The sequence below is a fragment of the Pseudonocardia sp. HH130629-09 genome, assembly GCF_001294645.1.
In the GTDB taxonomy this organism is placed as follows: domain Bacteria; phylum Actinomycetota; class Actinomycetes; order Mycobacteriales; family Pseudonocardiaceae; genus Pseudonocardia.
This window is the reverse complement of sequence record NZ_CP011868.1, coordinates 5149044-5605105: the sequence shown is the minus strand read 5'-3', so window position 1 is coordinate 5605105 and position 456062 is coordinate 5149044. Positions and strand designations below refer to the sequence as shown.

At 73.3% G+C, this 456062-nt stretch carries 439 protein-coding genes, 7 tRNA genes and 25 pseudogenes (2 of these 471 cut by a window edge); 264 read left to right on the top strand and 207 right to left on the bottom strand.

Annotation, left to right across the window (positions count from 1 at the left end; translation table 11 throughout):
- Positions 1-1605: the 5' portion of an ATP-binding protein gene (locus XF36_RS26185; RefSeq protein ID WP_145981516.1), read on the bottom strand. Its footprint begins 567 nt before the window's first position; the window shows 1605 of its 2172 coding nt (coding positions 1-1605); its start codon is at positions 1603-1605; the stop codon falls past the left edge of the window.
- A gap of 96 nt (positions 1606-1701) precedes the next feature.
- Here XF36_RS26185 and XF36_RS26180 point away from each other — a divergent pair, with 96 nt between their 5' ends.
- Entirely contained in the window at positions 1702-2325 is a 624-nt protein-coding gene (locus tag XF36_RS26180) for a TetR/AcrR family transcriptional regulator (RefSeq protein WP_060714019.1), read from the top strand.
- Between the two features lie 10 nt (positions 2326-2335).
- Here the strand turns inward: XF36_RS26180 and XF36_RS26175 are convergent, their stop codons facing one another.
- Complete coding sequence (locus tag XF36_RS26175; protein ID WP_060714018.1) at positions 2336-4264, bottom strand: heavy metal translocating P-type ATPase; 1929 nt, start codon at positions 4262-4264, stop codon at positions 2336-2338.
- A gap of 100 nt (positions 4265-4364) precedes the next feature.
- Here XF36_RS26175 and XF36_RS26170 point away from each other — a divergent pair, with 100 nt between their 5' ends.
- The 3 genes from XF36_RS26170 (at position 4365) to XF36_RS26160 (ending at position 5946) form a co-directional block, all read left to right on the top strand.
- Positions 4365-4682 (top strand): ArsR/SmtB family transcription factor, encoded by a 318-nt coding sequence (locus XF36_RS26170; RefSeq protein ID WP_020623405.1) that lies wholly within the window; start codon positions 4365-4367, stop codon positions 4680-4682.
- A 64-nt stretch (positions 4683-4746) separates the two neighbouring features.
- On the top strand, positions 4747-5592 hold the full coding sequence (locus XF36_RS26165) for an alpha/beta fold hydrolase (protein ID WP_060714016.1): 846 nt from the start codon (positions 4747-4749) through the stop codon (positions 5590-5592).
- Positions 5593-5664: 72 nt separating this feature from the next.
- Entirely contained in the window at positions 5665-5946 is a 282-nt protein-coding gene (locus XF36_RS26160) for a helix-turn-helix domain-containing protein (protein ID WP_060714015.1), read from the top strand.
- A gap of 3 nt (positions 5947-5949) precedes the next feature.
- Here the strand turns inward: XF36_RS26160 and XF36_RS26155 are convergent, their stop codons facing one another.
- From XF36_RS26155 to XF36_RS26145, 3 genes are all read right to left on the bottom strand, one after another.
- Complete coding sequence (locus XF36_RS26155) at positions 5950-6561, bottom strand: ClpP family protease (RefSeq protein ID WP_060714988.1); 612 nt, start codon at positions 6559-6561, stop codon at positions 5950-5952.
- A 5-nt stretch (positions 6562-6566) separates the two neighbouring features.
- On the bottom strand, positions 6567-7184 hold the full coding sequence (locus XF36_RS26150; RefSeq protein ID WP_060714014.1) for a ClpP family protease: 618 nt from the start codon (positions 7182-7184) through the stop codon (positions 6567-6569).
- A gap of 79 nt (positions 7185-7263) precedes the next feature.
- A complete protein-coding gene (locus XF36_RS26145; protein WP_060714013.1) occupies positions 7264-8916 on the bottom strand; it encodes a putative PEP-binding protein in 1653 nt (550 codons plus the stop codon).
- Positions 8917-9015: 99 nt separating this feature from the next.
- Here XF36_RS26145 and XF36_RS26140 point away from each other — a divergent pair, with 99 nt between their 5' ends.
- From XF36_RS26140 to XF36_RS26120, 5 genes are read left to right on the top strand one after another with little or no spacing between them, the layout of a single operon-like run.
- Complete coding sequence (locus XF36_RS26140; RefSeq protein WP_060714012.1) at positions 9016-9777, top strand: DeoR/GlpR family DNA-binding transcription regulator; 762 nt, start codon at positions 9016-9018, stop codon at positions 9775-9777.
- 26 nt (positions 9778-9803) lie between these two features.
- Positions 9804-10751 (top strand): 1-phosphofructokinase, encoded by a 948-nt coding sequence (pfkB, locus tag XF36_RS26135; RefSeq protein ID WP_060714011.1) that lies wholly within the window; start codon positions 9804-9806, stop codon positions 10749-10751.
- Positions 10748-11197 carry a PTS sugar transporter subunit IIA gene (locus XF36_RS26130; protein ID WP_060714010.1) on the top strand — a complete coding sequence of 150 codons (450 nt, stop codon included), beginning with the start codon at positions 10748-10750 and terminating at the stop codon, positions 11195-11197. Before pfkB ends, XF36_RS26130 begins: the two co-directional genes overlap by 4 nt.
- On the top strand, positions 11194-12708 hold the full coding sequence (locus XF36_RS26125; protein ID WP_060714009.1) for a PTS fructose transporter subunit IIC: 1515 nt from the start codon (positions 11194-11196) through the stop codon (positions 12706-12708). The genes XF36_RS26130 and XF36_RS26125 overlap by 4 nt, the downstream gene beginning before the upstream one ends.
- A gap of 32 nt (positions 12709-12740) precedes the next feature.
- Positions 12741-13019, top strand: coding sequence for an HPr family phosphocarrier protein (locus XF36_RS26120; RefSeq protein ID WP_060714008.1), 279 nt, complete (start codon positions 12741-12743; stop codon positions 13017-13019).
- Between the two features lie 140 nt (positions 13020-13159).
- Here XF36_RS26120 and XF36_RS26115 read toward each other — a convergent pair whose 3' ends face one another.
- Positions 13160-15088 carry a beta-galactosidase gene (locus XF36_RS26115; protein WP_238589026.1) on the bottom strand — a complete coding sequence of 643 codons (1929 nt, stop codon included), beginning with the start codon at positions 15086-15088 and terminating at the stop codon, positions 13160-13162.
- A 462-nt stretch (positions 15089-15550) separates the two neighbouring features.
- Between XF36_RS26115 and ppc the strand changes: the two genes are divergently transcribed.
- The 6 genes from ppc to XF36_RS26085 all read left to right on the top strand — a co-directional run bounded on the left by ppc (position 15551) and on the right by XF36_RS26085 (position 23172).
- Positions 15551-18319, top strand: a complete 2769-nt coding sequence (gene ppc / locus XF36_RS26110) for a phosphoenolpyruvate carboxylase (RefSeq protein WP_082375662.1) — start codon at positions 15551-15553, stop codon at positions 18317-18319.
- An 81-nt stretch (positions 18320-18400) separates the two neighbouring features.
- Positions 18401-18601 (top strand): hypothetical protein, encoded by a 201-nt coding sequence (locus tag XF36_RS26105; protein ID WP_020621693.1) that lies wholly within the window; start codon positions 18401-18403, stop codon positions 18599-18601.
- Positions 18602-18650: 49 nt separating this feature from the next.
- Positions 18651-19451, top strand: a complete 801-nt coding sequence (locus tag XF36_RS35020; protein WP_060714007.1) for a hypothetical protein — start codon at positions 18651-18653, stop codon at positions 19449-19451.
- 264 nt (positions 19452-19715) lie between these two features.
- Positions 19716-20474 (top strand): LamB/YcsF family protein, encoded by a 759-nt coding sequence (locus XF36_RS26095; RefSeq protein WP_060714006.1) that lies wholly within the window; start codon positions 19716-19718, stop codon positions 20472-20474.
- A 14-nt stretch (positions 20475-20488) separates the two neighbouring features.
- Positions 20489-22492, top strand: coding sequence for a prolyl oligopeptidase family serine peptidase (locus tag XF36_RS26090; protein ID WP_082375661.1), 2004 nt, complete (start codon positions 20489-20491; stop codon positions 22490-22492).
- Positions 22489-23172, top strand: a complete 684-nt coding sequence (locus XF36_RS26085; RefSeq protein ID WP_060714004.1) for an SIMPL domain-containing protein — start codon at positions 22489-22491, stop codon at positions 23170-23172. Before XF36_RS26090 ends, XF36_RS26085 begins: the two co-directional genes overlap by 4 nt.
- A 6-nt stretch (positions 23173-23178) precedes the next feature.
- On the opposite strand, the gene XF36_RS26080 is transcribed toward XF36_RS26085, so the two are convergent.
- Together XF36_RS26080 and XF36_RS26075 are read right to left on the bottom strand one after the other, a co-directional pair.
- A complete protein-coding gene (locus XF36_RS26080) occupies positions 23179-24795 on the bottom strand; it encodes an acyl-CoA synthetase (RefSeq protein ID WP_060714003.1) in 1617 nt (538 codons plus the stop codon).
- 31 nt (positions 24796-24826) lie between these two features.
- Positions 24827-26416, bottom strand: a complete 1590-nt coding sequence (locus tag XF36_RS26075; protein ID WP_082375660.1) for an adenylate/guanylate cyclase domain-containing protein — start codon at positions 26414-26416, stop codon at positions 24827-24829.
- Positions 26417-26795: 379 nt separating this feature from the next.
- Between XF36_RS26075 and XF36_RS26070 the strand changes: the two genes are divergently transcribed.
- Positions 26796-27350 (top strand): hypothetical protein, encoded by a 555-nt coding sequence (locus XF36_RS26070; protein ID WP_060714002.1) that lies wholly within the window; start codon positions 26796-26798, stop codon positions 27348-27350.
- 207 nt (positions 27351-27557) lie between these two features.
- Positions 27558-28223 carry a VC0807 family protein gene (locus tag XF36_RS26065; protein WP_060714001.1) on the top strand — a complete coding sequence of 222 codons (666 nt, stop codon included), beginning with the start codon at positions 27558-27560 and terminating at the stop codon, positions 28221-28223.
- 39 nt (positions 28224-28262) lie between these two features.
- On the opposite strand, the gene XF36_RS26060 is transcribed toward XF36_RS26065, so the two are convergent.
- The 4 genes from XF36_RS26060 to XF36_RS26045 all read right to left on the bottom strand — a co-directional run bounded on the left by XF36_RS26060 (position 28263) and on the right by XF36_RS26045 (position 33367).
- The gene (locus XF36_RS26060; RefSeq protein ID WP_060714000.1) at positions 28263-29423 is read right to left on the bottom strand and encodes a pyridoxal phosphate-dependent aminotransferase; all 1161 of its coding nucleotides are present in this window, start codon (positions 29421-29423) and stop codon (positions 28263-28265) included.
- Positions 29424-29811: 388 nt separating this feature from the next.
- On the bottom strand, positions 29812-30717 hold the full coding sequence (locus XF36_RS26055; protein WP_060713999.1) for a MaoC family dehydratase: 906 nt from the start codon (positions 30715-30717) through the stop codon (positions 29812-29814).
- Positions 30717-32069, bottom strand: a complete 1353-nt coding sequence (locus tag XF36_RS26050) for a 3-oxoacyl-ACP reductase (RefSeq protein ID WP_060713998.1) — start codon at positions 32067-32069, stop codon at positions 30717-30719. The genes XF36_RS26055 and XF36_RS26050 overlap by 1 nt, the downstream gene beginning before the upstream one ends.
- Positions 32066-33367, bottom strand: coding sequence for an acetyl-CoA C-acetyltransferase (locus tag XF36_RS26045; RefSeq protein ID WP_060713997.1), 1302 nt, complete (start codon positions 33365-33367; stop codon positions 32066-32068). Before XF36_RS26045 ends, XF36_RS26050 begins: the two co-directional genes overlap by 4 nt.
- Before the next feature lie 147 nt (positions 33368-33514).
- Here XF36_RS26045 and XF36_RS26040 point away from each other — a divergent pair, with 147 nt between their 5' ends.
- The gene (locus tag XF36_RS26040) at positions 33515-34210 is read left to right on the top strand and encodes a TetR family transcriptional regulator (RefSeq protein WP_238589025.1); all 696 of its coding nucleotides are present in this window, start codon (positions 33515-33517) and stop codon (positions 34208-34210) included.
- A complete protein-coding gene (locus XF36_RS26035) occupies positions 34207-36198 on the top strand; it encodes an acyl-CoA dehydrogenase (protein ID WP_064485506.1) in 1992 nt (663 codons plus the stop codon). Before XF36_RS26040 ends, XF36_RS26035 begins: the two co-directional genes overlap by 4 nt.
- A 72-nt stretch (positions 36199-36270) precedes the next feature.
- Here the strand turns inward: XF36_RS26035 and XF36_RS26030 are convergent, their stop codons facing one another.
- A complete protein-coding gene (locus tag XF36_RS26030; protein ID WP_020622302.1) occupies positions 36271-36456 on the bottom strand; it encodes a hypothetical protein in 186 nt (61 codons plus the stop codon).
- Positions 36457-36652: 196 nt separating this feature from the next.
- Here XF36_RS26030 and XF36_RS26025 point away from each other — a divergent pair, with 196 nt between their 5' ends.
- The 5 genes from XF36_RS26025 to XF36_RS26005 all read left to right on the top strand — a co-directional run bounded on the left by XF36_RS26025 (position 36653) and on the right by XF36_RS26005 (position 43350).
- Entirely contained in the window at positions 36653-37123 is a 471-nt protein-coding gene (locus XF36_RS26025; protein WP_060713995.1) for an RrF2 family transcriptional regulator, read from the top strand.
- 41 nt (positions 37124-37164) lie between these two features.
- Positions 37165-37647: a carboxymuconolactone decarboxylase family protein gene (locus tag XF36_RS26020; RefSeq protein ID WP_060714985.1), complete on the top strand. Its 483-nt coding sequence runs from the start codon at positions 37165-37167 to the stop codon at positions 37645-37647.
- Positions 37648-37773: 126 nt separating this feature from the next.
- The gene (locus XF36_RS26015) at positions 37774-40095 is read left to right on the top strand and encodes an FdhF/YdeP family oxidoreductase (RefSeq protein ID WP_082375923.1); all 2322 of its coding nucleotides are present in this window, start codon (positions 37774-37776) and stop codon (positions 40093-40095) included.
- A 101-nt stretch (positions 40096-40196) separates the two neighbouring features.
- Entirely contained in the window at positions 40197-41432 is a 1236-nt protein-coding gene (locus XF36_RS26010; protein ID WP_060713994.1) for a multidrug effflux MFS transporter, read from the top strand.
- Between the two features lie 49 nt (positions 41433-41481).
- A complete protein-coding gene (locus XF36_RS26005; protein ID WP_060713993.1) occupies positions 41482-43350 on the top strand; it encodes an ABC transporter ATP-binding protein in 1869 nt (622 codons plus the stop codon).
- 98 nt (positions 43351-43448) lie between these two features.
- Here XF36_RS26005 and XF36_RS26000 read toward each other — a convergent pair whose 3' ends face one another.
- Entirely contained in the window at positions 43449-44090 is a 642-nt protein-coding gene (locus XF36_RS26000) for a TetR/AcrR family transcriptional regulator (protein ID WP_060713992.1), read from the bottom strand.
- Positions 44091-44262: 172 nt separating this feature from the next.
- Here XF36_RS26000 and XF36_RS25995 point away from each other — a divergent pair, with 172 nt between their 5' ends.
- From XF36_RS25995 to XF36_RS25985, 4 genes are read left to right on the top strand one after another with little or no spacing between them, the layout of a single operon-like run.
- A complete protein-coding gene (locus XF36_RS25995; protein ID WP_060713991.1) occupies positions 44263-45195 on the top strand; it encodes a sugar phosphate isomerase/epimerase family protein in 933 nt (310 codons plus the stop codon).
- A 40-nt stretch (positions 45196-45235) separates the two neighbouring features.
- Complete coding sequence (locus XF36_RS34610) at positions 45236-45748, top strand: hypothetical protein (protein ID WP_238589024.1); 513 nt, start codon at positions 45236-45238, stop codon at positions 45746-45748.
- Positions 45688-46809 carry a GMC oxidoreductase gene (locus tag XF36_RS25990; protein WP_238589023.1) on the top strand — a complete coding sequence of 374 codons (1122 nt, stop codon included), beginning with the start codon at positions 45688-45690 and terminating at the stop codon, positions 46807-46809. The genes XF36_RS34610 and XF36_RS25990 overlap by 61 nt, the downstream gene beginning before the upstream one ends.
- 32 nt (positions 46810-46841) lie before the next feature.
- Complete coding sequence (locus XF36_RS25985) at positions 46842-48119, top strand: Gfo/Idh/MocA family protein (protein ID WP_060714983.1); 1278 nt, start codon at positions 46842-46844, stop codon at positions 48117-48119.
- Positions 48120-48319: 200 nt separating this feature from the next.
- Here the strand turns inward: XF36_RS25985 and XF36_RS25980 are convergent, their stop codons facing one another.
- From XF36_RS25980 to XF36_RS25970, 3 genes and pseudogenes are all read right to left on the bottom strand, one after another.
- Positions 48320-48859 (bottom strand): bifunctional nuclease family protein, encoded by a 540-nt coding sequence (locus tag XF36_RS25980; RefSeq protein ID WP_060713990.1) that lies wholly within the window; start codon positions 48857-48859, stop codon positions 48320-48322.
- A gap of 54 nt (positions 48860-48913) precedes the next feature.
- Positions 48914-49641 (bottom strand): annotated as a pseudogene (locus XF36_RS25975) (SDR family oxidoreductase).
- 414 nt (positions 49642-50055) lie between these two features.
- Positions 50056-51105 carry an AraC family transcriptional regulator gene (locus XF36_RS25970; RefSeq protein WP_060713989.1) on the bottom strand — a complete coding sequence of 350 codons (1050 nt, stop codon included), beginning with the start codon at positions 51103-51105 and terminating at the stop codon, positions 50056-50058.
- A gap of 122 nt (positions 51106-51227) precedes the next feature.
- Between XF36_RS25970 and XF36_RS25965 the strand changes: the two genes are divergently transcribed.
- Genes XF36_RS25965 through XF36_RS25955 form a run of 3 tightly spaced genes read left to right on the top strand, consistent with a single transcriptional unit; the run spans position 51228 to position 52924 of the window.
- A complete protein-coding gene (locus XF36_RS25965) occupies positions 51228-52091 on the top strand; it encodes an NAD(P)H-binding protein (RefSeq protein WP_064485695.1) in 864 nt (287 codons plus the stop codon).
- Positions 52088-52507 carry a DUF1772 domain-containing protein gene (locus XF36_RS25960; RefSeq protein WP_060714982.1) on the top strand — a complete coding sequence of 140 codons (420 nt, stop codon included), beginning with the start codon at positions 52088-52090 and terminating at the stop codon, positions 52505-52507. Before XF36_RS25965 ends, XF36_RS25960 begins: the two co-directional genes overlap by 4 nt.
- A 9-nt stretch (positions 52508-52516) precedes the next feature.
- The gene (locus tag XF36_RS25955) at positions 52517-52924 is read left to right on the top strand and encodes a hypothetical protein (protein ID WP_060713987.1); all 408 of its coding nucleotides are present in this window, start codon (positions 52517-52519) and stop codon (positions 52922-52924) included.
- Between the two features lie 66 nt (positions 52925-52990).
- Here the strand turns inward: XF36_RS25955 and XF36_RS25950 are convergent, their stop codons facing one another.
- Positions 52991-54367 carry an oligopeptide:H+ symporter gene (locus tag XF36_RS25950; RefSeq protein WP_349675579.1) on the bottom strand — a complete coding sequence of 459 codons (1377 nt, stop codon included), beginning with the start codon at positions 54365-54367 and terminating at the stop codon, positions 52991-52993.
- A 159-nt stretch (positions 54368-54526) separates the two neighbouring features.
- On the bottom strand, positions 54527-55516 hold the full coding sequence (locus tag XF36_RS25945; RefSeq protein ID WP_060713985.1) for a Gfo/Idh/MocA family protein: 990 nt from the start codon (positions 55514-55516) through the stop codon (positions 54527-54529).
- Positions 55517-55641: 125 nt separating this feature from the next.
- Here XF36_RS25945 and XF36_RS25940 point away from each other — a divergent pair, with 125 nt between their 5' ends.
- Positions 55642-56118: a VOC family protein gene (locus XF36_RS25940; RefSeq protein WP_202968452.1), complete on the top strand. Its 477-nt coding sequence runs from the start codon at positions 55642-55644 to the stop codon at positions 56116-56118.
- Here the strand turns inward: XF36_RS25940 and aroQ are convergent.
- Genes aroQ through XF36_RS25920 form a run of 4 tightly spaced genes read right to left on the bottom strand, consistent with a single transcriptional unit; the run spans position 56061 to position 58462 of the window.
- Positions 56061-56534 carry a type II 3-dehydroquinate dehydratase gene (gene aroQ / locus XF36_RS25935; protein ID WP_198932352.1) on the bottom strand — a complete coding sequence of 158 codons (474 nt, stop codon included), beginning with the start codon at positions 56532-56534 and terminating at the stop codon, positions 56061-56063. The genes XF36_RS25940 and aroQ overlap by 58 nt on opposite strands.
- A gap of 4 nt (positions 56535-56538) precedes the next feature.
- Complete coding sequence (locus tag XF36_RS25930) at positions 56539-57207, bottom strand: response regulator transcription factor (protein WP_060713984.1); 669 nt, start codon at positions 57205-57207, stop codon at positions 56539-56541.
- Positions 57204-57506: an ATP-binding protein gene (locus tag XF36_RS25925; RefSeq protein WP_060713983.1), complete on the bottom strand. Its 303-nt coding sequence runs from the start codon at positions 57504-57506 to the stop codon at positions 57204-57206. Before XF36_RS25925 ends, XF36_RS25930 begins: the two co-directional genes overlap by 4 nt.
- A complete protein-coding gene (locus XF36_RS25920) occupies positions 57467-58462 on the bottom strand; it encodes a sensor histidine kinase (RefSeq protein ID WP_145981513.1) in 996 nt (331 codons plus the stop codon). The genes XF36_RS25925 and XF36_RS25920 overlap by 40 nt, the downstream gene beginning before the upstream one ends.
- Before the next feature lie 168 nt (positions 58463-58630).
- Between XF36_RS25920 and XF36_RS25915 the strand changes: the two genes are divergently transcribed.
- The 3 genes from XF36_RS25915 to XF36_RS35355 all read left to right on the top strand — a co-directional run bounded on the left by XF36_RS25915 (position 58631) and on the right by XF36_RS35355 (position 60072).
- The gene (locus XF36_RS25915) at positions 58631-59164 is read left to right on the top strand and encodes a DUF1707 SHOCT-like domain-containing protein (protein WP_082375921.1); all 534 of its coding nucleotides are present in this window, start codon (positions 58631-58633) and stop codon (positions 59162-59164) included.
- Positions 59165-59270: 106 nt separating this feature from the next.
- Positions 59271-59594: an ArsR/SmtB family transcription factor gene (locus XF36_RS35360; protein ID WP_082375659.1), complete on the top strand. Its 324-nt coding sequence runs from the start codon at positions 59271-59273 to the stop codon at positions 59592-59594.
- Positions 59587-60072, top strand: coding sequence for an SRPBCC family protein (locus XF36_RS35355; protein WP_060713980.1), 486 nt, complete (start codon positions 59587-59589; stop codon positions 60070-60072). Before XF36_RS35360 ends, XF36_RS35355 begins: the two co-directional genes overlap by 8 nt.
- Before the next feature lie 96 nt (positions 60073-60168).
- Here the strand turns inward: XF36_RS35355 and XF36_RS25900 are convergent, their stop codons facing one another.
- The gene (locus tag XF36_RS25900; protein WP_060713979.1) at positions 60169-60669 is read right to left on the bottom strand and encodes a DUF1992 domain-containing protein; all 501 of its coding nucleotides are present in this window, start codon (positions 60667-60669) and stop codon (positions 60169-60171) included.
- A 73-nt stretch (positions 60670-60742) separates the two neighbouring features.
- Here XF36_RS25900 and XF36_RS25895 point away from each other — a divergent pair, with 73 nt between their 5' ends.
- From XF36_RS25895 to XF36_RS25885, 3 genes are all read left to right on the top strand, one after another.
- Positions 60743-61399, top strand: coding sequence for a nuclease-related domain-containing protein (locus tag XF36_RS25895; RefSeq protein ID WP_060713978.1), 657 nt, complete (start codon positions 60743-60745; stop codon positions 61397-61399).
- A gap of 58 nt (positions 61400-61457) precedes the next feature.
- A complete protein-coding gene (locus XF36_RS25890) occupies positions 61458-63620 on the top strand; it encodes a chorismate-binding protein (RefSeq protein WP_060713977.1) in 2163 nt (720 codons plus the stop codon).
- A 108-nt stretch (positions 63621-63728) separates the two neighbouring features.
- The gene (locus XF36_RS25885; protein ID WP_060714980.1) at positions 63729-64646 is read left to right on the top strand and encodes an alpha/beta hydrolase; all 918 of its coding nucleotides are present in this window, start codon (positions 63729-63731) and stop codon (positions 64644-64646) included.
- Between the two features lie 66 nt (positions 64647-64712).
- On the opposite strand, the gene XF36_RS25880 is transcribed toward XF36_RS25885, so the two are convergent.
- Positions 64713-65420 carry an alpha/beta fold hydrolase gene (locus XF36_RS25880; protein ID WP_082375657.1) on the bottom strand — a complete coding sequence of 236 codons (708 nt, stop codon included), beginning with the start codon at positions 65418-65420 and terminating at the stop codon, positions 64713-64715.
- Positions 65421-65524: 104 nt separating this feature from the next.
- Between XF36_RS25880 and XF36_RS32775 the strand changes: the two genes are divergently transcribed.
- The 4 genes from XF36_RS32775 to XF36_RS25870 all read left to right on the top strand — a co-directional run bounded on the left by XF36_RS32775 (position 65525) and on the right by XF36_RS25870 (position 67635).
- Positions 65525-65671, top strand: coding sequence for a hypothetical protein (locus tag XF36_RS32775; RefSeq protein WP_168169576.1), 147 nt, complete (start codon positions 65525-65527; stop codon positions 65669-65671).
- Between the two features lie 65 nt (positions 65672-65736).
- A complete protein-coding gene (locus XF36_RS34930) occupies positions 65737-66381 on the top strand; it encodes an alpha/beta hydrolase (RefSeq protein ID WP_238589022.1) in 645 nt (214 codons plus the stop codon).
- On the top strand, positions 66288-66623 hold the full coding sequence (locus tag XF36_RS34605) for an alpha/beta hydrolase (RefSeq protein ID WP_414706209.1): 336 nt from the start codon (positions 66288-66290) through the stop codon (positions 66621-66623). Before XF36_RS34930 ends, XF36_RS34605 begins: the two co-directional genes overlap by 94 nt.
- Position 66624: 1 nt before the next feature.
- Positions 66625-67635: a TIGR03617 family F420-dependent LLM class oxidoreductase gene (locus XF36_RS25870; RefSeq protein WP_060713976.1), complete on the top strand. Its 1011-nt coding sequence runs from the start codon at positions 66625-66627 to the stop codon at positions 67633-67635.
- A 59-nt stretch (positions 67636-67694) separates the two neighbouring features.
- Here XF36_RS25870 and XF36_RS25865 read toward each other — a convergent pair whose 3' ends face one another.
- From XF36_RS25865 to XF36_RS25830, 7 genes are all read right to left on the bottom strand, one after another.
- On the bottom strand, positions 67695-68084 hold the full coding sequence (locus tag XF36_RS25865) for a transglycosylase family protein (protein WP_060713975.1): 390 nt from the start codon (positions 68082-68084) through the stop codon (positions 67695-67697).
- 389 nt (positions 68085-68473) lie between these two features.
- Complete coding sequence (locus tag XF36_RS25860; protein WP_060713974.1) at positions 68474-68857, bottom strand: hypothetical protein; 384 nt, start codon at positions 68855-68857, stop codon at positions 68474-68476.
- A gap of 14 nt (positions 68858-68871) precedes the next feature.
- Positions 68872-69504: a class I SAM-dependent DNA methyltransferase gene (locus XF36_RS25855; protein WP_060713973.1), complete on the bottom strand. Its 633-nt coding sequence runs from the start codon at positions 69502-69504 to the stop codon at positions 68872-68874.
- A 31-nt stretch (positions 69505-69535) separates the two neighbouring features.
- The gene (locus XF36_RS25850; protein WP_060713972.1) at positions 69536-69943 is read right to left on the bottom strand and encodes a hypothetical protein; all 408 of its coding nucleotides are present in this window, start codon (positions 69941-69943) and stop codon (positions 69536-69538) included.
- Positions 69930-70379, bottom strand: a complete 450-nt coding sequence (locus XF36_RS25845) for a DUF1707 SHOCT-like domain-containing protein (RefSeq protein WP_238589020.1) — start codon at positions 70377-70379, stop codon at positions 69930-69932. Before XF36_RS25845 ends, XF36_RS25850 begins: the two co-directional genes overlap by 14 nt.
- A 56-nt stretch (positions 70380-70435) precedes the next feature.
- Positions 70436-70963, bottom strand: a complete 528-nt coding sequence (locus XF36_RS25840) for a PadR family transcriptional regulator (protein WP_060713970.1) — start codon at positions 70961-70963, stop codon at positions 70436-70438.
- Positions 70964-71123: 160 nt separating this feature from the next.
- Positions 71124-72008: a hypothetical protein gene (locus tag XF36_RS25830; RefSeq protein WP_060713968.1), complete on the bottom strand. Its 885-nt coding sequence runs from the start codon at positions 72006-72008 to the stop codon at positions 71124-71126.
- A 287-nt stretch (positions 72009-72295) separates the two neighbouring features.
- Here XF36_RS25830 and XF36_RS31955 point away from each other — a divergent pair.
- The 15 genes and pseudogenes from XF36_RS31955 to XF36_RS25760 form a co-directional block, all read left to right on the top strand.
- Positions 72296-72412 (top strand): annotated as a pseudogene (locus XF36_RS31955) (alcohol dehydrogenase); the annotation flags it as partial.
- Between the two features lie 39 nt (positions 72413-72451).
- Positions 72452-72742: a transposase gene (locus XF36_RS25825; RefSeq protein ID WP_060710840.1), complete on the top strand. Its 291-nt coding sequence runs from the start codon at positions 72452-72454 to the stop codon at positions 72740-72742.
- A complete protein-coding gene (locus tag XF36_RS25820; RefSeq protein WP_060711247.1) occupies positions 72739-73647 on the top strand; it encodes an IS3 family transposase in 909 nt (302 codons plus the stop codon). The genes XF36_RS25825 and XF36_RS25820 overlap by 4 nt, the downstream gene beginning before the upstream one ends.
- A 15-nt stretch (positions 73648-73662) precedes the next feature.
- A pseudogene (locus XF36_RS25815) lies at positions 73663-74595 on the top strand (NAD(P)-dependent alcohol dehydrogenase); the annotation flags it as partial.
- 102 nt (positions 74596-74697) lie between these two features.
- Positions 74698-75024, top strand: a complete 327-nt coding sequence (locus XF36_RS25810) for a putative quinol monooxygenase (RefSeq protein WP_060713967.1) — start codon at positions 74698-74700, stop codon at positions 75022-75024.
- Between the two features lie 315 nt (positions 75025-75339).
- Positions 75340-75882, top strand: a complete 543-nt coding sequence (locus tag XF36_RS25805) for a L,D-transpeptidase (RefSeq protein WP_060713966.1) — start codon at positions 75340-75342, stop codon at positions 75880-75882.
- A 108-nt stretch (positions 75883-75990) separates the two neighbouring features.
- Positions 75991-76806 (top strand): class I SAM-dependent methyltransferase, encoded by an 816-nt coding sequence (locus tag XF36_RS25800; RefSeq protein WP_060713965.1) that lies wholly within the window; start codon positions 75991-75993, stop codon positions 76804-76806.
- Positions 76807-76915: 109 nt separating this feature from the next.
- The gene (locus tag XF36_RS25795) at positions 76916-77110 is read left to right on the top strand and encodes a hypothetical protein (protein ID WP_060713964.1); all 195 of its coding nucleotides are present in this window, start codon (positions 76916-76918) and stop codon (positions 77108-77110) included.
- A gap of 69 nt (positions 77111-77179) precedes the next feature.
- Positions 77180-77389 carry a hypothetical protein gene (locus tag XF36_RS25790; protein ID WP_060713963.1) on the top strand — a complete coding sequence of 70 codons (210 nt, stop codon included), beginning with the start codon at positions 77180-77182 and terminating at the stop codon, positions 77387-77389.
- Between the two features lie 277 nt (positions 77390-77666).
- Positions 77667-78140: an Asp23/Gls24 family envelope stress response protein gene (locus XF36_RS25785; protein ID WP_020627430.1), complete on the top strand. Its 474-nt coding sequence runs from the start codon at positions 77667-77669 to the stop codon at positions 78138-78140.
- Positions 78137-78538, top strand: a complete 402-nt coding sequence (locus XF36_RS25780) for a hypothetical protein (RefSeq protein ID WP_202968450.1) — start codon at positions 78137-78139, stop codon at positions 78536-78538. The genes XF36_RS25785 and XF36_RS25780 overlap by 4 nt, the downstream gene beginning before the upstream one ends.
- A 67-nt stretch (positions 78539-78605) precedes the next feature.
- Complete coding sequence (locus XF36_RS25775) at positions 78606-78818, top strand: DUF2273 domain-containing protein (protein ID WP_060714978.1); 213 nt, start codon at positions 78606-78608, stop codon at positions 78816-78818.
- A gap of 5 nt (positions 78819-78823) precedes the next feature.
- Complete coding sequence (locus tag XF36_RS25770; protein WP_238589018.1) at positions 78824-79333, top strand: Asp23/Gls24 family envelope stress response protein; 510 nt, start codon at positions 78824-78826, stop codon at positions 79331-79333.
- Positions 79330-79875 (top strand): DUF6286 domain-containing protein, encoded by a 546-nt coding sequence (locus tag XF36_RS25765; protein WP_060713962.1) that lies wholly within the window; start codon positions 79330-79332, stop codon positions 79873-79875. Before XF36_RS25770 ends, XF36_RS25765 begins: the two co-directional genes overlap by 4 nt.
- On the top strand, positions 79875-80474 hold the full coding sequence (locus tag XF36_RS25760) for a hypothetical protein (RefSeq protein ID WP_060713961.1): 600 nt from the start codon (positions 79875-79877) through the stop codon (positions 80472-80474). Before XF36_RS25765 ends, XF36_RS25760 begins: the two co-directional genes overlap by 1 nt.
- Before the next feature lie 65 nt (positions 80475-80539).
- On the opposite strand, the gene XF36_RS25755 is transcribed toward XF36_RS25760, so the two are convergent.
- Both XF36_RS25755 and XF36_RS25750 read right to left on the bottom strand, forming a co-directional pair.
- The gene (locus XF36_RS25755) at positions 80540-81430 is read right to left on the bottom strand and encodes a hypothetical protein (protein ID WP_060713960.1); all 891 of its coding nucleotides are present in this window, start codon (positions 81428-81430) and stop codon (positions 80540-80542) included.
- A 107-nt stretch (positions 81431-81537) separates the two neighbouring features.
- Positions 81538-82500, bottom strand: coding sequence for an aldo/keto reductase (locus tag XF36_RS25750; protein WP_202968449.1), 963 nt, complete (start codon positions 82498-82500; stop codon positions 81538-81540).
- Positions 82501-82586: 86 nt separating this feature from the next.
- On the opposite strand from XF36_RS25750, the gene XF36_RS32770 reads away from it, so the two are divergent.
- From XF36_RS32770 to XF36_RS34600, 3 genes are read left to right on the top strand one after another with little or no spacing between them, the layout of a single operon-like run.
- Complete coding sequence (locus tag XF36_RS32770; RefSeq protein WP_060713958.1) at positions 82587-83153, top strand: Chromate resistance protein ChrB; 567 nt, start codon at positions 82587-82589, stop codon at positions 83151-83153.
- Positions 83154-83194: 41 nt separating this feature from the next.
- Complete coding sequence (locus XF36_RS31950) at positions 83195-84196, top strand: HAD-IC family P-type ATPase (RefSeq protein WP_060713957.1); 1002 nt, start codon at positions 83195-83197, stop codon at positions 84194-84196.
- Positions 84118-84477, top strand: coding sequence for an HAD-IC family P-type ATPase (locus XF36_RS34600; protein WP_060713956.1), 360 nt, complete (start codon positions 84118-84120; stop codon positions 84475-84477). The genes XF36_RS31950 and XF36_RS34600 overlap by 79 nt, the downstream gene beginning before the upstream one ends.
- Here XF36_RS34600 and XF36_RS25730 read toward each other — a convergent pair.
- From XF36_RS25730 to XF36_RS31945, 3 genes and pseudogenes are all read right to left on the bottom strand, one after another.
- Positions 84474-85355, bottom strand: a pseudogene (locus XF36_RS25730) (IS481 family transposase); the annotation flags it as partial. The gene XF36_RS34600 and the pseudogene XF36_RS25730 overlap by 4 nt on opposite strands.
- Positions 85356-85371: 16 nt before the next feature.
- Positions 85372-86169, bottom strand: coding sequence for an IS5/IS1182 family transposase (locus tag XF36_RS25725; RefSeq protein WP_060713357.1), 798 nt, complete (start codon positions 86167-86169; stop codon positions 85372-85374).
- 128 nt (positions 86170-86297) lie between these two features.
- Positions 86298-86417 (bottom strand): annotated as a pseudogene (locus XF36_RS31945) (IS481 family transposase); the annotation flags it as partial.
- A gap of 131 nt (positions 86418-86548) precedes the next feature.
- On the opposite strand from XF36_RS31945, the gene XF36_RS25720 reads away from it, so the two are divergent.
- Genes XF36_RS25720 through XF36_RS25710 form a run of 3 tightly spaced genes read left to right on the top strand, consistent with a single transcriptional unit; the run spans position 86549 to position 88448 of the window.
- Positions 86549-87253 carry a cation transporting ATPase C-terminal domain-containing protein gene (locus tag XF36_RS25720; protein ID WP_060713954.1) on the top strand — a complete coding sequence of 235 codons (705 nt, stop codon included), beginning with the start codon at positions 86549-86551 and terminating at the stop codon, positions 87251-87253.
- A gap of 20 nt (positions 87254-87273) precedes the next feature.
- Positions 87274-87987, top strand: a complete 714-nt coding sequence (locus XF36_RS25715) for an alpha/beta hydrolase family protein (protein ID WP_060713953.1) — start codon at positions 87274-87276, stop codon at positions 87985-87987.
- Positions 87988-88022: 35 nt separating this feature from the next.
- Positions 88023-88448: an acyl-CoA thioesterase gene (locus XF36_RS25710; RefSeq protein ID WP_043282665.1), complete on the top strand. Its 426-nt coding sequence runs from the start codon at positions 88023-88025 to the stop codon at positions 88446-88448.
- A 262-nt stretch (positions 88449-88710) separates the two neighbouring features.
- Here XF36_RS25710 and XF36_RS25705 read toward each other — a convergent pair whose 3' ends face one another.
- The 3 genes from XF36_RS25705 to XF36_RS25695 form a co-directional block, all read right to left on the bottom strand.
- Positions 88711-90144, bottom strand: coding sequence for an IS1380 family transposase (locus XF36_RS25705; RefSeq protein ID WP_060710862.1), 1434 nt, complete (start codon positions 90142-90144; stop codon positions 88711-88713).
- A gap of 276 nt (positions 90145-90420) precedes the next feature.
- A complete protein-coding gene (locus XF36_RS25700) occupies positions 90421-90807 on the bottom strand; it encodes a hypothetical protein (RefSeq protein WP_060713952.1) in 387 nt (128 codons plus the stop codon).
- Positions 90808-91136: 329 nt separating this feature from the next.
- Positions 91137-91484, bottom strand: coding sequence for a hypothetical protein (locus tag XF36_RS25695; protein WP_060713951.1), 348 nt, complete (start codon positions 91482-91484; stop codon positions 91137-91139).
- A 530-nt stretch (positions 91485-92014) separates the two neighbouring features.
- On the opposite strand from XF36_RS25695, the gene XF36_RS25690 reads away from it, so the two are divergent.
- Positions 92015-92323: a hypothetical protein gene (locus tag XF36_RS25690; RefSeq protein WP_060713950.1), complete on the top strand. Its 309-nt coding sequence runs from the start codon at positions 92015-92017 to the stop codon at positions 92321-92323.
- Positions 92324-92465: 142 nt separating this feature from the next.
- Here XF36_RS25690 and XF36_RS25685 read toward each other — a convergent pair whose 3' ends face one another.
- On the bottom strand, positions 92466-93314 hold the full coding sequence (locus tag XF36_RS25685) for an alpha/beta fold hydrolase (protein ID WP_060713949.1): 849 nt from the start codon (positions 93312-93314) through the stop codon (positions 92466-92468).
- Between the two features lie 83 nt (positions 93315-93397).
- Here XF36_RS25685 and XF36_RS25680 point away from each other — a divergent pair, with 83 nt between their 5' ends.
- Positions 93398-93976: a plasmid pRiA4b ORF-3 family protein gene (locus XF36_RS25680; protein WP_082375654.1), complete on the top strand. Its 579-nt coding sequence runs from the start codon at positions 93398-93400 to the stop codon at positions 93974-93976.
- An 18-nt stretch (positions 93977-93994) separates the two neighbouring features.
- On the opposite strand, the gene XF36_RS25675 is transcribed toward XF36_RS25680, so the two are convergent.
- Positions 93995-94822 (bottom strand): IS5 family transposase, encoded by an 828-nt coding sequence (locus tag XF36_RS25675; RefSeq protein WP_060713947.1) that lies wholly within the window; start codon positions 94820-94822, stop codon positions 93995-93997.
- Between the two features lie 129 nt (positions 94823-94951).
- On the opposite strand from XF36_RS25675, the gene XF36_RS34595 reads away from it, so the two are divergent.
- Positions 94952-95332, top strand: a complete 381-nt coding sequence (locus tag XF36_RS34595; RefSeq protein ID WP_060713946.1) for a winged helix-turn-helix transcriptional regulator — start codon at positions 94952-94954, stop codon at positions 95330-95332.
- A gap of 271 nt (positions 95333-95603) precedes the next feature.
- On the opposite strand, the pseudogene XF36_RS34590 reads toward XF36_RS34595, so the two are convergent.
- A pseudogene (locus tag XF36_RS34590) lies at positions 95604-95879 on the bottom strand (TetR/AcrR family transcriptional regulator); the annotation flags it as partial.
- Positions 95880-96035: 156 nt separating this feature from the next.
- Here XF36_RS34590 and XF36_RS35865 point away from each other — a divergent pair.
- Positions 96036-96188: pseudogene (locus XF36_RS35865) on the top strand (NAD(P)H-binding protein); the annotation flags it as partial.
- A 175-nt stretch (positions 96189-96363) separates the two neighbouring features.
- Positions 96364-96837 (top strand): amidohydrolase family protein, encoded by a 474-nt coding sequence (locus XF36_RS33485; RefSeq protein ID WP_060713945.1) that lies wholly within the window; start codon positions 96364-96366, stop codon positions 96835-96837.
- 124 nt (positions 96838-96961) lie between these two features.
- Here XF36_RS33485 and XF36_RS25660 read toward each other — a convergent pair whose 3' ends face one another.
- Positions 96962-97516: a TetR/AcrR family transcriptional regulator gene (locus tag XF36_RS25660; RefSeq protein ID WP_202968448.1), complete on the bottom strand. Its 555-nt coding sequence runs from the start codon at positions 97514-97516 to the stop codon at positions 96962-96964.
- A gap of 63 nt (positions 97517-97579) precedes the next feature.
- Between XF36_RS25660 and XF36_RS25655 the strand changes: the two genes are divergently transcribed.
- A complete protein-coding gene (locus XF36_RS25655; RefSeq protein WP_145981510.1) occupies positions 97580-98548 on the top strand; it encodes an SDR family NAD(P)-dependent oxidoreductase in 969 nt (322 codons plus the stop codon).
- Between the two features lie 16 nt (positions 98549-98564).
- On the opposite strand, the gene XF36_RS35930 is transcribed toward XF36_RS25655, so the two are convergent.
- Positions 98565-99200: an FAD-dependent monooxygenase gene (locus XF36_RS35930; protein ID WP_193393989.1), complete on the bottom strand. Its 636-nt coding sequence runs from the start codon at positions 99198-99200 to the stop codon at positions 98565-98567.
- A gap of 143 nt (positions 99201-99343) precedes the next feature.
- Positions 99344-99466 (bottom strand): hypothetical protein, encoded by a 123-nt coding sequence (locus XF36_RS34925; RefSeq protein WP_255357073.1) that lies wholly within the window; start codon positions 99464-99466, stop codon positions 99344-99346.
- Positions 99467-99833: 367 nt separating this feature from the next.
- Between XF36_RS34925 and XF36_RS25645 the strand changes: the two genes are divergently transcribed.
- The 12 genes from XF36_RS25645 to XF36_RS25590 all read left to right on the top strand — a co-directional run bounded on the left by XF36_RS25645 (position 99834) and on the right by XF36_RS25590 (position 109904).
- Positions 99834-100655, top strand: coding sequence for an ABC transporter ATP-binding protein (locus XF36_RS25645; protein WP_060713942.1), 822 nt, complete (start codon positions 99834-99836; stop codon positions 100653-100655).
- Between the two features lie 29 nt (positions 100656-100684).
- On the top strand, positions 100685-101407 hold the full coding sequence (locus XF36_RS25640; RefSeq protein ID WP_060713941.1) for an ABC transporter permease: 723 nt from the start codon (positions 100685-100687) through the stop codon (positions 101405-101407).
- A gap of 133 nt (positions 101408-101540) precedes the next feature.
- Positions 101541-101735: a hypothetical protein gene (locus tag XF36_RS30930; RefSeq protein WP_060713940.1), complete on the top strand. Its 195-nt coding sequence runs from the start codon at positions 101541-101543 to the stop codon at positions 101733-101735.
- On the top strand, positions 101732-102259 hold the full coding sequence (locus XF36_RS25630) for an ABC transporter permease (protein ID WP_060713939.1): 528 nt from the start codon (positions 101732-101734) through the stop codon (positions 102257-102259). Before XF36_RS30930 ends, XF36_RS25630 begins: the two co-directional genes overlap by 4 nt.
- Positions 102260-102291: 32 nt before the next feature.
- A complete protein-coding gene (locus tag XF36_RS25625) occupies positions 102292-103341 on the top strand; it encodes an ABC transporter substrate-binding protein (protein WP_060713938.1) in 1050 nt (349 codons plus the stop codon).
- A 24-nt stretch (positions 103342-103365) separates the two neighbouring features.
- Positions 103366-104787, top strand: coding sequence for an allantoinase AllB (gene allB / locus XF36_RS25620; protein WP_082375652.1), 1422 nt, complete (start codon positions 103366-103368; stop codon positions 104785-104787).
- The gene (locus tag XF36_RS25615; protein WP_060713937.1) at positions 104784-105659 is read left to right on the top strand and encodes a hypothetical protein; all 876 of its coding nucleotides are present in this window, start codon (positions 104784-104786) and stop codon (positions 105657-105659) included. Before allB ends, XF36_RS25615 begins: the two co-directional genes overlap by 4 nt.
- A gap of 5 nt (positions 105660-105664) precedes the next feature.
- Entirely contained in the window at positions 105665-106303 is a 639-nt protein-coding gene (locus XF36_RS25610) for a GntR family transcriptional regulator (protein WP_202968447.1), read from the top strand.
- Between the two features lie 29 nt (positions 106304-106332).
- Complete coding sequence (locus tag XF36_RS25605) at positions 106333-106728, top strand: allophanate hydrolase-related protein (protein WP_060713935.1); 396 nt, start codon at positions 106333-106335, stop codon at positions 106726-106728.
- A 398-nt stretch (positions 106729-107126) separates the two neighbouring features.
- A complete protein-coding gene (gene istA / locus XF36_RS25600; protein WP_145981219.1) occupies positions 107127-108386 on the top strand; it encodes an IS21 family transposase in 1260 nt (419 codons plus the stop codon).
- Positions 108383-109234, top strand: coding sequence for an IS21-like element helper ATPase IstB (istB, locus tag XF36_RS25595; RefSeq protein ID WP_060713594.1), 852 nt, complete (start codon positions 108383-108385; stop codon positions 109232-109234). Before istA (XF36_RS25600) ends, istB (XF36_RS25595) begins: the two co-directional genes overlap by 4 nt.
- A 181-nt stretch (positions 109235-109415) precedes the next feature.
- Positions 109416-109904, top strand: a complete 489-nt coding sequence (locus tag XF36_RS25590) for a site-specific integrase (protein WP_238589016.1) — start codon at positions 109416-109418, stop codon at positions 109902-109904.
- A 16-nt stretch (positions 109905-109920) separates the two neighbouring features.
- On the opposite strand, the gene XF36_RS25585 is transcribed toward XF36_RS25590, so the two are convergent.
- From XF36_RS25585 to dnaA, 11 genes are all read right to left on the bottom strand, one after another.
- Positions 109921-109996 (bottom strand) — tRNA-Ala (locus XF36_RS25585).
- Between the two features lie 36 nt (positions 109997-110032).
- Positions 110033-110143: a DLW-39 family protein gene (locus tag XF36_RS34580; RefSeq protein WP_020628481.1), complete on the bottom strand. Its 111-nt coding sequence runs from the start codon at positions 110141-110143 to the stop codon at positions 110033-110035.
- A gap of 40 nt (positions 110144-110183) precedes the next feature.
- A tRNA-Ile gene (locus XF36_RS25580) sits at positions 110184-110257 on the bottom strand.
- A 95-nt stretch (positions 110258-110352) separates the two neighbouring features.
- The gene (locus XF36_RS25575) at positions 110353-111066 is read right to left on the bottom strand and encodes a DUF3566 domain-containing protein (RefSeq protein ID WP_060713934.1); all 714 of its coding nucleotides are present in this window, start codon (positions 111064-111066) and stop codon (positions 110353-110355) included.
- 99 nt (positions 111067-111165) lie between these two features.
- Complete coding sequence (gene gyrA / locus XF36_RS25570) at positions 111166-113589, bottom strand: DNA gyrase subunit A (protein ID WP_060714976.1); 2424 nt, start codon at positions 113587-113589, stop codon at positions 111166-111168.
- A gap of 136 nt (positions 113590-113725) precedes the next feature.
- Positions 113726-115792 carry a DNA topoisomerase (ATP-hydrolyzing) subunit B gene (gyrB, locus tag XF36_RS25565; protein ID WP_060713933.1) on the bottom strand — a complete coding sequence of 689 codons (2067 nt, stop codon included), beginning with the start codon at positions 115790-115792 and terminating at the stop codon, positions 113726-113728.
- Between the two features lie 419 nt (positions 115793-116211).
- On the bottom strand, positions 116212-116928 hold the full coding sequence (locus XF36_RS25560) for a DUF721 domain-containing protein (RefSeq protein WP_349675519.1): 717 nt from the start codon (positions 116926-116928) through the stop codon (positions 116212-116214).
- Positions 116929-116985: 57 nt separating this feature from the next.
- Entirely contained in the window at positions 116986-118173 is a 1188-nt protein-coding gene (recF, locus tag XF36_RS25555; protein ID WP_060713932.1) for a DNA replication/repair protein RecF, read from the bottom strand.
- Between the two features lie 36 nt (positions 118174-118209).
- On the bottom strand, positions 118210-119142 hold the full coding sequence (gnd, locus tag XF36_RS25550; RefSeq protein WP_238589372.1) for a phosphogluconate dehydrogenase (NAD(+)-dependent, decarboxylating): 933 nt from the start codon (positions 119140-119142) through the stop codon (positions 118210-118212).
- Between the two features lie 155 nt (positions 119143-119297).
- Complete coding sequence (gene dnaN / locus XF36_RS25545) at positions 119298-120452, bottom strand: DNA polymerase III subunit beta (RefSeq protein WP_060713930.1); 1155 nt, start codon at positions 120450-120452, stop codon at positions 119298-119300.
- Positions 120453-121492: 1040 nt separating this feature from the next.
- Complete coding sequence (gene dnaA, locus XF36_RS25540; RefSeq protein WP_060713929.1) at positions 121493-123250, bottom strand: chromosomal replication initiator protein DnaA; 1758 nt, start codon at positions 123248-123250, stop codon at positions 121493-121495.
- A gap of 480 nt (positions 123251-123730) precedes the next feature.
- Between dnaA and rpmH the strand changes: the two genes are divergently transcribed.
- The 8 genes from rpmH to XF36_RS25505 all read left to right on the top strand — a co-directional run bounded on the left by rpmH (position 123731) and on the right by XF36_RS25505 (position 129125).
- The gene (rpmH, locus tag XF36_RS30925; RefSeq protein ID WP_020622600.1) at positions 123731-123868 is read left to right on the top strand and encodes a 50S ribosomal protein L34; all 138 of its coding nucleotides are present in this window, start codon (positions 123731-123733) and stop codon (positions 123866-123868) included.
- A gap of 27 nt (positions 123869-123895) precedes the next feature.
- Entirely contained in the window at positions 123896-124282 is a 387-nt protein-coding gene (rnpA, locus tag XF36_RS25535) for a ribonuclease P protein component (protein ID WP_060713928.1), read from the top strand.
- 41 nt (positions 124283-124323) lie between these two features.
- Positions 124324-124689 (top strand): membrane protein insertion efficiency factor YidD, encoded by a 366-nt coding sequence (gene yidD / locus XF36_RS25530; protein WP_020622602.1) that lies wholly within the window; start codon positions 124324-124326, stop codon positions 124687-124689.
- Positions 124690-124729: 40 nt separating this feature from the next.
- Positions 124730-125857 (top strand): membrane protein insertase YidC, encoded by a 1128-nt coding sequence (gene yidC / locus XF36_RS25525; protein ID WP_060713927.1) that lies wholly within the window; start codon positions 124730-124732, stop codon positions 125855-125857.
- Positions 125858-126025: 168 nt separating this feature from the next.
- Positions 126026-126517 carry a protein jag gene (locus XF36_RS25520; RefSeq protein ID WP_145981670.1) on the top strand — a complete coding sequence of 164 codons (492 nt, stop codon included), beginning with the start codon at positions 126026-126028 and terminating at the stop codon, positions 126515-126517.
- Positions 126514-127188 (top strand): 16S rRNA (guanine(527)-N(7))-methyltransferase RsmG, encoded by a 675-nt coding sequence (rsmG, locus tag XF36_RS25515; RefSeq protein WP_060713925.1) that lies wholly within the window; start codon positions 126514-126516, stop codon positions 127186-127188. Before XF36_RS25520 ends, rsmG begins: the two co-directional genes overlap by 4 nt.
- A gap of 70 nt (positions 127189-127258) precedes the next feature.
- A complete protein-coding gene (locus XF36_RS25510) occupies positions 127259-128152 on the top strand; it encodes a ParA family protein (RefSeq protein WP_060713924.1) in 894 nt (297 codons plus the stop codon).
- Between the two features lies 1 nt (position 128153).
- Positions 128154-129125 carry a ParB/RepB/Spo0J family partition protein gene (locus tag XF36_RS25505; protein WP_060713923.1) on the top strand — a complete coding sequence of 324 codons (972 nt, stop codon included), beginning with the start codon at positions 128154-128156 and terminating at the stop codon, positions 129123-129125.
- Between the two features lie 2341 nt (positions 129126-131466).
- Here XF36_RS25505 and XF36_RS25495 read toward each other — a convergent pair.
- Entirely contained in the window at positions 131467-132417 is a 951-nt protein-coding gene (locus XF36_RS25495; RefSeq protein ID WP_060713921.1) for a D-alanine--D-alanine ligase family protein, read from the bottom strand.
- Between the two features lie 89 nt (positions 132418-132506).
- Positions 132507-133868, bottom strand: coding sequence for a PLP-dependent aminotransferase family protein (locus XF36_RS25490; RefSeq protein ID WP_238589015.1), 1362 nt, complete (start codon positions 133866-133868; stop codon positions 132507-132509).
- 271 nt (positions 133869-134139) lie between these two features.
- Between XF36_RS25490 and XF36_RS25485 the strand changes: the two genes are divergently transcribed.
- The gene (locus XF36_RS25485) at positions 134140-134835 is read left to right on the top strand and encodes a GNAT family N-acetyltransferase (RefSeq protein WP_060713920.1); all 696 of its coding nucleotides are present in this window, start codon (positions 134140-134142) and stop codon (positions 134833-134835) included.
- A gap of 75 nt (positions 134836-134910) precedes the next feature.
- On the opposite strand, the gene XF36_RS25480 is transcribed toward XF36_RS25485, so the two are convergent.
- From XF36_RS25480 to XF36_RS25445, 8 genes are all read right to left on the bottom strand, one after another.
- On the bottom strand, positions 134911-136071 hold the full coding sequence (locus XF36_RS25480) for an N-acetylmuramoyl-L-alanine amidase (protein WP_060713919.1): 1161 nt from the start codon (positions 136069-136071) through the stop codon (positions 134911-134913).
- A 202-nt stretch (positions 136072-136273) separates the two neighbouring features.
- Positions 136274-136600 (bottom strand): thioredoxin, encoded by a 327-nt coding sequence (gene trxA, locus XF36_RS25475; protein WP_020622767.1) that lies wholly within the window; start codon positions 136598-136600, stop codon positions 136274-136276.
- A gap of 50 nt (positions 136601-136650) precedes the next feature.
- Positions 136651-137664, bottom strand: coding sequence for a thioredoxin-disulfide reductase (trxB, locus tag XF36_RS25470; RefSeq protein ID WP_060713918.1), 1014 nt, complete (start codon positions 137662-137664; stop codon positions 136651-136653).
- 192 nt (positions 137665-137856) lie between these two features.
- Entirely contained in the window at positions 137857-138504 is a 648-nt protein-coding gene (locus XF36_RS25465) for a hypothetical protein (protein ID WP_145981509.1), read from the bottom strand.
- Complete coding sequence (locus XF36_RS25460; protein ID WP_060713916.1) at positions 138501-139013, bottom strand: sigma-70 family RNA polymerase sigma factor; 513 nt, start codon at positions 139011-139013, stop codon at positions 138501-138503. Before XF36_RS25460 ends, XF36_RS25465 begins: the two co-directional genes overlap by 4 nt.
- Before the next feature lie 77 nt (positions 139014-139090).
- Positions 139091-140890, bottom strand: coding sequence for a protein kinase family protein (locus XF36_RS25455; protein WP_060713915.1), 1800 nt, complete (start codon positions 140888-140890; stop codon positions 139091-139093).
- A gap of 266 nt (positions 140891-141156) precedes the next feature.
- Positions 141157-143451: a DUF6049 family protein gene (locus tag XF36_RS32760; protein WP_060713914.1), complete on the bottom strand. Its 2295-nt coding sequence runs from the start codon at positions 143449-143451 to the stop codon at positions 141157-141159.
- On the bottom strand, positions 143448-143996 hold the full coding sequence (locus XF36_RS25445) for an NUDIX hydrolase (protein ID WP_202968446.1): 549 nt from the start codon (positions 143994-143996) through the stop codon (positions 143448-143450). The genes XF36_RS32760 and XF36_RS25445 overlap by 4 nt, the downstream gene beginning before the upstream one ends.
- A 196-nt stretch (positions 143997-144192) precedes the next feature.
- On the opposite strand from XF36_RS25445, the gene XF36_RS25440 reads away from it, so the two are divergent.
- Both XF36_RS25440 and XF36_RS25435 read left to right on the top strand, forming a co-directional pair.
- Positions 144193-145668 carry a CCA tRNA nucleotidyltransferase gene (locus tag XF36_RS25440; protein ID WP_060713913.1) on the top strand — a complete coding sequence of 492 codons (1476 nt, stop codon included), beginning with the start codon at positions 144193-144195 and terminating at the stop codon, positions 145666-145668.
- Between the two features lie 141 nt (positions 145669-145809).
- Entirely contained in the window at positions 145810-146406 is a 597-nt protein-coding gene (locus tag XF36_RS25435; protein ID WP_060713912.1) for a YqgE/AlgH family protein, read from the top strand.
- 163 nt (positions 146407-146569) lie between these two features.
- On the opposite strand, the gene XF36_RS31935 is transcribed toward XF36_RS25435, so the two are convergent.
- Complete coding sequence (locus tag XF36_RS31935) at positions 146570-147055, bottom strand: SdpI family protein (RefSeq protein WP_060713911.1); 486 nt, start codon at positions 147053-147055, stop codon at positions 146570-146572.
- 207 nt (positions 147056-147262) lie between these two features.
- Here XF36_RS31935 and leuS point away from each other — a divergent pair, with 207 nt between their 5' ends.
- Both leuS and XF36_RS25420 read left to right on the top strand, forming a co-directional pair.
- Complete coding sequence (gene leuS / locus XF36_RS25425; protein WP_060713910.1) at positions 147263-150121, top strand: leucine--tRNA ligase; 2859 nt, start codon at positions 147263-147265, stop codon at positions 150119-150121.
- 47 nt (positions 150122-150168) lie between these two features.
- Complete coding sequence (locus XF36_RS25420; protein ID WP_060713909.1) at positions 150169-150933, top strand: hypothetical protein; 765 nt, start codon at positions 150169-150171, stop codon at positions 150931-150933.
- Positions 150934-150961: 28 nt separating this feature from the next.
- On the opposite strand, the gene XF36_RS25415 is transcribed toward XF36_RS25420, so the two are convergent.
- The 5 genes and pseudogenes from XF36_RS25415 to XF36_RS34570 all read right to left on the bottom strand — a co-directional run bounded on the left by XF36_RS25415 (position 150962) and on the right by XF36_RS34570 (position 154876).
- Complete coding sequence (locus XF36_RS25415) at positions 150962-151417, bottom strand: HEPN domain-containing protein (protein WP_060713908.1); 456 nt, start codon at positions 151415-151417, stop codon at positions 150962-150964.
- Positions 151414-152169: a UPF0158 family protein gene (locus tag XF36_RS33475; protein WP_060713907.1), complete on the bottom strand. Its 756-nt coding sequence runs from the start codon at positions 152167-152169 to the stop codon at positions 151414-151416. The genes XF36_RS25415 and XF36_RS33475 overlap by 4 nt, the downstream gene beginning before the upstream one ends.
- 177 nt (positions 152170-152346) lie before the next feature.
- Positions 152347-152788 (bottom strand): annotated as a pseudogene (locus XF36_RS34575) (IS701 family transposase); the annotation flags it as partial.
- Between the two features lie 127 nt (positions 152789-152915).
- Positions 152916-154328, bottom strand: coding sequence for an alpha/beta hydrolase family protein (locus XF36_RS25395; RefSeq protein WP_238588953.1), 1413 nt, complete (start codon positions 154326-154328; stop codon positions 152916-152918).
- Positions 154214-154876, bottom strand: coding sequence for a TolB family protein (locus XF36_RS34570; RefSeq protein ID WP_238588954.1), 663 nt, complete (start codon positions 154874-154876; stop codon positions 154214-154216). Before XF36_RS34570 ends, XF36_RS25395 begins: the two co-directional genes overlap by 115 nt.
- Before the next feature lie 197 nt (positions 154877-155073).
- Here XF36_RS34570 and XF36_RS25390 point away from each other — a divergent pair, with 197 nt between their 5' ends.
- Positions 155074-156312, top strand: coding sequence for an IS701 family transposase (locus tag XF36_RS25390; RefSeq protein ID WP_414706251.1), 1239 nt, complete (start codon positions 155074-155076; stop codon positions 156310-156312).
- A gap of 125 nt (positions 156313-156437) precedes the next feature.
- On the opposite strand, the pseudogene XF36_RS31930 reads toward XF36_RS25390, so the two are convergent.
- Positions 156438-156545: pseudogene (locus tag XF36_RS31930) on the bottom strand (IS481 family transposase); the annotation flags it as partial.
- Positions 156546-156685: 140 nt separating this feature from the next.
- Here XF36_RS31930 and XF36_RS25385 point away from each other — a divergent pair.
- Positions 156686-157942: an IS256 family transposase gene (locus XF36_RS25385; protein ID WP_060710654.1), complete on the top strand. Its 1257-nt coding sequence runs from the start codon at positions 156686-156688 to the stop codon at positions 157940-157942.
- Between the two features lie 343 nt (positions 157943-158285).
- Here XF36_RS25385 and XF36_RS25380 read toward each other — a convergent pair whose 3' ends face one another.
- Together XF36_RS25380 and XF36_RS25375 are read right to left on the bottom strand one after the other, a co-directional pair.
- The gene (locus tag XF36_RS25380; protein WP_060710764.1) at positions 158286-159710 is read right to left on the bottom strand and encodes an IS1380 family transposase; all 1425 of its coding nucleotides are present in this window, start codon (positions 159708-159710) and stop codon (positions 158286-158288) included.
- 121 nt (positions 159711-159831) lie between these two features.
- Positions 159832-160173, bottom strand: a pseudogene (locus XF36_RS25375) (integrase core domain-containing protein); the annotation flags it as partial.
- A 132-nt stretch (positions 160174-160305) separates the two neighbouring features.
- On the opposite strand from XF36_RS25375, the pseudogene XF36_RS34565 reads away from it, so the two are divergent.
- The 3 genes and pseudogenes from XF36_RS34565 to XF36_RS25365 form a co-directional block, all read left to right on the top strand.
- Positions 160306-160404: pseudogene (locus XF36_RS34565) on the top strand (hypothetical protein); the annotation flags it as partial.
- Positions 160405-160419: 15 nt separating this feature from the next.
- Positions 160420-160590, top strand: coding sequence for a hypothetical protein (locus XF36_RS34560; protein WP_238589382.1), 171 nt, complete (start codon positions 160420-160422; stop codon positions 160588-160590).
- Positions 160587-160997, top strand: a complete 411-nt coding sequence (locus XF36_RS25365) for a type II toxin-antitoxin system VapC family toxin (protein WP_060713903.1) — start codon at positions 160587-160589, stop codon at positions 160995-160997. Before XF36_RS34560 ends, XF36_RS25365 begins: the two co-directional genes overlap by 4 nt.
- 71 nt (positions 160998-161068) lie before the next feature.
- Here XF36_RS25365 and XF36_RS25360 read toward each other — a convergent pair whose 3' ends face one another.
- The 6 genes and pseudogenes from XF36_RS25360 to XF36_RS25340 all read right to left on the bottom strand — a co-directional run bounded on the left by XF36_RS25360 (position 161069) and on the right by XF36_RS25340 (position 165354).
- Entirely contained in the window at positions 161069-161755 is a 687-nt protein-coding gene (locus XF36_RS25360) for an aspartyl/asparaginyl beta-hydroxylase domain-containing protein (RefSeq protein WP_238589369.1), read from the bottom strand.
- A gap of 68 nt (positions 161756-161823) precedes the next feature.
- Positions 161824-162303, bottom strand: a complete 480-nt coding sequence (locus tag XF36_RS25355) for an AAA family ATPase (protein WP_060713901.1) — start codon at positions 162301-162303, stop codon at positions 161824-161826.
- A 19-nt stretch (positions 162304-162322) separates the two neighbouring features.
- A complete protein-coding gene (locus tag XF36_RS25350; protein WP_060713900.1) occupies positions 162323-162547 on the bottom strand; it encodes a carbamoyltransferase C-terminal domain-containing protein in 225 nt (74 codons plus the stop codon).
- A gap of 1 nt (position 162548) precedes the next feature.
- A pseudogene (locus XF36_RS31925) lies at positions 162549-162650 on the bottom strand (transposase); the annotation flags it as partial.
- 61 nt (positions 162651-162711) lie between these two features.
- Positions 162712-163485: an HARBI1 family protein gene (locus XF36_RS25345; protein WP_060714430.1), complete on the bottom strand. Its 774-nt coding sequence runs from the start codon at positions 163483-163485 to the stop codon at positions 162712-162714.
- A gap of 435 nt (positions 163486-163920) precedes the next feature.
- Entirely contained in the window at positions 163921-165354 is a 1434-nt protein-coding gene (locus tag XF36_RS25340) for an IS1380 family transposase (RefSeq protein WP_060710862.1), read from the bottom strand.
- Between the two features lie 354 nt (positions 165355-165708).
- Between XF36_RS25340 and istA (XF36_RS25335) the strand changes: the two genes are divergently transcribed.
- On the top strand, positions 165709-166968 hold the full coding sequence (gene istA / locus XF36_RS25335) for an IS21 family transposase (protein WP_145981219.1): 1260 nt from the start codon (positions 165709-165711) through the stop codon (positions 166966-166968).
- Positions 166965-167816 carry an IS21-like element helper ATPase IstB gene (gene istB, locus XF36_RS25330; protein ID WP_060713594.1) on the top strand — a complete coding sequence of 284 codons (852 nt, stop codon included), beginning with the start codon at positions 166965-166967 and terminating at the stop codon, positions 167814-167816. Before istA (XF36_RS25335) ends, istB (XF36_RS25330) begins: the two co-directional genes overlap by 4 nt.
- 77 nt (positions 167817-167893) lie before the next feature.
- Here istB (XF36_RS25330) and XF36_RS25325 read toward each other — a convergent pair.
- Positions 167894-168121, bottom strand: a pseudogene (locus XF36_RS25325) (transposase); the annotation flags it as partial.
- Positions 168122-168272: 151 nt separating this feature from the next.
- Here XF36_RS25325 and XF36_RS31920 point away from each other — a divergent pair.
- From XF36_RS31920 to XF36_RS35860, 3 genes and pseudogenes are all read left to right on the top strand, one after another.
- Positions 168273-168602, top strand: a complete 330-nt coding sequence (locus XF36_RS31920; protein ID WP_145981506.1) for a hypothetical protein — start codon at positions 168273-168275, stop codon at positions 168600-168602.
- A 111-nt stretch (positions 168603-168713) separates the two neighbouring features.
- A complete protein-coding gene (locus XF36_RS25320; protein WP_060714974.1) occupies positions 168714-169925 on the top strand; it encodes an IS256 family transposase in 1212 nt (403 codons plus the stop codon).
- A gap of 26 nt (positions 169926-169951) precedes the next feature.
- A pseudogene (locus tag XF36_RS35860) lies at positions 169952-170020 on the top strand (hypothetical protein); the annotation flags it as partial.
- Between the two features lie 34 nt (positions 170021-170054).
- On the opposite strand, the gene XF36_RS25315 reads toward XF36_RS35860, so the two are convergent.
- Positions 170055-170963 carry an IS3 family transposase gene (locus tag XF36_RS25315; RefSeq protein ID WP_060712849.1) on the bottom strand — a complete coding sequence of 303 codons (909 nt, stop codon included), beginning with the start codon at positions 170961-170963 and terminating at the stop codon, positions 170055-170057.
- A complete protein-coding gene (locus XF36_RS25310; protein WP_060710840.1) occupies positions 170960-171250 on the bottom strand; it encodes a transposase in 291 nt (96 codons plus the stop codon). Before XF36_RS25310 ends, XF36_RS25315 begins: the two co-directional genes overlap by 4 nt.
- A gap of 93 nt (positions 171251-171343) precedes the next feature.
- On the opposite strand from XF36_RS25310, the pseudogene XF36_RS31910 reads away from it, so the two are divergent.
- Positions 171344-171451 (top strand): annotated as a pseudogene (locus XF36_RS31910) (IS481 family transposase); the annotation flags it as partial.
- On the opposite strand, the gene XF36_RS25305 reads toward XF36_RS31910, so the two are convergent.
- From XF36_RS25305 to XF36_RS25280, 6 genes are all read right to left on the bottom strand, one after another.
- Positions 171448-172200: an amino acid ABC transporter ATP-binding protein gene (locus XF36_RS25305; RefSeq protein ID WP_060713898.1), complete on the bottom strand. Its 753-nt coding sequence runs from the start codon at positions 172198-172200 to the stop codon at positions 171448-171450. The pseudogene XF36_RS31910 and the gene XF36_RS25305 sit on opposite strands and share 4 nt — an antisense overlap.
- Positions 172197-172865 carry an amino acid ABC transporter permease gene (locus XF36_RS25300; protein WP_060713897.1) on the bottom strand — a complete coding sequence of 223 codons (669 nt, stop codon included), beginning with the start codon at positions 172863-172865 and terminating at the stop codon, positions 172197-172199. The genes XF36_RS25305 and XF36_RS25300 overlap by 4 nt, the downstream gene beginning before the upstream one ends.
- Positions 172866-173618 (bottom strand): amino acid ABC transporter substrate-binding protein, encoded by a 753-nt coding sequence (locus XF36_RS25295; protein WP_060713896.1) that lies wholly within the window; start codon positions 173616-173618, stop codon positions 172866-172868.
- A gap of 106 nt (positions 173619-173724) precedes the next feature.
- On the bottom strand, positions 173725-174513 hold the full coding sequence (locus tag XF36_RS25290; RefSeq protein WP_060713895.1) for an MBL fold metallo-hydrolase: 789 nt from the start codon (positions 174511-174513) through the stop codon (positions 173725-173727).
- A complete protein-coding gene (locus XF36_RS25285) occupies positions 174510-175316 on the bottom strand; it encodes an NUDIX hydrolase (protein WP_060713894.1) in 807 nt (268 codons plus the stop codon). Before XF36_RS25285 ends, XF36_RS25290 begins: the two co-directional genes overlap by 4 nt.
- Positions 175317-175470: 154 nt before the next feature.
- Complete coding sequence (locus tag XF36_RS25280; RefSeq protein ID WP_060713893.1) at positions 175471-175938, bottom strand: bleomycin resistance protein; 468 nt, start codon at positions 175936-175938, stop codon at positions 175471-175473.
- Between the two features lie 130 nt (positions 175939-176068).
- On the opposite strand from XF36_RS25280, the gene XF36_RS25275 reads away from it, so the two are divergent.
- A complete protein-coding gene (locus tag XF36_RS25275; protein WP_060714973.1) occupies positions 176069-176962 on the top strand; it encodes a Gfo/Idh/MocA family protein in 894 nt (297 codons plus the stop codon).
- A gap of 224 nt (positions 176963-177186) precedes the next feature.
- Here the strand turns inward: XF36_RS25275 and XF36_RS25270 are convergent, their stop codons facing one another.
- Genes XF36_RS25270 through XF36_RS31905 form a run of 4 tightly spaced genes read right to left on the bottom strand, consistent with a single transcriptional unit; the run spans position 177187 to position 181261 of the window.
- On the bottom strand, positions 177187-180036 hold the full coding sequence (locus XF36_RS25270) for a hypothetical protein (RefSeq protein WP_060713892.1): 2850 nt from the start codon (positions 180034-180036) through the stop codon (positions 177187-177189).
- 23 nt (positions 180037-180059) lie between these two features.
- Positions 180060-180623 (bottom strand): hypothetical protein, encoded by a 564-nt coding sequence (locus tag XF36_RS25265; RefSeq protein ID WP_060713891.1) that lies wholly within the window; start codon positions 180621-180623, stop codon positions 180060-180062.
- Positions 180624-180635: 12 nt separating this feature from the next.
- A complete protein-coding gene (locus tag XF36_RS25260; RefSeq protein ID WP_020626602.1) occupies positions 180636-181094 on the bottom strand; it encodes a RidA family protein in 459 nt (152 codons plus the stop codon).
- A complete protein-coding gene (locus XF36_RS31905) occupies positions 181091-181261 on the bottom strand; it encodes a DUF4177 domain-containing protein (RefSeq protein ID WP_020626603.1) in 171 nt (56 codons plus the stop codon). Before XF36_RS31905 ends, XF36_RS25260 begins: the two co-directional genes overlap by 4 nt.
- A gap of 165 nt (positions 181262-181426) precedes the next feature.
- On the opposite strand from XF36_RS31905, the gene XF36_RS25255 reads away from it, so the two are divergent.
- The gene (locus XF36_RS25255; RefSeq protein ID WP_060714972.1) at positions 181427-182479 is read left to right on the top strand and encodes an ArsA-related P-loop ATPase; all 1053 of its coding nucleotides are present in this window, start codon (positions 181427-181429) and stop codon (positions 182477-182479) included.
- Entirely contained in the window at positions 182476-183639 is a 1164-nt protein-coding gene (locus XF36_RS25250; RefSeq protein ID WP_020626605.1) for an ArsA family ATPase, read from the top strand. Before XF36_RS25255 ends, XF36_RS25250 begins: the two co-directional genes overlap by 4 nt.
- A 2-nt stretch (positions 183640-183641) precedes the next feature.
- Here the strand turns inward: XF36_RS25250 and XF36_RS25245 are convergent, their stop codons facing one another.
- On the bottom strand, positions 183642-183920 hold the full coding sequence (locus tag XF36_RS25245; RefSeq protein ID WP_060714971.1) for a hypothetical protein: 279 nt from the start codon (positions 183918-183920) through the stop codon (positions 183642-183644).
- Positions 183921-183997: 77 nt separating this feature from the next.
- Here XF36_RS25245 and XF36_RS25240 point away from each other — a divergent pair, with 77 nt between their 5' ends.
- Positions 183998-184441: a MarR family winged helix-turn-helix transcriptional regulator gene (locus XF36_RS25240; RefSeq protein WP_202968445.1), complete on the top strand. Its 444-nt coding sequence runs from the start codon at positions 183998-184000 to the stop codon at positions 184439-184441.
- Between the two features lie 2 nt (positions 184442-184443).
- Here XF36_RS25240 and XF36_RS25235 read toward each other — a convergent pair whose 3' ends face one another.
- Both XF36_RS25235 and XF36_RS25230 read right to left on the bottom strand, forming a co-directional pair.
- Positions 184444-185121, bottom strand: a complete 678-nt coding sequence (locus XF36_RS25235; RefSeq protein WP_060713889.1) for a class I SAM-dependent methyltransferase — start codon at positions 185119-185121, stop codon at positions 184444-184446.
- An 18-nt stretch (positions 185122-185139) separates the two neighbouring features.
- Positions 185140-185502: a WhiB family transcriptional regulator gene (locus XF36_RS25230; protein WP_082375646.1), complete on the bottom strand. Its 363-nt coding sequence runs from the start codon at positions 185500-185502 to the stop codon at positions 185140-185142.
- Positions 185503-185655: 153 nt separating this feature from the next.
- On the opposite strand from XF36_RS25230, the gene XF36_RS25225 reads away from it, so the two are divergent.
- From XF36_RS25225 to XF36_RS25205, 5 genes are all read left to right on the top strand, one after another.
- Complete coding sequence (locus XF36_RS25225) at positions 185656-188049, top strand: penicillin-binding protein (RefSeq protein ID WP_238589014.1); 2394 nt, start codon at positions 185656-185658, stop codon at positions 188047-188049.
- Between the two features lie 95 nt (positions 188050-188144).
- Positions 188145-188771, top strand: a complete 627-nt coding sequence (locus XF36_RS25220; RefSeq protein WP_145981505.1) for a hypothetical protein — start codon at positions 188145-188147, stop codon at positions 188769-188771.
- Between the two features lie 76 nt (positions 188772-188847).
- On the top strand, positions 188848-190176 hold the full coding sequence (locus tag XF36_RS25215) for an MFS transporter (RefSeq protein ID WP_082375645.1): 1329 nt from the start codon (positions 188848-188850) through the stop codon (positions 190174-190176).
- The gene (locus XF36_RS25210) at positions 190173-191324 is read left to right on the top strand and encodes a DNA polymerase III subunit delta' (RefSeq protein WP_060713886.1); all 1152 of its coding nucleotides are present in this window, start codon (positions 190173-190175) and stop codon (positions 191322-191324) included. The genes XF36_RS25215 and XF36_RS25210 overlap by 4 nt, the downstream gene beginning before the upstream one ends.
- Entirely contained in the window at positions 191317-191823 is a 507-nt protein-coding gene (locus tag XF36_RS25205; RefSeq protein ID WP_060713885.1) for a 2'-5' RNA ligase family protein, read from the top strand. The genes XF36_RS25210 and XF36_RS25205 overlap by 8 nt, the downstream gene beginning before the upstream one ends.
- On the opposite strand, the gene XF36_RS25200 is transcribed toward XF36_RS25205, so the two are convergent.
- Entirely contained in the window at positions 191813-194098 is a 2286-nt protein-coding gene (locus XF36_RS25200) for a M20/M25/M40 family metallo-hydrolase (protein ID WP_145981504.1), read from the bottom strand. The two genes, XF36_RS25205 and XF36_RS25200, sit on opposite strands and share 11 nt — an antisense overlap.
- 171 nt (positions 194099-194269) lie before the next feature.
- On the opposite strand from XF36_RS25200, the gene XF36_RS25195 reads away from it, so the two are divergent.
- Positions 194270-194346, top strand: a tRNA-Thr gene (locus XF36_RS25195).
- Between the two features lie 308 nt (positions 194347-194654).
- Here the strand turns inward: XF36_RS25195 and XF36_RS25190 are convergent.
- Positions 194655-195866: an IS256 family transposase gene (locus XF36_RS25190; protein WP_422662585.1), complete on the bottom strand. Its 1212-nt coding sequence runs from the start codon at positions 195864-195866 to the stop codon at positions 194655-194657.
- 205 nt (positions 195867-196071) lie between these two features.
- Between XF36_RS25190 and XF36_RS25185 the strand changes: the two genes are divergently transcribed.
- Complete coding sequence (locus tag XF36_RS25185; RefSeq protein ID WP_060713883.1) at positions 196072-196923, top strand: PIN domain-containing protein; 852 nt, start codon at positions 196072-196074, stop codon at positions 196921-196923.
- 53 nt (positions 196924-196976) lie between these two features.
- Positions 196977-197731, top strand: a pseudogene (locus XF36_RS25180) (IS5 family transposase); the annotation flags it as partial.
- A 415-nt stretch (positions 197732-198146) separates the two neighbouring features.
- Here the strand turns inward: XF36_RS25180 and XF36_RS25175 are convergent.
- The 5 genes from XF36_RS25175 to XF36_RS25155 form a co-directional block, all read right to left on the bottom strand.
- On the bottom strand, positions 198147-198995 hold the full coding sequence (locus XF36_RS25175; protein WP_060713882.1) for an SDR family oxidoreductase: 849 nt from the start codon (positions 198993-198995) through the stop codon (positions 198147-198149).
- Positions 198996-199030: 35 nt separating this feature from the next.
- Positions 199031-199459, bottom strand: a complete 429-nt coding sequence (locus XF36_RS25170; protein ID WP_060713881.1) for a hypothetical protein — start codon at positions 199457-199459, stop codon at positions 199031-199033.
- A 672-nt stretch (positions 199460-200131) separates the two neighbouring features.
- Positions 200132-201556: an IS1380 family transposase gene (locus XF36_RS25165; protein WP_060710764.1), complete on the bottom strand. Its 1425-nt coding sequence runs from the start codon at positions 201554-201556 to the stop codon at positions 200132-200134.
- 178 nt (positions 201557-201734) lie between these two features.
- Positions 201735-202514, bottom strand: a complete 780-nt coding sequence (locus XF36_RS25160) for an inositol monophosphatase family protein (protein ID WP_060713880.1) — start codon at positions 202512-202514, stop codon at positions 201735-201737.
- On the bottom strand, positions 202511-203398 hold the full coding sequence (locus XF36_RS25155; protein ID WP_060713879.1) for a DUF5919 domain-containing protein: 888 nt from the start codon (positions 203396-203398) through the stop codon (positions 202511-202513). Before XF36_RS25155 ends, XF36_RS25160 begins: the two co-directional genes overlap by 4 nt.
- Positions 203399-203584: 186 nt before the next feature.
- Between XF36_RS25155 and XF36_RS25150 the strand changes: the two genes are divergently transcribed.
- The 7 genes from XF36_RS25150 to XF36_RS25120 all read left to right on the top strand — a co-directional run bounded on the left by XF36_RS25150 (position 203585) and on the right by XF36_RS25120 (position 209086).
- Positions 203585-203908 (top strand): hypothetical protein, encoded by a 324-nt coding sequence (locus XF36_RS25150; RefSeq protein ID WP_060713878.1) that lies wholly within the window; start codon positions 203585-203587, stop codon positions 203906-203908.
- Positions 203909-204061: 153 nt separating this feature from the next.
- Entirely contained in the window at positions 204062-204832 is a 771-nt protein-coding gene (locus tag XF36_RS25145; protein WP_060713877.1) for a hypothetical protein, read from the top strand.
- The gene (locus XF36_RS25140) at positions 204825-205796 is read left to right on the top strand and encodes an FtsK/SpoIIIE domain-containing protein (RefSeq protein WP_238589013.1); all 972 of its coding nucleotides are present in this window, start codon (positions 204825-204827) and stop codon (positions 205794-205796) included. Before XF36_RS25145 ends, XF36_RS25140 begins: the two co-directional genes overlap by 8 nt.
- Positions 205793-206134: a hypothetical protein gene (locus tag XF36_RS25135; RefSeq protein ID WP_060713876.1), complete on the top strand. Its 342-nt coding sequence runs from the start codon at positions 205793-205795 to the stop codon at positions 206132-206134. Before XF36_RS25140 ends, XF36_RS25135 begins: the two co-directional genes overlap by 4 nt.
- Positions 206134-207672: a replication initiator gene (locus XF36_RS25130; protein ID WP_060713875.1), complete on the top strand. Its 1539-nt coding sequence runs from the start codon at positions 206134-206136 to the stop codon at positions 207670-207672. Before XF36_RS25135 ends, XF36_RS25130 begins: the two co-directional genes overlap by 1 nt.
- Positions 207673-207686: 14 nt before the next feature.
- A complete protein-coding gene (locus XF36_RS25125) occupies positions 207687-207875 on the top strand; it encodes a helix-turn-helix domain-containing protein (protein ID WP_060713874.1) in 189 nt (62 codons plus the stop codon).
- The gene (locus XF36_RS25120; protein WP_060713873.1) at positions 207875-209086 is read left to right on the top strand and encodes a site-specific integrase; all 1212 of its coding nucleotides are present in this window, start codon (positions 207875-207877) and stop codon (positions 209084-209086) included. The genes XF36_RS25125 and XF36_RS25120 overlap by 1 nt, the downstream gene beginning before the upstream one ends.
- A gap of 26 nt (positions 209087-209112) precedes the next feature.
- Here the strand turns inward: XF36_RS25120 and XF36_RS25115 are convergent.
- Together XF36_RS25115 and XF36_RS25110 are read right to left on the bottom strand one after the other, a co-directional pair.
- A tRNA-Ser gene (locus XF36_RS25115) sits at positions 209113-209195 on the bottom strand.
- A 23-nt stretch (positions 209196-209218) separates the two neighbouring features.
- Positions 209219-209917: a class I SAM-dependent methyltransferase gene (locus XF36_RS25110; RefSeq protein ID WP_060713872.1), complete on the bottom strand. Its 699-nt coding sequence runs from the start codon at positions 209915-209917 to the stop codon at positions 209219-209221.
- Between the two features lie 83 nt (positions 209918-210000).
- Between XF36_RS25110 and XF36_RS25105 the strand changes: the two genes are divergently transcribed.
- A complete protein-coding gene (locus XF36_RS25105; protein ID WP_060714966.1) occupies positions 210001-210867 on the top strand; it encodes a helix-turn-helix transcriptional regulator in 867 nt (288 codons plus the stop codon).
- An 80-nt stretch (positions 210868-210947) separates the two neighbouring features.
- The gene (locus XF36_RS25100) at positions 210948-211883 is read left to right on the top strand and encodes a KPN_02809 family neutral zinc metallopeptidase (protein ID WP_060713871.1); all 936 of its coding nucleotides are present in this window, start codon (positions 210948-210950) and stop codon (positions 211881-211883) included.
- Positions 211884-211902: 19 nt separating this feature from the next.
- Here XF36_RS25100 and XF36_RS25095 read toward each other — a convergent pair whose 3' ends face one another.
- Positions 211903-212493, bottom strand: coding sequence for a TetR/AcrR family transcriptional regulator (locus XF36_RS25095; protein WP_060713870.1), 591 nt, complete (start codon positions 212491-212493; stop codon positions 211903-211905).
- A gap of 84 nt (positions 212494-212577) precedes the next feature.
- Between XF36_RS25095 and XF36_RS25090 the strand changes: the two genes are divergently transcribed.
- Positions 212578-213429 carry an alpha/beta fold hydrolase gene (locus XF36_RS25090; RefSeq protein WP_060713869.1) on the top strand — a complete coding sequence of 284 codons (852 nt, stop codon included), beginning with the start codon at positions 212578-212580 and terminating at the stop codon, positions 213427-213429.
- Positions 213426-214043 (top strand): VC0807 family protein, encoded by a 618-nt coding sequence (locus XF36_RS25085; RefSeq protein ID WP_060713868.1) that lies wholly within the window; start codon positions 213426-213428, stop codon positions 214041-214043. The genes XF36_RS25090 and XF36_RS25085 overlap by 4 nt, the downstream gene beginning before the upstream one ends.
- Here XF36_RS25085 and XF36_RS25080 read toward each other — a convergent pair.
- Positions 214036-214722: a GNAT family N-acetyltransferase gene (locus XF36_RS25080; protein ID WP_060713867.1), complete on the bottom strand. Its 687-nt coding sequence runs from the start codon at positions 214720-214722 to the stop codon at positions 214036-214038. The two genes, XF36_RS25085 and XF36_RS25080, sit on opposite strands and share 8 nt — an antisense overlap.
- Positions 214723-214776: 54 nt before the next feature.
- On the opposite strand from XF36_RS25080, the gene XF36_RS25075 reads away from it, so the two are divergent.
- The 7 genes from XF36_RS25075 (at position 214777) to XF36_RS25045 (ending at position 220010) form a co-directional block, all read left to right on the top strand.
- Positions 214777-215763, top strand: coding sequence for an NAD(P)H-quinone oxidoreductase (locus tag XF36_RS25075; protein WP_060713866.1), 987 nt, complete (start codon positions 214777-214779; stop codon positions 215761-215763).
- A gap of 15 nt (positions 215764-215778) precedes the next feature.
- On the top strand, positions 215779-216324 hold the full coding sequence (locus XF36_RS25070) for a bacterial proteasome activator family protein (protein ID WP_060713865.1): 546 nt from the start codon (positions 215779-215781) through the stop codon (positions 216322-216324).
- Positions 216325-216421: 97 nt separating this feature from the next.
- Complete coding sequence (locus XF36_RS25065) at positions 216422-217288, top strand: ABC transporter permease (RefSeq protein WP_082375643.1); 867 nt, start codon at positions 216422-216424, stop codon at positions 217286-217288.
- 6 nt (positions 217289-217294) lie between these two features.
- Positions 217295-218047 carry an ABC transporter ATP-binding protein gene (locus XF36_RS25060; RefSeq protein WP_060713864.1) on the top strand — a complete coding sequence of 251 codons (753 nt, stop codon included), beginning with the start codon at positions 217295-217297 and terminating at the stop codon, positions 218045-218047.
- Complete coding sequence (locus tag XF36_RS25055; RefSeq protein ID WP_060713863.1) at positions 218044-218949, top strand: glycosyltransferase family 2 protein; 906 nt, start codon at positions 218044-218046, stop codon at positions 218947-218949. The genes XF36_RS25060 and XF36_RS25055 overlap by 4 nt, the downstream gene beginning before the upstream one ends.
- 99 nt (positions 218950-219048) lie before the next feature.
- The gene (locus XF36_RS25050; RefSeq protein WP_060713862.1) at positions 219049-219831 is read left to right on the top strand and encodes a type IV toxin-antitoxin system AbiEi family antitoxin domain-containing protein; all 783 of its coding nucleotides are present in this window, start codon (positions 219049-219051) and stop codon (positions 219829-219831) included.
- A complete protein-coding gene (locus XF36_RS25045) occupies positions 219828-220010 on the top strand; it encodes a hypothetical protein (protein WP_060713861.1) in 183 nt (60 codons plus the stop codon). The genes XF36_RS25050 and XF36_RS25045 overlap by 4 nt, the downstream gene beginning before the upstream one ends.
- 78 nt (positions 220011-220088) lie before the next feature.
- On the opposite strand, the gene XF36_RS25040 is transcribed toward XF36_RS25045, so the two are convergent.
- Entirely contained in the window at positions 220089-220544 is a 456-nt protein-coding gene (locus XF36_RS25040) for a GtrA family protein (RefSeq protein ID WP_060713860.1), read from the bottom strand.
- 161 nt (positions 220545-220705) lie between these two features.
- Here XF36_RS25040 and XF36_RS25035 point away from each other — a divergent pair, with 161 nt between their 5' ends.
- Both XF36_RS25035 and XF36_RS25030 read left to right on the top strand, forming a co-directional pair.
- The gene (locus XF36_RS25035) at positions 220706-221317 is read left to right on the top strand and encodes a hypothetical protein (RefSeq protein ID WP_145981503.1); all 612 of its coding nucleotides are present in this window, start codon (positions 220706-220708) and stop codon (positions 221315-221317) included.
- Entirely contained in the window at positions 221314-221631 is a 318-nt protein-coding gene (locus XF36_RS25030; protein WP_060714964.1) for a transcriptional regulator, read from the top strand. The genes XF36_RS25035 and XF36_RS25030 overlap by 4 nt, the downstream gene beginning before the upstream one ends.
- Before the next feature lie 25 nt (positions 221632-221656).
- On the opposite strand, the gene XF36_RS25025 is transcribed toward XF36_RS25030, so the two are convergent.
- A complete protein-coding gene (locus tag XF36_RS25025; protein WP_060713858.1) occupies positions 221657-222259 on the bottom strand; it encodes a DUF1707 SHOCT-like domain-containing protein in 603 nt (200 codons plus the stop codon).
- Between the two features lie 17 nt (positions 222260-222276).
- Positions 222277-224073 (bottom strand): hypothetical protein, encoded by a 1797-nt coding sequence (locus tag XF36_RS25020; protein WP_145981502.1) that lies wholly within the window; start codon positions 224071-224073, stop codon positions 222277-222279.
- A 52-nt stretch (positions 224074-224125) separates the two neighbouring features.
- Here XF36_RS25020 and XF36_RS25015 point away from each other — a divergent pair, with 52 nt between their 5' ends.
- Both XF36_RS25015 and XF36_RS25010 read left to right on the top strand, forming a co-directional pair.
- On the top strand, positions 224126-225532 hold the full coding sequence (locus tag XF36_RS25015) for an FAD-binding oxidoreductase (protein ID WP_060713856.1): 1407 nt from the start codon (positions 224126-224128) through the stop codon (positions 225530-225532).
- A 20-nt stretch (positions 225533-225552) separates the two neighbouring features.
- The gene (locus XF36_RS25010; RefSeq protein WP_060713855.1) at positions 225553-226308 is read left to right on the top strand and encodes a decaprenylphospho-beta-D-erythro-pentofuranosid-2-ulose 2-reductase; all 756 of its coding nucleotides are present in this window, start codon (positions 225553-225555) and stop codon (positions 226306-226308) included.
- Between the two features lie 13 nt (positions 226309-226321).
- On the opposite strand, the gene XF36_RS25005 is transcribed toward XF36_RS25010, so the two are convergent.
- The 3 genes from XF36_RS25005 to XF36_RS31900 all read right to left on the bottom strand — a co-directional run bounded on the left by XF36_RS25005 (position 226322) and on the right by XF36_RS31900 (position 230483).
- Entirely contained in the window at positions 226322-226972 is a 651-nt protein-coding gene (locus XF36_RS25005) for a nitroreductase family protein (protein WP_060714963.1), read from the bottom strand.
- A 10-nt stretch (positions 226973-226982) separates the two neighbouring features.
- Positions 226983-227669 (bottom strand): hypothetical protein, encoded by a 687-nt coding sequence (locus XF36_RS25000; protein ID WP_060713854.1) that lies wholly within the window; start codon positions 227667-227669, stop codon positions 226983-226985.
- Between the two features lie 288 nt (positions 227670-227957).
- Positions 227958-230483, bottom strand: coding sequence for an acyltransferase family protein (locus tag XF36_RS31900; RefSeq protein ID WP_060713853.1), 2526 nt, complete (start codon positions 230481-230483; stop codon positions 227958-227960).
- Positions 230484-230687: 204 nt separating this feature from the next.
- On the opposite strand from XF36_RS31900, the gene XF36_RS24990 reads away from it, so the two are divergent.
- Positions 230688-233912 (top strand): arabinosyltransferase domain-containing protein, encoded by a 3225-nt coding sequence (locus XF36_RS24990; RefSeq protein WP_060713852.1) that lies wholly within the window; start codon positions 230688-230690, stop codon positions 233910-233912.
- A gap of 55 nt (positions 233913-233967) precedes the next feature.
- On the top strand, positions 233968-235866 hold the full coding sequence (locus XF36_RS24985; RefSeq protein ID WP_060713851.1) for a glycosyltransferase: 1899 nt from the start codon (positions 233968-233970) through the stop codon (positions 235864-235866).
- A 112-nt stretch (positions 235867-235978) separates the two neighbouring features.
- Here XF36_RS24985 and XF36_RS24980 read toward each other — a convergent pair whose 3' ends face one another.
- Both XF36_RS24980 and XF36_RS24975 read right to left on the bottom strand, forming a co-directional pair.
- Positions 235979-238906 (bottom strand): arabinosyltransferase domain-containing protein, encoded by a 2928-nt coding sequence (locus XF36_RS24980; protein ID WP_060713850.1) that lies wholly within the window; start codon positions 238904-238906, stop codon positions 235979-235981.
- Positions 238903-240906 (bottom strand): glycosyltransferase, encoded by a 2004-nt coding sequence (locus XF36_RS24975; protein ID WP_060713849.1) that lies wholly within the window; start codon positions 240904-240906, stop codon positions 238903-238905. The genes XF36_RS24980 and XF36_RS24975 overlap by 4 nt, the downstream gene beginning before the upstream one ends.
- A gap of 186 nt (positions 240907-241092) precedes the next feature.
- On the opposite strand from XF36_RS24975, the gene XF36_RS24970 reads away from it, so the two are divergent.
- Both XF36_RS24970 and hepT read left to right on the top strand, forming a co-directional pair.
- Entirely contained in the window at positions 241093-241479 is a 387-nt protein-coding gene (locus XF36_RS24970; RefSeq protein ID WP_060713848.1) for a nucleotidyltransferase domain-containing protein, read from the top strand.
- Positions 241469-241876 (top strand): type VII toxin-antitoxin system HepT family RNase toxin, encoded by a 408-nt coding sequence (gene hepT / locus XF36_RS24965; RefSeq protein ID WP_060713847.1) that lies wholly within the window; start codon positions 241469-241471, stop codon positions 241874-241876. Before XF36_RS24970 ends, hepT begins: the two co-directional genes overlap by 11 nt.
- A gap of 1 nt (position 241877) precedes the next feature.
- Here the strand turns inward: hepT and XF36_RS24960 are convergent, their stop codons facing one another.
- Together XF36_RS24960 and XF36_RS24955 are read right to left on the bottom strand one after the other, a co-directional pair.
- Complete coding sequence (locus tag XF36_RS24960) at positions 241878-242993, bottom strand: iron-containing alcohol dehydrogenase family protein (protein WP_060714962.1); 1116 nt, start codon at positions 242991-242993, stop codon at positions 241878-241880.
- Complete coding sequence (locus XF36_RS24955) at positions 242990-244102, bottom strand: mandelate racemase/muconate lactonizing enzyme family protein (RefSeq protein ID WP_060713846.1); 1113 nt, start codon at positions 244100-244102, stop codon at positions 242990-242992. Before XF36_RS24955 ends, XF36_RS24960 begins: the two co-directional genes overlap by 4 nt.
- Positions 244103-244271: 169 nt before the next feature.
- Between XF36_RS24955 and XF36_RS24950 the strand changes: the two genes are divergently transcribed.
- Positions 244272-245063: an IclR family transcriptional regulator gene (locus XF36_RS24950; protein ID WP_238589012.1), complete on the top strand. Its 792-nt coding sequence runs from the start codon at positions 244272-244274 to the stop codon at positions 245061-245063.
- 4 nt (positions 245064-245067) lie between these two features.
- Here the strand turns inward: XF36_RS24950 and XF36_RS24945 are convergent, their stop codons facing one another.
- Complete coding sequence (locus tag XF36_RS24945; protein WP_060713844.1) at positions 245068-246132, bottom strand: LacI family DNA-binding transcriptional regulator; 1065 nt, start codon at positions 246130-246132, stop codon at positions 245068-245070.
- A 129-nt stretch (positions 246133-246261) separates the two neighbouring features.
- Here XF36_RS24945 and XF36_RS24940 point away from each other — a divergent pair, with 129 nt between their 5' ends.
- The gene (locus tag XF36_RS24940) at positions 246262-246537 is read left to right on the top strand and encodes a hypothetical protein (RefSeq protein ID WP_060713843.1); all 276 of its coding nucleotides are present in this window, start codon (positions 246262-246264) and stop codon (positions 246535-246537) included.
- A gap of 25 nt (positions 246538-246562) precedes the next feature.
- Here XF36_RS24940 and glf read toward each other — a convergent pair whose 3' ends face one another.
- Positions 246563-247792, bottom strand: coding sequence for a UDP-galactopyranose mutase (gene glf, locus XF36_RS24935; protein WP_060713842.1), 1230 nt, complete (start codon positions 247790-247792; stop codon positions 246563-246565).
- Positions 247793-247901: 109 nt separating this feature from the next.
- Between glf and XF36_RS24930 the strand changes: the two genes are divergently transcribed.
- The 4 genes from XF36_RS24930 to XF36_RS24915 all read left to right on the top strand — a co-directional run bounded on the left by XF36_RS24930 (position 247902) and on the right by XF36_RS24915 (position 254976).
- Positions 247902-249986 carry a DUF6541 family protein gene (locus tag XF36_RS24930; RefSeq protein ID WP_060713841.1) on the top strand — a complete coding sequence of 695 codons (2085 nt, stop codon included), beginning with the start codon at positions 247902-247904 and terminating at the stop codon, positions 249984-249986.
- 134 nt (positions 249987-250120) lie between these two features.
- Positions 250121-252337 carry a DUF6541 family protein gene (locus XF36_RS24925; protein ID WP_060713840.1) on the top strand — a complete coding sequence of 739 codons (2217 nt, stop codon included), beginning with the start codon at positions 250121-250123 and terminating at the stop codon, positions 252335-252337.
- Between the two features lie 27 nt (positions 252338-252364).
- Positions 252365-253132 (top strand): class I SAM-dependent methyltransferase, encoded by a 768-nt coding sequence (locus XF36_RS32755; protein WP_060713839.1) that lies wholly within the window; start codon positions 252365-252367, stop codon positions 253130-253132.
- Positions 253133-253134: 2 nt separating this feature from the next.
- Positions 253135-254976, top strand: a complete 1842-nt coding sequence (locus tag XF36_RS24915) for an arabinofuranosyltransferase (RefSeq protein WP_060713838.1) — start codon at positions 253135-253137, stop codon at positions 254974-254976.
- A 4-nt stretch (positions 254977-254980) separates the two neighbouring features.
- Here XF36_RS24915 and XF36_RS24910 read toward each other — a convergent pair whose 3' ends face one another.
- Positions 254981-255379: a VOC family protein gene (locus XF36_RS24910; RefSeq protein ID WP_060713837.1), complete on the bottom strand. Its 399-nt coding sequence runs from the start codon at positions 255377-255379 to the stop codon at positions 254981-254983.
- Between the two features lie 55 nt (positions 255380-255434).
- On the opposite strand from XF36_RS24910, the gene XF36_RS24905 reads away from it, so the two are divergent.
- A complete protein-coding gene (locus tag XF36_RS24905) occupies positions 255435-257042 on the top strand; it encodes a hypothetical protein (protein WP_060713836.1) in 1608 nt (535 codons plus the stop codon).
- Here XF36_RS24905 and XF36_RS24900 read toward each other — a convergent pair.
- Complete coding sequence (locus XF36_RS24900) at positions 257035-257922, bottom strand: glycosyltransferase family 2 protein (protein WP_060713835.1); 888 nt, start codon at positions 257920-257922, stop codon at positions 257035-257037. The two genes, XF36_RS24905 and XF36_RS24900, sit on opposite strands and share 8 nt — an antisense overlap.
- Before the next feature lie 71 nt (positions 257923-257993).
- Here XF36_RS24900 and XF36_RS24895 point away from each other — a divergent pair, with 71 nt between their 5' ends.
- Positions 257994-259061 carry a hypothetical protein gene (locus tag XF36_RS24895; protein WP_060713834.1) on the top strand — a complete coding sequence of 356 codons (1068 nt, stop codon included), beginning with the start codon at positions 257994-257996 and terminating at the stop codon, positions 259059-259061.
- 64 nt (positions 259062-259125) lie between these two features.
- Here the strand turns inward: XF36_RS24895 and XF36_RS24890 are convergent, their stop codons facing one another.
- Genes XF36_RS24890 through pseB form a run of 3 tightly spaced genes read right to left on the bottom strand, consistent with a single transcriptional unit; the run spans position 259126 to position 262670 of the window.
- Positions 259126-260535 carry a lipopolysaccharide biosynthesis protein gene (locus tag XF36_RS24890; RefSeq protein ID WP_060713833.1) on the bottom strand — a complete coding sequence of 470 codons (1410 nt, stop codon included), beginning with the start codon at positions 260533-260535 and terminating at the stop codon, positions 259126-259128.
- A 7-nt stretch (positions 260536-260542) separates the two neighbouring features.
- On the bottom strand, positions 260543-261673 hold the full coding sequence (locus XF36_RS24885) for a DegT/DnrJ/EryC1/StrS family aminotransferase (protein ID WP_060713832.1): 1131 nt from the start codon (positions 261671-261673) through the stop codon (positions 260543-260545).
- Positions 261674-261686: 13 nt separating this feature from the next.
- Positions 261687-262670 (bottom strand): UDP-N-acetylglucosamine 4,6-dehydratase (inverting), encoded by a 984-nt coding sequence (gene pseB, locus XF36_RS24880; protein ID WP_060714961.1) that lies wholly within the window; start codon positions 262668-262670, stop codon positions 261687-261689.
- A 78-nt stretch (positions 262671-262748) separates the two neighbouring features.
- Between pseB and XF36_RS24875 the strand changes: the two genes are divergently transcribed.
- The 8 genes from XF36_RS24875 (at position 262749) to XF36_RS24840 (ending at position 270231) form a co-directional block, all read left to right on the top strand.
- On the top strand, positions 262749-263474 hold the full coding sequence (locus tag XF36_RS24875; RefSeq protein ID WP_238589011.1) for a cytidylyltransferase domain-containing protein: 726 nt from the start codon (positions 262749-262751) through the stop codon (positions 263472-263474).
- A 5-nt stretch (positions 263475-263479) separates the two neighbouring features.
- On the top strand, positions 263480-265003 hold the full coding sequence (locus XF36_RS24870; protein WP_060713831.1) for a bifunctional UDP-2,4-diacetamido-2,4,6-trideoxy-beta-L-altropyranose hydrolase/GNAT family N-acetyltransferase: 1524 nt from the start codon (positions 263480-263482) through the stop codon (positions 265001-265003).
- Between the two features lie 68 nt (positions 265004-265071).
- Positions 265072-265650: a biotin transporter BioY gene (locus XF36_RS24865; RefSeq protein WP_060713830.1), complete on the top strand. Its 579-nt coding sequence runs from the start codon at positions 265072-265074 to the stop codon at positions 265648-265650.
- Positions 265647-266975, top strand: a complete 1329-nt coding sequence (locus tag XF36_RS24860) for an AMP-binding enzyme (protein WP_238589010.1) — start codon at positions 265647-265649, stop codon at positions 266973-266975. The genes XF36_RS24865 and XF36_RS24860 overlap by 4 nt, the downstream gene beginning before the upstream one ends.
- A complete protein-coding gene (locus tag XF36_RS24855) occupies positions 266972-268111 on the top strand; it encodes a thiolase family protein (RefSeq protein ID WP_060713829.1) in 1140 nt (379 codons plus the stop codon). The genes XF36_RS24860 and XF36_RS24855 overlap by 4 nt, the downstream gene beginning before the upstream one ends.
- Positions 268108-268785: an energy-coupling factor ABC transporter ATP-binding protein gene (locus XF36_RS24850; protein WP_060713828.1), complete on the top strand. Its 678-nt coding sequence runs from the start codon at positions 268108-268110 to the stop codon at positions 268783-268785. The genes XF36_RS24855 and XF36_RS24850 overlap by 4 nt, the downstream gene beginning before the upstream one ends.
- Positions 268782-269399: an energy-coupling factor transporter transmembrane component T family protein gene (locus XF36_RS24845; RefSeq protein WP_060713827.1), complete on the top strand. Its 618-nt coding sequence runs from the start codon at positions 268782-268784 to the stop codon at positions 269397-269399. The genes XF36_RS24850 and XF36_RS24845 overlap by 4 nt, the downstream gene beginning before the upstream one ends.
- Positions 269386-270231 carry an alpha/beta fold hydrolase gene (locus tag XF36_RS24840; RefSeq protein WP_202968444.1) on the top strand — a complete coding sequence of 282 codons (846 nt, stop codon included), beginning with the start codon at positions 269386-269388 and terminating at the stop codon, positions 270229-270231. The genes XF36_RS24845 and XF36_RS24840 overlap by 14 nt, the downstream gene beginning before the upstream one ends.
- Here the strand turns inward: XF36_RS24840 and XF36_RS24835 are convergent.
- Positions 270209-270661, bottom strand: a complete 453-nt coding sequence (locus XF36_RS24835; protein ID WP_060713826.1) for an RrF2 family transcriptional regulator — start codon at positions 270659-270661, stop codon at positions 270209-270211. The genes XF36_RS24840 and XF36_RS24835 overlap by 23 nt on opposite strands.
- 163 nt (positions 270662-270824) lie before the next feature.
- On the opposite strand from XF36_RS24835, the gene XF36_RS24830 reads away from it, so the two are divergent.
- On the top strand, positions 270825-271949 hold the full coding sequence (locus XF36_RS24830) for an NADH:flavin oxidoreductase (protein ID WP_060713825.1): 1125 nt from the start codon (positions 270825-270827) through the stop codon (positions 271947-271949).
- Positions 271950-271958: 9 nt separating this feature from the next.
- Here XF36_RS24830 and pseI read toward each other — a convergent pair whose 3' ends face one another.
- A complete protein-coding gene (pseI, locus tag XF36_RS24825) occupies positions 271959-273017 on the bottom strand; it encodes a pseudaminic acid synthase (RefSeq protein ID WP_060714958.1) in 1059 nt (352 codons plus the stop codon).
- A 10-nt stretch (positions 273018-273027) separates the two neighbouring features.
- Positions 273028-274029 (bottom strand): putative sugar O-methyltransferase, encoded by a 1002-nt coding sequence (locus XF36_RS24820; protein WP_060713824.1) that lies wholly within the window; start codon positions 274027-274029, stop codon positions 273028-273030.
- A 129-nt stretch (positions 274030-274158) separates the two neighbouring features.
- On the opposite strand from XF36_RS24820, the gene XF36_RS24815 reads away from it, so the two are divergent.
- From XF36_RS24815 to XF36_RS24800, 4 genes are all read left to right on the top strand, one after another.
- On the top strand, positions 274159-274836 hold the full coding sequence (locus XF36_RS24815) for a glycosyltransferase family 2 protein (RefSeq protein WP_020626830.1): 678 nt from the start codon (positions 274159-274161) through the stop codon (positions 274834-274836).
- Positions 274833-275312, top strand: coding sequence for a DUF2304 domain-containing protein (locus XF36_RS24810; protein WP_060713823.1), 480 nt, complete (start codon positions 274833-274835; stop codon positions 275310-275312). Before XF36_RS24815 ends, XF36_RS24810 begins: the two co-directional genes overlap by 4 nt.
- A 128-nt stretch (positions 275313-275440) precedes the next feature.
- Positions 275441-277489, top strand: a complete 2049-nt coding sequence (locus tag XF36_RS24805) for a DUF6541 family protein (protein WP_060713822.1) — start codon at positions 275441-275443, stop codon at positions 277487-277489.
- A gap of 74 nt (positions 277490-277563) precedes the next feature.
- Positions 277564-278523, top strand: coding sequence for an NAD-dependent epimerase/dehydratase family protein (locus XF36_RS24800; RefSeq protein WP_060713821.1), 960 nt, complete (start codon positions 277564-277566; stop codon positions 278521-278523).
- Between the two features lie 53 nt (positions 278524-278576).
- Here the strand turns inward: XF36_RS24800 and XF36_RS24795 are convergent, their stop codons facing one another.
- From XF36_RS24795 to XF36_RS24785, 3 genes are all read right to left on the bottom strand, one after another.
- Positions 278577-279467: a decaprenyl-phosphate phosphoribosyltransferase gene (locus XF36_RS24795; protein ID WP_043281206.1), complete on the bottom strand. Its 891-nt coding sequence runs from the start codon at positions 279465-279467 to the stop codon at positions 278577-278579.
- Positions 279468-279654: 187 nt separating this feature from the next.
- Positions 279655-280236: a phosphatase PAP2 family protein gene (locus tag XF36_RS24790; protein ID WP_082375635.1), complete on the bottom strand. Its 582-nt coding sequence runs from the start codon at positions 280234-280236 to the stop codon at positions 279655-279657.
- A 155-nt stretch (positions 280237-280391) separates the two neighbouring features.
- The gene (locus tag XF36_RS24785; RefSeq protein ID WP_060713820.1) at positions 280392-281231 is read right to left on the bottom strand and encodes an HAD family hydrolase; all 840 of its coding nucleotides are present in this window, start codon (positions 281229-281231) and stop codon (positions 280392-280394) included.
- 66 nt (positions 281232-281297) lie between these two features.
- Here XF36_RS24785 and XF36_RS24780 point away from each other — a divergent pair, with 66 nt between their 5' ends.
- Entirely contained in the window at positions 281298-282422 is a 1125-nt protein-coding gene (locus XF36_RS24780; protein WP_060713819.1) for a nucleotide disphospho-sugar-binding domain-containing protein, read from the top strand.
- A 36-nt stretch (positions 282423-282458) separates the two neighbouring features.
- Here the strand turns inward: XF36_RS24780 and XF36_RS24775 are convergent, their stop codons facing one another.
- From XF36_RS24775 to XF36_RS24765, 3 genes are read right to left on the bottom strand one after another with little or no spacing between them, the layout of a single operon-like run.
- Positions 282459-282911 carry a DUF350 domain-containing protein gene (locus XF36_RS24775; RefSeq protein ID WP_020625029.1) on the bottom strand — a complete coding sequence of 151 codons (453 nt, stop codon included), beginning with the start codon at positions 282909-282911 and terminating at the stop codon, positions 282459-282461.
- 55 nt (positions 282912-282966) lie between these two features.
- Complete coding sequence (locus XF36_RS24770; RefSeq protein ID WP_060713818.1) at positions 282967-284133, bottom strand: glutathionylspermidine synthase family protein; 1167 nt, start codon at positions 284131-284133, stop codon at positions 282967-282969.
- A gap of 4 nt (positions 284134-284137) precedes the next feature.
- Positions 284138-284908: a hypothetical protein gene (locus XF36_RS24765; protein WP_060713817.1), complete on the bottom strand. Its 771-nt coding sequence runs from the start codon at positions 284906-284908 to the stop codon at positions 284138-284140.
- A gap of 242 nt (positions 284909-285150) precedes the next feature.
- Between XF36_RS24765 and XF36_RS24760 the strand changes: the two genes are divergently transcribed.
- Together XF36_RS24760 and XF36_RS24755 are read left to right on the top strand one after the other, a co-directional pair.
- On the top strand, positions 285151-286422 hold the full coding sequence (locus XF36_RS24760) for a septum formation family protein (protein ID WP_060713816.1): 1272 nt from the start codon (positions 285151-285153) through the stop codon (positions 286420-286422).
- Position 286423: 1 nt separating this feature from the next.
- Positions 286424-286774, top strand: coding sequence for a metallopeptidase family protein (locus tag XF36_RS24755; RefSeq protein ID WP_198932241.1), 351 nt, complete (start codon positions 286424-286426; stop codon positions 286772-286774).
- Positions 286775-286786: 12 nt separating this feature from the next.
- Here the strand turns inward: XF36_RS24755 and XF36_RS24750 are convergent, their stop codons facing one another.
- The 3 genes from XF36_RS24750 to XF36_RS24740 are packed head-to-tail and all read right to left on the bottom strand — an operon-like array spanning position 286787 to position 289400.
- Entirely contained in the window at positions 286787-287533 is a 747-nt protein-coding gene (locus XF36_RS24750) for a histidine phosphatase family protein (RefSeq protein ID WP_060713815.1), read from the bottom strand.
- Positions 287530-288477 (bottom strand): prephenate dehydratase, encoded by a 948-nt coding sequence (gene pheA, locus XF36_RS24745; protein WP_060713814.1) that lies wholly within the window; start codon positions 288475-288477, stop codon positions 287530-287532. Before pheA ends, XF36_RS24750 begins: the two co-directional genes overlap by 4 nt.
- A 14-nt stretch (positions 288478-288491) precedes the next feature.
- Positions 288492-289400, bottom strand: a complete 909-nt coding sequence (locus tag XF36_RS24740; protein ID WP_060713813.1) for a hypothetical protein — start codon at positions 289398-289400, stop codon at positions 288492-288494.
- 128 nt (positions 289401-289528) lie between these two features.
- Between XF36_RS24740 and XF36_RS24735 the strand changes: the two genes are divergently transcribed.
- Complete coding sequence (locus XF36_RS24735; RefSeq protein ID WP_060713812.1) at positions 289529-290296, top strand: DUF2470 domain-containing protein; 768 nt, start codon at positions 289529-289531, stop codon at positions 290294-290296.
- Between the two features lie 7 nt (positions 290297-290303).
- Here XF36_RS24735 and XF36_RS24730 read toward each other — a convergent pair whose 3' ends face one another.
- On the bottom strand, positions 290304-290627 hold the full coding sequence (locus XF36_RS24730) for a DUF3817 domain-containing protein (protein WP_020625020.1): 324 nt from the start codon (positions 290625-290627) through the stop codon (positions 290304-290306).
- Positions 290624-291286, bottom strand: a complete 663-nt coding sequence (locus XF36_RS34555) for a hypothetical protein (RefSeq protein WP_238589009.1) — start codon at positions 291284-291286, stop codon at positions 290624-290626. Before XF36_RS34555 ends, XF36_RS24730 begins: the two co-directional genes overlap by 4 nt.
- 333 nt (positions 291287-291619) lie before the next feature.
- Between XF36_RS34555 and XF36_RS24720 the strand changes: the two genes are divergently transcribed.
- Positions 291620-292453: a CPBP family intramembrane glutamic endopeptidase gene (locus tag XF36_RS24720; protein ID WP_060713811.1), complete on the top strand. Its 834-nt coding sequence runs from the start codon at positions 291620-291622 to the stop codon at positions 292451-292453.
- 107 nt (positions 292454-292560) lie between these two features.
- The gene (locus XF36_RS24715; protein ID WP_060713810.1) at positions 292561-293097 is read left to right on the top strand and encodes a ferritin; all 537 of its coding nucleotides are present in this window, start codon (positions 292561-292563) and stop codon (positions 293095-293097) included.
- 72 nt (positions 293098-293169) lie between these two features.
- On the opposite strand, the gene XF36_RS24710 is transcribed toward XF36_RS24715, so the two are convergent.
- Positions 293170-294099, bottom strand: coding sequence for a DUF5926 family protein (locus XF36_RS24710; RefSeq protein WP_060713809.1), 930 nt, complete (start codon positions 294097-294099; stop codon positions 293170-293172).
- 21 nt (positions 294100-294120) lie between these two features.
- Here XF36_RS24710 and XF36_RS24705 point away from each other — a divergent pair, with 21 nt between their 5' ends.
- The 3 genes from XF36_RS24705 (at position 294121) to XF36_RS24695 (ending at position 296822) form a co-directional block, all read left to right on the top strand.
- Positions 294121-295356 (top strand): cytochrome P450, encoded by a 1236-nt coding sequence (locus tag XF36_RS24705; RefSeq protein WP_060713808.1) that lies wholly within the window; start codon positions 294121-294123, stop codon positions 295354-295356.
- Positions 295357-295551: 195 nt separating this feature from the next.
- Complete coding sequence (locus XF36_RS24700; protein ID WP_060713807.1) at positions 295552-296253, top strand: hypothetical protein; 702 nt, start codon at positions 295552-295554, stop codon at positions 296251-296253.
- A gap of 68 nt (positions 296254-296321) precedes the next feature.
- Complete coding sequence (locus XF36_RS24695; RefSeq protein ID WP_349675518.1) at positions 296322-296822, top strand: hypothetical protein; 501 nt, start codon at positions 296322-296324, stop codon at positions 296820-296822.
- 653 nt (positions 296823-297475) lie between these two features.
- Here the strand turns inward: XF36_RS24695 and XF36_RS24685 are convergent.
- From XF36_RS24685 to XF36_RS24630, 12 genes and pseudogenes are all read right to left on the bottom strand, one after another.
- Positions 297476-298549, bottom strand: a complete 1074-nt coding sequence (locus XF36_RS24685; protein ID WP_060713805.1) for a DUF4328 domain-containing protein — start codon at positions 298547-298549, stop codon at positions 297476-297478.
- Positions 298550-298552: 3 nt separating this feature from the next.
- Positions 298553-298882, bottom strand: a complete 330-nt coding sequence (locus tag XF36_RS24680; RefSeq protein WP_020627288.1) for a rhodanese-like domain-containing protein — start codon at positions 298880-298882, stop codon at positions 298553-298555.
- A 433-nt stretch (positions 298883-299315) separates the two neighbouring features.
- Positions 299316-300908 (bottom strand): annotated as a pseudogene (locus XF36_RS24675) (cation acetate symporter); the annotation flags it as partial.
- Positions 300905-301246: a DUF485 domain-containing protein gene (locus XF36_RS24670; RefSeq protein ID WP_020627290.1), complete on the bottom strand. Its 342-nt coding sequence runs from the start codon at positions 301244-301246 to the stop codon at positions 300905-300907. The gene XF36_RS24670 and the pseudogene XF36_RS24675, both read right to left, overlap by 4 nt.
- A 217-nt stretch (positions 301247-301463) precedes the next feature.
- On the bottom strand, positions 301464-303221 hold the full coding sequence (locus XF36_RS24665; RefSeq protein WP_060713804.1) for a cation acetate symporter: 1758 nt from the start codon (positions 303219-303221) through the stop codon (positions 301464-301466).
- Positions 303218-305626: a hypothetical protein gene (locus XF36_RS33465; RefSeq protein ID WP_202968443.1), complete on the bottom strand. Its 2409-nt coding sequence runs from the start codon at positions 305624-305626 to the stop codon at positions 303218-303220. The genes XF36_RS24665 and XF36_RS33465 overlap by 4 nt, the downstream gene beginning before the upstream one ends.
- Complete coding sequence (locus tag XF36_RS24655; protein ID WP_020627059.1) at positions 305623-306471, bottom strand: LytR/AlgR family response regulator transcription factor; 849 nt, start codon at positions 306469-306471, stop codon at positions 305623-305625. The genes XF36_RS33465 and XF36_RS24655 overlap by 4 nt, the downstream gene beginning before the upstream one ends.
- 172 nt (positions 306472-306643) lie before the next feature.
- Complete coding sequence (locus XF36_RS24650) at positions 306644-307531, bottom strand: S49 family peptidase (protein WP_060713802.1); 888 nt, start codon at positions 307529-307531, stop codon at positions 306644-306646.
- Between the two features lie 124 nt (positions 307532-307655).
- Entirely contained in the window at positions 307656-308867 is a 1212-nt protein-coding gene (locus XF36_RS24645; protein ID WP_226358149.1) for a sensor histidine kinase, read from the bottom strand.
- Between the two features lie 32 nt (positions 308868-308899).
- The gene (locus XF36_RS24640; protein ID WP_060713800.1) at positions 308900-309778 is read right to left on the bottom strand and encodes a DNA-formamidopyrimidine glycosylase family protein; all 879 of its coding nucleotides are present in this window, start codon (positions 309776-309778) and stop codon (positions 308900-308902) included.
- Between the two features lie 8 nt (positions 309779-309786).
- Positions 309787-310182 carry a hypothetical protein gene (locus XF36_RS24635; protein ID WP_238589008.1) on the bottom strand — a complete coding sequence of 132 codons (396 nt, stop codon included), beginning with the start codon at positions 310180-310182 and terminating at the stop codon, positions 309787-309789.
- Between the two features lie 159 nt (positions 310183-310341).
- Positions 310342-310902 carry a cupin domain-containing protein gene (locus XF36_RS24630; RefSeq protein ID WP_145981498.1) on the bottom strand — a complete coding sequence of 187 codons (561 nt, stop codon included), beginning with the start codon at positions 310900-310902 and terminating at the stop codon, positions 310342-310344.
- 271 nt (positions 310903-311173) lie between these two features.
- Here XF36_RS24630 and XF36_RS24625 point away from each other — a divergent pair, with 271 nt between their 5' ends.
- The gene (locus tag XF36_RS24625; protein WP_060713797.1) at positions 311174-311659 is read left to right on the top strand and encodes a MarR family winged helix-turn-helix transcriptional regulator; all 486 of its coding nucleotides are present in this window, start codon (positions 311174-311176) and stop codon (positions 311657-311659) included.
- Positions 311660-311661: 2 nt separating this feature from the next.
- The gene (locus XF36_RS24620) at positions 311662-314463 is read left to right on the top strand and encodes an MFS transporter (protein ID WP_064485501.1); all 2802 of its coding nucleotides are present in this window, start codon (positions 311662-311664) and stop codon (positions 314461-314463) included.
- A 98-nt stretch (positions 314464-314561) separates the two neighbouring features.
- Here XF36_RS24620 and XF36_RS24615 read toward each other — a convergent pair whose 3' ends face one another.
- Positions 314562-316370 carry a gamma-glutamyltransferase family protein gene (locus XF36_RS24615; protein WP_064485500.1) on the bottom strand — a complete coding sequence of 603 codons (1809 nt, stop codon included), beginning with the start codon at positions 316368-316370 and terminating at the stop codon, positions 314562-314564.
- Positions 316371-316394: 24 nt separating this feature from the next.
- Entirely contained in the window at positions 316395-318125 is a 1731-nt protein-coding gene (locus XF36_RS24610; protein WP_060713796.1) for a TM0106 family RecB-like putative nuclease, read from the bottom strand.
- Between the two features lie 156 nt (positions 318126-318281).
- Between XF36_RS24610 and XF36_RS34550 the strand changes: the two genes are divergently transcribed.
- Positions 318282-319169: a DUF6474 family protein gene (locus XF36_RS34550; protein WP_060713795.1), complete on the top strand. Its 888-nt coding sequence runs from the start codon at positions 318282-318284 to the stop codon at positions 319167-319169.
- Between the two features lie 100 nt (positions 319170-319269).
- Here XF36_RS34550 and XF36_RS24600 read toward each other — a convergent pair whose 3' ends face one another.
- Genes XF36_RS24600 through XF36_RS24590 form a run of 3 tightly spaced genes read right to left on the bottom strand, consistent with a single transcriptional unit; the run spans position 319270 to position 321849 of the window.
- Positions 319270-320673, bottom strand: a complete 1404-nt coding sequence (locus XF36_RS24600; RefSeq protein WP_060713794.1) for a dihydrolipoyl dehydrogenase family protein — start codon at positions 320671-320673, stop codon at positions 319270-319272.
- Between the two features lie 34 nt (positions 320674-320707).
- The gene (locus tag XF36_RS24595) at positions 320708-321367 is read right to left on the bottom strand and encodes an NAD(P)H-binding protein (protein ID WP_060713793.1); all 660 of its coding nucleotides are present in this window, start codon (positions 321365-321367) and stop codon (positions 320708-320710) included.
- 26 nt (positions 321368-321393) lie between these two features.
- Entirely contained in the window at positions 321394-321849 is a 456-nt protein-coding gene (locus XF36_RS24590) for a DUF4442 domain-containing protein (RefSeq protein ID WP_060713792.1), read from the bottom strand.
- Positions 321850-322037: 188 nt separating this feature from the next.
- Here XF36_RS24590 and XF36_RS24585 point away from each other — a divergent pair, with 188 nt between their 5' ends.
- The 3 genes from XF36_RS24585 to XF36_RS24575 all read left to right on the top strand — a co-directional run bounded on the left by XF36_RS24585 (position 322038) and on the right by XF36_RS24575 (position 324961).
- The gene (locus tag XF36_RS24585; protein ID WP_060713791.1) at positions 322038-323066 is read left to right on the top strand and encodes an NAD(P)-dependent alcohol dehydrogenase; all 1029 of its coding nucleotides are present in this window, start codon (positions 322038-322040) and stop codon (positions 323064-323066) included.
- 87 nt (positions 323067-323153) lie between these two features.
- Positions 323154-324221, top strand: a complete 1068-nt coding sequence (locus XF36_RS24580; protein ID WP_020625500.1) for an amidohydrolase family protein — start codon at positions 323154-323156, stop codon at positions 324219-324221.
- Entirely contained in the window at positions 324218-324961 is a 744-nt protein-coding gene (locus XF36_RS24575; protein ID WP_020625499.1) for an iron-sulfur cluster assembly protein, read from the top strand. The genes XF36_RS24580 and XF36_RS24575 overlap by 4 nt, the downstream gene beginning before the upstream one ends.
- A 210-nt stretch (positions 324962-325171) precedes the next feature.
- Here the strand turns inward: XF36_RS24575 and XF36_RS33050 are convergent, their stop codons facing one another.
- From XF36_RS33050 to XF36_RS24555, 4 genes are all read right to left on the bottom strand, one after another.
- Positions 325172-325915: a class I SAM-dependent methyltransferase gene (locus XF36_RS33050; RefSeq protein WP_060713790.1), complete on the bottom strand. Its 744-nt coding sequence runs from the start codon at positions 325913-325915 to the stop codon at positions 325172-325174.
- A 10-nt stretch (positions 325916-325925) separates the two neighbouring features.
- Positions 325926-326336, bottom strand: coding sequence for a TfoX/Sxy family protein (locus tag XF36_RS24565; RefSeq protein WP_082375634.1), 411 nt, complete (start codon positions 326334-326336; stop codon positions 325926-325928).
- A 16-nt stretch (positions 326337-326352) separates the two neighbouring features.
- A complete protein-coding gene (locus XF36_RS24560) occupies positions 326353-327492 on the bottom strand; it encodes a 5-methyltetrahydropteroyltriglutamate--homocysteine S-methyltransferase (RefSeq protein WP_060713789.1) in 1140 nt (379 codons plus the stop codon).
- A gap of 99 nt (positions 327493-327591) precedes the next feature.
- On the bottom strand, positions 327592-328374 hold the full coding sequence (locus XF36_RS24555; RefSeq protein WP_060713788.1) for an IclR family transcriptional regulator: 783 nt from the start codon (positions 328372-328374) through the stop codon (positions 327592-327594).
- Between the two features lie 51 nt (positions 328375-328425).
- Here XF36_RS24555 and XF36_RS24550 point away from each other — a divergent pair, with 51 nt between their 5' ends.
- Positions 328426-329052, top strand: a complete 627-nt coding sequence (locus tag XF36_RS24550; RefSeq protein ID WP_060713787.1) for a uridine kinase — start codon at positions 328426-328428, stop codon at positions 329050-329052.
- Positions 329053-329191: 139 nt separating this feature from the next.
- On the opposite strand, the gene XF36_RS24545 is transcribed toward XF36_RS24550, so the two are convergent.
- Positions 329192-329277 (bottom strand) — tRNA-Leu (locus XF36_RS24545).
- Positions 329278-329539: 262 nt separating this feature from the next.
- Between XF36_RS24545 and XF36_RS24540 the strand changes: the two genes are divergently transcribed.
- From XF36_RS24540 to XF36_RS24495, 10 genes are all read left to right on the top strand, one after another.
- Complete coding sequence (locus tag XF36_RS24540) at positions 329540-330871, top strand: DUF3662 and FHA domain-containing protein (RefSeq protein ID WP_060713786.1); 1332 nt, start codon at positions 329540-329542, stop codon at positions 330869-330871.
- A gap of 109 nt (positions 330872-330980) precedes the next feature.
- A complete protein-coding gene (locus tag XF36_RS24535) occupies positions 330981-331454 on the top strand; it encodes an FHA domain-containing protein FhaB/FipA (protein ID WP_060713785.1) in 474 nt (157 codons plus the stop codon).
- 134 nt (positions 331455-331588) lie between these two features.
- Entirely contained in the window at positions 331589-332929 is a 1341-nt protein-coding gene (locus tag XF36_RS24530) for a PP2C family protein-serine/threonine phosphatase (protein ID WP_060713784.1), read from the top strand.
- Positions 332929-334434, top strand: coding sequence for an FtsW/RodA/SpoVE family cell cycle protein (locus XF36_RS24525; RefSeq protein WP_082375633.1), 1506 nt, complete (start codon positions 332929-332931; stop codon positions 334432-334434). The genes XF36_RS24530 and XF36_RS24525 overlap by 1 nt, the downstream gene beginning before the upstream one ends.
- Positions 334431-335900, top strand: a complete 1470-nt coding sequence (locus tag XF36_RS24520) for a peptidoglycan D,D-transpeptidase FtsI family protein (RefSeq protein WP_060713783.1) — start codon at positions 334431-334433, stop codon at positions 335898-335900. The genes XF36_RS24525 and XF36_RS24520 overlap by 4 nt, the downstream gene beginning before the upstream one ends.
- Before the next feature lie 40 nt (positions 335901-335940).
- On the top strand, positions 335941-337362 hold the full coding sequence (locus XF36_RS35015) for a serine/threonine-protein kinase (protein ID WP_304437845.1): 1422 nt from the start codon (positions 335941-335943) through the stop codon (positions 337360-337362).
- Positions 337363-337685: 323 nt separating this feature from the next.
- The gene (pknB, locus tag XF36_RS24510; protein ID WP_060713782.1) at positions 337686-339653 is read left to right on the top strand and encodes a Stk1 family PASTA domain-containing Ser/Thr kinase; all 1968 of its coding nucleotides are present in this window, start codon (positions 337686-337688) and stop codon (positions 339651-339653) included.
- Positions 339654-339673: 20 nt separating this feature from the next.
- Entirely contained in the window at positions 339674-340309 is a 636-nt protein-coding gene (locus XF36_RS24505; RefSeq protein ID WP_060713781.1) for an aminodeoxychorismate/anthranilate synthase component II, read from the top strand.
- 199 nt (positions 340310-340508) lie between these two features.
- On the top strand, positions 340509-340769 hold the full coding sequence (gene crgA / locus XF36_RS24500) for a cell division protein CrgA (RefSeq protein WP_020626195.1): 261 nt from the start codon (positions 340509-340511) through the stop codon (positions 340767-340769).
- Positions 340770-340870: 101 nt separating this feature from the next.
- On the top strand, positions 340871-341308 hold the full coding sequence (locus XF36_RS24495; RefSeq protein ID WP_060713780.1) for a PH domain-containing protein: 438 nt from the start codon (positions 340871-340873) through the stop codon (positions 341306-341308).
- Positions 341309-341384: 76 nt separating this feature from the next.
- Here the strand turns inward: XF36_RS24495 and XF36_RS24490 are convergent, their stop codons facing one another.
- The 3 genes from XF36_RS24490 to XF36_RS24480 form a co-directional block, all read right to left on the bottom strand.
- Positions 341385-342518, bottom strand: a complete 1134-nt coding sequence (locus XF36_RS24490; protein WP_238589007.1) for a rhomboid family intramembrane serine protease — start codon at positions 342516-342518, stop codon at positions 341385-341387.
- A gap of 37 nt (positions 342519-342555) precedes the next feature.
- Entirely contained in the window at positions 342556-343101 is a 546-nt protein-coding gene (locus XF36_RS24485; protein WP_060714954.1) for a peptidylprolyl isomerase, read from the bottom strand.
- Between the two features lie 475 nt (positions 343102-343576).
- Positions 343577-344737, bottom strand: a complete 1161-nt coding sequence (locus tag XF36_RS24480; protein WP_060713779.1) for an alpha/beta hydrolase family protein — start codon at positions 344735-344737, stop codon at positions 343577-343579.
- 234 nt (positions 344738-344971) lie between these two features.
- Between XF36_RS24480 and XF36_RS24475 the strand changes: the two genes are divergently transcribed.
- Positions 344972-345418, top strand: coding sequence for a hypothetical protein (locus tag XF36_RS24475; RefSeq protein ID WP_060713778.1), 447 nt, complete (start codon positions 344972-344974; stop codon positions 345416-345418).
- A gap of 99 nt (positions 345419-345517) precedes the next feature.
- On the opposite strand, the gene XF36_RS24470 is transcribed toward XF36_RS24475, so the two are convergent.
- The 5 genes from XF36_RS24470 to XF36_RS24450 all read right to left on the bottom strand — a co-directional run bounded on the left by XF36_RS24470 (position 345518) and on the right by XF36_RS24450 (position 349849).
- Entirely contained in the window at positions 345518-346078 is a 561-nt protein-coding gene (locus tag XF36_RS24470) for a GNAT family N-acetyltransferase (RefSeq protein ID WP_145981496.1), read from the bottom strand.
- A 61-nt stretch (positions 346079-346139) separates the two neighbouring features.
- On the bottom strand, positions 346140-346904 hold the full coding sequence (locus XF36_RS24465) for a dihydrofolate reductase family protein (protein ID WP_082375632.1): 765 nt from the start codon (positions 346902-346904) through the stop codon (positions 346140-346142).
- Positions 346901-347767, bottom strand: coding sequence for a dihydropteroate synthase (gene folP, locus XF36_RS24460; RefSeq protein ID WP_145981495.1), 867 nt, complete (start codon positions 347765-347767; stop codon positions 346901-346903). Before folP ends, XF36_RS24465 begins: the two co-directional genes overlap by 4 nt.
- Positions 347768-348077: 310 nt before the next feature.
- Positions 348078-349286, bottom strand: coding sequence for an acyl-CoA dehydrogenase family protein (locus tag XF36_RS24455; protein ID WP_060713775.1), 1209 nt, complete (start codon positions 349284-349286; stop codon positions 348078-348080).
- A 32-nt stretch (positions 349287-349318) separates the two neighbouring features.
- Entirely contained in the window at positions 349319-349849 is a 531-nt protein-coding gene (locus tag XF36_RS24450; RefSeq protein ID WP_060713774.1) for an SCP2 sterol-binding domain-containing protein, read from the bottom strand.
- Between the two features lie 99 nt (positions 349850-349948).
- Here XF36_RS24450 and XF36_RS24445 point away from each other — a divergent pair, with 99 nt between their 5' ends.
- Positions 349949-350554 (top strand): TetR/AcrR family transcriptional regulator, encoded by a 606-nt coding sequence (locus XF36_RS24445; RefSeq protein ID WP_060713773.1) that lies wholly within the window; start codon positions 349949-349951, stop codon positions 350552-350554.
- A gap of 27 nt (positions 350555-350581) precedes the next feature.
- Here XF36_RS24445 and XF36_RS24440 read toward each other — a convergent pair whose 3' ends face one another.
- Together XF36_RS24440 and deoC are read right to left on the bottom strand one after the other, a co-directional pair.
- On the bottom strand, positions 350582-352087 hold the full coding sequence (locus XF36_RS24440; protein ID WP_060713772.1) for a hypothetical protein: 1506 nt from the start codon (positions 352085-352087) through the stop codon (positions 350582-350584).
- Positions 352088-352168: 81 nt separating this feature from the next.
- On the bottom strand, positions 352169-352891 hold the full coding sequence (gene deoC / locus XF36_RS24435; protein ID WP_082375631.1) for a deoxyribose-phosphate aldolase: 723 nt from the start codon (positions 352889-352891) through the stop codon (positions 352169-352171).
- A 169-nt stretch (positions 352892-353060) separates the two neighbouring features.
- Between deoC and XF36_RS24430 the strand changes: the two genes are divergently transcribed.
- Positions 353061-353525, top strand: coding sequence for an STAS domain-containing protein (locus tag XF36_RS24430; RefSeq protein WP_060713771.1), 465 nt, complete (start codon positions 353061-353063; stop codon positions 353523-353525).
- Here XF36_RS24430 and XF36_RS24425 read toward each other — a convergent pair.
- Both XF36_RS24425 and XF36_RS24420 read right to left on the bottom strand, forming a co-directional pair.
- Positions 353501-354595 carry an NAD(P)/FAD-dependent oxidoreductase gene (locus tag XF36_RS24425; RefSeq protein ID WP_060713770.1) on the bottom strand — a complete coding sequence of 365 codons (1095 nt, stop codon included), beginning with the start codon at positions 354593-354595 and terminating at the stop codon, positions 353501-353503. The two genes, XF36_RS24430 and XF36_RS24425, sit on opposite strands and share 25 nt — an antisense overlap.
- A gap of 145 nt (positions 354596-354740) precedes the next feature.
- Positions 354741-355999 (bottom strand): IS3 family transposase gene (locus XF36_RS24420; protein ID WP_145981494.1). Its coding sequence is split into 2 segments (ribosomal slippage): positions 354741-355765 and positions 355765-355999, totalling 1260 coding nucleotides; the frame shifts between segments, so codons are not numbered across the junction.
- A gap of 79 nt (positions 356000-356078) precedes the next feature.
- Between XF36_RS24420 and istA (XF36_RS24410) the strand changes: the two genes are divergently transcribed.
- The 4 genes and pseudogenes from istA (XF36_RS24410) (at position 356079) to XF36_RS24400 (ending at position 359537) form a co-directional block, all read left to right on the top strand.
- Positions 356079-357338, top strand: coding sequence for an IS21 family transposase (gene istA / locus XF36_RS24410; protein ID WP_145981219.1), 1260 nt, complete (start codon positions 356079-356081; stop codon positions 357336-357338).
- Positions 357335-358186 (top strand): IS21-like element helper ATPase IstB, encoded by an 852-nt coding sequence (gene istB / locus XF36_RS24405; protein WP_060713594.1) that lies wholly within the window; start codon positions 357335-357337, stop codon positions 358184-358186. Before istA (XF36_RS24410) ends, istB (XF36_RS24405) begins: the two co-directional genes overlap by 4 nt.
- Positions 358187-358287: 101 nt before the next feature.
- A pseudogene (locus tag XF36_RS34545) lies at positions 358288-358425 on the top strand (transposase); the annotation flags it as partial.
- A 124-nt stretch (positions 358426-358549) separates the two neighbouring features.
- A pseudogene (locus tag XF36_RS24400) lies at positions 358550-359537 on the top strand (IS481 family transposase).
- Between the two features lie 100 nt (positions 359538-359637).
- Here the strand turns inward: XF36_RS24400 and XF36_RS24395 are convergent.
- Positions 359638-360327: a M24 family metallopeptidase gene (locus XF36_RS24395; protein WP_060713768.1), complete on the bottom strand. Its 690-nt coding sequence runs from the start codon at positions 360325-360327 to the stop codon at positions 359638-359640.
- A gap of 162 nt (positions 360328-360489) precedes the next feature.
- Here XF36_RS24395 and XF36_RS24390 point away from each other — a divergent pair, with 162 nt between their 5' ends.
- Positions 360490-362274 (top strand): cytochrome c biogenesis protein DipZ, encoded by a 1785-nt coding sequence (locus tag XF36_RS24390; RefSeq protein ID WP_060713767.1) that lies wholly within the window; start codon positions 360490-360492, stop codon positions 362272-362274.
- On the opposite strand, the gene XF36_RS24385 is transcribed toward XF36_RS24390, so the two are convergent.
- Positions 362253-363200 carry a LysR family transcriptional regulator gene (locus XF36_RS24385; protein WP_060713766.1) on the bottom strand — a complete coding sequence of 316 codons (948 nt, stop codon included), beginning with the start codon at positions 363198-363200 and terminating at the stop codon, positions 362253-362255. The genes XF36_RS24390 and XF36_RS24385 overlap by 22 nt on opposite strands.
- Before the next feature lie 140 nt (positions 363201-363340).
- Here XF36_RS24385 and XF36_RS24380 point away from each other — a divergent pair, with 140 nt between their 5' ends.
- Complete coding sequence (locus XF36_RS24380) at positions 363341-364501, top strand: NAD-dependent formate dehydrogenase (RefSeq protein ID WP_060713765.1); 1161 nt, start codon at positions 363341-363343, stop codon at positions 364499-364501.
- Between the two features lie 3 nt (positions 364502-364504).
- Positions 364505-364963 carry a cyanase gene (cynS, locus tag XF36_RS24375; protein ID WP_060713764.1) on the top strand — a complete coding sequence of 153 codons (459 nt, stop codon included), beginning with the start codon at positions 364505-364507 and terminating at the stop codon, positions 364961-364963.
- A 33-nt stretch (positions 364964-364996) separates the two neighbouring features.
- Here cynS and XF36_RS24370 read toward each other — a convergent pair whose 3' ends face one another.
- The 3 genes from XF36_RS24370 to XF36_RS24360 are packed head-to-tail and all read right to left on the bottom strand — an operon-like array spanning position 364997 to position 368714.
- Complete coding sequence (locus tag XF36_RS24370; protein ID WP_060714951.1) at positions 364997-365317, bottom strand: CHY zinc finger protein; 321 nt, start codon at positions 365315-365317, stop codon at positions 364997-364999.
- Complete coding sequence (locus XF36_RS24365) at positions 365314-367053, bottom strand: ABC transporter ATP-binding protein (RefSeq protein ID WP_060713763.1); 1740 nt, start codon at positions 367051-367053, stop codon at positions 365314-365316. The genes XF36_RS24370 and XF36_RS24365 overlap by 4 nt, the downstream gene beginning before the upstream one ends.
- Positions 367050-368714 carry an ABC transporter transmembrane domain-containing protein gene (locus XF36_RS24360; RefSeq protein WP_060713762.1) on the bottom strand — a complete coding sequence of 555 codons (1665 nt, stop codon included), beginning with the start codon at positions 368712-368714 and terminating at the stop codon, positions 367050-367052. Before XF36_RS24360 ends, XF36_RS24365 begins: the two co-directional genes overlap by 4 nt.
- A gap of 89 nt (positions 368715-368803) precedes the next feature.
- Between XF36_RS24360 and XF36_RS35855 the strand changes: the two are divergent.
- Positions 368804-369019 (top strand): annotated as a pseudogene (locus XF36_RS35855) (hypothetical protein); the annotation flags it as partial.
- 241 nt (positions 369020-369260) lie between these two features.
- On the opposite strand, the pseudogene XF36_RS35850 reads toward XF36_RS35855, so the two are convergent.
- The 3 genes and pseudogenes from XF36_RS35850 to XF36_RS24345 all read right to left on the bottom strand — a co-directional run.
- Positions 369261-369392, bottom strand: a pseudogene (locus tag XF36_RS35850) (helix-turn-helix domain-containing protein); the annotation flags it as partial.
- A 209-nt stretch (positions 369393-369601) separates the two neighbouring features.
- Positions 369602-370356 (bottom strand): annotated as a pseudogene (locus XF36_RS24350) (IS5 family transposase); the annotation flags it as partial.
- Positions 370357-370371: 15 nt separating this feature from the next.
- Positions 370372-371073 carry an SDR family oxidoreductase gene (locus tag XF36_RS24345; RefSeq protein WP_082375630.1) on the bottom strand — a complete coding sequence of 234 codons (702 nt, stop codon included), beginning with the start codon at positions 371071-371073 and terminating at the stop codon, positions 370372-370374.
- 104 nt (positions 371074-371177) lie between these two features.
- On the opposite strand from XF36_RS24345, the gene XF36_RS24340 reads away from it, so the two are divergent.
- Positions 371178-371780 carry a TetR family transcriptional regulator gene (locus XF36_RS24340; RefSeq protein ID WP_064485498.1) on the top strand — a complete coding sequence of 201 codons (603 nt, stop codon included), beginning with the start codon at positions 371178-371180 and terminating at the stop codon, positions 371778-371780.
- 224 nt (positions 371781-372004) lie between these two features.
- Here XF36_RS24340 and XF36_RS24335 read toward each other — a convergent pair whose 3' ends face one another.
- Positions 372005-372427 carry a DUF6194 family protein gene (locus XF36_RS24335; RefSeq protein ID WP_060713760.1) on the bottom strand — a complete coding sequence of 141 codons (423 nt, stop codon included), beginning with the start codon at positions 372425-372427 and terminating at the stop codon, positions 372005-372007.
- A 53-nt stretch (positions 372428-372480) separates the two neighbouring features.
- The gene (locus XF36_RS24330) at positions 372481-372900 is read right to left on the bottom strand and encodes an SRPBCC family protein (RefSeq protein WP_060713759.1); all 420 of its coding nucleotides are present in this window, start codon (positions 372898-372900) and stop codon (positions 372481-372483) included.
- 66 nt (positions 372901-372966) lie between these two features.
- Between XF36_RS24330 and XF36_RS24325 the strand changes: the two genes are divergently transcribed.
- On the top strand, positions 372967-373467 hold the full coding sequence (locus XF36_RS24325) for a DinB family protein (protein ID WP_193393986.1): 501 nt from the start codon (positions 372967-372969) through the stop codon (positions 373465-373467).
- Positions 373468-373498: 31 nt separating this feature from the next.
- Here XF36_RS24325 and XF36_RS24320 read toward each other — a convergent pair whose 3' ends face one another.
- Positions 373499-373900, bottom strand: coding sequence for a VOC family protein (locus tag XF36_RS24320; protein WP_060713758.1), 402 nt, complete (start codon positions 373898-373900; stop codon positions 373499-373501).
- Positions 373901-373920: 20 nt separating this feature from the next.
- On the bottom strand, positions 373921-374328 hold the full coding sequence (locus XF36_RS24315; RefSeq protein WP_060713757.1) for a DUF6924 domain-containing protein: 408 nt from the start codon (positions 374326-374328) through the stop codon (positions 373921-373923).
- Positions 374329-374349: 21 nt separating this feature from the next.
- Between XF36_RS24315 and XF36_RS24310 the strand changes: the two genes are divergently transcribed.
- Positions 374350-374703 (top strand): hypothetical protein, encoded by a 354-nt coding sequence (locus XF36_RS24310; RefSeq protein ID WP_060713756.1) that lies wholly within the window; start codon positions 374350-374352, stop codon positions 374701-374703.
- Here XF36_RS24310 and XF36_RS35340 read toward each other — a convergent pair.
- Together XF36_RS35340 and XF36_RS35335 are read right to left on the bottom strand one after the other, a co-directional pair.
- Positions 374687-375442, bottom strand: coding sequence for an AAA family ATPase (locus tag XF36_RS35340; RefSeq protein WP_349675576.1), 756 nt, complete (start codon positions 375440-375442; stop codon positions 374687-374689). The genes XF36_RS24310 and XF36_RS35340 overlap by 17 nt on opposite strands.
- Before the next feature lie 78 nt (positions 375443-375520).
- Positions 375521-375973, bottom strand: a pseudogene (locus XF36_RS35335) (oxygenase MpaB family protein); the annotation flags it as partial.
- Between the two features lie 189 nt (positions 375974-376162).
- Between XF36_RS35335 and XF36_RS24295 the strand changes: the two are divergent.
- Complete coding sequence (locus XF36_RS24295; RefSeq protein ID WP_060713754.1) at positions 376163-376576, top strand: YccF domain-containing protein; 414 nt, start codon at positions 376163-376165, stop codon at positions 376574-376576.
- Here the strand turns inward: XF36_RS24295 and XF36_RS24290 are convergent.
- Positions 376573-377838, bottom strand: a complete 1266-nt coding sequence (locus XF36_RS24290) for a M18 family aminopeptidase (protein ID WP_060713753.1) — start codon at positions 377836-377838, stop codon at positions 376573-376575. The genes XF36_RS24295 and XF36_RS24290 overlap by 4 nt on opposite strands.
- A gap of 10 nt (positions 377839-377848) precedes the next feature.
- Here XF36_RS24290 and XF36_RS24285 point away from each other — a divergent pair, with 10 nt between their 5' ends.
- From XF36_RS24285 to XF36_RS24270, 4 genes and pseudogenes are all read left to right on the top strand, one after another.
- Positions 377849-379384, top strand: a complete 1536-nt coding sequence (locus XF36_RS24285; RefSeq protein WP_064485496.1) for a GMC family oxidoreductase — start codon at positions 377849-377851, stop codon at positions 379382-379384.
- Positions 379385-379400: 16 nt separating this feature from the next.
- Positions 379401-379856, top strand: a complete 456-nt coding sequence (locus tag XF36_RS24280; protein ID WP_082375914.1) for an SRPBCC family protein — start codon at positions 379401-379403, stop codon at positions 379854-379856.
- Positions 379853-380386, top strand: coding sequence for a GNAT family N-acetyltransferase (locus tag XF36_RS24275; protein ID WP_060713751.1), 534 nt, complete (start codon positions 379853-379855; stop codon positions 380384-380386). Before XF36_RS24280 ends, XF36_RS24275 begins: the two co-directional genes overlap by 4 nt.
- 26 nt (positions 380387-380412) lie before the next feature.
- A pseudogene (locus tag XF36_RS24270) lies at positions 380413-382481 on the top strand (M3 family metallopeptidase).
- A gap of 76 nt (positions 382482-382557) precedes the next feature.
- On the opposite strand, the gene XF36_RS30895 reads toward XF36_RS24270, so the two are convergent.
- Positions 382558-384189: a glycoside hydrolase family 16 protein gene (locus tag XF36_RS30895; RefSeq protein ID WP_145981492.1), complete on the bottom strand. Its 1632-nt coding sequence runs from the start codon at positions 384187-384189 to the stop codon at positions 382558-382560.
- A 544-nt stretch (positions 384190-384733) separates the two neighbouring features.
- On the opposite strand from XF36_RS30895, the gene XF36_RS24260 reads away from it, so the two are divergent.
- On the top strand, positions 384734-385408 hold the full coding sequence (locus tag XF36_RS24260) for a response regulator transcription factor (protein WP_064485682.1): 675 nt from the start codon (positions 384734-384736) through the stop codon (positions 385406-385408).
- A gap of 10 nt (positions 385409-385418) precedes the next feature.
- Here XF36_RS24260 and hisC read toward each other — a convergent pair whose 3' ends face one another.
- Complete coding sequence (gene hisC, locus XF36_RS24255; protein ID WP_060713748.1) at positions 385419-386471, bottom strand: histidinol-phosphate transaminase; 1053 nt, start codon at positions 386469-386471, stop codon at positions 385419-385421.
- A 60-nt stretch (positions 386472-386531) separates the two neighbouring features.
- Between hisC and XF36_RS24250 the strand changes: the two genes are divergently transcribed.
- Positions 386532-387233 (top strand): dienelactone hydrolase family protein, encoded by a 702-nt coding sequence (locus XF36_RS24250; protein WP_060713747.1) that lies wholly within the window; start codon positions 386532-386534, stop codon positions 387231-387233.
- On the opposite strand, the gene XF36_RS24245 is transcribed toward XF36_RS24250, so the two are convergent.
- Positions 387205-387822 (bottom strand): TetR/AcrR family transcriptional regulator, encoded by a 618-nt coding sequence (locus XF36_RS24245; protein WP_202968440.1) that lies wholly within the window; start codon positions 387820-387822, stop codon positions 387205-387207. The genes XF36_RS24250 and XF36_RS24245 overlap by 29 nt on opposite strands.
- Before the next feature lie 90 nt (positions 387823-387912).
- Between XF36_RS24245 and XF36_RS24240 the strand changes: the two genes are divergently transcribed.
- The 6 genes from XF36_RS24240 (at position 387913) to XF36_RS24215 (ending at position 393757) form a co-directional block, all read left to right on the top strand.
- Positions 387913-388956, top strand: a complete 1044-nt coding sequence (locus tag XF36_RS24240; protein ID WP_060713746.1) for an aldo/keto reductase — start codon at positions 387913-387915, stop codon at positions 388954-388956.
- 59 nt (positions 388957-389015) lie between these two features.
- Complete coding sequence (locus XF36_RS24235; protein WP_060713745.1) at positions 389016-391022, top strand: acetoacetate--CoA ligase; 2007 nt, start codon at positions 389016-389018, stop codon at positions 391020-391022.
- 99 nt (positions 391023-391121) lie between these two features.
- Positions 391122-391212 (top strand) — tRNA-Ser (locus tag XF36_RS24230).
- A 69-nt stretch (positions 391213-391281) separates the two neighbouring features.
- Positions 391282-391357, top strand: a tRNA-Arg gene (locus tag XF36_RS24225).
- A gap of 111 nt (positions 391358-391468) precedes the next feature.
- The gene (locus XF36_RS24220) at positions 391469-392794 is read left to right on the top strand and encodes a site-specific integrase (protein ID WP_060713744.1); all 1326 of its coding nucleotides are present in this window, start codon (positions 391469-391471) and stop codon (positions 392792-392794) included.
- Positions 392795-392839: 45 nt separating this feature from the next.
- Entirely contained in the window at positions 392840-393757 is a 918-nt protein-coding gene (locus XF36_RS24215; RefSeq protein ID WP_060713743.1) for an aminoglycoside phosphotransferase family protein, read from the top strand.
- Between the two features lie 12 nt (positions 393758-393769).
- Here XF36_RS24215 and XF36_RS24210 read toward each other — a convergent pair whose 3' ends face one another.
- Both XF36_RS24210 and XF36_RS24205 read right to left on the bottom strand, forming a co-directional pair.
- Positions 393770-395158 carry a hypothetical protein gene (locus XF36_RS24210; protein WP_060713742.1) on the bottom strand — a complete coding sequence of 463 codons (1389 nt, stop codon included), beginning with the start codon at positions 395156-395158 and terminating at the stop codon, positions 393770-393772.
- Positions 395159-395302: 144 nt separating this feature from the next.
- Positions 395303-395638, bottom strand: a complete 336-nt coding sequence (locus tag XF36_RS24205; protein ID WP_060713741.1) for a helix-turn-helix domain-containing protein — start codon at positions 395636-395638, stop codon at positions 395303-395305.
- Positions 395639-395800: 162 nt separating this feature from the next.
- Here XF36_RS24205 and XF36_RS24200 point away from each other — a divergent pair, with 162 nt between their 5' ends.
- The 14 genes from XF36_RS24200 (at position 395801) to mobF (ending at position 408838) form a co-directional block, all read left to right on the top strand.
- On the top strand, positions 395801-396136 hold the full coding sequence (locus XF36_RS24200) for a helix-turn-helix domain-containing protein (RefSeq protein WP_060713740.1): 336 nt from the start codon (positions 395801-395803) through the stop codon (positions 396134-396136).
- Positions 396136-396366: a hypothetical protein gene (locus XF36_RS24195; RefSeq protein ID WP_060713739.1), complete on the top strand. Its 231-nt coding sequence runs from the start codon at positions 396136-396138 to the stop codon at positions 396364-396366. Before XF36_RS24200 ends, XF36_RS24195 begins: the two co-directional genes overlap by 1 nt.
- A 293-nt stretch (positions 396367-396659) precedes the next feature.
- A complete protein-coding gene (locus XF36_RS24190) occupies positions 396660-396962 on the top strand; it encodes a hypothetical protein (protein ID WP_145981491.1) in 303 nt (100 codons plus the stop codon).
- Complete coding sequence (locus XF36_RS32750; RefSeq protein ID WP_168169573.1) at positions 396959-397228, top strand: hypothetical protein; 270 nt, start codon at positions 396959-396961, stop codon at positions 397226-397228. Before XF36_RS24190 ends, XF36_RS32750 begins: the two co-directional genes overlap by 4 nt.
- Positions 397188-397478, top strand: a complete 291-nt coding sequence (locus XF36_RS24185) for a transposase (protein ID WP_060710840.1) — start codon at positions 397188-397190, stop codon at positions 397476-397478. The genes XF36_RS32750 and XF36_RS24185 overlap by 41 nt, the downstream gene beginning before the upstream one ends.
- On the top strand, positions 397475-398383 hold the full coding sequence (locus XF36_RS24180; RefSeq protein ID WP_060711044.1) for an IS3 family transposase: 909 nt from the start codon (positions 397475-397477) through the stop codon (positions 398381-398383). The genes XF36_RS24185 and XF36_RS24180 overlap by 4 nt, the downstream gene beginning before the upstream one ends.
- Before the next feature lie 53 nt (positions 398384-398436).
- The gene (locus XF36_RS24175) at positions 398437-398619 is read left to right on the top strand and encodes a hypothetical protein (RefSeq protein WP_060713737.1); all 183 of its coding nucleotides are present in this window, start codon (positions 398437-398439) and stop codon (positions 398617-398619) included.
- Between the two features lie 98 nt (positions 398620-398717).
- Positions 398718-399200, top strand: coding sequence for a WhiB family transcriptional regulator (locus tag XF36_RS35330; RefSeq protein WP_064485495.1), 483 nt, complete (start codon positions 398718-398720; stop codon positions 399198-399200).
- Complete coding sequence (locus tag XF36_RS24165) at positions 399200-399712, top strand: hypothetical protein (RefSeq protein WP_060713736.1); 513 nt, start codon at positions 399200-399202, stop codon at positions 399710-399712. Before XF36_RS35330 ends, XF36_RS24165 begins: the two co-directional genes overlap by 1 nt.
- Positions 399713-399714: 2 nt before the next feature.
- Positions 399715-401667 carry a type IV secretory system conjugative DNA transfer family protein gene (locus tag XF36_RS24160; RefSeq protein WP_082375913.1) on the top strand — a complete coding sequence of 651 codons (1953 nt, stop codon included), beginning with the start codon at positions 399715-399717 and terminating at the stop codon, positions 401665-401667.
- On the top strand, positions 401664-402644 hold the full coding sequence (locus XF36_RS24155) for a hypothetical protein (RefSeq protein WP_145981490.1): 981 nt from the start codon (positions 401664-401666) through the stop codon (positions 402642-402644). The genes XF36_RS24160 and XF36_RS24155 overlap by 4 nt, the downstream gene beginning before the upstream one ends.
- Positions 402641-403321 (top strand): hypothetical protein, encoded by a 681-nt coding sequence (locus tag XF36_RS24150; protein ID WP_060713733.1) that lies wholly within the window; start codon positions 402641-402643, stop codon positions 403319-403321. The genes XF36_RS24155 and XF36_RS24150 overlap by 4 nt, the downstream gene beginning before the upstream one ends.
- On the top strand, positions 403318-404205 hold the full coding sequence (locus XF36_RS24145; protein WP_060713732.1) for a hypothetical protein: 888 nt from the start codon (positions 403318-403320) through the stop codon (positions 404203-404205). Before XF36_RS24150 ends, XF36_RS24145 begins: the two co-directional genes overlap by 4 nt.
- Before the next feature lie 241 nt (positions 404206-404446).
- Positions 404447-408838 carry a MobF family relaxase gene (gene mobF, locus XF36_RS24140; RefSeq protein ID WP_238589006.1) on the top strand — a complete coding sequence of 1464 codons (4392 nt, stop codon included), beginning with the start codon at positions 404447-404449 and terminating at the stop codon, positions 408836-408838.
- Between the two features lie 10 nt (positions 408839-408848).
- Here the strand turns inward: mobF and XF36_RS24135 are convergent, their stop codons facing one another.
- A complete protein-coding gene (locus XF36_RS24135; protein ID WP_060713730.1) occupies positions 408849-409268 on the bottom strand; it encodes a hypothetical protein in 420 nt (139 codons plus the stop codon).
- Between the two features lie 243 nt (positions 409269-409511).
- Between XF36_RS24135 and XF36_RS24130 the strand changes: the two genes are divergently transcribed.
- Both XF36_RS24130 and XF36_RS24125 read left to right on the top strand, forming a co-directional pair.
- Complete coding sequence (locus tag XF36_RS24130) at positions 409512-410858, top strand: PepSY-associated TM helix domain-containing protein (RefSeq protein WP_060713729.1); 1347 nt, start codon at positions 409512-409514, stop codon at positions 410856-410858.
- Between the two features lie 345 nt (positions 410859-411203).
- On the top strand, positions 411204-411806 hold the full coding sequence (locus tag XF36_RS24125; protein WP_060713728.1) for a DJ-1/PfpI family protein: 603 nt from the start codon (positions 411204-411206) through the stop codon (positions 411804-411806).
- Positions 411807-411839: 33 nt separating this feature from the next.
- Here the strand turns inward: XF36_RS24125 and XF36_RS24120 are convergent, their stop codons facing one another.
- The 5 genes from XF36_RS24120 to XF36_RS24095 form a co-directional block, all read right to left on the bottom strand.
- Positions 411840-412508, bottom strand: a complete 669-nt coding sequence (locus tag XF36_RS24120; protein WP_202968439.1) for a class I SAM-dependent methyltransferase — start codon at positions 412506-412508, stop codon at positions 411840-411842.
- A gap of 107 nt (positions 412509-412615) precedes the next feature.
- Positions 412616-413149: a sigma factor-like helix-turn-helix DNA-binding protein gene (locus XF36_RS24115; protein ID WP_060713726.1), complete on the bottom strand. Its 534-nt coding sequence runs from the start codon at positions 413147-413149 to the stop codon at positions 412616-412618.
- A 391-nt stretch (positions 413150-413540) separates the two neighbouring features.
- Complete coding sequence (locus tag XF36_RS24105) at positions 413541-414332, bottom strand: ABC transporter ATP-binding protein (protein WP_060713724.1); 792 nt, start codon at positions 414330-414332, stop codon at positions 413541-413543.
- The gene (locus tag XF36_RS24100) at positions 414329-415450 is read right to left on the bottom strand and encodes a FecCD family ABC transporter permease (RefSeq protein WP_082375626.1); all 1122 of its coding nucleotides are present in this window, start codon (positions 415448-415450) and stop codon (positions 414329-414331) included. Before XF36_RS24100 ends, XF36_RS24105 begins: the two co-directional genes overlap by 4 nt.
- On the bottom strand, positions 415447-416478 hold the full coding sequence (locus tag XF36_RS24095) for an ABC transporter substrate-binding protein (RefSeq protein ID WP_060713723.1): 1032 nt from the start codon (positions 416476-416478) through the stop codon (positions 415447-415449). The genes XF36_RS24100 and XF36_RS24095 overlap by 4 nt, the downstream gene beginning before the upstream one ends.
- Before the next feature lie 250 nt (positions 416479-416728).
- On the opposite strand from XF36_RS24095, the gene XF36_RS24090 reads away from it, so the two are divergent.
- From XF36_RS24090 to XF36_RS24070, 5 genes are all read left to right on the top strand, one after another.
- The gene (locus tag XF36_RS24090; RefSeq protein ID WP_060713722.1) at positions 416729-418039 is read left to right on the top strand and encodes an MFS transporter; all 1311 of its coding nucleotides are present in this window, start codon (positions 416729-416731) and stop codon (positions 418037-418039) included.
- Entirely contained in the window at positions 418039-419880 is a 1842-nt protein-coding gene (gene asnB / locus XF36_RS24085; RefSeq protein WP_060713721.1) for an asparagine synthase (glutamine-hydrolyzing), read from the top strand. The genes XF36_RS24090 and asnB overlap by 1 nt, the downstream gene beginning before the upstream one ends.
- 10 nt (positions 419881-419890) lie before the next feature.
- Positions 419891-421135, top strand: coding sequence for a cytochrome P450 family protein (locus XF36_RS24080; RefSeq protein ID WP_060713720.1), 1245 nt, complete (start codon positions 419891-419893; stop codon positions 421133-421135).
- A complete protein-coding gene (locus XF36_RS24075; protein ID WP_082375624.1) occupies positions 421125-422156 on the top strand; it encodes an isocyanide synthase family protein in 1032 nt (343 codons plus the stop codon). Before XF36_RS24080 ends, XF36_RS24075 begins: the two co-directional genes overlap by 11 nt.
- Positions 422157-422760: 604 nt before the next feature.
- On the top strand, positions 422761-423600 hold the full coding sequence (locus XF36_RS24070; RefSeq protein ID WP_060713719.1) for an endonuclease/exonuclease/phosphatase family protein: 840 nt from the start codon (positions 422761-422763) through the stop codon (positions 423598-423600).
- A gap of 118 nt (positions 423601-423718) precedes the next feature.
- On the opposite strand, the gene XF36_RS24065 is transcribed toward XF36_RS24070, so the two are convergent.
- The 3 genes from XF36_RS24065 to XF36_RS24055 form a co-directional block, all read right to left on the bottom strand.
- On the bottom strand, positions 423719-425380 hold the full coding sequence (locus XF36_RS24065) for a flavin monoamine oxidase family protein (protein ID WP_060713718.1): 1662 nt from the start codon (positions 425378-425380) through the stop codon (positions 423719-423721).
- A gap of 70 nt (positions 425381-425450) precedes the next feature.
- Positions 425451-426290 carry an SDR family NAD(P)-dependent oxidoreductase gene (locus tag XF36_RS24060; protein WP_060713717.1) on the bottom strand — a complete coding sequence of 280 codons (840 nt, stop codon included), beginning with the start codon at positions 426288-426290 and terminating at the stop codon, positions 425451-425453.
- A gap of 114 nt (positions 426291-426404) precedes the next feature.
- The gene (locus tag XF36_RS24055; protein WP_238589005.1) at positions 426405-427694 is read right to left on the bottom strand and encodes an alpha/beta hydrolase family protein; all 1290 of its coding nucleotides are present in this window, start codon (positions 427692-427694) and stop codon (positions 426405-426407) included.
- Positions 427695-427974: 280 nt separating this feature from the next.
- On the opposite strand from XF36_RS24055, the gene XF36_RS34530 reads away from it, so the two are divergent.
- From XF36_RS34530 to XF36_RS23985, 14 genes are all read left to right on the top strand, one after another.
- Entirely contained in the window at positions 427975-429231 is a 1257-nt protein-coding gene (locus XF36_RS34530; protein WP_060713716.1) for a helix-turn-helix domain-containing protein, read from the top strand.
- A complete protein-coding gene (locus tag XF36_RS24045; protein ID WP_060713715.1) occupies positions 429228-429815 on the top strand; it encodes a hypothetical protein in 588 nt (195 codons plus the stop codon). Before XF36_RS34530 ends, XF36_RS24045 begins: the two co-directional genes overlap by 4 nt.
- A 96-nt stretch (positions 429816-429911) precedes the next feature.
- Positions 429912-430781: an MlaE family ABC transporter permease gene (locus XF36_RS24040; RefSeq protein WP_238589004.1), complete on the top strand. Its 870-nt coding sequence runs from the start codon at positions 429912-429914 to the stop codon at positions 430779-430781.
- A gap of 11 nt (positions 430782-430792) precedes the next feature.
- Positions 430793-431674 carry an ABC transporter permease gene (locus XF36_RS24035; protein ID WP_060713714.1) on the top strand — a complete coding sequence of 294 codons (882 nt, stop codon included), beginning with the start codon at positions 430793-430795 and terminating at the stop codon, positions 431672-431674.
- A 347-nt stretch (positions 431675-432021) separates the two neighbouring features.
- Positions 432022-432924, top strand: a complete 903-nt coding sequence (locus XF36_RS24030; RefSeq protein WP_238589003.1) for an ABC transporter ATP-binding protein — start codon at positions 432022-432024, stop codon at positions 432922-432924.
- Between the two features lies 1 nt (position 432925).
- Complete coding sequence (locus tag XF36_RS24025; RefSeq protein WP_064485494.1) at positions 432926-434212, top strand: MlaD family protein; 1287 nt, start codon at positions 432926-432928, stop codon at positions 434210-434212.
- A complete protein-coding gene (locus tag XF36_RS24020; protein WP_060713713.1) occupies positions 434209-435603 on the top strand; it encodes an MlaD family protein in 1395 nt (464 codons plus the stop codon). The genes XF36_RS24025 and XF36_RS24020 overlap by 4 nt, the downstream gene beginning before the upstream one ends.
- The gene (locus XF36_RS24015; RefSeq protein ID WP_145981488.1) at positions 435603-436964 is read left to right on the top strand and encodes an MlaD family protein; all 1362 of its coding nucleotides are present in this window, start codon (positions 435603-435605) and stop codon (positions 436962-436964) included. Before XF36_RS24020 ends, XF36_RS24015 begins: the two co-directional genes overlap by 1 nt.
- Positions 436964-438295, top strand: a complete 1332-nt coding sequence (locus tag XF36_RS24010; RefSeq protein WP_060713711.1) for an MlaD family protein — start codon at positions 436964-436966, stop codon at positions 438293-438295. The genes XF36_RS24015 and XF36_RS24010 overlap by 1 nt, the downstream gene beginning before the upstream one ends.
- Positions 438295-439590: an MlaD family protein gene (locus tag XF36_RS24005; protein WP_060713710.1), complete on the top strand. Its 1296-nt coding sequence runs from the start codon at positions 438295-438297 to the stop codon at positions 439588-439590. Before XF36_RS24010 ends, XF36_RS24005 begins: the two co-directional genes overlap by 1 nt.
- Positions 439591-439605: 15 nt before the next feature.
- On the top strand, positions 439606-441033 hold the full coding sequence (locus XF36_RS24000) for an MlaD family protein (protein WP_060713709.1): 1428 nt from the start codon (positions 439606-439608) through the stop codon (positions 441031-441033).
- A 44-nt stretch (positions 441034-441077) separates the two neighbouring features.
- On the top strand, positions 441078-443402 hold the full coding sequence (locus XF36_RS23995; protein WP_145981487.1) for an RND transporter: 2325 nt from the start codon (positions 441078-441080) through the stop codon (positions 443400-443402).
- Positions 443403-443407: 5 nt separating this feature from the next.
- Positions 443408-444520, top strand: coding sequence for a peptidylprolyl isomerase (locus tag XF36_RS23990; protein ID WP_060713707.1), 1113 nt, complete (start codon positions 443408-443410; stop codon positions 444518-444520).
- A complete protein-coding gene (locus tag XF36_RS23985) occupies positions 444517-444738 on the top strand; it encodes a hypothetical protein (protein WP_060713706.1) in 222 nt (73 codons plus the stop codon). Before XF36_RS23990 ends, XF36_RS23985 begins: the two co-directional genes overlap by 4 nt.
- 80 nt (positions 444739-444818) lie before the next feature.
- Here XF36_RS23985 and XF36_RS32745 read toward each other — a convergent pair whose 3' ends face one another.
- Both XF36_RS32745 and XF36_RS23975 read right to left on the bottom strand, forming a co-directional pair.
- The gene (locus tag XF36_RS32745) at positions 444819-445307 is read right to left on the bottom strand and encodes a hypothetical protein (RefSeq protein ID WP_060713705.1); all 489 of its coding nucleotides are present in this window, start codon (positions 445305-445307) and stop codon (positions 444819-444821) included.
- 29 nt (positions 445308-445336) lie between these two features.
- Entirely contained in the window at positions 445337-446278 is a 942-nt protein-coding gene (locus XF36_RS23975) for an ABC transporter ATP-binding protein (RefSeq protein WP_060713704.1), read from the bottom strand.
- Positions 446279-446403: 125 nt separating this feature from the next.
- On the opposite strand from XF36_RS23975, the gene XF36_RS23970 reads away from it, so the two are divergent.
- The 11 genes and pseudogenes from XF36_RS23970 to XF36_RS23930 all read left to right on the top strand — a co-directional run bounded on the left by XF36_RS23970 (position 446404) and on the right by XF36_RS23930 (position 455155).
- The gene (locus XF36_RS23970) at positions 446404-446823 is read left to right on the top strand and encodes a hypothetical protein (RefSeq protein ID WP_060713703.1); all 420 of its coding nucleotides are present in this window, start codon (positions 446404-446406) and stop codon (positions 446821-446823) included.
- A gap of 19 nt (positions 446824-446842) precedes the next feature.
- Positions 446843-447232, top strand: a complete 390-nt coding sequence (locus tag XF36_RS23965; protein WP_060713702.1) for a hypothetical protein — start codon at positions 446843-446845, stop codon at positions 447230-447232.
- A gap of 91 nt (positions 447233-447323) precedes the next feature.
- A pseudogene (locus XF36_RS35325) lies at positions 447324-447677 on the top strand (AMP-binding protein); the annotation flags it as partial.
- Between the two features lie 179 nt (positions 447678-447856).
- A complete protein-coding gene (locus XF36_RS35320; protein WP_349675517.1) occupies positions 447857-448630 on the top strand; it encodes an AMP-binding protein in 774 nt (257 codons plus the stop codon).
- A complete protein-coding gene (locus tag XF36_RS35315; protein WP_349675516.1) occupies positions 448627-448932 on the top strand; it encodes an AMP-binding enzyme in 306 nt (101 codons plus the stop codon). The genes XF36_RS35320 and XF36_RS35315 overlap by 4 nt, the downstream gene beginning before the upstream one ends.
- Positions 448933-449105: 173 nt before the next feature.
- Positions 449106-449513 (top strand): SCP2 sterol-binding domain-containing protein, encoded by a 408-nt coding sequence (locus tag XF36_RS23955; protein WP_060713701.1) that lies wholly within the window; start codon positions 449106-449108, stop codon positions 449511-449513.
- A 41-nt stretch (positions 449514-449554) separates the two neighbouring features.
- Positions 449555-450610, top strand: a complete 1056-nt coding sequence (locus tag XF36_RS23950) for an alcohol dehydrogenase catalytic domain-containing protein (protein ID WP_060713700.1) — start codon at positions 449555-449557, stop codon at positions 450608-450610.
- Positions 450607-452130 carry an aldehyde dehydrogenase family protein gene (locus XF36_RS23945; protein WP_060713699.1) on the top strand — a complete coding sequence of 508 codons (1524 nt, stop codon included), beginning with the start codon at positions 450607-450609 and terminating at the stop codon, positions 452128-452130. Before XF36_RS23950 ends, XF36_RS23945 begins: the two co-directional genes overlap by 4 nt.
- Positions 452131-452312: 182 nt before the next feature.
- On the top strand, positions 452313-453656 hold the full coding sequence (locus XF36_RS23940) for a cytochrome P450 (RefSeq protein WP_082375620.1): 1344 nt from the start codon (positions 452313-452315) through the stop codon (positions 453654-453656).
- On the top strand, positions 453656-453856 hold the full coding sequence (locus tag XF36_RS23935) for a ferredoxin (protein WP_414706208.1): 201 nt from the start codon (positions 453656-453658) through the stop codon (positions 453854-453856). Before XF36_RS23940 ends, XF36_RS23935 begins: the two co-directional genes overlap by 1 nt.
- An 81-nt stretch (positions 453857-453937) precedes the next feature.
- The gene (locus XF36_RS23930; RefSeq protein WP_060713698.1) at positions 453938-455155 is read left to right on the top strand and encodes an NAD(P)/FAD-dependent oxidoreductase; all 1218 of its coding nucleotides are present in this window, start codon (positions 453938-453940) and stop codon (positions 455153-455155) included.
- On the opposite strand, the gene XF36_RS23925 is transcribed toward XF36_RS23930, so the two are convergent.
- Positions 455152-455844 (bottom strand): TetR/AcrR family transcriptional regulator, encoded by a 693-nt coding sequence (locus tag XF36_RS23925; protein WP_060713697.1) that lies wholly within the window; start codon positions 455842-455844, stop codon positions 455152-455154. The genes XF36_RS23930 and XF36_RS23925 overlap by 4 nt on opposite strands.
- Positions 455845-456034: 190 nt before the next feature.
- Here XF36_RS23925 and XF36_RS23920 point away from each other — a divergent pair, with 190 nt between their 5' ends.
- Positions 456035-456062 carry the 5' portion of a hypothetical protein gene (locus XF36_RS23920; protein WP_060713696.1) on the top strand. It continues 377 nt past the right edge of the window, so only the first 28 of its 405 coding nucleotides appear in the window; it begins with the start codon at positions 456035-456037; its stop codon lies beyond the right edge, outside the window.

The window sequence follows — 456062 nt, the reverse complement described above, 5'->3', positions numbered from 1 at the left end:
CGGACCGGAGGGCCGGTCGTCGCACAGCTCCGCGGACGGCCCGGCGTCGGCGCCGGTCTGCTCGGCACCGACCGGCTCGGGGGTCTCCTCCTCGGGCAGCGGCGCCGGCGCGGCGGGCACGGTGACCCGGAACCGGGCCCCGCCCAGCTCCGGCGACGAGGTCGCCTCCACCGTCCCGCCGTGCGCCGCGACCAGCTCGGCGACGATCGCGAGGCCGAGCCCGGAGCCGCCGTCGCCGCGCGCGCGGGCTTCGTCGAGCCGGACGAAGCGCTCGAAGACCCGGGCGCGGTCGGCCTCGGGGACGCCGTTGCCGTCGTCGTCGACCTCGATCACGGCGACGCCGTCCTCGGCACGGACCGACACCGCGACCGTCGACGACGCGTGCCGCTTGGCGTTGTCGACCAGGTTGCGCAGCACCCGGACCAGCTGCCCGCGGTCACCGACCACCCGGACGGGCTCGCTGGTCACCCGGACCGCGACGGCGGTCTCGGCCGACGGACGCTCCCGCTCGGCGTCGGCGATCTCGTCGAGGTCGACCTCCTCGCGGCGCGGCGCGATGCCGCGCTCGTCGGCGCGGGCGAGGAACAGCAGGTTCTCGACCAGGCCGGTCAGCCGGGAGGCCTCCCCGCGCAGCACGTCGACGGTGGCCCGGTCCGCGGAGGACTCCGGCATCCCGGAGCCGAGCAGCTCCAGCCCGGTCGACACGGTCGCGAGCGGACTGCGCAGCTCGTGGCTGGCGTCGGCGACGAAGCGGCGCTGGGTGGCCTGGGAGGACTCGAGCCGCCCGAGCATCTGGTTCATGGTGCGGGCGAGGCGGCCGACCTCGTCGCGCGCGACGGGTTCGTCGACACGCTGGGACAGATCCTTGTCCCCCATGCCCGCGACCCGGGCGCGCATGTCCTCCACCGGGCGCAGCGCGCGACCGGCGAACAGGTAGGTGAAGCCGCCGGCGACCAGCACCAGCAGCGGCACACCGCCCGCGACGAGCCAGGTGACCAGGTCGACGGCCCGGTGCATCTGGTCGGTCGGCTGGGCGGAGTAGATCGTGATCGGCCGGTCGAAGGCCCGCACACCGAGCCCGACGACCATCATGTCCTCGGCCTCCAGCGGGCCGGACCGAGGGTCGAGCCCCGGGCCCCCGGCGTCGTGGTAGGTGACCGGCACGTCCATCTGGGACCGCGTCTCGTGCGGGGCGAGGACCCAGTCCACCAGCTGCGGCCGGTCGTCCAGCGGCTCGGAGGCGGCGAACACCTCGATGTTGCGCCCCTGGCCGTTCGACCCGACGCGGTCGTCCGGGGCACCGGTCCGGTCGCTCCAGGCGGTCACGACCTGCACGAAGTCGGTCCGGCGGGCGGTGGTGACCACCGCGTTCTCCTTGGCCGGGTCACCGGGGCGGTAGTCGGCGAAGTTCGCCTGGATCCGCTCGGCGACCTGCTGGGCGTTCGCCAGCAGCGCCTCCTCGGTGTTGCGCTTGAGCTGGCCCTCCAGGATCAGCACCAGCGACACACCGGCGACGACGAGCACCATCGCGACCGCCGCGGCCGCCGCCAGGGCGGACGCCGCGCGCACGCCGAGACGCTCACGCATCCGGCGCAGGGTCCTCATCACGCCCACGAGGGTATCGTCGCCGACCTGTGCGCGACCTGAGACGGACCGCACCAGGCGTTAACATCCGTTAACCGACGACGCTACGATCACCCGATGGCCGCAGCAGGCGCCTCTCCCCGGGACGGCGCGGGCACGCGCACGGAGGCCCCGTCACGGCGCGAGCAGATCCTCACCGAGGCGGCCCGACTGTTCGCCCGGCACGGCTTCCACGGGGTGAGCATCGCCGACCTGGGCGCCGCGGTCGGCGTCAGCGGCCCCGCGCTCTACCGGCACTTCCCCGGCAAGGAGGCGCTGCTCGCGGAGCTGCTCATCGACATCTCCGAGCGGTTGCTCGACGGCGGACGGGCCCGCGTGCACCACGACGACCCGCGGGCCGCGCTGGCCGACCTCGTCGACTTCCACGTCGCGTTCGCGACCCGCGAGCCGGAGCTGATCGTCGTGCAGGACCGGGACCTCGCGAACCTGCCCGAGGAGCCGCGCCGCACCGTGCGACGGCTGCAGCGCACCTACGTCGAGCTGTGGGTGGACACCCTGCGCCGGGTGCACCCCGACGTCGCCCCGGCCGAGGCCCGCACCGTCGCACACGGGGTGTTCGGCCTGCTCAACTCCACGCCGTACGCACCGCGGGCCGAGCAGCCGTCCGCGCGCGGGGCGGACGCCCGGGCCGCGGTGCTGCGCCGGATGGCGCTGGCCGCGCTGGACGCCGCCCCCGAGTGAGGGGCGGGCCTCAGACGCCGACGCGCTCCCGCTCGACCGGCACGGCCGGCGCGACGGCGGACCGGGCCCGCCGGTCCTCCCGGCGCGCGACGACGAGCAGCCGCAGCCCGTTCAGGCACACCAGCACCGTGGACAGCTCGTGCCCGGCGACGCCGACGACCAGGGGCAACGTCCCGACCAGGTCCCACCCGGCCAGGACGACGATCACCGTGGCGGCGAAGGCCAGGTTCGCCCGCGCGATCCGCCGTGCCCGCCGGGCCAGCACCACCAGCGGCGCGAGCGAGCCGAGCGGGTCCCGGGTGAGCACGCCGTCGGCGGCCTCCAGGGACAGCGCCCCCGCCCCCTCGGAGACGACGAGCCCGACGTCGGCCGAGGCGAGCAGCGGCGCGTCGTTGATGCCGTCACCCGCGGCGAGCACCCGGCGCCCCCTGGCCTGCTCGGCGCGGACGACCTCGACCTTCCCGTCGGGCAGCAGCCCCGCCCGGACCCGGGTCAGGCCGAGCCGGCCGGCGAGCACCCGGGCCGGGCGCTCGGCGTCGCCGGTGAGGACCTGCGGCTCGCCGCCGACCTCACGGCGCAGCGCGGCCAGCGCGTCCGCGGCACCCGGGCGCGGCTCGTCGGACAGCCCGAGCACCCCGGCGGGCTCGCCGGCCACCAGCACCACGACGGCGGTCCGCCCCGCCTCCTGCAGCGCCGCGACCCCGGGGACCTCGACGTCGCCGGCGAGCTCCGGGCGCCCGACGGCGACGCTCCGCCCGTCGACGACGGCCCGCACCCCCTCGCCCGGGACCGCGGTGAACCCCTCGGCCCGTGGCAGCCGCAGACCGCGCTCCAGGGCGTGCGCGCGGACCGCCCGGCCCAGCACGTGCTCGCTGCCGGCCTCGGCGGCCCCGGCCAGGGCGAGCAGCTCGTCGGCGGGCCGGGACCCAAGCGGGGTCACCGACACCACCTGCGGGCGGCCGGAGGTCAGCGTGCCGGTCTTGTCCAGCACCACGGTGTCGACCTCGGCGAGCGCCTCCAGCACGGTGACGTCCTTGACCAGCGTTCCGCGCCGGCCGGACACCGCGACCGCGGCGAGCAGCGGCGGCATCGTCGCGAGCACGATCGCGCACGGCGAGGCCACGATCATGAAGACGATCGCGCGGAGCAGTGTCTCGGTGAACGGGGCACCGAGCAGCAGCGGCACGGTGAGCAGCAGGACCGTCCCCACGACGACCAGCACCGAGTAGCGCTGCTCGACGCGCTCGATGAACAGCTGGCGGCCCGCCTTGGTCTCCGCGGCCCGCTCGACCTGCGCCGCGACCCCCGCGACGACGGTGTCCGCCGCGTCCCGCGAGACCCGGACCCGCAGCACGCCGGTGCCGTTCACGGTGCCCGCGAGCACCGTGTCGCCGGGGCCGGTGCGGGCCGGGACCGGCTCCCCGGTCAGTGCGGAGGTGTCGACCTCCGACACCCCGTCGAGCACGGTGCCGTCGCCGGGGATCCGCTCCCCGGGACGGACGACGACGACTTGTCCCGCGACGAGCCCGGCCGCCGGGACGGTGCGCTCGGCACCGTCGTCGTCGACGACGACGGCCGTCTCCGGGGCGAGGTCGAGCAGCGCGTCGATGCTGGCCCGGGTACGGGCGGTCATGACCGACTCCAGCGCCCCGGACGTCGCGAAGATGACGATGAGCAGGCCGCCGTCGAACCACTGTCCGATCGCCGCCGCCGCGACCGCGGCGACGATCATCAGCAGGTCGACGTCGAGCCGCTTCTCCCCGAGCGCACGCAGGCCCTCGAGCGCGGGCTCCCAGCCGCCGAGGACGTAGCAGGCCAGATAGAGGCCGACGACCACCGCGGACGGCGCGCCGAGCAGGTCGGCCCCGAGCGCGGCCAGGAAGGCCAGCAGGGCGGCCCCGGCCCAGCGGACCTCGGGGAGGGGGAGAGCGGATCGCATGCGTGGAACCGTATCTGCGCATGCACGAAGATATGCAGTCAGCCATCCAGATGCTGAGACGGTGGGCCATCCGCGCAGTCACGCAGGTATTCTCGGCGGCGTGCACGAGTCCATTCCCGGCTTCGCGATGCCGCCCGAGGACGAGGTCCGCCGGGTGGCGGACGCGATGCGCATGCTTTCCGACCCGACCCGGGTCAAGATCCTCTGGGCGCTGATGCAGGGCGAGTCCTCGGTGGCCTGCCTGGCCGACCTCGTCGGCGCCGCCCCCACCGCGGTGAGCCAGCACCTGTCGAAGCTGCGACTCTCGGGCCTGGTGGAGAACCGGCGCGAGGGGACCTACGTCTACTACACGGTGGAGGACGCGACGGTCCGCGCCGTGCTGGAGCGCGTGCTCGGGCAGGTCGACACCGTCGAGTGATGACTCCTCGCCGGGGAGGCGTACGCTTTCGGTTGCGCACAACCGATCTCCCAGGGAGGGCCTCATGCCCCAGCTCAGCATCGGCACCGAGAGTGGCAGCCCGCTCGAGCTGCACTACACCGACCAGGGGTCCGGTGCGCCCGTCGTGCTGATCCACGGCTGGCCGCTCTCCGGCCGCTCCTGGGAGAAGCAGGTCCCGGCACTGGTCGAGGCCGGCCATCGGGTCGTCACCTACGACCGTCGCGGCTTCGGGCAGTCCTCGCAACCCTGGGACGGCTACGACTACGACACCTTCGCCGACGACCTGCACGCCCTGCTCGTGCACCTCGACCTGCGCGAGGCCACCCTCGTCGGGTTCTCGATGGGCGGCGGCGAGGTCGTCCGCTACATCGCGAAGCACGGCACCGACCGGGTCGCCCGCGCCGTGCTGGCCGCGGCCGTCCCGCCGTACCTGTACAAGTCCGACGACAACCCCGACGGCGGCCTCGACGACGCCACCATCGAGCAGTTCCAGGGCGGTGTGACCGGCGACCGGATCGCCTTCCTGGACGGGTTCACCACGAACTTCTTCGCCGCGGGTGACCGCACCGACCTGATCAGCGAGCCGAGCCGGGTCTACCACCGCACGATCGCCGAGTTCGCGTCGCCGAAGGGCACCCTGGACTGCATCGCCGCGTTCGGGCGTACCGACTTCCGCGGCGACGTGCAGAAGGTCTCCGACGCCGGCATCCCGACCCTGGTCATCCACGGCGACGCCGACGCGATCGTCCCGTTCGAGGTGTCCGGCAAGCGCTCCCACGAGTCGATCAAGGGCGCGCAGCTCGTGCTGATCGAGGGTGGCCCGCACGGCCTCAACGCCACCCACCCCGAGGAGTTCAACGCCGCCCTGCTCGACTTCCTGAAGGCCTGACCGCCCGTCCCCGGGTTCCGCTGTGGGCGGAAACCGGGGACGACGGGGACCGTCCGGTCCTACCGTGCCCCCATGAGCGAACCCCTCTGGCGGCACGCACTCGGCCGCGAGCTGCGACGACGCCGGCACGTCCGCGGCGAGACCCTGCACGCGACGGCCGGGCGCGCCGGGGTGTCACCGCAGTACCTCTCGGAGGTGGAGCGGGGCCGCAAGGAGCCCTCCAGCGAGATGATCGCCGCGGTCGCCGGGGCGCTCGGGACCGACCTGGCCGGGCTGACCCGCGGCGTCGCCGACGGTCTGGCGGCCGCGCCGCGACCCCGCGGCCCGCAGCGCGCCTACGCCCTCGCCGCCTGACCCTCACCGGCGTTCCCGGGTCCGTGGCGGCTGCGGCTCGAGCACCGTGTCGAGCAGGCCGTAGTCGCGCGCCGCGGCCGCGGTGAACACCCGGTCGTGGTCGGTGTCGGCACGCAGCCGTTCCACGGTCTGCCCGGTGTGGCGGGCCAGGATCTCCTCGATGTCGGCGCGGATCCGGACCAGCTCGTCGGCCTGCAGGATGAGGTCCGGGATGGACCCGCGGCCCTGCGCCGCGGGCTGGTGCAGCACGACCCGGGCGTGCGGCAACGCGCCCCGGCGGCCCTCGGTCCCGGCGGCGAGCAGCACCGCACCCACCGACACGGCCTGGCCGACGCACGTCGTCGCGACCGGGCAGCGGACGTGGCGCAGCGTGTCGTAGATGCCGAGCATCGCGCTGGGGTCCCCGCCCCCGCAGTTGACGTAGAGCTGCACCTCGCGGTCGGGGTCGTCGGCCTCGAGGAACAGCAGCTGGGCGATCAGCGCGTTCGCGACGCCCGCCTCGATCTCGGTGCCCAGGTAGACGACACGCTCGGTGAGCAGGTGGGAATAGACGTCGAGGACCCGCTCGCCGCTCGGGGTGCGGGCGATGACGTTCGGGATCGTGTAGGTGCTCATCGCCGTCACCGCCCCACGCCGAAGCCGGTCGGGACCGCACCGCGGCGCGGCACCACCTGGTCGAAGGAGTCCACGACGGCGTCGACGAAGCCGTAGTCGAGTGCCTCGGTCGCCGAGTACCAGCGGTCGTGCAGCGAGTCGGTGAAGATCCGGTCGACCGGCTGCCCGGTGTCCTGGGCGATCAGGCCGAGCACCGTGTCCCGGGTGTGGCGCAGGTCGTCGGCCTGCAGCTCGATGTCGACGGCGGTCCCGCCGATCCCCGACGAGCCCTGGTGCATCAGCACCCGCGAGTGCGGCAGCGCGCGCCGCTTGCCCGGCGTGCCCGCCGAGAGCAGGAACTGCCCGGCGCTGTAGGCGATGCCGAGCACGAGCGTCGACACGTCGCAGGGCACCAGCCGGAACAGGTCCCGCAGCGCCAGCATCGCCGGCACCGACCCGCCGGGCGAGTGGATCCAGAAGGCGATGTCGGCATCCGGGTCGCGGGCGGCCAGTGCCACGACCTGGGTGGCGAGCAGGGTGCCGTTGTCGTCGTCGAGGGGGCCGTCGAGCACGACGACCCGCTGGTCGTAGAGGTCGCGGCGGGCCCGGTCGTCGAAGCGGGGACTGCGTGGTGAGTCGCTCATGACCCCACCGTGGCCCGGGGACGGCCCGGTCCGCGCCCGGTTCTGCCCTGGGCAGCTCCGCCCAGGGCGAACGGAGGCCTCAGCCGTCGAGGGCGGCGACGGCCCGGCGGGCCGCGATCGGGTCGGCCGCGGCGCAGGCCGCCCTGGCCCGCTCCCGGCACTGCTCCACCGTCAGCCCGGCCAGGGTCGCCCCGACCGCGGCGAGCGCCCCCGAGCCCATCGACAGGCTCGCGACGCCGAGCCCCACCAGCACCGCGGCGAGTCCCGGGTCGGCCGCGGCCTCGCCGCACACCCCGACCGGGGTGCCGGTGCGCGCCGAGGCCTCGCCGAGCAGCCCGATCAGCCGCAGCAGCGCCGGCTGCCACGGGTCGTTGAGCGCGGCCACCGGACCGGACTGGCGGTCCGCGGCGAACAGGTACTGAGCCAGGTCGTTGGTGCCGACCGAGACGAAGTCGACCTCGGCCATGATCTCGTCGGCGGTGAGCACCGCGGCCGGGATCTCGATCATCACGCCGGCCTGGGTGATCCCGTGCGCCCGGCAGCGCTGCACGAACCAGCGCGCCTCCTCGGCGGTGGCGACCATCGGTGCCATCACCTTGAGCTCGACGTCGGTCTCCTTCGCCGCGGCGGCGAGCGCGGCGAGCTGGCGATCCAGCACGCCGTCGCCGTTGCCGGGGACGCGGGCGATCCGGAGACCACGCACGCCGAGGGCGGGGTTGGGCTCGCCGTCGAGCGACAGGAACGGCAGCGGCTTGTCCGCGCCGGCGTCGAGGGTGCGGGCGGTGACCGGCCTGCCGGCGAACGCGGACAGCACCGCGGTGTAGACCTCGCGCTGGGCGGCCTCGGTCGGCTCGTCGGCCGCGGAGAGGAACGCGAGCTCGGTGCGGAACAGACCGACGCCCTCGGCCCGCGCGTCCGCGGCCTTCACCGCACCGGGGCCGTCGCCGACGTTGGCCAGGACCGGCACGACCAGGCCGTCGGCGGTGCGGCCGACGCCGTCCCACTCGGCGGTGACCGAGGCGGCGGCGGCGAACGCGGTCGCCTCGTCCAGGGTGGCGACCTCGACGACCTCACCGGTCCCGCCGTCGACGGTCAGTGCGGCGCCCTCGGCGATCCCGGCCGCGCCCGCGCAGCCGACGACCGCGGGGATCCCCAGCGAGCGCGCGAGGATCGCGGTGTGGCTGGTCGGGCCGCCCTGCTCGGTGACCAGGGCGAGCGCGACTCCCGGCTTCAGCCCGGCGGTGTCGGCCGGGGCCAGGTCGGTCGCGACGAGCACGGCGGGCGCGTCCAGGTCGGCCACGCCCGGTGCGGGCAGCCCCAGCAGCTCGGCGACGATGCGGTCCCGCACGTCGTGGATGTCGCGGGCGCGCTCGGCCATGTAGCCGCCCATCGACGACAGCATCTCGGCGAAGGCGTTCGCCGCCTCCCACACCGCACGCGCGGCGGGCCGGCCCTGCCCGGTCACCAGATTCTCCGCGTTCTCCAGCAGCGTGGGGTCCCCGACCATCGACACGGTCGCCTCGAGCACATCCTTCGCGTCGCCGGTGACGGTCGCGGCGCGTGCGGTCAGGCGCTGCGAGACCAGCTCGACGGCCGGTGCGATCCGCGCGGCCTCGGCGGCGGCGTCGGCCGGGGCGGGACCGGCGGCCGGCTCGCCCGGCGGCTCGGCGACGCGGCCGCCGGCGCGGCCGGGGCTGGCAGGGATTCCGGTGAGGGCGGTCGTGCTCGGCATGGAGTGGCTCCCGGGGTTACGTCGGCGTGACCCGTTGACAAACACAGTAGAACCCACATACTCAGACACAAGCAAGCATCGAAGCGGGAGCGAACAAAGATGTACGCAGCGGAGCGTCAGCAGTGGCTGCTCGACCGGACCCGGGACCGGGGCCGGGTCGACGTGGCCGCCGTCGCCGAGGAGCTCGATGTCACCCCCGAGACGATCCGCCGGGACCTCGGGGCCCTGGAGCGCCAGGGGCTCGTCCGCCGGGTGCACGGCGGGGCGATCCCGTCGGACCTGCTGAACTTCGAGCCCGGGGTCGGCCAGCGCGACAGCCAGTTCGGCGCGGAGAAGGAGCGGATCGTCAAGGCCGCACTCGCCGAGCTGGGCACCGCCGCGACCGTCCTGCTCGACGCCGGGACCACGACCTCCCGGCTCGCGAGCACGCTGCCCCGCGAACGCGACGTCACCGTCGTCACCAACTCGCTGCCGATCGCCTCCTCGCTGGCCGGACGTCCGAACGTGGACCTGCGGCTGCTCGGCGGCCGGGTCCGCGGGACGACGCTGGCCACCGTCGACGACTGGGGCACCGAGGTGCTGGCCGGCCTGACGATCGACGTCGCCTTCCTCGGGACCAACGGCTTCTCCGTGGCCCGCGGCCTTACCACACCCGACACGGGCGAGGGCGCGACCAAGCGAGCGATGCTGCGCGCCGCGCGCCGCACCGTCGTCCTCGCCGACGCCAGCAAGTTCGGCTCCGACCAGTTCGTCCGCTTCGGCACGCTGGCCGAGGTCGACACGCTGATCACCGACACCGGCCTCGCCGCGGCGGACGCCGCCGTGCTCGAGGCCGCCGGCCCCAAGGTGGTACGCGCATGACACCCCGTTCCGTCCCCGCTCCGCGGATGTTCGTGACGGTCACCCCGAACCCGAGCCTGGACCGGACCATCGCGCTGCCGCACCTGGTGCGCGGCGAGGTCCACCGGGCCGGGTCGGTCCGGATCGACCCCGGTGGCAAGGGCGTCAACGTCGCCCGCGCCCTGGCCTCGGCCGGGCACCGCACGGTGGCCCTGATGCCGTCGGGTGCCACGCCCGGCGAGCGGCTGGCCGCGCTGCTGGAGCCGACCGACGTCACGACCGTCGCGGTGCCGATCACCGAGGCCACCCGGGTGAACATCACCCTGGTCGAGCCGGACGGCGTCACCACGAAGATCAACGAGCGGGGTCCGCACCTGTCCGCCGACGAGGTCGAGGCCCTGATGGACCGGGCCTGCGCGCTCGGCGCGGGCGCGACCTGGCTGGTGGGCTGCGGCTCGCTGCCCTCGGGTGTGCGCGACGACTTCTACGCCGAGCTGGTCCGGCGCTGCCGCCGGCCCGGCCTGCGGATCGCCGTCGACACCTCGGACGCGCCGCTGCAGCACGCCGTCACGGCGGCCCCCGACCTCGTGAAGCCCAACCACGCCGAGCTGGCCGAGCTCGTCGGGCGCCCCCTGGGCAGCCTCGGCGACGTGCTGCTGGCCGCCCGTGAGCTGCGGGCCCGCGGGATCGGCGCCGTCCTGGTCAGCCTGGGCGCCGGTGGCGCCCTGCTGGTCGACCGGTCCGGCGAGTACCACGCCCGGACCCCTCCGATCACCGTGCTCAGCACGGTGGGCGCCGGTGACTCCACCCTGGCCGGGTTCCTGGCCGCGGGCGGGGAGGGACCCGACGCCCTGCGCCACGCCGTGGCCTACGGCGCCGCCGCCTGCCGACTGCCCGGCTCCGCCACGCCGGGACCGGCCGACATCCGAATCGACGACGTCGAACTGGCACCCACGCCGGACGTCACCCTCGCTCTCACCGGAGATGCCGCATGACCGCACTGATCACCGCTGATCTGGTCGACCTCGACGTGCCGTCGGCCGACAGGAAGACCGCCGTCACCGCTCTCGCCGAGCGCCTCGTGCGGGCGGGCCGGGTCACCGACCTGGACACCTTCCTCGCCGACATCGAGGCCCGCGAGGCCCAGATGCCGACCGGCCTGGAGGGCGGCATCGGCATCCCGCACTGCCGCTCCGCGGCCGTCACCGAGCCGACCCTGGCCTTCGGCCGGGCTCCGTCGGGTGTCGACTTCGGCGCCGAGGACGGCCCCGCCGACCTCATCTTCATGATCGCCGCCCCGGAGGGCGGGAACACCGACCACATGACGGTGCTCGCCGCGCTGGCCCGTCGCCTGGTCCGTGCCTCGTTCAAGAACGAGCTCCGCAACGCCACCGACCCGGCCGCCGTCGCGACCTTCATCCAGCAGGAGGTGGGAGCATGAAGCTCCTCGCCGTCACCGCATGCCCGACGGGCATCGCCCACACCTACATGGCCGCCGAAGCCCTCGAGGTCGCCGCCGAGGAGGCGGGGCACGAGATCGTCGTCGAGACTCAGGGTTCGGCGGGCTCGACACCCTTCACCCAGGCCCAGCTCGACGAGGCCGAGGCGATCATCCTCGCCGCCGACGTCGAGGTGCGGGACAAGGAGCGCTTCGCGCACCTGCCGACCGTCACCTCCCCTGTCAAGAAGGCCATCGGCGGCGCGCCGGGCCTGATCGAGCAGGCCGTCGCGAAGGCCACCGCGCAGCCGAAGGGCTCGGCCGCGGCCGCCGTCCCGGCCCAGCGCGACGGGTCCGACCTGGACACCAAGAACTTCGGCTCGGGCTTCGGTTCCAAGCTCCGCGGCTGGCTGATGACCGGTGTCTCCTACGTCATCCCGTTCGTCGCGGCCGGCGGTCTGCTGATCGCGCTGGGCTTCGCGCTCGGCGGATACCAGATCAACGAGGCCCCCGACGTCGTCTCCTTCGACGACAACGGCGTCGCCTCGGTCGTGTTCGACGCGGGTGCGGTGCAGTCCTGGGCCGCGCTGTTCTTCCAGGTCGGCGGCCTGGCGTTCGGCTTCCTCGTCCCGGTCCTGGCCGGCTTCATCGCCTACGCCATCGCAGACCGCCCGGCACTGGTGCCCGGCTTCGTCGGCGGCATGATCGCCGTCCAGACCCATGCCGGGTTCCTCGGCGGCCTGGTCGCCGGCCTGCTCGCCGGCGCGGTCGTCTACGGCCTCAAGCTGTGGCAGCCGCCGCGCGCCCTGGCCGGGATCATGCCGGTGCTGGTGCTGCCGCTGATCGGCACCGCCGTCGTCGGCGCGATCATGTTCCTGGTCGTCGGCACGCCGCTCGCGGCCGCCACGACCGGCCTGACCAACTGGCTCAACGGCCTGTCGGGCACCAACGCGATCCTGCTCGGCGCCCTGCTCGGCCTGATGATGGCCTTCGACATGGGTGGTCCGGTCAACAAGGCCGCCTACGCCTTCGCCGTCGCCGGGCTGTCCACCGGGTCGGAGACCGCGCTGATGATCATGGCCGCGGTGATGGCGGCCGGCATGACCCCGCCGCTGGCGCTGGCCCTGGCCACGACCGTCCGCAAGAACCTGTTCACGAAGGTCGAGCAGGAGAACGGCCGCGCCGCCTGGCTGCTGGGCGCCTCGTTCATCACCGAGGGCGCGATCCCGTTCGCCGCGGGCGACCCGCTGCGGGTCATCCCGTCGCTGATGGCCGGGTCCGCGGTCGCCGGTTCGCTGTCGATGGCCTTCGGCGCGACGCTGCGCGCCCCGCACGGCGGCATCTTCGTGGTCCCGCTGATCGGCAACCCGTTCGCCTACCTGCTGGCGATCGTCGCGGGCACCCTGGTCTCCGCCGCCCTGGTCGTCGGCCTGAAGTCGGCCCGCCGCACCCCGGCCCCGGCCGCCGTCGAGCAGCCCGCCGCCGCCCCGGCCGCCGCGCCGGTCGCCGGCTGACACCCACCACCCACATCGAGAGGAACACCGACATGGCCGAGCGCCGCGTGAAGGTGGGATCGTCCGTCGGGCTGCACGCCCGCCCCGCCAACCTGTTCGTCACCGCCGCCAAGGAGCAGGGGGTGACGGTGCAGATCGGGACCGCCGACGGTGAGCGTGGACCGGTCGACGCTGCCTCCATCCTGTCCGTGATGGGCCTGGGCGTGCAGTCCGGCGAGGAGGTCGTGCTGACCTCCTCCGACGACGAGCAGGGCGAGGCCGCCGTCGCCGCCCTGGCCGAGCTGCTGGAGCAGGACCTCGACGCGAGCTGACCCCGCGTCACCCCGTACGACCCGGACGCCCCGCCACGCCTCCCGCGCGGCGGGGCGTCCGGTCGTCCGCGGCCCGCTCTGCCGCTGACGCTGCCGCCGAGAGGCACGTTTCCGCCCTCCCAGGGGCAGGAATGTGCGGTTCAGTCCCGGAGAACGGTCACCCCGCGCGGAGCCAGGGTTCCGGCCGGGCCGGCGAGCACCTCCGCCGCGCCGAGCGGCCCCAGGTCGACGGGGGCGTCGGTCCGGTTGACGACGAACCGGAACCCCTCGCGGCGGACCAGCTCCACCCGTCCCACCAGCTCGCCGGGCAGCTCGGACCCGATCCCGGCGGCGGACAGCAAGCGTCGCAGCAGCGGGGCACGGTCGGCGAGCCGGGTCGGGACGTAGGTCGCCGACCCGTCCCCGACCGGACGACGGGTCACCGCGGGCAGCCCGGCCGGGTCACCCGCGGCCGGGTCGGTGCCACCGCCGGTCCAGCGGGCGAGCACCTCGACGGCCGGGTCCACCACCTGCACGGCCTCGCTCCACAGGTCACTGGTGGAGCCGTCGTCGAGCTCCACGACAGCGTCCGGGTCGAGCGGGGCGAACTCCTCGACCCGGATGCCCAGCAGATCGCGCAGCGCGCCCGGGTAGCCGCCGAGGACGGCGTGCGCGTCGTCGTCGACGGTGCCCGAGAAGTAGGTGGCGACCAGGTGCCCGCCGGCCTCGACGTAGGCGGTCAGCGCGGCCGCGCGGTCCGGGCCGACCACGTGCAGCACCGGGGCGACGACCAGCCCGTAGCCGGACAGGTCGGCGTCGGCCGGCACGACGTCGGCCCGCACCCCGGCGTCGAGGAACGCCCGGTACCAGCCGAGCGCCTCGGCCTTGTAGCGCAGCTCGGCGGTCGGGGTGAACGGCTGCTCTGCGGCCCACCACGACGGCCAGTCCCACAGCACCGCGGCCGGCGCGGGGACCCGCCGCGCCCCGGCGACCGGGGCCAGCTCACGCAGTGTCGCCCCCAGCGCGGTCACGTCGCGGAACAGCGCCGAATCCGGCCCGGCGTGCGGCACCATCGCGGAGTGGAACTTCTCGGCGCCCGCCGCGGACTGGCGCCACTGGAAGAAGCAGAGCGCGTCGGCGCCGTGCGCGAGGTGGGTCAGCGCGTCGCGGGCGAGCTCCCAGGGGCGCTTCGCGCGGTTGACCGGCTGCCAGTTCACCGCCGACGTCGAGTGCTCCATCAGCCACCACGGGTGTCCGCCGGCGAGGTTGCCGGTGAGGTTGGCCGAGAAAGAGAGCTCGTCGCGGGCCTCCGGGCCGGGGAACACGTAGTGGTCGTTGGCGACGATGTCGACGTGCGGCGCCCACGTCGCGTAGTCCATGCCGCTCGTCTCGCCCATCACCATGAAGTTGGTCGTCACGGGCACGTCCGGGGTGAGCTCGCGCAGCAGGTCCCGCTCGGCGCGCAGGTGGTCGAGCAGGGCGTCGGAGGAGAAGCGGGCGAAGTCGAGCTGCTGGGTCGGGTTCGGGTGGGTGCCCGGGCCGGTGCGGCGCGGGGTGCCGATCTCGTCCCACTCGCCGTAGTGCTGGGACCAGAACGCGGTGCCCCAGGCCTGGTTGAGCCGGTCGAGGTCGCCGTAGCGGCGCTGCAGCCAGGCCCGGAACGCGCGCTGCGCGTCCTCGGAGTGGTCGTGGACGTCGTGGCAGCCCAGCTCGTTGGACACGTGCCAGGCGGCGAGCGCGGGATGGTCGCCGTAGCGGCGGGCGAGGCGCTCGACCAGGGCGAGTGCGTGGCGGCGGAACACCAGGGAGGTCGGGCGGTGGTGCTGGCGCCCGCCCGGGGCGAGGATCCGGCCGTCGGCGGCGACGGCGAGGATCTCCGGGTGCCGGTGGTGCAGCCACGGCGGGGGTGAGGCCGTCGCGGTCGCGAGGTCGACGGCGATCCCGCCCGCGTGCAGCAGGCCCAGCACGTCGTCGAGCCAACCGAGGTCCCAGCGGTCCGGTACGGGCTGCAGCAGCGCCCAGGAGAAGACGCCGACGGTCACGATCGTCACCCCGGCCTCGCGCATGAGCGCGACGTCGGACTCCCACACCGCGCGGCCACTGCTCGGGGTTGTAGTCGGCCCCGAACTCGATGCGAGGACGGGAGGCACCGGGGGTGCGACGCAGCCAGCCGGTCATGCACCCAGTGAGCCTTTTTCAACCTGCCGTTCCGGCAGCTCAGGGGCCTGGTTGTGTGGGTGCAGACGCCGAGCTAGCGAGCCGGTGACCTGTGCAGCTGTGGTCAGAGCAGTTGCGCTGCAACCTTCGCGATCTCCTGACGCAGGAGCTCGCTGGTCAGGTTGAAAAAGGCTCAGTGTGTCCGTGGCGATGTGCGATGTCGTGCGGATGCGTCCGACTTCGTGCAGATCAGGTTTCCCCGCGGTTACGGGCGGCGCCAGAGATGGCCCCGCCCCACGACGGCGAGGGACGATGCCGGGGCCCGACCCCCGTTCCCGACGACGCGAGCGGCCCGTCCCGAACCGCGTCACCGCGCGGAGAACCGGAGAGCCCGAGTGAGCCCCTCGGAGACCACCGCACTCGCCCCCGACTCGCTGGCCGCGCACTCGGGCGTCGTCAGCGAGAGTGAGCAGAAGGCGCTGCGCGCCGACATCCGGCGGTTGTCCACGATGCTCGGGCGGACGCTGTCCGACGAGGCCGGTCCCGAGGTCCTGGAGCTGGTCGAGAAGGTGCGACGGGCGGCCCGGGACTCCGCACGCGGCGAGGCGGGGCCGGACGTCGTCGCGGCCCTGCTCGACGGGATCGACACCGGTACCGCGGTGCTGCTGGCGCGGGCGTTCTCCCAGTACTTCCAGCTGGCCAACGTCGCCGAGCAGCTGCACCGGTCACGGGAGCTGCGGGAGCTGCGACCGGCCGACGCGCGACCGCTGCGGGCGGTGCTGCGCCGCCTGGCGACCGAGGCCGACCCGGACGAGGTCGCCGACGTGCTGGCCAGGGCCGAGCTGCGCCCGGTGTTCACCGCGCACCCGACCGAGTCGACCCGGCAGTCGGTGCTGGGCATCCTGCGCCGGGTCGTGGACGCGCTCGACGCCCAGGCGCCCGACGAGGAGCTCGCCGCCCTGGTCGACCTGCTGTGGCAGACCGACGACATCCGCCCCGGCAAGCCGATGGTGATCGACGAGGCACGCAACGTCGCCTGGTTCGCGGCCCGGCTCGGCGAGCGGACCGTCCCGGACCTGCTGGGCGAGTTCGCCAGGGAGGCCGCCGACGCCGGGCTGGAGATCCCCGCCGACGCCCGTCCGCTCGTGCTGGGGTCGTGGGTCGGCGGCGACCGCGACGGCAACCCCAACGTCACCCCGGCGGTGACCCGCGAGGTCCTGGAGCTCAACGCCGACCGGGCGATCCGGATCCACACCGCGCTGGTGGAGAAGCTGGTCTTCGAGCTGTCGGTGTCGACGCGGGTGATGGGCGTGTCGGAGGAGCTGCGCGGCTCGCTGGCCCGGGACCGGCGCGCGCTGCCCGCGGTGCACGACCGCTTCATCCGGCTCAACGCGCACGAGCCGTACCGGCTCAAGCTGTCCTACGTCGCGGCCCGGCTGGAGAACACCCGCCGGCGGATCGCGACCGGCGCCGCGCACGAGGCGGGCGTCGACTACCTGGGGTCGGCCGGCTATCTGGAGGACCTGCTGGTCGTGGACCGGTCGCTGCGCGGCCACCACGGCGCCCGGATCGCCGGCGGCACCCTGGCCAGGGCGATCCGCTCGGCCCGCGCGCTGGGCCTGCACCTGGTCGAGCTGGACGTGCGCGAGCACTCGCAGAAGCACCACGACGCGCTCGGGGCGGTGTTCGACGGACTCGGCGAGCTGGACCGGCCCTACTCCGAGCTGACCCGCGACGAGCGTCGGGAGCTCCTGTCGGCCGAGCTGCGGAACAAGCGGCCGCTGTTCCGTCGCCACTACGGCGTGCCCGAGGCCGCCGCACCGGTGCTGGACCTGTTCGACACGGTGCACGCGCTGCAGCACGAGTTCGGCGAGGAGGTCGTGCGGACCTACATCGTCTCGATGGCCCGCGACGTCGACGACCTGCTCGCCGTCGCCGTGCTGGCACGCGAGGCGTACATGGTCGAGATCGGCGACGACCCGCGCTCCTCGATCGACCTCGTGCCGCTGTTCGAGACGGTCGAGGAGCTGTCCCGGGCCGGGGAGCTGTTGGAGGGGCTGCTGTCGGACCCGGGGTACCGGCAGCAGGTCCGCAACCGCGGTGACCTGCAGGAGATCATGCTGGGGTACTCCGACTCCAACAAGGGCGCGGGGATCACCGCGTCGCAGTGGCAGATTCACCGGGCCCAGCGCCAGCTGCGTGACGTGGCCGCCGAGCACGGGGTGCGGCTGCGGCTGTTCCACGGCCGCGGCGGGTCGGTCGGACGCGGTGGCGGTCCGGCCGGCGAGGCGATCGCGTCGGCGCCGTTCGGGTCGGTCGACGCCACGATGAAGCTCACCGAGCAGGGCGAGGTCATCTCCGACAAGTACTCGCTGCCCAGCCTGGCGCACGACAACCTGGAGATCCTGCTGGCGTCGATGCTGGACGCGTCGCTGCTGCACCAGGCATCCCGCTGGCCCGCCGAGACCCTGAAGCGGTGGGACGAGGTCATGGACTGCGTGTCGGAGGCCGCCACCGCCACCTACCGGACCCTCGTCGACGACCCGGCCCTGCCGCTGTTCTTCACCGCGGCGACGCCGGTGGAGGAGCTGGGGCGGCTCAACGTCGGGTCGCGGCCGTCGAAGCGGCCGGGGCAGGGCGAGCCGACGCTCGACGACCTGCGCGCGATCCCGTGGGTGTTCGGCTGGACGCAGACCCGGATGGTGGTGCCCGGCTGGTACGGCCTGGGCTCGGGCCTGCGGGCCGCCCGCGAGGCGGGCTACGCCGAGGAACTGGCCGAGATGCGGGAGTGGGCGTTCTTCCGGAACCTGATCGGCAACGTGGAGATGACGCTGGCCAAGACCGACCTGCGGATCGCGTCGAACTACGTCGCGACGCTGGTCGACCCGGAGCAGCAGGGACTGTTCGCGCAGATCCGCGCCGAGCACGAGCTGACCCGCCGCGAGCTGCTCGCGGTGACCGGCGAGGACCAGCTGCTCGCCCGGCACCCGGTGCTGCGCGGCACGCTGTCCGTGCGCGACGCCTACCTGGAGCCGCTGCACCACCTGCAGGTCGAGCTGCTCGCCCAGCGCCGGGCCGCGGGGAACGACCCGGACCCCGACCTGGAGCGCGCCCTGCTCCTGACCATCAACGGGATCGCGGCCGGGATGAAGAACACCGGCTGAGCCCCGACACCCGGGCCGGGCCGGACGTCGGACCGGACCCGGGGCGGCACCGCCACGGCACCCGACCGGTACGTTCCGGACATGGAGCACGATCGGAACACACCCGGCCCCGAGGGCCCCGCGACCCGCCGGGTGGTCGCCTGGGTGCTGATCATCGCGCTGGCCGGGCTCCCGCTCAGCTACCTGGCCGGGACCGCCGGACCGCAGGTCGTCGTTGCGCTGGTGGTCGTCGCGCTGCTGGTCGGCGGCGTGGCGTTCTGGCTGCACCGCCGTACCCGCTGACCGGCCACCCGCCGGAACCGGTGCGGCCGCGGGCTGCTGGACTGCCCGGGTGCAGTACCGCCACGCCCCGGCCGCGAACCATGCGGCGCTCGACGCGGTGCTGGCGTCGGCACCGGGCCGCCCGACCCTCCCGGTCCGCCTGACGGTCGAGCTCGCCGGTCGCGCCCGCGCCCATCTGTCCGCCGACGCCCCGCTCACCGTGTGGGACCCGTGCTGCGGCGCCGGGGTGACCCTCACCGTGCTGGGCCTGCTCGAGGTCGGCATCACGCGTCTGGTGGGCACCGACGCCGACCCCGAGCCGCTCGACCTGGCCCGACGCAACCTCGCCCTGCTCGACCCCGGCGGTCTCACCGCCCGCGCCGCGGACCTCGACGCCCTCGCCGCCCGGCACGACAAGCCGTCCTACGCCGATGCCGCGACCGCCGCCCGGACCCTGGTCCCGGCGAGCACCCCGGCCTGGTCGGTCGCCGTCGCCGACGCCCGGGACACCGCTGCCGTCCGCGGTGTCCTCGCCGTGGCGTCCCCGGACGACACCGGCCCGGACCTCGTCCTGGCCGACCTGCCGCACGGGATCCGGACGACCTGGGCCGCCTCCCCCACCCGGCCTGGCGCGGCCGACACCCCGACCCCCGACGCCGGGCCCGCCCGCGCCGCCGCCGACCAGGACCAGGACCCCGGGGGCGAGTTCCTGCGCGCGGTCGCGACCGTGCTCCGCCCGGACGCCGTGGTGGTGGCCGTCGGACGTGGACGGACGGTGGCGTTGCCGCCGGGGGTCCGCCCCCTCGAACGGGTCCGTGTGGGGCACCGGGCCGCCGTCCTGGTGCGGGCGGGCGCGCTGCGGGAGGGCTGAACGGGGTGTGCCGGCGGGACGACGCGCCGCCACGACGGCGCGAACCGGTCCGCCGGCACCCTCCTTCCGAACTCGCTTACCGGGTAGGCGAGTTCGGATAACCAGGACCCCGCGCGGCGCCGAGCGGGGCCACCGCCCCGCAGGCTCGGAGGCCGCCGGCGCGTGCCCGTCCGGGGCGCGCCCCGGACGGCGGCGGTCCGGGCGTGGCGACCCGATCCCGGTCACACTGGACCCCGACCCGACACCGACACCGAGGACACGCCCGTGAGCACGATCGACCTGAACGCCGACCTCGGCGAGTCCTGGGGCCGGTGGACCCTCGGCGACGACGAGGCGATGCTCGGGCTCGTCACCTCGGCGAACGTCGCGTGCGGATTCCACGCCGGGGATCCCTCGACGCTGCGGGGCACGACCGCGGGGGCCGCCGGGGCGGGGGTCGTCGTCGGGGCGCAGGTGTCCTATCCGGACCTGCGCGGGTTCGGGCGCCGGTTCCTCGACGTCGAGCCCGACGCGCTGACCGACGACGTGCTCTACCAGATCGGCGGGCTCGAGGCGCTCTGCCGGGCCGCGGGCACCCGGGTCCGCTACGTCAAGCCGCACGGCGCGCTCTACAACGCCACGCGGACGCACACCGCACAGGCTCGCGCGGTCGTCCGGGCGGTGCTGGCGTACGACCCGTCGCTGCCGGTGCTCGGGCTGCCCGGGTCCGCGCTGCTCGCGGAGGCCGAGCGCGCCGGGCTGCGCGCGGTGGGCGAGTTCTTCGTCGACCGCGGCTACACCCCCGAGGGCGGGCTCGTCCCGCGTGGCGAGCCGGGCGCACTGCTCGACGACGCCACGGAGGCGGCCGAACGACTCGTCCGCATGGTCGGGACGGGGACGGTGCGCGCGGTGGACGGCAGCGAGGTCACCGTCCGCGCCGAGTCCGCCTGCCTGCACGGCGACTCCCCCGGTGCCGTCGCGACCGCCCGGCGGGTCCGTGACGAGCTCGCCCGGACCGGGATCGCCGTCGCACCGTTCGTGTGAGCGATGATCGGGCCATGACGAACGACCCGCACGCCTGGCTCGAGGACGTCACCGGCACCGAGGCCCTGGAGTGGGTGGCCCGGCGCAACGCCCGCACCGAGGCGCGGCTGACCGGCACCCCGCTGTTCACCGAGCTGGAGTCGGGGATCCGCGAGGTCCTCGACTCCAGCGACCGGATCCCGTTCGTCACCGCCCGCGGCGGGTACTACTACAACTTCTGGACCGACGAGCAGCACCCGCGCGGCCTGTGGCGGCGCACCACACCGGAGTCCTACCGGAGCGCCGACACCGAGTGGGAGGTGCTGCTCGACGTCGACGCGCTCAACGAGGCCGAGGGCGAGAACTGGGTCTGGCACGGCGCCCGGTTCCTGCGCCCGGACCTCGACCGCGCCCTGGTCGACCTGTCCCGCGGCGGCGCCGACGCCGACGTCACGCGCGAGTTCGACCTGCCGACCCGCACCTTCGTCGAGGACGGGTTCTCCCGTCCCGAGGCGAAGGGCGGGATGAGCTGGATCGACCGCGACACCGTCTACCTGTCCACCGACCTCGGTCCGGGCACCATGACGACGTCGGGCTACCCGCGCACGGTGCGCCGGCTGCGCCGCGGCGAGGCACTGGAGTCCGCCGAGCTGGTCTACGCCGGCGAGGAGACCGACCTCAGCATCTCGGCGTTCCGCGACCACACCCCGGGCTTCGAGCGGGACTTCCTGCGCCGGGCCCTGGCCTTCTACGCCGACGAGCTCCACCTGATCGGCGCGGACGGGAGCCTCACCAAGATCGACGTCCCGGACTCCGCGATGACCGACGTACACCGCGAGTGGTGCACCGTCGAGCTGCGCGAGGACTGGGGGTCGTTCACCGCGGGCTCGCTGCTCGCCGCCCGCTTCGACGACGTCCTGGCCGGCACCCCGGCCTGGGAGGTGCTGTTCGAGCCGTCCGGCTCGTCCTCGCTGGCCGGGTACACCTGGACCCGCCACCACCTCGTGCTCGACATGCTGGAACACGTCGTCGACCGGCTCGTCGTGCTCACCCCCGGCGAGCAGGGCTGGGAGCGGTCACCGTTCGTCGGGGCACCGGAGTTCGGGAGCGTCACGGTCGCCGCGGTCGACGCCGACGAGAGCGACGACGTCTGGCTGATCGTGACCGACCACCTGACCCCCTCGATGCTGTCGATCGCCACGGTCGGCGAGGCACCCCGGCCGCTGCGCAGCGCGCCCGCGTTCTTCGACGCGTCCCGCCACGTCATCGAGCAGCACTTCGTGACCAGCGACGACGGCACCCGCGTCCCCTACTTCCTGGTCCGGCCCACGGACCTGCCCTTCGACGGCTCCGCTCCGACGCTGCTCTACGGCTACGGCGGCTTCGAGATCCCGATGACGCCCGGCTACTCCGGCGCGACCGGCCGGTCCTGGCTGGAGCGCGGCGGCGTGTACGCGGTCGCGAACCTGCGCGGCGGCGGCGAGTACGGGCCGCGCTGGCACCGGGCGGCGCTGCGGGAGAAGCGCCCGCGCGCCTACGAGGACATGGCCGCCGTCGCACGGGACCTGATCGACCGCGGCATCACCTCACGCGCGCACCTCGCCGTGCAGGGCGGCAGCAACGGCGGGCTGATGGCGGGGAACATGCTGGTCCACTACCCCGAGCTGTTCGGTGCGGTGGTGATCCAGGTGCCGCTGCTGGACATGAAGCGCTACAGCCACCTGCTCGCCGGCGCCTCCTGGATGGCCGAGTACGGCGATCCGGACACCGACGACTGGGAGTTCATCCGGACGTTCTCGCCGTACCACCTGATCGACCCGGACGCCGACTACCCACCGACGATCCTGCTGACCTCCACCCGCGACGACCGGGTGCACCCCGGCCACGCCCGCAAGTTCACCGCCGCGCTGGAGGCCGCCGGCCACGACGTCACCTACTACGAGAACATCGAGGGCGGGCACGGCGGCGCCGCGGACAACGCGCAGGCCGCGAGGATGGCCGCACTGGCCTACGGATTCCTGTGGGAGAAGCTGGCATGAGCGACGTCGTGATCCGGGTGCGGGGCGAGCACGAGCGGCAGGTCCCCGCCGAGCGGGGTACCGCGCAGGTCGTCGTGGAGGCGCAGGGGCCCGAGGCCGCGGCGGTGCGGTCCGAGGTCGAGCGGGGCACCGCGGCGCTCGTCGCCGACGTGCGTACCCTGCACGACCCCGGCGCGGGCCCGGTCCGGCGCTACGTCGTCGACCAGGCCCGAAGCTGGGTCGAGCAGCCCTCGTTCGAGGGCCGGCCGCAACCGCCGGTGCACCACGCGTCGGTCTCGGTATCGGTGGAGTTCGACGACGTCGCCCGGCTCGGCGCCTGGCTGTCCGGGGTGGGCCGGTTCGCCGGCGCGCAGGTGCAGGGGATCTCCTGGGACCTTGCTCCGGAGCACCGCCGCGAGATCGAGCGGTCGGCCCGCCAGGACGCGCTGCGCCAGGCCGTCGAGCGCGCCCAGGACTACGCCGACGCCCTCGACCTGGGCCCCGTCGCGCCACGCTCGGTCGCCGACACCGGCATGCTCGGCGCGCACCAGCCGGTCGGGCTGAGCTTCAGCGCCCGCGCGATGTCCGCACCGGGCGGGTTCGCCGAGGCCGACGGTGCTCTCGGCACGCTCCTCGCCCCGGACGACATCACGGTCCGGGCCGAGGTCGAGGCCGAGTTCGTCGTGCACCGGGAGGGCTGAGCCCGCTCAGCCCTCCCGGGCCGCGATCTCGCCGTGCTCGGTGCGCAGCTCCCGCTTGAGGATCTTGCCGCTGGGGTTCTTCGGCAGCGCGTCGGCGAACACCACGTACTTGGGCCGCTTGTAGCCGGCGAGCTTCTCGCGGGCGTGCGCGTCGACCTGCTCGCGGGTCAGCGTCACGCCCTGCTTCGGCACCACGACCGCGGTGACGGCCTCGATCCAGTGCGGGTGGCTGACGCCGAACACGGCGACCTCGGCGACACCCTCGAGCAGGTAGAGCGCCTCCTCCACCTCGCGGGAGGCGACGTTCTCCCCACCGGTCTTGATCATGTCCTTCTTGCGGTCGACGACGGACAGGTACCCGTCGGCGGTCATCACGCCCAGGTCGCCGGAATGGAACCAGCCACCGGCGAACGCCTCGGCGGTCTTCTCCTCGTTCTCGTAGTACCCCAGCGTCACGTGCGGGCTGCGGTGCACGATCTCGCCGACCTCTCCCGGCCCGACCTCGTTGCCCTCGTCGTCGACGACGCGCGTCTCGACGTTCAGCGACGCCCGCCCGGCCGACCCGGCGTGGCTGAGCTGCTCGTCCGGGCCGAGCAGGGTGGCCAGCGGGGAGGTCTCGGTCTGGCCGTAGAAGTTCCACAGCCGCACCTCGGGGAGCCGCCGGGACAGCTCCTGCAGCACCTCGACCGGCATCGCCGCGGCACCGTAGTAGCCCTTGCGCAGGCTCGACAGGTCCCGGGTGTCGAAGTCCGGGTGGCGCAGCAGCGAGATCCAGACCGTCGGCGGGCAGAAGAGCTTGGTGACCTTCTCCCGCTCGATCGTCTCCAGCAGCCGGGCCGGGTCCGGTGCCGGGAGGATGATGCTGGTGGCGCCCAGGTAGACGTCGACGGACAGGAAGCAGTCCAGCTGCGCGCAGTGGTAGAGCGGCAGCGAGTGCAGCTCGACGTCGTCGTGCTCCATGCCGCCGTCGACGACGCACGACATGTACTGGGCGATCAGCGATCGGCTGGGCAGCATGACGCCCTTGGGCCGCGACTCGGTGCCGGAGGTGTACATGAGGCGCAGCGGGTCGTCGTCGGCGATGTGCACGTCGGGCTCGCCGGGGTCGCCGTCACCGTCGATCCAGGCGTCCAGGTCGGCCCAGTCCCCGGTCGGTGCCTGCCCGGACAGCCCGATCCAGGCCCGGACCGACGCCGGCTCCGAGGACTGCGCGAGCGCCTTCTCCCCGGTCACGGCCAGCGCGTCCTCGACGACGAACGCTCTCGCCCCGGAGTGGTCGAGGATGAACGCGATCTCCTCGGCGTTCAGCATGAAGTTGATCGGCACGAGCACGACGCCGAGCCGCGCGGTGGCGTAGACGAGCACCGCGAACTGGCTGCAGTTGTGCGAGAGCAGCGCGAGCCGGTCGCCCTTGACCAGGCCCTGACCGGCCAGTGCGGCGGCGCAGCGGTTCACCGCGGCGTCGAACTCGGCGAAGGTCCAGCGGGTCTCACCGTCGACGACCGCGGTCTTGCCCGGGTACCGGACGGCCGTCCGGTGCAGCAGGTCCCCGAGCGTGTGCCGGCGCACCCGCCGGATCGACGCCGCGGTCAACTCACTGAACTCGGTAGCACCGTTGCCCATGGGCGCATCCTGCCCGAGGACACCCCCGTCGTCACCTACGACCGTTCTCCGCGGATCCGACGACGTCGGCGGGGTCCGTGGCTTCCGCGCCGTCCGCGCCGTCCGCGGCGTGCCCGGCCGGGACCCAGATCCCGGTCGGCTCGTCCCGCCCGCGCAGCGTCACCGACTCCGATGCCCGCCACCGCGCGGCCTCGCTCCCGGCGACGTCGACGGCCCGGGCGGCCGCGACGACCCGCCCCGGCACCGACTTCGCCAGCTCGGTGAGCCGCGCCGCCTCGTTGACCGGGTCGCCGATCACCGTGTACTCGAAACGGCGCGGGTCGCCGATGTTGCCGGCCACCGCGTCGCCCGCGGAGACACCGATGCCGGCCTCGATCTCGGGCATCTCCTCGGCGAGGCGGGCGCCCAGGCAGCGGGCGGCGCTCAGCGCGGCGCCGGGGGCGTCGTCGAGGTCGAGCGGGGCGCCGAACACGGCGAGCGCGGCGTCGCCCTCGAACTTGTTGATCCACCCGCCGGCCTGCTCGACGCACTCGACGACCACCCCGAAGAAGCGGTTCAGCACCGCCACGACCTCTTCGGGCGGGCGGCGGGCGGCCATCGTCGTCGAACCGACGAGATCGACGAACAGCACCGCGACCGGCCGCACCTCGCCGCCGAGCCGGATGCCGTCACCACGCGCCGACGCGGCCTCGGCGACGTCGCGGCCGACGTGGCGGCCGAACAGGTCACGGATCCGCTCCCGCTCGCGCAGCCCCTCGACCATGCTGTTCGTCCCGGCCTGGAGCTGTCCGAGCTCGGTGTTGTCGTAGACGGGCAGGCTCACGTCGAGATCACCGTTCTGCACACGGGCCAGTGCACGGCGCACGGCCAGCACCGGGTCGGCGATGGCGCGGGCGGCCCCGAGCGTCGTGATCAGTCCGACCCCGATCGCCGTGCCCCCCAGCGCGAGCATGGTGACCGCGAGCTGGGTGGGCGAGGAGTCCCCGAACACTAGGGCGACGAGCCCGGCCAGCATGATCCCGGAGATCGGGACCGCGGTGCCGAGCGCCCAGAACCCGACCGAGCGCAGCATGACCCCGGTGATCAGGCGACGCCGCTTCGGCGGCCGCCCGGACAGCACCCGGGCCGCGGCGCGGCGCAGGATCCGCTCGACCAGCAGGTAGGACAGGGCCGAGGTGGTCACGCCGCCGATCAGCACGGTGGCGGTGACCGAGAAGCCCAGCCGCCCGGAGTAGCGCAGGTTCAGGAAGCAGAACAGGACCGCGCCGACCACCCACAGCAGGGCGACCATCGACGAGATGCGGGCGGGTGCCCGCAGCACCAGCTGCCGCTCGTCCGCCTGGGGGTCCCGCGAGGAGCGACGCACGGTCAGCTTCCGGCGGCCGAACCAGATCCCGACCGGGACCGCGACGAGCAGGTAGATCGCGAGCACGACGAGGTTGACCAGCCGGATCTCGACGGCGTCGAGCAGCTGTTCCCGGGGAAGCACGAAGGCCGCGATGACCAGCACGACGGCCGCGCCGATGACGTTCGCCGACGCCACGACGAGGGCCAGCAGCGCTCGTACCGGCAGGCCGACGACCTGGCGGCCCGGCCGCGTCGCGGGTCGCTGCGCATCCATGCGGCGAGTCTAGGCCGATCGAGTGAGCCCGGTCGCCGGAGACGGGAGGACGCCCGCCACCACGGTGCTGCGCAACAGGATGGCCGCCCACCCTCCGCACTCCCCCCACTGGGCCGAACATGCGACATCCCCTCTCCGATCGCGTGCTCCCGCCGGGCCGACGTTGTGGCCCGCACCTCACGGGCACTGGCTCCGGGTAGGACGCACGTCACCGACGGCCCGGCTCGCGCCGGGTCGTCACACAGAGGGGAACACCGGATAACCAGCACGTACGGCAGGACCGCGGGCGGACCGGCGGAGCACGCGGGCGCCCCCCGGGCACGCCGACCCCGCGCACACCGACACCCTGCACACCGAGCACCGGCACGAGCACCCGACCGTGGACCCCCGTACGGGCGGTGTCCACCACGCGGGCGGTGTCCCGATCGCCGGCGGCCCACGGCTGGACCGCATCCGCTGGGGCGCGGTGTGGATCGGGGCGCTGACCACGTTCGCAGTCAACATCGTCCTGCAACTGCTGTTCTCCGCCTTCGACTGGCTCACCATCGGTGGCGCCCCCGGCACGACGACGACGGCGGCCGTGGTCTCGGTGGTGATCGGTCTGCTCGCGTTCTTCCTCGGCGGGATGGCGACCGGCTCGTCGACGGGCTGGGACAACCCGGCCGACGGCGTGGTCAACGCCCTGGCCGTCTGGGTCCTGACCACGATGCTGCTGGTCGGGCCGGCCCTGGCCGGGGGCGGCGCGCTCGCCGGCTACGCCGGTTCGGCGTTCCCCGGCCTCGGCGCGGGTGGCGCGGGTGTCGTCGGCCTCGCCCGTGAGGCCGCGGGCTGGTCGGTCCTGGCGATGGGTGTCTCGGCCGTCGCCGCGGCGATCGGCGGCGCCGTCGGTGCCCGCATGTGGCCGGGCGCCGCGCAGCGGACCGCCCGCGTCTGACCCGCCGGGCGCCCTCCGCGGCGCCCCAGGCACGTCGACCGCCCCCGTCCCCGTCGCCACCGCGACGGGGACGGGGGCGTCGTCGTGTCCGGGTGGTGAGGTGGAGCCCGGATCTCCACCCGGGGTCGATCCCGGGGTGGATCCGGCGGGGGCCCTCGCGCGGAAGTGTCGGAGAGGTCCGACCCCCGCGACGGCAGGAGCCATCCGATGACCACGACCACTCCCTCGACCGCGCCTGCGCCCGCCGCGGGCCGTGGCACCGTGCTGCGGCAGACGGCGATCCCGCTGCTGGTGGACGCAGGGCTGCCGTACCTGGTCTACGTGGTGCTGACCGGACAGGGCATGTCCGACGTCACCGCGCTGGCCTGGTCCGCGCTGCCGCCCGCGCTGAACGTCCTGGTGCAGGCGGTGCGGCACCGCCGGCTCAACCCGGTCGGGGTGATCGTGCTGGTCACCATCGCGGCCGGGCTGGTGACGTCGCTGCTCAGCGGCGACGCCCGGTTCGCCGTCGCCCGCGACGCGATCCAGAGTGTCGCGTTCGGACTCCTGCTCGCCGGGTCGCTGGTGGTCGGGCGTCGCCCGCTGATGTTCCACGTGTGCCGGTTCTTCGGCGGCGCCCAGCGCCCCGACCTGCCCGCGCTGATGGAACGCCAGTGGGACGCCAACCCGGTGTTCCGCCGGACGCTGCGCCGCGCGACCGGGGCCGCCGCCCTGGTCATGGCACTGGAGGCGGCCCTGCGGATCACGCTGGCCTACACACTGGCGCCGGTGGCGGCTCTGCCGATCCTGTCGGTGCAGTCGGTCGTGGTGTGGACAGCGATGTCGGCGCTGCTGGTCGTCAGCGTGAAGCGGGCGGTACGGGCGGGTCGCTGACCGGCCGAGCGGGCAGCTCACCGTCGGAGACGACGGCGCTCACGGCCGGAGCCCCGCGAGCCGCTCGGCGGCCTGCTCCAGCACCTCGTCGCGCTTGCAGAAGGCGAACCGCACGTACGGCCGGTGTGTCGCGGCAGCCTGCGGCGACGGGCAGAACACCGACACCGGGACGGCCGCGACCCCGCACAGGCCGGGGAGCTTCCAGGCCAGGTCGACGCCGTCGTCGTAGCCGAGCTGGCGCGGGTCCGCGGTCACGAAGTAGGTGCCGCGCGGGGTGAGCACGTCGAACCCGGCCGCCCGCAGCCCGTCGGCCAGCAGGTCGCGCTTGCGGGTGAGATCGGCCGCGAGGCCGGTGTAGAAGTCGTCGCCGAGGCCGAGGGCGTGCGCGACGGCCGGCTGGAACGGCGCCCCGCCGTGGAAGGTGAGGAACTGCTTGACCGCGCGCGGGGCGGCGACCAGCTCGGACGGGCCGTGCACCCAGCCGACCTTCCAGCCGGTCACCGAGAAGGTCTTCCCGGCCGAAGAGATCGTGAGGGTGCGGTCGGCGAGGCCGGGCAGCGACGCCATCGGGACGTGCTGCGCGTCGTCGAAGACCATGTGCTCGTACACCTCGTCGGTGACGACCACCGCGTCGTGGGCGACCGCGAGCTCCCCGACCCGGGTCAGCTGGTCGCGGGTGAGCACCGCGCCGGTCGGGTTGTGCGGGGTGTTGACCAGCACCACCCGGGTGCGGTCGGAGAACGCGGCGGCCAGCGCGTCGTCGTCGAAGCCGAACCCGGGCGGGAGCAGCGGCACGGTGCGCAGCGTGGCGCCGGCCAGCGCGACGGCCGCGGCGTAGGAGTCGTAGGCCGGCTCGAACGCGACGACCTCGTCGCCGGGTCCGCAGAGTCCGAGCAGGGTCGCGGCGATCGCCTCGGTCGCCCCCGTGGTGACGACGACGTCGGCCGGGTCGACCTCGAGGCCGTACCAGCGGTGCTGGTGGGCCGCGACGGCCTCGCGCAGCGCGGGCACACCCGGGCCGGGCGGGTACTGGTTGCGGCCGCGCTCGGTGATGTTGGCGGCCGCGTCGGCGAGCAGCGAGGCCGGACCGTCGGTGTCCGGGAAGCCCTGGCCGAGGTTGATCGCACCGGTCTCGACCGCGAGGCGGGAGATCTCGGTGAAGATCGTCGAGGTGAACGGGCGCATGCGCTCGACCAGCATGGGCCCGACACTATCCGGGTGTGCGGGTGGCACAGCTCCTGATCGAGGTTCTGCGCGAACCCGTGCCGGTCCACGGACGCCGGTGGGTTCCACGGCGCCGGGACGAGCTCCTCCAGTGACCCGGTCGAGTCCGACTCAGTCGAGTCCGCGGACGATGTGGGACTCGTCGTCGTGCTGCTCGTCGTTCTCGATCGAGATGTCGTCGTTCATCGCATGGCCTCCTCACGGATGTCGGGTGACGAATGATGGACACACGAGATGACGTCCGTCATCGGGGAAACGTTGCTGAACCGCCTGTGGACCGATCCAGAGCCACCCGATCGGGTGAGCAGGCCTGCCCACCCGATCGGGTCGTCCCGCGTCGTCGTCCCGCGTCCATGCCTCCGGTCTACCCGCTGATGCGGCCGACCAGGTGCAGCTTTTCCGCGTCCTTGGCGCTGCGCAGCGCCAGACCCCACGCCCCCTTGGCGTCGGACCCGGTCACGAGCTCGACCTTCGCCGGGAGCAGCACCGGCTTGCGGAACACGACGTCGTAGGTGCAGGCGTCGGGGATCCGGCCCTCCAGCGCGGCGACGGCGTGCGCCGCGGTCCACATGCCGTGCGCGATCGCCCGCGGGAAGCCCATCGCCTTCGCCGTGAGCGGGTGCAGGTGGATCGGGTTCACGTCACCGGAGACGGCCGCGTAGCGGCGCCCGATGTCGCCCGGGACCCGCCACAGCGCGTTCGCCGGCCCGGTGGGCACCGGCGGCTCGGCGATGTCGGCCGTGCCGGCCGTGTCGTCGCCGCCCGCCGGGCCGTCCGGGGCCTTCGCCCCGCGGGCCAGGTAGGTGCTGCGGCCGGACCAGACGGTCTCCCCGTCCGCGGAGACCTCACCGATCAGGTCGACCTGCGCCCCCTTGGGATGTCGGGTGAACCGCTGCGCCCACACCCGGACGTCGAGCGTCTCGGTCGGGGCGATCGCCCGGTGCACGGTGATCCGGTTGGCGATGTGCACCAGCCCGGGCAGCGGCAGCGGGAACGACCGGCCGGCCATCAGCACGACCTGCAGCGGGAACGTCAGCATGTGCGGGTAGGTCACCGGCAGGGCGTTGCCGACCCGGAACCCGCAGACCCGGGCGTAGTCGGCGAGGTGTCCCTGCTCGACCGTGACGCCGCGGCGGACCAGCTCGGTCGCGGGCAGCGACCGGCCGGAGCCGCCGGGCAGCGCCGCCCGGGCGGCCGCGGAGGCGTAGTACTGCCCCAGCGACGGCGGGCCGGGCAGCTCCGTGACCTTCCGATCCTCGGTCACGGTCATCAGGCCCCCAGCATCGACTGGCCGCAGACCCGCACGGTCTGCCCGTTGAGCCCGCCGGACTCGGCGCGGCCGAACCAGCCGATGGCCTCGGCGACGTCCACCGGCAGCCCGCCCTGCTTGAGGGAGTTGATCCGACGGCCGCCCTCGCGGGTGGCGACGGGCATCTTCGCGGTCATGTCGGTCTCGATGAACCCGGGTGCGACGGCGTTGATCGTCGCTCCGCGCTCGGCGAAGCGCGGGGCGAGCGCCCGGACCATGCCGATCACACCGGCCTTGGAGGCGGCGTAGTTGGTCTGGCCGCGGTTGCCCGCGATGCCCGACTGCGAGGACACGCAGACCACGCGGCCCGCCTCGTGCAGCGGGGAGCCCTCGGCCAGCAGCGCCTCGTTGATCGTCAGCTGGGCGCCCAGGTTGACCGCGAGCACCGAGTTCCAGCGGTCGGCGGTCATGTTCGCGAGCAGCTTGTCGCGGGTGATGCCCGCGTTGTGCACCACGATGTCGACGCCGTCGTGCCGGTCGGCGAGGTGGCCGAGCAGCCGGTCCGCCGCGTCGGGGGCGGTGATGTCCAGCTGCAGCGCGGTGCCGCCGGTGCGGTTCGCGGTGCGGGCCAGTCCCTCACCGGCCGCCGGGACGTCGACGGCGACGATCGTCGCGCCGTCGCGGGCCAGGGTGTCGGCGATGGCCGCGCCGATGCCCCGTGCCGCACCGGTGACCACCGCGATGCGCCCGGCGAGCGGCTGCTCCTCGGCGCGCGGGTCGTCCACCTCGGCCGGCTCCTGCGGGGTCCCGACCGGCGCCGCGACGTGCGCGACCTGGCCATCGACGTAGGCGGAGCGGGCCGACAGGAAGAACCGGACCGACGAGTCGATGGCGGCCGGGGTCACGTCGGAGGCCACGATGAGCAGGTTGGCCGTCGCGCCGAAGCGCAGCTCCTTGCCGATCGAGCGGACCAGGCCGTCGAGCGACTGGGCGACGGCGGCCGCCTCCGCACCGGACGCCTCGCCCGGCTCGGCACCGATCAGCAGCACCCGGCCCGACGGGCCGAGCTTCTTCACCGCGGGGGTGAGGATCTGCTGGGCGGCGGCGAGGTCGGCCAGCGTCGTGGCACCGGACAGGTCCAGGACGACGCCGTACAGCCGGTCCTCGCCGGCCGCCGCGAGCGCGGGGACACCGTGGCTCTCGACGAACGCGGTGAGCGCCTTGGCGAACCGGCCCTCGCCGACGGCCGCGACGAGCACCGGGCCGGCCAGCAGCGGGTCCCCGGGGCGGTGCCGGCGCAGCGTCGGCACCGTGGGCAGCCCGAGCTGCTTGGCGATCGGGGTGTTGGACAGGGTCGCGAGCAGGTCGCTCATGCCGTTGCCTCCAGGATCGCGACGACGCCCTGGCCGCCGGCGGCGCAGATCGAGATCAGGCCGCGCTGGTTCTTCTTCTCGGTGTCGGCCTTCTCCCGTAGGAGCTTGGCCAGGGTCGCGACGATCCGGCCGCCGGTCGCGGCGAACGGGTGCCCCGCGGCGAGCGAGGAGCCCGCGACGTTGAGCTTGTCGTCGTCGATCGCGCCCAGCGGCGTGTCGAGACCCAGGCGCTCCTTGCAGAAGCGGGGGTCCTCCCAGGCCTTGCGCTGCACGAGGACGACCGAGGCGAAGGCCTCGTGGATCTCGTACAGGTCGAAGTCCTGCAGGGACAGTCCGTTGCGCTCCAGCAGCCGCGGCACGGCGAACACCGGCGCGGTGAGCAGCCCGTCCGGGCCGTGGACGTAGTCGACGCCCGCGGTCTCGGCGTCCACCACGTGCGCCAGCACCGGCAGCCGGTGCTCGGCGGCCCACTCGTCGGAGCCGAGCAGGACCAGGGCGGCACCGTCGGTGAGCGGGGTCGAGTTGCCCGCGGTCATCGTGGCGTCGGGGCCCTTGCCGAAGACCGGCTTGAGCTTCGCGAGCTTCTCCACCGAGGAGTCGGCGCGCAGGTTGTTGTCCCGGGTCAGCTTCAGGTACGGCGTGACCAGGTCGTCGAAGAAGCCGCGGTCGTAGGCGGCGGCCAGGTTGTGGTGGCTGCGCACGGTGAGCTCGTCCTGCTCGGTGCGGCCGATGCCCCACTCCAGGGCGGTGCGTGCGGCGTGCTCGCCCATCGACAGGCCGGTGCGCGGCTCCGAGTTCTCCGGGATGTCCGGCACGATCTGGCCCGGGCGCAGCTGCCCCACCAGCTTGAGCCGGTCCACCGTGGTCTTCGCCGCGTTGAGCTTGACCAGCACGCGCCGCAGGTCGTCGTTCAGGGCGATCGGCGCGTCGGACGCGGTGTCCACGCCACCGGCGACACCGGACTCGATCTGGCCGAGCGCGATCTTGTTGGCGACGGCGATGGTCGCCTCCAGACCGGTGCCGCAGGCCTGCTGCACGTCGTAGGCCGCGGTGGCGGGGCTCAGCCGGGAGCCGAGGACCGCCTCGCGGGTCAGGTTGAAGTCACGGGAGTGCTTGAGCACGGCGCCGGCCACGACCTCACCCAGGCGCTCGCCGGCCAGCCCGAAGCGGGCCACCAGACCGTCGAGCGTCGTGGTGAGCATGTCGAGGTTCGAGGCGCCGGCGTAGGCACCGTTGGCCCGCGCGAACGGGATGCGGTTGCCGCCGATGACGGCGGCGCGCCGGGTGCTGGCTGGCATGGGGGTCGTCCCTCCTGGGTTCGGGTCCCGCCCCACCCGATCGGGGTGACCACGCTGCGCGCGGGCCCCGGTGGGCGGAGCATCGGGTCGTGGTTCGTCGTTACCACGGGGTAGCCGGTACTCAAGGTACACGGTACTATCGGTTTCGTGAAGGTCGGACGGGACAAGCGCGACAGCCGATGGGACGCCCACCGCGAGCAGCGGCGGGCCGCACTCGTGGGCTCTGCGATCGGTGCCATCCGCCGGCACGGCGCCGGCATCGGGATGGACGAGATCGCCGCGTCCGCCGCCACCAGCAAGACCGTGATCTACCGGCACTTCGGCGACCGGACCGGCCTCTACACCGCGATCTGCGAGTCGGTGGCCGGGGTCCTGCTCGCCGAGGTCCGCCGGGCCACCGCCGCAGCCCTGGCCGACTCCGGCCGTGGGCCGCGCGCCGCCGTCGCCGCCGGCATCGACGCCTACCTGAGACTCATCGAGATCGACCCGGAGCTGTACCGGTTCGTGGTACAGCGCCCGCTGCTCACCCAGGGAACCGCACGCCGCAGCCCCGCCACCGACGGCGGGCACGACCCGGTCAACGACCTCGTGACCGTGATCGGGGACGAGGTGGCCGCGGTCATCGCCGGCAACCTCGGCGACCCGGCCCCCGGGGAGACCGACCGGCGGGCCGCGGCCCGCATCTGGGGCCACGCGATCGTCGGACTGGTGCGCGGCGCCGCCGACGACTGGCTCGCCCGCCCCGACGGCACCCCGCGCGAGCAGCTCGCCACCCATCTCACCGACCTGGCCTGGTCCGGACTCTCCGGCCTGGCATCGCACGTGCAGGAGGTTCACCCGTGAACGCCCAGACCAGCACCCTGCCCACGCCCGACCGGATCCCCGCGGAGACCCTCCGCACGGTCGTCGACGGACGGTGGGCGCACGTCCGGCAGCAGACCCGCGAGCAGCTCGCGGCCAACGCCGACATGCGCGCGGACCCCGACCTGTCCTCGGCCGACTACCGCGGGCGCATCACCGACTCGCTCAAGTTCCTGACCTCCTCCGGCCGCCCACACACCGGCTTCGACCCGTCCGTCGGCGGCGAGGGCGACGTCGGCGGCGTGGTCACCGCGTTCGCCATGCTGGCCTACGGCGACCTGTCGCTGCTGGTCAAGGCCGGCGTCCAGTGGGGACTGTTCGGCGGCGCGGTCCAGGTGCTCGGAACCGAGCGCCACCACGAGCAGTACCTCCGCAAGATCATCGACGGGGAGCTGCTCGGCTGCTTCGCGATGACCGAGTCCGGCCACGGCTCGGACGTGCAGCACCTGCACACCACGGCCACCTACGACGCCGCGGCGGGCGAGTTCGTCCTCCACACCCCGTACCCGCAGGCACGCAAGGAGTACATCGGCAACGCCGCGCGCGACGGTCGGATGGCCGTGGTGTTCGCCCAGCTGGTCACCGGCGACGAGAAGCCCGGCGTGCACGCCTTCCTCGTGCCGCTGCGCGACTCCGACGGCAACGCCCTGCCCGGCGTGACCATCGGCGACGACGGGCGCAAGGCCGGCCTGAACGGCGTCGACAACGGGCGGCTGACCTTCGACCATGTGCGCATCCCGCGCGAGAACCTGCTCAACCGCTTCGCCGACGTCGCCCCGGACGGGACGTACTCGTCGTCGATCGAGAACGAGACCGCTCGCTTCTTCACCATGCTCGGCACCCTGGTCCGCGGCCGGATCTCGGTCGCCGGCGGCGCCGGTGGGGCCGCGCAGAAGGCCCTCGCCCTGGCGGTGCGCTTCGGCGAGCGCCGTCGTCAGTTCGCGAACCCGGCGACCGGCGAGGAGACCACCGTCCTCGACTACCTGGCCCATCAGCAGAAGCTGCTTCCCGCGCTGGCGACCACGTTCGCGCTGCACTTCACCCAGGACGATCTGGTGAAGCGGATGCACGACGTCCAGGCGCCCGGCGCGGGCCCGGTCGGTGCGCGCGAGCAGCGCACCCTGGAGCAGTCCGCGGCGGGCATCAAGGCGATCGCCACCTGGCACGCCACGCACACCATCCAGACCTGCCGCGAGGCCTGCGGCGGCGCGGGCTACCTGGAGGAGAACCTGCTGCCCGCGCTCAAGGCGGACACCGACGTGTTCACCACCTTCGAGGGCGACAACACGGTCCTGCTGCAGCTGCTGGCCAAGGAGCTGCTGTCGGACTACGGCCGCACGATCAAGAAGGGCAACCCGCTCGAGATCGCGCCGCTGCTCGGGCGTCAGCTCGCCGGGGTGCTCGCCGAGCGGACCGGCGCCGCCTCGCTGACCCGGCGGATCCCGTTCCGCGGGATCGACCTGACCGACCGCAGGCGCCGCCGGGAGCTGCTGGAGGTCCGCCGCGCGGACACCCTGGCCGCCGCGATCCGCAACCTCGCCCCCGCGATGCGCAAGGGCAACGACGAGTTCACCGTCTTCAACTCCGCGCAGGACCTGCTGCTCGTCGCCGCGCGGGCGCACGTGGACACCCTCGTCGAGCGCTCCTTCGCCGACAAGCTCGCCACGATCGACGACCCGGCGGTGCGGGCGCTGCTGGAGCGGGTCTACGACCTGCACGTGCTGAGCGTGATCGACCGCGAGCGCGCCTGGTACCTGGAGACCGGGCGGCTCACCGCCGCCGAGTCGCGCTCGATCCGGCCGCTGGTCAACGGCCTGTGCCGGGAGCTGCGGCCGTACGCCCGCACACTGGTCGACGGCTTCGGCATCCCGGACGAGTGGCTGGCCTGCCCGATGCTGGACGACGAGGCCTGGGCCCCGGCCCCCGGGCGACCGGCCGAGCCGCTGACGGAGCAGGTCGAGGCGGGCTGACCCGCCCCCGACCCGACACGACGACGGCCGGCCCCGGTGACCCGGGGCCGGCCGTCCGTCGTCGGGCCTGGGTCAGGCCGCGAGGCCCAGGGCGTCGAGGACCGCACCGAGGGTCGACGACAGGTCGGCGACGGTGCTGTCGACGACCTCGGCGATCGGGGTGATCTCCGCCGCGCTGGCGGTGCCGGTGAGACCCAGCATCAGCAGCGGGGCGGCGACGGCGGCAGCGGCCAGACCGGCGATACGACGCTTGTCCATGGTGGTTCCTTCCTTCGGGGGCTTTCGTACGGGCCGACAGTGGAAGACCGGTGCACCCGATTTCCAGGTTCGGGCGGTACCTGTAACTGACCGCTTACATCGATGCGTTTGCCGTCATCTGTCGGACACACTCGCCGAGACCATGATCACGTCAATTCCTGGACATCTCATATCCAGGATATGTAGTGTCCAGATCATGCGGATGGGACAGGGCGTCGAATGGGCACTGCACTGCTGCCTGAACCTGGCCTGGGTCGGTGACGCGGTGCCCGGCGCCCGGCTCGCCGGGTTCTACGACCTGCCGGCCGCGTACCTGAACAAGCAGCTGCAGACGCTGGTCCGGGCCGGGATCTGCGAGTCCGTCCCGGGCCCGCGCGGCGGCTTCCGGCTCGCCCGACCGACGGAGCAGGTGTCGCTGCTCGACGTCGTCGTCGCGGTCGAGGGACCGGAGGACGCGTTCCGCTGCACCTCGATCCTCGGAGCGGCACCGGGCGGCGACCCGTCGCTCGACTACTCCGGCCGCTGCGCGATCTCGCTGTCCATGCGCTCGGCCGAGCTGGCCTGGCGCCGGGAGCTGGCCGGCCGCTCGCTCGCCGACGTCGCCGCGGACGTCGTCCGCACCGCCCCGGAGGCGCCGCAGCGTGTCCGGGCCGCGCTCGCACCGTGACCGCACCGGCCACGGCCACCACCCACCCGGAGGAGACCCTCATGGAACCGCGCATCACCCGGCCCTACCGCCACGTCCCGGACGGCTACCGCGCGCTGCTCGCGCTGGAGTCCTCCACCCGCGACGACACCGTCCTCCCCCGCGCCCTGCAGGAGCTCGTGCGGCTGCGCGCCTCGCAGGTCAACGGCTGCGGGTTCTGCGTGGACATGCACTCCCACGACGCGCTCGACGCCGGGGAGAGCGTGGAGCGCCTGCTCTCCGTCGCCGCCTGGCGGGAGGCCCCGTGGTTCAGCAGGGCCGAGCGCGCCGCGCTCGCCCTGACCGAGGAGCTCACCCGGCTCGCCGACCGCCCCGACGCCGTGCCGGACCCGGTGTGGGACGAGGCCGCCGCCGTCTTCGACGAGAAGGCCCTGACCCAGCTGGTCGTCTCCGTCGCGACCATCAACGCCTGGAACCGGATCAGCGTCGCCACCCGGCAGGTGGCGGGGAGCCACCGCCGCGCCGCGGCCGCGGGGCGGCCCTGACCTTTTCCACGCATCCGCGGACCGGCTGGTCGTCACGTCCCACGGCGGGGCAGCATCGTTTCCCTGCCCCGCCTCCGTGGGTAATCTGGCCCGTTCCGCCGTCGTTGTGTTCCAGATGAGGTGCCCGTGTCCCCCACCCCGGTCAACAGCGCCCCGATCCACCCCCCGGTCGACACCGAGGAGTCCGATCTGCGCGTCTCGGAGCGGAAGACCTCCGCCGCCGGGGCGAAGGCCGTTGCCATCTCCATGAAGCGTTCCCTCGCCGAACAGGGCGTGGTGAAGTCCGCCAAGAACCTGCTCACGATGAACCAGGTCGACGGCTTCGACTGCATGAGCTGCGCCTGGCCGGACCCGGCACCCGGCGAGCGGCACACCGCCGAGTTCTGCGAGAACGGCGCGAAGGCCGTGGCCTGGGAGGGCGACAACCGTCGCGTCACCCCCGAGTTCTTCGCCGAGCACTCCATCGCCGACCTGCGGGAGCGCAGCGCGCACTGGCTGGAGAGCCAGGGCAGGCTGACCCATCCGATGGTCCGCCGGGCCGGCCGCACGCACTACGAGCCCATCTCGTGGGACGACGCGTTCGACCTGGTGGGGACGCACCTGCGCGGCCTGTCGAGCCCCGACGAGGCGCTGTTCTACACCTCCGGCCGGGCCTCGAACGAGGCCGCGTTCGTCTACCAGCTGTTCGCCCGTGCCTACGGCACGAACAACCTGCCCGACTGCTCGAACATGTGCCACGAGTCGACCTCGGTCGGCCTGGCCGAGGCGATCGGCATCGGGAAGGGCTCGGTCTCGCTGCAGGACCTGCACGAGGCCGACCTGATCGTCATCTCCGGGCAGAACCCGGGCACCAACCACCCGCGCATGCTCTCGGCGCTGGAGATCGCCAAGAAGAACGGCGCGCGGATCCTCGCCGTCAACCCGCTGCCCGAGGCCGGGCTGTTCAAGTTCGACAACCCGCAGACCGTGCGGGGCATGAGCGGCATCGGCACCCACCTGGCCGACGAGTTCCTGCAGATCCGCTCGGGCGGCGACCTCGCGCTGTGGCAGGCGTTCGGGCACCTGCTGCTGGCCGCCGAGGACCGCGACCCGGGCAGCGTGCTGGACCGCGACTTCATCGAGCGCCACACCCACGGCTTCGAGGCCTACGCCGCGCACGTGAAGGATCTGGACCGCGACGCCGTCGTCGCCGCGACCGGGCTCACCTGGGGCGAGATCGAGAAGGCCGCGGAGATGCTCGCGACCTCGAAGCGGATCGTGAACTGCTGGGCCATGGGCATCACCCAGCACCGCAACGCCGTGGCCACCATCAAGGAGCTGGTGAACGTCGCCCTGCTCCAGGGCATGATCGGCAAGCCGGGCGCGGGCCTGTGCCCGGTCCGCGGCCACTCCAACGTGCAGGGCGACCGCACGATGGGCATCTGGGAGCGGGTCGCGGACAGCTTCCTCGACGCGATCCGCGACGAGTTCGGCCTCGAGCCGCCCCGCGAGCACGGCTACGACTCGGTCGCCGCGGTGCAGGCGATGGCGGACGGGCGGGCGAGCGTCTTCGTCGGGCTGGGCGGCAACTTCTCCCAGGCGATGTCGGACACCGGCGTCACCGAGCCCGCACTGGAGCGCTGTTCGCTGACCGTACAGATCTCCACCAAGCTGAACCGGTCGCACGTCGTCGCCGGGACCGACGCGCTGATCCTGCCCACTCTCGGCCGCACCGAGAAGGACTTGACCGGCGGCCGGGCGCAGCGGGTCACCGTCGAGGACTCGATGTCGGCGGTGCACGCCTCGCACGGCCGCTCGGAGCCGGCCGGGGAGCTGCTGCGGTCCGAGGTCGACATCCTGTGCGGGATCGCGCGGGCCACCCTCGGCGCGGACCACCTCGTCCCGTGGGCCGACTTCGCCGCCGACTACGACCGCATCCGCGACCGGATCGGCCGGGTCGTCCCGGGCTGCGAGGCCTACACCGAGAAGGTCGCCCGCTCCGGCGGGTTCACCCTCCCCCACCCGCCCCGGGACAGCCGCACCTTCCCGACGGCGTCGGGCAAGGCGGAGTTCACCGTCAGCCCGCTGGAGGTGGTGACCCTGCCCGAGGGCCGCCTGGTCCTGCAGAGCCTGCGCAGCCACGACCAGTTCAACACCACGATCTACGGCCTGGACGACCGCTACCGCGGCATCCACTCCGGCCGCCGGGTCGTGTTCATCTCCGACGCCGACCTGCGCGAGCTGGGCTTCGCCGACGGCGACACGGTGGACCTGGTCAGCGAGTGGACCGACGGCAGCGAGCGGCGCGCGGACGACTTCCGGCTGGTGTCCTACTCGACGCCGAAGGGCTGTATCGCCGCGTACTACCCGGAGACCAACCCGCTGATCCCCCTGGAGTCCTACGCCGAGGCGTCGCGCTGCCCGACGTCGAAGTGGGTGCAGGTCCGGCTGGAGCCCGCCACCCGGTGATCGACGTGTGAGCGCGCTCACCTGCCCGGTGGCCCCCGGGCGGAATCGGCGTCACCCCTCGTGAGGTTGCACCGTGCGGCCACACGAGGGGGGACACACCGGTGACCACGACCGCAGTCACGGCGCCGAGCCGGTTACGGATCGCGCTGATCCTGGGTGCGTTGATCGCACTCGGCCCGCTCACGATCGACACCTACCTGCCAGCACTGCCCGACGTCGGGCGCGACCTCGTCGCGTCCGAGCCGGTCGTGCAGCTGACGCTGACCGGCACGCTCGCCGGTCTGGCGCTCGGCCAGCTGGTGATCGGCCCGCTGTCCGACGCCTACGGCCGGCGCAGGCTCCTGCTCGCCGGCACCGCCGTGCACGTGCTGGCCTCGGCGCTGGTCGCCCTCGCCCCGAGCATCGAGGTGCTGGCGGTGCTGCGTGTCCTGCAGGGCGTCGGCGCCTCGGCAGGCGCGGTGATCGGCCTCGCCGTGGTGCGCGACCTGTTCACCGGCCGGGCCGCGGCGACCATGCTCTCGCGGCTGATCCTGGTGATGGGCGCCTTCCCGGTGCTCGCACCGACCCTCGGCGCCGCCCTGCTCAACTGGGTCTCCTGGCGCGGGGTCTTCCTGTTCCTGGCCGGCTACGGCCTGGTCATGCTGGTCGTGGTGACGTCCGGGCTGCCCGAGACCCTGCCCCCTCGACGACGGCGGTCCGCCCGGTTCGGCCCCACGCTGCGGACCTACGGCGGGTTGCTGCGCGATCGGACCTTCGTCGGGCTGGTGCTCGTCGCCGGGCTCGCGATGGGCGCGCTGTTCAGCTACGTCTCCGGCGCCGCGTACGTCTACCAGCAGCAGTTCGGGATGGACCAGCAGACGTTCGGCATCGCCTTCGGCGCCGGCGCGATCTGGCTGGTCGTCGGCACCCAGCTCAACCCGGTGCTGCTGCGCCGGGTCGAGCCCCGCCGGGTGATGTCGACCGCCGTCGCCGCCGGGGTGCTCGTCGGGCTCGTGCTGGCCGTGCTCACCGCGACCGGCACCGGCGGGCTGCCCGCCGTGCTCGCCGGCGTGTGGGCACTGCTGCTGGCCTGCGGCTTCGTCCTGCCGAACGCGCCCGCGCTGGCGCTGGCCCGGCACGGCGAGTCCGCCGGGACGGCGTCGGCGCTGCTGGGGTCGCTGCAGTTCGGGATCGGCGCGGCGACGTCCCCGGTCGTCGGGCTGCTCGGGAACGACGCGGCCGCGATGGGCACCGCGATGTTCGGTGCGATCGCGCTCGCCGGGATCGCACTGGTCGGCGTCGCGCGGCCGTGGACGCTGCCGGACCTGAACGAGGAGCCCGAGCTCGCGACCGCCTGACGGCCGACCCTTGACCTGAATCCAGCTTCAGTTCATAGCGTCCCGCACCATGGACGCGAGCACCTGGACGGCCCTGCGCACCGCGAGCACCGAACCCGGCAGGCGCACCCGCCCTGCGGGGGAGACGGCCCGCCGGATCCTGGACTTCGCCCGGCCGCACCGACGGCGGATCGCGGCGTTCCTCGCCGTGAGCACCGCCGCCGCCGTACTGACGGTGGCGGTGCCGCTGCTCGCCGGGCGGGCCACCGACGCGGTGACCCGCGGCGAGCCGCTGTCGGTGCTCGCGCTGCTGGCCGGTCTGATGGCGGCCGTCGCACTGGTCGAGGCGGCGCTGTCGATGCTGACCCGCTGGTACTCGGCGAACCTCGGCGAGAGCCTGATCCACCAGCTGCGGACCACCGTGTTCGACCACGTGCAGCGGATGCCGGTCGCGTTCTTCACCCGCACCCGCACCGGCGCCCTGGTGTCCCGGCTGAACTCCGACGTGCTCGGGGCGCAGCGGGCGTTCTCCGACACCCTCGCCGGGGTGGTGTCCAACGTCGTCGTGCTGGCGCTGACGCTCGCCGCGATGCTGGTGATCTCCTGGCCGGTGACCCTGCTGGTGACGCTGCTGCTGCCGGCGTTCCTGGTCCCGGCCCGGCTGATGGGACGGCGGCTGGCCGCGCTGGAGCGGGCGGCCGCGGACCACAACGCGGCGATGAGCACCCGGATGACCGAGCGGTTCTCCGCGCCCGGCGCCACCCTGATCACGTTGTTCGGCCGCCCGGAGCAGGAGTCCGCGGAGTTCGCCGAGCGGGCCGACCGGGTCCGCGCGATCGGGGTGCGCTCGGCGATGCTGCAGTGGACGTTCGTGACGGCGCTGACGCTCGCGTCGTCGCTGGCCGTCGCCGTCGTCTACGGCGTCGGGGGCGGGTTCGCGCTGGCCGGGGCGCTGTCCGCGGGGAACGTCGTGGCACTCGCGCTGCTGCTGACCCGGCTCTACCAGCCGCTGACCGCGCTGGCCGGGGCCCGGATGGAGATCATGACGGTGCTCGTGAGCTTCGAGCGGGTGCTCGAGGTCCTCGACCTGGAGCCGATGATCACCGACGCGCCGGGCGCGCGCCCGGTGGCCGACGGGCCGGTCGGCGTCGAGTTCGACCGGGTGTCGTTCGCCTACCCGACCGCCGACCAGGTGTCGCTGGCGTCGCTGGAGGAGGTCGCGACGCTCGACACCCGCGGCGGTGAGCAGGTGCTGCACGACGTGTCGTTCACCGCGACACCCGGGGCGATGGTGGCGGTCGTCGGTTCGTCGGGGGCCGGGAAGTCCACCGTCGCCCAGCTGCTCGCCCGGCTCTACGACGTCACCTCCGGGGCGGTCCGGATCGGCGGTGTCGACGTGCGGGAGCTGACCGCGGCGTCGGTGCACCGCGCGGTCGGGTTCGTGACCCAGGACGGGCACCTGCTGCACGACACGGTCGCGGCGAACCTGCGGATCGGGGCGCCGGAGGCGACGGACACCGAGCTGTGGGCCGCGCTGCGCCGGGCCCGGCTCGACGGCCTGGTCGCGTCGCTGCCGGACGGGCTCGCGACCGTCGTCGGGGAGCGGGGGTACCGGCTCTCCGGCGGGGAACGCCAGCGGATGACGATCGCCCGGGTGCTGCTGGCACGACCGCGGATCGTGGTGCTGGACGAGGCCACGGCGAGCCTGGACACGACGTCGGAGGCCGCGGTGCAGGCGGCGCTGGCCGAGGCGCTGGACGGGCGGACCGCGCTCGTCATCGCGCACCGGCTGTCCACCGTCCGCGACGCCGACGAGATCCTCGTGCTCGAACGGGGCCGGATCGTCGAGCGCGGGGACCACACCGCGCTGCTGGCCCGGGGCGGGCGCTACGCCGAGCTGTGGGCCGGTGCGGCGCCGGCATCGGCCGTCCAGGCGTGACGGCCGGGGATGGACACCCGGAGCGTGGTCGACCCGGTGGCGGCAGGTGGGTCGGGCGGCGGGGGCGGTCGGGGTCCGTCCCGCCCAGACCGAGCAGCTCACCCGGTGCTGTCAGGCGAGCTCCCCGCGGTCGCCGGCCTGACCGTGGACGGGATGGCGGGCAGCACGATCTCGGTTCCGGCGAGGCCGGCGAGCACCTCTTCGAGCGATTCCGAGGCGGACGGCGCGTAGCCGCGCGACCGGCGCAGATCTTCGCTGATGATGAGCACCTCCAGCGCGAACGCCGCCGTGAGCCGCACCGAGAGGTCGCTCGCGGGACGCCCCATCCGGGTCGCCAGGGCGGCCTCCAGCTGTGTCCGCCCGCTCAGCTGGAAGTCCCAGAGCCGCGCCCGGGGAACCGGGGCCATGTCCACCAGCTGCCGGATCTCGGGTATGCGCAGGTCCGGGGCGTCGAAGTCGGCCGCGGCCGCGCGGAGCACCGCGGTCAACGCCTCACCGACCGGCTCGCCGGGGGGCCGTTCCCGCAGGCGCTCCCCGAGGTCCATGCCGCGCACGACCCGGTCGAGCAGCAGCAGGTCCTTGGTCGGGAAGTACCGGTAGAGCGTCGTGGTGCCGACCTCGGCACGCTCGGCGATCTGTTCCATCGTCGTGTCGTCGTAGCCCTGTTCGAGGAACAGCTCCACTGCGACGTCGATCATCCGCTGCCGGGCGCGCGCCGCCTTGATCTCCCGCAGACCCATGGCGCGATCGTACCCGGCCCGACTCCCGATCGGACTTGACACCCGACAAGGTGTCACCACAATATGGTAGTGACTACCAATCAGGGATCACTACTCATAACTCGGTTCTGCACGGGGGACTCGCCTGCAGCGAGCGGACCCGGCATGACGGGCCCCTACGAGAGGAAACCCGATGAGCATCCTGTCCGTGTCGTCCTTCAGCCTGCGTGAGCAGCTCGGACCGATCGACCTCACCGTCGTCGCTCCCGACGGACGCGAGATCCGGTTCAGCACCGACTTCCCGGCGCTGTTCGACATCGCCGAGTTCCCCCGTCTGGCGGCCGACCGGTTCGGCGTCGCGGGGGTGGAGACGGTGGCGTTCCAGTTCACCGGCCCGGAGGACCCCCGGCTCGACCGGTTCGCCGCGGAGGCGGCGGCCGCCGGCACGCGGCTGCTCAACGTGGCCGTCGACGTCGGCGACCTGCTCACCGAGGACCCCGTCCGGCGTGCCGACGACGTCGCGGGCCTGACGACCTGGATCGACCGGTGCGCGGCACTGGGCTCGACCTTCGTCCGGGTGAACCCCGGCTCGCCGCTGAGCCCGAACCACGGGATCACCCCGCCGGAGCACCTGGTCGACGCGCTGTCCGTACTCGGCGCCCACGCCCGCGAGCAGGGCGTGCGACTGCTCGTGGAGAACCACGGCGGGCCGTCCAGCAATGCCGTCTGGATGAACCGGCTGCTGGACGCCGTCGGGGAGCAGAACCTCGGCCTGCTGCTGGACCTGGGCAACTTCGACGCGATCACGGTCCCGATGGCGGCGGTGCTCACCGACGATCCGGACGGCCCACCGCTGCCGCCGCGCGGCAGCGCCGCGCTCGAGCCCGTCTACCGGGGCATCGACGCGCTCGCCGCGCGCGCCGAGCTCGTCCAGGTCAAAGCCCACGACGTCGACGACGACGGGACCGTCGGGCTCGTCGACCTCCCGCGGGCGTTCGCGATCCTCGCCCGGCACGACTACCGGGGCTCGTTGACGGTCGAGTACGAGGGCACCGGCGGCGACCCGTGGGCCAGGACCCGGCGGGTGCTCGACCTGACCGCCGCGGCGTTCGCCACCACCCGCTGACCCGCACCGGCCCACCCCACCGACCTCGCAGAGGACCGAGATGACCTCCATCGACGCCGACGCCCCCCGAGTCGACGTGCTCGTGATCGGGAGCGGCCCTGCCGGCTCCACCTACGCCCGGACCATCGGGGACGCCGTCCCCACGGCTCGGATCCTGATGGTCGAGGTCGGACCGGCCGTCCCCGGGGTCCGCGGCGACCACACCCAGAACATGTCGGACGACGACCGGGCCGCGGCCCAGCTGCTCACCCAGGGCCCGGACAGCGGCGTCGAGCGGGCGGCCGCGCTGTCCGACGTCGCCGACGGCATCGACCCCAGCCTGGAGTTCCGGCACACCATCCTGCCGGGCCTGTTCTTCGCCGACCCGCGGCCGGCCCCCGCCCCGGGCGAGGTCGGGCTGCCCGCGGCCAGCATGGCCAGCGGGGTCGGGGGATGGGGATCCACTGGGGCACCTCGAGCCCCCGCCCGCAGCAGTCCGAACGCATCCCGTTCGTGCCCGCCGCCGAGATGGACGCCGCCCTCGACCACGCCGAGCGGCTGCTGGGCACCATGACCCCGCCGACGCCGGGCCACGGGCTGCCCGAAGCGGTCCGGTCGGCGCTGGCCGACGAGTTCGACGGGCCGGGGCTGACCCCGACCGGGTTCATGCCGACCGCCACCCACTGGGAGGGCGACACGCTGCGGTTCAGCGGGACCGGCGGCATCCTGGGCGACCTCGAGGCCACGGTGCCCGGCTTCGAGCTGCGGACCGAGACCCTGGCTCGGCGGGTGATCGTGGAGAACGGCACCGCGGTGGGCGCGGTGCTGGAGGACCGACGGTCGGGACGGAGCTACGAGGTGCGCGCCCGGCACGTCGTCGTGTGTGCCGACGGGTTGCGCACGCCGCAGGTCCTGTACGCCTCGGGCATCCGCCCGGCCGCCCTCGGGCGGTACCTCAACGAGCACTTCCAGGTGACCTCGTTCGTGTCCCTGGCCGACGAGTTCAACCCGGCGCTGTTCCCACCCGAGCCCCGCAACGTCCGCCCGGTACTGACGCCGTTCTCCGACGCCCGCCCCATGCAGGGCGGGGTGATGCTGCTCGCGAACTCCGCCTACCGGATGAGCCTGGGCGGCGGCGACCCGCTCGACGACGGCGACGCCTCCGCCCGGCTCGCGGTCCTGGCCTGGTACGGGGCGAAGGACCTCCGCTCCACCGACGCCGTCGAGTTCAGCGACACCGAGACCGACTTCTACGGCATGCCGCGGATGCGGATCCGCTACTCCCACACCGACCGCGACCGGGCGACGATCGAGCAGATGACGAGCAACTCGGTCCGCGCAGCGCGCCGGATCGGCACGCTGCACGAACCCCCGGCACTCGCCGCTGGCGGGTCCTCACTGCACTACCAGGGGACCGTCCGGATGGGCGAGACCGACGACGGCTCCTCGGTCTGCGACCCGTGGCTGCGGGTCTGGGGCGTCGACAACCTCCACGTCGGCGGCAACGGCGTCATCCCCACCTCGACCGCGTCCAACCCGACGCTGACGACGGTGGCGCTGGCGTGGCGGGCCGCGACCGCGATCGTCCGGAGCCTGACCTCGACCCGCAGCGCCACCCCCGCGGCCACGGCGTAGACCGGCGACCCCGAACCACGAAGGAGCACGTCATGGCCACCCGTACGACACTGGGCGTCGGCATCGTCGGCGCCGGATTCATCGGCCGCTTCCACGTCCGGTCGTGGCAGGGCGTCCGCGACGGCGACGTCGTCGCCACCGCCTCGCGCAGCCTCACCTCGGCCGAGGTGCTCGCCCGGGAGGCCGAGGGGCTCGGCGTCGGGTCCGCCGTCACCGCCTACGACGACGTCGCCGCACTCGTCCGTGACCCCCGGGTCGACGCGGTCTGGGTGCTGGTGCCCAACCACGCCCGGCTCGAGGTCGTCCGCGCGATCTGCGGGGAGGTGAGCGCGGGCCGGGCGCAGCTGCGTGGGATCGCGATCGAGAAGCCGCTCGGGCGCACGGTGGCCGAGGCGGCCGAGGTGCTGGCGCTCGTGACCGGCGCCGGTCTGCTGCACGGCTACCTGGAGAACCAGGTGTTCGCACCGGCCATCGTCCGCTCGCACGCGCTGGTCTGGGGCCGGGCGGTCCCGGCAGCGGGGTCGCCCTACCTGGCACGCGCGGCCGAGGAGCACTCCGGCCCGCACAGCACCTGGTTCTGGGACGGCGAGCAGGAGGGGGGCGGCGTCCTCAGCGACATGATGTGCCACTCCGTCGAGGCCGGCCGCTACCTGCTCACCCCGCCCGGGACCGACCCGGCGACATGGCTCACCCCGGTCTCGGTGTCGGCCTCGATCGCCTCCCTCAAGTGGGGCCGCGCCCGCTACGCCACCGAGCTGCTGGAGCGGTACCCGGGCGTCCCCGACTACCGGCGCACGCCGTCGGAGGACTACGCGCACGCCGTCTTCGAGTTCCGCAACGGTGACGGCGAGCCCGTGGTCGTCGAGGCCACCACCTCGTGGAGCTATGTCGGCGCGGGGCTGCGGCTGTCGTTCGAGATGCTCGGCCCCGAGTACTCGATGTCCGCCGACACCCTCGACACCGAGGCCAAGGTCTTCCTGTCCCGCAGGCTGGAGCAGGACCGCGGCGAGGACCTGCTGGAGAAGCAGAACGCCGAGCAGGGCCTCATGCCGATCGTCCCCGACGAGTCGGCGAGCTACGGCTACACCGCGGAGAACGCGACCTTCGCGACGGCGTTCCTGCGCGGCGAGCAGCCCGCGGAGTCGCTCACCAACGGTCTGGAGGTGGTGCGCCTGCTGATGGCCGCCTACGCCTCGGCCGAACAGGGCCGCACCGTCTCGCTGGAGCACGAGTTCGCGGACTTCGTCCCCGCCGTCGCCCGCGGGGCGTGGAACCCACGGGCCGCCGCGCCCCGGGATGCGGGATCGTGAGCCCGACCTGGACCGCGAGCTGGACGCAGGCCGTCACCGACGTGGGGTGGCCGACCTCGAACTCCGCGACGTGACGGCGCGGATCGTGGTCGAGGCGGGCGTCGGTGGTGACCGGCTTCGGGTGAGCCTGAGCAACCGCTTCGGGACGGCACCCCTGCACATCGGCCGGCCGCGGTGCGGGTGGCCGGGCGCGTCGGACCCTAGCGGAAGTCCTCCGGGGACACCTCGTCGATGAACTCCCGGAACTCCTGCATCTGCTGCTCCGGTGGGGCGTCCGCCGGTCCGGCGGTGGCGGCGCGGGCCTGCGCGGCGGCGCCGGTGGTGTCGTCGCCGTCGGGGGGCAGGACGTCGTCGACGGCCTGGCCGACCTCGTCGAGGACGTGCTCGGCCATCCCGATCGGCAGCCCCTCGCGCACGGCCAGCGCCAACGCGTCCGAGGGGCGCACCACCAGCCGGGTGTCGCCGTCGAAGACCAGCTCGGCGGTGTAGACGCCGTCGACGAGGTCGGAGATCTCCACCCGTTCCAGGGTGCGCCCGAGCGCCTCGACGACTGGGAGCAGCACGTCCTGGGTGAGGGGGGTGCCCTCGTCGTCCCGCGGACCGACGGCGATGACCTCGGCCTGCGGCGGCCGCAGGAACACCGGCACGCAGCGGTCGCCGTCGGCCTCGCCGAGCAGCAGCACCGGCTGGCGTGATCTGGCGTGCACGATCAGGCGCAGGACGTGCATCGTCCGGGTCATCTGCCCAGTGTCCCCGCGACGGGGGGTGACGGAAGTCTCAGAACGAGACGATCCTCAGCCGCGGGCGAGCCAGGGCATCGTCGTCGCGGCGATCGTCAGGAACTGCACGTTCGCCTCCAGGGGAAGGCCGGCCATGGAGACCACGGCGTCGGCGACGTGCCGGACGTCGAAGGTGGGCTCGGGCCGGACCGAGCCGTCGGCCTGCTTCGCGCCGGTGGCGATGCCCGCGGTCATCTCGGTGGCCGCGTTGCCGATGTCGATCTGCCCGCAGGCGATGCCGAACGGACGGCCGTCGAGCGAGAGCGACTTGGTCAGCCCGGTGATCGCGTGCTTGGTGGCGGTGTAGGGCGCGCTACCCGGCCGGGGGACGTGCGCGGAGATCGAGCCGTTGTTGATGATCCGGCCGCCCTGCGGGTCCTGGCCGCGCATCGCCCCGAACGCCGCCCGGGCGCAGAGGAACGAGCCGGTGAGGTTGACCGCGACGGCCGCGTTCCAGTCGTCGACGGAGATCTCGTCGACGGTGCCGCCCGCGCCGAACGTGCCGGCGTTGTTGACCAGCAGGTCGACCCGGCCCCAGCGCTCGTGCACCGCGGCGAACAGGGCCTCGACCGACCGGGGGTCGGTGACGTCGGTGGGGACGGCGAGCGTCCCGTCGCGACCTCGGTCAGGGCCTCGCGCCGGCGACCGGCCAGGGCGACCCGCCAGCCGGCGTCGAGCAGACCGCGGGTCACCGCCTTGCCGATGCCCGACCCGGCCCCGGTCACCACCGCCACACCGCTCATGGGCCCACCCTGCCACGGCCCCGACCGGTGCCCCCGGACTCAGATCGTCACGCGGCCGGCTCGGTCGGCGGCAGCTCGGGCTCTCTCCGGCCGTCTCGCGCGCGCACTAGAGAGCCGCAGACGACCCGAGCGCGCGGGCGCACGTAGCGCCCTCTAGCCCTGTCTCGGATCGACCCGAGAGAAGCGCAGACGAGTGTATCGACCGTCGATCCAGCTCTGTACCACTCTCTCGTCCATGGGCTAGACAGCCCCATACGATGACATCGACACGCGCCCATGCCACCGCATACCGCCGTCTAGGACGGTCACGAGAGATCCGGATACGAGACGATCGACTCGATGCACTGCTCCCCTCCTGGCGGCGTCGTCGCAGCGTAGCAGGCCTGTGTCGAACGTGTGTGCGAGGGCCCGGGATCAGGTTCGGAAGGCGGCCAGGGCGTCGGCCGTGCCTGCGAGCCCGTGTCGGCGCACCCGTCCGGCGGGTTCCCCGACGACGCGGGCGAAGGCCCGCGCGAACGCCGCCTCGGAGCGGTAGCCGAACCGGTGGGCCGCCTGCGCCACCGTCCCACTCCCCCCTGACAGGAACTCGGCGGCGGCGTGCATCCGCCACCGGGTCACGTAGCTCATCGCGGGCTCGCCGACGAGCTCGGTGAACCGGGCGGAGAACGCCGAGCGCGACATGGCCGCCGTCGCGGCGAGCGCGGCGACGGTCCAGTCCCGCTCCGGCTCGCGGTGCACCGCGGCGAGCGCGCGGCCGATCCGGTCGTCGGCGAGCGCCCCGAGCCAGCCGGTGCGGGTGGCCGCGTCGGCCTGCAGCCGGCCGCGCACCGCCTGCAGGACCAGGACGTCGGCCAGCCGGGTGATCACCGCGTCGCTGCCGGGGCCGCTGTGCTCGACCTCCGCGGCCAGCAGCCGCAGCGTGTCCTGCACCCGGTCCCCGATCGGCGACGGCTCCACCCGGACGAGGTCGGGCAGGCTCGCGACGAGGTCGCCCGCCGCGGGGTGGGAGAACCGGACCGCGCCGCACACCATCCGGGTCACCGGACCGTCGCCGCCGTGCCGGAGCAGGGCGTAGCGCCCGTCGAGCATCGGGTGCGGGATCGACCGGATGTCCGGGGCGAGCACGCCGGGCGCGCTGCGCAGCACGTGTCCGGCCCCCCGCGGCACGACGACGAGCTCACCGGGCCGCAGCTCGCGGTCGGTCCCGTCCGCCGCCCCGTCGGCCGTGCCCTCGGCCGTGCCCTCGGCCGTGCCCTCGGCCGTGCCGTCGACGGTGAGTCGGCACCCGCCGGAGGTGACGACGTGGAACCACAGGCAGCCCGGCGTCGCGGGCAGCGTCATCCCCCACGGCTCGCCGAGCTCGGAGCGGCAGTAGAAGACGCCGTCCATCCGCAGCACGTGCAGCGCCTCCCCGAGCGGGTCGGCGGCCGGGAACGGCGGCGCGGTGGACACGGTGCACAGCATGACAGTTCGTCCACAGCTCATCCCCATCTGTGGACGAAGGAGCATCACTTGTGGATGTGTGGCCATTCTGCGTCCGCCCATCGGCGGTGATCGTGGACGGACACCGACGAGAGGAGTTCGACATGATCGCCGTGCTGGGGGCGACCGGGAACGTGGGATCACAGGTCGTCCGGGAGCTGACCGCGGCCGGGGTGGACGTCCGCGCCGTCGCCCGCCGCCCGGCCGGCGCCGCGCCGGGGGTGCGGCCGTGGCCGGGTGACCTCGGCGACCGGGCGTTCCTGCGCCGGGCGTTCGACGGAGCGGCCGCCGCCTTCGTGCTGCTGCCCTTCGACGTCACCGCGCCCGACCACGCCGCCCACCAGGCCCGGCTCGGGGAGTCCGTCGTCGCCGCGCTGCGCGACGCGGCCGTGCCCCGGGTCGTCGCGCTGAGCTCGCTCGGGGCGGAGGTCCCGGGCGGCCCGGACCTCGCCGTGACCGGCTACCTGGGCAGCCTGCACGACCAGGAGGCCCGGCTGGCGACGCTCGACGCCCACGTCATCCGGGTCCGGCCGGGCCTGTTCCTGGAGTCGTTCCTGTGGTCGCTCGCCGCCATGCGGGCGCACGGGGTGCACGCGGACTCCGTGGACCCCGACGTCGCGCTGCCGATGGTCGCCACCCGTGACGTCGGACGGGCCGCCGCCGCGGCGCTGCTCGCCCCGGACGCGCCGGAGGTCGTGGAGGTGCAGGGTGCGGCGGACCGGACGGTGCCCGAGGTCGTCGCCGCGCTCGGGCCCGCGCTGGGCCTGCCGGACCTGACCTACGTGCGCGTCCCGGACGATGAGATGGAGCAGCTGCTGCGTGGGGCCGGGATGCCGGCGGACGGGGCGCGGCTGCACGTCGCGATGAACCGGGCGTTCAACCGCGGGGAGATCCGCGCGCACGGGCCGCGGGGCGCCGTCGACGACGTGCTGACCGTCGAGCAGTGGGCGGCGGGGGTGACGGGATGACCGGGGTCCTCGACGGCGCCGCCGCCATCGGGGCGGGTCTGCTCGGCGGGATCTACCTGGCGTTCTCGGTCGCGGTGCTGCCCGCCCTGCGCCGTCGTCCCGCGACGGAGGCGACCGCGGTGATGCGCGGGGTGAACCGGGCGATCGTGAATCCGGTGTTCGGGACACTGTTCGCCGGCACAGCGCTGCTCACCTGCGCGGTGACGGTGGCCGGGGTGCTCGGCGGGCAGCCGCTGCGGATCGCCGGCGGGGTCGCGGTGCTGGCCGGCTTCGTCGTGACCGCCGCGGTGAACATCCCGCTCAACAACGCCCTGGAGCGCGACGGCGACTGGGTCGCCTTCGCCCCGCGCTGGAGCGCCGCGAACCACCTCCGGGGAGCGGTCTCGACACTCGGCGTGGCCCTGCTGCTGCTCTGAGTCGAACATGTGTGCGACATCTCGGGGACCCGCCTGGCGCCGGCCGGGGAGGGCGGGGCACGCTGGTCGCCGCGCCCGCTCCCCCGGGTGCGGACCGGCCGTCGTCCGCGACGGCTCCGCGACGACGACCGGGGGAGCATGAACATCCACGAACGACAGCGACTGGCCGCCCTGCGCACCGACCGCGAGACGGTGCTCGCCGCCGCGGCGGCCCTGCGACACGAGGCCGTGCAGGCGCACTACGCCGGGCTCAGCCGTCCCGAAATCGCGTTCGGGCTGGCCTCGGTACTGGAGATGCTGGCGCTGCGGATCGCCGACCAGCCCCCGGACATCCGCGCGCACGTCGTGCGGATCGCCCGGGAGATGGCCGGCGACACGATGGACTCACCGACGGTCCGGCGCACCCGTCGTCGGTGATCCACCGGAGTTGTCCACAGGACTGTGCACAGCTGGGGACGGATCGAACCGGTGTTCGATCAGGATCTAGCGGACGCCCTCCATCAGTACCTTCAGCTTCGGCACGAGCGCGACGACGACGAGGCCGACCACGATCGCCGTCACGCCGGTGATGCCGAAGTAGGCCACCTCGGCGCCCTCGCTGTAGAGCTCGGCCAGCAGGCCGGAGAGCACCGTACCCATCGAGACCGACAGGAAGAACAGCGCGACCATCTGGGTCTGGAACGCCTGCGGCGCCAGCTTGGTCGACAGCGACTGCCCGACCGGGGAGGTGAACAGCTCCGCCAGGCAGAACACCAGCAGGATCCCGACGAGCGCGAGCAGCGGCGTGCCGTTCGCCCCGGTGCCCGCGAACGGCACGAACAGCAGGACCGCGAAGCCGATGACGACGGTGCCGATCGCCATCTTCATCGGCGACGACGGCTGGCGCGGCCCGAGCTTGGTCCACACCGTCGCGTAGACGCCGGCGAGCAGGATCACGAAGACCGGCTCGATCGACTGGGCCCAGGTCACCGGCATCTCCCAACCGAGGATCGTGCGGTCCAGACGCTTGTCGGCGTAGATGGTGAGCACGGTGAAGATCTGCTGGAAGATCGCCCAGAACATCACCGAGGCGAGCCACATCGGCAGGAACGCCAGCACCCTGCGGCGCTCGACGCGGTCCACCTTGGGACTGGTCAGCATCAGCGTGAAGTAGGAGACGGTCGCGACCAGGACGATTCCGAACACGATCCACTTCAGCCGGTCGGCGGTGATCACGTCGGTGGCGATCAGGACACCGATGACGACCAGCAGCACGACCGCGCCGATCCCGGCCCGGGTCCGGGTGGCGGCCGGGAGCGGGTTCGGGACGACCCAGCCCGACGCCGGGAGCGCGCGCCGGGTGAACCAGTACTGGACCAGTCCGATCGCCATGCCGATCGCGGCGGCGCCGAAGCCGATGTGGAAGCCCCACGTCGACTGCAGCACGCCGGTGAGCAGCGGCCCGCTGAAGGCGCCGATGTTGACGCCCAGGTAGAAGATCGAGAACCCGGCGTCGCGACGGTCGTCGCCCGGGCCGTAGAGCGAGGCCAGGATCGTCGAGGCGTTCGCCTTGATCCCGCCGCTGCCGAACGCGACCAGCACCAGGCCGATCGCGAGCCCGGCCGCACCGGGGACCAGGGCCAGCGCGATGTGTCCCGCCATCACGGAGACGGCGCTGCCGAACAGCACCCGCTCGGGCCCGAAGAGCCGGTCGGCGGACCAGGCCGCGAGGATCGTCGAGAGGTAGACGGTGCCGCCGTAGGCACCGACGATGCCCGCCGCCACCCCCTCGTCCAGCCCCAGGCCGCCCTGGGTGGCCGAGTAGTACATGTAGATGAGCAGGATCCCCTGCATGCCGTAGAAGGAGAACCGCTCGAACATCTCGACGCCGAAGAGCGTCGCGAGCTGGACGGGGTGGCCGAGAAAGGTCCTCTCCCGGCGCCGGGGTGTGGTCGTGGTGTCGGACACGCCGTTCGGTCTACTCCGCGACGCAACGATCGTAAAGCGCTTGACCGGTGACCGTCACCGCATCGCGACCCGTCAGAGGGACGCGGGCCCCTCTTCCGGGATCATCCCGACCCGGTCCGCGACGGCGGCCATGACGTCCTGGACGGCGACGGTGTCCGCCAGCGGCATGACCGGGCTCTCCGTCTCCCCCGCCGCGACCCGCCGGGTCACCTCCTCGATCTCGTGGCTGTAGCCGCGCCCGGTGGCCGGCAGCACGAGCTCCTCCGGGTCGGCGCCGTGCCGGTGCACGACGATCCGGTCCGGGTGGTGGAACCGCGGCGGCACCTCGATCCAGCCCTCGGTACCGATCACCCGGGCCGAGCCGGGCATCGCGCACTGCAGGCTGACCTGCAGCGCGGCGCTGCGGCCGTCGGGCCAGCCGAGCAGGATCGACTCCTCCAGGTCCACACCGGACGGCGTCAGCGCGCCGCTCGCGGCGACCGTGCCCGGGCTGCCGAGCAGCATCTGGGCGAAGGAGACCACGTAGACGCCGAGGTCGAACAGGGCACCGCCGCCGAGCTCCGGGGAGAAGAAGCGGTCGTCGTCGGCGGTGCGGTTGCGCACGCCGAGATCGGCCTGCACGGAGCGGACCTCCCCGATCGCGCCCTCGGCGACGAGCTCGCGCAGCCGGACGACGGCGGGGAAGAACCGCGTCCACATCGCCTCCATCACGAACACCCCCCGGTTCCGGGAGGCCGCGGCGATCTCGCGGGTCGCGACGGAGCTGACGGTGAACGCCTTCTCCACCATCAGCGCCTTGCCCGCCTCGATCGCGGCCAGGGCGATCGCCCGGTGCTGCGGGTGCGGGGTCGCGACGTAGAGGACGTCGACGTCCGGGTCGTCGAGGATCGCCCGGTAGCCGGTGTGCGCCCGCTCGATCCCGTGCCGGCGGGCGAACTCCGCGCCGCGTTCCGCGGAACGTGACGCGACGGCGACGAGCTCGGCGCCGGGCACGTGCGCGAAGTCCGGCGCGACGGCGTCGGCGATGCGGCCCGGACCGATGATTCCCCACTTCACGCTCATGGCCCCGATCCTGCCCGTCGGCCCGCGGAAGTTCCCGGCGGCCGGCCGATGAGTCCGGTCACCGCGCCCTGCCCACCCCTTCGAACGCCGGAACCCCCGGGGTCACGTCCACACAAGAGCCCGCGATGCCGAACATGATCTTCGTCAACCTGCCGGTCGCCGACCTCGCCGCGGCGAAGGCCTTCTACTCCGCGCTCGGTTTCGGGCTGAACGAGCAGTTCTCCGACGAGCGCACCGCCTCGTTCGTCGTCAGCGACGCCATCGTCGTGATGGTGATGACCCAGGACCGGTTCCGGGAGTTCACCGAGCGGCCCGGCGTCGCCGACCCGCGGACCGCCCGTGAGGTCATCAACGCCTTCGGCGTGGACAGCCGCGACGAGGTCGACCGGCTGATCGAGGCCGGTCTGGCCGCCGGCGGGCACCCTGTCCGGCAAGACCGAGGACCACGGCTTCATGTACGGCCGCGGCATCGACGACCCGGACGGCCACCACCTCGAGTTCGTGTGGATGGACCCGTCGGCCGTCGCCGGGGAGTGAGCCCGGGTCAGACCGCGCGCAGCGGGCGCACCTTGCGGACGAGTCCGTCGATCGCGAGCGCGTAGCCGTCGATGCCGAACCCGACGACGATCCCGGCCGCCACCGGGGAGACGAACGAGTGGTGCCGGAAGGTCTCACGACCGTGCACGTTGGAGATGTGCACCTCGACCGTGGGGAGCTCGGCGCCCTCGATCGCGTCGTGCAGCGCGACCGAGGTGTGGGTGTAGGCGGCGGCGTTGAGGACCAGGCCGATCGCGTCGCCGCGCTTCACCGCGGTACCGGCCTCGTGGATCCAGTCGACGAGGACGCCCTCGTGGTTGGTCTGGCGGAAGTCCAGCTCGAGGTGGTGCGCGGCGGCCGACTCCCGGCACAACGCCTCGACGTCGGTGAGCACGGTGGTCCCGTACACCTCCGGCTTGCGGGTCCCGAGCAGGTTGAGGTTCGGGCCGTTGAACACGAAGACGGTGGTCACACCCGTGATCCTCTCAGCCGCGCCAGCCGGGGCGGACCAGGCCCGACTCATAGGCCAGGACGACCAGCTGCGCGCGGTCCCGTGCCCCCAGCTTGGTCATCGTGCGGCTGACGTGGGTCTTCGCCGTCGTCGGACTCATGTGCAGGCGGGCGGCGATCTCGTCGTTGGACAGCCCGGCCGCGACCTCGGCGAGGACCTCCCGCTCGCGGTCGGTGAGCTCGTCGAGCCGGACGGCGCCGTCGGGGCCGCCCCGCGAGCGCGCCGCGAACTCGGCGATCAGGGTGCGGGTGACCGCCGGGGCGAGCAGGGCCTCCCCGCTGTGGACGACCCGGATGGCGTGGATGAGGTCGGCCGGTTCGGAGTCCTTGACCAGGAAGCCGCTGGCGCCGCCGCGGATCGCGTCGAAGACGTAGGAGTCGTCGGTGAACGTGGTCAGGACGACGACCCGGGTACCGGCGAGGTCCGGGTCGCCGGTGATCTCCCGCGTCGCGGTGATGCCGTCGGTGCCGGGCATCCGGATGTCCATGAGCACGACGTCCGGGTGGTGGTCGCGGACCGCGGCGACGGCCTGCGCGCCGTCGGCGGCCTCGGCGACCACGTCCAGATCGGGCTGGGAGCCGAGCAGCGCGCGGAACCCGGAGCGGACGAGCGCCTGGTCGTCGGCGAGCAGGACACGGATCACCTGTCGGCTCCCGGGGTCGTGGGGTGGTCGGGGACGCGGCCCCGCGCGAGGAGGTCGGCCGGGGCGGAATCGGCGGCGGGGCCGCTGGCGGCCGGATCGGGCGGGGGTGCGGGCAGGTGGGCGTGCACCCGGAACCCCTGCTCCGGGCCCGGCCCCGCCGCCAACGTCCCGCCGACCGAACGCGCACGCTCGCGCATGCCGGTCAGCCCCGTGCCGTCCACCGCGCCGGGGGCGGGGCCGGCACCGTCGTCGTCGACGGTCAGGTCCAGCGCGTCGTCGCCGAACCGCAGCGTGACCACCGCGGTGCCCGCCCCGCGTGCCGACGCGTGTTGGTCAGCGACTCCTGCACGATCCGGTACGCGGCCAGGTCGACCCCCGTTGGCAACGGCCGCGGGGTCCCCTCGGTGGCGCGCCGCACCGGCAGCCCCGCGGCGCGCACCTCGTCGAGCAGCGCGTCGAGCCGGTCCAGACCGGGGGTGGGCGCACGCGGGGCCTGCTCGTCGACCCCACGCAGCACCCCGAGGGTGGAACGCATCTCGCGCAGCAGGTCGCGGCTGGCCCGCTTGATCTCGGTGAGCGCAGTGCGGGCCTGCTCCGGATCGTCGTCCATCAGGTAGAGCGCGACCCCGGCCTGCACGTTGATCAGGGAGACGTGGTGCCCCAGCACGTCGTGCAGCTCCTGGGCGATGCGCAGCCGCTCGGCGTCGGCGCTGCGCCGACGCTCGGCCTCGGCGGCCCGCCGGGCCTGCGCCGTGTGCTCGCGCCGCACCCGCCACAGGGCACCGGCCGCGACGAGCGCCGCCAGCCAGGCCAGCACCGGGGCGGTCGCCGGCCACGGGATCGGCCGCCCGGTCACGAGCAGCCACCCGGCCAGCACCGCCGCCGCGACGACCACCACCGCGAGGGCCCGATGGTGGTGCCCCGCGGCGACCGCGGACACCAGCGCCACGGCGAACGCGAACCCCAGCGGCCCCATCAGCGGGTACCCCAGACCCAGGTAGACGACGACCGCGGCCGCGCACACCGCGAGCGCCACGACCCGGTTCAGGTGCCGGAACAGCAGCGCGACCGGCCCCGCCGCGAGAAGCACGACGGCGAGCACGTCGAGCGGGAGCGCCGTCGTGCCCGGGTCCGGGTACCGCGCGCTGCGGGCGACGGTGAACGCCGTCCCGCCCGCAGTGAACAGGCCGACGACCAGGGCAGGGACGAGGACCCGCGCGATCGGACCCCACATCGGACGTCGGTCGGCGGGCACGCGGGACACCGTAGACCGGTGCACCGACAGCGGGCGTCGTCCGGACGATGACCGGTGCCGTACACCCGAGGGAGTACGCGGACGGGCGTTCCTCCCCCGGTGGCGGCAGCGGGATCGGCGACCGCGGGCGGACGCGCGCGACCCCCCGGCACCGCGACGCTGGCCGTCATGACAGCGACTCCGGACACCCGTCCCGCACCCGGACCGGACACCACCCCGGCACCGGCCACGCCCCTACTGGCCGCGACAACACCGGCCACGCAGGGCCCGGCGACTCCGCTCCGGTCGGACGCCGTGCTCGCCTCCGACTCCGAGCGCGAGCACGTCACCGCCCGGCTGCGGACCGCCGCCGCCGAGGGGCGGCTGACCCTCGCCGAGTCCGACGAGCGGCAGGCCGCCGCCTACGCAGCCCGCACCCGCGACGAGCTCGTCCCGCTGCTCGCCGGGCTGCCCCGCCCGCCGCGGCCGCGGCACCCCCGGCGTGGTCCGCTCACCCCCCGCGCACGGCGCAACCTGCGCATCCACGCCGGGGTGACCGTCGTCGTGCTGCTCCTGCTGGTCCTGGGCGCGGGGCTCGGGCCGGCGCCGCTGTTCGCGCCGATCGGGCCGGCGTTCTGGCTGGGACTGATCCTGTTCGTGCACTCCCGGCGGGCCGAGCGGGAGGTCTCACCGGACGAGGAGCTGCCCGAGGAACTGCGGTGACCGCCGTCGCCGAGCAGGCCGGGCGGGCGGACGGTGCACGTACTGCTTGCGGTCGCCTGGACCGGCGACGGTTGACAGGCAACCGAATAGTTGCATAATTGGTCGCGTGGCCGACCTGGACGCCGTCTTCCGCGCACTCGCGGACCCGACGCGACGGCGCATCCTCGACCGGTTGCACGAGCAGGGTGAGTCGACGCTCGGCGCGCTGTGCGAGGGGTTGGACATGAGCCGGCAGGCCGTGTCCAAGCACCTCGCGCAGCTGGAGGCCGCCGGACTGGTGACGACCCTGCGGCGCGGCCGGGAGAAGATCCACCACCTCGACCCGGTCCCCATCCAGGAGATCCACGATCGGTGGATCGGGAAGTTCGAGCGCAGCCGGGTGCAGGCGGTCACCGCCCTGCGCGCGGCGCTGGAGGAGAACGATGAGTGAGCGTCGCTACGTCTACACGACCTACATCCGCAGCACCGCCGAGCAGGTGTTCCGGGCGCTGACCACACCGGAGTTCACCATGCAGTACTGGGGCGGCGCGGAGCTGACCTCGGACTGGCGCGTCGGGAGCCCGCTGGAGGCGGTCCACCCCGACCACGACGACTTCATCGGCGAGATCCTCGCCGTCGAGCCGCCGCACCGGCTGTCCTACACCTTCACCGGCCGCGCCGAACGGGACGCGGGGCGGCCGCCGACCGTCGTCGAGTTCGCGCTCTCCCCGTTCGGCGACGAGGCGGTGAAGCTGCAGGTCGTCCACACCGGTTTCACCGACGACGAGCAGGGCGCACGGGACGCCCGCGACGTCGGCGAGGGCTGGCCCGCGATCCTGTCCGCGCTCAAGACGCTGCTGGAGACCGGCCGTCCGCTGGCCTCCCCCGGTCACTTCGCACCACGGACACCGGCGGCGCCTGCCCGGTGAGGCCACGCCCGGACCTGCTCACCGTCGGTCCGGACCGCCGACCGGGCCCGGCGGCGGCCCGGTCCCGGTGGCCGACGGGCGCCGTGATCGCCGGTCTCAGCGGCCGAACAGGCGGGCCCACCAGCCGCGGGACCGTCTTCCGGGCTCCGACCCGGTGCCGGGCCCCACCGTGGCGGGCCGGGCGGCGGCGCGGCGGCGTTCCCGGGCCGCGTGCCACCGCGCGACGACCTCGTCGGCGTCGAGCCTGCGGATCGGGACGCGCGGGCCCGTCGGGTGGCGCATGTGGTCGACGACCCGGGAGTTGACCTCCTCGACGTGCTCGCGCACGCGGCGCTCGTCGACGAAGCGGGTGACGGTCTCGTCGATCCGGTCCAGCTCCTTGCGCAGCTGGAGCGACGGCGGGAGCAGCGCGTCACCCGGGACACCCTCCCGCTCCAGGTAGCCGCGGATCCACCAGTTCTCGTCGACCGGGCCGATCCGTCCCGCGCCGGGCAACGGCTTGCCCTTGCCGGGCAGGTCGTCGAAGTCGCCCCGCTCGACGGCCTCCCGGATCGCCTGGTCGACCGGCGACTCGAACCTCGGGTCCACACCGTTCATGGCTGCACCACCCCACCGCGACGATACCGGCGGGCCCCGATTCCTGTCGGTGCTCGGGTGCACACTCCCGGCCATGACGACGACCTCCTCGACGACACCCACCACCGATCGTTCCCGTGCGCTCGACCTGGCGCGCCACTACCCCGGCCGGCGGGCCGGACACGTCGCGGCGCAGCAGCGGAGCGCGGGGTTCCCCGACCGCAACTGGCGCCTCGGGGCCGACGGGGAGCAGCGCACCGCGCACCTGCTGACCGCGCTGACCGGGCGGACCCGACGGGACCGGCTGCTCGGCAGGCCCGCGGCGTGGCGGGTCCTGCACTCGGTCCCGCTCGACGGCGGCGCCGCCGATCTCGACCACGTCCTGATCGGGCCGCCCGGCATCTGCGTCATCGACACCCGCCACCACCGCGGCCGCTCCCTGCTGCTCGACGGCGAGCGGCTGGTCGTCGCCGGGACGGCCACGGACGCCGTCCCGCGGGCCCGGGTCGAGGCGCAGCGGGTCCGTGAGCTGCTGCTCCCCCGTCTCGGGCCTGCCGCCGCCTCGACGCCGGTCCGCCCGGTGATCGCGCTGGTCGGGGCGCCGATCCGGGTGCGCCGCTGGCCCGACGACGTCGTGGTCGCCACCGAGGGCGCGCTGGTGCGCGCCCTGCGCGGGCTGACACCGGTCCTCGACCCGTGGGAGGTGGACCGGATCCACGCCGTGGCACGGCGCCCGGAGAGCTGGGGGTGAGGCGTGCGCCGGGTCACGGCGCCTTCCCCGCGCGGGGGCGGATCAGCATGCTCTCCCGGTGACCTCGACCGCGCCGGCCCGGACCGGGCTGCACCGTGTCCCGATCCCGGCTGACGTCGCGCCGTCCGGGGTGGCGGCGGCGGTGCGCCGGCTCGCCCACCGGCCGCGGCTGGTCGCCTTCGGCGGGAGCTGGTCCTGGGGGGCGCTCGTCGCCACCGACCCGGTGCTCACCGCGCCGGCCGGGGCCGACCCGTTCGCCGTGCTCGACGCGCCGCCGCGGTCCGCGAGTCCGCAGGCGACCCCGGGCGCGCCCCGGGACGCGGGGGCGGACACCGGAACCGGCACCGGGACCGACGCAGGGATCGACACGGGGATCGACACGGCTGTGGGGGGCGGCTGGTTCGGGCTGCTGGACCACGCCCCGCCCGGCGTGCGACCGACGGCGGCACTGTCCTGGTACCGCGACGTCCTGCGCCACGACGGCGAGCACTGGTGGTTCGAGGCGCTGGTCGCCTGCGGCGCCCCGCTGCCGGGCCTGCCCGACCACCCGCGCGCGGTGCACCCCGACACCTGCTCGGCCGAGCGCCGGTACGCGCGGCTGTGCGCCGACCTCGCCCGACCGGCGCCGGACCGGACGGCCCGGATCGCGGTCACCCGGTGGCCCGACCGGGACGCGCACCTGGCCGCGGTCGAGCGGTGCGTCACCGAGATCCGGCGCGGCGAGATCTTCCAGGCCAACATCGCGACCCGGCTGGAGGTCCGGCTCGACGGCGACCCGCACGAGGCGTGGGCCCGGCTCGTCGAGCCGGTCGCGCCCGCCCGCGCCGCGCTCGTCGTGACGCCGGAGCGGGCGGCGGTGGGCGCGAGCCCGGAGCTGTTCCTGCGCCGTGCCGGCGACCGGGTCACCACCGCACCGATCAAGGGCACCCGGCCGCGCACCGGCGGCGACGCCGACGACACCGAACGCGCCCGGCTCGGCGCCTCGGTGAAGGACGCGGCGGAGAACGTCATGATCGTCGACCTGATGCGCAACGACCTCGCCCGGGTGGCGCGGCCCGGCGGGGTGCGGCCAGGGCGGCTGCTCGCCGTCGAACCGCACCCGGGGGTGTGGCACCTGGTGTCGCGGGTGCACGCGACCCTGCGCGAGGACGTCACCGACGCCGACCTGCTCACCGCCACGTTCCCGCCGGGTTCGGTCACCGGGGCGCCGAAGATCCGGGCCTGCGAGGTGATCGCCGAATGCGAGGACGGCAACCGCGGGCTGTTCACCGGTGCCGTCGGCGGGGTGAGCCCGCTGGCCGGGCTGGAGCTGAACGTCGCGATCCGCACCCTCGACCTCGGCCCCTCCGGGCCCGACGGAAGCCGCACCGGCCGGCTCGGGGTCGGCGGGGGCATCACCGTCGACTCCGACCCGGCGGAGGAGTTCGGCGAGGTCCTGACCAAGGCGGCCCCGGTCCTGGCCGCGCTCGACGGCCCGCCACGGCCGGTCCGGCCGCACGTCGGACGGCCCGCCGACCGGGCCGCGGGCCTGTTCGAGACCCTGGCCTGCGTCGACGGCCGGGCCCACCGGGTCGGCGAGCACGCCGCCCGGCTGCGTCGCTCCTACCTCGCGGTCACCGGCCGCCCCCTCGACGCGCGGATCGAGGCCGAGGTCGCCGCGGCCGTCGCGGGGGCTACCGGGCACCACCGGGTCCGGGTCGAGGCGGCGCCGGACGACCCGTCACGGCTCACGGTGCGCGCGGTCCCCTGGCCCGGACCGGTCCCGCTCGACGCGCAGGGCGGTGTGGTCGCCGTCGTCCGGCGCAGCGCCGACGGCGAGTCCCACAAGTTCGCCGACCGGCGGTGGCTCGACGCCCACGAGGCCACGACGGCGGGCGGGGACGACACGCCGCTGCTGTGCGACCCGACGGGGCTGGTGCTGGAGACGACGCGGTCCGCCGTCGCCGCCGTGCACCGCGGCCGGCTGTGGGTCCCCCCGCTCGACGGTCGCATCCTCCCGGGCACCGGCCGAAGCGCGTTGCTCGACCTAGTGGGCCCCGACGCCGTGCGCATCGCCCCGCTGCCCCTGGCCGCGCTCGCCGAGGCCGACGGGTTCCTGCTGGTCAACGCGCTGCGCGGGGTGCAGTGGGTGCGCCGGGTCGACGACGGCGGCCGCACCGTCGCCGCCTGGACCGTCCCGGACCCGCTGACCCGCCGCCTCGCGGAGGGCCTGTCGGGCTGACACCGCCTCGCCCGACCTCGCACGCGTTCCGGACACCTCGCAGCCCCGCGGACCGTGCGAGGTCACCACGAGGTGTGCGGGACCGGCCCGCACCGGCAGGATCGGGTCGTGAGCACCGACCGGATCGCCACCGAGCTGCGCCGCCCCCTGCGCTGGGTCCCGCCGCTCCCGCTGCACCGCCCCCGGTTCCTGCGCCTGCTGCAGCGACTGTCCCGGCGCGGCAGGCCCGCCGCCGTCGACGGGGTCCGGTCGACCACGCATCCGGGCCCGCCGCTGCTGCGCGTGCACGTCCCCGACCACCGCACGACGCCCGCGGCGCTGCTGTGGTTCCACGGCGGCGGCCTCGTGCTGGGCTCCCCCATGATCGACGACGAGCGGTGCGGCGAGCTCGCCGCGGAGCTGGGGATCGTCGTCGTCTCGGTGGACTACCGGCTCGCCCCCGGTGACCCGTTCCCGGCCGCGCTCGACGACTGCCACGCCGGCTGGACCTGGCTGCACGACGCCGCCGACCGGCTGGCGATCGACCCGGCGCGGATCGCCGTCGGCGGGGCGAGCGCCGGGGGCTGCCTGGCCGCCGCGCTGGTCCAGCGCCTGCACGACGAGGGCGGCCCGCAGCCGGTCGCGCAGTGGCTGGCCTACCCGATGCTCGACGATCGCACCGCCGCCCGCCGCGAGCTCGACCGGCCCCCGCACCGGGTGTGGAACAACCGCAACAACGAGGTCGGCTGGCACGCATACCTGGGGCGCCCACCCGGGACCGGCGAGCCCGCCCCGTACGCGGTGCCCGCCCGTCGCACCGACCTGTCCGGGCTGCCGCCCACCTGGATCGGCGTCGGCGATGTCGACCTGTTCCACGACGAGGACGTCACCTACGCGCGGCGGCTGCGCGAGGCCGGGGTGCCGGTCGAGCTCGACGTCGTCCCCGGCGCCCCGCACGGCTTCGACGGCTGGGGCAAGGGCATCGCGATCGCCGACGACTTCACGGCGCGCTCGGTCGCCTGGCTGCGTGGCGCGCTCGGCGGCTGACCACCCGGCCAGGTCCGGCAGCAGCGCGACCGGCTCGCGGACCGGTTCCGTGGGACCAGGCGGCCCCTACCGGCGGAGGAACTCGCCCAGCACCTGGGCGAACTCCGCAGGGCGCTCCACGTTCGGGTAGTGGGCGGTGCCCGGCACCGTCACGAGCCGCCCGTCGGGGACCCGTTCGACGGTGTCGGTGACGATCCGCAGGTGGTCGTCGGAGTCCAGCTCGCCGACGACGCCGAGCAGCGGCACCGCCAGGGCCGGGGCCCGGTCCAGGGCGTCGTCGAGGAAGCCGATCGGCGGCGGCGCGGCCGGGTCCGTGGGCAGGTGGTGGGCGAGCATGTCGACGGCCATCAGCCGGACCTCGGCGAGCACCTCCGGGTCGACGTCGGCCGCCGTCCGGTGCGGTCCGGGCACGAACTCCAGGAAGACCGAGATCCAGCGCTCGGCGTCGAGGTCCAGGCGGGCCCGCTCCCAGCGGGCCAGCCTGTCGAGCGTCCAGGGGCCGGTCCAGGTGGGCGCACCGGCACCGGCGCCGCTGAGCACGACCCGGTCGACGAGGTCGGGCCGCTCCAGCGCGGTGTCGAAGGCGGTCCGCGCGCCCATCGAGAGCCCCACCAGCACCACCGGACCGGTACCGAGGTGGTCCAGCAGCGCGGCGACGTCGTCGTGCGGGCGGTATCCGTCGGGTCCCGGGTCCGACGAGGCGCCGTGCCCGCGCGCGTCCGGGACGACGACCCGGTGCCGGGCCGACAGCGCTTCGACCTGCCGGGCCCACATGCGGCCGTCGAGCGCTCCGCCGTGCAGCAGGACCAGCGGCGGCCGCCCGTCGGGGTGCGGACCGCAGATCCAAGCTCGTCGCCGCGACCGCGGCCGGCCGTGCGGTGATCGACGACGTCGTCGGGCGCGAGCACGCCCGGCTGCGGGCGGTCGCCGAGCGCCTCCCGGCCGCCGACGTCGACGCCACCCTGCGCGTCCTCGCGACGATGGTCGCCGACCTCGCCGAGGTCGAACCCGGCGGCGGGCATTGACCCCCTCGGCCCCGTGACGCACGATCCGACCGAGATCGACCCCTCACCACTTGCGGAGCCCACGCATGTCCGACACGTTCACCTTCTCCGGCCGCGACGGCACCGCCGTCACCGCCTACCGCTGGCTCCCCGGCGAGGCGGGCGAGCCGGTGCGCGGGATCGTCCAGATCACCCACGGCATGGGTGAGCACGCCCTGCGCTACCTCCCCCTGGCCGAGGCGCTGACCGCCCGCGGCTTCGCCGTCTACGCCCAGGACCACCGCGGCCACGGCGCCACCGCGGGCGGGCCCGAGAACCTCGGCGTCCTCGGCGACGACGGCTGGGCCCAGCTCGTCACCGACATCGGGCTGTTGTCCGCGCACGCCCGCACCGAGCACCCCGGCGCCCCGCTGGTGCTGCTCGGCCACAGCATGGGCTCGTTCGCCGTGCAGCAGTTCCTCGTCGCGGACGGGACCCCGCCGGACGCGGTGGTGCTGTCCGGCACCGCGCTGCTCGACCTCATGGAGCAGGGCTGGACCTGTCCGCGCCGCTGGATCTGTCGTCGTTCAACGCGCCGTTCGAGCAGCGCACCGGCTTCGAGTGGCTCAGTCGCGACCCCGCGCAGGTCGACGCCTACGTGGCCGACGCCCGCTGCGGCTTCGGCATCGACCTGCCCGGCACGCAGGCGATGTTCGCTGCTGGCCGGCCGCTCGGCGACGTCGCCACCCTGAAGCGGATCCCTGGCGGGTTGCCGGTCTACGTCGTCGTCGGGGACGAGGACCCGGTCAACGCCGGGCTGGCCCTGGTGCGGCCGTTGGTCGAGCGCTACGCCGAGGCCGGGCTGCACGACGTCACGCTGAAGGTGTGGCCGGGCGCCCGGCACGAGGTGTTCAACGAGACCAACCGCGACGAGGTCGTCGCGGACCTGCTGTCCTGGCTCGACCGCGTCGTCCCCGGGAAGCGGGACGCCTGAGGTGCGCGTCGACACCACCGGCGGTTTCTCCGCCTCCCCGCTCGAGACCGAGGCGGCCGCGGTCGCCGCGGAGGCCGCGGGCTACGACGCCCTGTCGGTCCCCGAGACCGCGCACGACGCGTTCGTGTCGCTGGCGCTGGCCGCCCGGGCCACCAGCCGGATCCGGCTACAGTCCGCGATCGCGGTGGCCTTCGCCCGCACTCCGATGACGCTGGCCTACCAGGCCAACGACGTGCAGCTGCTCTCCGGCGGCCGGTTCGATCTCGGGCTGGGCTCGCAGGTCCGCCCGCACATCGAGCGCCGGTTCGGGATGCCGTGGAGCCGGCCCGCCGCCCGGATGGAGGACTTCGTCTCCGCGCTGCGGGCGATCTTCCACGCCTGGGCCACCGGGGACCGGCTGCACCACCGCGGCGAGTTCTACTCCCACACCCTGATGACCGAGTTCTTCTCGCCCGGGCCGAACCCGCACGGGATGCCGCCGGTGATGCTGGCCGCGGTGGGCGAGCGGATGACCGAGGTCGCGGGTCGGGTCACCGACGGTCTGCTGGCGCACTCGCTGACCTCGCCGTCGTACCTGGCGGAGGTGACGCTGCCCGCGCTGCGCCGCGGGCGGGGCCGGGACGACCTCACCGGCTTCGACGTCTGCCTGCCGGTCTTCACCGTCCTGGGCGCCGATGCCGACGCCAGGGCCGTGGCCGAGGCCGGGGTGCGCCGTCAGATCGCCTTCTACGCCTCCACCCCGCCGTACCGCCCGGTGCTGGAGCACCACGGTCGCGGGGCGCTCGCCGACGAGCTCAACGGACTGTCGCGGCAGCAGGCCTGGGACGAGATGGCCGGCCTCGTCGACGACGACCTGCTGGGCCTGTTCGCCGTCGCCGGGGACCCGGCCACGGTCGCCTCCGGGATCGCGGACCGCTACCGGGACCTCGTCGACCGGGTGTCGCTCTACACCCCCTACGACGCCGACCCCGCCCTGGTGCTCGACGTCGTCACCCGGCTGCGCGCGGCCTGAGCACGCACGACGGCGGCCGGTGACCCACTCGGGTCACCGGCCGCCGGTTGTCATGCGTACTACCGCAGGCCCAGCTTCTTGGAGCAGGCCGGCCACGCCTTCCAGCCCTGGGCCTCCAGGACGTTCTCGGCGACGCGGATCTGCTCGGACTTGCTGGCGTTGTGCGCCTTGCCCGACCCACCGAAGGACTTCCAGGTGGACTGCGTGAACTGCAGGCCGCCGGAGAAGCCGTTGCCGGTGTTGGTGTTCCAGTTCCCGCTGGACTCGCACTCGGCGAGCTTGTCCCACGTCGAGGTGGAGACGGACTGCGTCGGCGCCACGACCGCCGCGGGAGCGACCTGAGCCGAGGTCTCGGGGGCGGCCGTCGCGGGCCCGGCGAGGGCGAGCGGAGCGCCGAACGCCAGGACACCGGCGACGAGAGTTCCGACGAAACGCCCACGGATGGACATGCGAGTACTGCTCATTGTTGATCACCTGAGGTCCGGACCCACGGCTTTCCGGGCGGGCCGGTCGCGCGGGGAGCGCTGTGCCGGTGTCGTCGCGAGGGACTCGCGGCCCGCGGCCCCGTCTCGGTCCGTACAGGTCGACTGGCCGGGGACCGCGGGACGGGGCCGTGGTGGCGTGGGCGGTTCCGGCGCTTCGGTGCAGCCCGGCCCAGTGGACCGGAGCGACCACGAAGGTCGCCGACCGGCCGAGATCAGGTCAAGCGGACGGCCGGTGACGTATCACACGAAGATAACGGCCGGATACCTCGTCGCAGCTCAGGGGGACATTTCCACGATCACGGAACCGACAGGGAGCGCACCGATACTTTCGATCCGGAGATGTTCCACCGGCGTCAGCGGCGCGGCGCCCCCTCGGCCCGGCGCAGGGTGAACACCGCGATCCGCACGACCATCGCGTCGAGCAGCAGGCCGCCGAACGACCACGCGTCGAGCCAGGCGGTCCAGTTCGCCCCCTGCGCGGCGGCGAGGAGCCCGGGCACGAGGAACAGCGCTACACCGAGCCCGCCGGCGACGGCACAGGCGAGCAGCGCCGGACCGTCGGTCCGGCGCAGCAGCAGGAGCAGCGACACGACGGCGGCCGCGGCGACGAGCCCGTCGAGCCCGGCCAGGACCGGCCCGGTGGCGCCGAACGCGAGCCGGACGTGCACGGCCGCCGAGAGCACCAGCAGCACGGTCAGGATCCGGCGTCCGGTCACCAGGCCGCGGTCGTCGCTCATGGGGCCATCCTCGCCTACCGCACCCGCAGTACCAGGAGGCGGCAGTCGACCTGCTGCCCGGACCGGTAGGGCGCGACCTCGATCGAGACGGCCTCGAAGACGTCGGCGGCGGCGAGCCGGTCGACCTCGGCACGGTAGCCTCCGGACTCCCAGACGTCGTCGAGGACGGTCGCGACCAGGTACCCGCCCGGCCGCACGACCCGGGTGAACTCGGCGAGCGCCGAGGGCCCGACGTGGGCGTGGGTGAGCGTCCCGACGCAGACGACGACGTCGTAGGAGTCGTCGGACAGTGCCAGCGCGGCGGTCATGTCGGCCTCGCGCAGGTCCCGGTACGCCCCGGTGGCGCGGGCCCGCTCCAGCATCCCGGGCGACAGGTCGATCCCGTCGACGGTGGTCGCACCGCGCTCGCGCAGGGCGACGCCGACGAGCCCGGTGCCGCAGCCGGCGTCGAGGATCTCGCCGCCGGGGCCCGCGGCCGCGACGACGGCGTCCGCGGTGACCGCGGGCGCGACGTAGCCCTGGGCCTCGCCGGAGAGGTCGGCGTCGTAGGTGGGGGCCCACTCGTCGTAGAGCGCCCGGGCGTCGGCCGGGCCGCTCAGCGAGTAGGCGCGTTCCAGATGGGGGTCGCCCCCGGTGCTCGTGGCCATCGCCCGATCATGGTGGACGGCCCGTGGGCTGTCATGCGCGCCCGAGCAACCCCCGGCGCGGCGGGTCGGCGACGAGCAGGGAGAGCGCGCACAACGCGCCCCAGCCGGCGGCGACCATGGTCGCCTTCTCCCGGGCGTCGCGGTCGGGGAGCTGCGAGCCCAGCACCACGAGGTCGACGACGTCGGCGCCGACCCGCACCGCGATCGCGGCCTTGAGCGGGGTGCCGGCCGGGGCCAGCGCCATGGCGAGGCCGGACGCGAGGTCGCGCCCGCCGACCGCCCGCGCGAGCAGCGTGGTGCCCGCGGACGGGGTCCGGCCGCCGCCGGACAGCTTCGTCGGCGACAGCAGCACCTCCGGCTTCGCGGCGACGGCCGCACCGTAGGCGGCGGTGGCGGCGCCCAGCAGGCGAGGGATCCAGGTCAGGTCACGACGGGGCATGCACCCGGTGTACCCGTTCCGCGGCGGTTCTCGCCCGCCCGCACGGACCGGCGACCGAGCGGCCGGTGAGCGTGCCGAGTGCGAGCAGGGCCCCCCACGGCCCGATCACCCAGATCGGCCAGAAGTACCCCCCGCCCCGGCCCAGTGCGACGGCGGCCCAGATCGTCAGGACGATCACCGCGGTCAGCACCCACGGCCCCCAGGTCGCGGCCAGGACGACCCGGCGGGCCCGGCGCTCGCGCTCCGGGCCGACGGGACGCGGCAGCCGGGGCAGGTCCGCCTCGACGGCGGCGAGCTCGGATGCCGTGCGCGCCGCGGCCACCTGCTCGCTGCGGGTGGAGAACTCGGCGAGGTCGAGCCGCCCGTCCCCCACGTGCCCGCCGAGCCGTTCCAGTGCGCGCTCCCGCTCGGCGTCACCGATGCGTACGTCCACCACGACCATCCTCCCACTCGGATACCAGAACTATCCAGTATCCGTATCGGGAGTACAAGTCAGAGTTCGTCGAGGAAGGCCAGTGCCGCCTCCGCCGAGGTGCGCCGCCAGGCGGCCAGCATCCGGTCGAACTCGTCGCCGCCGTCCCCCGCCGCTGCGGCCCGGTCCTGTTCCGCCCGCAGCGCCGCGACGATCGGGGCCAGCTCGCGACGCTGGGCCTCGACCAGCGCGGTCGCGTCCCGGCCGTGCCGGTGCAGCACCGCCAGCTTGAGCAGGAACTCCGAGCGCAGGTCCCGCACGTGCGGCACCGGGATGCCCAGCCAGGCGTCGACGTGGCCGCGGCCGACGGGGGTGGCGGCGTAGAGGGTGCGGGGCGGGCCGCCCTTGGTCTCGACGGCCTCGGCGGTGATCAGGCCGGCGTCGACCAGCCTGCCGATCGCCCGGTAGACGACCGGGCGAGGGATCTGCCAGACCCGGCCCAGCTCGCCGTCGGCGGCGGTGAGTGCGGCGACGGCGAAACCGTGCACCGGGCGCTCGCCGGCCACGGCCAGCACGACCCACTCGGCGAGCCCGAGCCGTGGAAGCATCGGGCCAGCGTAGGGCCTCAGCGGTGGACGGCCGCCTCGTTCCCCGCATCCCAGGAGAAGCCGCGGTCGTAGAGGAAGCGAAGCTCGGGGTCGCTCTCCAGCACGAGCCGCTGGCCGTCCCCGGTCAGCTCGACCCGGCCGTCGGGCCGGGGCGTCCAGGTCAGCTCGGCGGTCCGGACGGCGGCTCGACCAGGGAGGTCGCGCCGGACTGCGGCGCGTTCCACTCGACCCGGATCGTCCGGTCCCCGACGGGCCGCCAGGTCCCGCGGACGACGGTGCTGTCGGCGAGCCGCACCGAGATCCCGGCGGAGCCGGTCTGCGGGTAGCCGGGTACCGGGAGCGACGGGCCGACGTAGGTCCACTGCCCCACGGCCACGTGTTGCCAACGGCGGTCGTCGGCGAGCCGCGCGGCGGGGGCCGTCGGGTCCTCCACGACCCGGTAGACCCCGGCGAGCGCGATGTCGGAGCGCTGGAACGGAGGCTGGAACTGCTGGAACAGCGCGCCCTGCGCGGCGATCAGCACCAGTCCGAGCACCGGGACCAGCCAGCGGGTCACCCGGCGGACCCGCGGCCACGGCAGCAGCCGCGGGGACCCCTCGGTCGCCACCGTCGGACGCCCGGCCAGGAACCGGACCACCCGTGGCAGCTCGGGGGCCGCGACGAGCGCGAACCCGACCGTCAGGGCGAGGGCGAGCTGCTTGACCGGTACGTCGTAGGTCATGTTCAGCAGGAAGACCGTGCCGAGGGCAACGGTCCCGAGCAGGCCGCCGATCCAGGCCGTGCGCCGGAACACCAGCAGCAGCACGACGACGAGCTCGGCGAACCCGGCCAGGAACTGGATCACCGGGGAGTAGGCCATGAACCCCCACAGCAGCCCCATCGGGCTCTTCTCGCCGGTCATGACGAGCGCCTCGGAGTAGTCGGCCCGGCCCATCTGGGTCAGGGTGAGCTTGGACCAGACGTAGGGCTGCATGAGCAGGATCAGGACGAACCGCAGCAGCGCGTGCAGCGCCCACCCCACCCGGTTCCACCACGGCCGCGGCACCGCGGCGTCCCCCTCGTCCCGGTCATGGGCCGACGGTAGGGCGCCACGGCACGGTCGCGGATCCCTCGTCCGACCGATCCTCGGCGCCCGGTTGCTCCTCCGCGGGTGGGAGACGTGTCGCACAGCCCGTCGATGCATCGCACACAACGATCAATGGGTAGACACATGGCGATGCGGCCGTACGACCGGCCGCGCATCCCGCCGTGGCATCGGCGCCCGGCCACACCCGAACCACGGCGTCGGCAGCGACGCCACGAGGAGGAACCGTGCCCACGACCGTGTCCGCCATGAAGACCGCAGGCCCGAACAAGCCGTTCGATCGCGGCACCGTCGAGCGCCGCGACCCGCGGCCGCACGACGTCGTCATCGACATCGCCTACGCCGGGATCTGCCACTCTGCGGTTCCCCCATGATCGGGGAGGCATCAGCTATAAGGGGTAGCGATGCCAGAGGTACGGAAGCGCTACGACCGGGAGTTCCGTGACGGAGCGGTCCGGGTCGTGGAGGAGACGGGCAAGCCGATCGCCCAGGTCGCCCGTGACCTGGGGGTCAACGAGGGCACGCTGGGCAACTGGGTGGCCCGTGCACGAGAGGCCCGCGAGGACACCGAGGGCCTGTCTCGCGGCGGCGTCGAGGAGCTCAAGCGGCTGCGCGCGGAGAACGCCGAGCTGCGGATGGAGCGTGATGTCCTCAAGCGATCCGTGGTCCTGTGGGTCAAGGAGGCGACGAAGTGAGCGTGGCCCGTTTCATCGCCGACCAGAGGACCTTCCACCGGGTGCCGCACACGCTGGCCTGCGCCCTGTTGGGGGTGTCGATCTCCTGGCTGTACAAGTGGCTCGACCGCGCCGCGCGTTCCGACGGTGGTGCCACCGCGACCGAGAAGCGCCGCTGCGCGTGGGACGCCGCCGTGGCCGTGGCGTTCGACGACGCCCAGCGGCTACACGGCTCACCCCGTCTGCACGCCGACCTGTGTGAGGCCGGATGGCGGGTGTCGGAGAAGACCGTGGCGGACTCGATGCGCCGCCAGGGCCTGGTCGCCCGCCGGATCAAGCGGCACAACGGACTGACCCGCCAGGACCGCACGGCGCCGAAGTTCCCGGACCTGCTTCGTCGGGGTTTCACTGCGGCCGAGCCGAACCGCAGATGGGTCGGGGACATGACCGAGATCCCCACCGCGGCCGGGAAGTTGTATCTGGCCACGGTGATCGACCTGTACTCGCGGCGGCTGCTCGGCGCGGCCACGGGGCTGCACCCGAACCCCGAGCTGGCGTGTGCGGCGATCCGGATGGCGGTGGCGGCCCGCGGCGGGGCGGACCGAATCGCCGGGGTGATCTTCCACACCGACCGCGGGTCGACCTACACCGCGGGCGCGTTCACCGCTCTGTGTCGGCGGCTCGACATCCGTCAGTCGATGGGCCGGGTCGGGTCGTGTTTCGACAATGCCGCGGCGGAGGCGTTCTTCTCCAGCCTGGAGTGGGAAGTGCTGTCCCGCAACGACTTCGACACCATCAGTAGGGCGCGGGCGGCGGTCATCGACTGGTGTTACGGCTTCTACAACCACCGGCGGCGACACAGTGCCGCCGCCGGGCTCTCACCGATCAACTACGAGAACGCCGCCCTCACCCGAGACGCGGCATAAGAACCCTCCACGATCTCGGGGGAACCGCACTCCGACATCCACCAGGCCCGCGACGAGTGGGGCGAGGGCATCTACCCGATGGTCCCCGGCCACGAGATCGCCGGAGTCGTCTCGGCCGTCGGCGACCAGGTCTCGCGCTACGCGGTGGGCGACCGCGTCGGCGTCGGCTGCTTCGTGGACTCCTGTCGCGAGTGCGAGAACTGCCTCGCCGGTGAGGAGCAGTACTGCCTCAAGGGCGAGGTTCAGACCTACAACGGCCGGCAGTACGACGGCGAGCCGACCTACGGCGGCTACTCGACGCAGATCGTGGTCGACGAGAACTACGTGCTGCGCATCCCGGACGGCGTGGAGCTCGACGTCGCCGCTCCGCTGCTGTGCGCCGGCATCACCCTGTACTCGCCGCTGCGCCACTGGAACGCCGGCCCCGGCAAGCAGGTCGCGATCGTCGGCATGGGCGGCCTCGGCCACATGGGCGTCAAGATCGCCGCCGCGATGGGTGCCGAGGTGACCGTCCTGTCCCGCACGCTGTCCAAGCAGGAGGACGGGAAGCGGCTCGGCGCGGACCACTACTTCGCCACCGAGGACGAGAGCACGTTCAGCGAGCTGGCGGGCCGTTTCGACCTGATCGTCAACACCGTCGCCGCGCAGATCCCGGTCGACGCCTACCTCGGACTGCTCAAGCTCGACGGGACGATGGTCAACGTCGGCGTGCCGGAGGGCCCGCTTCCGTACCACGGCTTCTCCCTCGTCGCGAGCCGCAGGAGCCTGGCCGGTTCGAAGATCGGTGGCATCCGCGAGACCCAGGAGATGCTCGACTTCTGCGCCGAGCACGGCCTGGGCGCCGACATCGAGACGATCTCCTGCGACCAGGTCGACGAGGCATGGGAGCGGGTCGTGCGGGGCGACGTGCGCTACCGCTTCGTGATCGACACCGCGACGTTCTCCTGAGCGCTGTCAACCCGGTGGGCGTCCCTGATTGAGACGCCCGCACGCCACCGATCCGTGGAACGATCCCCGCGACGTTCCCGACGACCGTGACCGGAGGCTCACATGATCCTCATCGTGCTCAAGGCACAGATCCGCCCGGACAAGCGCGAGGAGTGGCTGACCGGCATCTCGCAGTACACGAAGGACGTGAACTCCGAGCCGGGCAACATCTCCTTCGACTACTACGAGAACTCCGAGGAGCCGAACGAGTTCGTGATCGTGGAGGTCTTCCAGGACAGCGCGGCCGGCGACGCACACGTGAAGACCGACCACGCGCAGAAGTTCTTCGACTTCATGGGCTCGGTCGTGCCGGAGAAGCCGCTCATCAACTTCCAGAGCGAGGACGGCAAGGACGTCTGGGTCGAGATGGGCGAGGTCACCCCGCACTGACCCGGCCCTCCCGACGATGCCGGCGGCCCCACGGGTCGCCGGCATCGTCGTGTCCGGGGCGCAGCGGGCAGGTGGTCCGCCTGCACCGGACGGCGGAACCCGGGCGGACCGGACATCGGAACCGAGACGGTCCTTCCGGGTGATCGGGACGGGAGCGCACCGCGTCCGGGCCGGTCGGGAACGGGGTGCAGACTGACCCGGCACGGCCGAACCTTTCGTCACGCAACCTGGGCGCTCCCCACGCGTCTCCCACGGTGACGGAACGATCACGTGGCGTCGCCGCCCCGGGCGACGCGGACGAACAGGAGCACCCCCATGGACACCGTCCGGCAGCGGCCCCGCCGCCTCGTCGCACTGGGCCTCGGACTGGCCACCATCGCGGGTGTCGCCGTCGCCGGGACCGCCCTGGCCGCCTCCCCCGCGGCCGAGCAGGCCCGCGCGCAGCCGCTCGTCCCCGGCACCCCCTGCTCGATCACCGCCAAGGCGTGCGTCGACCTGGACTCGCAGCGGTCGTGGCTCATCCAGGACGGCAAGGTCATCCGGGGCCCGATCGGCATCTCCTCCGGCGGCAACGGCCAGGAGACCCCCGTCGGCCACTCGCTGCGCGTCTACCGCAAGGACGCCGAGCACAAGAGCGAGGAGTCGCGCCTGCCCAACGGCGACCCCGCTCCGATGCCGTGGTCGGTCTTCTTCAACGACGGCGGCATCGCCTTCCACAGCGGCGACCCGAACCGCTCCTCCGCGGGCTGCATCCACGTCCCGCCGGCCGACGCCGAGGCGTACTTCGACTACCTGCAGATCGGCGACCAGGTGCAGGTCGTGAAGGCCTCCGAGGAGACCGCGGCCCGTAAGGGCTAGCTCGCGGGGAGTCACCGCATCGGGGGTTGCTCGGCGTCCGGCGTAACGCGGAGACGGTCGTGCGGCGACATGCCGGACGTATCACCCGCACGTCCCCCGGAGCCCCCGATGGCCGAGAGCCGACCCGTCCGTCGCACGCCGATCGACCACGCCCGGCGGGTCGCCCGGCTCTCCCTCAGTGGCGGCGCGCGGGCCGCCGCGGTCCCGGTGCGCGGCCTGGCCCGGCTCGGCCGCGACGCCCGCGCCCCCCGCTGGACCGGCCAGACCTGGCTCTGGCAGCCGGGCTGGGGGCGCCGCACGCACGACCGGCTCTACCGCAGCCCTGCCCCGTACTCGATCGGGCTGTCGGCCTACGAGCAGCAGAAGTACGGAACCGTCATGGACGCGCTCGCCAGCCGCCGATTCGACCGGGTGCTGGAGGTCGGCTGCGGCGAGGGCGACCTGTCGGTCCGTCTCGCCGGGCACACCGCGGCTCTGCTCGGGGTGGACATCTGCTCGGCCGCGGTCGAGCGGGCCGCCGCCCGGGTGCCGTCGGGGACCTTCGTCCGGCGCACGCTCCCGCACGAGATGCCCGAGGGCGACTTCGACCTGATCGTCTGCTCCGACGTCCTCTACTACTGGGAGACGGTCACGCTGCGGGTCGGCCTGACCGCCCTGCTGGACCGCCTGCGGCCGGGCGGGATGCTGCTGGCCTACCACTACCGCGGGGCGTTCGGTCAGGCCGGGACGGCCGACCGGGTGCACGAGGCGCTCGTCGCCGCCGCGACCGCCCGCGGACTGACGGTCCGGGCGCACGAGACCGTCGACGGTGTCGGTCCCGACGGCGCCGGGGCCCGCTTCGCCGTCGTCGTCCACCCCGAGGTCGCGGTGCCGTCCCCGCGCCGCCCGGAGCCGGGCGTCGCAGCGCGCGCACGTCGTTCCTGAGGGGTCGGCTGGGCCGGGTGGCGGCGCGGTCGCTGGACCGTCCGGGCGTTCTCGTCAGGTCGACGTGGACCTGTCGTGACCGGGCGCTTCCTGGTTACCTTCCGGAGCCATGACGGTCGACGCCGACGGACCCGCCGGGATGGCCGACGCACAGCGTGTGGTCACCATCCCCGAGCTGAGCGCACCGAGCTACCTGCAGGCGGTGCTGTCGATCGCCTACCGCGACGAGCGCAACAGCGTCCCGCTCACCGTCGCCACCCCGGCCGGACTGGTGTTCGGCAACGCCGTGCACCCCTCGGCCTGACTGCGCGGGCTCGGGGACCAGCTGCGCCGGCTCACCGCCGACGATCCGAGCAACGAGTCCGCGGCGTCGATGGCCGACATGTTCGACGAGATGGCCGGCGGTCGCGGCGACGAGCGCCCCGGCCCGGACGTCCCGACGAAGGACATCCACTGGATCTACTTCACCGACGCACTCGTGGTCCCGACCGCGGCGGGCGGGCCGAACTACGGCGAACCCGCCTGCTGGCAGGTGGCACTGCGCGACGTCACCGGCTGGACGATCGGCCTGCCGCCCGCCTGACCACCACGCCCGATGAACACCCGAACACGTGATCGCAAACCCGCAGGATCCGGGCCCCGCCACAGCCTCCCTTCGCAGTTCAGACGCTCTCCGCCCAGGTCAGCGGCCCATCGGCGGAGCGCAGGTGTGACGACGGCCACCCCAGTTTGTCCGTGAGGATGCGCCACCCCCGGGACTCTCATGTGTGTCGAGCGGATCGACAGGGCACCACCGGTGCGAACCGGCCCCCGATCCGGCCACTGTGAGGCCCGGTACCGGGCCATGACCTGGAGGCACAATGAGCACCACCGAGACCAAGGCGACCAAGGCCCCGGCTGTCACCGGCACCCCGTCGGCCCTGCAGTCCGAGCACGGCAGCACCCGCATCGCCGAGACCGTCGTCTCGAAGATCGCCGGGCTGGCCGCCCGCGAGGTCAGTGGCATCTACGCCCTCGGCGGCGGCGCGGCCCGCGCGTTCGGCGCGCTGCGCGAGCGCATCCCGGGTGGCACCACCAACGCCTCGCAGGGCGTGTCGGTCGAGGTCGGCGAGAAGCAGGCCGCCGTCGACATCAACGTCGTCGTCGAGTACGGCGTCTCCATCGCCGACCTGGCGAAGGCCGTGCGCCGCAACGTCATTTCCGCCCTGGAGCGGATGACCGGGCTCGAGGTCGTCGAGGTCAACATCTCGGTCGACGACGTCCACCTGCCGTCCGAGGACGACGGCAAGGACGAGGAGCCGAAGAAGATCGAGTCCACCTCGCGGGTGGCGTGAGCGCCCTTACCGCCGCGGGTGGCGACGGGATCGTCGCCACGGGTGCGATCGACACCGACCGGATCGCCGACGCGGTGCTGGGCTGCCCCGGCGTCGCGCAGCTGCACGGCGGCCGGTTCGGTGAGGTCGCCACCTACCTGCCCGGACGCCGGGTGAGCGGCATCCGCGTGGACCCCACGGCCCCGGCCGTCGAGGTGCACGTGGTCGGTCGCTACCCGGCCTCCGTGGCCGAGATCGACCACCAGGTCCGCACCGCGCTGCTCCCGGTCGTCGGGGGCGCGCGGGTGGACGTGGTGGTCGGCGACTACGCCGGTCCCACCGAGCCGACGCCCGTCCGGGAGTCGGACTCGGCACCCGCCACCGGCGAGCTCCCGGTCCCTCCCGCGGCCACCCCCTGACCCGCCCGGACGCCCGTCCACACCCCCGGACGTCCGGTACCTCCTCGTCTCGAAGGACGTGACTGTGATGTCCCTGTCCACCAACACCCAGATCGGCCTGATCGCCGGTCTCCTCCTGGCCATCGCCGGCATCCTCGGCGGCTTCGGCGGGTTCGTCCTCGCCCTGATCCTCGGCGCGATCGGGCTCGGCGTCGGCCGCTGGCTCGACGGCGACCTCGACCTGTCCGAGCTCTCCGAGCGGTCGGGGCTGTCCGGGCGCGGCCGCGACAAGGTCCGGTGAACCCGGTGAGCACCGTCGAGCCGGCGGGGACGGCGACCGGGGACCCGGACACGATCCGGGCCACCCGTCTCCCCCCGCCCCCGCCGGACGACACCCCGACCCGCTCGATCGACACCGGCACGGGCTCCGCGGACGCCTCCGCCGGGACGGCCCCGGAGGACCGGGGCCGGGTCGACGTCGCCGACCAGGTCGTGCAGAAGATCGCGCTCGGCGCCCTGGAGGAGACCGAGGGCGTCGGCGGGAGCACCGGCACGGTCGGGCGGATGCTCGGCCGCGACGACGCCGACGGCCACCCGCGCGTCGAGGCGACCGTCTCCGGGCAGTGGGCCCGGATCGACGCGCGGATCTCCGTCGCCTACCCATCCCCGGTCGCCGCGGTCTGCGACCGCGCCCGCGCGCACGTCGTGCGGCAGGTCGAGGCGCTGACCGGGCTGTCCGTCGCGCGGGTCGACGTCGTCGTCACCGCGCTCACCGTCCCGGGCGCCGCCCGCCCGGCCGGGAGGGAGCTCGAATGATCCGCCGCCCCCGCAAGTCCCTCGCCGCGGGCATCGTGGCGCTGGTCCTGCTCGCGCTCTGCGTCGTCGTCGCCGTCGCGGTCGTGCAGCTGCTCCTCGGGCAGCAGCCGATCCTCGACTTCGGCCTGCTGGGCTCCACCGTCGCCGGGTACACCGGCGCCGACGTGCCCGTGCTCGTCGCGTCCGGCGTCGTCGCGCTGGTCGGGTTGGTGCTCGTCGTGGTCGCGCTGCGGCCGGGCACGCCGACCGTGTTCCCGCTGGCCTCGGCGGGCGGGGCCGAGAAGCTCGACTCCGGCATCACCCGGCGCAGCCTGAACCGGTCGCTGGCCGACGCCGCCACCGACGTCGACGGCATCACCAAGGCGTCGGTGAAGAACACCGGCCGCCGCGCCGCCGTCACCGCGCACGCCGCGTTCGGCGACCCCAGGGACCTGCGCGACCGGGTCCGCAGCGCGGTCGCGCAGCGGCTCGACGCCGTCGGACCGGCCCGCAGCCCGAAGATCACGGTCTCCGTGACCGGCACGAAGCAGCAGGAGGCGTGATGGCCAGCGCGACCCCACCGTCCCGGCTCAACCGGACCCTGCTGTTCCTGATCGGGCTCGTCCTGCTCGCCGCGGGGGTGTTCGGGCTGCTGTTCGGCACCGGCGTCCTGCGCCAGGCGCTTCCCGGGATCGACCCGTCGGTCCCGCTGTTGCCCGCCGGTCTCACGCTGCCCGCGTGGGCGCCGTGGGTGACCCTCGCCGTCGCGGTCGTGGTCGGGCTGCTGGCCCTGCGCTGGCTGCTCGCCCAGGCTCGTCGCACGCCCCGCACCTCGGCATGGACGCTGCCGTCGGCGCAGGTCGCGGGCAGGGACGCCGGGACGACCCGGATCCACTCCGACCACGCCGCGGACGCCCTGGCCGCCGACATCGAGAGCTACGAGGGCGTCCAGCGCGCCGCCGCCGCGCTCGTCGGCGACCGCCGTCGTCCGGAGATCCACCTGGACGTGACCGCGGACGACGGAGCCGACCTCGCCGCGCTGCGCACCCGGATCACCGACCACGCGCTGCCGCGGCTGCGGTCCGCACTGGACATCGAGTCCGGACGCGCCGACCTGGTGCTGCGCCTGGCCGAGGAGAAAGCGCACTCGCGGGTGGGCTGAGCGACCGCACACCGACGACGACGGGGCCCCGGATCACCGGGGCCCCGTCGTCGTGTGCGGGTGGGTCAGCGGGACCGGTCGACGAACCCGGCGCCGGCGATCCGCAGGCCGCTGCCGCCCGCCATGCGGAGCAGCCCGGCCATGGCGATGACCAGACCGACCATCTCGAGGGTCTCCTCGGTGCCGGCCAGGACGTTGTAGGTGAAGGACTGCACGTCGCCGGTCTGCTCGAACAGCGCCCCACCGGCCGACTCCAGCCCGACCGCGCCGAGCAGGAACACCGCCGCCCCGGCGACGACGAGCCAGGCCCCCGGCCGGCGCAGCACCATCGGCAGGCACAGCACCGCGACCACCGCGACGAGCGCCACGGCCGGGATGATCCAGGCGTAGGTCAGGAAGCCGCTCGTGCCGAACGTGGTGTGGATGATCCAGCCAACCTGCTCGTGGTTCGCGGCGGTCTCGTCCATCGCGACGACCGCGCAGGACAGGCTGAGCAGGATCCAGCGCCACCGCTCGCGGCGCACCGAGTTCGCCGCGATCAGCGCGAGCAGCGCCGCGTTGGTCAGGTGCAGCGCCGAGCTGAACCAGGTCGAGATGTTCAGCTCGGTGCCCAGCCGGATCGGGGCCGGGATCTCGAAGCCGGGCCGCCCGATGCCGTAGACGGCGGCGCCGTAGTGGGCCAGCGCCAGCACGGCGACGATCGCGGCGGCGGTGCCGACGACCGGTCCGCGACGCACCAGCGCGAGGTGCGGCGCGCCGGGCGCGGCGGCCTGGGCCTGCGGTGACGGCTCCGCGGGAGCCGGGCTCGCGGCCCCGGAGGCCGCCGCGGGCCGCGGACCGGCCCCGGCGTCATCGGTGACGCGCGGGATGACGACCGTGGCCGGGTCGTCGTCGGCGCTGTGCGCGCCACCGCCCTGGGCGCCGCGGCCCCGGGCGAGATGGTCCTGGGCGGTCATGTCCCCTCCTCCTCACCGGCGGCCGGGCGGCATCAGCAGGCGACGTCGACTCCCACCGCAAGGTGGCTGGAAGGTAAACGAGCGTATGACCGCCGGGAAACGCCGGGTCAGCTCCAGGGGCGCGCGGAGCGGGTGTGCCAGTAGCTCTCGGCCGGTTCGGCCAGCGCGGCGAGCTCCTCGGCCACGTCCGCCGGCAGCGTGAGCTCCGCGCCCGCGAGGTTCGACGCGAGCTGGTCGGTCCCGACCGGGCCGAGCAGCACCCGCCACGCCCACGGGTTCGCCAGCGCCGCGGCGACGGCGATCCGGTCCAGCCCGATCCCGGTCCGCGCGGCCAGCGCCGCGGCCGCACGGGCGCCCTCGGTGCCGTCCTCATCGCCCGGGGCGAGCCTGCCGTTGGCGAAGACCTCCTTCAGGATCACCCGGGCCCCGGCGTCGGCGGCCTCGGCCAGCGCCGGGCCCACCGAGGGTTCGAGCGGGTTCCAGGTGCTCTGGAACGAGGTGAACAGCGGCTCACCGTCCACCCGGACCTCCAGCGCCCGGCGCACCGCGTCGGCCTGGGCGGGGCCGGAGGTGGAGATCCCGACCCGGATCCCCCGGTCGCGCAGGTGGGCCATCGCGCGGTGGACGCGCTCGTCGTCGAGGACGCCGGTGTCGAGCGTCGCGGAGTGCACGTGGTAGATCCCGAGGTGGTCGCCGAGCAGCTGGTGGCTCATCGCGTACTGCTCGGTGAAGGCGTCGAGCGAGTGGTCCTTGATCTCGTGGGTGTCGGCGTCGGTCCGCCATCCGCCCACGTAGCGGTAGCCCCACTTCGAGCCGATCTCGACGGGGTCCTCGCCGCCGGTCACCCCGGGCCGGTCGGCGAGGAACTCCTCGGCGCGGCCGTAGGAGCGGGCGACGTCGACGTAGCGGACGCCTGCGGCGTACGCGGCGTCGAGCAGGGCACGGGAACGGTCGCGCAGGTCGGCGACGTCGCGGACGTCGCCGAGCTCGGCGGCGCGGCCGGAGGTGATGTAGGCGGGGCGGGCGATCGCGGCCAGGCCGAGACCGAGACGGTGGGCGGGGGCGGGCACGCCCCCAGCCTGCCCCACCCGACGCCGGCGCCCCACCCGACGAAACACCTGTTGCACGCCGGTGGTGGCCGGTACCGTCCCCCGGCATGACCGACGCGCCGTCCACCGGCTGGGTCCTGCTGCTCGCGCAGCTGCCCGCCGCGCCCTCGAGCCCACGGGTCACGCTGTGGCGCCGGGCCCGCGCCGCGGGCGCGGTGGGCCTCCAGAACGGCGCATGGGTGCTGCCCACGACCGACGAGCACCGCACGTTCCTGGAGGGGCTCGCGACCTACGTCCGCGAGGCCGGCGGCACCGCGTTCGCCCTCGACGTCGCCGCCGGGAGCAGCGACGACGGCATCGTCGCCCGGATCCGCGCCGAGCGCGGCAAGGAGTTCGCCGAGTTCACCGAGCGCGGCAAGGCGCTGCTGGCGGAGCTGGCAAAGGAGTCCTCCCGGGACAACTACTCCTTCGCCGAGCTGGAGGAGAACGAGCAGGACCTGGAGCGGCTCACCCGCTGGCTGGCGACGATCTCGTCGCGGGACTTCTTCCCCGACGAGCGCGGCAAGGACGCCGAGGCCCTGCTCGACCGCTGCCGGCACGCACTCGACGCGTTCACCGCCGCCGTGTACCGCGCCGAGGGCGTGGCCCCCGACCTGCCACCGCGTACGGACTGAGGCCGTGGGCAGCCGGTGAGCACGCCGCGACCGGCGCGGCCGTGGTGGACGACCTCGGCACGGACGCCGTGCGGGGTCTGACCGCCGCCGAGGCCGGGACCCGTCACGGGCGGCACGGCCCCAACCGGTGGGTGGTCCCGCGCCGGGTCACCTTCCTGCGGGTGCTGGCCGACGAGGTCACCGAGCCGATGATGCTGCTCCTCGCGGCGATCGCGGTGCTCTACGGCGTCCGGGGCAGGTTCGACGACACCGTCGCCGTCGTCGTGATCATCGCGGCGGTCGTCGGGGTCGAGGTGTTCGCCGAGTTCCGGGCGAAGTCGGTCATCGCCTCGCTCGGCGAGCTCACCGCCCCGACGACGCCGGTGGTGCGCGACGGGAGCACCGTCTCGGTCGATGTCACCGACGTCGTGCCCGGCGACCTCGTGCCGCTGGCCGCGGGCTCGCGGGTGCCCGCCGACCTGCGCCTGGTCGAGTCCTGGGGGCTGCGCGTCGACGAGTCGACCCTCACCGGGGAACCCGTCGCCTCCCCCCAGGACGCCGCCAGGGTGCTGCCCGGCGACGCCGCGCTGGCCGAGCGGGCGAACCTGGTGTTCGCGGGGACGACGGTCGTCGCCGGGCGGGCCCGCAGTGTCGTCGTCGCGACGGGGACGGCCACCGAGCTCGGCACGCTGACCGGGCTCGTCGTCGCCGCGCGACCGCCCCGGACTGCGCTGCAGCAGGCCATGCGCGAGCTCGCGGGCAGCCTCGCGACGCTGGCGATCGCGTTCAGCGTGCTCGTCCCACTGATCGGGGTGCTGACCGGTCGGCCGTGGCGGGAGATGGTGCTGACCGGGCTCACCCTGGCCTTCGCGACGGTCCCGGAGGAGCTGCCGATCATCGTCAGCCTGGTGCTCGGGCTCGGCGCGCACCGGCTGTCCCGGCGACGGTCGGCGACACCGAGCGCGACCTCGTCCTCGCCGGGCTCGTGGCGCTGTCCGACCCGCCGCGCCCGGGTGCCGCCGAGGCCGTCGCCGCCGCGCGACGGGCCGGGGTGCGGGTGGTGATGCTGACCGGAGACCACCCCGCCTGTGCCCGGGCCGTCGCCGCCGAGGTCGGCATCGACCCCGACCCGGTGCTGAACGGCCGCGACCTCGACGGTCTCGACGACGCGACGCCGGCCGCCGCCGTCGCGTCGACGCCGGTGTCCGCCCGGGTCACGCCCGCGCACAAGCTGCGCCTGGTCACGGCGCTGCAGGTCGGCGGGGAGGTGGTGGCGGTGACCGGGGACGGCGTGAACGACGCCCCCGCGCTGGCCCGGGCCGACGTCGGGGTGGCCATGGGCTAGTTGTGATGTCCAGGGAGGTTGGTCAGCCTGTTGATCGGTGGCTGGCCGCCGATGGCGGAGTGAGCGCGGTGGTGATTGTAGAAGTGCATCCAGTCGGGTAGGGCGTCGTTGCGTTGGCGGGTCGACTCATAGAGTCGGGCGTAGGCCCAGCCGTCGGCCAGGGTCCGATGGAATCTTTCGATCTTGCCGTTGGTCTGCGGTCGGTAGGGGCGGGTTCGCTTGTGGGTGATGGCGAGCTCGGCGCAGGCGTCGCGCCAGGCGTGGGACTTGTAGGCCGAACCGTTGTCGGACAGGACTCGCTCGACGGTGACGCCGCGCTCGGCGAACCAGGCGACCGCGCGCCCGAGTACGCCGATTGCGGTGGCCGCCTTCTCATCGGCGCAGATCTCGGCGTAGGCGGTGCGGGAGTGGTCGTCGATCACGGTGTGGACGTAGGCGGTCCCGATGGCCGGGCGGTAGTACTTGCCTCGTTGACCGGTGCGCCGAGCGGTGGCCGCCTGATTGCGGAGGCCTTGCTGTCTGCCCAGGTAGCGCCAGCCCCCGCCGTCGGGGATGTTGGCGAATTTGGTGACGTCGACGTGGATCAGCGAGCCGGGGTGGGGGTGCTCGTAGCGGCGTAGCGGTTCGCCGGTGACCCGGTCGATGCGGGAGAGCCGGTTGATCCGGCAGCGCACCAGGACTGCGTGCACGGTCGAGGCGGCCATGCCCAGGCGCCCGGCGATCTGGATCGGGCCCAGCCGGTGCCGCCAGCGCAGACGCACGATCCGCCGGACCGCACGAGCACTGGTCCTGCTCGGTGAGAGCTGCGGCCGTGAGCTGCGGTCGACCATCCCGGCCGGCCCCTCGGTCCGGTAGCGGTCGGACCATTTCGACACTGAGCCTTTGCCAACCTGGTCAGGTGTTGGCGATCATGAGGGTCTGAACTGCGGCGATGAGCTGTCCTGCCTGGTTCGGGCTGGAGCGGATCTTGCGCAGGATCTTCCAGTTCTTCAGCTCGGCGTTGACCCGCTCACCCGGTCCGCGACGCCGGGCATGAGCGATGTTGACCTCTTTCTGCGCCTGCGACAGCGGGCGCATCCGCCCGGTGTCGGGATCGAGGCGCCGCCGCCGTTGCGGGACCGCCACCGTGGGCCCGGCGCCCTGGTAGGCGGTGTCTGCCGCTGCCGGGATCCGGTGCTCGGTCAGGGCGTCGACGATGCCGTGCTCGCGGGCGGCGCCCATGTCGTGGCGTGCTCCGGGCAGCGGCGGAGAGATCCACACCAGCCGGCCGGCCGGGTCGGCGATGACCTGCACGTTCAGCCCGTGACACTTGTGCTTGCCGGAGTAGAACCCGCGGTCATAGCCCGAGGCCATGCCGACGCGGTCGATGCGCAGCAGGGTGCCGTCGAGGATCACGAACGCCTTGCCGACGGCGACCTCGATCGCCTGCTCGAGGGTGGGGGCCATCGCGGCGAGCAGGTCGATCGCCTCGCGCAGGTAGCGGTACACCGTCGAGGTGCCGACCCGGAAACCGCAGGCCAGATCGGCGTAGGTCTCGCCCTTACGCAGGTGGGCGACCACGAGCAGGGCCTGGCGGCCACACGTCAGCTTCCGCCACCGGCTCCGACGCTGGTTGCGGTGCGCGCGCAGCGCGTCGGAGAGCACATGCAGGGCACGGCTGGACACGGTCATCCCGGACGGGTAAGACAGCACCTTGAAGCTCCTGGTTGGACGGTTTCGATCTCAGCAATCGCCCGTCTACCAGGAGCTTCACTCGTTCGAGGTCACGCCACGCCGTACCGGCTCTGACCAGCTCAAACACCAGGTTGGCAAAGGCTCACTGTCCGTGGCGAGACCATGAACATCTTCGCCGCTGCGGTGTGGGTCCAGCCGTGCTCGACGACGAGTTGAGCGAGCCGCAGCCGGGCGCGCGGGGTCAGGGCGGCGTTAGCGTGGGACACGGAGGCCTCCGGTCAGTGAAGCGGTTCCTAGACAGCTCCACTTCACAACCGGAGGCCTTCGTCTGTCAGACAGACTCACCGATCCCGGGCGGTACAACCTCCCTGGACATCACAGCTAGTCGGGCACCGACGTGGCCCGCGAGGCGGCCGGGCTCGTGCTGGCCGACGACGACGTCTCCACCCTCACCCGTGCCCTGCACGAGGGCCGCACGCTGCACGGGAACCTGCGCAAGGGCGTCGCCTACTACCTGGCCTGCAAGGCCGGGCTGGTCGCGACCGTCGCCGCCGGGGTGCTCACCGGGATGTCCGTGCCGTTCACCCCGATCCAGATCGTGGTGCTGGAGATGTTCATGGACATCGCGGGCAGCCCGACCTTCGCCGCGGAACCCGCCGAGCGCGACGCCATGAACCGCCCGCCACGCGACCCGGGCGCACGCTTCCTGGACCGGGCCCTGCTCGGCGACCTCGCCGCGGGGGCCGTGGCGCTGTTCGTCGCCGTCGGCGGGCTGTACCTGGTGACCGCCTCGCAGACGGTGGCGTTCGTGGCGTGGCTGTCCGGGCACCTCGTGCTGGCCTGGGTGATGCGGACCGAGCGGACACCGGTGCTGCGGTCGGGTCTGTTCGCGAACCGGTTCCTGCCCTGGTGGACGGTGGTGACCGCCGCGGCCGTGTGGGTGGCCACGACGGTGCCGGCGCTGCGGGAGACGCTGCGACTGACCCCGCTGACCGGTCCGCGGTGGATCGCGGCGGTGCTCGTGTCGGTGGCCGCGGTCGCGGTGCTGGAGCTGCGCAAGGCCGGCCGGCGGCGGGCCACCACGGCACGCCCGGCGGGGTGATCCGTGCTAGACCACCGGTCGTGAACGGATCGGTCCTCTCCCACCCGGCCCCCGAGCCGCCCCGTGTCGTCGCCGTCGGCGACGACCCCGACCAGGTCATGGACCTGTGGCCGGACGGCGGGCCCGGCTGCCCGCTGGTCGTGCTGGTGCACGGCGGGTTCTGGCGGCCCCGGTTCGACCGGGTGCACCTGCGGTCGACGGCAGGTGCGGTGAACGCGCTGGGGCTGCCCGTCGCATCCCTGGAGTACCGCCGGGTGCCCGGCGACCCGGACGCGACCGTCGCCGACGTGCTCGCCGGCCTGCGGGCCGCCCACGCGATCGCCGGACCGGTCGTCGCGGTGGGGCACTCCGCGGGCGGGCACCTCGTGCTGCACGCCGCGGCCGTCGAGCCGTCGCTGATCAGCGCGACGGTGTCGCTCGCCCCGGTCGCGGACCTGGCGCTGGCCGACGCGGAGAACCTCGGCGACGGCGCGGTCCGCGCCTATCTCGGCGGCCCCGCGGCCGGGCGCACCGACCTGGACCCGGCGGTGGGCCCGACCCCGCCCGGACCGGTGACGATCGTGCACGGCGACGCCGACGAGCGCGTCCCGCAGGCCGTCTCCCGCTCCTACGCCGGCCGGCACCCGTCGGTGCGGCTGGTCGAGCTGCCCGGCTGCGACCACTTCGCGGTGGTCGACCCGCTGTCGGCGGCCTGGCGGACGGTGACCCGGGAGATCCTGGCGGCGGCGACGTGAGCGCGCCCGGCGGCCTGCCCCGTCACCAGCTGACGATGACCGTGCTGATGACCCCGGACATGGCGAACTTCTCCGGCAACGTCCACGGCGGCGCGATCCTGAAGCTGCTCGACCAGGTCGCGTTCTCGTGTGCGAGCCGCTGGGCCGAGACCTACGTCGTGACGCTCTCGGTGGACCGGGTCCGCTTCCGCGAGCCCATCTACATCGGCGAGCTCGTGACGTTCCAGGCGTCGGTGAACCACACCGGGCGCAGCTCGATGGAGGTCGGCATCCGGGTCACCACGGAGAACATCACCGAGCGGACCCAACGGCACGCCAACAGCTGCTACTTCACGATGGTCGCGATGGACGAGCACCGGCGTCCGGTCCCGGTCCCGGAGCTGGTCCCGTCGAACGACACCGAGCGCCGTCGCCGGGACGACGCGCGCCGGCGGCGCGAGGTGCGCCGGGCCGGGGGCTGACCCCGGACACGACAGTGAGCCCTTTTCAACCTGCCGTTCCGGCAGCTCAGGGGCCTGGTTGTGTGGGTGCAGACGCCGAGCTAGCGAGCCGGTGACCTGTGCAGCTGTGGTCAGACCCGAATCCGCGAGTAGGCTATGAGCTGATCTTGGTCGGCCAAAGTTGATGTTGCTTGGGTCGGGAGTTGGGTGGTGGGCAAGCGGGCGGCCCGAGTGTCGCCTCGGGTGGCGGGTTCCTGTGCTGGTCGGGGCCGGTGCGGCCGGGTCAGGACGGAGCGGGCAGGGCGCGGACGCGGGCGAGGACCTCGGCGAGTAGGTGCTCGCCGGGTGGTAGGCGCAGGGTGAGGCCGCGGGCGTGGCGCACGAGGCGGGCGGGGATGGTGATCAGCCGCCGGCGCAGGGTGGCGATCATGGCCTGGCCGCCGCGGACGCCGTGCCCGACCAGGCGCCCGTCGCGGGTGCGGGCGGTGAGGTGGTGCAGCCACCCGCTGGTGGTGGCGGCCAGGAGTGCGCCCCACATCCAGGCTCGGTTCACCGCGAGGTGTCCGGAGGGGAGGTGGCGCAGCGCGGCGCCGTGCTTGGTGTCGCGGAACAGGTTCTCCACCTTCGTGCGGTGGCGGTACCAGTACTCGGCCTGCGCGGCTGCGGCAGGTGTGGAGACGTCGAGGTTGGTCACGATGAACGAGTAGGCGAACACCCCGTCGACCTTGGCCACCGTAGCGAGGTCGTCGAGCGGGAGCGCCCGCTGGGCGGGGTGCAGGGTGCGTCGGCGCCGCGCTCGCGGGTCACCGGAGACCTGGCCGTGGTCCAGGTCGAGCCGGACCCGACGGATCAGCAGCTGGGTCGCTGCGGGCCACCAGTTCGGGCAATAGTCGGCCACCGCGACCTGCGCGCCGGTCATGTCGATCGCGTCGGTCCACCCGTCGGCCGCGACGCCGTCGAGGATGCGCCACAGCGGCGCGATGCGTCGGGCGCCGATGGCGAACTCCACGCCGACGAACAGGGCTGCGCGGGCGAGCTGCCCGGCGAAGTAGCCCGCGTCCGCACGCACGCGGACTCGCCCCGCCCGCGCCTGCGCGGGGAGCGCGGCCAGCGCCCGGTAGAACAGCTCGGCGCTGGTGGCGCGGGGGTCATCCCGGCCCGAACCGAGGTCAGCGGCCAGCACCACCGCGGTGTCGGCCCAGGTCGCGACGTGCGGGCGGGCGACCCGCTGGCCTTGGTGGTTGAACGCCACGCCCTGCTTGAGCCGGCCGTAAACCTCGACATCGGTGGTGTCCAGATCGATCGTCACGTCCGCCGTCAGCTGCTCGGCCCGGTCCGGGTCGACCTGGGCGAGCAGGTCCAGCGCGGTGGTGTGCACGTCACCGAGCCCGGTCTCCACCGCCGCCCACTGCCCCTCGATGAACTTGCGCGCGAGCCCGGCGGCGGTCGTGGACGCCAACCCCGGCACCGGCGTGAGTGCCTGCCCGGCGGTGTCGGCGCGGTGCCGGTCCAGCCCGACCAGGAAGTCCTCCCCGCACAGCTGCGCCGCCGACATGCCGACCAGCATCTGCCCGGCGCTGCACCCGCGGTCGCGGTCCTTGATGGGCCCGACCGCGGCGTCGAGCTTGTCGATGATCCCGAGCCGGTCGATCAGTTCGGTCACCGCGGCCAGCCCGGAGAACCTGGTCAGCGCCGCGTCCGGCGCGCCGAGACGCACCCGCGCACACCGCGGGCGTCGCTTGCGTACTGTTCGCACCTGATAGGTGTCCTCTCAACCCGCAATGTCGTGTCGTCGCAAACACGATCATCGCAGGTCAGCGGGCACCTATCGCCATCTCCCCAGTCCGGACACCAGCGCTACTCGCGGATTCGGGTCAGAGCAGTTGCGCTGCAACCTTCGCGATCTCCTGACGCAGAAGCTCGCTGGTCAGGTTGAAAAAGGCTCAGTGTCCCGGGACCACGTTGTCCCGGGGCACGTCGAGGTGCGGAGAGATCAGCCGATCGAGTCGCCCGCGCCGGAGGTCTGGCCGCAGCTGTCGGACTGGTCGGTGGCCGAGTCGCCGGAGACGGCCTTGGCCTTGCCACCCAGGCCGAGGGCCCCGGTGATGCCGCTCAGCAGGTTCGCGTCCTCGACCGGGACCTGCACGCCCAGGACGTTGACCGGGATGTTGTTGTTGCAGAGCTGGATCGGCACGTTGATGTTGTTGCCGCTCAGGCCACCCGCGAGCAGGCCCTTGGCGTCCTTGTCGATGTGGCCCGACTCGTGCTTGCCGTGGTACTTGGCGGAGTCGCCCGCGTAGTCGCCGGCGAAGGCCAGCGGGGAGACGGCGAGCAGGGACGCGGCGGACGCCGCGACGATGATTCCGGCCTTCTTCAGCACAGTTCTTCTCCTGATAAGGTGTCAGGGCCGCGGTGAAGGCCCCGTTCCATGTCGGCACGCTGACAGAAAAGGGGGGAGCCCGTGCCGACTGGCTGCGAATCTAGCGGGGCGCGAGTGCCCGAACAATTCTTCTACCACCATCGGGTGGCCGAATTACTTTCGGTTCGGATACTCCCACGGTGGGGTCGGATGTGATCGGGGCGAATCGCCCGGAACGCCACCCGAACCGGCGACGACGACCACGGCGGGTACCCACGGGGCCCCACCCCGGACACGGACGTGCACCGGAGCCACGAGGACCCCGGGGCACGTCAGCGACGAGGATCCGGTCAGTTGACCGAGTCGCCCGCGCCGGCCTCCTGGCCGCAGTTGTCCGACTGGTCGGTGGCGGAGTCGCCCGACACGGCCTTGCCCTTGCCCGCGATGCCGGCGGCACCGGTGAGGCCGTTGGCCGCAGCGGCGTCCTCGACCGGAACCTGGACACCCAGGACGTTGACCGGGACGTTGTTGTTGCACGCCTGGACCGGAACCTGGGCGTTGTTGCCGTTCAGGCCGGCAACGAGGCCCTTCGCGTCCTTGTCGATGACGCTGTCCGAGCCGGCGAACGCCAGCGGCGACAGGCCGATCAGGGCGACGGCGGACACGGCGGCGACGAAACCGGCCTTCTTCTTCTGCACAGTCTTCTCCTGGTGAGTCACGGATCCATGCGGATCCGGGCACGTGCCGGTCCGACGACAAAGGGGGAGCCCGAACCGGCTGAGGAGAACGATAGGGGGCGGAAAGCGCACGGATCAACCTGGGAAACACCATCGTGGGGAACAATCACCGAGGGTCAGTCATTCACACGATACGGTTTCGTCGCCGAGTCGGCCGTTCTGCACGACGACGGGCCGCGCCACCGGGCTCGATGGAGTAGTAGCGAAGGCGGGCCCGACCTCCCGGCCGACGCCGACCGACGGGTCAGGAACCGACGACATGTCCTGGAGCCTGACGCGGACGGCCGGCCCGTCGACCGTGTCACCGTCACCGTGTCACCGTCACGCGGACGCGACCCGGCCGAGCCTCAGCGCCGACACCAGGAAGAAGACACCACCGAGCAGGGCGTGGCCGGCGACCCCGGTCAGGGACGCCTCGCCGCCCGAGGCCATCAGCACGAACGAAGCGCCCGCGACGACCGAGAGGGACCCGCGCCGTCGGCACCGCGCTGGTGGACGACCTGACCGGTGCGGACTTCCGGGGGTGCGCGTTCCCCAAGGCCGCGGCCGAGTTCCCCGACCCGGAGGACCCCGTGCGCCGGGTCGGCGCCGAGCACCGCAGCTGGTACGTCGCCAGCCTCACCGAACTGTTCACCCGGGTCTTCGGGTCCGCACCAGGACGCGGGCGACCCGAGCACGCGGCCCAGCGCTTCCTGATGATGCGCGACGGGGCCATGGCCTGTGCCGACATCGACGGGGCGGGCCACGTCGGCGTCGCGTTCCGGCGCGGACTGGAGGGGCTGCTCACGCTGACCCACTGAGGTCGGCGATCGCGGGCCTGCCGCACCCCGCAGTCGACGCACTCCGCCGGGCCGAAAGGACGGCCATCCGACGCTACGCAGGGCGATGTGCGGCCGCCGGCGCGGCTCGTCGACAGGGCCGGGACGACACGCCCCGGCGGCATCACGTGCGCAGAAGTGCCACGAGCGCGTCGGGCCGGTCGAGGGGCACGATGTGCCCGCAGTCGTCGAACAGGTGCCCGTCCAGGACGTCGGCGACCCCGCGCAGCTGGTTCTCCAGCGCGCGACCGACCGACGCAGCGCCGACCGCGGTCGTGGGCACCGTCAACCGGGCCTCGGCCACCGCCGCGGCGAGCTGCCGTCCCGTCTCGGGCAGCGCTCGGTAGACGGTGAGCGCGCAGCGGAGGGCGTCCGGGCGCGCGAACGCGTCGGCCATCGCGGCCCGCAGCTCCGGACGGATCCCGCGCCCGCGGGTGCCCTGGTCGAGGAACCACCCGGCGTAGGCGGCCTCGTTCCCGCGCAGCACGCTCTCCGCCAGCCCCGGAACCTGGTGGAATCCGAACCACCACGGGGGTCCACCCTCGAAGAACTCCTCGGCGCCGGGGAGTGTCCCCAGGGTCGACTCGACCAGGACGAGCCGCGCGACGAGGTCCGGGCGGCGCAGGGCGAGCAGGAACGCGGCGGGGACACCGGCGTCGATCGCCACCACGACCGCCGGCGCGGCTCCGAGGGCCACGACCAGCTCCTCGATGTCCCGGGACAGGGTTCCCGCGTCGAGCCCCTCGGCCGTGCGGGTGCTCGCCCCGAACCCGCGCAGGTCCGGCACGACGACCCGGTGGTCCACCCGCAGCGCGTCGCGCACCTCGGACCACACCAGGCCGGTGTGCGGGAAGCCGTGCACGAGCACCATCGGCGGCCCCTGCCCCACCTCGTCGACGGCCAGCTCGACCCCGCTGACGGCGACCATCCGCACGACGACCTCCCAGTCGATAACTTCCGGTGACCAGATCACCTAAGAGGTCGTTGCAGAAGTCCGGGAGCGGGTGCAGGGGGTGCGAGGAGCGGTGGGAGCATCGCAGCATGGCGAGGCCTCGGGTGACGACGAAGACGAAGATCTTCCGGATCGAGATCGTGTTGGTCGATGTCGAGCCGACCGTGCGACGGGTGGTCGAGGTTCCGGGTGAGGCCAGCCTCGCGGTCCTGCACGAGGTCGTGCAGGACGCGATGGGCTGGACCAACTCCCACCTGCACGAATTCGAGATCGACGGTGTCCGCTACGGGCTGCCTGATCCGGATTGGGACACCGGCACGCTCGACGAGGCCAAGACGAAGTTGTTCCGGGTGCTGGCTGCCGGTGATGACGCCGGCTACGTCTACGACTTCGGCGACAACTGGCACCACGTTTTGGTCGTCGACGCGGTCACCATCCCAGAGCCTGGGGTGCGGTACCCACGCTGTGTCGAGGGTCAGGGTGCGTGTCCGCCCGAGGATGTGGGCGGGGTGTTCGGCTACTCGGAGTTCGTCGACGCACTCGCCGATCCCGATCATGCTGAGCACGCCGAGCGGGTCGAGTGGTGGGGCTCGGACCGGTTCGACCCACACCACTTCGACCTCGTCGCCACCGACCGAGCGCTGGAGCGTTTGGCCGGGGCGAGCGCGACGGCGCGGTCCTGATCCACCGCGAGGGGTCGTTCAGGGCAGACGGCGCAAACAGATCAACGCGCACGCCAGTTTCAGCAAGGCCTCGATGCTGGTGCGGGAGCGTTCGTAGCGCAGCCCGAGCCGCCGGAACGACAGCAGCCAGGCCATCGTGCGCTCCACGACCCACCGGACCCGGCCGAGCCGGGAGGAGTCTTCGACTCCGCGGCGAGCGATCCGCACCCCGATCCCGCGCCCGGTCAGGTAGCGGCGACACCGTGGATAGTCGTAGCCCTTGTCGGCGTGCAGCTTGCCGGGACGCCGCCGCGGGCGTCCGGCCTGGCCGCGCCGTTCGCGGACGCCGGGGTTGGTGTCGAGCAGCTCGGCCAGTATCCGGCTGTCGTGGGTGTTCGCGCCGGTCACGACCGCGTGCAGCGGCAGGCCGTTGCGGTCGCACAACACGTGGTACTTCGACCCGGCCTTCCCACGATCGGTCGGCGAGGGCCCCGTCTGTTCGCCGCGGCGCTTGGCGCGCACGCTGACCGAGTCCACCGCAGCTCGCGACCAGTCCAGAACCCCGGCCTGGCCGAGCCGATCGAGCACTACTCGGTGCAGCTCATCCCAGACCCCCGCCCGCTGCCAGTCGCGTAGCCGTCGCCAGCAGGTGGTCCCTGATCCACAGCCCAACTCGGGCGGCAGGTCGTTCCAGCCGATCCCCGTGGTCAGCACGAACACGATCCCCGCCAGCGCGGCCCGGTCCGGTACTGGTGGCCGGCCGGTCCGCGCGCCTCGCCGACGTGGCCGAGGACGGGGAAGCAGCGGCTCAATCAGCTCCCACAGCTCGTCGGTGACCAGTCGTTCGACCGTCGATGCCCTTGCCATCAACTCTGAGCATCACCCGACCAGGTCCATCTACATAGGACCAACACGCCCCGACTTCTGCAACGACCTCTAAGCTCACCGACCATGGAGGCGGAAGACGGCACGTCGACGGCACCTGGTGAGCCCGGGGTGACCGACCCCCGTCGCGGGGACCTGTTCTCCCCGGACTGCCCCACCCGTCGCCTGCTCGACCGGCTCGGCACGAAGTGGACCTCGATGGTCGTCGGATCGCTGGCCGACGGCGGGGAGCTGCGGTTCACCGAGCTACGGCGACGCGCGCCGGGGATCTCCCAGAAGATGCTGTCCACGACGCTGCAGAACCTCGTGCTCGATGGCCTGGTCGCCCGCCGCGTCGAGGACACCGTCCCGCCACGCGTGCACTACCGGCTCACCGAGCTCGGCGCCTCCCTCGAGATCCCGCTCTCCGCGCTGCGCGAGCGGGCGCAGCAGAACATGGCCCGCATCGACGACCACCGCACACGGACCGAGGCGTCCCGCGCGGGCCGATGAGCACGGGCGCCCGCCGTCTGGTACCCGCCGGGACCAGGGACACCGCACAGGAGCGGATCCGGTCGAGGTCGACGTCGTCCGCGAGCGTGACCGGATCCGGTCGACGGGGGAGGGGCGGGCGGACCCCGAGCAGACAGCTCATCACCTCCGGGTACACGGTCCGTGCCACGAGAGCCCGGGCCGTGGCGCCGGCCGCCTCGGGCGCGAGGCCCGTGCGCTGTTCGAGGTACGCCGCCAGCCGCACGGTCGGGATCTCGACGACGGACTCGTAGTAGCCGGCCGCCAGCTCGGGCACCCTCTCGGCCTCGGCGATCCCCATCCGCAGGCTCTGGACCGAGGTCGTCCACAGCAACACCTGCAGCAGCCGGCCGCAGTAGCGCACCACGGCGTCGACGGGGTCTGCGACGTCCTCGTCGGGCACGCCGATCTGTTCCAGGTAGAGCTCCCTCGACAGCTCCACGATCCCGGCGAACAGCGCGTCCTTGCTCGGGAAGTGCGCGTAGAGCGAGCGCTTGGACGTCTCCGCCCGTGCGGCGACCGCATCCATCGACGTCCGCTCGAAGCCCGTCTCCAGGAACTGGGCCTTGGCGGTTCGCAGGATGTGCTCCCGCAGCTGCGCGCCTCGACGTGCCATGGTCTTGCCGCTCCCCAAAGTAAACGGAACGGTCGAGTTCACTTACTTCCCATTCCATGAAAGACCCCCATGGTTGCCGTCACCGCCCCCACATCCAAGATCGGCCGGCAGGTGGTCGAGCGACTGCTCGACGCCGGGGAGACCGTGCGCGTCGTCGTCCGGGACCCGGACCGGCTGCCCACCGCCGTCCGCGAACGCTGCGAGACGGTCGTCGGATCGCACCGCGACCCCGCCGTCATCGGCCCCGCGCTGCGCGGCGTCGACGCCCTGTTCTGGCTCATGCCTCCCGACCCCACCGCACCCGATCCCGTCACCGCCTACCGCGACGCGAGCCGCCGCCCTCGGTCGTGGCACCCCGCTCGCCCACCGGGCCGGCCACGTCACCGGATCGCTGGCCATGGACGACCTCTTCGCCACCACCACCCGCTACCGCGCGCTGGCCAACCCCACCGTCATGGACAACATCCTGCGTGCAGTCGGCGCCCTCCACGACACCGCGACACTGACGTCGACCACGGCTCCCGACCACCGGCTGCCCCTCGTCGCGACCCGCGACATCGCCGCCGCCGCCCACCTCCTGCTCGACCGCACCTGGAGCGGGTTCGCCGAGACGCCGCTGCTGGGCCCCGAGGACCTCTCCGGCAACGACATGGCAGCCGTGCTCTCCGACGTACTCGCCGACCTCCTCGGCCGACCGGTGCGCTACACGCAGACGGACCCGGAAGTCGGCATCGACCGCATCATCTGGTCGACCGACTACCGGTTCCTGCACCTCGACGGCACCCAGGAGTTCCTGAGCGGACTCGATCTCTCCCACGGGGAACGCGAGCAGATCACCCACGGCAACGCCGCCCGACTCCTGGGTCTCTGACGACGCGGCGGCGCCGACGGCCCGTGCCGCGGCGGACGGGGACGGTCGGCGGGCCCCGGGGGAGGGCGTCGAGGCCGCTCTCCGTCGGACGCCCGTCGCGCTCGGCCACCGGACGCTGTTCGGGCTAGTCGGGCTGTTCGGGCAGGAGGAGGTGGACCGCGACGGCGATGCGTCGGCGATAGGCCTCACGGGTCTCCACCTCGTGCTTCACGCCCACCGATGTGCTGATCAGGGTGTCGGCGATGTCGAGGGCCGTCGTGCGGTCGACCGTCCGGGCGAGTGCGTCGACGATCAGCTTCCGGAACCTGGCGGGCGCCGTCTCGACGATCTCACCGAGCAGGTCCGGGTTGGCGGCGACGACGTCCTCGACGTCGCGCGCGGGGCCGACGTAGCGGCCCGCCCAGTGGTCGAACGCGTCCACGATCCGGTGGCGCAGCGGCTCGGCGGTCGACGCGAGCGAACGTTCCGCGGCAGCCAGGTCGCGGTCCAGAGCGTGGGTCGCCGCGGCGCGGAACAGCTCCTGCTTCGAGGAGAACAGGAAGTAGAGACCGGGCCGGGAGATCTCCGCCGCGCGCGCGACCTCGTCCATGGACGTCTTCCGATAGCCGAAACGGGCGAAGCTCAGCAACGCCGACTCCAGCACGCGCTCACGACGGCCGACCGCCTCCGACGCTGTCACGGCCCGAGTCTAGCGGCCACTGATCGCACTAGACAGTTAATGTTCATCTTGTACAGTATGGGCATGCGTCGCGACCTCCGCTCCACACCCTTCTCTGCCACCAGCACCGCCGAGGACGTCCTCTCGGAGCACGACCTGACCGGCGTGCGGGCCGTCGTGACCGGGGCGTCGTCCGGGCTCGGGGCCGAGTCCGCCCGCGCCCTGGCCGCCGCGGGGGCCGAGGTGACCCTGGCCGTCCGCAACACCGCCGCCGGCGCGGCCGTCGCCGCCGACATCGCCAGGTCGACCGGCAGGCCGGCGCCCGCGGTGGCACCGCTCGACCTCGCCGACCGTTCGTCGGTCGAGGAGTTCGTCGCGGCGTGGCGCGGCCCGCTCCACCTCCTGCTCGCCAACGCCGGGGTGGTCACCGGGGGTCTCGAGCGCACCCCCGAGGGCTGGGAGCTGCAGTTCGCGACCAACCACCTCGGCCACGTCGCCCTGGCGACGGGCCTGCACCGCGGGCTCGTCGCCGGTGCCGCGGATCGGGGCGGAGCGCGGATCGTCGTGGTGAGCTCGACCGCGCACATGCGAGCGGACGTGGATTTCGACGACCTCCATTTCGACCGCCGCGCCTACGACCCCCAGATCGCCTACGCACAGTCGAAGACCGCGAACTCCCTCTTCGCAGTGGGGGCGACCCGACGATGGGCCCGGGACGGCGTCGTCGCGAACACCGTCAACCCCGGCGGGGTCGCCACCGGGTTGCAGCGGAACTTCACCCGTCGTCAGAAGGACTCCCTGGCCGCCGCGGAAGCAGCAGGAGTGTTCACCTACAAGACCGTCGAGCAGGGAGCGGCGACGAGCATGGTGGCCGCGGTCGACCCGCAGTTCGCGAAGTCCGGAGGCCACTACCTCGACGACTGTCAGGAGGCCTACGAGGTCCCGAACGACGCCGACCTCGCCGACCACCCCCACGGCGTCAAGGCCTGGGCGCTCGACCCCGACCGCGCCGACCGGCTGTGGACGGTGTCGGAGCAGCTCCTCCGTCCATGAGCTCATCCGTGCCCGCTCAGCGTTCTCCCTTCGCAGCTGCGCGGACTCCTCGAACTCCTCGGTCGTCGAGCGGGCCGGCGCCACGGACGCGGTCCAGCAGCGCGATCGGGTCGTCGGGCGCACTCGCTCCGCGCCACGCCACGTGGCCGTGAGGTCGGACGAGCACCATCGGCGCCGCATAGAGCCGGACGACGGCAGGACGGTCGATGCGCAGCACCCTCAGCGGCACCCCGAGGGTGCTCGCGGCACGGACCATCGGAGCCGGGTCGGCGGTAGCCGTGGCGACCAGCACGAAGCCGTAGCCGAAGTGATCGAGGATGGAGCTGCCGTCGGGGAGCCAGCGTCCGAGGTCCAGTTGCTCGACGCCTCGGAGACGTTGCGCACCGCCACCGGGCGTCGCTCGATCTCGTAGCCGTCCAGCAGGTCGGAGCCGCCCCAGCCGTGCAGGACGGCCGCGAGTTCCAGCCGAGGTCCACGGCGTCACCGATCCCGGTGTTGGCGCCGAAGCCGCCCTTGGCCACAGCAGGTGCGCGGCGTCGCCCGCCAGGAACACCCGGCCGTCCCGGTAGCGGTCGGCCACGACCCGGTGCCCGCTCCACGGCTGGGCCCGCAGGATCTCGATCTCGATCGGCTCCCCGACGGCCTCGTGCACCCAGCGGACGACGTCCCCGTCGGCCGGCTCGTGGTCGAGGTAGACCGACAGCCGCCACTCGTCGACGCCGTCGACGACCGTGATGTAGGGCCGCTTCTGCGAGGCGAGGGTCTGGATCTGTGCCGCCCCGCCGGTGCGCTCGATCAGCAGCTCCCGCAGTCGCGGGGCCGGAAGTGCACGGCGAAGTTGTGGCCCTGGGCGAAGTCGCCGACGAGCTCGATCCCGAGCGCAAGCCTCCCCGCCAGCACCTCCGCGACCCGTAGCAACCGCCCGAACCTCCGTCGGACCGGCGTCGGCGGCGCTCCGGGTCCTCCTCGGCCTGCTCGGCAAGGACCTCGGCGACTTCCAGCGCTTCGCCCTCCTCCAGGTCACTCTGGCGGCGCCGGCGATGATCGGCGCCGTGGTCGCGACGGGAGTCGTCTCCTTGTCCTCGTGACGACCGGTGAGCCGGCCGGTTCCTCGTCGCACCCTCTCCGCGAGCCGGATCGGGCCCGCGTGGCACGAGGCCCGAGTGACGTAACCGGACAGACGCATCGATTTACGCCTCCGCAACGCCGCCCGCCTATCTTCGCATCCGAGCTTGGATCCAAATTCGGATGCAAACAGCGCAGAGCGTGAAGGAGGAGAACGCACATGGTCGAACCGACTGCTCCTGGCATCCACATCGCGGGCCTCGGCAAATCGTTCCGCGTCGGCCGCGGGGAGGTGACCGCCCTCGACGGCGTCGACCTGCAGTCCCGTGCGGGCGAGTTCGTCACCCTGCTCGGCCCCTCGGGCTGCGGGAAGAGCACGATCCTCCGAATCCTCGCGGGTCTCGAACACCAGTCCACCGGGGTCGCCCTCGTCCACGGTGAGACCCCCGCGGACATGCGCCGCCACCACCATCTCGGGATCGCCTTCCAGGAGCCGGCTCTGTTGCCGTGGCGGACGGTGCGCACCAACATCGGCCTCCCGTTCGAGCTGACGCGGCGTCCGACCGACGATGCCCTCGTCGACGACCTGATCGAGCTCGTCGGGTTGACGGGGTTCGAGGACGCCAGGCCCGCGCAGCTGTCGGGCGGGATGCGGCAGCGCGTCGCGATCGCCCGCGCGCTTGTGGTCGAGCCGCGGGTGCTGTTGCTCGACGAGCCCTTCGGTGCCTTGGACGACATGACGCGGCAGAACCTCAACGTCGAGCTCCTGCGCATCTGGACCGAGCGGCCGGCGACCACGCTGATGGTCACGCACGGCATCTCCGAGGCGGTGTTCCTGTCCGACACCGTCGTGGTGATGAGCGCCCGCCCGGGACGGGTCCAGCAGGTGGTGCCGATCGACCTGCCGCGGCCACGGACCCCGGAGCTGCTGCGCACGCCCGAGTTCCACTCCTACGTCGACCGTCTGTCGTCGCTGCTGTTCGGACTCGACACCCCCGGCCAGGACCTGATCGGCGCGGCGACGAGGGAGACCGAGCGATGAGAAGCTGTGCCCTGGGCACCGCCGGGACCATGGCCGTGTTGCTGGTGTGGCAGCTCGTCGGCATGACCGGGCTCCTCGGCCCGGCGATCGCCCCGCCACTGGAGATCGTCGCGGGTATCGTCGACGACGGGGTCGCGTTCTACGCCCTGCACGTCCCGGTGACCCTCGCCTCCGCTGTCGTCGGCTACCTCTGGGGCAACCTGGCAGCGATCGGCTGCGCCGCAGTGGTGATGACCGTCCCGGCCGTCGAACGGTTCGTGCTGCAGATCGGCATCGCGTCGGCGTGCATCCCCCTCGTGGCCATCGCCCCGATCCTCGCCGCGTGCTTCAACGGACCGGTCACCTCGGCCGTGATGGCCGCCGTGTCGGTGTTCTTCACGACGCTGGTCGGCACGATCAACGGCCTGCGCCGGACCGATCCGGCTGCTCTCGACCTGGTCCGCGCCTACGGCGGGGGCCGGTACCTCGTCCTCCGCAAGGTCCAGCTCCGCTCCGCGCTGCCCGGCGTCCTGACCGCGCTGAAGATCGCGGTCCCGGCCGCGCTCCTCGGCACCGTCATCGGCGAGTTCATGGGACAGGAACGCGGTCTCGGAGCAGCCCTGGTCGTGGCGCAGCAGTCCAGCGACGTCGTTCGCACCAGCGGCATCACCCTCGTCACCGGCGTGATCGCCGGTCTCGCCTTCGCCGTCGTCGGCAGGATCGAACGAGCGACGACGCCGTGGGCCCCCAGCACCGCGGGAGCCTCCGCATGACCGCGACCAGCGCCTCCGCGCGCTCCTGGGCCCGGGTCGGCACCGGCGCCCCGACACCCGCACACGGCGCGCCCTGGTCGCCGGTCTCGCCCGGACGACGTCGACGCTGGTCGGAGCGACCGTCGCGATCCTGGTGGTCTGGACGGCCTTCGTCAGCCTCGTCGACGTGAGCCCGTTCGTGGCCAAGACCCCGCTCGACGTCTGGCGCTACCTGTTCACCGACCCCACGGCCGCGGCGAGCCGGGCCGGCATCGGCGCAGCACTCGTCGTCACCCTCGGCGACGCCGCCCTCGGGTTCGGACTCGGTCTGGTCCTCGCGCCGCCGTGACCGTGCTGTTCCACTTCTTCCGCACGGCCGAGAAGATGCTCACGCCCACGATCTCGGCGCTGCATGCCATCCCGATGGTCACCGTCGCACCGATCCTCGTCCTGATCTTCGGACGCGGGCCGATCGGGGTCGCGGTCATCGGCGCCGCCATCGTGTTCGTGCCGGCGATGCTCACGATGCTGCAGGGCATCCGCTCGGCACCCCGGACCGACCTCGACATGTGCGCGGCCTTCGGGGGATCCAGCTGGTCCGCGTTCGCCCGGGTCGCCCTGCCCCACGCCGTGCCGACCTGGTTCGCCGCCGCCCGTGTGGCCGTGACCAGCTCAGTGGTGGGTGCGCTCCTGGCCGAGTGGCTCGCCAGCGGCGAAGGCCTCGGCGGGCAGATGCTCCGCGACGCGAACGAGTTCGAGTTCGCCCGGCTCTGGGCATCGGTCGTCGTCCTCACCGTGGTCTGCGTCCTGATCTACCAGCTCGTCGGTCTGCTCGAGACGTTCGTGACCGCACAGATGGGTGTCACCCGGTGAGCCCCTCCCACCCCATCAGGAATGGATCCCTCATGTCCTCCCAGCTCGGCCGCCGTGCATTCCTCCGTCACGGTCTCACCGTCGGAGGACTGGCCCTCGCCGCTCCCGCCGTCCTCACCGCCTGTGTCTCCGGTGGCGACGGCGACGGCTCCCGCTACGGAATCGCCTCGCAGCGCCTCGCCTGGGTCAAGAACACCCAGTTCGCCGGCAGCTATCTCGCCGACCGCAACGGCTACTACGTGCAGGAAGGCTTCTCCGGCGCCGATCTGGTGTCCGGTGGCCCAACCGCGCCGCCCATCGAGTCGGACGTGCTGAGCCGCACCTTCACCGGGGTGTCCCAGGTCCCCATCGTCGGGTCCGCGGTTGCCAAGGGTGCCCCGCTGAAGATCATCGGCGCGGTCTACGCCCGGAACGCGAACTGCATCATGTCGATGGGAGCCAGCCCGATCGAGACCCCGCAGGACCTCCACGGAAGGACCATCGGCTGCTCCTCGTCGAGCGAACCGGTCTGGCGCAACTTCGTCGCCGCGCTCGGTCTCGACGCCTCACGCATCACCACCGTCCCCGTGCAGGGCGATCCCATCGGGATGACGACCGGGGAGATCGACGGCTACGTCGGGTTCGTCAACAACCAGGTCGTCGACCTGCGGGGCAAGGGTTTCGACATCCACGCGATGCTGCTCGCCGACGTGGGGTTCCCGCTCGTCGGCCAGACCTACATCACCACCCAGGACGTAATCGACAACGACCGGGAGAAGGTCAAGGCCTTCCTGCGCGCCGAGATCCGCGGCTGGAAGGACGTCCTCGCCGACCCTCAGTACGCCACCGACCTGACCGTGAACGACTACGGCCGGACCCTCGGCCTGGACCCGAGGACCACCCTCGAGGCCTGCATCGCCGGCAACGAGCTCATCCGCACCGGCGAGCCCGGCCAGCGCGTCATCGACATCTCCGACGCCACCGTCGAGGCGAACGTGCGGGCCATCGCCGCGGGCGGGCTCGATCTGAGCCCCGACACCCTGTTCGACCTCGGTCCGATCCGCGAGGTCCACCGGGAGGACCCCGCTCTCGCCCTCGCCTGACCCACCCGAGAAGGAGATCAGCACATGTCTGTGACCCACGACCTGGTCGTCACCGGTGGGACCGTCGTCCACCACGACGGCCGCCACCGCCACGACGTCGCCGTGCGCGACGGCCGCATCGTCGCCGTCGGCACCGACCTCGACACCACCGGCGCCACCGTCGTCGATGCCCGCGGCCTGCTCGTGCTGCCCGGCCTGATCGACATGCACGTGCACCTGCGCGAGCCGGGTATGACGGAGAAGGAGGACTTCGCCAGCGGCACCAGTGCCGCCGCCGCCGGGGGCGTCACCACCGTGGTCGACATGCCCAACACCTTCCCGCCCGTCGCGACCGCCCAGCGCTACCGCGACAAGCTCGACCTGGTGCGCGGCAAGGCCTACGTCGACTTCGGGCTGTACGGCATGATCGACCACGACAACGCGGGTGAGATCGCCGGTATGGCCGAGCTCGGCGCCATGGGGCTCAAGCTGTTCATGGGACAGACGACCGGCGACAACCGCTGCCCGGACGACGCCGCCATCTTCCGCGGGCTCGAGGCCGCCGCCGCCGACCTGGTCGTCGGTGTGCACGCCGAGAACGACCACCTCCTACGGCTGTTCGGCGAGCGGCTCCGCGAGTCCGGCCGCACCGACCCCCGCGCCCACCTGGAGTCCCGGCCTGCGTTCATCGAGGTCGAGGCGATCACCAGCATCGTCACCATGGCCACCGAGGCCCGCACCAAGCTGCACATCCACCACCTCTCGACCCGCGCCGGCCTGCAACGGATCGTCGACCTGCGCGCCGAGGGCCACCGCGTCACCGTCGAGAGCCTCGTCTCGCACCTGGTACTCGACGACGGCGCCTACGACACCCACGGCAACCTGGTGAAGCTCAACCCCCCGATCCGGCCCGCCGCCGACGTCGAGGCGCTCTGGGCCGGCATCACCCGCGGCGACATCGACATCATCGCCACCGACCACGCCCCGCACACCGCAGCCGAGCAGGCCGAGACCGACGTGTGGAAGGCCTACGGGGGCTTCATCGGTGTCGAGACGATGCTCCCGCTGCTGCTCACCGCCACCACGCGGGGAGCTCTCGACGTCGAGGACATCGTGCGTCTGTGCGCGTACACTCCGGCCCAGCGCTGGTCGATCCCGCACAAGGGGCAGATCGCCCCCGGCTTCGACGCCGACCTCGTCCTCGTCGACCCGACCGAGGAGAAGCCCCTCGACAGCGCGAGCCTGCACTCCCGGCATCCCGTGACCCCCTACGACGGGTGGGTCCTCACCGGCTCCGTCGTCGCCACCTACCTGCGTGGCGGACTCGTCCACGACCGGGGAGAGGTCGTCGGCCCGCCGAGCGGACGCCAGGTCGTGCCCCGCCGGGGGTCCGGCCTGCGGCCGGTGGACGCCCCGGTCCCCGCCCTGGGCACAATGCTCACCGTGCCGACCCGGGAGCTGGTGTGACGTCCCCGCCGATCACGCTGCTGGGCCACGACGGTGCCGCGACCCTGCGGGCCACCGTCGCGCACTGCCTCGACGAGAGCCCCACGCCCCACCGGCCGCCGGGCCCCGTCACGATCGCCGGTATCGGCACCACCGCACCGCACGCCCTGCAGGGCAGGCTGCTCCTCGACGCCCTCGCGGCCCGCGGACTCGTCGTCTCCGCCACCACCCCCGTCGACGGCCCACAGTCCCTGCTCGCCGCCCCGGGCTGGGATCTCGCCCTCGTACTCAGCCCGTGGAAGCGCGACGTGGCCACGGCGGTAGCTGCACTGAGCCCGTCGGCCGAGGCCACCGGCGTCGTGGACACCGTCGTACGCGGCGGCGCGGGCGAGGCACTGGGGGTCAACACCAACAGCTGGGCCGCCCAGGCCGCGATGGAGACCGTGACCGGCGGGGCCGTCCCCCGGACGGTCCTGGTGCTCGGCTCCGGCGGGTCCACGCACTCGGTCGCGCTGGGAGTGCGGCGGGCATGGCCCGGGACCCGACTCGTCGGCACCGCCCGCCGCCCCGAGGCCCTCACCGGGTGGGCCACACAGTTCGACGCCGAGGTCGTCGCCCCGGCCCGGCTCCGGACGGCGTTCGCGGACGACGCGCCGACCCTGGTCGTCAACACCACCACCTGGGGCGAGACCGACGCCTCCGAGAAGGACCCCTTCGCGTTCCCGTTCGCCGAGCTCCTCGCCCCCGGCAACGCCTTCTTCGACCTCAACAACCGGGTCTCGACGCTGCAGACCGACGCCCTCCGGGCCGGGATGAGCGTGATGTCGGGGACCTTCATGCAGCGCGCCACCAACTCGTGCCGGGCCGCACTCCTCGCCGGGACCACACCATGACCGGCGTGCACCGGAACAGCAGCGCTCCGAGCGCCCGCGAGCGCGTGTACCTCTACCTGCGCCAGCAGATCACCACGGGCGAGTACGGGCCCGGCATCCGCCTCGTCGAGGAGCAGATCGCCGAGGAGCTCGGCGTGAGTCGGACCCCCATCCGCGAAGCACTGCAGCGCCTCACCAGCGAGGGCCTCGTCGAACGGGTCCGTCGGGGCCAGCTCGTCGTCGTCCGGATCGACGACACCGCCCGCGCCGAGCTGCACGAGCTGCGCATCGCCTTCGACCAGGTCGCTGCGAGCCTGCTCACGCAGAAGGTCGACACCGTCGACTGGGAGAGCCTGCACGCGCTGCTCGACCCTCTCGGCCACGCCGCCCGCGAGTACGGCATCGGCAGCCCGCAGTACGCCATCGCCCACCTGGACCTGCACGTCGCGATCAACCGGGCCGCATTCTCCCCGGTCACCTCGGCCTTCCTCGAACGACAGGCCTTCCTCCACCCGACCGACGACTACGTGCAGCAGAGCGGCCACGAACCGGTCGCCCAGCACCGCGACCTGCTCGACGACCTCGCCAGTGGTGACCTCGACAGGGCGCAGACCGCGATGCGCGTCCACGCACTGCGCGGCCACGGCAACACCACGCTCTCCTGAGCGCCCCCGCACCGTCGAAAGGCACCTCCATGTCCGACAGCGTCCGCATGTTCGTCAACGGCCAGGCCATGAGTGGTGGCCCGCTGCACGACGCCCTCGCCGGCGCCCACTTCCTGGGCCCCGTCCGCACCGCCCCCGACTACCGCTTCTTCTCCTTCGACGACGTGTTCCCCGGTATCGCGCCCGTCCCCGACGGTGGCTGGTCGATCCCCGGCGAGGTCTACGAGATCTCCTACACCCAGCTCCGCCGAGACCTGCTACCCCGCGAACCGGCCGAGCTGGAGCTGTCCGTGATCGAGCTGGAGGACGGGACCGGCTCCCTGAGCATGGTCTGCCGCACCCTGCCCGGCGCCACCGACGCCGTCGAGATCACCGCGGCCGGTGGGTGGCGGGAGCACCTCGGCGCCGTGTCCACCGCGCGCTGACCACGATGCTCGTCGCCGGGGCCGATCGCGGCCTGGCCACCCACTACCTGTGGTGCACCCCGGATACCGTCACCACGACCCCGTGGGCGCCGAAGTGCCCCGCCGACGGGGACACGATCGCTTCGAGGAGGCCGTGCTCCGAAGCTGGAGCGACCGGAAGGCCACAATCCGCGTTCAGAAGATTCAGATGCCGGACCGGGCCCCCGACGTGTGGAGCCTCAGCGGGAGGTCTCCGCGTACCCGCCTCCCGAACCCGTCACCCCGGGGTCGGAGCCGCTGGGCTCAGAGCGTGTTTGAGAAGTGTCGGCGTGTCTGCCCTACGCGGGTGTCGACGACGGGCTCAGACTGACCCCCTAGCGTCGGCTTGGGATTGACCCCCTCTGCACGACGCTGAGGGGGTGTTGTCGGTGGAGGACTGGGCCGAGATCCGTCGTCTGCATCGGGCCGAGGGTGTCCCGATCAAGGAGATCGCCCGCCGGCTGGGGGTGGCCCGCAACACGGTGCGCTCCGCGTTGCGGGCGCCGGGCCCGCCGAAGCGGGAACGGGGCCCGCGGGGATCGCTGGCGGATGCGGTCGAGCCGCAGGTGCGGGCATTGCTGGCGCAGTTCCCACGCATGCCGGCCACGGTGATCGCAGAGCGGATCGGGTGGGAGCACTCGCTGACCGTGCTCAAGGACCGGATCCGCCAGATCCGCCCCGAGTATGTCGGGATCGACCCGGTCGACCGGGTCGCCTACGCACCGGGCGAGATCACCCAGTGCGACCTGTGGTTCCCCGAGACCACGATCCCCGTCGGCCCAGGCCAGGAACGGGTCCTACCGGTGCTGGTGATGACGCTGGGCTACTCGCGGTTCTTGTCCGCGACGATGATCCCCTCGCGCCAGGCCGGGGACATCCTGTCCGGGATGTGGCAGCTGATCAGCGACGTCGGGCGGGTGACCCGCACGCTGGTCTGGGACCGGGAGTCTGCGATCGGCGGGACCGGGCGGGTCTCGGCACCGGCCGCTGCGTTCGCCGGCACTCTGGCCACCCGGATCCGGCTTGCCCCACCGCGGGATCCGGAGTTCAAGGGGCTGGTCGAACGCAACAACGGCTACTTCGAGACCTCGTTCCTGCCCGGACGTCGCTTCGCCTCCCCAGCCGACTTCAACCACCAGATCGACGACTGGCTGGCCCGGGCCAACACCCGCACCGTCCGAGCGATCGGCGGCCGCCCGGTGGACGTGCTCGCCCACGACTACGCGGCGATGACTCCGCTGCCGCCGCTGGACCCGCCGATCGGGCTGGCCCAGCGGATCCGGCTGGCACGGGACTACTACGTCCGCGTCGATGCCAACGACTACTCCGTGGATCCGCAGATGATCGGCCGGTTCGTCGATGTCGCCGCCTCACCGCGCGAGGTCGTCGTCTACTGCGCCGGCCAGGTCGTCGCCCGTCACGACCGCAGCTGGGCCCGCCACGCGGTGATCACCGACCCGGCGCACCAGCACACCGCCGCGGCGATGCGCCGCGCCCTGGCCCACGACCGCAACACCCGACAGGCCGCAGCACGCCGTCACCTCGACGGCCACCCGGTGACCCTGCGCGCACTGCCCGACTACGACGCCCTGTTCGGTGTCGACTTCGTCTCCACTGCCGAGGAAGCGAGCAGCTCATGACAACCACACCACCGAAGATCACCACCGACCCCGCTGGGAGCTCGGGGCCGGCCGGTCCGGTGCTGGCCGCGGTCCCCGACGGACTGCCGGCGATGATCGCCTACCTGACCCGGGTCCTGAAGACCCCGACCATCGCGGCCAGCTGGGAACAGCTTGCCGCCCAGGCCCGTGAGGAGAACTGGTCGCACGAGGAGTATCTGGGCGCGCTGCTGCAGCGCCAGGTCGCCGACCGCGAGTCCAAGGGCACGGTCATGCGGATCCGCACCGCGCACTTCCCCCAGGTCAAGACCTTGGAGGACTTCAACCTCGACCATCTGCCCTCGCTGCGCCGCGACATCCTGGCCCACCTGGCCACGAGCACGTTCGTCGCCAAGTGCGAGAACGTGATCCTGCTCGGCCCGCCCGGGATCGGGAAGACCCACCTCGCGATCGGGCTCGGCGTCAAAGCCGCCCACGCCGGCTACTCGGTCCTGTTCGACACCGCCAGCAACTGGATCACCAGACTCGCCGCCGCGCACCAGAGCGGCCGGCTCGAGGCCGAGCTGAAGAAGATCCGCCGCTACAAACTGATCATCATCGACGAGGTCGGCTACATCCCGTTCGACCAGGACGCAGCGAACCTGTTCTTCCAGCTCATCGCTTCCCGCTATGAACAAGGCAGCGTCATGGTCACCAGCAATCTGCCCTTCGGCCGCTGGGGCGAGACCTTCTCCGACGACGTCGTCGCCGCAGCCATGATCGACCGCCTCGTCCACCACGCCGAAGTCCTGACCCTGTCCGGGGACTCCTACCGCACCCGCGCCCGACGCGAGCTCCTGGCCAAACACAACCGCGCCAGCAACGACTGACCATCACCACACCACGCCGGGGGTCAGTTCCAATCCGTCGCTACGGGGTCACTCCCAACCCGCCGTTGACACCTGGCTCCGAACCGCTGGGTCGATCTTCTTGGGCACGACACCCATCCTCTCAGCCTGCTCACAACGGAGCGGCAGAGAAGCCGGGACGGTTCAGGCTGCGGCGATCCGGGTGCGGGAGGTCGATCTCATCCGGCGACGGATCAACGTCGTGGCCTCGGTGACCGAGGTCAACGGCCGGCTCGTCTGGGGATCTCCGAAGACGCACGCCCGGCGGACCGTTCCGGTGCCGCGCTTTCTCGCCGCCGAGCTGGCTCAGCTCGTGAAGGACCGGGCGCCCGATGCGCTGCTGTTCGAGTCCCCGCACGGGAGTGTCCTGCGAGTGCGCAACTTCAGGCGGGCCTTCTTCGACCCTGCCGTCGACCGCGTCGGGCAGGACGGCTTCCACCCACACGAGCTGCGGCACACCGCGGCGTCGCTGGCGATCACGTCGGGAGCGGACGGCAAGGTCGTCCAGATGATGCTGGGGCACAAGACGGCGACGATGACGCTCGACCTCTACGGGCACATGTTCCCGGACCGGCTCGACGACCTCGCCGACCGGATGGACTCGGCGGCATGTGCCCCGGATGTGCCCCACGAGGGGAACGAGAAGAGCTGAGGAGATGTGTTTCTGATGGTGGAGACAAGGGGAATCGAACCCCTAACCCCCGCCTTGCAAAGGCGGTGCTCTGCCAATTGAGCTATGTCCCCTGGTGGGTCCCGACCACGGTACCTCGGGAGGAGGAGTCAGCGGGTGGTGGCCTCGTGCCACAGGTCGTCGGACCCGACACCGCGGAGGCGGGACCAGCCGAAGTACGCGGCACCGGCGGCGACGGCCAGGACGAACAGCTTCTTCATCGCAGGTCTCCTCGCGAGTGAATGTCGGAGGGGGAAGGGGTGGGCCTAGCTGGATTTGAACCAGCGACCTCATCGTTATCAGCGATGCGCTCTAACCAACTGAGCTATAGGCCCGTGCAACAGGAGAAACACTACCGCACGGGGTCGAGCGGGTTACGAGGGGGTCCCCCGCCGCTCGGCCCCGCGCGGAGTGCGCGACGACGCTCCGGTCAGTCCCGTTCGGAGAGCGTGACCTCGATGCCGCCGACCAGGTCGGCGGCCACGTTGTAGACGAACGCGACCACGGTGATGGCCACCGCGAACAGCAGGCTGTTCACCGCACCGACGACGGCCGCGAGTCCGAAGACCCGGCCGACACTGATCAGCGAGCCCCCGGTCTCCTGCTGCGAGGTGACGAGGTCGGCGTAGGTGCCGTTGAGCCGATCCCAGACGCCCATCCCGCCGAGCACGCCGTACAGGACGCCCGCGGCGACCATCCAGACCAGCCACAGCACGACGGCCAGCGCCAGGGCCATCTTGAGCACCGACCACGGGTCGAGCCGCTTGAGCTGCAGCAACGCCTGACGCGGGGGCCGGTTGCGGACCGACGCCCGCGGCGGGTCCGCCGGGCCCGTGCCGTTCTCGCGCAGCTCCGGATCGCGGACCGCGGTCGTCGCGCCGGTGGCCGCACTCGGTCCGGGTGCGGTCATGAAGGCGGTCGGGGCCTCGCTGAGCAGCGAGTCCGCGACGGTGCCGCCGTCGCGGTCGTCATGGGTGTCGGGTACCCGGCGCCACGGGGGCGGCGAGGCCGCGGCCGGCTCGGCCCCGACGTCGTCGCGCGGGCCGGGGACGTGGTCGGCCGCCGCCGTCGACGGGTCGTGGTCGGCGTCGGTGGCGACGGTGCGGGCCTCGTCCTGCGACGGGGTGCGGTCGTCGGTGCTCACGAGTGGGAGCTCTCCTCGCTGGTCGTCGCTCGGTACTACCCCGGCCCCACGGCGTGTGCCGGGTGGCCGGCCCTCACGGGCCGGCCACCCGACGTGGCACTACGCCTGCTGGCCCGGGTCCTCCTCGGTCTCCTCCGCGTTGCGGGCGACGGCCAGCAGCGTGGAGGTCTCGCCCAGGTTCATCAGGCGGACTCCCTTCGTCTGCCGGCCGGCCTTCCGCACCTCGCGGGCGGAGGTCCGGATGACCCCGCCGGTGGAGGTGATCGCGTACAGCTCGTCGTCGATGCCGACGATGAGCGCACCGACCAGCGTGCCACGCCGACGGTCGTACTGGAGGGTCAACACTCCCTTCCCTCCACGGCCCTGAACGGGGTAGTCCTCGATCGGGGTGCGCTTCGCGTAGCCACCGGTGGTGGCGACGAGCAGGTAGGTGTCGGGGCGGATCACGCCGAGGGCCAGCAGCTTGTCGCCCTCGTTGAACCGCATCCCCAGCACGCCGGAGGTCGCGCGGCCCATCGGGCGCAGCGCGTCGTCGGAGGCGGTGAACCGGATGGACTGGCCCTCGGCGGACACGAGGAGCAGATCGTCATCACCCGAACAGAGGACGGCGCCGACCAGCTCGTCGTCGTCGCGCAGGTTGATGCCGATGAGGCCGCCGGCCCGGTTGGAGTCGAAGTCGGTCAGGCGCGACTTCTTCACCAGGCCGTTGCGGGTGGCCAGCACCAGGTACGGCCGCGCCGAGTAGTCCTTGATCTGCATGACCTGGGCGATCTCCTCCTCCGGCTGCAGGGCCAGGAGGTTCGCCAGGTGCTGGCCGCGCGCGGTGCGGTTCGCCTCGGGCAGCTCGTAGGCCTTGAGCCGGTAGACCCGCCCGCGGTTGGTGAAGAACAGCATCCAGTCGTGCGTGGAGCAGACGAAGAAGTGGTTGACGATGTCGTCCTGCTTCAGCTGCGCCCCCTGCACGCCCTTCCCGCCGCGCTTCTGGGCGCGGTACAGGTCGGTCTTCGTGCGCTTGGCGTAGCCGGTGCGGGTGATCGTGACGACGACGTCCTCGACCGCGATCAGGTCCTCGTCGGTGACGTCGCCGTCGAAGCCGACGATCCGGGTGCGGCGGTCGTCGCCGTGGGCCTCGACGAGCTCGGCTAGCTCGTCGCGCACGATCTGCCGCTGCCGCTCGGGCCGGGCCAGGATGTCCTGGTAGTCGGCGATCTCGCGCTCGATCTCGGCCAGCTCGTCGACGATCTTCTGGCGCTCCAGCGCGGCGAGCCGTCGCAGCTGCATGTCCAGGATCGCCTGGGCCTGGATGTCGTCGACGTCGAGCAGGTCGATCAGGCCGGCCTTGGCGACGTCGACCGTGGCCGACGCCCGGATCAGCGCGATGACCTCGTCGAGCGCGTCGAGCGCCTTGACCAGACCACGCAGGATGTGGGCCCGCTCCTCGGCCTTGCGCAGCCGGTAGCGGGTCCGCCGGACGATGACCTCGATCTGGTGCCGGACGTAGTGCCGGATCATCTGGTCGAGGCGCAGGGTGCGCGGCACGCCGTCGACGATCGACAGCATGTTCACACCGAAGCTGTGCTGCAGCTGGGTGTGCTTGTACAGGTTGTTCAGCACGACCTTGGCGACGGCGTCGCGCTTGAGCGTGACGACGATCCGCATGCCGATGCGGTCGGAGGACTCGTCGACGATCTCGGAGATCCCGGCGATCTTGCCGTCGCGCACCATGGCCGCGATCGACTCGATGAGGTTGTCCGGGTTCACGAGGTAGGGCAGCTCGGTGACCACCAGGGTGGTGCGGCCCTTGGTGTCCTCCTCGACCTCGACGACGGCGCGCATCCGCACCGAGCCGCGCCCGGTCCGGTAGGCCGACTCGATGCCGTCGCGACCGACGATGAGGCCGTAGGTCGGGAAGTCCGGCCCCTTGATCCGCTCCATCGCCGCTTCGAGGAGCTCGTCGTCGGTGGCGTCCGGGTTCTCCAGGCACCAGGCGACGCCGGCGCCGACCTCGCGCAGGTTGTGCGGCGGGATGTTGGTCGCCATGCCGACCGCGATGCCGGAGCTGCCGTTGATGAGCAGGTTCGGCACCCGCGACGGCAGGACGACCGGCTCCTGGGTCTTGCCGTCGTAGTTGTCCAGGAAGTCGACGGTCTCCTCGTCGATGTCCTGGAGCATCGCCATCGCCAGCGGCGAGAGCCGGCACTCGGTGTACCGCATGGCCGCGGCCGGGTCGTTGCCGCGCGAGCCGAAGTTGCCCTGCCCCTGGATCAGCGGGTAGCGCATCGACCAGGGCTGGGCCAGCCGCACGAGGGCGTCGTAGATCGCCGAGTCGCCGTGCGGGTGGTAGTTGCCCATCACGTCGCCGACGACGCGGGCGCACTTGACCGGGGCACGGTCGGGCCGGAAGCCGTTCTCCCCCATCGAGTAGAGGACGCGGCGGTGGACCGGCTTGAGCCCGTCCTCCACCAGCGGCAGCGCCCGCCCGACGATCACGCTCATCGCGTAGTCGATGTACGAGCGCTGCATCTCCTGCTGGATGTCGACCGGTTCGACCCGGCCCCCACCCTCTCCGCCGCCGCCCGTGGGTGCGGCGGGGTCGATCGTGTCCGTCACGAAGTCTCCTCGTGCGTGTTCATACGTTCGTCTGGATCAGATGTGTGGATCAGACGTCCAGGAAGCGCACGTCCTTGGCGTTGCGGGTGATGAAGGAGCGGCGGGACTCGACGTCCTCACCCATCAGCACCGAGAACAGCTCGTCGGCGGTGGCGGCGTCGTCAAGGCTCACCTGGAGCAGCAGCCGGTTCGTCGGGTCCATGGTGGTCTCCCACAGCTCCTTGGCGTCCATCTCGCCGAGACCCTTGTAGCGCTGCACGCCCTGGTCCTTGGGGAGCTTCTTGCCCGCGGCACGGCCGGCCTCGATCAGGCCGTCGCGCTCGCGGTCGGTGTAGGCGTACTCCGGCTCGGCCCCGCGACCGGCCCACTTGAGCTTGTACAGCGGCGGCTGCGCCAGGAACACGTGCCCGTTCTCGATCAGCGGGCGCATGAAGCGGAACAGCAGCGTGAGCAGCAGCGTGCGGATGTGCTGGCCGTCGACGTCGGCGTCGGCCATCAGCACGAGCTTGTGGTAGCGCAGCTTCGACAGGTCGAAGTCGTCGTGGATGCCGGTGCCCATCGCGGTGATGATCGACTGGACCTCGGTGTTCTTGAGGACGCGGTCGATCCGGGCCTTCTCGACGTTGATGATCTTGCCGCGGATCGGCAGGATCGCCTGGTGCATCGAGTCGCGGCCGGCCTTCGCCGAGCCGCCGGCGGAGTCACCCTCCACGATGTAGAGCTCGCAGCTCTCCGGGTCGCGGGAGCGGCAGTCCGACAGCTTGCCGGGCAGGCCGCCGATGTCGCCGGCGCTCTTGCGGCGCACGAGCTCGCGGGCACGACGCGCGGCCAGGCGGGCCTGGGCCGAGGAGACCGCCTTGGTGACGATCGTCTTGGCCTCGGTGGGGTTGCGCTCGAACCAGTCGGCGAGCCACTCGTTCGACACGCGCTGGACGAACGACTTGACCTCGGTGTTGCCGAGCTTGGTCTTGGTCTGGCCCTCGAACTGCGGCTCGGAGACCTTGACCGAGACGATCGCGGCGAGGCCCTCGCGGATGTCGTCGCCGGACAGCGCCGGGTCCTTCTCCTTGATGAGCTTCTTGTCGCGCGCGTACTTGTTGACCGTGGCGGTCAGCGCGTGGCGGAAGCCCTCCTCGTGGGTGCCGCCCTCGTGCGTGTTGATCGTGTTCGCGAAGGTGTAGACCGACTCGGAGTATCCCGAGTTCCACTGCATCGCGACCTCGACCTGGTGGCCAGGGCCCTCGCCGGTGTAGCTGACGATCTTGCGGTGGATCGGGTCCTTGGACTTGTTCAGGTGCGCGACGAAGTCCTCCAGCCCGTTCGGGTAGTGGAAGACGTACTCCTTGGGCTTGGCGACGTAGCCCTCGGCGTCGGGCTCGGAGTCGGTGTCGATCTCCGGGACCGGTGCCTCGACCGGGTTCCCGTCCTCGTCGACCGCGTCCGACGACGGCACGCCCGCCGGCTTCTCCGGCCTGCGCTCGTCGCGTAGGACCATGGTGAGGCCCTTGTTCAGGAACGTCTGCTCCTGCAGCCGGCGACGGATCGTCTCCAGCGTGTAGGTGGTCGTCTCGAAGATCTTCGGGTCGGCCCAGTAGGTGATCGTGGTGCCGGTGTCGGACTTCTTCGTGGTGCCGGCCTCGACGAGCTCGCCGGGCACGGCGTACTCGTAGTGCTGGCGCCAGATCTTGCCGTCCCGGCGGACCTCGACGTCGAGCGCGGTGGACAGCGCGTTCACGACCGAGACGCCGACGCCGTGCAGACCACCGGACACGGCGTAGGACTTGTCGTCGAACTTGCCGCCCGCGTGCAGGCTGGTGAGGACGACCTCGAGGGTCGGCTTCTTCTCCACCGGGTGCATCTCGACGGGGATGCCACGACCGTCGTCCTCGACGCGGATGCCGCCGTCGGCCTGCAGGGTCACGACGACCTTCGTGGCGTGACCGGCCATCGCCTCGTCGACCGAGTTGTCCACCACCTCCCAGATCAGGTGGTGCAGGCCCCGCTCACCGGTCGAGCCGATGTACATGCCGGGCCGCTTGCGGACCGCCTCCAGGCCCTTGAGGACCGTGATGGACGACGCGCCGTAGGCGTTGTTCGCTGCCTTGTCGGAAGCCACGGGTAGCTGCTTCTCCTCGCCACGTGAACCACCCGCGCGACGCGCGCACCACCGGTGCGACGACGACGGAGCGGTTCCACCGACCGGGCGCTCTGGTCATGTCATTGGGGAGCCACCCGGGGAACACCTGTCGATCCTACCCGGCGGAACGCCCGGGAAGGCGGATAGGACCCGCCCAGAAGCGCCACAGACGGGCGAACGGCGTCCGGTACGGGGTCGAACGTGCCCCTGTGGGACCGAGCGGACCGGCGGCCGTGTCATCTCGCGCTCACCGCCGACGAGAGCGGCCCGTGCACTCCGGTGCAGCTCCCACCCGATCCGGGCCCCCGTACGCGCCCCTGGCGTCGTGACGCGTCCGCAACGTGAGCGACCGGGCTCGCACCACCCGGTCGGCGGTCCGTGTGCGGGTGGAGCGAGGCTCAGCCGTAGGTGTCGCGAGGGCCGCGACCGCGGACGTGCCGCGGACCGTGCCGCCAGCTCGGGCCGCTCGGCCCGACCACCCGGATCCGTCGCACGACGTCCGGCCCGACCGCGGCCGCGAGCCGGGTCAGCAGCTGACGCTGCAGTGTCCGCAGCTGGGTGGCCCACGCCGTCGACTCGGCCTGCAGGGTCAGCTCGCCGTCGCGCAGCGAGACCGGTGTGCAGTGGTCGGCGACGTCCGGTCCGACCAGCTGCGGCCACCGGCCGAGCACGGTCGCGTCGGTCAGCCGGTTCGACCAGCCGCGGTCCACCGACACCCGCGACACCAGGCGTCCGAACGGCTGCGGGTCCCGGTCGTCGGGCCCCGCCCCCGACCAGCGACGGCGACGCCCCCGCCCGGAGACCACGCGCAGCTTGGGCCGGTCGGCCTGGGCCCGCTCCTCGGCCTTGCGGGCCGACGCCTCACGGGCCGCGCGCAACGCCTCGCGGGCGAGGTCGGCACCGCGCAGGTTCGCGCGGTCACCGGCGAGCAGGTCCCCCTGCTCTCCCGGGACACCCGCGCCCGGGACGTCCGCGCCCGTGACCGCGTCGTGACCCGGTCCGGTGTCGCGTCCGTCCCCAGGGGCGGTGCCGTCGGTGCCCGTTCCCCGACGCCCTGTCCTCCGGTTTCCGGTTCCGGAACGGCGTCCGTCCCCCGATTCGCCTGAGTTATCCACAGTATCCACAGCCTTGTCCCCAGAATGCCGTGACGCGTTCGAGACCTGTCGGGGCGATCATGCGGGCACCTCGCCGTCGCGGCTCACCCTCCGGTCGCCGACGGCGAACCGGGCCCCGTCGAGCTCCGCGGGCACGTCCTCGGCCACCGCGGCGGTCACCAGTACCTGCTCCGCGTCGGCCACGAGATCGGCCAGCGCGCGGCGCCGGGCCGAGTCCAGCTCGGCGAAGACGTCGTCCAGCACGAGGACCGGCTCGACGTCGTCGGCGTGCAGCAGACGGTAGGACGCCAGCCGCAGCGCCAGCGCGAACGCCCAGGACTCGCCGTGGCTGGCGTAACCCTTCGCCGGTCCCTCGCCCAGGGCGAGGTCCAGCTCGTCGCGGTGCGGGCCGACCAGGCAGACCCCGCGTTCGATCTCCTGGGACCGCACCTGCGCCAGCCGGTCGAGCAGCAGCGTCTCCAGTTCCCCGGTCGAGGACGGCAGCTCCGCCACCCCCGCCGTCCCGAGGCTGGACCGGTAGTCCAGGCCGATCGGGTCCGACGACGGCGCGATCGCCGCGAACGCCTCCCGGGCGTAGGGCGCCAGCGCGACGACGAGCTCGCGCCGCCCGGCCAGCAGTGCCGCGCCGGTGCGGGCGAGGTGCCCGTCCCAGACCTCCAGCGTCGCCAGGTCGTCGGGCAGGTCCGGATCCGCGGCGACCGGCGACCGGGACCGGCCGCGGGCCCCGCGCAGTGCGGGCTTGGCGGACTTCAGCAGGGCCGAGCGCTGGCGCAGGACCTTGTCGTAGTCGGCGCGGACGCCGGCGTAGCGCGGGAACCGCGCGACGAGCAGCTCGTCGAGGAAGCGCCTGCGCTCCGACGGGTCGCCCCGCACGAGCGCCAGGTCCTCCGGCGCGAACAGCACGCTGCGCAGGATCCCCAGGACCTCGCGCGGCCGCGAGACCGGTGAGCGGTTGACCCGTGCCCGGTTCTGCTTCCCGTTGTTGATCTCCAGCTCGACGCCGAGCTTCCGGCCGTGGTGGTGCACCTCGCCGCGGACGACGGCCTGCTCGGCCCCGCGCCGGATCAGCGGCGCGTCGGAGGACACCCGGTGCGAGCCGAGGGTGGCGAGGTAGCCGATCCCCTCGACCAGGTTGGTCTTGCCGACGCCGTTGGCCCCGACCAGCACGGTCACACCGGGGTCGAGCTCCAGCTCGGCCTCCGGCCAGGACCGGAAGTCGGTGACCGAGAACCGCCTGAGGTACACCGCCTGGTCACCCTTCCCGTCCGGCTCGGCGCCGGTTCACTGCTGCGTCGAACCGCCGCCGGACGACGGTCCCGCCTTGTCACCCGGGGACCCGGCGGGCCCGGACTTCTTCACCGCGTGCCCGCCGAACTGCTGGCGCAGCGCGGCGACGGCCTTCATCGCCGGCGACTCGGCCTGCCGGGAGGAGAACCGGGCGAACAGGGCCGCGGAGATGACCGGCAGCGGCACCGCGTGCGCGATGGCCTCCTCGATCATCCAACGACCCTCCCCGGAGTCGTCCACGTACCCCTCGAGCTGCTCGAGGCGCGGGTCGTCCTTGAGCGCGTCGACCAGCAGGTCGAGCAGCCAGGAGCGGACGACCGTGCCGCGCGACCAGGCCTGGATCACCCCGGGTACGTCGGTGATCAGCTCGCTGGCCTCCATGAGCTCGAAGCCCTCGGCGTAGGCCTGCATGAGGCCGTACTCGATCCCGTTGTGGACCATCTTCGCGAAGTGGCCCGCGCCGACCGGACCGGCGTGCGCGAAGCCCTCCTCGCGCACACCCTCCGGACGCAGCGCGTCGAAGATCGGCATGGCACGCGCGATGTGCTCCGGCTCGCCACCGGCCATCAGGCCGTAGCCGTTGTCCTTGCCCCAGATCCCGCCGGAGACGCCGCAGTCGATGTAGCCGATGCCGTGCGCGTCGAGCAGGGCGGCGTTGGGCTGGTCGTCGGTGTAGCGGGAGTTGCCGCCGTCGATGACCAGGTCACCGGCCTCCAGCGTGGTCGCCAGCGTGGCGACGGTGTTCCGGGTCGGCTCGCCGGAGGGAACCATGACCCACACGACGCGCGGTGCGGCCAGCGCACCCGCGAGTTCGGCGAGCGAGGCCACGTCGCTGACCTCCGGGCGGGGGTCGTAGCCGACCACCTCGTGCCCGGCGGCCCGCAGCCGCTCCCGCATGTTGCCGCCCATGCGGCCGAGTCCGATCATGCCGATCTGCACGGCAGAGGCCCCCTTCACGTCCGTGCCGCCGGCATGCCCACAGGGCACCGGTGGCCCTCGTCGATCACACCGGGGAGGAGTCTTCCCCCTCGCCGGGACGTCCGCCCGGCGGGGGTCGGCCCCGGCGGACCGACCGGTCGGGGTCAGCCCGGCAGCCGCACCGGCATCAGCAGGTGCAGGTAGCCCGACTTCTCCGGCGACGGGGCCTCGCCCGCGTCGTCGGTGGCGGGCTTGGGCACCGGGCGGACCAGTGCGGGCCGGTTCGGTGTGGTGAACGTCAGCTGCGCGCGGTCGGTGTGCAGCGCGCCGAGCGCGTCGAGCAGGTAGCCCGGGTTGAACGCGATCGTCAGCGGGCTGCCGTCGAGCGCGCAGGGAAGCTCCTCCTCGGCGGACCCGACGTCGTCGCCGCCGGCGGCCAGCCGCAGGCCGTCTTCGCCGAACTCCATCCGGATCTGGGCGACCCGGTCCGCGACGAGCGAGACACGCTTGATCCCCTCGACCAGCAGCGCGACGTCGAGCTCGACCGCGGTGGTGTGCTCGGCCGGGATCAGCTGGCGGAAGCGGGGGAACTCGGCGTCGAGCAGCCGGCTGGTGGAGCGACGGCCGCCACCGGTGAGGCCGAGCATCCCGTCCCCGGCCGACAGCGCGATCTCCACTGTGCCGGACCCGGCGAGGGTCTTGGCGACCTCGGCGAGGGTCTTGGCCGGGATCAGCACCGCGGTCGAGATCGAGGCGTCCGCCGGGGACCACTCGAGCTCGCGGACGGCGAGCCGGAACCGGTCGGTGGCCGCGAGCGTCAGCTGCGAGCCCTCGATCTCGAGCCGGATGCCGGTCAGCATCGGCAGCGTGTCGTCCCGGCCGGATGCGACGGCGACCTGGGCGACGGCGGCGGCCAGCGCGTCGGCGGCGACCGACCCGGCGCGCTGCGGCATGTCGGGCAGCTGCGGGTAGTCCTCGACCGGCATCGTCGGGAGGCTGAACCGGGAGTTGCCGCAGTTGATCGTGGCGCGGGAGCCATCGACGGTCAGGTCGACCGGCTTGGACGGCAGCGCGCGGGTGATGTCGGCCAGCAGCCGCCCGGAGACGAGCGTGCGGCCCGGCTCCCCGACCGTCGCGTCGAGCTCGACGCGGGCCGAGGTCTCGTAGTCGAAGCCGGAGACCGTCAGCTTCTCGCCGGACTCGCCGTCGGACTGGATGAGGACCCCGCCGAGCACGGGCACCGGCGGACGAGCCGGGAGGCTGCGCGCCACCCAGGCAGCCGCATCCGCGAGGACGTCGCGTTCGACCCGGAACTTCATCTGGAGACCTTCCCCGGTAGCGCCCGACTCCGACCACGGCGCGGGGCCGGGTCGTCGACGGGACGGCGGTGCTGCGGCGGACCGGTTCGGCCTCCGGGTCCGGCCGGCCCCGTGGCCCTGAGGGGCTGCGGAGCGGAGTGGCCGGGACGGGATCGGAAGCCGGGGTTCGCCGGGACGCTCACGGTAGAGCCTCGCCCCGACAGTTTCCACGCCACCCCGGTGCCCGTCGGTGTCCCCGTCCGTGACCCCCGTCCGGGGGTCGGTCCACACAGGTGTTCTTGGGAAGAAGAGATAGAGAGAGAACAACCGCAGTAGTACTAAGTCCTGTGCACAGTGTGGATGGAGCGCATCCGTGCTGGTCAGCAGGCCGCGTCGGCTGGGGACGCGGGGGTGGGGGCACCCGTTGACAGGTCCGTGGAGCGGTGGACCGACCGCGTCGACGCCCATCCGTCCCCGGTTCATCCCGGGTTCACCACAGAGTTGTCCACGGATCCCGGGCCATCCGTCCACGGGCCGGAGACGATCCATCCACAGAGTTGTCCCCAGATGTGGGTGAAAACGTGGTGGATCGTGGACCCTGGGTGACCGGGGGCACAGACAGTTCGGCACTCCCGCGTTGCGCGAAGAACCCACAGACGTCTCACCCGTCACAGGGTTGTCGACGCAGCGTGACCGGCGGGTGAGCGCAAGCGATCACCGGGGCGAGTGGCGAAGCGCCGAGTGCCCTCTACCGGACGACGAACGGGAGGAGCGGGACCGACACGCGGTTGGCGCCACGCCGGACCCGATCGGTATCGCGTCGACCGGGTCGGGTGCCCCGGACGTCCGCGACGGCGGGGGTGCCGATCGCCCCGGGAGGGCGCCGAACGCGCCGCAGCGGCGATCTGGGGGGCTGTGGCCCCTGTGGGTTGCACGGGATCGGTCCCGGTGCGCGCGGTGACCGCCGCGAACGCGTCCTGCCAGGTCACGGCGGAGCCGGTCGGGCTGTGGAGAAGCGGTGCGACCGGTGGACAACCCGCCTCGGCGGGCCCCGGCGGAGGTCAGTGCCGAGCGCGCAGCTTGATCCGCGCGGTCAGCTCCTGCACCTGCTCGAAGGTCTTCCGCCGGAGCGAGATCTCGTTGCGGATCTTCTTGTCGGCGTGCATGACGGTGGTGTGGTCCCGTCCGCCGAAGGTCTGCCCGATGCGCGGCAGCGACAGGTCGGTCAGCTCGCGGCACAGGTACATGGCGATCTGACGGGCCTGGGCGAGCGCCTTCGTCTTGCCCGGCCCGGACAGCTCGTCCAGCGTGAGGCCGAAGAACTCGGCGGTGACCGCCATGATCGTCGGGGCGGTGATCTCCGAGGCCGCGGAGTCCGGGATGAGGTCGCGCAGCACGATCTCGGCGAGCTGGGTGTCGACGGCCTGCCGGTTCAGCGACGCGAACGCCGTGACCCGGATCAGCGCGCCCTCGAGCTCGCGGATGTTGCGCTCGATCCGCTCCGCGATGAACTCCAGGACCTCACCGGGGACGGCGAGCCGGTCCTGGGCGGCCTTCTTCCGCAGGATCGCGATCCGCGTCTCCAGCTCGGGCGGCTGGATGTCGGTGATCAGTCCCCACTCGAACCGGGTCCGCATCCGGTCCTCGAGGGTCTCGAGGCGCTTGGGCGGCCGGTCGGAGGAGACGACGATCTGCTTGTTCGCGTTGTGGAGGGTGTTGAAGGTGTGGAAGAACTCCTCCTGCGTCCCCTCCTTGCCCTCCAGGAACTGGATGTCGTCGACCAGCAGCACGTCGACGTCGCGGTAGCGGCGCTGGAAGGCGACCTTGCGGTCGTCGCGCAGGGAGTTGATGAAGTCGTTCGTGAACTCCTCGGTACTGACGTACCGGACCCGCATCCCGGGGAACAGCCGCTGGGCGTAGTGCCCGACGGCGTGCAGCAGGTGGGTCTTGCCCAGTCCGGACTCGCCCCAGATGAACAGCGGGTTGTACGCCCGCGCCGGTGCCTCGGCCACTGCGACCGCGGCGGCGTGGCTGAACCGGTTCGACGCACCGATGACGAAGGTGTCGAAGGTGTAGCGCTCGTTGAGCCGGGTCTGCGACCGCGGCGCGACCGGGTCGCCCGCCTGCGGCGCGGTGTAGGCGGGCCACGAGGTCTGCCCGTCGCGTGAGCCCGGCTCGGGGCGACCGCCGGGCTGCGGCGCCCAGCCCCCGGACGACGACGGCGGCTGCTCGGCCGACCAGCCGCGGTCGGTGCCGGAGGGACCGGCGTCGTCGCGGCGGGACCCGCCGGCGAAGCCGTTGCCGTGCCCGCTGTCGACGGCGGGCTGCGGCCCGGTGTCCGGGCCCGCGCCGTCGACGTGCTCGTGCGCGACGTGCTCGGGTGCGGCACCGGTGCCGTGGTCCCCGGTGGCCACCGCGCCCGTGGCGTCGCCCGCGCGGTCGCCGGTGCCGGTGTCACGGACGCTGTCCCCGGCGGTGACACCGCGGTGCATGCCGAACCCGGGCGGGTCGGGGACCTCGGTGCCGCCGGACGCGGCGGAGGCGTCGACGACGACCGCGAGGTTGACCGCCACGCCGAGGTGGCGGCCGAGGGCGTCGCTGATCGGTCTGCGCAGGATCCGCTCGATGGCGTCCTTCGCGAACTCGCTCGGCGCGGCGAGCAGCGCCGTGCCGTCCAGCAGGCCGAGGGGGCGGGTCAGGCGCAGGAACGCGCGCTGCTGCGGGGAGAGGGTGGGCGTACCGGACTCGGCCGACGCGCCGGAGAGATCGGCGATGACCCGGTTCCAGACCGCGCCGAGGTCGCCCGGCTGGTCGGTCATCCGCGTTTCCCCCTCCCGATCGACCGCCGTCGGCGGTCTGCTCCCCCGGAGCACCGGCGGTGAGCCGTCCGGACGCGCGGACTCGACCTCTGGGGCGATGTATCCCCAGAGTTGTCCACACTTGTGCGTAAAGGTACGCAGCAGGCCTCGGCCGGCGCGCATCGGGGCGTCGGTCGTCGGCCGCGTGGAGGTCTCGGTCGGGGTGCGCGAGGTCGTTGGTCCCGCGCCGGTCCCGGGCAGGGTCGGCGACGATAGCAGCAGCCGTCGCGGCGCCCGGTGGGGGCGGTTTGACCCCCTCGAAACGCGCTGCGTACTCTTGACGACCGGACACCTGGTCGGATGGGCGTGTCGCGCCCATCGAACGCGACGTCCCGCATTCCTGCGGTGTGTCGTGTGGCCGGTGGCCCGCGAACCCGAGCCAGTGACCGTAGACATCTCGGCGTCGCAGGACGCCTGCGAACCGCCGACCAGGAGCCGACCGTGAGCAAGCGTACTTTCCAGCCGAACAACCGCCGCCGGGCCAAGACGCACGGTTTCCGGCTGCGCATGCGCACCCGCGCCGGCCGCGCGATCCTTGCCGCGCGCCGTCGCAAGGGGCGCGGCAACCTCTCGGCCTGACGGCCGGCGCCCCCACCGGCCCGCGCCGTGCTGCCGGCACACGCCCGGCTCACCCGCCGGCCCGAGTTCGCCTCGACGATCAGGCGCGGACGACGCGCCGGCCGGTCGAGGCTGGTGGTGCACCTCGACCTGACCCGCCCCGGCGGCGTGCCCGAGCACGCCTCGCCGAGGGCGGGTTTCGTCGTGAGCAAGGCCGTCGGCAACGCAGTGGTCCGGCACCGGGTCGCCCGGCGCCTGCGGCACCTGGTCGCGAACCGGCTGGAGGCGCTGCCCGCAGGTGCCGCGCTCGTGGTCCGTGCGTTGCCGCCCGCCGGTGACGCCTCGTCTGCCGAGCTGGCGGCTGACCTCGACTCCGCACTGCGGGCGGCGCAGCGACCGCGCCGTCTGCGCCCGGCCACGGACGACGCGCGATGAGTCCGGCACACGACGCGGCTCCGACGGGTGAGGAGGCTCCGATGGACGACGGAGGGCTGCCCGGCGCCCGTCCCGGCGTCGGCGCGCGGGCCGCGATGGCCGCGGTGCGCTGGTACCAGGTGTGGATCTCCCCGAACCTGATGCCGAGCTGCCGGTTCCACCCGAGCTGTAGCGCCTACTCGGTCGAGGCGTTCCGTGAGCACGGCTTCGTGCGCGGTCTCGGCCTCACCGTGTGGCGGTTGCTGAGGTGTGCCCCGTGGCACCCTGGCGGGTGGGACCCGGTTCCGCCGCGCCGGCGGCGTAGCGACGGGGTCCCGCGCAGCGGCACCGAACCCGATCCAGGGCCGGAGCAGACGTCCACCGACCCGCCCCGGACCGAAGGCCTCTCACGCGGTACGGACCGCTGACCCGCGGGCCCCGCCCGAGACCACGAGGAGCAACGCAGCAGTGCTGGACTTCATCTACTACCCCGTCAGCTGGATCATGTGGGTCTGGCACAAGGTCTTCGGCTTCGTCCTCGGTGACGACAACGGGTTCGCCTGGGCGCTGTCGGTCGTCTTCCTCGTCTTCACGCTGCGCGTGCTGCTCTACAAGCCGTTCGTGGTCCAGGTCCGCTCCATGCGCAAGATGCAGGAGATGGCCCCGGAGATGCAGAAGATCCGGAAGAAGTACGCGAACGACCGCCAGAAGCTCGCCACGGAGATGCAGAAGCTCCAGCAGCAGAACGGCGCCAACCCGCTGATGGGCTGCCTGCCCATCCTGGTGCAGATCCCGGTCTTCATCGGGCTGTTCCACGTACTCCGCGAGTTCAAGCCGGGCAAGACCGAGAACTACGTCTTCAACGCGGCGGAGAACGCCTCGTTCGTCGACTCCAGCCTGTTCGGCGCCAAGCTGGGCTCGGCCGTGTGGCCGCTGCAGAACACTGCGTCGGTCGCCGAGCTCGGCGGCAACCTCGTCTCGCAGTGGATCGTGATGATCCCGCTGATGATCGCGGCCGGCATCTTCACCCACATCACCGCGCGCCACTCGGTCGCCCGCCAGCAGGCGCAGATCGCCGCCGGCACCGTCGCGGCGAACCCGCAGGCCGAGATCATGCAGAAGCTGATGCTCTACGTGTTCCCGATCGGTGTCGTCGTCGGTGCGCCGTTCCTGCCGCTCGCGGTCCTCTTCTACTGGGTCGCCAACAACCTGTGGACCCTCGGCCAGCAGTACGTCGTCTACCGCAAGATCGACGCCGAGGAGTCGGACAAGGCCGAGAAGGCCACCGAGTCCGCGAAGGCCCGGGCCCCGCGCCCCGGCCAGAAGCCGATCCGCGACGCCCGTCGCGGCACCGCGGAGGAGGTCCGCGAGATCGCCGACGAGCCGATCGAACCCGCCGAGGAGAAGGCCGCCGAGGCGGCGTCGCAGGCCCGCGCCACCGGATCCGACGGCGCCTCCGCCGACACCGGCACCACCTCCGACGGGCAGCGCAACGGCGCGGCCCGCAACGGGAACGGGAACGGCCAGAAGAAGCCCGGGGCCAAGCCGGTGCAGAAGCGCCCGGGGGCCAAGGCCCGGCGTGGCAAGCGTCGCTGACGACCCCACCGCACGACCCCACAGGCACGACCCCACAGACTCCGGCGCGCCCCGCCGGCCCCGGCGGACCCCACCGCCGCGCGGGCCCGGACGCGACGGACCGCGAACCGTTGACGAGAGGAGTAGCGCGTGCCCACCACCGCCAAGGAGCCCGCCGAGGGTCCGGACGTGCAGGACAAGCCGTCCGGCGAGAGCCTGCTGATCCAGGAGGGCGACGTCGCAGGTGACTACCTGGAGCGCCTGCTGGACATCCTGGACTACGACGGCGACATCGACCTCGACGTCGAGGGCGGCCGCGCCATCGTCAGCATCGAGGGCGCCGAGGACGACCCCGACCTGCAGAAGCTCGTCGGTGACAAGGGCTCGGTGCTGGAGAGCCTGCAGGAGCTGGCCCGCCTCGCCGTCCAGCAGCAGCTGGGCAGCCGCAGCCGGCTGATGCTCGACATCGCGGGCTGGCGACGGCACCGCCGCGACGAGCTCACCGCGCTCGGTCTGGAGACCGCCCAGGAGGTCAAGGCCAGCGGCGAGTCCGCGCGGCTGCGGCCGATGACGCCGTTCGAGCGCAAGGTCGTGCACGACGCCGTCGCCACCGTGACGGGTGTCGTCTCCGAGAGCGAGGGCGAGGAGCCGCGTCGCCAGGTCGTGGTCCACAAGAAGTGACCACCTCCCCCATCCCGACCCCGGAGGTCGCGGAGAAGGTCTTCGGCGACCGGACAGGGCTGGCCGTCCGCTACGTCGAGCACCTCGCGACCTCCGGGATCGAGCGCGGGCTGATCGGCCCGCGCGAGCGGGACCGGTTGTGGGACCGGCACGTGCTGAATTGCGCGGTCCTCGGTGAGGTCGTGCCCGCCGACGCCCGGGTCGCCGACGTCGGCTCCGGGGCCGGGCTCCCCGGGATCCCACTCGCTCTGGCCCGCCCGGACCTGCGGATCGTGCTGATCGAGCCGCTCGCCCGACGGGTGGAGTGGCTCGACGAGGTGCTGACCGATCTCGGCCTGGACATCGCCGTCGAACGGGGGCGTGCCGAGGAGCGGCCCGTTCTGCGACGATGGGAGGGGGCCGACGTCGTCACCGCCCGGGCCGTCGGACCGCTGGCCCGGCTCGCGGGCATCTGCCTGCCCCTGCTGCGGCAGGGGGGTGCGATGCTGGTGCTGAAGGGAGCCTCCGCTCCGGACGAGATCGCCCGCGACGCCGCGGCGGTCCGTGCGCTCGGAGGGGGCGAGCCCCGGATCCACGAGACCGGAGCCGGTGTGGTCGATCCGCTGACCACGGTGGTCGAGATTCCGCGGACCGGCGCGCCCCGCCGCATCCCGAGGAAGGAACGGCGATGATGGGTGCCGTAGCGCCGTTTCACGTGAAACACCGACCGGGCACGAACCGTCCAGGAAGCGAGGGTCGCGCATGAGTGCCGGATGGACCCCCATCGCGGACGAGGCCGAGCGGGCCGCACGCGTCCTGCACCCCGACCGGCACGGCATGCCCCGCCCGGCCGCGCGCCGCATCATGGGCGTCGCGAACCAGAAGGGCGGGGTCGGGAAGACGACGAGCACGGTCAACCTGGCCGCGGGGCTGGCCCTGCACGGCATCCGGGTGCTGGTGATCGATCTCGACCCGCAGGGCAACGCGTCCACCGCGCTCGGCGTCGAGCACCGCACCGGCACGCCGTCGGTGTACGAGGTGATGCTCGGCGAGATCCCGCTCGAGGAAGCCGTCGCGGTCAGCACCGCGTCGCCGAACCTGCTCTGCCTGCCCGCCACGATCGACCTGGCCGGCGCCGAGATCGAACTCGTCAGCATGGTCGCCCGGGAGTCCCGGCTGGCCCAGGCGCTCAACGACGAGACGCTGTCCCGGCTCGACGTCGACTACGTGCTCATCGACTGCCCGCCGTCGCTGGGGCTGCTGACGGTCAACGCGCTGGTCGCGGCGTCCGAGGTGCTCATCCCGATCCAGTGCGAGTACTACGCGCTGGAGGGGCTCGGGCAGTTGCTGTCCAACATCGACCTCGTCCGCTCGCACCTGAACACCTCGCTGCACGTGTCGACCATCCTTCTGACCATGTACGACGGCCGCACCAAGCTCGCCGACCAGGTGACCTCCGAGGTCCGCCAGCACTTCGGCCCGACGGCCCTGCGCACGGTCATCCCGCGCAGCGTGAAGGTCTCCGAGGCCCCCGGCTACAGCCAGACCGTGCTGGCCTACGACCCCGGCTCGCGCGGCGCGATGAGCTACATCGACGCGGCCCGTGAGATCGCCGAGCACGGGGCGAGCGGCGCCTACCGCCCGGACGGTCGCTGAGATGGCCGAGCGCAAGGGTGGCCTGGGCCGCGGCCTCGCCGCGCTCATTCCCACCGGCCCGTCGGAGGCCGGTGACCGGCCCGGGGGCAACGGACCCGGTGCGCCCCTGCACCGCCCGGGCCCGGCCGTGCGACGCGACGACCACGATCCCGAGACCCCGGTCGTCGACGGCGGGGCGGAGTACCGCGAGATCGCGCTGCGGCGGATCGTCCCCAACCCCAAGCAGCCGCGGACCCAGTTCGACGAGGACCAGCTCGCCGAGCTGGAGCACTCGATCCGTGAATTCGGGCTGCTGCAGCCGATCGTCGTCCGGCGGGCCGGTGTCGACTACGAGCTGATCATGGGTGAGCGCCGGTGGCGCGCCGCCCAGCGTGCCGGGCTGGAGACCTTGCCCGCGATCGTCCGGCACACCGCCGACGACGTGATGCTCCGCGACGCGCTCCTGGAGAACATCCACCGCGTCCAGCTCAACCCTCTCGAGGAGGCGGCCGCCTACGAGCAGCTGCTCGCCGAGTTCGGCGTGACGCACTCCGAGCTCGCCGACCGGCTCGGCCGCAGCCGGCCCGTCGTCACCAACATGATCCGGCTGCTGAAGCTGCCGGTGGCGGTGCAGCGCCGGGTCGCCGCCGGGGTGCTGTCGGCCGGGCACGCGCGCGCCCTGCTCGGCCTCGAGGACGCCGGGCAGCAGGAGGACCTCGCCACCCGGATCGTCGCCGAGGGCATGTCGGTCCGCGCGACCGAGGAGGCCGTCGTGCTCGCGCGGCAGGAGGGGCCCCGGCGGGAACGCCGGGCCCGTCGTCGCGGCGAGCAGCGTCCGGAGTTCGTCGAGCGTGCCGACCGGCTGGCCGACATGTTCGACACCCGGGTGAAGGTCGAGATGGGTCAGCGCAAGGGCCGCATCGTCGTCGAGTTCGGGTCGGTCGAGGATCTGGACCGGATCACCGGGCTGATGGGCATCAGCGACCGCGACTGACCGGCACACCTGTCCCCTGCCCCGACGGCCGTCGTCCCCGTGGACGGCGGCCGTCGGCGTTCCGGGTTCCTGGTCGTATGCGATGTATCGACCCGTGGAGCGGATCTGAGGGCGCCCTGAGACGGTCTCTGGGGTGCCCTGTGGACGTCCTGCTTGTGGGGAGGCCGAGGAAGGTTTCAGGAGGTGCAGGGGGCCGCTGAGGTACGGATGATGTCCGATTCGTCCGCTGTCCGGCCAACTCGCCGTCGGCTGGGGCGGAACGGTCGCAGTTCTACCCGCTCTGTCGTACGTACGTCCGTATCCGGTCATGTCGACGGTGGCTGGAGCCCGCTCGGTGCGTCACGGGGCGGCGGTGACGGGGTCGGGTGGTGCCGGGACGGGATGGTGGTCTGGGCGGCCCCTGCCGTGGGCGTGCGTGGCCGGAGTAGAGCGGGGCCGCGGCTCCCGGTGGCATCGTCGACCGTCGGTTCGGGGCGAGACTCGGACCGCGGGTGGAGCGATGCGGCAGTTTCCCGTGGAGCGGTTGTTTCACGTGGAACATCGACCGGGCGGGGCCGTGCGTCGGTCTGCGCCGGGCCAGCGGTCGGGCTCTGCCCGGCGCCGCACGGACTCTCGCTCCTGCCTGGTGTCGCCCCTGGCGAGTCCGTCGCCGCTGCCGGGCTGATACGCCGTACGTACTCGGCGTCCGGATGGTCTCTCGTTCGACTCCTGTCGTGGGGTGACTGCGGTCCCTCGGTTCGCGTGCCGTCTGGGGAGGCGTGGCCCGGGTGCTGCGGCTGGGCCTCGTGCGAGTCGCCATAGGTCCGGTGCTCAGGAAGGCGCCTCACGTCGCGGTCCGTCGTCGACTCCGGGCTGTGCGGTGGGTAGGCACGGTACCGATGCGTGGCCCCGCGGTCCGGTGTGGCTGTGTCTCGGAGCGGGCTTCCGGTGGGGCGTCGGCACCGCTGCGGCACCTGGTTCGTGCCGATGACCGGCGGCGTCGGACACGGCCGCTCTGTGTCCGTCGGCCCGGGGCGTGGTGTTCCGGGGTGGTTCTGCACTGCGCCCTTGCGCAGCTCGACCGCCGGCCTGGCGCGAGTTGCGGGACTGGTCGGCGCGGTCTCGATTGCTTCTGGACCGGGTGGCGCTCAGGGGGCAGGTGACGTGTGTGGAGCCGGGTGATGTGGGAGTGGGCGCTGTGGGGCTGGGCGCTGTAGGGATTGGGTGGCGCTGCGGGATCGAGTGGGGCTACGGGAGCGGATCCGGCTGGCCCAGGCAGTGCGGGATCTGGCGGTGCCGAACTCCGGGGTGTCGAACCCCAGGGTGCCGAACCTCGGGGCGCCGAACCTACCGGCACAGTGCGCGGCGACAGCGCGGGCGGCGCTGCCATGCCCGAACCCCGGCGCCACCGAACCCGGCAGCGCGGAACCCCGGCGATACAGAACCCGGCCACGTAGAACCTGGCGAGGCCGGGCCAGCCTGCCCTACGGGGCGGGACGGGGTGGCGCGGTGGGAACGAGTCGGTGCACCGCCGCAGAAGCCCAGCCGCGCCCCGAGCGAGGCAGATCAGATCGACCGGCACCCGGCTCCGTGCGCGCGTGTTTCACGTGGAACACCGTGCCGACGGTCGGGTGCCCACCGGCGCGGAACCGCCCGCCCGCGGCGCCCATGCCGTCGCCCCGCGGTGTCGGCTGAGCGTGAGTTCGGCGCCCGCCCGGACGCGCCCACGCCCCACGAGGCCGGTTCTCGGTCGTCGTCCTGCTGGACCGGAATCGGTCGTGGTGCACATCTGAACCGGTCCTCCCCGGTCCTCGACGAGCCGGCACAGAAGGAGCAGCAGCGGTGCGAGATCGCGGTCTGCCGGTGGGCGTCGGACAGCGGCACTCGGTGGTGCGCGCCGTGCGTCCCGGCGTCGCCCGAGACCCGTCCTCCCCGGGATCGCTCGACGGTCCTCCGGGGATGCCCGCCCGACACCGATGCGACGGCCCCTGCTGCACACCGGCTTCGGCCGTGCCCGGGTGGTCGGGACGGATGCACCCGCTGGGCGATTCCGTCACGGTGATGCGTGGTGCCTGGCAGCTCGACGCCACCCACGTCTCCCCCGGTGACCGCGATCGAGCCCCGCGGCGAGTGGACGACGATCCCTCCGGGGTACGGCGCGAAGGTGAGCCGCGCAGCCCGGTTCCCCGTGTGCGCGACCCGGAGCTCGTCCGCGTCGGGCCGGTGGAGCCCGAGCGTCGATGCGACCGTGACCGACGCCTCCGTCATACGGTCCCGCTCCGGGTGAACGGTCCCGTCGCCGGTGTCCTCGGCCGATGTTCCACGTGAAACCACACGACTGTGGTTCCACGTGGAATATCGCTCAGCCCTGTCGCGCCGCCGCCCGCTCGACGAGCGCCAGGTAGACCGTCGCGAGATCGGAACCGTCCGCGGCCACCGCGGTCGGGAGCAGTGAGGTGTCGGTCAGGCCCGGCGACACGTTCATCTCCAGGACGTACACGTGACCGTCGGCGTCGACGATCGCATCGGTGCGCGACACGTCGCGCATGCCCAGCAGTCGATGTGCGGCCAGGGCAGTGTCGGCCAGCGTGTCGAGGATGTCCGACGGCAGCCGTGCCGGGCAGTGGAACGTGGCCGCACCGGGCGTGTAGCGGGATGTGTAGTCGTAGAACCCGGACCGCACCTCCACCTCCACCGGGGGCAGCGCGCGGGGTTCCTCGCGGTCGTGGACGACCGACACCGCGACCTCGGTCCCGGCGACGAACTGCTCGACGAGCACCGTCTCCGAGTAGGCGAAACAGCTGACCATCGCGGCCGGGAGGTCCGCCGCGTTCCGGACCACCTGCACACCGAGCGCCGAGCCGCCCTGGTCCGGCTTCAGCACCAGCGGCAGCCTGAGCCGGTCGACGATCGCGCCGAGCACACCCTGGGCGCCCAGCTCGCGGAAGGTCGAGTGCGGCAGCGCGACCCAGTCCGGCGTGGACAGGCCCGCTCGGACGAGCTCGGCCTTCACGCTCGGCTTGTCCCAGGCCCGCCGGCACGCCCCGGACGGAGTCCCGACGAACGGGATGCCCAGCAGCTCCAGCACCTGCTGCACGGCGCCGTTCTCCCCCTCGCCCCCGTGCAGTGCGACGGAGACCGCGTCCGGCCGGTCGGTCGACAACCGCTCCAGCAGGCGCGCGTCGACGTCCCACTCGCGGACGTCGACACCGTTCGCGCGCAGCGCGCCCGCCAGTCGACGACCGGATCGCAGGGACACCTCACGCTCGTGGGACAGGCCTCCGGCCAGCACGGCCACCGTTCGATCGCTCACGCGGGCATTCTGCGCCATCAACGGGAACGCCCCGGACCGGGAGCCGGTCCGGAGCGTTCCACGTGAAACATCGCCGTCGTGGGACGGCGTCAGGTGGTGTCCGGCGACGGGCTCTGGGTGCCCCGGCTCAGCTCGGGGCGGACCGGCGTCCCGAAGGTCCGCACGACCTCCATCTCGGCCTCCAGGACCGCCGCCAGTCGCCGCACGCCCTCGGTGATGCGCTCGGGCGTCGGGAAGCAGAACGACAGCCGCAGCTGCCGGCTGCCGAATCCGTCGGCGTAGAAGCCGGTGCCGGATGCATACGCGACCCGTGCGGTCACCGCGCGGGGCAGCATCGCCTTCGTGTCGACGCCCTCCGGCACGGTCAGCCACACGAAGAACCCGCCGTCGGGGACGTTCCAGGTGCAGCCCTCGGGCAGGTACGTCTCCAGCGCGGCCAGCATCGCGTCGCGGCGCTCGCGGTAGTTCTCGCTGAACGTCTTGATCTGGCTGCGCCAGTCGTGGTGCGACAGGTAGCGCGACACCAGCATCTGCGTGAACGACGGCGGGCACAGCGTCGCCGACTCCGCGGCCAGCACCAGCCGGTCCCGCACCAGCGGCGGCACCAGCGCCCAACCGACCCGCAGCCCGGACGCGAACGTCTTCGAGAACGAACCCAGGTACAGCACGTCCGGGTCGTAGGAACGCAGCGCCGGGTGCACCTCACCGTCGAATCCGAGCATCCCGTACGGGTTGTCCTCGACGACCATGACGCCGTAGCGGCGGCACAGCTCCAGGATCCGCGGCCGTCGCTCGTGCGCGAGCGTCACGCCGGCCGGGTTGTGGAAGTTCGGGATCGTGTAGAGGAACTTCGGGACGAGGCCCTGCCGGGTCAGGGACTCCAGCGCCTCGTGCAGCAGCTCCGGGACCAGCCCGTGCTCGTCCATCGCGACGTGCACGACCCGCGCCTGGTAGGCGGCGAAGCTGCCCAGCGCGCCGACGTAGGACGGCCCCTCGGCCAGGACGACGTCACCCGGGTCGACGAAGATCCGGGTCAGCAGGTCGAGGGCCATCTGCGAGCCGACGGTGACGACGACGTCGTTCGGGTCGGCCTCGATGCCCTCCTCGCGCATGACCTCGCAGATCTGCTCGCGCAGCTGCGGGACACCCTGGGCGGAGCCGTACTGCAGCGCGGACATGCCGTCCACGTCGACCAGCTCGGCCACCTCACGGGCGAGGGACTGCAGGGGCAGCGCCGCCAGGTTCGGCATGCCGCCGGCCAGCGACACGACCTCCGGCCGGCTCGCGACGGCGAACAACGCCCGGATCTCCGACGCCGTCATCCCGGCGGTGCGGGTCGCGAAACGCTCGGTGGGGGCGAGCGGGACCACGGCCCCCTCCCCTGCCGCCGCTGCTGCCGCGGCCGCGGGACGGCGGACGTCGGGCTGCTGCGGGCGGTCGGGCAGGGTCATCGCGTGCTCCTCTGCGAAGGGAAGGACCCGCCGAGTGTAACCGCGACGGGTGATCGGCCCGCCCTTCGTCGTGACGTTCGTACCGGTGAGCACTCTCGGGGTGACGGGATCGCGGAAATCCACCTAGTCTCGGGCTGCGCGGGTCACCGGACCCGGGGGGTGGCCAGGGGGACGGCCGCTCCGGCGCCGGGGTCGGGACCACGCCCCGGACGGGCCGGACCGCGCAGCAGCGCGTGCAGCGCGTGACGACGACATCCGGAGGTCGGTTTCCGTGTCCTGGCATGTTGCCGCGCTCAACCTCGACAACCTAGGCGATCTGCCGAAGCGGTGTCGGAACTGCGTCTACTGGGAGCTCTCGCCCCAGCTGGCGGAGCAGGCCGAGGGGTACGGCACGACCGACCTGGAGAAGGAGGCCTGGCTGTCCGAGGTACTCCTCGAGTGGGGTTCCTGCGGCCGGGTCGTCTACGTCGGCGGTGCCCCGGCGGGGTACGTGCTGTTCGCGCCGCCGGCGTCGGTCCCCCGCGCCACCGAGATGCCGACCGGCCCGGTCAGCGCCGACGCCGTCCTGCTGACCACGATGCAGGTGGCTCCGGAGTTCTCCGGCGAGGGACTGGGCCGGGCGCTCGCCCAGGCCGTCGTGAAGGACCTGACCCGGCGCGGGGTGAAGGCCGTGGAGGCGTTCGGCGACGCCCGCCCCGGCACCGAGTCCGACTGCGTCGTCCCCGCGGACTTCCTGCGCTCGGTCGGTTTCAAGACCGTCCGCCCGCACCACCGCTGGCCGCGGCTGCGGATGGAGCTGCGCTCGGGGCTGGAGTGGAAGTCCGACGTCGAGGCCGCGCTCGAACAGCTGTTCAACACGGTGACCATCCCGATGCAGAGCGCGGCGCCGCGCCCGACGGCGACACCGGCCCGTGCGGGGTCGACTGTCGTTCACGCCACCCACAGGGACGATCTGAGGGCGCTCTGAGCGGGCCGTGAGCGGCCTGCCGGGCTCGGCCCTGAGTGACGGGGCCGAGCCGGGTTCTGCAGGTCGTGGCGGGCCTCAGACGGCCCGGATCTCGTCCCGGGTGTACTCGCGGGCCAGCACGTCGTTGAAGGTGAACGTGCCGGTGGGCTGGTCGTCCTGCCCGAGCAGGTAGAGCCGCTTGACGGCGACGAGGATGCCCTCGGCGACGACGTCACGGAAGCCGGGGTCGAGCAGCTTGCGGCGGTCCCCGAGATGCGTCAGGTACCCGACCTCGACGCGGACGGCCGGCATCCGGGTCCGGCGCACCAGCTCCCAGGTGCACGTCTGGCTACGGCAGTCGAGCATCGAGGTCCGGGTGAGCAGCTCGCGCTGGATCAGCCCGGCGAGCGCCTCGCCGACATTGGACGTGGTGCCCGACCCGTTGCCGAAGTAGTAGGTCGCCAGACCCTGCGCGTGCGGGCTGAAGCTCGCGTCGGTGTGCAGCGACACGACCAGGTCCGCGCCGACGTCGTTGGTGAACTGCGCGCGCTCGCTGTCCGGCGGGTTGCCGTTCTCCGGGCGGGAGAGCAGGGCCTCCATCCCGGTGGCCGACATGCGGCCGACGACCCGGCGGGCGAGGTCCCACATCAGGTCGGCCTCGGTGACCCCGCCGACGTCGACGCCGCGGTCGTGTCCGCCGTGGCCCGGGTCGATGACGATCCGCTTGCCACGCATCCGCGGGCCGGCTCGGCGCAGCAGCTCCTGCTCGCGCAGCAGGTGCGGACGACCGCCGGTGACCTTGCGGCCGAGCTGGCGCAGTGCGCGCAGCGTCTCCGGCCCGCAGACACCGTCGGGGGTCATGCCGTAGTCCCGCTGGAAGCGGATCAGGGCCTGCTCGGTCTGCTGGTCGAACAGCCCGCTCGGCCGGCCCGGGTTGTACCCGAGCTCGAGCAGGCGTTCCTGCAGGTGGGCGACGTCGTCGCCGGTGGTGGGAGTGGAGAGCGTGAACGACAGCATCCGGTCGCCCAGGCTCCATCCCGCCTCCCGCAGCGCGCGGGCGGTGTCCGGGCCGACGATGCCGTCGGTGATCAGGCCACGGCCCTGCTGGAACATGCGGACGGCGCGGTCCACGCCGTCGTCGAACATGTCCTGGGCGCGCGAGCCCGGCGGCACCGCCGGGAGCAGACCGAGCTGTCCCAGCGTCGTCCGGATCTCGCGTACGGCCGGACCGCAGTCCCCGCGCCGGAGCAGCTGCATGCACCCCTCGCTCGCAGTCGTGAGGCGCCGTACGACGCCCGTGATGGGTCGGTTTCGCCCGGTGACCGGACGCGTGCCGGACTCATTGTGCCCTGCCCGACCCCCGGAGGAGTGCAGCGGGGCGGATACGCGCGTGTCCCGGTTGTGATCAACCGGGACACGCAGCGTGATATCTGTGCGCTATACAGCACACGGAGTGTGATCAGATGTGGTCGGCGAGATCGGCGAGCAGCGCCGCCTTCGGCTTTGCGCCCACGATCTGCTTCACCGGCTTGCCGCCGGAGAACAGGATCATCGTCGGGACCGACATGACCTGGTAGTCGCGTGCGACCTCCGGGTTGGCGTCGATGTCGAGCTTGGCGACGGTCAGCTTCTCGGAGTTCTCCCCGGCGATCTCGTCCAGCACCGGGGCGACCATCTTGCACGGGCCGCACCAGGTGGCCCAGAAATCGACCAGGACGGGCTTGTCGCTCTTCAGGACGTCCTGGTCGAACGAGCTGCTGGTGACGTCGACGGTGTTGTTGCCCATGGGGTTCTCCTTCGGTCGCGGATGCGGGTCTGGTGGGTGCCGGTGGGCGGTCAGTGCGCGGCGTCGGCGACGGCGGCCGCCGGGGCGGTCTCCTCCGAGCCGTAGCTGCCACCGACCAGCTCGGAGCTGACCTCGTGGCCGGCCAGCCAGCGCTCGGCGTCGATCGCGGCCGAGCAGCCGGAGCCGGCGGCGGTGATCGCCTGGCGGTAGGTGTGGTCGACGAGGTCGCCACAGGCGAAGACGCCCGGGACGTTCGTGTAAGTGGTACGTCCGTCCACCTGCACGTACCCCTCGTCGTCGACGTCGACCTGGCCCGCGACCAGCGCGCTGCGCGGGTCGTGGCCGATCGCGACGAACATGCCGGTGACGTCGAGCGTGCTGGTCTCACCGGTCACGGTGTCGCGCAGCTGCAGCTGCTTGACCGAGCCCTCGCCGGTCACCGCGGTGACCTCGGAGTTGGTGCGCCAGCGCATCTTCGGGTCGTTCTTCGCGCGCTCGTACATGATCTTCGAAGCACGGAACTCGTCGCGACGGTGGATGACCGTGACGGTCTCGGCGAAGCGGGTGAGGAAGGTGGCCTCCTCCATCGCCGAGTCGCCACCGCCGATGACGGCGATGTTCTGGTCGCGGAAGAAGAAGCCGTCGCAGGTGGCGCACGAGCTGACACCGCGGCCGAGGAGCTCCTGCTCGCCGGGGACGTGCAGGTAGCGGAGGGCGGCACCCATCGCGAGGATCACCGCACGGGGCCGGAAGGTCTCCTTCCCGACCCGCACCTCCTTGACGTCGCCGTCGAGGCGGACCTCGTCGACGTCCTGCGGGCGCAGGTCGGCACCGAAGCGCTCCGCCTGGCCGCGCATCTGCTGCATGAGCTCGGGGCCCATGATCCCCTCGGTGAAGCCCGGGTAGTTCTCCACCTCGGTCGTGGTCATCAGGGCGCCGCCGAACTGGCTGCCCTCGAACACGAGCGGGGCGAGCTGGGCCCGCGCGGCGTACACCGCGGCGGTGTAGCCGGCCGGCCCGGACCCGATGATGATCAGGTTGTGCACCGTGTCGTCGGTGGTCACCGGTACCGATCCCTCCTGGCACGCCCGCGAGACGGGCGCGATGACGGGGCCTGCGGGTGCCGGCCCTGCTGGCCGGCTCCTGCGTCGTGGCTGCCGTATGGCTCGAACGCGATCCTAGACAGGGGCATTCCCGCCCGTCGGTCCCGCCGAACGTGGCCACGGCGACGCGGGCGTCGCCGGTGCCCGGCCGGGTCAGCCGGTGGTGGTCCCGGTGGTGGTCTCGGCGAGCACCCGTGCGGAGCCCGACCCGCAGTCCGGTGGTACGACGACGAGCCGGTAGCGGCCCCGTTCCGGTGCGCCGAGGACCAGCAGGACCGCCGGACGGCCGTCCACGGCGTGCGGGCGGGCCGCCAGGAACGGCGCGTCCGGCCGGGCGGCGCCGGCAGCGGTGAGGCAGGCGCGGACCCGGGCGGGGTCGTCGAGCGCACCGACGGGTGCCGCCGCGCCCGCGGCGGCGGACCGGAGCTCCTCCGGCGCGGTCCCGGCGACCGGGACGACGGTCGGTGCGGTGGGCAGGAGAGCGGCGAGCCCGACCCCGGCGACGACGAGTGCCGCGGCGGCGAGGACGAGCGTGCTCCACGGGGCGCGGCGGGCGCCCGCCGTCGCCTCGACCCGGGCCGGTCCGGGAGCCTCCCGCGACACCTCCAGGACGAGTCGCGCCCGCATCCGCGCCGCCACGTCGTCCGGCATCGCCACCGGGCCGAGCTCCCGGGCCACCCGGGCTCCGACCTCGGCGAAATCCTCCTCGTCGACATGACACGAAGCAGCTGCTGCGGGGTTGTCGTCGTTCTGACGATCGGTACGGCTCTCATTGTCGTCGAACCGGTGAGAACTACTCATCCCTCGTCCTCCCGCAACACAGGGGCCAGCCGGGCCCGTGCGCGGGCCCGGCGGCTCTTCACCGTCCCGGGCGCCACGGCCAGCATCTCCGCCGCCTCCGCGACGCCGTAGCCGAGGCCGTCCACGAGCACCAGGGCGGCCCGCTGGTCCGCCGGCAGCAGGGCCAGCGCGTCGGAGACGGCGAGCCGCACCACGAGCCCGCCCGCGTGGTCCCGGGCCGCGACGACGGCCTCCAGCGTCCGCAGCCGCTCCCGCCGCCGTCCGGCCGCGCGGAGCCGGTCGACGCAGTCGTTCACGAGGATCCGGTGCAGCCACGTCCCCGTCGCCGCATCACCGCGGAACCCGGGCGAGCGGAGCGCGGACAGGAACGCCTCCTGCACCGCGTCCTCGGCCTCGGCCCGGTCGCCGAGCATCCGCAGGGCCACCGACCAGAGCCGGTCGGCGTACCTCCGGAACATCTCGTCCAGGTCGGGCTGGGCCCGGTCCGGGATCCGGTCGACGGTCGTCACCCGCGCACGGTAGGCAGCGCGACGGAGTGCCCACGGGCGTTGCCGGGCCGGTCCGTCGCGATCGCGAACGGGTCGGCTCAGGGGGCGGTGCGGCGGAAGGTGATGTCGTCGATCTGGGTCTGGTTGTTCGGACCCAGGTTCGTGATCCACAGCAGCACGTGCTGGGTGGGGCGGCCCGGGTCGAGCCCGACCGTCGTCCGTCCCGCGGACAGGGTGACGGTGTCGAGCAGCGTCGTGTCCCCCAGCGTCGGCGCGGCGGACGGGGCCGAGCGGACCTGCACGACCGCACTCGCGGTCGGCGAGTCGATGGTGAGCCCGGTGAGCGGTTCGGCGGCGCCGAACGAGGCCAGCACGCCGATCCCGGGCTTGAGCGCCGGGAAGGGCTGGAAGTAGCGGCTCGTGCTCCACACGGTGGAGGGGTCGCCGTCGACGACGTTGCCGACGGTGCCGGCGTTGTCCGCGTCGCCGACCGGGTCGAACACCGTCGCCGACACGCCCTGCACCGCGACGCCCGTCCCCGACGGTGCGGCCGGGTCCTGCGGGGCGGGCACCTGCTGCTGCACCGGTGCGCTCGCCGCGGGCGGGATCACGACCGGCGGGGTGCCACCGCCACCGAACAGCATGCCCAGCTGCACGGCGACCCACCCGAGCAGGGCCAGCACGCCGACGGCGAGCACTCCGAGGCCGATCCGCAGGTTGCGGCGGCGCCGGGGGTCGTTGCGGGTGTCGGGCAGCCGGTCGGAGTCCTGCCACACGTCGTCCGGCTCGGCGGGGGCGCCGTCGTGCACCGGTGGGAAGAACGCCTGGTCGGCGTCCTCCGCGACGACGTCCGCCAGCATCCGGTGCATCGCCGCGGCGGTGTGCACCCGGCTGACGCCGTCGCCCTGGCCGAGCGCTCCGCTGCACAGCGTGTCCAGCTCCAGCGGCACCCCGGGGCGCAGCTGCGACGCCGGGCGCAGCCGGCCCGCGGGCGTGCGGTCGGCGGCGACGAGCCCGGCCCGGGCGGCGTCGGACACCGACAGCGGCCAGCGCCGGGTGAGCAGGCAGTAGAGGACCCCGCCGAGCCCGCGGACGTCGTCCGCGGCGGACACCGACGGGCGCGGGAGCAGGAAGGCCAGCATGGCGCGACCGTCCGGGGTGATCCGGACCCGCTGCGGGTGGTCGCAGCCGAGGACCAGGCCCTGCTGGTGGGCCTCGGTGGCGGCGGCCGACAGGGTCTCGACGGCCTTCGCGGCCCGCTGCGCGCGGACCGGGCCCTCGGCCACGGTCTCGGCCAACGACCGCCCGGGCACCCACTCGGCGACGGCGGCGCCCAGGACGTCGGCAGGCAGGCCGTGCGTGCCCGGGGCCAGGACGTCGAGCAGCCGGGCACTGCCGGAGTGCTCGAAGCAGCCCGAGCGCAGGGCGCGCACGATCATCTCACCGGCGCGGGCGGTGCCCTCGGGGTCGTCGGAACGGTCGTCGGCGGGCAGCCTGCGCAGCAGCGTGACGCCGACGGGACGGCGCAGCACGGTGTCCTCGGCGCGCCAGAACTCCGCCCCGGCGGCCGGGTCGGACCCGATCCGCTGGCGGAGCACGTAGCGCTCGGTGAGCGGCGAGCCCGCCGTCGTGCTCGCGGTCTCGCGGACGGCCGGGATGCGCTCGGTGGGCCGGGCCTGGGCCGGAACGGCGGGAACGGCGGCCGTCGGCTGTTCGTCCGCGGGCGCCCCGGCGGTCCCGGGTGCGTCGGCGGTCCCGGGTGCGTCGGCGGTCCCGGGTGCGTCGGCGGTCGCCGCGGCGTCGACGGGGTCGAGCGACGGGTGCGGACGAGGTGCCACGTCGTCCTCGACGGGGTGGGGGCCGGTCCGGGCAGTGCGCTCGCCGATCTGCCCGCTCAACGGCCTCGCCCTCCCCTGGCGCTCGGTGTCGTGTCCGGCGTCAGCCTACGGCACTCGGTCGGATGCGGACGAGCCGAGAACACGCCCCCGGACCCGTCTCCCCTGTCTTCGGTGACGGGCGCCGATCGGTTTGCCTACCCATCCTCGCGATTCGCCCGAAAGCAGCGGTGATGCGACGAGCGGTCAATACCGTACGGCGAACGACGTCGGTGTTCCTTGTCTCCCCCCGATCCCTCCCCGGTGTCTCCCCGACGTCCCTCCCGGGCTCAGGAGCGGTGGGCGTGTCCGGACGGCGCCGGCCCCGGTGGCACGGGGGCGTCGGGGGGCGGGCCCGGTCCGGGGCCGGGTCCCGGGCCACCGGACGGACCGGGTGCGGCGGCCGGACGCAGCCTGCGCAGCACCCGTCGGACCACCAGGACCACGAGGACGCCGCCCGCGATCGCGGTCAGCCAGACGGTGACCGTTCCGTAGACGGTCGACCGGACCCGCAGCCGGGTGTCCGGCCCGAGCGCGACGCCGTCCGGGGTGAGCAGGCCGGCGTCCACGCTGAACACCCCGGAGCGGGTGACCTGGGCACTGACCCGAACCTGGACGCGGCCGCGCGGCGGTACCGCCTGCACCTCGATCGGGGCGACCCGCAGACCGGTGGTGCTCGACAGCACCACCCGCACGTTCATCGTCACCGGCAGCCCGTTGGCTACGGTGATCAGCAGCGGTGCGTCGCTGGTCCCGAGCGAGTACGGGCTGGGCGGCTCGACCACCCGCACCGAGGCGCGGATCTGGGCCACCCGGTCGGCGACGACGGTCTGCTCCTGCTCGGCGCGCGCCGGGTCGCCCCGCCACCACGACGACACCGTCCGCAGGGTGCCGGTCACCAGCGGGTCGAACACGTCGGCGGGGCTCGCCCCGACCCCGGTGCGGGCCTCGGCCGCGGCGCGCAGCGCCTCGATCGTCCTGACCTGGTCGGCCACCCCGGACACGATGCTCCCCGGGATCTCCGCGCCGCCGGCCTGCGGTGGGTAGAACAGCTGTGTCCCGCCGGTCCGGATCTCGCCCCCGGTGAGGGTGGGCAGGCCGGTCGGGGCGATCCGGCCGTCCTGGATCAGCGAGGTCAGGGCGGTCAGCACCCCGGCAGCAGCCGGTCCGTCCGCGGCCCAGCGGTGCGGCGGCGCGACGACCAGCGGCCCGTCGGCCTCCCCGGCGCGCAGCGCGAGGGCCCCGGCGAGGTCCTGGCCGGCGAGCCCGCCCGCGGCCCCCTGCTGCACCTCGATACCGGCGGGTCCGGTCGCGGCCTCGGTGAGCAGCGGGTCGGTGAGCAGCGCGGACTCGTCGCCGTCCCGGCCGGTGCCGTCGGAGCCGCCCACCCGCACCCGGCCCGACGCCGTCGCGCCGGTCACCCCGTCGGCGGAGAGCAGCAGCCGGGTCCCGCCGCCGAGCGCGTCCAGCGTTGCCTCGTCGACGACGCCGTCGACGGGCCACACGACGCCGTCGAGGACGGTGGTCCCGAGCTCGGCGGACAGGGTCCGGCGGCCGCTGTCCAACGCGGTCCGGACGAGGTCGGCCTGGCCGCCGCGGACCAGGGCGACCAGGTCGGCGTCCGACGGCGGCAGGGCGATCACGCAGGTCCCGCGCGCGGCCGCGGTCAGCGCCGCCAGCCACTGGCCCGCCGCCTCCGCGCCGCGCCCCGGCTCGGACTCGTCGGGGCCGGTGACGACGTCGTAGCCGTCGCGCATGGCGGCCGCGGTGGCGACGAGCTCGGGGTCGATCGCCAGGCAGAGCGCGGACCGGGTCGGGGACCCGGCGGGCGCCGCGGAGCCCAGCGCCTCGACCAGCCCGCGCAGCCGCCCGCCCTGGGCGAAGGAGACCGCGAGGTCGTCGTCGGTCAGCAGCGGCGGTTCGCCGGGCAGCGGCGGGACCCGGCGCGGGGGGTCGGTGATCGGGTACAGCATCGTCACCGGCGCGGTGGCCCCCGGCGCCGGCGGCGACGCGGCCCCCGGGAGCGACGACACCGGCAGCAACGTGCGGACCCCGGCCAGCCGCGACGGCGCGCCGTCGACCGTCCCGTTGAGGTTGACCAGCAGCGGGTAGGTGCCCGGGTCGGGCAGCGCCAGCGTCGACTGCGGGGGCCCGGTGAGCGGGACGGCGTAGCGGAACGGGACCGACGCACCCGACGGGAGCGGGCCGAGGTCGGCGAACGGCGGCGTCGCGTCGTCGACCGCGGCCTCCCCGGCCAGCGCGGTCCGCAGCGCCGCCTCACCGGCGAGCGCCGGCCCGCGCTGCACCCGGACGGCCAGGTCGTCGACGGTCCCTGGGCCGGTGTTGGTGACGGTGCCGGTGACGACGAGCTCACCCGGCCCCGCCGACGTCACCACCCGCGGGGTCATCGTGGCGACGTCGAGCCGGACCGGGGCGGCGGCCTGCTGGGCCGGTTGCCGCACCGGTTGCTGCACCGGACTGTCCCGGGCGGCGGCGTGCGGGGCGCCCGCCGGGAACGCCGCGGGGAGGAACAGCGCCACCACCGCGGTGAGCACGATCGCGACCAGGGCCGCGACCCGGCTCACGCCGTCTCCTCCAGCAGGTCGGCCGCATGCCGGATCAGCCGGCGCTCGTCGGCGTAGGCGAGACGGCCCTCGAGCTCGTCGAGCGGAACCCAGGCCACCTCGGATACCTCGACGTCCTCGTCGCAGAGCTCGCCGCCGAGGGCGCGCATCAGGTAGTGGTGGACCGTCTTGTGGACGCGCCGGTCCTCGGCGACGAACCAGAAGTCGATGGTGCCCAGGGGAGCCAGCACCTCACCGATGATGCCGGTCTCCTCCTGCACCTCGCGCACCGCGGCCTGCTCTGCGGTCTCACCGGCCTCGATGTGGCCCTTGGGCAGCGACCACAGCAACCGGCCCCGGCGGTCCAGCCGGCCGATCAGCGCGGCGGCGCCGGTCTCGGGATGCACGACGAGCCCACCGGCGGACGTCTCGTCCACCGTGCGCAGCCGGCGACGACCGTCCGGGGACCGGTCGGAGCGCCCGGCACGGCCGGCGCGTGCGCCCCGGCTCTCACGGCCGGGTTCCGCGCCGCGCCCTGCCGAGGAGCGGCCGCGGGAGGGGGACATGTGGCGATGGTAACGAGGAGGTGGCCCGAAGGGGGGTCGACGAGCCGCCCTCGGCCGTGGCGTCACCCGGTCGCCCCGTCGTCGATCACCGGTCGGACGGTGCGGGACGACCGGAGGACCCGTGCCCGGCGGCCGGGCGCGTTGCCTAGACTGGCCCGTCGTGTCCTCGTCGTCCCCGTCCTCCACCGCCCGACAGGTGACCCGGCCCCCGGCCGGATCCGCCCCGGACCCGGACGAGTTGCAGCGAGCACAGGAGAACGCCGTGGTCGCACTGCTCGACGTCCTGGCCGTCGCCGACGAGCTGGCCGCCCGGTTCGCCGCCCGTGGGCACCTGCTCTACCTCGTCGGCGGCAGCGTCCGCGACGCCGTGCTGCGCGGTACCGGCGCGTCGACCCGGGACTCCGGCGACCTCGACTTCACCACCGACGCCCGCCCCGAGCAGATCCTCGCGATCGTGCGCGGCTGGGCCGAGGCGGTCTGGGACACCGGGATCGCGTTCGGGACCGTCGGACTGCGTCGCGACGGGCAGACCCTCGAGGTGACGACCTTCCGCGCCGACACCTACGACGGCACCTCCCGCAACCCCGAGGTCCGCTTCGGCGACACCGTCGAGGGCGACCTCGTGCGCCGCGACTTCACGGTCAACGCCATGGCGGTCGAGCTGACCGGGCCGCGGCGCCGCTTCGTCGACCCGCACGGCGGGTTCGCCGCGCTCGCCCAGGGCGTCCTGGACACCCCGGACACCCCGGAGCGCTCCTTCTCCGACGACCCGCTGCGGATGCTGCGCGCCGCCCGGTTCGTCTCCCAGCTCGGCTTCTCCCCCGCCGCGCGGGTCACCACCGCGATGACGGCGATGGCCGACGAGCTGACCCGGATCACCGCCGAGCGGGTGCAGGCCGAGTTCACCAAGCTGATGCTCGGCGAGCACCCCCGGCGGGGTCTGGAGCTGCTCTGCGACACCGGTCTGGCCCGGCACGTCGTCCCCGAGGTCCCGGCGATGCAGCTGGAGACCGACGAGCACATGCAGCACAAGGACGTCTACACCCACTCGCTCGTCGTGATGGAGCAGGCGATCGAGCGCGAGACCGACGGGCCGGACCTCACGCTGCGCCTGGCCGCGCTGCTGCACGACATCGGCAAGCCGGCGACCCGGCGCAAGGAGCCGGACGGGCGGGTCTCGTTCCACCACCACGAGGTGGTCGGGGCGAAGATGGCCCGCAAGCGACTGCGGGCGCTCAAGTACCCGAAGGCCCTGGTCGACGACGTGTGCCAGCTCGTCTACCTGCACCTGCGGTTCCACGGATACGGCAAGGGCGAGTGGACCGACTCGGCCGTGCGCCGCTACGTCGCCGACGCCGGGCCGCTGCTGGGGCGGCTGCACCAGCTGGTCCGCTCGGACTGCACCACGCGCAACCGGCGCCGGGCCGCGGCCCTGCAGCGCAACTACGACGGCCTGGAGAACCGGATCGCCGAGCTGCGCAAGCAGGAGGAGCTCGACGCGATCCGCCCCGATCTGGACGGCAACCGGATCATGGAGCTGCTGGGCATCCCGCCGGGGCCGGCCGTCGGGAAGGCCTACCGGCACATGCTGGCGCTGCGGATGGAGCAGGGGCCGATGGACGCCGAGCAGGCCGAGGCCGCGCTGCGGGCGTGGGCGGCCGAGAACCTCTGACCAGGACGTACGTCCTGTACGAACGTACACTTCGGTGTACGTACGTCCTACACGAACGTATGAACTATCATGTCCGGAGTACGACGCTACGGCGAACGGGTGGCAGAACCGCGTCCGCGTCGTAGGTGCGAACATGGACCCGTGCGGGAACACCGCGCCACGCGAGGCGCCGCTCTTCCCCCGGTCACGCCGGGGAGTCTGCTCGTCGCCGCCCCCGGTCTGGGCGACCCGAACTTCTCCCGGACGGTCGTCTACATGATCGAGCACCGTCCGCAGGGCAGCCTCGGGGTCGTGCTCAACCGGCCGGGCCAGGCCGCCGTGCGGGACGTGCTCCCGCGCTGGGCCGGGCTCACCAGCGACCCCGGGACCATGTTCGTCGGCGGGCCGGTGGAGGTCCGCACCGCGCTCTGCCTGGCCGCCCTGCGGACCGGGGAGACCGGCAGCGAGATCGGTGGGCTGATGCCGGTCCGGCCGCCGGTGCAGCTGGTCGACCTCGACTCCGACCCGGCCCCGCTCGCGCGGCGGCTGCGCGGCCTGCGGATCTTCGCCGGCTACTCCGGCTGGGACGCGGGTCAGCTGGGTGGGGAGATCGCCCGGGGTGACTGGTACGTCGTCCCCGGCCTGCCCGACGACCTGCTGACCACCGTCTACGACCAGCTGTGGGAACGGGTGCTGCGCCGCCAGGGCGTCCCGCTGGCGCTGCTCGCCACGTTCCCGCGGGATCCGGCCTGGAACTGACGCGGCCGACCACGTCGCGGTCCACGTGGCGCCGTTCGAGCGGATCACCCTCGACGGGGAGACGGTCCGCCCGCAGCCCGGCGGGTTCTACGGGGGCCGGGGCACCGACGAGGTCATCGGCCCGTTCACCGGCGGGCCGGGTTCCCGCGGCTGGTGGGCCCGGTCAGGCCTCGTGGGACAGGCCGGTGCGGGCCCCGGGCTCCGAGCCCGGCTCGGTGCCGGTCGCGTCGCGGCAGCCGGCCACCAGGTCGCAGCCGGCGCAGACCCCACCGCAGCTCGGGGCCGCGGCCTGCGCGGCGATCGCCGCGCAGGCGGCCCGCGCCCCGACCGCGCCACCGAGTCCGGCGAGCACGACCGTCCCGACCAGCGCGATCGCGCCGAGCACCCACGGGGCGGCGCCGGGGCGGTCCAGGGCCAGCAGCACCGTCCCGCCGACCAGGGCGATCACCCCGGCGGCCCCGACCGGCGGCGCGGCCACCCGGTTGGCGATCGCGAACGCGTCGGCGGTCCGCAGGCTGTCGGCGGTGCGGACACCGACGAAGCGGTTGCGCGGCAGCCGGCCGGTCGCCCCCAGCACGGCGAGGACGACGAGGACCACCCCGGCCAGCAGGAGCAGGGCGGCAAGGAGCAGGCGGAGCGTCGTGGGCACGTGACCAGGGTAGAACCCGGAGGAACGGGGGCGCCCGCCCCGGCTACCCTGGTCACATGTGCACGGCCCGCCGACTTCCCGGCGCGGCGTCGTAGCCACAACACGGCGCCGCGACGGCCCCTCCTGCGTGATGCGCACGAGCGGCCGCGACGTGTTCCGGGCCCCGAGTCGGGCCGTCACGACAGGCATCCCCGAGGTGAGACGGACATGAGCACCGAGACCACGACCGCGTCCGAGCAGCGTGCGGACCGCCCGGCGTACCGCTACGACGCCGAGATGGCCGCCCGCATCGAGCGGAAGTGGCAGGACTTCTGGGAGACCGAGCAGACCTTCCACGCCCCCGACCCGGGGCAGCCCGGCTCGGAGAAGCCGAAGGTCTACCTGATGGACATGTTCCCCTACCCCTCCGGGGCGGGGTTGCACGTCGGGCACCCGCTGGGCTTCATCGGCACCGACGTGCTGGGCCGCTACCTGCGGATGAACGGCCACAACGTGCTGCACCCGATGGGCTTCGACGCCTTCGGACTGCCCGCCGAGCAGTACGCCGTGCAGACCGGGACGCACCCGCGGACGACGACCGAGACCAACATCGCCCGCTACCGGCAGCAGCTGCGTCAGCTGGGCCTGGGCCACGACCCGCGCCGCTCGGTGTCCACCACCGACATCGAGTTCTACCGCTGGACCCAGTGGATCTTCCGCGAGATCTTCGAGTCCTGGTACGACACCGACGCCGACCGCGCCCGCCCGATCTCCGAGCTGCGTGCCGAGTTCGAGGCCGGCACCCGCCCGACCCCGGACGGCCGTCCGTGGGCCGAGCTGTCCGAGGGCGAGCGGCGCGCGGCGATCGACGGCCACCGGCTGGCCTACATCTCCGAGGCCCCGGTCAACTGGTGCCCCGGCCTGGGCACCGTGCTGGCGAACGAGGAGGTCACCCCCGACGGCCGCTCCGAGCGCGGCAACTTCCCCGTCTTCCGCCGCAACCTGAAGCAGTGGATGATGCGGATCACCGCCTACGCCGACCGGCTGGCCGACGACCTGGACCGGGTCGACTGGCCGGAGTCGGTCAAGGCGATGCAGCGCAACTGGATCGGCCGCTCCGAGGGGGCCCGCGTCCGGTTCCCCGTGGTCGGTTCCGACGACGCCGTCGAGGTCTTCACGACCCGCCCGGACACCCTGTTCGGCGCCACCTACATGGTGCTGGCGCCCGAGCACCCGCTGGTGTCCTCGCTGGTCCCGGCGCAGTGGCCGGACGGCACAGATCCCCGCTGGACCGGTGGCGCCGCGACGCCCGCCGGGGCCGTCGCCGCGTACCGCGCCGAGGCCGCGCGCAAGTCGGAGCTGGACCGGCAGGAGAACAAGGACAAGACCGGTGTGTTCACCGGCGCGTACGCCACCAACCCGGTGAACGGCGCGGCCGTCCCGGTGTTCGTCGCCGACTACGTGCTGATGGGCTACGGCACCGGCGCGATCATGGCGGTGCCCGCCGAGGACACCCGCGACTGGGACTTCGCCGCCGCGTTCGGGCTGCCGCACGTGCGCACGGTGGCGCCGCCGTCGGACTGGGACGGTGGCGCCTACACCGGCGACGGCCCGACCATCAACTCCGCGAACGACGAGATCAGCCTGAACGGGCTGGGCGTCGACGAGGCCAAGCGCACGATCATCGACTGGCTGGCCGCGACGGGCGCGGGCGAGGGCGTCGTGCAGTACAAGCTGCGCGACTGGCTGTTCTCCCGGCAGCGCTACTGGGGCGAGCCGTTCCCGGTCGTCTGGGACGAGCACGGTCCGATCGCGCTGCCCGAGGACCAGCTGCCCGTCGTCCTGCCCGACGTCGACGACTACTCGCCCAAGACCTACGCCCCGGACGACGCGAACTCCGAGCCGGAGCCGCCGCTGTCCCGGGCGCACGAGTGGGTGGCCGTCGAGCTGGACCTGGGCGACGGCCCGAAGCAGTACCGCCGCGAGACGAACACGATGCCGCAGTGGGCCGGGTCGTGCTGGTACTACCTGCGCTACCTGGACCCGGAGAACACCGAGCGGTTCGTCTCCGCCGAGGCCGAGAAGTACTGGATCGGCAAGGACACGGCGCGGTCGATCGCCGACCCGGGCGGCGTCGACCTGTACGTCGGCGGGGTCGAGCACGCCGTGCTGCACCTGCTGTACTCGCGGTTCTGGCACAAGGTCCTGTTCGACCTGGGCCACGTGAGCAGCGAGGAGCCGTTCCGGAAGCTGTTCAACCAGGGCTACATCCAGGCCTGGGCCTACACCGACGCCCGCGGCACCTACGTGCCGGCGGAGGAGGTCGTCGAGGTCGTGGGGGCGGACGGCACCGCCGGTTTCACGTGGAACGGGCAGCCCGTCACCCGGGAGTACGGGAAGATGGGCAAGTCGCTGAAGAACGTCGTGACGCCCGACGACATGTGCGACCGCTACGGCGCGGACACCTTCCGGCTGTACGAGATGTACACCGGTCCGATGGACGCCTCCCGCCCGTGGTCGACGCGCGACGTCGTCGGCCCGCAGCGGTTCCTGCAGCGGGTGTGGCGCAACCTGGTCGACGAGACGACCGGTGAGGTCACCGTCGTCGACACGGCGCCGTCGGAGGAGATCCTGCGGTCCGTGAACAAGGCGATCGCCGGCGTCCGCGCCGACTACCCCGCGCTGCACTACAACACCGCCGCCGCGAAGCTGATCGAGCTGAACAACGCCCTGACCAAGCGGGGCACGCCGGTCGAGCGCGAGGTCGCGGAGGCGCTGGTGCTGATGCTGGCACCGCTGGCCCCGCACATCGCCGAGGAGCTGTGGCAGAAGCTGGGCCACGACGACACGCTGGCCTACGCCCCGTTCCCGGTCGCCGACGAGCGCTACCTGGTCGCGGACACCGTCGAGTACCCGATCCAGGTCAACGGCAAGGTCCGCTCCCGGGTCGTCGTCGCCGCCGACGCCGGCCAGGACGACATCCGGACGGCCGCGCTGGCCGACGAGAAGGTCGTCGCCGCGCTGGACGGGGCCGAGCCGAAGAAGGTCATCGTCGTCCCGGGGCGCCTGGTCAACGTCGTCCGGTAGGGAACGCAGGCGACCTCCTGCCCGTTGAGGCGGGCAGGAGGTCCGTCATGAGCACAGTCCTGACCCTGATCGTGGTGCTGGCCGTCGTCGCGGCCGTCGTCTGGCTGGTGCGGCGGCACAACGCGGACTCCGCCGACGCCCTGGCCGACGCCCAGGCCGAGTCCCGGCGCTGGGTGGAACGGCTCGGCGGCCAGGTCCTGGCCCTGACCGGGACCGACGAGGCGAGCCGCCAGGCGCTGGCCGACGCGGCCGAGCGCTACACCGCGGCGGGCTCGCAGATGGAGCAGGCGCGGACCCCCGCGCAGTGCCGGCAGGTCACCGAGACCGCCTACGAGGGCCTCTACTACGTCCGAGCCGCACGCACCGCGATGGGCATGGACCCCGGACCCGAGCTGCCGCCGTTGCCCGGCCAGTCCCGCGCCGGTGAGGTCACCGAGGACCGCGAGATCGAGGTGGAGGGTCGCAGCCTGGGCGCGTCGCCCCGACCGACCGACCGCAACAGCCACTACTACCCCGGCGGGACCGTCGCCGGGCGCCCGGTGCCGCGCGGCTGGTACTCCGAGCCCTGGTGGAAGCCCGCACTCGTCGCCGGGGCCTGGGGCGTCGGCTCGGCGTTGCTGTTCACCTCGCTGTTCAGCGGGATGGCCGGCGCCGACCAGGCCGCCTACGCCGACGGGTTCGCCGACGGCGCAGCCCTCGACGACCCGGGCTTCGACGGCGGGGTCGACGGAGCCGACCCGGGCTTCGACGGCGGCTTCGACGGCGGGGGCCTGCTCGACAACGACTCCGACTTCGGCGGGGACTTCTTCTGACCCGCGCGGTCATCGCCGCTGCGGCCGGTCAGGCCCGGGACCCGCGCCGGACCGGCTTCTCCGGCCGCCGGGTCGCCCCGTTCTCCGGTGCAGGCGGGGTGGACAGGGCGGGCTCGGCGAGCCAGGCCTCCACGGCGTCGAGGACGAACGCGGCGTCGTCGAGAGCGGCGCGCGCCTCGGCGGCGGGGGCGGTCGCGTCGGAGTGGTCGGCCAGCGCCCGCCGGTTGTAGAGCGACCGCAGCAGCCGACCGGCGCGCGGGTCCAGCGACCGTTCCCGCACGACCCGGCGCACGAACGCGCTGACCACCTCGGAGTGCTCGGCGCGGGTCTCCCCCAGCACCAGCAGCGCGGTCTCGGCGGCGCGGAACGCGGCGTGGAACGCGCGGGAGACCGCGGCGTCGCCGAAGCCGTTCTCCGCCAGCACCCGGGCCCCGCCCAGCTCGACCCGGGCCCGGGCGAGCCCGCCGTTCACCCGCCGGGTCACCGGACCCGCACCGCCTCGGCGCGGGCCCGCACGACCGTCGGATCGGCGGCGCGGACGAGCTCGCCCTGCCCGACCGGCAGCACGCTGATCGTCAGCCCGGTCCGCCGGGTGTGCTGCCACAGCACGTCGTCCATCGCGCGGACCTCCTCCCATGGCAGGATCGGGACCCCGTCGTCGTCGAGCACCACGAGCAGGTCGATCGCGGACTCGACCGAGCCCTCCCCGCTGGCCCAGGACCCGAACAGCAGCACCTGGCGCAGTCGGGGTCCGTAGAGCAGGGCCAGGTCGTCGGCGACGGCGGCGGGCACGTCGTCGTTGGACGGGTCCGGATCGGGGTGGCGGGCCTTGATCCGCTCGCCGTCCTCGGCGCCGATCAGGCCGGCCACGACCAGCCAGTCCGCCGCCCGGCGCCGGGCACGGGCGTCGCGGAAGCGGTACCACTGGTCACGGACCTCGGGGAACTCGAACAGCGTGTTCTTGAACCGGCGGAACGCGCCCCGGCCGTCGATCGCGCGGTCCAGCAGCGCCGCGGCCCGGCGGTGCTGCACGCCCGCGGTGAAGTCGGACATGTCCCGGTAGGACTCCCGGCTGGTCACCGGCCGGATCTCCACCCAGTCCGGATCGGGCCGGGTGCCGCCGGACACGCCGTGCACCTCGGCGTCGGCCGGGTCGAGGTACCGGGTGACCTCCGGCGTGCGGTCCTCGAGCGCGTCCGCGAGCGCGGACAGATCGAGGCGGGCGGGGTCGAGCACGGGGCGACTCTATGCCCGGTCCGGGGCGCGTGGCAGCCGTCGCGGGGCCTAGTACTCCAGCCGCACTTCGTTAGCTGGGCTGTCTTCGTCGTCGGTAGTGGCTTTCGCGGGCTCGGTGTTGGTGGCGGCGACGCCAGGTCGACCAGGCCCAGCCCACGGTGCGGGCGGGGATGTGGATCAGAGATGCCAGGAGACGTCGGATCTCGGCGAGGGTGAGCGGGATGAGCCCGTGAGCAGGTCTTTTGGGGCGATCGCCGCGGTGACCGAGAGGTAGGCGTGGGCGAGCATGGCCAGGGTGATGTGGCGGTACCAGGCGTCGTAGCGGCGGACCTGGTACTGGTCGAGTCCGATGTCGTTCTTCGCGGTCTGGAAGCACTCCTCGATCGCCCACCGTGCCCCGGCGACCCGGACCAACTCCCGCAGCGGTGTGGCGGCGGGTGCGGCGCAGCGGTAGAACGCCAGCTCACGGACCGTCTTGCCCTCGGGAACGGTGGTCTGGCGGCGGGCCAGCAGCCAGTGCCCCCGACCCGGAGGGGAGGCCGTCGGTGTCGAGGGTGACCGCGGTCCAGTCGTAGGCGCGCTCGCCGTGCGCGCCCGGGCCGACCGAGCGCGGTTCCCAGGCGTCTCGGTCGGTGTCGGGTTCGCGGCCGCTGGCGATCGTGGCGGGGACCTCGTGTCGTCGGACGGGGCGGAGCATGGTCGTCGACCTCACCGGGGTATCTCGTGGGGCGTGGGCTGCGGCAGCATCACGGAAGATCGTTCCTATGGCTTCGGTGCGGTGCCGGTTCGGCGTCGGTCCGTCCGCCGAGGTGGCGGGCCAGGAACCGCTCGGTGGCGCGGTGGAAGTCGATCTGGTTCTGCGGATTGACGAACCCGTGTCCCTCGTCGTCCTTGACCAGGTACTCCACCTCGACGTCGCGATCGCGCAGAGCGGCGACGATGGTGTCGGACTCCGCGCGCACCACGCGGACGTCGTTGGCGCCCTGGACGACCAGCAGCGGGGTGCGGATCCGGTCGGCCCGGTGGATCGGGGACCGGGCCGCCATGTCCGCAGCCTGCTCGGGGACGTCCGGATCACCGACGTAACGGCCCCAGAAGTTGGTCAGGTTCCTGCGGACGAACGGCGGCACACTTTTCGCGAAGGACACCAGGTCGGAGATCCCGACGTAGTCCACGGCGGCGGCGAACACATCCGGAGTGAAGCTCACCGCGACCAGCGTCGCGTACCCGCCGTAGGAGCCCCCGACGATCCCGATCCGCTCCGGATCCGCCAGGCCGCGGCCCACCGCCCAGTTCACCGCGTCGATCAGATCGTCGTGCATCGCCCCCGCGAACTCCCCGACCGCCGCCTGAGTGTGAGCATTGCCGTAGCCGACCGAACCCCGGAAGTTGACCTGGAGGACCGCGTAGCCGCGGTTGGCCAACAGCTGCGTCTGCGGGCCGAACCCCCAGGCGTCGCGGTACCAGGGTCCGCCGTGCACCAACAGCACCAACGGCAGGGTCGTCGGCTCGGTCGCGACCGGCAGGGTCAGGTACGACGGCAGCGCCCGCCCGTCGCGGGCGGTGATCGTCACCGGCGTCATCGGGGCCAGCGCGGCCGGGTCCAGGCGTGGGTCGTCGGCGAACAGCAGCCGCGACGCGCCCGTGGAGTGGTCGTAGAGCCAGGTGCGGTCCGGGTCGCGGTCGTGGGTGAACGACACCACCCAGCGGGTGCCGGTGTCGTCGGTGGAGATCGCTTCCAGATCGCCGTCGGACAACTGCTCGACCTTGGCCAGTACATCGGCGAAGTGCGGGTCCAACGCGTGGATGACCTGGCGCTCACCGAGGTATCGCACCCCCAGCAGCTCCCCGGTGTGCCGGTGGCGGATCAGCGGTGACTCGGTCTGTCTGACCCCCTGCAACACTGCGCGGCGCAGCGCGTCCAGGTCCAGCTCGGGATGGCTGTCGACCTCGGTCTCGACCCCGGTGGTCAGGTCGAGTCGGGCCAGCCGCATCCGGTCGGACCCGGTGTAGGAGCCGAACCACATGCCGGACCCGTCCGCGGTCAGCTCCCCGGGGACCAGTCCGTAGAGGTGATCGCGGCCGGAGAACTCGGCGATGGTCTCCGGGGCGCCGTCGTTCCAGCGCGCCACGACGATCGTGCCGTCAGCGGCCAGCATCTGGACGACCAGCCGCCCGTCGGGGGCTGCGACCAGTCCATCACCTGGCCCGGGTTCTGAGCCAGCACGGTCAGTTCGCCGGTGGCCACGTCCAGCTCCGCCAGGTCCATCTCGTCGACCCGACGCTGGTTGATCTGCAACAGCACTGTCCCCGGTCGCGCGACCGGCTGATCCCACTTCAGAACCCTGGCCCCTGGATACGGGGTCAGATCCACCACCGGGCGGTCCGGCCGAGTCACCTCGACCCGGAACAGGTGGAAGTTCTCGTCGCCGCCGTCGTCCTGGGCGTAGAGCAACCACCGCGAGTCCGCGGTCCAGGCAAAGCTCAGGATGTTGCGGGTCCGGTCCGCGGTGACCCGGCGTGGCTCGCCGTCGACGCCGTCGACCGCACCGAGGTCACGCACCCACACGTTGAGCCGGTCGCTCCACGGCGCCAGATAGGCGATCCGGGTGCCGTCCGGAGACAGCACCGCCTTGCTGTGCGCGGGCAGGGCGAACAGATCCTCGACCGCGATCAGGTCGGGATGAGCGGGCGTGGACGGTGCCATCAGTGTTCCTTCTGCCGGGTGCAACGATGCGCCCAACCGACACTGTGCCGTCGCGGCACACGCAACGCGCAGTGATCCGAATCACCGACGATACCGAAGGGGTCAGGCGCCTGGCGAAACGCCGCAGGTGCCGTTGCAGTACTAGTACTCCAGCCGCAGTTCGTGATATCTCTAGGCTAGGCTTTGATCTTGTGTATGTGGAGGAGGGTCTCGAGGCGTGGGCCGGTGGCTTGGACGGGTTGTTCGGGCTGGTGGCGGGGCGGTTCTTCCGGACAGAGCCGCGGCGTCGGGCACGGGCGTATGTGCGCGGGCTGTTGGCACCGTTGGCGGGGAAGAACGGGTGGACGTTGGCCGAGGTCGCCGGCGACACGACGCCGGATGGCATGCAGCGGCTGCTCAACTCCGCGACCTGGGACACCGACGGTGTCCGCGACGATCTGCGGGACTACGTGGTGGAGCACCTCGGCGAGGCCGGTGGGGTGCTGATTGTCGACGAGACCGGGTTCCTGAAGAAGGGGGCCAAGTCGGCCGGGGTGCAGCGCCAGTACTCCGGCACCGCGGGCAGGGTGGAGAACTGCCAGCTCGGAGTCTTCTGCGCCTATTCCACGAGCACGGGCCGCACGCTGATCGACCGCGAGCTCTACCTGCCGAAGTCCTGGACCGGGGACCGGGAACGCTGCCGGTCCGCGGCGGTGCCTGACGAGGTCGAGTTCGCCACCAAGGCGGTACTGGCCACCGACATGATCGGTCGGGCTCTCGACGCGGGAGCCCCGGCAGCATGGGTGGCCGCGGACGAGGCCTACGGACAGGATCACGAGTTCCGTTCCTGGTGCGAGCGGCGCCGGATCGGCTATGTCGTCGCCGTACCGCGCAGCCAATCCATCCCGCTCTCACCCAGTGGTGCTGACCTCGCAGTCGACATCGCCGGGCTGGTCGGGTCACGACGTGCTGACGACCTGGTCGCGCGTGCCCCGCAGCAGGCGTGGAAGCGTCGCTCAGCCGGTCCCGGGGCCAAGGGCGAGCGGCTCTATGACTGGGCGGTGGCCGGCCTGTACCCGCCCCCGGACGCCCCCGCTGGGTGGGGGCGCTGGCTACTGGTCCGGCGCCAGATCCTCACCGCCACCCAACTCGAGTCCGGTATGGAGCCGGAGCTGGCCTACTACCTCTGCGCTGGACCGCCCGGCACCGGCGACGACGACCTCATCCGGGTCGCCGGGGCGCGCTGGGCGATCGAGGAGTGCTTCCAGACCGCGAAGAACGACATCGGACTCGACCAGTACCAGGTCCGCCGCTACGACGCCTGGTACCGCCACATCACCCTGGCCATGCTCGCCCACGCCTACCTCTCGGTCACCGCGGCGATCGCCCCAAAAGACCTGCTCACGGGCTCATCCCGCTCACCCTCGCCGAGATCCGACGTCTCCTGGCATCTCTGATCCACATCCCCGTCCGCACCGTGGGCTGGGCCTGGTCGATCTGGCGTCGCCGTCACCAACACCGAGCCCGCGAAAGCCACTACCGGCAACGAAGACAGCCCAGCTAACGAACTGCGGCTGGAGTACTAGGTGTGATGTCCAGGCAGGTTGGTCAGGCGACTGATCGGCGGTAGGCCGTTGGTTGCGCTGTGGGGCCGGTGGTGATTGTAGAAGTGCAGCCAGCCGGGGAGCGCGTCTCGCCGAGCCGTTTCGCAGGAGTGGCGTCCACCAAGGTGGTGTGCGACCGGCCCGGTGACGAGCTGGTCGAGCTGTAGGGCGGCCACCGCGTGATCTTCTGAACGCCTCTCACAGCCCACAGAAGATGGATCACGCGATGACCGCACCCTCCAGTATCGACCCCACCGAGTTCCTGCACGAGCAGCTGTCCCAGGCGAGCCCGGATCTGCTGCGCCACATGTTGACCACGTTCATCAACACCCTGATGTCCGCCGACGCCGACTCGGTGTGCGGCGCGGCCTGGGGCGAGCGTTCCGAGGCTCGCACGAACACCCGCAACGGCTACCGCCACCGCGACTTCGACACCCGCGCCGGCACGATCGACGTGGCGATCCCCAAGCTGCGCAACGGCTCCTACTTCCCCGACTGGTTGCTGGAGCGTCGTCGCCGGGCGGAGCGGGCCCTGACCACGGTGGTCGCGACCTGCTACCTGCTCGGGGTCTCGACGCGGCGGATGGAGAAACTCGTCGACTCCCTGGGCATCACGAGGTTGTCGAAGTCGCAGGTCTCAGAGATGGCCCGGGACCTCGACGGCCAAGTCGAGCAGTTCCGGACGCGTCCGCTCGACCAGGGCCCCTACACCTTCGTCGCCGCCGACGCGCTCGTGCTCAAAGTCCGCGAGGGCGGCCGGGTCGTGGCAGTCCACGCCCTGCTCGCCACCGGGGTCAACGGCGACGGACACCGGGAGATCCTCGGCCTGCAGGTCAGCTCCGCCGAGGACGGCGCCGGCTGGCTGGGGTTCTTCCGCGACCTCACCGCCCGCGGTCTGACCGGCGTCGCGCTGGTCACCAGCGACGCCCACGCCGGCTTGGTGTCCGCGATCGGGGCGACCCTGCCCGGCGCCGCCTGGCAGAGGTGCAGGACGCACTACGCGGCGAACCTGATGGCTGCGACCCCGAAGCAGTCCTGGCCGTGGGTGCGGGCGTTGCTGCACTCGGTCTATGACCAGCCCGACGCCGCATCGGTGCACGCCCAGTTCGACCGGGTCCTCGACGCCTTGGCCGACAAGCTCCCGAAGGTCGCCGAGCACCTCGACGCCGCCCGAGCCGACGTCCTGGCCTTCACCGGCTTCCCGAAAGAACTGTGGCGCCAGATCTGGTCGAACAACCCCTCCGAGCGCCTGAACCGTGAGATCCGGCGCCGCACCGACGTCGTCGGGATCTTCCCCGACCGCGACTCCCTGATCCGCCTCGTCGGCGCGGTCCTGGCCGAGCAACACGACGAATGGGCCGAAGGACGCCGCTACCTCGGCCTCGACGTCCTCGCCCGCTCCCGCGTCACCACGATCCCCGACACCGCCACCAGCGCTGAGGAGGCGACCTCGACCACCACCATCCCGGCGCTCAGCGCCTGACCGAACAAGAAGATCACGCGGTCGTCGTCACACACCACGCCAGCGGACTTGACCCTGACCAGCGAGCTTCTGCGTCAGGAGATCGCGAAGGTTGCAGCGCAACTGCTCTGACCACAGCTGCACAGGTCACCGGCTCGCTAGCTCGGCGTCTGCACCCACACAACCAGGCCCCTGAGCTGCCGGAACGGCAGGTTGAAAAAGGCTCACTGAGCAACGACGCCGAAACACCGATCACGAGACAGGCCCATCCGGTCCGGTTCGTTCGATGGGTGGGCATGGCGAAGGGGCCGGCCTGCGCGTTCTGCCGGGAGCTCCCGCCGCTCGTCGTGTCGGGCTTCGGAGATCAACCAGCAGGAACAGGCAACGCGCACAGCCGCGCGAACGCGCGGGCGAGATCGACCGCCCAGGGCCAGGACCGTTGGATACGGACCCAGACTCGGCGTTGCCCGCGGGTGATCCGCGCGGCGGTGTGCAACAACCGGTAGCGCAACGCCTTCGGCTCGACCTTCGCCAGGTCGCCGTCGAGAAGCAGGCGCTGGGTCCAGGTGATCAGGTCGACCGCGAGCATGACCACGGTCAACCACGCCGCGTTGACGGCGAAGGACCGGGACGGGAAGTGGTTGAGGCCGGTGTCCTTGCCGCAGCGGATCCGGTCCTCGACCCGGGCGTGGGCGCGGTGGCGGGCGTCGAGGAAGGCGAGCTGCCCGACGCGGGTGTCGGTGGCGAACGCGGTGTAGCGCCAGCCGTCACGCTCCTCGAACGCATCGAGCTGCGCGCCGGGATGCGGCCGTTCGCGACGGACGACAACGCGGGTCCCGGCCGGGTAGTCGACCAACGCGGAGGCGGGGAGCAAGCCGGTGATCTCGGCCAGCCCGGCGCCGTCACGGTGCCCGCCGTCAGCGTCGACCGCCTCGGCCCACACCGTCTTCGGGACCAGGCTGATCACGGTGCGTTCGCGGTCGGTGACGGCCCAGCCGACGGAGAACTCACAGCTCACCGCTGTGTCTTGTTGCGCTCGGATGTGGGCGAGGAAGGCTTTCGTGGCGCCCGCGGTGTCGGTGCGGACCAGGATCGGGTGCCCGTGACGGAACGCGTCAGGGATCTGGGCGAGCGCGTCGTCGAGCACGTTGATGTGATCCGCGGCGGTGTTCGCACCGGCGTTCCCGCGGCGCAAGCGGGCGGCGAGGAACTCGCCGGTGTTGTCGCAGAACGCCAGCATCGGGTGATACCCGAACGTCTTCTTGAACGTGGGCGTGGCCTGTTCCTTCTCGCTGTGGGCGATGACGATCGTGGCGTCGAGATCGATCACCAGCACGTCCCGGCCGTGCCGGCGCAGGTCGCGGCCGGCGACCCGAGCCGCGGGAAACGCGCGACCATCGACGTCGGCGTGCTGGGCCCAGACCACCTCCCGGGCCCGCGCCCGCCCCGCCGCGATCGAGGACAACCGGCGCTCGTCGAGCTTGTCGAGCAGTCGCCAGCAGGTCGAGTCCGATGCCACCGACCCGAACACCGCGCCCTGATCGGCCAGGACCGCGATCTCGCAGATCCTCGTGGCCCCGTCGGCGACCGCGACGGCCAGATCGACCAGCACCCGCCCCGGATCATGACGCGCCCGAGCTCGTCGCAGCGGTGCGAGCGCGGTCGAGAGTTCACTGGTCAACGTGGTCCGGTCGGCGACATCGGCCAGCAGACGCGACCCGACGTGCGACACCACCCCAGCGCCGTCGGCGGTCACGATGACCGGTGGGCGCGTGCTTGTAGTCTGCACTCGGAAAGTGCCTCCTCGACCATGGCGGACAGGGCTTCGACACCCGCTGTCTTACCTGGTCACGAGGCACTTTCTTCAGTTGGGGTCGGAGATCACCGGCACAGCCCGTGAAGAGTCCGGGCTAGGTGTGATGCCCAGCCAGGTTGTTCAACCTGGTGATGGGTGTGGCCTTTCCGATTGCCAAGTGGGGCCTGTGGTGGTTGTAGTCGTGGACCCATGCTGGCAGAGCCGCGAGTCGGGCTGACTCGGAGTTGTAGAACTTCTTGAAGGCCCAGCCCTCGGCCAGGGTCCTGTGGAAGCGCTCGATCTTCCCGTTCGTCTGCGGCCGGTAGGGCCGTGTCTTTTTCGGGGTGATGCCCAGCTCGGCACACGTGTCGCGCCAGAGATGAGACTTGTAGCAGCCGCAGTTGTCGCTGAGCACGCGTTTGACCGTGACACCGCGGCAGGCGAACCAGGCGACCGCATGATCCCGCTAAGCATTGCATTTGTTTCGTTTCGTTTCGTTGAGCGTTCGGACAACCGTCGGAACCCCATTTCTGACTGATAGTCGCTTGCCTTGTCAGTGTGGCGTAGTTCAGTCAGCTATCATGCGGCCATGACAGGACAGGCTGGTGGGTCGGACCGGGTTGAGGTTGTCGTCAATCGGGACGGCCGGGTCCTGATCCCTGCACAGGTCCGTCGGGATCTGGGTCTGGCTGCCGGATCCACGTTGCTACTGTCAGTCGAGGACGGCCGGGTGGTGATGGAGTCCCGCGCCCAACTGGTCTCGCGGATGCGTCGGGAGATTGCCGAGTCCTGGCAGGGCGACCCGACGGAGTCGGTGACCGATGAGCTGCTCGCCGAGCGGCGCGCCGAGGCGGCCACCGAGGACGCGCGATGAGCGCGGGCGTTGCTGCTGGTCGCTCCGGCCCCGCTGTCCTGGACGCCTCCGCGGTTCTGGCCTGGCTCCGCACCGAGCCCGGTGCCGAGGTCGTCGACGAGTATCTCGACACCGCAGTGCTGTCCGCGGTCAACCTCGCCGAGGTTCATCAGAAGCTCGGCCAGCACGGCGTCGACGCCGACCGTGCAGTGACTCGGCTGCGCACCCTGGGGATCCGGATCGAGCCGCTCGACGCGGCCGACGCGATCATCGCGGCCAAGCTATGGCCGGCCACCCGCACGGCCGGACTGTCCCTGGGTGACCGCTGCTGCCTGGCCCTGGCCGCCCGCCTGTCGGGCCCCGCGATCACCGCTGACATCGCGTGGACCGGACTGGATCTGGGCGTGACCGTCGTACCCATCCGGTAGACACAGATTCCCCAGCGCGGAGCGGACAGACCAGTTGCCCCCGACCCCGTCCGTCGCGGCGGTCGACTCGATCAGCTGGCGTCGGCACAGCGATGGGAGAGCTCTGACCATGACAACGACACCGGACCCGCCGGAAGGGCCCGACCGGGGCCGTCAGCCTTGCTGCCCTCGACCTCGGAGCCTGGTCGGCCGATGACGGGCTGGCATTCGAGGCGGCCGAGTGGAGCCTCGGCGCCATGATCGCCAGGACGACTGCAGCCGACGCCGCCGAGCGCGCCACGCCGGTTGACCAGCACGTCCCCGCCGTCGAAGTACGGCCGCCATTCCGGGGGGAACAGGCCGGTCAGCTCCGGTACGACGAGCGCGTCGATCACCAGGTGGACCAGGTGACGCGTGCCCCGGTTGCGGAACCGGTGCAGGCGGCCGAAGTCCCCGAACCAGAGCTCGCCCGGCTGCCACGAGTGTGGGATGCCATCGAGGTCGAGCACCGCGCCCGGATCGGTCGCGATCGGCATGTGCATCCGGGCGATCCCGGAACGCGGGCCGCGCGCTGTCTCCCGGCACTCGACCCCGGAGCTCCCCGGCGACACGGTCAGGATCCGCACGTCGTGCACCGGCGCGGGAATCGCGTCCAGCACGGCTCCCAGACGGGGGTTCCGTGAGCCTTGCGGCACGACGCCGAGCTGGTCCATGACAAGCCCGTCCATGACACCGTCGACGGCGAACCCACCCAGCAAACGCGCGGCCTCGGCCGGCATCGGCACCGCAGCTCGTTCCGCAGCTCCGGGCATCGTGGTCCCCTCGGTTCGTGGCCGCTTGGCGAGGATCAGGAGCGCGGTGCGGCCAGGTCGTCCAGCCGTCGCACCACCTCGTCCAGGGCGGTGGACGTGTCGATCTCGACAGTGGCGCTCCGGCGCAACAGTGGCTCGACGAACGCATGGTTCTCGATGATCGCCTCGCGCTCCTCGGCGCTCTTTCCGTACGGATTGTTCGATCGGCTTGTGATGCGTTCCAGCATGATCTCGACGGGCGCGCTCAGAAGGGCGATGTGTTCGAACAGGTGGTAGAAGTTCACCTGGTTCGTTTTGCATCCGGAGACAAACAGTTTGCCCTCCGTGTGCCCGGTCAGCAACTCGGTCATCGCGTCCTCACGCCAGATCCAGTCGCTTGACCCGTCTCGGTCGGTCGTCCACCTACTCCATTCGTCGGTGTCGGTGTCGACGATCCGGTGGCCTCGCTCCCCGAGCATCTCGAGAGCGGATGTCTTCCCCGTTCCAGACATTCCTGTGATCAGGACTCGCAACATGACGGAAACCCTATCACGATCATGGTCGGCGCTGTTCCGGAGGTGTCTTCTTTCGGACGACGAAGTCTTCCACGACCAGCATGTCCATTCCGGACGCGTGCAGCGTGCGCACCGCGTCGATCGGAGTAAACACGATCGGTTCGCCCGCCAGGTTGAACGACGTGTTCAGCAGGATCGGGACGCCGGTGAGCCTTTCGAACTCGCGCAGCAGGCGGTGAAACCGCGGATTGTCGTCGCGGACCACCCGCGTTCAAGGACTCGATCGCGTTCGTGCTGCAGATGACCTTGCGGATCTCCACGTCGTAGTCGAGGAAGGGCACGAACTCTGACCAGGCGTTGTTCCAGAGCGCGATGACCTTGAGTCCAAGACCGCTGGATACTGAGCCTTTCCCAGTAGGTGCTGGTTGATCATGTGGTTCGGTCGTGCTCGACGTGGAGCAGGACGAGCGCGGCGGCGGTGATCGCGCCGATCCGCCAGGGGCAGAAGCTGACCCGGCGTAGCGCCTTGAAGGTGGTCTTGAGCAGGGAGTTCCCGCGTTCGGCCACAGCCCTGACGGCGGAGTGCAGCGTGTTGACGGTGCGTTTGTCCACCGACAGTCCGCCGCCGGTGGGGGTCTTGAACGGGCAGGTCAGGCGGGTGTTCTCACCGTCGTAGCCGAGGTCGGCGAGCACGACGTGGGTGTCGTCGGTCCAGTCCTCGATCGCGTCGAGCAGGCCGGGGTGGCCGCGGGCGCAGGTGGTGTCGTGCTCGCGGCCCGGGCGCACCGGGGAGGTCCACAACGGCCACCCGTCAGGCGCGGTGAGGACCTGAACGTTCCCGCCGTGGACGTGGTGCTTGCCCGACCACCACAGATCCACTCCCGGGGTCGGTCCGGGAGTGCGGGAGCGGTCAGTGTGGATCACGGTGCCGTCGAGGTGAACGTGGGTGTGCCCGGCGGTGCGGGCCGCGAGCAGCGCGCCGGGCAGTCCAGGCGCGGCGGCGGCCAGAACGTCGATACCTTCGTGCAGGTAGCGGTAGGTACTCGACAGGCTCAGCTGGTTGTCGGCGGCGAGCTGGGCGACCCGGGTCGCGTCGAGGAACCAGCGCAGCACCAGCACCGCGTGGCGGTCACAGTCCAGCGCCCGACGCCCGCGCCGGGTCCCGCGCCGGAGGCGTTCCTCGGCCAACAGCCGCGACAACATGGACGCGGTGGGCTCCCCGATCGGGAGCACGGCGGTGTAGGTGACAGGATCGGGCACGCGGGACCTCGGTGGTGAGTCGATCTTTGAGCGGACCGATCTCTTCTACCGGGGTCCCGCACCCTCGTTGAGCACCTCCACGCCCCCGGCGTGTCGCCGCCAGCCGCTCCCCACTACTGGGAAAGGCTCACTGAGCCCTTTTCAACCTGCCGTTCCGGCAGCTCAGGGGCCTGGTTGTGTGGGTGCAGACGCCGAGCTAGCGAGCCGGTGACCTGTGCAGCTGTGGTCAGACCCGAATCCGCGAGTAGGCTATGAGCTGATCTTGGTCGGCCAAAGTTGATGTTGCTTGGGTCGGGAGTTGGGTGGTGGGCAAGCGGGCGGCCCGAGTGTCGCCTCGGGTGGCGGGTTCCTGTGCTGGTCGGGGCCGGTGCGGCCGGGTCAGGACGGAGCGGGCAGGGCGCGGACGCGGGCGAGGACCTCGGCGAGTAGGTGCTCGCCGGGTGGTAGGCGCAGGGTGAGGCCGCGGGCGTGGCGCACGAGGCGGGCGGGGATGGTGATCAGCCGCCGGCGCAGGGTGGCGATCATGGCCTGGCCGCCGCGGACGCCGTGCCCGACCAGGCGCCCGTCGCGGGTGCGGGCGGTGAGGTGGTGCAGCCACCCGCTGGTGGTGGCGGCCAGGAGTGCGCCCCACATCCAGGCTCGGTTCACCGCGAGGTGTCCGGAGGGGAGGTGGCGCAGCGCGGCGCCGTGCTTGGTGTCGCGGAACAGGTTCTCCACCTTCGTGCGGTGGCGGTACCAGTACTCGGCCTGCGCGGCTGCGGCAGGTGTGGAGACGTCGAGGTTGGTCACGATGAACGAGTAGGCGAACACCCCGTCGACCTTGGCCACCGTAGCGAGGTCGTCGAGCGGGAGCGCCCGCTGGGCGGGGTGCAGGGTGCGTCGGCGCCGCGCTCGCGGGTCACCGGAGACCTGGCCGTGGTCCAGGTCGAGCCGGACCCGACGGATCAGCAGCTGGGTCGCTGCGGGCCACCAGTTCGGGCAATAGTCGGCCACCGCGACCTGCGCGCCGGTCATGTCGATCGCGTCGGTCCACCCGTCGGCCGCGACGCCGTCGAGGATGCGCCACAGCGGCGCGATGCGTCGGGCGCCGATGGCGAACTCCACGCCGACGAACAGGGCTGCGCGGGCGAGCTGCCCGGCGAAGTAGCCCGCGTCCGCACGCACGCGGACTCGCCCCGCCCGCGCCTGCGCGGGGAGCGCGGCCAGCGCCCGGTAGAACAGCTCGGCGCTGGTGGCGCGGGGGTCATCCCGGCCCGAACCGAGGTCAGCGGCCAGCACCACCGCGGTGTCGGCCCAGGTCGCGACGTGCGGGCGGGCGACCCGCTGGCCTTGGTGGTTGAACGCCACGCCCTGCTTGAGCCGGCCGTAAACCTCGACATCGGTGGTGTCCAGATCGATCGTCACGTCCGCCGTCAGCTGCTCGGCCCGGTCCGGGTCGACCTGGGCGAGCAGGTCCAGCGCGGTGGTGTGCACGTCACCGAGCCCGGTCTCCACCGCCGCCCACTGCCCCTCGATGAACTTGCGCGCGAGCCCGGCGGCGGTCGTGGACGCCAACCCCGGCACCGGCGTGAGTGCCTGCCCGGCGGTGTCGGCGCGGTGCCGGTCCAGCCCGACCAGGAAGTCCTCCCCGCACAGCTGCGCCGCCGACATGCCGACCAGCATCTGCCCGGCGCTGCACCCGCGGTCGCGGTCCTTGATGGGCCCGACCGCGGCGTCGAGCTTGTCGATGATCCCGAGCCGGTCGATCAGTTCGGTCACCGCGGCCAGCCCGGAGAACCTGGTCAGCGCCGCGTCCGGCGCGCCGAGACGCACCCGCGCACACCGCGGGCGTCGCTTGCGTACTGTTCGCACCTGATAGGTGTCCTCTCAACCCGCAATGTCGTGTCGTCGCAAACACGATCATCGCAGGTCAGCGGGCACCTATCGCCATCTCCCCAGTCCGGACACCAGCGCTACTCGCGGATTCGGGTCAGAGCAGTTGCGCTGCAACCTTCGCGATCTCCTGACGCAGAAGCTCGCTGGTCAGGTTGAAAAAGGCTCACTGCCCGCCCCACCGCTCGCGGAACTCGGCGAACCGCGCCGCGGCGGCGGTCTTGTCGACGACGGGCTCAGACTGACCCCCTAGCGTCGGCTTGGGATTGACCCCCTCTGCACGACGCTGAGGGGGTGTTGTCGGTGGAGGACTGGGCCGAGATCCGTCGTCTGCATCGGGCCGAGGGTGTCCCGATCAAGGAGATCGCCCGCCGGCTGGGGGTGGCCCGCAACACGGTGCGCTCCGCGTTGCGGGCGCCGGGCCCGCCGAAGCGGGAACGGGGCCCGCGGGGATCGCTGGCGGATGCGGTCGAGCCGCAGGTGCGGGCATTGCTGGCGCAGTTCCCACGCATGCCGGCCACGGTGATCGCAGAGCGGATCGGGTGGGAGCACTCGCTGACCGTGCTCAAGGACCGGATCCGCCAGATCCGCCCCGAGTATGTCGGGATCGACCCGGTCGACCGGGTCGCCTACGCACCGGGCGAGATCACCCAGTGCGACCTGTGGTTCCCCGAGACCACGATCCCCGTCGGCCCAGGCCAGGAACGGGTCCTACCGGTGCTGGTGATGACGCTGGGCTACTCGCGGTTCTTGTCCGCGACGATGATCCCCTCGCGCCAGGCCGGGGACATCCTGTCCGGGATGTGGCAGCTGATCAGCGACGTCGGGCGGGTGACCCGCACGCTGGTCTGGGACCGGGAGTCTGCGATCGGCGGGACCGGGCGGGTCTCGGCACCGGCCGCTGCGTTCGCCGGCACTCTGGCCACCCGGATCCGGCTTGCCCCACCGCGGGATCCGGAGTTCAAGGGGCTGGTCGAACGCAACAACGGCTACTTCGAGACCTCGTTCCTGCCCGGACGTCGCTTCGCCTCCCCAGCCGACTTCAACCACCAGATCGACGACTGGCTGGCCCGGGCCAACACCCGCACCGTCCGAGCGATCGGCGGCCGCCCGGTGGACGTGCTCGCCCACGACTACGCGGCGATGACTCCGCTGCCGCCGCTGGACCCGCCGATCGGGCTGGCCCAGCGGATCCGGCTGGCACGGGACTACTACGTCCGCGTCGATGCCAACGACTACTCCGTGGATCCGCAGATGATCGGCCGGTTCGTCGATGTCGCCGCCTCACCGCGCGAGGTCGTCGTCTACTGCGCCGGCCAGGTCGTCGCCCGTCACGACCGCAGCTGGGCCCGCCACGCGGTGATCACCGACCCGGCGCACCAGCACACCGCCGCGGCGATGCGCCGCGCCCTGGCCCACGACCGCAACACCCGACAGGCCGCAGCACGCCGTCACCTCGACGGCCACCCGGTGACCCTGCGCGCACTGCCCGACTACGACGCCCTGTTCGGTGTCGACTTCGTCTCCACTGCCGAGGAAGCGAGCAGCTCATGACAACCACACCACCGAAGATCACCACCGACCCCGCTGGGAGCTCGGGGCCGGCCGGTCCGGTGCTGGCCGCGGTCCCCGACGGACTGCCGGCGATGATCGCCTACCTGACCCGGGTCCTGAAGACCCCGACCATCGCGGCCAGCTGGGAACAGCTTGCCGCCCAGGCCCGTGAGGAGAACTGGTCGCACGAGGAGTATCTGGGCGCGCTGCTGCAGCGCCAGGTCGCCGACCGCGAGTCCAAGGGCACGGTCATGCGGATCCGCACCGCGCACTTCCCCCAGGTCAAGACCTTGGAGGACTTCAACCTCGACCATCTGCCCTCGCTGCGCCGCGACATCCTGGCCCACCTGGCCACGAGCACGTTCGTCGCCAAGTGCGAGAACGTGATCCTGCTCGGCCCGCCCGGGATCGGGAAGACCCACCTCGCGATCGGGCTCGGCGTCAAAGCCGCCCACGCCGGCTACTCGGTCCTGTTCGACACCGCCAGCAACTGGATCACCAGACTCGCCGCCGCGCACCAGAGCGGCCGGCTCGAGGCCGAGCTGAAGAAGATCCGCCGCTACAAACTGATCATCATCGACGAGGTCGGCTACATCCCGTTCGACCAGGACGCAGCGAACCTGTTCTTCCAGCTCATCGCTTCCCGCTATGAACAAGGCAGCGTCATGGTCACCAGCAATCTGCCCTTCGGCCGCTGGGGCGAGACCTTCTCCGACGACGTCGTCGCCGCAGCCATGATCGACCGCCTCGTCCACCACGCCGAAGTCCTGACCCTGTCCGGGGACTCCTACCGCACCCGCGCCCGACGCGAGCTCCTGGCCAAACACAACCGCGCCAGCAACGACTGACCATCACCACACCACGCCGGGGGTCAGTTCCAATCCGTCGCTACGGGGTCACTCCCAACCCGCCGTTGACAGGTCTCGGTCGGGGCGGTGTAGATCGGGCGCAGGTCCTTGGCTATCTGGTCCCAGTACTTGCGGCTGGCGTAGCGGAAGCTGTTGCGGATCAGGTGCAGCACACAGGTCTGCACAATGGTCTGTGGCCAGACGGTGGTGATCACCTCGCCGAGCCCGGTCAACCCGTCGCAGACTGCGATACACACATCGGTGGTGCCCCGGTTCTTGATCTCGGTCAGCACCGCGAGCCAGTGAGCCTTTTTCAACCTGACCAGCGAGCTTCTGCGTCAGGAGATCGCGAAGGTTGCAGCGCAACTGCTCTGACCACAGCTGCACAGGTCACCGGCTCGCCAGCTCGGCGTCTGCACCCACACAACCAGGCCCCTGAGCTGCCGGAACGGCAGGTTGAAAAAGGCTCATTCCTTCGACATCGCCCGCCAGGGCCACCTCACCCTGCTGTCCGGCCGACGCCGCCACCGTGGAGACACCGCGGAGATGGTGACGGCCCGAGAATCGTTCCTGGGCCAGGGCCACTACGACGCACTACGCTCGACGATCACAGCATTCGCCGCCGAGCACGCCCCACGACAGACCGGGCTCGTTGCCGACCTCGCCGGAGGCACCGGCTACTACCTCGCCTCAACCCTCGACGCACTTCCTGCAGCGTGGGGCGCGACTCTGGATCTGTCGGGACTGTTTCAAGATCGGTGTTTTCGGTCCGACACGCCGGGCTGAGGTCCGGCGAGATGGGCACGGACAGTGATGACATCGGACCTTGTGGATCCAAGCGAGGGTGACCCGAAGCCTGCTCGGCAGGCGTCGGCGGAGCGGGCCGCTGCGGCGGCGATGGTGGCCGAGGCGAAGGCGCGCGGGCTGGCGTTGACCGGCCCGGACGGCCTGTTGAAGCTCTTTACCAAGAATGTTCTGGAAACGGCGCTGAACGAGGAGATGACCGAGCACCTCGGGCACGACAAGAACCGGGCCGACTCCGGCCGGGAATCCACCAACGTGCGGAACGGGTCCCGCTCGAAGACGGTTCTCTCGGATGCCGCGGGTGACGTGGAGATCGACGTTCCGAGAGACAGGGCCAGCACTTTCGAGCCGCAGATCGTGAAGAAGCGTCAGCGGCGCCTCACAGATGTCGACGAGGTCGTACTGTCGCTGTATGCGAAAGGGATGACGACCGGGGAGGTTTCCGCACATTTCGCTGACATCTATGGGGCGTCAGTATCGAAGGAGACGGTCTCGCGGATCACCGACAAGGTCGTCGCCGAGATGAATGACTGGGTTGGTCGGCCGTTGGATTCGGTGTACGCCGCGGTGTTCATCGACGCTGTCCACGTCAAGGTCCGGGACGGGCAGGTCGCCAACCGGCCGGTCTACGCAGCCATCGGCGTCACCGTGGACGGCTGCAAGGACGTGCTGGGGCTGTGGATGGGCGTCGGCAGTGAGGGCGCGAAGTTCTGGATGAGCGTGCTGGTCGACCTGAAGAACCGCGGCGTGCGTGACGTGCTGTTCCTGGTCTGCGACGGCCTCAAAGGACTCCCGGAGGTCGTGGCCAACGTGTGGCCGCAAACCATTGTCCAAACCTGCGTCGTGCACCTGATCCGAAACACTTTCCGGCTGGTGGGTCGACAGGACTGGGACGCGGTGAAGCGCGACATCAAACCAATCTATGCCGCGCCCAACCCGAATGCAGCACTTATCGCTATGGATGAGCTCGACGAGAAATGGGGCCGTAAGTACGCGGCGATGATCCGGCTATGGCGCAACGCGTGGGAAGAGTTCGTGCCGTTCTTGGACTACGACGTCGAGATTCGAAGGGTGATCTGCTCTACGAATGCGATCGAATCGCTTAACGCCCGCTACCGGCGCGCGGTGCGGGCGCGTGGTCATTTCCCCACTGAGCAGGCTACGATGAAATGCTTGTATCTTGTGACTCGCAGCCTGGACCCGACCGGGACGGGCCGCACGAGGTGGACGATGCGTTGGAAGCCCGTGATCAACGCGTTCGCCATCACGTTCGGTGACCGCTGGCCGGGAGCCGAGACCTACTGAGCAACGACGCCGAAACACCGATCACGAGACAGGCCCGGCCCTACCGGCCTCAGACCAACGGCAAGATCGAACGTTTCCACCGCACCCTCGCCGACGGGTGTGCGGTTCCCCCGAGATCGTGGAGGGTTCTTATGCCGCGTCTCGGGTGAGGGCGGCGTTCTCGTAGTTGATCGGTGAGAGCCCGGCGGCGGCACTGTGTCGCCGCCGGTGGTTGTAGAAGCCGTAACACCAGTCGATGACCGCCGCCCGCGCCCTACTGATGGTGTCGAAGTCGTTGCGGGACAGCACTTCCCACTCCAGGCTGGAGAAGAACGCCTCCGCCGCGGCATTGTCGAAACACGACCCGACCCGGCCCATCGACTGACGGATGTCGAGCCGCCGACACAGAGCGGTGAACGCGCCCGCGGTGTAGGTCGACCCGCGGTCGGTGTGGAAGATCACCCCGGCGATTCGGTCCGCCCCGCCGCGGGCCGCCACCGCCATCCGGATCGCCGCACACGCCAGCTCGGCGTTCGGGTGCAGCCCCGTGGCCGCGCCGAGCAGCCGCCGCGAGTACAGGTCGATCACCGTGGCCAGATACAACTTCCCGGCCGCGGTGGGGATCTCGGTCATGTCCCCGACCCATCTGCGGTTCGGCTCGGCCGCAGTGAAACCCCGACGAAGCAGGTCCGGGAACTTCGGCGCCGTGCGGTCCTGGCGGGTCAGCCCGTTGTGCCGCTTGATCCGGCGGGCGACCAGGCCCTGGCGGCGCATCGAGTCCGCCACGGTCTTCTCCGACACCCACCATCCGGCCTCACACAGGTCGGCGTGCAGACGGGGTGAGCCGTGTAGCCGCTGGGCGTCGTCGAACGCCACGGCCACGGCGGCGTCCAACGCGCAGCGGCGCTTCTCGGTCGCGGTGGCACCACCGTCGGAACGCGCGGCGCGGTCGAGCCACTTGTACAGCCAGGAGATCGACACCCCCAACAGGGCGCAGGCCAGCGTGTGCGGCACCCGGTGGAAGGTCCTCTGGTCGGCGATGAAACGGGCCACGCTCACTTCGTCGCCTCCTTGACCCACAGGACCACGGATCGCTTGAGGACATCACGCTCCATCCGCAGCTCGGCGTTCTCCGCGCGCAGCCGCTTGAGCTCCTCGACGCCGCCGCGAGACAGGCCCTCGGTGTCCTCGCGGGCCTCTCGTGCACGGGCCACCCAGTTGCCCAGCGTGCCCTCGTTGACCCCCAGGTCACGGGCGACCTGGGCGATCGGCTTGCCCGTCTCCTCCACGACCCGGACCGCTCCGTCACGGAACTCCCGGTCGTAGCGCTTCCGTACCTCTGGCATCGCTACCCCTTATAGCTGATGCCTCCCCGATCATGGGGGAACCGCAGGTGGGCATACGCCCGCTTCCACCCCTGCGAAACGGCTCGGCGAGACGCGCTCCCCGGCTGGCTGCACTTCTACAATCACCACCGGCCCCACAGCGCAACCAACGGCCTACCGCCGATCAGTCGCCTGACCAACCTGCCTGGACATCACATCTAGAGCGGGTCCAGGATCCGCTTCAGGAACTGCCGGGTGCGGGGCTGCGCCGGCTCGACCAGCACCTGCGACGGCGGACCGGACTCCGCCACCACCCCGCCGTCGACGAAGAGGACCTGGTCGGCGACCTGCTGGGCGAAGCGGATCTCGTGGGTGACGATGACCATCGTCCGGCCCGCCGTCGCGAGAGCCTTGATCACCCGCAGGACGTCGCCGAGGAGCTCGGGGTCCAGCGCCGAGGTGGGCTCGTCGAACAGCATCAGCTGCGGGTCGAGAGCCAGCGCACGGGCGATACCGACGCGCTGCTGCTGGCCGCCGGAGAGCTGGTAGGGGTACTGGTCGGCCTTCTCGGCCAGCCCCACCTGGTCCAGCAGCCGCCGGGCGTCCGCGGTCGCCTCGGCCCGGGGCCGCTTCTGCACGATCACCGGGCCCTCGATGACGTTCTCCAGGACGGTGCGGTGCGGGAAAAGGTTGTGCGACTGGAACACCATCGCGGTCCGGGACCGGAACCGGGCCAGCGTGGCCCGGTCGACGGGGGCGCCGAAGTCGACCGCGAGATCGCCGATGGTGATCACCCCGGCGTCGGCCCGGTCCAGCGCGTTCAGGGTGCGCAGCACCGTCGTCTTGCCCGAGCCGGACGGCCCGATCACGGCGGTCACGGTCCCGGCGGGGACGTCGAACCCGATGTCACGCAGGACCTCCAGCGTCCCGAAGGACTTGCGCAGGCCCCGGACGGTCAGCAGGTCGCTCATCGCGCCACGTACCTCTCCAGCCGCGCCTCCACCCGCACCTGCACGGACGAGAGGATCAGGCAGACGATCCAGTAGTACACCGCGGCCACGCCGTAGAGGGCGAAGAAGTCGAACGTCGGCGCCGCGGCCAGCTGGGCGACCCGCAGCAGCTCGGTCACCAGGATTGTCGAGGCCAGTGACGTGTCCTTGACCAGCGAGATCAGCGTGTTCGACAGCGGCGGGACGGCGGTCCGCGCGGCCTGCGGGAGGATCACCCGGCGCAGCGTCGTCGCGTACCCCATGCCGATGGTCTGCGCGGCCTCCCACTGCCCCTTCGGGATGGACAGGATCGCCGCCCGGATGATCTCGGCCGCGTAGCCGCCGACGTTGAGGCTGAACGCGATCACCGCCGACGGGAACGGGTCGATCACCAGCCCGAGCTGCGGCAACGCGTAGAACACGATGAACAGCTGGACCAGCAGCGGAGTGCCGCGGATGACCGAGATGTAGACGCGGGCCAGCCAGGTCAGTGGCGTGATCGAGGAGATGCGGGCCAGCGCCAGCAGCAGGGCCAGCGCCAGCCCGATCACGAAGCTGATCGCCGTCAGCGGGATGGTCATCGTGACCGTCGCCTTCAGCATCGGCCACAGGTTGCGGCCGATCAGCTCCCAGGTGGCGGGATCCATCTACTCCCCGCTGACGTCGCTGCCGAAGTACTTCTCGGACAGCTGCGCCAGGGTGCCGTCGGCCCCCAGCTCGGCCAGTGCCCGGTCCACGTCGGGCATCAGGCCGCTGTCCTTGCGGGCGGCGAAGGCCTGCTCACTGGTGTCCCCGGTGGTGGCGGCGACCTTGACGCCCCTGTCCCCGGTCGACTTCTCGTACTCGCCGACGGCCAGGGTGTCGTTGACCGTCGCGTCGATGCGTCCGTCCTTGAGCAGCTGGACGGCCTGCACGAAGCCCTCGACGGCCTCGACGTTCGCCCCGGCGCCGCGGGCGACCTCGGCCCAGTTGCTGGTCGCCGACTGGGCGGTGGTGCGGCCCCGCAGGTCGGCCAGGCTCCGGATCGCGGTGTCGTCGGCGCGGGTGACGATCACGCCCTCGGACACGGTGTAGGGCGTCGAGAGGTCGTACCTCGCCTTCCGCTCGTCGTTGATCGTGACCTGGTTGGCGACGAGGTCGATGCGCTGCGACTCGAGCGCGGCGAAGATCGAGTCCCAGGGGGTCTGGACGAACTCGACCTCCTTGCCCAGCTTGGCGCCGACCGCACGGGCGACCTCGACGTCGTAGCCGGTCAGCTGCCCGTCGGGGCCCTGGAAGCTGAACGGGCTGTAGGTCCCCTCGGTGCCGACGCGCAGCGTGTCGGACCCGGCGCTGCTGCAGCCGACGAGGGTGGTGAGGGCCAGCAGCGCGGCGGCCAGGGCCAGGATCGTGCGACGCACGGGGTCTCCTTCGGGCGGAACGGGGCGACGGATCGCGACGCCCCCGCGGATGCGGGGACCTTAGGCCGATCGGGCCTCGCCGGTCCAACGCTCCGTGGAGCCCCGTTCATCCACGCAGGTGATCCAGCTGTGCCCGGACCGACAGTTCGGCGGCGTCCCACAGCGAGGAGTCGACGTCGGCGTAGACGACCTCGACGACGTCGCGGGCAGACACGTCCGGCCCGAGCCGCTCCAGCGCCGCCCGGACCTGTTCCAGCCGCTGCTCGCGATGAGCGAGGTAGTGGCGCGCCGTCTCGGCGGCGTCCGGGAGCTCCGGCCCGTGCCCGGGGAGGACCGGGGTGCCCGCGGGCATCCCCGCGATCCGGCGCAGCGAGTCCAGATAGGGGCCGAGGGTGCCGTCGGGATGGGCGATGACGGTGGTGCCGCGGCCGAGCACGGTGTCGCCGGAGAGCAGCGCGACGCCGTCGGCGCCGGGGCCGCGCAGCAGCAGCGACACCGAGTCCGAGGTGTGACCGGGGGTGCTCAGCACCTCCAGCTCGACCCCGCCACCGGTGACGACGGCGCCGTCGAGCAGCGGGGTGGTCCCCGAGGTCAGCGAGGGATCCGCGGCGTACACGGGTGCGCCGGTCAGCTCGACGAATCGGCCGATCCCGCCGGCGTGGTCGTGGTGGCGGTGGGTCAGGACGACCGCGGCGACCGGTGGGCCGTCGGCCAGCGCCTCCAGGTGCTTGCCGTCGTCCTCACCCGGGTCGACGACGATCCGGTCGTGCGCGTCCGGGGCCGCCAGCACCCAGGTGTTGGTGCCCTCCAGCGTCATCGGGCCGGGGTTGTCCTGCAGCAGCACCGACGCCAGCGGGTGCGCGGTGCGCAGGGTTCCGTAGAGCGGGTGGCTCACCGGACGGCCTCCTCGTAGATCCAGTCGGGATCGCCGGGCAGGGTGATCGTGACGACCCTGCCCTCGCGCCGCACCTCGGGCGTGATCGGCTCGATGTCGCGTTCGGCCGCCGCGGCGAGGACGTCGGCGGCGGTGGTGTGGCGGTCCAGCTCCTGCAGGGTCCGCAGGGTGGGCGGCATCAGCTTGAGATCGTGGTCGTCGTAGCCGGCCAGCGCCTCGGCCGGGGTCCACCAGCGCGCCTCGACGGCCTCGGTGGTGGCGTCGTCGGCGACCTGGCCGTCCGGCACCCGTGCGACGAGGAACGCGGTGTCGTAGCGCTTCGGGTTGCGTGGTGGGGTGATCCAGCGGGCCCACGGGACCAGCAGGTCCGCGCGCAGCTCCAGGTCGTGGGCCGCCAGCAGCTCCGGCAGCGTGGTGCGGTGGGCGACCAGGTCGTCCCGCCAGGCCGCGGCGGCCTCCAGCGGGCCGGGTTCGGAGCCGGTGGGGGCGGCCAGCAGCACGCCGCACTCCTCGAACGTCTCGCGGACGGCCGCGGTCACCAGCGCGGCGGCCAGGCCCGCCGGCTGGGCGAGCCGGGCGCCGAAGAGGACCGGTTCCGGGCCGCGCCAGCGGGCGGGGTCCGGCTCGTCCCCGGCGGAGACCCCGCCGCCGGGGAACACGGTCATGCCGCCGGCGAACGCCATCCCGGCGACTCGTCGCTGCAGGAAGACCTGCAGGTCACCGCCGGCAGGCTCGTCGCGGACCAACAGGACGGTCGCGGCGGCCCTCGGCTCGACCGGCTGCGTCGCCGGATCATCGCTCATGGCCGCCGACCCTAGGTCATGCAGGGTGCCGGTCGGCGGTGAGAATGCCCGCACGGGAATCGGGCTGCACCAGCCCTGAGCAGGTCGGGCTGATCGCCGGTACCCACCGCGTTCCCGAGTGCCCTGATCCAGGCCGCAGGCGGTCCCCGGAGGCTCAGCCGACCACGGGATGGCCGACGTGGATGGCGTTTCCGCTCGGGTCGATGACGGCGAACTCCCTGAGCCCCCAGGGCTTGTCCTCGATCTCGTGGAGACGGACGGTCGGGACACCGGCTTCCACCCGCGCCCGGAGCCCGGCAGTGAGCTCGGGGGTGAGGCCGGAGGCCGGTACCGGGTAGAGACATCCGTCGCGTTCGAGCTGCTCACGGAGGTCGTCGTAGACGGTTTGCGCGTCGGGCACCCGAAGGTAGGTCGTCCCTGCGTTCCGTGTCGGATCGTGGCCGTCCCACTCGGACAGGTGGAGCTCCAGGTCGCCCTTCCCGAGGATGAGGTAGCCGTCGTACCGGTCCACCACGTCGAAGGCGAGCCGCGCGTAGAACCCGGCGGCATCGTCGATGTCCGAGACCGTCAGAACAGGGATGATCCGGTCGGTGCCGCCGCTCCCCGAGGTCGCTGTGCCCATGTGGCCGAGTCTTCCACGGCCGAGCGGGATCCGGGTCCACTCCCTCCGCGGCCGCCGCGCCCCCGGGATCATCGCTCACGGCCGCCGACCCCAGGTCGTGATCGGTGCCGTCGGCGGTGAGAATTCCCGGATGCGAATCGGACTGCTCGGAGCCGGACCGTGGGCGCGCAAGGTGCACGGGCCCGCCATCGCGGCCCATCCGCGCTGGTCGGCGGGCGGGGTGTGGGCGCGACGCCCGGCGGCGGCCGCCGAGGTCGTCGCCGTCTCCGGCGGTCCGGTCCACGCCTCCGTCGACGACCTGATCGACGCGTGCGACGCCGTCGCGTTCGCCGTCCCGCCCGCGGTGCAGGCCGAGCTGCTGGAGCGGGTGGTGAACGCCGGGAAGCACGTCGTGCTGGAGAAGCCGCTGGCCGCGGACCTGCCCGCCGCGGAGCGGGCCGCCGCCGCGGTCGCGGCCTCCGGTGTCCGGTCGGCGACGATGCTGACGCTGCGGTTCGATCCGGCCATCCGGGCGTGGCTCGACGCGGTCCCCGCGGGTGCCGGCGGACCGGGGACCACCGCGACCGCGCGCTGGCTGTCCGGGGCTCTGCTGGGCGGGCCGTTCGCGGCGTCGTCGTGGCGGGCCGAACACGGGGCGCTGCTCGACGTCGGCCCGCACGTCGTGGACCTGCTGGACGCGGCGCTGGGCCCGGTCGTCGATGTCGATCACGCCCACCGCGACGAGCCCGACCTGTGGCGGATCGGCCTCGTCCACGACGGCGGTGCCCGCAGCTCGGTCGTGCTGTCGCTGCGGGTCCCGGTGGACCCGACGGAGTTCGAGGTGGCGCTGGTGGGCGGGCTCGGGGCGGACGGCCGCGGCCGGTACGTGCTCGACCGACGCCAGGCCGACGCGGTCGCCTGCTTCGGTGCGCTGCTCGACGACCTCGCGGACGCGATCGGCTCGGGTGCGGACCTCCCGGTGGACGCGGCCCGGGCGCTGCACCTGCAGCGAGTGATCGACCGGATCGTGCGCGCGGTCGGCTGAGTTCCCGCTGCGGCCCGGCTGAGCTGCTGCTCCGGCCCGGCGGAGTCCTGCTCCCGCCTGGCTGCTGCGCTCCGGCTCCCGCTCGGCCGAGTTCCGCTCCCGCCTGGCTGAGTTCCCGCCCCGCCTGGCCGAGTTCCGGCTCTCGCCCGGGGGGCGCTGTTCCGCGAATTTCGCTTACCGGGTAAGCGAATTCGCGGAGGACGGTCCCCCGGAACTCGGCCGGATCAGCCCCGGTCCGTGCGGGCGGTGCCGTTGCGGGGGGTCGGTTCGCCGCCGTTCTCGCGGGCCGCGAGCTCCTCGTGCAGACGCTGCAGCAGGTCCTGTTCGGTGGGGGTGAGCCGGTCGGCCAGGCCCGCGGCGGGACGGGGGCGCGGTCGCGGCCTCGGGGCAGGTGCCTCCGCGGGCCCCGTCGCGGGCTCCTCCGGCGGGCTCGGCGCGGGCTGGTCCGTCGCCGGTGCGGGCGCCACGACGTCGGCCGGTTCGGTGGTGTCCGCGACGGGCTCGTCCGGCTCCTTCGGCTCGTCGTCGGTGAGCAGGAGGTGGCGGGGGCGGCGGTCCCGGTCGGCCGGCGCCGGGGGAGCCGAGGCGCGCCGGATCGGGACGCCCGGGGGTGGGGTGGGTGCCTCGTCGACGGGGTCGGTCCCTGCCTCGTCCGGGGCCGGGCCGGCGTCGGGGAGCCCGGCGCGTGCGTGCGGGGCGGGGACGGCGTGGGCCGGGTGGTCCGCGTCCGCCGGGGTCTCCCGCGAGGCCGGCGCGGTGCCGTTCACGGCGGGGACGACGTGCGGCGTGCCCGGAACGGTCCGGTCGACATCGGTCCGGTCGGTCCGATCGGTCCGCGCCGGGGGCTCCGGCGGCCCGATCTCCCCGACCCAGGCGCCCGAGGCCCAGTCCGCGAGCCAGGACGCCTCGTCGGGGCCCGGCGCCGCGGGTGCTCCGACGGGCGGACGCACGACGACCGGAGCGGGCCCGTCGCCCGCGGGTGCCCGCCCGGCCGGCCCGCGGGGCGGTACGTGGAGGTCACGGCGGGTCGACCGGCGGCCGACCGGGGACGGATCCGCGGCGGCGACCGGCGGAACGGGCGTGGTCGGGGACTCAGGCGTGGTCGGGGACTTGGGCGTGGTCGGGGACTTGGGCGTGATCGGGGGCTCCGGAGCTGTCGGAGACGCCGAGGGCCCGGGACGTGCCGGGGTGACCGGTGGTGTCGGCGGTCCGTTGGAGGGGCGCGGTGGCCGGCCGGACGGCGAGGTGTCAGGCGCGACCGGACGCTCCGGCGGCTCCGCCACGGGCCCGCGGTCCGCGGTCGCGGGGTGCGCCCCGTTCTGGTCCGGGGAGTGGCCGTTGCCGGGACCGGCGGATTCGGCGACGAACCGGTGCCGGGGGACGTCGGCGACCTCGGCGACGCCGCTCGCCGGCGTCGGGTTCGGGCTGCCGGCCTCCGGGGGTGAGTCGAACCAGTCGCCCCCGGTGGCCTCCCGCAACGCCCGGATCGGCGGCGACGGCCGCGGTGCCGGATGCGCGGTGTCCTCGCCCTCGGCGGGTACCGCGACCGGTCGGGCCGCGGGGCCGCGCGACCCGGCCGGACCCGGATCGGGGCTGTCGGGGGTGCCGGCCCGCGGGCCGCGGGTCGCAGGGCGCACTGTCGTGCCGGTCGGATCGGCGGTGCCCGCCTCCGGGCCGTGAATGGCCGGGTCGGCGGTTGCCGTCTCCGGACCGTGTGAGGTGCCGGCCGAGGTGCCGGTGTCCGGGCCCGGACCGGTCGCGTCGGACGGGCTCGTCGCCGAGCCGGCCGCAGGAGTGGCCGGGGCCGCGCCGGTGCGGGAGGTGGCAGTGTCGGAGGTCCGGCCCGGCCGGTCGCCGGGCCCGCTCGTTCCCCGCGAGGTGGTGGTCCCGCCCGTCGACAACGTATCGACGTGGCCGGGTCGGTCCGCCGGTCCCGGAGCCTCCGCGGAGGGGCCGTCGGTGCGGGGCGCGGGGCGGTCGTCGGGGATCGGTGCGGGCGATGGTCCCGGGTCGGGGACCTCCGCATCGGCGGCGGGGCGGACGGGGGGGCCGTCGGCGCGGTCCCGGGCCGGTACGGCATCGAACGCCGGCGCCGCGTCGCTCTCCAGGCCGCCGAGTGCGTCGGGCCCGGGGTCCGGGTCGGTGGAGGGCGCGTCCCGGTCGGGCCGCGGGTCCGGGGGGACCGCCGCGGACACGAGCCCGGCCCGGTGGGACGGCCGGTCGTCGGGAGCCCGGTCGGACGAGTGGGCCGAGGTGGGTGGGGCGGGCCGGTCGCCGGTGGGCAGGGCGCCCTCCGCCGACACATCGTCAAGGGACGGGGCGTCAAGGGACGGGGCGTCACGGGACGGAGCGTCGTGGGACGGAGCGTCGTGGGACGGAGCGTCGTGGGACGGAGTGTCGTGGGACGGAGTGTCGTGGGACGGCGCAGAGGAGGCGGCCGCGGGGAGCGGCGGTGCGGCGGAAAGTGGTGCCGCGGGTAGTGGCGCGGCGGGGAGCGGTGCAGCGGCGGGGAGCGGCCGCGCGACCTCCCGGGCGGCGCGGTGGTAGTCGGGATCGGGGCTGTCGTCGCCGACCTCGACCGACACGACCAGCCCGGCCCGGGCCAGCGCCGCCTGCGCCTGGTAGGTCAGGACCTCGGGTGCGTCGTGCGGTCCGGTGCGGGCCAGCAGCACCGGCTGCGGCAGCGGGCCGGGGGCGGCACCGGCAGGCGTCGTGCGCCAGACCAGCGTCCAGCCCGACTCCGGGACCGGGACGCCGGCGAGTGCGGCGGCCACCGCCTCCGCGGCACCGGGCGGGCCGTCGCCGTCGAACCGGTGCGGACCCGCGGCGACGTCCGCGGCGGGCGGCAGGCAGTCGTCGGCGTCGGGCTGCACCCGGCGGGCGGCAGCCTCGGTGACCAGCTCGGAGCGCACTGCGTGCGGCAGCGCCACCCGTCCTGCGACGAGCTCGGCGACCAGCAGCTCCAGCGCGTGCCCCTCCTCACCGACGGCGACGAGCTCGCGTCCGGTGGCGAGCAGGTCGTCGTCCACCCGGCCGGCCAGTTCCCGCAGCAGGCGGTACGTGGGGTCGGACATGGGGCCTCCTTCGCGGTCCCGCGTCAGCCGGTGGGGACCGGCTCGCGGCTCCACAACGACGCCGCCGCGGTGCACGCGGCCTCGTGGTACTCGGTCGGGGCGTCGCCGGTGACGGCCTCGACGCGCGGGACACGGTCACCGTGGACGCGCAGCAGCCGCGCGACCGCGGCGGCGAGCAGGTGCGGCCGCTGCGCGTCACGCACGAGCAGCACGCGGGCTCCGTCGTCGCGCACGGCCAGCAGCAGCGCGGACGCCTCGTCGCGCACGACCGACAGGGCCGACCACGCGGCCAGGTCCGGCTCGCCCGCCGTGAACGTGGGCGGGGCGGGGGGTGTGCCGGGCAGCACCGCGTCGACCAGGCGCCGCGACGGCGCGTCCGGCCCGACGATCTCGGCCAGCAGGGTGCGCTCGTGCCCGGTCAGCCCGATCCGGTGCCGCAGCAGTGTGCGTGGCAGGACCGCGCCGAGTGCCGTGGTGTCCCCGGCGGCCAGCCAGTCGCGCAGCCGCCAGAGCAGCTCGTCGGGAACCCGGCCGGCGAGCCGCAGCAGCAGCTCGTGACCGGCCGGGACCCCGGCGGACACACCCATGTCGACCCGACCTCAGTCCTCGATCTCCACGGTCAGTTCCACCTCGACCGGTACGTCCAGCGGCAGCACCGCGACGCCGACGGCCGACCGGGCGTGCGCCCCGGCCTCGCCGAACACCTCACCGAGCAGGTCCGACGCACCGTTGATCACGCCGGGCTGACCGGTGAACGACGGGTCCGACGCGACGAACCCGACGACCTTCACCACGCCGGTGACGCTGTCGAGGCCGACCAGCCCGTCGATCGCGGCGAGCGCGTTCAGCGTGCAGATCCGGGCCAGGTCGTAGGCCTGCTCGGGGGTGACGGTGCCGCCGACCTTGCCGGTCGCGGCGACCTTCCCGTCCACGAACGGGACCTGGCCCGCGGTGAACACCAGGTTCCCGCTGCGCCGGGCCGGGATGTAGGCACCGGCCGGTGTGGCCACGGCGGGCAGGGTCAACCCCAGCTCCGTCAGCCGGGCGAGCGCGCTCACTGCTGCACCGGCCGCTTGAAGAACGCCACCAGCTGCTCGGCGTTCGCGCCGCTGGTCACCGTGACCAGTTCCCAGCCGTCGCGGCCGAAGTTGTCCAGGATCGCCTTGGTGTTGTGGATCAGCAGGGGGGCGGTCAGGTATTCCCACTTCACGACCGGGGAGCTCATGAGCGGGACTGTAACCCGGGCACCCGACACCGAACCGCCGTGGCGCGACGGATGGCCGTCCCGCTGCGACGGACGCCCACCGCCGGAGCGTGGGACGCGCCCGTCCGTTGTGGGACGCACCTCGCCGACGGGCCGCTGTCGGTGGGCGCTCGTACGCTGGTCGCCGTGAGCACGACCGTCCGGCCCGAGCCCGGAACCCGCCCCGAGCCGTGGCCCGATGCGCTCTCCCGCGTGCGGTTCCACGTGGTGTCCGGCAAGGGCGGAACCGGCAAGACCACCGTGGCCGCCGCCCTCGCGCTGGCCCTGGCCGGCGGCGGGAAGCGGGTGCTGCTCGTCGAGGTCGAGGGTCGCCAGGGCATCGCCCAGGTCTTCGACACCGCGCCGCTGCCGTACGAGGAGCGGCGGATCGCCGTCGCGCCCGGCGGGGGCGAGGTGCGGGCGCTGGCCGTCGACGCCGAGGCCGCGCTGCTGGAGTACTTCGAGATGTTCTACCGGCTGGGCGTGGCCGGGCGGACCCTGCGCCGGATGGGCGCGATCGAGTTCGCGACCACGCTCGCCCCCGGCCTGCGTGACGTGCTGCTCACCGGCAAGGCCAAGGAGTGCGTCACCCGCACGGAGTCCGACGGCCTCCCCACCTACGACGCGGTGGTCCTCGACGCGCCGCCCACCGGTCGTCTCGTGTCGTTCCTCGACGTCACCAGGGCGATGGCGGACCTGGCCAAGGTCGGGCCGATCCACGGGCAGGCCAAGGGCGTCGAGGCGCTGATCCACTCCCCGCTCACCGCGGTGCACCTGGTCACACTGCTGTCGGACCTGCCGGTCACCGAGACGCTCGACGCCGTCGCCGAGCTCGACGCCGCCGGGATCCCACTGGGCTCGGTCGTGGTGAACCGGATGCGCGAGCAGTGGCTGCCCGACCGCTCGGTCACCGCCGCCGCGGGCGGCCGGGTCGACGCGACCCGGATCCGCAACGGCCTGCAGAGCGCCGGGATCGAGCTGGCCCCCGCCGAGATCGACGGCCTGGTCGCCGAGACCGTGGAGCACGCCGTCGCCGTGGAGGGAGAGACCGCCGCGCTGCGCCGGCTGGAGACCGAGCCGACCCCACCGCTGCCGCGGATCACCCTGCCCGCGCTGCTCGGCGGTGTGGACCTCGGCTCGCTCTACGAGCTCGCCGAGTCGATGACCGCGCAGGGAGTGCACCTGGAGGCCCGCCGATGACCAGCAGGACCGACCCGGCGCCGGACGGGGTGCTGGACGTCGACGCCCTGATCGACGACCCGGCCACCCGGGTCATCGTGTGCTGCGGCTCCGGGGGTGTCGGGAAGACGACCACCTCCGCGGCGCTCGCGGTGCGCGCCGCCGAGCGCGGCCGTCAGGTCGTCGTGCTCACCATCGACCCGGCGCGGCGCCTGGCCCAGGCGCTCGGGGTGGACGAGCTGTCGAACGACCCCGCCCCGGTGAAGGCGGTCGACGGCGAGCTCGCCGCGATGATGCTGGACATGCGCCGCACCTTCGACGAGATGGTGGAGTCGCACGCCCCGCCCGAGCGGGCCCAGAAGATCATCGAGAACCCCTTCTACCAGACGGTCTCCTCCTCGTTCTCCGGGACGCAGGAGTACATGGCGATGGAGAAGCTGGGTCAGCTCGCCGGCGCCGGGACGTGGGACCTCGTCGTCGTCGACACGCCGCCCTCGCGCTCGGCGCTGGACTTCCTCGACGCCCCGCAGCGCATGTCCCGCTTCCTCGACGGCCGCATGATCAAGCTGCTCGCCGCGCCCGCCCGGGCGGGCGGCCGCGGGCTGCGCCGGATCGTCGAGGCCGGGTTCGGGCTGTTCGCCAAGGCCGTCGGCTCGATCATCGGCGGACAGATGCTGCAGGACGCGTCGGCGTTCGTGCAGGCCTTCGACACCCTGTTCGGCGGCTTCGCCGAGCGGGCCGACAAGACCTACGCGTTGCTGCGCTCGGAGGGCACGGCGTTCCTCGTCGTCGCCGCACCGGAGCCGGACGCGTTGCGCGAGGCGGCGTACTTCACCGAGCGGCTGTCGTCGGAGGACATGCCGCTGGCCGGGCTCGTGCTGAACCGCACCCACCCGGTGCTCGCGCCGGTCTCCGCGGCCCGCGCGCGGGCCGCGGCCGAGCAGGTCGGCGGACCGGGGTCGCAGATCGCGGCCGCGGTGCTGCGGCTGCACGCCGACCGCGTCGACCTGCACGAACGGGAGGAGCACCTGCTCACCCGGTTCTCCGCCGCGCACCCCGGTGTGGCGGTGACGCGGGTGCCCGCGCTGGCCGGTGACATCGCCGACCTCGACGGGCTGCGTCGGGTCGGCGCGCTGCTGGCCGGCGAGACCGAGTCCGGCGCCGCGGCGTCGGCGGGCTGAGCTCAGGACACGCCGAGCGCCGCCCGCAGCCGGGCCGAGCGGGGCGCGAACACCTCCAGCACCCCGACCGCGCGCAGGCCCGGCAGCAGGTCACGCAGGTGCGCGGCCAGACCGGCCTCGGCCGGGTCGCCCGCGGGCAGTGCCTCCAGGGACCGCGCCGTCGCGACGAACGCGGCGACCGTCCCCTTGCGCACCGGCGTCCCGGCCAGTTCCGCGTACTCGACCCCGTCCGGCAGGACGTCCTCGGGATCCACCGCTCCGGTCAAGACCACTCCCTGCATGAGCGTGTACTGTGCACGCATTCGGACGGTACGCCGGGTGGTGGAGAGCGTGCAAGATGCACGTATCGTGGGGCGGTGTGACCCCCGAACGACGCTGTGCGGACGCCCTCGGCCGGCTCCTGCTGCGTGACACCCGCACCGGTTTGCACGCGGCACTGACCGGCGGCATCGACGGTCTCGACGCGACGACCTACCCGGTGCTGTCCGGGCTGGCCCGGCTCGGCGACGGGGTCAGCACCACCGAGCTGGCCGCCGCCGTCGGGCTGGAGCGCAGTGTCGCCAGCCGGCACGTCAGCACCCTCGAGGCGCACGGCCTGCTGCTCCGCCGTCCGCACGGGACCGACCGTCGGGCGGTCGCCGTCGCACTCACCGACGCGGGCCGGGCCGCGGTCGACCGCACCCGTGGACGGCTCGACGCGCGTCTGGAACGCCTGCTGTCCGGGCTGGACCGGACCGAGGCCGACCGGTTCGCGACCGTGCTGGAGGGCGTCGTCGAGGGGCTGCGCGATCCTGCCCGCTGAGCTCAGGGCATCGAGAAGAAGATCATCGGGTTGCGCGAGGTCCCGCGTGCCCCGGTGATCCCCAGCTCGGCCCGGACGGCGTCGAGCGCACGCAGGTTCCGCGGTGCCGCGGCCCGCGACGGTGTGAACCAGCCGGTGCCGCTGCGCCTCAGGTGCCGCAGCACCTCGGCCCCCTCGGTGAACGGCCGTGCCCGGGGCAGGTGGAACACGTCGTGCACGCTGGTCGGCGTGCCCGTCGCGATCCGCCCGAACAGGTGCTCCAGGTACCAGCGGGCGAAGCGGCGTCCGTGGTCGGCGTCGACGAACAGGTAGCCGGTGCCGGCCGGGACCTTCTCGACGGTCTCGCGCAGGTCCCCGCGGTGGAACGTCCAGCGCCCGGCAGACAGCTCCTCGGGCACGGTGCCGCACACGTGGTCGACCAGGTCGAACGACTGCAGGTGACCCGCCCCGTTGTCGCGCAGCGCGGACAGGATCCAGGTGGTGGACCAGCCGTAGTAGGTGCCGACCTCCACCACCTGCGACGGCCGGTGGTGGCGCAGCAGCAGGTAGGTCAGCTCGGCCTCGACGTCGTCGAGCTGCGGAGTGATCGCGCCGCCGGCGAGGAGCGCCCGCTGCTGGTCGATCACCGCGGCGAGATCGTCGGCATGCGTCCGGTAGAGACCGGCCAGGAACTCCAGCACGCCGCTGACGCTATCGGTTCAGGCGCTCCTGCTGCGTCCGGCGTAGTGGTCGGAGCGCGCGCGTCCGAGCAGCGCGGCCCAGTCGCGCACGTCCGGGCGCCGGCGCAGGAGCGCCCGGCGCTCCCGCTCGGTCATCCCGCCCCACACGCCGAACTCGACCTGGTGGTCCAGTGCGTGCGCGAGGCACTCGGTGCGGACCGGGCAGGACAGGCAGAACTCGCGTGCCTCGCGCTGGTCGGCGCCGGTGACGAACAGGTTCTCGGCGTCCTCGGTACGGCAGCGTGCGGCCGACCGCCAGTTCCAGACCGCGGTGCAGGCGCGGACGACGACGGCGGGACGCAGGCGGGGCCTGCCGGTGACGGGACGCAGGGTGTCGAGCATCGGGTCGCCTCTCGGGCCGGTGCGGGCCCGGTGGCCCGCGACGTGATGCGTCGATCCTCGACCGCGGAGGGTGTCCGGGACAGCGCGCAAAACTACGCAACCCGGGGGGTCGGCCTGACCGGTTCCTGACGCCGTGGCCCGTAGGCTGGTCCCGTGAGGTTCCCCCGGCGTCTGCTCCGCCCGCTCGGCGTCCTCGCCGGCCTGTGCGTCCTGCTCGGTGTGATCACGGCGGGCATGGCCTTCCCGCTGGTCGGCGGCCTCGGCATGCTGTCCAACGAGGCGGGTGACAGCGTCACGTCGAGCTCGGCGGACCTGGTCGGCACCCGCCCGCCGCTGACGACGACGCTCACCGACTCCGACGGCCGCCCGATCGCCTACCTGTTCGACCAGAACCGCACCGAGGTCACGAACGACCAGATCTCGACCGCGATGAAGGGCGCGATGCTGGCCATCGAGGACCGCCGGTTCTACGAGCACGACGGCGTCGACTGGCAGGGCACGCTGCGCGCGGTCGTCGCCAACTCGGCGTCCGGGGACGTCGTGCAGGGTGCCTCGACGATCACCCAGCAGTACGTCAAGAACTACATGCTCTACGTCGATGCGACCAGCGAGGCCGAGCGGCTCAAGGCCACCGAGCAGACCCCGGCCCGGAAGCTCAAGGAGGCGCGGATCGCCCTGCAGCTGGAGCGCCAGCTGTCCAAGGACGAGATCCTCAACCGTTACCTCAACATCGTCTTCCTGGGCAACGGGTCCTACGGCGTCGCCGCGGGCGCGCGCACCTACTTCAACACCACGCCGGACAAGCTGACCGTCCCGCAGGCCGCGATGCTCGCCGGGATGGTCCGCTCGACCACGCAGTTCGACCCGGTGCAGAACCCGGAGACCGCGCTGCAGCGGCGGAACGTCGTGATCGACCAGATGCGCCAGCAGCAGATGATCGACGACACCCAGGCCCGGCAGGCGATGGCGGCGCCGATCGGCGTCGCGAACCCGCTGGTCCGGGTGCCCAACGGCTGCAACGGCGCCGGCGACATGGGCTTCTTCTGCAAGTACGTGGTGCAGTACCTGACCGAGGCCGGGTTCACCGAGGAACAGATCCAGCGCGGCGGCTACACCATCCGCACGACCCTGGACCGCCGTGCGATGGAGGAGGTCAAGCGCTCCCTCGACAACGAGGTCGCATCGGACACCCCCAACGTCGCGAACGTGATGTCGCTGGTCGAGCCCGGCAAGGACGCGCACCGCGTGCTCGCGATGGGGTCGAGCCGCACGTTCGGCCTGGACGCCGACGCCGAGGAGACCAGCTACGGCCTGCCGTACCAGCCGGTCAACCTCGGCGCCGGGTCGACCTACAAGATCTTCACCGCGGCCACCGCGCTGGAGAAGGGCCTCGGCATCAACTACTCGATGCAGGTGCCGCCCTCGGGCTACGCCTCTCCGATCTACGTCGACGGCAGCGGTCGCCCGATCCCGGTCGGGAACGCGAGCGAGGGCCTGCCGGCGCGGATGAGCATGACCGACGCGCTCGCGCAGTCGCCGAACACCGCGTTCATCAAGCTGGAGGAGTTCACCGGGGTGCCGGACGTGGTCGACATGGCCGTCCGTCTCGGCATGAAGTCCCTGGCCACGACGCCGTTCGTCGACCCGGGCACCGGCGAGCGGACCGATCGGTCGATCGCCGAGGTGATCAAGGACCAGCGGCTGGCGTCATTCACCCTCGGTGTCACCCCGACCTCGGTGCTGGAGCTGGCGAACGTCGGCGCCACCCTGTTCTCCGAGGGGATGTGGTGTCCGCCGACGCCGATCGACTCGATCACCGACGCCGAGGGCGAGCCGGTCCCGATCACCGAGGAGCCCTGCCAGCAGGCCGTCGACCCGGGTCTGGCGAACACCCTGGTCACCGGCATGAGCCAGGACGACATCTCCGGCACCTCGGCCGCCGCGGCGCGGGCCGCCGGATGGACCCGTCCGATGGCCGGCAAGACCGGGACGACCCAGCAGCACAAGTCGGCCGCCTTCGTGGGCGCGATCCCGGAGATGGCCGGCGCGGTCATCACCTTCGACAACTCCAACCGGCCCCGGCCCCTCTGCGACGGCGGCGGCGCGCCCTTCGCGTGCGGCGACGGCGACATCTTCGGCGGCAGGACCCCCGCCCGGACCTGGTACGGCGCGGTCACCCCGCTGGTGGCGAACACGCCGCCGACGCCGTTGCCGCCGACCGACCCGCGCTACCTCGACGGCGGCGCCGAGTCGCGCATCCCGGACGTCGTCGGCCGGTCGGTGAGCGACGCCCGCGGTGAGCTGGAGGGCGCCGGATGGCAGGTCACCACCCGCACCGTCGACAACAACGCTCCCGAGGGGACGGTCGTCGGACAGGAGCCTCGCGGCGCCGCGCTCCCGGGTGAGCAGGTGACCCTGCAGGTCAGCAGCGGGTCGGTGCCCGCTCCGCCGCCGCCCCCGGGCAGCCCGGCCCCGGCGCCCGCGCCGGACTCCGGCCCGCCGCCGGGCCGGCCGGACGAGGGGAACCGCCCGCCCGACGGCGGGTGACGCTCCGCCCGGGCGGGTCACCCGGCCGGGCGGCACCGCGCGCCATACCCCGTCGGAAGCAGGCGTCACCGCTGGTCGCGGCCTAGCATGCCGTCATGGCCGTGCGGTGGAGGAACAGCCGCCCCGCGCCGGCCCCCGCCGACGACGGGCGTTGGGGCGTGGCGCGGCTGGTCGCCGAGCGCGAGGCGGACCGGCGGGCCCGGGAGCAAGGTGCCCACCCCGCGGGCCCCGCCGGGGCGGCGCAGGCCGCGCCCGCGGACCGGCCGGACCCCGACCCGTCCTCGGGCGATGAGCAGCCCGCTGCGGGCGGGCCCGACATCGACGGCCCCACCCGGCGGACCCTGACCGCGGTCCGGCGCCGCAGGCCGGGCCCCGCCGCCATCCCCACCCCGGACGAGGACGCGGACGACTCGGTCCCCGGGCCCCGCCGCCCGGTGACGCCCGCCCCGTCGTCGCCGGTCCCGCCCGTGCCCCGGCGGTCCCCGACCGGCCCGGTGCCCCGGCTGCCCGCCCCTCGCCGACCTCGTTCCGGCGGCGAGGAACCCGTCGGGACGGTCTACCGGCCGCCCGCGGTGTCCGCCCGGCCCCCGGTCGACCTCGACGAGGGCCTGCTCGGCTTCTCCCGGCTCACCCGCGGCCGGGTCGGAGCGCGGGTGTTCACGATCGTCTTCGTGCTGATCTACCTGGTGATCCTGGTCCAGACACTGTCGACGATCGTCTGAGGTCCCGCGGTCGCCGTCGGTGGCCCCGTCTAGCCTGAAGATCCGCACGCCGCACCGGGTGAGGAGGTGAGCCGCGATCACGACCCCGTCGTCGTCGACGTCGTCGCACCGCCTGACGTCGGTCCTCGCGATCCCCGCCTTCCGCAGGCTCTGGTCGGTCACCGCGGTCACCGCGACCGGCGAGTGGCTGGCGCTGCTGGCGCTCACCTCGCTGGCCACCCACCTCACCGCGGGCGCCGGGTTCACCGCGCAGAGTCTCGCCCTCGGAGGCGTCGTCGCGACCAAGCTGGTCCCGTCGCTGCTGTTCGGCCCGCTCGCCGGGGTGCTCGCGGACCGCTTCGACCGGCGCAAGGTGATGGTGACCTGCGACCTCGCGAAGTTCGTGTTGCTGCTGTCGATCCCGTTCGTCGGGCAGCTGTGGTGGCTGCTGGTGGTCACGCTGCTCCTCGAGCTGTGCACGATGTTCTGGATCCCGGCCAAGGACGCGGCGGTCCCGAACCTGCTGCGCAGCCCGGCCCAGATGGAGAGTGCGGCTCAGCTGGGTCTGCTGGTGACCTACGGGGTGGCCGTCGTCGGGGGGGCGGGACTGTTCGCGCTCGTCAGCAAGGTCGGCCCGCTGTTCGGTGCGGACCAGGCGGCCACGGTCTACGCGGCGTTGTCCCTCAACGCGTTCGCGTTCCTGGCGTCGGCGCTGGCCGTGTACTTCGCGATCCCGGAGATCTCCGGCCGAGCCACCGAGTCCGAGCGCCGGGCCGCCCCGCCGTCGATGCTGTTCCTGCTGCGCGACGGCTACCGCTTCGTCGTCCGCACTCCGCTGGTGCGCGGGCTGGTGGTCGAAATCATCGGCGCGTTCACCGCGGGTGGGGCCGTCATCGCGACGGCGAAGCTTTACGCGTCGAGCCTCGGCGGCGGCGACGCGGCCTACTCGGTCCTGTTCGCGTCGGTGTTCGCCGGGCTCGCCGCGGGCATGGGCGTCGGTCCGGCGCTGGCCCGCCGGGTTCCGCACCGGAGGCTGTTCGGCAGCGCGATCGTCGGGGCGGGTTTGTCGCTCGTCGTGGTGGCTGTGGCGGTGCACCTGTTCATGGCTATCGCCGCGGTGCTGTGCGTGGGTGCGTTCGCCGGCGTCGCGTTCCTCACCGGTCTCACGATCATCGGCACCGAGGTCGCCGACGGGGTCCGCGGCCGGGTCAACGCGTTCGTCCAGTCCGTGGTCCGGCTGGTGCTGCTGGGGGCGATGTCGGTGGTGCCGGTCGTGGTCGGCGTCGTGGCGACGCGGACGGTGACCGTCGGCGACACCACGCTGCTGGTCGACGGCACGCGGTTCGTCCTCGCCGGAGGGGGCGTCCTGGCGGTGGTGGTGGGCGCCCTCGCGCGACGTCAGATGGCGGAGGAGATGTCGTCGTGAGCGTGTGGGACGACGTGGTGGGCCAGCCGGCCGCCGTCGCCGAGCTGGACGGTGCGGCGTCGGACCCGACGGCGATGACCCACGCCTGGCTGTTCACCGGTCCGCCCGGCTCGGGCCGGTCCAACGCCGCCCGCGCCTTCGCCGCCGCCCTGCAGTGCCCCCACCACGGCTGCGGGGAGTGCGCGGCCTGCCGGACCGTCATGGCGGGCACCCACTCCGACGTCCGCGAGATCGTCCCCCAGGGACTGTCCATCTCGGTCGCCGAGATGCGCTCGCTGGTCCAGCTCGCGGCACGCAGACCCGCCACCGGCACCTGGCAGGTCGTGATCATCGCCGACGCCGACCGGCTCACCGAGGGCGCCTCGAACGCGCTGCTCAAGGCGGTGGAGGAACCGGCACCGGAGACGGTGTTCCTCCTCTGCGCGCCGTCGGACCACCCCGACGACGTGCCCGTCACGATCCGGTCGCGCTGCCGGATGGTGCACCTGCGCAGCCCCTCGGCCGAGGCCGTCGCCGGGGTCCTGCGCGACCGTGACGGCATCGACCCGGACCAGGCCCGCTGGGCGGCGTCGGTGTGCGGCGGTCACGTCGGTCGCGCGCGGCGGCTCGCCCGCGACCCGCTGGCCCGCGCCCGCCGCGAGGAGATCCTCGGCGTGCCGACGAAGCTGCGCCGGCTCGGCGACGCGTTCTTCCATGCCGACGTGCTGATCCGTGCCGCCGAGGCCGAGGCCGAGGAGCTGCGGTCCACCCGCGACGGGACCGAGCGCGAGGAGCTGGCCGTCGCGATGGGTGCCGGCGGCACGGGCAAGGGCGCGGCGGCGGCGGCCCGGTCGGCGAAGGCGGCCGAGCGTGACCTGGAGAAGAGGCAGAAGAGCCGCGCCACCCGTACCCAGCGTGACGCGCTCGACCGGGCACTGGTCGACCTCGCCGGCTTCTACCGGGACGCGATCGTCGCCGCGACCGGCGCGACGGTGGCGCTGACGAACCCCGACCGCGACCGCGAGATCCGGGTGGCCGCCGCCGAGTGGGGCCCGGAGTCGTCGCTGCGCCGGCTCGAGGCCGTGCTCGCCTGCCGCGACGCGCTGGAGCAGAACGTGAAGCCGCGGATCGCCGTCGAGGCCATGATGACGGCGCTGCACCGTGGATGACCGCCCGCTGATCCTCACCGCCCTGCTCGACGAGCCCACGCAGACCCGGCTCGACGACCTGCGGGCACGGCACTTCCCGGCCGGGCGCAACCACCTCGCCGCGCACCTGACCCTGTTCCACGCCTTGCCCGGCGATGCCGCGGCCGAGCTCGTCGCCGACCTGAGCGCCGCGACCGACCGAGCCCCGGTGACCGCGCGCGTCACCGGACTGCGGCTGCTCGGCCGCGGGGTCGCCTTCGTCCTCGACGGCCCCGAGCTGTCCGCCCTGCGCCGGGGTGTCGCCGACCGGTGGCGCGACCGGCTGACCCCGCAGGACGCCGGCAGGGTCGACCTGCACGTGACCGTGCAGAACAAGGTGGCCCCGGCCGCCGCCCGGGCGCTGCACGACGACCTGGCCGCCGGCTTCGAGCCGTGGACCGCAGCCGTCCCCGGGCTCGCGCTCTGGCGCTACGACGGCGGACCCTGGGAGACGGGCCCGCGGTTCCCGTTCACCCGCTGAGCTCCACCCGCGTCGCCAGCACGACCTGGTCGCCGGTCCGGTCCGGCGCCCCGCGCAGCTCCGGCGGCCGCGGCACGAAGCCCGGCACCCCGGCCAGCCCCGGCGAGAGGTCCGCGACGGCCACCCCCAGCGGCCCCGGTCCGGTCACGAGCTCGACGACGGCACCCGCGGCCGGCACCGCGTGCAGCCGGATCTCGGTCAGCCCGTCCGCCGGCGTGGCCGAGACCGCCGGCCGCCCGGCGGGGGTGACGGTGGCCGCGGTGACGGTCCTATCCGGTCGGAGCGTGATCCCCGGGGCCCCGCGCGGGCTCGTCACGCGCAGCACCGCCCGGTCCGCAGTGCGGCTCAGGACCTCCACCCGCGGGCCCGGCACGGACAACGGCTGCGCCGGCCCGGTGCGTACCTCGTCCGGGCCCGGCCAGGCCGGCACCTCCCGTGCAGGGGTGTCCAGGTAGCGGGCGGTCCAGGCCGCGGGGGCGGTCTGGTTGCTGACCCAGCGGGCACCCTCGCCGTCCTGCAGGAACGACAGGTGCGAGGACTGTGGCCGATCCGCCGACGCGCCGTTCACCGCCGCTCCCACCCCGGCGAGGACGACCGCGGTCAGCACCGCCGCGACGGGCACCGGCCACACACGACCGGGCGGAGCTCCGACCGTCGCGCGCCGCATTCCTCCCGGGACGAGGACGACGGTGAGAGCCGCGGCGGTGAGCACGAGCGCCGCGGCCGGGACGCCGTCGGACACTCCGGACAGCACGAACAGGTCCCATCCCAGCGGCACCAGCAGCACCGCCGCCGGGACCGCGCCCAGCGTGGCGGCCGCCGTCGCGACGACCGGGCGCCCCCGCAGCGCGAGGGCCGCGGCCAGCCCGGCGCCGGCGGCGGCCGCGGGCCACGCGAACAGGTACGACGCCCCCGGCACCGTGCCCGCGGTGACCAGGCCGAGCACCGCGAGCACCAGCACTCCTGCCGCGGCCGCGCCTGCGGCGCCCGCCCACCGGCGCACCGCGAGCCACCACAGCGCCGTCACCGCGACGGCCAGCGCCACCGCGGCCGCCTGCACCGGGACCGGGCGGTGCAGGTACGGCCCGGTGTCCACCCACGCCGGGTGCACCGCGACGAGCGCCCGCCACAGCCCCACCGACGCGTACGCCGCGGCGACGACCGCGAGGAGCAGCAGCACCGCCGCACCCAGGACGCGCGGGACCGTCGTCGCACCGCGTCGGCGGGCGACCACCATCGCGGCGACGACCGCGACCGTGCCGAGCGCCGCGACCGGCCACACCAGCCACGATGGGTGGACGACGGTCGTCCCGGCGAACCGGAAGTAGGTCGCGTCGTCCTGCGGTGCGACGCCGGACACCGCAGGGTCGAGCGGGGCGATGTCCTGGTTCCCGAGGGCGCGGGCCAGCCCCAGCGCGGCCTCACCGTGGTCCTGCACGCTCGCCGCGCTCAGGTTCTCCGGGGCGTCGCCCGCCGTGTGGTACTGCACCGGCTGCTCGACGAACGCGAAGTCCACACCGGGCCGGCCGGCGTCGACGACCCGGGTGAGATCGGTGTCGTTGGGCAGCAGCCGGAACGCCTCGACCAGCGACGAATCGCCCGTCGGGTGTGGGACGGCGTCGGCGAAGACTCGGGCCAGCCCGGCGTTGCCCGGGGAGGTCCGGAACATCAACGACGGCCCGGACACCCCGCGGGCCTCGAAGTTCAGGGTGACCGTCGGGCGTGCGGCGGGGACGAGCTCGTCGCGCACCCATGCCTGCATCCCGAGCAGGCCGACCTCCTCGGCGTCGGTGACCAGCACGACGAGGTCGTTGCGCAGCGGCGGGCCCTCCCGAAGTGCGCGCACCGCTTCCAGGATCGCCGCCACCGAAGCCATGTCGTCCGCGGCGCCCGGACCGCTCGCGACCGAGTCGTAGTGCGCGGACAGCACGACCGCCCCGGTCGGGTCGGTGCCGGGCAGGGTGGCGACGACGTTGTCCACCGGTGCCGCGGTGAGCCGTCCGTCGGCCCCGCCGGCGCCGGTCGAGGAGTGCAGCCGCGTGGTCAGCCCGGCCGCGGTCAGCCGGGCGGCGATCGCGTCCCGGGCGGCCACGGCGGCCGGGCTGCCGCCCGGGCGCGGGCCGTCGACCAGCTCGTCCACCGTGCGCATCGCCCGGTCCGCGCTGAACACGGCCGGGTCGGCGTCGGCCGGGACCGGGTCCGGGGCGCGCCCGTCCAGCCACGTCGCCGCGCTCACCAGGAGCAGGACCAGGACCGCCAGCAGCCGCACTGTCACGGAGGTGATCCTGCCTCCGGACGGCGCAACGGGCGTCCGACTTCCGGCTGATCTCGGGGCGCGAGCGCGGTGGGCACGATCCGGAGCCGGGGCGGTCGGGTGCGCGACCGGATCGAGCGGTGGGGGGTGCACGCGACGTGTGGTGGCGTCGCTATACTAGTGGGGCACCACGCCGCCTTAGCTCAGTCGGTTAGAGCGACGCACTCGTAATGCGTAGGTCTGGGGTTCGACTCCCCAAGGCGGCTCCACGAATCCCCTGGTAGCAACGCTGCCGGGGGATCTTCTTTTGCTCTAGCGGTCGTGTTCCACAGCAGTGTGTGACTGGTGTGTACCCGGGAGTGCGCCTCACGCGCGTGTGCGAAAGGCCGTCCGACACACTGAGCCTTTTTCAACCTGACCAGCGAGCTTCTGCGTCAGGAGATCGCGAAGGTTGCAGCGCAACTGCTCTGACCACAGCTGCACAGGTCACCGGCTCGCTAGCTCGGCGTCTGCACCCACACAACCAGGCCCCTGAGCTGCCGGGCCTGTCTCGTGATCGGTGTTTCGGCGTCGTTGCTCAGTAGGTCTCGGCTCCCGGCCAGCGGTCACCGAACGTGATGGCGAACGCGTTGATCACGGGCTTCCAACGCATCGTCCACCTCGTGCGGCCCGTCCCGGTCGGGTCCAGGCTGCGAGTCACAAGATACAAGCATTTCATCGTAGCCTGCTCAGTGGGGAAATGACCACGCGCCCGCACCGCGCGCCGGTAGCGGGCGTTAAGCGATTCGATCGCATTCGTAGAGCAGATCACCCTTCGAATCTCGACGTCGTAGTCCAAGAACGGCACGAACTCTTCCCACGCGTTGCGCCATAGCCGGATCATCGCCGCGTACTTACGGCCCCATTTCTCGTCGAGCTCATCCATAGCGATAAGTGCTGCATTCGGGTTGGGCGCGGCATAGATTGGTTTGATGTCGCGCTTCACCGCGTCCCAGTCCTGTCGACCCACCAGCCGGAAAGTGTTTCGGATCAGGTGCACGACGCAGGTTTGGACAATGGTTTGCGGCCACACGTTGGCCACGACCTCCGGGAGTCCTTTGAGGCCGTCGCAGACCAGGAACAGCACGTCACGCACGCCGCGGTTCTTCAGGTCGACCAGCACGCTCATCCAGAACTTCGCGCCCTCACTGCCGACGCCCATCCACAGCCCCAGCACGTCCTTGCAGCCGTCCACGGTGACGCCGATGGCTGCGTAGACCGGCCGGTTGGCGACCTGCCCGTCCCGGACCTTGACGTGGACAGCGTCGATGAACACCGCGGCGTACACCGAATCCAACGGCCGACCAACCCAGTCATTCATCTCGGCGACGACCTTGTCGGTGATCCGCGAGACCGTCTCCTTCGATACTGACGCCCCATAGATGTCAGCGAAATGTGCGGAAACCTCCCCGGTCGTCATCCCTTTCGCATACAGCGACAGTACGACCTCGTCGACATCTGTGAGGCGCCGCTGACGCTTCTTCACGATCTGCGGCTCGAAAGTGCTGGCCCTGTCTCTCGGAACGTCGATCTCCACGTCACCCGCGGCATCCGAGAGAACCGTCTTCGAGCGGGACCCGTTCCGCACGTTGGTGGATTCCCGGCCGGGGTCGGCCCGGTTCTTGTCGTGCCCGAGGTGCTCGGTCATCTCCTCGTTCAGCGCCGTTTCCAGAACATTCTTGGTAAAGAGCTTCAACAGGCCGTCCGGGCCGGTCAACGCCAGCCCGCGCGCCTTCGCCTCGGCCACCATCGCCGCCGCAGCGGCCCGCTCCGCCGACGCCTGCCGAGCAGGCTTCGGGTCACCCTCGCTTGGATCCACAAGGTCCGATGTCATCACTGTCCGTGCCCATCTCGCCGGACCTCAGCCCGGCGTGTCGGGCCGAAAACACCGATCTTGAAACAGTCCCGAGCTGCCGGAACGGCAGGTTGAAAAAGGCTCCCTGGGTCAGGTCATCATGGACGGGGATGTCGAGCTGCTGGTTCCGTCTCTCGTGATCGACGAGTTCGAGCGCAATCGCGAGCGCATCGAGCAGTCGATGACGACGAGTGTGGCTGACCGGTTCAGGCTGCTCCAGAAGGATCTAGAGACGCTGACGGCCGAGTGGCACCGTCCAGGGTTCGAGGCGATCAACGCGCTTGCGTATGAGATGCCCCTGATCGGCGCGATGGCGATGCGGAACTTCCGGGACATCCTCGAGCTGCTGAGGGCCGGGTGGGTCCTCGAACCGAGCGACGCCGAGCGGCTGGGTGTGGTCGAGAGGGGTCTTGCTAAGCAGGCGCCCTTCCATCGCCACAAGAACAGCGTCGCCGACGCTTTGCTGGTCGAGCTGTACGCCACGGCTGGCGGTGAAAGCGAGGACGGAACCTACTGCTTCGTCACGTCGAACCATCTCGACTTCTCGGTGGAGAATGGCGACCAGCGGCTCCCACACCCCGACATCGAAGCTTTGTTCGACGGCGAGTCGTCGCGGTACTACCTCGGCGTGTGCGGGCTGCAGGCGGCGATGGTCGACCACTACGACCCGGATGAGTTCAGGGAGATCCTCGACGTGTCCGACTTCCAGGAGAATCCGCGGACCCTGGACGCGATACTCGAAGCGGAGCAGGAGTTCTTCGACCGGGTCTGGTATGAGCGTTCCGTTCTCCACACCTACCGCTACGAGCAGGGCGAGAGCGACGAAACACCAGAGCAGTACAAGGTCTCGAAAGACGCCCAGGCCCGGGTCCGCGAGCGACGGCCAGACTTGCGGCTCTGCGACAGCGACTTCGAGTGGGGGGTGTCTGCTGCAGCGATAGGTGACATCTGATCTGGCTTGCCGGTCCGGCGGGCTGAGAGTGTGTTTGAGAAGGGTCGGCGTGTCTGCGTGGTGCGGACCTCGACGTGGTCCATCGTGGAGGAGTGGCTCGGCGTAAGCGGCGGTATCCCTCGGACACCAGCGACGCCCAGTGGGCGCTGATCGAACCGCTGCTTCCCGCCGTGGGGGCCGGCGGCAGACCGGAGAAGCACCCGCGCCGCGACGTGGTCGACGCGATCCTCTACGTCGTACGCGCGGGCTGCTCCTGGAGGGCCCTGCCAGCGGACTTCCCGCCGTGGCAGACGGTCTACTGGTACTTCAACCGGTGGGAACAGCAGAAGGCCACCGAGCAGATCCTCCCGGTCGTACGTGGCCAGCTGCGTGCCGAGGAAGGCCGCGACCCCGAGCCCAGCGCGGGGATCATCGACTCCCAGTCCGTCAAAGGCGCCGACACCGTCGGACAGGACACCCGCGGCTATGACGCCGGGAAGAAGGTCAACGGTCGGAAGCGGTTCATCGTGACCGACACCCTCGGCCTGCTGCTCACCACCATGGTGTGCTCGGCGTCGGTGCAGGACCGCGACGGCGCCAAACCGATCCTGCTCGACCTCTACCTGCGCACCCGGGTGCGGTTCGTCTACGCCGACGCCGGGTTCGCCGGACGCCTGCTCGACTGGGCGACTGGGCGACTACGATCCTGCAGACGACGGTCGAGGTCGTCCGCAAGCCGCCTGAGCAGCGCGGATTCGCCGTCCTCCCGCGGCGGTGGGTGGTCGAGCGGACCCTGGCCTGGCTCACCGCACACCGACGCCTGGCCCGCGACTACGAACGCCACCCCACCACCGCAGAGGCCATGATCCGCTGGGCCGCGGTCAACACCATCACCCGACGCATCGCCCGCGGCGAACCCGCCCGACGCCAGCAGAGGTATGTACTCACCCCTGCGACATGATCTTCTCAAACACGCTCTGAGCGCCGAACTGCAACCGCCGCGAGGCTCCCGGAACCCGGGCCCTCGCGGCGGAGGCATTCTGCCTGGTCAGACCTGGCGGAAGCGGGGGGATTCGAACCCCCGGTCCTTTCGGACGCCCGCTTTCAAGGCCACCGGGATGTCAGGTTGTGAACGCGATCTGCCTGGTCAAGCGTCCGTGGTCGTCCGGTGGTGTCTCGCCGCTCTCCAGTGGGTTGCGGTCATGGTTGTGGTCAGCCTGAGGCGCGTTTTGCCGAAGGTGAGATCAGGAGGGACTACGGGGACGCCAACGCCCGAACCCTCCCTCGGTGTTGATCGTCTGTCCGGTGATCCAGGCGGCTTCGTCGGTGGCGAGCCAGACGATCAATCGGGCAGGGTCGTCAGGACGTCCGTAACGGCCGAAGGGGAACATCGGCGCGACAAGCCGCCACATGTCATGGGTCAGGTATCCCGTGTCGACCGGACCGGGGTTCACGGTGTTCACGCGTATACCGAGGTCGGCAAGCTCATCCGCGATCGTCGTGGTGAGCCCGGCCATCGCCGACTTGGCCGCCGCGTAAGCGACCTCCCCCGGCAGCGGACCAAGTTCCTGACCGGACGTCAGGAACACGATCGAGCCCCCGGGCCGGCCGTCGTGCTGTTGGACGAAGGCTTGAGCGAGCAAGATCGACGAGCGTGCATCGACCGCCCAGTGGGCATCCAGCTGCTCGGCCGTGACGGCGCCCAGCGTCCCGTCCTCCCCGGTAAGCGCATGGTTGCAGATCAAGACATCGACGTGTCCGACCAGTTCGACAGAATCGTCCATCAGGCGCGCAGGCCCGCGGGGGTCAGCGAGATCGACACCGACCTCCGCGACAACCGCGTTGTCAAGTGCGCGTCGTCGAACCGACTCGACGACGGCATCGAGATCGTCGGCGCCCCACTCCTGGGCGTCGTCATGAGGCTGAAAGTGATGCAGGACAGTACTCGCGCCGTAGGAGGCCGCCAGGGCGGCAATCGCGTAGCCGATCCCGCCCCGTCGACTGGCACCAGTGACGAGCACGGTGCGGCCGCGCAACGGGTACGGATCTCGACCATGCACACCATTCGTATCGGTGGAGGAGCGTTCAGACATGGCGACGTCTCCAATGATCGCAGGGGAGGCAGGACTCACATCTTCCTGTCAGCTTCGCCCATTTCGAGCAACTCGAATCCAGTTCTGTCATCGGACAGCCTCGCGATACCGGCTGAGTTCGACGGAGCCCGGCCGGTGGGTGGGACCCAGTCGACCATGGCTGTGTACTCGCAGCGAACGGCGTCAGGGCGCTCGTTGAGGGCGTGGCCGATCTCCTCCCAGGTGGCTCCGCGCAACCGAGCCCCGGTGACGACGGCCCAGCGGCCGGCGTGCAGTGACTCGATTAACTCGACCGTGGTACGCAGGACGTCGAGCGGGTCCACGGTCCGCTGGTCACGGACGGCGCGGTACTCGGCAGCGGCAGCGTGGCGGCCGTCGGCCTCGGCGACCCGGGCGCCGCAGTCGGCTCCGCTCCAGACGAACCAGTTCCGAAGAGTCTCGAACATGTGCGAGTAGGTGGGCATGATTCTGGCCTCCGCGACGGTCGTGGGCCTGGTGGCCCCGAGTGGTGGGGGCGGGGTGCGTTCCCCCGCCTCCGCGCGGAGCGCCTGACAAGGGCTCGGAGGCTCAGGGTCAAGGGCCGGACGGAGTCCGGTCGGCGCAGCCGATGCGTAGCACCCTTGATGCTGAGGGAGCCCGTGTGACGCTTCGGGGCCGGCAGGCCCCCGCCGGAGGCGGTCCACCTGATCGCTGGGCCCGCCCCGGCCTTGAGGGGCAGGCCTCCCCGTCCCCGTCCGTCGGCCCGGCTCCCTCACCGTGGTTCCGCCCGGGCGCCGGTGCCTCACTCGTGGCCGCACTTCCGGTCGTTCCGGCGGTGCGGCCCTCCTACGTTTCGGCTGGTCCGATGGTGGCGGGCGTGCGCGCGCCGGCCGCCGGGCCGGAGGCGATAGGCGGACGGCAGCGACGCCACCCGTCCGGCCCGTCAGGGCCGGCTTGAAGACGTAAAGAAAGTCCTCACCGACAGGAAGCCGAACGATCGGTCGGCTAGCCCTGGTGATTCACGGAGCTGCGGATTGACCGCGTGATCGGCTGGCGGCGGATCCGGTCCGGTTCGTTCGATGGGTGGGCATGGCGAAGGGGCCGGCCTGCGCGTTCTGCCGGGAGCTCCCGCCGCTCGTCGTGTCGGGCTTCGGAGATCAACCAGCAGGAACAGGCAACGCGCACAGCCGCGCGAACGCGCGGGCGAGATCGACCGCCCAGGGCCAGGACCGTTGGATACGGACCCAGACTCGGCGTTGCCCGCGGGTGATCCGCGCGGCGGTGTGCAACAACCGGTAGCGCAACGCCTTCGGCTCGACCTTCGCCAGGTCGCCGTCGAGAAGCAGGCGCTGGGTCCAGGTGATCAGGTCGACCGCGAGCATGACCACGGTCAACCACGCCGCGTTGACGGCGAAGGACCGGGACGGGAAGTGGTTGAGGCCGGTGTCCTTGCCGCAGCGGATCCGGTCCTCGACCCGGGCGTGGGCGCGGTGGCGGGCGTCGAGGAAGGCGAGCTGCCCGACGCGGGTGTCGGTGGCGAACGCGGTGTAGCGCCAGCCGTCACGCTCCTCGAACGCATCGAGCTGCGCGCCGGGATGCGGCCGTTCGCGACGGACGACAACGCGGGTCCCGGCCGGGTAGTCGACCAACGCGGAGGCGGGGAGCAAGCCGGTGATCTCGGCCAGCCCGGCGCCGTCACGGTGCCCGCCGTCAGCGTCGACCGCCTCGGCCCACACCGTCTTCGGGACCAGGCTGATCACGGTGCGTTCGCGGTCGGTGACGGCCCAGCCGACGGAGAACTCACAGCTCACCGCTGTGTCTTGTTGCGCTCGGATGTGGGCGAGGAAGGCTTTCGTGGCGCCCGCGGTGTCGGTGCGGACCAGGATCGGGTGCCCGTGACGGAACGCGTCAGGGATCTGGGCGAGCGCGTCGTCGAGCACGTTGATGTGATCCGCGGCGGTGTTCGCACCGGCGTTCCCGCGGCGCAAGCGGGCGGCGAGGAACTCGCCGGTGTTGTCGCAGAACGCCAGCATCGGGTGATACCCGAACGTCTTCTTGAACGTGGGCGTGGCCTGTTCCTTCTCGCTGTGGGCGATGACGATCGTGGCGTCGAGATCGATCACCAGCACGTCCCGGCCGTGCCGGCGCAGGTCGCGGCCGGCGACCCGAGCCGCGGGAAACGCGCGACCATCGACGTCGGCGTGCTGGGCCCAGACCACCTCCCGGGCCCGCGCCCGCCCCGCCGCGATCGAGGACAACCGGCGCTCGTCGAGCTTGTCGAGCAGTCGCCAGCAGGTCGAGTCCGATGCCACCGACCCGAACACCGCGCCCTGATCGGCCAGGACCGCGATCTCGCAGATCCTCGTGGCCCCGTCGGCGACCGCGACGGCCAGATCGACCAGCACCCGCCCCGGATCATGACGCGCCCGAGCTCGTCGCAGCGGTGCGAGCGCGGTCGAGAGTTCACTGGTCAACGTGGTCCGGTCGGCGACATCGGCCAGCAGACGCGACCCGACGTGCGACACCACCCCAGCGCCGTCGGCGGTCACGATGACCGGTGGGCGCGTGCTTGTAGTCTGCACTCGGAAAGTGCCTCCTCGACCATGGCGGACAGGGCTTCGACACCCGCTGTCTTACCTGGTCACGAGGCACTTTCTTCAGTTGGGGTCGGAGATCACCGGCACAGCCCGTGAAGAGTCCGGGCTAGACGACTGAGATCCCGGCGGTCGGACCCGCAGCGCCCGGACAGCCGATCGGCCGCTATTCGGCGAGTAGCGGAATGAGGTCGCCGAACAGTTCCGGTGAGAGCGCGACGGTACTGGTCGATTCCAGCGAGTGCGGTTCCCCGAACCGGTCGACGACCAGGGCGCCGGCCTCACGTGCGAGGAGTGTTCCTGCGGCCGTGTCCCACGGCTTGTTCGCCAGGATGACGGTCGCGTCGATCTTTCCGTGCGCCACCCACGCCAGATCGGTGGCCGCCGATCCGACCATTCGGACACGTTCGACGCGTTCGGCGAGTCGTGCCGTGATCGCCAGACGATCGAGGTTCTTCTCCGCTGCCGACTCTCCGACGGCGTAGTCGCCGAGCGACACCATCGCGTCGCGCAGGGACGCCGTGGCTCGGTGCCGGATGCGGTCGCCGTTGCAGTGGGCGCCGCCGTGCTGCGTCGCGGCGTAGTGCAGCCCGACCGCGGGCAGGCTGATCAGACCGACGACCGGGTGTCCGTCCTCGACCAGGGCCAGGGACACGGCGTAGAGCGGCACCCCACGGACGAAGTTCGCCGTCCCGTCCACCGGGTCCAGCACCCACAGCGTTTCCCGCTGGTCGGTCTCGCCGTTCTCTTCGCCGAGGAACCCGACGTGCGGCGTCTCGCGGGCGAGGAAGTCCCGGAGCTCGTTCTCGACGGCGTAGTCGACCTCGCTCGCGACGTCGCGGTCACTCTTGACCGTCACCCTGCCGGGCTCGCGCGACGCGATGAGCGCCAGCGCGGTCTTCATCGCCGCCTGGCCGATTCCGAGGAGGTCCGCCGCGGTGGTCACTGCGATTCCGCTCGTTCCCAGAGTGATCCGAACACACCATTGAAGATACCGTAGAGGCCGGCCTCGTCGTCGGAGGCGCGGTCGACGATGAAGGTCGGCGCGTCCAAACCGCGCGCATCGGGAAGATACGGCTGAACGACACACGTCCGGTCGCTCACAATGGTGATGTTAAAACGGATCGTCTCGTTGTAGGTTCTGATGTGAAGACGTCCCGCGGATTCTGCGGACAGTTTCCGGCGTAGCCGTTGGGCGACCTCGATGTTCAGTTCGGTGAGCATCGACAGGTGGCCGGCGGTGAGCCCCTCCTCGTTCTCACGGGCGGTGATCGCATCCCCGCGCGGGCGCAGGAACAAGAGCTGCACCTCGCACCCGGCGTCGAGCAGAGCGCCGAGTGCGCGATCTCCGTACTGCTGGCAGAGCATGTTCAGCGACAGCCCCGCGGACCGGATCGAGGTGGCGCCGTCGAACAGGACCGAGGGCGGCAGCTCGTGGGTGAACTCGGTCCGGCTCGTGAACACCGCCGAGAGATCGGCGAGCCGAGCGGGCCGTTCGGCGACCTGGGGCAGCTCGGCCGCCGCGCGGGGCTCGTCGCCGTCGGGGCGGAGGCGTGGTTGCGGCGGGGCGCCGTCGGTCCATGCTTGGAACAACTCGTCGGCGGTCCAGCCCGGCAACATCGCTTCGAGCACCCGGCAGTGCCCCGGGTGCGGGAGCCGGGTCATCTGCCCTGCGAGCCAGCGGTAGAACGTGGCCTTGCTCGGCCCGCTGCCGACCAACTCCTTGTCGAGCCTGCTCGCGGCCCGGTCGTAGGCACGCAGGAACAGCCGGTGTTCCTGTAGGTGCTGCTGCTTGAGCAGGTTCTTGAGCACGGTCTCCGTCGTTGCCATGGGACCCCCTCCGTGGCCGTGACCAGCAGTCTAACCCGCGTGAGACAAAAATGAGACTCATTCGGGAGAAGTCGGGTCGAAGTGGTTCACGAGCGGGACAGAGATGACTGTTCTCGCAGGTCAGCCTGGCTTCAGTCGCTCCCGAAGGGTTCGGGACACGAGCGGCTGAGTCCCAGGAGGACCGTCATGGCGACGATCAAGGTCGACACCAGCGGCACCCGCTACACCGTCGGCGCGGCCCCGCGTCCGAAGAACGACATGGACGGCCGTCAGCGCACGGACCGGCAGACCGGTACGCCGCTGTTCACCACGCAGCTGGTCAAGGTCGACGCCGAGGGCGCGGAGATCCTGACGATCACCACGCCGGGGGCTCCGGCGGTGGAGCAGGGCGCGGAGGTGCGTCCGGTGGGTCTGGTCGCGATCCCGTGGCAGCAGGGCCAGCGGGCCGGTGTGGCATTCAAGGCCGACCGGATCGAGCCCGCCCACGCCCCGGCGTCCAAGGCGTCCTGACCTCGCTGGTCGGTGGTGCGGGTCGGGGCGCTCTTTCCCCGGTGTCCCGGCCCGCACCCCGCCGCCCGCCTCGTCCGCCCCCTGCGCCCGGAAGGCCCCGTCATGGCTCGCTCTGCTGCTCCGTCCCGCTCGTTCGGTCTCGGGAAGTCCCGTGTGGACTCGTTCGAGATCATCTCCGTGCCGCCCCGCAACCCCGTCGTCCGCGTCGCCGCGCTGCTGCTGCGACTGCGCGCTGAACTCGCCGCCGCCGCGGTCCTGCTCACCGCCTGGGTGTGGCTGGGCCCGGACCACGTCCGCGACTCCGCGGGCCGCTGGGTCGCGGTCCCCGACACCGGCTGGGACACCTCCACCAGGGTCGCGGTGTTCGTCGCCGTCGCCCTGGTGCTGGTCGGGCTGCCGTGGACGCGCCGCTACCTGTTCCACCGGGGGCAGGCGGTCCTGACCCGCCACCGCGTCCGGCAGGCGCTGTTGGAGTGCCGGGTCCTCAACGCCCGCTCCCGCGCCTGCCCGCTCACCGTCTGGGCCCGCCCGACCCGCGTCGGGGAAGCGGTGTGGGTCGTCCTGCGGGCCGGGATCGGTCCGGCCGCGGTGGCGGAGCAGGCCGAGGAGCTGGCGTCGGCGTGCTTCGCCCGCGAGGCCCGGGTGATCGTGTGGCCGCGGTTCACCACCGTGGTGCGGGTCGAGATCGTCCGCCGCGACCCGCTCGCGCCGAACCTGATCCGCTCGGACCTGTTCCGCTACGCGGCCGGCGACGTCCACGACCACGGCTGGCCCGACGACCCGACGCCGCGAGTCCCGGCCCCGCGCACGGCCCGCCCGGCACCCGCTCGCCCGGCGCTGCCGCTTCCTGCAGTGGCTCCGCGTCCCGCGCTGGATGGCCCGTCCGACGGTGGTCGGGGTGGGGACTGGTCGGACTATGTCTGAGCACCGGCCCACCCTGCCGCTGCCCGTCCCGGCCGCCGAGGACACCGCGCCGCGCCGCCTGGTGCGGCCGCTGCTGGTGCTGGCCCGCTGGGTCGACGAGTACCGCGCCCACCGCCGCGAACACCGCGCCGAGGTCGGGCCGTCGATCTGGGAGCCGATCCACCTGGGCACCGACGAGGACGGCCGCCCGGTCCGCGTCCCGCTGATGTACCGCAACATGCTCCTGGCCGGTGAGCCCGGCGCCGGGAAGTCCGTCGGGTTGAACAACATCGTCGCCCACGCCGCCCTCGCGACCGACTGCCGCCTGTGGCTGTTCGACGGCAAGATCGTCGAACTCGGCCTCTGGCGGGGCTGCGCCGACCGGTTCGTCGCCAACGACCTGTCCGACGCGATCTCCGCCCTGCTCGACCTGCAGTCCGAGATGGACCAGCGCTACGCCGTCCTCGACGACGAACGGCGCCGCAAGATCGCCCCCGCCGACGGGGTCCCGCCGGTCGTGGTGGTCCTCGACGAGCTGGCCTACTTCTCCGCCACCGCCGGCACCAAGCGCGAGCAGGAAGCCTTCTCCGTCCTCGTCCGCGACCTCGTGGCCCGCGGTCGGGCGGCGGGGATCATCGTCGTCGCCGCGACGCAGCGCCCGTCGGCGGACATCATCCCCACGTCGCTGCGGGACCTGTTCGGGTACCGGTGGGCATTCCGCTGCACCACCGACACCAGTTCCGACATCGTCCTCGGACACGGCTGGGCCTCCCGCGGACACTCCGCCGCGAGCGTCGCTCCGGAGGCGAAGGGGATCGGGTTCCTGCTCGCCGAAGGCGGCATCCCGCGCCGGATCAAGGCCGCGCACCTGTCCGATGCCCAGGTGTACGCCCTGGCCGAGCGGGCCGCGCTGGGCCGCCTCGCCGCCGGGATCGCGCTCGGCCAGGACCTCGACGACACCACCGCCCCTGGGGGTACGTCGTGACCGGCCGACCGACAACCGCGGACCTGGTCTATGCCGGACTGCGTCGCTCCTCAGCCGCCCGCAACGCGGTCTCGGTTCGGCACGGCCGCGGCGCCCTGACCTCGGTCGAGTGGGCCACGACGCTGGCCGCGCTGTACTCCCGCGACGCCCGTTGGTGGCACGTCCTGGCCCGCGCGACGGTCACCGATCACACGATCCCGATGGTCTTCGTCATGGCCGCGTCCGATGCCGAGGGCGCCGCTCTGCGCGCGGCCGCGGACTGGGCCCAGTCCGCCCGCGACTACGCCCGCACCACGGCCGCGGCCGCTGCGTCGGCGGCGTCGGCTCGGGTGGCGTGATGGGCACCGGCCACGGCTCCGCGACCGTCGAGGACCTCGCGGCCCGACGCCTGTCCCGCCTGGCCGGAACCACTCCCACCGCCGACCTCGTGACCGCCGCTGGCCGTCGCGAGGACTTCGCGGGCTGGCTGCGCCACGTCACCCCTGCCGCCGGATGCGCCCACCCCATCCGACTGTCCGGTACCGTGTTCCGCGTCGAACAGGCCACCGGCCGCTTCACCTCCGAGCGCCACACCGCGCAGATGCCCGACGGCCTGATCTACACCGCCTGCGGCAACCGCCGCGCCTCCGTCTGCCCCTCGTGTGCGGAGACCTACCGCGCCGACACCTTCCAGCTCGTCACCGCCGGCCTCGTCGGCGGCAAAGGCACCCCCGCCTCGGTGGCCGGGCACCCGTGCGTGTTCCTGACCGTCACCGCCCCCTCGTTCGGCCCGGTCCACAGCCACCGCACCGACCGACGCGGCCGGCCACTTCCATGCCGGCCCCGCCGCGACGACACGTCCTGTGAGCACGGGACCGGTCACGCCTGTTGGGAGCGCCACACAGAAGATGATGACCCGCGGGTGGGGCGGCCGTTGTGTCTGGACTGCTACGACCACCCGCACCAGGCGGTGTGGAACCTGCACGTCGGGGAGCTGTGGCGGCGCACGATGATCGCCGCCACCCGCAACCTGCGCCAGCTCGAGAAACTGACCGGCCACAAGCTCCGGCTGTCCTACACCAAGGTCGCCGAGTTCCAGGCCCGCGGCGCCGTGCACCTGCACGCCCTGGTCCGCCTCGACGGCCGCGACCCCGACCCGACCCTGTCCCACCTGACCCTGTCCCCGCCGCCGGGGATCTCCGCCGCCCAGGTCGCCCTGCTGCTCCGTGGAGCGGTCACCGAGACCTCGTTCACCACCGCTCCACATCCCTACCGACCCGAGGGCTGGCCGATCGCCTGGGGCGAGCAGGTCGACCCCCGCCCCGTCCGGCTCGCCGCCCGCGACCTCGACGACGCCGCGGAGATCACCACGACCGCCGTCGCCGCCTACCTCGCCAAGTACGCCACCAAGGCCACCGAGACCGCCGGGCACCTCTCGACGCGGTTGCGGCCGGACACGGTGCGCTCCTACACCGACCACACCACCCACACCGGCCGTCAGATCGACGCCTGCTGGCGCCTCGGGCAACGCCCCGTCGGCTGGGACCCCGACGACTGGTCGACGTCCTGGGGACGGCTGTGGCGGTGGGCGCACATGCTCGGCTTCGCCGGGCACTTCTCCACCCGCTCCCGCCGCTACTCGACCACGCTCACGGCGCTGCGGCAGGCGCGTCGGGACTGGCAACGCGACCACGCCAACCCCCGCCCTGCCGCCGACGAGGTCGAGCGCCTGGACGAGGGCGCGGACACGACCGAGGTCGTCATCTCCTCGCTGCACTTCGCCGGGATCGGCTGGCACACCACCGCCGATGCCCTGCTGGCCAACACCGCTGCCGCGCAGGCCCGGGCCAGGAGGCGTGCCGCCCGCGAGGAACTGACCAGCACGACAGCCGGATGAGAGGAGACGAGGACATGCAACGGCTGTTGCTCACTGCGGAGGAGGTCGCGGAGGCCCTGCACGTCGGGCGTTCGCGCGTCTACATGCTGATCGCGTCGAAGGAGCTGACCTCCATCAAGATCGGCAGCCTGCGGCGCATCCCGGTCGACGCCGTGCGCGAGTACGCGGCCCGGCTCGTGGAGCAGGAACGCGAGGCGTCCTGATGGCCCGCAAGCGCGCGAACGGCGAGGGGTCGATCTACAGGCGCGCCGACGGGCGCTACACCGCCGCCGCGTTCGTGCCCGTCTCCGGCGGTGGCCGGCGCCGGGTCTACGTCTACGGCCGCACCCGCGACGAGGTCCGAGGGAAGCTCGACGACCTGATGCGCCAGGCCGACGACGGCATTCCGCGGGCCCGTGAGCGGCAGACCGTCGCCGCGTACCTGGACTACTGGCTGGAGCACGTCGTCCGCCCTGAGAAGCGGGCGACCACGTTCAACAGCTACGAGTCGCTGGTCAGGCTGCACATCGTGCCGGTGATCGGGCGCAAGAAGCTCGACGAGCTCGGCCCGGCCGACGTCCGGCGGCTGCTCGCCGTGCTCCGGGAGAAGGAGATCAGCGGCAGCGGCGGCGGGGTCCGGAGGCTCTCGCCACGGATGGTCCAGTTCGCCCACGCAGTGCTGCGGAACGCGCTCTCCAACGCGGTGCGTGAGGAGCTGATCAGCCGCAACGTCGCCAAGCTCGTGCAGGTCTCCAACCCCGAGTACGACGTGGGGGTCAGCCTCGACCCGGTAGCGGCCCGCGCGCTGCTCACTCGGATCGCCGACGACCGGCTGTACGCGCTGTACCTGTGCGCGATCGTGCTCGGGATGCGGCGCGGGGAGCTGCTGGGCCTGGCCTGGGACGCCGTCGACCTCGACGCCGGGAAGCTCGTCGTGCGCCAGTCGCTCACCTGGGCCAACGGCCGCGTGCACCTCGGGCCGCCGAAGTCCCGGGCGTCCCGCCGGGTCGTCCCGCTGCCCGCGACCGTCGTCGACGCGCTGCAAGAGCACCGTGAGCGGCAGGAAGCCGACCGGGAGAGCGCCGGGGACCGCTGGACGGAGACCGGTCTCGTGTTCAGCTCGGCGCTGGGCGGGCACGTCTCGCCGCGCACGCTCGCCGCGCAGTGGCACGTGATCCGCACGGCGGCCGGCCTCGGGCGGATGCGGTTCCACGATCTGCGGCACACCGCGGTGTCGCTGCTACTCGCCCTCGGGGTTCCGCCGCACGTGGTCCGGGAGATCGTCGGGCACAGCGACGTCAAGGTCACCATGACCGTCTACGCCCACGGCAACCTCGACGAGAAGGCCGCCGCTCTGACCCAGCTGAGCACCGCTGTCACCGGCGCGTTGCTGTCACCGGTTGCTGTCAACGAGGGGCAGGAGGACGGGTCGTGATCGCTGATCATGCCTCTGACCTGTTGCGGAAGCGGGGGGATTCGAACCCCCGGTCCTTTCGGACGCCCGCTTTCAAGGCGGGTGCATTCGGCCGCTCTGCCACGCTTCCGCAGGGAGGGTAACGGGGCCCGCTCAGCGCTCCGCGCGGTAGTAGGTGACCGGCCCCATCCTCGTGGACCCGTGACCGACCACCGCCGCGGCGCTGAACCCCGCGGCGGCGAGCAGCTCCGGAACCGGCGGCGCGTCGTGCCCGTGGCCGTGGCCCCCGTGGTCGCCGTGACCGCCGCGCCGGGAACGGCGGTGGGCGGGATCGAGGCGGGCCAACAGCGACAGCACCCTGGTGACGCCGTGCATCCGCCCGCCGGTGCGCGGGTCGTGGTCGAGGTCGACCAGGTGCAGGCTCCCGCCCGGTGCCAGGACGCGGTGAGCCTCCCGCAGCGCCGCGGCCCGGGCGTCGGCGGCGACGTGGTGCAGCATCAGCGAGGACAGGACCCGGTCGACGCTGCCGTCGTCGAGGGGCAGGTCCTCGGCCACACCGACGTGCAGCTCCAGCTCGACGCCGGCCTCGGCGGCCTTGCGACGGGCCATGGAGATCGCCTCCGGGTCGGGGTCGACGCCGCGCACGGTGGCCGTCGGAACGGCCTCCTTCGCGCGCAGCAGGACGTTCCCTGTGCCGCAGCCGATCTCCAGCACGCGGTCCCGCGGACCGATGCCGGCCTGGGCCAGCAGTCGCCAGTACATCGGGACGGCGGCACCGAGCCGGGCCACCGTGTCGTAGCCGGGCAACAGCCACGAGCTGACGAGCGCGGGCGTGTGGGCGTGCGTGGTCATCGGTTCCCTTCGGACGAACTTCGTGTTCCTCATCCAGTCTTGCTGGCGTTCCAGCTGCCCACCAGGCACGATCCATGGGCGTGATGGGACGAAGTTCGGATGTCCCGCTCGTCGGCTTCGCCCACTCGCCGGTACCGATCTCGGTACAGCACGTCGACGGGTCGGGGGTGACCCTGCCGCGGGTGCGGGGCGCGCACGCACACGACTTCCTGATGCTCGTCCACATCGTGCGCGGTACGTGCGCGTACCGGGTCGACGGACGCACCTGGGACCTCCGCGAGGGCGACGCGTTCGTGATCGCGCCCGGTGCGGTGGTCGACCACGCCGTGGAGAGCACGGGTCCGCCCGGGGAGCTGTGGTCGGTCCTGTTCCCCGCGGAGGCGGTCGCGCCCGCGTCCTGGCGGGACCATCCGCTGCTCGCCCCGTTCGTCGGTCGCCACCGCGGCGGCGGGCAGCGGATCGCCGTCCCGCCGGGCGACCGGGCGACCTGGCGGAGCCGTCTCGCCGATCTCGACGACGAGCTGTCCCGTCGCCGCGACGGCCACGCCGAGGCCGCCCGCGCCCACCTCACCCTGCTGCTGGTCGCGCTCGGCCGGCTCGTCGACGACGTGCCCGCCGAGTCCGGTGACCCGCTGCTGGCGGCGGTGTTCGCCGTCGTCGAGGAGCGGTTCGCCGGGCCGCTGTCGCTGCGCGACGTCGCTGCGCTCGTCGGGCTCACCCCCGGGCACCTGACGACCGTCGTGCGGCGCGGGACCGGACGGACCGTGCAGCAGTGGATCACCGAGCGGCGACTGCGGGAGGCGCGCCGGCTGTTGACGTCCACCGACCTGCCGGTCGCCGACATCGGGGTCCGCGTCGGCTACCCCGATCCCGGCTACTTCGCCCGACGCTTCCGTGCCGCCCACGGCAGCGCCCCCGCGACCTGGCGGACGTCACCCGCCACCCCCTGACGGGTGGCGGGTGACGTCCGCGCCGGTGCGGTCCGGCGCGATGTGGTGGGATTCCCCCGGTCTCATCTCGGGAGGACGACGTGCGGTTCGACGAGAACGCCCGGCTCGACACGTCCGGCGTGGACGACCTGCGCGGGTCCGGCGGCGGCCGGGGCGGCGGGGTCGGCGGCCGGGTGGCCGGTGCGGGCGGCGGTCTGGGCCTCGTCGGCGTCATCCTCTACCTGCTCCTGTCGAACTTCGCGGGCGTCGACATGTCCGGGATGGGGGCGGGCGGCGGCTACCCCGGACTCGACCAGGTCGGCTCCGGCCAGACCGCGGACAACTCCTCGCTGCAGCAGAACTGCGCCACCGGCGAGTCGGCGAACACCTCGACCGACTGCCGCGTCGTCGCCGTCGTCAACTCCCTCGACGACTTCTGGGTCACCCAGTTCACCTCCGGCTTCACCCCGCCGCGGACGAACTTCTTCTCCGGCGGGGTCAGCACCGACGGCTGCGGCTCGGCGACGTCGGACAGCGGGCCGTTCTACTGCCCCGCCGACTCCGAGATCTACATCGACCTCACCTTCTTCCAGGAGCTGCAGACCCGCTTCGGCGCGCAGGGCGGGCCGTTCTCCCAGGCCTACGTGATGGCCCACGAGTACGGCCACCACATCCAGAACCTGACCGGCACCAACCGCCGGGCGGGCAACGACACCGGCCCCACCTCGGGCTCGGTGCGCCTCGAGCTGCAGGCCGACTGCTACGCGGGCGTGTGGGCGAACCACGCGACGACCACGCCCGGCCCGTCGGGCAGGCCGCTGATCAGCGAGCTGAACCGGTCCGACATCGACGCCGCCCTGGACACCGCGTCCCGGATCGGCGACGACTACATCCAGTCCAACCTGGGCGGCGGCCGCGTCGACGAGTCCCAGTTCTCGCACGGCAGCTCCGCGCAGCGGGAGAAGTGGTTCGCCACCGGGCTGCAGAGCGGCAACCCGGACGCCTGCGACACCTTCGCCGCGCGCAGCCTCGACTGAGACCCCGGCCGGGAGCCCGCTACGGGCGCAGCCGACCCAGCTGGTGGTCCAGCACGGCGAGCGCACCGGCACCGTCGGTACCGCCCAGCAGCACCGACTCCGCGAGACCGCCGGCCAGCGCGAGCAGCACGACGGCCTCGCGGTCCGGGTCGAGCGCGGCGAGCTCGCCGCGGTCACGGGCCGCGGCGAGCCGGTCGGCGACGGCGTCGTGGAGGAGCCGGTCACCGGCCCGGTAGGTCTCGCGCAGCCGCTCGTCGCCGAGGGACCGGATGAGGAAGGCGGAGCCGACACGGGCGTCGGCGCGGGCCTCGTCGTCGAGCGGGAACAGCGCGCCCAGCAGGACGCGGACCTCCTCCAGCGGCGAGGACGGCGCGGCCGTCGCCATCCGCGCGCGCACCCGCTCGTCGACCCGCAGCCGCAGCTGCTGTGCCGCGAAGTCCAGCAGCTCGTCGCGGGAGGCGAAGTAGTGCTGCACCCGCCCCTTGGACACCCCGGCCTCCTGCGCGACCCGCGCCAGGCTGACCGCCTCCAGCCCCTCCGCGGCCGCGATCCGCCACAGCGCCCGCGCGATCTCGTCGCGCCGCAGGCCGTGGTCGACCACCCTCGGCATCGCCCACCCCGTTCCAATCCGATCGGCTTGCGAAAAACGCCGTCCGCTTTTACAGTCTGATCGTATCGTAAAATAGGGGGACCGATGCGCACCGGACACTTCACCAGCACCGCGGCCCGCGACCGCTTCCGCACGCTGCACCGCACCGTCGTCGCAGGGCTGGGACCGACGACCGGCAGGTACATCGACACGAGCCACGGCTCCGTCCGGGTCCTGACCTGCGAGGGACCGGCCGGGACGCCGCTCGTCCTGCTCCCGGGCGCGGGCTCACCGGGGGTGAGCTGGGAACCGAACGTGCCCGCGTTGCGCCGGCTCGCGACCGTCCACCTCGTGGACCCGCTCGGCGGCCCGGGGGCGAGCGCCCAGGACGTGCCGATCCGGAACCTCGCCGACCAGGTCCGCTGGCTGCGCGACGTGCTGGACGTGCTCGGACCGTGCCACCTCGTCGGGACCTCGCTCGGCGGCCGCCTCGCGTTCGAGGTCGCCCTCCGCGCGCCGGCCGGGATCCGGACGCTGACCCTGCTCGACCCGGCCGTCACGTTCGCCCGCATCCCACCGGGGACCGTGGCCGCCTCGCTCGGAGCGCTCCCCGGCGCGCCGTCGTGGCTGCGCAGGCTGTTCGTCGCCCGCCTGGGCGGCGGTGCCGACGTCGGCGACGACCCGGTCGCCCGGTTGATCGAGGCCGGCCTGTCCGGCTACGCCTCGGCGGTGCCGCACCCGTCGCTGCCCTCGGCGCGCGACGTGGCCGCGGTCGAGGTCCGCACCCTGGTGCTGCTGGGCGGGCGCAGCACGATGCTCGACCCCGTCCGCGCCCGGGAGCGGGCCGCGTTGCTGCCCCGCGGCACCGTCGAGGTGTGGCCGGACGCAGGCCACGCGCTGCCCGGCGAGTTCCCGGAGCGGGTCGCCGAGCGCCTCTCGTCACTGGTGGCGGCGTGAGCCGCCGGGAGCTCGTGACGACGGTGCTCGCCGACCTCGTCGCGCCGCTGGTGCTGTTCTACGGCCTGCGCGCCGCCGGCGCCGACGCGGTGACCGCGCTGCTCGCCGGGGCCGCGGTCCCGGCGGCGCGGGCGCTGTGGGTGCTGGCGCGTGACCGGCGCGCCGAGTGGTTCGCCCTGCTGGTGCTCGCGCTGTGCCTGGCGAGTGCGGCGACGGCGCTGGTCGGCGGGGACGAACGGGTCCTGCTCGCCCGCGACGCCCTGGTCACCGCCGCCCTCGGCGCGGTCCTGCTGGCGAGCGTCCCGACGGCCCGTCCGGTGCTGTTCACCGTCGGGCGGCTCACCCTCACCGAAGCCGGCCACAGTCCCGACGAGTGGGACCGCCGCTGGGCGTCGTCGGCGCGGTTCCGTGGAATCTGGCGGTGGCTGACGGCGGGCTGGGCAGCCGGGCTGTTCGCCGACGCAGCGCTGCGGGTGCAGGCCGCGTACACGTTGCCGGTCGACGTGGTGCCCGCCGTGCACGCCGTGCAGTGGTTCGCCGTGCTGGCCGTGCTGCTCGTCGCCGGGCAGGTGTGGCTGCGGCTGCCCCGGCACCGCGCGCTGATCTTCAGCTGACCAGGGGCTCCGCGGCGAGGAACCCCGCCAGGTCCGCGGTGTAGCCCTCGACGACCGGCTCCCACCCGGGCCGCACGAACGCCTCCCGGTCGAGGCGTACCCGGTACTCGGTGACGCGCTCGTCGTCGTGCACGATCGTGGCGGTGCCGTCGTCGCGGTAGCCGAGCCGGGCCGACACCGCCGCGGACCGCGCGTTGCCCGTCAGGTACTCCGAGCGCGCCACCAGTGCCCCGAGGTGGTCGAAGGCGAACGCCAGCACCGCGGCGCGCATCTCGTTCCCGTACCCGCGGCCCTGCGCGTGGCGCACCAGGTACGAGCCGGTCGAGACCTCGCGGCGCACACCGAACCGGTCCCCCACCACGTCCTGCAGGCCGATCACCCGGTCCTGTGCCCGTACGACGAACGTCAGCGTCCACCACTCCGGTGACGCCCTCGCCCGGTTCCCCCAGAAGTACTGCACCATGCCGCGCCCCAGGTGGCGCGGGTCAGCCCGGGTCCACGGCATGCGGAACGGCATCTCCGACGACGGGTGGATCCCGCTCGCGTGGACGGCCGCGACCAGCTCGCGCAGCGACACGTCGTCCTCGGTCCGCAGCTCCAGGTGCGGGGTCCGCAGCACCAGCCCGGCCATCGGCCACGGGTCGGGCACCGGGTCGATCGGCGCGGGCAGCACGTCCATCGGGCGATGATCCTCCGATCGCCGACGACGGCGCCACGGAATACCGTCGCGGGCATGTGGGCGATCACCCTGAGCGAGTACGGCGGACCGGAGAACATGGCGTGGGCGCAGGTGCCCGACCCCGAGCCCGCACCGGGCGAGGTCGTGCTCGACGTCGTGTCCTCGGCCGTCAACCGGGCCGACCTGCTGCAGGTCCAGGGCAACTACCCGGTCCCGCCGGGCGCCTCGGAGATCCTCGGGCTGGAGTGCGCGGGCCGGATCGCCGCGCTCGGCGAGGGGGTCACCGGCTGGTCGGTCGGTGACGAGGTCTGCGCCCTGCTCGTCGGTGGCGGCTACGCGACGAAGGTCGCCGTCCCGGCACCGCAGCTGCTGCCCGTCCCCGAGGGCGTCTCCCTGACCGAGGCCGGCGGCCTGCCCGAGGTCGCGTGCACGGTCTGGTCGAACGTGTTCCTGGAGGGGCGTCTCGCCGAGGGTGAGACCTTCCTGGTCCAGGGCGGCTCGTCGGGCATCGGGACGCACGCGATCCAGGTCGCCAAGGCGTTCGGCGCCCGGGTCGCCGCGACCGCGGGGCACGCCGACCGGCTGCAGTTCTGCCGCGACCTGGGCGCGGACATCGTCATCGACTACCACGACGACATCGCCGAGGCGCTGAAGAAGGCCACCGACGGCCACGGCGCCGACATCATCCTCGACAACATGGGCGCCAAGGGCCTGACGAACAACCTGTCCGCGCTCGCCCGCGACGGCCGCCTCATGATCATCGGCATGCAGGGCGGGGTGAAGGCGGAGCTGAACATCGGCGCGCTGCTCGCCAAGCGCGGGCACATCTCGGCGATGGGCCTGCGCGGACGCCCGGTCGAGGGGCCGCACTCCAAGGCCGAGGTCGTCGCGGGGGTCGCCGGGAACGTGTGGCCGCTGTTCGCCGACGGCCGGGTGCGGCCGGTGGTCTTCGAGCGGTTCGCGATGTCCGACGCGGCCGAGGCGCACCGCAGGCTCGACGCCGGTGGAGTGACCGGCAAGCTCCTGCTCGTGAACTCCTGAGCGGGCGGGTCCAGAATGGCGGACATGAGCGACGAGCAGGAGACACCCGGGGACCGGGTCGTGGTGGTCGGCGCCGACGGGCGTCCGGTGGGCATGGCGTCGGTCCCGCAGGACGACGAGGCCCAGAGCCCCGCATCGATGGTCGAGCAGCCCGCGAAGGTCATGCGGATCGGCACCATGATCAAGCAGCTGCTCGAGGAGGTGAAGGCCGCGCCGCTGGACGAGGCGTCCCGCGAGCGACTCAAGGAGATCCACGAGAACTCCGTCAAGGAGCTCGAGGAAGGCCTGGCGCCGGAGCTGCGCGAGGAGCTGCAGCGGCTCAGCCTCCCGTTCACGGCGGACAAGACGCCGTCGGAGGGCGAGCTGCGGATCGCCCAGGCCCAGCTGGTGGGCTGGCTGGAGGGGCTGTTCCACGGCATCCAGACCGCGCTGTTCGCCCAGCAGATGGCCGCCCGCGCGCAGCTGGAACAGATGCGTCGCGGACTGCCCCCCGGTGTGGGTGGCGCACCCGACCAGAACATCCCGGAGGGCATGGGCCGGGGTACGGGGCAGTACCTCTGAGGTCGGTCGCCGCGCGCCGTCGACCTGCGGTTTCGGTCGCGCCCGGCAGGGGGCTCCCCTGCCGGGCCGCGCCGGGGGCCGTGAGTACCCTCGTCGGGTGGCCGTGACCGTGACCGACGAGCCGGGCGACGTCGTCGACCCGTCCGAGGTGTCGAGCCCGCGCAGCTGGAAGCGGGCCTTCGCGGACCTCGCCCAGGGCTGGCGGCAACGACCGCTGTGGGGCTACCTGGGCTGGCAGGACATCAAGCAGCGCTACCGGCGCTCGGTCCTGGGACCGCTGTGGATCTCGATCAGCATGGGCGTCATCGCGCTCGGCCTCGGGATCCTCTACTCGGCGCTGTTCCAGATCTCGCTGGCGACCTTCCTCCCGCACGTCGCCGTCGGGCTGCTGATCTGGAACTTCGTGTCCGGCTGCATCCTCGAGGGCAGCGAGGTCTTCATCGCCAACGAGGGCCTGATCAAGTTCCTCCCGGCACCGCTGAGCCTGCACATCTACCGGCTCGTGTGGCGGCAGACGCTGTTCTTCCTGCACAACCTGGTCGTCTGGGTCGTGCTGATGATCGTGTTCCCGCACCCGCTGGGGCTGTCGTCGCTGCTGGCGGTCCCGGCGTTCGTGCTGCTGGCGGTGAACGGGGCGTGGGTCGCGATCCTCGCCGGGATCCTCGCGACCCGGTTCCGGGACATCCCGCCGATCATCGCCAGCGTCACCCAGCTGGTCTTCTACCTGACCCCGATCGTCTGGTCGGTGGACATCCTCAGCGACAACCCGGCCGCCCGCGAACGTGCCCAGCTGGTCGAGCTGAACCCGGTCTTCCACTTCGTCGAGATCGTGCGCCAGCCACTGCTCGGCCAGGAGATCGTCGGCCGGTACTGGCTGGTGACCGGCGTGATCACGCTGGTCGGCTGGACCGCCGCGCTGATCTGCCTGCGCAACTACCGCTCCCGCGTCGCGTACTGGGTGTGAACCTCTGTGACTGAACCCCGCATCCGGATCGACGCCGCAGGCGTGGACTTCCCGATCTTCGACGCCAAGACGCGCTCGCTGAAGAAGGCCGTCCTCGGCAAGGCGGGCGGCCGGATCGGCACCGACGCCAAGGTGCCGATCATCGAGGCGCTGCGCGACATCACCGTCAGCCTGGACAAGGGCGCGCGCGTCGCACTCGTCGGGCACAACGGCGCCGGCAAGTCCACGCTGCTGCGGCTGATGGCCGGCATCTACGAGCCCACCCGTGGCCGCTCGATGGTCCGCGGCAAGGTCGCGCCCGTCTTCGACCTCGCCGTCGGGATGGACCCGGAGATCTCCGGCTACGAGAACATCCTGATCCGCGGCCTGTTCCTGGGCATGACGCGCAAGCAGATGGAGGCGCGGATCGACGACATCGCCGCCTTCACCGAGCTCGGCGACTACCTGGAGATGCCGCTGCGGGCGTACTCCACGGGCATGCGGGTGCGGCTCGCGCTCGGCGTCGTCACCTCGATCGACCCCGAGATCCTGCTGCTCGACGAGGGCATCGGCGCCGTCGACTCGGAGTTCCTGAACAAGGCCCGCGACCGGCTGCACGAGCTCGTCGACCGCTCCGGGATCCTCGTGTTCGCCTCGCACTCCGACGAGTTCCTCGCCGACCTGTGCGACACCGCGCTGTGGATGGAACACGGGACGATCAAGGAGTACGGCCCGCTGCACGAGGTCCTCGACCACTACAAGGGGCGGACCCCGTCGTGACCGGACCACTCCCGCCCGGCTCGGTCGTCGGCGTCATCGTGACGCGCCACCGCGCCGACCTCCTCGTCGACTCGCTCGCGGCGATGGCGAAGCAGACCCACCCGCTGGCCCACCTGATCGTCGTCGACAACGGGCCGGACCTCCCCGCGCGCGACGCCGTCGAGGCCGTGCCGCTGCCGACGACCTGGCTGCCGTCGTGGTCCAACCTCGGCGGCGCCGGCGGCTTCGCCCTCGGGATGCTGCACGCCCTCGCGATGGGCGCCGAGTGGATCTTCCTGGCCGACGACGACGGCCACGCCGCCGACGAGTCCACCCTGGCGACCCTGCTCGACGTCGCGGAGCGGCACGGGCTGGCCGCGGTGTCGCCGGTGGTGGCCGACAAGGCCTCGCCGGACCGGCTCGCCTTCCCGCTGCGCCGCGGCGTCACCTGGCACCGGTCCCGCTCGGCGCTGGGCACCGACGACCTGCTCCCCGGGATCGCCTCGTTCTTCAACGGCGCCCTGTTCCGGGCCTCCACCCTCGAGGTGATCGGGGTGCCGGACCTGCGGCTGTTCGTCCGCGGCGACGAGGTGGAGATGCACCGCCGGATGGTCCGGTCCGGGCTGCCCTTCGGCACCGCCCTGCAGGCCACCTACCTGCACCCCTACGGCTCCGACGAGTTCAAGCCGATGCTCGGTGGGCGGCTGCACGCCCAGGACCCGGGCGATGCGGTGAAGCGTTTCTACACCTACCGCAACCGCGGCTACCTGATGTCCCAGCCCGGGATGCGGAGGATCGGCCTCCTGGAGCTGCCGAGGTTCGCCTGGTACTTCCTGGTGACCAAGCGCGACCCGGGCGCCTTCCGCGACTGGCTCACCCTGCTCCGCCAGGGGCGCCGGGAACAGTTCCACCGCGCCCCCTGATCATCCACACCTCTTGACCGTCGTCCACACCCGGTGGAGTTGTCCACAGGGCGATGGTTGGGGGCGGTGGGGCGGCCGTGGTCGGTCAGTGCCACCGGTATGACAAGCGAGACGCTCCGGGGCGACGCACACGGCCTGGTCCGGCGAAGCCGGCTGCGGGAGCAGGGGTTCTCCGACGACGAGATCGACGCGCTGCGGCGTAGCGGGGTCCTGACCGGTGTCCGGCGCGGGGTCCATCGGCTCACCGACGGGGGCGGACCGGACTCGGCCGTCGTCGACCACGCTCTGCGTGCCCGGGCTGCCGCGCCGGGACTGTCCCCCGAGGCGGTGTTCGACCACGTCACCGCGGCCGTGCTACTCGGCCTGCCGGTATGGGCCGTCCCGCTCGCTCGGCTCCACGTCCTCCGGTCCCGCCCCACGGGTGCCCGAACCCGCGGTGACCTGGTCGTGCACAGCGGAGCACTCGCCTCCGACGACGTGGTCGAGGTCGACGGCCTGCGCCTGACGGGTCCCGCCCGCACGGTCGTCGACCTGGCCCGGTCGTTGCCCGCGGAACAGGCGCTGGTCGTCGCGGACGGGGCCCTGCATGCCGCGGTCGTCGACGGGCGCACCGGATGTCCTCGACCGGGTGCGACATCGCCCGACGACATCACGTCGGCGCTGGCTCGGGCCACCGGGACCACAGGAGTGGGCACGGCTCGCCGGACCCTCGCCCTCGTCGACCCGGCGAGCGAGAGCCCCGGGGAGACCCGCAGCCGTCTCAGGATGCACCTGTCCGGCCTGCCCACCCCCGTGACGCAGTGGCCCGTGCCCGGGACCCGTTACCGTGCCGACTTCGCCTGGCCGGAGCTTCGTGTCGTCGGCGAGTTCGACGGCAAGTGAAGTACGGGCGCGCTCGCTGTCCCGGCGGGGACGCGGCCGAGGCGCTCTGGGGGGAGAAGCGCCGGGAGGACCGCATCCGCCGCACCGGACTCGTCGTCGTCCGCTGGACCTGGCAGGAGTTCACCGACCCTGGCCCGCAGGGCATGGTCGCCGCCCTCCGCTCCGCGCTCCGGTCCTGACGGATCCACACCCCCTGTCCGGCGTCCACACCCGTTGCAGCAGGTGTGGATGCCCGAGAACGGGTGTGGATGCGGGGGTCAGTCCTTGAAGATGACCCAGCGCAGCATGACGAAGTTGATCGCCGTGGCGGTGCCCTGGGCGATCACCCACGCCAACGTCACGTCCCACTCCATCGGCGGCAGGACGTGGAGGACCAGCGAGTTCACCGCGACGTTGACGGCCAGCGTGGTGCCGTAGAGCGCCACGAAGCCGGCGAACCTCGCGCGGCCGCCGGTGTTCGCGCCGGTGAAGGTGAAGCGCTTGTTGAGCAGGTACGCCGTCGTCGTACCGAGGATGAAGCTGATGCCCTTCGCGAACGGCACCCACAGGCCCGCGTTCAGCAGCAGGTGGTAGACGCCGAAGTCGACGATCGCGGAGAGCACGCCGATCGCGACGAAGCTGCCCAGCTGTCGGACGAGGCCGAGGCGCGGAGCCGGGGTGTCGGCCGGACCGGTGGCCGGGGGCTCGGCCCGGGTGGGCTCGGTGGCGGTCACCCGTCGAGGGTAGCGGCGCGTGCCGCAACGACCGCGTCGACCCACCGGAGCGCAGTTCGTGCCCCGTCCGCCTGCCGATGTGCTGCCGGCCGTGGACAAGGAAGCAAGCTTTGCAGTACAACGTTCCTGACAGAGCAAACCAGTTGGCACCGGAGGGCACCGTGCAGGACCGTACGAGAACCGACGTCGACGACCAGCCGCCGCGCTCACCGGCCGACGCCCTCGCGATCATCGAACGCGAGCAGGCCCGGCAGGTCCCGCCGTACTGGCTCTTCTATCTGATCTGGGGCGCCGCCTGGGCGGTCATCGGGCTCTCCTGGTTCGCGAGCGGGACCGGCGCGGTCACCGCGATCACCGCGGGCGTCCTCACGGGGCTGGCCATCGTCGGTGGGTCGGTGGGCAGCGGCGTGGTCGGCGCCCGGATGGGCCGCGGCGTCACCGGGCCGAGCCGGCTGCACGGCGCCCTCTACGGCTGGGTCTGGCCGGTGGCGATGGTCGGCGTCGTCGCGCTGGTGATCGGCCTCGGCCGGCTAGGGGCCCCGGTCGGCTACGCCATGCCCGCGCTGTTCGTGTTCGTGACCGGTGGCCTGTTCGCGGTCGGGGCGGCGGTCTGGCGCAACGTCCCCGACTACGCCCTCGGACTCGGCCTGCTGGTGCTCGGGGCGGCGCTGCCGTTCGTGCCCGCGCCGTGGCACGCACTGGTGCTGGCCGTCGTCGGTGGGGGCGCCCTGGTCGCCACCGGGCTGTGGACGCGGGCGCGGGCGGCCCGGTGACCGAGCTCGACCCCGTCATCCACGCCCAGGCACGGCTGCGGGTCACCGCTACCCTTGCCGCCCTCGACGACGGCGACCGCATGACCTTCCCGCGCCTGCAGGAGCTGCTCGGCATGACCGCGGGCAACCTGTCCACCCACCTGCGCAAGCTGGAGGACGCGGGCTACGTCGCGATCACCAAGACCCACCAGCGACGCACCCCGGTGACCTTCGTCGAGCTGACGAGAACCGGTCGGCGGGCTTTCGAGGACTACACGGCCGCGCTGCGGGCGCTCCTCGACCCGGCCACCGACCCGTCGGAGGTGTCCTCGTGACCGGCCCCCGGCCGGGCGACGGCGTTCAGAAGTGGCGGCCGGCGAAGGTGTAGCGGGTCCGCACCGACACCGACCCCGCTGCCGTGCGGCCGTACACCCGGAAGTGCGGGCGGCCGTGGACCGCGCGGCTGGGCAGCTTCGAGCGGACCGAGCCGTACTGGGAGACGAGGCCGTCGACGTCGGCGGTGGCGTTCTCCGGGACGAGCAGCCGGGCCGAGCCGGCGCCGAGCTCCAGCTCGATCTCGACGACGGGCAGGGGCAGCCGCGCGTCGCAGAAGTCCAGCAGCACCGCGCCGAGGGAGGTCTGCACCCGCAGCCGGGCCGGGACCACCCAGTCGCCACGGCGCTTGACCCCGCCGACGCCACCGCGCAGCACCGTCGGCGGACCGACGGGGGTGGCGAGGACGTCCGCGGACAGGTTCAGCGGGTCACCGGGCAGGTCGGACAGCACCGGCACGAGATCGGAGCCGAACCTGGCTCCGTAGACGACCGACAGCCGCTCCTGCAGCTCGTCGACCGAGATGCGGCCCTCGCCCAACGCGTGGTTGAGCCGCGCCGCGACGCGCTCGCGGTCGGCGTCGGAGATCCTGATCTCCCGACCCTCTCCGGGTAGCCGCGCACCGGTCACCCCACCAGGGTAAACACCTAGCCGACGGGTGCGCCGTCCGGCAGCCGGAACAGCCACACCCCGCCGTCGAACCGGCCGGGGTCGCCGGTCACCCGGCGGGTCCAGGCCAGCGCCCTGGCCTCGTCTCCCCCGGCGTACCCGGGGACGAACGCGACGGCGGTGATCCCCAGGTCGCGCTGCTCGCGGTGAGCGGCGGCGGCGTAGTCGTCGCTGGGCTCGTCCTTGCCGTCGGCGACCCACTGCGCGCCGATCTGGTAGCGGTTCCACCGGGACTGGATCGCGACGTCGTCCTCGGGGTCGGAGGCGATGAAGTAGCCGCCCCGGATCCGGAACGCCGGACCGGAGGCGGCCTGCCAGCGCAGGCCCTGCGCGCCGTCGTCCCAGGCGGCGGTGATCCGCGGGTAGATCTCGACCACGTCGGACGGTCCCAGCGGCGCCGCGCCGGCGGCGAAGAACTCCGGCACCGGGGCCGGCCGGACCTCCTGGGCGTCGGCCGGCAGCCAGGACACGACCGCCAGCCCGGTCAGCGCGGCGGCGCCGACGGCGGTCGCCGGGGTGCCGAGCGGCATCCGGTCCACCCAGAGCGCGACCACGACGGCGACGCAGAGCGCCGTCACCACCTGTATGCGGACCGGCTCGACCTCCGACAGCAGCGGGACCTCGGCGAACCCGAGCCAGGGCAGCGGGATCTCCGTGTACTCGCCCAGCAGCACCACGCTCGTGCCGAGCGAGGCGACCCAGGACAGGAGCCCCACCGCCGCGACGACCCGCAGCGTGGTCGACCGGACGAGCAGCACGGCGACGACGACCAGCGCCAGCACGGCGAGCCCGACGTAACCACCCTGCTCGCCGATGTGGCCGCCGAGCTCGGTGTCGACGCCGTCGGGCGTCGCCCGGACGGCGGTCAGCCGGGTCGGGACCAGCAGGTTCGCCAGATCCGCCCCGGTGGCGTGCACGTTGCGGATCGCGCCGCGCGGCCGGCTCGGCCCGGCCAGCACCAGGTACAGCGGGTAGGCGCCCAGCACCACGAACACCCCGACGCAGGCGAGACCGGCCCGGACCAGCCCGGGCAGGTGCGCGCGGACCCGGCGCGGGAAGCGCAGCGCGAGCACGATCGCGGTGACGACCAGGAAGATCACACCGATCGCGAGGGTCTGGGTGTAGAGGACGAGCTGCCCGACCAGCGCGAGCCCGGTCAGCGTCCCCAACCGCCACGGCCGGCGCAGCGGCCCGCGCGCGAACAGGTGGTGCGCGAGGAGCAGGAGCAGCGGCGGCAGCACCGACCACGTGAGATTCAGGTGCCCGGCGATCGCGTGCGCGAGGTGGAACGGGGAGAACGCGTACAGCGCACCGGCAATCCCGCGGGCGGCCCAGCCGCGGCCGGTCCGGCCCACGTACGGGCCGAGCGCGGCGACCAGCACCAGCCCGGAGACGACCGGGCCGAGGATCAGGCCGACGTTGAACGCGGTCACCGAGCCCGCGACCAGGGTCACCGGGGCGAGCGCCAGCGCCAGCAGCGGGACCGCGGTGTTCCACAGTGCGTTCAGCCCGTACGGCCAGTGCATCCAGTCGGTGACCAGCGGGTTCTCCCCGTGCGTCACGGCGAACGGGAGCCAGTGGAGCCACCAGGAGAACATGTCGGCGTCGGCGGTGACGTGGCCGATCAGCAGACCGCCCGGGTCGGCGAGCACCCGGCGCTGCAGCCACAGCGAGACCAGCAGGTAGCCGACCCCGAGCAGCACGTACAGCCCCGCGGTCGCACCCCGGCGCCGCGCCGGTGGCAGCGGGAGGCGGGCCTGCCGCTCATCGAGCACCCGCCCAGGGTCGCACCCGTCGCCGTCGGTGCCCCTCGCTACCCTGGCGACGATGACGGACACGACCGTTCCCAGCAGCACCAGGACCGACGCCCCGGCGCGGCGGACCGCGTCCCTGCACGGCTGGGGACGGACCGCACCGACGACCGCCCAGCTCGTCACCCCGCGCGACGCCGAGGACGTGGCCGAGGCCGTCCGCACGGCGGGCGAGCGCGGAGTGATCGCCCGCGGGCTCGGCCGCTCCTACGGCGACCCCGCGCAGAACGCGGGCGGGGTCGTCCTCGACATGCCGGGACTCAGCCGGATCCACGCGATCGACCCGGACTCCGGTGTCGCGGACGTGGACGCGGGCGTCAGCCTGGACCAGCTCATGCGCGCCGCGCTGCCGCTCGGCCGGTGGGTCCCGGTGCTGCCGGGCACCCGCCAGGTCACCATCGGCGGCGCGATCGGTGCCGACGTGCACGGCAAGAACCACCACACCAAGGGCAGCTTCGGCAACCACGTCGAGTGGCTGCAGCTGGTGACCGCGGACGGCTCGGTCCGCGAGCTGACCCCGTCCGGACCGGACTCCGCGCTGTTCTGGGCGACCGTCGGCGGGATGGGCCTGACCGGCGTCATCGTGCGGGCGAAGGTCCGCCTGCACCGGACCGAGTCGGCGTACTTCGTGGTCGACACCGACCGCACCGACGACCTCGACGGTCTGCTGGAGCTGCTCACCGACGGCTCCGACGACACCTACGGCTACTCCGCCGCCTGGTTCGACACCACCGCGACCGGGGCCCGGATGGGCCGCTCGGTGCTGACCCGCGGCTCGCTCGCGACCGTCGACCAGCTCCCCGCGAAGCTGCGGTCCGAGCCGCTGAAGTTCGACGCGCCGCAGCTGCTGACCTTCCCCGACGTCTTCCCGAACGGGCTGGCCAACAAGCTGTCGCTGACCGCGTTCTCCGAGCTGTGGTTCCGCAAGGCCCCGAAGCGCCAGCGCGGCTCGGTGCAGAACATCACGGCCTTCTACCAGGTGCTCGACGTGTTCGGGGACTGGAACCGGGTCTACGGCTCGAAGGGCTTCCTGCAGTACCAGTTCGTCGTCCCGATGGGGGCGGAGACCGAGCTGCGCCGCATCCTCGAGAAGATCGCGGCGTCGCCGCACAAGTCCGGGCTGAACGTGTTCAAGCGCTTCGGCGCGGGCAACGACGCACCGCTGTCGTTCCCGACCAAGGGCTGGACGATCACCGTCGACTTCCCGATCGCGAACGGGCTGTCCCGGTTCTGCACGGAGCTCGACGAGATGGTGCTGGCCGCCGGCGGGCGGCTGTACCTGGCGAAGGAGTCGCGCACGTCGCCGGAGGCCTTCGCCGCCGGCTACCCGCGGTTCGCCGAGTGGAAGGCGATCCGTGACGGCGTCGATCCCACCGGCGTCTTCGCCTCCGACATGTCCCGCCGCCTCGCACTGACCCTCTGACGTCCGGAGCCAGCACCATCATGATCGACGCAGTCGGCAACCCGCAGAGCATCCTGCTCCTCGGCGGCACCTCCGAGATCGGCCTGGCCACCGTGCGCGCGTTCGCCGCGGACCGCCCGTTGCGGGTCGTGCTCGCCGCCCGCCCCGGCCCCCGGCTCGACGCCGCCCGCGCCGAGCTCGAGGCACTCGGGTGCGGCGTGGAGACCGTCGAGTTCGACGCCACGCGCATCGAGACCCACCCCGAGGTCGTGAAGAAGGCCTTCGCCGGCGGGGACATCGACGTCGCCGTCGTGGCGTTCGGGCTGCTCGGCGACAACGAGAAGGCCTGGACCGACGTCGACCACGCCGTCGAGCTCGCGCAGGTCAACTACACCGCGACCGTCTCCACCGGGGTCGCGCTGGCCGAGCGCTTCCGCGAGCAGGGCCACGGCGCGCTCGTCGCGATCTCCTCGGTCGCCGGGGAGCGGGCCCGCCGCTCGAACTTCGTCTACGGCTCCACCAAGGCCGGGATGGACGCGTTCTACACCGGGCTCACCGAGGCGCTGCGCGAGTTCGGCGTGACGGTCACGATCGTCCGGCCCGGCTTCGTGCACTCGAAGATGACCGAGGGGCTCGACGCCGCACCGCTCGCCACGACGCCGCGGGCCGTCGCCGACGTGATCGTCGACGCGGTGCGGACGGGGAAGGAGCTGGTCTGGGCACCGGCCCCGATGCGCTTCGTGATGAGCGCCCTGCGCCACGTGCCCCGGCCGCTGTTCCGCAGGCTCCCGATCTGATCCGTGAGGCGGCCTACCAGCCGTCGACGTGCAGGACGGTGTCGAGCGGCTGGCGCTTCGCGGGCTTGAACGTGTCACCGGTGTAGTACGCGACCGGCAGCAGGACGCCCTGTCGCACGTCGTCCGGGATGCCCAGGAGCCCGGCGATCTCCTTCTCGTACTGCAGGTGCAGGGTCGTCCAGGCGCTGCCCAGGCCGCGGGCGCGCAGGGCGAGCTGCAGGCTCCACGCCGCCGGCAGCAGCGAGCCCCACATCCCGGCCTGGTTCGCGGCCGGCAGCTCGGCCTTTGCGTTCATCGCGGCGATGATCAGCACCGGGACCTCGCCCATCCGGTCCGCGAGGTACTGCGCGCTGTCGGCCACCCGGAGCTGGGTGGCGTCGCGGTCGGCGTCGCCGCTGGAGCGTGTGGTCGGGTACTGCGAGGAGTTCCGGTAGGCGGTGAACGCCGTGCGGTAGTACTCGCCGACCGCCCTGCGCTTCTCGGGGTCGGTGAGCACCAGCCAGTGCCAGCCCTGCTGGTTGGAGCCGCTGGGGGCCTGTAGCGCGACCTCCAGGCTGTCCCGGACCACCTCCAGCGGGACCGGACGCTCCAGGTCAAGGCGCCTGCGGACCGATCGTGTGGTGGTGAGCAGCTCGTCGGGCCCGAGGGGCAGCACATCGCTCATGCCCCGCACGCTACGGCGCCGGCGGCCTCCTCGCGATGATCACCGCGCGCTCCCCCGATCCGGCCTCGCAGGTGAGCCGCCCCGCGGACCGCTGCGCGCGGGTCGCGGCCAGCCGCGGGTCGGCCCAGGTGGGGATGCCGCCGTAGGGGCCGCGGGTCAGCCCGTCGGAGCCCTCGCGGACGATCTCGAACCCGGCGGCGACGAGGATCTCCCGGATCCGCAGGTGCCCGCGCGGGACCCGGGGCGGCACCCAGCGGGCGCCGGCGAGCTCGCGGCCCCGGCCCTCGGCGTCGGCGGCGACGACGAGGGCGTGCCCGCCCGGTTCGAGCGCCCGGAACCAGCCGCCCGGGCCGAGGTCACCGGCGAGCGCGGGGTCCGGCAGCCGGTCGAGCACCTCCACCGCGGTCAGCGAGGCGACCGGACCCGGCAGGGCGTCGAGGCTCAGGTGCACGGGGCAGCCCGGCGCACCGGCGCGCGTCCGCTCTGCCTCGGCCTCCGAGCCGGCCAGCCCCGAGGCCGGGCCGAGCCGCGCCAGCCCGGCGAGCAGCGCCCCGCCGGCACCCGCCACGTCGAGGTAGGGGCCACGGCCCAGGTGGTGGCGGACCAGGCGCAGGTACCAGTGCAGTGCGGCCCGCTCCGGCGGTGCGGCACCGGTGGGCTCGGGCAGGTCGGCGAGGGGCGGGGTCGTGGGGATCATCGGTCCATCGCGTCGGTGGGCGGGACCCGTCCTGGGGCGCGACGGGCGGGCACGTCCATTGTCGCCGACGCGGCGCCTCGGTGTCCGGGCACCGGCGTCACGTCCCGGGCACCGGGATGCGGCGTCACCGGACCGCTCGCCCGGTGCGCGGACCGCCGCCCGGCGGGCACCGCCCGGTCTCCCCACCCCGCGGACCGGATCCGGCGCGGGTCGGCGGACGCGGCCGTGCCCCCGGACCACGGTGGTGGTCCGGGGGCACGGCCGTGTTACCCGCTCCCCAGCGGTGTCTCAGGCCCCGTGCGCCGGCTTCTTCCGGGGGCGACGGGATGCGGCCGCACCCGAGGCGGCGACGATCGGGGTCGCGGCGCTGGCGTGGGCGTCGTCGCGACGGCGGCCGGCGCGGCCGCAGTTCTCGACGCCGGTCCGCGTGCCGGGCAGCACCGAGGCGGAGCGGATCGCCCGCGGCGCCGGGACGACACCACGGTCGTCGGCGAGCTCACGGGCCGCGATGTGCAGCGACCGCAGCCGCTCCATCCGGTCGACGCCGGAGGTGGTGCCGGTGCCCTCCACGACCGGGGTGAACAGGTCCCCGCCGGTCTCGGCGCCGCCGCTGCGCATCCGGGCGACGGCCACCAGGTCCTCCGAGAGGTCGCTGTGCCCGGCGCCGTCGAAGTCGGCGGCCCGGGCCGCGGCCAGGCGCTCCAGCACCCAGCGGGCCGAACCGGCCGGGGCCGGGACGTCGATCTCGGCCGCGGCGGGCACGTCGGCGGGGTCGGCCTCGGGGCGGCGCGGTGCCCGGGTGGGCAGCGCGGGCGCCGGGACGGCGATCGGGTCGGCCGGAGCCGGCTCGGACGCCGGGGCGGTGGGCTCGGGTTCGGCGACCGGCGCGGACGGGGCCGCGACGGGCCGGACGAGCGGCATGGCCGCGGTGCGCGCGTCGTCGGCCGGGTCCTGCTCCGCAGGCGTGGTGGGGGTCCAGCCCGACGTCGTCGCGACGGCGGGGCCCGCCGAGCGGCGGCGGACCACCGGCAGCGCCTCGGTCACCGGCGGCATGCCGCCGGGCTCGTCCCCGGCCACCGGCCGGGCTGCGACGACCGGCTGCTCCCCGGTGCGGGGCCGAGCGGCAGCCGGCTGATCTCCGGCGCCGGGCCGAGCGGCGACCGGCTGCGGCCGGGCGGGCTGCGGAACGGCGGACTGCTGAACGGAGAACTGCGACGAGGCGGGCCGCTGCACGGCGCCCTGCTCGGACGACGCGCTCTGCTGCGTCGGCACGTTCTGCGCTGCGCCCGGAGGCGTCGGCGGGCCCGGGTGCATCGGTGCGCCCTGTGCAGGGGCGCCCTGCGTCGGCGCGAACGACCGCGACGGGGCAGGCTCTGGCGCCGTCCGCCGGACGGGCACCGCCGGGGCGGGGTCCGCGGCCGGTCCGGCCGACACGACCGGCAGCACCGAGGTCACCGGCTCGTCGGTGACCACCGCCAGCACGGAGGTCTCCGGGTCACGGCGCGCCGCGTCGTTGTCCACGACACGACGGGCGGCGGGGACCGGGTCGTGGGCGACGACCGCCTCGACCGCCTCGGGGGCGGGCCGGGTGCGGCCCCGCATCCACCGGCGCGCGGGACGTTCGACGAGCGAGTACAGCAGGTGTGCCACGGGCAGAGTCCCCACGAAGACGGTGAGCGCGATCAGATGCCCCGTCTCCCCGCCGCGGGGGAGGACACCGGAGTCGCTCAGGAACCAGAAGATCTCGAACATCGGGATGTGGACCAGGTAGAGGGCGTAGGAGATCCGCCCTCCGTGCACCACCGGGCCACGGGTCAGCAGGTGGTGCACCGGTCCGCGGTCGGCGAGCGCGAGGGCCCCGACCAGGATCGGGAAGGCGACGACGGCCAGGCCGTGCAGCCCGCCGCCGAGGACGGACCCCGCCAGCAGGACGAACGGGACCGCGGCGACGGTGAACGTCGCCGTCGTCGAGGCCGCGGAGCGGGTCCGCTCGGTGGCGCGCAGCCGCCGCACGGCCAGCATCGCCAGGACGCCCGCGGAGAACCCGCCGAGGACCCGGACCAGCCAGCTGTACGGGTAGTACGGCGACCCGACCACGAGGAACGCGGCCGCCATCGGTGCGGTGCAGAGCAGCGACCCCACCGCCAGCACCGCGAACGGCAGGTTCCGCAGCCGGAAGAAGCCGAGGGCCAACAGCGGGAACAGCAGGTAGGCGAGCCACTCGGCGCTGATCGACCACGTCGGGCCGATCCAGGACGCGCCGTCGAGGTACTGCTCGTCCCACATCTGTACGCCGAACAGCTGCTCCAGCCACGCGCCGACGGTGAACGACGGCTGCACCGACTGGTAGACGACATCGGTCGTCGACCCGAACACCAGCCGCGCCACGAGCCACACGCCGAAGAGGTGGAGGACCACCACGTAGGCGGGCCACATCCGCGCCGCACGGGCCCACACGAACCCGCCGGCCTCGCGCAGCCGCAGCCGCGGGCCCAGCTGGTCGAGGTAGGTCCAGGCGATCACGAAACCGCTCAGGACGAAGAACAGGTCGACGCCGAGCGCGCCCTGCGTGATCAGCGGCCCGAGCCAGTCGTTCACCGTCTCCACACCCGCCATCGGGGTGAAGTGGAAGTGGAACGCGACGACCCAGAGCGCGGCGACGATCCGCAGACCGGTCAGCGCGAGCACCTCACCGCCGCCGTCTCCTCCACTTCGGACGGCCGGAGCACCCTGTTCGGGCGCGGTGCCGCCGACGGCGGACGCGACGCCGGCCGGGTCGTCGGCCGTCGTGCGCGAATCGGTGCAGATGCTCACACCCGACCCAACGAGAGTCGATCACCACCGTCACCGGTGACACCCGAACAGTGCCCGTTCGTCGCATCTCATCACGCTGAGTCATGGAAACAGAGGGCAGTCGACCTTGAGCACCCAGCCGAGTGGACTAGGCCGACCGGTCCAACGGTTACGGGTCACGGGGGTGTCACGGATGATCACGGGGTGGCGTCTAGCCTCGTCCGGGTGCTGACCGCCGCAACGGAGGCCGATCCCCGCCCGGGATCGGGCTCCACCGACCGCCGGTCGCGTCCGACCGACCGCCTCCTCGCCGCCGCACTGGGCCTGCTGTCGGCGGTGCTGGCGCTGGCGATCCCGTTCCTGCCGGTCGTGCAGAACACGGCGACCGTCACCTGGCCGAACGCCACGACCGGCACCGCGCCGCTGAACGCCCCGCTGGTCGCGTACCGGCCGGAGAGCCTGACCGCGACGATCGGCTGCGACGCGAACCGCAGCCTCGACGACCGGTCCCCCGGCCGCGCGACCGTGCTGTCCACGACGCCCACCGACGCCCCGGACGGCGACACGGTCGGTCTGCGCGTCGCCGTCGCCGACGGGGTGGTCACCCTCGACAACCGCGGCCAGCGCATCGCCACCGCGCCGCTCCCCCCGCCGGGCGGGCCCTGCGACCTCACGTTCACCTCGGACTTCGACGCGACGACGGCGACGCTGGGCGGCACCACGCTGTACGAGTTCGCCGGTGACGGCCGCCCGCAGCTCACCGGGATCCACTCCGACCTGGACGCGGCCCGTGACCCGATGGGCGGCACGAGCGTCCGGTTCGACACCGACAACCGCTACGACTCCGACGCCTCGACGCTCAAGCTCGTCGCGGGGGGCGTCGCGATCGTCGCGCTGTTCGGCGCGCTGTTCTTCCTGCGCCGGATCGACGACGCCGACGCCCGCCGCGTCGTGCACGGCCGCCGGCTGGCCCGGCGGCTGCGCGGGCAGGACGACCTGCGGGACGCCGTCGTCGTCGGCGTCCTGGTCGTGTGGGCCCTCATCGGGTCGATGACCAGCGACGACGGGTACATCCTCGACATCTCCCGGGGCAACGACACGGCCGGCTACATCGGCAACTACCACCGCTGGTTCGACGTCCCCGAGGCGCCGTTCGGCTGGTTCTACCAGCTGTACTCGCTGTGGAGCGGGGTCTCGGAGTCGGTGCTGTGGCTGCGCGTCCCGGCGCTGGCGATGGGCGTCGCGTCCTGGTTCCTGATCAGCCGGGCACTGCTGCCCCGCCTCGGCGCCCAGGTCCGGCGCAGCCGTTCCGCGGGATGGGCCGCGGCCGGGGTGTTCCTCTGCTTCTGGCTGCCGTACAACAACGGGCTGCGCCCGGAGACGGTCGTCGTGATCGCGGCGCTGGTGTCGTTCGTGATGCTGGAGCGCGCGCTGGCCACCCGGCGGCTGATGCCGGTCGCGGGGGCGCTCGTCGCGGGGGCGTTCGCCGTCGCGGCGACGCCGACCGGCCTCATCGCGCTGGCCCCGTTCCTGGCCGCGGCCCGCCCCCTGCTGCGGCTGTTCACCGAACGGATCCGCACCACCGGCTGGGCGGCGACCTTCGGGCCGCTGCTCGCGGCCGGGCTGATCGTGCTCACCGCCGTGTTCGGCGACCAGACCCTCGCCACCGTCGCCGAGGCCACCCGGGTCCGCCAGGACATCGGCCCGAACCTGCCCTGGTACCAGGAGCTCGCCCGCTACGACCTGCTGTTCAGCGACAGCCGCGACGGCTCGCTGCAGCGCCGCTTCCCGGTCCTGCTGCTGTGGCTGTGCGTGACCGTCTCGACGGTCGTGCTGCTGCGCCGGGGCCGCATCCCGGGCGCCGCACTCGGGTTCTCGCGGCGGCTGCTCGCGAGCACCGCGCTGTCGTTCGCCGTGCTGGCCCTCACCCCGACGAAGTGGACCCACCACTTCGGCGCGTTCGCCGCCCTCGCCTCGGGTGTCGCGGCGCTGGCCGCGCTCGCGACGAGCACCGGGGTCCTGCGCTCGCGGCGCAACCAGGCGCTGTTCCTGGCCGCGGTGCTCGCGGTGACGGCGCTGGCGTTCCGCGGTCCGAACACCTGGTGGTACGTCTCGAACTGGGGCGTGCCGTGGTTCGACAAGCCGGTGTCGGTGAGCGGGATCCAGGCGACGACGGTGCTGCTGGTCCTGGCGTTCCTCTCGCTCGTCGTCGCCGGGGTGGAGCACCTGCGCTCGACCTCCGGGGTGCCGCGCCCGGTGCGACGGACCCTCGGCCGCCGGCGCGGCCGCATCGGCACCGTCCAGGCCGTCCGCCTCGGGTCGGCGCCGATCGCGGTGATCTGCGCGCTCATGGTCCTGTTCCAGGTCGCGTCGATGGCCAAGGGCATGGAGAAGCAGGCCGGTTCGTACTCCCTGGGCGCCGACGTGCTGACCGACCCCACCGGGTCGCGGTGCGGGCTCGCCGGGCGCATCCAGGTGGAGACCGACCCGGCCGCGAACGTGCTGCCGACCGCGCCGGAACCGGCGGGCGTCGCGGACCCGGGCCCGCTGGCCGAGGGCTTCACGCCCGAGGGCCTGCCGCCGACCGGACCGGGATCACTGCGCGACAACACCGGCGACGGCGACGACCGCCCCGGCGTCACCGGCACCGGCCCGCTGGGCGGACCGGTCATGGGCAGCTGGTCGCCGGCCCCGGAGAACGTCGGCGACTACCGCTCGGCGTGGCACACGCTGCCCGCCGCGGCCCGCAACGGCTCCGCACCGCTGGTCCTCGGCGTCGCCGGGACGATCGGCGGCGGCAACACCGTGACCCTGCAGTTCGCCCGGGACGGCGCCGTCGTCGACGAGATCGAGCCCGGCGGGGCCGTCAGCAGCACCTCGGACTACTCCGGCGGCGCCTCCGGCGGCCAGGCGTGGCGGGACCTGCGCGTCGACCTCGCGGGCCGGCCGGCCGCCGACGCCGACCGGGTGCGGGTGATCGTGTCCGACCGCGGCATCGGCACCGGGGCGTGGGTCGCCGTCGCGCAGCCCCGGGTGCCCCGGCTGACCCCGCTGACGACGATCGCCGCCCGCGGCACCGCGTACCTGGACTGGGCGACGTCGTTCGTGCATCCCTGTGTGACGCGCTTCGGCGTGCACCGGGGCATCGCCGACGTGCCGGTGTTCCGGATGCTCGCCGACCCGCAGCAGCGCACCGTCGCCGACGAGTGGGGCCGCAGCCGGTTCGGCGGCCCGCAGGGCTGGCTGGTCCGGACCGCCGCCCAGCGCTACGTCCCGACCTACCTGCCCGGCGCATGGGACTTCGACTGGGGCCAGATCCGGCTCGTCGAGCCCTACGACCCGCGGGCGGTCCCCGCCCCGGTGCAGGACGGCGAGCGGACCCTGTGGGGCTGGCAGCAGGTCGGGCAGGCCGGGGCACCCTCGCCGGACCCGACGCCACTGCCGAACTGAGGCCCCGGCAGACTTCGTCCTGTCCGATCCGAGATGTGAGGCGAGAGCGAGAGCCATGCTGGACACCGCCCGGCCCCTCCGCGGGGGCGAGCCCGCCCCGGCCGACGACACCGCCGGTGGGGCCCGCCCCGGACGGCTGGTCGTGCAGCGTGGCCCCTTCACCGGGCCGACGCACCTGGTGCCCGAGGACCTCTACGCCGAGGTCCTGCGCGGCGCCGCCCGCCGCGAGCGGAGCCTGATCGAGCTGGTCCCGGCCACCCACGTCACCACCAACACCTACTGGGGACGGCTGCACGCCACCTACTGGCAGCGCTGGACCGCGGTACCCGAGGTGCGGGTGTCCCTGCGCGCCGCGGGTCGCGGCCGGGTGTGGCTGATGGCCTCGGACACGAACAAGGTCGCCCGCGCCGTCGCCACCACCGGCGTCGACGGCGGCGGCGTCGTCGAGCTGACCGGGGCGATCGACCGCTTCGTCGACGGCGGCGGGCTCTGGCTGGAGTTCGCGACCGACACCGGCACACTGACCGTGTCCGACGTCGAGTGGACGGTCGCGGTGCCCCGCCCGCCGCGACCCACCTCGATCACGATCTGCACCCACAACCGCGTCGAGGACTGCCTGAACACGCTGCAGGCGCTGCTCGACGACCCGGCCGCGCTGGCCCGCGTGGCGACCGTCCGGGTGGTCGACCAGGGCAGCGACCCGCTGGAGTCGCGCGACCGGTTCGCGCCGCTGGCCGCGGCGTTCGGCGACCGGCTCGCCTACCAGCGCCAGCCCAACCTGGGCGGCGCGGGCGGCTTCACCCGCGGGCTCTACGAGGCGACCGCCGGCGACCCGGCCGACGACCACGACGTCCTGCTCATGGACGACGACGTGCTGCTCGACCCGGAGATCGTCGTCCGGCTGACCGGGTTCGCCGCCTGCACCACCGCGCCGACGATCGTCGGCGGGCAGATGCTGAACCTGCTCCACCCGGGGCACGTCCACATCACCGCCGAGTACGCCGTGCCCGAGAAGCTGCGGGTGGGCATGCCCGTCCCCGGCGCCCTGGAGGAGGGCTTCCTCCTCGGCCGCGACGAGCGGCTGCTGCCGATCGTGCAGGAGCAGCGGGTCGACACCGAGTACAACGGCTGGTGGTCCTGCCTGATCCCCGCGCCGGTCGTGCGGGCCATCGGATACCCGCTGCCGCTGTTCTTCCAGTGGGACGACGTCGAGTTCGGCTACCGCGCCCGCGAGCGCGGCTTCGCCACGGTGTCGCTGCCCGGTGCCGCCGTGTGGCACGCCGACTTCGGCTGGAAGGACTGGGACGAGTGGCACCGCTACTTCAACCAGCGCAACGGCCTGATCACCGCCGCCCTGCGCACCGGCTTCGACCGGCGCACGGTGACCACGACGATCGTCGAGCTGCTGGCCCAGTACCTGGTCGCGATGCAGTACGGGCTGGCGGCGACGCTGCTGACCGCCGTCGACGACTTCCTGCGCGGCCCCTCGGTGCTCGACGACGGCTCCGCCGCCGCGGCGGCGGAGATCCGCCGGATTCGGGCCGCCTACCCCGAGACGACGGCGGTGCCGCTGGCCCAGGCCGGGCTCGACGTGCGCGAGTCCGTCGTGCACCTGGCCGGGCACAAGCCGTCGAAGGTCGTGCGGACCTGGGTGAAGCGCGCCGTGCTGCAGGCCACCGGGCGGGTGCCGTTCCGCTCCGGGATGGTCCCGGCCGGTGAGGCGCACTGGTGGCACGTGTCGCTGTTCGAGCGCGCGATCGTCACCGACATGGCCGAGACCGGTGTCCGGATCCGGACCCGCGACCGGGAGCGGCTGCGCGAACTCACCACGCGCGGGGTGCAGACGGTGCGCCGGCTCTGGAACGAGGGCCCGCAGGCCGCCAGGGAGTGGAAGGCCGCCGAGCCGCGGCTCACCTCGCGGGAGACCTGGGCCCGGCTCTACGACGCGGGCTGAGCCGGCCCGGCTCCGCGGCATCCACACCCCTCCCCGGGCGTCCACACGGTCGTGACCGGTGTGGACGCCGGAGAACGGGTGTGGACACCGACGACGGACGGGCGTGCGCCGCTCAGCCCAGGAAGTCCCGGCCGGTGTAGTCGCGGGTGGCCAGGGTCGGCAGCCGCTCCCACCCCCACCGCCGCTGGGTGCCCACGGTGAGGTCGTAGCCGTCGGTCGGGTGCTCGTAGCGCACCCGTTCGACGTGCGCCGGCGCGAACATGGCGCGCCCGGCCGGCGGGTCGAGCCGCGAGGGCATCTCGTCGAAGGTCGCGGTGCGGTCGATGCCGGCGAGCGTCCCGCCGTTCGCCGGGAAGAACGCGGTGGACTCGGTCGCGCCCTCCAGATTGTCGCCGGTGCGCAGCCGCCACTGCGGGGCCTGCGCGATGCCGTGGCGTACCGCGATCTGGTCCTGGCAGGGCCACAGCACCGCCGAGGCCTGGTCGGCGAACACCGGGGCGTCGCCGAGCACCGTGCGGGCGGGCAGCTCGCGGGCGGGCAGCGGGGCGCCGACGGCGAGCCAGGTGTCCGGGCCGACCGTCCGGTCGTCGACGACGAGCCGGACCCGGTCGGCCGGGCCGGGCAGGGCGACCGCCACGTCCCGCCAGTCGCCGAGCTTCACCCCGGGCAGGTCGACCGTGACCGCGCCCGCGCCGGTGTCGATCCGGACGCTCTGGTCGCTCCGCAGGTCCCCGGTCAGCGGTAGGAGCAGCCGCGTGGTCCCGGCCGGGACGGCGAACCAGCCGGCGTCGAGGGTGCCGGTGCCGGCGTCCTCAGTGTGCCAGACGGGGCCGGGGATCGACGGGCGGTCGGGCGGGGGGCCCTCCCGCATCACCCCGGTGAGGCGGGGCGGCGTGCTCGGGGGCGGGGGCGTCGCGTCGCCGGGGACGGTGACGGTCAGCGCGTCGGCCAGCCCGCAGCCGTCGCCGGTCAGCATGGCCAGGTTCATCGAGGCCACCGACGCGCCGGGGGCCTGCTGCACCGGAGCCACGCCGAACACGACGAGCATCAGCGCGACGCCACCCGCCGTGGCGACGCGCAGCACCGCCCGGTCCGGCCGGGGAGTCCGCCCCCGTCGCTGGGCCCACCACAGCGCGGCGGCGGCGACGAGCAGCCACAGCAGCTGACTGCGCAGGTACAGCGGCCCGAGGTGCGGGGCGAGGACCTGCTGGTGGATCGGCGCGTCGAGGACCGAGTGGTTGCCGAAGGGCTGGCCCCAGTCGGAGAACGGGCGCCACAGGTTCGGCCCGGCGTAGACCACCGCGGCGACGACGCCGAGCACGGCCGTCCCCACCGCGACGAGCCGGACCGGGGCGTGGCGCGGCAGCGGGCCGCGGGCGAGCGCGATGCCGAGCAGCAGCGTCGCGGGTGCGGCGACGGCACCGAAGTGGTTCACCCACTTGGTCGGGCTGACCGCGACGGCGACGAGGCCGAGCGCGGTCGCCGCGAGCGCGAACCCGAGTGCCCGGCCGAGCGGGCCGCCGGTGCCGCGCCGCGTCGCGAGCCGCACCGCGCCAAGCGCGAGGACGGCGACGGTCAGCAGGACCGGCAGGCGTCGCCCCCAGGTGCCCTGGTCGTCGGGGCCGAGCAGGTTCGCGTAGTGGACGAACTCGGAGTACCACTGGTACTGGAAGTAGTACCAGCGGTGCACGGCGACGGACTCGCGCACGTCGGCGAGGGTCTGGTCGGCCAGCCCGAGCGGTACGACGGCGCTCGCGGCGGCGAACGCGACGGCGGCCGTCGCGAGCCGGGTCGCCCACCGCGCGTGCACGAGGTGCCACCACACCAGCGGCAGCGCGAGCAGCAACGGCATCGCGGCGACCAGCGCGGTCGGCGCGGTCGTCACCCCCACCACCGCGACGACGACGGCCGGCGCCAGCAGTCCGACCGCCCCGGTGCGGCGGGCGGCGACGACGAGCAGCACCACCCCGGCGGCGGCCACGGTCCCGGCGGGCTCGGGGCGCAGGGAGATGCCGTAGGGCAGGAACCAGGCCAGGTGCGCGACGGCGAGCGCGGCGACCACCCCGGGCCGGACCCCGGCCCGACCCGCGAGCGCGGCGAGGGTGTACCGCAGCAGCACCCAGGTCAGCAGGCCCAGCACGACCGGCACCACGCGCAGCGGCCCGAGGCCCCAGCCGACCAGCGACCCCCACCACTGCAGCAGGTACTGGCTGGTCGTGAACGGTGCCTCGGTGACGTCGAGCTGGTAGATCGCGTTGCCGATCGTCCCGGTGTCGGCACCCTGGCGGGCCATCAGTGCGTACCAGGAGTCGTCGATGTTGAGCGGCCCGAGCACCGCCCAGGCGCAGCTCACGACGAGCACGACGAGGTCGGCGACCCCCGGGCGGACCGGCGCGTCGAACACCCGGCGGGTGCCGGTCCAGGTCCGCACGGCGACGGCGAGGGTGGCGGCCAGGGCGAGCAGGTGCGCGACCAGCAGCGCCACCTTCAGCGGCGACGGCGACGACGCGTAGCGCGCATCGGTGTGCAGGGTGACCGCGAGCCCGGCCGCGGCGGGCCCGGTGAGGTCGGTGGCGAGCTCGGAGACCTGCGGCGTCGCGATGTCGAGGCGCTCGGCGAGGACCGCCCCGTCGCGGGCGAGGACGGTGCCGCCGTCGGCGGAGGTCACCTCGAACACACAGCCCGACGCGGCGGGTGCGGTGGCGAGCACCCGGTCGCCGGTGCGCAGCGTGAGCGTCCCGCCTGACACGCTCGCGACGAAGCCCGGCGCGGTCACCGGGTTCTCCTGCGCGGCGGGCATCGTCCGCAGCACGTCGCCCTCGCCGAGAGCGGCCGCCGCGGCGCACGGGACGGTCGCGGAGAACTCCAGCGGCCGGTACGGCGCGAGCGGCAGCACCGTGCTCGTCGGCGCCTGGCCGGCCCGGGGCCAGGTGACGACCGGGTCCTCGGCGTCGACCGGGGCGAGCGCGGCGGCGAGGCCGAGCAGGCAGGTGACGACGCCGAGCAGGAGCAGCAGCGGCCCCCGGCGGGCGGGGCTCACTCGAAGATCTGCTTCCAACCGTCCTTGCCGGTCAGCACGGGCGCCGCCGCCCGGTAACGGGCACGCAGGCCGTCCCAGTCCGCGGCGACGGCGCGGTGCAGCCGGAACGACTCCGCGACCATCTCCTTGAACATCGCCGGGTCACGACGGCGGAAGGTGACCCCGCGGCCGTCCGGTGTGGACACCGTCGCGGAGTCCAGGCCGGCCAACACGAACCACTGGGCGTTGCGCCACGGCACGTTGCGCTGCGGGCGCTCGCGCAGCGCCGGGTCCGGGGTGCGCAGGTTGCGCAGCACCCCGCGGGCGAGACCGACCGCGGCCTTCGCCCGGCCCACCGGGGGCTTCGGGAACAGCTGCGCGCCGAGCGCGTCGAGCTCGGCCGGCGGCACCTCGGTGGCGGACTCGAGCGGGCGGCCGTCGTCGTACTGCGCCCGCAGGGCCCTGATCTCGTCGAGCACCACGGGCAGCTTCGGGAACAGCGCCTCGGGGCCCGCGAGGAAGTCGGTGAAGCCCTTGATCTGCAGCGCGACCGCCGAGTACTCCATGAGCATCAGGTGGCGCAGGGTGCGCTTGAAGGTCTCCTTCAGCATCGCGCGCGGGTCGTCGGGGCCGTGCAGGGCCGCGGCGACGAGCCGGTTGCGGTAGTGGAAGTAGGCCTGCCAGTCCGAGGAGTCGTCCTTCTCGATGAAGGACATGTGCCAGATCGCGACGCCCGGGACGGTCGCGGTGCGGAAGCCGGCGGCGCGGGCGCGCAGGCCGTACTCGGCGTCGTCCCACTTGATGAACAGCGGCAGCGGCAGGCCCAGCTGCTCCGCGGCGCGGCGCGGGATCAGGCACATCCACCAGGCGTTGTAGTCGACGTCGACGCGGCGGTGCAGCCAGCGGGTCTGGCGCAGGGTGCGGGCGGCGAGGTCGTGGTGGGCCTCGGTCTCCGGGGCAGGGCGCCACAGGAACTGGTTGCGGTCGACGACCTCGCCCATCGTGGACAGCTGCGAGCGCGCCTGCAGCGACAGCATCTGCCCGCCGACGAGCATCGGCTCGCGGGCGAACCGGCTGAACGCGACCGCGCGCAGCACCGACTCGGGCTCCAGCAGGATGTCGTCGTCCATGTAGAGGATCTGCTCGCAGTCGATCCCGCCCGCGTGCGGGCCGGTGCCGTGCAGGACCTCGTACATGATCCGGGCGTAGCCGCCGGAGCCGCCCAGGTTGGGCTGGTCGATGATCCGCAGCCGGTCCCCGAGCGCGGCCGCGGCCTGCTCGTAGCCGGCCTCGTCGCGGACCTTGCGGGTGCCCTGGTCCGGCAGGATCACCGCGGTGATCACGTCCCGGACCTGCGGGTCGGAGCCGAGCGCGGTGAGGGTGGCGACGCAGTCGGCGGGCCGGTTGAACGTCGGCATCCCGACGACGACGGCCGCGCGCCCCGGCGCGTCGTGCGGGGCGTGCCAGCCGCCGCCGTGCAGGGTGAGGTCCGCGTCGTCGGTGGACAGGTCGAACCAGTACCAGCCGCCGTCCTCGAAGGGGCGCAGGTCCAGCTCGAGGGTGACCCGGCGACGGCCCTCGACGACCTCGCCCGCGACGACGATCTGCGACCCGTCGGCCTTGGTCCGGTACACGTCGACGCGGCCCGAGCCCTCCAGGTCCAGCCGCAGCTCGATGCTGGTGAGCGTCGACCAGGCCCGCCAGTAGCCCGCGGCGAAGGCGTTGAAGTAGGCGCCGAAGGAGACCTCGGTGGCCGCCAGGACGGTGGCGCCGGTGCGGTCGAGGATGCGGGTGCGGCGGCCGCCGATGGTCGACACGGTCAGCGAGAGCGGCCGCGCCCGCTCCTCGGCGAGCGGCTCGACCGGGGTGAGCGTGGTGCCGGGGCGCTCGTCGAGGTAGAGCGCGCGGACGGCGGTGGGGTCGGCGGGCCGGGGCAGGACCACCCGCTGCAGCAGCGTCTCGCCGCTGGTCGTGGCCGGGGTGGTGGGGGACACCTGACCTCGCTGGTCCGTCGTGGTCATCGCAGGAGCTGCCTCTGTCGTCGCGGGGGCGCTGGGGTCCCGGGCGGCGGCGCTGCCGGTCCGCCCGGGTCCGGGTGGAGTCGTGCGCGAGCGTAGCCGCGCACGGTGCGGGAGCCGGGAGGCGGGCGGGCGCGGCGGGTGAGCGGTGTGGATCGTCCGGGTCACCGACCGTGCCAGACTGGCGACATGGACGAACCGGCCCTGCGCGCGGAGGCCGCAGCCGTGCTGCGCTCCCGCGGTGCGCGGTTCGGGTTCGTCCACGGCAGCCGGGCGGTGGGCGGCCGGGCGCGGGAGTCCTCGGACCTCGACGTCGCGGCCTGGTGGGCGGTCGCGCCCCCGGCCGCGTTCGACCTGGACCTGCCCTCCGGCGTCGACCTGCTGGTGCTGAACTCGGCGCCGCTGGAGCTGGCGGGCCGGGTCGCGATGCACGGCGAGCTCCTGTTCGACGACGACCCGCCCGCCCGGGTGCGCTGGGTCGCGACCACCCGCAAGATCTACGCCGACGAGCTGCCGCGGATCACCCGCGCCCACCGGGAGTTCCTGGAGAACGTGCGGAGCGCCCATGGTGGATGAGGCGCGGGTGGCCCGGCTGCTCCGGTCGGTCACCGATGACCTGGCGGTGCTGCGGGCGGAGGCGGCCGCGGACCGGGACCGGCGGGCCGACCGGCTGTGGCTCAGCGGGGTCAAGTACCTGTTCGTGACGGCGATCGAGGGCTGCGTCGACGTCGCCCAGCACGTCTGCTCGTCCGAGGGGTGGGGCCCGCCCGCGACGAACGCCGATGCGCTGCGGCTGCTCGGCAGGCACGGCTTCGTCGACGACGAGGTCGCACAGCGGGTCGCGCGGGCGGTCGGCTTCCGCAACGTGCTCGTGCACGACTACGTCGAGGTCGACGACGAGATCGTCGTCGCCCGTCTCGGGGACCTGTCCGACCTGGAGGCGTTCGTCGCTGCGGTGGCGGCGCGGCTCTGAGTCACCAGGCCGCGTCGAGGATCTCCCGCACGTCGTCCTCGGTCGGTGTCCGCGGCGCGTTGGCCGTCACCGGGTCCACGACGGCGGCGGCCGCCAGCACCGGCAACAGCTCCCGGTCCACGCCGAGCTCGTGCAGCGGGCGCCGGACACCGATGCCCTCGACGAGCGCGGCGATCCCGGCCACGGCGTCGCCGGTCCCCAGCGCGGCTCCGGCCCGGGTGTACGCCTGCGCCGCGGCGGCGGCGCTCCAGCGCATGACCTGCTCGTTCACCGACGCGAGCGCGACCCCGTGCGGGGTGCCCGTGTGCGCGGTGACCGCGTGCGCGATGCCGTGGACCAGGCCGAGCCCGGAGACGGTCAGCGCCTGGCCCGCCAGGTGCGCGCCGAGCAGCAGCTGCGCGCGGGCCTCGAGGTCGGCGCCGTCGTCGACGGCGACGGGCAGCCACCGGCCCACCAGCGCGACGGCCTGCGCCGCGGCGGCGTCGGAGACCGGGTTGGCGCCGCGGGAGGCGAGCGACTCGACGCCGTGGACGAGCGCGTCGAAGCCGGTCGCGGCCGTCGCCGCGGGTGGCAGGCCGGCGGTCAGCTCCGGGTCGAGGACCGCGACGCGCGGCCGGACCGAGGCGTGGCCCAGATAGACCTTCCGCTTGGCGCAGGTGTCCTCGACGACGCCGAACCCGTTGGTCTCCGCGCCCGTCCCGGCCGTGGTGGGGACCGCGACCAGCGGCAGCCCGGGGGTCGGAGAGGACCACAGGTCGTCGGTGGCACGGGCGCCGTGGTGGGTCGCGAGCAGCGCGATGCCCTTGGCCGCGTCGAGCACCGAGCCGCCGCCGATCGCGACGACCACGCAGGAGCCGAACGCGCGCAGCGTCGTCGCGCCGTGCTCGACGGCCGTCGTCGACGGGTTGGGGCCGATGCCGTCGAACACCTCGGTCCGCAGCCCGGCCGCGGTGAGGTCGCCGACGACCCGGTCGACGATGCCGGTGGCGCGCAGCCCGGCATCGGTGACGACGAACGCCGCCGTCCCACCGAGCCCGTCGACCAGCGCGGGGACCCGGGCGACCTCGCCGGGACCGAACTCCAGGGCGCAGGTCGCCTCGACCGTGAACCCGTTCACCGGACCCGCCACCGTGCGATCGCCTCCTCGTCGAGGGTGAACCCGAGGCCGGGGGTGCTCGGGACCGCCAGCATGCCGTCGTCGCCGACGGTCAGGGGCTGCGCCAGCGGGAAGTCGCGACGCGCCGGTGTCCAGTCCGGCGGGTCGTAGGGGAACTCGAAGTACGGTCCGCCGCCGACGCCGGCACTGACGTGCAGGTTCGCGAGCACGCCGATGCCGTTGGTCCAGCTGTGCGGGGTGAACGCGCGGTGGCGCAGCAACGCGAGCTCGGCCAGCGTGCGGACCCGGCTCATGCCGGCCGCCAGGACGACGTCGGGCTGGTACACGTCGAGCGCGTCGCCGTCGAGCAGGCGCAGCAGCTCGCCGAAGGAGCGCTGCATCTCCCCCGCCGCGATCCGCAGTCCCGGGTTGTCGGCGCGCAGGGTGCGCATGCCGTCGGCGTCGGCGTAGGGCAGGGGCTCCTCGACCCAGAACACGTCCAGCTCGGCGAGCCGCCGGACGAGGCGCCGGGTAGCGGCGAGGTCGGTGGCGGGGGCGACGTCGCCGGCCATCCGCCACGCCTGGTTGAGGTCCACCATGATCGCGAAATCCGCGCCGAGCGCCTGCCGCACCGCGGCGACGGCGGCGACGCCCTCCTCGGCGCGGTCCCGGTCGACCCGGATCTTGACCGCGCGGAAGCCCTCCTCGGCGACCCGGTGCGCCACCTCGGCGCGCTCGGCGGGCGGGCGCAGCACGCAGAACGACGCGTAGGCGGGCACGGCCTCGTACGTGCCGCCGAACAGGGTCGCGACGGGCAGTCCGGCGACCTTGCCCGCGAGGTCCCACAGCGCCGCCTCCAGCGGCCAGTAGTGACCGCCGTGCAGCGCGCAGGTCTCGATCGCGCGGACGTGCCGGGCGATCGCGAGCGGGTCGGTGCCGACGAAGAGGTGCCGGTAGGCGTCGAAGCCGTCCATCGTGTCGCCGGAACCGATGCCGACGACGCCGTCGTCGGTGTGGACGCGGACGATCGTCGCGTCGAACACGGTGCGGGGATCGGGGTCCCAGGCGGCGCGCAGCGGCGGGTCCAGCGGGAGCCGCACCCGGTCCAGCGTGATGTCGGTGATCTTCATCAGGTCCGGGATCGTGTCGGGAGCTGGTTCCGGCTCGGGGCGCGATCGGGGGCGGTGCGCCCCGAGCCGGTTGAGCGCAGAATCTCCGACGTCCGCGCGGCCGCGCCAGGTCCGGCCGGGAATCGAGATCATCGTTGCGCTCAGGGCAACCGGTACTAGCGTGGCCGGGGTGCACAACGGCTACGGGCTCGGCCGCGACGTCGCGCTGCTGGAGGCACTGGCGTCGGACGAGGCCGTGCACACCGACGGGCTGGGCGTCACCGCCGTCGCCCGGCTGACCGGGCGGGAGAAGAGCCAGGTCTCGCGCGCGCTGCGGGCCCTCGCCGACGCGGGACTGGTCGAGCGGGACGAGGACACGCTCGTCTACCGGCTGGGATGGCGGCTGTTCTCCCTGGCCGCGCGGGGGACGGACAGCCGGCTGACGGCCGTCGCCGAACCGGTGCTGCACCGGCTGGCCGCCGCGACCGAGGAGACCGTGCACCTGTGCGTGCTGCGCGACGACGCACTGCTGACGGCGCGGACGGTGTCCGGGCACTCGTTCCGCACGACCGGCTGGGAGGGCAGGCGCGCGCCGCTGCCGTGCACCTCGGCAGGCCGGGTGCTGCTCTCCGACGCCACCCCCGACGAGCTGTTCGTACGCTTCGGCGCCGTCGAGGACCTGGTGCCGGACTACCCGCGTTCGCGGGTGCGGACGGTCCCGCAGCTGTGGCGGGCGATCCGGGAGGCCGCCGAGCACGGCTGGGCCGAGTCGCACGAGGAGTTCGAGCCGGGCGTGGCCGGGGTGTCGGCACCGGTGCGTGACTTCCGCGGCCGGGTGGTCGCCGCACTCAACGTGTCCGGGCCGGTCACGCGCCTGGACGGCCGGTTCGACGAGGTGGGCCGGGCGACCGCGGCCGCCGCCGCGGCGGTGTCGGCGGAGCTGGGGTGGACACCGGGCTCCCGTCCCGGACACCACCGGTGAACGCTCAGGGCCGGCGGGGCCCGGTCGAGCCCCGGACCACCAGGTCGGTGGGCAGGACCAGCGGGTCCTTCCGGACGGGGCCCGGCAGCAGCATCGACGCGGCCGCACTGCCCTTCTCCCGGTGCGGCTGCCGGACGGTCGTCAGCGCCGGCCGCGCGAGTGCCGCTCCCGGGACGTCGTCGAAACCGACCACCGACAGATCCCCCGGCACGTCCAGCCCGAGCGACAGGGCCGCGTCGAGCACCCCGAGGGCGAGCTCGTCGCTCATCGCCAGCACCGCGGTCGGCCGGGGGTCGCGCGCGAGCAGCACGTGGGCGGCCCGCCGGCCCGCGTCCCGGCCGTAGGGGGCCCGCTCCTCCACGACCGCCGCGTCGTGACCGAGGTCGGCCTCGGCGAGCGCGTCCCGGTACCCGGCCATACGTCGACGGGTGCCCAGGAAGTGGGCGGTGGCCTCCCGCTCGGGCGACGGGCGACCCTCCCACCCGTCGGGGTGCATCGGCATGGCGACGACGCCGAACCGGCGGTGCCCGAGGTCGAGCAGGTGACGTGCGGCGGCGTGGGCCGCGGACCGGTCGTCGATGCCCACGTGCCCGGCGCCGTCGTGCGCGGGGCCGTCCACGACGACGAACGGGAGCCTGCGTTCCCGGATCGTCTCCAGCGCGGCCCCGTCGGGCAGGTCGCAGTAGCAGATGACCCCGTCCACCAGGGCGACCCGCGCGATCGGCCCGCTCGGGCCGGGGATCAGGACCAGCGCGGAGTCCTGCTGCCCGCAGACCTCGCTGATGCCCTGCAGCAACAGGGAGGCCGCGGGATCGGCGAAGGCGAACGACATCGGGTCCTCCAGGACGACGCCGATCGCCGCGATCCGCCCCCGCGCGAGGGTCGCCGCGACCGGGTTCGGCCCGGCGTAGCCCAGCTCGTGGGCCTTGCGGAGCACCTGTGCCCGCAACTGGGCACTGAGCCTGTCCGGACGGTTGTAGGCGTTCGACACCGTCGCCCGGGAGACACCGAGCGCCTCGGCGATCGTCGCCAGCGTGACCCGGCCGGCCCCCGTCCCGTTCCTGCCCACCCGACCAGTCTCCCGCGTGCGGTCCGCCCGACCCGGACAGGACCCATGAAGTGAAGCGGTTCACTATCCGACCCACCAGCAGAGCCGCGAGCTCTTGTGATCCGTCAGATTAACCGGTTTAGTATACGGATGCGATGGTGGCGACGGAGCACGACGACACCGACGGGGACCGCCGCGTCGGACGACGACCGGGAGACCCGGATCCGGCGACGGCTGCACGCGGTCGAGACCGAGCGGCTCGAGATCCTGCTGGACGAACGGGTCCCGGGCCGCCGTCACCGGCTCGACGCGCTGGCCCTCGCCCACGCCGACCTGCTCGACGACCTCACGGCGCTGGGGGCCGACCCGCCCCCGGCGGCCGTCCGTCACCGGACCCCGTGTCCGGAGGCGGACAGCTGCCGATGATCCCCCGGGCCACCCGGCCGGGCGATCAGTCCTCGGAGTCGGTGCCCGCCAGCGGGCGCCCCTCGGTGAAGTGCGGGACGAGCCGGTTCTCGTACATCGTCAGCGCCGACCCGATGGCCATGTGCATGTCGAGGTACTTGTAGGTCCCGAGCCGCCCGCCGAACAGCACGTTCCGGTTCGCGGTCTCCTTGCGCGCCAGCTCGCGGTAGCGCTCCAGCTTCGCCCGGTTCTCCGGGGTGTTGATCGGGTAGTACGGCTCGTCCCCGGACTCGGCGAAGCGCGAGTACTCGCGCACGATCACCGTCTTGTCCTTCGGGTAGTAGTCCCGCTCCGGGTGCATGTGCCGGAACTCGAGGATGCGGGTGAAGGGGACGTCGGCGTCGTTGTAGTTGATCACCGAGGTGCCCTGGAAGTCGCCGGTCGGCTCGACCGACATCTCGAAGTCCAGGGTGCGCCAGCCGAGCTCGCCCTCGGCGTGGTCGAAGTAGCGGTCCAGCGGGCCGGTGTAGACGACCGGGACGTCGGCGGGCAGCTGCTCGCGCACCGCGAAGAAGTCGGTGTCGAGGACGACGTCGATGTTGTCGTGCGCCGCCATCCGCTCCAGCCACGCCGCGTAGCCGTCGGTCGGCAGCCCCTCGTGGGTGTCGTTGAAGTAGCGGTTGTCGTAGGTGTAGCGGACCGGGAGCCGGGTGATGATCGAGGCATCCAGGTTCTTGGGGTCCGTCTGCCACTGCTTGGCGTTGTACCCCTTGATGAACGCCTCGTAGAGCGGGCGCCCGATCAATGAGATCGCCTTCTCCTCCAGGTTCGTCACGTTCGCGGCGTCCACCTCGGCGGACTGCTCGGCGATCAGCGCGCGCGCTTCGTCGGGGGTGTGTGCCTTCCCGAAGAACTGGTTGATCAGCGCGAGGTTCATCGGGAACGCGTAGACCTGCTCGCCGGCCCGGGCGAACACGCGGTGCTGGTAGTTCGTGAAGCTCGTGAACCGGTTGACGTAGGCCCACACGCGCTCGTTCGAGGTGTGGAACAGGTGCGCGCCGTACCGGTGGATCTCGATGCCGGTCTCCGGCTCGGCCTCGGAGTAGGCGTTGCCGCCGATGTGGTTCCGGCGCTCCAGGACCAGGACGCGCTTGCCGAGGCCCTCGGCGACCCGCTCGGCCACCGTGAGTCCGAAGAACCCGGACCCGACGACGATCAGGTCGTAGCTGCTCAGGTCGTAACCGTTCAGGTCGGCACTGTCGACGCTCACGGCCATCGAGGGTAGGGCAGGCGTGATCCGGGGCACCCGGCGGCTTCGGTACCCTCGCAGGCAGGTCGGAGAAGCGGACGTATCCGGCACCGTCGTGGCCCGAGGAGAAGATGGCGTGAGCTGGTCGTCCGCCGTCCCCCTGGTGGTGCTGGCCGCCGCCTGGGTCACGCTCCCGGGTCTGGTGGTCGGCCTCGCCGCCGGTCTGCGCGGCATCGCCGCCTGGGGCGCCGCCCCGATGCTGTCGGTCGGCGTGATCGCCGGTTCCGCGGTCGGCGCGAGCTTGCTGGGCGTGCCCTGGAGCGGGGCCGCCCCGGCCATCGCGGCGGCGGCGTTCGCGCTGCTCGTGGTGGGTGTGCGACGGCTGGTGATCGGCCTCCCGCTGCTGCCGCGACCCACCGTGGTGAGGGCCGCTGCCCAGGAGTCGCTCCGGACGCCGCTCCGCGGCGGACCCGACCGGCGCTGGACCGGGCTCGCGGCACTGACCGGGCTGGTGACCGCCGGCGCGCTGGGGTTCAGCGCGGCCGTCCGCGGGATGGCCCGGCCCGACGCGCTGTCGCAGACGTTCGACGCGAACTTCCACTACAACGCCGTCGCCCGGATTCTCGGGACGCACGACGCCTCGTCGCTCACCGTCGGCGGCCTGGTCAACTCCCCCGGCTTCTACCCCGCGGCCTGGCACGACGTCGTCTCGCTGGTGGCGCCGCTGGCCCCCGGCCCCGGCGAGATCGTCGTCGCGTCGAACGTGGTCGCCCTGGTCACCACGCTGCTGGTCTGGCCGCTGTCGGTGCTGTTCCTCGTGCGGACGCTCGTCGGGCGCTCGGCCGGTGCTGCGCTCGCCGCCCCGGTGCTGGCACTCGGCTTCGTCGCGTTCCCGTGGACGCTGGTCACCTACGGCGCGCTGTGGCCGAACCTGCTCGGCGTCTCCCTGGTCCCGGCCGCGCTGGCGGCGACGGCGCTCGCCGCGCGTCCGGGGCTCGGGCCGGACCCGGTGTCCCCCGCCCGGCCGGGGCCGCTCCCCCCGGGACGGGTGGCGCGCTGGTTCCCGGCGGTGGCCGCCGTCGTCGCGCTGGGGTTCGCGCACCCGAACGCGTTGTTCGGCGCGGTGGTCGTCGCGGTGCCGCCGATCCTGTGGGGACTCGTGGGCGCGGTGCGCCGCGGGCTGCGCGGCGGCACGTGGCCCACCGTGCGCGCGGTCACGGCGGTGCCGGTCGTACTCGCCGCGCTCGGCGGCGTCGGCTGGTTCATGTTCGCCTCCCCCGCCCTGGACGGGATCCGCGGCTACTACTGGGAACCGGAGTTCTCGGTCACCGACGCCGTGTGGAACGCGGTGCTGCACAGCCCCGAGGACAACGCCCCGGCCTGGTCGATCGCGGTGCTCACAGTGGCCGGCGCGGTGTGGGCGCTACGCCGGGCCCGGACGTCCTGGCTGGTCCCGGCGCACCTGATGGTCTGCACGCTCTACGTCATCGGCGCCACCACGTGGTCCTCGGTGTGGACCGGGGTCTGGTACAACGACTCGCCCCGGATCGCCGCGCTCGTCCCGGTCACCGCGGCCCCGCTCGCCGCGCTCGGCCTGGTCGCGCTGTGCTCGCTGGCCCGCAGCCTCGCCTGCCTGGTACGCGACCGCCTCACCCGGGCCGCACCCGCCGTCGCCGGGCTGCCCCGGCCGCGGGCCGCGGTGCTCGTCGCGATCGGGGTGATCGCGGTCGTCGTCACCTCGGGTGGGCTCTACCAGCGCTCGCACGTCGACTCGCTCGCCGCGATCTACCAGACGCCGGAGGAGGTGCTGGTCGGCCCGGAGCAGGCGCGGTTCCTGCGCGAGGCGGGCGAGCTGCTGCCCTCGGACGCGGTGGTGGCGCAGAACCCGTGGGCCGGTACCGCGATGCTGTGGCCGCTCACCGACCGGCAGGTGCTGTTCCCGCACCTGACCGGGGTGTGGTCGCCGGACCAGCAGGTCATCGCCGAGCGGCTGCGCGACGCGTCGAACGACCCCGCGGTGTGCGCGGCCGTCGCCGAGACCGGGACCGGGTACGTGATCACGGCACCGCCGACGTTCTGGCAGCCGGACCCGCTGGCGCTGCAGTGGCCCGGCCTCGACGACCTCACCGACGCCGACGGGTTCGAGCTGCTCGCCCGCGACGGCGACAACGCGCTCTGGCGCATCACCGCCTGCGACGCCGGTCGGGCCGTCGGTTCGTGACCACCCGGTCGGGCACGGGACCGGCGGGGCCGCACGGCCGCCGGTAGTCTCCGAGACCGGCCAGCGCCGGGAATCGGGTCCGGTGGGTCGTCGACGGCTCCGGGACCGGCGCCGGGAGAGGAGCCGCGACCTCGATGGCCGGACCCACCTGGCTGTCCGCGCTACCCACCGCGCTCATCGCGGTGTTCTGGGTGGTCGGGCCCGGTCTGCTCGTGCTGCGGGCGTGCGGGGTCCGGGGCGTCACGGCGTGGGGTCTCGCACCGGTCGTGTCGACCGCGGTGATCTCGTCCACGGCCGTGCTGGGCACCCTCGCCGGGGTGCGCTGGGGGCCGTGGGTGCCGCTGGGCGTCGCGGTCGTGCTCGCACTGCTCGGCGGGCTGTTCAGGGCCTTCGTCGCCCGGCGGCCGCCCGGCAGCGCGCTGCACCGGGGCTGGCGGACGGCGCTGCGGTCGTGGGCCCCGGGACGGCGGCTCCGGGCCGCGCTGGACCGCGTCCGCACCCCGAGGGGCCAGTTCGCCAAGCGCCCCGAACCGATGACGGCCGCGATGCCCCAGGTGTGGCGGACCTCGGCCCAGCGGGCCGGCACCGACGGCCGCCGGGCGGGGATCGCCGCCGCGGCGGGCGTCGTCCTCGCGGCCGGGCTGGCGTGGTGGACGGTGGTGCTCGGCTTCGGCCCGGTGGACGGCCTGTCCTCGACCTACGACGGCGTCTTCCACTACAACGCCGTCGCCCACATCCTGCAGTCCGGCGACGCGTCGTCGCTGACGCTGGGGTCGCTGACGAACCCGTCGTCGGCGGTGGCGCTGTACCCGGCGGGCTGGCACGACCTGGTGTCGCTGGTCGCGATGCTGTCCGGCAGCGGGGTCCCGGTCGCGACCAACCTGACGGCCTGGGTCGTGGCGGGGGTGGTGTTCCCGCTGTCCGTGGCGGCGCTGACCCGTCAGGTCATGGGCCCGTCGGCCGGTGCCGCGCTGGCCGCGCCGGTGCTCGCGACCGGGTTCACCGCGCTGCCATGGGCGCTCATGTCGTTCGGGGTGCTGTGGCCGAACCTGCTCGGGGTGGCGCTGCTGCCCGGGTACCTGACGCTGCTGCTGGCCGTCGTCGGGGTGGCCGAGCGCAGCGTGATCGGCGCAGGCCGGGCGGCATTCACCCTGGTCCTGACACTCCCCGCGCTCGGTCTCGCCCACCCGAACGCGTTGTTCAGCCTCGCGGTGCTCGGCCTGTTCCCGGTGCTGTGGGGCATCGGCGTGCTCGCCCGGCGACGGCTGCTCACCCGCCGGTTCTGGCAGCCGGTGCTGGCCGCGGTCGGCGTCGCCGGGATCGTCGCCGCCGTCCTGTGGTTCATGACGGCCTCGCCGCTGACCGCCGGGGTCCGCAGCTTCGACTGGCCCGCGTTCACCGACGTGCCGACGGCGATCGGGCAGGTGCTGTTCAACTCCCCCAACGGCCGTCCCGAGCTCGTCGTGCTGTCGGTGCTGGTCGTCGTCGGCGCGGTGACCGCGCTGCGGCGCGTCGCGACCTCGTGGCTGGTACCCGCGCACCTCGCCTCCGGCTCGCTCTACGTGCTGGCCGCGGCCGACGACGGGAAGACCTCCGCCGCTCTCACCGGTGCCTGGTACAACGACTCCTACCGGCTGGCGGCGATGGTGCCCGTCACCGGGGCCGTGCTGGCCGTGGTCGGGCTGTGCGCCCTCGCGTCGGTCCTGCGCCACGTGCTGCTGCGGATCCCGCGCACCGCGGCCCTGGCGCGGCGCCGGGTGGTCGCCCCCGCGCTCGCGGCGGCGCTGCTCGCGGTCGTCGTCGCCACGACCGGCGGGATGTCGGTGGCGACGCACGCCGACGTCCTGGCCGGGCCGTACCGGCAGCCGACCGACCCGCTCCTCGAACCGGGGCAGCGCGAGTTCCTCGACGAGGTCGGCCGGATCGTCGGCCCCGACGACGTCGTGGCCGCGGACCCGTTCACCGGCGACGCACTGCTGTTCCCGCTGACCGGCCGCCGGGTCCTGTTCCCGCACCTCATCGGCAACTGGACCCCGGAGCAGACGCTGCTGGCGACGCGGTTCCGCGACGTCGGGACCGACCCGGCCGTCTGCACGGCGGCCGCCGACCTGGGCGTCGACTGGCTGTTGACGGGGCCGATCACGTTCTGGCCGAACCACGGCGGCGCCCGCTGGTACCCGGGTCTGCACGACATCGCACCGGTGCCCGGGTTCGAGCTCGTCGCGACGGGCGGGGGCCAGGAACTCTGGCGGCTGACGGCCTGCACACCGGGCGCGCCGGCCACCCCGCAGGCCCAGGCGTTCGCCCCGCCCGGTCCCGACGCCCCGTCCCCGTCCCCGTACGGTGGGTGACCCCCCGACGCCCTCGACGGAGCCCACGTGACCGAACTCCCCGAGTACGAACGCTCCCTGCGGATGGTCGAGCGCCGCAGGCTCGCGACCGGCTTCGCGAAGCAGATCGCGATCACCACCGAACCCGCTCTCGACGTGCCGTTCCGTGACGCACGGGTGGTCGATCTCGGCTGCGGGTACGGCTACACCGCACTCGAGCTCGCGGGCCTGTGCCGGGAGGTCGTCGGCATCGAGCCGAACGGTGCTCTGGCCGCCGAGGCGACCCGGCTGGCCGCCGAGGGCGGCCGCGAGAACTTCACGTTCCGTGTCCAGGGCATCGGCGACTTCGGCCACGGCGACGACGCCGGGGCCTTCGACGTGGCCGTGCTCGACAACGTCCTGGAGCACCTCGACGACCAGCCCGACGCGTTGGAGCGGATCGCGTCCTGCCTGCGGCCCGGCGGCGTCGCCTACATCCTGGTGCCGAACCGGTGGTGGCCGATCGAGGCGCACTACTCGCTGCCGTTCCTCGCGTGGCTCCCGCTGCCGCTGGCGACCCGCTACCTGCGCTGGTCGGGGCGCGGCAGCGACTACACCGACGCCAGCTACGCCCCGAGCTACCTGCGGATGCGCCGGCTGCTCGCGCAGCGAACCGATCTCGACGCGCGGTTCACCGTGCCCGGCGACGTGAGCCTCGCCGAGGGCGGCGGATCCCGGCTGTACTCGCTCGGGGTGGCGGCGCTGCGCCGGTTCCCGCCGCTGTGGGCGATCTCGAAGGCGTTCCTCGTCGTCGCCGTGAAGAAGAAGCAGCACTGACCGTGGCGCGACGGCTCCTCGCCGCGGCCGACCTGGTCGTCGGCCCGGTCGTCGCCGTCGGGGTGGTGGCCGTCGGGCTGCTGGTCGCCGACCGGATCACCGTCCCGGCCGGGTCGAACGTGGGCCTGGCGCTCACCGCGACCGGCGGGGCGCTCGTCGCGGCGGTGCTCGCGGCCGCGGCGTGGGCCCGGTCCCCGCTGGTCGCCGCGCCGCTGGCGTGGGTGGGGCTGGCGGCACTGCCCGCGGTGCCGCTGACACTGCTCCTGGCGAACACCCCGCACTACCTGTTCGGGGTCGGCGGCGACCAGCAGTTCCGGGTCGCGTTCCTGACCCGGTTCGCGGACTCGGCGCGGCTCGCGGACTTCGCCTACGCGGACATGCCGCCGTACTACCCGGCCGCGTGGTTCTGGCTCGGGGGGCGGGCGGCGGCGCTGCTGGGCGTCGACGCCTGGGCGTTCCACAAGCCGTACTCGATCGCGACGTTGGCGGCCACCTCCGTGCTGACCTACGCGTTGTGGGCACTGGTGACGTCCCGGCCGCGGGCGGTCGGGGCCGCCGTCGCCACCACCCTGGCCGGGTTCGTGACGCTGGCCGCGTACTCGCCGTACTCGTGGCTGACCGCGGCGCTCGTCCCGCCGCTGGCCGTGCTCGGGCTGCGTCTGGTGCGCCGGAGCGGCGCCTGGATCCGGACGGCGCTGCTCGCCGGGCTCGTCCTCGGGCTGGCCGCGGTCACCCACACCCAGATCCTGGTGTTCGCCGGGTTCGTGCTGACGGTGCTGGCCGCCGACGGGCTGGTCACCCGCCGCGCCCGGCCGGCGACGCTCGCGGTGACCGTCGTGGTGGTCGTCGCCGCAGCGCTGCCGCTGACCCTGGTGCACTGGCTCCCGTATCTGCTGGCCTCAGCCGGGCAGCCCACCTACAGCGCGGGTCAGCACTTCCTCGCCGAGGCGGGCTCGCGCTGGCCGCTGCCGATGCTGGAGGCGACCCCGGTCGGAGCGCTGTGCCTGCTAGGCACGGTGTGGGTCGTGGCGCGGTTCCGCACCGACCCGGTCGCGCGTGCCCTGGGGGTCACCGCGGCCTGCGGCTACGTCTGGTACCTGCTGTCGACGGCGGCGCTGGCGTTCGGGAGCACGCTGCTGGCGTTCCGCATCCAGCCGATCCTCACCGCGGCGCTGGCCTGCGGGGCGGTGTGGGCGGTCGTCTCACTGGCCGGCGTCCTGCGCGACCGGGGCGTCCGTGCCGGGACCTGCGCGGCCGTGGCGACGGCGCTGGCCGCGGCGGTCGTCGTCGGGCAGGTGCAGTCCGTCCCGGCGGACTACGCCTGGACCGGGACCGCGCAGGACTACCGCCCCGACGGGACGCGGCCCGACGGCTCACGGGACCCGGCGGACGCGAACGCCTGGCTCGGGGAGCTGCGCACCACGATCGACGGCCTGACCGGCCGCCCGCCGCGGGAGGTCGTCGTCGCGAGCGCGAACGCGACCCTGCACAGCTACGCGCCGTACTTCGCGTTCCAGGCGTCGCAGCCGCAGTACGCGAACCCGCTCGCGGACCACCCGGCCCGCACCGACGAGGTCCGCCGCTGGGCGGCCGCGGCCGACCCGGCAGGGCTGCTCGCCGCGCTGAACCGCGCTCCCGTACGGGCACCGTCGGTGTTCGTGCTGGACCGGGCCGGCGACGGGACGCTGCGGCTGCCGCTGGCGCAGGACCGGTTCCCCGACCCGCGCCAGGGCGCCGAGCCCGCGGTGTTCGCGCCGCAGCTGTTCGACGATCCGGCCTGGCAGCGCCGCGACGTCGGCCCGTACGCGGTGCTGGTGCGGGCCGGGGTGCCTCCGGTGCCCTGACGGCTCACACCTCGACGACGGTGATCACGTTGCCGTCCGGGTCGCGGAGCATGAACAGCCGCGGGACGCCGGGGGTGTCGGCGGTGGGCAGCGGCTCCAGATCGGCGACGCCGAGCTCGGTCAGCCGGGCGTGCTCGGCGGCCAGGTCGGGGGCCTCGACGCCGATCGCGCTGCCGCCGGGTTCGTCGTACATCGGCGGGTTGAGCGCGAGCCGGGCGGTCGAGCCGGGCGGGGCGACCTCGAGCCAGCGGTACTCGTCGTTCTCGCCGAACCGGGTGTCGCCGCGGACCTCGAACCCGAGCAGGCGGGTGTAGAAGTCCAGGGCGGCGTCCTGGTCGGCGACGGTGAACATGACGACGCCGATGTCGTTCAGGGTGGTGGGGCGCTGTGTGGGTGTGCTCATGCCCGGTAGGACCGCGGCGCGGGCGCGCACTCATCGGTGCGCGAGAATCCCGCGCATGTCGCCCGCGACCGACGACCGCGACACCGCGGACCCCACGAACGACGGGCGTCCGAGCCGGCGCCACCGCGACCCGCTCGCGCGCGCCGGCCGGTGGGCGACCGACCGGCCGGTGCTGCTGGCCGCCGCGCTCGTCGCGCTCGCGGTCGGGGTGTGGGCGTGCTGGTCGGTGACCGTCGACGACGCCTATATCACCTACCGGTACAGCGCGAACCTCGCACACGGTTCCGGCCCGACCTGGAACCCCGGGCAGGACCCGGTGGAGGGGTTCACGAACTTCACCTGGATGGTGTGGCACGCGCCGTGGGTGTGGCTCGGGGTGCCGCTGCCGGTGGTGTCGAAGCTGACCGCCGCGGCCTGTGCGGCGGCGATCGTGTGGGTGCTCGTCACCGAGCCCCGGACCCGCTCGGGTGCGGGGCTCGCGGCCGGGTCGTTCGTGTTGTTCCTGCCGACCTGGGTGCACGTCGACTCGGGCCTGGAGACCGCCCCGTTCGCGCTGGTCGTGCTGCGCGCGACGGTCCTCGCGGCCCGGCTGCTGCGCGACCGGGACGCGGCGGCGCGGAGTTGGGAGATCCCGGCCCTGCTGCTGCTCGCGGGGACGCTGCGCCCGGACGGCGTGCTCGGCGTGCTGCCCGCTCTGGCGGTGCTCCTGTGGGTGCGGCGCACCGACCGGTCCGTGTGGGTCGCGACCGCGGGGGCCGCGGTGGCCGGCGGGATCTACCTGGCCGCGCGCCGGGCGTACTTCGGGCACCTGCTGCCGAACACGTTCTACGTGAAGGTCAGGGTGGAGGCCGCCACCGACGGCCGCTGGATCCAGACGACGGCGGCCACCCTGCTGCCGCTGCTGGCGCTCGCCGTCGCCGCACTGCTGCGGCCGCGCACAGCCGCCCCGGCCGCGCTGGTGCTGGCGAGCTGCACCGCGCTGTGGATCATTCCGGCGCTGTCGGCGCCCGCCATGGACTACCTGTCCCGGTTCGCCTGGCACGGCTTCCCGATGCTGTGCCTGGCCGCGGCGTGGGCGCTCGACGGCGTCGAGGTGCGGCGGGTCGCGGCCGGTGCCGCCGCGGTCGGGGTCGTCTGGACGGCGGCGGCGGGCCTCCTCGCCCCGGACGCGCGGACCCTGGTCAACTACGGCGACGACCTGCGCCGCGCCCACATCGCGGTCGGGCTAGCGCTCGCCGACACCGACCTCCCGGAGGGCGAGCGGACCCTCGCGGTGACCGACGCCGGAGCCATGCCGTACTTCTCCGGCTGGCGGACCACGGACTACATCGGCCTGAACGACGAGCGGATCGCGCACGGCGCGAACCCCACCGACGTACTGCTGGCCGACGACCCGCAGGTCGTGGTGGTGACCAGCGGGTCACCGGTGCCGCCGCCGGGCTCGTGGCGGACCGACCTGCCGCGGGTCCTCGCCGGCCGCGAGCTCGTCGGCGTCGCGCAGATGCGCCCGACGTACTTCCAGCTCGTGTTCGCGAAGCCGGAGGTCGCCCCGCAGGTCCGGGCGGCGCTGGACCGGCGCCTCGCCGAGGGCCGCGCGGTCACCGACGCCCGTCTCGACCCCGGCTACTCCCGCTGGTTGGAGCGCATCCTCGGGCTCAGCTGAGGCGCCCCAGCACGTGCCCGCCGAGGGCGCGCAGCGCGGCGGCGTCGCGGCGCAGCACCGCCCCGGGCAGCTGGACGGCGGCGTTGAGCCGCGACGACACGTGAGCGCGGGCGGCGCGAGCGGCCCGGGGCAGCCCCCGGGCGTCCATCCGGTCCGCCTCGGCCGCGAAGTAGCGGCGCTCCTCGGCGAACCGGATCCCGGCGAGGGCGCCCGACCCCGAGTCGCTGGAGCGGTGGCGCCGGTAGTGGAAGCAGACGTGGTCGTCGACGACGATCGTGCCGCCGTCGGCGATCACCGCGACCGGCAGCGCCAGGTCGAACACGTCCGCGGACTCCGGCATCGTGACCCGCCGCACCGCATCGGTCCGCCAGCACAGCGACGGGTTGTAGAGCCAGTTCCCCCGCAGCAGGCTCACCAGCAGGTCCTCGCCGCCGACCGGGCGCGGGCCCGATCCGGACGGCGCGAGCAGCGCCTTGACCCGGTCGGCGAGCGGGCGGACCGGACGGTCGTCGGCGTCCATCACGGCGACGCCCGGCTGCACCACCGCGGTGTCGGGCCAGCGCTCGTGCAGCGCGAGGACGGTGTCGAGGTAGTCGGGCTCCATCAGGTCGTCGGCGCCCATCATCACGAAGTACGGCCGCTCGACCGCGTCGATGCAGCGCCGGTTGTTCGGCTGTGCGCCGAGCCGCTCGGGGTTGCGGCGGTACCGGATCCGGTCGTCGCCCAGGCCCGCGAACCAGGGGCCGATCGTGTCGTCGGGGTAGCCGTCGTCGACGACGGTGAGCCGCCAGTCGGTGCGGCGCTGCTCCTGCACGCTGCGGACCGCGCGACGCAGCAGCTCCGGGTCGCCGTAGAAGGGCAGCATCACGTCGACCGGCACGCACCGACGGTAGCGAGCGGCCGCCTGGCTAGGATCACCCGGCCTCACCAGCGACGACCCGGAGCACGGCGATGGACATCCAGAACCACTACTACGGCCACTCGGCCGTCCTCGCCGCCTACGCCGGACTGTCCCGGCCCCGGCACATCGCCGGTCTCCTGCAGCACGGCTGGACGGCGGTCTCGCCCGTCGCCGCGCACTTCGCGGACTTCCCGAAGGTCGGCACCGACCCCCGGCAGCGACGCCTGCTGGTGTGGTCGCACGGCTGCCGCGGCTGGTCCCCCACCGACGAGGACCGCACGACCACCCCGGTCGGCGCCCCGGTGCTCTACCTGGAGGCGCTGCTGCGCGCGCAAGGGTGGACGCCGTCGGACCGGCTCGGGCCGGTGTTCGTCCCGTTCCACGGCACCCGGCTGGTCCGCGTGACCGGCGCGCACACCGACCTCGCCCGCCAGGTCGCGAAGGTCGACGGCCCCTCGACGGTGTGCCTGCACCACGAGGACATGACCGACCCCGAGATCACCACGGCCTGGCGCGACGCCGGGCACACACTCGTCACCGCCGGGCGGCGCGACGACCCGCACTTCCTGCTGCGGATCATGCACCTGGTCGGGAACGCGAGCCGGGTCTCGTCGAACCGGCTGTCGACGGCCGTGCTGTACGCGGCCGCCGTCGGCACCCCGGCCGCGGTGTGGGGTGACCCGTTGACGTTCGGGGCGCAGTCGTCGTCGGCGGTGGACGAGCTGCGCGCGACCTGGCCGGAGTTCCACACGGCCGACCCCGCCGACGGGGCCCGCCCCGAGGTGGGCGCCACGGAGGCCGACGAGGCCGCGACCGCGCTCGCCCGCCGCGAGCTCGGCGCCGAGCACCTGCTCGACCCCGCCGCGCTGCGCACCGCGCTCGGCTGGGGCCGCGCACCGAGCGTCGGGCCCGGCCTGCAGTACTACGCGGCGTCGCCGCTGGCGAAGGCCGCGATGGTGCTCGGGCTGACGAAGCGCTCCGCGGCCAGCACGCAGGCCATGTCGGCGGGCAGCTCGAACCCGCTGCTGTGGCTGCGCCACCCGCTGGCCGCGCTGCCGAAGCCGCTGCCGCGCGGTCTGCCCACTCCGGTCACGACCGAGGAGCCCGTCGACGCCTGACCATGATCGGCGGAAGTGGAGCGGCGGACGCAGTCGACTGCACCCCGCGCTCCACTCCCGGCGATCATGACGGTCGGAAGATCCGGCGCACCAGCACCAGCAGCGCCACCCCGAGCAGCGCAGCCAGCACGAACCGCACCGACAGCCACAGCACGCCCTCGGACGGCAGCAGCACCCCGGCCCCGCACACGACGACGCCGGCGGCCAGCGGCCCTGCCAGCACCGCCTCCCGCCAGCGGGTCGGCGACACCCGGCGGCGCAGCAGCGACGTCCCGGCCGCCAGGGCCAGATAGATGAGTGGGAACCCGGCGGCGACCGCGGTCAGCGACCCGGTCCGGGCGAGCAGCACCGCCGCGACCACCCCGAGCACCAGGCTGACCGGGCTCGCGAGGGCGAGCCCGCCGCTGCGGCCGGACGCGAACACCAGGTGCACGTTGGCCAGGTAGACGACGCTGACCACGGCGCCGAGCGTCGCGACCGCGGTGACCGGCACCAGCTGTTCGGGGGCGAACGAGGCCGGGGCGAGGATCCGCAGCAGGAACGGGGCGAGCAGCGCGACCCCGCCTGCCAGTGCGGCGGTGACGACGCCGACGTCGCGGGCGGTGCGTTCCAGCGCGGCGCCGCGGGCATCGGGGGCGGTCCGGTAGATGACCGGCGCCCAGGCGTTGTTCAGCGCGGAGACGATCATGGCGGGGGCGGAGCCGAGGAGCAGCGCGATCTGCATGCGTCCGCCGTCGGCGACCCCGAAGTACCGGCTGACGATCAGGACGAGCGCGTTCTGCACGAGCAGCAGCGCAACCAGGTGCGGGACGGCGGGCAGCCCGATCCGCAGCGCCCGGCCGAAGTCGCCCCGCGCAGTACGCGGGCGGCCACCGCGCAGGGCCAGCGCGAGCCCGATCACCGCGGCCGCCAGGTAGCCGAGCAGCAGGCCGAACAGGTAGTCGTCGGCGTCGCTCGCCCGCCACGCGACGAGCGCGAGCCCGGCGAGCGGTCCGCCGAGCGTCGCCACTCCGGACATGACGACGAACGGCACCGGCCGGTCCTGCACCCGCAGGAACGCCTGGGCGTTGAGCACCACCACGAAGCCGGCGGCGGCGAGCCCGGCGAACACCAGCCCGGCGCGCCACGGCACCGACAGCACCGGCAGGCTCCACCACGGGCCGGCCAGCACCGCGAGCACGACCACCGCCAGCGACAGGGCGCTGCCCTGCAGCACCAGCGCCCGCGCGCCGTCGGTGCCCGAGCTCTCCAGGATCCCGTGCCGGGTGATCGACGACGCCAGGCCGAACCCGACGACCATGGCGCCGACCTGCACGAGGATCAGCCCGACGGCGACGACGCCGTACTCGGCGTCGCCCAGCAGCCGGGTCACGAACGGGGTGACGACGACGTTCGCCAGGATCGGGGCGACGCTGCCCAGCGTGTAGAGCGAGCCGCGCCCGAGCACCTCCCGGCTGGCGTCCACGGCGCTCACCCCGCGCTCACGCCGAGTGCCCGAAGAACTCCCGCACCAGGCCCGCGATCCGGTCGACGTCGGCGTCGGCGAGATCGGGGAACAGCGGCAGCGAGATCTGCTGGGAGTAGTACTCCTCGGCGTTCGGGCACAGGCCGCGGCGATAGCCGAGGTCGGCGAACACCGGGTGCCAGTAGGCGGGGATGTAGTTGACCTGCACCCCGATGCCGTGCTCGCGCAGGTGCTCGAACAGCGCGCGGCGGCGGCCGTCGAGCACGCGCAGCGGGTAGAGGTGCCAGGCGGGATCGGCGCCGTCGCGGCGGACCGGGGTGCGGACCTCGGGCACGTCGGCGAGCGCGGCGTCGTAGCGGGCGTGGATCTCCCTGCGCCGCGCGGTGAACGCCGCCAGCCGGGTGAGCTGGGAGGACCCGAGCGCGGCGAGCAGGTCGGGTAGCCGGTAGTTCAGCCCGAACGCGTGCACCTCCTGGTGCCACGGCCCCTCGTCGGGGAAGCGCTGCGCGTCCTTGTCGCGGACGAGGCCGTGGTTGCGGAACGACCGGGCGCCCGCGACGAGGTCCGGGCGCGGGGACACGACCGCGCCGCCCTCGGCGGTGGTGAGGTTCTTGGTCGGGAAGAAGCTCAGCGTGGTCAGGTCGGCCAGGTCGCCGACCGGGCGGCCGTGCCAGGTGCCGCCCACGGAGTGCGCGGCGTCCTCCAGCAGCAGGGCGCCGACGTCGTGTGCCAGCGACCGCAGCGGTCCCGCGTCGATCGGGTGGCCCGCGTAGTCGACCCCGGCCACGACGGTCGTGTTCGGTGTCAGCGCGGCCTTCGCCGCGTCCGGGTCGAGGTTCCCGGTGTCCGGGCTGACGTCGGCGAACACGACGTCCGCGCCGAGCAGTGCCGCGGCGCTCGCCGTCGCGACGAAGGTCAGCGGGGCGACCACCACGTCCTGGCCCGGGCCGACCCCGGCCGCGGCGTAGGCGACGTGCAGCGCCGCGGTCCCGCTGGTCACGGCCACCGCCGGGTTCCCGCAGACGGCCGCGAGGTCGTCCTCGAACCGGGTCACGGCCGGGCCGGTGGTCAACCAGTCGGTCCCCAGGACCGCCGTGACCGCCTCGACGTCCTCCGACGAGATCGACTGCCGGCCGTAGGGGAGCATCAGGCGCCGCCCATCAGTCGAGCGCCTCGACCATCGCGCGCAGCTGCTCGGGCGAGAGCCACAGGTCGTTGGTGTCCGACCGGTAGGCCTGCCCGTCCGGGACCGGCTCACCGTCGGCCGGGGAGGTGTAGCCCCAGCCCGCGATGTAGGGCTCCACGACGTAGCGGTCGGCCAGCTTGAGGGTCCGCCGCGAGTCGTCCGCGGCGATCATCTCCTCGTGCAGCTTCTCCCCCGGCCGGATCCCGATCTCGTGGGTCGCGGCGCCGGGGGCGATGGCCTCGGCGAGGTCGGTCATCCGCATCGACGGGATGCGCGGCACGTACAACTCCCCGCCCTGCATCGCGTCGAAGGAGTCGATGACGAACTGCACCGCGTCCGGCAGGGTGATCCAGAACCGGGTCATCCGCTTGTCGGTGATCGGCAGCGACTGGCCGTCGGCGGCGAGCTTCTTGAACAGCGGGACGACCGACCCGCGGCTGCCCAGCACGTTGCCGTAGCGGACCACGGCGAACCGGGTCTCGTAGGCGGCGGCGTAGTGGTTCGCGCTCACGAACAGCCGGTCGGCGCACAGCTTGGTGGCGCCGTAGAGGTTGATCGGGCTCGACGCCTTGTCCGTGGACAGCGCGACGACCTTCTTCACCCCGGCGTCGATCGCGGCCTCGACGACGTTCTGCGAGCCCTCGACGTTGGTCCGGATGAACTCGAACGGGTTGTACTCGGCCGTGTCCACCTGCTTGAGCGCGGCGGCGTGCACGACGTGGTCGACGCCGTGCATCGCGCGGCGCAGTCGCGGCTGGTCCCGGACGTCACCGAGGAACCAGCGCAGCCGCGGGTCGTTGTCGAACAGCGACCGGCACTCGTACTGCTTGAGCTCGTCGCGCGAGAGGATCACCAGCCGGCGCGGCTCGTAACGGTCGAGCAGGGTGCGGACGAAGGCCTTCCCGAAGGACCCCGTCCCGCCCGTGACCAGGACCGACGAGCCCTTGAGTACCGACATCACGCCTCCAGATCTGCGGAATCTCGTCCGCCCGGCATGATGGCACGCGATCGATCGGACGAATCGAAGCAGGTACGGGTGCGGGTCAACGCGGTCATCCAGGCGCGGACGGGGTCGACGCGGCTCCCGGGCAAGGTGCTCACCGATCTCGGAGGCACACCGGTGCTCGACCGGGTGGTCACGGCCGCCCGAGCCGCCTCCGGCGTCGACCGGGTCGTGGTCGCGACCTCGACCGCCCCGGGGGACGACGCCGTGGCCGAGCGCGCCGCGACGATCGGCGTCCCGGTGGTGCGCGGCTCCGAGGACGACGTGCTGGCCCGCTTCGTGCAGGCCGTCGACGAGCACCCCTGCGACGCCGTGGTGCGCCTGACGGCGGACTGCCCGCTGCTCGACCCGGCGCTGGTGTCGCTGGTCGCCGCGACCTGGCGGTCCGCGCCGGAGCAGGACTACGTCGCCACCACCCTGGTACGCACCCTGCCGCGCGGCCTGGACGTCGAACTCGCCCGCGTCGACGCGCTGCGCGCGCTGGCCGGCACCGCGACCGGGTACGACCGGATCCACGTGACCTCCGGCCTCTACGGAGACCCGGATCGGTTCCGCTGCCTCGGGCTCGTCGTCGCCCCGGCCGCCGACGACCTGCGCGTCACCCTGGACACCGTCGACGACCTGCACGCCCTGACCGGGCTGGTCGAGGCCCTGGACGGGCGCACCGGGTGGCGGGCGGTCGTCGACGTGCTGCGGTCGCGGCCGGACCTGGTGGAGCGCAACGCGCACGTCCGTCAGAAGTCCCTCGCCGAGGGGTGAGCGGGATGCGTCTGCTGCTGCGCTGCGACGCCGGACCGTCGACGGGGGTGGGGCACGCGGTGCGGTGTGCCGCGGTCGCCGAGGCGGCGCTGCTGTCCGGGCACGAGGTGTTCTGGTCGGGCCGGCTCGACGGGCTGGGCTGGCTGTGGTCCGGGCTGGTCCGGGAGCCCGGCCCCGTCCTGCCCCCGGCCGACACCGCCGGCGGGCTCGCAGCGCTGGCCCGTGAGCACCGGATCGACGCCGTGCACGTCGACCACTACCTGCTCGGCGACGACCTGCGCCCGGCCCTGAACGACGCCGGGGTCGTGCTGTCCACCGTGGAGGACTTCGCGACCGGCCGGCGTCCCGGTGACGTGGTGGTCGACCCGAACATGGGAGCCGAGGACCACCCCCGCCCCGACGACGGCTCCCCCGTCCTGCTCCGCGGCCCCGGCTACGCCCCGCTGCGGCTGACCGTCCGCCGTGCCCGCACCCGGCGGGCCCTGCGGGCCGCCGACGCCCCCGGCACCGGGCCGCCCCGCGTGCTGGTCGTCATGGGCGGGACCGACGCCGCCGGGCTGCTGCCCCGGGCGGTCGCCGCCCTCGCCGCCGCGGACGTCGCCGCCGAGGTCGACGTCGTCGTCCCCGGTGGGCGGCCCCTCGACCTGCCCGCCGACGGGCCGGCCACGTTCCGGGCGGTGCCGCCGCTGCCCGACCTGCCCGCCGCGATGGCCGAGGCCGACCTCGTCGTCAGCGCGGCCGGGACGACGGTGTGGGAGCTGTGCTGCGTGGGTGTCCCGATGGCGCTGGTCCGGGCCGCGGACAACCAGACCGAGGGCTACCGGACCGTCGTCGACGCCGGGGCCGCCGCCGGGCTGGGCGGGACCGCGGACCTCGCCGACCCGGCCGCCACCGCGGCCGTGCTGCACGCCCTGCTGACCAGCCCGCACGACCGCGCCGCGCTCGCCGACCGGGCCGCGACCGTCGTCGACGGCGAGGGCGCCGGCCGGGTCGTCGACGCCGTGGCCGCCGCGGTGGGGACGTCCGGTGGCCGGGAGGCACGCGTCGCCGCCGAGGGCCGGGTCCTCGCCCGGGTGGTCCGGGCCCGCCCCGCCGGTCCCGGCGACGCCGAGCTGCTCCTGGCCTGGCGCAACGACCCCGACACCCGTCGCTGGTCACGCAGCCACGACGCGGTCGACCTCGCCACCCACCGCCGCTGGCTCGCCGGCTCGCTGGACCGCGACGACCGGCTGCTCCTGGTCGTCGCCGACGCCCGGGGGACGATCGGCACCGTCCGCTGGGACCGGGACGGGAGCGGCTGGGAGGTCTCGATCACCGTCGCCCCGGAGCGCCGTGGCGAGGGGCTGGCCCTGCCCATGCTGCGGGCCGGGGAGGACGCGCTGCGGGCCCGGACCGGCGCCGGGACCCCGGTGACCGCCGTCGTGCACACCGGCAACGACGCCTCGGCCCGGCTGTTCGCCCGCGCGGGCTACGGCGAGCCCGGCACCCCCGACGCCGACGGATTCCGGACACTCCATCGCGTGCTGTGAGCGCTCGGCGCCGTGACGCAACCCGCACGACGCACCTCCGGCACGCCGACGTGACCTACCCTTCGCGCGTGTCCGGATCCCGTCCCGCGCTCCCCGCGGCCGATCTCGCCCGCGTGGTCGTGTTCGCCGCGTTCATCGCCGTCCTCGGGCTGTTCCCCGGCTTCGCCGGAGTGGCCGGGGTGCCGATCGTCCTGCAGAACGTCGGCCCGATCCTGGCCGGCGTCATCCTCGGGTGGCGGCTCGGCACGGCATCGGTCGCGCTGCTGCTGGTGCTCACCGCGGTCGGGCTGCCGCTGCTGTCCGGCGGCCGCAACGGCGCCGCGTTCTTCGGCCCCAGCGGCGGCTTCCTCGTCGGCTGGCTGCTGTCCGCGGTGGTCGCGGGCCTGATCGTGCAACGGTTCCGGTCGCGGTCGCTGCCCGTGCTGCTGCTCGCCTGCCTGGCGGGGCTGCTCGCCGACTACGTGATCGGCATGCCGTGGCTGGGCGTCTACATCGGCGACGTCACCGGCGGGATCGTGCAGTCCCTCGTCTTCGTGCCCGGTGACCTGATCAAGGTGGTGCTGGCCGCGCTGATCGCGTCGCTTGTGCACCGGGCCCTTCCGGACCTGCTGCCGGTCCGCCCTGCGTCCGAGTCCCGGGTCCGGTGAGCGGGGCCGGCATCGACGCCCCGGACGCCGACGACGACACGGCGCCCGTCGTCCCGGCACCCTGGCTGCCCCGGGGGCTGGCCGACGCCGTCGGAGCGGCCGGGGAACGGCTGTCCCGGCTCGGGGTGCGGAGCGGGCAGCGCGTCGTGCTCGACACCCCCACCCGGGCCCGCTGGGCGGTGCTGCCCTACCTGCTCGCCGCGGACCGGCTGGGCGCGGCGTCGCTGCTCGCCGACGCCGGCTGGACTGGCCGCGAACGCGACGCGGTGCTCTCCGACGCCGCGCCGCACCACGTCGTCGGCACCGACGGGCGGGCCGCGACCGCCGACGGCGGACCACGCACACCCGGCCTGTTCCTGCTCCCGACGACCTCGGGCAGCACCGGTTCCCCCTCCGTGCTGGCCCGCGACCGGCGTTCCTGGCGGATCGGGTTCGACATCCTCGGTGCGCTGCCCGGACCGGTCCTCGTGCCGGGGCCGCCGTCGTCGACGCTGTATCTGTTCGGGGCCCTGCACGCCCTGCACCACGGGCTGGGCCTGGTCACCCGCGGCCGGCTCGACCCGACCGATCTACCCGACGGCGGCTCGGTCCATCTCGTCCCCGCCCAGCTCTCCGCGCTGCTCGACGAGCGCGAGCGCCGCCCGGGCGGCCCGGCACCGCAGGTCGTGGTGTGCGGCGGTGCGCACGTCGCGCCCGGGATACGGGAGCGGTGCGCGCGGCTGCTGCCCGGCACCACGCTGCTCGAGTACTACGGCTCGGCCGAGCACTCGCTGATCGCCACCCGCCGCGACGACGGCCCGCTGCGCCCGGTCGAGAACGTGCACCTCACGGTGCGCGACGACGGGCTGTGGGTGGACAGCCCGCAGTCGGTGCGCGGCCGGTTCACCCGCGGCGAGCTGGTGCCGGCCGGCCCCGGTCCGACGACCGTCGGAGACCGCGCCGAGCTCACCGCCGACGGCGGCCTGACCGTCCTCGGCCGCGCCGCCACCACCATCTCCTCCGGCGGCACGCTGGTGGCCGCGGAGGAGGTCGAGCAGGTCCTGCGCGGCGTGCCGGGCGTCGGTGACGTCGTCGTCGCCGGGACCCCGCACGCGTCGCTGGGGATGGTGGTCACCGCGGTCGTCGAGGCCGGTGACGATGTCCCGGACCGGCGGGCGCTGCGCGCCGCGGCGCGGGCCGGGCTGTCCCCGGCGAAGCGGCCGCGCCGGTGGCTGGTCACCCGGGCGCTCCCGCGGCTGGGCTCGGGCAAGCCCGCCCGCGCCGCCGTCGACGCCGCGCTGCGCGACGGGACCCTCGATGCGGTCCCGCTCGGAGGCCCGGAGTGACCGTCCCCGGCAGCGCCACCACGGCCGACGCCCCGGTCGTCGTCGCCGCGCGACGCACCCCGATCGGCACCGCGGGTGGCGCGCTGCGTGCGGTGACCGTCGACGCGCTCGCCGCACCCGTGCTCGCCGCACTGGCCGGGGCCCTCGGCGGCCCGGTCGACGACGTGCTGCTCGGCAACGTCTTCGGCCCCGGGGGCAACCCGGCCCGGGTCGCGGCGCTCGCCGCCGGGCTCGGCGACGAGGTGCCCGGCATGACCGTGGACCGGCAGTGCGCGAGCGGGCTGGCCGCGATCCTCACCGCGGCCGCGGGGATCCGTGCCGGCGACGGCACCGGCTACCTGGCAGGCGGTGCCGAGTCCCCGTCGACCGCGCCCACCCGGACGTGGGCCGACGGCACCGTCTACACCCGCGCACCGTTCGCCCCGGCCGGTGACCCGGACCCGGACATGGGCCCGGCCGCGGACGACGTGGCGGCCCGGGCGGGACTGTCCCGCACCCGTCTCGACGCGTTCGCCGCCCGCAGCCACGCCCGCGCCGTCGACGCGCAGCGGGCCGGCCGCTTCGACGACGAGCTCGTCCCGGTCGACGGTGTCGGCGGGCCCCTCACCGCCGACGAGCGGCCCCGCGACCGCTTCACCGCCGACCGTCTCGCCCGGTTCCGCCCCGCGTTCACCCCCGACGGCGTCCACACCGCCGCGAACTCCTGCGGGGTGAACGACGGGGCCGCCGCCGTCGCGCTGGTGCCGGAGTGGCGACGCCGGGAGCTGGGTGTGCCCGGCCTCGCGCTGGTCTCGGCCGCGACCCGCGGCTGCCCTCCGGCCGACCTCGGCCTCGGCGCCGTTCCCGCGCTCGCCGCGCTGCGTGACCGGCCGACGACACCGGACGCCGTCGAGTTCACCGAGGCGTTCGCCGGGCAGGCGCTGGCCTGCCTCGACGCGGCCGGGATCGACGAGCACCTGGCCGGACCGGACGGCGGCGCGATCGCGCTCGGTCACCCATGGGGTGCCTCGGGCGCGGTGCTGGTCGTGCGGCTGTTCCACCGGCTCGTCGTGCAGGGCCGCGGTGAGACCGGGATCGCCGCGCTGTCCTCCGGCGGCGGCCTCGGCGTCGCGACGAGCTGGCGGGTGGTCCGGTGATCGAGTTCACCGACGTCGGGCACCGCTACGGCGAGCGCACCGTCCTCGACGGCGTCACCCTCGCCCTCGCCGAGCCCCGGGTCGCGCTGGTCGGGGCGAACGGCTCCGGCAAGTCCACACTGGCCCGGACCGTGAACGGGCTCGTCGCACCGACCTCGGGCACCGTGCGCGTCGACGGCCGCGACCCGGCCCGCGAGGGCGCGGCCGTCCGCCGCCGGGTCGGGTTCGTCTTCTCCGACCCGGACTCCCAGATCGTCATGCCGACCGCGGGCGAGGACGTCGCGTTCTCGCTGCGCCGCACCGTGCGCGACCGCGCCGAGCGGGCCCGGCTCGCCGCGGAGACCCTCACCGGGTTCGGCCTGGGCGAGCACGTGGAGCACCCCGCGCACCAGCTCTCCGGTGGGCAGAAACAGCTGCTCGCGCTGGCCGCGGTGCTGGTCCTCGACCCGGACGTGCTGGTCTGCGACGAGCCGACCACCCTGCTCGACCTGCGCAACAAGCGCGCCTTCGCCGAGCGGCTCGCCGGGCTGCGCCAGCAGGTCCTGCTCGCCACGCACGACCTGGACCTGCTCGACGACTTCGACCGCGTCGTCGTCCTCGACGGCGGGCGGGTCGTCGCCGACGACGAGCCCGGACCGGCCGTCGCGTACTACCGCAGGCTCTGCGGGTCGTGACCCCGCTGGGGCTCTACGCGCCCGGTGACAGCCTGCTGCACCGGGCGCCCGCCGGGCCGTCGCTGCTGGTGGTGCTGGCCCTCGCGATCGGGGCGGTGCTCACCGAGGATCCGCGGGTGCTCGGCGGGCTGTGCCTGGCCGTCGCCGCCGGCTACGTGGTGGCCCGGATCCCGTGGCACCGGGTCCGGCCGGTGCTGCGCACGCTGGTGCTGCTGGCCGTGCTGCTCGGCGTGGTCCAGTGGTGGCTGCTCGGTCCGGAGCGGACGCTGGTGATCGTGCTCCGGCTGCTCGCCGCGATGGGCGCGGCGACCCTGTTCACCCTCACCACCCGGGTGGACGACCTGGTCAGCGCGGTGGAACGCGGACTCGGCCCGCTGCGCCGGTTCGGTCTCGCACCCGAGCGCCTCGGCCTTCTCGTCGGACTGACAGTGCAGTCGATAGGAACCCTGTCCGGCATCGCGGGGCAGGTCCGGGCCGCGGCGAAGGCACGGGGGGCGGACCGGTCGCCGGCGGCGTTCGCGGTGCCCTTCCTGGTGCGCACGCTGCGGCACGCCGACGCACTCGGGGAGGCACTGGCCGCACGCGGGTGGGGCGACGAGGATGACGACCGATGACCGACCTGCGCGACCACGTGATCCCCCGTCCCGAGGGCGACCTGCACGTCCACCTCGCCGACGACGCCGGCCCGCCGGTGCTGCTGCTCTCCGGCGCCGGCCTGGACAACGCGCTGCTCAGCTGGCGCCACCTGATCCCCGCGTCGTCGCCCCCGACTGGCCGAAGCAGGGGCGCAGCCGGCCGTGGCACGGCAGGGCGACCCACGAGGTGCTGCTGCGCACGGTCGTCGACGTGCTGGACGACCTCGGCATCGAGCGGGCCGCCGTCGTCGGGCTGTCCCAGGGCGGCGCCCTCGCACTGGCGACCGCGATCGAGCACCCCGACCGGGTGGAACGGGTCGTCGCGCTGGCCCCGGCCGGGACGCTGAGCTTCCCGCCCGGGCTGCACCAGCTGCTGTGGCTGACCGCGCGGGTGCCCCTGCTGTCGCGGACCCTGCCGAACCTGGCCTTCCGCAGCCGGGCCGCGGTCACCGCGTTCGCCCGCCGCGCCCTGTTCGGCGACGCCGGCCGCGTGCCCGACCTGGACGAGATCGTCGACGCCGTCCTCGCCGAGGCCCGGTCCGGGAACGCGGGCAGCTCGGACTGGCAGAACGGCTCGATCGGGTTCCGCCGGATGCAGGTCGACCTGCGCCCCCGGCTCTCGGAGATCCGCTGCCCCGCGCTGTTCGTGCAGGGCGACCGGGACGCCGGCGTCCCCGTGGCGACCACGCGCGCGGCCGCCGAGGCCGTGCCCGGCGCCCGGTTCGTACTGCTGCCCGGGCGGGGCCACTGGTCGAACCGGGAGTCCCCGGACGAGGTGAACGCCCTGGTCAGGGACTTCCTGGACGGCTAGCGCTCGCCAGGCCGCGCATCTCGCGCAGCGCGTCGGCCAGCGTCCGCCCCTCCAGCGACGCCTGCACCGCCTGCTCCACGTCCGCGGTCAGCCCGGCGAAGTACGCAGCGGCGTGCGGCGTGACCGGGCAGACGTGCTCGGTCTCCGGGCTGCACGCCCAGATCGGCTTCTCCCCGACCGCGCAGCGGTGGATCTCGGCGAGGGTGATCTCCCCGGCCGGCCGGGCCAGCCGGGCACCACCGCTGCGCCCCTTCGTCGACTCGACCAGACCCGCGGCCCCGAGCGGCACGAGCAGCCTGCGCACGAGGCTCGAGTTCGTCCCGAGGGCCTCGGCGAGCCGCCCGGAGCTGACCGTCGACCCGTCGTCCTCCGCGGCCACGGCGAGGTAGAGCATCGCCTGCAGGGCACGGGAGAACCGGATGTCCAGCACGACGTCACCTCCCCGGTCGGAGCCTCAGACTACCTGCCCGGACGAAACGGCGATGGTCACTGTTGCATTTCGCCGGCCCATCTGTATCTTTGACAGGAACCATTTGACGCCTCCGCCCGGACCCGCCGACGTGCCTGGACGGCTCATCCCCCTGGAGTGCCTCGTGTCCACCCGCGCCGCACGGCTGCTCGGCCGTCCGTACTCGCTCGGCTCCGCACAGCTGGCCAACCGCATCGTCATGGCCCCGATGACCCGGTACTTCTCTCCCGGTGGCCTCCCCGGCGAGGACGTCGCGGCCTACTACGCCCGCCGGGCTGCCGCCGGGACCGGCCTGATCATCACCGAGGGGACCTACATCGACGACCCGTCCGCGGGCGACTCCGCCGACGTCCCGCGTTTCCACGGCGAGGCGTCGCTCGCCGGGTGGGCGACGGTCGTCGAGGCGGTGCACGAGGCGGGCGGCCGGATCATGCCGCAGCTCTGGCACGTCGGCATCACCCGCGAGGCCGGGAAGCCGCCGTTCCCCGAGGCCCCGTCCGTCGGCCCGTCGGGCGTCGCGCTCGACGGCACCGAGGGCGCGGGGCAGGCGCTGGACCTCGCCGGGATCGACCGGATCGTCGGCGCGTTCGCCGAGGCCGCGGCGCAGGCCGAGCGGATCGGCTTCGACGGCGTCGAGCTGCACGGCGCGCACGGCTACCTGATCGACGAGTTCCTGTGGGAGCGCACCAACCGCCGCACCGACGGCTACGGCGGCGGCCTGGCCGAGCGCGCCCGCTTCGCCGCCGAGATCGTCGCCGCGGTCCGCGAACGCGTCGCGCCCGACTATCCGGTCGTGTTCCGATTCTCCCAGTGGAAGAGCAACCACTACGACGCGCGTCTCGCCGCCACCCCCGACGAGCTGACCGAGGTGCTGACCCCGCTCGCCGACGCCGGGGTGACCGCGTTCCACGCGTCCGGGCGCCGCTACTGGGAGCCGGAGTTCCCCGACGCCGACGCCGAGCTCAACATCGCCGGGTGGGCCCGCAAGGTCACCGGGCTGCCGACGATCACCGTCGGCTCGGTCGGCCTGGACCAGGTCTTCGACCCGGCGATGTTCGCCGGCGCCGACGCCCGCGCCGACGTGAGCGGCGTCGAGAAGCTCCTCGACCGGCTGGAGGACGACGAGTTCGACCTCGTCGCCGTCGGCCGGGCGCTGCTCGCCGACCCCGAGTGGGGCAGCAAGGTACTGGAGGGCCGCGAGTCCGAGCTGGTGCCCTTCACCAAGGCGGCGCTGGGCACCCTGCACTGAGCCTTCCGCTCAGATCAGGTCCCAGGTCAGCGGGGTGCCGCGGGCGACGTCGCGGGTGAAGGTCCGGCCCAGGACGGTGCCGATCGTGTCGGTGTGCAGACCACCCGCCGGGCGGATCGACCGGACGTTGTCCGCGGTCACTTTCTCGCCCGCGGCGACGTCGGCGACCACCCACAGCGAGCGGCGCAGCGCCAGGGTGTCGCGCTCGGACTCGCGGGGGCCGAACCGGGCCGGGCCCATCGCGCGGCGAGCCACGTCGGTCTCGGTGACCAGCGACGCCAGCTCGGCGGGCTCCAGGGAGAAGTCGGAGTCGACGCCGCCGTCGTCACGCCGCAGCGTCACGTGCTTCTCGATCGCGACCGCGCCGAGCGCGACGGCGGCGACCGGCACCCCGATGCCCGGGGTGTGGTCGGACAGCCCGATCGGCACGCCGAACGCCTCGCGCAACGCCGGGATCGTCTGCAGGTTCGCGTCGACCGGGTCCGCCGGGTACGAGGCGGTGCAGGCCAGCAGCACGATCTGCGTCGCACCGCCCTCGCGGGCGGCGGCGACGGCGGCGTCGATCTCGGCCAGCGTCGCCATCCCGGTGGAGATCACCATCGGCTTGCCGGTCGCGGCCATCGCCCGGATCAGCGGCAGGTCGACCAGCTCGGCCGAGGCCACCTTGTACGCCGGCGCGTCGAGGGACTCCAGCAGCTCGATCGCCGTCGGGTCGAACGGGCTGGAGAACGGCACCAGGCCGTGCTCCCGCGCACGGGCGAACAGCGGCTCGTGCCACTCCCAGGGCGTGTGCGCCTGCTCGTAGAGCTGGTAGAGGTTCCGCCCGCCCCACAGACCGTGGTCGTCACGGATCCGGAAGGCCGGGCCGTCGGCGTCGATGGTGATCGTGTCGGCCCGGTAGGTCTGGAACTTCACCGCCTGCGCCCCGGTCCCGGCGATCGCGTCGACGATCTCCAGCGCCCTGTCCAGCGAGCCGTTGTGGTTGCCGGAGACCTCCGCGATGACGAACGGTCGTTCGCCGGGTCCCACGAGGTGGCCGCCGATCTCGATCGGGTCCGGGGTGCGCATGCGCGCCACCCTACGAGCGCCGCGCGAGCACCATCACCTCGGACACCGTGCCCTCGCAGTCCTGGCCGTAGAGCCCGGCGTCGGAGTCGACGAGCTCGAACCGGTCGAACATCTCCAGGTAGTGGCGCCGCAGCATGGGCTCGCGCACTCCCGGCTTGCCGGTCGGGGAGTTGCGCAGCAGCAGCCAGCGGGCCCCCAGTTCGGTGACCAGGTTCGCGTAGTTCGCCACCACCTCGGGCTCCATCTCCTGGAAGGAGATGAAGTTGGCGAACAGGTCGACGGTCCCGGTGAGCCGGGGCAGCTGCCAGGAGCACAGCACGGTCGCCGGGTGCTCCAGCTCGTCGATCACGATCTTCTCGCGCTCGCGGGTGGCCGCGTAGTCGCCGACCTTCTCCGGCCCGAGCGCCTCGCGCAGGTAGTGCGTGGCGACGGCGGCGACCGGCGGGATGTCGACATCGATGTAGCGCAGTCCGGGGTTGCCCGACAGCAGGATCTCCCCGAGCGTGCCGAACCCGCCGCCGATCTCCAGGACGGTCGAGACGTCGAGGTCGGGCACGGCCCGCTTGAGCATGACCAGCCCGCGCAGGTAGTTCAGCGACGACCGGCTGAACCGGCGGCCGTCGAACTCCAGCTGCTCGGCGGGGGCGCCGGCGGTCGACTCGCTGAACCCGGCGAGCGACGGCGACCGGTCGGCGGGGTCGAGGGCGGTCACCGTGGCGTGGTGGGCCCGGGCGACGGGAACCTGGTCGATCCGCCCGCGCAGCAGCGCGCCGGGGCCGCCCAGCATCCCGAACGCCCGCGACAGCATCGCCGCCGGCCTGGACACCGGCGCGTACTGCGGGGCGTAGAAGAACGTGGCCGACGGGTGCCTGCGGAACTCCGCGAACCCGCGTTCCCGCAGGTCGGCGACCACCTTCTCCAGCCCGGTCCGCCAGAAGTCCGTCGGCCGGTACAGCTCCGGCGCGCTGTCCAGATCGGCCAGCATCACCTCGAGCAGCGTTCTCGGGTCCATGTCACGAACGGTACGGAACATCACGTTCGCCCCGAACCCTGCCCACCGTCGCACGGCTCGGATACCCGGACCGATAGCCTCTGCGGTGCGGCCGTGCACGGCCGCCGGTCAGTGACGAGGGAGTGGGACGTGGTCGCCGACACCGGCACCTGGGTGGTGGTCCCCGTGTACAACGAGGACACCGTCATCGCCGAGGTCGTCGCGGAGATCCGCACGGCCTTCCCGAACGTCGTGTGTGTCGACGACGGCAGCCGGGACTCCTCCGCCGAACGCATCGCCGGCACCGAGGCGCACCTCGTGCGGCACCCGATCAACCTCGGGCAGGGCGCGTCGCTGCAGACCGGGATCGACTACGCCCTGCTCCGCGGGGCGGAGCGGATCGTCACCTTCGACGCCGACGGCCAGCACGACGTCGCCGACGCCGTCCGGATGGCCGCGATCCTGCGCGGCGGCGAGGCCGACGTCGTCCTCGGCTCGCGCTTCCTCGAGTCGACCGAGCCGGTCCCGCCGCTCAAGCGGCTGGTGCTGCGCACCGTCGCGGCGCTGTCCCCGGCCAGCCGCAAGCTCAAGCTCACCGACGCCCACAACGGGCTGCGGGCCATGAACCGCGCGGTCGCGGAGGACCTGCGGATCACCATGAACGGGATGGCGCACGCGTCGGAGATCGTCGCGTCGCTGGCCCGTTCGTCGTGGCGGATCCGCGAGGTCCCGGTCACGATCCGCTACACCGAGTACTCACGATCCAAGGGCCAGTCGCTGTTCAACGGGGTGAACATCCTGTTCGACCTGTCGGTACGGCAGCGATGACCCAGGAGGCGAACACCGTGATCCTGCAGATCCTGCTCCTGGCCGCCGCGGTCGGCGCGCTCGTCTACTTCGTGCGCAGCGGCCAGAGCGTCGGCGTGCGGGCGAGCAAGCGGATCGCCTTCGGCGCGTTCATCGTGCTGAACATCTACGCGGTCCTGCGCCCGAACGACCTGACCTACCTGGCCCGGGCGGTGGGCATCGGCCGCGGCACGGACCTGCTGGTCTACCTGCTCGTGGTCGCCTTCGTGTTCGGGATGCTGAACACCTACCTGCGGGACCGGGAGATCAGCCAGCACCTGACGAACCTGGCCCGCCAGATCGCCGTCCGGGACGCGGAGCTGACCCGGCGGGAGAGCGAGCTGGAGCAGCGGCTGACCGCCCTGGAGGAGCGCGCTGCGGGGACAGACGGGCACCGGGCGGCCGTCACCGAGCCCTCCGCCGACGAGGTGGGGACGGCCCGCTCCACCAGGAGCTGAGCGGCGATCCGCACGGGACACGATCCGGTCGCGGACGGTGACACGGCGACCGCGCGTCCCGCCGCGCGGCACGACGCTCGTAGGGTGCGCCGGATGCGGCTGCCGATCGACGACGCGCGGAGCCGGGGATGACGTGGGCACAGGCCGTCCCCGTGGCCCTGGTGACCGCGGCCTGGTGCGTCCTGCCCGGGGCGCTCGTCGCCCGCGTCGCGGGACTGCGCGGAGCGGTCTGCTGGGGCGCCGGGCCGCTGGTGTCGGTCGCGCTGATCGCGACCACCGCCGTGCTGGCCGGCCGGGCCGGGGTGCCGTGGGGACCGTGGCCGGTGCTGGGCGTCACCGCCGTGCTCGCGCTCCTGTGCGCCGCGGTGACCGCGGGGCTCCGGCGGCGGGCGGGCCGGTCCCGGTCCGGACCCGGTGACGACGCGGGCGATCTCGCCGACCGTCCGCCGTTCCTGCTGCGCACGGGACCCGACGGCCCCCTTGGCGGGATCGCGCTGGCGGTCGGCGTGGCCGTCACCGTCGCGATCGGCTGGCTGACCGTGGTGCTCGCGTTCGGTCCTGTCGACGCGGTCTCCCCGACCTACGACGCGATCTACCACTACAGCGCGGTCGCCCGGGTCCTGCAGACCGGCGACGCGTCGTCACTGACGCTGGGCGAGCTGAACAGCCCCGGCGTGCCGTCGGCCTACCCCGCCGCCTGGCACGACGTCGTCTCGCTCGTCGTGGCGAGCACCGGCGCGTCGATCCCGGCCGCGTCGAACCTCGCCGCGTTCGCCGCCGCGGCCGTCGTGTGGCCGCTGTCCTGCACGCTGCTCGTCCGCCAGATCGTCGGGCTTCGGGCCGGTGCCCTGCTGGTCACCCCGGTGCTCGCGACGGCGTTCACCGCGATGCCGTGGCTGCTGATGAACTGGGGCGTCCTGTGGCCCAACCTGCTCGGGCTGGCGCTGGTGCCCGCCGGGCTGGCCGCCGGGGTGACCGCGCTGGGTCTGACCCGGGACAGCGTGGTCGGCCGGGCCCGGGCGCTGCTGCTCGGTGCGACGACCGTCCCGGCGCTGGCGCTCGCCCATCCGAACGCCGCGGTCAGCCTGCTCGTGCTGGGTCTGTCCCCGGTGGTGGTCGCGGCCGGGCTCAGCACGGTGCGGCACGTGCGCGAGCGCCGGTTCGCCACGGCGGCCCTCGCCCCGGCGGGTGCGCTCGCCGCGGTCGCTGCCGTGGTGTGGCTGCTGGCGTGGTCGCCCTTCCTCGCCGGCGTCCGGACGTTCGACTGGCAGGCCTCGATGGGGGCTCGCGAGGCGTTGACCGGTGTGCTGTGGAACGGGACGAACAAGCGGCCCGAGCTGGTCGTGGTGTCGGTGCTGGTCGTGGTCGGCGCCGTCCTGGCGCTGCGGCACGCCCGCACCGCGTGGCTGGTGCCGGCCCACCTGACCTCGGCGCTGCTCTACACCCTCGCCGTCGCCCGGGAGGGCGACCTGGTCACCGCGCTGACCGGGGCGTGGTACAACGACTCGCACCGGCTCGCCGCGATGGTCCCGATCACCGGGGTGCCGCTGGCGACGCTGGGTGTGCTCGGCGCCGCGGGCCTGGTGGTCCGTGCGGTGACCGCGGTGCGGCGGGCGGAGACCACCCCGGAGCGACGACGGCTGACGGCCGTCCCGGTCGTCGCCGTCCTCGCCGCGGCGCTGGTCCTGCTCACCGGCGGGTTCCGCATCGGCGTGCACGCCGCCGTGATCGCCGACGCCTACCGCTACGAGACCGGCCGGGTGCTGCAGCCCGGCCAGCGGGAGTTCCTGGAGGCGGCGGGCCGGGCGACCGAACCGGGCGCCGTCGTCGCGGCGAACCCGTGGACCGGCAACGGCCTGCTCTACCCGCTGACCGGGCGCGAGGTGCTCTTCCCGCACCTGTCCGGGACCTGGACGCCCGACCAGGAGCTGATCCGGCTGCGGCTGCACGACGCCGCCCGCGACCCCGTCGTCTGTCCCGCGGTGCGGGCCACCGGCGTCGACTACGTCATCGACGGCCCGGTCACCTGGTGGCCGTGGGACCCGCGGGCCGACACCTACCCCGGGCTGTCCGAGATCGACCGTGCACTCGGGTTCGAGCCCGTCCTCTCCGGGGGCGGCAGCACGCTCTACCGGATCACCGCCTGCGGCACGGAGCCCGCCCGCTCCACCGGCTGAGGCGCCCGGGGCACCCGCGGTTACCGTGTGCCGCAGCCGGGTGCACACACCGTCCGCCCCGGAGGAAGGCAGGTATGCGCGCGCTCGTCACCGGCGGAGCCGGCTTCATCGGCTCCACCCTGGTCGAGTCCCTTCTCGCCCGCGGCGACGACGTCCTCGTCGTCGACGACCTCTCCGCCGGGACGCGGGACAACCTCGCCCCGGGCGTCACGATGGCCGAGCTCGACATCCGCGACACCGCCGCGCTCACCGCGCTCGGCGCGCAGTACCGCCCGGACGCGGTGTTCCACCTGGCCGCCCAGATCGACGTGCGCCGCTCGATGGCGGACCCGGTGCACGACGCCTCGGTCAACGTCCTCGGCACCCTGAGCGTGCTGCAGGCCGCCCGCGACGCGGGTGCGGGCGCGGTCGTCGTGTGTTCCACCGGCGGTGCCATCTACGGCGACGGCGCCCCCCTGCCGACGACCGAGGCTGAGCCCGCCGAGCCGGAGTCGCCGTACGGCATGAGCAAGCTGGCCGCGGAGCGCTACACCCGGTTCTTCGTCCGGACGCACGGTCTGCCGGCACTGGTGCTGCGGTTCGCGAACGTCTACGGCCCGCGCCAGCACCCGGCGGGCGGCGCCGGTGTGGTCTCGCTGTTCTGCGACCGGGCCCGCACCGGGTCCCGGCCGACCGTGTTCGGCGACGGCGGTCAGACCCGCGACTTCCTCTACGTCGGCGACGTCGCGCGGGCGGCGCTCGCGTCGGCCGACCGGCTCGCGGCCGGGGAGCTGGCCGGTGAGGTATTCAACGTCGGCACCGGCACCGAGTCCACGATCGTCGAGCTGGCCGCGACGATCGGGACGATCGCCGACCTCACGCCGGAGGAGTTCGCCCCCGAGTTCCTGCCGGCCCGGCCCGGGGAGCTGCGCCGCAGCTGCCTCGACCCGTCGCGCGGGATCGCCGCGCTCGGCCTGCCCGCACCGACCCCGCTGGCCGAGGGCCTCGCGCACACCTGGTCCTGGCACACCGGGCGCCGACACCCCGCGTACTGACGCACCGCGGGCCCGGCCCCCGTGCGGGGAACCGGGCCCGGGAGGCGTCGGCGTCAGCTGTAGACGGCCAGGGTGAGCATCGCGATCCAGGCCAGCGCCAGGACCTGCAACGCCCGGTCCGCGAGCGCGATCTCCTCCGGCTCGCCGCCGGTCCCCCGGTCGACGTCCACGGAGTAGCGCAGCACCGCGACCACGAACGGCACGATCGACAGCACCGACCAGACCGAGTTGTGGTCCTCGCGGATCTCGAACGCCCACAGCCCGTACATCACGATCATGACGGTGGCCGAGAGCGACCAGATGTAGCGCAGGTAGGACGCCGTGTAGTTCTCCAGCGACTTGCGGATCTTCGCGCCGGTGCGCTCGGCGAGGTTGATCTCGGCGTAGCGCTTGCCGGCGACCATGAACAGCGACCCGAAACCGGTGACCAGCAGGAACCACTGCGACAGCGGGATCCCGGTGGCGACACCGCCGGCGATGGACCGCATCAGGAAGCCGGAGGCCACGATGCAGATGTCGAGCACCGGCTGGTGCTTGAGCCACAGACAGTACGACAGCTGCACCGCCACGTAGACGGCGAGCACGATGATCAACTGCCAGGTGACCGCGAACGACAGCGCGATCGAGCCGGCGAACAGCACGCCCGCCGCCACGAAGGCCAGCGGCACCGGAACGATGCCGGACGCGATCGGGCGGCGGCGCTTGGTCGGGTGCGCGCGGTCGGCCTCGACGTCGAGCGCGTCGTTGACCAGGTAGACGCCGGACGCGGCCAGCGAGAACGCGACGAAGGCGATCAGGCAGTCGACGAGGACCGGCACGTCGAAGAGCTGGCCGCTGACGAACGGCGCGGCGAAGACCAGGACGTTCTTCACCCACTGGCGCGGGCGCATCGTCTTCAGCAGGCCGCGGGCGACCATCGCGGTGGTCCGCTCGGACGGGTCCATCGGCACGTGCGGGGCGTGCTCGGCGGCGACCGCGGTCGGGGCCGCCTCGTCCTCGTGGCCCTCCGGCGCGCCCGCGTCGTCCGGTGCGTCCGGGACGACGGGGGTCTGCGGGTCGGCGGCCCGGGCAACCTTCTCCTTCTCGGAGTCGTCGTGGTCGACCTTCGTGGGGTCGGTGCTGGTCATGCGCTCACCCTCCGGTGGTGGGGTTGCGTGAGATCACGCGTCGCGCGGTACCGGCGACGGCCGCGCCGAGCGCGGTGCCGGTGGCGACGTCGGTCGGGTAGTGCACGCCGAGGACCAGGCGCGACAGCGCCATCAGGCCCACACCCGCCGCGGCCACCGGGCGGGAGCGCATGCCCAGCAGGCCGCCGTAGAGCACGGCGGCGGCGGTGGTGGACGTGGCGTGCGAGGACGGGAAGCTCAGCCGGCTCGGGGTGCCCACCAGGACCCGGACCGCGGGGTGGTCCGGTCGGCGGCGCCGGACGACGCGCTTGACCCCGATCGAGGCGCCGTGCGCGAACGCGACGGCGGCGGCGGAGCCGAGCCACTCGCGACGGCGGGGACGGTCCAGCGCGGCACCCAGGACGCCGATCGCCAGCCAGCCGGCGGCGTGCTCGCCGAACAGCGACATCCCGCGGGCGACCCGCACGGTGGTGTCGTTCGCAAGAACGCCCTGCACGGACGCCAGCACGGCGACCTCGCCGGTGGGCGGGACGTCGGCGGGCGGTTGCGGACCGGACCCGTCCAGGGTGTCTGCCGTGTCAGCCACGGGTGGGGCCTCCTGGCGCGGGCGCTGGCACCCGGCTCGCGGGCGATGACAGCCGGTGATGGTACGCGCGGGCGGGGTGGTGGGCCGGGCCGGGGCGGCCCGGCGGACCGCGCATGACCGCTCGTCGACGCGCGGGTGAACGCCGCCGGGTGCGCTCAGAACCAGCGCTCCAGGATCTCGGCGAGCCCGTCGTGGGTGTGCGGGGCGGTCACCTCGTCGGCGAGGCCGGCCAGGTCGGGGTGGGCGTTGCCCATCGCGACGCCGAGCCCGGCCCAGCGCAGCATCTCCCGGTCGTTGGGCATGTCGCCGAACGCGACGGTGTCCGCCGCGCTCACGCCGAGCCGGCGGGCGACCTCGGCCAGACCGGTCGCCTTGGTGATCCCGGGCGCGGAGGCCTCGATCAGCCCGGACGGGTGCGAGAACGTCAGGTCGGCCAGCCCGCCCGCCTTCGGCGCGAGTGCGGTCATCATCTGCTCGCTGGTCAGCTCCGGGGAGCGGATCAGCACCTTCGTCGCCGGGTGCCCGAGCAGGTCCTCGCGGCTGGTGGAGCCGCCGTCGTGCTCGCCCCAGGCGTGCACGTAGCCGGGGTCGGTGAGGAACTGGTCGACGACGCCCCGCACGCCGTCGTCACCCTCGGCGTTCCCGACGCGCTCGACGCCGAACCCGCAGCCGGGGAACAGCTCCGCGGCGAGGGCGGCGAGCTCGCCGATCGCCGCCGGATCCAGGGTGTGCGCGCCGAGCACGACGTCGTCGACGGCGTCGTAGAGCACCGCGCCGTTCGCGCACACGCACAGCCGCACCAGGCCCTCGGGCAGACGCGCGAGCACCGGCGGGATCCAGCGCGGCGGGCGGCCGGTCACCAGCACGAACCCGGCGCCGGCGGCGACCGCCCGCTCCAGCACGGCGACGGTGCGCGGGGTGACCACGCCGCCGTCGTCGAGGAGGGTCCCGTCGACGTCGGTGGCGACGAGCCGGGGCGCGTTCTCGACGATCACACCCGGAGCGTACGGAACCGCCCGGAGACGGCCCCCGGACGACCGCGTGGCGGTTACCCTCGGACGGTGCGTGTTCTGGTGGTGGCGGCCCCGCTGTCGGGGCATCTGACACCTCTGTTGCCGCTCGCCCACGCGCTCTGGGACTCCGGGCACGAGGTGCTGCTCGCCGGCGGCGGCGACGCGCACCCGCTCCCCGGGGCGGACCCGCTGCCGTTCATCGACGTCGCACGCAGCCTGCGGGTGGGCAGGCTCGCCGCGCGCTCGCTCGTCGCGCACCCGGTGACCGCGCGGGCCGAGCTGGCCGGGCGCGGCGGCGACGCCGGGGTGCGTTCGCTGTTCGGCCCGGTGAACGAGGAGCTCACCGACGCGCTGGTGACCGTCGCCGAGCAGTGGCGGCCCGACGTCGTGGTGTACGAGCCCCTCGCCGTCGCGGGAGCGCTCGCGGCCGCCCGGCACGACGTCCCCGCGGTGCTGCACGAGAACGGCCTGCTCGACGGGTTCGCGCTGGTCCGCACGCTGCTGGACTCCCGCCCGCTGCAGCGGGCCCGGCTGCGGCACGGGCTGCGCGGGGTCCCGCCGCCGGCGATCGCCCTGACCATCGCCCCGTCGAGCCTGGTCGGCGCACGCGACGCGCTGGCCGTGCGGCCGGGCCGGGCCCGCGGCTCGGGCCGGTCGGCGCTGCCGGCGTGGCTGAGCGGCCCCTCGGTGCGGCCGCGGGTGCTGGTGCTGCGCGGCGGCGGGCCGCTGCGGGGCGATCTGCAGGCCTCGGCGGTACGCGCGCTGGACGACCTCCGCGACGACGGGCCGGACTGCGAACTCGTGCTCGTCCGGCCCCCGGCGCGGCTGCTGCGCCACGGCCGACGCGGTGTGCGCACGGTCGGGCGGGTCCCGCTCGACGAGCTGCTGCCCGCCTGCGCCGCGGTGCTGCACGACGGCAGCGCCGCGCACGTGCTGGCCGCGCTGGCCGCGGGCGTCCCGCAGCTCGCGTTGCCCGGTCCGGGCGACCGGCGGCACAACGCGGAGCTGGTCGCGGCCCGCGGCGCCGGGCTGGGCGGCCCGTTCACCGCCGACGCGCTGCGCAGGCTGCTGCACGACGGCGAGCTCGCCGCCGCCGCCCGCGACGTGCGCGCGGAGATCGCCGCGATGCCGCCGCCGCAGGCCAGGGTCGAGGTGCTGACCGCCCTGGCCTGAGCGGCACCGGGAAGCGGGTCCGGCCGGGACGGGCGGCTAGAAGACCGCGACCGCGACGATCAGGCCGAGCGCGACGTGCGCGGCCGCGACGACCTTCGCGACCGCCCGCGGCTCGTCGGACTGGATGACCTCACCGATGTCGATGCCGGTCACCCACTCCAGCAGCCGCACCGCGGCGACCTGGGCGACGATCCCGATCAGGCCGAACACCAGCGACGACACGACACCCTGCAGCAGCGAGCCGTAGGAGCCGTAGATCGCGGTGACGATGATGAACGCCATCGACAGCATGCCGGCCGAGGTGATGGTCACCGCGTTCGGCAGGCCGCCGCGCACCATCGCCGGGAGCTTGCCGGGCGTGGTGAGGTCGATGGCCCAGAAGCCGATCAGCATGAGCAGGGTGCCGATCACGGCGTAGAGCAGGATCGCGCCGACACCGCGGCCGAGGAAGCCCCAGTACGTGGCGTCGAACGCCTGGGCGAGGATCACGGGAGGTACCTCCGGGAGCGGGGGTGTGCAGGGAGCGGAGCAGAGAGCGGAACGGTCAGGACTCGGGGATGCGGTGCGGCACGAAGGCCGCACCGTCGTCGGTGATCAGGCCGGCGGTCTCACGGATACCGAGGCCGGCGGCGGTGTCACCGACCAGCCAGGCGCCCAGGCAGGGCCGGAACCCGTCGAACTCGGGCAGCGGGTCGAACATCTGGTACACGAAGCCCTCGTCGCCGTAGACGCCGCCGGTGGCGGTCTCGTAGCCGGGAGCGACGATCGCGATGTTGGCGCCCTCGCGCCCCAGCAGGGGCTTGCGGACGTACTCGGTGAGGATCCCGGGGTTGCCGAGCGAGGCGGGCAGCAGGTTCGGGTGCCCGGGGTACATCTCCCAGAGCACCGCGAGCAGCGCCTTGTTCGACAGCAGGGTCTTCCACAGCGGCTCGAGCCACAGTGTCTCGGGGAGGCTGCGGGTGACGTGCTTGCCGAACTCGTCGGTCAGCATCCACTCCCACGGGTAGAGCTTGAAGACCGTCGACATCGGAGCTTCCTCGAGGTCGACGAAGCGGTCCAGAGCGGAGTCCCAGCCGATGTCCTCGATGGACAGTCCGACGGTGTCCAGGCCCGCCTCGGCGGCGGTCTCCTGGAGGTAGCCGACGGTGATGTGGTCCTCGCCGGTGGACTCGGCGCCGGACCAGGTGACGTGCACCTCCGACGACGGCAGCAGCCCCTTCAGCTCGCCCCAGCGTTCGACGAGCTTCTCGTGCAGGGAGTTCCACTGGTCGTCGCCGGGGTGGACGTCCTGGAGCCAGTGCCACTGCAGGATCGAGGCCTCCAGCAGCGAGGTGGGGGTGTCGGCGTTGTACTCCAGCAGCTTGGCCGGGCCGGAGCCGTCGTAGCGCAGGTCGAAGCGGCCGTAGAGGTGCGGGTCCGAGCGGCGCCAGGACTGCGCGACCTGCTCCCAGCACCACTCGGGCAGCGCGAAGTCCCGGAACCGCTCGGTGGTGACGACGTGGTCGACCGCCGACAAGCACATCGACTGGAGCACCTCGACGTCGGCCTCGAGGGACAGGATCTCGTCCATCTCGAAGACGTAGTGCACCGACTCGTCCCAGTAGGGCCGCTCGTTGCCCGAGCCGTCCCGGCCGGGGGTGCCGAAGGCGAGCCCCTGCTCGGCGACGGTGCGCTGCCAGTCCGGGCGGGGGGTGCCGCGTTCGCGTCGCACGCCCTCAGCTCCCGCTGGACGAGCCGGACCCGCCCGAGGACGACGACGATCCGCCGCCCACGCCGAGACCGCCCCGGGAGATCGTGCCGCTGCGGGTGGCCGAGCCGATGGTCGAGCCGGTCGTGCCGCTGCGGACCGTGGTGCCACTGGGCGGCGGGGAGACGGTCCCCCCGGTCGCGACCTGCCCGACACCGCCGGTGCCGCCGTAGTTGTAGTGGTACTGGCGGCCGCCGCCGCCCAGGAAGATCGGCACGAAGGCGAAGCCGCCGCCACCGGTGGACACCTGGCCCTGGCTCTGGGCGCCGCTGCAGTTCTCGTCCGGCACGACGACGCCCTGGTTGTCGACGCAGCGCGCGTCGGCGACCCGCTCCTCCTCCGAGGCCCCACCTGAGCCCGCGTAGACCGCTGCGATCAGGGCGACGACACCGACTGTCGCCCCGGCGCCGATCAGCACCCGCTTGGTGGTCTTGGAGCGGGCCTCCTTGAGGCGCACGGCCTCGCGGTCCGCGCGCAGCTTCTGCTCGCGGGACCGCTTCTCGGCGAGTGTGGGCTCGCGGGGCGTGGTGCTGCCGTCCTGCTGCCGGATCCGGCCGCGCGGGGCCTCGGCGGGCTGCTCGGCGGGCGGGTTCGCCCACGGCGCCGATCCGTCGGTCTGCGGGGCCGGCGTCGCCGGCTGCGAGCCCGACGGCTGCGCGCCGCCCGGTGTCGCACTCGGCGTACCGGCGGGCGGCGTGCTGTCGTCCGGGCCGCCGCCGGTGCGCGGTCCGTCGGTCATCGCTGGTCCCCCATCGTCACTCCTGTCCCCCGCGCGCACCGTACCGGGACCGACCGACGACCACCGGTCGTTCCCGGATGACGATTCGGCGGCGGTTCGCCCACGACCACCTGGACGAGTGGTCGCGCCACCCCGTCGCACCGGACGGACCTGCTCGTTCACAGCATCCGGCCGACCGACCGCCGCGCCGGGGCACCGGCCGGGTGAAGCCGGGCCGACCCCGGCTGCATGATGGGGGCGTCATGGATTCCCGCTCCCCCGCCGGCTCCGACCGGCCCGACGCGACCGGCCGCACCGCCGTCCACGGCGGGCAGGGCACGACCTCGGTGCTGTCCCGGCCGTCGGCCACCCCGGTGGTCCCGACCCGTCGGCGACGGTCGTCGGATGCCGCCGGAGGGGCGGGCGCCGGGCGGAGCGGGTTCCTCGGGGCCCGCCGGGTCGGGATCGGGATCCTCGTCGGTGCGCTGCTGATGCTGACCGTCGCGTCGGTCGACTCGCTGCTCGGCGCCGAGGTGCCGGTCCTGGGGTCGTTCGCGTCCTCCGGGGTCCCGAAGGTGGAGGAGCCCCCGCCGCTGCCGCCCCCACCGGACACCCCGGGCACCTGCCTCAACTGGACCCGGTCCGACGCGACCGACACCGCCGCCGTCGACTGTGCCCGGCCGCACCTGTTCGAGCAGGCGGGAAGGGTCGTGCTGACCGACCAGCCGACGTTCCCGGCCGACGGGGCCTGGCAGAAGCTCGTCGCCGACCGCTGCACCCCGGTGGTCACGAAGTACCTGAACGGCAAGTTCGACCCGGACGGGAAGTTCCGGGTGGGCGCGCTCAAGCCGTCACAGCAGCGCTGGGACGGCGGCGACAAGGGCATGCGCTGCGGCCTGCAGATGGCCTCGCGCAGCGGGGAGATGTTCCCGATCACCGGGAAGGTCGCCGCGCAGGACCAGTCCGCGGTCCAGCCGGTGGGCACCTGCCTGGCCATCGACGGCCGCACCGTCGGGGACCCGACCGACTGCGCCGGTCCGCACGCCGCCGAGGCCGTCGGGCTGGTCGACCTGGGCACCCAGTTCCCGGACGCCTGGCCCACCGTCGAGGACCAGGACAAGTTCCTCCAGCCCGCCTGCACCACCGCCGCCAACACCTTCGCCGGCAACGACACCGTGATCGACGCCAAGAGGCTCGTTGTCTACTGGGGCAACCTCTCCGAGGAGTCCTGGAAGGCGGGCAGCCGCAAGGTCAACTGCAGCATCGGCACCCTGCTGCCGGACAAGAGCGGCTTCGCCTCGATCACCGGCTCGGTGAAGGGCGACCTGGTCGTGTCCGGGCAGCCCGCCGGCCCGGCGCCGTCCGCGCCCGGAACCCCGGGGGGCGCACCCACCGACGGTGCGGCCACTCCGGCCCCCGGCTCGCAGGCCCCGGTCCAGCAGCCCGACGCCGAACAGCCCGCCGCGCCCGACAGCGGTGCCGGGCGGCCCGACCTCGACATCCCACCCGGCCTGCCCGGGCTGTCGGACAACTGACGTGCCGGTGGTGATGCCCGCCGACCGGTTCGATGAACTGGTCGGCGAGGCGCTGGACCTCGTGCCCGCCGAGCTCGCCGCGGCGATGGACAACGTCGTGGTGCTGGTGGAGCCGCGCCACCCCGACGAGCCGGACCTGCTCGGGCTCTACGAGGGCGTCGCGCTGACCGAGCGCACGGCGGACTACGCCGGCGAGCTCCCGGACCGGATCACCGTCTACCGCGACGCCGTCCTCGACTTCTGCGACGACGAGGAGCAGGTCGTCGACGAGGTCGCGATCACCGTCGTCCACGAGATCGCGCACCACTTCGGCATCTCCGAGGAGAAGCTGCACGAGCTCGGCTGGGGCTGAGCCGGCCGGCCGCTACCGGTGGGTGGCGCGCCGCCCACCGGGCATCGCGTCCCACAGCTCCGGGACCCAGCCGCCGGGATCGCGACGCAGCACGACCCGGCCGGTGTTGGGGACGGGGCGCTCGCGGCCGTAGGTGACGTCGGAGTGGCCGGGCCCGGAGCCGTCGTGCCCGCCGAGCAGCGCCAGCGACAGGACCCGGATCGCCGCCCCGTGGCTGACGACGACGACCGCCCCCTCCGACACGCCGGAGGTCACCGCGGCGAGGTCGGGCAGCGCCCGGTCCCACACGTCGCGGGCGGACTCGCCGCCGGGCATGGCGCGGTCGACCTCGCCGTCCCACCAGGCCTCGAAGACCTCGTCGAACGCGGCGCGGGCGTCGTCGTCCTCCCGGCCCTCGAGGTCTCCGACCGACACCTCGTGCAGGCCCTGGAGCAGGGTGACCCCGCAGCCGAGCGCGCGCCCGATCGGGGCGGCGGTCTCCTGCGCGCGGGTCGCCCGTGACGCGTACAGGCCCCGCACGGGCCAGCCGGCGAGCAGGCCGGCGACCTCCTCGGCCTGGGCGCGGCCCAGCTCGTCGAGCGAGGGTCCGGGCAGCGCGGTGTCGAGGCGGTGCCGCACGTTGGACGGGGTGCGGCCGTGCCGGACCAGCACCAGGCGCAGCGTGCCGTCGTCCGGCGGGACCTGCGCGGTCCGGCTGCCGGTGCCGACGGCGGCGAAGGAGGCGGCGCCGTCGTGCTCGTCGTCGGTCGGGTGGCTCACGTGTCGGCTCCCCGTCGGACCGCGGCGAGCCAGCGCTCGGACGCGGCGTAGTCGTCGATGGTGGCGACGCCGAGCGCCGCCACGGGGCTCCCCACCCCGGCCGCGGGGGCGGCCGGTGCGGGATCGGATCGCGGGAACGACCCGAGGTAGATCAGCCGGTCGCAGCGACGGTGCAGCGCGGCCAGGGCCTCCCCCATCGCCGGGTCGGCGACGTGGCCCGAGCAGTCGAGGTGGAACCAGTACTCGGCGTGGCGGTCCTTCACCGGGCGGGACTCGATCCGGGTCAGGTCGATCCCGCGGACCGCGATCTCGGTGAGCAGGCCGAGCAGAGTTCCGGGCCGGTTCGTGGTCGTCGCGGCGATGGTGGTGCGGTCCCAGCCGGTGGGCGGCGGCGGCGGGCCGGGGCGGGTGAGCAGCACGAACCGGGTGACGGCGCCCGCGTTGTCGGCGATGTCGTCGGCCAGCACCTCCAGCCCGTGCTGGGTGGCGGCGAGCGGGGCGGCGACGGCGGCGTCGACCTCGCCCCGGGCGGCCTGGGCCGCGGCCTCCGCCGTGGAGGAGCTGACCCGGACCTCGGCGCCGGGCAGGTGCTCGGCGAGCCAGCCGCGGGTCTGGGCGATGCCGTGGCCGTGGGAGGCGACCGAGCGGATCGCGTCCCGCGTGGTGCCCGTGCGGCCCATCAGGCAGAACCGGACCGCGATCCGGGCCTCGCGGGCGATCACCAGCGGCGGGTCGGTCACGAGCCCGTCGAGCACCGGCGGGACGGCGCCCTCGACGGTGTTCTCGATCGGCACGCAGCCGGCGTCGACGGAGCCGTCGCGGACGGCCGCCAGCACCGCGGGGGCGCCGGGCAGCGGCACCAGCTCGGCGCCACGGGACTCGGGCAGCGTCAGCAGGGCCTGCTCGGTGAACGTGGCGTGCGGCCCCAGGAATCCGATCCGCATCCGATGCGTCCTGATCAGTCCAGCAGCCCGAGGGCGACGAGGTCGGCGATCGGGACCGGCTCGGGGTCGACCCCGCAGCGCGGCAGGACGGTGCGGACCTGCTCGACGGCGGCCTCGGGCAGCTCGTCGAGCTCCCGGGCGAGCTTCTCGCCGTCGGTGCAGGACAGGGCGTCCTCCGCCGGGTCGGGCGAGGCGCTGACCCCGGTCATCCGCGCGACGGCGGCGATCAGGTTCAGCAGGCCGTGGCGGCCGCGGGGCGTCGAGGCGGACGGGTCCTCGCGGACGATCCGGTCGATGCCCTGCGCGGAGATCCCGCCGGTGCCGCTCTCCAGACCCGCGAGCAGGAACTTGTGCACGTCGACGATCTCCGGCACGTCGGAGGCGCGCGGCCCGCCGAGGCGGATCTTCGGGGTGCAGCCGTGCTCGGCGACCTTACGGACGGCGGCGAGCCAGGCGAGCGTGCCGTCGGCGTCGCCCTCGACGGGGCGGCGCGGCTCGACGACCGGGGTCACCTCGTCCGGCACGAACTCCGACACGCGCTCGAGCCAGACCCCGTCGACGTCCGGCGGCGCGACGCACTCGACGGTGCTCGGGGTGAGCAGGCTGGAGCGCGAGAACACCGTCGACAGCGCCTTCGGCACCGCGCCCAGCCCGGTGTCGACGACGAGGGCCATCTCCGCGGGCCTGCTCGGCGCGGAACGGGCGAGCTCGGTGACGACGGCGGGCAGCTGCGACGCGGGACAGACCAGCCGTCCGACGAGGCCTCCGTAGTGGCCGTCGCGGGCGGCGAGATAGCGCGACACGACGGCGTCGACGCCCGGTGCGACGGTCCTCGGCTGCAGCAGGCTGGTGTCGTCGACCAGCGCGGCGAGCAGCGGACGGATCGGCCACGGGTCGGCTGAGGAACCCGAGGGCACGGTCATCACGTCGACAGACGCTAACGGTCGGGTCACGGAGCGCACGCAGAGGGGGTTGTCCCCCTGTGTCACGCGGCACTGGACAGGCGACACTTCCTCCTGCTTAGGTAAGGGTTACCTAATCGGAGGTGAGAGTGGGAACGACCCGAGTGCGCCGCCCCCCGACGCCCGCCGTCGCCGAGCGAGCCCGCAGCCTCGTCACCCGTGGTGGCCGCGCGGCACTCGTCGGCACCGGTGAGCCGGAACCGTGTGCGCCGCTGATGCACTACACCTGGCCGGACGGCACGACCGACCTGCTGCTGCCCGACGACCACGTGCTCCGCGAGCGCACCCGGCTCACCGCGGGCGGGCTCCCGGTGATGCTCGAGCTGACCGGCAGCACGCCGGTGCCGCTCGACGAGCCGGTCCGGGAGCTGCTGTGGCTGGTCGGGACGCTGCACGAGCCGGACCCGACGACCGGCCGGGAGCGCGCCCTGCGGCTCGCCGAGAAGGCCCCGCACCCCAACCTCCTCGACGCCGGGCGCGGCGCCACCCTGCTGCGGCTGCGCCCGTCGTCGGCGGTGTACTCCGACGCCGAGGGCTGCGCACCGGTCTCGCCGGCCGAGCTCGCGGCGGCCGAGCCCGACCCGTTCTGCCGGGTCGAGCAGGCATGGCTGGAGCACCTGGACCGGGCCCACCCGGAGATGCTGTGCGCGCTGCGCCGTCACCTGCCCGACGGGCTGGGGTTCGTCGGCGGCCGGATCCGTCCGGTCGGCGTGGACCGCTTCGGGCTCCGCGTGCGGGTGCCCACCGCGACCGGCACCCAGGACGTGCGGCTGGCGTTCTCCGCGCCCGCAGACACCCCCGAGGAACTGCAACGCCGGTTCGCCGAGCTGGTGGGCTGCCCGGCCGGGGGACGCTGAGCCGGACTCAGGGCCCGGCGGGTGCCAGGTGCTCGGCCTGCACCTTCCGGGTCACCTTGCGCTCGGCGACGAACGAGGCGACCGGGATCGTGCCCGCGGCCAGGATGACGACGGCGAACACCGGCTTCCAGCGGCAGCGCTCGGCGAGGATCAGCGTGCACACGATGTAGATCATGTACAGGAAGCCGTGCACCATCCCGATCAGCGCGACCGGGCGCGGGTCGCCGAACAGGTACTTCGCCGGCATCGCGTAGAAGGTCAGCAGCAGCAGGCCGACGCCGGTGACCCAGGCGGAGATCCGGTAGGCCTTCAGGGCGGTCGCGACGGTCACGGGGTGGACTCCTCCCGGTGCCGGACCGCCAGGCGGGCCAGCTCCTCGTTGTAGGCCCGCAGCTGCGGGTCGGTGCTGCGGGGCGGGACGGCGTTCGCCGGGCGGGACGTGAACGGCGACGGCCCGGCCGGGGTGGCCGTCGTCCCGGCCGGCGTGGGGGCGGCCGTCGTCCCGTCGGGGATCGTCCCGTCGGGGGTCGTAGCCGTCGGCGCGGCGGGCGTGGTGGCCGGTGTGGTGGCTGTCGGCGCGGCCGGTGTCGTGGCCGTCGGCGCGGCAGGCATCGGCGCGGCCGTTGTCCTGGCCGTCGTCGTGAGCGCGGAGGGGGTGGTCCCGGCGACCGGCGACGGGGCCGCGCCGGCGGCCTGCTGCGCCGGCACGGTCGGCGAATCCGTGTCCATCGCCCCGGCGGAGTCGCCGGAGGTGCCGGCCACCTCCGCCGCGCGCAGGTCGGCGATCTCCATGCTCAGGAAGCGCCACCACATGACGCCGAAGAAGACGGCGAACAGCGGCCACTGCAGGCCGTAGCCCACGTTGAGGGCCGAGCCCATCGCCGATCCCGCTCGTCCCCACTGCCAGATGGCCAGCCAGGTGCAGGTGACCATCGCGCCGAGTGTGAGGACGTGCCAGACCATCCACCTCGGGGACAGCAGCAGCCGCATCACGCGGACCAGGGTACGCACCCCGGCGTGGCCACGGCCGGGCCCCGACGAGCGCCCGGTCACGCCGCCCACCGCCCGCCCGCGGTCCCCGGCCCGCGCGCTGATCCGCAGCCCGCGGTGATCCGCAGAGCGCGCAGTGATCCGCAGGGGGCGCAGTGATCCGCGGCTCGCGCGCGTCCGGACACGCGCGGACAACGGATCACCGCGCGCGGAGTGGATCACGGGCCATCGATCACCGCGCGCACGGTGCATCGCCGGGCTGCGGCACGAACCGACCGCCGCCCTACGGCTCGGCCCGCGGAGCCGTCCGGCACCCGGTGCGATGATCGCCCCATGACGAGCGGACCGGCCCCGGCACGACCGCGTGGGCCCCTGCGGGACTGGCTGAGCCCGGCACCCCCGTCCTTCCCCGGCGTCGCCACCGACCCCCGCGAGCGACGGCTGATCGGGCTGGAGATCGCCGTCGTCCTGACCGTGACGCTGGGCCTGTCCGCGGTGCGCAGCGCGCTGTCGCTGCTCGAGGCCCTCCTGAACCCCGCCCCGCTCGCCGACCAGCAGGTCACCCTGAACGCGCCGGCGTCCACCGACGCGTGGATCGACCTCGCGGTCCAGCTGGTCCGCGCGCTGCAGCTGGCCGGATGGGGCGCGCTGGCCGCGTACCTGCTGCTGCGGGCGGGCATCGCGCTGGGCCGGGTCGGGCTCGACGGGCGGCGGCCGTGGCGCGACGCGACGCACTCCGCAGGCCTCGCCGCGTTGATCGGCATCCCCGGGCTGGGGCTCTACCTGGTCGGACGGCTCGCCGGGATCACCCCGGACGTCGCGCCCAGCACGCTGGCCGACCAGTGGTGGCGGATCCCGGTGCTGGTGCTGTCCGCGGCGGCGAACTCCTGGGCGGAGGAGGTCGTCATGATCGGCTACCTGCTCACCCGGCTGCGGCGGCTCGGCTGGTCGGAGAACCGCTCGGCGTTCGCGGCCGCCGTCCTGCGCGGGTGCTACCACCTGTACCAGGGGATCGGCGCGTTCGTCGGCAACCTCGTCATGGGCCTGGTGTTCGCCCGCTACTGGCAGCGGACGAACCGGCTGTGGCCGCTCGTCGGCGCCCATCTGTTGATCGACGTCGTGGCGTTCGTGGGGTACGCACTGCTGGGTGGCGTCCTCCCGTTCTGATCCGGGAAAGCGGCCCTCAGCAGGGGAGAGGTGACCCTGTCCAACTGAGACGGACGCCCTTTCTGGAGCCGTTCCAGGAAACGCCGGCGGTCGGTAACCTGGATGTCATGACCGACGAATCGAAGTTCCACGCCCTGCTGCGCGACCAGGTCCGCAGCGAGTTCACCGCGAGCCAGCAGTACCTCGCCATCGCCGTCTGGCTCGACGACGCCGACCTCCCGCAGCTCGCCGCGCACTTCTACGCGCAGTCGCTCGAGGAGCGCAACCACGCGCTGATGATGGTCCAGTTCCAGATGGACAACGACCTCACCCCGACCATCCCGTCGGTCGGTGAGGTGCAGAACGGGTTCTCCTCCGTCGAGGAGCTCGTCTCGCTCGCGCTGACCCAGGAGAAGCAGGTCACCGAGCAGATCACCACGCTGGCCCGTACCGCCCGCGACGAGGGCGACTACCTCGGCGAGCAGTTCCTTCAGTGGTTCCTCAAGGAGCAGGTCGAGGAGGTCGCCTCGATGACGACGCTGCTCACCATCGTCCGTCGCGCCGGGGACGACCTCTTCCACGTGGAGGACTTCGTCGCCCGCGAGATGACGAACGGCGGGGGCGGCGACCCGGCCACCCCGCCGGTCGCCGGCGGCGCCCTGTAAGCGCCCGTCCGTCGGTCCGCAGCGCCGCTCCGGCGGCCCCCCGAGCAGCGGGGCGCCGGAGCGTCCGTGCGACTACCGCAGGGTGATCTGCTTGCCCGCGAGCACGTCGCGCGCCCGGTGCTCGGACTCGGTGAGCGGCGTGGCGTCCAGCCCGGCCACCGCCTCGTCGAGTCGCTTCGCGAACTCCGCGGCGGGACCCGCCCACTCCGAGGAGTGCATCTCCCGGTCGACGTCCCAGACCGGGACGAGCAGCCCGTGCGCCCGGAACGACCCGGCGTAGCGGGAACCCTCGCCCAGCTCCAGGCCGCCCTCGCCGGACAGCCGTGCCAGCGCCGCCATCAGGGTCGTCTCGTCCTCGGTCCGCACCCAGCGCACGTGCGCCTTCGAGCCGGTGTCGACCCAGTACGCGCCACGCACGCCGTCGGCGGTGACCGCCTCGGTCGGCATGACCACCGAGTTGGCGCGCTCCAGCATCGCCTGAGCCTCGGGGTCAGGGCTCTCCGACGGCAGCCACCACGCGAAGTCGGCGTGCACCGTCGGCTCCAGCGGCGTGCCGGGCTCCAGCACGTCCTGCAGCCTCTCACCGGTGTGACGCCCGGCGCCGACGACCGGCAGCGACGATCCCGGCTCGGCCGAGCGCGCCCAGGCGAGCGCCCCGGCCAGGTCGGCCGAGAGGTCACCGGAGCGGGTCTGGACCTGCATGCCGAGCAGGACCTCGCCGTTGTCGCGCACGATCGCGGCGGACGCGCCCGGCAGCACCGAGGCCAGCGTGACCGGCCCGCCGGAACGGACCGGGAGGGGCGCCGTCGCCGACGGGAGGAACTCCCGCATGGCGACGAGGTCGGGCTCCGCCGCGAGGCCCTCGAACGGCCGGATGACGATCACGTCGTCACCGGCGCCGTGGCAGGCCTTGTACCGCTTGCCGGAGCCGCAGGGGCACGGCCGGCGGGGGTTGTCCCCCGCGTCGGCGGTGCTGGCACGGTTGCGCGTCTTCTTACCCATCGCCGGGCAAGGTAGCGGGTCGTGCATGTCTTCGATCCGGCCGACCCCGGTTTCCTCGCCGACCCCTACCCCACCTACGCGGCCCTGCGCGCCGCCGGACCGGTCCACGACCACCCCGGTCTGGGCGTTCCGGTCGCGGTGACGCACGCGGCCTGTTCGGCCGTCCTGCGCGACCGCGGGCTGGGCCGGATCTGGTCCGACGCCGAGCCCGCGGCCGAGCTGGCCGCGTTCAACCTGCTGCACCGCAACTCGCTGCTGGAGCGGGAGGGCGAGCCGCACACCCGGCTGCGACGCCTGGTGGCCTCGGCGTTCGCCCGCGGCCACACCGAGCGGCTGGCCCCGCTGGTGCGGGCGCGGGCCGGCGCCCTGGTCGACGACCTGGTCGCCCGCGTCCGTGACGGCGCCCCCGCCGACCTGGTCGAGCTCGTCGCCGCCCCGCTGCCGGTGGCCGTGCTCGCCGACCTGCTCGGTGTGCCGGAGGACCGCCGGACGCCGCTGCGGGACTGGTCCGACGCGATCGTGCGGATGTACGAACCCGACCCCGGCGACGACGGCCGGCGCGCGGCCGAGCAGGCGTCGGCCGACTTCACGGCCCTGCTGCGGGAGCTGGTCGGGGAGCGCCGCTCCGGGCGGATCGCCACCGACCCGGCCGGTCGCCGCGACCTGCTCGCCGACCTGCTGGCCGTGCGTGACGACGAGACCGGTGACCGGACCCGGCTCGACGAGGACGAACTGGTCGGCACCGCGGTGCTGCTCCTGATGGCCGGCCACGAGGCGACGGTCAACGTCGTCGGGAACGGCGTGCACGCCCTGCTCCGGCACCCGGACCAGTGGCGACGACTGCTCGACGACCCCGGACTGGTCGGAACGGCCGTCGAGGAGCTGATCCGCTTCGACGCCCCGCTGCAGCTGTTCGAGCGGACCGCCGTCGTCGACACCACGATCGCCGGCCACGTGGTTCCGGCGGGCACCCGGATCGCGACGCTGCTCGGCGCGGCCGGGCGCGACCCCTCGGTCTTCGGCGACGACGCCGACCGCCTCGACGTCGGCCGTTCCCCCAACCCCCACCTGGGCTTCGGGGCCGGGGTGCACTACTGCCTGGGTGCCCCACTGGCCCGGCTGGAGATCGCCGAGGTGCTGCGCGCGCTGCTGGAACGCCTGCCCGACGCCGCCGTCGACGGCGAGCCGGTCCGGCGCCCGCGGTTCGTCATGCGCGGCTGGGCGGAGCTGCGACTGACCACGGGCAGCACCCGGTGAACCGAATGTCGTAACAATGTGAGAGCCGAACGGTCCATTCCCGGAAGCCGTCGGATCGTTGTCGACGGCGCCACGCAATCACGGCCGGGAAGGTGCATCGGAGAAGACGCGCACCGCCGTCGACGACAACCCGAGGACGTGGTGGAATCGTCGGCGATGGAATCGTGGTCAGAACTTCTGCGCACCGTTCTCGGCGTGCCGGGGACGGGCTACGCCTGCGTCGCCGACCCCGCCACAGGGGAGTTCGTCGCGGACGCGGGCCAGCGGGCCGTGCCCGGCCTCGCGGAGGTGCTCGACTGGGGCGCCGCGCAGGTCGGCGGACCGGGACCGGTGTTCGAGGACGCGGTGGTCACCACCCGGGAGGGCGACCACCACCTCCTGCGGGCGCTGCCCCGCGACGGCGCTGCCCCGCTGCTCGCCTACGCCCACCTCGACCGGTCCGGCAGCCCGGTCGCGCTGGCCCGCCGGGCCCTGCGTCCGGCCGGCGCGACACCGGCACGAACCCCGGAAGCGACACCGACATCGACTGATCAGCAGGTCACGGCCCCCATCGGGGCGCCGGTCGCGACCCGCCCGGTGATGCGGGTCCGGCCGGTCACCCCCGCCACGTCACCTCCCGGGCAGGTGGACACCCCACCGGCGACGATCGCGGTGCCGTCGCCCTCGCCGGTGCCGGACGCCGAGCGCACCCCGGCGCCGGCCGTCCCGCTCCCCCGGCGCGCGCCCGGACCCGCCGAGCCCTCCGACGCGGCAGATCCCCCCGCCACGGCCGACGGTGACGACGCGCACGCCGGAGCCACCCCCGAGGGCGGCAGGTGGGCCGACGACCTGGGCACCATGTCCCGGATCCTCGCCGCACTGCGCCGGCTGGACCCGTCGTCGGCGTCGGGGTGTTGACGCTCCGGAATTGCGCGTTATCGTTGTCGGCCCCGGCGCCGGAAAGATCCGAGATCATTCTTCGTGAAATGCGGAACGGATCGCGGCGCAGACTCCCCGAGATCGTCGCGGCGATTGCCGCGCGGAAGGCTCCTGACATGAACAACATCGATCGTTCCCTCGACATGGCCGCCAACATCAAGGGCGCGTTCGCGGTCGCGATCGTCGACTTCGAGAGCGGGATGACGCTGGGATCGCGCGGGGGAAGCCCCGAGTTCGACCTCGACGTCGCCGCGCCCGGGAACTCCGAGGTCGTCCGCACGAAGCTCGAGGTGATGCAGAAGCTGGGTCTGCGCGAGAACATCGAGGACATCCTGATCACCCTCGACACCCAGTACCACCTGATCCGGATCATCCGCGGCACCGACGAGCAGCTGTTCTTCTACCTCGTGCTCAACCGTGCCCAGGCCAACCTGGCGATGGCCCGCCGCGACCTGCGCGTCATCGAGCAGCAGTTCGCGATGACCTCGCCGCAGGCCGGGGCGCCGCAGCCGCAGGGCCAGGCGTTCTTCCCCGCCCAGCAGCGCTGAGGCCCCCGCGACCACGCCTCCCATGGGACGTCACCGGCACGCCGTCGCCGTGCGCACCGACGGGCTGGCCGCCGTGCTGGGCCCGCTGTTCTTCGACCCGCGGATCCGCTCGGCGGCCCTGCTCGACGTGGACAGCGGAATGGTGCTGGACGTCTGCGGGCCCGACACCGCCGTCGGGCGGACGGGCCGGGGTGTCCCCGCGGCTCACGACCACCGCGACGAGGTTCGCGGTGCGGCGCACGCCGAGCTCGTCCGGATCGCGCTGGCCCTCGCCCCGAACGCGGGCGGGCGGCTCGGGCTCGTCCTGGAGGCGGGCCCGGACCGGCACGTGCTGCGGACCGTCGCCGACCCGCACGGCGGGCGGCTGGCCCTGTCGGTGGTCGTGCGCGGCCCGGACCGGGCCGTGCGGCGGGTGCGCAAGCTGCTGGAGGAGGTCTCCGATGCGGCGCTGACTGCGGGCCCGTCGACGGCGGTCCGTCCCGGATCCGCGGGCTGGGCGGCCACGCCGACCACCTCCGCGCCGGTGCCGGACCACTCGGCACCGGTCCCGCCGACCACGCCTGCGGGCCGGCCGGAGGCCGCTCCGGCGTCGGGTCCGCCCGGGTTCAGCCCGCCGGGCCCCTCCGGGTTCGGCCCGCCGAGCCCGCCCGGGTTCAGCCCGCCGGGTCCACCGCCGCGGTCGGGCCCGATGCCGCCGTCGGCACTGCCTGCGGGGCCGCCGTCCCAATCGGGACCGCCGTCGCCGCGCCCACCGTTGCCGCGCCCGCCGTCGCCGCGCCCGCCGTCGCCGCGCCCGCCGTTCCCGCCGGCACCGACACCAGCAGCTGCCGGGGACCCTGCGGCCGCGTCTCCAGCAGAGCGGTGAGCATGCGGACGACCCGGATCGTGCGCCACGCCGTGACCGCAGCGAGCACGTCGGCCCAGGCGTGCAGGACGACCCCGTCGGCCAGCGCCTGCGTGCCGGTGCGGAACCGCCAGACCAGGACCACCGCGCCGAGCACGACGCACGCCGCCCACAGCGCCCACCAGACCAGCAGCTCCCGCGACGGCGACGGCCGCCGTTCCGGTGGCAGGTCCAGTGCGGTGTGCTCGGTCTCGGCCAGCAGCGAACCGGGCGCGACCAGGTTCCAGCCGGGCACCACCCAGCCCGCGACGACCCACCGGCGGCTCCGCCAGGCGCGCGTCCCCGCACGGTCCGCGGCCGCCCGGTAGGTCCACAGGCTCCACGAGATCATCAGCACCCCGGCGGCGATCGTCGCCACCACCGAGGACCAGCCGCCGAACCACACCAGCGCGTCGGAGACGCCGACGGCCTCCGGGGACAACGCGTCGGACCGGCTGAACAGCAGGAGCACGTACCGCCACACCTCGGCGACGGCGGCGATCCCCGACACGACGACGACCACCCACAGCACGGGTACGAGCTGCGCGGCCAGCGCGCGGGCCCGGTCGACCGGCCGGAGCGGTCCCTCGCCGGGTACCGGCGCGATCCGCCAGGGCCCCACCGGGAGGCCCCAGCGCGGGACGGTGCGGTACCGGGGCGGACCGGTGTAGCGCTCCCGACGGGCGGCGGGCTCGGCGGCCGGGCCACCGGGCGTCGTCGCGACCCAGTCGAGGGCGGCCAGGTAGCGGCCGCACCACGGGCAGAACGCGCCCCCACCGGGGGGAGCCGTCCGGCCGCAGCGTGGGCACGGCGGGCCCGGCCGTCGGGGCGCCGGCGCGGACACGGGTCAGGCGATCCGGGGGGCGCTGCCGTCGTCGGTCACGATCGTGCGGCCCTGGGCGGCCCAGTCCTGCATGCCGCCCTCGACGTTCACCGCCGGGAAGCCCTGCTGGGTCAGGTAGGCGACGACCCGGGCCGAACGGCCGCCGGAGCGGCAGACGACGTAGAGCGGGTCGTCGGTGGGGACCTCGCCCATCCGGGCGGCCAGCTCGGACATCGGCAGGTGACGGGCGTGCGGGGCGTGCCCGGCGGTCCACTCGTCGAGCTCGCGGACGTCCAGCATCGGGGCGTCGGCGGGGAGAGCGGACACGCTCACGGCGGGAACCGGGTCGGACATGGCGCCATCCTGCCACGCCACCCCGTCAACCCGCCGTGAGCGGCGTGGCTCAGCGGCCGTCGTCGCGGTAGAGCGACCCGTGCGGGATCGTCACCTCGTTCGGGTCCAGCGGCGGCTGCACGGCCCGGTACCCGCCGGTGGCCTGCGCGGGCCGGTACCCGCCGGTGCCCTGCGGTCCCGGCGGGCGGCCCGTCCCGTACCGGTCCGGACGTCCGTCGGCGCCGACCACGGGCTGGACACCGGTCAGACCGGTGTTGCCGAACAGCTCGCCGGCCTGGCGGCTGGTCTGCGGCCGCTGCCCCGGGTTCGGCCGGGGCTGCGGACGCGGCTGCGAGCGGTGCCGACCGGAGCCCTCGGTCTCGCGCCGCGGGATGCCGATGAGGTCCTCGGCGGGGACCGCGGTCGGCCTCGGCGCCTCCTTGGGCGCGGTGGTCGCGCGGACCGCACCGGCACCGGTGAGCGAGCGGACCTCCATCTCGGCGAAGCGGGCGGCGTTGAAGCGCTCGCGGCCGCCGAGGAAGGTGCCGATGACGCCCAGCGCGAACGACACCGGGATCGACACCAGGCCGGGGTTGGACAGCGGGAAGAACGCGAAGTCCACGTTCGGCACCATCGAGGTCGGGGACCCGGACACGGCCGGGGAGATCACGATGAGGCCGACGCAGACGATCACGCCGCCGTAGATGCTGCACAGCGCGCCGGTCGTGTTGAACCGCTTCCAGAACAGCGAGAACAGGATAGTCGGCAGGTTCGCCGACGCGGCGACGGCGAACGCCAGCGCCACCAGGAACGCGACGTTCTGCCCGTTGGCGACGATCCCGCCGCCGATCGCGACCAGGCCGATGACCAGCGCGGTCGTGCGGGCGACCTTCACCTCGGCGTCCGGCGTGGCGGTGCCGCGGCGGAGCACGTTGGCGTAGACGTCGTGGGCGAACGAGGCGGACGCGGTGATCGTCAGCCCGGCGACGACGGCGAGGATCGTCGCGAACGCCACCGCCGAGATCAGGCCGAGCATGATCTCGCCGCCGAGCGCGTAGGCCAGCAGCGGCGCGGCGTCGTTCTGGTTCGCGCGGGTGATCGTCCCCGGCGGCAGCAGCGCCGTCGCGCCGTAGCCGAGCACCAGCGTGAACAGGTAGAAGATACCGATCAGCCAGATCGCCCAGACCACCGAGCGGCGGGCCTCCTTGGCCGAGGGCACGGTGTAGAAGCGCATCAGGATGTGCGGCAGGCCCGCGGTGCCCAGCACGAGGGCCAGGCCGAGCGAGATGAAGTCGATCTTGTTCGTGTACTGGAGACCGGGGTTGAGGATGGCCTCGCCGCGCTCGGAGTTCTCCGTCGCCTGCTCCAGCACCGCGGACAGGTTGAACCCGTAGCGGCCGAGCACCCAGGTCGTCAGCACCGCGGCACCGGTGAGCAGCAGACCGGCCTTGATGATCTGCACCCAGGTGGTGCCCTTCATCCCGCCGAACAGCACGTAGACGACCATCAGCCCGCCGACGACGACGATCACCAGCGCCTGCGAGAGCTTGTCGGTCTTCGGGATCTGCAGCAGCAGCGAGATCAGCCCGCCGGCCCCGGCCATCTGCGCGATCAGGTAGAAGAGCGAGACGACCAGCGTCGAGGTCGCGGCGGCCGCGCGGACCGGGCGCTGCCGCATCCGGAACGCCAGGACGTCGCCCATCGTGAAGCGGCCGGTGTTGCGCAGCAGCTCCGCCACCAGCAGCAGCGCCATCAGCCAGCCGACGAGGAAGCCGACGGAGTAGAGGAAGCCGTCGTAGCCGTAGAGCGCGATGGCCCCGGCGATGCCGAGGAACGACGCCGCGGACAGGAAGTCACCGGCGATCGCGGTACCGTTCTGCGGACCGGTGAAGGCGTGCCCACCGGTGTAGTAGTCGGCACGCGTGGCGTTGGTTCGGCTCACCCGCAGCACGATCATCAGGGTCACGATCACGAACAGCAGGAAGAACCCGAGGTTCGCCGTGACCGAGCCGACCGACTCGGCCTGGGCGAGGGACAACGTGGTCATGCGCGTACCTCCGCCTGCTCGACCCGGGCGCGCAGTTCGGCGCTCGGGCCGTCGATCTCACGCTCGGCGAACCGGACGTACAGGGTCGTGATCAGGAAGGTGGAGACGAACTGGCCGAGGCCGACGAGTAGCCCGACCGTGATCGTGCCGACGACCCGGATGGACATGAACTCGGGGGCGTAGCTGGCGAGACCGACGTATGCGAGGTACCAGGCGAGGAAGATCGCGGTCATCGGGAACACGTAGCGCCGGAGGCGGCTGCGGTACGCCCGGAACTCGGGACTCGCCTGGACCTGCTGGTAGATCGTGCCGGCCGAGCGCTCTGCGGGGCTGCTCATGGCGCCGGTTCCTTTCGGGGGTCGTGCTGCGGGGAGCCGGGCCGCGTCGTGGCCGGGGGACCGCGGCGCGTCCCCGGGGGACACACTTCACCCGGAACAACGACCGGATATCGCGTCGGGGAACGTCGTTGCGTGCCGATACCGACGAGAACCCCGGTCCGGACGAACCGTCCCGTCCGATCGGTGACGCTGTGTAGACCCGTTCGGCGGAGACCCGTCAGGCCCTGTCGTCCAATCGGTCCCGCATGAGCCCCAGCCGTTCGGGTGCGTGCAGGCGAAGGAGCACCTGGCCCGCGTCGACGGGGCGGCGCGCCCGGGTGAACCGGGACACCAGCGCCATCGTCGCGAACGCCAGCGGCACACTGACGATCGCCGGCCGGTACAACAGGACCCCGATCCAGTCGGCCGGCGGGCCGAGCCCGGAGACGTCGACCCCGGCCAGTGCCGCGATGACCGCACCGGCCGACACCACCCCGCCGACGACGACCCCGGCGATCGCGCCGACATCGGTCAGCCCGCGCCACCAGATGCCCAGGACCAGCAGCGGACAGAACGTGGACGCGGCGACGGCGAACACCAGCGCGACGGCCTCAGCGAAGTTCAGGCCGGTCGGCACGAGTGCGACGATCGTCGGCGGCACCCCGGCGAGCACCGTCGCCAGCGGGAAGCGCCGGGTCATCCGGCCGTGCCGGGGCAGCACGTCGGTGGACACGACGCTGGCCAGGCTGACCAGCAGGCCCGACGCCGTCGACAGGAACGCGGCCCACGCCCCCGCCGCGACGAGGCCGCCCACCAGCGCGCCGAGCAGCCCGCTGCCCAGGATCGCGGTCGGGAGCAGCAGGACCGCCGCGTCGGTGCGGCCGGTGACCAGCAGCTGCGGGGTGTAGACCCGCGACAGCACGCCGAGCAGCGTCACCAGGACGTAGAAGCCGCCCAGCATCGCCAGGACGAGCACGGCGCTGCGACGGGCCGCCCGGCCGTCGGAGTTGGTGTAGAAGCGGCCGAGCACGTGCGGCAGGCCCATGGTCCCGAGGAACGTGGCGAGGATCAGCGAGTAGGTCGCGAGCAGCTGGTGCTGATCGGAGCCGGCGAACGGGCGCAGCCAGCTCTCGTCGTCGGTCGGGGCACCGCGGGTGACCGGCACCGGGGCGCCCGCGGCGAACCGCAGCTCGGTCCCGGCGGTGACCTCGTGGGTGGATCCGGCGACCCAGCGCAGCGGGCCGTCGACCGGCTGCCCGTCGACGGTGCCGCGGGCGACGACGTCGACGGCCAGCCGCGCCTCGAGCGTCACCGGGGTGGCGACCGAGACGGTCGTGGGCTCGCGGAACTCCGGCGGCTCGTCGCGGGCGAAGGTGTGGCCGTCGCCGAGCCAGACGGCCAGGCCGATCACGGCCGGCACGGCGAGCGCGGTCAGCTTGAACCAGTACTGGAACGCCTGCACGAACGTCACCGAGCGCATCCCGCCGAGCGCGACGGTGGCGACCACGATCACCCCGGCCGCACCGGAGCCGATCCAGTCGGGCAGACCGGTGACGATGCCGACGGTCAGCCCGGCGCCCTGCAGCTGCGGCAGCAGGTAGAGCCAGCAGATGACGATGACGACGGCTGCGCAGACCTTGCGCAGCATCGGCGAGGCGAGCCGGGCGTCGGCGAAGTCGGGGACGGTGTAGGCGCCCGATCGGCGCAGCGGCGCGGCGACGAACAGGAGCAGGAACAGGTAACCGGCGGTGTAGCCGACGGCGTACCAGAGCGCGTCGACACCCTGGACGAGGATCAGCCCCGCGATGCCGAGGAACGAGGCCGCGGACAGGTACTCGCCGGAGATCGCGCCGGCGTTGAGCCGCGACGGCACCGACCGGGACGCGACGAGGAAGTCCGAGGTCAGCCTGGTCCGGTGGGCGATGGAGCCGATCACGGAGGACGCGACCGCCACCAGGACGATCGCGACCAGCGACAGGATCGCGGTCAGGCTCATCGATCGGCCACGTCGTCGGCGAAGTCCTGCTCCGCCGCCTCCGCGGAGCTCACGTACCACCAGCCCAGGCCGAGCAGGAACGGGTAGACGAGCACGCCGAGCAGCAGCCACGGCAGCCGGATGCCCAGCACCTCGATCTGGCCGAGGACCGGGACCGCGATGAACAGGGCGGGCAGCACGCCCAGCCCGATCAGCGCGACGACGCTGACCCGCAGCGCGAGCAGCAGCTGGGTGCGGACCAGGGAGTTGCGCAGCAGGGTGCCGACGGCGCCCGGGTCCTGCACGTCGGACAGCCCGCGCGAGGACTGCGCGGTCGAGCGGCGCTCGGAGAGCACGATGCGGACGCGCCCGGCGCCGAGCTCGTCGTCGCCGGGCTCCTCGGCCGCCGCGGGCGGGTCGGTGGGCTCGGCGGAGAACGGGCGTGGGCGGGCGCCGGTGTAGGGCGCCGCGGCGACCGGGGCGAACGGCTGGGGACCGGGCTCGACCGACGGCTCGGGAGCCGGGGCGACGTCGACCTCGGGGGCGCGCCAGATGACCTCGGTGCGTTCGAGGGGGCCGCCGCGCAGCTCGTCGAGCTCCTCGTCGAGCTCGTCCTCGTCGGGGAGGTCGTCGTCGTCCAGCTCGTCGTCGGTGCGGTAGTCGGTGCCGTGGTCGCCGTGGTCGGTGCGGCCGGCCGCGGGGCCGAGCCGGTCGGCGGGGTCCGGGCGGTACGGCATCGGGGCGACGGGATCGCGTCGGCCTGCCGCGGACCAGCGGGTGGGGACCGGGCGGGTCTCGGTGGATCCCTCGGGCCCCGGCCGGTCGGCCGGTGCGGCGACGGTCGCGTCCTCGGTCCCGTCTGCGCGCTCGTCCGCGCTGCCGGGGCGGGCCGGGAGCCCGGTGCCGGCCGTGCCGCGCGGGTCCGCCGTGTCGGCAGCGCTCGCGGTGTCGGCAGCGCTCGCGGTGTCGGGGGTGCCCGCCAGGAGCGCGCTGCGGTCGGGGGACCAGGTGCTCGACCACGACGTCGCGCCCGGGACGCGCTGGGGCAGGCCGGAGCCGCCACCGGTCGGGGGCCACTGCTTCCCGCTGTCGGCGACGTCCGGAGCCGGGGTCTGCACACCGCTGTCGGCGACGTCCGGGGCCGGGGTCGCGGCGGGGGCCGGCGGCCAGCCGGGACCGGGGCGCACACCCTCCGGTGCGTACGGGTCCGGCACGAGGTTGGCGCGCGGCCGAGCCGGGCGGGCGCGGGTGGGGTGGACCGGCGGGCCATAGGTCTCGCGCGCGTCGAGGTCACGGTCCTCGGGGTCGCGGTCGTCCGGGGCGTAGCCGCCCTCGTGCAGCGTCGTGTCGTGCGGCGTCGCGCCGGGCGGGCTCGGGGCGGGTGGGGTCGGGGCGGGCAGCGGCGCGGTGGGTACGGCAGGCGGCGTGGCGGTCCCGGCCCCGGTCGCGACGCCACGAGCGGCGGCGCCGCGGGGCGGGTCGTCGTGGTCGGGATAGGGCGCCGGCGCGTCGTCGGGATCGCTCTGCCCACGGTCCCGGTGCGGCGTCGCGGACGGGTCGACGCGGGCGTGCCGGCCGGTCCCCCCGGCCCGGTCCGCGACGCGACGGGCGATCTCGGCCTGGAGCCAGCCGGCGCCGCCGTCGTCGGCGGGTTCCTCCGCCGCGCGACGGGCACGGCGAGCGGCGCGGCCCCCGGTCGCGGCGGTCGCCTGCCGGTCGCGGGAGGTCCGGTCGCCGGATCCCGGGTTGCCGGGACCCGGGGTGACCGGGCCCAGGTGACCGGGGACGCGGTCGTCGGGAGCGGTGTCACGGGGCGCGCCGCCACCGGAGGACGAGGCGCTGGACGTCGAGGCCGTGGGCGTCGAGGCGCCGGGCGTCGGAGCGCCTGGCCTCGGGGCGCCTGGCCTCGGGGCGCCGGGCCTCGGGGCGCCGGAGATCGGGCCGCCGGCGGGCCCGGGCGCGGCCGGAGCGGGACCGGTGGCACGCGGAACGCCCCCCTCGGATCCCGGTGTGGCGGTCGGTCGCGGGCGGGGGGTCGGCCGGGGGGCCGGGCGCGGCCCGGGGCCGCCACCGGGCCCGTACCCGTCGGCCGGCCGCGGGTGGGGACCGGACGCGTAGGAGCCGCGCGGCTGGGCCGGGATGGCGTTCCCGGCCGGCTCCGGTGCGAGGGCGACCCGGCGGTTGCGGTGTTCGAGCGCCGGGTTCCAGGCGTCGAGACCGGCGACGGCGCCGTCCGGGTACGGGCGCGACCGAGCGGGATCCGGGCGGTCCTCGGGCGCGGGGGCGGGGGCGCCCTGGTCCGCGAGGGGGCCGGCGACGGTCGCGTCGGGTCCGGTGCCGGGTCGGTCGGACCCGTCGAGATCGTCCGCGGCCCGGTCGGACTGCGGACGCACCGACGGCGAGACGCCGCCGGTGGACCTGTTCACCTCTGGCTCCACGCCTGCTTGGTCGCGCGGACGAGGCGGTCCTTCAGTTCACGGGTGTGCCGACGGCTGACCGGCAGCTCCGCGGTCTCCGGGCCGGAGCCGATGCGCACGACGTAGCCGGACCCGGCCAGCCGCAGCTCGGTGACCAGCGGCAGCGCCACCAGGAACGAGCGGTGGATGCGGACGAAGCCGGCGTCGCGCCACCGGTCCTCGAGCACCGACAGCGGGATCCGGACGAGGTGGCTGCCCTCGGTGGTGTGCAGCCGGGCGTAGTCGCCCTGGGCCTCGACGTAGCGCACGGCGGAACGAGGTACCAGCTTCGTGGTGCCGGCCAGCTCGACGGGGATGACCTCGTCGTCGCCACCGCTCTCCTCGCGGACGGTCTCGACCGGTCCGCTGCGACGGGTCGACAGGATCCGGTCGAGTGCGGCGGAGAGGCGCTCGGTGCGCAGCGGCTTCAGCAGGTAGTCGATGGCACCCACGTCGTAGGCGTCGACCGCACGGTCGTCGTGCGCGGTGACGAAGACGATCGCCGGCTGCACGGCCATGTTCTGCAGCACCCGGGCCAGCTCCAGGCCGTCGAGGCCGGGCATGCGGATGTCGAGGAACACCGCGTCGATGTCGGTCTGCTCGGCGACGTCCGCGCCGCCCCCCGCACCGGGACCCGCGGCCGCCCCGGCCCGGCGGCCGTTCAGGATGCGCAGTGCCTCGGTGGACTCGCCGGCCTTGAGGACCGTCGCGACGCGCGGGTCCTCGTCGAGCAGGAAGGCCATCTCCTCGAGCGCGGGCTGCTCGTCGTCCACCGCGAGAACGACCAGTCCGCGAGTGGTGTCGTTGCTGTCCACGATCTCCTCATCCTGCTTCCTCAGCCTGCGCCGGGAAGCCCATCCGCTCGATGATCGCCCGGCGCCGCGACCATGGTGACGTGCCGACGCGCGTGATGCCAGGGCACGAACCGGATCGGTGACCGTCCGGACACGGGGTGCAGCTCGGCCGTGGTACACACGGTCACCGGTGTCACAGCCCGTAACGGGCCCACGCCGCCCGTGTCTCAAGGGCGGAGAGCAGCTCGTGCCCGGCCCCCGCGACACCGCCGGGGAGGCCGGCCCGGGCCGCGGATCCGCCCGCCCCCAGGCGGGCGAGCAACGGCCTGCGTTGCTCCACCGGGCGCTGCTCGGCGTCGGGGAAGCGTTCGGTCAGGACGTCGTGGGCGCTGCCGATGCCGTCCACCAGGCCCAACGCGCGGGCCCGCTCGCCCAGCCACACCTCGCCGTCGAACAGCTCGGTGTCGGTCGCGAGCCGGTCGCCGCGCCGCTCGCGCACCCATCCGGTGAACCGCTCGTGCAGCTGTTCCTGCAGGCCGGTGAGCCAGGCGACGTCCTCGGGCCGCTCGGGCAGGAACGGGTCCAGCCGCGACTTCGACCCGCCTGCGGTGTGCAGCCGCCGGGTCACGCCCCACCGCTCGATCAGGCCGTCGAGCCCGAACCCGGCGCTGATCACACCGATCGAGCCGACGACCGAGGTGGAGCAGGCGTAGATCTCGTCGGCGGCGCAGGCCAGCCAGTAGCCGCCGGACGCGGCGACGTCCTCGCAGAACGCCAGCACAGGCACGTCCTTCTCCGCCGCCAGTGCGCGGATGCGGTTCCCGATCAGCTCGGACTGGGTGGGCGAGCCGCCCGGGGAGTTGATCACCAGGGCGACGGCGGCGAGCCGCTCGGGCGCGAAGGCCCGCTCCAGCACCTTCTCCAGCGAGGAGATGCTGAGCACCTGGCGCGGCACCGGCGCGGCCTGGGCACTGATGACGCCCTGCAGCCGCACGACCGACACCACCGGGGGGCCGACCGACTCCCCCAGTCTGCCGGGCAGACGCGAGGTCACCGCCGCGGGAATACGCAGGACGTCCATGCCGTCCCACCGTACGCGCGCGCACAGGGTGACGTGGCGTGACCGGATCGGCACATCTCGCCCTCGCCTGGTTCACCCGTACGGACCAGCAAGGCGCCGGAGGGCCCCCACGGACGCCCCCGGGTCAGGCCCGGATGCCCGCCCGGAACTTCGGCACCCGCAGCGTGATCTTCATTCCGGCGCCGATGTTGGTGTCGACGACGAGGCCGAAGTTGTCGCCGAAGGCCGAGCGCATGCGGTCGTCGACGTTGCCGAGGCCGACGTGCGCGCCGGAGAGATGGGCGTCGTCGAGGTCCTCGTTGAGCCGGGCCGGGTCCATGCCGACGCCGTCGTCCTCGACGACGATCACGCACTCCGAGCCGGCGTTCTCCGCGCGGATGGTGACGGTGCCGCCGTTTGGCTTGCCGGACAGCCCGTGCCGGACCGCGTTCTCCACCAGGGGCTGCAGCGCGAGGAAGGGCAGGACGACGTTCTGCACCTCCTGGTCGATCTGGAGCTTGATGTTGAGCCGGTTGCCGAAGCGGGCCTTCTCCAGCCGCACGTAGCGCTCGATATTGTTCAGCTCGTCGAGCAGCGTCGTGTACTCGCCTGCCGAGCGGAACGAGTAGCGGGTGAAGTCGGCGAACTCGATGAGCAGCTCGCGGGCCCGGGCCGGGTCGGTGCGGATGAACGAGGCGATCGTGGTCAGTGCGTTGTAGACGAAGTGCGGCGAGATCTGGGCGCGCAGGGCGCGGACCTCGGCCCGGTTGAGCCGGGCGCGGGAGTCGTCGAGCTCGGCGAGCTCCAGCTGGCTGGAGACGTAGCGCGCGACCTCGCCGGTGGCCCGCAGAACCGGAGGGCCGGCCGTCGAGGGGGTGAGCGCGGCCAGCGTGCCGATGATGTTCCCGTCGCTCTCCAGCGGGACGACGACGATCCCGCGCACCTCGCAGCCCGGCTGGTTGCACTTGATGGCGGTGTGGCTCATCAGCTCCATGCGGCCGGTCCGGACGACCGTGTCCGCGAGCGTCTGCACGTCCTGCTGGTGCTGGTCGGCGCTGCCGTCCCAGCCCAGGACCGTGCCACGCGAGTCGGTCATCGCCATCGCCGTGGTCTCCAGCAGCTGACGCAGGTACGGCAGCGCCTGCGACGCCGAGCGCGACGACAGCCCCTCCCGCAGCACCGGCGCGGCCAGCGCGACCGTGTGCAGCGCGGAGAACGTGGCCTTGGCCAGCGGCGACACCATCGTGTTGCGTCGGTTGCGCTGCCACAGGAAGAAGAACACCGCGACGACGGCGACGACGACCGCCACCACGAGCAGCAGCGCCATGGAGGGGGTGAGCGTGGTGGATCCGTCCACGACTGCGAGTACCCCCGTTCCCGCGCCCGCCACTAGCGCACCAACCGGGACAGGCGGCGGTCGGCGAGCGGTTTCCCCCCGGTCTGACAGGTCGGACAGTACTGGAATGATCTCTCCGCGAACGACACCTCGCGCACGGTGTCGCCGCAGACCGGGCAGGGCAGCCCGGTGCGGGCGTGCACGCGCAGCCCGGAGCGCTTCTCCCCCTTGAGCTCGGCGGCGCCCTGGCCGACCGAGCGGGACACCGCGTCGGACAGCACGGCGTGCAGCGACTCGAACAGGGTGTCCCGGGCGGCGGCGTCGAGCCGGGACGCGGTGGCGTAGGGCGACAGGCGCGCGGTGTGCAGGATCTCGTCGGAGTAGGCGTTACCGATGCCGGCGAGCGTCGACTGGTCGGTCAGCAGGGTCTTGAGCCTGCGGTTGTCGCCGTCGAGCAGCTCGTCGAGGCCCGGCCGGCTCAGCTCCAGTGCGTCCGGGCCCAGCTTCGCGATGCCAGGGACCTGCGCCGGGTCGTCCACGAGGTACACGGCGAGCCGCTTCTGGGTGCCCTGCTCGGTGAGGTCGAAGCCCGGCCCGCCGACCTGGTCGAGGTGCACCCGCAGCTGCAACGGGCCGCGGCCCGGCCTGGGCGGGGTGACGCCCGCGGTGGTGTGCCAGCGCAGCCAGCCGGCCCGGGACAGGTGCGTGACCAGGTGCATCGGGCCGGCGTCGGGCCGGTCGGCGAAGTCGAGCGACAGGAACTTCCCGAACCTCGACGCCCCGGTCACCACCCTGCCCACCAGCGCCGACACCGGCGGGTCGAACGTCTTCAGCGCGCTCATCGAGGCCAGGTCCACCCTGGCCACCGGGCGGTACACGGCGTGCTCACGCAGGTGGTGGGCCAGGGCCTCCACCTCGGGCAGTTCGGGCACCGCGACTCCTAGTTGATCGGCTGCAGCGGGCTGTCCGCGTGGCCGGGCGTCGAGCGGTTCTTCAGGCTGCGCACGACCACCTTGGTCTCCTCGCGCGCGGTGGCGAGCCCGCGCACCATGCCCGTCCACTTCTCCGGGGGCAGGTCGTAGCCGCCCTGGGTCTTCGCGGTGATCGTGAACGGCCTGCGCAGCAGCCAGCGGAACGGGAAGAAGCCCAGTCCGACGATGACGACGAGCCAGTAGAACCAGGGGAAGACCACCCCGTCGGGCGCCCAGACGATGAGGACCAGCCAGAAGAACGCCAGCGTGCCGAGGATCAGCACGACCGCGCCGTTGCCCGCGTCGACGTCGTGCTCGAACTCGTCACCGACCGCCGGCGTGGTCCACTCGATCCGCCGGCTCACCTGCCATTCACGGTAGTCCGCCGCGATGACCGTCTTCGTCGTCAAGGTGTCCGCTCCCCTGCCCCGGTACCACCGACGATGTTCCCACAGGGCACCGACAGATCCGAGCCCTCACGCGCCCGCCACTCCGAGGTGGTGGGTGGGGGCGGGTGGTGGGGGTCAGCAGGCGGGCCGGACGGGCTCGCGTTCGGGGGCGCCGGGGGCGAGCAGGCCCGAGCGCAGGAGCTGGACGGTGACGCCACCGTCGTTGCGGACCTCCGACGGCTCGCCGTCCCCCAGGAAGAACGCCTCGCCGGCCCCGAAGGTCTGGGGCTCGCACCGGCCCGCCCGCACGACCGTGACCGTCCCGCCGCGGACCGCCGTCAGCATCGTCCCGGGGTGGCGGATCCAGCCGGTGGACTCGCCGGGGAGCAGGCTCTCCTCGCGGACGAGCATGTCCGCGGGGCCCGGGGTCGAGATCTCCACGGGCCGTTCGATCCGCCCCTGGGGATCGGTCGCACCGGTGATCGGACGCGCCGGCCGCTCGCCGTTCCCCGGCACGGCCACCGCAGTGGTCGGTGGCGGTCCCGGGTCGACGGGGACGATCTCCACCGTCGTCCCGTCGTCGGAGGGGGCGGCGTCGGACCCGTGGCCGAGCTGCCCCGGCTGGGCGCACCCCGCCAGCAGGGCGGCGGTCACGACCAGCAGGGCCGGTCCGGCGAGGTGTCGTGCGAGCGGCACGGGCGGTGTCCCTCCGGGCGCGATGCGTGAGTGCACCGCACGGTAGTGGCACGTCACCACGTCAGCGGCAGCCGGGTCGTCCCACCTCGAAGGAGGTGTGCTCCACCCCTTCGTGTGACCCAGCCGGATCCGCTGTGGAGTGATTGCGATCCGCTCTGCAGCCAGGTGGTGCAGCTCACGGCCGATTACTTTGCATTGCGCAACGCATCCGCGCATGCTTGCGCGAGTCAACTAGTTGCGTGGTACACGCACTACCGAGAGGGGGTCCGCGATGAGCACCGCACAGGCTGCCGCCGCCGAACCCGCCGATGCCGACCTGGAACTCGCCGACTCGATCGTCCGGGAGCTGTTCCTGCTGGTCCGCCAGGTGAAGCGGTCCGCCGAGCGGCACCGGCCGGAGATGATCGTCGACATGGCCGGCTACCACGTGCTGACCCACCTGCACTTCGTCGGCCCGCAACGAGCCGGCGAGGTCGCCGCCACCTTCCACTCCGATCCCTCCACGATCAGCCGCCAGGTGTCGTCGTTGGTCAAGTCCGGGCTGGTCGAGCGCCGTGCCGACCCCGGCGACGGTCGCGCCTCGCTGCTCGCCGCGACCCCGGAAGGCGTCCGGGTGATCGAGACCGAGCGACGTCGTCGCGCCGAGGTCATCGCCACCGTCCTGGCCGCGTGGAACCCCGACGACCGCCAGGCCCTCACCGTCCTGCTCGGCCGTTTCCTCGACGACTACCAGACCTTCGAAGCACAGGAGTCCTGAGAATGTCCACCGCTGCCGCCAGTGCGCAGCGCCCCGCCACCACCACCGGCGACGGCGAGCTGACGCACCGGCAGATCCTGACCGTCCTGGGTGGACTGATGCTGGGCATGTTCCTGGCCGCCCTGGACCAGACGGTCGTCTCGACCGCGATCCGCACCATCGCCGACGACCTGTCGGGTCTCAACCTGCAGGCGTGGGCGACGACGGCCTTCCTCATCACCAGCACGATCACCACCCCGCTCTACGGCAAGCTCTCCGACATCTTCGGCCGCAAGCCGCTGTTCATGACCGCGATCTCGATCTTCCTGATCGGCTCGATCGCCTGCACGTTCGCCTGGTCGATGTACTCCCTGGCCGCGTTCCGCGCGCTGCAGGGTCTCGGCGCGGGCGGCCTGATGTCGCTGGCGCTGACCATCCTGGGCGACATCGTCCCGCCGCGTGAGCGGGCCCGCTACCAGGGCTTCTTCCTCGCCGTGTTCGGCACGTCGAGCGTGATCGGCCCGGTCATCGGCGGCCTGCTGTCCGGTGTGGACTCGATCGCGGGGCTCGAGGGGTGGCGCTGGATCTTCCTGGTCAACGTCCCCATCGGACTCGTCGCGCTGATCGTCGTGCAGCGGGTGCTGAACATCCCGCACGTCCCGCGGCCGGCCCGGATCGACTGGCCCGGCGCCCTGGCGCTGACCTTGTGCCTGGTGCCGGTGCTGATCGTCGCCGAGCAGGGACGCGAGTGGGGCTGGGACTCCACCTCGTCGATCGTCTGCTACGTCATCGGCGTCGTCGGCCTGCTGCTGTTCCTGCTGGCCGAACGGGCCTACGGCGACGCCGCGCTGATCCCGCTGCGCCTGTTCCGCACCGGCATCTTCTCGCTCTCCGCGGTGCTGAACCTGCTCATCGGCATGGCGATGTTCGGCGGCATCGCACTGCTGCCGCAGTTCCTGCAGATCGTGCACGGCGCGACGCCGATCGAGGCCGGGTTCATGATGCTGCCGCTGGTCGGCGGGATCATGGTCGCGTCGATCCTCTCCGGCCAGCTCACCTCGCGCACCGGCCGCTACAAGATCTTCCCGGTGATCGGCACAGCGTTCATCACGATCGCGATGGTGCTGCTGTGGCAGACCGTCACGCCGTCGATCCCGATCTGGCAGCTCGACCTGACCATGGCGCTGCTCGGCCTCGGCCTCGGTCTGTGCATGCAGACCCTGGTGCTGGCCGTGCAGAACGCGATGCCCGCACGCGACATGGGCGTCACCACCTCGTCGGTGACGTTCTTCCGGCAGATGGGCGGCACGCTCGGCACCGCGATCTTCCTGTCGGTGGTGTTCTCCACCGCCGGCGACAAGATCGCCGACGCCATCCGGTCCGCGCTCGGCACCAGCTCGTTCCGGGCCGCGCTGACCGACCCCGCCGTCGCGGCCGACCCGGCCGACGCGCAGGTCGTCGGGGCACTGCAGTCCGGCCAGGCCGGCGGCCTGTCCAGCTCGGTGCTCGCCGACTCCTCGTTCCTGCAGCGGATCGACCCGCGGCTGGCCGCACCGTTCCAGGAGGGCTTCACCAGCGCGATGACGCTGGCGTTCCTCATCGCGGCCTGCGTGATCGCGGTGGCCTTCGTGCTGGTGCTGTTCATCCGGGAGCTGCCGCTGCGCACCATGTCCGGCGCCCAGGCCGCCCTGGCCGAGGCCGCCGGTGAGGGTGGTGCCGCCGCATCGGTCCCGACCGAGGCACTCGCGACGGTCGCCCCGGCACCCGCTCCCGCCACCCGGGGCGACGGCGGTGGACGCCGGGCGGACATCGCGCCGCCCACCACGCCGATGCCCGTCGTCGCCCGGCAGGAGCCGCCGCACCCGGCACCCCAGGCCCGGCCGCGGCCGCACAACGGCACCGTCGGTGACGCCGCCGCGGCCGCGGGCCTGGACCACCTGCACTCCACGGGTGGCGACGGTCCGACCCTCACCGGACGGGTCCAGGGCAGCACCGGCGCGCCGGTGCCCGGGGCGGTCGTCACCGTCACCCGGCTGTCCGGCGACCAGGTCGGTCGCACCACCACCGACGGCGACGGCCACTACCGCGTCGTCGTCGCCGAGCCCGGGCGCTTCCTGGTCGTGGCGGCCTCCGCGGCGCTGCCGCCGCACGCCGCCACGGTCTCGGTCGGCACCGAACCGGTCCGCCACGACGTGCGGCTGTCGGTCAGCAGCGGCATCCGCGGCACCGTGCTCGACGCCGCGGGCACCCCGCTGCCCGGGGTCACCGTCTCGCTGATCGACCACGGCGGCGACGTCGCCGCGGCCGGCCGGTCCGGTGAGGGCGGACGCTGGGCGCTCGACGGCGTCCCGGCCGGGCGCTACACGCTCACCGCCGCCGGCGAGGGCGTCGACCCGGTGGCGGTCGGCGTCGAGGTGCCGAGCTCCGGCACGGCGGTCCAGGACCTGCGGCTGCCGCAGCGCTCCCGGCTCACCGGCCGGGTCACCGCGGCGCCCGACGGGCACCCGGTGGCGCACGCGCTGGCCACGCTGATCGTCGCCGAGGGCGCCGTCGTGGGGTCGCGGCTGTCCGGCCCGGACGGGACCTTCGCCTTCGAGGGCCTGCACGCGGGCAGCTACACCCTCGCGACCAGCGGCTACGCCCCGGTCGCGACGGTGGTCGCCCTCGAGCCGGGCCGGGTGACCCACTCCGACGTGGAGTTCCCGCTCCCGCTCGACGGGCACACGTCCACGAACGGCAACGGGGCCGCGTCGGGCAACGGATCACAGAACGGGCGGCACGTCCGTGAGGGAGAGCAGGGCGTGCGGGGCGAGGCGCACCGCTGACCCACCCGTCCGTGTTCCACGTGGAACGCCCCGTCCTTCCCGTCACGGGAGGGGCGGGGCGTTCTCCGTCTCCGGCACCACACCGGGCGGCGTGACGGCTACAGCGCGATCGCCGCACCCACCCCCGACCGCGGGTCGACCGCGGCGTGCAGTGTCCCGGGCCCGCCGCCCCCGGGGACGGCGGCTCCGGTCCCGACCGCGCACATCCGGCCCAGGGACCAGGCGCCCGCGTCGTCCACGGCGTGCCCGCGGCGAGTCAGCCCGGCGAGGGTGTCGGGCCCCAGCCGGGACTCGACGACGAGCCCGTGCGGCTCCCAGCCGCGGGGCGCGAAGGACGCGGGGAACGCCGTCGAGTGCCAGGTCGGCGCGTCGATCGCGGCCTGCAGGTCCAGCCCGCCGTGCACGAGCGCGAGCAGGAACGCGAGCTGCCACTGGTCCTGCTGGTCCCCGCCGGGCGTCCCGAAGGCCAGCGCGGGCACGCCGTCGCGCAGCGCCAGCGACGGCGACAGCGTCGTGCGCGGCATCCGCCCGGGCGCGAGCGTGCTGGCGAGCCCCTCCTCCAGCCAGAACATCTGGCCGCGGGTACCGAGGCAGAACCCCAGCTCCGGGATCGTCGGCGACGACTGCAGCCAGCCCCCCGACGGCGTCACCGAGATCATGTTCCCGGCGGCGTCGACGACGTCGACGTGCACCGTGTCCCCACGGGCGACGCCTTCCCGCGACACCGTCGGCTCGCCGGTGCCCGGACCCTCCGTCCCGGAGCCACGCCCGGCGCCCGGCGTCGCCGCGTAGTCGCCGATCCGGGGGGTGCGCCCACCCGGCGAGCCGGGCCGCAGCCCGCTGTCCGACACCGGTGCGATCAGGCCCCGCCGGGCGTCGGTGTAGTCGTCGGAGAGCAAGTCGGCGAGCAGGTCGGGGGGCGCGCCGTCGCCGTACCAGGCCTCTCGGTCGGCGAAGGCGAGCTTCGCGGCCTCGGCGGCGGCGTGCACCGTGTCGAGGGTCGCGACACCACCGGGCAGTTCGAGGTCCAGCCCGGCGAGCAGCCGCAGCTGCTGCAGCAGGACCGGCCCCTGCGACCACGGGCCGCACTTCGCGACCGACCAGCCGGACCCGGCGTCGGCGACGAGCGCGTCCTCGTAGTGCGCCGACCAGCCGGCCAGGTCGTCGGCGGTGAGCAGACCGGTGTGGTCGCGCCCGGTCTCGTCACGGACCGGGGTCGCGGCGAACCGGCCGATCTCCTCGGCGACGAACCCGCGGTACCACGCGTCACGGGCGGCGTCGATGCGTGCCTCCCGGCTCGGGCCGACGGCCTCGTCGAGCAGCCGGCGCCACGTCGCGGCCAGCACGGGCAGCCGCACCCGCTCGCCCACGGCGGGGACCCGGCCGTCGGGCAGCCACGTCGCCGCCGACGACGGCCAGTGCGTCCTGAAGTGGTCGGCGACCGTTCCGATGGCCGCGGGCACCCGCGGGACCAGCGGGAACCCACCCGCGGCGTAGTCGAGCGCCGGGGCGAGGACGTCCGCGAGCTCCCAGGTTCCGTGGTCGCGGAGCAAGGTCAGCCAGCCGTCCCAGGCCCCGGGGACCGTCGCCGGGAGCAGGCCGGTACCGGGGACGATCGCGCAGCCCAGGTCACGCACCCGCTGCGCGGTCGCGGCGGCCGGGGCGACGCCCTGGGCGCACAACACCCGCGGGACCGGGTCGTTCGCGGTGACGAACACGGCGGGCAGCTCACCACCCGGCCCGCACAGGTGCGGCTCGACCACCTGCAGCACGAAACCGCAGGCGACGGCGGCGTCGAAGGCGTTCCCGCCCCGCGCCAGCACCGTGGCCGCGGCGGCCGTGCCGAGATGGTGGGTGCTGCTGACCGCGCCGTGCGGCCCGATCCGGTCGTATCCACGAGGCGCCACCCCCGCATCCTCACACGGACGCGCTCACCCGGTGGCGTCGCGCAGCTCGCTCACCAGCGGGACCTCCAGCACCCGGTCCGAGGACATCCACTCCCGCAGCGCGTGGGTGGCCAGCACGTCATCGGTGTTGTAGCCGAGCAACCGCTCCCGCTGGACCGGGTCGGGCTCCCCGCCGTCGAGCGCGACGGCGGCGCGGTACCAGCGCATGGAGTTCTCCCCGCCCGCCTCCGGGTCCCGCCACGAGAACCCGGCGGCGGGGGCGATCTTCTTCAGCCCCTTGCCCTGCGCGCACAGGAACCAGGTGGAGACCACGCCGTAGAGGTCCACCCAGCACGGGTCCGCGACGAACGCGCGCACCTCGGCCTCGGTCGGCACCCCTGGCATCCCGGCGAACCGCTGCGCCGAGGCGAACATCCAGCGGTTCTCGGCCTGCTCGTTGTAGCAGTACGCGGCGAACGTGCGCCCGGATGCGAGCGCGGTCGCACGCACACCGGTGAACCAGGTCCAGAACTCGCCGAACGAGCGGCCCTCGTCGCGGGTGGGGAGCGGGTCCCAGGTCGCGAACGCCCGGTAGCCGGTCTCCGGGTCGCCGTCGCGGGCACCGCCGGGCAGCGTCAGCAGCGCACCCCACAGGTAGGCGCCGGACTCGCCGAAGCTCTCCATGTCGACGTCGACCTCGACGTCGGCGCGGCTGACCGGCACCCGCGGCACCCGGCGGGCGACGGCGAGACCCCGCCGGCGCGCGCGGGCCAGCGCGACGAGGTCGGAGAACGGCGGCCCGGGCAGCGGACCGGTCAGCTCGGCGGGCGGGGCCGCCGGGTCCAGCGCGGCCAGCCCCGCGACGGTCGCGACGCCCGACTCCCGCAGCAGCCGCGCCGTCTCGCCGTGGGCGACCAGGCTGACGTCGTCAACCTGCTCCAGCTCGGCCTCGCACGTCGGCCACCAGGGGCAGCGGCGGCACTCGGTGATCCGCGACGGCGCCGCCAGCGCGGGGCCGCCGGTCGCGGCGGACCGGGCGACGGCGGCGCGGTCGGCGAACCGGGCGTCGTACTCCTCCAGCGTGGACCGGCCGCCGGGCCAGTGCCCGGCCCGCAGGTCGTGCCAGACGACCACGTCCGCGTCGAGCCCGATCACACCGCCGAGCCGCGGGGCCGACTCCGGCGGCGCCCAGCCAGCGGCCTGCAGCAGCCGGGTCAGCTGGGCCAGGGCCAGCAGGTCTCGCGGCTGGGAGCGGACCTTGCGGTCCGGGTCGTGCCGGGCCCGCTGCGGCCACGGGTCGGTGACGGCGGTGGTGCGCGCCCCCTCCCCCGGATCGGTGATCCGGCGGCGCACGACGAGCAGCGGGACGTAGCCCCCGGTGGGCGCGCGCACGAGCAGCTCCGCGGTGCCGCGCCGGTCGCCGTCGACGGGCAGGACCGCGCCCCAGATCAGCGGCGCACCGGCCGCGACGAGCTCGGCCGTGCGCTCCGCCCTGGCCGCCCGCGGTCCGGCGCCTGCCCCGGCGGACGCGGCCGCGCCGTCCGGCCAGGTGCTCGCCCAGTCCGCACCCCAGGTGCGCGCGAGCAGCTCGCCGATCCGCTCCCGGTGCGCCGCCGCGTCGGCCCGGCGCTGCTCGATCGCCGGATCCGGCAGCGCCCGCGGCCGCTCCGACGCCGACGGGGCGTGGTCCAGGTGCACCCGACGGCGGCACCCGCTCAGCGCCGCCGCGTCCAGCAGGACACGGGGCGCGGTACGGGGTCCGGTCGAAGTGCTCACGGCTCCCGAGGGTAGAGACCACCCCCGACAGGACCGGATCCGCGTGACGCGCCGTTCCCCCGGCCGGGTGGTGTCGGTCCTGCGCGGGCGGTGGGCGGGGCCCTAGGCTGCGTCGACACGGCGATCATCTGCCGAGCCGACCCGGGAGGACACGACATGGGACTGCTGCGCAGGAAGCCGAGCGCGGGCGAGCGCGCCGCGGCGGCGACCAGGGAGGCGGCGGTCGACGCGTCGGAACGGGTGCAGTCGGCCACGGTCCAGACCCTCGAGTACACCCGCGAGACCGCCGACAAGGCCGCCGAGAAGCTGCACCGGCGCGCGGTGAAGGCCCGCAAGAAGGCCGAGGCGGCGTCACGACGGGCGGAGAAGGCCGGCCGCAGGGCCGCACGCAGCACGCGTCGCGCCGTCGGGGAGGGCACCGCCACCGCGAACAGCCTGCTGAGCTCGGCCGACCTCAAGGCCCGCTCGGCCGACCGGAAGGTCGCCAAGTCGGCCGCGAAGGCCGACGCGAGCGCCCGCAAGGCCGAGGCCAAGGCCGCGCACGCCGCGGAGAAGGGCAGGCTCAAGAGCGACACGCTGGCCGCGAAGCAGGCCGAGCGCGAGCGCAGGGCCCGCGAGTGGAACGCCAAGAAGGTCCAGCGCTACCTGGGCATGGCCAAGGTCCTCGCGCCGCTGCTGGCGCCGTACGCGATGGCCGCGGCCGGGTCGCTGCGTCACCGCCTCGACGACCACCGCTCCCGGCGCCTCGGCGTGTCCCCGGACGAGCTGGGCGGCTACTCCGGCCCCGGCGGCCGGCTGCACGCGCGGCTGTCCCGGATCGCGCGCACCATCACCGAGCTGCGCGAGGACGGGACCGTCGACCGCGACCAGGCCGCCAAGCGGTTCGCCGACGAGACCGAGCCGCGGCTGCACGACCTCGCCGCCGCCGTCCGGGCCGCGGAGAACATGCCCGCCGCCCGCCGCAAGGCCGCCTTCCGCACGGTGTCGGCCGACCTGGACCGCCTCGAGGTCCGCCTGCTCGACCACCTGGGCGTCCGCTCCTGAGTCCGCTCCTGCGGGCCCGGTCGACACCGGGCCCGCAGGACGGTTCAACCACGCGGCACCACGCGCGAGGCCGCGCGTGCCACCCGCGGGGTCGAGCGCGCTACGCGCGGTAGTTCTCCAGCAGCCGCAGCCACACCTCGCTGATCGTGGGGAATGCCGGCACGGCGTGCCACAGCCGGGACAGCGGCACCTCGCCGACCACCGCGATCGTCGCCGCATGCAGCAGCTCGGCGACCCCGGGCCCGACGAAGGTGACCCCGAGCAGCACCTCGCGCTGCGGGTCGACGACGGCGATCACCCGGCCGGACCAGTCGTCCGCGGTGAGCGAGGACCCGGCGACGGCGATGTCCATGTCGACCACCCGCACGTCGAGTCCCTCGGCGCGGGCGACCGCCGCCGTCCGGCCGACCCAGGCGACCTCGGGGTCGGTGAACACGACCTGGGGCACCGCGTGGTGGTCGGCGGTCGCCGCGTCCTCGCCCCACGCGGCGTCGTCGAGCGGACGGCCCGCGGCGCGCGCGGCGATCGCGTGCGCGGCGATCCGGTCCTGGTACTTGCCCTGGTGGGTGAGCGGGGCCCGCCCGTTGACATCGCCGACGGCGTAGAGCCAGTCCCCGGCGGCCAGCCCCGAGTCGTCGACGACGATCTCGCCGCGCCGCCCGAGGCCCACCCCGACCGAGTCCAGGTCCAGCCCGTCGGTCGCCGGACGGCGCCCGGTCGCGACGAGCAGCCGGTCCACCTCGACCTCGTCCCCGCCCCCGCGCAGCACCGTCGCGTCCCCGGCCCGGCGCACCTCGTCCAGGCCGGTGCCCAGCCGCAGGTCGACGCCGGCCTCCCGCAGCCCGGCTGCGACCCGTTCGGAGGCCTGCGGCTCGGTACTGGGCAGCACCCGGTCGCCGTGGTTGAACAGCGTGACCCGGGCGCCCAGCCGGGCGTGGGCCAATGCCATCTCGCAGCCGACGACACCGCCGCCGAGCACCCCGAGCCGGCGCGGGACCTCCTTCACCGAGGTCGCCTCGCGCGAGCCCCAGTACTCGACCGTGTCCAGCCCAGCGACGTGCGGGACGACCGGCACGCTGCCGGTCGCGACGACGACGGCGTGGCGCGCGGTCACCTCGGTCTCGGTGCCGTCGGCCGCGGTCACGACGACGCGCCTGGTCCCGGCCAGCCGCCCCCGGCCACGCAGCACGGTGACCCCGGCACCCTCGGCCCACTGCACCTGGCCGCTGTCGTCCCAGTCGGAGGTGAAGCCCGTGCGGCGTTCGAGGACCTTCACCGGGTCGAACTCGGCCCGCACCCCGGGCAGCCGCCGGGCGTCGGCGACGGCCTGCGGGGTGCGCAGCAGTGCCTTCGACGGGATGCAGGCCCAGTACGAGCACTCCCCGCCGAGCAGCTCGGCCTCCACCAGCGCCGTGGACAGGCCGGCGTCCACCGCGTAGCCGGCGGCGTTCTCACCGACCGGGCCCGCTCCGATCACGACGACGTCGTAGCTCTGCTCGCTCATGGCACCGACCTTCCCGCAGGAGGGCCGTGTCATGTCACCCCAGGGCGGTGACGGCGTCGCCCAGCTCGGTGTCGCCCCCGCGCAGCTCCAGCGTCGTGCCCGCGGTGCCCGGAGCGGCCAGCAGCGCGGCGACGGTCGCGGCGGAGTCGTCGCGGGTCACCTCACCGTAGGGCACCGGCGGCGGGGCCAGGGTGACGCGCCCGGTGCCCGGGTCGTTCGTGAGCCTCCCGGGACGCAGGATCGTCGCGTCGAGACGCCCGTCGGCGCGGATCGCGACCTCGGCGGCCTTCTTCGCGCGGATGTAGGCCGCCCACACCTCGCCGCGCTCGGGGTCGGGCTCGGCGTCCACCCCGGGCGAGGAGACGAGCACGTAGCGGCGGATCCCGGCGGTCGCGGCCGCGTCGGCGAGCAGGGTGGCGCCGTCGCGGTCGACGGTCTCCTTGCGGGCCACGCCGCTGTCCGGCCCGGCCCCCGCCGCGAAGACGACGGCGTCGGCACCGGTCAGGTGCGCCGCCAGGTCCCCGGCGGCGACCTCCTCCAGGTCGGCGACGACCACGGACGCGCCGGTGGCCGTCACGTCGTCGGTGTGGTCGGGGTTGCGCACGATCGAGCGCACCGTGTGTCCCTGCCCGGCGAGCAGGGTGGACAGTCGCAGCGCGATCTGTCCGTGTCCTCCGGCGATGACCACGTCCATGCGGCCACGCTAGGCCGGACGGGCGCTCACCGCTTGGTCGGCTTGAGCGTCCAGACGATCGTCATGGCGCCGGTCTGCACACCCTGGGCGTCGGTGATGGTGACGTCGACGGTGAACTCCGGGCAGTTCCCGGCGTCGAGCTCGGCGAGCACCTCACCGGCCGGGCGGGTCAGCACGGCCTCGGCCCGCAGGTCGCCCTTGGCGAGCTTGAGGTAGCGGATCTCCGAGCGCACGACCAGCGGTACGGCGCGGTCCCCGGCCGAGGCGAACGCGGCCAGGCCGACCGCGCCGGAGGCGGTCTCGCCCAGTCCGAACATCACCGCGGCGTGCGGCCCGCCGACGTGGTTGTGCTGGTCGGAGCGGTCGGGGAGGAACGCCTCGACCCGGTCGGTGGTGATCGCCCCGAAGGTGATCCCGGCGGTGGTCACCCACGGCACCGCCTGCGTCATCGCACCGGCGACCCAGCTCGCGTCATCAGCCATGAGCCGACCCTACTCGTCAGTAACCTCCAGGGAAAGCGACGCCCGTTTCCTCACGGTTCTCGCTGTGCGAGAACGAACCCCCTTGTCCGTCGTGCGCAACGGGGTTGAGATCGATGTGACAGCAGGCACACCTAGTCCCACCACCACGATGCGCAACGCCGCGCGTCCGAGGCTCGGAGGTACCGCCAGTGAAGGCCGTGCGGGTGCACGCGTACAAGCAGGACCCCCAGATCGACGAGATCGAGGAACCGACGATCCAGGGTCCGCTCGACGTCATCGTCAAGATCGGCGGTGCCGGCGTGTGCCGCACCGACCTCCACATCATCGACGGGGACTGGGCCGACATCCAGAACCCCGACCTGCCCTACGTGATCGGCCACGAGAACGCGGGCTGGGTGCACGCGGTCGGCGACGGCGTCACCAACGTCAAGGTCGGCGACACCGTCATCCTGCACCCGCAGCCGTCGTGCGGACTGTGCACCATGTGCCGCTACGGGCGCGACATGCAGTGCACCGGGGACGCGTTCTTCCCCGGCCTGTCGAACGACGACGGCGGCATGGCCGAGTACCTGCGCACCACCGCGCGGTCCTGCGTGAAGCTGAACCCGGACACCAACCCGGCCGACGTCGCCGCGCTCGCCGACGCGGGCATCACGGCCTACCACGCGGTCCGCAAGGCGGTGCCGTTCCTCTACCCGGGCACCACCGCGGTCGTGCAGGGCGCGGGCGGGCTGGGCCACATCGGCATCCAGGCCCTCGCCGCGCTGACCGCCACCAAGATCATCGTCGTGGACCGGAACCCGGACGCACTGGAGCTGGCGAAGCAGATCGGCGCCGAGGAGACGGTCGTCGCCGACGGCAACCAGGTCGAGGTGGTCCAGGAGCTCACCGGTGGCGGCGCCACGGTGGTCTTCGACTTCGTCGCCGAGCAGGGCGCGGAGAACGACGCCTGGGCGATGACCGGCCCGGCCGGCTACAACTTCGTCCTCGGCTACGGCGGCACCCTGTCCGCCCCCACGCTGGACTTCGTCGCCGGCGAGAAGAACGTCATCGGCAACATCGTCGGCACCTACAACGACCTGGCCGAGCTCATGGTCCTGGCCCAGGCCGGGAAGGTCACCCTGCACACCGTCCAGTACAAGCTCGACCAGGCACTGGAGGCGCTGCACGACCTGGACGCGGGCAAGGTCCGCGGCCGGGCGATCCTCGTTCCCTGACCTGGACAGTCATACGTACGTACAAGACGAACGTTCTTTCCCTGACCCACCACCGATCAGCAGAGCTGCTGACGCAGGAGGAACCACATGTACGAGAAGGACGGCGAGAAGTACTTCATCGTCGACTCCCACAGCCACTTCTGGGACGCCTCCAGGGAGAACTGGGTCGAGGGTCGCGAGCAGTACGCCAAGGGCTGGATCGACTGCTTCTACGGCTACCACCAGCTCGGCCCGCCCGAGACCCACTGGGACTGGGAGCACTACCTCAAGGTCTCGCAGGACGACTTCGAGCGCGACGTCTTCATCGAGGGCCACGTCGACCACTCGATCTTCCAGTCGACGTACCTCAAGGAGTGGTACAAGAACGGCTTCAACACCGCCGACCAGAACGCGGCGCTGCTGGAGAAATGGGGCGACCGGATCATCGTCAACGGGCGTTTCGACCCGCGTGACGGCGACGAGGGTATGAAGGAGTTCGAGGCGGACTGCGCGAAGTACCGGCACAAGGGCGTGAAGCTCTACACCGCGGAGTGGAACGGCAGCTCCCGCGGCTACAAGCTCACCGACCCGGAGTGCTACCGCTTCCTGGAGCGGGCCCAGGAGCTGGGCATCAAGAACATCCACGTCCACAAGGGCCCGACGATCTGGCCGCTGGACAAGGACGCGTTCGACGTCGCCGACGTCGACCACGCGGCCACCGACTTCCAGGGCCTGAACTTCATCGTCGAGCACGTCGGCCTGCCGCGCATCGAGGACTTCTGCTTCATGGCGGTGCAGGAGCCCAACGTCTACGCCGGTCTGTCGGTCGTCGTCGGCGGCCTGATGCACGCCCGTCCGAAGTTCTTCGCCAAGGTGATGGGCGAGCTGCTGTTCTGGGTCGGCGAGGACAAGATGACCTTCGGCAGCGACTACAACATCTGGACGCCGAAGTGGCAGGTCGAGGGCCTGGTCGACTGGCAGATGCCCGACGACGACCAGTTCGCCGACTACCCGCGCCTCACCACCGCGTCGAAGAAGAAGATCCTCGGCCTCAACGCGGCGAAGCTCTACGACATCGAGGTCCCGGCCGACTGCCGGCTGCCCGACACCACCGCCGACGAGCCCATGGCACCGGGCGAGGAGCTCGTCGACAACACAGCGGGGGCGCAGGCGTGACCCCGCGGCCTGCTGAGAGCCCGCTCCGGCAGGCCGTGTGGTCGGCGCTGGGGACGGTGCTCGACCCGGAGCTGGACGAGCCGATCACCGAGCTCGACTTCGTCGAGTCGTGGACCGTCTCGCCCGCCGGTGAGGTCACCGTCGGGCTCCGGCTGCCGACGTTCTTCTGCGCTCCGAACTTCTCGTTCCTGATGGTCGCCGACGCCTACGACGCGGTGACCGCGGTACCGGGAGTGACGAGGGCGGAGGTGACGCTGGCCGACCACCACGCCTCCGACGAGATCAACGGTGGGGTCGCGGCGCACGCCGGGTTCGTCAAGTCCTTCGAGGGCTCGATCAACGGGGAGGCCGCGGCCGAGCTGGACGAGCTGCGGCACACGTTCCTGGCCAAGGCCGCGCTGGCCGGTCAGGACCGGGTGGCCCGCCCGCTCGTCGACGCCGGCCGGGGTCCCGACGAGCTGGCCGGGCTGACGCTCGGCGAGCTGGCCGGGACCGAGGCCGACACCGAGGAGCTGACCCGGATGCGGACCCGCCGGCGGACGATCGGCCTGCCCGCCGGCGACGACGCACCGCTGCTGATCCACTCCGACGGCACCGCGGTGACCGTCGAGCAGGTTCCGCTGCACCTGCGGCGCGCGCGGTTGCAGCGGGTCGGGATCGAGACCAACGGGGAGTACTGCAAGGGCCTGCTGAAGATCCGCTACGAGACCGGCCGGACGGCGGCGACCGCCGGCCGCTGACCACCGCACGCGACCCCCGGGCCGCGCCCCTCCCCGAGGGACGCGGCCCGGACGTGTGCGCGCCCCCCGGGTCCGCGCACGCATCCGGAGACCGCGCGCCCGAGGTCCGCTCGCACCACCGAGTCCGCTCGGCCCAGAGTTCGCGCGCTGATCCGCAGTCCGCGCGCGTCACGGCACGCGCGGGGAACGGATCAGCGCGCGAACCGTGGATCATCCCGCGGGCGGGCCGGCGTCCAGGACGCGCACGGTGTCGGTGAGGCGGTAGCCCGCGCCGTGCGTGAACGGGGCCAGGGCGTCGAGCAGGGCCGCGCGGACGGCGGCGGGGCCGGCGTGGCGCGCCGCGTGGCGCCCCGGACCGGACGCGAGCACGCCGGCGATGAGGTCGTCGGCGTCGTCGTGCACCACCGGGACCCGCACGACGGCGATCTCCCGGACCGCCAGCCCGGCCAGCCGTTCCAGCCGGGCGGGGTCGGTCAGCGGGGGCGCGCCGACGCCGCTGCGGTCCGGCCCGGGGTTGTTCTGCGGCGGCGGGGGCGCGGCCCCGGTGAGCGGGGCGAGCGCGGCCCCGATGACCGCGGCGTCGCACTCGTCGGGGGTGCCCCAGACCGTGGCCCGCACCGCACCGCCCGGCGCGCACACCCGGCCCGCCTCGCGCAGCGCGAGCACCGGGTTCGTGAGGTGCTCCAGCACCTGTACCAGCGCGACCAGGTCGAACGCGTCCTCGGCGAAGGGCAGCTCGTGGGCGTCGGCGACCTGCAGCATCACCCCGGGAACGGCCCGTTCCGCGGCGGCGAGCGCGCGGGGTTCGGTGTCGACGCCGGTGACGGCCAGCCCGGCCGCCGTCGCGTCGGCGAGCAGCCGTCCGGCCCCGCAGCCGACGTCGAGCAGCCGCGAGCCCGGCGCCGTTCCCGCCAGGACGCGGTCGGACAGCGGGGACGCGGCAGCGGTGCTCACCCGACGGACGCTAGCCCCGCGGGCGCCCCGGTGGGGGTGTCCCCGCGGCTCGACGCTCCGATCGGACGGGCTTCGATCGGACGCGCTTCGGTGGCAAGGTCTCCACGACCGCGACCGCCTCGGCGACCCAGCCGGCGAGTTCCGGGCCGTCGAGGTCGTCGACGTCGGGCTCGCCGGTCACCCACAGCCAGCCGGCCATCTCGCGACCGCCCATCACCATGCGTGCGCTCCGCGGGCGCTCCAGCAGCGCCGCGGAGCGGTCCGCGGCCACCCGTACGAGCAGGCCGCCCCGCCCGCTCGCGGCCACGGTCAGGTGCCCGTCGAGCAGGAAGGCGTACCCGCCGAACATCCTCTTCTCGGTCACCGACCGCCCCGCGAGCAGGGCGCGGAGGCGGGCGGCGAGACCCTCGTCGTAGGCCACCGGGCGAGTATGGCCCTCAGCGGCCCCAGACGTCCTCGGCCACCGAGACGATCAGCTCCAGCTTGCGCTTCTGGTCGTCGACGGTCAGCTCGTTGCCCTCGACGGTGGAGGAGAACCCGCACTGCGGCGACAGGCACAGCTGGTCCAGCGGCACGTACCGCGCCGCCTCGTCGATCCGGCGCTTGAGCGCGGCCGGGTCCTCCAACGCCCCGGACTTGGTCGTGACCAGCCCGAGCACCACCTGCTTGCCCCTCGGGACGAACCGCAGCGGGGCGAAACCACCGGAGCGCTCGTCGTCGAACTCGCAGAAGAAGCCGTCGACGCCGAGGGTGCCGAACAGCGCCTCGGCGACGTGGTCGTAGCCGCCCTCCGCGGCCCACGAGGACCGGTAGTTGCCCCGGCACATGTGGGTGGTGACGTACATGTCCGACGGCCGGTCGGCGATGGCGGCGTTGATCTGGCGGATGTAGCGCAGGTGCTGGGTGTCCGGGTCGTCGCCCTTCGCGGCGAGCTGCTCACGGTGCGCCGGGTCGTTCAGGTAGGCCAGCGCGGTGTCGTCGAGCTGCAGGTAGCGGCACCCGCGGTCGTACATCGCCCGGAGCTGGTCGGCGTAGGCGCCGGACAGGTCGGACCAGAACTCCTCGATGTCGGGGTAGACGTCGGTGGAGATGACCGCCCGGCCGCCGCGGGCGTAGACCATGCTCGGCGAGGGGATCGTCAGCTTGGGGGTCGCCGTGGTGACCTGCGTGAGGTAGTCGAACGCCGAGGCGAAGACGGGTTCGTCGAGGTGCACCCGGCCGTCGACCGTCATCCCGGCGGAGGTGAAGTTGTTCTGGCCCGCCGCGTTGCGCATCGCGACCTCGACCCGGCCGGAGGTCTTCGTGACGCCGCCGAGGGCGTAGATGAAGTCCATGTGCCAGGAGGTGCGGCGGAACTCGCCGTCGGTGGCCGACCGCAGGCCGACCGACTCCTGCAGCGCGACGACGTCGGTGATCGCCGCGTCCTCGGCCGCGCGCAGGCCCGCGGCGTCGAGCTCACCCGCGGCGTGCCGCTCCCGGGCGGCGAGCAGGGCGGGCGGCCGCAGCAGTGAGCCGACGTGGTCGGCCCGGAAGGGCGGGACGGTGCGGACGAGCGACTCCACTGTCTTCTCCGGCATCCGGCGAACGTATCGCCGTGTCCGCATGTCCGCCGACATCACTTCCGGATGATGGAAGGTCCATCGCACCCCGTCGCCCATCGGGCCACCCTGGCCGGCTCAGCCGGACGCGGCGACCCCCGGCGCGGCGGACAGGTGCCGGGCCAGCGGCACCGCGGCCTCGCGCACCGCGCGTTCGAGCTCCCAGCGGCGCCCGGTGAAGTCCGCCCGGCTGACGACGACCGACAGCGCGGCCCGGCCGCCCGGGTGCGGCACCGCCACCGCGAGCCCGGCCCGGCCGCGGGCGTGCTCCTCCACCTCCACCGCGACCCCCGCCGAGCGGACCCTCAGCAGGTCGCGGTCGAGCAGCCGCCGGTCGGTGAGCGTGTGCGGGGTCAGCGGCGCCAGCGGCCCGTGCCCGAGACCGAGGACGTCGGCCAGCCGGCCGCCGTCGAGCCCGGCGAGCAGGGCCTTGCCCGGTGCCGTCGCGTGCGCGGGCAGCGGCTCCCCGGTCACCGCACCCGGGCCGGGGTGAGCCGCACAGGTCTCGGTGTGGGCGACGACGACGTCGTCGGACCGCAGCACGGCCAGCACCACCGCCGCGCGGGCCGTGGTGTGCAGCTCGGCGAGCACCTCACGGGCCGGGGCGGGCGGCACGATCGGGTCGGTCATCCCCCGGTAGAGCCCGACGACGCGATAGCCCAGCCCGTACCCGCGCTCGGCGTGCAGGCGGACCAGGTAGCCCTCCTCGACGAGCGTCCCGAGCAGCCGGTACGTCGTCGGCAACGGCAGCTCCAGCCGGCGGGCGAGGGCCTTGGCGCTGACCCCGTCGCCCGCCTCGGCGACCGCCTCGAGGACCCGCAGCGCTCGGCGCAGCACCGCTCCCGCGCCGTCGCCGACCATCCGCCTAGTGTCGCTGCGGGACCGAGGGCACGCCAGGACCGGGAGGACGACATGGCAGGGGCGTTCCGGCCCGTCGACCGGGCGGGACTCGCGGCGCACCTGGCCGAGCGCGCCACGGAGCTGCCCGGCCGGGTGCGCGTGCTCGTCGACGGCGCCCCGCCCGCGGCCCCGCTGGAGCTGGCCAGGGCGGTGGCGGAGCGGCTGCGCGCCGGCGGCCGCACCGCCCTGGCGGTGGACGCCGACGACTTCCTGCGCCCGGCCTCGGTCCGCCTGGAGCTCGGCCGCACCGACCCGGACATGTTCCTCGACGGCTGGCTCGACGAGCCTGCGCTGCGCCGCGAGGTCCTCGCCCCGATGGAACCCGAGGGCAGCGGCCTGGTGCTGCCCCGGCTGCGCGACACGGTGCGCGACCGCGCCTACCGCGACGAGCCGGTGCCCCTCGGGCCGGACGGCGTGGTGCTGCTCGCCGGCGGGCGGCTGCTGGGCCGGGGCCTGGCGGCCGAGCTGACCGTGCACCTGCGCGTCGGCGGGGCGGCGCTGCGGCGTCTGCTGGCCTCCGAGGACGCGTGGACGGTCGCCGCGTACACCCGCTACGAGAGCGAGGGCGATCCCGGTTCGTTCGCCGATGTCCTCGTGATGGCCGACCATCCCGACCGCCCGGCGCTGCGGGACGCCTGATCGGCGCACAACGTCCGAGCACGGAGCGTGGCCGGAACCCGGAAAAGAGAAAAGCGAGACCGGAACGGGTGACACCCGGAACCGATCTCGCGATAGCGGCGGTGACCGCTGGAGGGGGAGAATCCCCGATGAGGGGAGGTGGTGGGCGAGGAGGGAGTTGAACCCTCACGTCCTTTCGGACACACGGACCTGAACCGTGCGCGTCTGCCATTCCGCCACTCGCCCGAGCGACACGAGGAAGTTAGCACCCTGCTCGGCGGTCGTTCGCAGGGGGGTCCCCTGCACGTCGACCACCGGCCGGAGGGGGTCGCGACGGGCGGGGCACGGGATGCGCGGCGGCGCCGGGCCGGGTACATCGGAGGGGAGCACGCCGGTGGCACGGCGGGGCCGATCACCCGCTCGTGCCGGGCCCCGCCGGGCCCGGCGGATAACACAGATACGATCGGTCGCACATCACCGACACGCCGATGCGGATGGAGGAGATCTTTTGGGCCGCGTGGACCGCTTCGAGCGCCGACTTCAGGGGTTCGTGGGCGACGCCTTCGCGCGGGTCTTCGGAGGCAGTGTCGTCCCACAGGAAGTCGCACAGGCACTGCTGAGGGAAGCCGAGGACAACGTCGAGCAGCTCGCCGGAGGTCGCCAGCTGGCGCCCAACCGGTACACCGTTCTGCTCAGCCCCAGCGATCTCGACCGGATGGCGGGCGACGAGGACGGGGTCGTCCGATCCCTCTCGTCGCACGTGGCGAAAGAACTCACCGACCAGGGCTGGGACACCTACGGTGAGGTCGTAGTCTTTCTGGAGCGCTCCGAGGCGCTGCACACGGGACAATTCCGCACCCGCTCCGCTGTCGACCCCGACGCTTCCCGTCGGGCCGCCAACCGAGCACGCACCGCAGGAGAAGCACCCATGAGCCAGCAACCGGGCCACCCCGAGGAGAACGGGCAGTACGGATACGACCGGGGCGCACCCGGCGGGTACGGCCAGCAGACCTACGCTCCTCAAGGGTACGACCAGGAGCAGCAGGGCGGCTACGGCCAGCAGCAGCAGGGCGGGTACGACCAGTACGGGCAGCAGCAGGGCGGCTACGGCCAGCCCGGCTACGACCAGTACGGGCAGCCCCAGCAGGGCTACGGCCAGCAGCCCGGGTACGACCAGCAGCAGCCCGGCTACGACCAGTACGGGCAGCAGCAGGGCGGCTACCCCCAGCAGGGCTACGGTCAGCCCCAGCAGGGCGGGTACGACCAGTACGGCCAGCAGGGCTACGGCCAGCCCCAGCAGGGCGGCTACCCCCAGCAGGGCTACGAGCAGGGCTACGACGGCTACGGCCAGCCCCAGCAGGGTGGCTACGGTCAGCCGCAGGGCTACGCGCAGCCCGGCTACCCGCAGCAGGGTGGCTACGACCAGGGCTACGACGGCGGCTACGGCCAGCAGCAGGGCTACGCCCAGCCCGGCTACCCGCAGCAGGGCTACGACCAGGGCTACGACGGCCAGGGTTACGGCGGCCAGGGCGGCTGGGGCGCTCCCGCGCAGCTGACCGCCATGCTGATCCTGGACGACGGCTCGAACCGCAACTACCAGCTGGCCGAGGGCACCCACGTCATCGGCCGCGGTCAGGACTCCCAGTTCCGGCTCCCGGACACCGGCGTGTCCCGCCGGCACCTGGAGGTCACCTGGGACGGCCAGGTCGCGACCCTGAACGACCTGGGCTCGACCAACGGCACCACGGTGAACAACTCGCCGGTGCAGTCCTGCCAGCTGACCGACGGCGACGTGATCCGCGTGGGTCACTCCAGCCTGGTGTTCCGCACCCAGGGCTGAGCCACCCGCGGAGCGGAACCCGCGCAGCGACAGCGGTGCGTCCCCGCCCGCCCGGTGATCCACCGGGCGGGCGGAACGTGCAGAAACACGAGAAGGCGAGTAGGACGACGTGCCGGAACTGGTACTGCAACTGACCCGGGGCGGCTTCCTGGCCCTCCTGTGGCTGTTCGTCCTGCTCGCGCTCCAGGTCGTCCGCTCCGACCTCTACGCGGCGTCCGGTCTCCGGGCGGCCGCACCCGGCCGTGCCAGCGGGGGCCGGGCCACCCGGGTCCGCGGCGGTGGCCGCGGCAAGGTGGCCCGCCAGCTGCTCGTCACCCAGGGGCCGCTGGCAGGCAGCCGCATCACGCTCGACTCGCGGCCGATCCTGATCGGCCGCGCCGACGACTCGACCCTCAAGCTCGACGACGACTACGCCTCCACCCGGCACGCGCGCATCTCGCAGCAGGGTGACGACTGGTACGTCGAGGATCTCGGGTCGACGAACGGCACCTATCTGGAACGTAATAAGGTCACCGGGCCCACCCGGGTCCCGCTGGGGACACCGGTCCGCATCGGCAAGACGGTGATCGAGCTGCGATCGTGACGGACACGGACCGACCATGAGGTACCGACCGTGAGCCCGACGCGACCGACCGCTCCCCCGGTGCCGCGGCCGTCCGACCGGTCCCGCGGCGCGGGATCCGACCGACGTGCCCCGACCGAAGCCGGAGCCGCCCCGTGACACTGGTGCTGCGCTACTCGGCCCGCAGTGACCGCGGACTGGTCCGGCAGAACAACCAGGACGCCGTCTACGCGGGCCCCCGCCTGCTCGCCCTCGCCGACGGCATGGGCGGCCACGCCGCGGGCGAGGTCGCCTCGTCCCTGGTGATCTCCGCACTGGCCCCGCTCGACGACGACGTGCCCGGCGACGACCTGCTCGCCGAGCTGCGGGACGCGACCCACGACGGCAACGAGGCGATCTCCCGCCACGTCGCCGAGGCCCCCGACCTGGAGGGCATGGGCACCACGCTGACCGCGATCCTGTTCGCGGGCTCGCGCCTGGGGATGGTCCACGTCGGCGACTCGCGCTGCTACCTCCTGCGTGACGGCGAGTTCTCCCAGATCACCAAGGACGACACGTTCGTCCAGTCGCTGATCGACGAGGGCCGGATCACCGAGGAGGAGGCGCACACGCACCCGCAGCGGTCGCTGCTGCTGCGCGCCATCACCGGGCAGGACGTCGACCCGTCGCTGTCCATCCGCGAGGCCCGCGCCGGTGACCGCTTCCTGCTGTGCTCCGACGGCCTGTCCGGCCCGGTCAGCGACGAGACGCTGCACGACACGCTGACCGACTACGCCGACCCGCGCGAGTGCGCCGACCGGCTGATCGAGCTGGCGCTGCGCGGCGGCGGGCCGGACAACATCACCTGCATCGTCGCCGACGTGGTGGACGTCGACTACGCCGACGACGCCCCGATCATCGGGGGCTCCGCCGGCCGCAACCCACGCGCCGGCGACGGCGACTACCGCCACGACGAGCGGACCCCGCATTCCTCGGCGCAGCGCGCCGCCGCCACCACGCTGCCCCGCACCCAGCCGGTGCGCCTGGAGCCCGCCGCCGCGGAGCAGCCGCGACGCCGGCGCGGCCTGCGTCCGGCGCTCGCCCTGCTGGGCGTGCTCGTGGTACTGGTGGCGGGCGTGTTCGTCGCCCGGGCCCTGGTGCTGCAGCAGTACTACGTCGCCGTCGACCAGAACCAGGTCGCGATCTACCAGGGCGTGCGCGGCAACGTGCTCGGGGTCCCTTTGCAGCGGGTGGTCGAGTCCACCGACATCGGCCTCGACGACCTGCCGCAGGCGGTCCGCAGCCAGGTCACCGACGGCATCGTCTCCGACGACGGCGAGACCGGTGCCCGGCAGACCGTCGACCGGCTCCGGGATCGCATGCTCCCGCTCTGCTCGACGCTGAACCCGCCGCAGCCGCCCCCGGTCGTCCAGGTGCCCGGCGCCCCGCCGGTGACCACGACCCCGCTGCCGACCGCGACCCCGGAACCGGGCCGGAACTGCCGGCTCGACGGCTGATGGCCACGGGCAGCTCCGCCACGGAGCCGACCACGCCCACCGGCCGCGGCATCGAGCTGTTGATGCTGGGCCTGGCCGCCGTCCTCACCACCGGCGCACTGGTCCTGGTCGAGGCGAACCAGGAGCAGTCGCTCACGACCGACCTGCTGTGGGTGGGCCTGGCGTACCTCGTGCTGTTCGCGGGGGCACACGTGGCGGTGCGCTTCCTGGCGCCCTACGCCGATCCGCTGATCCTTCCGTCGGTCGCGCTGCTCAACGGCATCGGCCTGGTGATGATCCACCGGCTCGACCTGGCGAAGGCCGCCCGCGCCGACGCCACCGGGAGCCCGGTGCCGAGTGGGCTGATCAGCGCCCAGATCACCTGGACCGTCGCCGGCCTGGCGTTGTTCGCGCTGGTGCTGTTCTTCGTCCGGGACCACCGCACCCTGGCCCGCTACGGCTACACCGCGGGCTTCGTCGGCCTGGTCTTCCTGGCGATCCCGGCGCTCCTGCCGTCGTCGATCTCCGAGGTCAACGGCGCCAAGCTGTGGATCCGCATCCCGGGCGGACCCGGCATCCAGCCCGGCGAGTTCTCCAAGATCCTGCTGATCATCTTCTTCGCGGCCTACCTGGTCCAGAAGCGCAACCTGCTCTCCACCGCGGGCCGTCGCTTCCTGGGAATGGAGCTGCCCCGTGCCCGTGACCTGGCGCCGCTGCTCGTCGCCTGGGGGCTGTCGGTCGGCGTGCTCGTGCTGCAGCGCGACCTCGGCAGCTCGCTGCTGATCTTCGGCCTGGTGCTGGTGCTGCTCTACACCACGACCGAACGCGTGTCGTGGATGGTGATCGGGCTGCTGGCGTTCTCCGGCGGCGCCGTCGTCGCCTACAACCTGTTCGGCCACGTCCAGACCCGTGTGCGGATCTGGCTGGACCCGTTCGCCGACTTCAGCGGCGGTGGCTACCAGCTCGCGCAGGCGCTGTTCGGGCTCGGCACCGGCGGCGTCGGCGGGACCGGGCTGGGTGCCGGCCGGCCGGACATCGTGCCCTTCGCCGAGTCCGACTTCATCTTCTCCTCGCTCGGCGAGGAGCTCGGGCTGATCGGGCTGGCCGCGATCATGCTCGTCTACCTGGTGCTCATCACCCGCGGACTGCGCTCGGCACTGGCCGTGCGCGACTCCTACGGGAAGCTGCTCGCGACCGGGCTGTCGTTCTCGGTCGCGCTGCAGATCTTCGTCGTCATCGGCGGGGTGACGAAGCTGATCCCGCTGACCGGTCTGACGCTGCCGTTCCTGTCCTACGGTGGCTCGTCGCTGCTGGCGAACTACGTGCTGGTGGCGATCCTGCTGCGGATCTCGCACGTGGCCAGGGCACCGCTGCCCGTGCGGCCCGCGAAGCCACGGGCGCCGATCGCCGAGGCCAGCACCGAGCTCGTCCAGCGTCCCGGAGCGGGCCGGTCCGACACCCGTGACGACAACCGCGCCGACGGTGCCGCCAACGCCGCCAACGCCGCCCAGAGGAGCGAGACGTGAACCGCCCGGTCCGCCGCGTGGCCCTCGCCGTGATGGTGATGATCGTGGTCCTGCTCGGCAACATCACCTACGTGCAGGTCGTCATGGCCGGCCAGTACCGGGACGACCCCCGCAACCAGCGCTCGCAGATCGACGAGTACTCGCGTCAGCGTGGGCAGATCGTCGCCGGCGGGCAGGTCCTCGCGCAGAGCGTCGAGGGGAACGGGCGGCTGCGCTTCGCGCGCCAGTACCCGCAGGGCGAGATGTTCGCGCCGGTCACCGGCTTCCTGTCGACCGTGTACGGCAAGACCGCGCTCGAGCGGTCCGCCGACGAGGTGCTCAACGGCACCGACGACCGGCTGTTCGTGCGCAGGCTGTCGGACCTCATCACCGGCCGGGACCCGGCGGGCGGCAACGTGGTGACCACCATCGACCCCGAGGTGCAGCGCGCCGCCTACGACGGGCTGGCGTCCCGCGGGTACACCGGCGCCGTCGTCGCGCTGGTCCCGCAGACCGGCGAGATCCTGGCGATGGCCTCGACACCGTCGTTCGACCCGAACACGCTGGCCTCGCCCGACCCCGCCGAGCAGCAGCGGGCCTGGCAGCGCTACGGCGCCGAGGACCCGGACCCGAGGACCAACCGGGCGATCAACGAGATCGAGCCGCCCGGCTCGACGTTCAAGCTCGTCACCACCGCGGCCGCCCTGCAGAACGGCTACACCCCGGACAGCCAGCTCACGGCCGCCCGCAGCATCCAGCTGGCCGACTCCACGACGACCCTGGAGAACTACAACGGCTCGGCCTGCGGCGGCGGGGCGACGGCGTCGCTGCGCGAGTCGCTGGCACGCTCCTGCAACACCGCGTTCGCCCAGCTCGGCGGCGAGCTCGGTGCGGACAAGCTCCGTGCCCAGGCCGAGGCGTTCGGCATCGGCCGCACCGACCTGCAGATCCCGATGCCGGTCACCGCGTCGCAGGTCGGCCCGATGTCCGACACCCCCTCCACCCAGCAGTCCGCGATCGGGCAGCGCGACGTCCGGCTGACCCCGATGCAGCTGGCGATGATCGGCGCCTCGATCGCCAACGGCGGCCAGACGATGGCCCCGCACCTGGTCAAGGAGATCCAGAGCCAGACCCTGGACGTCGTCGACACCACCGAGCCCGACCGGATGTCGCGGTCGATGCCGGCCGACGTGGCCCGCACCATGACCGACCTGATGGTCGGCTCGGAGGACCGGACCTCGGGCGGCGGCAAGATCACCGGCGTCCAGATCGCGTCGAAGACCGGTACCGCCGAGCACGGCACCGACCCGAAGAACACCCCGCCGCACGCCTGGTACGTGGCGTTCGCCCCGGCGGAGAACCCCAAGGTCGCGGTGGCCGTGCTCGTCGAGAACGGCGGCGACCGGGCGCTGGAGGCGACCGGTGGCTCCGTCGCGGCCCCGATCGGGCGGGCCGTGATCGCCGAGGCGCTGCGGGACGCCCAGTGAGCCCGCGGGACCCGGCCCGGCGCAGGTCCCCGGCGGTCCCGTGAGCGCCCTGTCGGCCGGGCAGCTGATCTCCGAGCGCTACCAGCTGGACCGGCGGATCGCGGTCGGCGGAATGGGCGAGGTCTGGGAGGCCTCCGACACCCGGCTCGGGCGCAGCGTCGCGGTGAAGGTCCTCAAGGCCGAGCTCTCCGACGACCCCGAGTTCCTGCACCGGTTCCGCATCGAGGCCCGTACCGTCGCCTCGCTGGACCACGCCGGGATCGCCGCCGTGCACGACTACGGCGAGGACGACAGCCCCACCGGCGGCGGGCGCACCGCCTACCTGGTGATGGAGCTCGTCCGGGGCGAGCCGCTGTCGTCGCGGATCGGGCGCGGGCCCATCCCCGCAGACGAGGCGCTCGACATCCTCGAGCAGGCGGGCCGGGCGCTGTTCGCCGCGCACGAGCGCGGGTTCGTCCACCGCGACGTCAAGCCCGGCAACATCCTGCTGCGCACCGACGGCGTCGTGAAGCTGACCGACTTCGGCATCGCCAAGGCCGCCGACGCCGTCCCGGTGACCCGCTCCGGGATGGTGATGGGCACCGCCCACTACATCGCACCGGAGCAGGCCTCCGGCGAGGAGGCCGGTCCGTCCGGCGACGTGTACTCCCTGGGCATCGTCGGCTACGAGTGCCTGGCCGGAGTCCGGCCGTTCCGCGCCGAGAGCGCCGTCGCGGTGGCGATGATGCAGGTCCGCGACGACCCGCCGCCGCTCCCGGACGAGATCCCCGAGCGGGTCCGCGAGCTGATCTCCTCGGTGCTGGTCAAGGACCCCGAGCAGCGCTACACCGACGGCGCCGAGTTCGCCGACGCCGTCGCCGCGGTCCGGCGTGGGCACCGGCCGCCGCCGCCCGGCATCCCCGCCCCCGGCGGGTACGCGCCCGACTTCCGCGGCGACGACGGCAGCGGCTCGCGACACTCCCTGCAGGAGAGCGGACCGGGGACCGGCGACGGCCCGTCCGCCGGCGGTCCCGACACCGCCGACCGCGGCCCGCGCACCGGCGACCCCGGCCCCGACGGCGCCCGCCGCAGCGGGCCGGACCAGGGCGTGTCCCGCCCGGTCACCGGTCCCTACCCCGGCGCCGGGCCTGGCGGGCCGCAGGGACCGCGTACCCCGGGCGGGACGCCGGCAGGGTCCGGGCCGGTCCCGGTGCCCCCGGCTCGCCGCCCTACGGCGCCCCACTGCGTCCGCCGCACACCGGGCCGCGCGCCGGCGGTCCGGCCGCCGGCGGTCGTCCGGGCGAGCCGCCCACCGGGCCCGGGTTCCCGGGGCAGCAGCGCTCGGCGCCGACGCGTCCGCCGGTGCGCCGCAACGCCTCCGCCGACCGGATGCCCGAGCTGCACCCGTCCGGCCCCCTCGATCTGGGCCCGCAACGGTCCGGCCGGGCGAAGGCGTGGCTGGCCGTGCTGTTCGTGGTCCTGACGCTCGCCGCCGTACTACTGGCAGTGATGATCTTGAGGGGTGTCTCGCCCGACGACATGCGGCCCGGGTCACTGGGGGTCGCGCCCGGTACCGTGGCGACCGCGGCCGGCCCCCCCGGCCGGGTCCACGGGACCGGCGGTCCCGGCAGAGCCGTTCGCCGTCCCCCGTGCCCAAGATCGACCGGAGGTGCCCGGTGATGTCCCGGTGATCCCACCGAACGGTCGCTCCGGCGCAGATGCCGCCCGTACGGGACCGGCAGTGGGCGCCGACCGGCATGATGAGCACGCCTCCGACGGACTCGATGAGTACGGGAACCTGAACCGATGACGACACCACGACTGCTCTCCGAGCGCTACGAGCTGGGCGACCCGCTCGGCTACGGCGGCATGTCCGAGGTCCACCGCGGCCTCGACACCCGGCTCGGCCGGGACGTGGCGGTCAAGGTCCTGCGGGCCGACCTGGCCCGCGACCCCCAGTTCCAGCTCCGCTTCCGCCGTGAGGCGCAGAACTCGGCGTCGCTGAACCACCCGGCGATCGTCGCGGTGTACGACACCGGCGAGGTCGAGTCCGAGTTCGGGACGCTGCCCTACATCGTCATGGAGTTCGTCGACGGGCAGACGCTGCGCGAGATCGTCAAGACGTCCGGCCCGATGACCCAGCAGCGGGTCGTCGAGGTGATGGCCGACGTCTGCGCCGCGCTCGACTTCTCGCACCGGCACAACATCATCCACCGCGACGTGAAGCCCGCGAACGTGATGATCAACGGCGTCGGCGCGGTCAAGGTCATGGACTTCGGCATCGCCCGTGCACTGGGCGAGGGCCAGAACGTCACCCAGACCGCGGCCGTCATCGGCACGGCGCAGTACCTGTCCCCCGAGCAGGCCCGCGGTGAGGCCGTGGACGCCCGATCGGACGTCTACGCCGCCGGCTGCGTGCTGTTCGAGCTCCTGACCGGCGAGCCGCCGTTCACCGGGGACACCCCGGTCGCGGTGGCCTACCAGCACGTGCGGGAGGACCCCCGGGCACCGTCCGAGCTGAACCCGTCGGTGCCCCCGGCACTTGACGCGGTGGTGCTCAAGGCGCTCAGCAAGAACCCGGCCAACCGCTACCAGTCGGCCGCCGAGATGCGGGCGGACCTGATCCGCGTGCGCAACGGCGAGCCGGTGCACGCGCCGCTGGTCATGAGCGAGCACGAGCGCACGCACATGATGGCCCACGACGGCGCGACCCAGGCCATGGCGACGCGCCGGCTCGACGCGGGCGGCCCGGCCACCGGCCGGCACACGATGCCGCCGCACCACCCCGACTACGGCGACGACGAGCGTCGCGGAGGGGGCCGCAAGGCACTCCTGTGGGTCGTCGCACTCGCGGTGATCGGGCTGCTCGGCTTCGTCGGCTTCCAGCTGTTCTCCTCCTCGGGCCCGGACCAGGTCGCGGTGCCCGACGTACTCGGCCAGTCCCCGGACCAGGCCCGGCAGACCATCACCCAGGCCGGGCTGCTGTTCTCCCAGCAGGACCAGCCGTCGGACGTCGCACAGGTCGGCAAGGTCGTCCGGACCGACCCCGGCGGCGGCAACCAGGTCCCCGAGAACAGCCGGGTGACGGTCTACGTCGGCAGCGGGCCCGCGCAGGTCACCGTGCCGAGCGTCGAGGGCCTGTCCCCGGACGAGGCCGAGGCCACGCTCCGGGCGGCCGGTCTACAGGTCGGCGGCCGTACCGAGCGTGACACCAGTGACTCCAGCCAGGTCGGGAAGGTGATCGCCTCCGACCCGGGGCCGGGCCAGCAGGTCTCGGGCAACACCGCGGTGTCGCTGGTGGTGGGTCGCAGGCAGCAGACCGTCGCCGTGCCCGACGTCGCGGGCCAGTCGGCCGACGCCGCCCGGACGACACTGCAGAACGCCGGTTTCCAGTCGATCTCCACGACCGAGGTCGACGGCAGCAGTTCGGCCGGCCAGGCGGTCGGCACGAACCCCTCGGCCGGGACCCGGGTCGCACCCGACCAGACCATCACCATCCAGATCAGCCGCGGGAACCAGAACCAGGTGCCCAACGTCGTCGGCCAGCGTGTCGACAGCGCGATCAGCACGCTGCAGGATGCGGGGCTGAGCCCGTCGATCCGTCAGGTCGACGTCTCGGACTCCTCCCAGAACGGCGTCGTGCTGCAGCAGAGCCCGTCCGGCGGGTCCGAGGCCTCCAGCGGCCAGACCGTTACCCTCACCGTGGGCCGCTACTCCGGTGGCAGCAGCAGCGACGGGGACAACAGCGGCAACAGCGGGTTCCCGTTCAACTGACCATCCTTCCGGGAGGAACAGTGCGCGTCCTCGTCGTCGACAACTACGACAGCTTCGTCTACAACCTGGTCCACTACCTGGCCCAGCTCGGCGCCGACCCGGTGGTCCGGCGCAACGACGAGGTCGAGCTCGACGAGCTCGACGACGTCGGCGCCGTCCTGCTCAGCCCCGGTCCGGGCACCCCGGAACGGGCCGGTCGCAGCGTCGAGGTCATCCACCGCGCAGCGGAGCGCGGCACCCCGCTGCTGGGGGTGTGCCTCGGTCACCAGGCACTGGCCACCGCCTGGGGCGGGGTCGTGGAGCGGGCGCCCGAGCTGCTGCACGGCAAGACCTCGGAGGTCTTCCACGACGGCACCGGTGTGCTCGCCGGGCTGCCCTCGCCGTTCACCGCCACCCGCTACCACTCGCTGACGATCCCGCCGGACGGTCTGCCGTCGGAGCTGGAGGCGACCGGGCACACCGAGACCGGCCTGATCATGGCCGTCCGGCACCGGGAGCTCCCGATCTCCGGCGTGCAGTTCCACCCGGAGTCCGTGCTGACCGAGGGCGGACACCGGATGTTGGCGAACTGGCTGAGCCAGGCCGGCTGCTCCGTACCGGAGGACCTGGTCGTTCGGCTGTCCGCCGAGATGGCCGGGCTGGTCGCCGGGGTCTGACGCCCGCTCCGCACCGCCCGACGTCCCCGTGACGTGTGACGCCTGTACCCCCTGGATGACCCGGACGGCGACGCGGCCGCGCTACCGTGGTGGCGGATCTGTCCGGGTCGGCCCCGACCACGGCGCCCCGTCGCAGGTCCCGCCCCCGGCCGGCGCACCGGCCGGACCCGTGTCCGACTCCGACAGGCGATGAGGTCAGATGCCGAAGTCGAAGGTCCGCAAGAAGGCGGCCTACACCCCTCCCCCGGTCAGCCGCACCCCACAGAAGGTCGCGGGGCCGACGCACCCCGCCTACATCGCCGTCATGGTCGCGATGTGGATCCTCGGTCTCGCCTGGCTGGTGATCAACTATCTGGCGGGTCCGTCCATCCCGTTCATGCTCGCGCTGGGGAACTGGAACTTCATCATCGGGTTCTCACTCATCGTGATCGGCCTTCTCATGACCATGCGGTGGCGTTGACCAGCGGAAATACACGGATGTGAGTTGTCCACCATGTGGATGGACCCTGTGGACAACGTCGCATGACCACGCAGGGTGATCGACTTCGGTGGTCGACGCCGGTGGGCACGGTCGTCGCACTCTGGGTGCTGGCGGTCGCCGCGACCGGCTGGTCGGTCGCGGTGCTCGTCTCCGGGGCGGAGGCGGCCGGCGCGCTCGTCGCGGGTGTCGCGGCGCTCGGTCTCGCCCTGGCCGCGGCGTCGGGAACCCGTGCCCAGCCCCGGCTGGAAGCCGGTCCCGAGGGGCTGATGGTCCGCAGGCTGACCTGGACCCGGCACGTGCCCTGGAGCCGGGTGGACGACCTGCGCCTGCTGCGGACCCGCAGGCTGGGCCGCGAGTCGGTGCTGCTGGAGCTGGAGCTGCGCGACGTCGACGACCACGAGCGGCTCGTCATCCTCGGCCGGGCCGAGCTGGGCGCCGACCCGGTCGAGGTGTTCGACGACCTGTCCGCCCTGCGCCCGGGACACCGCCCCGGCGACGCCGGCCCGACCGGCCCCTGACCCCCGGTCCGGCGTCTCCACGGACACCGCAGCGCCGAGAGGTCGGGGACCCACCCCTGGCGACGGCGGGGCAGGGTCAGACGCCCGCGGCCGCGAGCAGCCCCGCGGCGCGCACCACGATCAGCACGACCGCGAGTGCGGTCAGCCCGGAGACCGCCAGCGCCTGGGTCCGCCTGCGCTGCGGGGACCCCGTCCCGAGGTGGACCAGCGCCGCGGTGACCGCGGCGCCGAAGACCAGCCCGCCGAGGTGCCCCTGCCAGGAGATGCCCTGGATGCTGAAGCTGATCACGGCGTTGATCGCGATGAGGGCGACGACCTGCCCGGTCGGCAGCTTCAACCGCCGCAGCAGGACGAACAGTGCCCCCATCAGCCCGAAGACCGCACCGGAGGCACCCGCGGTCAGCCCGTTGGGAGCACTGAACAGCATGACCGCGGCCGCTCCGCCGAGCATGGACACGCCGTAGACGGCGACGAACCGGGCCCGCCCCAGCACCGTCTCGACCTCACGGCCGATGATCCACAGGGCGTACATGTTGAACGCCAGGTGCAGCGGGCCGATGTGCAGGAAGCCCGAGGTGATGATCCGCCAGTACTCGCCGTCGGCGACCCGGAGCGGGACGAGCCCGCCGGCCTCGAACAGGGGCGACAGGAAGTTGGACATCACGCTGCCCGCCGTGACCGCGGTGATCACGTAGACCACCACGTTCGCGACGATCAGCCCGGGGACGACCACCGGCTTCCCGGTGCGGCTCGCCCCGGCGACGGTGCGTCGTCGCGGGGTCGTCCGTGCGGCCTCGGCGAGGCAGTCCACGCAGTGCTGACCGACCGGGGCCGGCTGCAGGCAGGCGGGGCAGGCGGGCCGGTCGCAGCGCGAGCAGGCCAGCCCGGTGGGGCGGTCGGGGTGCCGGACGCACACCGTCGCGCCGCCGGGGCCGGGCGGGGCGCCGGGCCCACCGCCCGGGCCGGTCTCCCCGGATCCGTACGGCGAGGGTCCGTACGGCGCGGATCCGTAGGGCGTCTGCCCGTACGGCGTCGCCGGCCCGGGACCGCCCGACGGCGGACCGCCCGGCGCGCCCGGCGGCGGCCACTGGGGCTGCGGGTAGCCGGGCGGCGCCGGGTAGTACGGCGTGCCCGCGGGGCCGGGGGAACCCGGCCCGCCCTCGGGCTCGCCGGATGCCCCGGATCCGCTGCTGTCGGGTCGTCCGTTCACCACGGCCGGTCCACTCGGTGGTCGGAGACCTGCGAGGTCAGGACTGCTCGATCTCGATCTTCTCGATGACCACGTCGGTCAGCGGCCGGTCGGCCTGGCCGGTGGTGGTCTGGGCGATGGCGTCCACGACGGCCCGCGACTCGGCGTCGGCGACCTCACCGAAGATGGTGTGGCGCCGGTTCAGGTGCGGGGTGTTGCCCACCGTGATGAAGAACTGCGAGCCGTTGGTGCCCGGCCCGGCGTTGGCCATGGCCAGCAGGTAGGGCCGGTCGAACTTGAGGTCCGGGTGGAACTCGTCGCCGAACTGGTAGCCCGGGCCACCGCGACCGGTACCGGTCGGGTCGCCGCCCTGGATCATGAAGCCGCTGATCACCCGGTGGAAGATCGAACCGTCGTAGAACGGCCCGGAGTCTCCGCCGCTGGCGTTCGGGCCCGTGTAGTCCTTGCTGCCCTCCGCGAGGCCGACGAAGTTCGCGACCGTCTTCGGCGCGTGGTCGCCGAACAGCACGACGCGGATGTCGCCCTCGGAGGTGTGCAGGACGGCCGTCGTCTTGGCGTTCTCTGGTTCCGTCACGACTACCATCGTGCCAGTAAGCAGCCGCATCCGTGGGAAGCAGGTCCGGAACATGAGTGCCGAGAGGAAGCGGGCCCGTGCCCGCAAGGACGCGACCGAGGCCGTACACACCTTCGCCGACGCCGGCCGGATCGCCGGTGGCGCGGTCACCGACGCCGTGGCCGGAGGGGTCTCGACGCGTCTGTCCGACCTGTCCGACGTGGTGTCCGGCTCGGTGCACGACGCCCGCCACGCGCTGGCCGAGATCGTCGAGCCGACCCCGGCGCGGGTGCGCCGGGCCCCGTGGATCGTGGCCGTCCTGCTGCTGACCGCGGCCGCGGTGTGGGGCTGGGCGACGCTCCTGAAGCGCGAGCGCGAGGTGGACCCGGGACCCCGGTCCCGACGACCCCGCCGTCCGACGACCAGATCCACGGCAAGCCGATCGGTCAGGGCAGGTCGCAGACGAACGGCCACTGACCGCAGGGACCGTCCCGGAACGAGCGGGTCAGGACGGACGCAGAGTCCGCAGGAAGCCGGTCACGGCGGCCTCGTAGCCGTCGGGATCGGCGTTCCAGCTGCCGGTGTGCTCGGTCCCGGAGAACTCCCGGTAGGTGACCGGCCAGCCGTGCTCCGGGGCGGTCACGGCGAGGTCCCGGCTCAACGAGACCGGGACTGCGGTGTCGGCGTCGCTGTGCAGGACGAGCGTCGGGGGACGGATCGCGGGCGGACGCCGGACCAGGTCGAACCGGTCGAGGTCGATCCCGATCCGGCGTGCGGTGAACCGGGCCGCGACCCCGGCCAGGGTCGGGGGGAGACCGCGGTTGCGGGCCTGCCGGCGCAGCGTGCGACGCCAGTCGAGCAGCGGCGCGTCCCAGACCACGGCGTCGACGAGGTCGGCGTGCGGGGACCGGTCGAGGAACGCCCCGCCCACCGCGGCCCCCATCGACCAGCCGACCAGCACCAGCCGGCGCGCGCCGTGGACCAGGGCGTAGGCCGCGGCGGCGTCGACGTCGCGCCACTCGGTGTCGCCGAGGTGCGAGCGCCCGTCCGGTGACTCCGGGGCGGTCCCGTCCCCGCGGTAGCTGACGACGAGCTGGGTCAGGCCGGCCGCGTGCAGCGCGGGCAGGATCCGCAGTGCCTCGCGTCGGGTCCCGCCACGGCCGTGCACGCACAGCGCCCAGGTGTGCGGGTGCCCTCCGGCCGGGGCAGGGATGCGCCATGCCGGGGCCGTCCCGAGGTCGGTGGGCACCTCGACCTCGTCGAAGGGCAGCCCTCGTGCGGACGGGTCCGGGTCGAACGGGCCGGCGTCGAGCACGGCGGGGCCGATCGCGGGGACCGGGCCCGCACGGAGCTCACGGACGACCGTGCGGCGCCCGCGGTCCAGGACCGGACCGACGACGGCCAGCCCGGCCGGGCCGCGCAGTCCCCACACACCCGGCTGCGCGGACAGCCGGGTCCGCGCCAGCTCGACGGTGCCGTCCCCGGCGGCGACGACCCGCTCGGGCAACCCCGGGTGCGGCGACGGGTGCAGCAGGATCGTCGAGTAGTGCCAGCCGATCGCGGCCGCGGCGGTGCCTCCCGCCCCGCCCAGGACCCCGGCCAGCGCACCCGCGACGGGTACCGAAGGACGAACGGAGTGGCGGACGGAGGGGCTCGGCGCGCGCACGCCCTCATCCTGCTCCCCCGCGTACGAGCACCGCGAGTGGACCACCGGAAGCATTCAGGAGCGACGATCACTCGCCCATACGTGCGAGACCCCTCTCAGGTTGCCACCCGTACGGGTGAAGATCACTGTCGATCGACTGCGCACCGCAACCGCTTGATGTGGATCTCGTTGTCCCCCGGCGAGGGTCGTCCGTCGACCCTCCGCTCCCCCGATCCCCCTTGGAAGGACGTGCGCATGAACTCGCTCGCCCGTACCGCCCTGCGGCTGTCCCTCACCGGCGCCGGCATCGCCGCGCTCGGCGCCGGTCTCGTCGGCCAGGCCTCGGCCGCCGAACTTCCCGAGCTGCCCGAGCTCCCGGCCGCCCCGGACACCTCCGCCCTGACGGACGCCGCGGACAGCGCCGGCTTCGGGGAGCTGCAGATCCCGGACGCCGAGGCCCTCGGTCTGCCGGAGCTGCCCTCGACCGACTCGCTGCCGAGCGCGCCGTCGCTGCCCGGCACCGACGACCTCCCCACCGCCTCGCCGCAGGCCGAGGACGCCCCCGAGCTGCCGTCCACGGACGACCTGCCCGAGCTCCCCTCGGTGGGCGACGCCGGCCTCCCGTCGGTCGACGACACGGGCGCGCTGCCCCTGTTCGAGGTCCCAGCCGTCATGCACATCGAGGCGCCGACCGGCTCCTGACGTCGGTCCGCGGGTGCCGGACCCCCGACCGGCACCCGCGACCACGCCCGTCCGGTGTCCCCGACGACCGGGGCACCGGGCGGGCGGTCGTGTGCGGGCTCAGGGGCGGCCGTGCCGCGGGCGCGGCGGCGGCGCCGGGACCACCGGCGCGCGGACGAGGAGCTCGTAGCGGTCGAAGGATCCCTCGTCGTCGACGACGTGGCGCAGGAACCGGAACCCGGCCCTCCGCGCGACCCCGACCGATGCGGTGTTCTGCGGGTCGACGTCGATCGAGATCCACCGCACGTCACCACGTTCGCCCAGGTAGCGGGCCGCGAGCCGGACCGCGCGGGTCGCGAGGCCGCGACGGCGGTACGCCGCGTAGACGCCGTAGGACAGACCGGCCCGGCCCCCCGCGGGGTCGAGGTCGACGTCGATGGTCCCGGCGAGGACGGCGCCGCCGTCCACTCGGATCCCGAAGCTCAGCTTCGGCCCGTCGTCGGCCCAGCGTTCGATCGCACGACGGACGTGGGCGCGGGCGGTCGCCGGGGTCGCGGGTGCGCCACCGAGCCAGCGGACGATCTCGGCGTCCTCACCCGCGAGGTGGGCCGTCACGTCGTCCCAGCCGAGCGGACTGAGGACGACGACGCCGTCCGCCAGCATGTTGGAGGGACGCGACACGGGACCATCCTGCCCCAGACGTCGCCGTGCGTGATCGGGTACTCCCCTCCGGGGTTCCCCGTCAGGACGACGGCGCCTCGCGCACCCGGTAGCGCATGAGGAGCGTGTCGTCCCCGGTGACGACGCTGACAAGCTCCAGGCGCGCCGGATCCATGCCGGCGCCGCGGGCGATCCGCCCGGCCTCCCCGGAGACGAGGAACGGAGCGAGGGTCAGCCGCAGCTCGTCGACCAGGCCCGCCTCGGCCAGGCTGCCGAACAGCGCGGGCCCGCCCATGCAGTTGATCCGGCGCAGCCCGCGCTCCCCCAGCGCCGCGACCGCCACGGCGAGGTCGACCGACTCGTCGCCGGTGAGCACGACCTCGGCGCCGGCGTCGGCCCACCGGCCGCGCAGGTCCGCGGGGACCGACTCGCAGGTGAGCACGACCGTGGGGACCACGGTGTCGGTCAGCACCGGCGACGACGGATGGAGGGACTTCCCCGACGAGGTGACGACCGCCGTCGACGGCAGCTCCGACAGCCCGAAGCGGCGGCGCCGGTCGTCCATCCGGTCGTTGTGCTTGACGCCCGTGAACCCCTCGGCGGTGGCCGTCCCGGCCGCGACGAGCACGACGTCGGCCAGGTCGGTCCCCAGGTCGAGCACCGCACGGTCGGGCGGGGTGGACAGCCCGGCCGAGCTGCCCTGGACCTCGACGGCCCCGTCCGCGCTGGACACGAAGTTGACCGACAGCCGGAGCCGGTCGTCCGGGTAGGCGTAGAGCCGTTCGAGCTGCTCGGTCGACAGCGGCCCGGCGTCGGCCACCGGGAAGATCTGGTGGATCGTGCTCACGCGAGCAGTCTCACCGCCCGCGAGGGATTCCGCTCGCCACGGACGATGGCGACCATCTCGCAGGTCTCCCGGGTGGCCCGGGCCTGGTGGGCGCGCACCATGGCGACGCCGCGGTCGGCGGCCAGCGCCGTCGCGGCGAGGGTCCCGGTCAGCCGCTCCTCGAGCGGCACGGCCAGGGACTCGCCGACGACGGTCTTGTTCGACATCGCCAGCAGCACCGGCCAGCCGGTCGCGACCATCTCGTCGATGCCGCCCAGGACCTGCAGGCTGTGCAGGGTGTTCTTGGAGAAGTCGATCGCCGGGTCGATGAGGATCCCGCCGGCGGGCACGCCCGCGGCGACGGCCTTCTCCGCGAGCGCGACGGTCTGGTCGATGACCGTGCGCAGGACGTCGGTGTAGCGCGGGCGGTGCGGCTCGGTGCGCGGGTCGACGTGGTCGGTGTGCGCGCTGACGTAGCCGGCGCCGTACCGGGCGGCGACGTCGAGGATCCCGGCGTCGGCGGCCGCCCAGTTGTCGTTGACCAGGTCGGTGCCCGCCGCGCAGACCGCATCGGCGGGTCCGGCGCGGAAGGTGTCGACCGAGATCGCGACGTCGGGGAACGTGTGGCGCGCCCACTCCACGGTCGGCACGACCCGGTCGATCTCCTCCTGCTCGGAGACCTCGGTGCCCGGACTGGCCGGGACGCCGCCGATGTCGATGACGTCGGCACCCTCCCGGACGACCGCGGTGATCCGGTCCCGGGCGGCCTGCTCGGCGAAGGTGACGCCGTGGTCGTAGAACGAGTCGGGGGTCCGGTTCACGATCGCCATGACCATCGCCCGGTCCCGGTTCCAGGTACGTCCACGGAACGTCACGCTCGGCACGTGGTCTCCTCACAGCACGGGCGGGCCCGCTGCAGGACCCGGTTGGATCTCCATCCTCCCCGGGGCCCGGCGTGCGTGCCCACCCCGACGGTCATCGGTCGCGTGTGTGGTCCCGCAGCGGCAGCTCGGTGGCCCCCCGCGGCCCGGTCGCGATGCCGGTCGCGACCTGTTCCAGCAGCCGTGCCTCGTGCACGCCACCTTCTCGTCGGTCCGCCGAAAAGCACGATGCGCGTGACGGAGCCACGGACCGCACAGCCGTCACCGGTCCGGTCCGGTCCGCCGATCGTCGCGGCGGACCGGACCGCCGAGGTCACGACAGGTGCTTCCCGGAGATCGCGCGGGCGATGACGAGCTGCTGGATCTGCTCGGTGCCCTCGAAGATGTCGTAGATCTTCGAGTCGCGGTGCATCCGCTCCACGGGGTGCTCGCGCGAGTAGCCCGCGCCGCCGAGGATCTGGATGGCGCGCTCGGTGGCCCACACCGCGACCCGGCCGGCCTTGAGCTTGGACATCGACCCCTCGCCCGCGGTGAACGGGACGTTGTTGCGGCCCATCCACGCGGCCCGGTGCACGAGCAGCCGGGCGGCGTCGATCTCGGTCCTCATGTCCGCGAGGGTGAAGGAGATCGACTGGTTCTCGATGATCGGGCGGCCGAAGGCGACCCGGTCCTTGGCGTACTCCAGGGCGTACTCGTAGGCGGCGCGGGCGATGCCGATCGCCTGCGAGCCGACCGTCGGACGGGACAGCTCGAAGGTCTGCATCGCGGCCGAGCCCTTCGACTTCTCCCCCGACCGGGCGCGGGCGAGCCGCTCGTCGAGCTTCTCCTTGCCGCCGAGCAGGCAGGAGCCGGGGAGCTTCACGTCGTCGAGGAAGACGTCCGCGGTGTGCGACGCGCGCAGACCCATCTTCTTGATCTTACGGGTGGACTCCAGGCCTGGAGTGTTCGGCGGGACGACGAACGCGGCCTGCCCCTTGCCGCCCAGCTCCTGGTCCACGACGGCCTGCACCACGTGGATGTTGGCGATGCCGCCGTTGGTCGCCCACGCCTTCTGGCCGGTGAGGGTCCACTCGTCCTTGGCCTCGTCGTAGACGGCGCGGGTGCGCATCGCCGAGACGTCGGAGCCGGCTTCGGGCTCGGACGAGCAGAACGCTCCGACCTGCGGCTCGGAGGCGTCGCCGTAGCACTGCGGGATGAACTCGACCATCTGCTCGGGGGTGCCCGAGGCGAAGATGCCGGCGACCGCGAGGGTGGTGCCGAAGATCGCCATGCCGATCCCGCCGTCGCCCCAGAAGAGCTCCTCGTTGACCAGCGGCATGGACAGGCCGGTCTCGTCACCCCAGAAGGAGGCGAGGGTCTCGAAGTTGTAGAGCTCGATCTTCGCGGCCTCCTGCAGGATCGGCCACGGGGTCTCCTCGCGCTCGTCCCACTCGGCGGCGGCCGGGCGCACGACGTCGGCGGCGAAGCCGTGCACCCATTCCTGCAGCTCGCGGTGCTCCTCGGACAGTTCGAAGGAAGTCATCTCAGCTCTCCGCTGGTCGGTCGCGGTTCTCGTCAGGCAGACGGGATCTGGAACATCTTCTGCAGAGCGGTCGCGAAGCCGACGTCGCCGGAGACCTTGAGCTTGCGCGTCATGAACAGGGTCACCGGGTTGGCGTTGTTCGTCGCGACCTTGAGGAACTCGGTGCCGGGCATGGTCAGCGCGGTGCGGGGGTCCTCGTCGGTGCCCTCGGTGACCGTGCAGGTGCCGTTCTGCATCACGGTCTGGAAGCTGTCGACCGTCGAGCCGTCCTTGATGTGCCAGTGCACGACCTGCCGGTTCCCCGTCGCGCCCTTGGACGAGTAGAACTCGCTCATCCGGCCGAAGATCGCCTCGAGCACCGGCCGGCGGACCTCGGACGACATCACGGTCGCCAGCTGCTGCTTCGATGCGGTCTTGACCAGGCGGGCGAACAGCGACGGGTCGACGTTCTTCGCGTTCCCGTCGCGCAGAGCCGTCCCGAGCGTCGCGATCAGCTGCTCGTCGGACAGGGACTTCGGGTCGACGCTGCGACCCAGCTCGTTGATGTCGACCGTGTCGGCCATCGCTCGTTCCACCTCGCCGTGGTTCACACAAGTGTCCGGTACTCGCCGTACCGGCTCGGGACGAGGCGTACTTTACGCAGCAGTAGCTAAGCTGTCGAGATGGCATCTGCACCCCGTCGCAGGCTCCCGCCCGCGCAGCGCGAGAAGCAGGTCCTCGACGCGGCGGTGCGCGTGTTCTCCCGGGACGGGTTCCACGACGCGTCGATGGACGGCGTCGCCGACGAGGCGGGGCTGTCGAAGCCGATGGTCTACACGCACGGCGGGGGCTCGAAGGAGGAGCTGCTGCGGCGGTGCATCCGCCGCGAGGCCGACCGACTGCTGGATTCGGTCTCCGGCGCCGCGGCAGGGGAGCCGGTCGACGCCGAGGTGCGCCTGCACCGCGGTCTCCGAGCGTTCTTCGCCAGTGTGACCACCCATCGCGACGGCTGGTCGGTGCTCTACCGCCAGGCCCGCACCGGCGCGCTCGCGGACGAGGTGCACGCGGCGCGCACCCGGATCGTCGACCGGGTGGCGCGGCTGCTGGCGGCCGAGCTGGCCGTCCCCGCGGGCGTGGACCCGGCGACGGTCACCGCCCCGCTCGCGGCGGCGCTGGCGGGCGCGGCCGAGGGACTGGCCGACTGGGCGGGCGACGGCGCGGACCCCGACGACCTCGCCTCGACGCTGATGACCCTGGTCTGGCCGGGCCTGGAACGCCTGCGCGGGTGAGCCGTCGGCGCCGCCCCCGCCGTGCGCTCAGCCCTCCGTCGCCGGCCGCGTCACGAGGCGCCGGGTGCGGTCCGGCAGCCGGTCGACGATGCGGCCGATCCGCTCGGTGGTGCCCTGCAGCGGCGCGAGCGCGTCGGCCAACACGCCGATCTGCCGGTCGAGCGCGTCGATCCGGGCCGCGACCGAGCGCAGGTCCGGGGCGACGGCGGTCAGCTGGCTCGCGGCCTGCGCGAGGTTGACGTCCAGCGCGGCCAGCCGCGGGGTCCCGTCGGCATCGGCGTCGGAGACGGCCGCCGCGATCCGCCGGACGGCGCCCTGGTCTCCGGTGGCCGCGGCCAGTGCCGCGAGGTCCTCGCGCACCGTCGCCAGCGCCCGCAGCGGCTCGACCGCCCCCGCGAGGGCCGCGAGGTCACCGGGGGTGCGGGCGAGCTCCTGCAACGGTCCGACCGCCTCGGCCAGACGTGCGAGGTCGGCCCGGGTCGCCGCCAGCTCGTGCACCGCGGGGACGGCGCCGGTGAGGCTCTCCAGGTGCTCGCGCGCCGCGGCCAGCTCCCGCAGCGGCTCCACCGCGCCGGCCAGCTGCGCCAGGTCGGCGCGGGTGGCGGCGAGCTCCTGGAGCGGGGCGACGGCGTCGGCGAGACGCTGCAGCGAGGTGACGGCCCCGGCGAGCGCGGCGAGGTCACCCGCGGCCGGTGCCAGCTCCCGCAGCGGTGCCGCGGCGCCGGCCAGCTCGTGCAGGTCCCCGCGCACCGCGGCCAGCTCGGACAACGGCCCGACGGCGGCGCTGAGCTCCCGCAGCGCCTCCACGGCCCCCGCCAGCTCCGACAGCGGGCCCACCGCGGCGCCGAGCTCCCGCAGCGCCTCCACCGCACCTGCCAGCTCCGACAGCGGACTGACGGCGCCCGCCAGCTCCTGCAGCGACGCCACCGCCCCGCCCAGCTCCCGCAGCGGCCCGACCGCGGCGGCGAGCTCGTGCAGGTCGCCGCGCACCGCGGCCAGCTCCCGCAGGTCCTCCCGCATCCCCGCCAGCTCGTGCAGGTCACCACGCACCGCAGCCAGCTCGTGCAGGTCCTCCCGGACCCCGGCCAGCTCGTGCAGGTCCTCGCGCACGCCGGCCAGGTGGTGCAGGTCCTCGCGCAGCCCGGCGAGCTGGTGCAGGTCGTCGCGGGCACCGGCCAGCTCGCGCAGTGGTCCGGCGGCCCCGGCCAGCTCGACCACGGCCGCGGTCAGCCGGTCGATCCGCTCGACGGTCACCGGGTCGTCCCACAACGTCACGACCCGGCCGAGCACGTCGTCGAGCACCGGGGCGAGGCCGGTCAGGGCGGCGTCGACACCGGCGATGCGCCGCGGCAGCGCGGCGACGTCGGCCGCGACCGACGGCATCGCCTCGACCGCGCGCGGGGCCTCGGCCAGCCAGCCGGGCAGCCGGCGGCCGATCTCCACGGCCGCGCCGACCGTGCCGAGGGCGGCGCCGATCAGCGTCCCGGTGACGCCCGCGGGCGACCAGGAGCTCGGGAGGGGCTGCTTCGCCATCGGTCTCCTCCGGGGCTCACGGGAACGGGCTCGGGTCAGCTTCGCAGATCCGGCGGCCCGGTGTACCGCTCGGTAGCCCCGTCAGTACGACGCGTCGTCCACCCGGGCCGCCGCGTCGCCGCCGGCGTCGCGGGCCGCGGCGTCGTCGAGGATCGTGGCGGTACCGCTGGTGCCGAAGCGGGTGACGCCCGCGGCGTGGAAGGCCAGCACGGTGTCGAGGTCCCGGACTCCGCCGGAGGCCTTGACCTGCACCTGCGGTCCGACGGTGGCGCGCATGAGGGCGAGGTGCTCGGGCGTGGCGCCGCCGCCGGCGAAGCCGGTGGAGGTCTTCACGAAGGCCGCGCCCGCCGACTCGGCGGCCCGGCAGCCGGCGATTACGTCGTCGTCGGACAGCAGCGCGGTCTCCAGGATCACCTTCACGACGCGGCCGTCGGCGGCCCCGACGACGGCGGCGATGTCGGCCTCGACGTCGTCGGTCAGGCCGCTCCGCAGCCGGCCGATGTTCAGCACCATGTCCAGCTCGGCGGCGCCGTCGGCGATCGCCTGCCGCGCCTCGGCGACCTTGGCCGCGGTGCTGGTCGTGCCGTGCGGGAAGCCGATCACGGTGCCGACGGCGACGCCGGTCCCCGCGAGCCGGGCGGCGGCGTGGGCGACGTCGGACGGGCGCACGCACACGCTGAAGATGCGGTAGCGCGCGGCGAGGTCGAGCTGGGCGTCGACCTCGGTGCGGGTCAGCTCGGGCTTGAGGATCGCGTGGTCGATCATCCCGGCGATCGCGGCGGCGGAGAGGGTCGTAGCGCTCACGGTGGTCCTTCGGGTCCCGGCGGGAGGATCGCCCCCGCGGGTGGTCGGCGGTCGGATGCGAAGGCTACGCGCCCACGACGCCGCCGATCAGCACATGCGGTGACGGCCACTCGCTGCGATGCTGGTCGGACGTACCGGAGATCCCGGTGGCCGAAGGGGGTTCTCGACCATGGCGGACGACGACCGCTCCGTGCCGGATGCCGCGCAGGCCGCCGCTCCCGGGCCGACGCTGCGCTTCGAGCAGTCCAGCCACCCGGCGGGCGCCACCGTGCTGCACGCGATCGGCGCCATCGACGACGACACCTCCCCCGACCTGTGGGTCGAGATGGGCATCTGGTCCGAGGCGGGCCCCGAGCTCATCCTCGACCTGACCCGCGTGGACTTCCTGGGGACGGCGGGGCTGAACTCGCTGCTCCAGTCGCGCGACATGATGGGCTCCGAGGGCAAGCGGCTGCGGGTGTACTGCGGGTCGGGCCGGCCCGCACGGCGCGCACTCCAGGTGACCGGCGCGATGGACCTGTTCGACGTCGTCGACCGGATCCCCGAGGAGCCGGCCTCGTCGCGGAACATGCTGTTCGGCGTGCCGGACCCGGACGTCCGCCTGAACGGTCAGCGCCGCTCGAACGACGAGTAGCCCGCGGCGGCCTCGTTGTCGCAGGCCCGCAGCAGGCCCGCGACCCCGCCGGGCACCGCGTACGGCGCGACCGGCTCCGCCGGGGACGACAGCGCCTCGATCGTCGACAGGCCGTCGGCGTCGAGGGCGCCGATCCCCCGGTCGACCCACTCGACCTGTCCCTGCAGGCAGGCCGCGTCGTTGCCGTACCCGAGGGTCGGCGCCAGCGGCGCGAACAGGTTCGGGAAGCCGGGGTGCGCCATCCCGAGCAGGCCCGGGCCGGTGCCGAGCAGCCGCCCGTCGCGGCCGACGACGTCGATCCCGGCCCGGGTCGCGCCCGGGTCGAACCCGGTGGCCAGCACGATCGCGTCCAGACCGACGACGGTCCCGTCGGCCAGCCCGACCCCCTCCGGCCGGATCCGCGTGACCGGGTTCCGGGCGACGGGGAGCACCTCGACGTCGTCGCGATGGAAGCTCTCCAGCCAGCCCTGGTCGGTCGCGACGGGGCGCAGGCCGTAGTCGTCGCCGTCCGGGACCAGCGCTGCCGCGAGGCGGTCGTCGCCCAGCCGCGCCCGCATCCGTTCCCGGACGACGGCGGCCGCCGCGGCCCGCAGTGCCGGGTCGGACGCGAGCCCGGCGAGCCGGGCCGGGTGCAGCGCCAGCGGGTCCTCGTCGTAGACCGTCCCCAGACTGTGGAGTCCTTTGTGGACAGACGGGTGCCCGGTGCCGGACGGTGTGGACCGGACCGCCTCGCGCATCGCGGGCAGCCGGTCGCGGTAGGCCGCGCGCTCCGGCCAGCCGAACATCGGGTTGGCCGCGGGCAGCACGAAACGCGGGGTCCGGGCCAGGACGGTGAGCCGGCCGACCCGCCCGGCCAGCGCCGGGACCAGCTGGACCGCGCTCGGCCCGCAGCCGACGACACCGACCCGCAGTCCGTCGAACTCGGGCCCTCGGGCGGGCCACGCTCCGGTGTGGACGACCGGCCCGGCGAAGTCCGACCGGCCGGGGACGGCGTCGGTGCGGGGCGCGGTGAACGCGCCCGTGCAGCGGACCAGGAACCGTGCCGACAGCTCGCCGTCGCCGGTGCGCACCCGCCAGCGCCCGCCGTCCCAGCGGGCGGCGGTGACCGGTGTGGACAGTCGCAGGTCGCGGTGCAGATCGAGCCGGTCGGCGACGAACCGCAGCCAGCGCAGTGAACCGTCCCGGCTTTACTGCCGGTGGTTTGGTGGCCAGTGATCATCTGGCCGATGGTTCTGTGTCAGCGTAGTGGGCTGCCTCGAACTCGGTGGGGCTGATCATGCCCAGACTTGAGTGCAGTCGGCGGTTGTTGTACCACTCGACCCAGCTGGCGGTGGCGTACTCGACGTCGGCGATCGTGCGGTAGGGGCCGTCGTGGAAGACTCGGGTGCGGATGCATTCGGCCTTGTAGAGGCCGTTGATGGTCTCCATCAGGGCGTTGTCGTAGGCGTCGCCGACGCTGCCGACCGAGGGCCGTATGCCCTCGAGGTGCAGGTGCTCGGTGAACCGCAGACTCGTATATTGCGACCCGGCATCGGAATGGCAGATCAGCTGGTCCCGGGCCACGGCTTTGCCCTCGTGGGCACGTCGCCACAGCGCCATCCGTAACGGCACGTCCACCAGCTCGACGTCACGAGTGAGCGCGGCGTGCCAGCCCACGATCTTCTGCGAGAAGCAGTCCACGATGAACGCCACGTAGGTGAACGACTGATACGTGCGCACGTAGGTGAAGTCGGTGACCCACTTGCTGTCGGGTGCTGAGGCGGTGAAGTTGCGGTCGAGCAGATCAGCGGCCCGCTGGGCGGTCGAGTCCGGGATGGTCGTGCGCGGCCGTTTCCCGCGGACCACTCCGGCCAGCCCCACCGAGCGCATCGCCCGGTCGACCGCTCCGAACCCAGCCTCGGGCAGCACCGTTCGACGGATCAGGGCCAGCATCTTGCGACGCCCATAAAGTCCCTCTGGGGCCAGCACCGGTTCGCCGGCGCGGTTGGTGGTGAACGCCGCCGCACGGACGGCGTCTTCGACCAGGGCGTCGGTGACGGTCCGGGCCGCGACCCGGCCGGCGGCGCCGTTCCTGGTGCCGGTCCGAGCGCACCAGGCCCGCAAGGTTCGTGCCGCGATCGTGAGCCCCAGGGTGTTGAGGGCAGCAAGGATCGACTCGACGGCATGACCAGCAGCCCGCATCTGATCGACGAACGCGACGATCAGCGGTTTCGGGGGTCGAGCTCCCCCACGAAGAAAATCGTCGCCGACTTGAGGACCTCGTTGACCTCGCGCAGGCGCTTGTTCTCCGCCCGCAACCGCCGCAGCTCCTCGCGGTCATCGCTGGTCACGCCCGCTACGACGCCGGTGTCGACGTCGTGCTGGGACACCCAGCGACGCACGGACTCACGCGACACCCCGAGTGACTCAGCGACCTGGACATGCACGGCACGCTCGGTCGAGTACGCCGAACGATGCTCGGTCACCAGACGCACAGCCTGGTGTCGACGACGGGCTCAGACTGACCCCCTAGCGTCGGCTTGGGATTGACCCCCTCTGCACGACGCTGAGGGGGTGTTGTCGGTGGAGGACTGGGCCGAGATCCGTCGTCTGCATCGGGCCGAGGGTGTCCCGATCAAGGAGATCGCCCGCCGGCTGGGGGTGGCCCGCAACACGGTGCGCTCCGCGTTGCGGGCGCCGGGCCCGCCGAAGCGGGAACGGGGCCCGCGGGGATCGCTGGCGGATGCGGTCGAGCCGCAGGTGCGGGCATTGCTGGCGCAGTTCCCACGCATGCCGGCCACGGTGATCGCAGAGCGGATCGGGTGGGAGCACTCGCTGACCGTGCTCAAGGACCGGATCCGCCAGATCCGCCCCGAGTATGTCGGGATCGACCCGGTCGACCGGGTCGCCTACGCACCGGGCGAGATCACCCAGTGCGACCTGTGGTTCCCCGAGACCACGATCCCCGTCGGCCCAGGCCAGGAACGGGTCCTACCGGTGCTGGTGATGACGCTGGGCTACTCGCGGTTCTTGTCCGCGACGATGATCCCCTCGCGCCAGGCCGGGGACATCCTGTCCGGGATGTGGCAGCTGATCAGCGACGTCGGGCGGGTGACCCGCACGCTGGTCTGGGACCGGGAGTCTGCGATCGGCGGGACCGGGCGGGTCTCGGCACCGGCCGCTGCGTTCGCCGGCACTCTGGCCACCCGGATCCGGCTTGCCCCACCGCGGGATCCGGAGTTCAAGGGGCTGGTCGAACGCAACAACGGCTACTTCGAGACCTCGTTCCTGCCCGGACGTCGCTTCGCCTCCCCAGCCGACTTCAACCACCAGATCGACGACTGGCTGGCCCGGGCCAACACCCGCACCGTCCGAGCGATCGGCGGCCGCCCGGTGGACGTGCTCGCCCACGACTACGCGGCGATGACTCCGCTGCCGCCGCTGGACCCGCCGATCGGGCTGGCCCAGCGGATCCGGCTGGCACGGGACTACTACGTCCGCGTCGATGCCAACGACTACTCCGTGGATCCGCAGATGATCGGCCGGTTCGTCGATGTCGCCGCCTCACCGCGCGAGGTCGTCGTCTACTGCGCCGGCCAGGTCGTCGCCCGTCACGACCGCAGCTGGGCCCGCCACGCGGTGATCACCGACCCGGCGCACCAGCACACCGCCGCGGCGATGCGCCGCGCCCTGGCCCACGACCGCAACACCCGACAGGCCGCAGCACGCCGTCACCTCGACGGCCACCCGGTGACCCTGCGCGCACTGCCCGACTACGACGCCCTGTTCGGTGTCGACTTCGTCTCCACTGCCGAGGAAGCGAGCAGCTCATGACAACCACACCACCGAAGATCACCACCGACCCCGCTGGGAGCTCGGGGCCGGCCGGTCCGGTGCTGGCCGCGGTCCCCGACGGACTGCCGGCGATGATCGCCTACCTGACCCGGGTCCTGAAGACCCCGACCATCGCGGCCAGCTGGGAACAGCTTGCCGCCCAGGCCCGTGAGGAGAACTGGTCGCACGAGGAGTATCTGGGCGCGCTGCTGCAGCGCCAGGTCGCCGACCGCGAGTCCAAGGGCACGGTCATGCGGATCCGCACCGCGCACTTCCCCCAGGTCAAGACCTTGGAGGACTTCAACCTCGACCATCTGCCCTCGCTGCGCCGCGACATCCTGGCCCACCTGGCCACGAGCACGTTCGTCGCCAAGTGCGAGAACGTGATCCTGCTCGGCCCGCCCGGGATCGGGAAGACCCACCTCGCGATCGGGCTCGGCGTCAAAGCCGCCCACGCCGGCTACTCGGTCCTGTTCGACACCGCCAGCAACTGGATCACCAGACTCGCCGCCGCGCACCAGAGCGGCCGGCTCGAGGCCGAGCTGAAGAAGATCCGCCGCTACAAACTGATCATCATCGACGAGGTCGGCTACATCCCGTTCGACCAGGACGCAGCGAACCTGTTCTTCCAGCTCATCGCTTCCCGCTATGAACAAGGCAGCGTCATGGTCACCAGCAATCTGCCCTTCGGCCGCTGGGGCGAGACCTTCTCCGACGACGTCGTCGCCGCAGCCATGATCGACCGCCTCGTCCACCACGCCGAAGTCCTGACCCTGTCCGGGGACTCCTACCGCACCCGCGCCCGACGCGAGCTCCTGGCCAAACACAACCGCGCCAGCAACGACTGACCATCACCACACCACGCCGGGGGTCAGTTCCAATCCGTCGCTACGGGGTCACTCCCAACCCGCCGTTGACAGCGGGCTGGGCTTTGGTCCATCGTGGGCGGGTGGCTCGGCGTAAGCGGCGGTACCCCTCGGACGCCAGCGAAGCCCAGTGGGCGTTGATCGAGCCGTTGCCGCCCGAGGCGGGGTCGGGTGGACGCCCGGAGAAGCACCCGCGCCGCGACGTGGTCGACGCGATCCGGTCTGCGGATCTTGGACTCGGGCGCGAAGTGCCGCTTCGGGCGGTCTGATCTGTAGACGGGTGAAGGCCTCCCGGGTGTGGAGTGGAGCTGTCGAGGAACCGCTCCGCCACCCAGGGAGGCCTTCGTGGCTCACGGTACCCACTCCAACGCCGCTCTCACCCCGCGCGCCCAGCTGCGGCTCGCTCGACTGGTCGTCGATGACGGCTGGTCGGTGGCCCGCGCCGCGGAGCGCTACGACGTGTCGTGGCGTACCGCGAACAAGTGGGCCGCCCGCTACCGCGACGAAGGCCAGGCCGGCATGCATGACCGGTCCTCGGCCCCGCATCGTCAGCCGAACCGGACCCCGGCACCGGTCGTGCGCAAGATCGTGCACCTGCGCTGGAAGCAGCGCCTGGGGCCGGTCGAGATCGCCGACCGGCTTGCCATGGCCTCCTCGACCGTGCACGCGGTCCTGACCCGCTGTCGGATCAACCGACTGACCCACATCGACCGAGCGACCGGTGAACCGATCCGCCGCTACGAACACCCCGCACCCGGCGACCTGATCCACGTCGATGTCAAGAAGCTGGGCAGGGTCCCTGATGGCGGAGGGTGGCGCTACGTCGGACGCCAGCAGGGCGAGCGGAACCGCTCAGCCACCGTCGAACGCACCGGGACACCGCGCAGCAAATGGCGCGACCCGGTGATCGGGACCTGCTACCTGCACACGGTGATCGACGATCACTCCCGGGTCGCCTACGTCGAGGACCGCGACCGCGGTCCTGCGCAACGCCGTGGCCTGGTTCGCCGCCCGCGGGGTCACGGTCAAGCGGGTGATCAGCGACAACGGCGCCTGCTACAAGTCCCATCTCTGGCGAGACACGTGCGCCGAGCTGGGCATCACGGCGAAGAAGACTCGCCCTTACAGACCGCAGACGAACGGGAAGATCGAGCGTTTCCACCGCACGCTGGCCGAGGGCCGGGCGTTCAAGAAGTTCTACAACTCCGAGTCAGCCCGCCTCGCCGCACTGCCGGGATGGGTCCATGAGTACAACCATCACCGGCCCCACTCCGCGGTCGGCAACGCAGCACCCATCACCAGACTGAACAACCTGGCTGGGCATCACAACTAGCTGATTATCAGCCCGCTTTCGCGGAACACTATCGAGTGGCGAGCCACCCCTCGACGCCACACGACGACATGTCTTGAGTCATCGGCTACCGACGCTGCCGTCAGACATCGAGCAACTGCTCGTGGAACCCGCCGAAGCCGCGGACCGGGTCGACGATGTGGATCTCCAGGATCCAGTGGCACACCTTCCCGGACGGCGAGAGCCGCCGCAGCGGAGCCGTGTTGCCGGTCGTGATGTAGCTGTGGCGCTCCTCGCCGTCGATCCGCTCGTGCGGGAACTCGCCCACGAGATGGCCCGCGTGGGTCTCGGGGTGCGCCCACCCGGCCGCGGCGATCAGCTCCAGGACGTGGTCGTACAGCTGTTCACCGGTGACGTCCGGGCGCGTGCGGAAGTGGTCGCGGCCCGCCGCCCAGAGGCGCGGCAGGTCGTCGGCGAGCCGGTGGCGGTCCGGGTCGTCACCCAGGACGAAGGTGCGGCCGAAGTCGGCCTCCCACTCGTCGAAGATCGGACCGAAGTCGAGGAAGGCGATGTCGTCCGCACCGAGGGTGAGGTCCGGCGGGTTCTCCCGGTACGGGTGCACGGTATTCGGTCCGGACCGGACGATCCGCTTGTGCCAGAACCGCCGGATGCCGAACATCTCGGCCGCCAGGTCGCGGACCCGGTCCGACAGCTCACGTTCGGTCACCCCGGGGACGATCAGCCCGCGGGCGAGCACCTCGTCGAACAGCGCGGACGCCTTCGCCTCCGCATCCCGCAGGGACGTCACGCGGACCTGCTCGGCCGTGGTCATCGTCGGCTCCTCATCCTCTCGACCGCAACGTTCGATGCTTCCGCGCAAGCGGTTCGAAATCCACGATAACAACGCATTCGCGGATCTGGGGTCGAACCTGTCGGGTCGCGGGCCCGAACGCTGCTCGACCCGCCGCCGAGGCGCCCGACGGACGGAACCGCGATGCTCACACTCGTACTCATCGGCCTCGTCGGGGGCCTGATCACCGGGATCTCCCCGTGCATCCTGCCCGTCCTCCCGGTGATCTTCTTCGCCGGTGGGACGTCGAGGACCGCCGCCCCGGACGACACCGTCGTCCCCGACGCGGACGGGACGACCGGCACCGGCGTCGCGGTCGCCGAGCGGCGGGAGACCCGGCGCCGGCGCAACCTCCGGCCGTACGCGGTGATCGCGGGGCTCGTCGTCAGCTTCAGCTTCTTCACCCTCGCCGGCTCCCTGCTGATCAGCCTGCTGGGCCTCCCGGCCGACGTGCTGCGGATCGCCGGCCTCACCGTGCTGGTCCTGATCGGGCTGGGCCTGATCTTCCCCCGCCTGGAGGAACTGCTGGAGAAGCCGTTCTCCCGGATCCCGCAGCGGGCTCCGAACCAGGAGGGGGGCGCGTTCGTCCTGGGTCTCGGGCTCGGCCTCCTCTACGTGCCGTGCGCGGGTCCCGTGCTCACCGCCATCACCGTCGCAGGAGCGACCGGCGACGTCGGCCTCCCGACGGTCGCTCTCACCCTCTCGTTCGCGGTCGGAGCGACGCTGCCGCTTCTGGTGTTCGCGCTGGCCGGACGCCGGGCGTCCGAGCGTGTCGCCGCCTTCCGGACCCGGGCCCGGCTCGTGCGCGCCGTCAGCGGGGTGGTCATGCTGCTGCTCGCCGTCGCGCTCGCGTTCAACCTGCAGGAGGTCGTGCAGCGCGCGATCCCCGACTACACCGCGGGCCTCCAGAAGGAGGTGGCGAACAACGACGCCGTGCGCGAGGCGGTCGCACCGCGCCTGAGCGTCTACGGCAACGGCAGCAACGAGGCCCTGAGCCGGTGCGCCGACGGGGCGGCCGCACTCGCCGACTGCGGTCCGGCCCCGGACTTCGCCGGGGTCACGCGGTGGTTCGACACCGCCCGTCCCTCCGGACTCACCGCCGCGGACCTGCGCGGCAAGGTGACCCTGATCGACTTCTGGACCTACTCCTGCATCAACTGCCAGCGCAGCATCCCGCACGTCAAGGCGTGGGACACGGCCTACCGCAGCGCCGGACTACAGGTCGTCGGGATCCACACCCCCGAGTTCGCGTTCGAGAAGGACCCGGCGAACGTCGCGGCGGGCATCGACCGGTTCGGGATCACCTACCCGGTCGCGATGGACAACGACTACCGGATGTTCAGTGCCTACCGGAACCAGTACTGGCCGGCCCGGTTCCTCATCGACGGGCGGGGCACGGTTCGCGCCTACAAGCTCGGCGAGGGCGACTACGACGTGACCGAGACCCAGATCCGGCAGCTCCTCCAGGACGCCCGACCCGATGTGACCCTCGCCCCGCGGACCGACGTGGACGACGCGACCGTCACCGACCAGCGCACCACCCGCGAGACGTACCTGAACTCGCGCCAGATCATCAACTACCAGGGCGCGCGGCTCGCACCACGCAAAGCGACCGCGGGCTACGTCCCGTCCTCGGACCTGCCGAAGGACGCCGTGACGATCGGCGGCACCTGGACCTCCGAGTACGACCATCTGCTGGCCGGACCCGGAGCGACGATCGACCTGCACTACGCGGCGCGCAACGTCTACGTCGTGCTCGGCGGAAGCGGCACCGCGACGGTCGAGATCGACGGCGTCGGATCCCGGAGCGTGCCGATCGACGGACCACCGCGGATCTACCCACTGATCGAGGAGCCCGAGCTACGCGACACGACCCTGCACCTGGGACTGAGCGAGGGACTGACGGCCTACGTCTTCACCTTCGGCTGACCCGGTGCGGCCCGGCCGTCGTCGAGGTCGTCGGCGGCCCCACCGGCCGCGACCGCGTGCAGGAACGCGCGGGCGACGTGGGAGGCCGGACCGTGGTCGCCGAGGCGCAGCCCCACCGTCGGGCGCGGGCCGTCGCCGTCGATCGGGAGCGCCCGCATCCCCTCGGGGACGCCGAACGCCCGCAACCAGGTGTGGGCGATCACCGCCGACCACCGCGTCGTCGCGAGGTGCGCGTAGACCGCGGCGACGGTGTCGGACTCCACCACGATCCGAGGGACGCCGCCGGCCCCGCGGATCGCGTCGTCGACGAGACGGCGGTTCTGCATCCGGGGCGTGAGCGCGCAGAGTTCGACACCGGACAGATCGGCCCAACGCAGGGTGTCGCGCCCGGCGAACGGTCCGTCCGTGGGCCCCAGGAGCAGGTACCGCTCGCGATAGAGCGGGAGCACGGACGTGCCGCGCTCGTCGCCCGCCATGTAGGTCAGGCCGGCGTCGAGCTCGAACTCGGCGAGTCCCCGGTCGATCTCACGGGCCGACAGGACCTCGATCCGGACACCGGCGCGCGGATGGGCACCCGTCCAGGCGATGGTGAGCGCCGGGGTCGCCGGCACGGCGGTGGGGATCGCGCCGAGCCGGACGACGGCCGAGACCCCGTCGCGCATGCGGTCCAGGTCGTCGCGCAGGGCATCTCTCTCGGCGAGGATGCGGTGCGCCCACCCGACGACCCGTTCCCCCTCGGCCGTGAAGCCCTCGAACCGGCGGCTGCGCTGCACGATGGTCACACCGAGCTGCCGCTCCAGTGCCTGCAACGCGGCCGACAACGTCGACTGCCCGGCGTGGCAGGACTCTGCGGCCCGGCCGAAGTGTCGTTCACGGGCGAGGGCGACGAGGTACTCGAGCTGCCTCAGCTGAACGTCGCCGGCCACCGGAGAAGCCTAGCGAACCACGGACGATCGACTCCCTCGATCACACCATCAAGAGGCTTCATTCCTACGCAATTGCGGCGGCGGCTTTCCAGAGCCAGTAGGACCGTTAATGCGGAATCTGCCGGACTCAAGGAGGAGCCATGGCCACCGTCCTCTGCGTGCTCTACGACGACCCCGTCGGCGGGTACCCGACCGAGTACGCCCGTGACGGACTGCCGCATCTGGAGCGCTACCCCGACGGTCAGACCCTGCCGACCCCGTCGGGAACGGACTTCGTCCCGGGCACGCTGCTCGGCAGCGTCTCCGGTGCGCTCGGGCTCCGGGACTACCTGGAGGGCCTCGGCCACACCCTGATCGTCACCTCGGACAAGGACGGCCCCGACTCGGAGTTCGAGCGACGTCTCCCGGAGGCCGACGTCGTCATCTCCCAGCCGTTCTGGCCCGCCTACCTGACGGCCGAGCGGATCGCGAAGGCCCCCAACCTGAAACTGGCCCTGACCGCGGGGATCGGCTCCGACCACGTCGACCTCGACGCCGCCATCGAGCACGGCGTCACCGTCGCCGAGGTCACCTACTGCAACTCGATCAGCGTCGCCGAGCACGTGGTGATGATGGTGCTGTCCCTGGTCCGCAACTACCTGCCGTCCCACCAGTGGGTCCTGGACCGGGGCTGGAACATCGCCGACTGCGTCGACCGGGCCTACGACGTGGAGGGGATGGACGTCGGGACGGTCGCGGCCGGGCCCATCGGCCTCGCCGTGCTGCGGAGCCTCGCCCCGTTCGACGTCCGCCTGCACTACACCGACCGGCACCGACTCCCCCGTGAGGTGGAGGAGGAGCTGAACCTCGCCTACCACCCCGACGCCCGGTCGATGGTGCCGCACTGCGACGTCGTCACCATCAACGCGCCACTGCACCACGAGACCCGCAACCTCTTCGACGACGACCTGCTCGCGAGCATGCGCCGGGGCATCTACCTGATCAACACCGCTCGGGCCCTGATCGTCGACCGCGACGCAGTCGTGCGGGCGCTGGAGAGCGGCCGGCTGGCCGGTTACGCCGGGGACGTCTGGTACCCCCAGCCCGCCCCCGAGGACCATCCGTGGCGCACCATGCCCCACCACGGCATGACGCCGCACATCTCCGGCTCGACCCTGTCCGCCCAGGCACGGTACGCGGCCGGGACCCGCGAGATCCTGGAGTCCTTCTTCGCGGGGACGCCGATTCGCGGCGAGTACCTCATCGTCGACGGCGGACAGCTCGCCGGCACGGGCGCGCACTCCTACAGCGCGAAGGGCTGAGTGATGCCGACCCGACTCGACGCCCGCCGTGCCGTCCTCGCCGCGAAGAAGCGGCTCGGGCTGCGCTGGGCCACCATCGCGGACGGTCTCGGCCGCTCGGTCGAATGGACCGTGTCCGCGCTGCTCGGCCAGCAGACGCTGACCGAACAGCAGGCGGTCACGGCCGGAGAGCTGCTGGAGCTCGACACCGGAACGGTGGAGGCACTACTGCTTCCACCGGTACGGGGTGCTGACGCGGTCGACACGACCGACCCGCTCGTGTACCGCCTCGCCGAGGTCGTCCAGGTCTACGGAACCACGATCTCGGAGCTGGTCCGGGAGGAGTTCGGCGACGGGATCGTGTCGGCGATCGACTTCGAGCTGGGGCTGGAGCGGGTGCCCGACCCCAAGGGCGACCGCGCGGTGATCACGCTGAACGGGAAGTTCCTCCCCTACGGACCTGGTGACGACCGGACCGCCTGACGGAGGGGCCGCCCCGGCCCACCCGTCAGGCCGTCACGGGTCGAAGTAGAGACCGTGGTGTGACCGGCAGCCCGGATTGAACGGTGCCCCGCACCCCGGGCAGCCGTCGACGGCGACGTAGGTGTCGATGCGCAGCTCCGTCCGGCACACCCCGCACAGCACCGCGCGCTCCGCCCTCGCGTCGGCCGGCCAGGTCCGGGCGGGGTGGTCGGCGGCCGCCGCGTGGCACCGGAAGCACGGGTAGTAGCGGTCGCAGCAGCGGAAGCGCACGGCGATGACGTCGAGCGGCCCGCCGTAGTGCGCGCACCGGGTCTGGTCGTCGACGAGGTCGCCGAACACCTGCGGCCCGGTCACGGGTGCACCTGCGGTCGCGCCCCCTGCCAGGCCGCCCACAGCCGGGCGTAGTGCCCGCCCGCGGCGACGAGCGCGTCATGGGTACCGGACTCGACGATCCGGCCGCCGTCCATGACCAGGATCCGGTCCGCCACGGCCGCCTGGCGGAGCCGGTGGACCACGACGAGCCCGCCGCGTCCACGCAGCACCGCCGCGGCCGCCTCCTCCAGCCGGGTCGCGTCCCGGCTGTCCGCCTCCGCGGTCGCCTCGTCGAGCAGGACGACCGCCGGATCGGCGAGCAACGCCCTCGCCAGCGCGACCTGGGCGCTGCGCGCCGGGTCGAGGTCGTGGCCCAGTTCACCCACCACGGTCGCGACCCCCTCGGGCAGCTCGTCGACCCAGTCCGCCCCGACGGCGCGCAGGGCGGCGTCGGCGTCGGCGTCGGTCGCGTCCGGCCGGGCCAGGCGCAGGTCCTCGATCAGCGGGCCCGCGAAGACGTGCGCCTCCTGGGTGACCAGCACGAGCGGGGCGTCGGGTCCCGGCACGGTGTCGGCCCAGATCACCCGGCCTGCGCTGGGCGGGACCAGCCCGGCCAGCAGCACGGCCAGGGTCGACTTGCCGGCCCCGCTGGCACCGACCAGCGCGACGGTCTCGCCGTCGGCCACCGACATCGACACCTCGTGCAGTACGGCGTCGTCCCGGCCGGGGTAGCGGTGGATGACCGCCTCGGCGCGCAGCTCGCCGGTGCGCGGTGCGGGCGCGGTCGGCTCGACCGGGCCGGTCGCTCCGATCACCCCGACGATGCGCTGCAGCGCCGCGAACGCCGACTGGATCTGGTCGAAGCTCGACACCAGCAGGCTGAGCGGGTTGAACAGCCGGTGGAAGTACAACGCGGCCGCGGTCACCGCGCCGACGGTCACCCACTCGGCACGGACCAGCAGGAACCCGGCGACCACGATGGACACCAGGCCGACCAGCTCGGCGATGTTGACCCACTTCCCCCAGGCCGTCGCGAACCACACCACCGACCGCGACACGTCCCGGGCCCGCCGCGAGGACTCCTCGACCAGCCCGACGTGCCGGTCCTCGGCGCCATAGGCACGCAGGGTCGGCAGGCCGTCGAGGGCGGAGACCAGCGCCTCGGTGCGGTCGCCGAACGCGGCGCGTTCCGCGGCGTACCGCGTCGCGGCGCGCGGCAGGTACCAGCGCAGCGCGAACACATAGACCGGGATCGACATCAGCCCGGCCACGGCCAGCCACGGGTCCAGCGCGAACAGGCCGACCATCGTCAGCACGACGGTCAGCACCGCGCCCACCCAGGGCGCGAGCAGCGCGGCGACGACCTCGCTGATCGCCGCGACGTCGTCGCCGACCCGGCTGAGCAGGTCGCCCCGCCCGGCCTCCTCGACCTCGCCGGCGGGCAGCCGCAGCGCCGAGGCCACCGTGTCCTCCCGCATCCGGGCCAGCACCCGCTGCCCGATCCGGGCGACGAGCGCACCGCTGAGCGCGGTGAGCACGGCCGCGCCGACGCCGGCGGCGGCGACAAGGACGGTCAGTCCGACGATGGCGGCGGCGTCGCCGCCACCGATGACCTCGTCGACCATGCGGCCGACCGCCCAAGGGGCGACGAGCCCGGCGAGCGACGCGGCCACGGACAGGAGCACGGTCGCCGCAGCGAGCCCCCGCCGTCGCCCGAGCTGTGCGGTGACGGTTCGGCGGACCTCGCCCGCGGTGGCGAGCGGCAGTCGTGCGGTCATCCGAGGACCCTCCGCCGGTAGTCGGGATCGGCGCCGAGCAACGTGCGGTGGGTCCCGGCGACGACCTCGCCGTCCTCCCGGACGAACAGGACCAGCTCGGTGCGGTCGAGCAGGATCGGGCTGGTGGTGACGACGACGGTGGCCCGGTCCGGCCCGTCGTCGCGGTGCCGCAGGGCGAGCAGCCCGTCGGCAACCTCCTCCTCGGTGACCGGGTCGAGCGCGGTCGTCGGATCGGTCAGGACGAGTGCGGGCGGGTCGGTGTGCAGGGCCCGGGCCAGCGCGAGCCGCTGCCGCTGCCCGCCGGACAGGCTCAGACCGCGGTCGCGCAGCGTCGCCCCGGTCCCGCCGGGCAGTGCGTCGACGATGTCGGCGGCGCCCGCGGCGACGAGAGCCGCACCGACGTCGCCGCCCGTGCCCGCGGGGCGCCCGAGGGTCAGGTTGTCCTCGACGGTGCCGCCGAACAGGTGCGCCCGGGCGGGCTCGACGTGCACGGTCGGCGCCGACCCGCCCACCCAGCGGACCGCGACCGGTCCGCGGCGGTCTCCACGCAGGGCGTCGTGCAGGGCCCCGACCGACGCCGGATCGGCGACGACCCCGGTGCGGCCGACGACCGGGATCTCCAACGTCACCGACGGCTTCGCGGGAGACCCGGACGGCACCGGCGCGGTCGACCCGTCGCCGTCGTGCAGCACCGCGCCGACCCGGCCGGAGCTTGCCAGCGCCGCAGCCCCGAACCGCAGGTAGAGCCCCGCGGCCGACAGGGGCTCGGCGATGAACTGGGCGGCCCCGACGGCAGCGACGAACGCGCCGATCCCGATCGTTCCGTCGACGGCGAGCAGGCCCGCCGCCAGCACCGCCACCACCAGCACGACGGTCGCGGCGAGCACGGTCGCGCCGAGCTGCAGCGAGGCTGCGGTCCCGGACCGGATCCCGGCCGCCTCTGCGGCCCGGCTGACCGTCCGGTACCGCCCGATGGCGGTCTCCTGGGCGCGCAGCCCGTGCACCACCCGCAACCCGGTCACCAGGTCCGTCGCCAGCGCCGACGCCGCCGCCAGGCTCTCCTGCTGGCCGGTGACCCGGCGCGCGAGCATCGGGGACAGCGTGTTGAGCGCGACCGTTGTCACGACGGCGGTGACGATGAGCAGCAGCCCCAACCGAACGTCGATGCCGATCAGCACCACGCAGCTCACCCCGAGCGCGGCGACAGCTCCGGCCAACCCGGCCACCCAGACCACCGCCCGGGAGACCTGGTCCGCGTCGGAGGAGGCGATCGTGAGCAGCTCCCCGCGGTGCCGGGCCGAAGCCCGTCCGCCCGGCAGCAGCAGCCGCCGCGCGAGCTCGACCCGCAGCAGGTGCGCCTCGTCGACGATCGCCGTGCGCGCGAGCCGGGCGAACCAGCGGTAGCAGGTGTTCAGCACCGCGAACAGCGCCACGAACCCGCCGACGGCCAGCAGGAGGGCCGAGACCTCACCCGTCGCGACGGCCCGGTCGATCGCCAGTCCGATCGCCACCGGGACCAGCGCCTCGCAGGTCTGGTGCCCCATCAGCAGCAACGACGCCCCGATGATCCGGGGCCGCTGCCGTCGGACCACCCGCCGTCGGGTCCGACCCGCGCTCTCGTCGTCGCCGATGTCCGCCTCCTGGTCGTCGAATGAGTGCACCCTTACCCGAGGGGATCATGTCGTGCCGACCCCGTGACGTCGACATCGGCATCCAACTAGTCTCAGTGTGACTAGTCACGGAGGTGGGGATGTCGGCACCGGAACTCGACGGCCTGCACGAGTCGCGGCCGCTCGGCCTGCTCCCCGACGGCACACCGTTCTTCGTCGCGATCGGTGTGGTTCGGGCCGACCGCGAGCACGCGCGGTGCCACCTGTGCGGTGAGTGGTTCCGCTCGGTCGGCGCGCACCTGCGGACCCACGGCTGGGACCGCGCGGCCTACCGCGACGCGTTCGGTCTGGAGCGGAGCCAGTCCCTCGAGGGACACGCGACCCGCGAACGCAGGGCCCAGGCGATGCGCCGGCGTCGTGCGGACGACCCGGTGGTCCGCGCGGGGTGCGAAACCGGACTCCGCTGGGCGAGGGTCCGGAGAGCTGAGCCGCGCCGCTGCAGCCTCCACCCGCGGCCGCCGCCCGCCGCAGCACCTCGTTCTCCTGCTCCAACAACCGGATCCGCTTCCGAGCCTCACGCAGCTCGACCGACTCCGTCGAGGTACGGCCCGGGCTGGCGCCGTCGTCGACCGCCGCCCGGCGCAGCCACTTCTGCAACGTCATCGGATGAACACCGAAGTCGGTGGCGACCTGCTCGATGGTGACCCCGTCCTCACGGGAACGGGCCACCCGGACCACATCGGCCCGGAACTCGGCGGGGTAAGGCTTGGGCACAGCTACATCCTCTCAGAGCGTGTTTGAGAAGATCATGTCGCAGGGGTGAGTACATACCTCTGCTGGCGTCGGGCGGGTTCGCCGCGGGCGATGCGTCGGGTGATGGTGTTGACCGCGGCCCAGCGGATCATGGCCTCTGCGGTGGTGGGGTGGCGTTCGTAGTCGCGGGCCAGGCGTCGGTGTGCGGTGAGCCAGGCCAGGGTCCGCTCGACCACCCACCGCCGCGGGAGGACGGCGAATCCGCGCTGCTCAGGCGGCTTGCGGACGACCTCGACCGTCGTCTGCAGGATCGTAGTCGCCCAGTCGCCCAGTCGAGCAGGCGTCCGGCGAACCCGGCGTCGGCGTAGACGAACCGCACCCGGGTGCGCAGGTAGAGGTCGAGCAGGATCGGTTTGGCGCCGTCGCGGTCCTGCACCGACGCCGAGCACACCATGGTGGTGAGCAGCAGGCCGAGGGTGTCGGTCACGATGAACCGCTTCCGACCGTTGACCTTCTTCCCGGCGTCATAGCCGCGGGTGTCCTGTCCGACGGTGTCGGCGCCTTTGACGGACTGGGAGTCGATGATCCCCGCGCTGGGCTCGGGGTCGCGGCCTTCCTCGGCACGCAGCTGGCCACGTACGACCGGGAGGATCTGCTCGGTGGCCTTCTGCTGTTCCCACCGGTTGAAGTACCAGTAGACCGTCTGCCACGGCGGGAAGTCCGCTGGCAGGGCCCTCCAGGAGCAGCCCGCGCGTACGACGTAGAGGATCGCGTCGACCACGTCGCGGCGCGGGTGCTTCTCCGGTCTGCCGCCGGCCCCCACGGCGGGAAGCAGCGGTTCGATCAGCGCCCACTGGGCGTCGCTGGTGTCCGAGGGATACCGCCGCTTACGCCGAGCCACTCCTCCACGATGGACCACGTCGAGGTCCGCACCACGCAGACACGCCGACCCTTCTCAAACACACTCTGAGGCCGGGATCACCTCGACCATGGCGTCGATCATCTCCTGCGGGTCGGCCTGTCCGGCCAGCGATTCCGAGAAGTCCGGCATCGGCACCACGGCGCTGCTCGCGTCGTACCACTGTTCGTAGCTCTCGGCGCCGGTGTCGTTGAAACCGGTGCCGAACACACCGGGGTTGATCGTCGCCACCTTCACCCCGTGTGGTTCGAGTTCGGCCTTCCTCGAGCCGGCCACGGCTTCGATCGCGTGCTTGGTCGCGCAGTACGCCCCGAGGAACGGGACGACGAGGATGCCTCCCATGGAGGAGGTCCAGGCCACCTTGCCGGACTTGCGGGCGACCATCTTCGGGACGATCGATTGAACGAGCTGTAGATGGCCGAACAGGTTGACATCGAACGACTCGCGGACGCGCTGCATCGGAATGTCGACGATCGAGCCGCCTTCCATCACACCGGCGTTGAGAACGAGCACGTCCGGGTCGAACGAACCGGCATGGTCGAGGTCGATCGGGTCGAGCAGGTTCAACTTGATCACCTGCAGGTCGACGTTCGCCCGATCGGCCTCCGCGCGCAGCTCGCGAACCTGCGGCCATGTCTCCGCCGTGGCGACGACCTGATGCCCCTGCCTCGCGAGAGCAAGTACTGTCCCTCGCCCGAAGCCCGAGCTCGCCCCGGTGACCAGGATCTTCTGTGACATGAGAACTCCGTAACTATCTGGATGTATACGTCCACGAGCGTGCCAGCGCTCGGGAGTCGTGTCAATAACTAGATAGTTATCTACGTCGTCAGTAGACTGCCGACGTGCCACCGGACGCGACCGAGACCAAGCGGCGGATCCTGGCCGCCGCACGGTCGGAGTTCGCGCAGTGCGGCTTGGCCGGAGCGCGGATCGACCGCATCGCCGACCGGGCCAGCGCCAACAAGAGATCGATCTACGTTCACTTCGGCCCCAAGGAAGAGCTCTTCGACCGGGTCGTCGCCCAGGGGCTCGTCGAACTGGCCGAGACCGTCAGCTTCACCCCGGACGATCTCCCCGGCTACGCCGGTCGTCTGTTCGACCACCTGCTGGTCGACCCGACGATCCTTCGCCTGTCGACATGGGCGAATCTGGAACGTCCCGACGCGACCGCCGGGGAGGCCGAGGCCTATCGCGCCAAGGTGAACGCCCTCACGCACCGGTACGGCGACAGAGCCGTGGACGTTCTCGCCCTGGTCCTCGGAATGGTCACGGCCTGGGCAACTGCGTCCCCCTCCCTGCGGACACTCGCCGGCGACGAGCCGTGGTCGTCCACGCGCCTGGCGGAGCACCGCCGAGTGATGACCGCGAGCGTCGAGACCCTGCAGGTGACGTGCGGTGACCATCCTGTCGAGCCCCCGCAGACAGACACCGGTCATGATCTGTGACCGGTCGATGTCATCGCGACCGAAGAGCACGGGGATGTCGCCGTGGCATCGGGAGCCGACCACGACCGTGACCGCGACCCGTCGGCGAGCCGCGACCGGGCCTCTGGTCGACGACCGACTCCTGATCTGCACGATTGGGTCGACCGGCATCCCCGTGGCATGGAAAGCGGGCGTCCGAAAAGGCCGGGTTCGAATCCCCCCGCTTCCGCCACGCCCGCCGCCGGTCACCCGCGCCGCCGGACCGCGTTCCCGTGCTTGCGGACGGCGAAGTCGTGCGCGTCGTGGAGCAGCTCCCGCACCTGCGGCCAGGTCGTGTCCGGCTCCACCACCGCCACCCAGTGGTACGCCGCGTAGACGGGGTGCGGGAACAGCATGTCGCGGGTTGCCGGGTCAATGCCCGGATCGGTCGGGAACAGCTCCCGGTAGCGCGCGGTGGGCAGCCCGATGTTGAGCCGGAACGCGCCGGGACGGTCGAGGTTGGACGCGGTGTCGTTCACGTCGGACCGCACGACGGTGGCCCAACCGTGCCGGGGGCGCTGCCCGTAGTCGTGGTCCGGGTCGTGGATCGCGAACGCGTCCCCGTTGCCCTCGATGATCCGCGTGCCGGGGAACCCGGCCAGAACGGCGATCACCTGCTCGGCATCCATGCCGCCAGGTGAGCACCTTTCCATGGTCGTTCGTCCGTCGGAAGTGTCGCGTATCACATCTTCTCGGCGACGACGGCGAGCCGGTCGAGCGACGCCCGCAGCATGTCGGCGGTGGTGGCGCGGGCCCGCTTCTGCCGGAACGCGTCGTCCGGGTCGAGGCCGGTCCAGTCGTAGGTGCAGGTCACCCGGGTCGTGGCGTCGTCGACGGGCTCCAGCTCCCAGCGCCACAGGTGCCCGGGCGGCGGCTCCGAGAGCAGCCACGCGACCAGTCGTCCCTCGGTGAACTCGACGACCCGGTTCTCGCGCACGGTGCCCTGCGTCAGCAGCATCGAGAACACGTCCCCGACGGCGTGCACCCGCTGACCTGGGGCGGCCTCGGCGAGGTTGTTGTTGCCGTCCCAGGAAGGCTGGCGGGCGGGGTCGGCGGCAACGGTCCGGCTGCTGCGCACCACGGTCGGCGGGGTGTCGGTCACGACCGCAGTGGACCACCGCCCGACCGGGAGCGGAAGATGTCGGACCCCGCTGTCACGATCACGGGCATGACCGACCGCGCCCACCCCCCGATGCAGGCCGACGCCCTCACCACACTCACCGCCTGGCTCGACTTCTACCGCGCCACCCTGGTCGGGAAGTGCGACGACCTGACCGACGAGCAGCTGCGGACGTCGTCGGTGCCGCCGTCGTCGCTGACCCTGCTGGGGCTGGTGCAGCACCTGGCGGCGGTCGAACGGAACTGGTTCCGGCAGGTCCTGGGCGGCGAGGACGTGCCGCCGCTGCACCCGCGCGAGCTCGGGACCGGCCACGACGGCGGGTTCGAGCTCGGGAGCGCGGGCATGACCGAGGCCCGCGCCGCCTGGGAGGAGGAGGTCGGCCGGGCTCGACAGGTCGTCGAGAAGGCCGGGCCGGACGGCACCGGGTCCCTCGGGGGGAACCTGGTGTCGGTGGTCTGGGTCCTCACCCACGTCATCGCCGAGTACGCGCGCCACGTCGGGCACGCGGACCTGGTCCGGGAGCGGATCGACGGGAGCACGGGGGTCTGAGACCGCCCGGCCGCGTTCCGCGGAACGCGGGTCAGCCGCCGCCGGGGTAGGTCGCGAAGGTCCAGAGGTTGCCTTCGGGGTCGGCGACGGTACAGGCGCGTGTCGGGCCGCCCGCGCCGAAGGAGGTGGGGTGCGGCGCCCGCACGACCGTCCCGCCCGTCTCCGCGACGCGCCGGTGGACGGCGTCGACGTCGGAGTCGGAGCGGCACGCCACGTACACGGCGCCGGTGTGCAGACCCGCGTGGACGCCGTCGTCGTGCTTCGTGCCGCCGAGCAGGACGGTCCCGCCGTCACGGGTGAGTTCGGCGTGCACGACGTCGCCGACCTCGTCGTGCACGACCACCGATGCGGTGAACCCGGCTGCCTCGACCAGGAAGTGGACCGCGGCGCCCGGGTTGTCGTAGTGCAGGACCGGCCAGACGGTGGAACTCACGAGGTCGACGTTAGCGGCGCTCAGCAGAACCCGCGGAACGTCCGGTCGGGCTGCAGCTCCGCGTGGTCGGCGTGGTCGGCGAACCCGGCGCGGGGCGACGGGAAGCCGGAGAGCACCGCGGCGGCGATCCGGAACGTCCGTCCCGGTTCACCCCGCAGGTCGGCGACGACGACCGGGAAGTCGTGGTCGGCCAGCGCCCGCTCGTCGACGAACAGCAGCGGGTGCCGCAGGGGCAGCCCGTCCTCCAGCGCGAGCGTCACCACCCGCTCCACCGACCAGTCGGTGAACATGTCCTCCATGACGACGTCGAACGACGTGCCGGTCGACAGCAGGATCCCCAGCAGCTCGTTCCACAGACCTTCGCCGGTGTCGGTGCACGTCCGGACCAGCGGCGTACGACGCGTCTCGGGGAACTCCACGGTGGTCATCCTCCGTGACAGGGTGTCCGGGTGAGCAGCGCACCCAGCGTGGACGGTCGCCGGTTCGCCGGTGTGAGCAACTCCGGTGACGGCGAGGTCGGGCGGACCACCGTCTTCGACTACCACGAGGCCGACGGCCTGGTCTGGGCCGAGTACGCCGGTGGCGCCGTCCGGCTGGGCCGGCTGGCCGGTACCCGCGACGGCGACGTCTTGCGCTTCCGCTACGTGCACGTCTCCACCGACGGGAGCTCCAGCTCGGGTCGCTGCGAGGCCCGCCTCGAGGTCCTCGACGACGGTCGGCTGCGTTCCCACGAGACCTGGGCCTGGGAGTCCCGGCCGGGCACCGGGGAGAGCGTCGTCGAGGAGATCACGGGTCGGCCGTGAGGGTGAGCGAGCTGCGGTAGGCACCGGACTGGCCGTCGTCCTGCGGGGTCACCCGCGTTCCGCGGAACGCGAAGCCGTCCTGCTCGCCCGCCTCCCACTCCAGCGTCACGACGTCGTCGGCGGCCGGGACCGCGTCGCCCGCGAAGGCCGATAAGTGCACCCAGCACCCGCCGGGGGAGTCGACGACGCCCCAGCCCTGCCCGGGGTGCCACTCGCGGACCGTCCCCACCGTGCCGACGGCGCTCTCCGCGGTCCGGTCGAGGATGGCGTCGACGGTCGCGGCCACGTCCAGCTCCGAGGTGTCCAGCCACAGCCCGATGCGGGGCGTCTCCGACCGCAGGACCGCGTCGAGCGCCGCCGCGGTGAACGCCTCCGAGGTCACCTTGTCCCGCTCGGCCTGCCGCCGGGCGGTCACCTCCGGTCGTGGCGCCAGCACCACGACGTGCAGCGGACGGGTCCGCAGCGCCGCCACCGTCGCCGGCAGGTGCGCCCCGAGCACGACGTCCTGCACGACGACGGAGAAGCCGGCGTCGGCGGCCTGCGCGGTGAGGGCGTGCCGCAGCCGCAGCTGACGGTGCGCCTCGGGGCCGGCGTCCGGGCCCATGTCGGCGCGTCCGGTGACGATCCACCGGCGGAACCGGTCGCCGTGCACGTGCACCGCGGGCGCGGGCAGACGTTCGGCGAGCGCCTCCGCCACGGTCGACTTCCCTGACGCCTGGATGCCGGTCAGCAGGTACATGTGGCCAGCCTGGCGCCCGGTGGGCCGTCGGTCACCCGGATTCCGTGGCCGGACGGCCGCGCGGCGGGCCTCGTCGGTCATCAGCAGCCGGGGGCGCACCGCGGCCATGTACTCGGCCATCTCCGCCACCGACGACGGCACGGTCGCCGGGTCGATACCGACCACCTCGGCGGCCCGGACGCTCTCGGCGACGTAGGCGTCCGCCGAGTCGTCGTCGAGCAGACCCGACCGGCGGGCGATGTCGGTGTAGGACTCGATCTCCACGGTGTGCACCCAGAGCAGGCCCTCCGGGGCGTCGATCCGGTAGCTCTCGCCGCTGTCGGGGTCGTGTCCGCGCAGCCCGGCGTGCAGTCGCCGGACGAGGGCGCCGGCCCGGTCGACGTCGGCCAGCGGCTCGAACGTGCGGGTCCCGACGAACTCGACGGTCCGCTAGAACCGCGCGTAGGACTTCTTCGGGTCGAACAGCGCCGAGTTCTGGTAGGTCCCGCGCATCACCCGCGGGTCCAGCGACTGCAGCAGCAGTGCGCGCATCCCGGCGACCCACATCACGGGTTCGAGGTGCACCCGCCAGGTCACCGAGCGGGGGCCGAACAGACCGTGATCGACCCTGTGGTCCAGGACACCCCGCGCGAGCCGGGAGCGCACGTCGATCACCGGAACCGGGGTCGGCCTCCGGGTCATCCCCGAGGAGGAAACGGATATCACGGGCATGCTGGAACCGTGCTCCGCCTCCTGCTGAACGTGGTCTGGCTGGTCCTCTCCGGCTTCTGGCTGTTCCTCGCCTACACGGCCGCCGGGATCATCGCCTGCCTGTTGATCGTGACGATCCCGTTCGGCATCGCCTCGTTCCGGATCGGGCTCTACGCGCTGTGGCCGTTCGGTCGTGAGGCCGTGCGCGACCCGCGGGCCGGTGCGGCGTCGGCGATCGGGAACGTCCTGTGGATCCTGCTGTTCGGCTGGTGGCTGGTGGTCGGCCACGTCGTGACCGCGATCGCGCTGGCCGTCACGATCATCGGGCTGCCGCTGGCCTGGGCGAACCTGAAGCTGATCCCGGTGTCGCTGCTGCCGCTCGGGTCGCGGATCGTCGACACCGACGTCTACGTGCCCGGCTCCCGGATCGCCGCGCAGGTCTAGCCGGCGTCGGTCAGGAACTCCACACCCGCCCGGGCCAGCAGGCCGGGGTCGTGCACCCCGCACAGCTCACGCGCCGAGTGCATCGACAGCACCGGGATGCCGACGTCGACCGTCCGGATGCCCAGCCGGGTCGCCATGATCGGCCCGACGGTCGACCCGCACGGCACCGTGTTCTTCGAGACGAACACCTGGCTCGGCACGTCCGCGGTGCGGCAGGCCCGCTTCCAGGCGGCCGCGCCCGGTGCGTCGGTGGCGTAGCGCTGCACCGCGTTGACCTTCAGCGACGGCCCCCGGTTCGGCACCGACAGGTGATCCGGGTCGTGCTTGTCCAGGTGGTTGGGGTGCGCGGCGTGCGTGACGTCCACCGACAGGCAGCGCGACCGCGAGAACACCGCGTGCCGCTCGTCGAACCCCCCGGCCAGCCGGGTCAGCACCGTCTCCAGCAGCGGTCCGGCGGCGCCGGTCGCACTGGCCGAGCCGATCTCCTCGTGGTCGAACCCGACGAACACCGGGACGGTGCGCGGGTCCCGCTCGATCGCGGTGAGCAGCGCGCTGATCCCGGCGTGCACCGAGGCCAGGTTGTCCAGCCGCGGGGCGGCGAGCAGCTCGTCGTCGCGGCCCAGGGTGGCGGGCGGGGTGAGGTCGTAGGTGAACAGGTCGTGCGCCGCGACGTCCTCCGGGTCCTCGCCGACCCGCACGGCGAGGAACTCGACCAGGTCGCCGCCGTCCGGGTCGCCGAGACCCCAGATCGGGAGCAGGTACCGCTGCGGGTCCAGGGTCAGGCCCTGGTTCACGCCGCGGTCGAGGTGGATCGCCAGCTGCGGGATGCGTAGCAGCGGCCGGTCCACCCGGACCGGGACGACGCGGCCGTCGTAGAGCGCGAGGCGCCCGGCGAGGCCGAGGTCGCGGTCGAGCCAGGAGTTCCACAGCGCGCCGCCGTAGACCTCCACCCCGACCTGGCGCCACCCGGCGACGCCGACGTCGGGGTTCGGCTTGACCTTGAATCCGGGCGAGTCGGTGTGCGCGGCGAAGATCCGCAGTGGTGCGCCCGGCCCGGACGCGGGCTGCCACCAGGCCAGGATCGTGCCGTCGCGCACGAGGTAGCGCCCGCCCGGCCCGTCGGCCCACGGCCCGTCCTCGCGCTGCTCGGTGAAGCCCGCGGCGGACAGCCGGCGGACGGCCTCGGCCACCGCGTGGTACGGCGACGGGCTCGCGGTGAGGAACGAGGCGAGGTCACGTGCAGCGTCGGTCACGTGAGGCATCCTGGCAGCAATGACCAACGGGTTCGACGTGGTGGTGGTGGGTGCGGGATCCGCGGGGTGCACCCTCGCGGGCCGGCTCGCCGAGCGCGGGGTGCGTACGGCCCTGGTCGAGGCGGGTGCCGTCGTCGTCCCGCCGGACTCGATCCCGATCGCGTCGCTCGCCGCGACCGCGCCCGGCCACGTCCTCAACTGGGCCTACCGGGCGACGCTGTGCCAGGGGCGGGAGTGCACCGTGCCGCGGGGACGCGTGCTGGGCGGCTCCGGTGCGATCAACGGCGGCTACTTCGTGCGCGCCGTCCCGGCGGACTTCGCGGACTGGGGCGTCCCCGGCTGGTCCTACGACGACGTCCTGCCGTACTATCGGCGGCTCGAGCGCGACCTCGACTTCTGCACCTCCGATCGGCACGGCGACGCGGGCCCGCTGCGCATCTCTCGCCCCTCGGGCCGGCTGCGCGCCGCGACGACCGACCCGTTCCTGGCCGCCTGCCTCGCGCTGGGCCATCCCGAGGAGCCGGACAAGAACGCCGGCGGCCCGCCCGGCGCGGGCCCGATCCCGACCAACGCCGTCGACGGGCGCCGGGTCAGCGCCGCCACCGCCTACCTGCCCCCGCCGTGGGGGAACGCGGAGGCGGCCGGGAGGGGCGCAGGCGTAGCGAGCGGCGGCACGGACACGCTGACCGTGTTCGGCGGAGCCCCGGCCGAGACCCTGGTGATCGAGGGTGGCCGGGCGACCGGGGTGCGCGTCGGCGGGCGCACCCTGCACGCCGCCGAGACCGTCGTGACCGCGGGCGCGGTCGGCACCCCGGCGCTGCTGCAGCGCTCCGGGATCGGCCCGGAGGACACACTGCGGGCCGCGGGCGTCGCCGTGGTGCACGAGCTGCCCGGGGTCGGACGCGGCTGGTCGGACCATCCCGCGGTGTTCCTGCCGCTGCGCAGCGGCCTGCCCGATCCGCCCGCCGACGCCGTCGCCGCGCAGGCCGCGCTCCACCTCGACTCCGGTACCGATCCGGCCGGTGACCTGGAGATCCTGCTGTTCGCGCACCCGTTCGCGCCCGGCGGGCCCGCGCACCTGATGTGCGCGGTGCAGCGCCCGGACAGCCGCGGGATGCTCGCGATCACCTCCCCGGACCACGACGACCCGCCCCGGCTGGACTTCCGCTACCTGCGCACCACCTCCGACCGGCACCGGATGCGGGCCGCGGTGCGGATCGCCGCGGACGTCCTGCGCGCCGCGGGCTGGGGACGAGCCGGCCCCGACGACGGCGGCCCCGCCGGCTGGGAGCTCGGCAACGACACCCGGCTCGACGGCTGGATCCGCGACCACCTGACGACCTCGGTGCACCTGTCCGGCAGCGCCCCGGCGGGTACCGGACCGGACGCCGTCGTCGACTCCGACCTGCGGGTGCACGGTCTGGGCGGGCTCCGGGTGGCGGACACCTCCGTCCTGCCCCGCGTGCCGCGGCGCGGGCCGGCCGCGACCGCGATCATGATCGGGGAGCGCGCCGCCGACCTGGTGTGCGGCACCGAGGGGGAACGTCGTGCATGACGAGGTCACCGTCCACATGACGGCATCGCCCGAGCGGATCTGGGAGCTGGTCTCCGACATCCGCCACACCGGCTGGTTCTCACCCGAGACCGTCGACGCGCAGTGGCTGGACGGCGCGACCGGCCCGGCCGTCGGCGTCCGGTTCCGCGGCAAGGTCGTCCGCAACGGCCGCGGACCGACCTACTGGTCGACGTGCGAGATCACCGCCTGCGAGCCGGGCCGCGAGTTCGGCTTCGTCGTGCTCCTGCCCGGTGACCGGCGGGTCATCCACTGGCACTACCGGTTCATCCCGGCCACCGCTCCGGACGGCGCCGAGGGAACCGAGGTCACCGAGTCCTTCCGGATGGAGCCCTCGGTCGCCACCCGGGTCTACTGGGCGCTGCTGGGGTGGGCTCGCGGGCGCACCAACCGTGCGGGGATGCGGACGACCCTGGAACGGATCCGCGCGGTGGTGGAGGATCCGCAGGCGTGATCCGTGCCGCCCGCGTCGCCGACGTCGCCGCCCTGCGTGAGATCGAGCGCGCGGCGGGGGAGCCGTTCCGGGCGATCGGGCTCGACGTCGTCGCCGACGACGATCCGCCACCGGCCGCGGTGCTGGCTGCCTATGTGGTGGCGGGGCGGGCCTGGGTGGCCGAGAGGAGCGCAGGCGGAACGAGCATCGGCACCGAGAGGAGCCCGCTGGTCGGCTACCTCATCGCCGATCTCTTCGACGGCTGCGCGCACGTCGAGCAGGTGTCGGTGCTGCCGTCGCAGCGCGGACGGCGGATCGGGGAGGGGCTGGTCGAGCACCTCGCCGGCTGGGCCCGGGACCGCGGGCTGCCCGCGCTGACCCTCACCACCTACCGGGACGTGCCGTGGAACGGCCCGTACTGGGCGCGGCTCGGCTTCCGTGAGCTGATCGCGCCCGGCCCAGGGCTGCGGGCGATCCGGGAGCACGAGGCCGCGCGCGGTCTCGACGTGTGGCCGCGGCTCGCGATGCGTCGCGAACTGGCCGGTTCCTGACGGTCCCCGGCCGTAGGGTCGGGCCCATGAGCAACCCGTTCCTCGCCCCGAGCGCGCTGCCGTGGGGTCTGCCCGACACCTCGCGGATCACCGACGAGCACTACCTGCCCGCGTTCGAGGCCGGGACGGCCGAGCAGCGTGCGGAGGTGGCGGCGATCGTCGCGGGGGAGGGCGAGCCCACCTTCGACGACACGATCGTCGCCCTGGAGCGCTCCGGCGCCACCCTGGACCGGGTGGCGCGGCTGTTCTACACGCGGGTCTCGGCGGACTCCTCGCCGGCGGTGCGCGAGATCGAGGCCCACGTCGCGCCGATGCTGGCCGCGCACGCCGACGCGATCGCGCTGGACCCGGGGCTGTTCGCCCGGATCGACGCGCTGCACGCCCGTCGTCACGCCCTCGGCCTCGACGCCGAGTCGTTGCGGCTGCTGGAGCGCCGCCACCGTGACATGGTGCGCGCCGGGGCCCGGCTCGGCCCCACGAGCAGGCTCGGCTGCGGGAGCTGAACGCGGAGCTGTCCGGGCTGACCACCCGGTTCGGTGCGGCGCTGCTGGCGGGGGCGAACGCCGCGGCCGTGCACGTCACCGACCGGTCCCGGCTCGACGGCCTGTCGGAGGACGCGATCGCCGCCGCCGCGTCCGCCGCCGCCGAACGCGGCCACGACGACGGCTGGCTGATCACCCTGGTCCTGCCGACCGCGCAGCCCGCGCTCGCGGTGCTGACCGACCGGTCGCTGCGCGAGGAGCTGTTCCGTGCCTCGACGACCCGCGGGCAGGCCGGGGAGCACGACACCCGCGACATCGTGCTGGCGATCGTGCGGCTGCGCGCCGAGCGGGCCGTGCTGCTCGGGTACCCCGACCACGCGTCGTACGTGATCGACGATGCCACCGCGGGGACCGCGGAGGCCGCGGTCGCGATGCTGGAGTCGCTGGTCCCCGCGGCGGTCGCCAACGCCGACCGGGAGGCCGCGGAGCTGGCCGGCGGTGTCGAGGGCGACCTGGAGCCGTGGGACTGGGCGTTCGAGGCGGAGCGGGTGCGCCGCGAGCGCTACGCCGTCGACGACGCGGCGCTGCGCCCTTACCTGGAGCTCGACCGGGTGCTCACCGACGGCGTGTTCCGCGCCGCGTCCGAGCTGTACGGGATCTCCTTCACCGAGCGCACCGACCTGCCCGCCTACCACCCGGACGTGCGGTGGTGGGAGGTCCGTGAGAGCAGCGCAGGCGGAACGAACGCCGACGCCGACCGTGACGCTGACGGCGAGCCGCTCGGGCTGTTCGGCGCCGACCTGTGGGCGCGGCCGTCGAAGCGGGGCGGTGCGTGGATGAACTCGCTGGTCGACCAGTCGTCGCTGCTCGGGACGCGGCCGGTGGTGCTGAACACGCTGAACCTGAACAAGCCCCCGGCCGGGGAGCCGGCCCTGCTCACCCTCGACGAGGTCCGCACCCTGTTCCACGAGTTCGGGCACGCTCTGCACGGGCTGTTCTCGGAGGTGGAGTACCCGACGTTCTCCGGGACGTCGGTGCCGCGCGACTTCGTCGAGTTCCCCAGCCAGGTGAACGAGATGTGGCTGGAGGACCCGCAGGTCCTCACCTCGTTCGCCCGTCACCACGTGACCGGCGAGCCGCTGCCCGACGACCTGCTGGCCGCGTCGCAGGCCGCGCGCGGGTACGGCGAGGGCTTCGCGACGACGGAGTACCTGGCCGCGTCGCTGCTGGACCAGGCGTGGCACCGGCTGTCCCCGGCCGAGGCCGCCGGGATCACCGACGTGCTCGCGTTCGAGCAGCAGGCGCTGGAGGCGGCCGGGGCCGCGCACCCGCTGGTCCCGCCGCGCTACCGCAGCACGTACTTCAACCACGTGTTCGGCGGCAGCGGGTACGCGGCGGCGTACTACTCCTACATCTGGGCCGAGGTGCTCGACGCCGACACCGTCGCCTGGTTCGGCGAGCACGGCGGCCTGCGCCGGGAGAACGGCGACCGGTTCCGTCGCGAGGTGTAGTCGCGCGGCGGCGCCGTCGACGCGATGGAGGCCTACCGCTCGTTCCGCGGTCGCGACCCGGAGATCGCCCCGCTGCTGGCCCGGCGCGGCCTGACCGGCTGACGCGGAACACACGACCGCCCGCCGCCCGGTGGGGAGCGCCGGGCGGCGGGCGGTCGTGGTGATCACCCGGTGGGGGCTACTGGTACTGGCGCATCCACGCGACCCGCATCTCCGACGGCTCGGGCGAACCACCGTCGGGGAAGTAGTCGAGCTGGATCGTGGCGTGCATCGGCCCCGGGGGGAACGTGTTCGGGTCCTCGGACCGGAACCACTCGACGCCGTCGATGTAGCCCACGATCGCGTCCGGGGTCCACTCCACGGCGTAGTTGTGCCACTGGGTGATGTCGATCTGCTTCTTGGCGTCCTTCTGCGAGTTCGAGCTGCCGTAGTGCAGGAAGAAGGACACGTCGTCGCTGGCGCTGGTGGTCTCGGCGAAGTCGATCTCGCCGCCCTCCGGCCAGGAGACCTCGCTCGGCCACAGCAGGAGCACGGGGTGGTACTGCTTGTCGCCCTTCGGGAACTGGGCGCGCATCTCCCACTTGCCGTACTTCTGCGGGGTGCCCCAGGCCATGCCGCCGGTGTTGCCCTGCGAATCGCCGCGGATGACCAGGTTGCCGTTCTCCACCGAGATCGCGTCGGAGGTGCGCCGCCCCTGGCCGTCGTGCCCCTCGCCGTTGTAGGGGGACCAGTTGCTGCCGAGGGTGGACCCGAGGAACTCGTCGCCGCCGATCGCCTGCCAGCCCATCTTGAGGGCGGCCTGGATGCCGTCGCCGGCGACCTGGACGGCGCCGCCGATCGGTCCGGCGGCGGGGGACCCGCCGGACTCGCCGGAGCCCCCGGCGCCGCCGGAGTTCGCGGCGGCGCGGGCCCGCTCGGCGGCCTCGCGGCGGCGTTGCTCGGCACGACGCTCGGCGGCCTCCTGCGCGGCGACGGCCTGACCGATCTGGCCGGACGCGCCCTGGGCGGCGTCGCCGAGCGCGGAACCGCCCCCGTTGGCCAGCACCGGCCCGGCCGACAGCGTGGTGTCCGACGCCGACCGGCGCGACGGGTCGTTCACCAGCGCCGCGGACAGCGACGGGTCCTCGGTGCCGGGCTGCAGCAGCGTCAGCACCATCGTCGCGGCGAGCACCGCGGCGGCGCCGACGCCCAGCGGGGCGAACCGGCGGACGCGGGAGCGGGCGGGGCGCGAGCGGTCGATCGCGACGACCGAACCCGTCCCCGACACCGGGCCGTCGGGCTCGTGCAGGCCGGCGATGGCCCCGCCGGTGATCTCCGCGCGCGGCGCGGGCACCTCGGTCCCCGGGGCCGGGGTCGTCCCGGCCGAGGACGCCCCGCCGAACAGCTCCGCCCCGGACAGCCCCGCTGCCGACGACGACGCGGACCGCCGCGCGCGGCGGCCCGGCGTCCGCCCGGTGGGCGCGGCGTGCGCGCCCGTCCCGGTGGGCGCGGCGTGCGCGCCCGTCCCGGTGGTCGCCGTGTCCCCGGCGGTCGTGGCGGTCTCCGCGACGGTGTGCGCCCCCGAGGTGGTGACGGCGCGCGTCCCGGTCCCGGTGACGGTGTGGGACCCGGTGCCGGTCGTGCGGCCGCCCGGCGCCCACGCGCCGGGTTCGGCGGTGTCGGCCCAGGAGATCCGCTCGGCGTCGGCCGTCGCGGCGCCGGTGGAGGTCGTGGTGCGGCCGTGCGTGGCACCGGTGGGGGAGTCCGCCGTGACGGCACCGGTGTCGTCGTGCTCGGAGTCGAGGACGCGGTGCCGCCCGGAGGCGCTCACCCGGCCCTCGAGCAGGGTTGCCGTGGGTACGGCGGATCGGGCCGTGTCCTCCGCCGGGGCGGAGGACACGGCATGCCTGCCCCGGGGAGACGGCACAGAGGGGGAGCTGTGCTCGGTGGCGAGTCGCGCGATCAGGTCGCGGGGGTCGACCTGATCAGCCGCAGCGGAACTCTTCCGTCGCATGAGGAGGGACTCTAGGTACAGTGACCGAGTGTGAACACCCTCGCTGAGAAGGGTGGTTGCGTCTCCGCGCCGACAGGTCGACGGAGAGCGCCGAAGAGCAGGATCCCGCCATTTCGGTACTAACGCTGGGCCGGACAGAGCAGTGGGACTCTCATAGTCACCCACATGGGGGAGACGGTCCCGGCACATCGCACCGTTAGCCGATTGTGACGGGCTGCCGGTCGAGGAACAGTGGCGGTGCCTCCCCGGTGCTCCCCGCACGATCTTCCGAGCTCCCCGCTCCCCGACCTCCGCAGGACCTGTGAACGATCACGCTCCCCCCGTCTCGCCGTCCCTCCCGATCCCCGCCCCGCGTTCCGAGATGCGCGCGCTCTGCGTGCTGCTGGCGCTGCCGCCGTCGGCGGGCACGGCCTCGCTCGGCCGCGGGCTGCGTCAGGACCTCGCCGCGGAGGGCGTTGACCTCGTCGTCGTCGCCGACGGCATCGAGCTGCTGGACACCCTGCGCTCCCGCGGCGCGGACCTGCTCGTGCTCGACATGGAGCTGCCCGGCCCCGAACCCTCGGTGCTGCTCGGCGCCGTCCAGTCCGAGTCGCCACCGACCCCGGTGATCACCGTCGTGCCGCGCGAACGGCGGGCCGGGGTGATCGGCATGCTGCGCGGCGACCGCGACGACTTCCTGATCCGGCCGTTCGTCCCGGACGAGCTCGCGTCCCGGATCCGGCTCCGGCTGCGTGCCGCCGCGGGCCTGCCGGCGCCGACGGTGCTCGGCCACGGCGGCCTGTCCGTCGACGTCGACGCCGGACAGGTCTTCGTCGACGGCCGCCGGGTCGCGCTGTCGCCGACCGAGTACGCGCTGCTGCTCGCGCTGGCCGAACGGGCGGGCGAGCCGGTCGCGCTCGAGGACCTGGGCCGGCGGGCCTGGACCGAACCGGTGTCGGCCAACCTGGTGCAGGTCTACGTGTCCTACCTGCGGCGCAAGATCGGTCCCGAACGGATCAGGACCATCCGGGGGCTGGGCTATCAGCTGGACGGCTGAGCACCGGCTCTCAGGACCCGAAGGACGACGCGACGTCGAGGAGCATGTCGTTCTCCTCCGGCGTGGACACGGTGACCCGCACCCCGTCGTCGGCGAACGGGCGCACGATCACCTTCCGCTCGCCGCAGTGCGTCGCGAACGCCGCGGTCCGGTCCCCGAGCGGCAGCCACACGAAGTTGGCCTGGCTCTCCGGGACGGTGAACCCGGACCCACGCAGCCCGGCGGCCACCCGGTCCCGCTCCGCGACGACGGCGGCGCAGTCGGCGAGCATCTCCTCCCGTTGCTCCAGCGCGGCGACGGCACCCGCCTGGGCGATCGAGCTGACCCCGAACGGCGGCGCCACCTTGCGCAGCGCGGTCGCGATCTCGGTGGAGGTCAGGGCGTAGCCGACCCGCAGTCCCGCCAGCCGGTAGGCCTTGGAGAAGGTGCGCAGCACGACCAGGTTCGGGTGCTCGTCGAGCAGCGGCCGGCCGCTGACGGCATCGGGATCGGTCACGAACTCGGCGTAGGCCTCGTCGAGCGCCACCAGCACGTCCGGCGGCACGGCGCCCAGGAAGCGGACGAACTCGTCGCGGTGCACGGCCGGGCCGGTCGGGTTGTTCGGGCTGCACACGAACACCACCCGGGTCCGCTCGGTGACGGCGGCGGCCATCGCGTCGAGGTCGTGCCGGTAGGCGGCGTCCAGCGGGACGGTGCGGATCTCCGCCCCGCCGATCTGGGTCACGATCGGGTACGCCTCGAACGAACGCCAGGCGAACAGCACCTCGTCACCGGGGCCCAGGCAGCCGATCTGCACGAGCTGCTGGCACAGCGTCACCGAGCCGCAGCCGACCGCGACCCGCTCCGGGGCGAGGTCGTACAGGTCGGCGATGCGGCCGGTCAGCTCGACGACGCCGAGGTCCGGATACCGGTTGCCACCTGCGGCGGCACGGGCCACGGCCGCCAGCACCGCCGGAGCGGGCGGCGCGGCCACCTCGTTGCTGGCGAGCTTGACCGCCCCGGGGACGGTGCGGCCCGGCACGTAGGCGGGCAGGGTGTCCAGATCGGGGCGGATGAGCGTCATGACGGCAACGGTATCCGTCGGGGGTCGAAACGCGGGTCGGTGCTCTGGTTGAGTGACGACATGACGACCACCGCTGTCCGGACCGAGGGCGTGCCGCTGACCGACGGGGGCGAGCTGCGCCTGACCGTGGCCGAACCCGACGGCGCCGCCCGCGGCGGGATCGTGGTGCTGCAGGAGGCGCGCGGGGTCACCGACTCGATCCGGCTGCTGGTCACCGGGCTCGCCGCGGACGGCTGGCTAGCCGTCGCGCCGCACCTCTACCGCGACGCCGACGCCGGCGGCGACCTCGCCGACGGCTCGGAGGCCGCGGTGGCAGAGCACGTCGGCAGCCTGGACCCGCGCCAGGTCATGGACGACTGCGACACCGCCTTCGGCTGGCTCGGCGACCAGGGCTTCGAGGCCGACCGGATGGGTGTGCTCGGCTTCGACCTCGGCGGCACGGTCGCGTTACACGTGGCGGCGAACCGCACCCTCGGCGCGGCGATCACCGTCGCCGGCAGCGGGATCGAGTCCTCGCCGTGGTCCAGCCTGCCCGCATTGGTGGAGACCGCGCCGGAGCTGACCTGCCCCTGGCTGGGCATCTACTCCGAGGCGTCGGACACTGACGCCGTCGCCCGGCTGCGCGACGCCGCCGCGTCCTCGGGGAAGGCGACCGACGTCGTCTTCTACCCGAGCACCGGCTACCGCTTCGACGACGACCCGGAGTCGGCCGCCGAGGCGTGGCAGCGGGTCCTCAACTGGTTCGACGCGCACCTGCGTTGACGAACGCCCCGGCCCGCGCGGCCACCCCGGCGACGACGGCGGCCCGCCGCGCGTCGTCGGCGTCCGGGAGTGCGCCGCGGGTCAGGAGCAGGTGGTAGAGCGGGGCGGAGACCGCCCGCACCACGGCGGCCGGATCGGTACCGTCGGGCACCTCGCCGCGGGCCGCCGCGTCGGTGACGCACGGCTCCCAGGCGGCGGTGCGGGCGTCGTAGAAGCCGCGCAGCGCCCGCGCCGTCCCCGCGTCGCCGACGGCGGCGCAGATCAGCGCGGTCAGCAGCCTGCCCTGCCGTGGGTCGGCCAGCGTGGCGCGGACGAGCTCGGCGTTGGCGAGCAGGTCGCCGTCGAGCGAGCCGGTGTCCGCGCGCGGTGCGGAGGTCTCGACCATGTCCGACACCATGTCCTCGAGCACCGCCGCGACGCTGCCCCAGCGCCGGTAGACCGTCGTCTTGCCGACCCCCGCCCGCCGCGCGAGCTCGGCCAGGTCCAGCCCGGTCGGCCCGAGCTCGATCAGGGCGTCGCCCGCCGCCGCCAGCACGGCCGATCGGACCCGCGCGGTCCGGCCCCCCGGTCTGCTCATCTCCGGTGCCACGGCGCCCACCCTAGCCCTTGACGGAGCCAGGGTCCCGTTTGGCGTGCTACGTTCAAACGGAACCACAGTTCCTTTAGAGAGGAGACGGTCATGGAGTACCGACGGTTGGGACGCAGTGGGCTGCAGGTCCCGGTGCTGAGCCTCGGCGCGGGCACCTTCGGCGGTAGCGGCGAGCTGTTCGGGGCGTGGGGATCGGTCGACGTCGCCGGCGCGCGCCGGATGGTCGACCGCTGCCTCGACGCCGGGGTGACCCTGTTCGACACCGCGGACGTCTACTCCGCGGGAGCCTCGGAGGAGGTGCTCGGCGCGGCCGTCGCGCACCGCCGTGACGAGGTGCTGATCTCGACCAAGGCGGGGCTGCCCACCGGCCCCGGCCCGAACGACGCCGGCACCTCCCGGCCGCGCCTGGTCCGGGCCGTCGAGGACGCCCTGCGCCGGCTGCGGACCGACCACATCGACCTGTTCCAGCTGCACGCCTACGACGCGGGCACCCCGCCCGAGGAGGTCCTCTCCACCCTCGACGAGCTGGTCCGCGCGGGGAAGGTGCGCTACACCGGCGTCTCCAACTTCCCCGGGCGACGGCTCGTGCGGGCCCTGGACCTCGCCGACCGGCACGGGTGGGCACGGCCCGTCGCCCACCAGGTCTACTACTCGCTGGTCGGGCGCGACTACGAGTGGGATCTGATGCCGCTGGGCCACGAGGAGGGGGTCGGCGCACTGGTCTGGAGCCCGCTGGGCTGGGGGCGGCTGACCGGCCGGATCCGCCGGGGCGCCCCGCTGCCCGCGGGCAGCCGCCTGCACTCCACCGCCGAGGCGGGCCCGCCGGTGCCCGACGACCTGCTCCACGACGTCGTCGACGTGCTCGACGCGATCGCCGCCGAGACCGGCGCGACGGTGCCCCAGATCGCGCTGAACTGGCTCACCACCCGGCCGACGGTCAGCTCGGTGATCATCGGTGCCCGGGACCCGGAACAGCTGGAACAGAACCTCGGCGCCGTCGGGTGGCGCCTCGACGACGACCAGCTGGCCCGTCTGGACGCGGTGTCCCGCCGGCCCGCGCCGTACCCGCACTTCCCCTACGAGCGGCAGGAGGGCTTCGCCCGGCTCGCGCCGCCGATCGTCGGTGCGGCCTGACCGTCCCGGTGGGGCCGGACCACTGGTGCGTGGCAGGTGCCGTCGGGGATGCTCGGCTCATGTCGCCCGTGCCGTCACCGCAGACCGTCACCGACCCGGAGGTCCCCGAGCTCCTGTGGAGCCCGGACCCGACGCGGACCGGCGACACCGAGATCGTCCGCTTCGCCACCTGGGCACGTGACGAGCGGAGCGCCCCGCTGACCGACGTCACCGACTACGCGCAGCTGCACAGCTGGTCGGTGACCGACCTGGAGGGCTTCTGGTCGGCCGTCGCCGAGTACTGCGGCGTGCTGTTCCACGACCGCCCGACGGCGACGCTCGGCTCGCGGGACATGCCCGGCGCGCAGTGGTTCCCCGACGCGACGCTGAACTACGCCGAGCACGCCCTGACCCCCGGCCCGGGCCGCGCCGACGACGACGTCGCCGTCGAGTTCGTCCGCGAGGACGGCCTGGAGCGCACCGTCACCCACGCCGAGCTGCGCGACCAGGTCGCCCGCGCCCGCGCCGGGCTCGTCCGGGCCGGGGTGGGCCGGGGCGACCGGGTCGTCGCGCTCGCCCCGAACAGCGTCGAGACTCTCGTCGCCTTCCTGGCCGCGGCGAGCCTCGGGGCGATCTGGTCGTCGTGCTCGCCGGACTTCGGCGCCCGCGCGGTGCACGACCGCTTCGCCCAGATCGAGCCCGCCGTGCTCGTCGCCGTCGACGGCTACCGCTACAACGGCAAGGGCTTCGACGTCCGGGACAAGGTCGCCGACCTGCAGGCCAGGCTGCCCACGCTGCGCGCGACCGTCCTCGTGCCCTACCTCGACCCCGACGCCGCCCTCGACGGCACGACGACCTGGGCCGAGTTCACCGCCGAGACCGGCCCGCTGGAGTTCACCCCCGTCGCGTTCGACCACCCGCTCTGGGTGCTCTACTCCTCCGGCACCACGGGCCTGCCGAAGGGCATCGTGCACGGCCACGGCGGGATCGTCGTCGAGCACCTCAAGGCGATGCGCCTGCAGCACGGGCTCGAGCCGGGGGAGCGGTTCTTCTGGTTCACGACCACCGGCTGGATGATGTGGAACTTCCTGGTCGGCGGCCTGCTCGTGGGCGCGACGATCGTGATGTTCGACGGCAGCCCCGGCCACCCCGACCTCGGCGCGCTGTGGGCGCTCGCCGCGAAGCACCGGGTGGCGCTGTTCGGCGTCTCCGCCCCGTACGTGCAGTCCTGCATGAAGGCCGGCCTGCGTCCCGGCGAGGACCACGACCTCTCCGCGATGCGCGCGCTCGGCTCCACCGGCGCCCCGCTGTCGGTCGACGGCTTCCGCTGGATCGGCGAGGCCGCCGGGTCGCACATCCAGATCTGCTCGGTCTCCGGCGGCACCGACGTGTGCGCCGCGTTCCTCACCAGCGCCCCGACCGTGCCGGTGCGGCTGGGAGAGCTGTCCTGCGCGGCGCTCGGCGCCGACGTCCGGTCCTGGGCCGAGGACGGCACCGACCTGCTCGACGACGTCGGCGAGCTGGTCATCACCACGCCGACCCCATCGATGCCGGTCATGTTCTGGAACGACCCGGACGGCACCCGGCTGCGCGAGTCCTACTTCGAGGACTTCCCCGGCAACTGGCGTCACGGCGACTGGGTCCGCCGCACCCCGCGCGGCTCCTACGTCATCTACGGCCGCTCGGACTCCACCCTCAACCGCGGCGGGGTCCGGATGGGCACCGCGGACTTCTACGCCGTCGTCGAGAACGTGGAGGGCGTCGCCGACTCGCTGGTGATCGACACCACCGCGCTCGGCGCCCGCGAGGAGGGCACCCTGCTCTGCTTCCTGGTGCTCGACGACGGCACCACCCTCGACGACGTCGAGCCCACCCTGCGCACCCTGCTGCGGAAGGAGCTCTCGCCGCGGCACGTGCCGGACCGGTTCGTCGTCGTCGACGCCGTACCGCGCACGCTGAACGGCAAGAAGTGCGAGGTGCCGGTGAAGAAGATCCTCTCCGGGACCGCACCGGAGAAGGCGGTGTCGGCCGGCGCGCTGCAGAATCCGGACGCGCTGACCCCGTTCGTGGCCCTCGCGGGAGCCTGACCTGCGCCGGACCGGGGTCCCTCGGTCAGGGGGACCCCGGTTCGGGAAGACCGGAACGCGCGTGTAGTGTTGTCTTCGCTGGTGGCCGTCAGGCACCGGGGAGGCTTCGCCTAGTCTGGTCTATGGCGCCGCACTGCTAATGCGGTTTGGGGTAACCCCCCCATCCCGGGTTCAAATCCCGGAGCCTCCGCACCGGCACGGCGGTCGATACACCGGTCGCCGGCCGACAACTGAAGATTGCTACGCTGGAAACACCAACGCGCCCGTAGCTCAACGGATAGAGCATCTGACTACGGATCAGAAGGTTAGGGGTTCGAATCCCTTCGGGCGCACCACACGAGATTCGACTCTGACCAGCGACAACGGTCAGGGCCGGATCTCTTTTCAGCGGTGGAAGTTGATCGCGGTCCACGAACCGGTCCACGAACCTTGCTAGCTTCTGCCACGTGGCCAGCCGATCCGACGCCCCCGTCAAGCGCCAGCGCGGCAGCATCCGCCGCCGGGCCCGGTGCTACGAGGTCCGTGTGTCGGCCGGTGAGGATCCCTCGACCGGCGAGCGGATCGTGTTGTGCGAGAGCGTCGACATTGAGGGCGACGGCGACCGCGCCGAGAAGGCCGCCTACCGCGAGGCCGAGAAGATCCGGACCCGGCTCCTCGCAGACGCGGACGAGCTGAAGGTCGCCCGCACCAAGGCCACCGTCGGAGCGCTGCTCGAACGCTGGATGCAGCAGCACGAGATCGACGCCACTACCCGGATGACCTACGAGTCCCAGATCCGGATGTACATCCTCCCGAACCTCGGTGACGTCCCGCTGGTGCTGTTCGTCCGGGAGGCCTCGCAGCGCCTGGAGACGCTCTACAGCCGCCTGCGGAGGTGCCGAGCACTGTGCAACGGCCGGCCGTTCGTCGGGAAGCACGCGGCCGAGGGCCCGCACGACTGCGTGGTCGCGGGCTGCAAGCGGCACGTGTGCAAGCCCTACGCGGCGTCGAGTGTGCGGTCGATCCACGCGATCCTCTCCGGGGCGTGCAGCGCCGCGGTGCGCTGGGGCTGGATCGCGTTCAACCCCATGCCGTCGGTCCGGCCACCGTCGAAGGCGAGGCCGCAGCCGCGCCCGCCGACGAGCGCGCAGATGGCCCGCATCGTCGAGGCGGCCTGGGACGCGGCCGCGGAGTGGGGCCTCTACGTCTGGCTGTCCGCGGTGCTCGGAGCCCGCCGGGGCGAGGTCGTCGCACTCCAGTGGGAGGACATCGATCTGACCGCGGGCGTCGTCCGCCTCGACGAGAACTACGTCCGGGTCCCCGGCGGGATGGTCGTCAAGGACACGAAGACCCATCAGATGCGCCGGGTCTCGATCGACCCGCCCACCGTCGAGCTGCTCCGCCAGCACCGCGCGGACTGCGCGGAACGGCTCGCCCTGCTCGGGCTGACCGTGACCGACCGGACATGGCTGTTCTCGGCGACGCCGGACATGAGCCGCCCCCGCGACCCCTCGTCGCTCACCCGGCGGTACGCCCGGCTGGTCGCCAAGCTCGACATCGACACCGGGTTGAAGGAGCTGCGCCACTACTCGGCGACCGAACTCCTGACCGCGGGCGTCGATCTCCGCACCGTCGCCGGACGGCTCGGCCACGGCGACGGCACCACCACCCTGCGGCACTACGCGGCATGGGTCACGGCCGCGGATGAGGGGGCGGCCGGCGTGATCGGCGGCCGGATGCCGGTGGTCCGCAGGCCACCGCGCAGCGCTGGCGATGTCGCCGAGCCTGCGTAGGCTTGGGCTGAACCGATCCGGTCCGGCCGAAGCGGAGACGACGGCATGGAAGACCTCGCGACGGGCGCCCCGTCGTCGTTCACCGAACCGCTCGCCCGCCGCGTTCTGGCCGAGGCAGTCGACCGCGCGGACCTGCCGCGTGGCCCTGTCGAGCTGATCAGGATCGGCTCCAACGCCGTGTTCCGGATCGCCGGTGACCTCATCGCGCGGGTCGCGTCGCCCTCGGCACCGCTCGCCACCGCGGAGAAGCAGATCCGGGTCGCCCGCTGGCTGGCGGCGGAACGGTTCCCGGTGACCCGCGCGGTCGACGTCGAGCAGCCGGTCGAGGTCGACGGCTGCGCCGTCACCTTCTGGGGGTCCGTCGCCCCGGGAACGACGTACGCGCCGATCGGTGACGTCGCCGCCGTCATCCGCCGGCTCCACCAGCTCCCGACGCCCGACGACCTCGACCTCGACCTCCCGGAGATCGAACCGTTCGGGCCGGCCGGGGCCGACCTGCCCGATTTCCCGGGGCTCGCGCCGGACGACGCCTGCTTCCTCCGGGAACGGATCGAGTGGGCGCGCGATGCATTTCCACGGTTGCCGTTCGAACTGCCGCACGGAGCCATTCACGGGGACGCGAACGTGGGAAACGTGCTCGTCGACACCGCCGGACATCCGGTGCTGATCGACCTCGACAGTTTCGCCACCGGACCGCGCGAGTGGGATCTGATCCAGACGGCGTTGTTCGCGACGCGTCTCGGCTGGCACAGCCGATCTGAGTACGCGGACTTCGTCCGTGTCTATGGATACGACGTCACTCAGTGGTCCGGTTTCGAGTGTTTGGCCGACATGCGTGAGATCGCGATGACCTCCTGGCTGAGCAAGAAGGCCACGGAGTCCCAAGCGACTGCGCGCGAGGCCGGCCGTCGCATCTCCGACATCCGGAACGGCGCTCCCCGAACGGACTGGGGAGCCTACTGATCACGCGGACCGTCATTCCGCCGGTCGCCAGAGCCGAAGGTGTCGAGCGGAGTCGGCGAAGGTCCGCACCGCCGTGCTGCGCCGGTGCCGGACCAGCCGTTCCCTGAACTCATCCACGTAGCTGCTGTACCGTGCCGACCGGAGTCCCTCGCCGACCTCCAGGGCGTCCGCCGCGACCCGGCATCCCTCGTCGAGATCGCCCCGGTCGATCAAGGAGTCGGCGAGCACCATCGTCACGAAGAAGTCGCTCCTGACGTACTCGCCGGACGCGGATGCGAGCGCCCGTTGCGCGTGCTCCACCGCGACGTCGGCGCGGCCGAGGTCGCGGTGGCAGTGCGCCAGCTCTGCCGCCATCTCGGTCCGATCGAAGTAGCTGATCCAGGCGGGTTCGTCCCCGGCCCGGCGCTGCTCGAAATGGTGCACCGCCGATCCCATCGCGCGGTCGCACGCGTCGGCGTCACCGATCCGCGCCAGCGCCCGGGCTTCCATGATGTGAAAATGCGACGTCAGGATCGGAATGCCGATCGAGTCGGTCCCGAGGCGAGCGGCCCGAGCCATGTTGGCGGCCTCACGATATCGACCGAGGAAACTCGCCTGGTGGCTCATCGCGTCCAGAATGCTCGCTGCGAGCAGACGATCCTCTCCGGCGTCCGCCAGTCCGAGTGCCTGGATGAAATAGCGTTGCGCGATTCCGTGGAGCCCGGCGTCGTACGCCATCCATGCGGCGAGCTGCGTCGATTCCCCGGCGGCTGCGAAGAGGGCGCGCCGCACGTCTGCGGTGCCCGCGGCCCGTAGGAGCAGCGGCAATTCCGTGCGGAGGTACTGCACCAGCGAGTTCCGGGCGTGTGCGCCGCCGAACGTGCTGTCCAGACGGTCGAAGGTCTCGCGCATCGTCCGGAGCCGTTGAACGTCGGACAGCCCGATGCGCGACGGCCCCTCCGTGCGATCGCCGACCGGCGGCTGTGACCCCACCAGCCAGGAGACCGACGCCTCGTTCCAGGCCGCGACGTTCGTCGGTGCACTGAGCACCACGGGCGCGCTCGCAAGATCGGCGTCGAGGAGTTGCGCGGTCGCCACGACCCCGTCCTCCGCCGAGCCGGGGTAGGCGAGACCTGCCTGCGGGTCCGCCGTCGTCGGCCGACGGAATCCGAGCTCGTCGAGGGCGACCGTGCGTCCGAGCGCAGCGCCCACCGCCTGCGCGATCGCCGTCCGCGTCGCGTCGTCACGAGGGACCGTCCCGGCGATCCACCGGCTGACGTAGGTGTGGGAGTAGCTCCGGCCGGCGGTCCGCGCAGCTGGAGACTCACTGACGGCGCGGGCGAACCGCTTCCGGCCGACCGTCCCGGCACGGTCGAGGAACCCCGCCTCGATCAGCAGTGAGGACAGCCGCTCGTTCGCCACGCGCCGGTCACCCCCCGGATCAGTGCGCCGTCTGACCGAGTGTGCCCCCCACTGCGCCCTGTCGCGGGTGAATCCGGAAATCCACTCTGGTTCCTGTCAGGACAACCGACGCGGCAGCTCCGGGAGGTGAGCGGGATGAACGGGTCAGGACGTCATGTCGACGGCGCGCTCGAGGGCCTCGACCCGGCGTCGGAGGTCGCGGAGTTCCCCGCGAACGTCCACGGGGTCGTCGTGCCGCGGATCGTCGCCGGTGCGACCGCCGCGCAGCACGGTGCCGAGATGGTCGGCAGGCCATCCGAGCGCCACGGAGAGGGCGACCAGCGTCCTGGGCTGACGCCGACGGGTGTTCAGGACGTGCACCAGCTCGCGGACGGTCGTCAGCGAGACCCCCGACTTCGACGCGAGATCGGTCATCGTCATGCCGCGCTCGTCGAGCCGGACCTTGATCGCATCCGACACCGCGGACCAGTCCTGATTCACGTGCGCTCCCGCCCTGTCGAGGTGCGGCGAGCGTAGCGAGAGCGCAGTACCGCGCGCACTTCACGTGCGAAGCCGTGTTGACGAACTATCAATCTACGCTCAATATGAGCGTGACACTGGCACTGCTGGATCGGCTGGCAGGCCACGACAGGGGAGGCACGAGTGGATACGACGAAGACCTCGACGGCGGAGGTTCCGGCCGCCGACGCGACGGTGAGCAGGCCCGCCTTCTACACCGCGGCGGAGACCGCGGCGATGCTCCGGCTCGACGAGTCGACGCTGTACCGGCACCTGCGGCGGGGGACCTTTCCCGGACTCAAGATCGGTGGGCGCTACGTCGTCCCCGGAGCGGTCCTGGAGCGTCTGGTGGCCGACATCCTCACGACCGGGCGCTGCATCGACCTTGGCTCCTGGACCGAGCAGTGGCGGCACGATCAGGTCGCAGCGCTCGCCCGGGCCGCGGCCGCGGACGTCACGATCGTGGGCGGGGCGTCCTGATGGGCAGCGTCGGGGTGCTGATCCTGTTCATGGTCGTCGGTGCGGTGATCTGCGCGAAGGCGCGGGTGGCCGCCGGTGCGGTCGCGTTCTCGCTGATCGCGTTGGTGCTGTTCATCGCCACGCCGGTCGGGGCCGGTCTGCCTGATGCGATCGGCACGTTCATTTCGGCGTTCGACCGGGCCGCGACGCCCGCGCTGAACGGCGCCGAGACCGCGGGGGCCGGGTCGTGAGCGCGGCCGTCGAGCCCGGAGCGGGAGACTTCGCCCTCACGGCCGGGCGGGCCGAGAGCCCGGAGGGTCCCGCCTTCGGCGGGGCGGAGGGCCGTCCGGCCCGAGTTTGGCCCGGCCTCACTCAGATTCAAGGGCGCTCCGCTGGCGCTGCGCGTCGCTGCGCGACCGGCCTTCGGCCGGCCCTTGAGTCCGAGCCTCGGAGGCCGTGCGCGCCTGACGGCGCGGTGGCGGACGGGACGCCGCCACCGGGGGGCCGGACCGGCCGACCCTCCTTGATCTTCTCGGAGGCCAGCGTGAGTGTGATCTTCCTGCCCGGCCCGCCCGTCGTGGACCTGGGCGACGACCCGACCGATCCGGTCGACGTGACGGACCTGGTGTGTCCGGGCTGCGCCAGCCCCGTCATCGACGCCCCGCCCTCGGGATGGCCCGCCCGCGCCGGCCGGTCCCCGGAGTTCTCCCACGCCGACGGATCGGTGCTGTGTCCCGACCGGTTCGGACGGGTGCCGGAGCCGATGGAGGCGGCGGGGCTGCGCTACGGGCTCACCGACGCCGGTGCCATCGCGTCGCTGGACGAGGCGCGCGGGTGGTCGGCGTGAGCGCCCGCCCCTCGCCGGAGTGGGCGGTCCCCGAGCAGGTCGCGCAGCCCGAGGGCCTGGACCCGCGGTTGCTGCGCCCGACCGGGCGCACGGACCGGCTGCAGGTCGTCGTCGAGCACTACGTCGTCGGTGCGGGGCGCTGCCCGGGGTGCGGGTGGCCGGTGGCGCGTCGGGAGGAGTGCGGTTCCCCCATGATCGGGGAGGCATCAGCTATAAGGGGTAGCGATGCCAGAGGTACGGAAGCGCTACGACCGGGAGTTCCGTGACGGAGCGGTCCGGGTCGTGGAGGAGACGGGCAAGCCGATCGCCCAGGTCGCCCGTGACCTGGGGGTCAACGAGGGCACGCTGGGCAACTGGGTGGCCCGTGCACGAGAGGCCCGCGAGGACACCGAGGGCCTGTCTCGCGGCGGCGTCGAGGAGCTCAAGCGGCTGCGCGCGGAGAACGCCGAGCTGCGGATGGAGCGTGATGTCCTCAAGCGATCCGTGGTCCTGTGGGTCAAGGAGGCGACGAAGTGAGCGTGGCCCGTTTCATCGCCGACCAGAGGACCTTCCACCGGGTGCCGCACACGCTGGCCTGCGCCCTGTTGGGGGTGTCGATCTCCTGGCTGTACAAGTGGCTCGACCGCGCCGCGCGTTCCGACGGTGGTGCCACCGCGACCGAGAAGCGCCGCTGCGCGTTGGACGCCGCCGTGGCCGTGGCGTTCGACGACGCCCAGCGGCTACACGGCTCACCCCGTCTGCACGCCGACCTGTGTGAGGCCGGATGGCGGGTGTCGGAGAAGACCGTGGCGGACTCGATGCGCCGCCAGGGCCTGGTCGCCCGCCGGATCAAGCGGCACAACGGACTGACCCGCCAGGACCGCACGGCGCCGAAGTTCCCGGACCTGCTTCGTCGGGGTTTCACTGCGGCCGAGCCGAACCGCAGATGGGTCGGGGACATGACCGAGATCCCCACCGCGGCCGGGAAGTTGTATCTGGCCACGGTGATCGACCTGTACTCGCGGCGGCTGCTCGGCGCGGCCACGGGGCTGCACCCGAACCCCGAGCTGGCGTGTGCGGCGATCCGGATGGCGGTGGCGGCCCGCGGCGGGGCGGACCGAATCGCCGGGGTGATCTTCCACACCGACCGCGGGTCGACCTACACCGCGGGCGCGTTCACCGCTCTGTGTCGGCGGCTCGACATCCGTCAGTCGATGGGCCGGGTCGGGTCGTGTTTCGACAATGCCGCGGCGGAGGCGTTCTTCTCCAGCCTGGAGTGGGAAGTGCTGTCCCGCAACGACTTCGACACCATCAGTAGGGCGCGGGCGGCGGTCATCGACTGGTGTTACGGCTTCTACAACCACCGGCGGCGACACAGTGCCGCCGCCGGGCTCTCACCGATCAACTACGAGAACGCCGCCCTCACCCGAGACGCGGCATAAGAACCCTCCACGATCTCGGGGGAACCGCAGAGTGCCTGTCTCGGCAGGTCGCCGTGTGCCTATTGGACAACCGGCCGCTCCCGGTCCGGCTCGCGCACCTGGCCGACGTCGTGCCCGGGGCCCGAGCGGGCCGGGACTCGGCGGCCGACCGGCACCGGGAGCGGGAGGAGCTGGATGCGTTGCCGGGGCTGTTCGCCGCCCCGGCCCGGTCCCCGGAGCGAGGGGATACGTCGTGAACGAGGCGAGCACGCAGGAGATGGGACGGCCCGGCGTCGGGGACTTGGCGGAACACGACCGCCGGGCCGCTCTCACCAACCAACAGGAGGTAGGAGAGATGTTCACCGTAGACCCGAGCCCCGCACGGGGCGAGGAGCTGGACTGGCGGTCGCGCGCGGCGTGCCGCGACGTCGACCCGGAGCTGTTCTTCCCGACCGCGACCGCCGGTGCGGCTCTGGCCGCCGCCGAGCGGCGAGCCCTGGCGGTGTGCACGGGGTGCCCGGTCCTGGCCGCGTGCCGGACCTGGGCGGTCGCCGAGCAGCCGCACGGCATCGCCGGCGGGCTGACCGAGGCGCAGCGCACCGCGCTGCGCCACCCCCGCCGGGCCCGGCACGGACGCCCGGTCGGGGTCCGGGTGCCGGTTCCGGTGCGGGGTGCGCGGCACCGCGACGCCGGCCGGGCCGCGCTCGCGACCGGCGCCGAGCCCGGTCTGGTGGCCGTGCAGTGCGGGGTCACGCGGCGCACCGCCGAGCGGTGGGCGGCCGAGCTGCGCCGTGCCCACCGCGTCGCCGTCGGCGCGCGGGTCGGGGGTGAGCGGTGATGGGCGTGTTCGGTGAGCCGACCGACGCCGAGCGTCGGGTGTGGCGGGTCCGGGACCTGATCCGGTCCCTGGCCGTGGAGTGGTTCGGCACCCGCGAGACCCGCAAACAGATCGGCGACAGCAGCATGACCCGCCTCGTGTTGGCCGACCCGTTGGCGGGGTTGCGGGCCGCGGTGCAGGTCCGGCGGGTCGCCGCTGTGCAGGGCCGGGAGTACGCCCTGGATGCTCGCGGCGCCGGATCGTCGTGGGCGGAGGTCGCGTCGGTGCTTGGGTTCGAGGGGTTGGACGAGCCGGAGGTGCTGGCGTTCGAGCACGTCGCCGAACGCGGCGGAGCTGCCGTGCCGCGGTGGGAGTCGGTGTCGTGGCGCTGCACCACCTGTGCCGCCCGGGTCACCGACACCGGCCCCTACGGCAGCCACCCCACCGACGTCGAGTCCGGGCACGCCGAGGGCTGCGCCCGCCACCGGGCGGACATCGCCGCGTGGTCCGCCCGGACCGGATGGGACGACTGATGATGAGCATCCTGTTCAGCTCCACCAGCCTCGTCCTCGCCGCGTTCGCCGCGGGCGCCCTACTCGCCTGGGCGCGCGGCGCCCGCGCGCTGGCCGCCGGCCTCGCCGTGGTCGCGCTGCTCCCGGCGGCGACGATCGTCACCGCCCTTTCGTGGCCCGCCCTCGTGGCGATGGTCGGCCTGGCCGGGGTGATCGTGTGGCACCGCTGGTCGCGTTCCTCGGCGACGGTGTCCCGGTGGGCGGCACGGTCGCGCCGCAAGGTCGGGGTGGCCTCGTCGCTGGACATCGTCCGCCACGCCGGAACCCTCGCCGTCCGCCGCCGCACCGGCATGGTTCGCCCCTCCCTGGCCGCGCTGTCGCGGTGGCAGCGGCTTCGGCTCGCGACCAGCGAGGCGGCCGTCGAGCTGTGCCGCACCGGAGCGTTGCGGGTGTGGGCGTTGGTCGAGGACGTCGTGATCGTCGTCGGCGGCCCCCGCACCGGCAAGACCGGCTGGCTGGCCGGGCGGGTCCTGGACGCCCCGGGCGCCGCCCTGGTGACCTCGACCCGGACCGATCTGCTGGACCTGTGCGGGCCGCTGCGCCGCCAGGACCGGGGTGAGGTGTTCGTGTTCAACCCGGCCGGCCTCGGCTCCCGGGCGTCGACGATCACGTTCGATCCCCTGACCGGCTGCACCGACCCCGTCACCGCCACCGAACGCGCGACCGACATGCTCGCCGCCGTCGCCAGCGGATCCGGCGGGGACCGGGAGTTCTGGGACGGGCAGGCCCGCCGTGTCCTGGCCGCGCTGCTGCACGCCGCGGCCCTCGGCGGCAAGCGGATGGCCGACGTCCTCGGGTGGGTCGCCGACCCTGACACCGCCGGGCGTGAGGTCCCCGCGTTGCTGCGGCGGTCGGGGGTGACGGCGTTCGAGCAGGACGTCATGCAGTTCCTCACCACCAACGAGCGGACCCGTTCCTCGATCACCTCGTCGGTGATGCCTGCCCTGGGGTGGCTGACGCATCCGGCGGCTGCTGCGGCGGCGGAGCCGGGGGAGGGGTTCGACGTCGCCCGCCTCCTCGACGACCGGGCGACGGTGTTCCTGCTCGGCGCCGAGGAGGCCCAGACCGCCCCCTTGGTCTGCGCGCTGACCGGGCACATCGCCCGCGAGGCCCGACGCCTCGCAGCCGGGGAGCCGAAGGGGCGGCTGGACCCGCCGCTCGGGCTGTTCCTCGACGAGGCCGCCCTTATCTCGCCCGTCCCGCTCGAATCGTGGACCGCGGACATGGGTGGTCGTGGGGTGACGATCCTGTGTGCGTTCCAGTCCCGCGCCCAGCTGTTGGCCCGGTGGGGTGAGCACAAGGCGGCGACGATCCTGAACAACACCGCCGCGGTGATGATCTTCGGTGGGACGCGGGACAAGGCGGATCTGGAGTTCTGGTCCACCCTGGCCGGGGAGCGGGACGAGCGGGTCACCACGACTGACGACCACGGCCGCGTCGCTTCCCGCAGCGTGCGGAAGGTTCCGGTTTTGGCCCCGGCGCAGATCGCGAACCTGCCCGCGGGGCGGGTGGTGGTGATCCGGCGCGGAATCGCGCCGGTGATCGGCCGGGCGCAGATGGCGTGGCGCCGCCGCGACGTCCGGCGCAGGGCCCGGCTCCTGCGACGGATCGAGGCCGAGACCCGCTGGCACTGCCGCAGCGAGGCCGTCCGGGTGTGGGCCGATGGTCAGCTCGAACGCCTCCTGGTCCTGCTTGCCGCGCGGTGGCCAGAGCGCTACGGAGAGGCGGCCGAGCGGGTCCGGTCGTCGAACCGGATGTTCGCCGAGCTGCGCGCGATCCGCCGAGGCAGCGAGCACGACCAGGCCGCTGAGGCGACGGCGCTGCACGAGCCGTCCCCCGGCACCGGCCCCGGTGGGGCTGTGGGTCCGGCGGGGCCCGCCGACGGCGCTGCGGGTGACGGGCGGTGGACCCGATGAGCGAGCGCTACGAGATGTGGACCCCCGCGCAGGCGGTGCAGCGGCTGGCCGCCGAGCTGCCCGGCGGGACGGCCGACGCCGAACAGGTCGTCGCGTCCTACCTGCGCGACGCGACCGGTGTGCATGGCCGGCCGTCGTCGGGGTGGCGGCTCGACGAGTTCGACCTCGACGACGCCCGCGCCCGGTTCGGGTGGGTCGACTTCGCGGGCGGGGAGACCGTCGCCCAGGCCCGCGCCCGCGCCGATGCGGCCGCGGTCGCGGCGCTGCGGGAGGCGCGGGGGACGTCGGCGATCACCGAGCGGGACCGGCTGGCCGGGCTGCACTCCGACGCGGAGATGTGGGGTTACCGCGCCCACAGTGTGGGGCTCGACGAGCTGACCAACACCGCGGCGTGTGATCCGCAGCCGCGGTTGGTGACGGTCGCTCGGGAGGGCCGGGAGCGCTCGCACCGCGAGGCGTGCGCTGTCCACGACGCCCGCCAGGCCGCCGCCGAGGCGGCGGCCGAGGTCGCCGCGCTCGACGAGGACCCGCGCGAGCAGGACCACCCCGGCGATCGCCGGGCACTCGAGACGCGCGACGAGCAGGAGGCACCGGTGGACATCCCGGACCTCGACCCCGGCCACGACTCCGGCCATGACGTCGTGCGGGACGTGGCGGACATCGAGTCGATGCTGCACGCCGAGCACTGGAGCGAGGTCATCGACGCCGTCGAGCGGGACGAGAACCCCGACCGCCGCGATGGCTCCGACCGGGACGCCGCAGCCGGTTCGGTGGGGTCGGTGGGTGGGTTGTGGTTCACCGTCGACGACGGTGTCGAGGGCGGGGTCCGGCCGTTGACCGAGACCGAGATGCGCCGCGTCGCGGACCTGGTCCGCCGGACCCAGTCCGAGGCCCTGGTCGTCGAGCAGGACGACACCCCGCCCAACGGACGGCCGTCGTCGTCGGTGGATGTGGACGGGTCGGGGTGGGAGCGATGAGCACGCCCCCGCACCCGCAGAAGCCGGCCGGGCCCGCGGGTGGGTCGTCGGAGGTCGTGGTGGCTGGTCTGGCCCGCGAGGTTCACGAGCTGCACCGGCGGGTCGACGGTCTGGATCCGGTGGTGGGGCGGGTGGAGAGGTTGGAGGAGATGGCCGCGCGCACGGCGGACACTCTGGCCGCGGTCGTCGGGCGCCGGCAGAAGGCGACCGCCCCGTCGTGGCTGCTCGCCCCCACCGACACCGCCGACGTCGAGGGTCTGCTCGACAAGCTGACGGTGTGGCTGGGGGCGGTGTTCCTGCGCTACCCCGACGGGGCGTCGGCGCTGCCGGAGTGCTGGTTGTGGCACCCCGACGTCGTCGAGGAACTGCTGTGGCTCATGCACGCCTGGTGCGCCGCGTACCAGGGCCCGGACGCCTCGGTGAGCGGGGCGGGGGACTGGCATGACCGCCAGCGCCCCGGCGTCGTCGCGCGGGTCCGTAAGAGCGCGGGGTCGTGCTCGATCGAGCGCCACCAGACCCGCCCCGGCTGGTCGGCGCCGGGCGGGGCGCCGGTGCCGGTGCCGGGGCTGGAGCACGCGGCTGCGATCACCGGGTGGTGGTCGCAGCACCGGGAGCAGATGCCGCCCGAGCCCGACGCCCCGGCCGCGGTCGGCTCGATCGGGGGTGCCCTTCGATGAGCACCAGCACCAGCAGCGTGAGCCGGTGGGGCCGGGCCGCGGTGTGGCTGCCGGGGCTGGCCGTCGCGCTCGGCGCCGCGGTGGCGACCGCGCATGGCCTGTTCGAGGTCGCGGTGGCCGCGCGGGTGCCGGTCGGGGTGGCGTGGATCTACCCGCTGATCACCGACGGCCTGGCGTTGGTCGCCTATGCGGCGACGGCGCGGCTGGCCGGTTCGGCGGCCCGTTACGCCTGGTCGGTGGTGGTCGTCTCGGCCGGGCTCTCGGGGTTGGCGCAGGCGGTCTACCTCGCCTCCGATGCCGTGACCGCGGGCGGGGAGCTGGAGGTGTCGGCTGGGCTGCGGTTCGGGGTCGGGGCGTGGCCCGCGGTCGCCGCCGCGGTCGTCGCGCACCTGCTCTACCTCCTCGCCGAGAACGACACCGTCGAGCAGCCTGAGCACCACGACCGGCAGGCGCCGGACGGGACGGCCGGATCCCGGGTCCGGGCGACGATCACCGTCCCGCCGTCCGGTCGGACACTGGCGGGACGCCTCGACGAGGTGGGACACGGTCCGGCCGTCCCGCCCGCCCTGGACGGGCCGGTGGTCCCGGGCCCGCCGCGGCCGGTGTCCCACCCGGCGCCGCGCCCCGCGGTCTGGCCGGATGGCTCTGGGGCCGGTGGGACGGGCGGGTCGGGTGCGGGCGCGCAGGAGCGTGCCCGCACCACCGCCGCGACCCACCGCCAGCGCCACGGCGCCCTCCCGACCGTGCGCGAGTTGCAGGAGATGGCCGACGTCGGGCGGGGCACCGCAGCCCGAGCGCTCCAGCAGCTCCGCGACACCCACACGCAGGCCGCGAGCGGCCTGCACCTCGTCCCCGACGAGCCTCAGAACAGGACCCAGCCATGAATCCGAGCAGCCAGAACCGCAGCACCCACACCGAGACGAGCACGAGCAGCAGCGAGAGCGAGCAGAAGACCAGAACCGAGATCCACTACACCGAACAGAGCAAGAACACCCCAAGATCAAAGGCAGCACACCTTGGCATCACGATCCGAGGGTGCGGTCCGGCCTGTGGCCGGTCCGCGAACCCCGACGCCGCTCCCGACCGGGCCGCGACCGGTTTCATGATTGTTTCAGGGTGGTCGGGGTGCTGAAGGTCGTCAACGGCTACTCGCCGGACTATCTGTTGAAGGAGGTCGCGACCGGGCGGGAGAACTACTACACCGGCGCGGTCGCAGAGGGGGAGCCGCCGGGCCGCTGGTGGGGTGCCGGAGCCGAGCGCCTCGGCCTGGCCGGTCTGGTCGACGCCCAGGACATGCGCGCGCTCTACGAACGCTTCCTCGACCCGCGGCACGCAGGGTTTCGGGATCCGTCCCAGTGGGACAGCGTCCCAACGTTGGGACACACCGGGCGCAAGTACCTGTCCGAGGACGACCTGTACGCGGCGGCGTTGGAACGGGAGCCGGACGCGGCGGCGGAACGCCGCGCCGAGCTGCGTACCGAGGCGGGCAAGGCCGCCCGGCACGCCGTCGCCTTCTTGGACGCCACGTTCAGCGTGCAGAAGTCGGTGACGCTGCTGCACACCGCGTTCGAGGCCCGCGAGGTCGCCGCCCGCCAGGCCGGCGACGAGACGACCGCGGCGGCGTGGGGCGAGTTCCGCCAGGCGGTGGAGGACGCGATCTGGGCGGGCAACAACGCCGCCCTCGCGTACTTGGAGGACAAGGCCGGCTATTCGCGGGTCGGGCACCACGGCGGCGCGGCCGGTCGGTGGGTGGATGCGCACGCGTTCACGGTGGCGTCGTTCTTCCAGCACGACTCCCGGGACCGGGACCCGCAGCTGCACATCCACAACACGATTCTGAACCGGGTCGAGTGCCCGGACGGGACGTGGCGGACCCTGGATTCGCGGGCGGTCCACCGGTGGCGCCCGGGTGCGGCGGCGGTCGGGGAGCGCACGTGTGAGGAGCGGCTGATCGAGACGATCGGGGTGCTGCTGGCGATGCGCCCGGACGGCAAGGTCCGCGAGGTGGTCGGGATCCCGGCGCAGGCGATGTCGCTGATCTCCACCCGCCGCCACGCGGTGACGGCGAAGGCGACGGAGCTGGTGGAGGCGTTCGAAGCCCGCTACGGCCGCGCCCCGAACGGTTATGAGTACGAGCGGCTGACCCAGCAGGCCACCCTGGTCACCCGCGCCGCGAAGTCCCACCACGGCGAGGACCGTGACGACATGCTGTCGCGGATCGACCTGCGGCTGCGCGCGGACATCGAGGGCGGACTAGCCGGGATCGCCGACGCCGTCCTCGCCGCCCGCCGCGACGGGGTGGAGCCGATGGCGTTCAGCCCACAGGCGGTGATCGAACTCGCGCTGGAGGACGTCCGGAACCGCAAGACGTTCTGGACGACCGCCGACCTCACCCGGGCGGTCAACGCCGCCCTGCCCGACTACCTCGGCGTCTCCGACGGGGCCGAGATCGCAGCCCTGTTGGACCAGCTCACCGACGCCGCACTGGAGCACGCGGTGACGATGGAGACCGCGAAACCCGCCACCGAGGCGCTGCCCGACGGGCTGCGCCTGGCGAACGGCCAGTCCGCCTACCAGGCCCCGGGTGGGGCGCTGTACGCGATGCCGGAGCAGGTCCACACCGAGCGGTTCCTGCTCGCCGCCACCACCTCACGTGACGGCGTCGCGTTGTCGCGCCCGGCGGCCGGCCGTTTCCTGGAGCGGCTGCGGACCGAGGGCGTCGAGCTGGGCGCCGACCAGGCCGCCGCCGTGCGCGGGATCCTCACCTCCGGCGCCCGGGTTGAGACCCTCGTCGGACCGGCCGGGACCGGGAAGTCCTTCGTCGTCGGCACCCTGGCCCGGGCCTGGACCGACTCCACCCTGCACGACCACGACCCGGGACAGCCGTCGCGGGCCGGTCGGGTGTTCGGTTTGGCGACGAGCCAGATGGCGACCGAGGTGCTGACCGGTGAGGGGCTGACCGCGCGCAACGTCGCGGCCTGGCTCGCCACTCAGGACCGCCTTCATGGCCCCGGCGCGGTCCGCAGCGAGGACGAGGCGTGGCGGCTGCGCGAGGGGGACATGCTGGTGGTCGACGAGTCCGCGATGACCGACACCGCCGCCCTCGCCACGATCCACACCCACGCCGACCGGGTCGGGGCGAAGCTGTTGCTGGTCGGGGACCACCGCCAGCTCGCCGCCATCGGCGCGGGCGGGGCGATGGACCTGCTCGCCACCGCCGGATCGTCCTACGAGCTGGCTGACGCCCGCCGGTTCAGCGCCGAGTGGGAACGCGACGCGTCGTTGCGGCTGCGGGCCGGGGACGAGAGCGTGCTGCGCACCTACCACCAGCACGGCCGCATCCTCGACTCCGGAACCCGCGACGACGCCGAAGTCTCCGCCGCGCGCGGATGGTTGGCCGACACCCTCGACGGGCAGCACTCGCTGCTGCTGGTCGACACCAACGACCAGGCCGCCCGCCTGTCGGCGGCCCTGCGCACCGAGCTGGTCCGCCTCGGCCGCGTCACCGAGGACGGCGTCTGGTTGGGCCGTCAAGGTGTCGTCGCCGGGGTCGGGGACCTGGTCCAGGCCCGCCGCAACGCCTGGCACCTGGCCGGGCGGCACGGCAACCGTCGCGGCCCGATCAACCGCGAGACCTACCGCGTCACCGCCGTCCGCGACGACGGCTCGATCGAAGTCACCACCGACACCACCGACCCCGCACCTGGCTGGACGGTCGACGGGGCGGGTGGGCAGCGGCTCGTGCTGCCCGCCTCCTACGTCACCGAGGACCTGGCCCTCGGCTACGCCACCACCGTCCACGCCGCCCAGGGCACCACCGTCGACACCACGCACTCGGTGATCACCCCGAACACCGGCGCCCCGGCCCTCTACGTCGGCATGTCCCGCGGCCGCGGTGCGAACACCGCGCACGTCACCACCCGCACTGCCCCCGACGACCCCGCCGACGGCACCCGCCGCCACGAACTGCACCGCGATCCCGTCGCCACGCTCGCCGCCATCCTCGACACCGCCGAGATCACGCTGTCGCGCCCCGCTCTGGCGGTCGCGACCGAGTCGGCTGAGCACGCGGCCAGCACCCGCACCGCCGCCGAGCTGCTCGCTGACGCGGCCCAGCTCGCCGCGACCGAACGCACCCGCGACCACCTCGACCATCTCGTCGCGGGTGGTCGTCTCACCGGGGAGCAGCGGGCCCGGATCGCCGCCGAGGACGGCGCCGCCTCGCTGACCCGCGTGCTGCGCCGCGCCGAGCTGGCCGGCCTCGACCCCCAGACGGTCCTGGGCGAGGCGGTCGATCGTGGGCCGCTCACCGGTTCCCGCAACCTCACCAACGTGCTTTACTCCCGCATCCGCGACGCCCACCGCTTCGACCCCGTCGGCGACACCTGGGCGCAGTGGACACCCCGCACCGACAACACCGAGTGGAGCGACTACCTCACCGCCCTGGCCCGCGCCGCCGACACCCGCGCCGCGGCCCTCGGCCGCGACGCCGCCACCGAGCCCCCCGCCTGGGCGACAGCGGCGTTCGGGGCCTGCCCGGCCGAGGCCGACCAGCGCGACGAGTGGTGCGCCGCGGTCGGCCGGGTCGCCGCGTACCGCGAGATGCGCGGCCACACCAACGACGAGGGTGACATTCTCGGGCCGGCGCCCAAGCCCGGGCAGGTCGAGGAGTTCGCCGCCTACCGCGCCGCGTGGCGGACCCTCGGCCGCCCCGAGATCGACCGCGAGCACTTGGAGCTGTCCAACGGCCAGCTCCGCGCCCGCGTCCGGGCCTACGAACGCGAACTCGCCGCCGCGCCCCGCTACGTCGCGAACGAACTCGCCGGAACCCGCCAGACCGCCGCCACCCACCAGCAGACCGCCGCCCTGCGCCGAGCCGAAGCCGACGCCGTCACCGACCCGGGTGAGCGGCAGCGGATCCTCGACCAGGCCGCCCAGGCCGCCGCGCTGGTCGCCGTGCTCGACGCCCGCGCAGAGCAGCTCCAGCAGATCGACGACGCCCGCGCCACCTGGCTCGCCCACACCGCCCAGACCCGGGTCCAGGCCGAACTCTCGAAGGCCGAGCTGTCCGCCCGCGACGCCGACGACGACCCCGACCAGCAGGTCACCGCCGCCGAATGGAAGACCGCCCACGAGGCCGCCATGGCCGACGAGGACGCCCACCGCGACATCACCGAAACCGACCTCGCCCACCCCGAGGACCTCCACCAGCACGACGACGTCCCGCCCGTCCAGGAGGACGGCGCGGCCGACACAAGGTGGGACGACGTCCGCGAGCGCGCTGAACGCGAACCTCGGCCCGACCGCGAGGACATCGTCCGGGTGCCTGACGCCGCCGAGACCACCGATCACCTCGACCATGCCGGCCGGGTCCTGGACGAGATCCGCTACCGCGATACCGGCGACGACCTCGCCCGCGCCGATGAACTCACCCGCTGGCACACCGACGACCACGCCGCGATCGCCGAAGACGAGGTCGCGGACGCCCCGGTCGACGAGTACAGCAACGGCTGGTAACCGGAGAGGATCACTCCGTGTCGGCCTGGCGGGCCACGTCGAGGGGCGGCGGCCCCTCACCCCGCCAGGCCCACCACAACGTCGCCCGGATCCCCTCCCGCCACCCCGGGCGGTCCGCGACGAGGTCCGGCTGACGCAGCGGGAGCAGCTCGACCGCCAGGCACTCGGCCTCGATCAACTCCTCGTAGACCGTCGCCCGGGAACGGGTGACCGGCGCCGCGGCGGGCTGAACGAGGCCCCACGAGGTGCGGTGCGACGCCCCGGCCAGCCACCGGCACGTCGTCACCACTCCGGCCGCGTACCAGTCCTGCACGCCGCGCTCGCCCTGCTCCCGGGTCCGGGACTGCGCTGCCGCCCACACCGCGGCGAACTCTGCGCGGGGAACCCGCAGCTTCCCTCCCAGAACTGGGTCCAACGGTATGCCGCTCACAGCACCACGGTCCCATTAGACACCGACAGTCATCAGACATCGCGTCGTGAGATCCGAACCCTTGGGAACCATGCCCCGCCCGTGAACGACCTTATCTGCGGTCCGTGACGAGATAGCTCAACGCAACGACCGTGTTCATCCCACGCGTGGCCACGTGGGCCGACACATCTCAGAAGAGGAATGACCGTGTCAGACACCCTCGACTCACATGTGCAAGGCGCATCTGGCCCACCGGCTACGTCGGTGACACGGGGCGGCTGGTGGTGGTCGGACCTGCGGCCGCTGCTGCTGCGGCTGCACTTCTACGTCGGCCTGTTCGTGGGTCCCTTCGTCCTGGTCGCGGCGGTGACCGGGCTGCTCTACACGACCACCCCCCAGCTCGACCAGATCCTCTACCGCGACGCGCTGCACGTCCCGGTCGGCCCGACGCAGCTCGATCTGCGCGACCAGGTGGGTGCCGCCGCGGCCGCCGTCCCGGGCGGCACGGTCACCGAGATCCGGCCGCCGATCGCGCCGGACTCGACCACCCGGGTCACCTTCGACGCCCCGGGGGTCGCCGAGGACTACGCGCGCACCGCGTTCGTCGACCCGTACACCGGGCAGGTCCGCGCGGTCCTCGACACCTACGGCGAGTGGCTGCCTGTGCGGGCGTGGATCGACACGCTGCACCGCAACCTGCACCTGGGGGACGCCGGCCGGCTGTACTCCGAGCTGGCCGCCAGTTGGCTGTGGGTGCTGGCGATGTCCGGGCTCGCATTGTGGGTGGTGCGCCGGCGTCGCCGGGCCCGGGTGCGCCGCACGCTGCTGCCCGAGGGCGCGGCCCGCGGACGGGTCCGGATCCGCTCGTGGCACGGCTCGGTCGGGCTGTGGGCCGCGATCGGCATGCTCGTCATGTCCGCGACAGGGCTCACCTGGTCGAACTTCGCCGGTGACAACGTCGGTGCACTGCGATCGGCGCTGAGCTGGACGACGCCGTCGGTCTCGGACGAGCTGCCCGCGGGCGGCACCGTCGCGGCGCCGCCGACGGCACCGGCCGCCGTCGGGTCCGCCGCAGACCGGGTGCTCGCCGCGGCCCGCGCCGCCGGCATCGCCGACCCGGTCGCGATCACCCCGCCGTCGGAGGCGGGCCGGGCGTGGCAGGTCGGTCAGGTTAAGCGGTCCTGGCCGCTCGCGCAGGACGCGGTGTCCGTCGACCCCGGGTCGGGCGCGATCCTCGACACCGTCCGATGGACGGACTGGCCGTTCATGGCGCAGGCGGCCGAGGTCGGCATCTCGGCGCACATGGGCATCCTGTTCGGAATCGGCAACCAGCTACTGCTCGTCGCGCTGGCGCTCGGCATCGTGGTCGTCGTGGTCTGGGGCTACCGGATGTGGTGGCTGCGCCGGCCGACCCGCCCGGGCGCCGCGGCCCCCGGCGGATCGCAGCGACCGGGGGTGGTGTCGCTGGCCGTCGTCGGGTCGGTGGCGCTCGGTCTCGGCATCCTCTTCCCGGTGCTGGGCGTGTCCCTGCTCCTGTTCCTGCTGGTGGACGCCCTCACGCAGCAGTTCCGAGGCCGCCGTACGACACCGGATGGCGCGCTGTCCGAGTGATCGGAGGAACCGGGCGATGGACGCCACCGACCACTGGTGTGACAGACCGTTGTCACCCCGGGGACCCGGGCGGCCGACGGTTCACGGAGGTCGCGGTCGCGGCGCAGAAGACGCCGCGACCGGAACGCGAGCCGGACGAGGCCGGAGTGCTACTTCTTCGTCGCGCACTGGCAGGGCTTGCCCTGCTGACAGCCACAGGTGCAGCTGGGGCCGCAGTTGCAGGACGAGGCGGTCTCGGACATCGGTACCTCCGACGGGACGTGACGGAACATGCGCATCCGATGATATCGAGGTCGGTGTGCTCGAGGTCGAGAGACGACCCGGAAGGGTCGGGGCGGGACGACGATGACGCGCACGATCGGTGTGGTGGTGTTCGACGGAGCGGAGGAGCTCGACTTCGTCGGGCCGTGGGAGGTGTTCACCGCGTCGTCGTTCCTGCGGGAACGGGCGGGCGGCGAACCCGACCGGGTCCTGCTGCTGGCTCAGGAGGTGAGGACACTGCGCTGCGCGAAGGGGCTGCAGGTCGTGCCCGACGCGCGGTTCGCCGACCACGACGCACTCGACGTCGTCGTGGTCCCCGGCGGGCACGGCGCGGACCGCGAGGTCGACAACCCCGTCCTGCTGTCCTGGCTCGCCCGGGTGGCGGAGACCGCGACCTGGACGACCAGCGTCTGCACCGGAGCCTTCCTGCTGCTCGCGAGCGGCGTGGCGCGCGGACGCCGGATGGCCACCCACTGGCTGGCGGAGGACGCCCTGGCCGAGCGCGGCGTCGACGTCGACCGGGAGGCACGGTGGGTGGCCGACGACCGGGTCGTCAGCAGCCAGGGGGTGTCGGCCGGGATCGACATGGCGTTGTGGGTGGTCGGGCAGCTGCACGGCCCCGACCACGCCCGGGAGGTCCAGCGCTACATCCAGTACGACCCCGCTCCGCCGTACGCGCAGCCGTGACGGGGAGCGGGGCGCGGTCCCGCCGCCGGGGGCTCATCCGGCTCTGACCAGCCGCAGGACGGTGTCCGCCCGGGCGAACGGCTCACCGTCGGGTCCGGTGACGGTCCCGCGGTCGACGGTCCGCTCGGCCGCGACCGTCCAGACCGCGGGATCCGGGTCGAGCGCGGCGCGCAGCTCGCCGGGCCCGGGCAGGTCCACGTCGAACGGCGTCCCCGTCATCGACGCGGGGATGTCGGCGTGCCCGATGACCAGGAGCGAGCCGCCGGGGGCGACGGCGTCCAGGGCCCGCCGGAGGATCGCCGTGCGCTGGCCGGGCCGCTCGGTGGGCGAATGCAGGAACTGGGAGCACACCAGGTCGTAGCGCCCAGTAGGGAAGGTCTCGGTGAGGTCGTGGCGCTGCCAGTCGACCTGCACACCCCCTCGCCCGGCGTGGAGCTCCGCCCGTCGCAGGACCTCGCCGGAGACGTCGACGGCGGTCACCCGCCAGCCGAGTCCGGCCAGCCCGATCGCGTCGCCGCCGGTGCCGCACCCGAGGTCGAGGGCCGACCCCGTTGGTAGCCGGGAGGCCTCCTCGACGAGCAGCGGGTTGGGGGTCGGGATCTGGTCGGGGACATCGAGCCCGCCGTGGAAGGCGTCCCAGTAGGTCTGCGGCGTGTCCTCCGGGGAGGGCCACGGCATTCCGGTGTCGGTACGACGTGTCATGACGGGAACGATGCCGGGCCGCCCGACAGGTCGACCAGAGGACGTGCCGATCCAGCAAGTCCGCACGTGGTCCGTCAGGGCCGGGTGCGTTCCCGGGCGGCTCCGCTTCACCGCGGCCGGGCCCGGCCGGGCCCGGGTCCGCGATGTGTGCGCAGCGGGTCGGTGTGGGCGAGGAGATGTTCCCGGGCCCGGGCGACCCGGGCCCGGATCTCCGCCGAGGTGACGTCGCACACCGTCGCGGCCCGCGCGTAGGTGAACCCGAGGGACTGGGTCAGGACGAACGCGATCCGCAGGTCCCGAGGCAGCGTCACGAGGAGATCCTGCGGTGATCCGCCGCCGCGGGACACCGACCGGAGACCGAAGGCTCCCTCCTGCTCGGCGACGGTGATCGCGACCTGCAGTACGACCAGCTCTCCTTCTTCCTCCGCGAGCGGGGCCGGTGTGACGCCCAGGGTCAGACGATAGGTCTCCAGCGCCAGCCTCTCGACCGACATGGATCCGGTCAGTCGGGTGAGCAGGGTCTGGACCTGCTGCTGGGTCGTTCGGACCAGTGCTGCGACGGTCTCCGGCGCAGTACCCGCGGCGGCCTCGGCGAGGCGGCGGTAGGCGTCCTCGGTGTCGCCGGGCAACGGTTCGCTCATCGCGCGTGCGTTCCGGGAACCGAACGGTCGATGAGGACGACCTGTGCGGTGTGAGCTGTTGCGAGCGGTGCCGGGAGGCCGTGTCCGCGTCGCTCGACGGGGAGGACCGGCCGCAGGACTCCTTCGTCCTCGACCATCTCCGCCGATGTCCGGACTGCCGAGTGGTCGCGGACCGGCTGATGCAGTTGCACGAGGCGTTCCGGTGTCAGGAACCGGTGTCCGGGGTGGATCTGTCGGCCGGGCTGCTCGCGGCTCGCGCCGGTGGGGTACGCGCCTCCCGCCCCTGCTGCGCCGGCACGGGCGCGGTCCTCTACGTGGTCGGTAACGCGGCGTGCGGCTGTATACCGGGGTGCGCCTGTGGCTGTCAGGACGGCACCCGGTGCCGGTGTAGTCACGAGGTGGCCTGACCGGCGTCCAGCTCGCGCAGCAGCACCCGGGGCGCCCCGGTCACCGGGTCGGCGACGATCGACCCGTCGACCCGGAAGTGGGCCGCGAGCAGGCCGGGGGTCAGCACCTCGGCCGGCGGGCCGACCGCGGCGATGCGGCCCTCGGCGAGCACAGCGACCAGGTCGGCGTACTGCGCGGCGAGGTCGAGCGAGTGCAGCGCCGCGACCACGGTGGTCCCGATGTCGCGGGCCAGGCGCAGGACCCCGAGCTGGTGGCGGGGGTCGAGGTGGTTGGTCGGCTCGTCGAGCACCAGCACCCGCGGCTGCTGGGCCAGCGCGCGCGCCAGCAGCACCCGCTGCCGTTCCCCGCCGGACAGCTCCGACAGCGGGCGGGCGGCGAACGCGGTGCATCCGGTGCGGGCCAGGGCGTCGGCGACGACGGCGGCATCACCGGGCCCGGGGCGGCCGAAGGTCCCCAGGTGCGGGGAGCGGCCGAGCATTACGGCCTCCCAGGCGGTGAAGTCGAACCCGCCGGTGTCGTCCTGGGTGAGCACCCCGACCGCGCGCGCGTTGTCGCGGTGCGCCATCGCGGCCAGGTCGTCGTCACCGAGCAGCAGGTGCCCCCGCAGCGGCTTGAGCACCCGGTACAGGGTCTTGAGCAGGGTGGACTTGCCCGACCCGTTGGGCCCGACGAGCGCGAGGACGGCACCGTCGGGGACGGTCAGCGTCGCGTCGTGCACCACCGGGTCACCGCCGTGGCCGACGCTGACGCCGTCGACGACGAGCCGGGCGCTCACACGCCCACCGCCCCGGTCGCGCTGCGGCGCAGCACCCAGAGGAAGAACGGCACGCCGATCGCGGCGGTGAGGATGCCGATCGGCAGCTCGGTCGGGGCGAGAACGAGGCGGGCGGCGGTGTCGGACCAGACCACGACGAGCGCGCCGAGCAGCACGCACACCGGCAGGGTGCGGCGGTGGTCGGCGCCGAACAGCAGCCGGGCCAGGTTGGGGACGACGAGCCCGACGAACCCGATGCTGCCCGACACCGCGACGACCGCCCCGGTCAGCAGCCCGGTGAGGACGAACAGCACCGCCCGCAGCCGGGTGGGGTCGGTCCCGAGCGCCGACGCCGCGTCGTCGCCGAGGACGAGCAGGTTGACCCGGTTCGCCTGCCACCACAGCGGCACCAGGAGCACGCCGACGATCGCGGCGGACAGTGCGAGCAGATCCCAGCGGGCCCCGGCCAGGCTGCCGAGCATCCAGAACAGGACCTGCTGCTGGGCGTCGGTGTTGCGGGTGCGCAGCAGCAGGAACGAGGTGACACCGCCCAGCAGCTGCCCGACCGCGACCCCGGCCAGCACCATCCGGGTCGCGTGCAGCCGGCCGCGCACCCGGGACAGGACGAAGACCCCCAGCCCGGTGAGCAGCGCACCGGCGAAGGCCGCGGCGGGCAGGGTGAACAGCCCGGCCGTCGCGGTGCCGATCGTGGTGATGACCAGGACCGCGCCGACCGAGGCCCCCGACGACAGCCCCAGGATGTAGGGGTCGCCGATCGGGTTGCGGACCATGGCCTGCACCAGCAATCCGGCGACGGCGAGCCCGGCCCCCACGACGACACCGAGCAGCACACGTGGGGTGCGCAGCTCCCAGACGATGAAGTCCTCGGCCCGGTCGATCCCCGACACACCGCCGGTCAGGTGGGCGGTCACGGCGTCGAGCACCCGGCCGGGCGGGATCGACACCGGGCCGAGCCCGATCGCGACGACGACCGAGGCCAGCAGGGCGAGCAGCAGCCCGGCGAGCACGGCCGCCGGCGGCACCCGGCCGAGAAGGCCGCCGGTCGCAGGGACCGGCCGGTCCGGCGGCACCCGGCCCAGCAGGCCACCGGTCCCCGCCGCCTCCTCGTGCGTGGTCATCCGGTGCCGTGGATGCCCTTCGCGATGGTGGCGACGGCCTGCCCGTTGAGCACGCTGGGGGACAGCGTGATCGACTGCGGCACGGTGACCAGCCGGTTCTCGCGCACCGCGGTCGTCGAGGCGAGCGCGGGGCTGGACCGGATGGCCGCGGTCAGCTCGGCGTCGCTCTGCGGGGAGAAGCCGGTGATCACCACGATCGCCTGCGGGTCGAGCGCGGCGACCTGCTCGGCGGACAGGCTCGCGAAGTCGCTGTCCTGGTCGGCGGCGATGTTCGTCCCGCCGGCGAGGGTGAGGATGCCGTTGGCGAGCCCGGAGCCGCCCTGGGTCATCAGGGGCTGGCCGGTCTGCGGGGCCGAGGACAGGGCCAGCACCCGCACCGGCGCGGTGCCGGGGGCGGGGGTCGCGGCGGTGACCTGGGCCTTGATGCGGTCGACGAGCTGCGTGCCCTGCGCCTGCGCGCCGAACACGGTCGCCGCCTGCTGGACGAACGTGTAGGTGTCGTCGATGTTCTGCACCGGCGACGGGGTGTCGTCGCAGGCCACGAGGCTGGCCGCGCCGGCCTGCTGCAGCCGCTCCACCGAGGGGGTGCCGTCGAAGCCGCCGAAGCTGTAGCTGGAGATCCCGACCACGAGGTCGGGCTTCGCCGCGACGACCGACTCGGTGTTGCCCTGCCCCGTGTCCAGCACCGGGATCGAGTCGAGCTCGCTCCGCTCGGCGCCGGTGAAGGCGGTGAAGAAGTCCGGGGCCGCGGTGCCGACGATCCGCTCGCGCTGACCGAGCTCGGTCAGGATCGCGGCGGCGCCGCCGTCCATGGTGACCACGCGCTCCGGCGGGGCCGCGAGCTGCGGCACCGGGGGGCAGGCGGGCGCGGCCGGGTGCCCGGCACCGCCCGCCGACGACCCGCCCATGTCCACGCCCTCGTGGCCCGCGTGGTCGCCGGCGGCCGGTTCGCCGCCGCACCCGGCCAGCAGCACGACCGTGGCGACGGCGGCCAGTGCCGTCGTGATCGTCCTTCGGTGTCGTCGCACCCTCACACGTCCTTCATGCCGTACTCGTCCCCAACGCCTCACCAGTCGGCGTGTGCGGGCACTTGGTTCCTCCGTTCGTCGTCACAGCGGTGTGACCTGGATCGCGCCGTTCGGGCCTAACGCCCGGGAACTCGACCACGTGTGGTCACGACTCGTCACTCGACGGTGTGGTGATCGGAGGTGCGTAGTGGGCGCGGACGGAACGGCGTCGGAGCCCCCCGGGCAGGTTCGGGACGACCGGGCCGCGGTTGTGGTCGCGGGACTGCTGTCGTTCGTGGCGATGTTCGACATGAACGTCGTCACCGTGGCGCTGCCGCGGATCGCGGACGGCTTCGGCGCCGATCCCCGGCCGGTCCAGTGGGTCGTGCTGGCTTACGCGATCCCGGCCGTGGCGTTGCTGCTGCCCGCGGGACGGTGGTTGGACCGGGTCGCCGTGCGGCCCGCGCTGATTGCGGCCGTCGGGGTCTTCGCCGCTGCGAACTTCGCGGCCGTGGTCGCGCCGTCGCTGCCGGTCCTGGTCGGGCTGCGTGGGCTGCAGGGTGTCGGCGGCGCGGTGCTGATGGTGCTCATGCCGGTGCTCGCGATGGCCGCGGTCGCCCCGCAGCGTCGGGGCCGGGCGATGGCGGTGCCCGCGACGGCCGGGCCGGTCGGCGGGGTGCTGGGCCCCGCGGTGGGCGGGCCGTTGATCGAGCTGGTCGGCTGGCGCGTCGCGTTCGTCCCCGCGGTACTGGTGTCGCTGGTCGCGGTCGTGCTGGTCCGCCGGTCCCGGATCCCCGCCGGGAGGTTCGCCGGGCCGGACCGGGCGAGCCTGGCCGATGCCGCACTGCTGGTCGCCGGTCTCGGACTCGTTTGTGCGGTCGCCACCGGTGTCCTCGCCGGCACAGCGGTGGTCACCGCGGCGGTCGTGGTCGCGGCCGCCGCACTCACCGCATGGGCGGCGCGGCCCGGAGCCCGTTCGGTCGCCGCGGCGCTGCGACCGCGCGGCGCCGCGCCCGCCGCAGCCGTGGCGCTGCTCGCCGGGGCGTTCGCGGCCGCCTCGTACCTGGTCGCCGTCGGGCTGCAGGCCGGGGGTTCCGGGCCCGCCGCCGCCGGGCTGGCGCTGCTGGCGTTCCCGCTGGGGATGGTCGTGGCCGGGCCGCCCGCGGGCCGGCTCGCCGACCGCTACTCCCCGCGTGCGGTGGCGGTCGCGGGCGTCGCTCTCGCCGCGGTCGGGTTCGCGCTGCTCGCCGCGCTGCCCGACGGGGAGTCCTGGACCCCGGTCGACGTCGCCTGGCGGGTGGCGCTGGCCGGGCTGGGGACCGGCCTCTACGGCGGCCCCACCCAGGTGCTCGTCCTCGCCGGGGCCGCACGGGACCGGATGGCGACGGCCGGAGCCGGCGTGCAGTGCGCCCGCGCGCTCGGTTTCGCGGTCGGCCCTGCCGCCGCGGCGCTCGCCTGGAACACCGACGGCACGGTGCTCGCCACCCGTCCCGCCCTGACCGTCGCGGCCGTCACGGCCGTCGTCGCCGCGCTGCTGCTGATCGGGCACCGCGGCCGTCCCACCACCGAGGAGAACACCTGATGTGTGGCATCGCCGGCCTGGCCGAGCCCGTCCCCGTCGCCGACCCGGCGGCGCTGCGGGCGGTCGCCGAGGCCATGACCGCGACCCAGATCCCCCGCGGGCCCGACGCCGGCGGGGTCTGGCACGACGAGCGCGCCGCGCTCGGGCACCGCCGCCTGGCCGTGATCGACCTCGACGGTGGGGTCCAGCCGATGCTCGCCGGCAGTGAGGGGACCCGCACCGTCCTGTCCTACTCCGGCGAGGTCTACAACCACCACGAGCTGCGCGCCGAGCTCCGCTCGCGCGGCCACCGGTTCGACACCCGCAGCGACACCGAGGTCGTCCTCGCCGCCTACCGCGAGTGGGGTATCGCGGCGCTCGACCGGCTGGAGGGGATGTTCGCCTTCGCGGTGTGGGACCAGCCGACCGGGCGGCTCGTGCTGGGCCGCGACCGGCTCGGCGTCAAACCGCTGTACTGGGCGCGCACCCCGACCGGCGGCGTCGCGTTCGGCTCCGAGCCCAAGGCGCTGTTCGCCCACCCCGGCATCGACCCGGTCGCCGACGTCGAGAGCCTGCGCGAGGGCTACTCGCTGCTGTTCTCGACCTGGCCCGGCGTCTACGCCGACGTGCACGAGGTGGAGCCGGGCGGCTGGCTGGTCGCCGACACCGACGGCGTGCGCACGGGCCGCTACTGGCAGCTGGAGCTCCACGAGCACACCGACACCTCCGAGGCGACGGCCGAGCGCGTCGCCGCGCTCGTCGAGCGGGCCGCCCGGTCCCGGCTGGAGGCCGACGTCGAGATCTGCAGCCTGCTCTCGGGCGGGCTGGACTCCTCGGTGGTGACCGCGTTCGCCGCCGCGGAGCTGCGCGACCGTCGCGGACCCGACGCGGTCCTGCGCTCCTACGCGGTCGACTACGCCGACCAGGCGCGGGAGTTCACCGGCGACGTGCTGCGTACCGGGCACGACACCCCCTACGCGGCCGAGGCCGGGGCGCACATCGGCACCGACCACTCGGTTACCGTGCTCGACCCGGCGGCGCTGCTCGACTTGGAACATCGGCGCGCCGTCGTCGCGGCCCGGGACTCACCGATCGGTGTCGGTGACATGGACACCTCGCTCTACCTGCTGTTCGGCCGGATCCGCGAGCACTCGACGGTCGCGCTGTCCGGGGAGGCCGCCGACGAGGTGTTCGGCGGCTACCCCTGGTTCCACGCCGAGCGACCGCGGGCCGCGGCGACGTTCCCGTGGCTGCTGGTCACCGGCGACGACGCCGCCGTCCCGCTGCACCCCGACCTGGCCGCCGCCATGCGGATCACCGAGTTCCGCGCCGACACCTACGCCGACGCGCTGGCCGCCGTCCCGCACCACGACGACGAGTCGCCCGCCCAGCACCGCTCCCGGGAGCTGCAGCACATGTCGCTGACCCGCTGGGTGCGCCAGCTCCTGCACCGCAAGGACCGGCTGTCGATGGCGCACGGGCTGGAGGTCCGCGTGCCCTACTGCGACCACCGCCTCGTCGAGTACGCGTTCTCGGTCCCGTGGAGCGAACAGACCCGTGACGGACGGGAGAAGTCGCTGCTGCGCGCCGCCGGGGCGAAGCACCTGCCCGAGTCGGTGCTGTGGCGGGCCAAGAACCACTACCCGGCCACCCACGACCCCGGCTACACCACCGGGCTGCAGGAGCTGGCCCGCGACGCCCTGACCGTGGACGGCGTCACCGACGTCGTCGACCGCACCCGCATCGACCCGCTGCTCGACGCGCCCGCCGAGGGGCTCGACTGGGGCACCCGGCTGCGCCTGGAGCGGGTCGTCGACCTCGCCCTGTGGCTCGACGTCGCCCGTCCCGAGCTGCGGATCTGAGAGGACACCGATGACCGCCTCCGAGACCGAGCCGGTCCCGCTCGTCGGACCGGACTACAAGCGCGACCCCTACCCGCTCTACGCCGAGCTGCGCGAGCGCTGCCCGGTCCACCGGGTGGCGTTCCCGTCCGGTGTGCACGCCTGGCTGGTGACCGGCTACGACGCCGCCCACGCCACTCTGAACGACCGGCGCCTGGGTAAGGACCACCGCCTGGGCAACGACGGGTGGCGGGCCCGGGCGTCGATCATGCCCGAACCGCAGCACTCCCAGCTGCAGGTCCACCTGCTGCACCAGGACCCACCCACGCACACCGTCATGCGACGGCTGGTGACCGAGTCCTTCACCCCACGGGCAGCCGAGGAGCTGCGCCCCCGGTTGCAGGAGATCGCCGACCGGCTGGCCGACGACCTGACGGCCACCGACGGGCCGGTGGACCTGGTCGGCGGGTTCGCCGCCCACTTCCCCTTCGCCGCGCTGGCCCTCGCGATCGGGCTGCCCGACGAGCTGGCGTCGGGGTTCCGGCGGGAGTGGGGCGGCGTCGTCGCCCCGGTCGGGCCGACCGACCCGCGCCGCGCCCACTACGAAGGGCTGCTGCACGGGCTGCAGGACTACATCGCCCGCGTCGTCGACGGCGTCCGTGACCTGCCCGGCGACGGGCTGCTCACCCGCCTCGTCGCGGCCCGCGACGCCGGTGACCTCACCGCTGAGCAGCTCGACTCGATGGTGTTCCAGCTGCTGGTCGCCGGGCAGGAGCCGGTGACCAACCAGATCACCACCGCACTGGTCGCGCTGCTGCACCGCCCCGACGAGCTCGACCGCCTCGCCGCCGACCCGGCGCTGCTGCCGCGCGCGGTGGAGGAACTGCTCCGCTACGACAGCGCGTTCGAGCTCACCACCTGGCGGTTCCTCGCCGAGACCGACGACCTGCACGGCCGGGAGGTCCCCGCCGGGGACTCGGTGATCGTGTCGTTGTGCGCGGCCAACCGCGACCCGCGCCGGTTCGACCGAGCCGATGAGCTGGTGCTCGACCGCGAGCCCAACCCGCACCTCGCGTTCGGACACGGCATCCACTTCTGTCCCGGTGCCGCACTGGCCCGCGTCGAGCTGCAGGTCGCGTTGGGCACCCTGCTCGCCCGGCTGCCCGGCATGCGGTTCGCCACCGATCCCGCCGCACTCGACTGGACCCCGGCCGTGCTGGGCCGCGGTGTCCGCGCACTGCGAGTGACCCACGACGCGTCGGCGCATGCCCGCTGACCCGACCGACGCCCACCACACCGTCGCCACCCATGGCGGCCCGCCGATCGGACAATCGTTGATCACCTGTGCCCCGGACCCGGTCGCCGACCGGACCCGCCTCGACACCGTCGTCGAGGACGTCCTCGACATCCTGCTGCGCCACCGGCGCGCCCCCCGCGACGAGCCGGCGCCCCCGCGGTCCGCGTTCGACCCGCAGCGCGCCCAGATCCGGGCCGCCGTCGCGGCCGGGACGCCGCTGCGCCTGGTGCTGCCGGCATTCCCCTGCAAGTCCCCGAACCCGGCCAAAGTGCTCGGCAGGCTCCCCGACGCCGGGGAGCGGCTGTCGCTGCACCACCTGGACCGGGTCCGGGCCGAGATCGCCGCCGTGCACGAACCGGGTGCGCGGGTCCTCGTCTGCTCCGACGGGCACGTCTTCGCCGACCTCATCGGGGTGCCCGACCCGCACGTCGACGACTACGGTGCCGCCCTGCGCGCCCTCGCGGCCGCCGAGCGGCTGCCCGGGTTCGAGTTCTTCGATCTCTCCCACGCCTACCCCGGACGCAGCCACGACGAGCGCCGTGCGCTGCTGGACCGGCTGTGGGCCCCGTCGGTGGAGCAGCTGCGGCAGCGTTGCCGCACCGACCCCTCCGAGCGTGCGCTCTACCTGGGAATCGTGCGGTTCCTCGTCGAGGACGCCGCCGGTCACGAGGGCAGCCGCGCGGCTCTGCAGCGCCGGTCCCGGGAGCGCGCCTACTGGGTCGTGGCCCGCAGCAACGCGTGGAGCGCGCTGATCGCCGACCGCTTCCCCGACGGCGTGCGGCTGTCGATCCACCCCCATCCTGCCGGGGCGTCGAAGCTGGGGGTGCGCCTGGTGCGGGCCGACGACGCCTGGACGACTCCATGGCACTCGTGCGCGGTGCGCGGGCAGGACGGGACCTGGTCGCTCCAGCGGGCCGACCGGGCCCGGCGTTCGGGCGGTCTGGTCAGCCGCGCGGGACGACCTGACCACGTCGCCTCTGGCCGGACTCGCACACGATGACCCTCGTGATCACGCGGGCCCTCCGTCGGCGGGCTACCCGTCCCCCCCGGACACCGGTGGCGCGGCGTCGCGAGCGCGTGCTCCGGTGCTGTGGGCGCCACCCTCACCGGCGGGGCGCGCGCACCGTCCGGGGCTGGGAACTCCTCAGAGGGACCTGCGCCCACCGGTCGACGAGGGCGCGGACGTCGTCTTGGGTGACCCGCCCCACCACTCGTACTGAGTCCAGCCCGCCCTGGGCGGTCCCCGAGTCGGTCCACGAACTGCACAGCACCGGTACCTGTCCTGCCCGGTCCTGCGCCGGTGGTGCAGGTCGCGACCTCGATCCCCCGCCATGCCGAGGTGGTCACGCCGACTACGGATCAGAAGGTTAGGGGTTCGAATCCCTTCGGGCGCACCACACGCGAGAAGGCCCCGACCGGGCTCCCGGTCGGGGCCTTCTCGCGTCGTGCACCGTCGCGTCACCGTCGTGGTGGGCGGCCGACCTCGCCCTCGAGCCTCTCCCCGTGCACGGCGGACGTCGCCGGTGCCCCGTGGCTTGCCGCGGAGCCGGAAGAGGACGGGTTCGCCGGGGGCGCGCGACCGCCTTCCGGTAGATCATGGCGGTGTGCCCGACCTCCGCTCCGCCCCCGTACGGTCCCGCCGATGGCGCGCGGCCGTCGTCGCCGGGGTGCTCCCGGTCCTCGCCGCCTGCGCGTCCGGCGCGGCCCGCGAGCCCGCTCCGCTGGAACCACCCACGGTGACGGTGATCCAGATGAACCTGTGCAACAGCGGGATCGCCGGCTGCTGGACCGGGCAGGCCGTCGCCGCGGCCGCAGAGGTCCTGCGGAGGGAGGTGCCGGACGCGGTCACCCTCAACGAGGTCTGCCGGGCCGACGTCGCCGAGCTCGAACGGGTCCTTGCCGGCAGCACACCGGGCGCGGCGTCGTCGTCGTCGTTCCAGCCGGCCCGCGACCGCGACACCGGGTCGCCCTACCGGTGCGCGAACGGAGACGAGTACGGCATCGGCGTGGTCTCGCGCGCGCCGTCGACCGTCGCGAGCGCGGGGATCCACCCGGTTCAGGACCCGCGCGACCCCGAGGAGCGCGCCTGGCTGTGCCTGGACACGGCGACCGCGGGCGGACCGGTCGGGGTGTGCACCTCGCACCTGGCCTACACCGACCGGGCCGTCACCCGCGCCCAGTGCGCCCACCTGTTCGGCATCGTCGTCGCCGGGCTGCGGGCCCGCGACGACGCGGGCCCGGTCGTCGTCGGGGCCGACCTGAACCTGGGGTCGGCGGGCGACCCGGACCTTGCGGCCTGCGTGCCCGAGGGGTCGGTCCCGGCCGCCGACGACGGTGTGCAGCACGTCGTCGTCACCCCCGCGGCCTCGGCCGCCGACGCCCGGGTGATCGACCTGCGTCGCACCACCGACCACCCGGCGTTGCTGGTCGTGCTGCGCCCGTGACCCGGGTTCGGCGAGGCCGGCGGGCGGCCGTACCCGTCGATGCGGCTGGCCGACGGCGAGGACATCGCCCGCGTGCCGGTCCGGCGCGCGCCGCTGCCGCCCGGGCCGACGAGGTCCGTCAGTCCGGCAGCGTCGGTGGCGCGAGCTCGGCGAACCGGTCCCCGGGGCCGGGGTTCTCCGGCGGGGTCGACCCGCCCAGGTGCGCGACGATCCCCCAGACCGCGTTCAGCGCGGTCTGCACCGCACCCTCCGCCCAGGCCGGGGTCCACGACACGTCGTCGCCCGCCATGAAGATCCCGCGCTCGGCCGCCGGCAGGTCGTCCTGGACGAAGTGGCAGTACATCCGACGGTTGTAGCGGTAGTGGCCGGGCAGGGCGCCCTTGAACGCACCCAGGCTGTGCGGGTCGGACTCCCAGGTCACCGTGATCGGGTCGCCGATGACGTGCGCTCCGATGTCGACGGACGGGTAGATCCGCCGCAGCGCGCCCAGCGCCAGCTCGACCCGCTTCTCCACCGGGTACGGCAGCATCTTCAGCGAGTCGCTCATCCACGAGTAGGACAGGCAGATCACCCCGGGCCGGCCCGGTCCGTTGTCGAACAGGTAGGTGCTGCGGGTGAGCCGGTCGGTCAGCGTGGTGGACATGACCTCGCGGCCGGTCGACGGGTCGATGTCCCGCCAGAACGGCCGGTCCACCATCACGAACGTCTTGGTCGACTGCATGTAGCGGGTGCGGTCCAGGGCCATCCACACGTCCTGGCCGAACAGCGACTCGTCGGTGTCGATCTGGGTGGACAGCAGCCAGCTCTGGCAGGTGGTGAGCACCGCGGACACGTCGCGGGTGCCGCCGTAGACGTCGGTGACGCGGATCGTGTCCGCGTCGAGCCGGTGCAGCCGGGCGACGCCCGGGCGGGTCCCGCCCCCGTGCAGCGACGACAGGCTGGTCCCGGCGGGCCAGTGCACCAGGTCGTCGGGGGTGCGCGTCCACAGTCCCTGCGGCACCTGCTCCACCCCGCCGACGACCAGCTGCTGGTCGTCCTCGCAGCCGGTCAGCACCACCCGCAGGATCTCCAGCATCGAGTTCGGGAAGTCCGAGTCCCAGCCACCGGTGCCGAAGCCGACCTGGCCGAACGCCTCGCGGTGGGCGAAGGACAGGTCGGAGAACGCCTTCGACGTGGACACGAAGTCGTAGAAGGTGCGGTCGTCCCACACCTCGACGAGCTCCGCCCACAGCGCCCGGATGCGCGCGGTGTCGCGCTCGCGGATCGCCTGCTGCAGGTCGCTGAAGCCCGCGCCCTCCTCCAGGGCGCTCGCCCAGGCGTCGGCGACCTCGGTGAAGAACGGCGGCAGGTCGGCCAGGGTCCGGCCGTAGTACGTCCGCCCGTGCAGGTCGATCACCGTGCTGCCGGCGGCCTCGGTCAGCGGGTTCGGGAACGGCGCGGTCTCCAGCCCGAGCAGGTCCACGTAGTGGTGGAACGCGGTCGAGGAGCGGGGGAAGCGCATCCCGCCCAGCTCGGCGACGATCCCGTCGGCCCCCTCGAAGGGCTGTGAGCGCAGCCGCCCACCCAGGTGCGAGGACTCGTACACGACCGGCCGCAGCCCGATGCGCATCAGCTCGTAGGCGGCGACGAGCCCGGCGATCCCGGCCCCGACGACCACGACCTCGGACCCCAACCGGTCCGGTGGCACCCGGCCGAGACCGGCGGGGTGGGCCAGCCAGTCGTCGTAGGGGAAGGGGAAGTCCGGGCCGAACGCGGTGAGGGGTGGCTGCTCGGGGCTCATGGGCGGGCTCCTCGGGTCGTGTGCCGGGGGTCACCCGGCCCTACGACCCTAGCCAGGGCCCACCGGGGAATCAGCCCTTTCCGCGTCGCGAGCGCACGGCCCCGGTGACGATCCGCTGGTAGGTGGTCGGCAGCAGCCGCACCATGGAGTCGATGGCCCAGGCGTCCGGTCCGATGAGGACACGGCGCTGGTTGCGTCGCACGCCGTCGAGGATGGTCTTCGCGGCCCGGTCGGGGGTCGTGTTCAGCATCCGCTCGAACTCCGCGGTGGCCGCGGCGGCGGGCTTGCCGGTGGCGGTGGCGACGCTGTCGTCGACCCGAGCGGCCTTCGCGATGTTGGTGCGGATCCCGCCGGGGTGCACGCAGGTCGCGGACACCGGGGAGCCGGTGAGCTCGAGGTCCTGGCGCAGCGACTCGGTGAACCCGCGGACCGCGTACTTGCTGGCGTTGTAGCCGCTCATCAGGGGCTGCGCGGCGACGCCGAAGATGCTCGACAGGTTGACGACGTGCCCCGCCCCGGCGGCCTCCAGGTGCGGCAGGAACGCCTTGGTCCCGTGGACCACGCCCCAGAAGTTGATGTCCATGATCCAGCGGTAGTCCTCGAGGGACAGGCCCCCGACGGTCCCGGACAGTGCGACGCCGGCGTTGTTCACGATCATGTGCACCGCGCCGTGGTCGGCGACGACGGCGTCGGCCCAGCCGTAGACGGCCTTCTCGTCGGCGACGTCGAGCTCGGCGGTGGTGACCCGCACCTGCGGCCCGGCGAGCGCGGAGGTCTCGGCGAGGCCCGCGGCGTCCCGGTCGGCCAGGGCGAGGTGGCAGCCGTCGCCCGCGAGGCGCCGGGCCAGCGCGCGCCCGATGCCGGACCCGGCTCCGGTGATCGCGGCGGTACGACCGGTGAAGGACTTCATCGTCGAGCTCCCCCTCCTACGGGTGTGCCGGAGACCCTAATCCGACGACGGCCGACTCCTCAGGTCCGGGTGACCGGAACCACCCACCGGACGAACCGAGACAATGAGCCTTTTTCAACCTGACCAGCGAGCTTCTGCGTCAGGAGATCGCGAAGGTTGCAGCGCAACTGCTCTGACCACAGCTGCACAGGTCACCGGCTCGCCAGCTCGGCGTCTGCACCCACACAACCAGGCCCCTGAGCTGCCGGAACGGCAGGTTGAAAAGGGCTCAATGGAACGGACCGTTCCGTCTGTTACCGTCGAACGAGACGGAACGGTTCCGTCTTGTTCACCTGGGAGGGTCCGATGAGGTTCCTCTACGATGACGAGTCCTTCTCCTTCGAGGCGCTGCGGGCTACGCCCCCCGAGGACGCCGTCGAGCCAGTCGAAGGCGACCTGGTGGAACCGCAGGGTGGCGCCCTCGTGACAGTGTTCGCCGCCGCCCTCGTCCTCCGGGAACACCACGAGGCCCTTGGGGCAGGTCAGCGCGTCGTGGACCCGCTGTGGTTGACCACGGAAGAACTGGTCGTTCTCGGCCTCGATCACCAGCGTGGGGCAGGTGATCCGGTCGGCGACGCCGTCGAGGGTGTAGGCCCTGGTGGCCTCGAGCAGGTCGCCGAAGGTCGCCACCCCGTAGGTCCAGCGCCCGTTGTCGACGAGCCAGCGCGCCGAGGTGCTCGTGGCCACGAGTGCCTCGATCCCACCGGCGTCCGCTGCGGCGGCGGCCACGCCGGCCACGGTCTCGTACATGTCCCAGACGCCGTCGCGGAGCACGCAGGCGGCGAGGCGGTGCTCGAAGGCGGCGGCGCGGGCCGCGAGGTAGCCACCGAGGCCGGTGTCGACCAGGGCGATCTTCTCGGTGTCGACCTCGGGCAGGGTGACCGCGAGGTCGACCACCGGGGTGACCACGGCCTCCCAGTCGGGGCGGAAGTGCAGCCCGGCGCGCACGGTCGCGCCCTGGCCGGGGTCGTCGAAGGCGAGCACGTTGTAGCCGCGCCGTAGCGCCCCGGCGGCGAGGGCGAGGTAGTCCCCCTCCAGGGTGGAGTCGTAGCCGCCGTGGTAGATCACGGTCGGGCGCGGGACGCCCGAGCCGTCGACGGTGAACAGGTACGCGGGCAGCGTGGTGCCTGCGAAGGGGATCTCCAGGGCGCGGGCCGGGGTGCCGAGCAGCGCGGCGGCGTCGGCGAAGGTCCGGCGCGACGCGGTCTGCAGCCGGACGGACTCCTGGTCGAGGGCCGGGTCCTCGCGGCGGTAGAAGTCCGCGGTCCGGTAGTAGTTCGAGGCCCGCAGCAGCGCCTCGCGGGCACTGACCCGGTGACCCCATCGGGTGAACCTCGCGGCGCGCGACCGGCCTGGGCGCGCCACGGCGGAAAAACGGTCCGACCGCTCGGAATCTGCACTCTTCGTGACCGAACCATGCCTCCGGGAGGGCATTCACCTGCGTGTTCGGGTGGCAGAACCCGGTTGATTTGCAGTGGACGTGACTTCTGTCGCGCTGTAAAACAGTCAAAGATGACCGTAAGCGAGGCGGATCCGAGGATCCGGGCGGTCGCAACCCGGGCGTCCCCACCTCGTTGCAGGGGAGAGCAACACACCCCGGGGTCGATGGTGACGTCGACACCGCCTCAACGAGGAGGAGGACGGTATGGGCGAGAGCACGAGCCGCGTGGCGTTCATGCGTCGCTGCGACACCGGCGGCCGCTGGCCCGGACAGGGCCGTCGGATGTCGCGGCCCCAGGCCGCACGCGTCGTGGACGTCCTGCTGGCCGCCCGCCGCCAGCTCGACGACGGCCGCCTGCCGCACCCCGAGCACGTCGTCGACCTCGGTTCGGCCCGCGGGGTGCTGCGCGCGGTGTGGGCCGAGGCCATGGCCTCGCTCGGATCCGGTTCGACCCCGTCGCCGGAGCTGGTGAGCATGCTCGGCGAGATCAAGGAGATCGACGAGCAGCTCCTGCTCGACCAGCTGGCCCACTCCGACCGCGCGCTGCAGCGCGTCCGCTCGGCGCTCGCCCAGCTCGGCGAGGCCCGGACCAGCACCGCCCTGCTGGACACCGCGGCGGCGACCGCCTGTGGCCTCGGCTTCGACCGGTCGATCGTCTCCCGTGTCGCGGACTCGCTCTGGATCCCCGAGCGCGTCCACGTGGAGCGCGACCCGGCCTGGGCCGAGGAGATCCTCGCGCTGGGCCGCACCCACCCGCAGCCCCTCGACGGCCGGATCGTCGAGACCGAGATGGTCCGCCGCCGCACGTCGCTGATGGTCGACGAGGTGCAGGAGCGCCCCGGGGTCAACAAGCCGATCGCCGACGCCTCGATGTCGCGCAGCTACTGCGCCGCGCCGATCGTGGTCCACGGCGTCGTCGCCGGGTTCGTGCACGGCGACTGCTACTACCAGCAGCGCAACGTCGACACCCTCGACCGCCAGCTGCTCACCCTCTACGCACAGGGGCTGGGCCAGGCGCTGACCCGCACGATGGTGCTCGACGAGATGTCCCAGATCCGCGCCGACGTCGACCGGCTCGCCCGCCGCATCACCGACGCCCGCGAGGGCGACCTCGGCGACGGCTGGTGGGGGCACGGCGAGAACGGCCGGATCACCGAGGGTGCCCCGGGCGCGGCCACCGGCCCGCAGCGAAGCGTCGTCGACGGGTTCCTGCGTTCGGCGCCGGTCGACCCGTCGCTGACCCGCCGGGAGGTCGAGGTCCTGCGGCTGATGGCCACCGGCGACACCAACGCCCGCATCGCCACCCGACTGGTGATCTCCGAGGGCACCGTGAAGTCGCACGTCAAGCACATCCTGCGCAAGCTCGGCGCCGCGAACCGCGCCGAGGCCGTCTCGCACTGGCTGCGGGCCGAGCACGACCGGGCGGGCCGGCAGTCCACCGGTCCGGTCGGCTACCGGTGACCGCCGGCGCCGGTACGTCACGGGGCGGGCTGCCCCTGCCGCTGCGGGACTACCTGCACCGGCTCGACGACGCCTCCCGCCACTTGTCGTTCACCCGGCGCCAGGACCTCCGGTCGCACGTCTGGACCGAGGTCGCGCGCACGGCAGGCCCGGCACCGACCGAGGACCGGCTCGTCCGCGCCCTCGACGTCCTCGGCCCGCCCGAGGCCCTCGTGCCCACACCCGTGGGAGGTGCCACCCGGGCGCCCCGCGACCCCGCGGTGGTGCACCTGCTCGGCTGCTCTCTGCTGACCGTGGGGTTGACCGGGCTGATCGGGCTCGTCCGGGTCTGGCGTTCGCCGACCTGGCCGGCCCGCGACGCGCTGACCGCCAGCGCCCTGGTGGTGGCCGGCGCCGTCGTCCTGCCCCTGGTGGCCCGGGTCCACCCGGTCGCCGGAGCGCTGTTCGGAGGTCTCGGGGTGGGAGCCCTGCTGGCCGCACTCGTCCTCGGCGCAGCGCTGCTGATCCAGCGCCGGAGGCTCCGTACGGAGGTCGACACTCGGCCGGATGCAGGCGCCACCGATACCCCCCCGGGGAGAGGGTGATCCGCCCCCAGCGGGAGGTGTGGCCCCTCCCCGCCGGAGCGAGACTGCTGATCGGTGGATCCGGACTGTTTCCGGCCCCGCACTCGAAGGAGAGTTATGACCACGCCTGGGACCCTCGCCCAGACGCCCGACGAGACCGTCGAGGTACCGCGCAGGACGGCGGGTTCCGGCGGGTCGGGCGTGCTGCGGAAGGTCGCCGATCCGTTCGTCACCGCCGGCGAGATGTGGCAGCTGATGGTCAGGGTGTTCGTCCTCGCCATCCGCAAGCCGGTCGGCTTCTGGGGCGACACGCGCGACCAGTGCTTCGACATCCTCAAGCTCACCTGGCTCCCGATGTCCCTCGCCGCGTTCGGGTTCGGGTTCGGTGCACCGGGTCTCACCGGTGGTGCCATCTTCTACACCTTCGGCATCCCGTACCGGCTCGGCGCCTTCTTCGAGTTCGCGTCGGTCCGCGAGTTCGCCCCGTTCATCAACGGGATGGTCGTCGCGGGAGTCGTCGGCACGGCGATCACGGCCGACCTCGGCGCCCGGCGCATCCGTGACGAGATCGACGCCATGGAGGTCCTCGGCGTCGACCCGGTCCGGACGCTGGTGCTGCCCCGCGTGCTCGCCTGCACGATCATGACCGCCATCCTGGACATCCTGGCGCTGGTCGTCGGCCTGGTCAGCGGCTACGTCGCGGCCGGCCCGATCTTCGACGCCAGCTACGCCGCCTACTACGGCTCCCTGTTCGACCTGCTCAACACGGTCGACCTGTGGGGAAGCGTCGTGAAGTGCGCCTTCTACGGCCTGATCATCGGTGTCGTCAGCTGCTACATCGGCATGAACGCCAAGGGTGGGCCGATCGGCGTGGGCAGGGCGGTCAACCAGGCCGTCGTCATCGCCTTCGCCGGCATCTGGATCATCAATTTCGTGTTCACGCTGACCATGCTCGGCCTGAACCCGCAGATGAGCGTCTACAAGTAGAGGAGGGTGGTATGACACAGCTCGACGACCGCGGCCCCGGCCGCGGACCCGAGGAGCCCGAGCTCCGGGCTCCGGAGAAGCAGGGCGTGGACGTCAGCTTCTCCTCGATGAGTGGGAAGCTGAAGAACGGCCTGAACGAGGCCGGCGACATCGGCCGGTTCACCGCGGACGTCGTCCGGGACTTCCCGGACATGTTCCGCCGCTACGTGCCCGAGGTGTTTCGCCAGGCGGGCATCCTGATCTTCAGCTCCGCTCTGATCATCTGGTTCATGATGTTCATCATGGGCGGGCAGTGCGGCCTGGAGGCCAGCTACACGCTCAAGCAGATCGGCGCCCCGCTCTACTCGGCGGTCTTCGACGCCTACTGCGGGCTGCGCGAGCTGTCGCCCTACATGTGGGGCTGGATCCTCGCGGCGAAGGTCGGCTGCGGCTACGTCGCCGAGATCGGCTCGATGCGGATCTCCGACGAGATCGACGCCATGGAGGTCATGGGCATCAAGTCCAAGTCCTTCCTGGTCGGCACCCGGATCGCGGCCACCGTGATCGCCGTGCCGTTCATGTACTTCGTCGGCCTGGCCATCCTCTACGTCGCGATGTACCTGGTCACCGTGGTGAACCTGGGGGGCGTCTCACCCGGCGGGTTCCTCTACCTGTTCTGGCTGTACCAGAGCCCCTACGACATGATGGCCGCCCTGACCAAGGTCATGGTCGAGTCCATCGTCATCGTCGGCGTGGGCCTGTACTACGGATACAACGCCAGCGGGGGACCGGTCGGTGTCGGCCGCGCCACCGCGAAATCCATGATCATCAATCTGGTCCTGATCTCCGCCATCGGAGCGATCGGCACCCTGGCCTTCTGGGGGCTCGACACGAACTCCCCGATCGCCAACTGATCCGGCCGGAGCCCGCGCCGCACCATTCCCCCGGCGGCCGGGCCCCGGAGCGCCCTCGCGCAGCACGACCCCCTCGCCCAGCACGAGACCCCCGACCCGCCCCGACGAAGACCCCCGCCACGGCCCGGCCCTCCCCAGCCCGGCCACGGACCGGACGTCGCTCCCCGCCGCCCGGTCCACCGCACGGCACCGCTCCCGCTCCCGGACCGCAGTGCCGTTCCCGCACCACCGCAGGACGCGTCCGCGCGTCCACGGTCCCCGGAAGCCTCCGGGACCGCTCCCCGCAGCACGTGGTCCGCGTGCCGGCGCCCCCGCGCCGGTGCGCGCCAGGTCGTCCAGGAGGATCAGTGACCTCGCCGAACCAGCCCCGGCCGATGCGGCCGGACTCCGAGTACCCCACCCAGCAGATTCCACCCGTCCACGACGGGGGGGCCCAGGCCACGGCCACCCGTGGTCCCGGCTGGTCGACCGAGACGCGGGAGTTCCGCCACGGGACCGACCCGATCCTGCAGGTCGAGGGCCTCGCCAAGTCGTTCGGCAGCACCCAGATCCTGAAGAACATCAACTTCAACTTCCAGCACGACGCCATCACCACGGTGCTGGGCCCGTCGGGTACCGGGAAGTCGGTGCTGATCAAGCATCTGGTCGGCCTGCTCGCCCCGGACCGCGGCGCCGTCTACGTCGGTGGCGTCGACATCTGGTCGATGAGCGAGAACGAGCGCTACGACATGCGCACCCGGTTCGGCGTCTGCTGGCAGGACGGCGCGCTGTTCGGCTCGATGAACCTCTACGACAACGTCGCCTTCCCGCTCCGGAAGCACACGCGGATGTCGGAGAAGGAGGTCGAGAAGACGGTCATGACCGCGCTCGACGAGGTCGGTCTGGCCAGGGCCGCGCACAAGGCGCCCAACGAGGTGTCCGGTGGCATGAAGAAGCGCGCCGGCTTCGCCCGCGCACTGGTGATGAACCCCGACATCGTGCTGTTCGACGAGCCGGACTCCGGCCTCGACCCGGTCCGGACCTCGCTGCTCTGCGACATCATCATGGACGTCCACAACCAGCACGGCGGGACGTATCTTCTCGTCACGCACGACATCAAGACCGCCCGCAAGGTCAGCGACTACGTCGGACTGATCTGGAAGGGCGAGGTCGTCCACTACGGACCGGCGCACGAGGCCTTCGAGCACCAGGACCCGTTCGTCAAGCAGTTCCTCGCGGGGCAGTCCGCCGGACCCCTCGGGATGGACTGAGATGAGCGGAGTCCTGGGCAAGCTCGCCGCCGGTGTGGTGGCGCTGCTCGTGGTCGGGGGTGTGTTCGTCGCCGTCGGCGGTGCCCAGCCCTACACGGTCAGTGCCGTCCTGCCCGCAGGCAACCCGAACCTCATCCCCGGTGCGCCGATCTACATCGACGGCTTCCAGGCCGGAGAGATCGAGTCCGTCCGGCCCGAGGAGGGCCACGCCGTCGTCGAGTTCTCCGTCGAGGACGAGCTGGCCCCGCTGCACGCCGGCGCGTTCGTCCATGTGCAGTGGAAGGCCGTCGTCGGTGAACGCCTGCTGTTCGTGCAGGACGGCCCGAAGGACTATGCCGAGATCCCCTCCGGCGGCATGGTGCAGGGCGACTTCCCGAAGCCGACCGAGGTCGCCGACGTGCTCGCCGCCCTCGACGAGCCCACCCGGGCCCGGCTGACCAGCCTGGTCGGCACCCTGCAGAACACCGTCACCGGACACGAGCAGGACCTCAACGCGACCGTCAACACCGCCGGTCCCGCGCTCGCCGCGGTCGGCAACGTGCTGCGCGGCATCGGCACCGACGGCCCCGCGATCTCCAAGCTCGTGACCGATCTCAACGGCACCGTTGACACCCTGGCCCAGCGCCAGCAGGACCTCGGTGCGGTCGTCGACGAGCTGGCCACCAGTACCCGCGCGACGGCCGCACAGCGCGAGCAGCTCCGCGCCGCGCTGGCGAAGCTGCCCCCGACGCTGCGCACCGCCCAGGGCACCCTGAACAAGGTCCCCGGCGTCACCGACGAGGCACTCCCACTGCTCGAGGACCTGCGCCCGGCGACCGAGAAGCTGCCCGGCGTGTCCCAGCAGCTCGCCCCGCTGCTGCAGGACCTGCGCCCGCTGGTCGCCGACCTCAAGCCCACCCTCGAGGCGGCCTCGGCGCTCCTCGACCGCACCCCCGGCCTGCTCGACTCCTCGAACCGCGCCCTGCCGGGACTCGCCGAGACCGCCGGCGGCTACGCCCCGGTGCTCGAGGCGCTGCGGCCCTACACGCCCAACGTCGTCGGGTTCCTCTCCACCTGGGGATCCGCCGCCCAGAACTTCGACTCGAACGGCCGTTACATGCGGATCTTCGCCCAGGCCGGGCCCGCCACGCCGGTCATCTACCCGCCGGGAGTCACGCCCCCGGGGATCGTCCCGAACCTGAACCCCGCCCCGGGCTCGGCCGACGACACCTCGGGCAACGGTGAGCAGAGCCCGGGTGCGCCGCTCCTGCCGCAGCTCGGCGACGCCAGCGGGGAGGGTCCGCGATGAGCACGACCCTGGGCTTCTCCCGCTGGCGGATCCTCGCCGTCGGCGTCGTCGCGCTCCTCGCGGGCACCGGCGCCGCGGCCGGCATCTCGAACGCCGAGTCCGGCCGGATCGTGATCGCCGAGTTCGCCGACGTCAGCCCGATCCTCTCCGGCCAGCAGGTCAAGATCAACGGCGTCGCGGTCGGGGAGGTCGGCCAGCTGCAGTTCGACCCGCAGCGCAAGATCGCCGAGGTCCCGCTGCGCGTCGACGCCCGGGCCCTGCCGATCCACGCCGACGCCAAGGCGACCGTCGCCCCCGTCTCCCTGCTCGGTGAGCGCTTCATCAACCTGAACACCGGCACCCCCGGCTCGCCCGAGCTGCCGATGAACACGCCGATCGGGGTCGAGCGGACGGGCCAGGAGGCCGACCTGCAGAACATCCTGGACACCCTGGACGACCCGACGGCCGGCGCGCTGGCCGCGCTGGTCACCACCCTCGGTCAGGGCACCCAGAACAACGGCGAGAACATCCGGAAGACCCTCGCCGCGCTGGCCCCGGCCATGCAGGACACCAGCCAGCTGGTCGCCGTGCTGTCCGACCAGAACGAGCTGCTAGGCCGGGTCGTCGACCAGGTCGAACCGGTCACCGGCGCGCTGGCCGTCGACCAGGGCCGGCGGCTCGACGGCCTGGTCGCCTCGACCACGTCGCTGCTCGACACCACCTCCGCCCGCGACGCGCAGCTGCGTGGGACCCTGCAGGAGCTGCCCGGCACCCTGGCCGCCGCCCGCGCCACCCTCGGCGAGCTCGCCGGCACGGCGCAGTCCACCGCGGTCACCCTGGGCAACCTGCGGCCGACCACCGACAACCTGGTGGACATCAGCCGGGAGCTGCAGCGCTTCGCCGACTCCGCGGACCCGGCGCTCGCCTCGGCCGACCCGGTCCTGGACCGGGCGAGCGAGCTGCTCGACCAGGCCCAGCCGGTCGCCGCGGAGCTCCGGGCCGCCGGCCCGGACCTGCAGCGCACCGTCACCGGTGCCGAGCCGATCGTCCGGGACCTGAACGGGAACCTCGGCAACGTGCTCGGCTTCATCCGGAACTGGGCGCTGACCACGAACGAGAAGGACGGGCTGTCCCATTACTTCCGGGCCAGCTACGTCCTCAACGGTGATCCGGTCACCGGCTTCGCGCCGGGTGGTCTGCCGGACGCGGCGCCCGTGCCCGCGCCCGACGCCACCCCCAACGAGCAGGTGAACCAGCCCGCCCCGTCCCAGCCGGGACCGGGGACCGCGGCGCAGCCGGGCCAGGACTCCAACACCCTGCTGCAGAGCCAGCCCACCCCCGAGAGCAGCGCCACCGGGCTCAGCCCCGAGCAGGAGCAGGGCGCGCTCGGAACCCTGCTGGGAGGCCAGTGATGGCGAGTGCCAAGCCCAAGCGCGGCGCGCGCTTCCGGTCCGGCCTGATCGGCCTGCTGATGTTCGTCGCAGCCGGCTTCTTCCTCTACGTCGCGCTGACCGCCCAGAAGGGTCTCCCCTTCGCCCAGCACGAGTTCCGCACCGCGGCCGTCTCGGACACCGGTGACCTCGCCGTCGGCAACGACGTGCGGGTCGGTCAGGTGCGGGTCGGCCGGGTCGACGACATCACGCTCGCCGACGGCGTCCCGCAGGTCCGGATGCAGCTCGACGACGCCGCCACGCAGGTCTTCCGGGACGGCTCGGCCGCGGTGACGGGCCGCTCCGGTCTCGGCCAGCAGTACCTGGACCTCGACATCGGCAGCGAGCCGGCCGGCGTCCTCGGTGAGGACGAGGTCCTGCCGGTGCAGCGCTCCCGGAGCGCCGTGCAGCTGCTCGACCTGGCCAAGGTCTTCGACCCGGCGACCCAGGACGCCTCGCGTTCCGCGCTGCAGGAGCTCGGCAACGGCGCCGCCGGACACGGTCAGGACCTGCAGGACGTGGCGAAGGCCGGTCCGCAGATCCTGCCCTCGCTCGGCACGACGGCCCGGTCGCTGTCGATCGACGGCGGCCGCGACCTGACCTCGATGCTCCAGTCGCTGGAGAGCCTGTCCTCGCGCTTCGCCGGCCGGGAACAGGAGATCTCCTCCCTGGTCGGACAGCTCGACACCACGTTCGCGGCGATCAACGCGGACAGGGGGAAGGCGCTCGCCGACACCCTGGACATCGCCCCCGAGGCGCTGCCCGCCGCCCGCCGGGCGCTGGAGGACCTGCAGCAGCCGCTCGCGTCGACGAACTCGGCGATGACGCAGCTGCAGCCCGGCGCCCGCTCGCTGGGCGACTCCACTCCGGACCTGCGGGGCGTGCTGGTCGAGGGGCCGCGGCCGCTGGACAAGCTGCCCGGCGTCTCCGACTCGGCCGTGCCCGCGCTCGGCTCGCTGACCCCCGCGGTCGCCGATGCGCGCCCCGTCGCGCCGAAGGTGACCCAGGGCGTCGGGTTCGCGAACACCCCGCTGCAGGTCCTGGCGCCCTACTCGCCGGAGATCGCGCAGTGGTTCACCCACGCCAGCTTCGCGCTGTCCGACGGCGACGCCGCCGGCCACCACCTTCGGTTCACGCTGATGGTGCGGCCGGAGTCCTTCACCGGTGCGGCGGGCCTGCCCGACCCGACCCGGGCGGGCGATCCCTACCCGGCCCCCGGCCAGGCGCCGAACGACGCCTCGCTGGGCCTGCTGCCCGCCCCGGGCCCGTCCAACCGGACCCCGCAGGAGCAGCCGGGCCAGGGCGACAGCACCGCCGGTGGCGGCCTTCTCGGAGGTAACTGATGACCGCCCCCGCCTCGACGCCGCGGCTGCGGCGCCGCCTCCCGCTGTGGGTCGCCGCGCTCGCCGTCATCGGCCTGATGCTGGTGTCACTGGTCCTGGGTCTCTACAAGCCCCAGGTCAAGACGCTGATGGCGAAGCTGACCGGTTCGCAGACCCGCACCATCCACTTCGCCGCGAACCAGTTCCTGTTCGAGGACGCGTCGAAGGCGAAGGTGGCGGGTGTCGACTCCGGTGTCGTGAGCTCGGTCGACCCGGCCGACGACGGCGGCGCGATCGTGACCGTCGTCGTCGACCCGGAGGTCGTCGAGGCCGTCGGCGACCGGCCGTCGGCACGACTGCGGCCCACGACCCTGCTGTCCGGCCTGTTCTACATCGACATCGTCCCGGGCGGTGACCGCTCCGCGGAGTGGACCGAGCAGATCCCGGTGGACCGCACCCGGCTGCCCACCGAGGTCGACGACGTCGCCGAGCGGCTGCAGCCCGACGCGCTGAAGGGCGCGACGACCGCGATCACCCAGCTCGACGAGACCCTCGGCGACGCCGGCGGCAACGAGGCGCTGCACGAGCTCCTCGCCGCCGCGCCGGGGACCCTCGGCCCCGGCGCCGGGGTCATCGAGTCCCTGCGCGGCACCCAGCCGGAGAAGGACCTGACCGACGTCGTGCGCGGTCTGCAGCGGACGACCGGAGCGCTCAACCGTGAGCCCGGCCAGCTCGACGGCATCGTCGCGAACCTGCAGGACACCACGCAGGTCATGGCCGAGACCTCCGGCCCGGTCGCCGACGCGGTCAACCGGCTGCCCGGTGTCCTCGACACCACCGACGCCGGCCTGAAGCGGCTGAACGTGTCGCTGGACAAGCTGCGCGACACCGCCGGCCCGGCCCGGCCGGCGGTCCAGGAGCTCGACGGGCTCCTCGGCCGCGCCGAGCCGGTGCTGGCCGATGCCCGCCCGCTGGTCTCCGACCTGCGCGCGGCGCTGGTCGACACCCGGCCGCTGGTCGAGGGACTGATCCCGGCGAGCGAGGGCGCCACCCGGGTCCTCGACGACCTGCCCGCGCCGCTGGAGCGGCTCAACGGGCCGGTCCTCGACTCGCTGAACACCCCGTTCGTCGGCGAGGGCCCCTACTCCGCGGTCGACAGCCGCGGTGTCCCCCTCAAGGACGAGGTCGGTCACATGTTCTCGAACCTGAACCGGACCGGCGCCTACGTCGACCCCAACGGGCACGCGGTGTCCTTCCACCCCGGCCCCGGTCTCGGCACCGTGCCCGGCCTGGGCTCGGTGAGCCTGGAGAACATGTTCCAGCAGATCTTCCACGGGACGGGTGGTCGATGATGACGGCAACTCCCACGTCGCAGCCGGAGGCCCCGCGGGGCCTCGGCGCCCGGGTGCGCTCGGCCGTGGACCGGGTCCGCAACGAGCCGGGCCTGGGCCGCAACGTCATCGCGCTCGGCGTGGTGATGGTGCTCGGCCTGGTCTGCGGGGGATACATCCTGTCCCAGCAGCGGTTCGTGACGCCCTGGGCGAACGAGACGATGGTCTACGCGACCTTCACCGAGACCCCGGCGCTCGCCCCGGGCCGCGGCCAGGAGGTCCGGATGTCCGGCGTCCCGGTCGGGGACATCCGCTCCTCGGAGCTGACCCCGGAGGGCACCGGCCGAGTACTCCTGGCGATCGACCGCACCGACTACGACGGCCCGGTCTACGACAACGCCACCGTGGTCCTGCGGCCGAAGAGCCCGCTGAACGAGATGTACATCGAGATGGATCCGGGCACGCCGGCCGGCACGGTCCTGGACGACTACGGCGTGCTCCCCGTCGCCAACGCGAAGCCGCCGGTGCAGATCGACGCGGCCCTGGCCCACCTGGACCAGAACGCGCTGGCCGCGGTGCAGTCGCTGCTGGAGGCCTCCGACGTGGCGCTGGCGACGGCGCCGCAGGACCTCCCGCAGGGCGTGCGCGCCACGACCGAGGTGGTGGACCGGCTCAAGCCGGTCGTGGACCAGCTCGACCTGCGGCGCGAGAACCTCGCCCGCCTGGTCACCTCGATCGGGCAGCTGTCCACCGCCGTCGGCGGCGACGAGACGCGGCTCACCACCCTGGCGAACTCGCTGTCGACCACGCTGCGGACGGTGTCCGCGCAGAGCCAGGCCCTGCGGGACTCGCTGAACCAGCTTCCCGGCGTCGTCGACAACCTGGGTGCGGCCACCGGCAACGTCCAGCAGCTGTCCGACCAGCTCGACCCGACCCTGGACAACGTGCTGGCCGCCTCGGAACAGCTGCCCGGCGCCCTGGACCGGCTGACCGACACCGTCGACACGCTCGACACCACCGTCGACAAGGCCCGCCCGGTCGCGCAGAAGCTCAAGCCGGTCGCGGCGGACCTGCGTCCGTTCGTGAACGACCTGAACGGCACGCTGCCCGCGCTGGAGCAGATCTCCGGCCGGCTCGACCCGGTCACCGCGGGTCTCCAGCAGTACCTGCCGGACCTGAACGCCTTCGTCTACCAGACGTCGTCGGTCACCAGCCTGCGCGATGCCAACGGCGGCATCCTCCGCGGCCTGCTCCAGTTCGGCCCGACCACCATCCCAGCGCCCGGCGCCGACGAGCTCACCCAGACGCCCCGGTAAGGAGGTGACCCCCGGATGAAGATCCCCCATTCCGCGCTCCCCGCGATCAGGACGACGATCCTGCTCGCCTTCACCGCGGCGTCGGCGTTCGTGTTCCTGTTCTTCTGGACCTCGGTCGGCGGTTACGTGCCCGGATACACCCAGGAGCAGTACACGACGGCGTTCCACGTCGACAAGGTCAACAACCTGGTCCCACAGTCCGACGTCACCCTGAACGGGGTGAAGGTCGGCAAGGTCCTGACCATCGAGGCGACCCCGGACGGGCGCGCCGAGGTGGTCGTCAACATGACCGACGAGAACGCCATCCCGCTGCACGAGGGCGTCACCGGCCGGATCAACTCGAAGACCCTCGTCGAGGAGACCTACGTGTCCCTCGTCGACGGCCGTGGTGCCGAGCTGCCCAACGGTGGCCGGCTCCCCGACGGCGCCGTCATGTCCCCGGTGCTGCTCGACGACCTGATCCGGACGCTGCCCGACGACCGTCGCGTCGCGCTGGCCTCCACCCTGCAGTCGCTGGGGGCGGCCACGAAGGACACGCAGGCGGGTGTCGACGGCGCGCTGGCCGGTCTCGGCCAGCTCGGCCGCGAGGGCGGCACCGCCCTCGACGCGCTCGCCGCGCAGTCGGAGGACCTCGAGCAGCTGTCGCAGAACACCGCCGCGGTGCTCGCCGCGCTGGACGTGCAGCGCGGCCGCATCGCCGACCTGGTCACCGACGCCAACCTGGTCACCGAGGTCACCGCGAGCAGCCGCACCGACCTGGAGAACACCGTCCGGGAGCTGCCGCCGACGCTGAAGGCGGCGAACGACGCCAGCGACGACCTGTCCCGGCTCGCCGGCGGGCTCGGCCCGGTCGCCGCGAACCTGGACCGGGCGGCGCCCGCGCTCAACGCGGCGCTGAACGAGCTCCCGGCGACCACCCGCGACCTGCGCGGGCTGCTGCCGTCGCTCGACGCCGCCCTGGGCAAGGCCCCGGTCACCCTGGACCGGGTCCCGCAGTTCTCCGACGACCTGCGCGCCCTGCTGCCCGAGGCCGACCGGGCGCTGCTCCAGCTCAACCCGATGCTGGAGTACCTCAAGCCCTACGGCGGCGACATCTACCAGTTCTTCACCAACTTCGGCGAAGCGGTGTCGCGCGGCGACGCCAACGGCACGCTCCTGCGTGTGATGCTGGTGTTCCACGCCCAGTCGTTCGCGGGCAACCCCGTCCCGCTGAACGAGATCCCGCTGCTGGACGACAACAACCCGAACCCGCGGCCGGGCACCCAGGTCGGTCCCGAGGACGACGCGCCGCCGCCGCAGGTGGCCGACCCCGGACCGGCGAACGACTCGCCGCCCCCCGGACCGGCCCCGACGGTCGGGCCGCAGCCCGAGGGCGACGCCGCCCGCGGCGACGCGCCGGCGCCGGAACCGTCCGGCGGTGGACTCCTGGGGCTCGGCGGATGAGCCGCCCGTCCCGTGCGACCCCCGAAGGGCGTAGGGCCGCACTCGTGGCGCTGCGCCCTTCGGGGCGTTCCGCACTGGGCCTGATCGTGGTCCTCGCCCTGGTGGCGTTGACCGTGGCGGGCGTGTCCCGGGTGAAGGTCGAGACCGGGGTCGAGTCGTTCCTGCCGTCGTCGGACCCGTCGGTGCAGCGCTATGCCGAGCTCGCCCGGTCCTTCGGCGGCGACCCGATCGTCGTGCTGCTGCGCGCCCCGCAGGCCCCCGGCCTGCTCGAGCGCGACGTGCTGCCCCAGGTGCTCGGGGTCGAGGGGCAGCTGTCCCAGCTGCCCGACGTCGCGTCGGTCTACGGTCCGGCGACGACGCTGAACCAGCTGGCGGCGCAGTCGCAGAAGCTGCTCGCCGAGCTCACCGGCCGCCGCGACGGGCTGCAGCGGGCCGCGGCGATCACCGCCGAGCAGCGCGGGGAGGATCCGGTCGCCGCCGGGAACGCGGCCGTCGCGGCGTTCGACGCCCGCTACGGCCCGCTGATCGTGCAGGGAATGCCGGTCGGGCTGCCGACCCTGCGCAACCAGCGCTTCATCGACCACTCGATCCTCGCGTCCGGCGGCGAGCCGCGCCCGCAGTGGCGCTACGTCGTCCCCGACCAGCGGTCGCTGGCGATCCTGGTCCGGCCCCGGGAGGGACTCGACCAGGCCGGGACCGAGAAGCTCGTCGCCGCGGTGAACGACACCGTCGCGCGGGCGCAGCTGCCCGCCGAGGCGACCGTCTCCGGCGTCCCCGCGATCACCGCCTCGCTCGGCACCGCGGTGGACCGGGAGGCGCCGGTCCTGGGCGCGGTCGCGGTCGTCGCGATCGGGCTGTGCCTGTTCCTGGTGCCCTGGACCCGGCGGCGACGGCGGCTGATCCCGCTGGCCGTCACCCTCGCCGCGACCGCGGCGACGCTGGCCGTGCTCGGCTGGGCCGGGCGACCGGTCTCGCTGGGTGTGGTCGCGTTCCTGCCGGTCCTGGTGGGCCTCGGCAGCTACTACCCGACCTACTTCGCCCGCGGGGCGCGGCCGCGGACGGTCGTCGTCGTCGCGGCGGGGACGGCGGCCGGGTTCGCCGCTCTGCTGCTCTCGCCGCTGCCGTTCGTGCGCGACCTCGGGTCGACCCTGGCCCTGGGTGTCGCGTTCGCGGTGGCGCTCGGCTGGTTCGTCTACCGACCCGGCGGGTGGGCCGGACCGGACCGCCCGTCCGACGGCACCCCCGCCGCCGGCGCGGTGGCCGGGACCCCGGCCGCCGCCGGCGAGCCGGTCGCGCGGCCGGGCCGGTCGCGGCTGGTCGCCGTCGTCCTGGCCGGGCTCGTCGCGGCCGGGGGCTGGGCCACGCTGCCCTTCCTCCCCCTGCAGACCAGCGTCGACGCGCTGTCGGCCGGGCTGCCCGCCGTCGCGGACGCCACCCGGGTCGAGCAGGTCCTCGGGTCCGGTGGCGAGCTCGCCGTCGTCCTGCGCTCCGCCGACGGGACCGGCGACGTGCTCACCCCGCAGGCCTGGGAGTGGATGACGACCGCTCAGCAGGGGATCGTGCGGCTGCACGGCGACGAGGCGCGCCCCGCGCTCTCGGCGCCGTCGCTGCTGTCGTTCCTCGGGCTCACCCCGGACCAGGAGCAGATCCGCGCCGGGGTCCGGCTGCTGCCGCCCTACCTCACCGGTGCCGTACTGCGGCCCGACGGGCAGGTCGCGGTGCTGTCGTTCGGGGTCCGGCTCGACGACCTCGACCGGCTCCGGGACCTCACCGACGCGATCACCGCCGAGCTGCCGCCGGCCCCGCCCGGCTTCGTCGCCGAGGTGTCCGGTCTGCCCGCCGTCGCGGTGCAGGGCTACGAGCTGGTCTCGGCCGACCGCTACCTCGCCGGGACCGCCGGCCTGGTCGCGGCGGCGCTGGTGCTCGCGGTGGGACTGCGGCACCGCCGCGACGCGCTGCGCGCCGCGTTCGCCGCCGTGCTCGCGACGGGCGCGAACCTGTTCCTGCTCTGGGCGTTCGGCATCCCGCTGAACCCGCTCACCGTCGCGCTCGGGTCGCTGACCGCCGCGGTCGGCTGCGAGTTCACCGTCATGACCTGCGACGCCGTCCGCACGCGCGACGCGCGCCTGCGGACCGCGGTGACCCTGGCCGCCCTCACCTCGGGCACCGGGTTCGCCGTGCTGGCGCTGTCCGACCTCGCCCTCATGCGCGAGTTCGGGCTGCTGCTGGCGCTGTCCGTACTGCTGTCCTACCTGGCCGCGCGCCTCGTGGTTCGGGTGTTCCCGCCCGCACCGGCCGGGGCCGGGATCCCGGGCTGTGGGGGAGATCCGAGTACCCCCGCCCGGGAGAAGCTCGTTGGAGTGATGTGATGCGAGTGAAGTCCACACTGGCGTGGATCGCCGGCGCCGCCCTCGACCGGGTCCGGACCACCTGGACCGGCCGGATCGTGGCGGGCGTCCTCGTCCTCGCCCTCGTCGCCGGGATCGGTGGCGGCACCTGGTGGAAGATGCAGCAGGTCCCCGACGGCGCGGCACTCGCCGTCGGCGACCGGGTCGTGACCGTGACCGACCTCGACGACCGGGTGCAGACCCTGCGGGCGCTCTACGGCGTCCAGCCCCCGGTCGAGGACCCGGTGCGGATGGACGGCTTCCGCCGCGACGCCGCCAAGGCCGTCGCACTGAGCATGGTGCTGGAGGACCGGGCGGCCGAGATGGGTGTCGGTGTCGCCGACGCCAAGGTTCGCCAGACCCTCGACCAGTACATCACCCAGCAGCTCGGCAACGGCCCCGGCGCCCGCGACGACTTCGTCCAGGTCCTGGGCAACGTCGGCACCACCGAGGACAAGGTGATGACCGAGGTCCGCCAGCAGATGGTGGTCGGCGAGCTGTTCGACCGGGTCACCGAGGAGGTGACCGTCACCGACGACGACCTGCGCGCCGACTTCCCACGCTACGCCGAGCGGCTCGGCACCCCCGAGAAGCGCGACCTGTCCAACATCGTGGTCGCGAGCAAGGAGGCCGCCGACCGGATCGCGGCCGACCTGCGGGGCGGCGCCGACTTCGCGACCGTCGCGCGGGCCAGCACCATCGACAACGCCACCCGCGCGAACGGGGGCGCGCTCGGCCCGATCAGCGCCGACCAGCTGCAAGCCGACTACGCGAGGGCCGCCTTCGACGCCCCGGCCGGCCAGGTCTTCGGCCCGGTCCAGAACCAGTTCGGCTGGAACGTCGGCCGGTCCGGTGCGGTGACCCCCGGCGTCCCGGCGAACTTCGACCAGGTGAAGGACCGGCTCCGCGAGCTGGTGCTGTTCGACCGGCGGATCACCCTCTGGGGGCAGTGGATGAACGACTCCCTGCGCGGGGGCGACGTCCGCTACGCCGACGACTACCTCCCCGCCGACCCCGACTCCGCCCCGACCGGGGCGAGCCCGGGCCTGCCGTCCGGTACGCCGCAGACCGCCCCGCCCGCACCGGGCGGAGGCGGGTGAGCCCCGTCTGGGGCCTCCTGACCTTCGCCGGTGTCGGCGTCCTGCTCGCGCTCATGGGGTGGGCGGGACGCCGGCACGCGGCGACGCTGGGCGCCGTCCCCGGGATGCCCGCCGAGCTGCAGCGGCACCGGATCGCGGTCATCCGCCGCGGCGCGACGGCCTGCCTGGTCGTCGGGGTCGCGTTCGTCGTGATCGGGATGCTGGTCCCGCTGGTGTGAGGCGCTGCTGCGCCACCGCGGCACCGTCCGCATGCGAGGGCCCCGGCCGGGATCCGGCCGGGGCCCCGGTGTGTGTGCGGTCAGCGGGCGGTCGCGGCCGGGACCGGGTCGCCGTTCGGGTTCAGCGGCAGCCAGGTCCCGCCGAAGGCCTCCACGCCCTGCCCGGTCACCGCACCCGGCGTCGTGTCGGCGGCGAACCGGTGCAGGAGGTGCCCGGCGTAGGTCACCTGCTCGCCGCCGGCCGTCGGGGTGGTGCCGAGCACGTCGGTGCGCAGCGGGTTCAGCGCCGGGTCGGCGGGGTGCGGCACGCCGTCGGCGACGTAGGCCGGCCACCGCGCGAGGCAGTCACCGGCGCAGGGACCTGCCGGGACGCGCGCGTAGAGCACCCGGCCCTGCCCGTCGGCGAGCACCGCGCCGGACGCCGAGGTGACGACGTCGACGGTCGTGTCGGCGCCGGAGAGCGTGAACCGCTGGTCGGTGGCCGCGGGCTCGGCGGAGGTGCAGGAGCCCAGGGAGAGGGCGGCCGCGACGAGGAGCAGCGCGACACGGTGGCGGGACGGGGCGGGCACGGTTCCTCCGGGCGGGGGTGGGATGCGGCTCAGCGGGTGAGCAGCAGGAACAGGCAGTACGAGGTGACCAGCGCCAGCACCACCAGCGCCGGCACCAGCAGCCGCGGGTCCAGCTCGATCGTGCGGGAGCCGCGGCGCGGACCCTCCAGCTCGGCGCGGGTCGCGTCCGGGTCGGGTGGGCCGAGGAGGTCCGAGATCCGGAAGCGCCGGTCGAAGTCGTCGGAGTCGTCGACTCCGTGCAGCAGCTCCGAGGGCGGTCCGCACGCCACGATCCGACCGCAGCACAGGATCGCGACGGTGTCGGCGAGCTCCCGGGCCAGCGCGACGTCGTGCGTGGTGACCAGCACCGTCGCCCCCGACCGCTTCTGCTGCTCGCGGACCGTCGTGACCAGCGTGTCGGCGTGCGCGGCGTCCAGCCCGGTCTCCAGCTCGTCGAGGACCAGGACCGGCGCCTCCACGGCGAGGGTGCGGGCGATCGCGAGCCGCTTGCGTCCGTGGGCCGGCAGCTCCGCGGGGAGTGCGTCGGCCCGGTCGTGCAGCCGCATCTCGCGCAGCCGGTGCATGGCGACGCGCTCGACCCGCTCCGCGGACAGACCGCGGCCTTCGAGGGCGTAGGTCAGGTTGTCGTAGGCCGACAGGGATCCGAACAGCGACGACTCGAAGACCGACGGGCCGCCGAACAGCACGCTCATGCCGCGGCGCAGGCGTCGCAGCTCGGTCTCGCCGGCCGCGTGCACGTCGACCCCGCCGACGGTGACGGTGCCCCGGCCCGGCGCGACGAGCCCGGCGAGATGACGCACCAGGGTGGTCTTGCCCGAGCCGGACGGGCCCATCAGCACCGTCACGGTGCCGGGCGCCAGGTGCAGCCCGAGCCGGAACAGCACCGGGGTGTCGTCGATCATCGTCGTCACGTCGGTGAAGTCGACCGCCGGCCCGCGGGGCGGCCTGCCGCCGGACACGGGACCGGTCATCGCACCAGTGGACGCCCCGGGGCTCCGCAGGCTCGTCTCCCGGCGGTGGTGACTCCCTCTCCCGTAGTGGGTGTCCCTGCGCGCGGAGGGGGCCTACGCCCGGGCGGTCCCCCTAGCCTGCGGTCATGATCGAGCAGGTGCGGAGCCGGTCCACGATGCCGTGGGCCCTGGTCCTGTCGGCCGCCGCGTGGACGCTGACCGCGGTGCTGCTGGCCGTCGCACGGGCCGGGCTGCGGCCGGAGCCGACGGTCGACGAGGACACGGCGAGCACGCTGGCGGGCCAGGGTGCCCCGGTCGTGGCGTCCGGGGCGACGGCGCCGTACCCGACCTGGCTGCTGCTCGTCCTCGCGGTGCTGCTCCTCGCGGCGGGCGCCGCCCTGGCGCTGCGCCGCCGCGTCGCCCGTTACCCCGCGGTCGTCCTGTCCGTTGTGTCGGTGGTGCTCCTCGCCGTGGCGGGGCGCTGGGAGACCATCCCGGCGATGGCCCTGCTGGTGGTCGGGACCGTCCCGCTGCTGACGCCCTCCGCGCTGCGACACCTGCGCTGAGCGACCGAAGGGAGACCTCGTGGCCGTCCCGGGGTTCGACTGGTTCTCCGACCGCGTGGACTGGGTCAGCCTGGTCCGCGGCGCCTCGCTGGCGTTCAGCGTGCTCGTGATCGGCGGGCTCGCCGCGCCGCTGGGCTCGCAGATCCCGGTCGTCGGGCCGGCCTGGCTGATCATCACCGCGGTCGTCGCGTTCGTGCTGGCGGGCTACCGGATCGGCGACGCCGTCGACCCGCGGGTGCACGGCGCCGGCGCGGCCGTCGCCGGGTACCTGCTCGTGTTGCCGCTGGTGGTGCTCGGCACCGGCGGGCTCGACCCGACCCAGCTCGTCCTCACCCTGCTCACCGCCGTGGTCATGGGCGCGATCGCCGGGCATCTCGCGGGCCGGAACCGGGACCGCCGCACCGTGTGACGACGCGGCCGGCAGGCGACGGCGCCGCACCCGAGCGGGGGAGGAACCACCCTCTCGGGAGGGATGCCGGGTCACACAGCGTGCCGACACGATGCGGGCTGCGACGGCGGGCCCCGCCCGGCGCCGCTCCACCCACTCTCGAAGGGGAGAGCAGCTCGTGTTCCCAGGGACCCATGCGCGCACCCGGCCCGACCACCCGGCCGTGGTCCAGCCCGAGACCGGCGCCACCACGACCTATGCCGAGCTCGACGACCGCTCGCGCCGGATCGCCCACGTCCTGCGCGACGCCGGGCTGCGCCGCGGCGACCACGTCGCCTTCCTCTCCGACAACGCCCCCGAGGTCTTCGAGATCTACTGGGCGGCGATGCGCTCGGGCCTGTACATCACCGGTATCAACCACCACCTCGCCGCGAACGAGGCCGCCTACATCGTGGACGACTGCGGTGCCCGGGTGCTGTTCGTCTCGGCCGCGAAGCGCGAGCTCGCCGAGGCGCTCGTGGAGCGGACCCCCGGCGTGGAGCGCCGTTTCGCCTTCGGGGGAGCGGTCGCGGCCACGAGTCCCTCGGCGCCGCGACGGAGCTCGCCGCCGACGGGCCGCTGCCCGAGCAGCCCCGCGGCGCGGACATGCTCTACTCCTCGGGCACCACCGGACGCCCCAAGGGCATCAAGCCCGCGCTGCCGACGATCCAGGTCGACGAGCCCGGTGACCTCTACACCGCGGTGTTCGGCCCGATGTACGGCTTCGGCGAGGACACCGTCTACTACTCGCCGGCGCCGGTGTACCACGCAGCGCCGCTGCGCTTCGGCGGCATCGTGCACGCCCTCGGCGGGACCGTGGTGATGGCGCAGAAGTTCGACGCCGAGGCCGCGCTGGCGCACATCGCGCACCACCGGGTGACCCACGGCCAGTTCGTCCCGACGATGTTCGTCCGGATGCTCAAGCTCCCCGACGCCGTCCGGACGTCCTACGACGTCTCCTCGCTGCGGGTGGCCGTGCACGCTGCCGCGCCGTGCCCGGTCGACGTCAAGCAGAAGATGATCGACTGGTGGGGCCCGGTCCTGTACGAGTACTACTCCTCGACCGAGGGCAACGGCGTCACCTTCATCGACCCGGCGGCGTGGGCGGACAAGCCCGGCTCGGTCGGCAAGGCAGGCCTCGGCGTCATCCACGTCTGCGACGACGACGGCCGCGAGCTGCCGACCGGCGAGGTCGGCACCGTCTACTTCGAGCGCGACGTGCCGCCGTTCGAATACCACAACGACCCGGAGAAGACCCGTGCCGGCCGCCACCCCGAGCACGACAACTGGTCCACCACCGGCGACGTCGGCTACCTCGACCCCGACGGCTACCTGTTCCTCACCGACCGCAAGGCATTCATGATCATCTCTGGGGGGTGAACATCTACCCGCAGGAGATCGAGGACGTCCTCACCCTGCACCCCGAGGTCTACGACGTCGCCGTCATCGGCGTGCCGGACCCGGAGATGGGCGAGCAGGTCAAGGCGGTCGTGCAGACCCCCGACGGCGTCGAGGGCTCGCCCGAGCTGGCGGCCGAGCTCCTCGAGTTCGTCCGCGAGCGGATCGCCCGCTACAAGGCCCCGCGCAGCGTGGACTTCACCGACCAGCTGCCCCGCAGCGCCACCGGCAAGCTCGTCAAGGGCGAGCTGCGCGCGCGGTACACGGAGCCTGCCACCGCCTGACGGCCCACGACGGTCACTCCCGGGGGCAGCCGGTCACACAGCGTGCCTCCGTAGGGAGTACGGAACCACCCCCCGGGAGCGATGTGACCCCCCTCGCTCCCCGGCCACCATCTGGTCCGACGGCAGCGCCCGGCCCCCGGACGTCTGCCCCTGCACTCAACGAGGAGATCACCATGGGCTTCTTCGCCGACAGCAACGAGGTCGACACCTACATCGGCGGCGTCTTCCGCGCGGCCAACGACCACCCCGAGTCCGGCCCGAAGATGCGTGCCGCCGGCATCAACCTGCGCGTGCTCTACACCGATCCGGACACCGAGATGTGGGTCAAGATGCACGAGCCCGCCCTGGACGTCCACACCGGCGCCGACGACGACAAGGCCGACATCACCCTGATGATGCGCGCGGACACCGGGGACAAGTTCTGGCGCGGTGAGTACAACCTCGCCGTCGGTCTCGCCAAGGGCGAGGTCAAGGCCAAGGGCCCGGTCAACAAGATCCTGAAGCTGGTCCCGCTGACCAAGCCGCTGTTCCCGATGTACCGCGAGCTGGTCGCCGAGAAGGACGCGACCGCGAGCGCCTGATCCGCCTCACCCGAGCGAGAAGAGGAAGGGGCGCCGACGAGATGGCGACCATGAAGGCGGTCGTGCTCCGCGAGCCGCACAAGATCGAGGTCATGGAGGTCCCCAAACCGGAGATCACCGACCCCGGTGACGTGCTGATGCGCGTCGACCTCACCGCGATCTGCGGGACCGACCTGCACCCCTACGAGGGCCGGATCGTGATCGAGGACGACGTCGTCCTCGGCCACGAGTTCCTCGGCACCATCGAGGCGGTCGGGTCCGGGGTCAACCTGATCTCCGAGGGCGACCGTGCCGTCGCGTCGTGCGTCGTGAGCTGCGGCAGCTGCTACAACTGCCGCCGGAACCGACCCGGCCAGTGCTTCGGTACGATGATCTTCGGTCTCGGGGTGACCTTCGGCAGCCTGTCTGGCGGCCAGGCCGAGTACGTGATCGTCCCGAACGCGGACCGCACGCTGCGCAAGCTCACCGACGAGGGCAAGGGCAACGACGAGGACAAGCTCTTCGTCGGCGACATCATGGCCACCGGCTACGAGGCCGTACGCAAGTTCATCCAGCCCGGCGACACCGTCGCCGTGGTCGGGGCCGGCCCGGTCGGGCTGTGCGCCGCCATGGCCGCGGACGTGCTCGGAGCCTCGCAGACGATCGTGGTGGACAAGGTCCCGGCCCGGCTCAAGGAGGCGGAGGCGATCGGGGCGATCCCGGTCAACGCCGACGACACCGACCCGGCCGAGGCCGTGCAGGACCTCACCGACTGGCGCGGGGCGGACGTCGTGATCGACGCCGTCGGCCACCCGTCGGCGCTGCTCTCGGCCTGCTCCCTGGTGCGCTCGGGGGGTGCGATCTCGATCCCCGGCGTCTACACCGAGGACTCCATCGAGCTGCCCTTCGGCGACCTCTACCTCAAGGGCGTCACCATCTCCCAGGGCGTCGCGAACATCACCAACTACATGGACGAGACGCTCGCGCTGATCGCCGCGGGAAAGCTCGACCCGAGCCGGTTCATCTCGCACCGGATGCCGATGTCGCAGGCGACCGAGGCGTACCGGATGTTCGAGGAGCGCGAGGCCACCAAGATCGTCCTGGATCCGACCGCATGACCGCCGGGACGACCGTCCGCCACTTCCCGATGCGGATCGGTGGCCAGGACGTGGACTCGAACGACCACCTGGAGATCCGCGACCCGCAGAACGGTGAGCTCGTCGCCACCGCGGCCTCAGGCGGTGCGGCGGTCATCGACGCGGCCGTGGACGCGGCGCAGGCCGCCTTCGACGACGGCGGCTGGTCCCGCGCCACCCCGGCGCACCGCGCCTCGGTCATGCGGGCCATCGCGGACAAGCTCGGCGAGGGGCTCGACGAGATGGTCGAGCTGGAGATCATGGCCAACGGCGCCACCGTGCGCCAGGCCACCGGCTTCCACGTCGGCTACTGTGCCCCGCACCTCGAGTACTTCGCCGGACTGGCGGAGCACTACGAGTTCGAGACGCCCATGCCGCGGGCCACGTTCCCGGTGCTCGGCCAGTCGACGCTCCGCAAGGAGCCGATCGGCGTGGTCGGCGCGATCGCACCGTGGAACTTCCCCCTGCTGCTGAGCCTGTGGAAGTTCGCCCCGGCGCTGGCCGTCGGCAACTCGGTGATCCTCAAGCCGGACGAGAAGACGCCGCTGTCGGCGCTGGAGTTCGCGCGGATCGCCGAGGAGTGCGGCCTGCCGCCGGGAGTGTTCAACGTCGTCCCGGGGCCCGGCCCGGACGCCGGCGCCCGGCTGGCGTCGCACCCGGGCGTCGGCAAGATCGGCTTCACCGGGTCCACCGACGTCGGACGCGAGATCATGCGCCTGGCCTCGGGCACGGTGAAGGCGGTGACGCTCGAGCTCGGTGGCAAGTCGCCGGCGCTCGTCCTCGACGACGCCGACCTCGACATCGCCGTCGACGGCGTGCTGTACGGCTGCATGCTGTACTCCGGCCAGGTCTGCGAGTCGATGACCCGCCTGCTGCTGCCGGACTCGCTGCACGACGAGTTCGTGGAGCGCATGGTCGCCCGGGCCTCCACGATCCAGCTCGGGGACACCCGGGACTGGGAGACCGACATGGGCCCGGTCGTCTCGGCGAAGCAGAAGGACCGCATCCTCGAGCTGATCCGGTCGGGCGAGGACGAGGGTGCCACCGCCGTCCTGGGCGGCGGCGAGGCCCACGTCGAGGGCTACGAGGGCGGCCACTGGATCCAGCCGACCATCTTCACCGGGGTCCGCAACGACATGCGGATCGCCCGGGAGGAGATCTTCGGCCCGGTCCTGTCGGTGATCCGCTACGGCTCCGAGGCGGAGGGCGTCGCGCTGGCCAACGACACCCAGTACGGCCTCGCCTCGTCGGTGTGGAGCCGGGACAACTCCCGCGCCCTGGACGTCGCCGAGAAGATCAAGGCCGGCTCGGTCTGGATCAACGACGCGCACCAGATCAACTGTGAGGTGCCCTTCGGCGGGTACAAGCAGTCCGGTGTGGGCCGCGAGCTCGGCCCGCGCGCGCTGGACCCCTACGTCGAGGAGAAGAACGTCCACCTCGACCTGTCCGGCACCCGCGACGCCCGGCCGTACGACGTGCTCCTCAGTCACGCCGACGACTGAGACCGACCCCGGTCCCCCCGGCGCCCGCCCGCGCCGGGGGACCCCTCCCTCTCCCGTTGGGGGTACGACGTCGCCCTCGCGGGGAGACGCCCTGCTCCCACCCCTCTCCGCACACTGGTCCCCGACCGTGTGTCACCAGCTTTCCGCCCGCGGAGCACCCCGCCGGGCTCGGAGGAGATCCGATGACCGCCACCTTCGACGCCACCGACTTCGAGTCGGAGATGTACGACCCGGACGCCGTGAACATGATCCCGGCCACCAGCGAGGGCAAGCCCGAGCACTACCCGATCGACATCTCCACCAAGGCGTTCTGGAACCAGACCTCCGAGCAGCGCGAGGAGAGCTTCAAGGTCCTCCGCGCCGAGCAGCCGGTCTCGTGGCAGCGCCCCGTCGACGACGCGGTCACCCCCGACCCGGACGACCCGGGCTACTGGGCCGTCGTCAGCCACGCCGACATCGTGAAGGTCTCCCGGGACAACGACACCTACGTCTCCGGTCAGGGCGTCCTGTTCGACCTGCTCCCGCCGATCTTCCTCGAGCTGACCCAGTCCTTCCTCGCGATGGACAACCCCAAGCACGACCGGCTCCGCAAGCTCGTCGCCTCGGCGTTCACGCCCAAGCAGATCAAGCTGATCGACGACCGGATCGCGCTGGCCGCGAAGGAGATCATCGACGACGTCGTCGCCGAGCCCTCCGGTGAGGTCGACTTCGTCCAACGGGTCGCGAAGGTGCTCCCCACCCGCATCTTCTGCGACATCATGGGCGTCCCCGAGCACCTGCGCGAGGCCACTGAGAAGAACGCCGCCGACATCGTCGCCTGGGCCGACGACGAGGTCCTCGCCGGCCGCGCCGCCGACGAGGTGCAGGTGCAGGCCGCGACCAACCTGCACGACATCGCCACCGAGCTCATCGAGCTGAAGACCGCCGAGCCGTCCGACGACCTGATCACCTCGCTGATCAACGCCGAGGTCGACGGCCAGAAGCTCGACGAGTTCGAGATCGGCTCGTTCTTCGTGCTCATGGCGGTCGCCGGCACCGACACCACCCGGCACACCTCGGCGTTCACCGTCCGTGCCTTCACCCACTTCCCCGAGCAGAAGCAGTGGCTCATGGAGGACTTCGACGGCCGGATCAACAACGCGATCGAGGAGTTCGTCCGGTACGCCTGCCCGGTCATGACCTTCCGCCGCACCGCGGTCGTCGAGACCGAGCTGGGCGGCAAGAAGATCGTCCCCGGCGACAAGGTCGTCATGTTCTACCCGTCGGGCTGCATGGACGAGAAGGTCTTCGACGACCCGGAGAAGTTCGACCTCTCCCGGGAGAACGCGAAGGCGCACACCGGCTTCGGCGGCGGCGGCGTGCACTTCTGCCTGGGCAACCAGCTCGCGAAGTCCATGCTCAAGGCGCTGTTCCGTGAGCTGCTGTTCCGCATCCCGCAGTTCGAGGTCGGCGAGCCCGAGCTGCTGGGCACCAACTTCATGCGCGGGGTGAAGCGCATGCCGTTCCGATTCTCCCTGGAGAAGTGATGGGTCTGCGTATCGAGCTCGACGAGGGCAAGTGCAGCGGTCTGGGCCTGTGCGAGGCCGAGGCACCGGAGCTCTTCGAGGTCCGCGACGACGGTTCGCTCGCGGTGCTGGACGCCGCCCCGGCGGAGGAGCACCGGGCGGCCTGCGAGGCGGCGATCGCCTCCTGCCCGACCGAGGCGCTGCGCCTCGTCGAGAGCTGACCGCACACACCCCCTCACCGCGGGGACGCCGGGAGACCGCCACTCCCGGCGTCCCCACACCCTTCTCCGGAGGAGCACACCGTGGAGCACCTCGTCGTCGTCGGTGCGTCGCTGGCCGGCATCCGGGCCGTCGAGGCGGCCCGCAAGGCCGGCCACCAGGGCGCCGTGACCCTCGTCGGGGCCGAGCGGCACCTGCCCTACGACCGCCCGCCGTTGTCGAAGGCCTTCCTCGACGACACCGGTGAGGAGCCGGCCGACCCGCGGTTCCGGACGGAGGAGCACCTGCGCGACGAGCTGGGGGTGGAGCTGCGCCTCGGCGTCCCGGCGACCTCGCTGGACACCGCGGCGAGGCTGGTCGGGCTCGGTGACGGCGCCGAGCTGGGCTACGACGCGCTGGTCGTCGCGACCGGTGGGGCGGCGCGGACGCTGCCCGGCACCGAGGACCTCTCCGGGGTGCACGCGCTGCGGACCTGGGACGACGCGCTCGCCGTCCGCTCCGCGCTGGACGCGGGTGCCCGCACCGTCGTCATCGGTGCGGGGTTCATCGGCTCGGAGGTCGCGAGCTCGGCGCGCAAGCGCGGCCTGCCCGCGACGATCGTGGAGACGCTGCCGGTCCCGCTGGTCCGTTCGGTCGGCGAGGACATGGGCAAGGCCTGCGCCGACCTGCACCGCGCGCACGACACCGACCTGCGCTGCGGAGAGACCGTCGACGGACTGGAGTCCTCCGGCGGCGGGGTCACCGGGGTCCGCCTGGGGTCGGGCGAGGTCGTCCCGGCGGACCTGGTCGTCGTCGGGATCGGGGTGTCCCCGTGCACCGGCTGGCTGGAGGGCTCGGGGGTCGAGCTGCACGAACGCGACCGCGGCGTGGTCGCCGACGCCACGCTGCGTGCCGCCGACGGGGTGTACGCCGCGGGCGACGTCGTGCACTTCCCGAACCACCTGTTCGACGGCGAGGTCATGCGGCTGGAGCACTGGACCACCGCCGCCGAGCAGGGCGCGGTGGCCGCCAGGAACGCGCTGGACCCGGCGAACGCCACCGAGCTCGGCACGGTGCCGTACTTCTGGTCGGACTGGTACTCCAGCCGGATCCAGTTCGTCGGCCGGCCCGCCGCCGACGAGATCCGGGTGGTGTCCTCCGAGCAGGGCGGCGACGACCGCTTCCTCGCGCTCTACCGGCGCGGCGACCGGCTGGTCGGGACGATCACGATCGACCGGCCCACCCAGATCATGAAGTACAAGCGGCTGATCTCGAAGCGGGCGAGCTGGGCCGAGGCGCTGGAGTTCGCCGGGGTCGGCTAACCGTTCCGCTGGCCGTGCTGACCGGAGGCGTCCGCGGGATCGCCGTCGTCGACCTCGAGCATCCGGCGGGCCAGGCGTTTCCAGCTCGCGAGGTGCGGTTCGGTCTCGTGGACGCGGGGGTTGATGGCGTAGGTCATCGCGACCCCGCGCATGCTGGTGAACAGCAGCTCGCGGCACTCGTCGAAGTCCGGGTGGCTGGACAGCGCGGGACCGAACAGGGTGGCGACCACGTGGGCCACCGCGGTGCCGAGGCGCCGCTCCGCGGGGAGCAGCTCGGCACGGATGTCGTCGTTGGTGCGGGCCGCGACCCACAGCTCCATCGACGCCCAGAAATACGGCTGCATGAACGTGCCCCACAGCAGCTCCACGGCCCGCTCACAGCGGGCGGTGCCGGTGGTCCCCCCGTACTCCGAGTCCACCACCCACTGCTCCATGTCGGCGATCCGCTCGGCGGCCAGGTGCTGCGCGGCCGCGATGAGCAGTGACTCGCGGCTCGGGAAGTGGTGCAGCAGCCGCCCGCGCGACACCCCCGCGCGCCGCTGCACGGTCACGGTCGTCGAGTGCGCGTGGCCGTGCTCGTACAGCTCGTCGAGGGCGGCCGCGAGGATGATGGCCCGGCTGCTGGCCCGTCGTTCGTCCTGCGTGCGGCGGGGGCGGGGCGAGTGCGGTCCGCCCGCGGGGGAAGCCATGCCGGGGAGGGTAGCCCTCGGCGGCGTGACGACCGGCCGTACGTGCTGCTCCACCCGGCCCCGGGGTTCGTCATCCGAGGGGTGGCGATGATCGATGACGACACTCGTCCGCTCACATCGTGGGACGGGACGTAACACTCTCGGGTATCCGCTTCGATCACCAGAGTGACGTCGGACGTGAGGCGGGTGGATGGACGGCACCGGACCGTACGGGCGGT

Bases quoted from the DNA above. Each gene is read 5' to 3' on its own strand.
- XF36_RS24820 (WP_060713824.1), bottom strand. From the start codon at position 274,029: ATGGACCCGAGAACGCTGCTCGAGGTGATGCTGGCCGATCTGGACAGC.
- XF36_RS25855 (WP_060713973.1), bottom strand. From the start codon at position 69,504: ATGGCCACGAGCACCGGGGGCGACCCCCATCTGGAACGCGCCTACTCG.
- XF36_RS33485 (WP_060713945.1), top strand. From the start codon at position 96,364: ATGGACGACCTCTTCGCCACCACCACCCGCTACCGCGCGCTGGCCAAC.
- XF36_RS24390 (WP_060713767.1), top strand. From the start codon at position 360,490: ATGCTCACACTCGTACTCATCGGCCTCGTCGGGGGCCTGATCACCGGG.
- dnaN (WP_060713930.1), bottom strand. From the start codon at position 120,452: ATGAAGTTCCGGGTCGAACGCGACGTCCTCGCGGATGCGGCTGCCTGG.
- XF36_RS23970 (WP_060713703.1), top strand. From the start codon at position 446,404: ATGATCGAGCAGGTGCGGAGCCGGTCCACGATGCCGTGGGCCCTGGTC.
- XF36_RS23955 (WP_060713701.1), top strand. From the start codon at position 449,106: ATGGGCTTCTTCGCCGACAGCAACGAGGTCGACACCTACATCGGCGGC.
- leuS (WP_060713910.1), top strand. From the start codon at position 147,263: ATGAGCACCGAGACCACGACCGCGTCCGAGCAGCGTGCGGACCGCCCG.
- XF36_RS26045 (WP_060713997.1), bottom strand. From the start codon at position 33,367: ATGCCAGCCAGCACCCGGCGCGCCGCCGTCATCGGCGGCAACCGCATC.
- XF36_RS25995 (WP_060713991.1), top strand. From the start codon at position 44,263: ATGAGCATCCTGTCCGTGTCGTCCTTCAGCCTGCGTGAGCAGCTCGGA.
- XF36_RS24940 (WP_060713843.1), top strand. From the start codon at position 246,262: ATGCGATGGTGGCGACGGAGCACGACGACACCGACGGGGACCGCCGCG.
- XF36_RS24010 (WP_060713711.1), top strand. From the start codon at position 436,964: ATGACCGCCCCCGCCTCGACGCCGCGGCTGCGGCGCCGCCTCCCGCTG.
- XF36_RS24280 (WP_082375914.1), top strand. From the start codon at position 379,401: ATGACGGCATCGCCCGAGCGGATCTGGGAGCTGGTCTCCGACATCCGC.
- XF36_RS24155 (WP_145981490.1), top strand. From the start codon at position 401,664: ATGAGCGAGCGCTACGAGATGTGGACCCCCGCGCAGGCGGTGCAGCGG.
- XF36_RS24795 (WP_043281206.1), bottom strand. From the start codon at position 279,467: ATGGACCCGTCCGAGCGGACCACCGCGATGGTCGCCCGCGGCCTGCTG.
- XF36_RS26085 (WP_060714004.1), top strand. From the start codon at position 22,489: ATGAGCGACGTCGTGATCCGGGTGCGGGGCGAGCACGAGCGGCAGGTC.
- XF36_RS25960 (WP_060714982.1), top strand. From the start codon at position 52,088: ATGACCGGGGTCCTCGACGGCGCCGCCGCCATCGGGGCGGGTCTGCTC.
- XF36_RS25320 (WP_060714974.1), top strand. From the start codon at position 168,714: ATGGTGGCCGAGGCGAAGGCGCGCGGGCTGGCGTTGACCGGCCCGGAC.
- XF36_RS35330 (WP_064485495.1), top strand. From the start codon at position 398,718: ATGTTCACCGTAGACCCGAGCCCCGCACGGGGCGAGGAGCTGGACTGG.
- XF36_RS24250 (WP_060713747.1), top strand. From the start codon at position 386,532: ATGACGACCACCGCTGTCCGGACCGAGGGCGTGCCGCTGACCGACGGG.
- dnaA (WP_060713929.1), bottom strand. From the start codon at position 123,250: ATGACCGACCAGCCGGGCGACCTCGGCGCGGTCTGGAACCGGGTCATC.
- XF36_RS25480 (WP_060713919.1), bottom strand. From the start codon at position 136,071: ATGCAGCTGCTCCGGCGCGGGGACTGCGGTCCGGCCGTACGCGAGATC.
- XF36_RS26175 (WP_060714018.1), bottom strand. From the start codon at position 4,264: ATGCGATCCGCTCTCCCCCTCCCCGAGGTCCGCTGGGCCGGGGCCGCC.
- XF36_RS25310 (WP_060710840.1), bottom strand. From the start codon at position 171,250: ATGCCAGAGGTACGGAAGCGCTACGACCGGGAGTTCCGTGACGGAGCG.
- XF36_RS25850 (WP_060713972.1), bottom strand. From the start codon at position 69,943: ATGCCCCGTCGTGACCTGACCTGGATCCCTCGCCTGCTGGGCGCCGCC.
- XF36_RS24760 (WP_060713816.1), top strand. From the start codon at position 285,151: ATGGATTCCCGCTCCCCCGCCGGCTCCGACCGGCCCGACGCGACCGGC.
- XF36_RS24475 (WP_060713778.1), top strand. From the start codon at position 344,972: ATGAACTCGCTCGCCCGTACCGCCCTGCGGCTGTCCCTCACCGGCGCC.
- XF36_RS24695 (WP_349675518.1), top strand. From the start codon at position 296,322: ATGCGGAACGGATCGCGGCGCAGACTCCCCGAGATCGTCGCGGCGATT.
- XF36_RS25860 (WP_060713974.1), bottom strand. From the start codon at position 68,857: ATGAGCGACGACCGCGGCCTGGTGACCGGACGCCGGATCCTGACCGTG.
- XF36_RS25130 (WP_060713875.1), top strand. From the start codon at position 206,134: ATGGGCACCGGCCACGGCTCCGCGACCGTCGAGGACCTCGCGGCCCGA.
- XF36_RS25510 (WP_060713924.1), top strand. From the start codon at position 127,259: ATGAGTGCCGGATGGACCCCCATCGCGGACGAGGCCGAGCGGGCCGCA.
- XF36_RS24885 (WP_060713832.1), bottom strand. From the start codon at position 261,673: ATGCTCCCCTACGGCCGGCAGTCGATCTCGTCGGAGGACGTCGAGGCG.
- allB (WP_082375652.1), top strand. From the start codon at position 103,366: ATGTCTGTGACCCACGACCTGGTCGTCACCGGTGGGACCGTCGTCCAC.
- XF36_RS26030 (WP_020622302.1), bottom strand. From the start codon at position 36,456: ATGGACAAGCGTCGTATCGCCGGTCTGGCCGCTGCCGCCGTCGCCGCC.
- XF36_RS25190 (WP_422662585.1), bottom strand. From the start codon at position 195,866: ATGGTGGCCGAGGCGAAGGCGCGCGGGCTGGCGTTGACCGGCCCGGAC.
- XF36_RS26000 (WP_060713992.1), bottom strand. From the start codon at position 44,090: ATGGGTCTGCGGGAGATCAAGGCGGCGCGCGCCCGGCAGCGGATGATC.
- XF36_RS32770 (WP_060713958.1), top strand. From the start codon at position 82,587: ATGACCGACGCGCCGTCCACCGGCTGGGTCCTGCTGCTCGCGCAGCTG.
- XF36_RS26125 (WP_060714009.1), top strand. From the start codon at position 11,194: ATGAAGCTCCTCGCCGTCACCGCATGCCCGACGGGCATCGCCCACACC.
- XF36_RS34610 (WP_238589024.1), top strand. From the start codon at position 45,236: ATGACCTCCATCGACGCCGACGCCCCCCGAGTCGACGTGCTCGTGATC.
- XF36_RS25230 (WP_082375646.1), bottom strand. From the start codon at position 185,502: ATGCTCGACACCCTGCGTCCCGTCACCGGCAGGCCCCGCCTGCGTCCC.
- XF36_RS25915 (WP_082375921.1), top strand. From the start codon at position 58,631: ATGACAGCGACTCCGGACACCCGTCCCGCACCCGGACCGGACACCACC.
- XF36_RS25385 (WP_060710654.1), top strand. From the start codon at position 156,686: ATGACCGCACCCTCCAGTATCGACCCCACCGAGTTCCTGCACGAGCAG.
- XF36_RS24580 (WP_020625500.1), top strand. From the start codon at position 323,154: ATGTACGAGAAGGACGGCGAGAAGTACTTCATCGTCGACTCCCACAGC.
- XF36_RS25125 (WP_060713874.1), top strand. From the start codon at position 207,687: ATGCAACGGCTGTTGCTCACTGCGGAGGAGGTCGCGGAGGCCCTGCAC.
- XF36_RS23950 (WP_060713700.1), top strand. From the start codon at position 449,555: ATGGCGACCATGAAGGCGGTCGTGCTCCGCGAGCCGCACAAGATCGAG.
- XF36_RS25950 (WP_349675579.1), bottom strand. From the start codon at position 54,367: ATGTTCGAGCGGTTCTCCTTCTACGGCATGCAGGGGATCCTGCTCATC.
- XF36_RS24485 (WP_060714954.1), bottom strand. From the start codon at position 343,101: ATGGTAGTCGTGACGGAACCAGAGAACGCCAAGACGACGGCCGTCCTG.
- XF36_RS25420 (WP_060713909.1), top strand. From the start codon at position 150,169: ATGAGCACAGTCCTGACCCTGATCGTGGTGCTGGCCGTCGTCGCGGCC.
- XF36_RS25170 (WP_060713881.1), bottom strand. From the start codon at position 199,459: ATGCCCACCTACTCGCACATGTTCGAGACTCTTCGGAACTGGTTCGTC.
- XF36_RS24115 (WP_060713726.1), bottom strand. From the start codon at position 413,149: ATGAGCGAACCGTTGCCCGGCGACACCGAGGACGCCTACCGCCGCCTC.
- XF36_RS26065 (WP_060714001.1), top strand. From the start codon at position 27,558: ATGACCACGACCACTCCCTCGACCGCGCCTGCGCCCGCCGCGGGCCGT.
- XF36_RS24955 (WP_060713846.1), bottom strand. From the start codon at position 244,102: ATGAAGATCACCGACATCACGCTGGACCGGGTGCGGCTCCCGCTGGAC.
- XF36_RS24455 (WP_060713775.1), bottom strand. From the start codon at position 349,286: ATGACTTCCTTCGAACTGTCCGAGGAGCACCGCGAGCTGCAGGAATGG.
- XF36_RS25080 (WP_060713867.1), bottom strand. From the start codon at position 214,722: ATGGACGTGCTGCCCGCGCCGATCGACCCGGTGCCCGACCCGTGGCCG.
- XF36_RS24710 (WP_060713809.1), bottom strand. From the start codon at position 294,099: ATGGGTAAGAAGACGCGCAACCGTGCCAGCACCGCCGACGCGGGGGAC.
- XF36_RS24080 (WP_060713720.1), top strand. From the start codon at position 419,891: ATGACCGCCTCCGAGACCGAGCCGGTCCCGCTCGTCGGACCGGACTAC.
- XF36_RS25505 (WP_060713923.1), top strand. From the start codon at position 128,154: ATGGCCGAGCGCAAGGGTGGCCTGGGCCGCGGCCTCGCCGCGCTCATT.
- XF36_RS25945 (WP_060713985.1), bottom strand. From the start codon at position 55,516: ATGAGCGTGAAGTGGGGAATCATCGGTCCGGGCCGCATCGCCGACGCC.
- XF36_RS25345 (WP_060714430.1), bottom strand. From the start codon at position 163,485: ATGTTGTCGCGGCTGTTGGCCGAGGAACGCCTCCGGCGCGGGACCCGG.
- XF36_RS26130 (WP_060714010.1), top strand. From the start codon at position 10,748: ATGACCGCACTGATCACCGCTGATCTGGTCGACCTCGACGTGCCGTCG.
- XF36_RS24665 (WP_060713804.1), bottom strand. From the start codon at position 303,221: ATGAGCCTGACCGCGATCCTGTCGCTGGTCGCGATCGTCCTGGTGGCG.
- XF36_RS26075 (WP_082375660.1), bottom strand. From the start codon at position 26,416: ATGGATGCGCAGCGACCCGCGACGCGGCCGGGCCGCCAGGTCGTCGGC.
- XF36_RS24905 (WP_060713836.1), top strand. From the start codon at position 255,435: ATGTCGCCCGCGACCGACGACCGCGACACCGCGGACCCCACGAACGAC.
- XF36_RS23925 (WP_060713697.1), bottom strand. From the start codon at position 455,844: ATGGCTTCCCCCGCGGGCGGACCGCACTCGCCCCGCCCCCGCCGCACG.
- XF36_RS26180 (WP_060714019.1), top strand. From the start codon at position 1,702: ATGGCCGCAGCAGGCGCCTCTCCCCGGGACGGCGCGGGCACGCGCACG.
- XF36_RS25355 (WP_060713901.1), bottom strand. From the start codon at position 162,303: ATGTTGCGAGTCCTGATCACAGGAATGTCTGGAACGGGGAAGACATCC.
- XF36_RS26150 (WP_060714014.1), bottom strand. From the start codon at position 7,184: ATGAGCGACTCACCACGCAGTCCCCGCTTCGACGACCGGGCCCGCCGC.
- XF36_RS25150 (WP_060713878.1), top strand. From the start codon at position 203,585: ATGGCGACGATCAAGGTCGACACCAGCGGCACCCGCTACACCGTCGGC.
- XF36_RS25645 (WP_060713942.1), top strand. From the start codon at position 99,834: ATGGTCGAACCGACTGCTCCTGGCATCCACATCGCGGGCCTCGGCAAA.
- XF36_RS25445 (WP_202968446.1), bottom strand. From the start codon at position 143,996: ATGTCCCCCTCCCGCGGCCGCTCCTCGGCAGGGCGCGGCGCGGAACCC.
- XF36_RS24985 (WP_060713851.1), top strand. From the start codon at position 233,968: ATGCTGGACACCGCCCGGCCCCTCCGCGGGGGCGAGCCCGCCCCGGCC.
- glf (WP_060713842.1), bottom strand. From the start codon at position 247,792: ATGGCCGTGAGCGTCGACAGTGCCGACCTGAACGGTTACGACCTGAGC.
- XF36_RS25270 (WP_060713892.1), bottom strand. From the start codon at position 180,036: ATGTCCGACCCCACGTACCGCCTGCTGCGGGAACTGGCCGGCCGGGTG.
- XF36_RS26090 (WP_082375661.1), top strand. From the start codon at position 20,489: ATGACGAACGACCCGCACGCCTGGCTCGAGGACGTCACCGGCACCGAG.
- XF36_RS25655 (WP_145981510.1), top strand. From the start codon at position 97,580: ATGCGTCGCGACCTCCGCTCCACACCCTTCTCTGCCACCAGCACCGCC.
- XF36_RS23935 (WP_414706208.1), top strand. From the start codon at position 453,656: ATGGGTCTGCGTATCGAGCTCGACGAGGGCAAGTGCAGCGGTCTGGGC.
- XF36_RS25175 (WP_060713882.1), bottom strand. From the start codon at position 198,995: ATGTCTGAACGCTCCTCCACCGATACGAATGGTGTGCATGGTCGAGAT.
- XF36_RS25965 (WP_064485695.1), top strand. From the start codon at position 51,228: ATGATCGCCGTGCTGGGGGCGACCGGGAACGTGGGATCACAGGTCGTC.
- XF36_RS25900 (WP_060713979.1), bottom strand. From the start codon at position 60,669: ATGAACGGTGTGGACCCGAGGTTCGAGTCGCCGGTCGACCAGGCGATC.
- istB (WP_060713594.1), top strand. From the start codon at position 357,335: ATGACAACCACACCACCGAAGATCACCACCGACCCCGCTGGGAGCTCG.
- XF36_RS25785 (WP_020627430.1), top strand. From the start codon at position 77,667: ATGAGCACCACCGAGACCAAGGCGACCAAGGCCCCGGCTGTCACCGGC.
- XF36_RS24000 (WP_060713709.1), top strand. From the start codon at position 439,606: ATGAAGATCCCCCATTCCGCGCTCCCCGCGATCAGGACGACGATCCTG.
- XF36_RS24600 (WP_060713794.1), bottom strand. From the start codon at position 320,673: ATGAGCGAGCAGAGCTACGACGTCGTCGTGATCGGAGCGGGCCCGGTC.
- XF36_RS25075 (WP_060713866.1), top strand. From the start codon at position 214,777: ATGTGGGCGATCACCCTGAGCGAGTACGGCGGACCGGAGAACATGGCG.
- XF36_RS35355 (WP_060713980.1), top strand. From the start codon at position 59,587: ATGAGTGAGCGTCGCTACGTCTACACGACCTACATCCGCAGCACCGCC.
- XF36_RS24120 (WP_202968439.1), bottom strand. From the start codon at position 412,508: ATGACACGTCGTACCGACACCGGAATGCCGTGGCCCTCCCCGGAGGAC.
- cynS (WP_060713764.1), top strand. From the start codon at position 364,505: ATGCCGACCCGACTCGACGCCCGCCGTGCCGTCCTCGCCGCGAAGAAG.
- XF36_RS24260 (WP_064485682.1), top strand. From the start codon at position 384,734: ATGCGCGCGCTCTGCGTGCTGCTGGCGCTGCCGCCGTCGGCGGGCACG.
- XF36_RS26060 (WP_060714000.1), bottom strand. From the start codon at position 29,423: ATGCTGGTCGAGCGCATGCGCCCGTTCACCTCGACGATCTTCACCGAG.
- XF36_RS25365 (WP_060713903.1), top strand. From the start codon at position 160,587: ATGAGCGCGGGCGTTGCTGCTGGTCGCTCCGGCCCCGCTGTCCTGGAC.
- XF36_RS25765 (WP_060713962.1), top strand. From the start codon at position 79,330: ATGATCCGCCGCCCCCGCAAGTCCCTCGCCGCGGGCATCGTGGCGCTG.
- XF36_RS25155 (WP_060713879.1), bottom strand. From the start codon at position 203,398: ATGGCAACGACGGAGACCGTGCTCAAGAACCTGCTCAAGCAGCAGCAC.
- XF36_RS25760 (WP_060713961.1), top strand. From the start codon at position 79,875: ATGGCCAGCGCGACCCCACCGTCCCGGCTCAACCGGACCCTGCTGTTC.
- XF36_RS25360 (WP_238589369.1), bottom strand. From the start codon at position 161,755: ATGCCGGCCGAGGCCGCGCGTTTGCTGGGTGGGTTCGCCGTCGACGGT.
- XF36_RS24670 (WP_020627290.1), bottom strand. From the start codon at position 301,246: ATGAGCAGCCCCGCAGAGCGCTCGGCCGGCACGATCTACCAGCAGGTC.
- XF36_RS25840 (WP_060713970.1), bottom strand. From the start codon at position 70,963: ATGCTTCCACGGCTCGGGCTCGCCGAGTGGGTCGTGCTGGCCGTGGCC.
- XF36_RS26105 (WP_020621693.1), top strand. From the start codon at position 18,401: ATGGAGCACGATCGGAACACACCCGGCCCCGAGGGCCCCGCGACCCGC.
- XF36_RS25015 (WP_060713856.1), top strand. From the start codon at position 224,126: ATGACGGACACGACCGTTCCCAGCAGCACCAGGACCGACGCCCCGGCG.
- XF36_RS25010 (WP_060713855.1), top strand. From the start codon at position 225,553: ATGATCGACGCAGTCGGCAACCCGCAGAGCATCCTGCTCCTCGGCGGC.
- XF36_RS24160 (WP_082375913.1), top strand. From the start codon at position 399,715: ATGAGCATCCTGTTCAGCTCCACCAGCCTCGTCCTCGCCGCGTTCGCC.
- XF36_RS24020 (WP_060713713.1), top strand. From the start codon at position 434,209: ATGAGCACGACCCTGGGCTTCTCCCGCTGGCGGATCCTCGCCGTCGGC.
- XF36_RS25305 (WP_060713898.1), bottom strand. From the start codon at position 172,200: ATGAGCGACCTGCTGACCGTCCGGGGCCTGCGCAAGTCCTTCGGGACG.
- XF36_RS24100 (WP_082375626.1), bottom strand. From the start codon at position 415,450: ATGACCACGCACGAGGAGGCGGCGGGGACCGGTGGCCTGCTGGGCCGG.
- XF36_RS24970 (WP_060713848.1), top strand. From the start codon at position 241,093: ATGGACGAACCGGCCCTGCGCGCGGAGGCCGCAGCCGTGCTGCGCTCC.
- XF36_RS24895 (WP_060713834.1), top strand. From the start codon at position 257,994: ATGGACATCCAGAACCACTACTACGGCCACTCGGCCGTCCTCGCCGCC.
- XF36_RS24765 (WP_060713817.1), bottom strand. From the start codon at position 284,908: ATGACCGACGGACCGCGCACCGGCGGCGGCCCGGACGACAGCACGCCG.
- XF36_RS25050 (WP_060713862.1), top strand. From the start codon at position 219,049: ATGACAAGCGAGACGCTCCGGGGCGACGCACACGGCCTGGTCCGGCGA.
- XF36_RS25810 (WP_060713967.1), top strand. From the start codon at position 74,698: ATGATCCTCATCGTGCTCAAGGCACAGATCCGCCCGGACAAGCGCGAG.
- XF36_RS25640 (WP_060713941.1), top strand. From the start codon at position 100,685: ATGGCCGTGTTGCTGGTGTGGCAGCTCGTCGGCATGACCGGGCTCCTC.
- XF36_RS25980 (WP_060713990.1), bottom strand. From the start codon at position 48,859: ATGACCCGGACGATGCACGTCCTGCGCCTGATCGTGCACGCCAGATCA.
- XF36_RS24145 (WP_060713732.1), top strand. From the start codon at position 403,318: ATGAGCACCAGCACCAGCAGCGTGAGCCGGTGGGGCCGGGCCGCGGTG.
- XF36_RS26160 (WP_060714015.1), top strand. From the start codon at position 5,665: ATGAGCGAACCCCTCTGGCGGCACGCACTCGGCCGCGAGCTGCGACGA.
- XF36_RS26120 (WP_060714008.1), top strand. From the start codon at position 12,741: ATGGCCGAGCGCCGCGTGAAGGTGGGATCGTCCGTCGGGCTGCACGCC.
- XF36_RS25005 (WP_060714963.1), bottom strand. From the start codon at position 226,972: ATGAGCGATGTGCTGCCCCTCGGGCCCGACGAGCTGCTCACCACCACA.
- gyrA (WP_060714976.1), bottom strand. From the start codon at position 113,589: ATGCAGCGCTCGTACATCGACTACGCGATGAGCGTGATCGTCGGGCGG.
- XF36_RS26165 (WP_060714016.1), top strand. From the start codon at position 4,747: ATGCCCCAGCTCAGCATCGGCACCGAGAGTGGCAGCCCGCTCGAGCTG.
- XF36_RS25880 (WP_082375657.1), bottom strand. From the start codon at position 65,420: ATGTGGGCCCGGCAGGTCGAAGCGCTGTCGGCCCGGCACCGGGTCGTC.
- XF36_RS24810 (WP_060713823.1), top strand. From the start codon at position 274,833: ATGACCCAGGAGGCGAACACCGTGATCCTGCAGATCCTGCTCCTGGCC.
- XF36_RS24195 (WP_060713739.1), top strand. From the start codon at position 396,136: ATGGGCAGCGTCGGGGTGCTGATCCTGTTCATGGTCGTCGGTGCGGTG.
- XF36_RS35320 (WP_349675517.1), top strand. From the start codon at position 447,857: ATGCTCTACTCCTCGGGCACCACCGGACGCCCCAAGGGCATCAAGCCC.
- XF36_RS25605 (WP_060713935.1), top strand. From the start codon at position 106,333: ATGTCCGACAGCGTCCGCATGTTCGTCAACGGCCAGGCCATGAGTGGT.
- XF36_RS24560 (WP_060713789.1), bottom strand. From the start codon at position 327,492: ATGCCGGAGAAGACAGTGGAGTCGCTCGTCCGCACCGTCCCGCCCTTC.
- XF36_RS24235 (WP_060713745.1), top strand. From the start codon at position 389,016: ATGTCGCCCGTGCCGTCACCGCAGACCGTCACCGACCCGGAGGTCCCC.
- XF36_RS24285 (WP_064485496.1), top strand. From the start codon at position 377,849: ATGACCAACGGGTTCGACGTGGTGGTGGTGGGTGCGGGATCCGCGGGG.
- XF36_RS25000 (WP_060713854.1), bottom strand. From the start codon at position 227,669: ATGATCCCCACGACCCCGCCCCTCGCCGACCTGCCCGAGCCCACCGGT.
- XF36_RS26020 (WP_060714985.1), top strand. From the start codon at position 37,165: ATGGAACCGCGCATCACCCGGCCCTACCGCCACGTCCCGGACGGCTAC.
- XF36_RS24325 (WP_193393986.1), top strand. From the start codon at position 372,967: ATGACCGACCGCGCCCACCCCCCGATGCAGGCCGACGCCCTCACCACA.
- istB (WP_060713594.1), top strand. From the start codon at position 108,383: ATGACAACCACACCACCGAAGATCACCACCGACCCCGCTGGGAGCTCG.
- XF36_RS25710 (WP_043282665.1), top strand. From the start codon at position 88,023: ATGACCGTGCTGATGACCCCGGACATGGCGAACTTCTCCGGCAACGTC.
- XF36_RS24555 (WP_060713788.1), bottom strand. From the start codon at position 328,374: ATGGTCGGCGACGGCGCGGGAGCGGTGCTGCGCCGAGCGCTGCGGGTC.
- XF36_RS24380 (WP_060713765.1), top strand. From the start codon at position 363,341: ATGGCCACCGTCCTCTGCGTGCTCTACGACGACCCCGTCGGCGGGTAC.
- XF36_RS24800 (WP_060713821.1), top strand. From the start codon at position 277,564: ATGCGCGCGCTCGTCACCGGCGGAGCCGGCTTCATCGGCTCCACCCTG.
- XF36_RS25220 (WP_145981505.1), top strand. From the start codon at position 188,145: ATGGCCGTGCGGTGGAGGAACAGCCGCCCCGCGCCGGCCCCCGCCGAC.
- istB (WP_060713594.1), top strand. From the start codon at position 166,965: ATGACAACCACACCACCGAAGATCACCACCGACCCCGCTGGGAGCTCG.
- XF36_RS25805 (WP_060713966.1), top strand. From the start codon at position 75,340: ATGGACACCGTCCGGCAGCGGCCCCGCCGCCTCGTCGCACTGGGCCTC.
- XF36_RS34550 (WP_060713795.1), top strand. From the start codon at position 318,282: ATGGGACTGCTGCGCAGGAAGCCGAGCGCGGGCGAGCGCGCCGCGGCG.
- XF36_RS24060 (WP_060713717.1), bottom strand. From the start codon at position 426,290: ATGAAGTCCTTCACCGGTCGTACCGCCGCGATCACCGGAGCCGGGTCC.
- pfkB (WP_060714011.1), top strand. From the start codon at position 9,804: ATGTTCGTGACGGTCACCCCGAACCCGAGCCTGGACCGGACCATCGCG.
- XF36_RS24215 (WP_060713743.1), top strand. From the start codon at position 392,840: ATGGAAGACCTCGCGACGGGCGCCCCGTCGTCGTTCACCGAACCGCTC.
- XF36_RS24345 (WP_082375630.1), bottom strand. From the start codon at position 371,073: ATGTCACAGAAGATCCTGGTCACCGGGGCGAGCTCGGGCTTCGGGCGA.
- XF36_RS24315 (WP_060713757.1), bottom strand. From the start codon at position 374,328: ATGACCACCGTGGAGTTCCCCGAGACGCGTCGTACGCCGCTGGTCCGG.
- XF36_RS24335 (WP_060713760.1), bottom strand. From the start codon at position 372,427: ATGGATGCCGAGCAGGTGATCGCCGTTCTGGCCGGGTTCCCCGGCACG.
- XF36_RS26145 (WP_060714013.1), bottom strand. From the start codon at position 8,916: ATGCCGAGCACGACCGCCCTCACCGGAATCCCTGCCAGCCCCGGCCGC.
- pheA (WP_060713814.1), bottom strand. From the start codon at position 288,477: ATGCGGATCGGATTCCTGGGGCCGCACGCCACGTTCACCGAGCAGGCC.
- XF36_RS26025 (WP_060713995.1), top strand. From the start codon at position 36,653: ATGCGGATGGGACAGGGCGTCGAATGGGCACTGCACTGCTGCCTGAAC.
- XF36_RS25755 (WP_060713960.1), bottom strand. From the start codon at position 81,430: ATGACCGCCCAGGACCATCTCGCCCGGGGCCGCGGCGCCCAGGGCGGT.
- XF36_RS24075 (WP_082375624.1), top strand. From the start codon at position 421,125: ATGCCCGCTGACCCGACCGACGCCCACCACACCGTCGCCACCCATGGC.
- XF36_RS25895 (WP_060713978.1), top strand. From the start codon at position 60,743: ATGACGACGACCTCCTCGACGACACCCACCACCGATCGTTCCCGTGCG.
- pknB (WP_060713782.1), top strand. From the start codon at position 337,686: ATGACGACACCACGACTGCTCTCCGAGCGCTACGAGCTGGGCGACCCG.
- XF36_RS24625 (WP_060713797.1), top strand. From the start codon at position 311,174: ATGAGCACCGCACAGGCTGCCGCCGCCGAACCCGCCGATGCCGACCTG.
- XF36_RS24910 (WP_060713837.1), bottom strand. From the start codon at position 255,379: ATGAGCACACCCACACAGCGCCCCACCACCCTGAACGACATCGGCGTC.
- XF36_RS25395 (WP_238588953.1), bottom strand. From the start codon at position 154,328: ATGCTGGCCGCTGACGGCACGATCGTCGTGGCGCGCTGGAACGACGGC.
- XF36_RS34580 (WP_020628481.1), bottom strand. From the start codon at position 110,143: ATGAAGAAGCTGTTCGTCCTGGCCGTCGCCGCCGGTGCCGCGTACTTC.
- trxA (WP_020622767.1), bottom strand. From the start codon at position 136,600: ATGGGCAACAACACCGTCGACGTCACCAGCAGCTCGTTCGACCAGGAC.
- XF36_RS24450 (WP_060713774.1), bottom strand. From the start codon at position 349,849: ATGGCCGACACGGTCGACATCAACGAGCTGGGTCGCAGCGTCGACCCG.
- XF36_RS25265 (WP_060713891.1), bottom strand. From the start codon at position 180,623: ATGGGTGTGTCCGCCGGGGTCCCGGCCGGTCACGAGCTGCTGCTGCGG.
- XF36_RS25105 (WP_060714966.1), top strand. From the start codon at position 210,001: ATGGGACGAAGTTCGGATGTCCCGCTCGTCGGCTTCGCCCACTCGCCG.
- XF36_RS26155 (WP_060714988.1), bottom strand. From the start codon at position 6,561: ATGAGCACCTACACGATCCCGAACGTCATCGCCCGCACCCCGAGCGGC.
- gnd (WP_238589372.1), bottom strand. From the start codon at position 119,142: ATGATCGGACTCGGCCGCATGGGCGGCAACATGCGGGAGCGGCTGCGG.
- XF36_RS25110 (WP_060713872.1), bottom strand. From the start codon at position 209,917: ATGACCACGCACGCCCACACGCCCGCGCTCGTCAGCTCGTGGCTGTTG.
- XF36_RS25490 (WP_238589015.1), bottom strand. From the start codon at position 133,868: ATGACCCTGCCCGACCGCCCGCAGCAGCCCGACGTCCGCCGTCCCGCG.
- XF36_RS25120 (WP_060713873.1), top strand. From the start codon at position 207,875: ATGGCCCGCAAGCGCGCGAACGGCGAGGGGTCGATCTACAGGCGCGCC.
- XF36_RS24975 (WP_060713849.1), bottom strand. From the start codon at position 240,906: ATGACCACGACGGACCAGCGAGGTCAGGTGTCCCCCACCACCCCGGCC.
- hisC (WP_060713748.1), bottom strand. From the start codon at position 386,471: ATGACGCTCATCCGCCCCGATCTGGACACCCTGCCCGCCTACGTGCCG.
- XF36_RS26055 (WP_060713999.1), bottom strand. From the start codon at position 30,717: ATGACCGTGACCGAGGATCGGAAGGTCACGGAGCTGCCCGGCCCGCCG.
- XF36_RS24740 (WP_060713813.1), bottom strand. From the start codon at position 289,400: ATGACCGTGCCCTCGGGTTCCTCAGCCGACCCGTGGCCGATCCGTCCG.
- XF36_RS24395 (WP_060713768.1), bottom strand. From the start codon at position 360,327: ATGACCACGGCCGAGCAGGTCCGCGTGACGTCCCTGCGGGATGCGGAG.
- XF36_RS25625 (WP_060713938.1), top strand. From the start codon at position 102,292: ATGTCCTCCCAGCTCGGCCGCCGTGCATTCCTCCGTCACGGTCTCACC.
- XF36_RS25250 (WP_020626605.1), top strand. From the start codon at position 182,476: ATGACCAGCAGGACCGACCCGGCGCCGGACGGGGTGCTGGACGTCGAC.
- XF36_RS26140 (WP_060714012.1), top strand. From the start codon at position 9,016: ATGTACGCAGCGGAGCGTCAGCAGTGGCTGCTCGACCGGACCCGGGAC.
- XF36_RS25245 (WP_060714971.1), bottom strand. From the start codon at position 183,920: ATGCAGGGAGTGGTCTTGACCGGAGCGGTGGATCCCGAGGACGTCCTG.
- XF36_RS25865 (WP_060713975.1), bottom strand. From the start codon at position 68,084: ATGTCCATCCGTGGGCGTTTCGTCGGAACTCTCGTCGCCGGTGTCCTG.
- XF36_RS24550 (WP_060713787.1), top strand. From the start codon at position 328,426: ATGGCAGGGGCGTTCCGGCCCGTCGACCGGGCGGGACTCGCGGCGCAC.
- yidD (WP_020622602.1), top strand. From the start codon at position 124,324: ATGGACGACGGAGGGCTGCCCGGCGCCCGTCCCGGCGTCGGCGCGCGG.
- XF36_RS24715 (WP_060713810.1), top strand. From the start codon at position 292,561: ATGACCGACGAATCGAAGTTCCACGCCCTGCTGCGCGACCAGGTCCGC.
- XF36_RS25090 (WP_060713869.1), top strand. From the start codon at position 212,578: ATGCGCACCGGACACTTCACCAGCACCGCGGCCCGCGACCGCTTCCGC.
- asnB (WP_060713721.1), top strand. From the start codon at position 418,039: ATGTGTGGCATCGCCGGCCTGGCCGAGCCCGTCCCCGTCGCCGACCCG.
- XF36_RS25140 (WP_238589013.1), top strand. From the start codon at position 204,825: ATGTCTGAGCACCGGCCCACCCTGCCGCTGCCCGTCCCGGCCGCCGAG.
- crgA (WP_020626195.1), top strand. From the start codon at position 340,509: ATGCCGAAGTCGAAGGTCCGCAAGAAGGCGGCCTACACCCCTCCCCCG.
- XF36_RS24925 (WP_060713840.1), top strand. From the start codon at position 250,121: ATGGCCGGACCCACCTGGCTGTCCGCGCTACCCACCGCGCTCATCGCG.
- XF36_RS25970 (WP_060713989.1), bottom strand. From the start codon at position 51,105: ATGCTGTGCACCGTGTCCACCGCGCCGCCGTTCCCGGCCGCCGACCCG.
- XF36_RS24595 (WP_060713793.1), bottom strand. From the start codon at position 321,367: ATGGACGTGGTCATCGCCGGAGGACACGGACAGATCGCGCTGCGACTG.
- XF36_RS26005 (WP_060713993.1), top strand. From the start codon at position 41,482: ATGGACGCGAGCACCTGGACGGCCCTGCGCACCGCGAGCACCGAACCC.
- XF36_RS25285 (WP_060713894.1), bottom strand. From the start codon at position 175,316: ATGAGCGATGATCCGGCGACGCAGCCGGTCGAGCCGAGGGCCGCCGCG.
- hepT (WP_060713847.1), top strand. From the start codon at position 241,469: ATGGTGGATGAGGCGCGGGTGGCCCGGCTGCTCCGGTCGGTCACCGAT.
- XF36_RS24165 (WP_060713736.1), top strand. From the start codon at position 399,200: ATGGGCGTGTTCGGTGAGCCGACCGACGCCGAGCGTCGGGTGTGGCGG.
- XF36_RS24805 (WP_060713822.1), top strand. From the start codon at position 275,441: ATGACGTGGGCACAGGCCGTCCCCGTGGCCCTGGTGACCGCGGCCTGG.
- XF36_RS34570 (WP_238588954.1), bottom strand. From the start codon at position 154,876: ATGGCACCGTCCACGCCCGCTCATCCCGACCTGATCGCGGTCGAGGAT.
- XF36_RS24025 (WP_064485494.1), top strand. From the start codon at position 432,926: ATGAGCGGAGTCCTGGGCAAGCTCGCCGCCGGTGTGGTGGCGCTGCTC.
- XF36_RS24440 (WP_060713772.1), bottom strand. From the start codon at position 352,087: ATGGCGAAGCAGCCCCTCCCGAGCTCCTGGTCGCCCGCGGGCGTCACC.
- XF36_RS25070 (WP_060713865.1), top strand. From the start codon at position 215,779: ATGGCGGACATGAGCGACGAGCAGGAGACACCCGGGGACCGGGTCGTG.
- XF36_RS34555 (WP_238589009.1), bottom strand. From the start codon at position 291,286: ATGCGGCTGCTGCTGTCCCCGAGGTGGATGGTCTGGCACGTCCTCACA.
- XF36_RS25275 (WP_060714973.1), top strand. From the start codon at position 176,069: ATGCGAATCGGACTGCTCGGAGCCGGACCGTGGGCGCGCAAGGTGCAC.
- XF36_RS34930 (WP_238589022.1), top strand. From the start codon at position 65,737: ATGTCCGACACGTTCACCTTCTCCGGCCGCGACGGCACCGCCGTCACC.
- XF36_RS24035 (WP_060713714.1), top strand. From the start codon at position 430,793: ATGACACAGCTCGACGACCGCGGCCCCGGCCGCGGACCCGAGGAGCCC.
- XF36_RS25775 (WP_060714978.1), top strand. From the start codon at position 78,606: ATGTCCCTGTCCACCAACACCCAGATCGGCCTGATCGCCGGTCTCCTC.
- XF36_RS24525 (WP_082375633.1), top strand. From the start codon at position 332,929: ATGGCCACGGGCAGCTCCGCCACGGAGCCGACCACGCCCACCGGCCGC.
- XF36_RS24185 (WP_060710840.1), top strand. From the start codon at position 397,188: ATGCCAGAGGTACGGAAGCGCTACGACCGGGAGTTCCGTGACGGAGCG.
- XF36_RS24240 (WP_060713746.1), top strand. From the start codon at position 387,913: ATGGAGTACCGACGGTTGGGACGCAGTGGGCTGCAGGTCCCGGTGCTG.
- XF36_RS26050 (WP_060713998.1), bottom strand. From the start codon at position 32,069: ATGAGCGACCTGCTCGCGACCCTGTCCAACACCCCGATCGCCAAGCAG.
- pseI (WP_060714958.1), bottom strand. From the start codon at position 273,017: ATGCGCACCCCGGACCCGATCGAGATCGGCGGCCACCTCGTGGGACCC.
- XF36_RS25795 (WP_060713964.1), top strand. From the start codon at position 76,916: ATGACGGTCGACGCCGACGGACCCGCCGGGATGGCCGACGCACAGCGT.
- XF36_RS26080 (WP_060714003.1), bottom strand. From the start codon at position 24,795: ATGGGCAACGGTGCTACCGAGTTCAGTGAGTTGACCGCGGCGTCGATC.
- XF36_RS24065 (WP_060713718.1), bottom strand. From the start codon at position 425,380: ATGAGCCCCGAGCAGCCACCCCTCACCGCGTTCGGCCCGGACTTCCCC.
- XF36_RS25465 (WP_145981509.1), bottom strand. From the start codon at position 138,504: ATGAGTAGTTCTCACCGGTTCGACGACAATGAGAGCCGTACCGATCGT.
- XF36_RS25985 (WP_060714983.1), top strand. From the start codon at position 46,842: ATGGCCACCCGTACGACACTGGGCGTCGGCATCGTCGGCGCCGGATTC.
- XF36_RS24650 (WP_060713802.1), bottom strand. From the start codon at position 307,531: ATGGACGTCCTGCGTATTCCCGCGGCGGTGACCTCGCGTCTGCCCGGC.
- XF36_RS24005 (WP_060713710.1), top strand. From the start codon at position 438,295: ATGACGGCAACTCCCACGTCGCAGCCGGAGGCCCCGCGGGGCCTCGGC.
- XF36_RS31905 (WP_020626603.1), bottom strand. From the start codon at position 181,261: ATGAGCTCCCCGGTCGTGAAGTGGGAATACCTGACCGCCCCCCTGCTG.
- XF36_RS23975 (WP_060713704.1), bottom strand. From the start codon at position 446,278: ATGACCGGTCCCGTGTCCGGCGGCAGGCCGCCCCGCGGGCCGGCGGTC.
- XF36_RS24290 (WP_060713753.1), bottom strand. From the start codon at position 377,838: ATGCCTCACGTGACCGACGCTGCACGTGACCTCGCCTCGTTCCTCACC.
- XF36_RS24015 (WP_145981488.1), top strand. From the start codon at position 435,603: ATGGCGAGTGCCAAGCCCAAGCGCGGCGCGCGCTTCCGGTCCGGCCTG.
- XF36_RS24040 (WP_238589004.1), top strand. From the start codon at position 429,912: ATGACCACGCCTGGGACCCTCGCCCAGACGCCCGACGAGACCGTCGAG.
- XF36_RS25300 (WP_060713897.1), bottom strand. From the start codon at position 172,865: ATGGATCCCGCCACCTGGGAGCTGATCGGCCGCAACCTGTGGCCGATG.
- XF36_RS24720 (WP_060713811.1), top strand. From the start codon at position 291,620: ATGACGAGCGGACCGGCCCCGGCACGACCGCGTGGGCCCCTGCGGGAC.
- XF36_RS24125 (WP_060713728.1), top strand. From the start codon at position 411,204: ATGACGCGCACGATCGGTGTGGTGGTGTTCGACGGAGCGGAGGAGCTC.
- XF36_RS24590 (WP_060713792.1), bottom strand. From the start codon at position 321,849: ATGGCTGATGACGCGAGCTGGGTCGCCGGTGCGATGACGCAGGCGGTG.
- XF36_RS24870 (WP_060713831.1), top strand. From the start codon at position 263,480: ATGCGTCTGCTGCTGCGCTGCGACGCCGGACCGTCGACGGGGGTGGGG.
- XF36_RS23945 (WP_060713699.1), top strand. From the start codon at position 450,607: ATGACCGCCGGGACGACCGTCCGCCACTTCCCGATGCGGATCGGTGGC.
- XF36_RS24840 (WP_202968444.1), top strand. From the start codon at position 269,386: ATGACGACCGATGACCGACCTGCGCGACCACGTGATCCCCCGTCCCGA.
- XF36_RS34530 (WP_060713716.1), top strand. From the start codon at position 427,975: ATGGGCGAGAGCACGAGCCGCGTGGCGTTCATGCGTCGCTGCGACACC.
- XF36_RS23940 (WP_082375620.1), top strand. From the start codon at position 452,313: ATGACCGCCACCTTCGACGCCACCGACTTCGAGTCGGAGATGTACGAC.
- XF36_RS24150 (WP_060713733.1), top strand. From the start codon at position 402,641: ATGAGCACGCCCCCGCACCCGCAGAAGCCGGCCGGGCCCGCGGGTGGG.
- XF36_RS25940 (WP_202968452.1), top strand. From the start codon at position 55,642: ATGCCGAACATGATCTTCGTCAACCTGCCGGTCGCCGACCTCGCCGCG.
- XF36_RS35340 (WP_349675576.1), bottom strand. From the start codon at position 375,442: ATGTACCTGCTGACCGGCATCCAGGCGTCAGGGAAGTCGACCGTGGCG.
- XF36_RS25280 (WP_060713893.1), bottom strand. From the start codon at position 175,938: ATGGGCACAGCGACCTCGGGGAGCGGCGGCACCGACCGGATCATCCCT.
- XF36_RS24430 (WP_060713771.1), top strand. From the start codon at position 353,061: ATGGCGGACGACGACCGCTCCGTGCCGGATGCCGCGCAGGCCGCCGCT.
- XF36_RS25095 (WP_060713870.1), bottom strand. From the start codon at position 212,493: ATGCCGAGGGTGGTCGACCACGGCCTGCGGCGCGACGAGATCGCGCGG.
- XF36_RS25185 (WP_060713883.1), top strand. From the start codon at position 196,072: ATGGACGGGGATGTCGAGCTGCTGGTTCCGTCTCTCGTGATCGACGAG.
- XF36_RS25800 (WP_060713965.1), top strand. From the start codon at position 75,991: ATGGCCGAGAGCCGACCCGTCCGTCGCACGCCGATCGACCACGCCCGG.
- XF36_RS24365 (WP_060713763.1), bottom strand. From the start codon at position 367,053: ATGACCGCACGACTGCCGCTCGCCACCGCGGGCGAGGTCCGCCGAACC.
- XF36_RS24680 (WP_020627288.1), bottom strand. From the start codon at position 298,882: ATGTCCGACCCGGTTCCCGCCGTGAGCGTGTCCGCTCTCCCCGCCGAC.
- XF36_RS24445 (WP_060713773.1), top strand. From the start codon at position 349,949: ATGGCATCTGCACCCCGTCGCAGGCTCCCGCCCGCGCAGCGCGAGAAG.
- XF36_RS25790 (WP_060713963.1), top strand. From the start codon at position 77,180: ATGGCCGACATGTTCGACGAGATGGCCGGCGGTCGCGGCGACGAGCGC.
- XF36_RS25825 (WP_060710840.1), top strand. From the start codon at position 72,452: ATGCCAGAGGTACGGAAGCGCTACGACCGGGAGTTCCGTGACGGAGCG.
- pseB (WP_060714961.1), bottom strand. From the start codon at position 262,670: ATGTCGGTACTCAAGGGCTCGTCGGTCCTGGTCACGGGCGGGACGGGG.
- XF36_RS24620 (WP_064485501.1), top strand. From the start codon at position 311,662: ATGTCCACCGCTGCCGCCAGTGCGCAGCGCCCCGCCACCACCACCGGC.
- XF36_RS25675 (WP_060713947.1), bottom strand. From the start codon at position 94,822: ATGGCAAGGGCATCGACGGTCGAACGACTGGTCACCGACGAGCTGTGG.